Origin of the sequence: Devosia sp. MC521, assembly GCF_014127105.1 — a bacterium.
Classification (GTDB): Bacteria; Pseudomonadota; Alphaproteobacteria; order Rhizobiales; family Devosiaceae; genus Devosia.
Window position 1 is genome coordinate 2,124,531 of the sequence record NZ_CP059902.1, and the last position, 452,124, is coordinate 2,576,654.

The following is a 452,124-nucleotide window of genomic DNA, read 5'->3' on the forward strand; positions in this document are numbered from 1 at the left end:
AATGCCCTGCAGATCAAAAGGTTCTCCTGCTCGACATCTCGCCCGACATATATTTTGAAACCGACGAGCTCGTCGGCCAAGACGGCGTTTTCATCCGCATGACAACAATAACAGATCAAGAACTAGCACTTCGCCTAAGTGATGCGCTGGCCTCCAGTCGCAGGCCACTTTCGCGCGAATAACAAAAACACTATGACTACTTTGAGATCAGTCCCACCTCTGGAGTAGGAATGGACGTTACGACCACACTCGTGTGCCAATGCGGGCAATTTCACATGGAAGTTGTTGGCAGTCCGCTGTTGAGCGCACAGTGCCACTGCGCCTCCTGCCGAAAGGCTGCACGGGAGTTGGCGAACTTTGGCCCAGCACGCGCGCTAACCGAAGATAATGGGGGCACCAACTACACGCTCTATCGCAAGGATCGCGTGCGCTTCCCCCATGGACTCGATGGCCTACACGCCTATCGCCTATCAGCAACAGCCCCGACACGGCGCGTTCTCACGGCTTGCTGCAATTCGCCCGTCTTCGTTGAATTCACGGGTGGCCACTGGCTGAGCATCTACACAAGCATGTGGCCCATGGCCGAGCGTCAACGCCCTGACCTGCGCACGCAAATTGCCGATGCACCGGCGCAGACAAAGTTCGACCACTCGATTCCAGCCAGCAAGTGGCACACCACAAAATTCTATGCGCGCTTGGCAGCCGCGTGGGCAGCCATGGGCTTCCGCACGCCAAAATTGAAAATCTCTGACTGGCCCCCGATCAGTCCTGCGCTTCCGGCCACAGAAGTTTCAACGCAATCAGCCACATCACCACGGCAATAGCACCCTCTAGCCAACGCCATGACGCAGGATTGGCGAACGCAGGACGCAGCAATCTTGCGCCAAATCCGAGGGCAAAGAAGAACACAAAAGACCCGGTGATGGCCCCTGCAGCAAACAGCACCTGTGCGCCGGGGAACTGGGTCGAGATCGATCCAAGCAAAACCACCGTATCAAGGTAAACATGTGGGTTGAGCCAGGTGAGCGCCAAACAGGTCAGCAAAGTCGCGCCTAGGCTAGCACTTGGCTTTTGCTCGTCCACCACCAGTGCCCCAGTCGATTGCAACGCTGACCGCAAGCTTTTCAGCCCGTACCAGATGAGAAAGGCCGCGCCCGCAAAGCGCATGCCGGTCTCCAGCCACGGCAAAATCGCGGCCACATGACCAAAGCTCGTCACCCCGAGCGCGATAAGCAGTGCATCCGATATGGCACAGGTCAGCACCACCGCGAGCACATGCTCCCCGCGCAAGCCTTGCCGCAACACGAAGGCGTTCTGCGCGCCGATGGCCAAAATCAAAGTGAGGCCAGTCGCCAAGCCTATGCCGAACACGTCCATTGCGATTCCTTCAGTCAGCACCCGGCCCTTGCCTAACGACCGTGCAATCAATTAGGCCAATTAAAGAAATTGCATCACCATTAGGAGGGCTAATGCCATGATTGACTATCCTGCAGCACACGCCGTTGCCATGGTGGTTCAAACTGGCAGTTTCGAGCGCGCCGCGCAAAAGCTCAATATCACGCAGTCAGCCGTCTCCCAACGGGTGCGCCAGCTCGAAGAGCGTCTCGGCGCTGTTCTCATCGAACGCGGCACACCCTGCATTGCGACAGAAAAGGGCGCTTGGCTCTGCCGCCATATGGAATTGGTTGGCTCCCTCGAAAACGACCTGCTGACCCACCTGCCCTCACTTGGGGACACCGCCAAGCCGCTCACGCTAGACATCGCCGTGAATGCCGATAGCCTTGCGACCTGGTTCATGCCCGCTGCCGCTGCATTTGCGGCGACCAGCTCCAACGTCCTGAACATCATTATAGACGATCAGGATTTCACGCATGATTGGCTGCGCCGAGGCCGCGTGCTCGCCGCAGTGACATCAAAAGCAGAGCCGATCATTGGTTGCGATGTCATCAGGCTGGGCAAGCTCCGCTACCACGCCACGGCGAGCCCGCAGTTTTATCAGCGCCATTTCTCACAAGGCGTAACCGCTGCAGCCCTCGCACACGCCCCAGTCGTGACCTTCAATCAGAAGGATCAGCTGCAAAGGGACTGGCTGGTGACCAACTTCGGCACAACGGTTTCGGGGCCGACGCACTTCATCCCGTCCAGTCATGGTTTTGTGAAAGCCTCCCTCGCCCACATGGGCTGGTGCCTTAACCCCACCGCGTTGGTGCACGATCATCTGGCCAGTGGTCGCTTGGTAGAACTGATCCCCGGAGCGACGCTCGACGTCGATCTCTATTGGCAAGTTGGTCGCCTCGCCGCCAAACAGTTTGCAGGCCTCACTGAAGCGGTCAAACAGGCGGCGCAAATTGGACTGGTGAGGTAAGTGGACCACTCGATGGGAGCATTATTGACGGAGCGGGATGTCCGAAATCTCTATTCGTGAAAGAGGATCGGGCACCCCCTTCGCTTCTAACACCGTCGCAAAAGCCTCGCTCTGCACCAAAGGAAACGCTGTCGGACCAATTATAATTTTTTCGACGAAATCTTTAACCGCTAAGCCGCGAATACCAAGGTCTGGCGCGTCCCGTAAATCCAACTTTATCACGGGTTGAACGACCCCACGCACGACTTCAACATTCTTGGAAATCAGTGGGCTGCTGGGGCTCTCAGGTGAATAGATAACCCTCCATTCCCGCTCTTCCCGGAACCCCTTATGCTTTGTGCCAAGAATAAACTGCCGAAAACACCAACTCAGCCACTCCCGGACTGCAGCTATTTGTAATTTACGAAGTTCAGGCAATGCGCTCATAAAGCGATAAACGAACTTCTGGAAATTTTTCTGGAAACCCATTGGGTCCAAATAGGAAACAGGCAGCGAATATAGGGGTAACGCCGGATTTGCGTTTTCCATGAACGCGGTGGGCTGGACTACGATTGCTACGTTGCCGTATGCACGCCACATTGAGAGACGGCCCAAGCCATTCTCAAATTTCCGGTGTTCGGAAATGCACACCATATAGGTATCAAGACGCATTTTTCGGACCGCCGCATCCAGATCAGCAGCTACCCAAGCAGCGCTCCCATCAAAATCCCGATCCAATATATTTTTGAGTTTTGTGCCAGCATCTGAATGCCATGCCGCAACTAGCAGGCGATTGCCGTACTCGATTTCAGAAAAATCGTTCATGACCGCAGATTTACGCAGCCATACACTTTCATTGCGCAAAATCTGCAACGCCGCCTCGGCGCTAGTATAGTGCACGAATTGGACGCCGGACGTTATGGCCTTTTGCCGCCTATCGACCGCTTGAAATGCGAATATTCTCTGGAGTGCGTCGATATCCACCATACGCTCCGCGCACGAATGTACATACGCCACTAACCTAGCGCTGATAGATACTTAGGCAAGACCTAAAAATTCAAAACCCCGCCGATCCGAAGATCGCCGGGGTTTTTGAATAATGGTGCGGTCGAGAAGACTCGAACTTCCACGCCCTTTCGGGCACAGCGACCTCAACGCTGCGCGTCTACCAATTCCGCCACGACCGCACATTCTGGTAGAAGTTGAACCGCATCTGCGCTTCAACGAGGAGGGGTTTAGCAAAGGCTTTTGGCCTTAACAAGCACCCCGAGCCTCTGATCACGACCTATTTCAATCTTTCCACAACGGAAGTCGAAAATGGAAAAAGATAGGAAAATCAGAGCCCTGAAAACTCAAAACCCCGCCGATCCGAAGATCGCCGGGGTTTTTGAATAATGGTGCGGTCGAGAAGACTCGAACTTCCACGCCCTTTCGGGCACAGCGACCTCAACGCTGCGCGTCTACCAATTCCGCCACGACCGCACATTCTGGTAGAAGTTGAACCGCATCTGCGCTTCAACGAGGGGGGATGTAGCAAACGGTTCTGGGGACCACAAGCGTTTAAATTCGAAAATCCTCAGCCTGTGGAAGTTTCCCACTACCCTGCTTTAAAAGTCTTTTCCTTGACGAAAACGCGGAGGCGCCCGTCTTCTACATTCACCTCGCCTTTAGCCACGAGCGTATTATTGGCATAAATGCGCAGGGGATCATGTTCAGTGGTGTCGAGTTCGATCACAGCACCGCGACCCATGCGCAGCAAATGGTGGATCGGCAACGTGGACGCGCCGAGTTCCACGGTGATGTCCACTTCAATATTGTCCAGAGTGCTCATAAATAGGTCTTAGGCTCGATCTGTTAGTGTCGCGCAGCTTCTACCTTAAATTCGGCCCAGCATGGTTATGAAAGTGTTAACAACTAACAACGAAGCGTGTCAGATCAAGTCAAAGCTCCTGCGCTCGGATGATCAGGCTGTCGAATGGACCATCTTCGATGCGCCACTGGATTATCCAGAGGCTCTGCGCATGATGGATGAGCGCGTGGCGGCGATTGCATCAGGCGAGGCTTCTGAGGCCGTCTGGCTCTTGGAGCACCCTCCCCTTTACACCTCTGGCACCTCAGCGCGCGCTGAGGATCTGCTCACAGCGCGGTTCCCGGTCTATCCCGCGGGCCGAGGCGGTCAGTACACCTATCATGGCCCCGGCCAACGCGTTGCCTATGTCATGCTCGACCTCACCCAACGCGGGCGCGACATTCGCTGCCTCGTCCAAGGGCTAGAGCAATGGGTCATCGACACGCTCGAAAGCCATAATGTGAAAGGTGAGCGCCGCGAAGGGCGCGTCGGCGTATGGGTGCAGCGACCTGAAAAAGGTTTAGGGCGTGAAGATAAAATCTCAGCCATCGGTGTTCGCGTGCGCAAATGGGTGACGTTCCACGGCATCGCGCTCAACGTTTCGCCTGATCTCAGCCACTATAACGGCATTGTGCCATGCGGAATCACCGACCAAGGCGTCACTAGTTTTGAGGACTTGGGGCTTCTGTTGAGCATGCCTGAAGTAGATTCGGTTCTACGCACCCGGTTTGAAGCTATTTTCGGCGCAACAACAGTGGCGTAAAACCTTGCCATAGGGCACTTGGACGAACACCTTTAGACCGTCCGCGAATCGAGGAGCTGACTTATGAAATTGGACGATATTAAACGCCTACTCACCCGTCAGACCCTGTTCCGGCTGGACGCGATTCTGTCGCCCAAGCTCATGCCGATTTTCTACGCCCTTGGCCTAGCCGGTATTCTGCTCTGGATTGTGAGCCACTTCTTCTTCCGCTTCTCGCAGGGCTTTGGGAACGGCCTGTGGGGCATTCTGGAAATCGCGGTCTTCGGTCTATTGGCCTTCGTGGCGCTGCGCATCCTTTGTGAAGCTCTTCTCGTCTGGTTCAAGAATCACGAAACCGCTGGCGACACGGTCCAGCGCTCGCGGTACTCGGCATCCCTGCTCGATGAAGTCCGCGACGCTATTCGCGATCTTGCCGAAGAAGGCGAAGACGACCGCGATTATGCTGAAGCTGCTGAATATATGACGCCAGCCACCGAGCCCGCGCCCTATACGCCGCCAGCATCGACCCCGCTGAACCCGGAAGACGCTGTTCGTTCGCCCTCCACCAAACCCGGCCAGACACACGGAAGCTAACCTTAGCGCCCCCCCTCCCGCGCCTTACAAAGAGAGCCCCATAGGCTCTCTTTTTTTATTGGTCGCACCGCCACACGCTCCCAACAGCAGACAAAAAAAGACCCCCGGCCGAAGCCGAGGGTCTCTATCAGCACCGAGGGAGGCACTTATTTCTTGTTAACGCTCCAAGCGCCAGGACCTGCAAATACCAGGTAGAGGAACACGAAGCAGAACAGGATTGCCGCGTCACCACCGTTGTTGACCGGGAAGAAGTTCTGCGGCGCGTGGCCCATGAAGTAAGCGAAAGCCATGGTACCCGAAGCGATGAATGCCGCTGGACGGGTGAAGAAACCAATTGCGATTAGGATACCGGTGACGATCTCGATAACGCCTGCCCAGAAGAAAATCGTATCAGCGCCTGGCTGGAAACCGCCAGCAGGAAACGCCATGAGCTTCTGTGTGCCGTGAGCGAGAAACAGCAATGCTGTCATAATGCGCAGCACAGCGAGGGCCTGCGGCGCGTATGCGGAGAGACGGTCGAACATGGGAACTCCAATAATGCTGCGCCAATTCGGCGCGCCAGTCGCTAAAAGGTAATCGAACAACGCTGTTCTAATAAACCACACTGTTACAGACGCACTGTTCACGCATTAATTCCATTCACGAGCCCGTGATCCGCGTTCGCTGCACAGCTGATCATCGGTAAGTGACGGCCAGTCACATTGCGTAACCGTGCAGAATTCTGTATGACGCGCCATTCTCTTACTTAGCGGAATTCTGCACGCGCATGACTCAGGCGCCAAAAATCGGACTCGTCAGCCTCGGCTGCCCCAAGGCGCTTGTGGACAGCGAGCGCATCATGACCACGCTTCGGGCGCAGGGCTATTCGTTTAGCCGCGACTATGCAGGCGCGGACATTGTTCTCGTCAACACTTGCGGCTTTCTCGATAGCGCCAAGCAGGAAAGCTTGGAAGCGATTGGTGAAGCTCTCAACGAAAACGGCCGCGTGATCGTCACCGGCTGCCTCGGCGTTGAAGAAGGCCTCATCCGCGAAACCCATCCGAACGTGCTGGCCATCACCGGCCCGCACCAGTACGAAAACGTGGTTTCGGCGGTTCATGAGCACCTGCCCCCAGTACCAAATCGCTTTGTCGATCTGGTCCCGGAGAGCGGTCTCAAGCTCACGCCTCGCCACTATGCCTATCTGAAGATTTCGGAAGGCTGCAACAATCGTTGCTCCTTCTGCATCATCCCTCAGATTCGCGGCGATCTCGTCTCGCGCCCTGCCGCCGGAATTCTCGGCGAAGCCGAGGGCCTCATCCGCGCTGGCGTCAAGGAACTGCTGGTTATCTCGCAGGACACCTCGGCTTACGGCGTCGACCTGAAATACGCGACATCCAAGTACCGTGGCCGCGACGTGAAGGCGAAGTTCTATGACCTCGCCAAGGAACTCGGCGAGCTCGGCGCATGGGTGCGCATGCACTATGTCTACCCATACCCACATGTCGATCAGGTGATTGAACTGATGGCCGAAGGCCTCGTTCTGCCCTACCTCGACATTCCGTTCCAGCACGCTTCGCCAACCGTTCTGCGCGCTATGAAGCGCCCAGCGAACCACGAAAAGACCCTCGACCGGATCAAGAAGTGGCGCGAAATCTGCCCAGATTTGACCATCCGCTCGAACTTCATCGTGGGTCACCCTGGTGAAACCGAAGAAGATTTTGAATTCCTTCTCGACTGGATCGAAGAAGCCGAAATCGATCGTGCTGGCTGCTTCAAGTACGAACCAGTGACAGGTGCTCCTGCCAACGATCTGCCGGGCATTGTTCCGGAAGAAGTGAAGGAAGAGCGCTTCGCCCAGCTCATGGAAGTGGCACAGGACATTTCCTACCACCAGCTGAGCAAGAAGGTCGGTCGCACCATCGACGTGATCGTTGATGACGTTCAGCCCGAGCAGAACCGCGTTATCGCGCGCTCTAAGTGGGATGCTCCGGAGATCGACGGTCAGGTCTATGTCGACAATGCTGACGGCATCAAGATCGGCGACATTGTTTCGGTCACCGTGACCGACAATGACGAATACGATCTCTTCGCAGTCCCTGCCGCAAAATAGTCAAACGGCTATCAGCAGTAATAAAAATTCAAAATGCCGGCACAATATGTGTCGGCATTTTTGTTTATTGCAGCAATTTTAGGCAGTTCTTGCCTTTTCTCCGTAGTGTGCCACGCTAAGCCCGTACAGACTCACTTCGCGAGGAGGCGAAAACATGGGTTTTGACGGTGTTGGAATTATTGGTGCGATCATTATTGGCGGCATCGCCGGATGGCTTGCCAGCATGTTCATGAATGCCGGTGGCGGCGTTCTCAAGAACATCCTGCTCGGCATCGTTGGTGCCATTATCGCCAGCGTTCTGTTTGGCCTGCTGGGAATTTCCTTCGGTGGCTGGATTGGTTATCTCGTCGCGGGCTTTATTGGCGCCTGCATAATTATCGGCATCGGACGCGCCGTGGCGAAATGAACTTGCGCTGGTCGCCACTGGCGGCCAGCACCTTTAGAATAAAATTCGCGCGGTCTTGAAGTCAGACGCAATGGATTTGCGACTAAGTTTCATCGCGTAAATTACTCATCCAGTTCAGTCTTTTGGACCTTTACGACGCACCGCAAGCCGTTTCATCTCCATCTCAATTGCTCAAACCGATGGACTTGCGCCGTTATGAATAAGCTCCTTGTTTCCACTTTGGCTGCACTGACCGTTTCTGCTGCGCCGGTCTACGCTCAGCCCACCGACATCTTGAACGCCTCATACGATATTGCACGCGAGCTCTTCGCCGCCATCAACGAGGCCTACACAGCCTCCGGCGCGACCGTCACGGTCAACCAGTCCCATGCCGGCTCCTCCGCTCAGGCCCGCGCCATTCTAGAAGGCCTGGCAGCAGACGTCGTGACCTTCAATCAGGTTACGGACGTTCAACGCCTCGTGGACGGCGAATTCGTCTCGGCCGATTGGGCAACTGAGTTCCCGAACAACGCCACCCCCTTCTATTCCTTCCCGTCCTTCCTCGTCCGCGCTGGCAACCCAAAGAACCTCAACGATTGGGGTGATCTGGTGACCGAGGGCGTGCAGATCATCTTCCCGAACCCCAAAACCTCAGGCAACGGTCGCTACACCTATCTCGCAGCCCGCGCTTGGGCGACCGAGGAATACGCAGGCGACACCGCCAAGGTCGAAGAGTTCCTCACCAAGCTCTTCAACAACGTGCCCGTTTTTGAAACCGGTGGCCGCGCTGCAACCACCGCCTTCACTGAGCGCCAGCTTGGCGACGTTCTGATCACCTTTGAGGCCGAAGCGCTCGCAGTCGCCAACGAATTTGGCACCGACAAGTACCAGCCGGTCACGCCGTCTGTGTCGTTCCTGTCCGAGTTCCCGGTTGCCATTGTCGATAAGGTCGTGGACGCCCGTGGCAGCCGCGATGTGGCCAAGGCCTATCTCGACTTCCTCTTCTCGCCCGAAGGTCAGGAAGTTGCAGCCGCAAACTTCCATCGCCCTACAAACGAAGAAGTCTTGGCCAAGCACGCAGATCGCTTCCCAGAAGTTCGCCTCGTGACCGTCGAAGAAGAGTTTGGCGGCTGGCAAAAGGCTGCTGAGGAACACTTTGCCGACGGCGGCCTGCTCGACAAGGTCTTCCTGAACCAATAACCCCTTCTGCCATACCTATTCTATCCGGCGGCGCAGCTTTTGTTGCGCCGCCAAGTCTATGAGAACACCCCATGGCAAAACCGCATTCTAAGCACTTGCTGCCCGGCTTCGGCCTCACCATGGGCGTATCTGTTTTTTACATCTCCCTCATCGTCCTCCTGCCCATCGCCGCCATGTTGCTCAAAGTCACGGGCATGGGTTGGGGCGAGTTCTGGCGCATTATCTCGTCCAACCGCGCCTTGGCCGCCTATCGCATCACCTTCAGCTCTGCCTTCTATGCCACCATCATCAATGGCATTGTCGGCATGCTCTTCGCCTGGGTTCTCACCCGCTATCGTTTCCCCGGTCGCCGTATTCTCGACGCTCTGGTCGACCTCCCCTTTGCCCTGCCGACAGCTGTCGCGGGCCTGGTCTTGGTGACGCTTTTCTCGGGAACCGGTTGGTACGGGCAATTCCTCGAGCCCAACAACATTAAGGTCAATTACACCCAGCTCGGCATCATCGCCGCCATGACCTTCACCTCCATTCCTTTCGTTGTTCGTTCTGTGCAGCCGGTGCTGGAAGATCTCGACGAAAGCTATGAGGCGGCAGCGCAGACCCTGGGCGCGAGCCGCTGGCAGATTTTCACCCGCGTCATCTGGCCCACCATCCTCCCCGCCTTCATCTCCGGATGTGTGCTCTCCTTCGCCCGCTCGCTCGGTGAGTTCGGAGCGGTCGTCTTCATTGCAGGCAATCTACCGGGCATGACCGAAATCGTATCGCTGCTGATCTATATCCGCCTCGACGAGTACAATTACGAAGGCGCAGCGGCCCTCGCGACGGTCCTCCTTCTCGTCGCCTTCCTCACGCTCGTCGCCACCAACGCCCTTGCCGCTTGGCAAACGCGCTATGCCGAGAGAAATGGGTAAGACAATGTCCGGAATCAAAACGCAAAGCATGACCGCCAACGCGTTGATTGCGCTAGCCTTTGCCTTCGCCGCACTCATCCTGGTCGTGCCGGTCGCGCTGATCTTCACCTTCGCCTTGCGCGAAGGGATTGCCGTCTACCTCGCCAATATCATTGAACCCGGTACGCTCCACGCGATCTGGCTGACAGTGCTCGTCGCGCTCATCGCCGTTCCGGTCAATATCGTCGTCGGCACCTCTCTGGCATGGCTTGTCACGCGCTTCCGCTTCCGTGGTCGCCAACTGCTCATCAGCTTTATTGAGCTCCCAGCAGCCATGAGCCCCATCGTCGCCGGTGTCGCCTATCTCTTCCTTTACGGTGGACAGGGCCTCTTCGGCCCGGCCCTCAAGGCCGCGAACATCCAAATCATGTTCACACCCCTCGCCATTGTTCTTGTCAGTCTCTTCGTCACCGCCCCCTTTGTGGCGCGTGAGTTGATTCCCTTGATGAGCCAGCAAGGCACTGAAGATGAAGAAGCTGCCCTCTCGCTTGGCGCCAGTGGCTGGCAGATGTTCTGGTTCGTCACCCTGCCCAACATCCGCTGGGCGCTGATCTATGGCGCAATCCTGACCAACGCCCGCGTCATGGGCGAATATGGCGCGGTCTCCGTTGTCTCTGGCGCCATCCGAGGCCAAACGAACACCCTGCCCCTGCAGATCAATCTCTTGTTCAACGATTTTAACATCACCGGCTCCTTCGCCGCCGCCTCGACCCTGACCTTCATCGCCGTGCTGACCTTGATCCTAAAAACCCTCGTCGAAACCCGCGAAGGCAAATAGCGCTCCACAGCTTCCGTGGCACGAACCATGACCCCGCCGCGTTTCTACGCTATGGGATGAGGGTCATTTCACGCGGAGCATTAGATGCACACGCACCACGCCTACACGCTGCGCAGCGGCCAAAAGCTCATTGCTGGGCCGCGCGCGCTTGTCATGGGCATTCTCAACGTCACCCCGGATAGTTTTTCCGATGGCGGCACCCACGACAGTGTCGAGACCGCCCTCGCCCACGCGCAAGCCATGGTCGCCGAAGGCGTGGACATCATCGACATTGGCGGCGAAAGCACGCGCCCCGGCCACGCACCTGTCTCGGTTCAGGAAGAGCTCGATCGCGTGATCCCTGCGATTGACGCCATACGCACCGCTGGCATCACCACGCCCATCTCCATCGATACGATGAAGCCCCTCGTCGCCGATCAGGCCATTCAGGCCGGCGCTGACATCATCAACGATGTGAACGGGCTGCAGGCTGATCCCTATATGGCCGACGTCGCCGCCCTCTACGGCGTGCCGACCATTGCCATGCATTGGGACCGCAGCTGGACCGCCGAAACGGACGTCATCCCCGCCATGATCGCCTTCTTCAACCAAACATTGAAGATCGCCGCCGACGCGGGCCTTGCGCGCGAAAACCTCATTCTGGATCCAGGCTTAGGCTTCTCCAAAACCCTGAATCAAAATTACAGCATCCTGCGCCAACTCTCTGAATTGATTCGCGCTTTCCCAGACCTCGCCACACTCGTCGGCACCTCACGAAAGTCGATGATCGGCAAAGTGCTGGGCAACGAACCGAGCGAGCGCTTGGCAGGAACTTTGGCCACCACGGTTGCAGGTTACGAGCGCGGGGGCCATATCTTCCGCGTCCACGATGTTCGCGCCAATTCTGATGCGCTGCGCATCGCCCAAGCTACGCTCTACGGCCCCGAGGAGACCGCTCCATGACCACCCCATTCACCGGCGACCGTATCATCCTCAATGATCTAGGCTTTTTCGGCTATCACGGCCTCTTTGAGGAAGAAGCCAAGCTGGGCCAACGCTTCTTCATCGATTTGCAGTGCGGCGTCGATCTCAGCCCGTCCGGCGAAACCGACACCATCACCTCAACCGTCAGCTACGCCTCGATCTATGACGTAGTGAAAGCCGCCTTTGAGGCCAAGCGCTTCAACCTGATTGAAGCCGTCGCCCACACCATCACCACTGCCCTCTTCGCTGAGTTTCCTGACATCAACTGGATCATTTTGCGCCTGCGCAAACCCTCGGCCCCCATCGCTATGGTGTCGGGCGAAGCGGCAATTGAAATTCATCGCGTGAGACCAAACTAATGGCAAAAGCCTGGCTCAGCCTTGGCGCCAATATCGGCGACCCAGCCGCCCAACTCGAGCAAGCCATCGCGCTACTCGATGCGCACGACCACATCACCATCACCAAGCAATCAAGCGTCATTCGCACGAAGGCTTGGGGCAAGACCGATCAGCCCGACTTCGCCAATATGGCCGCAGAAGTCGAGACCGACCTATCGCCCGTCGATCTGCTCCACGCTTGCCTCGACATCGAGCGCGACATGGGGCGCGTGCGCCACGAAGTCTGGGGCCCACGGCTCATTGATATTGATGTTGTGGCTTACGAGCGCGTGGTGATGGATACGACCAAGCTCATCTTGCCGCATCGTTTTGCCCATGAGCGGGACTTTGTTCTCGACCCGCTCACGGAGATTTCGCCAGAAACGGCGCAGTGGATTGTGGAACGCACGCGTTAACGCAGCGCGTCCACCACAGCGATAGCCACGTCGAATTCGACGCGGCGTTTGGCCCGGCGTTCCATCGCTTCATCATCTTCGCCCCAAAGGCGATTCTGGTGATCTTCGTCGACATGCGCCGCGTCCCACACATCATTGGCTGTCAGCAGCTGATGAAGGTAAGCGATAGCCAGAAGACCGGAGCCGGTAATGCCGGTGATCGATACAAGCGCGGTCAGCGTCAGCAGCCCCTGCCCTTCAAGACCTGCATCGAGCTTTTCAAGCGTCGCCTTGGGCTGATCCTGATGCAGAATGCCAACTGTCGGCTGGAAGGCAACGTCGAAGTGCCGTGCCAGCTTCACCAGCGCACCGTCCCAGAGCTTGTCCTGCTCTTCTACCAATTCCTGCGGAGCATCGGCACGATAGAGCAACAAATCACCAGCTGCGAACTTGACCACTTCAGCGCGGAAGGCCGGAGCCATGTCGTCGCCGCTCTCGATCGCCGAATTGATCAGGCGAACTGTCGGCATGGTCGCCGGGTCGATAAACTCGCCCTGCGCCGCCCATTCTTCAGCCATCGCCTGAGCCATGGACTGAACCGGTACGACAATCGGCTTTTTGTGGCCGGGGGTTTTGGTCTGCTTGCCGTCAAGCGTGACGACAAAGCCGTCCTCAACCCGCGCCACGTCCACTTCCTTATAGAAGCGCTTCGGCAGTTCGGTCTGCTGCAAATGCTGTGCGCGACCGTAGCCGTCCTCCATGTGCTTGTGGGCTTCTTCAAGCTGGTCGCGCATGTCAGTTCTCCAATACTTGGTCGATAGCGGCCGGCAGGTCTTCGTATCTCTCGATAAGAATGTCCGCGCCAGCTCGGATCAGATCATCCGGCTCATGATAGCCCCACAGCACGCCAATAGCCTTGGTGCCTGCGGCCTTGCCCATTTCGATATCGAATGTGGTGTCGCCGATGATCACAGTCTGATGCGGCTGAGCGCCCGTTTCCGCCATAGCGGTCAACATCATGCTGGGATGCGGCTTGGATGGGTTATTGTCCGGCGTCTGCAGCGTCGAAAAATAGTGTTCGATACCATGCATCTGCGTAATGCGATGCACACCACGCAAGCCCTTACCAGTGGCAATGCCAAGCAGCGTTTCCTGCTGCGCATGCAAAAGGTCCAGCGTTTCGCGCGCGCCGGGATAAAACCCCTCGCGCTCCGCGCCGGTCGTCAGCATCGCCCGATAGCGGCTGCGATAGTCTTCGGCCATCTGCTCAGCCAATACCATATCGTCCGAGCCCATAAGGGTAGCGATAGCATTGGGGAGCGACAGGCCAATCACACGACGCGACTGCGCGGGCGTCGGAGGCGTTAGCCCCGCGCCCACGAAGGTTTGCGTCATATGTTCAGAAATCAAGGACTGGGTGTCGATCAACGTCCCGTCCATGTCGAACATGACGAGCCTCAAATGTCCGTCTCCGGATCATTCTTCTGCACGTCATAGCGGTCAGCATCGAAGCCAAGCGCTTCCCAGCTCTGACGCATATGGTCCGGCAGAGGCGCCGAGATATCGAGCTTCTTGCCGTTACGCAGTGGGATCGCTAGGCGACGCGCATGCAGGTGCAGGCCTTCGCCGAGCCCCGGCGCTTCCTGCCAGTTCTCAATATTGAAATAGCGCGGATCGCCGATGATCGGCGTACCGTTCTGCGCCATGTGGACGCGCAACTGGTGCGTACGCCCAGTCACTGGCTTCAGCGTCACCCAAGCAAAGCGGCGGCTTGCCGTTTCTGTGGTCGAGAAATAGGTCGAGGAGTGAACAGCGCCCGGCGCACCATTACGCACCACAACCATCTGTTCCCCGTCCTCAGTCGCCTGCTTGGCGAGGAAGCACGAGATTTCGCCCTGACGTGGGGTCGGATTGCCCGCCACCAGCGCCCAATAAATTTTGCGCGCCGAACGCGAGCGGAACACGGCACCAAAGTGCTTGGCCGCCTGAGCCGTCTTGGCCACAACGAGACACCCGGAGGTATCGCGGTCGAGACGGTGCACGAGGCGCGGCGCTTCACCGAGCTTGTTCGGCAGGTTCTTCAGCAGACCATCGAGGTGACGAGTGGTGTTGGTACCGCCCTGCACGGCAAGGCCTGCAGGCTTGTTGAAGACGTAGATATCGTCATCTTCATAAATGATGATGTCTTCCAGGAACCGCACATCGTCTTCATTCACCTTGAAGGCACGAACGGTATCCGGATCATCGATCGGCGGAATGCGCACGGTCTGACCTTCGGAAAGGCGCGTGCTGGTCTCGACCTTCTTTTTGTCGACCTTCACTTCGCCATTACGAATGATCTTCTGCAGCCGCGCGAAACCCAACTGGGGGAAATGCCGAGCGAACCACCGGTCCAGACGCATACCATCGTCGTCTGCTGTTACTTCACGATGTTGTACGCCGCTCATGCTGTTCCACCTTTGGTCATTAGAAGCCCGAGATATAGCCCTATGAGACAAACCACAACCGACAAGGCGACATAGATCACCGCCTGCGCCAGCGCGCCGCGCTCAATCAACGAAATTGTATCCAGAGAGAACGACGAAAACGTCGTAAAGCCGCCCAAAACGCCGACAGCGAGAAACAATCTGATGTCTTCGGCATGGGGCGGCAAGAATCGCGCGAGCAGCCCAACCAGCACGCCCATCGCCAATGATCCCGAAACATTAGCGACAAGTGTTGCCACCGGGAAGGTGCCGAACCAAAATCGTCCGACACCAAGCGCTAGGCCATAGCGGGCCATAGCGCCCAACGCTCCACCGATCCCGACAAGCGCAAAGTGCTGGATCATGATTTCTTATCACGTTCACGTTTAGCCGCGCGCAAACGGTCAAAATAGTCGACGCGCTTTTTCAGATCGCGCTCAAACCCGCGCTCCACCGGCTCGTAGAATCTCTGCCGACCAATCTTTTCCGGGAAATATTCCTGCCCCGAGAACGCCTCTGGCGTGTCGTGGTCATAAATATACCCCTCCCCATAGCCCTCGCCCTTCATCATCTTGGTCGGGGCATTGAGGATCACCATCGGCGGCGTTGGCGATCCCGAGGTTTTCGCAAGCGCACGCGAGGCCTTATAGGCGGTGTAGATCGCGTTCGACTTGGGCGCGAGCGCCAAATAGACCACGCAATTGGCCAGAGATAGCTCACCTTCGGGCGAACCGAGCATCTGATAAGCGTCTCTCGCCGCCACGGCGTGAACAAGCGCCTGCGGGTCCGCTAGGCCAATATCCTCCGAGGCCATGCGAATAAGACGCCGCGCGAGGAACAGCGGGTCCTCCCCCGCCTCCAGCATGCGATTGAAATAATACAGCGCCGCATCCGGGTCCGACCCCCGAATGGTTTTGTGCAGCGCCGAGATCAGATTGTAATGCCCGTCCTGCGCCTTGTCATAGACCGGCGCACGCCGCTGCACGACCGTCAGCATGCTCGTTGGGTCGAGCACTTCGCCGTCCTGTGCCGAAGCGAGCAGCTCCTCCACCAGCCCGAGCATAGCGCGTCCATCGCCATCCGCGAGCGTCAGCAGCGTCTCACGCGCTTCTGGCGTCAGCGGCAGCGCAATCCCAAGATGCGTTTCGGCCCGCTGCAGCAGCTTTTCCAGATCCCCCGCATCAAGCGACTGGAACCGAAGCACTTGGCTCCGCGAGTTCACCGCCGCATTGAGTTCAAACGAGGGGTTTTCTGTCGTCGCCCCAACCAGCACCACCGTGCCGTCTTCCATCACCGGCAGAAAACTATCCTGCTGGGCCCTGTTGAAGCGGTGAATCTCATCGACAAACAACAGCGTGCGGTGCCCCGTCTGCCGTTCAAATCGCGCCGTCTCAAAAACCTTTTTAAGGTCCGCGACCCCCGAAAAGATCGCGGAAATCTGCACGAACTTATAGCCGATCTGATCGGCCAAGAGACGCGCCACAGTGGTCTTGCCCGTGCCGGGAGGCCCCCACAAAATCAGCGAGCCAAGTCGCCCCGAGGCTAACATGCGGCGCAGTGTGCCGCCCTCACCCAACAGATGCGTTTGTCCGATGACCTCATCGAGGTTTTGCGGACGCAACTGGTCGGCGAGAGGCCGGGCTCTATCAGTATCAGCAGGATCTGCAGCGAATAGATCAGACATGCCCGACCATTAGCAGGTTCCCTTCAAGCTTTCACTAGCCGCTCACGATGAAACGGCTGACCCGACCATCACGCTGAAGAATAATCTGCCATGTCCGCGTCCGCTGCGATGCCATTTGCGCAAAGCTGGCCGCATCCGTCATCTGAACCTCATTGAGCTCCAGAATAATGTCGTCAACTTGCAAGCCCATGGCGTCAGCAGGCGAGCCGCGAACCACCTCGGTCACCATGATCCCCTGCGCGTCATAGGCAAGCCCCTTGGCTTCCGCCAATGCCGGGTCGAGCTGACGCACAGTAATGCCTGAGAAGCGGCTATTGGCGTCGATCGTTGCCACGCTATTGGCATCGGTCTGCGGCGCACTCTCAACCAAGAAGTTCACCGTCTCACTCACCCCGCCGCGCAACCGCTCCAGCTGCACAGTCTCGCCGAGGGGCCGCGTCGCCAACCGGAAATTAAATGCTGCAGGGTCCTCAACGCGCAACCCGTCGATAGACAGGATAACATCGCCCGGACGGAAGTCCGCGCGCGCCGCCGGACCGCTCGGCGCCGTCTCCGTAATCATCGCACCATACGGCGTATCCATAGCCAGGCTCTGCGCAATATCGGCGGTCACCTTCTGCAGTTTTGCACCGAACCAGGGCCGGATAATCTCCCCACCCACAGCCCCCGCGTCAGCCACCACGCGCGCCATATTCGCTGGAATGGCAAAGCCGATACCCACCGAACCACCCGAGCGCGTGTAGATCGCCGTATTGATCCCCACCAGACGCCCATCCATATCGACCAGCGCCCCGCCGGAGTTCCCCGGATTGATCGCCGCATCCGTCTGGATGAAAAACTCATAGTCCGACACATCAACGCCGGTCCGCGCCAAGCCAGAAACAATACCGCTCGTCACCGTCTGCCCAACGCCAAACGGGTTCCCGATGGCCAGCACCAGATCCCCAACGAGCAGATCGTCGCTGTCTGCAAACTCAAGCGCTGGGAATTCCACCCCAGCCGTATCCCGCACCTTCAGCACAGCAAGGTCCGTCTGTTCGTCCTGAACCACAACATCAACCGCGAACTCGCGCCCATCGCTGAGTGAAATCCGCACGTCGGTCGCGCCTTTGATGACGTGAACATTCGTCAGGATCACCCCGCCCTCGCCCACGATCACACCCGAACCGAGCGATTGAGATTCGCGGGGCCGTGTCTCGAAGAAATTTTGCCCGAAGAAACGCGAGAAAAACGGATCGGACGCAAAAGGCGAAGCCAATTGCTGCTCAATGCGCGTCGCATAAACGTTCACCACCGAGGGTGATGCAGCCTGAACAATCGGCGCAAACGACAATTGCACTGCCGCTTGCGACTGCGGCACCGCCCGAAGTGTGGCCCCGCTTTCTTGCGCCACACTGGGCGCACCATTGTGCAAACCCGCAAAACCAAGGCTTGCCGCGACCGCAACGCCGACCACAGCGACTGACGAAAACATGAGATTGCGCAATGACATACCGGATACCTCGGAATCAAAACTCAAGGTCAAACCTGAGCTAATCTATCCCCCTAAAAGGCCTCGTAATTCTGTCATGAAAATGACCTTTAAACATTGTTGTTTCGAGGACGAAATTATCGTTTGCGCCCGGGGGCAAGCGGTCCTATATGCAGCGCTCATTTCATAAGTTTCCATCGAGGAAACCGGGAGCTTTACCACCCTCGGAAACGTTGTGACCCTTTCATAACTCCAGCCCCGAAAGGCCTGTTGTCCAATGACCGACGAGCCGAAGACCGTGTACGCCAACACCTCCGCACTGATTGCGGCTGAGGCACCGGATTATCCCTCATTTCTTTTCTCGGAGCGGGAGTTCCACAAGGCCGTAAAGGTCTTCAAGAAGGGCTTTGACGGCCTTCTCACCTATGCCGTTAAGTGCAACCCTTCCCCACACATCATTGCCCAGCTGCATGCTGAAGGCCTGAAGGCGTTCGACGTTGCCTCGAACACCGAAATGGAACTCGTGCGCGATTACGCGCCGGGTGCCGTCATGCACTACAACAACCCGATCAAGAACAAGCGCGAAATCGCCCGCGCTTATGAAGAGTTCGGCGTTCGCTCTTTCACCATCGACCACCCACAGCAGCTCGACCAGCTCGCCTCCGTCGTCGGCCCAAGCCGCGACGTTGAAGTGACCACTCGTTTCAAGGCCGGCAAGGCGCTGAAGTCCTATGACTTCGGCATCAAGTTCGGCGTCATGGAACAGGGCGCAGCGGAAATCGTGCAGGCCGTCGAAAAGATGGGCTACACACCAAGCCTGTGCTTCCACGTCGGCAGCCAGTGTGAAGACGCTTACGCCTATGAGCGCCACATTGCAGCAGCATCGCGGATCGTCGAAGAAGCTGGCATCGAACTCAAGCGCCTCAATATCGGCGGCGGCTACCCAGCCCCCTACCCGACCAGCGAAGCGCCTCCGATGAGCCACTACTTCGACACCATCAGCCAGGCCGTCTCCGATCACTTCGGCAAGACCAAACCTGAGCTGATCATCGAACCCGGTCGCGCTCTCGTCACTTCCTCGACCTCGCTACTGCTGCGCGTAAAACATCAGCGCGGCGGTCAGGCTGTCTACGTCAACGACGGTGCCTATGGCTCGCTGATGGAAGTGAAGTTCATGCACTTCACCCCACCACTGCGCGTCTGGCGCGGCCCACGTGTCCACGACAACAATGGCGAATTCTCCGAATTCACCATCTGGGGCCCAACCTGCGACAGCTATGACGTTCTCCCACAGGTCTTCACCTTGCCGGCGGATATCGATGAAGACGATTGGATCGAATTCGGTCTGATGGGCGCCTACACCCAGGCCTCCCTCACCCCGTTCAACGGCTTCGATCGCCGCGACCAATACTGGGTCGACGAAATCTACACCGGCAAGGACATGGCTCCCGCCGAGTAAGGATTTTTATCCTACGCCAAATTACAAAACGCCCTTGGGAAACCGAGGGCGTTTTGCTTAGCACGTCCTACCCCCCACCAGCCGCCACCCCGGGCTCGGCCCCAGATCTCTCTGCGCCGACCTGCCGTCGCTTTATGGAACTCCTCACTCGCCAGTGGCGCTCATCCCACTGACCCGCTACCCTATCCGCTCAAAAGTCGCGAGAGCACCGATGCACATCCCGCCCCTATCCGATTTCGGAAACCGCATCATGATCCTTGGCCCCACCAACGCGGGCAAATCGACCTTCACCATCGCGCTCGCAAACAAGCTCGGCGTGCCAGCCATCCACCTCGACCGCTATCGGCATTTGCCCAACACCATGTATGAGCAACGCCCCGACGCCGACTTCAAAGCGCTCCATGACGAAGCGGCCGCTCTCGACGGCTGGGTCATGGACGGCAGCTACTCCGCTCACTTCCCGGTCCGCCTCCCCCGCACCACAGGCATCATCGTTTTGGATGCAAACCTGCAGAAGCGCGTCAGCCGCTACATTTGGCGCACGATGTTCCAGAAGGACCGCCCCGGCGGTCTCGAAGGCAATCAGGACAAACTGACGCTCGAAATGTTTCGATGGTTATGGACAACCCGTGACCGCACCGTCGCCGTCCGGGACTGGGTGAAACTGAGCGGCAAGCCCTATGTCTTTACGCGCAACCCGCAAGAAACAGCGGCGCTCTACGCCGCCTGGAACCTCAAAAACCCGCATGCTTAAATCCGGACAACAAAAAACCGACCCCAGTTTCCTGAGGTCGGTTTCAAAGAGCTTATTCGCTGAGCCTAAGGCTCAATGAATTATGCTGCTTCCGATTCATCAGATGCGAAGGATGGACCGGAGTCCAGGCCCTTTGCATTGACGTCGCGGTCAACGAATTCGATGACTGCGAGCGGAGCATTGTCGCCGTAGCGGAAGCCAGCCTTCAGAATGCGGATGTAACCGCCCTGACGCTCAGCATAACGTGGGCCGAGGGTCGAGAAGAGCTTCTGAACCTGACCTTCGTCACGGATCTGAGCGATTGCCTGACGACGAGCGTGCAGGTCACCGCGCTTGCCGAGGGTGATCAGCTTTTCTACGATCGGACGCAGATCCTTCGCCTTTGGAAGGGTGGTGACGATCTGTTCGTGCTTGATCAACGCAGCAGCCATGTTTGCGAACATGGCCTTACGGTGAGAAGAAGTGCGGCTAAACTTGCGGCCGGAATTACCGTGGCGCATGGTGGTCTCCTAAAAATCGTGGCAGCGCCGGATCAATAATGATCTTCGTAGCGCTTAGCGAGGTCATCGATATTCTCGGGCGGCCAATTTGGCACGTCCATCCCGAGATGAAGCCCCATCTGTGCCAGGACTTCCTTGATTTCATTGAGCGACTTACGACCGAAGTTCGGCGTACGAAGCATTTCGGCTTCCGTCTTCTGGATGAGGTCGCCGATATAAACGATGTTGTCGTTCTTGAGGCAGTTTGCCGAACGAACCGACAGCTCGAGCTCGTCGACCTTCTTGAGCAATGCAGGGTTGAAGGCGAGTTCCGGAACAGTGTCCTGGGCCTTTTCCTTGCTTGGCTCTTCGAAGTTGACGAAGACCGAGAGCTGGTCCTGGAGAATGCGGGCGGCATAAGCCACTGCATCTTCCGGCGACACTGCACCATTGGTTTCGACCTGCAGGGTCAGCTTGTCCTTGTCGAGGCTTTCGCCCGCACGGGTAGCATCAACCTTATAGCTCACACGGCGAACCGGCGAGAAGAGAGCGTCAACTGGGATGTACCCAATTGGAGCGTCTTCAGGACGATTCTTGTCGGCTGGGACATAGCCCTTGCCGGTGTTAACGGTGAACTCGATGTTGATCTCAGCGCCGTCGTCGAGATGGCAAATAACCAGCTCTGGGTTCAGCACTTCGATATCACCGGATACCTTGATATCACCTGCGGTAACAGCACCCGGGCCCTGACGTGTGAGAGTGAGGCGCTTAGGGCCTTCACCACCCATCTTCAGGGCGATTTCCTTGACGTTGAGCACGAGGTCAGTGATGTCCTCACGCACGCCCGGCAAGGACGAGAATTCGTGCAGGATGCCGTCGATCTGGATGGCGGTAACAGCCGCACCCTGAAGAGACGACAGCAGCACGCGACGCAGAGCATTGCCAAGGGTGAGGCCGTAACCGCGCTCAAGCGGCTCGGCAACTACCGAGGCCACGCGCGCGTTGTCGCTGCCCGAAACAATGTCCAGCTTGGTCGGCTTGATCAGTTCCTGCCAGTTCCTCTGGATCGTCACGGTATGGTCCTTTCAAATTAGCGGCCGCTAGAGCCGCTCCGCCGCAAACACAATAGAACTGCCGACCCGAAAAGGCCGGCAGCTTTCCAATGGTGTAATTAGACGCGACGACGCTTACGCGGACGGCAGCCGTTGTGCGGGATCGACGTTACGTCGCGGATCGACGTTACGTTGAAGCCAGCAGCCTGCAGAGCGCGCAGGGCCGATTCACGGCCTGAACCTGGACCACGAACTTCGACCTCAAGGGTCTTCATGCCGTGTTCCTGAGCCTTCTTTGCAGCGTCTTCTGCAGCTACCTGAGCAGCATATGGGGTCGACTTACGCGAACCCTTGAAACCCATCACGCCCGAGGAGGACCACGAAATCGTGTTACCCTGCATGTCAGCGATGGTAACCATCGTGTTATTGAACGAGGCGTTCACGTGAGCGACGCCAGAGGTGATGTTCTTGCGCTCTTTGCGACGGACGCGCGCGACTTCAGCTTTTGCCATAAAGGTCCTCTTGGGTATCGGCGCTGCCGTAATACCAGCAGCTCCACCATGGAAGTAGCGGCCCAAACCTCCCAGGTTTGCCCGCCCCTCCAAATTCCAACACCGTTCCGCTTATGCGGACGCGGTAATTACTTCTTCTTGCCTGCGATCGGCTTCGCTGGACCCTTACGGGTACGAGCGTTGGTGTGGGTGCGCTGACCACGGACCGGGAGGCCACGACGGTGACGCAGACCACGGTAGTTACCAAGGTCCATAAGACGCTTGATGTTCATCGCTACGGAACGGCGAAGGTCGCCTTCCACGATGTACTCGCGATCGATAGCTTCACGAATCTGAATTACTTCAGCGTCGCTCAGCTCATTAACACGGCGTTCAGCCGGGATATTAACCGACGTGCAGATATCGGTAGCGAACTTAGCGCCAATACCGTGAATATACTGCAGCGCGATAACAACGCGCTTGTTGGTCGGGATATTGACGCCAGCAATACGAGCCACGTCTGCTCTCCTTCATTCACACGCGCCGTCACGGCGGGTGCCTTTAAACAACAAGGGACCGGATTTCGACCCCCAACGATTGCGAGGAACCGAATCCAGCCCATTGATCCATGAGACTGATGCGGTTCTTTAAGGATAAGACCGGCCAGAGTCAACTGCCCTGCCCGGCCTTAGGAATTACTTACCGAGTGCCGTTTTAATGGCTCCGGTGACCTGGTCAACCGGTTCCATACCATCGACAGCCTTCAGCAGACCCTTAGCGGTGTAATACTTCACCAAAGGGGCTGTCTGTTCAGCATAGACGCCCAGACGATTGCGAAGAACCTCTTCGTTGTCGTCTGCACGGGCGCCGCCCGATTCCTTAGCGCGATTGATAACACGCTTTACCAGTTCGTCAGCCTCTGCCTTGATCTCAACAACAGCATCAAGAGCAATACCCTTGTCTGCCAGCATCTGATCAAGCGCTTCAGCCTGAGCAATCGTGCGCGGGAAGCCATCGAGGACGAACCCCGACTTGCAGTCCTCTGCATCGATACGCTCGGAAACAATACCGTTCACAATCGCATCAGAGACGAGATCACCACGGTCAACCACTGCTTTAGCTTCGAGGCCAAGAGGGGTTTGCGCGGCAATAGCCGCGCGCAGGATGTCGCCAGTAGAGAGCTGAGGGATACCGTAAGATTCTACGAGAATCTTAGCCTGTGTCCCCTTCCCTGCTCCCGGCGGCCCCAGAAGAATCAATCTCATCGACGCTTACCTCCGAGACGGGACTTTTTCAAAAGCCCTTCATATTGCTGGGCAACCAAATGGCTCTGGATTTGGGTAACCGTATCCAAAGTCACCGTGACCATGATCAGAAGCGATGTTCCGCCGATGAACTGGCTGACGGCCAGCTGGCTGAAGAACACTTCTGGCAAGAGGGCCACGAAGGTTAAGTACAGTGCGCCAGCCACGGTAATGCGGGTCAACACATAGTCGATGTGAGCCGCAGTCCGTTCACCCGGACGAATGCCCGGAATGAAGCCACCAGAACGCTTGAGGTTGTCAGCCGTCTCGGTGGGGTTGAACACTATCGCCGTGTAGAAGAAAGCGAAGAAGATGATCAAGAAGGCAAATAGCGCCATATACAGCGGTTGCCCGCGGCCTAGTAGCGCAGTGACGGTTGTCAGCCACCCTGGAGCGTCGCCCTGAGCCGCAAACGACGCGATTGTCGTCGGCAGAAGCAGCAGCGAAGAACCGAAGATCACGGGAATCACACCAGCGGTGTTGAGCTTAAGCGGCAGGTGCGAGGTATCGCCCTGGAACAGCTTATTGCCAACCTGACGCTTGGGATACTGGATCAGCAAGCGGCGCTGAGCGCGTTCAAAGAACACGATGATTGCGATCACGACGAGAGCCAGAAGCAGCATGCCGATGCCTGCGAAGGCTGGCAGAGCGCCTGTACGGCTCAACTCGAGGGTCTGAGCGATAGTCGAAGGCAAGTTTGCCACGATACCAGCAAAGATGATCAGCGAAATGCCGTTACCGACACCGCGCGAGGTCATCTGCTCGCCCAGCCACATCAGGAACATAGTACCACCGACGAGGGTGATCACGGTCGAAATACGGAAGAACCAGCCTGGATTGAGAACCACGCCCTGGCTGCCTTCCAGACCAACGGCAAGGCCGTATGCCTGAACCGCGCAGAACAACACCGCCAAATAGCGGGTGTACTGGTTCATCTTGCGGCGACCCGCCTCCCCTTCCTTCTTCAGCGCTTCGAGACGCGGCGAAGCGGTCGCAACCACCTGCACAACGATCGAAGCAGTGATGTAAGGAATCAGGTTGAGGGCGAAAATTGCCATACGCTCAACAGCACCACCGGAGAACATGTTGAACATGCCGATGATGCCCTGCTGCGACTGTTCAAAAGTCGCGCGGAAAGCGTCAGGGTCAATACCTGGAACAGGAATGAAGGTGCCCAAACGATAAATAAGCAGCGCTCCCAGTGTGAACCAGATGCGCTGCTGCAGGGCCTTGGCCTTCGAAAAGGTCGAGAAACTTAAATTACGTGCCAGCTGTTCGGCTGCGGACGCCATATACCGCTCCTATGGCTTGAATGCCAAGTGCGCTCGGAGCGCCTAAGGAGCATACTAAATTGCCGCCCAGACGCAACAAACCAAAAAAGCGCACCCGGCCTCACGACCGGGTGCGCTCACTGACTGGATTAGACAGTGCGTGCTGGCTTCTTCCAGGTTTCCTTCACTGGGATCAGCTCAATCTTGCCACCAGCAGCTTCGATAGCTGCGGCAGCGCCCTTGGTTGCATAATCCACCTTGAAGGTAGCCTTGGAAGCCTTGAAGCCTTCTGCGCCGATCAGACGTACACCGTCCTTAGCGCGGCGGATAACGCCAGCAGCAATCAGAGCTGCCGAGTCGATAACTGCCTTGGCATCAAGCTTGCCAGAGTCGATGTAAGCCTGGATGCGGTCAATGCGAACTTCGTTGAAATCCGAAGGATTCCAAGCATTGAAGCCACGCTTTGGCATACGCATGTGAAGGGGCATCTGGCCGCCTTCAAAGCCGTTGATCGCAACACCAGAACGTGCAGTCTGGCCCTTGCCGCCACGGCCGCCGGTCTTACCAACGCCCGAACCGATGCCACGGCCCACGCGAACGCGGACCTTGTTTGCACCTGGGTTGTCGCGAAGTTCGTTCAAACGAGTCATTGTTCTACCGACCTTCTCTTACTCGCCGACGACGCGGACGAGGTGCCCGACCTTATTGATCATGCCACGTACTTCTGGCGTATCAATGAGCTCGCGCTGCTTGTTCATCTTGTTCAGCCCGAGACCGATAAGGGTCGCGCGCTGGCTCTTTTCGCGGCGGATTGGCGAACCAACCTGCTTCACGATAATGGTCTTTTGATTGGCCATAGTTGTGTCTCCTGGCCGGTCTTACGCTTCGACCGAAGCTTCGCCGCGGCGAGCTTGCAGTTCCGAAACCTTAAGGCCGCGACGGGCAGCCACGGAACGTGGGCTATCAACGCGCTTGAGCGCATCGAAAGTAGCACGAACCATGTTGTACGGGTTAGCCGTACCCTGCGACTTAGCAACGATGTCGTTGATACCAAGCGTTTCGAAAACCGCACGCATTGGACCACCGGCGATGATACCAGTACCCGGAACGGCTGCACGCAGGATCACCTTACCAGCGCCGTGGCGACCGGTAACATCGTGATGGAGCGTACGTGCGTCGCGGAGCGGCACGCGGATCATCTGGCGCTTAGCCTGTTCGGTTGCCTTACGGATCGCTTCAGGAACTTCACGGGCCTTACCGTGACCGAACCCAACGCGACCCTTCTGGTCACCAACTACGACGAGGGCAGCGAAACCGAAGCGACGGCCGCCCTTCACTACCTTAGCCACACGGTTGATGTGGACCAGGCGATCGACGAACTCGCTTTCGCGTTCTTGAACGTCTCTGCTCATAATCTTCTCTTCCTCGCCGTATTAGAACTGCAGACCGCCCTCACGGGCAGCGTCTGCAAGGGCCTTAACACGGCCGTGATAGATGTAGGCGCCGCGGTCGAACACCACTTCGGTCACGCCAGCCTTCGAACCGCGCTCAGCAATCAGCTTGCCAATTGCAGCAGCGGCTTCGGCTGTACCACCGTTGGTGATGGTTGCACGAACGTCCTTGTCGAGCGTCGAAGCGGCAGCGAGTGTGCGGCCAGCTGCGTCGTCGATGATCTGTGCGTACATATTCTTGCCTGAACGGAAAACCGACAGACGTGGGCGACCGAAGGCACGAGCCTTGAGCGCCTTGCGGACACGAGCCTTGCGGCGGTCCGCACCCTTTGCAGAAATAGCCATAGGTGGCGCTCCTTACTTCTTCTTGCCTTCTTTGCGGAAGACCTGCTCGCCAGCGTAACGCACGCCCTTGCCCTTGTAGGGCTCAGGGGGACGCCAGCTGCGGATCTCAGCCGCAACCTGGCCAACAGCCTGCTTATCGATGCCAGTTACGACGATTTCCGTCGGAACCGGCACCGCAAGCGTGATGCCTTCAGGAGCGTTATAAATCACTTCGTGGCTGAAACCGAGCGAGAGCTTAACGTCCTTGCCCTGCATCGCGGCGCGGTAACCCACGCCCTGAATTGCCAACTTCTTTTCGAAGCCTGCGCTCACACCGGTGACCATGTTCTGGATCAGCGCGCGTGTGGTGCCCCAGGCAGCGCGAGCAAAACGGCTATCATTTGCAGGAACAACGGAGATACCGTCGTCGCCCTGCTCTACGTTGACGATATCCATGAGCTGGAGGCTCAGTTCGCCCTTCGGGCCCTTTGCGGACACGGTACGACCATCGATCGTTACCGTAACACCGCTAACCGGGGCCACCGGTTTCTTGCCAGTACGTGACATATTCTTTCCTTGAGTAATCGTCTTACCGTACTTCTAAGCCAAATGGCTTAGAAGACGCGGCAGAGTACCTCGCCACCCACATTGGCAGCCTTAGCTTCGTGGTCGGCCATCACACCCTTAGGGGTGGAGAGGATCGACACGCCGAGGCCATTAGCAACCTGTGGAATATTCTTGACGGAGGCGTAAACGCGACGGCCCGGACGCGACACGCGTTCGATGGTGCGGATAACGCCTTCATTGTCAGAATACTTCAGTTCAATTTCGTATTCGGCAGCGCCGTTTTCGAACTTGGTTTCCGAGTAGCCGCGAATAAAGCCCTCGGACTGAAGAACGTCCAGCACACGACCACGGAGGGTCGACGCTGGGGTCGTTACGGTGTTCCGGCGACGCATTTGTGCGTTCCGGATACGGGTCAGCATATCGCCGATTGGATCGGAAAAGCTCATCTTAGTTTCTCCTTACCAGCTCGACTTTACCAGACCCGGGATGAGACCCAAGTTGCCCAGCTGACGCAGGGCAATACGGCTCATCTTGAGCTTGCGGTAGTAAGCGCGCGGACGGCCCGACACTTCACAACGGTTGCGAACGCGGATCTGAGCCGAGTTGCGTGGAAGTTCAGCGAGCTTCAAGCTTGCCTTGAAGCGTTCTTCAATCGGCGTTTCCTGGTTCATCACAGTTGCCTTCAGCGCAGCGCGCTTATCGGCATACTGAGCGGCCAGAACTGCGCGCTTCTTGTTCTTTTCAATGGAACTGGTCTTTGCCATATCCTGATCCTCTATCCCTTCCCTATCCGCTTACGCGCGGAATGGGAAGTTGAAAGCCTTAAGAAGCGCACGCGCTTCATCATCTGTACGGGCTGTGGTGCAAACCACGATATCCATACCCCAAACCTGATCGATCTGATCATAGTTAATTTCTGGGAAGATGATGTGTTCCTTGATACCCATGGCGTAGTTGCCACGGCCATCAAAGGCGTTCGGGTTGAGGCCACGGAAGTCGCGCACGCGAGGCAAAGCGATGTTTACTAGGCGGTCCATGAATTCATACATGCGGACGCCACGAAGGGTAACCTTCACGCCCAGCGGCATGTTTTCACGTACCTTGAAGCCTGCAATCGACTTGCGAGCGTAGGTGATGATTGGCTTCTGACCAGCGATGAGTTCCATCTGCTCAGCAGCGGACTTCACCTTCTTGGTGTCAGCAACGGCTTCACCAACGCCCATGTTCAGGACGATCTTTTCCAGGCGCGGAAGCTGCATGACGTTCTTGTACTCGAACTGCTTGAGCAGCTCGGGCTTGATCGATTCGTCATACTGGGTGCGCAGGCGCGGAACGTAAACGGTCTCAGCCATTGATCGCATCTCCGGTGGTCTTAGCAACGCGGGTCTTCACGCCATCGGTGATCTGGAAACCAACACGGGTTGGCTTACCATTCGCGTCTGCAACTGCAAGGTTCGACAGGTGGATCGGTGCTTCTTTCGAGAAGATACCGGAGTCCTGCGTAGCAGTCTGCTTCTGGTGGCGACGTACAAGGTTGATACCCTGTACGAGCGCACGGTTTTCGGTCGGGAAGATCTGCAAGACCGAACCGGTCTTACCCTTATCCTTACCTGCAAGGACGACTACCTTGTCGCCCTTCTTAATCTTGGCGGCCATTACAGCACCTCTGGGGCGAGCGAGATGATCTTCATTTGGTTCTTAGCGCGAAGTTCACGCGGAACTGGTCCGAAGATACGGGTGCCGATTGGTTCTTTCTGATTGTTCAGAAGAACTGCGGCGTTCTTGTCGAAACGGATGACGGTGCCATCTGGGCGACGGATGTCGGTTGCGGTGCGAACGACCACAGCCTTCATTACCTGGCCCTTCTTAACGCGGCCACGCGGAATAGCGTCCTTGACCGAAACGACAATAATGTCGCCGACCGAGGCGTACTTGCGATGCGAACCGCCCAGCACCTTGATGCACATTACTCGCTTGGCGCCGGAATTATCGGCGACGTCGAGGTTGGACTGCATCTGGATCATGACTGGATGCCTTCTAGTTTGTCGGCAGCACCGCTAAACGGTGCGCCGACCTATTGTTTCTCTTACGCAGACACGGAAGAAGAAGCGTTATCCTGGACCAGAGCCCAACGCTTGTTCTTGCTGATCGGCGCAGTTTCTTCGATCCAAACGATCTGACCGATTTTCGCGACGTTATTTTCGTCGTGAGCATGGTACTTCTTGGAACGACGCACGGTCTTTTTCATAACCGGGTGCGTGAAACGGCGCTCGACACGAACCACGATGGTCTTGTCATTGGCGTCGGAGACCACAGTCCCCTGCAAAACGCGCTTTGGCATGGGTTTTATTCCTTACTTAGCTGCGTTCTTTTCGGCGAGGATGGTTTTGATCCGCGCGATATCGCGACGGACTTCCTTCACCCGAGCCGGCTTTTCCAGTTGCTGGGTAGCACGCTGGAAACGCAGGTTGAACTGTTCTTTCTTAAGGTCGACGAGCTGGTCTTTCAGTTCGTCTGCGGTTTTGGCCCGCACATCACTGGAATTCATCACTCGTGTTCCTTAGTCAGCAATACGCGTAACGATACGCGTGGTGATCGGCAGCTTCATTGCACCGAGGCGAAGTGCCTCCTTTGCAACGTCTTCTGGTACGCCGTCAATCTCAAAAACGATACGACCAGGTTTTACACGTGCAGCCCAGTACTCCACGGAGCCCTTACCCTTACCCATACGGACTTCGGTAGGCTTCTTGGAAACAGGCAGATCCGGGAAAATACGGATCCAAACACGACCCTGACGCTTCATTTCGCGAGTGATCGCGCGACGCGCAGCTTCGATCTGACGGGCAGTAACACGTTCTGGCTCAGTGGCCTTCAGTGCGTACTGACCGAATGCGAGGGTGGTACCGCCCTTGGCTTCGCCATGGATACGGCCCTTGTGGGCCTTGCGGAACTTAGTTCTCTTTGGTTGCAGCATAATGAACTAACCTTCTTATGCGCGTTCGCGATCGCGGTCGCCACGCTCATGGCGTGGAGAACGCTGACCAGCACCTTCGCCACCTTCGGTAGCGCGACGCTCGTGAGCCGACGGATCATGCTCAAGGACTTCGCCCTTGAAGACCCAGACCTTGATACCGATGATGCCGTAAGTGGTTGCGGCTTCTGCAGTACCGTAGTCGATGTCAGCACGGAGGGTGTGCAGTGGAACACGGCCTTCGCGGTACCATTCGGTACGAGCGATATCGGCGCCACCAAGACGACCACCAACGTTAACGCGGATACCACCAGCGCCCATACGGATCGCTGTCTGAACCGCACGCTTCATAGCGCGACGGAATGCCACACGGCGTTCCAGCTGCTGGGCAATGCCCTGAGCAACCAGAGTCGCGTCGGTTTCCGGCTTGCGCACTTCAACGATGTTGATGTGCACTTCGCTATCGGTGAACTTCTTCACCTTGGCGCGGATCTTGTCGATGTCTGCGCCCTTCTTGCCGATCACAATGCCTGGACGGGCAGTGTGGATCGACACGCGGCACTTACGGTGCGGGCGTTCGATAACGATCTTGGAAACCGCAGCTGCCTTGAGCTCTTCCATGAGCATGGAACGAATCTTCAGGTCTTCCTGAAGAAGCGTGCCGTACTCACCACGGTTTGCGTACCAGCGGCTGTCCCAAGTGCGGTTGATACCGAGGCGGAAGCCGATTGGATTGATCTTCTGACCCATTATGCGGCCTCCTCAACTTGACGGACGACGATCGTCAGGTGCGAGAATGGCTTCTCAACACGAGCCGACTTGCCGCGACCACGAGCGTGGAAGCGCTTCATAACCAGCGAGTTACCGACGAAGGCTTCGGCAACAACGAGAGCGTCGCTGTCGAGACCGTGGTTGTTTTCAGCGTTGGCGATGGCGCTTTCCAGCACCTTCTTCACCTGGCCGGCGATACGCTTGTGGCTGAACTCGAGGTCGGACAGAGCACGCTCTACCTTCTTACCACGGATCAACTGCGCGACGAGGTTCAGCTTCTGAGGGCTGATACGCAGCATGCGCAGTACAGCCTTAGCCTCGTTATCCTTGAGAGCGCGCTCAGTCTTTGGCTTGCTCATCTTACTTCCTCTTGGCCTTCTTGTCGGCCGCGTGACCGTAGTAGGTACGGGTCGGCGCGAATTCACCGAACTTGTGGCCAATCATGTCTTCAGTCACGAGGACTGGGACGTGCTTCTGACCATTGTGAACGCCGAACGTGATACCCACGAACTGCGGCAGGATCGTCGAGCGACGCGACCAAATCTTCACCACTTCGTGGCGACCAGATGACGCAGCCTTCTCGGCCTTCTTGAGCAGGTAACCGTCTACGAACGGCCCCTTCCAAATCGAACGGGTCATGTTGTTACCTGCCCTTCTTCACGTGACGGCTACGAACGATAAACTGGTCCGTTGCCTTGTTGGTACGCGTACGCTTGCCCTTAGTTGGCTTGCCCCACGGAGAAACCGGGTGACGGCCACCAGAGGTACGGCCTTCACCACCACCATGTGGGTGGTCGACCGGGTTCATGGTAACACCACGGTTGACTGGCTTGCGGCCGAGCCAACGGTTGCGACCTGCCTTACCGAGCGAGGTGTTAGCGTGGTCCTGGTTGGACACAGCACCAACAGTCGCAAGGCAAGTGCCGTGAACGCGACGCTGTTCACCCGAGTTCAGGCGAAGGATCGCCCAACCGGAGTCACGGCCAACGTACTGAGCATAGGCGCCAGCAGAACGAGCGACCTGACCACCCTTGCGAGGCTTCAGTTCGATGTTGTGCACAATGGTGCCGACCGGCATGCGCTCGAGCGGCATTGCATTGCCTGGCTTCACGTCGACTGCGTTCATGGACGATACAACCTTGTCGCCAGCAGCAAGACGCTGTGGAGCAACGATGTAAGCCAGTTCGCCGTCTTCGTACTTAATCAGAGCGATCCAAGCGGTACGGTTCGGATCGTATTCGAGACGTTCTACGGTCCCGACTGCGTCGAACTTAACGCGCTTGAAATCGATCAAACGGTACGAGCGCTTGTGACCACCACCACGGTGGAAAGCAGTGATGCGGCCGGTGTTATTACGACCACCGGATTTGCTGAGGCCTTCGGTCAAAGCCTTGACCGGTGCACCCTTCCACAGTTCCGAACGATCAGTCGTAACAAGCGTACGACGGCCTTCAGAGGTGGGATTGTAAGTCTTTAGAGCCATTTTTGTCTCTTATCCCTTAGAGGCCGGTCGAGATGTCGATCGACTGACCTTCGGCCAGGGTCACAACTGCCTTCTTGACGTCGTTGCGAACACCAACACGACCACGGAAGCGCTTTACCTTGCCCTTGCGGACCAAAGTGTTAACAGCCTTCACCTTGACCGAGAAAAGCTGTTCAACAGCTGCCTTGATCTCAGTCTTGTTCGCGTCAATAGCAACATCGAAAACGACCTGGTTGGCTTCAGAAGCCATGGTCGACTTTTCCGTCACGACTGGGTTGCGGATAATGTCGTAAGCGGCAAGCTTGTTCATGCGAACCTCGCTTCGAGCGCTTCAAGCGCTGCCTTGGTGAGGACGAGCTTGTCACGCTTCAGGATCGAAACAACGTTGATCCCCTGCACCGGCAGCACGTCGATATTTGGGATGTTGCGAGCAGCAAGAGCGAAGTTCTGGTCAACGGTTGCACCGTCGATGATCAGAGCGTTAAGCCATTCCAGCTTGCCGAAAGTGGTGCGCAGAGCAGCAGTCTTAGCCTGAGCCTGTGCAACGCTGTCGAGAACGATCAGCGAGCCTGCAGCAGCCTTAGCCGAGAGAGCATGCTTGAGAGCCAAAGCACGGACCTTCTTTGGAAGATCGATAGCATGGCTACGCGGAGTTGGACCGAATGCACGGCCGCCACCACGGAACTGAGGAGCCTTACGGTCGCCGTGACGAGCGCCGCCAGAACCCTTCTGCTTTACAAACTTCTTACCGGTCAGTGCACCTTCAGAGCGGTTCTTGACGTCGTGGGTGCCAGCCATAGCCTTAAGCTGCTGGTAGCGAACCATACGGTGAAGAAGGTCAGCACGGACTTCAAGGCCGAACACGGCGTCCTGAAGTTCAACCTTGCCTGCGGACTTACCGTCGAGAGTGGTTACCTGGAGTTCCATTTACTTCGATTCCCCCGCAGCAGCGGCTTCGAACGAACCCGGAAGGGCAACGTTCGCGGGAGCCGGCTTCTTGACGGCGTCCTTGACCATGATCCAAGCACCCTTGGAGCCCGGAACAGAACCCTGAACCATGATCAGACCACGTTCTACGTCGGTCTTCACAACAGTGAGGTTCTGAGTGGTGATGCGACGGTCGCCCATGTGGCCCGGCATCTTCTTGTTCTTGAAGGTACGGCCTGGGTCCTGACGCTGACCGGTCGAACCGATCGAGCGGTGAGAGACAGACACACCGTGCGACGCACGAAGACCGCCAAAATTCCAGCGCTTCATACCGCCGGCAAAGCCCTTACCGATAGAGGTACCGGTCACGTCGACCAGCTGACCTTCGGCAAAGTGATCGGCCTTAAGAGTTGCACCAACCTCGATGAGGTTATCAGCGTCAACGCGGAATTCCGCGACGCGACGCTTCGGCTCAACCTTAGCGACAGCATACTGGCCACGTTCGGCCTTGCTGACGTTCTTGGCCTTTGCCTGGCCGGCGCCGAGCTGCAGGGCTACGTAGCCATCCTTCTCGGCGGTCCGCTGAGCTACCACCTGGCAGTTTTGCAGGCTCAGCACCGTTACAGGGACGTGGGATCCGTCCTCTGCAAAGATGCGGGTCATGCCCAGCTTCTGTGCGATCAATCCAGAACGCATAGGTTCTTACCTTTTCAATTGGCGCGCTGCCGGGTCATGGTTTCAGAGGACCCTTTTAACGGCAGGCGCGGAAACTTGTATGCTTTAGAGCTTGATTTCGACGTCGACGCCGGCGGCGAGGTCAAGCTTCATCAACGCATCGACCGTTTGAGGGGTCGGATCCACAATGTCAAGCAAACGCTTGTGGGTACGAATCTCAAACTGCTCACGCGACTTCTTATCGATGTGCGGCGAGCGGTTCACGGTGAACTTGTCGATGTGGGTCGGCAGCGGGATTGGACCGCGAACCTGAGCACCCGTACGCTTGGCGGTGTTGACGATTTCACGAGTCGACGTATCGAGCACGCGATGGTCAAACGCCTTGAGGCGAATGCGAATATTCTGACCGTTCATCTTTTAAATCCTGACAAAAAGGATCGCGGCGCGCAACAAAGCACGCGCCGCGAGTGTCAAATTGTTCTTACTTCAGGATCGTAGCTACGACGCCCGAACCAACAGTACGGCCGCCTTCACGGATAGCGAAGCGGAGCTTCTCTTCCATAGCGATCGGAACGATAAGCTGAACGTTGATATTCAGGTTATCCCCAGGCATCACCATTTCGGTGCCTTCTGGAAGGGTAACAATGCCGGTCACGTCGGTTGTACGGAAGTAGAACTGAGGACGGTAGTTACCGAAGAACGGAGTGTGGCGACCGCCTTCTTCCTTGGTGAGGATGTAAACCTCAGCAGTGAAGTCGGTGTGTGGCTGTACGGAACCTGGCTTGCAGAGAACCTGGCCGCGCTCAACCTGAGTGCGGTCGATACCACGGATCAGCGCGCCAACGTTGTCGCCTGCCTGACCGGAGTCGAGCAGCTTGCGGAACATTTCAACGCCGGTAACGGTGGTCTTCTGGGTTGCCTTGATGCCGACGATTTCGACTTCTTCGCCAACCTTGACGATACCACGTTCAACACGACCGGTCACAACAGTACCGCGACCCGAGATCGAGAACACGTCTTCGATCGGGAGCAGGAACGGCTGGTCAACTGGACGTTCTGGCTGTGGGATGTACGCATCAACAGCGGCCATCAGTTCGAGAACAGCGTCATGGCCGAGAGCCTTGTTGCTGTCTTCGAGAGCTGCGAGAGCCGAGCCCTTGATGACTGGGATGTCGTCGCCTGGGAATTCGTACGAAGACAGAAGTTCACGAACTTCCATTTCGACGAGTTCGAGCAGTTCAGCGTCGTCAACCATGTCGCACTTGTTCAGGAACACGACCAGTGCTGGAACGCCAACCTGGCGAGCGAGCAGGATGTGTTCGCGAGTCTGTGGCATTGGGCCGTCAGCAGCCGACACAACCAGGATCGCGCCGTCCATCTGAGCAGCGCCGGTGATCATGTTCTTAACATAGTCAGCGTGGCCTGGGCAGTCGACGTGTGCGTAGTGGCGGTTCGCGGTTTCGTATTCAACGTGCGAAGTGTTGATGGTGATACCGCGTGCCTTTTCTTCTGGCGCGCTGTCGATCGACGCATAGTCCTTGAACGCTGCGCCGCCGGATTCAGCCAAAACCTTGGTGATCGCTGCGGTCAGCGAGGTCTTGCCGTGGTCAACGTGACCAATGGTGCCGATGTTGCAATGCGGCTTGGAGCGGGAAAATTTTTCCTTACCCATCGATTTTCTCCAAAATTGTCAGCGCAATCGCCGACTTAAAGTTGAGATTAGTTAGCTTGCGCTGGTTTTAGGCGTACTTGGCCTGGACTTCGTCGGCAACCGCCTGCGGAACCTGTTCGTAGTGATCGAACACCATGCTGTACTGTGCACGACCCTGGCTCATAGAGCGCAGCGAGTTCACATAGCCGAACATATTCGCGAGCGGAACAAACGCGTTCACGACCTGGACGACACCACGGCTTTCAGTGCCCTGGATCTGACCACGACGAGAATTCAAGTCGCCGATTACGTCACCCATGTAGTCGTCTGGCGTGACAACTTCAACCTTCATGATTGGTTCGAGAATCTTCGGACCAGCTTCACGAAGCGCTTCACGCAGACCTGCACGGCCGGCGATTTCGAAGGCGAGAACAGACGAGTCAACGTCGTGGTATGCGCCGTCGGTCAGAGTGACCTTAACGTCAACCACTGGGAAGCCGATCAGCGGACCTGCGCCCATGACCGATTCCATGCCCTTCTGAACGCCTGGGATGTATTCGCGAGGAATAGCACCACCGACGATCGAGTTCACGAACTCGAAGCCCTTGCCAACTTCACCGGGTTCAACAGTGAACTTGATACGAGCGAACTGACCCGAACCACCAGACTGCTTCTTGTGGCTGTAGTCCTTGTCCGACTTGCGCGTGATCGTTTCACGATACGCAACCTGCGGCTGACCGATGTTCGCTTCGACCTTGAATTCACGCTTCATACGATCGACGAGAATATCAAGGTGAAGTTCACCCATACCCGAAATGATCGTCTGGCCCGATTCTTCGTCGGTCTTAACGCGGAACGATGGATCTTCAGCTGCCAGGCGGTTCAGGGCGAGGCCCATCTTTTCCTGGTCGGCCTTGGACTTTGGCTCGACGGAGATGTCGATAACCGGATCCGGGAAGATCATACGTTCAAGGATAACCTGTGCGTTCGCTGGGGTCAGGGTATCACCAGTGGTGGTGTCCTTGAGACCAACGATAGCAACGATATCGCCTGCGTAAGCTTCAGTGATCTGCTCGCGGCTGTTTGCGTGCATCTGGAACATGCGGCCAACGCGTTCGCGCTTGCCCTTCACGGTGTTTTCCAGCTGAATGCCAGCTTCGAGGTGACCCGAGTAGATGCGGCAGAAAGTCAGCGAACCCATGTGTGGGTCGTTGGCGATCTTGAACGCCAGCATGGAGAGCGGCTCGTTGTCGTCAGCGTGACGTTCGATTGGCTCTTCAGTCTTCGCGTCGATACCCTGGATAGCAGGAACGTCGGTCGGAGCTGGCAGGAAGTCGATAACGCCATCGAGGAGCGGCTGAACGCCCTTATTCTTGAAGGCAGAGCCAGCAAAAACGAGGAAGAACTTCGCATCAATAACGCCACGGCGAAGCAGACGACGGATGGTATCGTTGTCCGGTGTTTCACCGTTCAGATACGCTTCCATTGCTGCATCGTCCATTTCGACGGCAGCTTCGATCAGCTTTTCGCGGTATTCGACAGCCTTGTCCTTCAGATCCGCTGGGATCTCAAGAACGTCCCAGGCAGCGCCGAGTTCTTCGTTCTGCCAGACGAGTGCCTTCATCTCGATGAGATCGACAACGCCCTTGAACTCGGTTTCAGCGCCGATTGGCAGCTGAGCCGCGACGCCCTTGGCACCGAGACGCGAACCGATCATTTCGAGGCAGCGGTAGAAGTCTGCGCCGATCTTGTCCATCTTATTGACGAAGATGAGACGTGGAACGTTGTACTTGTCAGCCTGGCGCCAAACGGTTTCAGTCTGAGGTTCAACACCAGCGTTCGCATCGAGCAGAGCCACAGCACCGTCGAGCACGCGCAGCGAACGTTCTACTTCAATGGTGAAGTCAACGTGGCCGGGGGTGTCGATGATGTTGAAGCGGTGCTGCACGCCATCACGCGAGGTCCACGAAGTCGTGGTCGCTGCGGAAGTGATGGTGATGCCGCGTTCCTGCTCCTGCTCCATCCAGTCCATGGTCGAAGCGCCATCGTGGGTTTCACCCATCTTATGGTTCTTGCCAGTGTAATACAGGATGCGTTCAGTCGTAGTGGTCTTGCCAGCATCGATGTGAGCCATGATGCCGAAGTTACGGTACAGATTGATCGGAGTGGTACGTGCCATAATCGGTTCCTACTACCAGCGGTAGTGCGAGAATGCACGGTTGGCGTCAGCCATACGGTGCGTGTCTTCGCGCTTCTTAACGGCCTGACCACGGCCGTTCATAGCATCCATGAGTTCGCCGGAAAGACGCTCACGCATGGTGTTTTCGCCGCGCTTACGAGCGGACTCGATGAGCCAACGAATGGCCAGAGCCTGCTGACGGTCAGCACGAACTTCGACAGGAACCTGGTACGTAGCACCGCCAACGCGACGCGAACGAACTTCAACAGCCGGACGGATGTTGTCCAGAGCGCCGTGGAACACGGTGACTGGATCCTGCTTGGTCTTGGTTTCTACGATGTCAAAAGCACCGTAGACGATGGATTCGGCGGCGGACTTCTTGCCGTCGAGCATCAGGTAATTCATGAACTTGGAGACGACGAGATCACCGAACTTTGGGTCCGGAATAACGTCACGCTTCTCTGCACGGTGGCGACGGGACATGACTCAAATACTCCTTACTTCGGACGCTTCGCGCCGTACTTCGAACGGCGTTGCTTACGATCCTTGACACTCTGCGTATCAAGAACACCGCGAAGCACGTGGTAACGAACACCTGGCAAGTCGCGTACGCGGCCGCCACGGATCAGAACAACAGAGTGCTCCTGCAGGTTGTGACCTTCGCCCGGAATGTAGGAGATCACTTCGCGCTGGTTGGTGAGACGTACCTTGGCAACCTTACGCAGTGCCGAGTTCGGCTTCTTTGGGGTCGTCGTGTACACACGGGAGCAAACGCCACGCTTCTGCGGGTTCGCTTCCATGGCGGGAACTTTGTTCCGCTTTGGCTTGCTGGCGCGTGGCTTGCGGATCAGCTGATTAATGGTGGGCATTGCGCTCTTTCCATTGGTCCAAATTTATAAACGGTCAACACAAGCAAACCAAAGCGACGCCCACCTCACCCCATTAAGGATGCGGCAGCGCCTCAGTTGCAGAGGACCACCCGCCCTATTACAGGCAGCAGTCATGCGCACAAGGATTTACTTCGTCTAATACCCGACAGTGTGTTTGATTGCCCTGGATTCCCGCGCTAGGTGGCAGGGACCCGGTGTGACAATCACGACCGACCGCTAAGGTAGGGGCTGTTTAGAGCCGATGACTCGCTCCGTCAAGGATTCTTTCTTGAACAACTCGAAGGGAAGCTATGCGTTTCCAGGGGTTCAGCGGGTCAAGAGGCTTTTCAGGAACCGGACGGATTAAGTAAAAACCGTTCGGCAACAAACACGAAATTGCATTAACGATTTTTTCGCTAGGGTTAACAACTCCACAATTCCCGCGCACTTCCCATCTGTTCACACCTGGTTGAGGCGTTACCTCGAGGTGAAAGTTGACACGCAAAATGGATCAACCCACTCGCGTTCTCAAATCATTTGCGCTCAAATGTCGCTATGATCGCTCCCCTGCCCCGCAGCCCGAATACGGCCCTAAAAACAAACATTGTCATCATCGGCGCTGGGCAGGCTGGACTCAGTGCTGCTTATCATCTCACCCGCATGGGCTATGTGGCGCGTCGCGACTTCTATGTTTTAGACGCCAACCCCAACCCTGGCGGCGCTTGGCAACACCGTTGGCCCTCACTCACCCTCTCGACGGTCAATCGGGTTCACGACTTGCCGGGCATGCAGTTCGGCGCTTTCGCCAGTGGCCCAACGGTTCAAGCTGCACAAGCCGTACCCGCATATTACACGGCTTACGAAGCCCGTTTTGATCTTGAGGTTGTGCGTCCCATACGAGTGCAAGTGGTCTGCGACCGCGGCGAGCGCTTTCGTGTCGAAACCGACAAAGGCCTACTCTCCGCCCGGGGCATCATCAACGCCACCGGCACCTGGGAAAAGCCCTATATCCCGCCCTACCCCGGTGCTGACACCTTTTTAGGCACCCAACTCCACACCAAGGACTATAAAACCGCTGAGCGCTTTATCGGCCAGCATGTTCTTATCGTCGGCGGCGGCATTTCAGCGATCCAGTTGCTCGACGAGATATCGCAAGTCACCCAAACCACATGGGTTACCCGCACATCGCCTCGCTTCCTTACAAGACCGTTTGATGAAGCCGCAGGCCGCGCTGCGGTCGCCATGGTCGAGGATCGCGTGCGTCAGGGTCTTCCTCCCAAGGCCGTCGTATCGGTGACTGGCTTACCCGTCACCCCCGCCGTCGAAGCCCTGCAGCGGCGCGGCGTACTCAACCGCCTTCCCATGTTCTCTGAGATTACCCCCACCGGCGTCCGCTGGGCGGACGGGCAAGAGCGCGCTGTCGATACCATCCTATGGTGCACCGGTTTCCAGTCAGCGCTTGATCATCTCGCGCCCCTGAACCTGCGCGAACAATCCGGCGGCATTGTCATGACCGGCCGTCTCGCCACCCAAGTGGCCAAAGATCCCCGTATTCATTTGGTTGGCTATGGCCCTTCGGCGTCAACCGTAGGGGCCAACCGCGCCGGCGCCGCAGCCACGCGCGAGCTTATCGACTACCTCGGCTTGCAGCCTCCCACCCCCTGAGTTCAAACGGCAGAGACAAAAAAAGGGGCCCCGAAGGGCCCCTTTCCTATTCAATGTCTTGTCGCTTAGCGGCGCGGAGCAGCAATTGCTGCTGTCTCTGCCTGACGACGGCGTTCTTCCAGGATCAGCTCGTCGCGCTTCTGCGCAATAAGCTTCGCCTTGGTCTGGCCTGCGCCGGTACCGGCTGGGATCAGACGGCCAACGATCACGTTTTCCTTCAGGCCTTCGAGAAGGTCGGCCTTGCCGGAAACGGCAGCTTCGGTCAGCACGCGGGTCGTTTCCTGGAAGGAAGCGGCCGAGATGAACGAACGGGTCTGCAGCGATGCCTTGGTGATACCGAGCAGAACTGGGTTAGCAGTCGCTGGCTTCTTGCCATCGGCAACGAGCGCGTCGTTGAGTTCATCAAAGTCGAGCTTGTCGAGCTGTTCATCCTTCAGGAGACCGGAGTCGCCTGGGGTGACGATTTCGACCTTCTGCAGCATCTGACGAACAATCACTTCGATGTGCTTGTCGTTAATCAGAACGCCCTGCAGACGATACACTTCCTGAATTTCGTTCACGAGGTAACGAGCCAGTTCTTCAACACCCTTGATCGCAAGGATGTCGTGTGGAGCTGGGTTGCCGTCCAGGATGTATTCGCCCTTTTCGATGGTGTCGCCTTCCTGGAGGTGGAATGGCTTGCCCTTCGGGATCAGGTACTCAACGGCTTCTGCACCGTCTTCGTTTGGCTCGATGATGATGCGACGCTTGTTCTTGTAGTCGCGGCCAAAGCGGATCGTACCATCGATTTCGGCGATGATAGCGTGGTCCTTTGGACGACGAGCTTCAAAGAGTTCAGCAACGCGTGGCAGACCGCCGGTGATGTCCTTGGTCTTCGCGCTTTCGAGCGGGATACGAGCAAGAATGTCACCTGGCGAGACCTTTTCACCTGGCTCAACGTTGATAACAGCATCAACGGAAAGCAGGTAACGAGCGTCACCACCACGTTCAACCTTAGCGACCGAACCGCCACGGTTAATCACGAGTGCAGGCTTGAGGCCTTCACCACGCTGATTGCCGCGCCAGTCGATAACAACGCGCTTGGTGAAGCCTGTTGCTTCGTCGGTGTTTTCCGCAACGGAAACGCCGTCGTTCAGGTCTTCAAACTGCGCTTCGCCTTCAACTTCAGCTAGGATCGGACGGGTGTACGGATCCCATTCAGCCAGACGCTGGCCGCGACGAACATTGTCGCCAGCCTTAACCAGAAGCTTGGAGCCGTAAGCAACCTTATGGACTGCGCGTTCCTTGCCTTCGCCATCAACGATAACGAGAGCAACGTTACGAGCCATAACCACCTGCTTGCCGTCTGCGACGTTAGCAAGGTTGGAGTTACGAACTTCGATCTTACCTTCAGCGCCGGACTCGAGGAACGAGCTGTCAACAACCTGTGCCGTACCACCAATGTGGAACGTACGCATGGTCAGCTGAGTGCCTGGTTCACCGATCGACTGTGCAGCGATAACGCCGACAGCTTCACCCATGTTGACCGGAGTGCCGCGTGCAAGGTCACGACCATAGCAGGCCGCGCAGCAACCCTGACGCATTTCGCAAGTCAGTGGCGAACGGATACGGATCGACTGAATACGCGCGTCTTCGATGATCTCGATGTGCTTTTCGTCGAGCAGAATGCCCTTCGGAGCAATGAGGTCACCGGTGAGCGGGTGGAACACGTCATCCGCAGTCGTACGACCAAGGATACGCTGACCGATCGAAGCAACGACCTGACCGGCGTCCACGATGGGCTCCATGGTCAGACCCTTTTCGGTGCCGCAGTCGTCGACCACAATGATCGCATCCTGAGCAACGTCCACGAGACGACGGGTCAAGTAACCCGAGTTCGCGGTCTTCAACGCGGTATCAGCAAGACCCTTACGAGCACCGTGCGAGGAGTTGAAGTACTCAAGAACGTTGAGGCCTTCCTTGAAGTTCGCGGTGATCGGCGTCTCAATGATCGAGCCGTCTGGACGAGCCATAAGGCCGCGCATACCAGCAAGCTGCTTCATCTGTGCTGGTGAACCACGAGCACCCGAGTGGCTCATCATGTAAACCGAGTTGATCGGCTTCTGACGACCGGTTTCCTTGTCGACCTGAACGGCAGCAATGCCCTTCATCATCTCTTCGGCAACCTTGTCACCGCACTTTGCCCAGGCGTCGACAACCTTGTTGTACTTTTCGCCCTGGGTGATGAGACCGTCGTTGTACTGCTGCTCGAATTCTTCGACCAGCTTACGGGTTTCATCAACCATGGTGTACTTCGCGGCCGGGATAACCATGTCATCCTTACCGAACGAAATACCGGCGTCACATGCGTTCTTGAAACCAAGCTGCATGACGCGGTCACAGAAAATGACGGTCTCCTTCTGACCGCAACCGCGATACACGGTGTCGATCATCTTCGAGATCATCTTCTTCGTCATCAACTGGTTTGCAGTCGAGTACGGAACGGTTGGGTGCTTCGGCAGGATCTGACCGATGAGCATACGGCCCGGGGTCGTGTCCACGATCTCGGTGATTTCCTTGCCATTCTCGTCCCAAGCCGGCACGCGGGCCTTGATCTTGGTGTGGAGCGTGACAACGTCATTGTCGAGCGCGTGTTCGAGTTCAGCATAAGAGCCGAACGCCATGCCCTCACCTGGCTCACCGTCGTTAGCGAGCGAGAGGTAGTAGAGGCCCAGAACAATGTCCTGCGACGGCACGATGATCGGCTGACCATTCGCTGGGTGCAGAATGTTGTTGGTCGACATCATCAGAACGCGTGCTTCCAGCTGCGCTTCAAGCGACAGCGGAACGTGCACAGCCATCTGGTCACCGTCAAAGTCAGCGTTAAACGCCGAGCAAACGAGTGGGTGCAGACGGATTGCCTTGCCTTCGATCAGGATCGGCTCGAATGCCTGAATGCCCAGACGGTGAAGGGTCGGAGCGCGGTTCAGCAGAACCGGGTGCTCGCGGATCACTTCTTCCAGGATATCCCAGACTTCTGGCTTTTCCTTCTCAACAAGCTTCTTGGCCTGCTTGACGGTCGAGCTAAAGCCCTTGGCTTCAAGGCGCGAGTAGATGAACGGCTTGAACAGTTCCAGAGCCATCTTCTTTGGAAGACCGCACTGGTGCAGCTTGAGGTATGGACCAACGGTAATAACCGAACGACCCGAATAGTCGACGCGCTTACCGAGCAAGTTCTGACGGAAGCGGCCCTGCTTGCCCTTGAGCATGTCAGAGAGCGACTTGAGCGGACGCTTGTTCGCACCGGTGATGGTACGACCGCGACGGCCGTTATCGAACAGCGCGTCAACAGCTTCCTGAAGCATACGCTTTTCGTTACGGATAATGATGTCCGGCGCACGCAGCTCGATCAGGCGCTTGAGGCGGTTGTTACGGTTGATCACGCGACGATACAGATCGTTCAGATCCGAAGTCGCGAAACGACCACCATCCAATGGCACAAGCGGACGCAGTTCCGGTGGGATCACCGGAATAACGGTCATGATCATCCATTCTGGCTTGTTGCCAGAAACGATGAACTGCTCAACGATCTTAAGACGCTTTGCGAGCTTCTTTGGCTTCAGTTCGGTGGTGGATTCCGCGATTTCTACACGCAGATCACCAGCGATCTTTTCCAGATCGAGCGCCAGCAGAATGTCACGGATAGCTTCCGCGCCGATCTTGGCGGTGAAGCTGTCAGCACCGTACTCGTCCTGTGCGTCGAGGTACTGTTCTTCTGTAAGAAGTTCGTTCAGCGTGAACGGGGTCAGACCCGGATCGAGAACGACATAGTTTTCGAAGTACAGAATACGTTCGATGTCTTTCAGAGTCATATCGAGCAGAAGCGCGATACGGCTTGGAAGCGACTTCAGGAACCAGATGTGCGCAACTGGAGCTGCCAGCTCGATGTGGCCCATGCGCTCGCGACGAACGCGGCTCAGGGTAACTTCAACACCGCACTTCTCGCAGATGACGCCCTTGAACTTCATACGCTTGTACTTGCCGCACAAGCATTCGTAGTCCTTTACGGGGCCAAAGATACGCGCACAGAACAGACCATCGCGTTCAGGCTTGAACGTACGATAGTTGATGGTTTCTGGCTTTTTGATTTCGCCGTACGACCAGGACAGGATTTTTTCCGGCGACGCGATCGAGATTTTCATCTGATCAAATGTCTGCACGGGGAGCCCTGGGTTGAACGGGTCCATAACGTGGGAATGATGGTTCATCAGTTCTCTCCTCTATCCGCCCAGGCAGCGTTTTAACGCGCCTGAACGGAAGGTGATTAGGATTGGAAGTGCCGGATTATTCCGCCGCTTCCTGAGGAGGCGCGAGCTCCGCTTCTGCCTGGTTTTCCAGGTCCTTGTCCCGCATGTCGAGTTCGACATTGAGACCGAGGGACCGGATTTCCTTAACCAGAACGTTGAAGCTTTCCGGAATGCCCGCTTCGAAGGTATCGTCACCACGGACAATGGCTTCGTAGACCTTGGTACGACCGGCCACGTCGTCCGACTTGATGGTGAGCATTTCCTGCAGCGTGTAGGCGGCGCCATACGCTTCAAGAGCCCAAACTTCCATCTCACCGAAGCGCTGACCACCGAACTGTGCCTTACCACCAAGCGGCTGCTGGGTGACGAGGGAGTACGGCCCAATCGAGCGCGCGTGGATCTTGTTGTCGACCAAGTGGTCGAGCTTCAGCATGTAGATGTAGCCAACAGTAACCTGACGGTCGAACTGTTCACCGGTACGGCCGTCAAAGACGGTCGACTGGCCAGAGGCCTTCAGACCTGCACGCTCCAGCATCTCAACGATGTTGTGTTCCTTCGCGCCGTCAAACACTGGCGTTGCGATGGAAACACCCTTCGAGAGGTGCTCGCCGAGACGAACCAGACCGTCGTCATCGAGATCGCGAAGCTGTTCGTCGTTCGAGAACAGTTCCTTGATTTCGCTGCGCAGTGGCTGGAGATCGCCCTTGGAGTGATATTCGCGAACCATCTTGTCGATGCGCTTCCCAAGACCGGCACAAGCCCAACCAAGGTGCGTTTCGAGAATCTGACCCACGTTCATACGCGACGGAACACCGAGTGGGTTCAGCACGATATCAACCGAGGTACCATCTTCAAGGTATGGCATGTCTTCGACTGGAACGATGCGCGAAACCACGCCCTTGTTCCCGTGACGACCGGCCATCTTGTCACCTGGCTGGATCTTACGCTTGGTCGCGATAAAGACCTTGACCATCTTCATCACGCCAGGAGGCAGTTCGTCGCCACGCTGGAGTTTGTCGACCTTGTCGATGAAGCGCTGTTCGAGCAGACGGCGGCTTTCTTCATACTGAGCATGAAGCGCTTCCATCTCGGTCATGACCTTGTCGTCATCAACCGCGAACTGCCACCACTTCGCGCGCGGCTGCGCTTCGAAGATGGAGTCGTTCAGGCGCGTACCAACTACATAGCCCTTTGGACCAGCAGTTGCGGCCTTACCGAACAGCATTTCCTTGAGACGCGCGTAGACGTTACGGTCGAGGATCGACTGTTCGTCGTCACGGTCCTTAGCCAGACGTTCGATTTCTTCGCGCTCGATAGCCATCGCGCGCTCGTCCTTGTCGATACCATGACGGTTAAAGACGCGAACTTCCACGACAGTACCGGCGTCGCCTGGTGGCACGCGCAGCGATGTATCACGAACGTCAGAAGCCTTTTCACCGAAGATAGCGCGCAGGAGCTTTTCTTCTGGCGTCATTGGCGATTCACCCTTCGGGGTGATCTTGCCAACCAGAATGTCGCCCGGCTGAACTTCAGCACCGATGTGAACGATACCCGCTTCGTCGAGGCTCTTCAGCGCTTCTTCCGAAACGTTCGGAATGTCGCGCGTGATTTCTTCTGGGCCAAGCTTGGTGTCGCGAGCCATAACTTCATATTCTTCGATGTGGATCGAAGTGAAGACGTCCTGCATCGCAATCTTTTCAGACAGAAGGATGGAGTCTTCGTAGTTATAGCCGTTCCACGGCATGAACGCGACGAGCACGTTACGGCCGAGAGCCAGATCACCGAGTTCGGTCGAAGGACCGTCTGCAATGATGTCGCCAGAGTTAATGTGGTCGCCAACAACAACCAGCGGACGCTGATTGATACAGGTCGACTGGTTCGAACGCTGGAACTTCATCAGATTGTAGATGTCGACGCCCGAACGCGACGCATCGGTTTCTTCCGTTGCACGGATAACGATACGGGTCGCGTCAACCTGGTCGACGATACCGGTACGCTTGGCAACGATAGCAGCGCCCGAGTCACGAGCAACGATTGGCTCCATGCCGGTGCCGACAAACGGTGCTTCTGCGCGCAGCAGAGGCACAGCCTGACGCTGCATGTTCGAGCCCATCAGAGCGCGGTTAGCGTCGTCGTTTTCAAGGAACGGAATAAGCGATGCCGCAACCGAAACCATCTGCTTCGGGGAAACGTCCATAAGGTCGACGTTTTCCTTCGGTGTCAGGCCGTTGTCACCGGCGTGGCGAGCCACAACCAGATCATGCATCAGCGTGCCGTCTGGATTGAACTCAGCATTCGCCTGCGCGACGTAGTGCTTAGCCTCTTCCATAGCGGAGAGGTAGACAACGTCTTCGGTCAGCTTGCCGTCAACGATCTTGCGGTAAGGGGTTTCGATGAAACCGTACTTGTTGACGCGCGCGAAGGTCGAGAGCGAGTTGATCAGACCGATGTTCGGGCCTTCTGGCGTTTCAATCGGGCAGATACGGCCGTAGTGGGTCGGGTGAACGTCACGGACTTCAAAGCCTGCGCGTTCACGGGTCAGACCACCAGGTCCAAGTGCCGAAAGACGACGCTTGTGGGTGATTTCCGAAAGCGGGTTGGTCTGGTCCATGAACTGCGACAGCTGCGAGGAGCCGAAGAATTCACGAACTGCAGCAGCAGCCGGCTTAGCGTTGATCAGATCCTGCGGCATCACGGTGTCGATTTCGACAGAGCTCATACGCTCCTTGATCGCGCGTTCCATACGCAGCAGACCGAGGCGGTAGGAGTTTTCCATCAATTCGCCAACAGAGCGAACGCGACGGTTGCCGAGGTTGTCGATGTCGTCGATTTCACCGCGACCATCGCGCAGATCAACCAGCGTACGAACAACTTCAACAATGTCTTCCTTGCGCAGGGTGCGCATGGTGTCTGGAGCATCGAGCTCAAGACGCATGTTCATCTTGACGCGACCAACGGCCGAAAGGTCGTAGCGCTCGCTATCGAAGAACAGCGACTGGAACATCGCTTCTGCAGTTTCGACGGTTGGTGGTTCACCCGGACGCATCACGCGGTAGATGTCGAACAGCGCGTCTTCACGCGACTCGTTCTTGTCCACGGCAAGGGTGTTACGGATGTAAGCACCGATGGTGATGTGGTCGATGTCGAGGATCGGCAGATCGTGATAGCCGAGGTCAACCAGCTTAACGAGAAGCTTCTCGTCCAGCTCGTCGCCAGCTTCAGCGTAGATTTCACCGGTCTTAAGGTTGACGATGTCCTCGGCCAGATACATGCCGTAGAGGTCTTCGTCGGTCGCCAGCAAGTGGGTCAGACCGTTTTCAGCCAGCTTCTTAGCCTGACGCGCAGACAGCTTCTTGCCGCCTTCGTGCACGACGTCGCCAGTTGCCGCGTCGATGAGGTCGTGGGTTGGCTTTGCGCCCTTCCACTTTTCCGCATCGTAAGGAACGCGCCAGCCGCTCTCGGTCTTTTCGTACTCAAGCTTGGTGTAATAGGTGTCGAGGATTTCCTCGGCATCCATGCCAAGCGCCTTGAGCAGCGAAGTAACCGGGATCTTACGACGACGGTCGATACGTGCGTAGACGATATCCTTGGCGTCGAATTCGATATCGAGCCAGGAACCGCGGTATGGAATGATACGGCCAGCAAACAGCAGCTTGCCAGACGAGTGGGTCTTGCCCTTGTCGTGATCGAAGAACACGCCCGGCGAACGGTGCATCTGCGAGACGATAACGCGCTCAGTACCGTTGACGATAAAGGTACCGTTGGACGTCATGAACGGCATATCGCCCATGTAAACGTCCTGCTCCTTGATGTCCTTAACGGAACGAGCATTGGTTTCTTCGTCGACTTCAAAAACGATCAGACGCAGCGTGACCTTGAGCGGGGCAGCGAAAGTGATATCGCGCGCACGGCACTCATCAATGTCATACTTTGGCTGCTCGAATTCGTAACGAACGAATTCAAGGCTTGCCGTATTGGCAAAATCGGTGATCGGGAAGACCGAACGAAAGACCGACTGAAGGCCCTCGTCTGGACGACCAGCCTTAGGCTCATCAACGAGAAGAAACTGATCATAAGAAGCCTTTTGGACTTCGATCAGGTTTGGCATCTCCGTGACTTCGCGGATCGAGCCGAAGGACTTGCGTACCTTACGGCGGCCGTTGAACGTGGTAGCCATGAACGCTCCTGTTTATGTTTTGGGGCACCAATCCGGATCGCAAAATTCCGGTAGACGCCCTCGCTTGTCTCGGAGGCAGATATCCAAAGACCCGACTATCAGCCGTCGGCGCTCGGGATATATGCCTTGGTAGTCAAAAATTTTGGGCCGCAGACATCTCAAAATCCACTTTCGACCCGAAAAGTAGATCAATTGCTCGTTACAAACGCCAATCCCCCGCTCGTGGAGAAATCCACGGCGAGGTCTTCAAAGGCTTAAAACGCGCCTGAGACATCCAAATTCGTCATATATTTCCGCAAATTAGCGCTGAAACCCATCCAATCGGCTCAGCGAATCGTCCCTATTAGAAACGACAAAGGCGAGATGGCACATATAGCGCCACCCCGCCAAATACAAGGGGTAAACTCAGATTACTTGAGTTCGACCTTTGCGCCAGCTTCTTCAAGCTTCTTCTTGATGTCTTCAGCTTCAGCCTTCGACACGCCTTCCTTGAGGGCCTTTGGAGCGCCTTCAACGAGTGCCTTAGCTTCGCCGAGACCGAGACCGGTGATCGCGCGAACTTCCTTGATCACGTTGATCTTGTTGTCGCCGAACGATGCCAGGATGACGTCGAATTCGGTCTTTTCTTCAGCAGCAGCAGCTGGAGCGCCGCCAGCGGCAGCAACAGCAACTGGAGCAGCAGCAGAAACGCCCCACTTTTCTTCGAGAAGCTTGGAAAGCTCGGAAGCTTCCAGAACGGTCAAAGCGGAAAGTTCGTCTACGATTTTGGCGAGATCAGCCATTTGAGAATCTCTCTTTATTAGGTGTTAGTTCAAACCAGTCCCATAAGGGACAATGGGGTTACGCTGCTTCGTTGCTCTTTTCCGCATGAGCGGCCAACACGCGCGCGATACCACCAGCCGGCGCCACGATAACCGACGCGATACGGGTTGCTGGCTGCTTGAGCATACCAGCGAGCGTTGCGCGCAGTTCGTTGAGCGAAGGCATAGTCGCCAGCGCCTTGACGTTATTCGCGTCAAGAGCGGTCGGGCCCATCACGCCACCAAGAACGACAAACTTTGCGTTCTTGTCAGCGAACTTCTGCGCCAGCTTTGGCGCAACCATGGGATCTTCCGCATAAGCGATGACGATCGGACCTGTGAACAGGGCCGAAATGTCCGCGTGATCGGTTTCTTTAAGAGCAAGCTTGGCAAGACGGTTCTTCGCGACCTTCACGTAGCCACCTGCAGTCTTCACCTCACGGCGAAGCGACTCCAGATTAGCTACGGTCAGACCGGTGTTCTGCGCGAGTACGATCGACCCAGCGCCCGAAAGGGCTGACTGAAGCGATGCGACAAGCTCACGCTTTTCCGTTCTGTCCACGGCTAGTCTCCACATAAAGCTCAGCAGATAAATGCTGAGCCATTGCCAATTGCTGCCCTCCCCCAAAAGGGAGGAGCAACGGTTAAACGCCTGTCAACCGCGCTGCCCGGCAGGGCAACTGGCCTGGTTCGAACACACCCTGCCCTTTCGGACCGAATATTGTTCTCACCCCATCTATGCTGGCATCTTTCGATATTAAGCGGACCCAAATTGGTCAGCACCGGCAGTCTCGGACAGGACTTAACGTCCCCAGGAGGGACGATACTGGGCGGCGTACCGCCCAGAATTCTTATTACTTGATTGCCGAAGCTGGCTCAACATGGACGCCTGGGCCCATGGTCGAGGAAACTGCAACCTTCTTGACGTAGGTGCCCTTAGCGCCAGCTGGCTTGGACTTCACAACTGCGTCGGTGAAAGCCTTGATGTTCTGGAGAAGTGCTTCTTCCGAGAACGAGACCTTACCAATACCTGCGTGGATGATACCGGCCTTTTCGACGCGGTACTCAACAGCACCGCCCTTGGCAGCGCCGACAGCACCCTTAACGTCCATGGTCACGGTGCCAACCTTAGGGTTTGGCATCAAGTTGCGTGGGCCGAGGATCTTACCAAGACGACCAACGAGTGGCATCATGTCTGGGGTAGCGATACAACGGTCGAAGTCGAGCTTACCGCCCTGGATGATTTCCAGGAGGTCTTCTGCGCCAACGATGTCTGCACCAGCAGCCTTAGCTTCGTCAGCCTTAGCGCCACGTGCGAAAACAGCAACGCGAACAGTCTTACCGGTGCCGTTTGGCAGGGTAACAACGCCACGAACCATCTGGTCAGCGTGACGTGGGTCAACACCGAGGTTCATTGCGATTTCGACGGTTTCGTCAAACTTAGCCGAAGCCTTGGACTTTACCAGAGTGATGGCTTCTTCGAGACCATACAGCTTGGTACGGTCGATACCTTCACGGCCAGCAGCGACCTTCTTAGCGATCTTTGCCATAGTGATTAGCCCTCGACCTGAATGCCCATGGAACGGGCAGAGCCAGCAATCATCGAAACAGCAGCTTCGATGTTGTCAGCGTTAAGATCCTTCATCTTCTTCTCAGCAATTTCACGAAGCTGAGCTTCAGTGATCTTGCCAGCCGATTCCTTGCCTGGAAGCTTGGAGCCAGCCTTGAGGCCAACGGCCTTCTTGATGAAGTAGGTTACCGGCGGCTGCTTCATTTCGAAGGTGAAGCTCTTGTCGGCATAGGCGGTGATCACGACTGGAATCGGGGAACCCTTTTCCATTTCCTGCGTAGCCGCGTTGAAGGCCTTGCAGAATTCCATGATGTTCAGACCGCGCTGGCCGAGTGCCGGGCCAATCGGTGGGGAAGGTGTTGCCGAACCGGCAGCAACCTGCAGCTTTACGTAGCCAACGATTTTCTTTGCCATGTATCGTCCTTTCAAAAGCTCACCGGAGTGAGCGATGACGCCGTGGTCGGAACCTTAGTGAGTGGCTGGCAACCACTCGGCACTCCCACGGGTTTGGATCAGACCTTTTCGACCTGACCGTATTCGAGCTCTACCGGAGTAGGACGCCCAAAAATCGAAACTTCGACCTTGAGGCGCGAACGTTCTTCGTCCACTTCCTCAACGACGCCGCTAAAGCTGGCAAACGGACCATCCGTAACACGGACGTTCTGACCAACTTCGAAAATGATAGAAGACTTCGGATGTTCGACGCCTTCCTGCACCTGCTGCAGGATCGACATCGCTTCCTTTTCCGAAATCGGCGAAGGGCGATTATCAGAACCGAGGAAGCCTGTCACCTTCGGCGTGTTCTTAATCAGATGGAATGCCTCATCGGTCATGTCCATCTTCACCAGAACGTAGCCCGGGAAGAACTTGCGCTCGGTGTCAACCTTGCGACCACGGCGGATCTCAACGACCTTCTCAGTCGGCACGATCACGTCTTCAAACAGGTGCTCGAGCTTCTTCTGCGCAACCTTTTGACGGATATCTTCCGCCACTTTGCGCTCAAAATTCGAGTAAGCCTGAACGATGTACCAGCGCTTGGCCATAAAGCGTCACCGCTCCCAAATAGCTAATGAATGAACCGCTTAACGGATCGACAGCAACATAGAGACGAGCCAGGAGATGACCTGGTCGGCCAGCAGGAAGAACAAGCTAGCCAAGATAACCATGATCAGAACCATGATCGTAGAGATCACAACTTCGTTCCGACCAGGCCACGTGACCTTACTAACTTCCGAGCGAACCTGCTGGAAAAACTGGACTGGGTTCGTGCGGGCCATGGGCATACAACTCGTCAAACTTGGTGCAAAACCAAACGCCGCGCAGGAATCCCCCGCACGGCTAGAGATCGGTTGTCTAGAGCTTTTATCCAGCAAATGCAACAGGGGCATCATCAAGAATTGGCCAACACCATAAGCCAGGCCCTCAACCGCGCGTAAACCATAAGTGCAAAACCCTGCCAAAGCCCCTTGCGGCGGGCGATTGGTTGAAATTGAATTAATTTCTGTTGGTAGTCGGCATTTCGACACTCTGGGGGGAGAGACCGATGTCATTTGACGTAATCAGTTGCCAGTTGCTGCACGCATCACCGCACCGAGTCATTGCCGGGCGAGTCACCGGCAAGGTGCGGGTTCGTATCCGCGAGTCGTTCATGGGCAACGACACCGAATATGGGCTCGACCTGCCCGTTAAAGCCGATTGCGCCAACGCCTCGTCCGAAATCGTCCGCACAGCCCTTTTGGGTCATGCCGCCCGTCAACTGAACAAACTCAAATCCCGCCACCAAAGCAATCAGCGCATGGCGGCGGAATAGTTTTTACCGTCCCTGCCCGTCCGCGCCGGCAAATGGAATCGCCTTCCGGAACAATCCGTTTTTCCGATTAGCGAAATGATCGCGCGCGTTGCGATAACCATCAACCAGGCCATCGCGGAATCGCATCCAGCGGAATTGGATGGGGTGTTTGAATTTAAACGCGTGCCGCTCTTCGACATGGGCAATGTCACTCTTGCCCACCGAACGCATAACCGGATGCTCCTGCCCCAGCTGGCACACCATCCCCGGCAGCGTCTGCAAACGAGACAATGACTTCGCCGGCGCCTCAAACGGATTGTAGAGAACCAAATCCGTCTGCAACACACGAAACGCCGGATGCCCGAGCAGAGCCTTTGCCGCACGCGCATTCACTATATAGCCCGCCGCACCCATAGGGGTGGACCGGAAGGGATGGAGATCAACACCACCAGCCGTGGTTTGCACCTTAGGCAGAAGCCGCAAACGACGCCCCGTCGCCTCAAGGCGCAGGATATCAATGTCGATTCCATCCAACTCGGCGAGCAGGCGCGGCAGCATGCTGGACAGCTCAGCATCATCTTCCAAGATCAGCGCGCGCTCATCGCCATTGGCCAGCATTGCCGCCCAAGCGCGCTCATGGCTCATCGTGCAAGCCAGCTCACGCGGCCGCAGATATTTTGGCTTCTCACTATTACAATAGAGCGCCAGCTGCTCAGCCGTCAGATCATCAGGCGTCGCCGATTCAATGCGCGTCCCAACCAGGCCAAGGCCGGCCAGTTGATGCTCCATGAACTCCCGACGATCCGGACGAGAGGCCAAATTGATATAATAGATGGAAACCACGCTAAAACTCCGCTGCCGCCCGTCGATAAGACAGCGATCAAAGCGAGGCAAGCGCAATGGCGCTTCAAATCATTGAACGATGTTGGTGAGATAAAAAGACTGGATCACTCGACAGTCAATTTAGTGCCTGGCAGGGGCTGGGGGACTCGAACCCACGACCCTCGGTTTTGGAGACCGATGCTCTACCAACTGAGCTAAACCCCTTCAGGCAAGGAGGTGTTTACTGAAAGGCTTCGCGGGATGCAAGGGGCTCAACGCGTCTTGCACAATCTGTTGAGGAAAACTCAATAGGATTGAGGCACATAATAGCCCAGAAACCCAAGCCTGCCGGGCGTTACAGCGTGTTGTGGAGAACTCTAATGCGTGCCATCGGATTGTCTTTGTTGATGTTTTCCCTCGCCACCCCAGTGCTGGCAGGCTCGCCTTCCTGGTCATTCTCTCGCTCCTACAGCGACCAAACCTGCATTGCCGAGCTCAAAACCGGCTCAATGCGCGTCGGCATCATTGCCAATGTCGATGGTACTTATAGCGGCTTTATGCGCTCTCCCACGCTCCCACATACCACAGCAGTCACTTGGCAAGTGAAAGGTCACCCTTGGCAGAAGACTGACGGCTATTTTGATCGCGCCAACCGCGCTGTCATTCTCCCGGGCCTCAATCCACGCCTTCTGACTGAGCTCGCCCGTGGCAACCGCTTCGATCTTTATGTGCATGGCACCGGCGCGCGCCAGAACGCACTCGCCATCGGCACAACCAATCTGAGCCTCAAGGGCTCAGGCCGCGCTATTGCCCAACTGGCCTCCTGCGCCACTTGGAACACCTATGGCGTACCAACCACAGTGCTTTATTCTGGTTCAGTTTCAAGACAATAAGCATACTTGCCGGAATGGTGCTAAAGAAGTATCGGGACCACGAAGAAGTTCCGAGGAATTGAATTTTGAGCACCACGACGCGTCGCACCCGATTTTTCTGGGAAGTCACGACCACCGAAGATCAAGATGCTGCACGCGCCGCGCTCACGACAATTATCAAGGCAAACACAGATCGCCTTGTTTCTATCTTCTACGACATCTTCCTAGAGGACGAGACCGCGTCAGCGTTCCTCTCGCACGGCGTTGTTCAGCAAAGGCTTAGCCCATCGCTGCGCGCGTGGATGCTCGATTTGATGTCTGCACAGCCGACAGGCGATTTGACTGCCTTCAATGCGCGCCAGATCAAGATCGGCGAAATCCATGCCCGCCTGAAAATTCCAGTACAACTGGTCCTCGCTGGCGGCAGCGTGCTGAAAACGGAAATCGGCTTCAAGTTGATCGAGGCAGGTTACCCCGAACGCACAGCCACCAACGCCATCATGATGGTCGATGATCTTATCGATTATGCGATGCGCCTTATGAGTGCGGCCTATTTCAAAGACACCAAGCGCCACGTGCGCAACGACGAGGCCTTCCGCCTGTTTTCACTTGGTCAGGACATCAATTTGGAGCGCGAAACGCAGCGCGCCGCATTGATGGAATGGAGCCAGACAGTCCTCTTTGGCCTGTTCGGCAATCGTGGCAGCGAGGCAGCAGGCACCCTGAGTTCCTCCACATTCGGCCTCTGGATTCGTCACCGTGCCGGCGTGCTGTTCCACGGCTCACCCATCCTGCCGACAATTGAAGAATTGATGCTGGCCGTCGATAAAATCGCCCTGCCCCGCCTCAACACTGCCGATCCCAACACCGTGGCAGATCTTCAGCGTCGCGTGGACGAGATCAAATACCTCATCAATGACCTTTTCCAGTCCGCCTCTTCGGTTGAAAACGGCCGCGATCCGCTAACGCGCACGCTCAACCGACGCTTCTTGCCCTCGGTCCTGAGCCGAGAACTGTCGATGGCGCAGCAAGACCAAACGCCGCTCTCAGTGCTCATGGTCGATATCGATCATTTTAAGACGATCAACGACCAATACAGCCACTCTATCGGCGACTTGGTCCTCAGCCACACCGCCGAGACCCTATTGAGCTCCGTTCGCTCGAGCGATTTTGTGTTCCGCTACGGTGGCGAAGAATTCTTGATCGTGCTGGTGGAAACTGGCGCCGAGGAAGCCGCACTGATCGCCGAGCGCATTCGCAACGACATTCAGTCCCATGCGGTCAATGTGCCGGGTCATGGCCCCCTGCTCACCAGTGTCTCGATTGGCGTCGCGACCCACGGGGGGCATCCGGATTACGAATATCTTATCAACAGTGCCGACCGCGCGCTCTACACTGCCAAAAACTCCGGCCGTAACCGCATAAGTCTTGCGCCATCCGCGCCAAATCCTTGATCAGCCTAAAAAGCTGATCAATCCTATTGGGCACAAAGACCTCTAGAAAGGCGTGTACGCACCAGATAACCGCATCTGTCCGTGTCCGGCTCTCCATTTTTTGGATTTCCGAACCCACTCATTTGCATGGCCTTGGCCATTACGGTTTTCTCGTTAGTCGCGCCTTTCAAATGGCCACTCATTTTCAGGACTGCGCAGCGCCGCACTGATCGTCGCTGACAATGATATTTGCAGAGTCATCCACGACGGTTGCAACACCAGCTAAGGCGGCAAATTCTCCATCTATTGGAACGACGCACCGAGCCTGGGCATAGAGCACCTAGCTCCGGCTCGCCCCAAAAAGCCCAGGCTGCGCCCATCCAGCGGCCAACAAGTGCCAGCCAAAAGCCAATAAAACGCCAATTTTTGGGGAGGATTGGAGCGGGTAACGGGAATCGAACCCGTGTATTCAGCTTGGAAGGCTGCTGCTCTACCATTGAGCTATACCCGCCCGAAGGCATGTGGCATTCGATTAGCGCGAAGGACCCAATCAGCGCAAGAGTTCTCAAACGCAATGCCCAGAATTTCCTGCAATTAGAATTTCTTCCACAGCCTCTATTCCTAGCCTGTTGACACCAAAACCACTTTTGACGATAAGCCACACAACGAAGCGCGAAAGCGGTTCGCTTCCATCTCAGAAATGTGGAGGGATGGGAGAGTGGTTAAATCCATCAGACTGTAAATCTGACGCCTCAGGCTACACTGGTTCGAATCCAGTTCCCTCCACCACCCCCTCTCAGAGAACGCAAGTTCTCTTGTTAGGGCCTAAGTTCCAAAGACTTAGCTGATTAGGAAAAAGTTCGGAGCGAGATCCTCGCACGATGCCTACCCGTTATGTGGAGGGGTGGGAGAGTGGTTAAATCCATCAGACTGTAAATCTGACGCCTCAGGCTACACTGGTTCGAATCCAGTCCCCTCCACCATCGGGACGCGCGAAAGCGCACTGTTTCTCATCCATCTTCGCAAATGTGTTAGCGGAAACCATCCCGCCCACCAGTCTGCGCTTGCTCCTTGGCCTGCGAAGCGATACCGCTCAGCCATGAGCCGCAATAAATTTCCGCCTAAGCCAAAATACGATCCAGATACCGGCCCGGTATACCTTTATGGCCTGCACACTGTGCGCGCTGCATTGGAGAATCCCGGCCGCATTAAAAAGGCTTTGCTTGCAACGCCTAACGCCCTCAACCGACTCAAAGAGACGGGTGAGATCGGTAATGTGAAGGTCACTGAAACCACCCCAAAGGACCTCGACCGCCTTCTCGGTGGCGAAGCCGTCCACCAGGGCGTGGCGCTTGAAGTTGACCCCGTCAGCCGCTTCGGCCTCAATGATATCAAGAACCTACGCCTCGTCGTTGTGCTCGATCAGCTGACCGACCCACACAATGTCGGCGCGATTCTGCGTACAGCCTGTGCTTTTGGTGCAGACGCCGTCATCACCACGGCTCGCCACTCGCCACGCGAAACTGGCGTCATGGCGAAAGCGGCCTCAGGCGCACTCGACCTGGTGCCGATGATCGAAGTCCGCAATCTGGCCGACACGCTCGAAGCCCTCAAAGAACGCGGCCTAACCGTGCTTGGCTTTGATTCTGATGCAGAAACACAGCTGAAGCCGCGCACCGACGACACCCCGCTTGCGGTTGTCATGGGCGCCGAAGGCAAAGGCCTGCGCCAGCGCACACGCGAACTCTGCGATGAAATGGTCCGCCTCGACATGCCGGGCCCAATCAAGTCGCTGAACGTGTCCAACGCCGCAGCTATTGCTCTGTTCGCTGCTACTGCCGGTCGCGCTTAATGAGCACTTTTGAGCCATTCGCAGCAGCCCTACGCCTGTCTGGCGTAGCGGTTTCGCAAAAAGATCTCGACGCTGCGCTGAAGCAGTCGTCCACACGCTTTGAGCCTGAAGACGCTGACACTAGCCACTACGCGCAGATCGACTTGGATGTAACCAATCCGGTTCGCGCGATTCTCGATCTGGCAGAGACCTCCGGAGCGGCTATTGCCGCCATGCTGGATGATCGTCGTATCGGCAAGGCCGTGCTTGATATCGCTTTCGACTATCCGCCAGAAGGCGAAGCCATGTCGGCCCGCCTGCCTGCGCATGCAGCGGCAGCGATCGCAAGCCACGGAATTGACATCGAAATTTCTGTCTACCTCACAGACGTGGAAGACGACGAAGAGTAAATTCTAAATGGCAGGGGGAGAGCCATGAAGAACTGGGCAGGAAACATCACTTTCAACGCGGCCAAGATTGAACGGCCAACACGCGTGGAAGAGATCCAAGACATCGTGCGACGCGCAGACAAACTGCGCGTCGTCGGCTCTGGTCACTCGTTCAATACGATTGCCGACACAGATGGCACACTGATCACGCTGGCAGATATGCCCCGCGCCATCCGAGTTGACCCAACCACCAAAACCATCACGACCGGCGGCGGCATCACCTACGCGCGAATCCTGCCAGCGCTGGCAGAAAGCGGCCTTGGCCTCGCCACGGGGGCATCCCTGCCCCACATCACCATTGCGGGCGCTACAGCCACTTCTACGCACGGCTCTGGCGACGCCAATCAAAACCTATCCGCAGCCGTCAGCGCCCTGACCTTTGTTCGCGCAGACGGCGAGATCGTAAAGCTCCAGCGAGGTGATGCGGATTTTGATGGCGCAGTTGTCAATCTTGGCGCACTCGGCGTGGTCGTCGATATCACCCTCGACACAGTTCCCGCCTACGACATTGCTCAGACCGTGTTCACCGGCCTACCCGTAAGCACCGCACTGGCCGAGTTCGATGCGATCACCAGCTCCGCCTATAGCGTAAGCATGTTCACGCGCTGGAACAGCACCAATGTCGACCAGCTCTGGCAGAAGGCACTGAGCGCCACCTACACACCTGCGCAGCACGCTTTCGGCGCTTCGTTGGCCGCGCACGCTCTTCATCCTATTGCCGAATTTGACGGAACAACCTGCACCCAACAAGGCGGCATCGCCGGATCATGGGGCGAGCGGATCTTCCACTTCCCCGCCTCCGCCACCCCATCTGCAGGCAATGAGCTGCAGTCGGAGTTTTACGTCGACCGGAAAAACGCGGTCGCCGCCTTTGCCGCGCTTTACGCCATCCAACAGCAATTCAACCACACACTTTACGTGTCCGAAATCCGCACCATGGCGGCAGACACGCTCTGGATGAGCGGCGCCTACGGCCGCGACACTGTCGGTTTCCACTTCACATGGAAGCCGGACGCCGCAGCCGTCTCAACCGCCGTCGACATCATAGAAGCAACTCTCGCGCCGTTCGAGCCACGCCCGCACTGGGCGAAAGTGTTCAACATGGCCCCGACCGTGGTGCAATCGCGCTACCCGAAGCTTGCCGAGTTTAAGCAGCTCGCCAATCGCTTCGATCCAGACGGAAAGTTCCGTAATTCCTACCTGACTAAGCTCCTCTTCTAAGACAGCAAAAAGCCCGGCAAGATCATCTCTTGCCGGGCAATTTATTTGCGCCTGAGGCGATAGCGGCTAAAACTGATTGGCGTTCGTTTCGCGGTCGGCGGTGATCACCGGACGCCCAAATACGCCAGGCTTGCTCGGCTCAAGATGGACCACGGAATACCCACGTGCCGCCAGTTCCGACAGGAACTCGGGCAGCATATCCACCGTGCGCTGGTGAATATCATGGAACAGGATCACACCACTCCCCCGCGCATCGAGGCGATCGAGCGTCCGCTGAGCCACGACCGCTGGCGTATCCTTGTAGTAGTCCTTGGAGTCGATATCGACGTCCAGAACGACCATATCGCCACCCATGAGAGCTGTGCGCAGGAAACCGTCTTGCGCCAGATAAGGGAAGCGGAAGAATGGGGCTAGACCATTGCCCGCGCCACGCAGCGCATCAGACACCGCCTGCTCACCCCGCGTAATTTCCGCGTAGGCAGCCTGGCGGCTCAACGTCGTCAAATCGACATGCTCAAAGGTGTGGCTACCGACACTATGGCCGCGCGTTGCCACCATCCGCGCAATCTCCGGATGCGCCTGCGCTGAAGCGCCAAGCATCAAGAACGTCGCTTTCACGCCGAACTGGTCTAGCGTGTCAAGAATGGCCGGTGTCTTGCCGGGGCGTGGACCATCATCAAAAGTGATGATCACTTCGCCGGGGTTAAGTATGATGTCGGTGGTCGCCGCAACGGTCAGCACACGCCCCGCGATATTGCTGGCGGCAAAAATACGCGGCGGCATCGCCTGCTCCAAACGAATATCAGCTGGAAGATATGCACTCACACTGGCCGTGGTTTCCACAGTAGGGATTGGCTGTGAGATCAGGTCCGTCTGCTTGGGCGGCTTGGCGCAGCCAGCAAGAGCACTTGCCACAATTCCGGTAACACAAAGCGCACCCAACAACCGCACCACAACACCCGACGCAAAGCTTTCAACTAAGCCCTACACTTGGCGATTATGGTTAATATTGTTCTACTCAGCGCGCAGAATTACTGTATCGACCGCGACTTCGCTTTACGCGCTAAAGTATCGAGAGCGCTCAAAAAAGCAGAGCGATCGGCCGCCCGGAAGCTTGCGTTAAAGCTCTGCATCTCCCCGGTTTCGCGCAAATGGGCCCGCAAATCGCGCATCGCCAATGCCATGCCAATAGACGCTGGAGTGAACTCTTTGCCGGTGAAGCCCAGCACATGACAACCCTTGTCGATTGCGCGACTGGCCAGAGGAATATCGGCGGTCAAAACGATGTCATTCGAGGTGGCATTTTCGACAATCCAATCATCTGCCGCATCAGCGCCAGCGGGGACGATAACCACCTGCACCATCGGATCACGCGACGGACGCACTCCGCCGTTCGAAACATAGACCACGACCAATTCAAGGCGCTCAGCGACACGCTTCGCCTCTTCCTTGACTGGACACGCATCAGCATCAACGAAGATTTTTGGATTAGCCAAACTACATCACCTGAAACACATTCATTACGAATTTGCAGCGCAACGCACTGGATTCACTCATCTTTAAAACAGGAAGGCCGGGAGGTTTAGCTCCCGGACTTCCAATTGCATCAAGCCGCCTTAGTAAACGACCACAGAGCGAATGCTTTCGCCCTTATGCATCAGCTCAAAGCCCTTGTTGATGTCTTCGAGACGCAGCGTGTGGGTAATCATCGGATCGATTTCGATCTTGCCGTCGAGGTACCAATCAACAATCTTCGGCACATCCGTACGGCCCTTTGCACCACCGAAGGCAGTGCCCATCCAAGTGCGGCCTGTGACCAGCTGGAATGGACGGGTGGAAATTTCCTGACCTGCGCCAGCCACACCGATAACGACCGACTTACCCCAACCTCGATGGCTGCACTCGAGCGCCTGACGCATAACCTTGGTGTTACCCGTGCAGTCAAAAGTGTAGTCAGCGCCACCAATGAGATCGCCACGGCGCTTGGTCAAATTGGTGATGTAGGGAACAACATCTTCGCCAATCTCAAGCGGATTGACGAAGTGGGTCATGCCGAAGCGCTCACCCCATTCCTTCTTGGAATTGTTGATATCGACGCCAATGATCATATCCGCACCAGCAAGGCGTAGACCCTGGATCACATTGAGGCCGATACCGCCGAGACCGAACACAACAGCCGTCGCGCCGATCTCAACCTTAGCGGTATTGATCACCGCACCAATGCCAGTGGTCACACCGCAACCGACGTAGCAAACCTTATCGAAGGCCGCCGAGGAGTCGATCTTCGCCACCGCGATTTCTGGCATGACGGTGTAGTTCGAGAACGTCGAACACCCCATGTAGTGATAGATCGGCTTGCCTTCGAAGGAGAAGCGCGAGGTACCATCTGGCATCAAGCCCTGACCCTGGGTCGAACGGATCGAAGTGCAGAGATTGGTCTTACCCGAACGGCAAGCGTAACACTCACGGCATTCTGGCGTGTACAGCGGGATGACGTGGTCGCCCTTCTTGAGCGAAGTCACACCCGGACCAACGTCAACAACAACGCCTGCGCCTTCATGGCCAAGGATCGACGGGAAAATGCCTTCTGGGTCAGCGCCGCTCAGCGTGAAATCGTCAGTATGGCAAAGGCCAGTCGCCTTAATTTCGATGAGAACTTCGCCAGCCTTGGGGCCTTCGAGATCAACCTCGACAATTTCCAAGGGTTTGCCAGCGGCAAAGGCAACGGCTGCACGCGTCTTCATGTGAAGGGCCTCCAAAGATCGTTCGGCACATATAAGAACCGCATAGCTAGCAGCGACCGCCCCCAGCAACAAGTTCAAGCAGAACAAAAGCGCTCCCAGACCAACAGGCAAATACCACAAACGTCCGCAACCAAAACGTTACGCACAGTCAGCACAAGGCAGGTGCTGCTTAGATTTTTCCGAGGGCGATGACGATATTGACGGTGGCGGCAAACAGCGTGGTGTTGAAGAAATATGAAAAAACAGAATGACGCATCACCATCCGCCGCATCCCGTTGGACGTCACCTTTATGTCCGAGACCGCGAAGGCCGTAGCCAGCACATAAGAGAAATAGAGAAAGGTTGAAATGTCCGGCTCATCATCGCCGGGCACCTGCATATGCCGCTCACCTTCTCCATCATCATTCGGCCGATAATATTCATAGGCATAATGCAGCGCCGCCATAGTGTGGATGGTGAACCACCCCAAAACGACAGAACTCACGCTCGCCGCGACACCCCAAATGTCCGGCTCGTCGCCACCGTGCAGCGCCAGAAAAATCGACACGACTGACGCGACAACGACGATAAGCGTAACCAAGAAGATACCAGCAACAGGGGTATCCTCAGCGCTCGCGTGCGTCCGCAAATAGTGCCCGGTGAGATGCGGAATGCGCAACAAGGTCAGCAGCAGAAACACTGAGAACATGGCGATCGCCGCCAAGCTAAAGGCAAATGACGGCATCAGAAAAAGCGTAACAACAAGAACACCTATTCCGACCAAAAGGCTCACACTGAACGCCATATGGCGCGGCATTATCCGCTCAATAAAGGGTTTGGCCGCGCGCTGTGGCATTGGCAAATACAGTCCCACAAAATGAGAAGGCGCCGACCTGTGTCGACGCCCTTGTATAACGCGCTTAGCTCTTTAAGGCTCCCGGCCCCGGCGTCGCTCCGGGGGGTACCTTGCCCATGATGATCATGCCCAGGACTTCGTCCTTTGTCACATCTTCAGTCCGTGCTTCTCCGACCACCTGACCATTCTTCATGACCACCAGACGATCCGCCAAATCGAAGACATCGTGGATATCGTGACTGATAAGGAAAATCCCGATGCCGTCCGATTTGAGCTGTTTGATCAGCTCCCCCACCTGTGCCGTTTCTTGCGGCCCGAGTGCAGCGGTCGGCTCATCCATGATCAGAATGCGGGCGTTAAACAGAATAGCGCGAGCAATGGCCACCGATTGACGCTGACCACCGGACAGCGCCTTCACTGGCTCTTTAAAGCGACGGAAATTCGGATTGAGCCGCCCCATCACTTCACGCGCTTTGGATTCCATCGCCGCATCGTCAAGCGTACCGAGCGCAGTGGTAATCTCACGACCGAGGAAAAGATTGGCCGCAGCATCGACGTTATCTGCCACCGCTAGCTGCTGGTAGATGGTCTCGATGCCATAAGCTTTTGCATCGCGAGGATTGTTGATGCTGGCGCTTTGGCCTTTGATCTTAATCTCGCCGCTGTCGCGCTTATAGGCGCCGGACAAGATCTTGATCAGTGTCGACTTCCCCGCTCCGTTGTGACCAAGCAGCCCGACAACTTCGCCTTCATGGAGCGTCACCGAGGCCTGATCAACAGCGCGGATGCCGCCGAACGAGATAGAGATATCGGTCATTTCGACCAGTGGAGTTTTTGCATCCAACATGACCGCAACTCCTAAAGCTTGTTCCGGCGGTACAGCGTGTCGAGCCACACTGCGAACACCAAAACGATACCAACAACGATGGATTGCAGCGGGCTATCCATGCCCATAAGCACCATGCCGGACTGTAACGACTGCATTACCAATGCACCCAGCAAAGCACCGGCAATCGTGCCCACCCCACCTGCGAGGGACGTTCCGCCAATCACGGCAGCCGCAATGACATAGAGTTCATCGAGCGTACCAAGTGCATTGGTTGCGGCGTTCAGTCGGGCCGAGGAAATCGCCGCTGCAATGGCGCAGAGGCCACCCATCAGCATGAAAATCTTCACCGTCACCCAACGGGTATTGATCCCGGCGAGTTCCGCCGCTTCCGGATTGCCACCCATGGCATAGACGTAGCGACCAAAGCGCGTGCGAGTGGCAAGGAATGTCATCACCACGCCCACACCCAAAGCGATCAGCACTGGAATGGCGATGCCATGGGAAATGAACAACCCGCCTTCTGGTACAGTAATCCCATTCGCCTGCGCATAATTGGCGGCGATGCGTGTCGGCCACGGATAGCCATTGGCCACCAAAACTGCACCAATAGTTAGGCCGCAACCGATGACTGCCAAGGCAACTTCAGCCCAAATTGGCCGCTGTGGGAACTGGAACCGATGGCGCTGACGGCGACCAAGATAAAGCCCACCGACAATAGCCGCACAGGCCGCAAGACCGATCACCCAGCTCCAAAACGCCCCGACAGACCCAGAAGGGCCGCCGCCGATGAGCTGGAAAGTGGAATCCATCGGAGCCACAGTGCGCCCCGCCGTGACCCACCATGCAGCGCCCCGCCAGACGAGGTAGCCACCCAAGGTGACAATAAAGGCCGGCACACGCAGATAAGCGATAATTGCGCCCTGAATGGCCCCAATGCCAACACCACAGGCGAGGCCGATAACCAGCGAAAGCGACCAAATCATCGGATGGCCCAAGCCAAGACCGAGGTTGATCGGCAGGAACTGGGTCTGCGTCACGCCCATAATCATGCCGACCACACCAAGTATGGAGCCGACGGACAGATCAATATTGCGCGTCACGATCACCAGCACCATGCCAGTGACCATCACTGCCACAGACGCAGTTTGGACTGAGAGATTCCAAAGATTGCGCGGGGTCAGAAACAGACCACCTGAGAAAATATGAAAGCCGATCCAAATGATCGCCAAAGCGCCGACCATGCCCAGCAGACGCGTATCGATCTCCGTAGCCAGCAAGAACCTCTGAAGCGGGTTCTGCACATTGCTACTCGGATGTGAAATATTCGATGTGGCTGGTAAAACGGCCATCAACTTCCCCCATTAAGATGCGCCCCGGCGGACCGGGGCGCAACAGAGCGGTGATTGGAGGCGAATGCACCGCGCCTCCAACTCCGAGATGTAAGTAGATCAGCAGGCAGAGACCGAACCGGCAGCTACACCCTGACAAACAACGTCCTTAGAGACCCAGCCAGCGTCGATCACAACGTTGAGGTTGTCTTTGGTGATGGCGACAGGCGCGATGAAGAACGCGTTCATTTCGACGCCCTTTGGACCGCCGGAGAACGGCACAACGCCAGTCACTTCGTTCAGCGCCTTCCCACCAGCCAACTCGAGCGCCACTTCAGCGGCTTTCTTGCCAAGCTCACGTGCGTCTTTCCAAACCGAAACGGTCTGAGTGCCGAGCGCAATGCGATTGAGCGCAGCATGATCGCCGTCCTGCCCGGACACTGGTACAGAACCAGCGAGCCCCTGGGCGGCAAGAGCTGCAATCGCGCCACCGGCAGTGCCGTCATTCGAAGCGACAACGGCGTCGACTTCATTGTTATTGGCGGTCAGGAACTGCTCCATGTTCGCCTGAGCGACTTCCGGGTTCCAGTTGTCGGTATAGGCCTCGCCGACATTCTTGATCTTGCCAGCATCGATACCAGCCTTCAGCACTTCCATCTGGCCTTCGAACAGGAAGTCCGCGTTGGGGTCAGCCGAGTTGCCCTTGATGAAGACAAAATTGCCTTCCGCGACGACGGCAGCAACACCTGAAGCCTGTAGGCGGCCCACTTCCTTGTTATCGAAGGTGAGGTAAAAAGCGTCTGGATTTTCGATCAGACGGTCATAACCAACGACTGGAATGCCTTCAGCTACTGCTGCTGCCACCGCCGGCCCAACAGCTTCGCTGTCCTGCGCCAGAACGATGATAGCGTCAGCGCCCTGGCTGATCAGGCTTTCGATATCGGTGAGCTGCTTGGAAGCCGACGACTGCGCGTCAGCAGAAATATACTTCGCACCAGCGGCATCCAAGATACCCTTGATAGCGGCTTCGTCGGTTTTCCAGCGTTCTTCCTGGAAGTTATTCCAAGACACGCCAACGGTAATCTCATCCTGCGCAATGGCCGATCCGGCAAGCACAGTCGATGCAAGCAGAACTGCTGCAAACTTGTTCATATCTGTCCTCCCAATGGGCAGTTTTCTGCCCGTCTGCAGGCTGGCGGCATAACCCCAACCAGGCGCCGCTCCCTGCGCCATGAGCAATATTTTTACTGCTCGAAAAAACCTGTCGCATGCGACAACGTGACGTGTCAATCTGGAATCGGAGGGCGACACCTTTCCCCGGTCAAACAACGAATCGGGGTATGTCAGAAAGAATAAACAGGGAGAACTGTGCGTGGCGCGGACCGTCAGCGATAGCGATAGCCTGCGTCGGCAGAACCGCAGCCTGCTGCTTGGCGCACTGCGCGATCGCGGCCCTCAATCCCGCACGGTCCTAGCGACCACTACTGGCCTCAGCCACGCCAGCGTCACCGCCATCATGCAGGATCTGCTAGCGCAGAAGATTGTTACCGAATTGGTCAGCCAGAGCAGCAATGACAGCCGCTCGCGTGGTCGCCCTTCGACACTAGTCGGTTTTAAGCGCGATGCAGCCTATGGCGCGCTCTTTGAGATTGACGTCAATCGCTGCCGCCTGTCGCTCGTTGACTATAGTGGCGTACTCGTTGATCGGATCGAGACCGAACTTGGCCCCGCCAGTTTCAAGGACGCCCCGCCAGTACAGTTTATCGCAGAACGGTTGGCCGCACTCGAAAAACGCAATCCAAGCGCCTATGCCGCGCTACGCCGGATAGCCATATCGGTCCAAGGTATTCTGGTCCGCGATGGGACTGGACTTAAATGGTCACCGATAAAGCACTTCACTGGCAATGATATCACCACTGAACTCACTGGCTTAACCGGCCTGCCAGTGTCGCTACACAAGCGCGGTAGCCTGTTGGCCGAAGGCACACGTTGGGTTGATGAGCGTCTACAGGACGCAAGCATCGCAACGGTATTCATCGGCTCCACCGTTGCCATTGGGCTCAGCCTAGATCCCCATGCCACAGGACAAAGCAGTAACGGCGCCACCGAGTTCGGCCATATGAACCACAGCCCTGGCGGTGCCCTTTGCCGCTGTGGTGCCCGTGGGTGCATTGAGGCCTATGCCGCCGACTATGGCGTACTGCGCTCGGCTTTCTCGGTCCCCGACACTACGCCCCCGGCCCACTCTGTGCCTACGGCTCAATACGAGGCGCTGATTTCTCGGGCGCAACACGGTGATCGTGAAGCCATACACGCATTTGCCGTCGCCGGTCGCGCCATTGGCTACGGGCTCGCTCGCATGCTTTCCATGCACGACCCTAGCCACATCGTCATCGTCGGCCCGGGCGCACGCGCCTTGCCCTTGATGCAACATGAGATAGAAAACGCCCTACAAAGCGCCCTCGTCTGCCGCATAAATGGCATTCCTGAGCTGATCGTCCACATGGACGAAAAAGAACCCATCTTCCGCGGTCTGCAAATGAAAACGCTCCGCGACATCGATCACCTCGACTTCGCCCCACTCTCGACTTCCGATAGAATATTGGGCAAATAGTTGAGGCTTGCGAATAAAACGAACAAATCACTGCCATCGCGCAGAAAGTACTGAGGCGAAACTGGTGAACCATCCCGTTATTCCTGTCATTCTCGCTGGCGGTCAGGGCACACGTCTATGGCCGATGTCCCGCGCGGCACGCCCAAAGCAGTTTCTGCCGCTCACCGGAGAGAAAAGCCTCTATCAACTCACGCTTGAGCGCGTTGCACGGCCCGACGTTTATGCAGCGCCGATCGTCATCACCAATAGCGAGTATCGCTTCATCGTGGCCGAGCAGGCCGCGGAATGTCATCAGTCGCTTGCCGCAATTTTGCTTGAACCAGTGGCCCGAAACACAGCTGTCGCTATCGCGAGCGCCGCCGTTTATGCACGACAGAAGTTCGGTGAGGATGCAATCCTTCACATTCTGGCATCAGATCACGACATCGACGCATCGGCCGACTACTATAGCGCCGTGACGCGCGCGGCCAATGCTGCGCGTGCGGGCAAGCTCGTCACCTTTGGCATTGCCCCCACACATCCTGAAACGGGCTATGGCTATATCCAATCAGCAGCGAGTGTCGGTGCGGAAGCGCAGCCGGTTGACCGCTTTGTTGAAAAGCCAAACCTAGATCGTGCAACGGAAATGCTGGCAACAGGCGGATATCTTTGGAACTCCGGAATGTTCATGCTGGCCGCTCAAGCAATCCTTGAGGAGTGTGAAGCGCTAGCTCCTGAGACCTATAGAGCGGCCACAGACGCCGTGGCTTCTGCCAAGAGCGATCTCGATTTTGTTCGTCTCGATGAGGCTAGCTTCGCCCAAGCGCCGAACATTTCCATAGACTACGCTATCTTCGAGAAAACCAAAAAAGCGGCGGTCATAGCCGTAGATTTCGCATGGTCAGATCTCGGCAGCTGGGACGCCGTCTGGAAGAACAGTTCTCGTGACGCGTCTGGAAACCTTGTGCAAGGAAAAGCGACGCTCGAAAACGTATCGCAGTCCCTCGTTATTTCCGACCACGCCCACGTTGCGGTCAACGGCCTCGACAATGTCGCTGTAATCGCGACAAACGACGCCGTCTATGTCGGAAAACTATCCGAGGCGCAAAAGGTCGGCGACATCGTTAAACGCCTCCGCAAGGACGAGGCCACTGCTCCGCTCACTGAAATCCACCGAACGGCATACCGGCCTTGGGGTGGATATTCGTCGATCCTTAGCGGCGACCGTTTCCAAGTGAAGCGCCTGTTCGTTAAGCCGGGTAAAAAGCTGAGCTTGCAGAAGCATCACCACCGCGCTGAACATTGGATTGTGGTGCGCGGAACTGCGCTCGTCACCATCGACGGCACAGTCACGGAAATTTCGGAAAACCAGTCGATCTACTTGCCCCTCGGTTGCGTCCATCGCCTGGCGAACCCCGGCAAGATTCTATTGGAGTTGATCGAAGTTCAAACGGGCTCTTATTTAGGCGAGGATGACATCATCCGCATCGAAGACGAATTCGGTCGTAGCTAAAAATAAGGGGCGCCCAGGAGGTGCCCCTTATTTTAGAGCTTGAGGAAGATGTGAAGCTGATCCGCCAGCTCGACTGTCTCCCCTTCCGCTCCGTGCAATACCAATTCTGGCTGCCTCGGCACTTCAAATGGCGAGTCTATGCCGGTAAAATTCTTGATCTCCCCAGCCCGCGCCTTCTTGTAGAGACCCTTCGGGTCCCGTGCCTCACAGACCTCAATCGGCGTATCGACATAGACTTCGGTAAACTCGATATCGCCCGCTATCTCACGCGCCAACCGCCGTTCATTCTCAAAGGGTGAGATAAACGACACGAGTACAATCAGCCCGGCGTCCGCCATAAGCTTAGCCACTTCCGACACACGTCGGATGTTTTCTACTCGCGCCGCCTCAGTGAACCCAAGGTCCTTGTTGAGCCCGTGGCGAACATTGTCACCGTCCAAGATATAGGCGTGTCGGCCTTCGGCCGTCAGGCGTTTCTCCAGCAAATTGGCAATGGACGACTTTCCAGAGCCGGATAGCCCGGTGAACCAGATGATCCGCGGCTCCTGGCCCTTTAGACGCGCCCGCACCTCCCGGTTAACGTCAAAACTTTGATACGTCAGGTTTTGGGCTCGGCGAAGGCCAAAGTCGATCGTCCCCGCGGCCAGCGTCGCATTGCTCAAACGATCAATCAGAATAAACCCGCCCGTCACCGCGTTCGTCCCATACGGATCAAACGCAATCGCCTTATCCGTCGCCAGCGTCACCGTCGCGACTTCGTTGAGATCAACCTTTGTCGCTGCGGCGTGCTCCAGCGTATTGACGTTGGTGCGGTATTTGATGTCGGTAATCGTCGCAGGGACCAGCTGCCCACCGATTTTCAGCAAATAGGAACGCCCAGCAAAAGCGGGCTCTTCATGCATCCAGACCAGCCGCGCCTGAAACTGATTGGAAAACTCCGGTGTTTCCCCGGGCCGAGACAAGACCTCGCCACGCGACACCTCTACTTCACGATCCAGCACCAGCGTCACCGCCTGTCCGGCGCCTGCCTGGGAGAGGTCGCCATCCATAGTGACAATCCGGTTGATCACTGCGGGCTTACGCGATGAGGCAACCAAAACCTCGTCCCCCACCGCGATACTGCCCGTCGCTATCGTGCCTGAGAACCCGCGAAAATCGAGATTGGGCCGGTTCACCCATTGCACGGGAAATCGAAACTGGTCTGCACTCCGGTCCGACGAAACATTAATCGTCTCCAGATACGGCACCAGCGGCAGGCCCGTATACCAGGGCGTCTGCCCAATCGTGGTCACGATATTATCCCCTCGCAGTGCCGACACAGGAATGGCGGCCAGCGTCTTAAAGCCCAGAGTCTCAGCAAAGGCCCCGTATTCAGACACGATCCGATCAAACACCCCTTGGTCGTAATCCACCAAGTCGATCTTATTGACCACCAGCACCACGTGCTTCACGCCGATGAGCGAGAGAATAAAACTGTGGCGGCGCGTCTGAGTCAGCACGCCCTTGCGCGCATCGATCAGCACCAGCGCCAGATCCGCGTTCGAAGCCCCCGTCGCCATGTTGCGGGTATATTGCTCGTGCCCCGGCGTATCGGCGACAATGAACTTGCGCTTGTCGGTCGAGAAAAACCGATAGGCTACGTCAATAGTAATGCCTTGCTCCCGCTCAGCACCCAGCCCATCAACCAAGAGCGAAAAATCAATTCCCTCATCACCAACGCTGCGATTGCGCGACTCTTTCTTTAAGCTCGCCAACTGATCGTCCAAGATCTGCTGGCTGTCATAGAGCAACCGCCCAATCAGCGTCGATTTACCGTCATCCACGCTCCCACAGGTGAGGAAGCGCAGCAGCGATTTCTCCTTCTGCTGACCGAGCCAGATATCGAGATCATTCTCCGCAAGAGCCATAACAGCAGACATCAGAAATACCCTTCCTGCTTTTTCTTCTCCATCGACCCCACAGAGTCGCTGTCGATCAACCGCCCCTCACGTTCCGAGGTCCGGCTCGCCTGCATTTCCATGATGATACTGGGAAGGTCTGAGGCCGAAGATCGAATGGCGCCGGTGAGCGGATAGCAACCAAGCGTTCGGAACCGCACCACCTCTTCTTTCGGCGTCTCACCGGGCAACAATGGCAGGCGCTCATCATCGACCATGATCAGCGTGCCAGAGCGTTCCACCACCGGGCGCGCCTTAGCGAAATAGAGCGGCACAATTGGAATGTTCTCAGCGTAGATATAGGTCCACACGTCCAACTCGGTCCAATTGGAGATCGGAAATACGCGCATGCTCTCACCGGGATTGAGCCGCGTATTAAACGTCCGCCACAGCTCTGGTCGCTGGTTCTTCGGATCCCAAGCATGGGAAGCATTGCGATGCGAGAACACACGCTCCTTGGCACGCGATTTTTCTTCATCTCGCCGTGCCCCGCCAATCGCCGCATCATACTGCCCAGCAGTGAGCGCCTGACGCAGCGCCGCGGTTTTCATAATGTCAGTATAGCGCGACGAACCGTGATCGAAGGGATTGATCCCATCCCGGACACCATCCTGATTGGTGTGGCGGATCAGATCAAAGCCATAGTCCTCAGCCGTCTGATCTCGAAACGCGATCATTTCGCGGAACTTGAAAGTCGTATCGACGTGTAGGAGCGGGAAAGGAATCTTGCTTGGATAGAAAGCCTTGCGCGCCAAATGTAGCAGCACACTAGAATCCTTACCGATGGAGTACATCATCACGGGACGCTCGAAGCTCGCCGCAACCTCCCGCAGGATCTCAATACTTTCGGCTTCCAGGGCCTGCAGATGGGTTAGTCGTGTCGTCGTCACGTCGCATCCACTCCAAACTAATTACTGCCAACTCCAAGGCAGTAAACTTGGCCGGAAACTAGTGCCGAAACACCTCCATAGACAAGCCATCAACTCGCCCAAACCCTTTCATTACAATAGGTTGGAGCAAATTTGTGCAACACTTACTCAAGCCACAACAATCCAGTGCGGAACGCACCACAGTTAGATTACTCTTGATGCGCGATAGGCCCAGCGAACGAAAAAAAAGTTCTACCCAGCAAAAACGTGGACAGTGCGCGCATGCTATTGCCCTCACCAAAGCGAGGTGCTAATTCGCTGCCTGTGTGCCGGTATAGCTCAGTTGGTAGAGCACCTGATTTGTAATCAGGGGGTCAGGGGTTCGAAGCCTCTTGCCGGCACCAAAAATCCCAATGAAATCAATGGCCGATGCCACGCCCGACTGGGACGACTTGGCATTGGGACGACATTGGGACGACCGTCCGAGAATCAAGAATGGCCGCATCGATCCTTCTGTGGACAACCAAGCACCTGTGGCCGCTCACGAATTAGAGGAATTGCTATCCTGAGTAGTAATTTCTCGATCACTCCAGATCAGGAGCATTTTGGCAACTTCCGGTCACCTCTTGCGGTCAATGAATAGGACGTGCGCTGGACAAGCCGGAATTCCCGACTATTGATGAGGCCAGTCGTAATTCTGGGGGGGGACCACATGGACAAGATCCAAGAGATCGAATTCAAGCTCGACAACAAAACAGTGGTGCTATGCCACTTAATCGAGCGCGGCTACGTGTTCGACGTGGACATCATCTACCCTCCGCATGGCCAATGGGTAACGAAGACGTTGCATGAGAAGGCCATCAAGTTGGTGGCCGACAGGGCCTTTGAGGCGGCCGTGGCCGATGTGCTGAGCTACACTGCCGCCAATGGTCACGCCCTGATCGAAATCGACAACCCTTGCAACACTGAGTTCCTACAGAAACAGGATCAGATCGCGGTGCTGCAAACCCTTGGCCAGTCACTTCCGGTCAAGGTCAATGGACTTTGACGATCTCGTCGAGGCCGTAGCAGCTCCGGAAAAGCGAGCGGGGAAGGTCCCCGACGGCATCGAGCACAAGATGCACGAAGGCGCGGTTATGGTGGCCTATGCCATGCACTTGCTACGGACTTCGGGTGCAGACCACGTCCGAATCCATCCCGACGGCGAACATGGCAAGCGCTTCGATTTCACCGGCTGGCTAGCCCGCCGCGGCTTCGAGAAGGCCACGTCGACGGGGACGACCAGTTACGGTGGTGAATATCGGCACCCTGACGGCTGGCGCATTACGATCCACCCTTCCTCGGGCAAAGGCGATGTCGTGGCTGAGGTCGGCAACCACGTCATCTCCGCGGAGTGCAAAGGCGGTACTATCAACACCAGACACTCGGGCCAGGTATCTCGGCTCTACAAGGGGCTGTGCGAGACAGTGGGTCTCCTGATGGCCAGCGAAAGCCCTGGGCGCCAGGTAGCCGTCGTGCCATACACGGAGAGTACGCTACGCTTAGCGAAACGGATGGCCCCCAGATGTGCCCTGGCCGGCATAGAGCTGTCGCTGGTCGGCAGTCGGGGTGAGGTCATCGACGTGACGCCCGACTAGCACCAGAACTCGCGCCCGTTGGGCCAGCGCCGCGCCAGCCCCTCGGCGATCAGGATGTCCCCGACATCCGTGCCACCGATGCGAATCGTTGCCAGCACCCGCCCGTAGCGATCCTCGCCGCCGGCATCGACGGTGAACGAGTTGCCATTCAGGAGCTGCAGCAGCCGAGCACTGGCCCGATGCGCCAGCGCCACCTCGGCCTGGCCGCCGCAAATATCATTATAGGGCTCGGGCGTGTCGTAGCTCTCGAGCCGCAGGTTGACGCCCCGGAGCCAGATCGTGTCGCCATCGACGACGCACGTGATGCGCTCGCGACCGCACATGCGGAAGTTCTCGCGGAATTCCTGGCCGGACACCGGCAGCGTGCCGAGGGTGGTGGCGAACAGGGTGATGGCGGCGATGATGCGGGTACTGATCATGCTGGTGGGATAGCACAAATCCCAGTGTTGCTCACCACCCCCCATCGCCATCGGATTGAACCGAACGGGACGATGTCGCTTTGAACCACATAAGCATGGGCGCAAACGCCCCGGACGCGGTCGTCAAGGCCGATCCCGGTCGCTTAAACCGTATTAGCGCCCGTAGCCGTCGTCTTCGCCGCGCAGCGCAGCCTGGCGGCGCTCGACGAGCCCCCTGATGGCTGTGAGCATGCGCTCGAGCTCTTCGTCGACGTCGGGGCCCGTGTGCCGCACGACAGTTCGAATCGATGGCGAGCCGAGCAGCCGGCGCAGCTCCCCAGCATCGCCGGCGCGGATGACATAGACGCCAGCGCGCTGCTCGAGGTCGACGACGACAAGATTTTCTGCCAGCGGCAGCGCCTCCGGGATGATGTGCCGATCGCCATCGAGGGTGATCGCGAAGCTCCACTTCATCGTCCGTATCTATCGTCTTTATCGGCGTCTTCGGTGACCTCCGGCGGCGACCAGAACGGCGGCAGCGTGGCCAAGCGGGCTTGGATCTCGGGGAAACTGACAGGCATATACCCCCATGCATCGACCCCGACATCGAGCTGCTGGGAATTTCCCGGCATCTGATTGTGCGAGTGCCCGAACAACTGGATCGCCCCGTGGAACGACTTGTTCCAGGTCTTGCCGGCGTAGTGGTCGAGCACGATGCTGATGCCGTCGATCTTCAAGAAAGCACGGTGGTCCTTCGACGCCCACGGTAGATCGATGGTCGCTTCGTGGTCGTGGTTTCCGATGACGAGGCACTTGTCGCCGTTCAACGCGTCGAAGTACTCGCGGATCTGCGGTCCCTTCAGCCGCCAGTGAGCGAAGTCACCGACGACGTAGATCGTATCCTTCGGCGCGACGACACTGTTCCATGCGTCGATCATGAAGCGATCCATTTCGCCGACGGATGAGAACGGCCGGTTGCAGGTCTTGATGATGTTAGCATGGCCGAAGTGCGGATCGGCCGTGAACAGTGTCCTTCCGTGGGGCTTGGCATGCTTGTCGTGGCGCTTCGACATCGTGGGTTCTCCGGGGCTTGCAATCGATTATCAAAGCGAAGGATGAAACCTACCAGCGATTTCGCGTTCGCGGCGCTCAAGCTCGATACCGGCGGACGGTCGTTATGCTGACTTCCTCTGCTCGACGGGCTCGGCCAGGCTCTTGCGATATCTGACGAGGCCCAGCTGCCATGCGTGGATGCGCTGCCATGTCAGCTCTTCGAGATCGTCGGTGTTGAAGAACACCTGCTCGCAGACGGCAACGATCATGTCCTCGTCGGAGAAAGTGCCGACACCCGGGTCGACGGATCCAAGTTCGAGCATGATGGCCCGAGCGCTGCCATGGTCCAGACGGAAGCGGGGCTCACAGCTCAACGAGTAGTGCAAGCCGCGGGCGACGTGCTCGAGTATCCAGCGCGGCGTCGTGAGATGACGATTGGCCATCAGCTCGCGCCAGCCGGCGGTATTGCAGAACTCGCCTGCGAAGCGGGCCTCGCCCTGGTGGCGACGCTCGGCCATGCACTCGGCGTAGACAGGCCGGTAGCCCAAATCCTTGGCATGGGCATCGAGCCATGGCGCATCATCGAAAGCCGGATGGATCGTGTAGACACGCCCATCCGTGTGCCGCTCGAGTGCGAACATGTGCATCCAGCTCCGAGCCGACAGGCCCGGCCACGGGCCGTAGTTCGCGAGCGGGAGCGACGGGCCCGGCGGTTTCGCGGCGACGGCCGGCGCCGGCATGGATGCGAAGAGGTCGAGCTGACGGGGGGCGGGCTTTGTCTTGGTACCCATATCAAACCTCCTGATAGAGCCGGCGCCCGGTGACCCGACGCAGCCCGATGGCGCGCAGGATCGCCGGCGGGCAAGGTTTCGGACCGGCCTGGGCGGCATAGACGGTCTGCCTGGTGACGCCCCATGCCCGGGCAGCAGCGGCGGCAGTGTACTCGGACTCGATCGCCCCGGAGAAGTAGAACGACAGCCCGAGGGCCTTCGCGACCTGCTCGGCCATGGTGGTCTTGCCGCTGCCGGCCGGGCCGATCAGGGCGACGTTCTGGCGCGCGGCGATGCACTGCAGCACCAGCGGGAAGCGCTCATGATACGGGCCGTCCTCAAGGAGGACCTGCGGACCGCCCTTCAAGTTCACCTCGACCTGCGCGATGCCGATCTGGGAATGCTGGCGGACCAGCTCGGGCAGCTCGGCCTGCGTCACCACGCCTTCGCGGGCACCGGCGACGAGGACCTGCAGGAGCTGCTGGATGGCGCCGACGTCGAGCTCAGGTGCAGTGGTGGCAGCAGCCGGCGGTGGTAGCTGGCGGGTCTGCTTGGCTCGGTGCAGAAAAAGTAGTGCTGCCAAGTTGGCCGCCAGATCGCCCCAACCCTCTCGGGCATAGATCCGCATCTGGAGATCTTTGTGGTCGGCTCCTGCGCCAGCTGCCACCCGGATCGCATCGAAATCATCGCTGTCGCGATCCTCGGTCCGGCGGGCATTGTTGGCGTCGTCCAGGATGTCCCATGCCTTGCCAGCGCCGTCGAAAGAACCGATCTCGCGCAGCTCACGAAGATCCTGCACCGCTTCGTCCAGCGCCGCGGCGTCGACACCTGTGTACTCGGGTGCCTGGATCTCGATGCCTTCGGTGACGTCTCCCTCTTGGTCCAAACGAGAGCAGAAATCGACCCACCAATCGTGGCCGACGGGGGTCGCTTCCCACGGCCATGCCTTGACCAGATTCTTGATGAGTGTGGCGCAGCGGCCGGGTCCGAAGTTCGTGATTGCCATTCTGATAGTCTCCTGCCGGCGTCGCGGCGTGTTGGGTCTAGGCCGCGACGAGGCGGCGGGGTCTTAGGGGGTCCAGGAATAGAGGCCGACGACGGGGCGATCCCAGCCGGCGGCACGGAGCATGGGGAGCACCTCGGTGGTGCGGCCCTGGAACTCGGGCATCTGCTCGCCGTGCTGGTCGAAAACCAGCGTCATGCCATTTGTGAAATGGTAGACCTCAGCGATCTCACGGGTCAGATGGACGACAGCGGCATCGGCGAACGCGATCTCGGCCGGCGTCATGAAGCGGGGCTCCTCGCAGCACTCGATCATGACGCAAACTTCTTGAGCTGGGTGTCCTGATAGGACGCCAGAATCTTGCGGGCGACGCCGACGGCGGCGTCGTGGTTTGCGCTGCCGAAGCTGGCGCAGCACCAGTGCCCCCAAGGACTGTCCTTGCCGTCCCAGCCAACATTGTTGGGCTCGCTGGAATGGTCCGCATCCAGGCCCGTCATGTGCCGGCATGCTGCGACGATCGTGTCCTCGGACCATTCCAACGGAGCCCTGTCGCGGACCACCTTCGCTACATCGCGAGCGAACCTGTTCGACTTGATCTCGACGCGGCGGAGCGTCTTCGTCATCTCGTCGACGTCGGTCTGGTAGATCGTCTCCTTGACCGAGAGGCGCTCGAGGATCAGACGGTCGGCCTCGGCCATGAACGAGCCGAGCGTTGCCAGTTGACGGTCGATGTTCCTGCGGGTCTCAATCACCGTCTTTGCCCAGAGCGCCTCGGCAGCAGCCCGCTTCTCCGCACGTTGGGCGTCGACGACGATATCGTACGCGTCCTGCCGGGCACGCTGGGCAATGGCATCGGCCATCGAGGCCTGCAGGGCATCGAGGCGGTCCTGGTAGTCCACGACTGCAGAGGCGGCGTTCCAGACGACGTCGTATCCGGTGCTGCGGACTTTGATCGAGATCCCGCACGGACGGAGCACCGGCTTCCCGGCCGGCGTCCACAGCAGCCAGAACTGCTGGGTTGCTGGAGCTGCAAGCACGCCCGGGACAGTCTCAATCCAAGTGAGGTCAACGAGTTTCGGTGCGGCTCCCATCACCGTACCTCGATTTCCTCATCGCCGCGGCGGATGATCACCGAGCGACGGTCGGAGCCAGGACCGCTGGCGGGGGTGCCATTGCACTTGCCCGGTGCCCACTCGAGGACATCGCAGTCCTCATCATCGACCTCGTCCTCGTCGCGCTGGGCAGAGGCAGCGGCGTAGGCAGTCTCGGTTTGGATCTCGCGGATCAGGGCCTCGTCATCGGGCGTCATGGTGTAAGCGGTGCCGATATGAAGGTTTTTGAACTGCCGGTCGGAGACGTTGGACCAGTTGCCAACGCCGGCGGCGGCCATGACATGGGCGGCATCCTCCTCGCTGGGCAGGTCCTCCTCGGCGATCAAACCGGCATCGAAGGCAGCCTTGCGGGCCAATAGCTCGCGCTTGCGGCGCATGCGGTCGATCTCGAGAGTCAGCCCAGCGACCGTCTCAGTATCGACGGCCTCGATCCGCTCGAGGAGCTTCTCTCGGTCGCGGATGAGATCATGGACGAAGCCAACAAGGTCGATGCCCTGGGAAGCGTCCTCGTCGTCGTCGGAGAGGTTCTCATACAGCTCAGCGATGGTGCCGGCGCCGTAGCCGGTGGACTCCCCGAGCAGCCACATATCGATCTCGAACCTGCGACGTCCTCCCGTCAGAGATGCCACGCCGATCTGGACGTCGATCGACGTGAGAACGTCGCGCAGCCCGTGCAGCGTGCGGGTCGTATCGGCCAGATGGTCGATCGTGAAGCGATCGACGGGATGGCCGCGCTCGGCGGAGCCGTCGAAGGCCTTCACGGCATTTTCTTCCTCGGCGACGAGGTAGCCCTCGACGGAAAGAAGATGGTCGATCATCTCGTCCAGGTTCTCCTTCGAGAACGGGACATCCAGACAAGGCTTCGCCGTGGCGCCCGAAGGCGCGGAATTTTTCGTCATGGTGTTTGAGCTCCCCTGAGCTGGTTTGGCCGTTAAGGCCGGATGTCGTCAGTCATCAAGAAGTCGGGCCAGTCGATGTCGTCGATGGTTTCGACGGGAATGGTCACGGCCGGAGATGGGGCTGCTGCCTTCGTGGGCGTGAAGGTAGTGAACCCGCGCTGGGCGGTCGCTGGCGTAGGCCTGGAAGGTGCCTGAGCTGCCGGTTGGGGCTTGCCAGTGAAGGGGGTGAACATTCTAATTTCTGGTCCGATTTCGTGTTGACTTTTCCAGGATGGGGACAGCCAAAGCGGCTGTCAACCACCCGAAATCGGCCCAAAACGACCCGTTTGGGTGTGGTAACAACAATCCTTGGTCGGGTAACACTTTTATAGAAGCGACCCATGGATCGTTGCTCGCAAACCATTGGATTGAAATGGCAATCCAGCGTTTTTTGAGCTGTGGGAAAAATGCATCGCATTTGATGCTCATCGTAGTAGTCGGATATTTTTTCGCTTCGGGCGACTCAAGGTGGGCGCCGGAGGCTCGAAATGGGTCTCTTGGAACGATTTTGCGTTGGTGCATCGATTCGTCCTGGTTCCATGCGTGGCCGTCGGGCAAATTCTGCGGCGGGCCATGGCGGCGAAGGAGAGAGACGATGAAGAGCATTTTGGCAGCGATCGCGCGCGTGATGCGTGCAATGCGGGCGACGGCCTGGCGGTGGGTGCAGGTCGGTGGTCGGTGGATTCAGGAGATGATCCCAGGCGGTGCGCCGGAACCGGTTGGACCGTCCGCCGACGTCGTGGCCGAGGTTGAAGCCGCCCAGGCCGAGCCGTCAGCTAGGGCGGTTGACGACATAGGACCCGTGAAGACCTTGGCGCGTCTGATGTGGGCCGGCGTCGCACTTCGTCCGGAGCACATGGAAGGCATCACGGAGCGAGAGCTCGACTGGCTTCGCGTTCTCGACCAGGGAATGCTGCACACACTGGCGGTTGCGGACAAAGAACAGATCGATGCTCACATGCGCGGCCGCGCTCCCATCAAGGGAATGCTGCCGTTCGATCCCGCAGCGGTCGAGGACATGAAGCGGGCTCAGGCCATGCCGGTGCCGACGGATGGCAGGCGCACGCTGCGCGAGATGCTCGAGGCCGAGGGCCTGCGCCCCTGACCGAACAAGATCATCGAAAAGGAAAAGGGCCCGTCGGCATCACCGGCGGGCCCTTTACATTGGGTATATCTCGATCAGCCGATCGGCGTGTCGAGCAAGCGGTTCAGGCGGTCGAGCTCGAGCTGCAGCGCCATGCGCTTGCGCGTCTCGTCGTCCAGCGCGATCTGGGTATGCGTGAGCTTGTTGCGGGTCTCGCGCAACGCCCGCGTCAGCAGCGTGACGTCGGCGGCCTGCTCGTTGATGATCCCCTGCGCGACGGCCGTGGACTGACGCAGCTCGCGGCGATGGGCGATGTCGAGGCCGATCAGTTCGTCTGAAAACATGTGTCGCTCCTTCAGAAGTCGATGCTGCCGTCGTCATTAACCCGGATCCCTTCAGAAATGACGGATCCGATTGACGGCATTCGATGCAATTTGCTGGGCATGCCGAATGCAGAGCGCAGCACGGTGACGTTGGTGGCGTCGGCGACGCCCCGCATCGGTGCTGCCACCTTCCGTGGCCTGCCCCTCTTCTTCGCCGGCGTGGCCTTGGTCCAGCCAGAGGCTTCATGAGCGTGCTGCGCCCTTATCGCGTCCTCGAGCGGCGTCGGCGACGGCATGACGAGCAGCATGAGCACGTCGCGATATTTCCCGTTCGGGTTCCGAATCGTCGCAGTGCGGCGGGCTTCGAACTGGAAGGTGATGCCGCAGGCCTCGAAGGCGTCATTGGCGACGGGTTCAAGGTATCTCTGGATCACGACCGACGGGCGCGAGGCATCCACGCCCAGGAACCGGCCGAGCTCCTCAAACGTGAGGCGAACGGCGATTCGATCGGGCGCCCAGGAGTAGGTGTTCCTAAACGTCGCCCCCATGGCATGCTGCGCCAGCATTCGCATGACGATATCGAGCGTGGACCGATACCGGGCAACGGCCAGGAGGCGCAGCGGCAGCGCGATGGACGGCTTGCCCGGGGAGAACAGGTCCACGACCCGTCGGTCGATCACCCATGTCATCTCGTCGTCCAGCGTGGCGCGGATCACCGAATCTTTGCGGTACATCGCCGTCGGCATCGGCAGCAGCTCGTCGATGCCCATGACGGAGTGGCGAAGGCGGTCGAACCGGGCGATCTCGACGTCGATGGTGCTGCGTCGGGTCCTGCCCAAGGCTTGACGGACGCGATTGTCGGGGATGCGATAATGGTCGTCGTCGCGCTTGTCGTCGGGCGACCGTGCCGCCAGCCACGCGGCGGCGATGGCATAGGACACGTCCCGGGCGGTCAATGCGTCCCCATCGAATACGAGCCTTGCGGCGGTCTCCAAAGGCACGTCCAAGTGCGGTGGCAAAATCGTCATGATGGTCTCCCCAGACCGGCGTAAAGGCACCCCTGAGCGTCGAGCGAATAAATCGAAACGCAGCGGCATAAACCAATATGAGGTCAAGTCACGGAAGAAACAAGCGTTTTCCGTTTTGGTTATGTTAACGCGCACACAAATGAAATATGCGCACCTACATCAAATACTTGTTTTTACTGACCTATTTGCCCTTCATTATGTTAGTGCGTCGTCCCCTATAGAAGAAAGAAGGAAAAGAGCTCTCTCACGCGTTTAGGAATCCGACTCCGAGAATAGGAATCGGATGTCGATATCGGTGACGGTCCACGGCTCCAGGAATCCGTCTCCTGGAGCAGGTATCGGGTGACGATCCAGGCATCCGACTCCCGGAGCAGATGCCCGTCCTCGAGCCCCGTAGTCGGTCCACGGGTCCAAGGTAACCGATTCCCATGTTCCCGTCGGCCCACCGCTCCACCCCGTTGACGACGACAGCACCCGTTCATCCACGTGATGGCATGTCCGATACCGCCTCTTCCGTCATCGAAATGCTTCCCCTTTCGACTCCTGGAACCCAGCGAAGCTTTCTCCCCGCCTCACCGGGGCGCCGGGCTCTTGCAGGGCTTTCTTTCCGCCCAAATTCGACGCCGGGGCTTGCCGAGCCTTTTCGATCCACGCCGGCGGTGGGGGGTTGTCCCATGCATGATGTCGTCACAAGATCCAGGCATGGTCAAAGACGTCACACAGCATGGATCGGCGAGAGCAGCGGAGCAGAAGCGACGCGCTGCCGATCGTGCACGGGCATACCGTTTGCGGAAGAAGGTCCGTGGCGTGCCGCTGGCCAGGGCCATCGATGAGGCGGTGGCAGAGGCGGTGGCGTTCCACATCGCCAAGGGTGGTGGTGTCAACATTGCGGGCAAGATGCTGCTCAAGACCGCTCGACTGATCCTCGAGCGGGATGGATACGACCCCGAGAAGGCGGCCGTGGCGGTCGCGGCCAGGATGGTGCTGACCCGGGACGAGTTCTCTTGGCCGGATCGCTTCCCGACGTTGAAGCCGGGCAAGGCCGAGCACTTCCGAGAGACCGAGGCCGGGGGTTGGACCACGCCGCTGCCGACGGTACTCAAGCACATGGCGTCGATCTGACCTTGTTCGTCGTCACGACCTCAATGCTGCGACACCCCCGTTACTGGATCAAATGTCGTCACCCATTCGGCGTTACGGCGTCACTTGTGCCTCGCCGACGGGTCGGTTAAAGTTCTCGGACCAATATAACCATTGACCTTCAAGGGGCTGGCTTCGCGCCAGCCCTCTTTTTTTGGTCGCTTCCCTTGACCTACGTGTTTCAGAAACCGCGTATTCTGTTCGATGCAGATCACCGCGGTTACTCAGCATGGCCAGATCCAGGAATTCGCCAGCGCCATGGCGGCGCTCGGTGCTGGGCATGAGCGCGGCGTCGCATTCGCGCTCAATGGCGTTGCCAAGGATGCGAAGGCCAAGCTGACCAAGGTGCTGCGCGAAAGCATCCGCAAGCGTGCGATCGAGCGCATTCGCTGCGTGGAGTTCGTGCTGACATACGTGCTCTACGAGACCACGACCGGGATCACCCTCAAGAATCGCGTCCGCGTCGAGATGCCATGGCACGACGGCACCACCAGGGCCGTCGTCGGCAAAGTCATCGGTACGAAGAAGAAGTGGGACGCCGAAGAAGGCGGCACGATGCAGATCACCATCGGCGTTTCCGTCGGCACCGGCACCGCCGGCAGCACGCCCCACGGCCATCGCGCGCCGTATGGGCCGACCAAGAACTATCTCTGGGACTACGTCGGCGTGGCCGATCCCGAGCCCGTCTACGGCGTCGAGGGCGACACGGAGTACGTCATCGATGCCGACGCGCTGCGGGTGCCCGTCGATGCCCGCCAGCTCTCGAACGCCGGCTATGCCGTCCTGGGCCCGGTCGTGAAGCTGAACGAGGCCGGCGACCAGATCCATGCCGCCAATGGCGCCGGGCTGTCGCAGCGCTCGCCGTCCAAGGAGATCCAGCGTCGGCCGACATACGTGCGCGTCCAGTTCCGCGACCTGGGTTCGGACGTCCCGTTCGAGCGGCAGATCTTCATCGCCGGCGAGATGCTCACGACGGACATGGGAATCGATCTGACTGGAGGGGACGATCTATGAGCGACAGGCTCACCAGACTGATCCGCATGACGGCCCGGAACGAGGACCAGCGCCGGTCCCGGTATCTCACCAAGCCGTCGCGCCTCATCCCCGTCGGCGGCCGCTTCGAGGCCATCGACGGCCGCGACCTCAAGCCCGGCAGCGAGCCCATCGCCACCGGCTATGGCATCACGCCCGGCGTCGTCACGGATGTCGGCGGCGTGCCCATGTCGATTCTGAACTTCCAGACCACGGCGTGGTGGACCGATGCCGACAACAACGAGATGGGCGCCGTGATCGGGGGCAAGCGCCCCGAGAGGACCGCCGCTCTCGACCCATTCTCCAACTTCAATCCCGAGGACTGACACCATGGACGCTCTCGACCTTCGGACGCCGGACAACACCGACGACTTCAACGCCGGCCACATCAATCTGAACTGGTCCGACATCCAGGAGCGGGTCAACTACCTTCTCACCCAGGAGGCCAATGGCGGCAACCGGCTCTCGGCCATCGCCGTGGACGACGACGGCCTGATGACGATGACGCTGTCCGACGGCACCATCCTCGGTCCAGTGCCCCTGCCGCGTGCTCCGCTCGGGCTCAAAGGCGACTGGGCTCCAGGCTTCCCGTACCGCATTGGCGACGTCGTCGCCCACGACGGCGGGAGCCTCGCATGCCGCTCGTCGCACGAATCGTCGGAGGACCTGCAGGACGACATGGACGCCGGCCGCTGGCAGGTGATCGCCGTGGGCGGTGGAAGCGGTTCCGGCGGGGGTGGCGGCGACGGCCTGGCGTATCGGCACATCTATCTCCCCGGGGAGGTCGTGACCTACACGCGCCAGCTCGGGACGATCCTGGTCGCCGAGGCCTGCCGCTTCGTCGCGTCCAAGCCGCTGAAGATGGAGATGCTCAGCTTCTCGTCCGGCAACGCCGTAACGATCGCCGTGCACCGATTCTTCGTCGACAACACGTACGAGGTTCTCGGCACACTGAGCTTCACGTCGTCGGAGCGCACCGGATCCCTCGAACTCGAGACCACTCTGGCGGTGGGCGAGAAGATCCGCTTCGTGCAGCTGCCGGTCGAAGGCACGCCGCCGTTCGGCGGGGACTATGCTGCGGCGTACGCGCTGAAGGCGGTCGTCTAGGCTGCCTTGCGGATCTTCACCTTCTGCATGTCCAGGTCCATCTCACGGGCCTCGGCCTCAGTGAAGGCGCCGTCGCGCACCCAAGGATCGGCAATCGCATCCATGGCGAGCCAGACGCCGAGCGGCAATGCCTTCGACGCCATTCCGCCGACTCCGGCGCGGTAGGTGCCCGGCGCCTTGACGGGTGCGCCGGCGTTGCGGCCGAAAGGATCGGTCCAGCTTTCCGTCGGGCGCCACTCGCCGCGCGACATGAGCAGCTCAACTAGCGATCTGAGTTTGCCGCTCTCGCCGCCGTAGGCGTCCATCTTCTCCAGCACCTCAAGGATCTCGTCCTGGGGGGCTTCCTCGGCGGCGATCGTCTGCGCCGCGCACTCCACAGGCTTGATCAGCCGACCGACCCATCCGATCGAACGCAACTGCGCTCCGAGGCGATGCCGCCAGCCCTGCTGATGCCCCGGGATGTAGAGCAGCTGCTCGGTGCCGTCGTCCAGCGCCGCGGTGACCTGATGATAGTGACCGACGATGAGGGGGTTGGACAAGAATTCGTCCTGAATCATGCGCTCGAACTGCTCGACTTCGCCCAAGTGCGGCGCAAACTTGGCAAGCACGGCGGCGTTGACGATACCGCTGGCGATGCGGACCGCATCCCAGAGCACGCCGCCCTGGGTCAGGTCCTTCAGGCCCACGATCTCGTCGGCCACGAGGTCCTCCGGCGGCGTCGAGCTGATGCCGAGCACCATGCCGGCGGTTTCGCGATAGACCGAGCGCAAGCGGCCGATGAACTGCATCTGCTCCATCTCGCGATACTGTCTCTGGATCCTGCGGGCGAGATCTCCCCGGTGCTGGTCGCGGTCCCAAGTCGCGCTGCCGCCGTCGCGGAGCGGATGGGAGAGCCGGACGGTGTTGTGCTCGATGTCCTCGCCGTCGGCGTCCATACCCGTGCCCAGCGGATCGATGGGGGCCTCAGGCTCCATCTGCCCGAAACCGAGCGCGGCGACGAGACCATCGATGGTGCGAACGGGAAGCTCCATGCGGGAGATGAACATTGCGGCCACGTGCTGGCGCGCGAAGTCGAGCCCGGCGGTTGCGCCATAGTGCAGGAAGTCGACATTCGCCGGCCGGGCCCAATCCTTCAAAATCGCGCGGCGGAGGCGCATCGTCGTCCCAATGAGGACGCGGCCATGGGCATGGGTACCAGCGAACATGCTGATAGAAGTCCGCAGTTCGTGAAGCAGCATCGCCGCTTCGATCTTGCGCTCGATCGGAGCGTCCTTGCCCGGGAACAGCGATTTGTTCGACAACCGCCTGTCGACGGAGAGGACGACGTGCTGGTTGAGGTTGACGGTCGTGCGGTGCACCACCACGTCTCGCCCCCCCATGGCGAGGCTGGTGATGACTTCGTCCGTAGAGGCGTCGAGCAGCAGCGTGGGGACATGCTTCCAATTGGGATCCGTCCGCCATGCCATCTGCAGCTCGGGGTCGAGGTCGGTGGTTGTGCCGTCCTCGGCAGTGGACGTGAGCTCGCCGAGGACGCGGATGCGGTGATCCGGCGCGACGACGACGGTACTGTCGAGGCGACGGTCGAGCAGCGTCTGCACCTGCTCCTCGAGGATGGACCAAAACCGATATTCTTCGCCGATCCTGGTGCCCTTCGGGGCGGCGCACAGGGCTCGGACTTCCTCTGCCGTGATATCCGGCGACAGGTCCGCCTGTGACGTCATGCCCGAGCCGCAAACACGGCGGGCGCTCTTGACCAGATAGATGCCGAGAACCTTCTTCCCGCCGCGATCTACGACCAGATCGGCAAAATGCCGGGCCAGATCGCCGCGCTGGCGCAGCACGGGCTTGGCGTGCCCCACAGCCTCCTCACGGTCCTGCAGCAGATCGGCCGGACGCAAGCCGAGGCCCCATTCTTTCTTGCCGAGGACGGGGTCGCGTCGGGCGGTGTCCAGCGTCGAGAGTGGCATGCTGGCTTCGTGGATGAGCAGATCGAACATCCGCTCGTCCATGATCACACCCGGTGGGTTCTGGAGTTCCTCTGGCAGCTTCAGTGTAAGGAAGTTCCTCACCATGAAGATCAGATGCTTGCCCTGGATCTCGGACTTCTGCCGGATCGCGGGACACTGGTGATAGAACTGGCAGAGCTGCTCCACGGGCTCACCCGTCGGCTTGCCGAAGGCATCCTTGAGCCTCGCCTTCGTCCGGCACATGGCGCTGGTTGGCACATTGGCCTTCTGCAGCAGCCGCATTTCCTCTGCACGCAGGCACCCCGCGGCGACCTTACCCTTGTAGACCATGAACTCAAGGCCGCTACCGACGGCAAACCGCTTGAGCTGCTCGAGATGGTCTTTGAGATCGCCCTCGGCTACGATGCCCAAAGCTGCCGCTGCGGCGATCAGATCGGCGTCGCTGGCGTCGCGGTCCAAGTGCAGCATCTTCGCTTTGGACCTCAAGTCCTCGACGTTGTTGTACGTCGGCACCAGCATGACGAGTGGCCCCATCCCCTCGGCGGCCCCTTCTTCGTCGTCGTGCTGCACGATGTTGGAGAAGATCTCGCCCATCATCTCGGCCAGACGCTTGATCGTCATCGACGACTTGCCGATGCCGGTAGCCCCGGAGAGGACGTGGACACGGTTCTGTCGCGCGATGACGTCACGGATGAAAGCATCGATTCCGGCAACGTTGCCCTCGGCAGCATCCTTCCCGACGAGGCCACGATCGGCCTGGATGGCACGCTGGGCAGAGAGCACCGGATCGGCCTTCGAGAACGACACGGCGATGTGGCTGCGCCGGCGCATCGGCAGGAAGGACAGCGGCGGCCCTTCGGTGCGGATCTCGGGCACGCGGCGTTCGATTGGCATGGTGACGTCGGCGACATCGACCTTGGGAGCGGCGTCCAACGACTTGCGGCGCCGGCGTGCCGGCGAGAGCCTGCCGGTCTCGACGGCGTGCAGCGCGCTGCGGACCTTCTCATGCGCCAGCTCCTGGGCCTTGCCAACGGACCATGCCCGGAGCGGGTGCTGGCGCTTGAGGAAGGCATCCACGACCATCGGCACGAGGACTGTCAGGGGTGCAGCCGGATTGTTCCGGGCGAATTCCCGGGCGGTCTTGTACATGAAGGCCTCGCGGCCATCGATAACGAGCCCGTCGCTCTCCTGCCACTCATTGCCGCCCCACGCCTTCACTTGTGGCACGCGGATTCCGTCCGAATCGACCATCGACAGGTCGACTTCTTCATATTGCGCGCGCGGCGGCACGTGCAGCGGCAGCAGCTCGGCGACGGCATTTAGGAACGAACGGATCTGAGCAGCAGTCACCAGCGTGATGCGCTCCTCGATCGCATGCATCTGCGGCAGACCGCCGTCGTGCTGGAAGAGATTCCCGGTTTCGTAGTGTACGCCGATCATTGTGACCATGCGCCCGTTGCCCAGGATCTCGACGAGCTCGCCATTGGGCTGGCCATCGTCGCCGGCGATGACGAACTTGCCGTACGCCGGCAAATCGGCGGCGTCCTCGACACGATAGAGCATCATGGCTTTGGGCTGGCGCCCGAAGCGGACCATCGTCTCCCCGAGGTGCTCGACGGCCAGCAGCTGCACGGCCATGGCCATCCTGGCATTCAGGATATCGATGTCGATGCCGAACGTGTTGCGCGACGGCTTGCCCAGCACGACGGCGATGTTGCAGTGGCGCGCTGCCGGATCCCGAGCCCAGTAGGCGACGGTGTCGCGAGACGCTCGCGCCTCGATGTACTTGCCCCACTGGAGCGTCGCGCCGTCGACCTTGCTGGGCATGCGCCTGCCGCCGAGGCGGGTCTGGGGGATGGGCATCCAGCCCCGGTCGTAGAGCTGGAGCGCGAAACTGTTGAAGAAGGGATGCTGATCCCGGAAATCCATTGGCTCCGACTTCGGCGCCGCGAGCTCGGCGGCCGTCAGTGGGACCTCATGATCGATCTGGATGATCGGGCGCCGGGAGGCGGCCCTCGCTACGGGATGCACGTCCGCTGCTTCGCGCTGACGCCCCGTCGATGCCGAGCGGAGCCCGGCTAGGAGATTCGTTTTCATCTACGCCACCAATGTAACCATCGTCTCGTCGAGGTTTTCCCCGATCGCCCCTGGATAGTGCGGTTAACAAAAGCGAATGTCCAACAAAAGATTCGAGAACCTTTCTCAAAGGTTTAGCTCTCCTCCAACCCCCCCGATTTCATTGACCTCCCGTACTCAGCATCGGATTTGCAGTCCGATGCTGACGGTCAATCCTTCGACTTTCGAACGTTCTCCATGAGTTCCTTACCTTGACGTAGTATTTGCAGGATGCGCCTTCTGGATTGGACATACGATCCTTGTCCCGAGCGCGAAATTGCACGACTATTCTACAAGCACCATCAATAAAAGGCATGACGTCGCGGCCCGAAAGGATGTGCTGCTCGAGTACATTTCCGAGCAGATCAAGCGCCACGGATTGATCACTCGCGACATCCGTCAAAGCTGCTCAGAGCAGCAGCCTGATGGACCCGGACGAGTGCCCAGAGGATTTTCGAAGTCCAGGACCTCGAGCCCTAGACCATGCCGCTAGGGGTCCATCGGCTGCCGTGAGCATGGATCGCTGCATGTTGCCCGCAACACGCCCGCAACACGCCACGACACGCAGAACCAGAACTCTGCGGAAAAGCTATCAATTTCAGAGCTCTACAGGAGCGCTCGAACCGCATCGGCGAGCTTGGTCTCTTCGTCCTGGATCGGGTGGGCCAAGAGATCGATTAGACCGTTGTAGACGGAGAATGTTCCGACATTGCCGATGTGCTGCACTGAAGGTTGGGTCGGCTGGCGCGCGGCATGGAGGAGCATCACCCGATTGCATCCGTAACGGGCGCCGTACGCGATCGCCTGCTCGGTGTCTTCGCGGTCGGGCAGCTTCCGCGCACCCTTGTACTTGGCGTCGATGACGAGGCGGGTGACGCCATCGACTTCGATGACGATGTCCGGCGTCATGTCGGGATTGGCCTTCCCGACCACGTGGAACGGCTCGAACAATTTCGTCGCGACACCGAGCGGTGGCCCTGGATTCCCGTCCTTGACCGCAATCCTCCCATCGACCTCAAGACGTTCGGCGAGAACGCGTTGCACGTAGGCCTCGAAGACCTTCGCCATATCGATCAGAATGGAGGGAAGGATCGTCGTCCCATTGCCGTCGCGAATGGACAGCCCAACATCATTGAGTATGAGCTGGGCGACCAGGAGTGCGTCCGCATAGTGCTCTTGATGGGCAGGCAGGTTGCTCAAATACCCTGCTATGGCGCCAGGGGCGATTTCGTGCGGCCGGGCCGACTGGACGTCCTGCAGCCTATCGATCGCGCGCTCCAAGCGGCCGATGCGGTGATGCATGGATTGATTGGCATCGCCGAGGTACCTGGCGAAAAGCTTCTCGAACGCAAAAAGCAGCATCCGATTTTGACCGAAATCCACCGTTCGCTGGAACGACGAGGACACGGCCGTGGGTTTCCCTGCCTTGGCAGTCCTCCACGCGCTTGCATAGGGATCGACGCGTCCTGATGGAGAACTGCCGATGCGCTCAACTCGGTTGTAGGCCTTCAGCAGACCGGCATCCCAGATCCTGTCAAAAGAATCGAGCAATTGGTCGCAGAGGAGCAGGAAGATGGATTCCGGCCGTTCGGTCGTCGTGGCGAAGTGACGAGTGTACTTTTGCAGGATCTGGGGGCTGTAGCCTGCCGCCATACCGACCAGGCGCTCGAGGTTCCGGATCGGGACTTTCGGGGTGACCTCGAGAGCAAAGCGGTCGTTCAGGGGGATGTAGCCTACCCAGCCGGTGCATTGGATCGCCGGGCGCCCGTTCTGGAATACGGGCCTGAAGAGCTTCTTCACGTCGTCGTACAAGTCGAGACTGCCGTCCGCCCTCAGGAAGCCGGAGGGCAGTTCGCGAATCTTGTTCTCCTCCCCGAGGAGTACCTCCCGCCCGACATGCCTTGCAGCTGCATAGCCACGGCCAGCAAGGGCATCGCCAACCGTCACCAGGTCTGCCATCCGCTAGCTCGCCTCAGGCGCCGCAGGTTGGGCGGGAGCCTCTGGCGGCGCTTCGGTGTTCTCGACCGCCGCGACAGCAGCGGGCGGCACGACCTTGAGCCAGAGCCGCGTGATGTCCGACATCATGTTCTTGTTCAGCCTGCAGGCCTTCTTGAAGAACGGCTGCAGTCGGAAATCCCAGGTGCGCTGCGCTTTGACTTCATCTGTGCATGAAAGCAGGTACGCATGGCCGAGACGGACCAGCTCGTTGTCGAGCGTCTGCACGGCCTCGAAGAACAGGACCACCCGGTCCACGAAGTCCGGGGCCGAACCCTTCTTCAGCAGCAGCTCGCGGAGAACGGCCGGATCCGGCAGCATGTCGATCTGGGCGAACCGGCGCTCAAGGGCCACGTCGAGCTCGTCCACGCCCTTGTCCCAAGGATTCATGGTGGCAATGACGATCAGGTTGTCCGGCACGACCAAAGTGCGGCCGGATGCGATCGAGAAGGATTGGTTTCGCTTGTCCGTCTCCAGGTACGTCAGGGCTTCGCCGAAGACCCGCGCGACGTCGCATCGGCTGATCTCGTCGATGAGGAGTACATGCTTGGTCGGATGCCGATTAATGGCCTCTTGGCAGATGAGGGCGAAGGTCTTCTTGGTGGGCTCGAACTTGCCTTCGGCGTTGGGCGCATAGCCTTCGATGAAATCTTCGTACTGGTAGCTGGCATGGAACTGCACCGTGCGGACGGCGCTGGAATCGCCGGCCAAGGTATACGCCAGCCGCTTGGCCATCACGCTCTTGCCCGTGCCCGGGGGACCGGAGAGGATCACGCCGGCGTAGCCCATATCGAGCGCAGCCTGCGCCTTCTCCAGCAGATCGTGCCCTGCCGGCAGTTCTTCCACAGGGGGCTCGGCCGATGCCGCCACGACCAACTCCAAGGCATCATCGGTGAGATCCAGGATGGACGTCTCCTCCTGGGGCACGATGCCCAGATCCTCGAGCTTGAGCGGACGCACCTTGTTGGCGGTGATCTTCTCGCTCATGGCTTGAGGCCCTCCAGCTGCACCAATTCCCTGACGTCGAAGCTTGACGAGTCGTCCACGAACAGCGTGTCGAAGATCGTCTTCTCCTCCGGAACGCTCTCGCGAAGACCGAACTCGTCTCGGAACAGTGTCACGACGCGAGGCATGACGGGGTGATCCAAGACGAAGCCAAAGTCCCGGTAGAGGAAGGCAGCCAACGATGCCGCCGGCGCCTTCGTGTTTTCGAGGAACAATTCGAGGGCAACTGCCGCATGGTTCTCACGAACGTCATAGGTGGCGTCGCGTCCGCTTCCCACAACTGCCACGACCTTGCCTATGGTGCCGTTGGCGCGGACAGAGCTGGGCGCATATGAGCCGGCCACGTTCCTGTTCATCTGCTGCAGCCCGTGGCCTTGGGTGAAGGGCCTAACGTACGGTGCCTCGTCGGGGGCATTGGCCGCTCGAAGATATCTGTCGTGGAACTCCACTATGTCCGACATGTGGACGGCCGTTGAACCAGGCCGCCGTTTCGCCCGCAGAATCGCGAGGTAACCGGCGAAGTGCTGGTGGATGAAACGATGTTCCAGGCGGGCGATCGCACCCCGAACGCTCTCGATCGTCAGAACATAGGTCTGCGCTGCTTCACTTGCGTCCACCACTCGATTTCACCCTCTTTGGTGTCTTCTCCGAACTATTTGCCAGATCTACACCAATAGAGCCACGGCCGGCAGCCTCTGCTGCCCGCAAAGTGGTTCCTGTCCCCATGAACGGATCTAGGACGATGCCGGGCCGGAATGGGCCATCGCACCCGCAGTCGGTCCAGCCATTGGACTTGCGCTTGGCGAACGTGAATTCACGGAAATACCCGCCAAGTGCTTGTTTTGCCTCGCCTGCGAGCTTCTTAACCGCAGCCGAGTTCCGGCCCGTGCCGGTCTGGACGCGCAGCGCCTTGCCCGCATCCGAGATGCCCGTGGCCTGGATGGCGGCGATGTGAGCGTCGGTGAGCCCATGCAATTTCGCCAGCTCGACCGCGCGCTTCGCCTGGGGTCGCGATTCGTCCAATTCTCCGGTGCGCTCGACGATGCGACGACGAGGCTTGCCGCAGCACGTGCAGACCTGCTCCGGGCATGCCAGCGTGATGATGCGGTCGACCAATTCAACTGGGTACGGCGCCAGGTGCGCGCTGGTGTCGCGCTTCAGCCCGATCTGCCAGACATCGCTGGGACCGGTCCCGTTCCCGTACTTCTCTGCATATCCGAACTGATCGTAGTAGTAGTCGCGGCGCTGCATCGTGAAATGGATGATGTACTCGTGCCGGCTCTTCAGGCGATCCTTCGCCGGATCCGGCATGCCCGCATCCTTTATCCAGATAATGCGATTGCGGACGGTCCAGCCATGTGCCGTGGCGGCCATTTCCAGCCGACCGGGCGTGTTGGCCAGCGAACCGTTGTGGTAGGTGTCGCCGATATTGACGAAAACGGAGCCCCACTTGGGGAGGAACGTCTTCCAGTTCTCCATGCAGTCGATGAGGCTGCCGACGAAGCCTTCAGCAGTGGCCTCCTGGCCGATCTGGCCTTCCACCCCATAGTCGCGCTTGAGCCAGTACGGAGGGGACGTGATCACCATATCGGCCTCGCCCGTCTTGAGCGGCACGTGACGCGCATCGCCATGCACCGACCGGCTGGTGGGCGCGAGCAATTGCCGTTCCTGACCCTCGGGCCCCTCCGAGGCCTCCGCGCTTGCGGCATCAGTATGGAAATGGTGGTTCATATTTGTTCTCGTTTTGATCACGTTTATTCGCCGGTGGGGCAGATGTCAAAATTGCCGGAAATGCTGGGCAGCAAGGCGCGATCTTCGGGAATTCTCGGACGTTTCGACCGATTCGCCGAGAGCGGCATAGTCACACCTCGATGGTTAAATCCTCGTTCCACCCTGTTTTCTCGCACCAGTCGTCGCGCACATACCCCCGCGGGTTCGAGACCACCCGCGTGGCACCGACGTGGTAGTCGCATGCGTGGTGCGTGTGCCCGTGCACCCATAAATCAGGCCCCCAGATCATCATCGTCTCCTCGAGATCCGACGCATACGCCGCCGCCTCAACGCCCCGTTCTTCGCCCGGTCGCAAGGACAGCGGGCTCGGAGCATGGTGCGTGACGACGACGCTTGGCCCCTCGTGCCGCCTCGATAGGACGCCCTCGATCGCTGCAAGGTGCATGTCGTGCGCGTCCGAGGTATGGACTGGCCACAGCGGTCCGTCGCCGGGCCGCGACACGGATTGATATTCGCGCATGTGCCGAGCAGCCCAAGCCTGCGATTGCCACTCTCGATCGCCGAGCTGCCAGTCTGTCCACAACGTGCCGCCGACGAAACGGACGTCGTCGATGACGATGCTCTGGCCCGATGACAGCACGTGAATGCCGCGGTCGAGCAGGTCCTCGTTGCCACGATCCCATGCGTCCATATCGCCGCCCATGACGTCGTGGTTTCCGGGCACGAAGATGATCGGCGTCGGAGCCCAGCGGGCGATCAGCAGCAGTGTCTGCTCCGTCTCGGCTGCCGATCCATCGACATCGCCGGCGATGATCATCACGTCGTGCGCGGGGATGCGGTCGGGCACCCAGTACGTGCTGTCCATGTGCAGGTCGGAGACGATCCAGAGCTTCATTCGTCATCCTCCTCCTGCGACCGGACCCACTTCCAGAGGCCCAAGTCCGCGACGTCGAGGTCGTCCTCATAGATGCTTGTGTCCTCCCAGCGCGCGTCCGCGGTGTACACGCGCGGGGCGTATTCGACGCCACCGTCCACGGCGAGCCGGCCGCAGGAACACCGGACGAAATCGTGATGGTGCGTGCTCACGATCTCGTCGTCGCAGTCGAGGCAATGTGCCGAATTTCGGACGAGCTTTCTCTCAGACATCGGCGATACTCCGTGCCCAGTAGACGAGCCTCTGCAGCCGCTCGTCGTCCATGCCGGCGACGATCCGTGCGAGCTCGCGTCGCAGCTGCCAGCGCCGATCGCGCACATCATCGAGCGGTAGCCGGACGCCGTTCAGCACGTCGCTGCAATGCGCGACCCCGATGTCGATCAGCTCGGACATCAAGAGCATGTGCATGTCGCGGCCGGGGACGGCCGCCATCAATGCGCGCATCGTCCCCGGCGTCGGGTCGAGGAGCAGGTCGGCCCACGCCAAGCGCTGGGCCTCGTCGCGTGAGTATGTCAGCGGGACGAGCGTTTGAAAGAAGGCGTCGCGCAAGTGGGTCAGTTCGTCATCGTTCAGCATGTCAGTACTCCAGCACATCTTCGGCAGCCGCCACGCCGACCTGCGCCAGCGCTTCCACTAGGCTCTGGAGCCACGGCTTCCCTTGCTCGGCTTCGAGCAGCGGCCGGATCGTCGCCGCGCACGGTCGGGCGAGCGCAGCGCGGGCGAGCTCCCTGGCTTCCGGATCGCGGTATTCGATCATGCCGGCCGCCATGCCCCAGGCGCTCACAGCAATTGCGCGTTCTCGTTCTTCAATAGACATTGCCGTCCTCCTGTTGTGTGGTGCCGAATGCCGGCGTTCCGAGCCGATAGAGCCGCGCCATCGTCATGATCCAGGCCCAGTTTTCGTCCATGGCAAAACACTCCGCCCCGAAATGCAGGCCGCCGTCGGGCACGGCCGGATGGCCGCTAATGATGCCGAAGACGACGGGAAGATCGTCCTCGTCGTCTTCGTCCTTCAGTAAGGCCCAGCCCTCGAGCAGGGGGGCTTCGGCCAGCTCCTCCGGCGTCGGCGGCTCATATTGATCGGCGCTGTTGACGAGGCGCTCGATGTCACGGAAATCGGTCATATCAGCACCTCCCCATCAGCTGGTCGCGACCGTCGATCAGCGTCGTGACGATCCGTGTGAGTTGCCGGATGCTGCCGCCTGGCCACGCGGCCCGCACCAAGTCCATCTCATCCTCGGCCAAGGGCGCGAACCAACGCTGATCGACGCCTCGTTCCCGCGCGATGCGATCTACGATCTGCTTCGTGAGCGTGCTCAAGTGCTGCCAGCCGGGCTCGGGCAGCGTCAGATCGCGGAACCGCTTGGCTTGATGGATCTCGAGCATCGGCAAGAGGGCATCCATGGCGCTGCCGTTGTGCTTGCCATCGTCGGCCTTCTCGACTTCATCCCAGATCACCGCCACCGACGCCATCTTCGACCGCTTGACGAGCTGCAAAGGCACGGACTCGCGGGCGGTGGACCACTGCGCGGACGTGCCGCCCAGGCTGCTGTCAGCCATCCCCGCCTTGCTGTAGAGCTCGGACGGCAGGCCCACCTGGTCGCAGATCGCTCGGGCAAGGCTGCTCTTGCCTGCGCCCGAGGGCCCGAGGAACATGGTCGGCTTGAAGCGGACCTCCTCGCGCGCGGCCAGGTCCGTCAGCACGACGTCGATCAGGTCGGCCGCGTGCGGCCATGCGGCAACTAGGGCACGACGATGGGCGGCGACATCGCCTCGTGCGACGATCGGCAGCGCCTCGCCGTCGAGGCCCTTCCACGACTTCTGTAGATCCTTCCGATGCCCGCTGGCGACATCTGGCAGCTTCGGCACGACGACGCGTTCGAGCGACGGTCGCCGCACGATCTCGGCACGGTCCTCGGGGACGAGGACTTCGAGCTCGGCGTCTGCCTGGGCGACGGCAGCCGTGGCCTTCTTCAGCTTCTCGATGTCGGCCTTGCCTGCGTCGGCGGCGGCAGCATCCCGCGCGGCTTCATACTTAACTAAGGCGGTGGCGTCGGACTTGATGATGCGGATGCCGAAGTCGCAGTACTTCGCCATGCTTGGACAGCTGCTGTAGATCATGCCGATGGCGGTCGCTGTGACGTGCAGCCGATCGAACTCGTCGTGCTCCCACCCGGCGCCGCGGCGTGAGCTCGTGACAAGCTCTGTCCGGGCATCGCTGTCGTGAGAGCATGCGAGATAGCAGAGCATGCGATCGGCATCGTCGTGATCGATCTTGCGAAGCACGTACTCGACGCACTTCATCGCGTCGATGCTGCCGGTATCGCGCAGGTTCTGGATGATAGGCCGCAGTAACAGGCCGTCATCGATGCGCGTCAGCACCTCCTGCCACTTAAGGATCTCGGTACCCAGCAGCCAGGAATCGCACCAGACCTGCATGTCACGCTTGATGTCGCCGCCGAAAAATGGGGCGCCGGCGAGGAGATGGTCGACGTCGGGAAGAAGCCCCTCACGGATGCGGGTATGCAGTGCTGCGCGGTCGGCATAGGCGATTGCAGCCCGCGGATCGGAGCCGCTTTCTTGTTCCTTCGATGTCATGATGGGATGTCTCTCGGGCACTGCCCGGTCCCGTAGACATACCGACACCGTCGGCGCTTCTCGGGCAGTGCCGGCGCTCCGCTCAAGCTGCGCTCATCGCGGCCGAGGCTCGTCGCCGTCACGACATACCGGCCTCTATAGCGGAGCGATCCGATCGTGTCCGGGGGAATATTCGATGGCAATTGCATCAATTTGTCGGGCTCGGGCGGCAGGCCAAATGTCCGCCGTAAAACCTTCACGAAACCATTTCAGGTATACATGGGAGGCCTTCATCGCAGGAGGCACCCCCAATGAAGACCATTATCGATCTCTACGACCCGGCTGTCATCGCAGCGTACGCCGAACGTCCGCACATCATCGAGCTGGCGCTCGCCGACCTGATCATCGAACGCATCGATCCGACCTGGCCCAATCTTGAGACCGAGCTCGAGAGCAGCGTCGAGCAGGCTGTCCTCGAAGCCTACGATCCATGGGACGAAGACGAGGAGATGCCGCTTCTGGTCAAGCTCTATGAGTCCGGCACGGTGGACGTTGATCGCGTCGTCGACCTCGCACTCGACATCATCTCCGAGAATAAGTCGGCCGCAAGCCACTGATCCGATTTCGCTTTTAGACATAGTGCAATCGGCAGTCTTCGGCTTATTGATGTACCCACATGGGTACGCTCTCTTTCAATCATCGGCAGCGCGCACAGCGGGGCCAACGACAACAAACCGGCCAGAGGGCCAGAAAAAGGGACGTTCAGAATGACCAAGACCATCACCGTGCTTGCCAAGGCCGACCTGCTCAACAAGAACGCCAAGGCAAGTAACGAGCTGACCGATGCCGTTTCCGAGGCCAACGGTCGCGCGTTCAAGTTCGTGTACAACGCGCAGGAAATCGTTGAGCTGGCACTCCGTGCCGAACGCCGTCTGGAGCGTTCGGGACTGCCGCAGGCCGATCGGGTCGGCTTCGAGGCGACGTTCAGCCATGAAGGCCCAGGAGCCAAGGCATACAAGTTCACTGCCACCGGTCGGAGCGTCACTCTCCGCCGCGCCACGAAGGGGTGGGTGCTGGTGAGCATCGACGAAATCAGCGTCTACCCGGCGCAGAGCGAACGTGTGTCGTACCGTGCCACGCCGAAGCAGATCGAAGAGATGCGGCGTCGCGCTGTGCTCGACCTGACCCCGATCTGTGCCGCGGCTTAGAGAATGACTGGCCCGGAGCTCAAGCAAATACGCCAACGCCTGGGGTTGTCCACGACAGCCCTGGGCCGGGCCTTCGGCTACGCGGGTGGAGACGTTTTTACCTCCGGAACGATCCGAAAATACGAATCCGGCCAGCGCCCGATCCCGCCCTGGCTAGGCCGGCTGGCGATCATGTTCGACCGACACGGCGTGCCCCCCGGATGGACGGCATCGCCCATCAAGACCGATGACAACACGAAACACGGAGATTTAATATGGTCTACATGCCCGCTCAGGACAAAAACGTCGAAGAGTGCAAAGCGGAGATCGAGCTCTTAACTCGGATCAACGATCGCCTCCTTGAAATCATCAAGGATTCCGCTACGCGGACCAGCCGCCGGGATGCTTGCTCCGATGAGCGAGAGCGGAATCAAGATTACATCAAGCGCCTTGAGAGCCGCTTTTGTGATCTTGAGACGCCGACACCCCGATGACTGGACCAGGAGCCCTTCGGGGCCCTTTCTTCATTCCGCTGCCTGACGTTCGTCCTCGTCGCCGTACCTTGCCGCCGCGATCACCGCTTTGATCTCGTCGATCGGCTCTAGTTTGGCAACAGCCGTTGCCAAATCGCCCTCGACCGCCGCGGCCCACTTCCGCATCACAGGCCACTTCCCATGACTGCCTTCGTGCAGGGCATAGTGCCTCCCCGTGACGTCGCTGCGGCTGCCTCCTTCGGCATGGTCGAGGATGAGCTTCGTCGTCGGCCTGGCGAAGCCAAGCACACGCTCTCCGTATGTGCCGAAGAAGGAACGCACACGGTGCGGGCTCGATGTCACGGCGGGCATGAAGCCCATGTTGTGCGTCAACGTCGAGGGGTGGATGTGGGTGACCGCCATGCGCCTCGCTCTGGGCCTCGTCTGGGGGAACAGATACTCGGGCTTTGACGCGCCAGGATCGGCATCGAGCCGCCGGTGGTAGTCCGCCTCCACGATGCCGCTTGCGGATCGGTCGCGCTGCGGGACCTTGATCGATCGACCAATCTCCACAGGGAATAGGAGGTTCTGAGGCAGCCACGATTCCATTTCGTAGAGATCGAGGCCTGTCTCGGCATACTTCTGCGCCCAGAACCACGCCAGCGCAGCGATGCTGTCGAGCCTTTCCTGGTTGATGCCCCTTAGGCTGTCGACGAAGCGCATTGCCTCCTCACGCTACATGAAGCTCCGACAGTTCCACCCTACGGCGATCGCCGCCGCTAAGGCATCGATCAGCCCGGCATCGGCTTGCCGCATCGAGAAGGATCCCAGATTGCCATCCGGCAAGCAGGTCCAACGTGAACGGCGACGGCCTGACCCGTTGGCGAGCATCTTCGATGACGAAGTCATTCCGCTGCTGCAGGCTTCACCGGGCATTCGTGCCGTCGCCATTTTTGAGGAGATGATCCGCCGGCATCCCGAACGGGATGGCAGAATCCGCCGAACGCTGGAGCGCCGTATTCGCTCATGGCGGGCGCTCCACGGCCTGGATCAGGAGGTAATTTTCCGGCAAGTCCACCAGCCTGGCCAACTTGGGCAGGCTGCCACGGATATCCGCGACATCCTCGGCGCCATCGGTCTGCAGTCATGGCCGCTAGTATCCGGCGGCAAACGCGTGCACGTCGTGGTGCCGCTGGTACCCGAGGCGAACTGGGACGACGTGAAATCTTTCTGTCACAACTTCGCCGAGCTCCTGGCGAAAACCGAGCCGCACAGGTTCATCGCCAACATGAGCAGGGCAAAGCGTAAGGGCCGCATGTTCCTCCACTACCTCCGGAACGGGCAGGGTTCTACTGCTATCTGCCCATGGTAGACCCGTGCCCGGGCGGGCGGCACCGTGGCGGTGCCGGTAACCTGGGAAGACCTAGACGGCCTCGATCGAGCGAACCGTTTCGACATCTTCGCGGCGGCTGAGCGAGCTCAGGGAGCGGATGCCTGGGAGGGATATTTCGGCGTAGAGCAGGTTTTGACGCAGCAAATGCAGGAAGTGATCCGCAGCCAGTGATGAGCAACGATTCTGGGGTGCCACCCTGCCCCACTTTCCTCATTTGGAAAGTCTGAAACGGGGTCGAGGCTGTGTGAAAACCCCTGAACATGGTATGGTTGGGCAATGCTTCGGAGGTGCCATATGGGACGTTTCGTTGAAGCTGCAGACCGTGATCAGGCGAGCTTTTTGCCGGCTCGTCTCCAAGACTATGTTGACCCCGACAACCCAGTCCGCGTGATCGACGCGTTCGTAGATGAGCTTGATCTTGCCCAGCTCGGCTTCGGGCGTGTCCAGCCCGCATCGACCGGCAGACCCGGTTACGCCCCGGGCACGATGCTCAAGCTCTACGTGTATGGTTATCTGCACCAGCTGACCTCAAACCGGAAGCTGGAGCGCGAGGCTGGCCGCAACATCGAACTGATGTGGCTGGTCGGCAAGCTGGTGCCCGACTTCAAGACCATCGCCGACCGCCATGACAATACCAGCGCGATCCAGATCGCGTGTCAGCGCTTTGTCGCTGTCTGTCGAGCTCTTGGCCTGGTCGGCGGCGGCATGGTTGCCATCGACGGCTCGCGCCTGCGCGCGGTGAACACCCACGAGAAGAACTACACCAAGGGTAAGTTGGCGAGCCGGAAAGCCCATGTCGAAGAGAGCATTGCGCGTTATCTGGCCGAGCTCGAAGAAGCCGACAGTGCCGTGACCGGCCCGGCGACCTCGCGGATCGATCATCTGACCGAGCGATTGGCGGCGCTTCGTGGGCGCCTTGGGGAACTTGAGGCGATAGGCCGGCAGCTGCAAGCGGCTCCCGATGAATAGATCTCGCTGACCGATCCAGATGCGCGCGCCATGGCGACTGGGAGCGACGATCGCGGTGTGGTCGGCTACAACGTCTAGGCTGCGGTCGACACAAAGCATCATATCGTGGTCGCCAATAAAGTGACGAACCGAGGCCATGATCGGTCGCACCTGCTGGAGATGGCCAAGGCCGCCCAAGCCGAGATTGGTGGCTCAGGAATGATCGCCCTGGCCGATCGTGGATATTATGAGGGCGAACAGATCCGCTCATGTGCCGAGGCCGGCATCATCCCGATGGTGCCCAAGCCCAACACGTCACCGGCCGAGGCTCGTGGCTTTTGGGGCAAGGCCATGTTCGTCCATGAGCCCGAGACCGATACCTATCGGTGGCCCGCCGGCGAGCAGCTTCAAAAGCGCTTTGCCCGGGTGGAGGGCCGCAAGCTCATCGGTGTCTACTTCAATCAGAAGGCTTGCGGTGCCTGTGCATCACGTCATCTATGCACCGCCGGCAAGGAGAAGCGCATCCGACGATGGGAGCACGAGGCAGTGCTCGACCAAATGGAGCGCCGCTTTGACACGATACCCGAGGCGATGGCGATCCGCCGTTGTACGGTCGAACACGTCTTTGGCACGATAAAAGGGTGGATGGGCGCCACCCACTTCCGAACGCGCGGCCTCAAGAATGTGACCACCGAAGCCAGCCTGACCATCCTGGCCTATAACATCAAGCGCGCCATCGCCGTCGCTGGCGTTACCTCGACCCTCAAGGTGATAAAAGGGTGAACCGAGCCGAGGCACGCTGCCCTCAAGCTACCCCTGAATGCTCAGCTCAGCGAGTTCTCACACAGCCTCAGGTGGATAGCGGACAGTTTGCTTCTGGATCAGCCTGTCGCAAAAGCAGACTTTCGAGGGACCAGCCATTCAAGCCTTCGCTCTGGGCGCAACGATTGCTATCAATAACAGGCTCGATCGGTCCAAACCAACACTCAGGACAGCGCCATGCCCTTTAGCGATGAGAACCACCCTCTCTGGGAAGTGAAGAATTTGAAGCGCGCCCTGCATGCCGCTGGTGTCGCGCTCTGGTCATGGACCGTCGAGACAGACTCCTTCGCCATGGACGAAAAGGCGTTTGAACTTTGGGGGCTGCCGCCGACCGGCACGGTCACCTTCGAAGATCTCTCTTCGCGCATCCACCCATCCGACCGTGACCGAGTGCGTGCGGCATTCAATGCGACGCGTGCTGTCATCGGTGCCTACGAAATCGACTTCCGCATCCTCATCGGTGAGAAAATCTGTTGGATATCAGCGCGGGGTCTCGGCAATGACGAGGGCTTGTATGCCGGCCAGATGTCGGGAGTGTTCCTGGACGTGACCGGCCGCAAACAGGCAGAGGAAGGCCATGAGCTACTGGCCGGCGAGATGAGCCACCGGGTGAAGAACCTACTGGCGATCGCTTCCGGCTTGACCAATTTGACATCGCGTTCGACGAATAGTGTCGAGGCAATGGCCAAGGAGCTGACCCAGAGGCTGACAGCCCTCGGACGTGCCCACGATCTGGTGCGCCCGCTGCCTGGCCACCACGGCAGTGCCGCTCTGCTCGGCGATCTCATTTCGGTGCTGCTGACGCCCTACGACGATGACGGAGCATTCAGCGGTCGCATTCGAGTGGCGGTCCCACGGATGGGGATCGGCGAACAATCGGCGACCATCTTGGCGCTTGTCGTCCACGAGCTGGCGACCAATTCCTTGAAGTACGGTGCCCTTTCGGTTTCGTCAGGACTGCTTGACATCTCGGGGACTGGCACCGACGACCAGGTCTGCATCGCCTGGACGGAACGCGGCGGTCCTTCGGTCGCCCCGCCTAGTGGAGAAGCCGGCTATGGCAGTAAGCTACTGAACCGTAGCGTAACTGGCCAGCTCGGCGGCACGATAAACTTCGACTGGTCCGGCGAGGGCGTCGTCATCACCTTAACGCTCGACCCAAAGAAACTTGCGACGTGAGAGTTATTGAAGGATTATGGACACTACTTTAATCAATATCTGGATCGCCTTGGGGTTGGCCGCGTTAGCAAATCGTCAGCTCTGCGCCGCTGGCATGTGCACCCTCGCACCGGGACAATACGATGGCTGCCAAACCAATTGCTGTGCTTGTCGTTGAAGATGAGCCCTTAGTTCGAATGGACATAGTTTCCGACCTCGAGGACCATGGGCTGTACGTGTTGGAAGCGGCCAACGCCCGAGAGGCCATTGCAATTCTCGAAGCGCAACCAGTCGTCGACGTTTTATTTACCGATGTCGACATGCCTGGTGGGCTCGACGGTCTGGAACTGGCAAAAATTGTCAAGCAGCGCTTTCCCGGGATTCAAGTGATCGTCACTTCAGGTCACCGAGAGTTTAGTGAGGCTGACCTTCCGGAAAATTGTAATTTCTTCCCAAAGCCTTACGCGTCCCCGAAGATAGTCCGGGCCATCCTAAATTTAGCCGCCAATGACCCAGCGTAGATCAAGGTAGCCCCATGCTCAAATAGCCAAAGTGAAGTTTCAGTGGGCGTACGTCGCATGTGGGTCGGATACCGGCTTACGCTAACCGGTTACTCTGCGCCCCATTCCAGACATTAATACGTATTCGTGCCGCCAAAAGCAGAAAAGCGCTTCGTCCCCCATGCCGAGTGCCCTATTGTTATTTCGCGTGTAGCCGTCATCCGGCTTGGCACGGCGGCTTCGCGCCATCACTGCACACATGGAAGCCTCGCTCCCGGCATCCCACATCCGGTCGTTCAGCTTAGAAGTCGCTCGTCGCGCTATGTTTTAGCGGAGCGTTCGGTTCGCATAGGATTCGAGAGCGATGACAGATTAGGGGCAGGTCGTAGCAAGGTCCGATGCGGCTATGGTGAATAAGCCTGCTATGACGACCGACGAGGCCTGTCCAGCCATGACTACGATCACATTCAGGAGCCGTGGCGGGATTGGTATTTTTGTTGTTGCTGCAACAGCTCTTCCGCCAAGGGCTGATAGATCACGCGGCCATTGCTAGCTCTCTCGTGCTCGAGCAAGCCGTTCTGGCATGGGCGTTCGTCGTCCCAGCCTAGATGGTTGAGGATGGGATAGAGGCAGAGGCCTTCTACCGGCACGCCTTTGGTTCGGGCTTGGTCGACTTCGCCCGCGACATAGGCGAGCCAGGATGGGCGGGCGTCGAACTCGATGCCGGTCTCGGCGATGACCAGTGGCCTGCCGTAGCGACCGTGGATTTCCATCAAAAGGCGATGGAGGGGACGATAGAGTGAATGCTTCCTGTTGAGCGTCGCACCGCCGTGGATCCACTGATTGTTCGAATAGTAATTCACTCCAACGATATCGAGGAGCCGCGGTTCACCGCCAAGTTGCGGCCAGGTCATGCCGGCCAACATATCCCAGCCCTGGTATTGCGCCTGACGGTGCCCTTCGGCGGCCCAGAAATCCTCTGGGCGCTCAGGCGCCGTCACCACATTGATCGCCGGGTCGGCGTGGACGAAGCGGGCACGAGGATCGACATCGAGAATGGCGCGCATAGCTGCGATGGAAGCCCGCGCCAATTGCACTTTGAGCTCAAAGCCACGGCCGCGGCCGAACGGGTTGAGATAGCTCGCATCTCCACCACCCCAAGCAGTGAAGGAGATTTCGTTGATGGGGCAATAGAAGGGTATCTGGTCACTGTGCTCGCGCACCAGGCGCGCTGCGGCACCTGCGAACTTGGCGAAACGGTCAACAAAATTCGGTTGCCAGATGTCGAGATCATCGGGCCAGCCATAGTGCATGAGGTCCCAGATCACCTGGGTTCCGATGTGCTGGGCGGCCTGAAGCATGGGCGTGATGCTGGACCAATCGTAGTGGCCGGGCGTTGTCTCAATGGTGTGCCAGCGAAAGCCGTCCCGGACGGTGCGTATGCCGAGACTACCTAGCTGCCTGTAGTCGGCATCGGCGTGCCGGTCATGCTCGCTTGAGGCAATTATATCGAGGCGTTTCCCATTCCTCAGCCGGTGGGTGGAGCACTCGAACCCGGCCTGAAAGTAGGACTGGAAGAGTTTCGCCGGGGACGCAGGCTGGCGTTCTGCAACAACTTCATCGATGAGGCGCTGCCATTGTGGCACCACGACTTCGGCGCTGTAGGTTGCGAATACCTTGGCGCGGAGGGCGCTTCCGAGAGCCTGCCGTTTATCAGGCGCATCGAGAAGAGTGAGCATGGCCTTGGCGACTTCATCCGGCTGCCGGTACCGAACAAAGAGGCCTGAAATCCCGGACTCAATCTGTTGGCGTGCCCCATTGTCGGGCGTGGCGATGACCGGGAGGCCCGCGGCACCGGCCTCGGCGATCACATGCGGCATACCCTCACCTTCTGAAAGCCAGACGAAGATATTGAGTGCTTGGAGCAAATCCGGCACATCGGTGCGATCACCGAGAAAGCGCAGCGCCGTTCCTAGCCCGGCTTGTTGCGCGAGATCGCGCAGGTGGTCGGCATATTCGGGCATGAAGGCATCTGGCCCGCCGATGACGAGGAAAACAGCATCTGGGCGCTGCCGATGCGTGATTGCCGCGGCCTCGATGAAATCTTCGACACGCTTCTTGGCGTCGAGGCGGCCCACCCAACCGATGACCGGCGTGGCAGAAGTCAGACCAAGAGCCGCTCGCGTTGCATGGCGGCGGTCCTGGTGGAACTCGCCAAGGTCTACCATTGAGGGGATTTCGAGGGCGTGAAGGCCGCGGTCGCCCATCTTGGAGGCTGCTGCGTCTCGAATGGAGCGGCAGACGCCGACATAGCGGTTCGTCAGATGCTTGGGCCCGGCAAGTGCCTCGGACACCAGACCTCCGTGTTCGATCAGCGGCGGGCGCAGGTGTGCGCGTTCGAGTGCGGGATAGATATCGGCGACATTCTGACATGAGATAACGAGGTCATATGTTGCCACTTTGCGAGATAGATAGGCGATGGTGTCCTCAAAACTCAGGCTGTAGGGCACTGTATCGACGTCGACGCCGAGCGCGCGCAATTGCGCGTGGGTCTGCTCCGGCATTCCCGGCTTATGGAAGCAGGCAACCGCATCGATGCGGTAGCGCTCCGGGTCGAGATGGCGCGCGAGAAGACGCACTTCGGTCTCTTCGCCACCGACCACGAGCCATGCAAAAACGAACAGGATGCGCGTCGGTTCGGACTTCAATCTGCCACCTTGAAGATGATCTGCAGGAATTCGGGGCGCGTTTCGACCAGTTCAGCGAGAAATGCAGGCGCGTCGTCAAAGGGGACAATGTGCGTGATCATCTCACGCTTGACGGTCTCACCGACTGCTTCTAGCAAACTCACCGTTTCCAGCGCCAGGCGGCGCCGGTCCCACTGGTGGGCAAGGCCGCGTGGCACGCGGTTGATCTGCGCGCACTTTATGGCGAGGCCATTATGGTGAAACTCCTCGCCAAGTCGCAGGCCCTCGGCGCCGCCCTGATAGAAAGCGAGATCGATGACGGTGCCTTGGGGTCTCAAGGCACGAAGGGCCGTATGGAGGCTTTGGGCATGTGCGCGGGTCTGGAAGACAAAATCGGCGCCACGATCGGAGCCGCTGTGCCAGTGGGTCTTGGCGTGGTTCCAAGCTGCGTCCTCATCCATGGACGCAATTCCCATGGCCTCGAGCCTACGGCGACGATACGGCGAAGGGTCAGCCACTATCAGTTCTGCCGCGCCCGCTTGCTGGGCGAAGAGAGCAGTCATCAGCCCGACCGGACCGGCGCCGATGACGATGACCGACCGGCCTGCAACCCCCTGCCCTAGCTGGCTCACTTGCTGGCCAAAGATTTCCGCATCGGCGTGGAGGATGCCATTGGCGGCGATCGGGCCCATCTGCCCGACAAGCACGCCTAGGATAGGGTCGAAGGTGTCAGGCAGCTGGATCAGAACATCCCGTGACGGGTCAGCGGTATGGCCGCTCTTGTGGCCATAGGTTGACGCGACGATGTTACCGTCGCGGAAGGCAGGGCTTTGGCTGTCTATTACCCTTGCGACCTCCATATAGCCGAGGAATGGCACCGGGTAATCGAGGCCCGATTCACCCGCAAGGAACACTCCCCGCTCGGCATCCCAGCGCGAGTGGAAATAGGGATTGGTGCGCTTCATGAAGGTGAGCTCCGTGCCGGCAGAAAACCCGGAATAGAGCGTTTGTAGCCGGACCTGACCCGGCCCGGGTGGGCCTTCGTCATAGGCAAATTGATAGGCCTGGCCAGGCCCTTCTATCCCAAGCGAGCGAATGAGGCGGGTGCTCATGCCTATTCCGCCGCTTGCAAAGAGACGGGCTGACCCGTGCGCACTGACTCGGTGATGGCGAGGGCAATGCGATGGGTCTTGAGCGCTTCGCTATAGGAACAGCGGATGCGATTGGTCCCACCCCGCACCGCATCGATGAAGTCGCGGTCCTCCCGCCAGACCGGATCTCCCTCCGCGTGGCGGACAGGGCGTCCGGCGCCCACATCGACCATGATGTCATGATCGGTCAGTTCAACTGCAATGCCATCGCCGAAGAGATGCAGACCGACGCGATGGCCCCAGCGCAGTAGGCAGGTGGAGCTGAAATTTGCGATGGCTCCGGATGCGAATTTGAGGCTAGCGGTGCTGACCGTGGGGACATCGAGGCCCGGAAAATCGGATCGTGCGGTGTGGCCGGCCAGACCATAAACCGACGTGACATCGCCGACAAGGTAGCGCGCTAAGTCGAAGATGTGCGTAGCTTGCTCCACCATCTGCCCGCCGGACTTGTCGGCATGCCACCACCATTCCGGCGGCGGGGTCTGGTCGAGCCAATAGCCGGACAGCAATTGCGCAGGCCGCTCGGAGAGGATGCGCCGCGTCTCGTCGACGGTGTCAAGATAGCGCCAGTGATAGCCCACGGCGGTGATCAGCTCAGCAGCGGCTATCTCAGCAGCGAGTTGCTCTGCAATGCCAATTTCCAGAGAGATAGGCTTTTCGACGAAAAACGGAAGTCTGCGGGCGATGACTGCCCGCTCGACGGCGCCGTGGGCAAAGGGCGGGATGCAGATATAGACCGCGTCCAAGGTCAAGTCGGCCAGCAGAGCATCGTGATCGCCATAGGCCCGGGCACCGTAGCGCGAGGAGGCATCCACAGCCCGATTGAAATCAGGATCGGCAAAGCCGACCAGTTCGACATCCGGCAGGCTTTCCAGCACGCCAAGGTGGCGTTGGGCAATTCCGCCCACACCGATAAAGCCAACACGCGTTTTGGTCATGAAAACCAGGCCTCAGAGGTGAGCAATGATGGGGCTAAAAGATCGGCGTATTGAGCCGAGGTCTGCTTGGCCATGCGATCGGCCTGGAAATGACGGAGGAACCGGGATCTGCCCGCGCTTCCAGCAGCGCGCGCGGCAACCGCATCGCCGAGGGCAATTCCAATAGCGGCGGCTAGTAACAATGGATCGCCCGCTTTGACGAGAAAGGGATGATCTACGCCCACGGCCTCAATGATCCCGTCGACTGCAGTGCCGACAATGGGGACTCCGACCGCCATGGCTTCGAGCAGTACCAGGGGCAGGCCCTCGAACAGCGACGGCAGCACGAAGAGATCTGCGGCAGTCAGCAGATCCGGCACGTCACCCCGGCCCCCGAGAAGGGTGACAGTTTTTTCCAGCCCCGCCTTGTGAACGCTATCGGCGATGCGGTCGCGCTCCGGCCCCTCGCCAACGAATACAAAACGCGCGTCGGGATGCTGAAGCAACACGTAGGGCACTGCTTTTAGAAGGCTTGCGTGATCCTTTTGAGTAGTGAACCGGGCAATGGTCAGGACGAGCGGCGCGGACTCGGCCAGACCAAGCTCGGCGCGCACGGCGGCACGACTGCCCTGGGAGGGTGCGGGCGGCACTATGCCATTGGGGATTACGGCGATGCGGAACCTCCCGATCCTATCGGCATATGTGTCGGCGACATCCTGCGAGACGGCGATGACGCGATCGACTGAAAGCAGCATGGCGGCGTATTCTGCCTGCTGCACCTTGCTGGTCAGAAGATAGGGAAGATGCTCGGTGCGCAGAACAGGCAGGCCCACGGCCTTGCCGAGCCGAACCAGATCATGCCCCTCCCAGCCGATGCCCGCATGGACATGGAGCAGAGCCGCCCCGCTTGTCTTGAGCCACTTACCGAAACGCGGCAGGTCATCAGGAGAGAAACTCTTTATCCGAAGTCCCGACCGTGCCGCAGATTGAAGAAAGGCCCGGCCTCTCTCGTCATCCTGGCAGGCGATAACGATGTCAAATTGGTGGACAAGGCTCAGGCCGAGCGTGACCATATGGGTCCCGAGGCCCGAAGGCTCGCGGCTGTCGGTGGCCAGCACCAGCACCGGCCTCATGACAATACCTCGGCCCGGGCCGAAGCTGGCTGGGTCATGCGGCGGTAGTGCGCCAGGGCCTGTCCGACCACCTGGTCCATATTGTAGTAGCGATAAGTGCCGAGCCTGCCGACGAAACTGACCCCAGGATGCTCGTCCGCGAGGGCCGCGTAACGCTTGTATAGGACGGCGTTTTCCGGCCTGGGAATGGGATAGTATGGATCGCCCTGCTCTTGCGGAAACTCATAGCTGATACTGGTCTGGCGGTGCACCTGACCGGTGAGATGTTTGTATTCGGTGATCCGCGTATATGGCACGCCCTCATCCGGAAAATTCACCACGGCCACGGGCTGAAAACGGCGCTGGTCGAGCGTTTCGTGTTTGAAGGCAAGGCTACGATAGGGGAGCGCGCCGAAACGGTGACCGAAGTACTCGTCGATAGGGCCGGTGTAGATGATGCGCGGCGCAAGGTTTTCGCCGCGAATGTCGGCGAAGTCGACGCCGAGCTCCAGATCGATCCGATCGTGGTCCAGCATGTTCTCGAACATCGCCGTGTAACCATTTAGCGGCATCGCCTGGAAACTATCGAGGAAATAGCGATCGTCGGTGCAGAGCCGAGTCGGAACGCGCGCAGTGACCGCCTTGTCGAGCTGGCTCGGATCGAGCCCCCACTGCTTACGTGTATAGCCTTCGAAAAAAATGCGGTAGAGTTCCGAGCCGATCTGGTTGATCACCACATCGCGAGACGTGCGCAGCTCGGCGATCGGCTCGGCGCGGCTGCGGAGAAATTCTTCGGCAGCGGAGCTGTCTTTGAGATCGAGCCCGTAGAGGAGATTGAGCGTGGTGCGATTGATTGGCATCGGCACGCGCTTGTCCTCCACCGCAGCGAGGACACGATGCTCGTACGGGCGCCAGTCGGTAAAGCGCGACAAGTAGTCGACGATATCTCCGCTGTTGGTGTGGAAGATATGCGGGCCATATTTGTGCACGAGGATGCCAGCGGCGTCGTGGTGGTCATAGGCATTGCCGCCGATATGAGGGCGTCGATCGCAAAGGAGCACACGTTTGCCGCCATCTGATGCGAGCCGCTCGGCCAGCACTGAGCCAGCAAATCCGGCGCCAACAATCACCACGTCATAAGCGTCTGCACGCCGGCCCGTGTGGACAGCAGGTGGGCGCAGAATAGGCTGGCTATTGTTGGTGATCACCTTATCCAGCAGGTCTGACATTCGAGCGAAAGTCTGATCCCAGGACATACCTGCAAGCTTTTCATCAACTGCAGGCAGCCAGTCCTGCGCCTTGAGGGCCAATGCGTTTTCGCAGGCGAGAATGAACTCAGCTGCGGTCGCAGCAATGAAAACCCCGGGAAGGTCGCCATAGCTGGCGACAACATCGACAACTGGCGTGGACACAACCGGTTTTCCGGCGGCCAGGTATTCCGGTGTCTTTGTCGGGCTGATGAAGCGGGTGGCATCATTGATCGCGAAAGGCATCATGGCGACGTCCCAGCCGGAGAGATATCCGGGAAGTTCGCCATACGAACGCTGGCCGATAAAGTGGAGGTTCGGTCGCTGTGGCAGCTCTTCAGGCCGAAGCTTGGCGACGGGCCCTACTAACACCAGCGACCACTCGGGACGCTGGGCCGCGACGTCGTCCAGGAGACTGAGATCTATCCGCTCGTCGATGACCCCATAAAAGCCGATCTTGGGGCCGCTCGGAGTGGCGAGATCTGAACTGGGCGGCATGCCACCGCGCGCTGAGGCGAAGTGGGCAACATCGACGCTCGAAGGAAGCGAGTGGATATTGTCGTGAAGCTGGCGCTTGGCCGCGTAGAGGCTCTGCCCCCCGGTGAATACTACGTCTGCACGCTCAAGCAATTGCGCTTCAAGATCCCTTAGCCGGGGCGGAGCAAAACGGAAATTGGCCAGTTCATCCATGCAGTCATAGACGACTGCCGACGCCTCCACATCGCGGGCAAAGCCGAACATCATCGGCGAATAAAACCAAAGCACCGGTCGCATGATTTCGTTGAGCCGCAACATGGTCCTGAGTAGGTGTGTCAGGCCCGCTTCGCGCTGGGCTTCATCCCACCAATGTGGAATACGTGGTCGGATGGAGACGATATCGGTGCCATCGAAGGGATGATATTCGAGATAGGCCAAGTGATGGTCAGTCGGGATATACTCCTCGAAGATGAAGACCTGACGGTCGCGGCCGAAGCGGCTCATGAGATGCTGCGGCCTCTGCAGCACAAAATCCCATCGCAGGTGCGAGAAGCAGATCAGCGGCGCGCGGTCTGGTGTGAAGTCAGCGACCTGGTCACGCGAGAACTGTTGAGTCAACGATGCCTCCTTCGGGAAGGCTTGAACTTGAAGAGGAGCGCGGTGCAGCCTTGCGCAGGAGCGGCTTCAGGCGTGAAATCGAACGAGGCCAAGCCCATCGGTCGAGGACCGCCTGGCGCGGCGCGAATTGCTCCGGATGGTCAATTGCCTTCATAAGGGCTACCGCGAAATGATCTTCCGACGCCACAAGACCCGTCTTAGGCAGAATGAATTGAAGGCCGCAGGCGAGGTCTGCATTGGCCACTACCGGCAGGCCCGCGAGCATGTATTCCGTGAGAATGGCCGGCGCGCCATCGTCCCGGCCGCATACGACGCCCACCTTGGCGAGATTCATCAGCCGGTTGACCTCGGGATAGTCGACGCCAGGCGGGCCGATAAAATCGACGTCCAGCCCAAGTTCGCTGGCCTGGCGGCGCAGCACGTCGGCATTTTCACCATAACCCATGACGCACAGGGCCTTCAGGCGACGCGGCGCTTGCGCGAGGGCGGCGAAGAGAAGGTCATGGCGCTTATAAGCTTGAGCCGCTGCGACATAAATCACGTCATAGATCTTGGGGATCTCAAGCGGAAAGAATGTTTCGGGGGACGCAAATTCGGGTCCGACAGGGATTATTGCGGTTGGCATCTGCGGGTGACGGGCGTTCACGTCATCGGACTGCCACTGGGCGCCGGTCAGCACCAGGTCGAAGTGACGGCTAATCTCAGGCGGCACCCGCAAACTCGGCGCGTCAATCGAATTGTAAACGATCACGCTGTCGGCGCAGAGCTCCAGAATCGTTTCGGACACGCCCAGCCCCCACACGCAGAGTATGCGCGGCGCTCCGTGACGCCGGATGAACTCCAGCATGGTTTCGGATTGGAACGGCGCCTCTACATGGGCCAGCGGGAACACCCGCCGAGCGAGGTGCGACGTGACTTCATCGTAGGTGCCTACTGGCTCGGTAGTATGGTGCCAGATCTCTGCGAAATCGACGTATCCCTCGTGGACCGCCGCAAGGGGTAGCCGCTCAAGATACCCCCCAATGACTGCCGGCTTACGTGCCGAGTTAGGGCATGTTCGAGGCCCTGCGTCGTGTGACTGAAGGTCTTTCTGGCCGGAGCCGAAGACAACGCGGTCGCTGATCACGACAATGGCGGAACGTAGTGCTGCTTTGAGCATAAGGTACGGCTCCGCTACGTCCAGCAGCGGCGGGACGATCATTGCTATCGGGGGGGTATTCGAGAACTGCAACGGACCCCTGTGAAGTTGGTTCCGTCACGATGTGTGGGCCAGAAACGCCCTCATCATCCTCACGCTATGGCAGCCGCCGCTGCAGTTGGATCCGACAATCCAGAAGCCGCCTAGAAGACGCGCCCAGACAAACCTCCAACGCGTGTGGTCCACTTCAAGCTTTTTCGTCGCGGCCTTGATCGTTGCCGTGCGGCGCACCTGGCCAACGTGGGCATAGGTTTGGCCAGGTACGTTGGCGTGGTACTGTGATAATCCCCTGGAAGTGTGTGCCTCGACCATAGTGTCCTCTCAGTTTACTCGATGTCTGCCAAAGCCCGTGAGAGTCCAGTTGCGCGGAACGCCTCATGGGAGGCGGGTTGACTCGCAGTCGTCGGCGCAGCCACCTCGTGTCGCGGTCGTCTACGCCCTCTTCTTCCTGTCCAAAGCGGCCGTCCTGCACATGAGTCTCGGCAGTATCTTCATCAATACGACTCCGATTTAATCCAAGTTGCAATGGGGCGAGCTTCTAGCCTACGCCAGTACGAAGGGCGCGATTTCAAACTTCACGGCAGGTCTAGCCGAGATGCTTGGCGAAAGGGAATTCGCGTGAACGCTGTTGCGCGTGGCCCAATATGGGCCCCATGGACCCCATTTACTGCCTCGACCGTGCCGCCGGATAAGCTGGCGGCCGTCGGCAAGGATACTTCATTCGGACGGGCGGCGCAGCCAGCTGAATTGGCCGGCGCGTATGTCCTGCTCGCGTCGAGCGATGCCAGCTATATGACCGGGTCAGTTACCGCCGTCACGGGCAGGAGACCGATGCTGTAGCGCATAGGACAGGCGAACTGAGGTTGGTCCAGTTCGACTGAACACAAGGTGTCTAAAAATTTGAGTCTCCCCGCTCAGCGAGCCATCGCATTATCAGCCGATAAGTGTTGGCCATCGCCCGGGCTCTGACGGAACGGACGCGTCGGGGGTGCGTTGGCGTCTCATTAGTCATTAGGAGACGCAGACATGTTCATGCGCGTAGATAGGCTCATCACAGATTTACCTCCCCCCACCAAACAGGACCCCAACGCCGCCGCTGCCTTGCAAGAGCTTCTTGGTGGTAAATATGGGGAGATGTCCACGCTCGGCAACTACATGTTCCAGAGCTTTAATTTCCGATCCAAGGACAAGCTGCGCCCGTTCTACAGTCTGGTGGCATCCATTACTGCCGAAGAACTCGCCCACGTGGAACTGGTCAGCAACGGCGTTGCCATGCTGAACAACGGCCCCGAAAAGCCCAAAGGCGATCTGGGCAATGGTGGCGACATCTCGAAATCACCTTTCGAGGCGATGGAGGATATTCGCCTGGCGTCAGCCTTCTTCTCCAATGGTGGTGGCGCGACCCCCGTCAACGCCAATGGCGTTTCCTGGAACAACGACTTCATCACCACAACCGGCAATATCATCTTCGACCTGCTGCATAATTTCCATCTTGAGTGCGGCGCGCGCCTGCACAAGTTGCGCGTCTATGAGACCCTGAGCGCAGACAATGCAACGGGCCGGGAAGTGTGCGGCTATCTGCTCGTTCGCGGCTCCGTCCACGCCCATTCCTATGCCCTCGCGCTGAAGAAACTCACCGGCGTCGACATCGAGAAGATGCTGCCGACTCCCAACATCCCTCTGGCCAAAATCCCTGAGTGCCAGAAATATCTCGATGAGGGCTCGCATCGGCGCCTCTACACATGGAGCGAAGGAGACTACAAGGAAATTTCGGGCATCTGGTCCAACGACGAAGTCGCCTTGCCCGGTGATCCTCCCGGGCCGCTGGAGGTCGTCGAAGGCATGCCGGAAGGCGGCAAGATGCAGCAGTTGCAGGGCGTGCCATCGGCGTTCACGCCCGACTACGCCCCTGAAGAATTTTACGAAATCGCGGCCAAGCTCTATAAGGCATCGCGCTAGAAATCCTGTCGGGCGGCCTTCAGCCGCCCCGCTTTTTGTTTCCGCTGGTGCTACACCAAGGCATCCTTAATGCCCCTGATGATCGTCTTCCGCTTTCTCTTCATGCTGCTCTCCCTATGTGTCCTAGGGCTAGCGGCCTACTTCCTCTGGAACTGGTACGACGGGGATCTCATCCGACGAGCCGATGGCGACTTTGTTCGGGTGCGGAACGATTGGATGCTATGGGCAGGAATTGCCCTTTTGGCTTTCTCTTTCTTTGGCCGCCCTCTCGTTACCTTGTTTCTCGCCAAGTCAGATACCAACCCGACGTCGGCAACAAGGGATTCGGGCACGTTGGTGGCCGGAGCCAGCGGGTCGAGCCTTTATGTCGAACAACTGGGGTCGATCCAGGCACCACCCATCGTCCTGGTCCATGGCTGGGCAATGGACAGTACGATCTGGTTTTATGCCAAGCGCGATCTGTCGCGGAACTTTCGCGTCCTATCTTGGGACCTGCCCGGGATGGGGCGCTCGCGGCCCGTTGCGGGCTCTGCCATCGGCCTTACTGAATTTGCCCAAGACCTCAAGACCGTCATCGGCCTGGCTGGCGATCGCAAGGTCGTACTCGTCGGCCATAGCATCGGAGGCATGACCATCCAGACACTGGCGCGTGACGATGCGGCCTTCTTTAACACCCACGTTGCCGGCACTGTTCTGGTCAACACCACCTGTTCCCCGTCAGCGCCCATGGCACAGATTCAGGGTTGAGCTTTAAGGAGTGTTTTGGTCTCGTCGTCTGACGAAGGAACCAAGATGACTGCTAAATCCCCGAGCACCAAAAAGCCTGCCGAGCAGGTGGTGAAGGACATTCGCCGGGCGACCCGACGGCACTTTTCAGCTGAAGACAAGATCCGGATCGTTCTCGATGGTCTGCGCGGCGAAGACAGCATTGCCGAACTGTGCCGCAAGGAAGGCATCGCGCAGAGCCTGTATTACACTTGGTCGAAAGAGTTCATGGAAGCCGGCAAGCGCCGACTGGCGGGCGATACTGCTCGTGCTGCGACCAGTGATGAGGTCAAGGATCTGCGCCGAGAGGCTGGTGCGCTCAAGGAATGCGTTGCCGACCTGACGCTAGAAAACCGTCTGCTTAAAAAAAGCATGATCGCGGATGGGGACGAGCCAGAATGAGATATCCCGCATCCGAAAAGCTCGAGATCATCAATCTGGTTGAGCAGTCGCACCTGCCCACAAAACGCACGCTGGACCGGCTGGGCATCCCGCGCCGGACCTTCTATCGCTGGTATGACCGCTACCTCGGTGGCGGTCCTGAAGCACTAGAAGATCGGTCTTCGGCACCCGGTCGGGTGTGGAACCGGATCCCGACTGCCGTCCATGATCAGCTCATCGAGATGGCGTTGGAAGAGTCCGAACTCTCGCCTCGGGAGCTGGCTGTGAGCTTCACCGACCAGAAGGGGTACTTCGTGTCCGAAGCCAGCGTTTACCGGCTTCTCAAGGCCCACGACCTGATCACCAGCCCGGCCTATGTGGTGATCAAGGCGGCAGATGCGTTCCACACCAAAACGGTGCGGCCCAACGAGATGTGGCAGACCGATTTCACCTACTTCAAGATCATCGGCTGGGGCTGGATGTATCTGTCCACGGTGCTCGACGATTACTCGCGCTACATCATCGCCTGGAAGCTGTGCAACACAATGCGGGCCGAGGACGTCACTGACACGCTGGACATGGCCCTCGCGGCCTCAGGCTGCGACCAGGTGCATGTGCATCACAAGCCCCGGCTGCTCAGCGATAATGGCCCCTGCTATATCGCCAGTGAACTGGCCGATTATATCCAGACCAATCGCATGAGCCACGTCCGCGGCGCCCCGATGCATCCCCAGACCCAGGGCAAGATCGAGCGCTGGCACCAAACCATGAAGAACCGCATCCTGCTGGAGAACTACTTCCTGCCCGGCGACCTGGAGGCCCAGATCGGCGCCTTCGTCGAACACTACAATCACAGGCGCTATCATGAGAGCCTCGACAACGTGACCCCGGCAGACGCCTACTTCGGCAGGGCCGCAGCCATCATAAAACAGCGCGAAAGGATCAAACGACAAACCATCCAGCATCGGCGCTTGCAGCACCGCAAGCTCGCCGCATAACATCAACCCAAAGACGAGGCCGATACTCCGCTAATCCAAGACCCAAACTGCGCCAAATGATCTGACGACGGACAGCGCGATCTTGTGCAGCTCGAGAATGGTTTCGATCAGGCTGTTGTGCACATCGCCGGCGATGATCATGACGTCGTGCGGCGGAATGCGGTCTGGCACCCAGTACGTCGAATCCATGTGCAGATCGGAGACGATCCAAATTCTCATTCGTTCCCCCCATCTTCGGCATGCCAGCTGCGCCAAACCCCAGCCAGCGCGTGTTCGTATTCACCACCGGCCGCGCGGACGGCAGCGACATAGACTTGCCCTGCCGCATTCAGCATTTCGAGATTGACTTGCATGTCCGCCAAGGCTTCGAAGCGCTCGACCAGGTGCTGCGGCATCGCAACATCCGGCGGACGGAAAGCCAGAATCTTTCCGCCGTCGCGCCGCACGGAGATGCCGTGCCTGCTGAGCGCGCGCTCGATGTTGTCCAGGATGCGATCCTTCTTATCGTCGTCACTCATGCCGGCTCTCCCAAGCGATAGAAGGACCGTGTGCTTCGGCACCACGATTCATCGTCGTCGATCGCGATCACGGTCGTCGTCGCCAGCCATGTGCCATCGTCGGCATCGTCGTGGCCGGTGACGATGCCGACGATGATGCGCCGGCGTCCGTCGTCGCGCCACGACCACTGCGACAGCACCGGTGCGTTGGCGAGCTCGAGCTTGCCCGGGCGCCATCCGTGATTGTGGTAGCGATCGGCAAATTCCTGCATCTCGCCGAAGTTGATGTCGCCGAGGTCCTCCGGCTCCCGCTGCGCGATGATTGACGTGTCGACCCAGCTACCGTCCGTCTTGTAGACGCGCCGCGTGTAAGCGTTGCCGCCATCGACGGCGACGCTGCCGCAGCTGCAGTATCGAAAATCGTGCCTGTCCTCGGATACGATCTCCTCGCCGCAGAGAAGGCAGCGGACAGAGTTACGGATGATAATTTCGTTCATGCTCAGTACCCCAATACATCTTCGGCAGCAGCGACGCCGACCTGCGCCAGCGCCTCGACCAGCGATTGCAGCCAAGGCTTGCCCTGGCCGGCTTCGAGCAGCGGCCGAATGGTCGCTGCGCATGGGCGATCGAGCGCTGCACGGGCGAGCTCACGGGCCTCAGGATCGCGGTATTCGATCATGCCGGCCGCCATGCCCCAGGCGCTCACAGCAATTGCGCGTTCTCGTTCTTCAATCGTCATTGCCGTATACCTCCCCAGGGTTCGCCCAAATCGGCTCGCCGAGCCGGTAGAGCCGCGCCATCGTCATGATCCAAGTCCAGTCCGGGTCCATCGCAAAGCACTCGGCGCCGAAATGAATCGTGCCATCGGGCACAATCGGGTGCCCAGTGATGATGCCCATGACGACGGGAAGATCGTCCTCGTCGTCGGCGTCCTTGATGAGTGCCCAGCCCTCGAGCAGGGGGGCGGCCGCGAGCTCGGCCTCGGTCGGCGGCTCCCATTGATCCGCAGAGTTGACGAGCCGCTCGATGTCACGAAGATCCGTCATGTCAGCACCTCCCCATGATCTGGTCACGACCATCCACGAGCGTCGTCACGATCCGCGTGAGCTGCCGAATCGATCCACCCGGCCACGACGCCTTGACGAGATCGAGTTCATCCTCGGCCAAGGGCGCGAACCAGCGCGCGTCGAGGCCGCGGTCACGTGCGAGGCGGCCGACGATCTGACGCGTGAGCGTGGGCAGATGCTGCCAGCCGGGTGTCGGCATAGTCAGGATGCGCATGCGATCGCGGAGCGGCGCTGGGATGCCTTGGAGCGCATTCGCTGTCGCAAAGTGCGAGACCATCGACAAATCGCACTCGACTTCGAGAGTGAGATCCCGGAACCGCCGCGCCTGATCGATCTCGAGCAGCGGCAGCAGTGCGTCCATGGCCGAGCCGTTATTCTTGCCGTCGTCGGCCTTTTCGACTTCATCCCAAACGACGGCCACTGAAGCCATCTTCGACCGCTTGATCAGCTGCAGGGGCACGGCCTCGCGAGCCGTCGACCACTGCGCAGATGTGCCGCCCAAGCTGCTGTCGGCCATCCCAGCGAGGTTATAGAGCTCGCACGGCAGGCCAACTTGATCGCAAATTGCACGTGCCAACGACGACTTGCCGGATCCTGCCGGTCCTAGGAAAAGCGTCGGTCGGAAGCGGACCTCCTCGCGGGTGGCTAAGTCAGTTAGCACGACGTCGATCAGAGCGGCAGCATGCGGCCACTGCGACACCAGAGCGGCTCTATGGGCAGCGACATCGCCGCGGGCGACGATCGGCAGCGGTGTGCCATCGATCCCCTTCCACGACTTCTGGATGTCGCGGCGATGCCCGCTGCCGTCCGTCGGGAGCGGGGGCACGACGACGCGTTCGAGCGCCGGCCGCCGCACGATCTCGGCACGGTCCTCGAGGACGAGGCCTTCGAGCTCGGCATCGGCCTGAGCGACTGCGCCCACCGCCTTCTTCAGTCGCTCGAGATCGACCTTGCCAGCCTTGGCGGTCGCGAATTCGCGTGCCTCCTCGAAGCGCTTCCATGCGCCGACGTCTCGCTCGATCAGCTTGAGACCATGGGTGCAATACGCGTCCATCGAACGGCGCCAGCCGCCCAGCATGCCGAGCATCGTAGCCGTGACGAACAAACGGTCGTAGTCGTCGTGCGACCATCCTTCTCCGCGCTCCGTGGAACCGATCAGCTTCCGCTTTGCTACGTCGTCGCCTTCGCATGTGAGATAGATCAGCATGCGATCGGCGTCGTCGTCGTGACCGGCCCGCCGCAAGGCGTGCTCGACTGCTCGGAGCGCGTCGGCAGTGCCAGTGTCGCGCAGGTTCTGGATGACGGACCGCAGCTGCAGCCCGCCGTCGATCCGGTCCAGGGCAGCCTGCCAGGTGTCGATGTCCCGCCCGAGGAGCCAGCTGTCGCACCAGACCGTGCGGTCCTTCTTAACGTCGTTGGCGAACCACGGGGCGCCGGCGCGGAGTTGATCTGTAGTGCTAAGCTGCCCGGCGACGATCTGAGCGTGGAGCGATGTGCGGTCAGTGTATGCGGAGGCGGCGTGCGGCGCACGCTCGTCGTCAGTGTCCTTCGATGTCATATGATTTCGTTCGAGCGCTGTGGCCGTCCGCCCGACGACGGTTTCGACCCAGCGTGCCACGCCGGCTCTCGGAGCTGCGGCGTCACACACTCTCTATATCGATGTCGCGGCAGCGTGTCCGGGGGCTACTGCACGAATTGTTAACGAAGGCATAACGCCGGCAACACCACGAAACCTAACGTTAACGGCTCGGCCATAGCCTCGCGTGAAATAGTTCGGCTGCAAGCAACTGTTTTCATTGCGTTATTCGACATAGTGCATGCGCGTCCGGCTGGCCTATTGATGTAGTCATATGACTACACTATCTTAATGACATGGCGGCACACAGAGCGATGCCGGCAGGAGACGAACGATGATCGAGCTGTTCCATTCTTCAGACGCGAAGCCAGTCATCGGCAACCATAGGGTCTTCGACGGCTTCGTGTTCTTCTCGGAATACGCACAGCGCTCGCGGCACGATGGTTTTCACCACCACCGTCGATGATGCTGATATCGTCGAAGTGGAGACGGTCCTGCAGCACGAAGTCGACGGCAATATGCGCGGCCTGGTCGCCGAAGCGCAGGGCATCGTCGCGGCGCAGCACGGCATCGAGCTTGACGAGGACACCGCCGAGGACCTGTTGACCCAGCGCGTTGTTTACGGCGAGCGCATCATCGACGGCACCATCGATCGCGACGACTTCGACAGCTACGCGGACTACGACGAGATGCTGCAGCACGAGCGCAGCATGTTTGAGCACGATGCCGACACCGCGTGGCAGCTGCAGATGCTCGGCGCCCGCGCTGCCCGGATCGCCGGTTTCCGCGGCGTTCGTCTCAATGACGAGATGGGGCGCAGCGTGGCGGTCTGGATGGAAGGCCGCGACAGCGAGCTCGTCCAGTACGAAGGAGACGAGTGATGATCCGCTTCGATACATCTGAAGCCGCAAGCGATGCATGGCGGTACGCATTCGGCGCAGGCCAGAAGCAGTCGATCAGCACAGAGAGCTGGGACGTAGACGGCGACAAGAGCATGCGCCGCGTGCGCGAGCGGCTCGAACGAGCCGGCTTCGAGTTCGTGCCCGACGGCCGCTCCTGCATGACGTGCCCGATGAACTACTTGATCCGGAGGAATAGCCAGTGACCGGCCCCGAGCTCAAGGCCATCCGCCACCGCCTCGGCCTGTCGACGTTGCAGCTCGGCCGCGCGTTTGGCTACGTCGGCAGCGACACGACCGCGTCGGTGACGATCCGAAAATACGAATCCGGCCAGCGTCCGATCCCGCCCTGGTTGACAAGGCTGGCGACGATGTTCGACCGGCACGGCGTGCCCCCGGGATGGACGGCATCGCCCTTTATCCAGATCGACGACGAATGAATCGAGGGGCTGCCGACGCCGGCGCGGCAGCCCCAAGAGAGTGCCGGCGCAACCACAACTAGGAGAGTTGAATGAAAAAGATCCACGCCGTCTCTACTCACGATGCCGACTCCGCACCGATCTGGCTTGTCCGGGGAGCAAACCCCCGCGAGCTGGCTGTGCTGGCCGCATTGACGGAATTTGGCGGCGCCGACGATATTGAAGCCGTCGGCGCTCACTGCCTCATCATCGAAGAGACCGGGGGCATTCGCGTCACCGTCCAGTACCAGCGCGGCGGCGGCCCTGTCCGCTACGGCACCGGCGATGCCGAGCACAACGTCTATGTCACGGAGGCCGACGAGGACCATGCCCGCATGTGGACCGGACCAAGCTATCACGGCACCATGTACCACAGCATCGACGAGATCGAATACGGCAGGAACTATCGCGAGATCGCTCGCCTCGCCGTTCACGATCAGGACGTGCTGCGCAAGCGGGTTGCTGGGCGTGAAGCCATCGCGGCATTGGTCGGCCAGGATGGGTACGATGTGCCAGCGATCTCCAACGTCGCTTGGCTCGAGACCTTGCTCGAAGTGATCGAAGATTCCCCCGAGATCATGAAGCTGCTCGAAGGCGACGATTGGGACAGCACGCATGAGATGCTGAAGGCCTGCCGCCAGCTGGCGACTGAAGGCAAGAAGGTCGTCCGCGATCGGTTCGATGCAGCTAACCCTGAGCCGGATGGCGACCCGGATGAGCTGCCTGTCGTCCACAGCTACCCTCGGTCTACCACGCCGCCGCCCGAGCCTTGGGTCGATGCCGACGGCAACATGCCGTTCTGATCACCAGCGACTATCGAGGGCCCTTCGGGGCCCTTTCTTTATTCCGCTGCCTGACGTTCGTCCTCGTCGCCGTACCGTGCCGCCGCGATCGCAGCGCGGATCTCCGAGATTGGCTCCAGGCCGGCAATGGCGGCGGCGATATAGGGCTGTAGGCCGTCGCACCACGCCGTCATGATGGGCCAAGTCCGATGCGTGCCGTCGTGCAGTGAGTAGTGTGTGCCCGTCACGTCCCCGCTGCCAGCAGCATGGTCGAGGATCGCTTGCACGTCCGACCGCAGCAGACCGAAGCGGCTCTCGCCGTGCGTTCCGAATGCCCTGCGGAGATCGTGCGGCGATGCCGAGACGCCGGGCATGAACCCGAGGGCATGTGTGATCGACGACGAGCTGATCGACGTCTTGTCGCCGCCCTTCCTCCGCGCCCGAATCTGCGGGAACAGGTAGTCGCTCTCGAAGCGCTTGCCGGCCATGATCGCGCGCTCGACGCAGGCCCAGACGGCCGGTGGCAGCGGGATGACATGCGGCCGCTTCCGTGCCCCGGACTTCGCCCTGGTTTTGCGGGATGCAGGTGGCACATGCCACAGCCCACGCCCGCCCCCGATATCCTCGAACTGGTCGATCGTCGCTTCTGCCACGGCGCGGCGACGCTGCGCCGTCCACGCCGTCAGCTCCACCGCGCAGGCGACGACCGGATCAATCGCCCCGGTGCGGCAGATCGCGATGATGCGAGCGACCTCTTCCAAGGGCGGCACGTATTCGCCGGCGTCATCGCTCTCGTCGAGTGTGCGCTCGGGCGCAGCGAGACCATCAATGGCGCCGGGCAGCACGCCACTCTTTGCGGCCTGGCCGTCCGACGCTAGCCATTTCCAAAACGGGCGCAGCACTCTCACAATGTGCTCGGCCGTGCTCTCGCGGCCAGAGCGGTGCACCCTGGCGACGATGCCGGCCAGGTCGGCCCGGCTGATCGACGGCAGCGGTTTCTTGTCGAGGCCGGCCAGGTCCGGCATTGAGAGTACGCTCTTGTAGTCGGCATACGTCGCGGCGCGGCGCGTGCGACCGATCTCATCGAGCCATTTTGTGCGGCCCTGCACGTAGGTCCACGCGAACAGGTCCCGCGGCTTAGCGATGGCCAGCGGTAGCGGCTCGGCTTTACCGGCGGCGCGGCGCTGGCGGTCGAGCCACTCCTGGTCGGGGATGCCAGTCCTGTCTCGGAGCACGGATTGCGCGCGGCCGACGAGATCCCGCGCCTCCGCGATCGTCCATGCGTCTACGCTGCCGAGAGGCAGGCGCACGTCGCGGCCGGCGACGGCATAACGCAGCTGCCACACGGCCCCGGTTGCGCCGACGCGTAGGACGAGGCCGCGGGCGCGAGCGTCCACGACTTCGTAGCGCTTGGCTCCCGGACGGGCGTCGGCCTTGGCCTTGGCGATGGTGGCGGCGGTGATGGTTACGGGCACTGGGACGACGCTCTGCACTGGGACGACATTGGGACGACCGGCAGGAAACATCGGGACGACCGTCGGCGCAAGGCCCGACGCGCTGGGAGCCCTAACGGAAAAGGAAATTAAGGGCGCTTAGCTTCATTTGAAGGGGTGTCGAGAGCACCTGAAACCAGCCAATGACCTGATTTGTAATCAGGGGGTCACGGGTTCGAACCCTGTTGCCGGCACCATTCAAACTCCCCACTACGTTGCCTCACCAGAAACCCACTCAGTGGGTGTGCTAGCCCACATCCAGACACAACTGAAACAGTTGGGCCAAAGATCTGACGACATGCGAGACAGCTCCTCGACCACTCCCCAAAATCTTCACTCTTGAGCGGCGAAACAAGGGAAAGGCTGGAACGAAAACGGCTGCCCATCGCTGTTCACAAACTAATGCAAATGAGGTCGGCGAGGCACTTCGTTACAAGCCAGTACGAAGCCTCATTCGTCTAAACTGCGACCGAAAAAGAAAAAACCGGCACGAGTGCCGGTTCTCAAAGATTTTGATAAAAACTTAAATCAGAACCGGTAATTCAGTCCGACTTTTACCGTATGAATATGGTTATTAAAGTCAAACGGCTGCGACATATCACCGTCTACGTGGCCGTAGGTTTTAGTGCCGAAATCAGCAAACATATATTCGGTCTTGAACGTCCAATTATCGCTTAGAGCGTGCTCCATACCCGCCCCAACGGTCAGACCAGTACGCGTCTCTTCGCCGAAGCCAGCTTCGTTACCGTCGAACCCCCACTTGCCTCTGCCGTCTTCGTTGCCGATACCGTCAAATTCACCGCCAGCGTTTCTCATATTAGCAAAAACAACACCGCCCTTGCCATAGAACAAAGTATTGTTGGCTACATAACCTACGCGGCCAGTTAGAGCGCCATAGAAGCCGTACTGAGTATAGACACCGTCATCGTCGTCGGTTGGATCGACATAGAGCTTGTCATTGGAAATCCAACCCAACTCTAGCTCGGGACCAAATACCCAGTTACCGTTCTGGAAATTGTAGCCTGCCGCCACGCCGCCGATTAGACCAGCATCGGTCATGCCAAGGATGGCACCAGGTGGGCCCCACTCCTCGCCCGTCACGTCGGTCCCAGTCGTCTTACTATTTGTCCAGCCGCCAAAGGCGCCAATATAAGCGCCGGCCCAGCTAGCGCTCGGCGCGTCGATGCTCAATGGATCCGCACTCACCTGACCGGTCAAACCAAACAGCAATGCTGCAGCAATCAAATTTATTTTCATGGGAAATCCGCTCCGCTATATACTTGAGCAATAAATGATTTCCCTGGAAGGGTTTAGTTAGATTTTCGGAATTTCTACAAAATAAAATGCGATTAACGTTCACGCCATTTTCGAAGGCACAACATTATCTAAGGATAGTGAGCGGCTGTAGGCTATTCCAATAGGGCTATAGCCTGAGCGTATAAAACTCGCCGCCCCCCTCTATTGCCGGAGCATCTCGCGTGTAAACTTGCTGCAATTGCTTGAATATGGGCGGCATGCGGCAGCCTAATATCACTGCCAGGGTGTTGTTGATCTATTTACACGGTGGGTCAACGGGCAACGAAGTCTGCCGCCAGATATCCGAGCAGGCGCTATGGCGCCAAGTGCTTCTTCTTTGCAAAGACCGACGGAAACTCGCGCTTTTCTCTGCACATTCAACGCTCTACACCAAATAGGCGACAAATGGCCAATTGCGCTATGCAGGCCGAGGTAGCGCGTTTAACTGCGTCACGCCGCCCATGCGCCCTTCGACCAGCTCCATAAATTGAGGAAGCGGCACAGGTCGGCTGAAATAATAGCCCTGCGCTTCAATGAACCCGGCATTGGTAATAATCTCGAGCTGAGCTGCGGTTTCCACGCCTTCAGCTGTCGTCTTCATCCCTAGATTCTTCCCCAAGCTCGCGATGGACTGCAAAATTGGAAGACTGTCCGGCCAGCGATCGACATCTCGCACAAAACTTTGGTCGATCTTGATCTTATCAAATGGGAAGCGCTGTAGATAACTCAGCGACGAATATCCCGTCCCAAAGTCGTCTAGGGCAATCGTCAGGCCCAAACTCTTGAGTTGGCGCAGCGCCTCGAGATTTGCGTCATTCTTCTGCAGCAATACAGATTCAGTGATTTCAAGCTCAAGACGTGATGGATTGAGCCCGCTCTGGACAAGGGCAGCAGCAACGCTCTTGACGAGATTGCTGTCCCGGAACTGCATAGGCGAGAGATTCACGGACACGCTAATGTCGCCAGGCCATTGAAGCGCATCGCGACACGCGCGCTGCAAGACCCACTCGCCAAGCTTATTGATGAAACCGGTCTCTTCGGCAATGTGAATGAACTCGCCCGGAGGCACGAGGCCCCTCTCCGGGTGACGCCAGCGCAGCAATGCTTCACCAGCAACGATCTTGCCTGTCTTGAGCAGAACTAGTGGCTGATAGTGGACCTCGAATTGTCCAAGCTCGATCCCCTGACGCATGTCGATGTCGAGGTTGCGCCTATGTTGCAGATCCTCAAGCATCCGCATCGAGAAGAAGCGATAGGCCGCCCTCCCTTCTGCCTTAACATTATACAGCGCCAAATCCGCGTTCTTCATAAGAGTATCAGGATGCAGATCGGTTTCGAATGCGAGTGCAATGCCGATGCTGGTGCTCACAGACACTTCATGCCCAAAAATGAGGTATGGTTCACCAATGACGGTCAGCAGGCGTGCTGCCAAGCGCCGGCAACTCTCCTCGGCATCGCCCTTACTGACATGCAGAATGGCAAATTCGTCCCCACCTAGGCGCGCAACGATGTCGCGAGGATCGACCGTGGACATAATTCGAGCAGCCACATCGCGTAGCAGCTCGTCGCCAACTTGGTGCCCAAGCGTATCGTTGACCTCTTTGAAGCGATCGAGATCCAAGTACAGCACAGCCAGGCCTCGGCCCGCGTCCTTGTTTTGCCGCAGAGCTTGCGCAGTGCGCTCCCAGAAGTAGAGGCGATTGGCCATGCCCGTCAGCGCATCGTGCCGTGCCATCTGGACGACGCGATCCTGCGCGCGTTGGCGCTCTGTAATATCCTCAAAGGTACAGACCCAACCGCCTTCAATCGTCTTTTCCCGCGAGACCCTAAGCACAATGCCATTCGGCATGTGCTGCACGCGGCTACTCAGAATAGTGATATCGTCGCTGCTTTCGCCGTCTGCCGCCGTATCCGCAAAAATGTCGCCGCCCGATAAATGGCCGTCCAGAGCTTCGCTAATATGGATACCTTCCCAGTTGCGCGAAGCATCGAGCGAAAACAGTTCTAAAAAGCGAGCGTTATAGACAATCAAAGTGTCTTCATGATCGAGCAGACACAGCCCCACTGACATCGCTTGTAGCGCCGCATCAAAACGAGCGTTTTGGATGACAAGCGACTGCTCTTTCTGACGCAACACATCCTGCGCGCGACCCAAGAGCCGATTGTGGAACAGCAACATGCCAACGAGCAAGCAGCCGCCTCCAATCAAGCCAAACGCCACGCCTGTGAATGCCCATTGCAAATCGAATAAGGCGCGCCGATCACGATTGAGATTTGCCGAGTTCCACGTGTTTGCATCGACGGATAGCCGCGCCAATTTTGGAAATATGGGCTCAAGTATACTTAGGATTTCAGCAGGTTTTCCCGGCTCGTCGAGCTCATCCAACATTGGCTCAACCCGAACCAATGCCGCACCGAGCTCTTGTAATGTCGCCACGCTCAGGGGTGACTGTCCGAGAAATACGGAAGCTTCTCTTCCGTTCAGAGTACTCAAGCGACTGACGACAATGTCAAACCTTAGGCGGACTTCATTCTCATCCACTCCGGGAAGCCCAGCGGCGTACCCGCTCACCCTATGCTCTAGGCGAGAGAATTCGCTTGGAGCTTGCGTAAACATCCACGTGACGTTCCAGAGACCGGCTTGGTCCAGCGCCGCATACCGATCATACAGAAGGAGCGTAATGTAACTGGCGGCAGTCACAAAACCGACGACCAGAACCGCCAAAATAATCCGCAATGGGTGCATTTTACGTCCTGTGCCCTTTCATGAGCGTCAGGCTAGGGGATGGCAATGGCCTTAACCTGCCACACGGCGCGCCCGTGATAGGGCTGCTGGCGCAATGCCGGATTTTCATCAAAGGGATAGACGATGAAGAATGGCCCCTTGTCAGACACCGGCATATATTCCCCATCCCTTTTGATGGCTAGGATCGGACCGAACTCGGCAAAATCACTTGTGGGAATGTCCACGCTATAATCGTTAAGGGCCGTAACGATAGCCATGGCGCCATCCGCACCACTCACTTCAAGAAGATGGCTCAGCGCAACGCCCTTGTATTGAACGACGCCCTCAGTCCAGGGGCTTGTGGTGCTAATCTCCGTCTGAGGCATGGCCTCCAGCGCATCGCGATCATATACGACCGTATTGGAACCAGCAGTCAGAGTGAGAGTTGGCAGATCGGCGGCATATACGGGCTGAAAGCTCATGGCGACAGCCACCAGAATATTCAAAATTATAGTTCTACGACGCATCGCATTCATCCCATGTCGGCTGGAATTTATGACATCCAATTTTTCACAGAAATCTCTGAACACTCTTATGTTTAAACACGTAATACGATCAATCCTAAGCTTTTAAAAATATCAGCAGATTGACCATACGGGGCATCGCTCTAGCAAAGCCATATCGGCAGAGGTCCAAGAATTCTCGATGCCGATCTTGTACCCTGTAAGGTCAACGCGCCACTCAGAAAAAGGTGGCATGTGGGCGCAAATAATTGCTGCGCATTAAATTATTTTCAATTCCCGCCACCACTACTGAAAAAACCAATATTCAAGACGTATCCTTATTGATAAAACTAAACACGACGACCAAACAAAGAAGATCGAAATGGAAAGAGCCGAAATAGATATTCGGCAAATACTTCTATCAATACAACGACAATCACCCCTAGCTTTGGGAGTGGCGTTTATTTTTATTGCAATTGCAGCGACACATCTTTTCCTGACAAAACCGCTCTACACCGCGACAGCACTTGTCCTATTCGATCCGAGCGACAAAAATCTATTAGATCCAACCTCGAGCTCAGACGCCGGTGGTGAAGCCAGTGCGAGGATCGATAGTGAAGTCGAATTCATCCGGTCCGACGCCGTTCTCCTCGAAACAATCCGACGGACACCAATAGGGGCAATGTTAGCGGATACTCCAGCCCCAGCAGGACTCGCGCAAAGAGCGCTCGCAACTCTGGGCCTAGTGAGCCACACTAAACCAAGCACCGCTGAAGCATTGCATAGCGCGCTCACAAAAATGCGCAGATCAACCACTGTGAAACGACGTGGCGAGACCTTCATCATTGCCATTACTGCGCATTCCGCTAGTCCCGAGCGTGCTGCAACTGTCGCCAATAGCCTTGCCGAAACCTATATCGCAGCTCAGCTTCGCCACAAGATTTCCAACCTCGAAAATCATCGGGCGATCCTTGCTCGCCACATAGAAGATGCAAAAATCGATATCGCCAATGCAGCTGCTGAGCGAGATCGCAGCTTCGAGATGAGCCAGCCCCTACCCGCCCACCAAGCAAACCAAGCAGCATTTCATCGCCCCATTTTCAGGCCAGACATCGTTGAGAGCCAAAACGAGCTCTTACGCAATGCCGATGTCGCCACCGCACAATACCATTCACTTCTCGAGCGGTTGCGGGATCTAACCGCACAAACCGATCTCCAAGTAGCGGACAGCCAAATCATATCGGCAGCGATTGTGCCGCTCTACCCTTCCAGCCCAAATTACGGCCTTACACTCACTCTATCGGCGATAGCAGGCCTGATGGCCGGTATCGCACTGGCACTGCTATATGAGCACCTGATCGGTGGCTTTATGACCGACGAGCAAATGGCCAGCGCGCTTAAACTGGACGAGGCCAGCGTGTTGCCCCGTGCCCGATCTCGAACAGACGCAGATTCTGTTGCAGAATTGATCGTCGATGACCCGAGTTCTGCCTACTCCGAAGCCGTACGCAGATTGCGGGCCTCAATCGGCTTCGCAGTCTCACCATCAAAGTCTGTAACCGATGGTGGCTTGGTCATTATGGTGTGCTCGACAACCATTGGTGAGGGAAAGACCACGTTGGCTGTTGCGCTAGCGCGGTGTTTTGCTCGTTCCGGCGCCAGTACCCTACTGATCGATGGGGATCTCCGTGATCCCGGCGTTCATCGCAACCTCAAAATCGGGCCGTCGCTGGCTCTTGTCGACCACCTTGTTAGGCCAATCACTGACACAAATTTCGACACCCTCGTCACAACGGATCCTTTGAGCCCGCTCAGGGTCGTCGTCGGGGCAGAAAGGGAAGACATTTCACCGACTGACTTGCTTGGTGGAAGAGGCTTTGAACATTTGATTACAAAGGCGCGCAGCCACTTCGACATCGTCATTATCGACACCGCCGCCATGGGTGAGCTCGCTGATACCCTCTATGTGACGCCCTTAGTTCAAGTCGCGCTGCTCGTCTCCCATTGGGCAAGCACGCCTCAGCACACGGTCAAGAAGACACTGCGAGCTCTCCGCAGTGCAGGCAACCTATCGCTGCTCGTCATCCCTGTTCTCGCTCAACAAAAAGAACGCAGGCCAAAGCCGAAGCTTCACTTTCACCGCTACGGTTCTGAAATCTGATCGAACAGAACGCTCGCGGCCTGCTCTGCCAGCAAGTACTGAATTGGGGGAGGTCTACGCCTTGTGCAGGATGGTCCGCCGCACCCTAGCATGCTAGGCAAGAGCGACTTCAATGGAGCCGCACTTGTCCGACCTATCTTTGTCGCGGATATGTTTCGTATCGAACATCACCCCAGCTGCTGATGAAGCCGCTGCAAGGCTACGCCTCGCTTATGGCGCCCATGAACTGGCTGACGCCGACGTCGTTGTTGCTCTCGGCGGCGATGGCTTGATGTTGCAGACACTGCACCAGGTGATGGGCCAGAACATCCCAGTCTATGGCATGAACTTCGGCTCGGTTGGGTTCATGATGAACCCATACAACGAAGAGAACCTTCTCCAACGCCTCAACGACGCGCAGCGGACGCATATCTATCCACTGTCGATGACCGTCACGGATCAGTCCGGCGAGACGCGTTCGGCACTCGCCATCAATGAAGTGTCCCTGTTCCGCTCAACCTACCAAGCCGCGAAACTGCAGATTTTGGTCGATGGCGAAGTGCGTCTGGAAGAATTGATTTGCGATGGCGCCCTCCTCGCAACGCCGGCCGGGTCCACCGCATATAACCTCTCTGCGCATGGTCCGATCCTGCCCATTGAGGCTCCGCTGCTGGCCCTTACCCCAATCTCGCCGTTCCGCCCACGCCGCTGGCGCGGGGCCATTCTGTCAAACCGCGCAGAAGTCACGTTCCTGACGCGTGAAAGCGACAAGCGACCAGTAAGCGCTGTGGCAGACAATGTGGAATTTCATAATGTTGCATCTGTGAGCGTACGCGAAGATCGAACACACGCCGTAGCGTTGATGTTTGATCCCGGCACCAGTCTGGAAGAGCGGGTCCTAACGGAACAGTTCCGCTTCTAGGCCGCCGGCAGCGCAATGCGCTCCTCGGCTGGCGCGGGGAGCGCGAACGCACCTATGCGGTGTTCTGCAAAAGCCGAAACCACACCTCTCGCGGCCTGTCGCGCTAAGGTGATATTTTGCTCACTCAAATACCCGAATGCTTCTTCAAGCTCGAATGGGATGTCGTTCGAATACTCCGCCAACAGCTCTTCAGTCAGCGCGGTGACCACATAGTGGCGCGCCGACACGTCGTCAGAAAGATCTGTCATACGGGCGTGTTGAATGAACCGCACCATCAGCCCCACGACAGATGGTGCCAGCCCGGCACGCGCAAAGAGTGCCGCGACCGTTGCACGTCCACCCGAGTTGAGCACGGAGAACACCTTCTCAGTCTTCACGCCTGCCAAATGCCCTATGCAATCGGAGAAGAAGAGCACGCGGCCATTGACCAGCGCGTGCAGCAGAGTGCGCGTGTTGAGGTTTTCGCTGACGGCAAGGTCATCCACATAACGAGTGTCACCGTCACTCGCCTCGCCGATCACTGAAATAGCCGTATCAAGACTGTCGCGAAGTATCTTATTGAGACGCCCACTCGTCAGCGAGCCTTTCACGACCCGACAAGACTTCAGCCCCTCAGCCACAGCTCGAATGAGAATTAATCGCCCTTGTGCCGGCAAGTCTTGTCTCGCCAACAATGCACCGCGGACCTGCGGGTCACCCGAATGGCGCATCGCCAACGCCAGAAGCACCTCAGCAGGCGCAGCTACCTCTAACCGCCGCAACAGCAACAAAGAGACTTCGCGCTGCTCGGCCTCTAACATCATTCCCGCTAGTCGGGCGCTGATGGACCGACGCTGCGCAATCGCGACCAGGTCAGAAATTTCGCCTCGCCGGATCAACGGAGCAAGATCCGCATCGATTAGAACGGGCGAATATTGCAGCACTGCCCGCGAGATTACCGGGCTATCGCCCAACAACGACAAGATGACAGGACGCGGGGCAGTGTCAGCGTGCAGTAGCCCATAGGCCAATGCCGCTCGAACTTTAACTGATGGATCATCGAGAAAGCCAATCAGGGCCGCATAAAGCGCGGCGTGTTCTTCGGCATGCCCACGATGGTCGAGATAGGCCAAAGCGGCCAGATGAGCGGCATGACCACGCGCATCACTGTCTGCCGATTGACACAGCTCAGCAAAGGCTTGGTATCCGACCATACACTTCCTCCAGCACTAGGAAATGAAAGTACTGTCAGAAGTTTAAGGAAGCGTTCACCATAAACGACGGCGGTGCGGATACTATAAAATACTTAGGGCCTTGCCTGATCGCTAAAACTTACTGGCTATAGAGCTGCGTGAAGAATGCGGCGTTGCCATTTCCCTCATCAGTCGCTGCTTCTGGTTCTGTTCGAAATAGACCAGTAAAAGACATATTCGCCGGAGAAAACCGCGAAGGAACCGCAGGCTCAATTGGTTTCGTTGGCGTGGACGAACTGATCTGCTGTGCTGCAAAACCAGCGTTGGGCTCGGCATTATGCTTTGCTACAAGCACCTGATAAACCTCACGAATAGTACGTGGCTTACCTGAGCCGTCATAAAATATCGTTTGGTTGGCATTCGCCTGCTTCGGGAACAGGTTGACCGCAACTTGCTCGGGATTTTGCAATCCTGCCTGGAACATGCGCTCCGCGCCCTGTGCACCCAGAAAATGCGCGATATAGAGTTCGCCAGCGCTAGGCATACGCCCAAACGCGGTCTTCAGAAAATCGCCATTTGAACGCGTGAAGGCTGCGGCCAAATCAGCTGCAATCTGTGGGTTCTCGCGCAAAGCAAGAATCTCGGCTTTCTTCCGGGGATCTCGAACGACGTAATCGCCATCAGGCGTGCGTGTGATTTCGTCGGCGTACCGCTGATAGCCAAGCCGAGGGCCGTCGGTTTTCATCACCTGCAGCCAAGTCCCTTCCAGAAACTGGAATAGACCAACAGCTGACGATGTTCTGGCCTTGGCACTAGGATTTAGACTGCTCTCACGTACTGCGGTCTGCAGCAAGTAGCTGAAATCCACACCGCTTTTTTCCCCCGCAGCAGTGAGCGCGTTGACCAAATTCTGGGGAATTGAAACGGGTTTAATGCCCATTCGATCGAGCGTGTCCTGTGAATCAGCTTTCCCAAGCCTACCACAAGACACACAGCAATATTTCGTTAACTTAAGGACACGCCGCAAAACTGTGCTGGTTTTAGCCCTCGTAATACGAAACGACCGATGTCAAATCCGGACGCGGGCGCTCCTCAGGCGTAACACTCGGCGTGCCGATGTGAACGAAACCGACAAACTGCTCACCCTCTTTCGCGCCAAGCATGCTCGCGGCCTCCTGATCGAAGGCAAACCAGCGGGTGATCCACGACGCTGCATAGCCATGGGCATGCGCTGCGTGAATGAGATTGAAGGCAACATTCCCCGCAGAGAGCACCTGTTCGAGTTCTGGCACCTTGGGGTGCTCTTGCGGACGCGAGATCACACCAATGGTGAGCGGTGCAGGCAGGAAACGCTTCCGCTCGACATCCAGCGAAGCGTCGTCATAGGTGGGAAACCGCTTCTGAGCGATCGCAGCCAAACGCTCGCCGACAAGCGCACGGGCCTCACCCGCGTAAACGACCAGCCTCCAAGGCGTGATCTTACCGTGATCAGGCACGCGCGTTGCGATGGTCAGAATAGTGTCCAGTTCAGCCTGGCTCGGGCCAGGTTCATTCAGAAACCCAAGGCCGACCGAACGACGAGTGAGGAGATAATCGCGCAGCGCAGTGTTGACGGCCATGATGGTTCCTTTCCCAATGCTCGTGCAATAGTCCCCCACTGCCTGCGCGCCAAGTCTTTCCTGCGGCAATCTTGGCCAAAGCGCTGCGCCCTGTTCCAAAATGGCTTAGGGTATGACACAGCTTTTCCGCAATGATTGGTTAGAGACGACCTGAGAGTCGCCTGCCCTGCGTTCCTTGGGAGACCTTATGCGTTTTGCTCCACTCCTAGCGATATTGGCCGTCCTGCTGACTGCCGTTCCAACAGCTATGGCTCCCGTCGCCAGCTATGCCCAAGCTAGCGCCGAAATCCCGCCCCTACCGCGTGCACGCCCGGATCGGGACGCGCAGCCGGAGGAAATGAGCCCCGAGCAGGAACGCGCTGCCGTTGAAGCACAGGCCGCAATTGAAGCTGCGGCCGACATCCCTCAGCCAGTGACACTTAGCGCTCGGATCATTGAAGGCGGCACCCCGATCACCGAAGGCCTTATCTGGCGCGTTTTTGAGGGCAACCCCGATGAAAGCGGCGAGATGGCATTGGTTGCCAAGGCGGAAACCGCCAATGCTCGCATCGAACTCCGTCCCGGCGAATACATGCTTCATGTCGCTTATGGACGTGCTCAATACAGCGAATCCATCACAATCCTGCCCGGTGGTATGCAGAAGGACGTCATTCTGAATGTTGGCGGACTACGTTTGCATTCTGCCGTTACCGGTGACATCCCCATATCGCCGCAGCTTTTGACATTTGAGATTTACACCACTGGAGACGGCGCCAATCGCGCGCTGATCGCTGACGGTATCCGCGCGAACGAGATCGTCACCCTCAATGCGGGAACCTATCAGATCGTCTCCCATTTCGGCACGATCAACGCCGAAGTGCGTGCAGACTTGCGCGTTGAGCCCGGTCAGATGACAGACGCGACGCTCTACCATCACGCCAGCGAGGTCGGCTTCAAGCTCGTTTCGGAAACAGGTGGCGAGGCTATCGCCGACGTCGAATGGACCGTTAAAGACGCCACTGGCGCCACGCTCTTTACCGATCGCGGAGCCTTTCCGAGCACTGTTCTCGCTGAGGGAGATTACAGCGTCCTCGCCAAATTAGGCGATCGGGTCTTCAATCGAGATTTCCAGATCATCCCCGGAAACTCGAACGAGATCGAAGTCCTTACCTCTATTTAACTATGCGAAAGAATGCGGCCTCTCAGGCCGCATTTTTGTCTTTAGTGTCATATAGTCCAATCAGAGATAGGATCGAGCTGATCCACTGTGAGGAGATATGGCATGCCCAAGCTGAAAACGGCGCCCAAATATGTGGCCGTTTCCTTAGCAACACTTGCGCTTTGCGTTTCAGTGCAACCCACATTAGCGCAAGACCAGTCCACCGAGACAACGGCACCCACCGACAAGTCCGCCGACCCGACCATTGCCCTGACGTCTCTTGTGGCGGTCAACTCCTCCCTAGACGATGACAGCCTTCGTGCGGCAATTAGTGATGCACTCATCGGTCATGAAAACGAGCTGCGTGAGTGGAACGCAGATTCTCTGACGATCCCCGAGATCCTAGTCACAATCGCGCCTAAGACCAAAAAGGCAAAGTCGACCACGATCACCTATAGCGATGTCGTCCTGACCAATGTGCGCGCTGGTGCCGCGGAGACGATGACCATTGGCGCGATTGCAACCTCAAACAAGCACGGCGCGATCCAGGTCGACAGCCTAACATTCGATAATATTAGCCTCGCTAATATCGCCCACACCACCACGCCAAGCGTAGCAGCGGAAGACACATTTTATCCGCTTTACGGCAACTTCAGTATCGCCGGAGCAAGCCTGAATGCCGACGACACCGAATGCGCCATAGGCTCCATATCGGGTGCAGACGTGCAGATGCGCCCAGTAGGAGAAGCCGTCGCCAATTTCATCAAGCTTGCCGATAGCGACATTTGGGACGGAAGCGACGATCTAGCGCTATTGGCGCCCCTGCTCACCAGCTACGCGCATCTGGTAACCTCTGTAAAATCCGGCCCGTCGGAAATCGAAGATTTCTACTGCCGCGAAGTGTCCGGTGACGACGAAAACAAGTTCAACGACCGCGTCGATATCGAAACGATTTCGATCGCCGCGATCGAGCCGGGCTTCTCCCCGGCCGTGACGGCACAAAACATTCGCGGCACCTTCGAAGACGAGAACCACCTCTCGATCACTGAAATCTCCTCCAAGCCTTCTGACTTCACCGACATCATCGCAGCGATCGAAGCGGCTCCGCAGCCGATCACCGAAGAATGGATGGACACCAACCAGCGCCTACTGTCGCCGAACTTTGCAGGCCTGTCGTTTACGGGCTTGGAACTCGACTTCGTGGACGACGAACCCTTTAAGCTCACCGTCGCAGATTTCGACCTCACGCTGGCCAATTACATCAACGGAATTCCGTCGAAAGCCGACGTCTCTGCCAACAATATCATCGTCAACATTCCTGAGAACGAGAGCGACGAACTTCTATCGATGATGCTCTTGGCCGGTCTCACCGAAATCAACGGCAGCTTCCGTGTTGCCGGAGAATGGAGCGAAGCGGACGAAGCGATCACCCTTGAAGAGATTTCCTTCGACCTCAAGGATATGGGTTCCGTGAAACTTGATGGCCTGCTCGTCAACGCCTCGCCAATGCTCTTTGACGTCGACTACATCAAGGCACTCGCCGCCAGTCGTGCTCTCGCCCTCAGCACCCTCAATCTCTCCACGGTCGACAACGGCATTGGCGAAGTGGTTCTGGCAGCCGTCAGCGGCGAAATGGGCGCCGACGCCAACGCCATGCGCCCGGTTTACGCGGATTTGGTGAAGGGTACGATTATCGCCTATCTCGCCGACCTCGCAGACTCAGCGGATCTCGGCGATGCTGTCAGCAAATTCGTTGCTGGCACAGCCAAGACGCTGAACATTGGCATCTCGGCCAGATCAGAAAACGGCATTTCGCTTGAGGAATTTGAAGCGGCGGAAGACGATCCAATGGCCATTCTGGCCAAGATCAACGTCACTGCCAACGCGCAATAAGACAAAAAGGGGCCGGTCAACCGGCCCCTTTTTTTTGGTTACGCTACAGCTTGCGCCGCGATTTGCAGCCCCCACGCAAGCAGTTCGTCTGCCCGCTCTCTCGTCGAACCCTCAACATAAACACGCAGTTCCGGAGCATTCCCCGAGGCCCGGAAATGCACCATGTCGGCAGAACTTGTGCGGAACTGTAGTCCGTCAATATCAGAAAACCCGGAGATACCATGCGGCGCGAAAACCTGCTCCGCATAGGCGCGATCTTCGCCTAGGCGCTTCAGAAACGCGCCGCTCTTCTCGCTGGGCACGTCTTGTAACCGATCGGCAACAGCATGCTGCAATGGCAGATCAGCGACGATTTCTGCCACGGATTGTTTCGCAGCTGCGGCCAACCCAAGCACAGCAAGAATCGGCAGAACGGCATCACGTGTCTCAAGAGGCGCGAGGCGCTTGCCATTCACAAGCACACCCTGCCCCACAAATGTCCCGCCGTTGGCCTCAAAGCCGATGGCAGGCCCTTCGGCGGCCTCAAGTTCGGCCACCACATAAGGCGAGCCCACTCGCGTCCGAACAACGCTGTCAAACAAGCCTGTCCGCTCAATGGCAGAGTTCGAGGTCACTGGGGTCACAACAGTCTTGGCCGCGCAAAACTTGGCCGTAAGCAGGCCCAATAAGTCACCGCGTACGAACGCGCCGGTGTTGTCCATAAGCAGGGGACGATCCCCGTCTCCGTCTGCCGACACAATGGCATCGATCTCATGTTCATCAAGCCACGCCTTAAGGGGCGCAAAAATGGCGTCGCCAAAGGCTTCCGTATCCACCGGGACAAAGTCGGTCCTGCGTCCAAGGCTCAGCGTTTCCGCCCCATGATGGCGCAAGACCCGGTGGAGAATATCGCGCGCGACTGTCGAGTGTTCATAGACACCCACACGCAGACCGTTGAGGGCGCCAATCGGCAGAATGGGCTCAAACCGAGCAATATAGCGCTCTGTCGCCGCGCCAAACTCATTTGCAGCACCATAGCCAGCGCCATCGATATCATCGTCCTGCAGCGCAGCGAGAATACCCGCTTCGTCTGCCTTCGAAATCTCGCCGGTCGGAACGTAGAATTTGAGCCCGTTTCGATCCGCCGGAATATGACTACCAGTCACCATGATCGCTGGCGAAGCATCGCTCATCGCATGCAGCGCCAAGGCTGGCGTTGGAACCGCTCCACAATCGACCGGCGTCATCCCCGCAGCGGTGACAGCAGCGGCGCAGTCCGCCAAAATGTCTGGGCTGGACGCGCGGAAGTCGCGCGCCAGATAGACTTTCCCACTCGTCGCAGTCCCCGCCTCTTTGAGGTAACGCAGGAAGGCGGCCGTATACCGCCTTGCAGCATTGCCCTGCAGATCCGTTACCAGCCCCCGTAGCCCACTGGTTCCGAACTTCAAGCTATTGGCTGGCGAGGTCATAGAGAGTTCCTGCTCAAATCGATTACGAATGCAAATACCGAGACTTATGGCAGACGGCTGGGTTTACCAAGGCCGAGATAGCCCAAGCCATGCTTGGCCACATCGGCTTCGCGGTAAACATTTCGCAGATCAACCAACAGACCGTCCGACATACGAGACTTCAACTGTGCAAGGTCTAGCGCACGAAATTCGTTCCACTCTGTGACCAAAACAACCGCGGACGCGCCGTCTGCAACCTCATATGCCGTATCGACCAGTGTGACATTTGGCAGGAGCGGTCTTGCCGCAGCCATCCCCTTGGGATCACAGGCCCGCACATGAGCACCAGCCGCTTCCAGTCCTGCTATAATGTCGAGGGACGGCGCATCGCGCATGTCGTCTGTTTCAGGCTTAAAGGTCAGACCCAACACACCAATGGTGCGCCCGGCCACCGAACCACCACAGGCCGCAATAACTCGTTGCGCCATAGCGCCCTTGCGCGCCACATTGACGTCGACAGTCGCCTCGACCAACCGCATTGGACTCGCATGCTCTCGGCCCATTTGCACAAGTGCCTGCGTATCCTTGGGGAAGCACGATCCGCCAAAGCCCGGTCCGGCATTGAGAAACTTCTCGCCAATCCGACGATCCAGCCCCATGCCCCGTGCAACTTCTTGCACATCCCCGCCAGCCGCTTCGCACAGCGAAGCCATTTCGTTGATAAAGGTGATCTTCATCGCCAAAAAGGCATTGGCGCCATACTTGATCAACTCAGCCGAACGACGAGACGTGAACAGGAGCGGCGACGAGTTGAGATTGAGCGGCCGATAAACCTCTGCCATCACAGAACGCGCGCGTTCATCTTCCAAGCCGACGACGACACGGTCAGGGTGTTTAAAATCGGCAATCGCCGCACCCTCACGCAAGAATTCGGGATTGGAAACGACGGCAACATCGGCCTCGGGATTGACCGAGCGGATCAACCGCTCGACTTCGTCACCCGTACCCACTGGCACGGTGGACTTGGTGACGACCACCGTGAAGCGTTTGATCAGCGGGGCAATTTCCCGGGCAACATCGTAGACATAGGTCAGGTCGGCATGTCCGTCACCGCGGCGCGCCGGAGTGCCTACGGCGATAAAAATCACGTCAGCTTCGGCTACAGCATTGGCCAGCGCAGTGGTGAATTGCAAGCGTCCTGCTTCCACATTGGCAAGGACAATCTGATCGAGACCGGGTTCGTAAATCGGGATGATGCCGCTTTGTAACGCGGCAATCTTGGCCGCATCTTTATCGACGCAAGTTACCGAATGGCCGAAGTCTGCAAAGCACACGCCGGACACCAATCCCACATAGCCCGAACCGATGACCGTGATCTTCATTGACTAGTCCCTCAATCGTCAACATTTGGCCGTCCGCGCATCTGCTTAATGCCTGACCGCACAGCTTTACCTTCCACGCGTCGCTTCTTGGACGCAAGGGTTGGACGGGTGGCGATACGCGGTTTCGGCGGATAAGCGCCCTCGCGGATAAGCGCAACCAGCCGTGCCACTGCTTCTGCTCGGTTCAGCGGTTGATCGCGGTGGGAATTGGAGGTGATGACGATGACGCCATCTTTGGTCAGGCGACTGCCCGCCAGATCGGCGACTCTGCGTTTAACCGGGTCAGGCAAGGATGGGGAATTGAGAAGATCAAAGCGCAGCTGTACGGCGCTCGCCACCTTATTGACGTTTTGCCCGCCCGGCCCAGAGCCGCGAACAAAAGTCTCGTCAATTTCCGAAGGATCAATCCGAAGGCTGCGGGTAATCTGAATAGGCTCAGCCATGATTAGCCCCTCCTAGCCTCCCCCGCTTGCGGGGGAGGAACGCATCCTGCCGATTGGCAAGACCACGCCATCAAACCGTTCTACGCCTCCCCCTACCAGGGGGAGGACGGGAGGGGGTTATAAGCGCCGGCGAAAACCTACCGCTTCCAACGACCAGAGAAATACACTTCCTCGTCGTGGATGATGCGACCCTTTTCGGTGGTCCGGAACTTGCCCGGCTCGACCTCTTCAATCCACTTCTTCTTGAGCATAACGGCGAATGTCTTTTCGCCGACATCCTTGAAGTCGTCGGGGCCCATCACATTGCTCTCCCCCATATGGTAGAGAGCTTTCATTTCGCGATTAGACGGACGAAGTGGCATTATTCAGCCTTAGCCGCAGCAGCAGCCTTCAAATCCGGCGCGGTAGCCTCAGCCATCAGATCAACCAACGCCTCCATGAACGGACGGACCTGCTGGCCTTCAGTACCAAGACGGCGCACCGAAACATTGCCTTCTTCCGCTTCACGACGGCCAACCACAAACATCAGCGGCACCTTGTTCACCGAGTGCTCGCGGACCTTGTAGTTGATCTTTTCGTTACGAGCGTCGATTTCAGCACGAATGCCGGCATCGCGCAGCTGACGGACCAGCTTCTCAGCGTAGTCGTCCGCTTCCGACACGATGGTCGCGACCACAACCTGGGTCGGGGCCAGCCACATTGGCATCTTGCCAGCGTAGTTTTCGATCAGAATACCGATAAAGCGCTCTAGCGAACCAAGGATCGCGCGGTGCAGCATCACGGCATACTGACGCGAACCATCCTCTGCTACATAGGTGGCGTTGAGGCGTTCGGGCAGAACATAGTCGAGCTGCAGCGTACCAACCTGCCAGGAACGACCGATCGCATCCTTGAGGTGGAATTCAAGCTTTGGCGCATAGAAGGCGCCTTCGCCTTCAGCGATTTCAAAGTCATAGCCAGTAGCGCGCAGAGCATTGCCCAGCGCCTTTTCAGCCGCATCCCAACGCTCGATGGTGCCACCGAACTTTTCCGGACGCGTTGCCAGCTTGATCACTACATTGCTGAACTCCATGTCCTTGTAGACGGAGTACAGCAAGTGCACGAAGTGCTCGGTTTCGCTCTGGATCTGGTCTTCACGGCAGAAGATGTGCGCGTCATCCTGCGTCATCTGACGCACACGCATCAGACCATGCAGCGCGCCATGCGCTTCGTTGCGGTGGCAGCAACCAAATTCGGCCATGCGCAGCGGCAGATCGCGGTAGGACTTAATGCCCTGATTGAAGATCTGAACGTGCGCAGGGCAGTTCATTGGCTTGAGCGCCAACAGGTCTGCACCGGATTCAAAAATCGGCTGATCGTCTTCCGTGTTCGGCACCTGATCGGGCACAACGAACATGTTTTCGCGATACTTGCCCCAGTGGCCGGACTGCTCCCAGAACTTGGCGTGCATCAGCTGAGGTGTTTTCACCTCAACATAGCCCGACTTGTCCAGACGGCGGCGGATATAGGCTTCCATCTGGTTGTAGATGACAAAGCCACGTGGGTGCCAGAACACCGAACCCTGCGCTTCTTCCTGGAAGTGGAACAGGTCAAGGTCGCGGCCGATCTTACGGTGGTCGCGCTTCTCGGCTTCTTCCATCATGGTGACGTAAGCTTCGAGGTCTTCCTTGGTCGCAAAAGCGGTGCCGTAGATGCGGCTCAAGACTTCGCGATTGCTGTCACCACGCCAGTAAGCACCAGCCACCTTGGTCAGCTTGAAGGCCGTACCAACATCCTTGACCGAACGCATGTGCGGACCACGGCAGAGGTCGATCCACTGACCCTGCTTATACATCTTCAGCGACTGATCAGCCGGAATAGCGTCAACCAGTTCAACCTTAAAATGCTCGCCCTTAGCGCGGAAGAAATCCTTGGCCTGATCGCGGGTCCAGACTTCCTTGGTGAAGGTTGCGCCACGATCGACGATCTCGGCCATCTTCTTTTCGATGACGCGCAGATCGTCTTCAGTGAACGGACCTGCCGGACGATAGAAGTCGTAGTAGAAGCCGTTCTCGATAACCGGACCAATGGTCACCTGAGTATCAGGCCAAAGTTCCTGCACAGCTTCAGCCAGCACGTGAGCGGCGTCGTGGCGGATGAGTTCGAGCACGTCCGCCGAACCGGAATCGCGCGTCACAAACTCGATCTTGCCGTCAGCGTCGAGCGCGTCAGAGAGATCGGCCAGAGCGCCGTTCCACTTCATCGCGACAGTCTTCTTTGCCAGCGACTTGGAGATCCCTTCCACGATCTCGGTGCCGGTAGTGCCGCGCGGAAATTCGCGAGCTGCACCATCGGGGAATGTCACCTTGATCGACATTTGAAGTCTCCAGAACTTTTTGGTTTGAAGCAGCCTCCACTGGGCTGCAAGGCGGCCTGAATAGCACGGTTTTTCGTTTCTGCCAGCCCGCAGCGGTAGTTTAGCGCAAAGCTGTGCGCGGTTTCAGCAGAAAGCCGCTCAAATTTAAGCCGTACCCCTCCGCTCTTTGGGCCAAACCTATTTCCAGCGCCCATAGCGCCAGGGCGCATACCACTGCCCCTCAGGCAACGCCTCCGGCACTGGATCATAACCATGCGAGCCGCCCGGGCGACAACGCCACAGCCGCGCCGCCCCCATCCAGCCCCCCGGCCAAAAGCCGAAGCGCCAAATACTATCTCGAGTAAACTCCGAGCACGTTGGAAGGTGTCGACACGTCCGGCCGGTAAATGCCGAGAGCGTATAGCGATAGAGCGTAATGAGAAAAACTGCCGCAAACTTGAACGGCAGATCGATCACGCGCCACATCATATCGATGAATCGATGCATCAGCTTTGCGCGCCATGAGCTTGTTTTGACTCAGCATTCTCTATTGCCGCCAATACAGCCTCAAAGACCAACATGGTGGAAGCGTGCCGGTGAGGGAATGCTCGTACCGGCTCAAGATATGCCAGATCGGCCCACTTCCCAGCTGGCACGGGCCCGTCAACGGTCAGCATAGCCAACATCACATCGCGCAATACTGAGAACTCCGCCACCGACGTTCCAACGATCTCTCTGGCCACAACCGAAGCTGACGTTTGTCCAAGTGCGCAGGCGGAGACTTTATGGCCATAACCAGTGATCACGCCATTCTGTATAGATAGGTCCACTTCGATTAAAGACCCACAGACCTTCGCCACCTTCCGAGCTGTGCCATCGGGCGCTGCCAATCGCCCCGGATTTGGCGCGTTTGCCGCCAGATCAAGGATCTTTTCTGAATAAAGATCGTTCAATTCCATCAGCGAGGCAGTTTCTTGTTCCAATAGCGTCTGCACCTTATATAGGTGGGATAAATGCGGTGTCAGTGCGGTAATTAATAAACTCACACACCGTAATGCGCCCGTGGGCGATTTACGAACGTATTGCTGGGGATGCCCAATTATGGACGCTCAAATTAACGCGCTCAAGGCGAGTGATGACACACGCTCGGCGACCACGCGCCCAACGCGCGAAGAAGCAGAGGCGGCAGTCCGCACTTTGATCGCATGGGCTGGCGACGACCCAACGCGTGAAGGCCTACTCGAAACTCCTGCTCGCGTCACCAAAGCCTATGGCGAGCTGTTTTCTGGCTATGCGCAGGACGAAAAGTCCGTTCTCTCTAAGACTTTCAAAGAGGTCGGCGGATACGACGATCTTGTCCTCGTGAAGGGCATCCCGTTCTACGCACACTGCGAACACCACATGGTCCCCTTCTACGGCAAGGCCCATATCGCATACCTGCCGCACGATGGCGTTGTTGGCCTCTCTAAGCTTGCGCGTCTGGTTGAAGTGTTCGCGCGCCGCCTGCAGACGCAGGAAACGATGACCGCTCAGATCATCGACGCGATCAACGAAAACCTCAACCCGCGCGGCGCAGCTGTTATGCTTGAAGCGGAGCACATGTGCATGACCATGCGCGGCGTAAAGGCCCACGATGTCTCGACCGTCACTCACCGCTTCACCGGCGTTTTCGCGGAAGACCGCGTTGAGCAGGACCGCTTCTTTGCCATGGTCACGCGCTAAAGATTATGTGGGGGCCATTAGGCCCCCAATTTCTTCACGCTCTCATTGCCGGGGGCGCCCCGGCAATTCAGTACGATGCTGATACGGACAAGATCACCGGGCCAAGTCCGGTGATGACAAAGATTGGCTCAGCAGTGCAGGTGCTCTTGAGAGCACCCCCCCATAGAACGTGACATCGTCTGCCGACCGCGCTAGAGCGTTTAGCTCTTCCCTCACAGGGCGCAGACCATGAGCTTTACTTTCGTCGATCCCAAATCTCTCGATCACCACGCCCTTGAAGACGGCACAGAGTTTGCGCCGCGCTTTGACGCGCATGGCTTGCTCACCGTGGTGACGGTCGATGACGATACCAAAGACGTCCTCATGGTCGCCTATATGAATGCAGAAACGCTCAGCCTGACCATCGAAACCGGCATTGCGCATTATTACTCGCGCTCCCGTCAGTCGATCTGGAAGAAAGGCGAGACCTCTGGCGAACTTCAGCAGGTCGTTTCGCTTCGCACCGATTGCGATCAAGACTGCATTGTCATGAGCGTTCACCAAACTGGCCGTGGCGCCGCCTGCCACACCGGTCGCAAGACCTGCTTCTATCGGCAGGTAACAGTCGATAATGGCGAAGCCAAACTTGCCGACACCGGTATTCCGCGTCTCTTCGACCCTAAAGCCGTCTACGGGAAATAGTACGGATCCGCCTTGACAGCTCGGCTCCTAAAATCCCTCCACTTGGAAGATTTTAGGAGCGAGGGCCATCAAAGCTATGCTCGAATAGCGCAAAAGCCTTGGGTTAAAATTACGCCCGGCGCTCGAACAGCTGCACCATAAAGAAGCCTGCAAGAAACCCGCCCAGATGAGCCTGCCAGGCAATGGTCAGGTTCACGCCTAAAAACAATGGCAGGAGCGGCACAGCGGCGTTCAGGATCACCCAGAGCAAAGTGAAAAACCGCGCGCGCGGATGCAACATCACTTCTTTGATTGAGGCCAGCCGACGCCCCAATATGATCCTCTCCCCTGTTTCAGGGTCGTTCGCCACAACGACTGGCTGGAACATAAATCGGATCGCCGCGCCGGTCAGACCCGCCACGCCCCCGGACGCCCCAATCAAGAAGACCCCGTCATAGAGCGTCACCACGGTGAACAGCGCCGCCCCTGCGATCGCAGAGACGACAAAAATCGCAATCATGCCCATGCCACCGTAACGGCGCGCCACAGGTGTTCCGAAAATCAAGAGCCAAGCCGTATTGAGCACAAGGTGATCCCAGCCCCCGTGCAAAAAGGCATGGGTGATCGGGGTCCACAACAGTGGTGCGGCATAGATCAAATCCTCGCCTGCAGCGATGAAACGCGCGGGCAAATAGGCGAACCAATAGTAGAGTTGCAAAAGCCCGGACTGGTTAAGAACGAGGGTCGAAGCGATGTGGACAACAATCATCACGCCGGCAAGCACGGCGACCGTCGTGGGCAGCAAGAAAATGGGCTCACGCCCTTGTTTTTGTTCGCTTTGAGAGTGTTGATCGTGGCCCGTCATGCTCTGCCCCCTCGCCGCGTAACAGCGATCGTTCTTGTTAACTTTTCCACAATGCCTGCCCCGGCATTAACCTTAATCAATCTTTAAGCGGGCAATTTGATCTACATTTTGCAATGTTCAGCGGGCTGAAGAGTGGCTGTTGGAGCTACCCGGACGCCAACGATGCGGAACGCTGAACCATGAAGATGCCGAGCACCAAGACGCTCTATACCTATTGGAACACGATTCGGGGTTCGCGCAGCGCTCCCGACCGTCGAGATATTGATCCGACTCGCATCCGTGAGGCACTTGCCAACACGTTTATCCTTGAGGTCGACGACAACGAAGAGTTCTCGTTCCGCCTTGCCGGATCACACCTGTGCACCAGCTACTGCCGCGAGCTCAAAGGCCGCTCATTCAATGCCCTTTGGCATGACCGCGATCACGACGCGATTGAAACACTCATTCGCGCTGTCACCGAAGATCACGCCGTCGCGCTTGTCACCTTCCAAGGGACCACCGCCCTGCAGACCAAGGTGACCTTTGAGGCCATTTTGATGCCATTGCGTCATAACGGCTCCACCCACGCCCGCATTCTGGGTGCTATGACGGCTTTTGATGAGCCCTACTGGCTTGGCGTACAGCCTGTCATCGAACAGCGCATCACTGGCCTCCGCCTCTTGTGGCCGGATGATATGCCAGCGGACGAACCCATGGCGCAGGAAGTATCGAGCGTCGTCAACGACGTCCCTTACACCCATACAGCGGCATCAACCGCACTGCCCACAACAGTTTACGGCATAACTGCCCGCCGCTATGCACACTTGGCAGTGATTGACGGCGGTCGAAACTAAAGACCGCCTTTAAAGCACCTTCGGAACTAACAATCCATACTAAGTTAACCAAGCTGCTCTAAGTTTTCATTGAGAATACTTTGACCTAGGAGCAGGTTGTCGATGCTTGATGATGGCAACATCTCCGCTCGAGACAGTTTTGCAGCGCCCCCACCAAGAACTGAGCAACGTTTTCAACGCGTTAACGTCTCTATTCTAGGGCGCTACATGCTGGCCGACCGCCGTGAGTTCCCCTGTCAGGTTCTTGCAATGTCTCCTGGTGATGCTGTTGTCATCGCTCCGGTCGCGGGTGTTATCGGCGAGAGGATCATTGCCTATCTCGATCACTTGGGCCGCATAGAGGGCACGCTGGAAGCGCAGGTCGATGGCGGATTTTGCATGAGCATCGACGCCTCCCCGCGCAAGCGCGATAAAATGGCGGCGCAACTGACATGGCTGGCAAGCAAGGATCTGCTGAACCTGCCTGAAGACCGACGCCACGAACGTGTCGTGCCCGACATTCGCCATTCCACCGTGGTCCTGGACGATGGTCGCCGTTACAATTGCAAGATTATAGACATCTCGCTCTCGGGCGCAGCGATCGAATTGGACGTTCGTCCTGCGATGGGCACACCTATCGCCCTCGGCCGTATGCGGGCACGGGTTGTTCGTCATCTGCAAAACGGCGTTGCGGTAGAGTTCGTCGCCTCCCAAGAGATGCTCAATGTCGTCCAGCAAAACCTGCGCATGAGCTAGTCCACTGATAATTATGGTTAATGAAGTGTGAATACAGTGGATAAAACTCATATAAAAACTACATGGTAGTTTTCTTATCGAGCTAATGGCCGTTACCTAGAATGATCTCCAACTGGGAGATCGGGAACATGGCCACCACAGCAAAGACGCTTATCGCTGGAGTTCTGAGCGCCATCGCTTTGATGTCAGCACCCGTGTCGGCTTTGGACCTTACCCACGTTGCCTTTATCCAGACTGCTGAAAAGAACAGCTCCATCCCGGTTGGGCATTTGGAGTTCTGCAAGTCGCGCCCTGCTGAATGCCGCTCCAACCCAAGCCCCATTGCCGCCATGCCACTTGACGCGCAGCGCTGGGAACAGTTGGTCGCAGTAAACTCCCACTACAATCAAACTGTCGTACCGGTTGAAGATCGCGACCTCTATCAGCTTGATGAATTCTGGACCTATCCAAACGGCTACGGCGATTGCGAAGACTTCGCGCTGGCCAAGCGTCGGGACCTCATTGAAGCTGGTTGGAACCCATCGACGCTGATGATTGCTGTTGTGCGTGAGCCTAACGGCAATGGTCACGCCGTACTGATGGCACGCACCGATCGCGGCGACATGGTGCTGGACAACCAAGAAGGCTCCATCAAGCTTTGGAGCGATACCCCGTACACCTTCCTTAAGCGTCAGTCACAAACCCACTCCGGACATTGGGTAGATATGATTGACGCCCGCACCATTGTGGTTGCCTCCAACGGCTAATTCGGCTGCCAAGGCATACGAAAAGGGCCCCGCAACGCGGGGCCCTTTTCGTTTAACCAGCGAAGCGTTTAGTACAGCACCAAGACGTAAACGCTCATGATCAGGAGGCCGGTCACGAAAGACCAGCCAAACGCCACGAGTGAGGAAATCAACATCGAGGGCATAGAAAGCGTGCCATCGTCTTCCTGCTTCCAGCCATACTGGAGCATGATGTAGGGCCCACAAACAACGCTAACAACAAACCGAAGAAACGACTGACCCAAGGTATTACCATCTACCCGCAGTGCCGCTTCTTCCCGCGTCAGCCACTGATAAAGATACGTCCCCGCCCCCGCCACGCTCAGTCCAACGCCCATAATAAAGGCGGCGAGTAGTAGTTCCCTGCTCATCTTCTTCGCCCATACCTGGCTGTATTAATGACTTGTTAAGCATATGATCTACTCTATGAACTGTCACCTCCTGCTGGATAATTTGGTTAACACCGCTCATGCACACAGCATCGACTAGGTCTGGACCATCCCATGCGGGGGTCGCTTACAATCTTGCAGCGATAGGATTGATCATTTTGGTCGCCGCACTAGGCTTGGCCTATGCCCTTGATCAAATGGGCAGAAATGACGCGCCGCAGACACCAGATCGCGCGGACAGCTCCCGCATTATCCAGACCGTTGGAGGTCGCGAGCTCGCTATACCCCAGACATGGTTCCGCACAGCTCAGGACACTCGCGAGGGATTCGTTCAGCAGGTCGATTTGAAGTTTGCGCTAAATTTCGAACGCACCAAGAGCGCTACACTCATTGATGTCACACTACTCCCTCTCACCCGCGCCCGGGCGAGCAGCGCACTACTGGATACAGTTTACGTGCATCAATTTCAGGGCGCACTGCTGCAGACCGTTCCGGGCCTTGTCGGCAAAACGCTGAAACAAGCAGACGGATATGCAGGGGAAGTGGTTTGGTACGACGCCTTAGAGTCCAGGCCATTTGTGGCCAAATGCTCAACAGCGCCAACGCCGGCGCGGCCTAGTCGATGCGTACGCACTGTACATCTATCCAGCGGGTTGGCCGCCATCGTTAGCTTTAACGAGGCAGCACTGACCCACTGGCGAGAGTTTGATAGCCAAATGGCCCCATGGCTGGAGCAAATCGGCGCACTCTAAAACTTAGTCTTCCAGATCGATATCGAGGATCGACATGGAGAACATGTAGGACTTATCGCCGTCTTCGTCGTCGGCGTGGATGAGGCCGATGGATTCATCGCCGATGAACACTTCAACAGAGTCGTTCAGCTTGTGGCGTGGACGAACGTCGATGTTCTTGTTGCCAAAGGTGCGCTGCAGGAAGCCCTGCAGTTTGATGATTTCTGGCTGGTTCACAGCAAATGTCCTGTACTTGGGTTAAGCGCGCAATCTAGACCCTAGCCGCTCGCTGGCAACCCCTATGCCAACCATTTTAGCGGGAACAAGCCGTGTGAAGCTCTTGCACGCGCCCTACGAGGTCTTGTCGTAAACCAGCACAACCTGGTCCATTACCAGCGCTGGCTGGGCGCAACCCGCCTCGCCAATCACCTTTGCGGGAACACCTGCGACGGTCACGCGCGGCGGCACTTCCTTGAGCACAACAGAGCCTGCCCCCACGCGCGAGCAATCCCCCACGCGGATATTGCCAAGCACCTTGGCACCGGCGCCGATCAAAACACCATTGCCGATTTTTGGGTGACGATCCTGATCGGATTTACCGGTCCCACCGAGCGTAACATTCTGAAGCATGGAGACATTGTCGCCGACGACAGCCGTCTCACCAATCACCAAGCCAGTGCCATGGTCGAGCATAATACCCTTACCCATCTTCACGGCCGGGTTGATATCAACCTGAAACACTTGGCTGGATCGGCTCTGCAAATAGAGCGCAAAATCGCGCCGTCCAGCATTGAGCATTGCATGGGCGAAACGGTGCGTTTGGATCGCCTGGTAGCCCTTAAAATAGAGCAGCGGCTCTACAGCACGATCACAGGCAGGATCACGTTCCATTGTCGCGACGAGATCAGTGCGTGCGGCTTCACCAATATGTGGCGCATCCCGCAAAGTTTCTTCGAACGCCTGGCGGATCATGTCCGCCGACACATCCTCGTCCCCCAAGCGCAATGCCAGACGGTGAGCCAGCGCGTCTTCGAACCGCGCATGATTGAGAATATTGCTAAGCGCCATATTCGCCAGTGCGGGTTCAGAATCAACGATCTGCTGCGCGCTCGCACGCACCGCTTCCCAGACGGGATCGACTGATTTGATCTGGATCGACTGTTGAGCATTGCCGTTCATGGCGCCGCACTCCGTTTCATCGCTTCCCGACGATATAAGCCAGATTGTTCTCTATTCAAAGTCAAAGCAGCGAGATTGGTTCATCAAACAGCACCGCCCGAGTATGTTCTACTGAGAAACTCAAGCGCTGCAGACTTAAACACCTTATCTCCCGTGGCCCGCATATGGTCCCGCTTGGGGATCACCACCGACTCACCCTGTGGCAGCAATTCTGCGAGGGGTTGTGGACTCCCGGCCATTTCGTCGACCTCGCCAACGGCGACCAACACCGGCACGTCAATGCGACGAACATCAGCGCGCGCCATAGCCTCGCGCGATGTTTCCATGCAGGCGGCAAGCGCTTCTCGGTCCGACCCCGTATGATCGGCGAATATCCGAAACTGCCGCGCCGTCGGATGGGTTAGACTCGCCAGGCTCGGCGCGCGCAGCCCGGCGATAATGTCATTCCCATCACTCAACCCGTTGATGAGGTTGAGCCCCATCCCACCGAAGATGACCGATGCCACCGTTTCTGGGGCTTGATAGGCCATGAACGCGGCGATGCGGGCGCCCATGGAATAACCCAACACCGCAACTCGGCTGATCCCAAGATGGTCTAAGAGCGCCAGTGCGTCCTCTGCCATCAAGCTCGGATAATAGAGGTCCGGATCATGCGGTTTGTCGGATCCCCCGTGGCCCCGATTGTCGAGCGTAATGGCTTGGTACCCGGCCTCCACCAAGGTCTCGACCCAACCTGTATCGAGCCAATTGACCTTGCCACTCGAGGCAAACCCATGCACGCAGAGCACAGGCGCGCCCTCTCCATAGACGTGATAAGCAAGGGTCAAACCCGAATGGGTGAAAGTTGGCATCAACATTCCTCATAAGAACTTAAGTGGGTTTTGCGGCTCACAGCGGTAAATGCAAGGCAAAAAGCAAAACACGCTTTCTCCTTTTCTTGGCATTGCTGTTTGGCTATGGTCGCGCCAATTCATCAAACCATTCAGGTTGGTATTATGGCGCACGGCGTAACCCCGCATTTTCACAACACCTCCGGCCTTGCCCGCATCGAGATTGGCTCGAAGGAATTCCAGTGTGTTGGCGCGCTGCCACCTTTCGATCATCCACACGTATACCTAGACATGGGTAAGGATGATGAGATCGTCTGCCCATATTGCTCGACGCTCTATGTGTTCAAACATGAGCTCGGTGCAGGCCAGGCCAATCCGGCCTCGTCTATCTTCTTGGTCAACGCCGCCTGAGTAATGCCATGGCCGCCACGGGCCGTCATTTCATCATCATAGGTGCCGGCATCGCCGGCATGACGCTCGCCCTTGGCCTCGCTAAATTCGGGGGCAAAGTGAGCATCATCGAACGCCAAACCGACATTGAAGAGTTTGGTGCAGGAATTCAGCTCAGCCCGAATGCTCGTCTTATCTTGGATCGTCTTGGCCTAGCCGAGGCGCTTTCCGAAGTCAGTTTTGAACCTGAAGCCCTCGATTCTTACACCCTCTCCAGCAAGGGCCCCATCGCAACGATGGAGCTTGGCCCGTTGATGCGCGAAAAATTTGGGTCGTCTTACGCCATTCTGCATCGTGCCGATCTGGCCGGAGTTCTGCACGCTGCCTGCCGCCGCTTTGCTAACATTGAAATCCACTTCGGCGTTACCGATTGGCAGATGCAAGACGACGTCGGCGGCGTCACCGTGCACTTCACCGCAGGACGCGAAAAGCGCGCCCTCCGCGGCGAAGCTCTGATCGGTGCCGATGGCGTCCATTCCCAAACGCGCCTGAGCGCCATTCGCGGTCCGCAGGCCGTATTTGGCAAGCGCATCGCGTGGCGTGCACTTATTCCAATGGAAAAGCTTGACGGCATCATATCGCCCAACCGGGTTTCCGTATTTTTCGCGCGAGGCTTCCACCTCGTGTGTTACCCTCTGCCGCATCGCAAACAGTTCAACCTAGCGCTCTTTACACCCGGCGAAGATATCAAGGCCTTGGGGCAACCAACCCTCAAAAAGCCTGGTGCTAAAGTGAGCGCGATCCTCAGCGCAGCACGCGATCAATGGACCCCTTGGGCCCTAAACACCGTCTCCACCAATGTGTGGAGCCGAGGTCGTATTGGCCTCATCGGTGACGCCGCCCACGCTCTTGTGCCCTTCCAAGCCCAAGGCGCAGCGATGGGAATTGAAGACGCCGCCGTGCTTGCGCCACTTTTAATGGGAACAGAACAGCCTGAAGCGGCTTTCTCTCATTATGCAAAACGGCGCCAGAAGCGACTTCACGCTGTTGCAGCGCTCTCCGCGCAAAACGGACGTATTTTTCACATGGCCTGGCCGTTCAGCTGGGCGCGTAATGTGGTGATGGCCAAACAAGGCACTCGCGCTCATCTCAAGCGCTTGGGCTGGATATACAGCTATGATGCTGAGGCGCCGCCACACTAACAGGCGCCTCTTGCTTTCCCGCTGGCGTGCGTGTCATTTGCGACATGCCCTAGCGGGTGACTACAGGAAGGTTTCAAGTACCGCATGCAAGCAGCGACACGCTCAAAACTGACCCTCTCCTGTATCCTCATAACCATCCTGATCGACATGATCGGTGTGGGCATTATCACCCCGGTATTACCCGAATTATTAGAGGAATTGACAGGCGGCAGCGTTGCAAACGCGGCAGTTATTGGCGGATATCTGGTCTTCGCCTACGCCTTCATGCAGTTCGTCTTTTCGCCTGTTCTGGGCAATCTATCAGATAGATTCGGTCGTCGCCCGGTTCTGCTCTTCTCCCTATTGGGCCTTACCTTCGACTATCTCATGATGTCGATTGCCCCCTTCGTTTGGTATCTTTTCATCGGCCGCATCATTGCTGGCATCGCTGGCGCAGCCCTTGCGACAGCCACCGCCTACATGGCCGATATCACCCCGCCCGAAAAGCGCACACAGAGCTTCGGCCTGATTGGTGCGGCCTTTGGCCTGGGCTTCATAATTGGCCCCGTTATCGGCGGTGAATTGGGTGAACTCGGCCCGCGCGTACCGTTCTACGCCGCAGCCGCTCTCGCATTCGCAAACTTCCTCTTCGGCCTCTTCGTGCTGCCAGAAAGCTTGCCCAAGACCCGCCGCCGCCGCTTCGACATTCGTCGCGCCAATCCGCTCGGTGCCGTCCTCGCGCTTAAAAAATATCCGTCAGTGCTCTGGCTTTTGGCCGTGCTGTTTTTCTTCCAGCTCTCGGCCCAGTCCCTGCCCACAGTTTTCTCCTACTTCACCGTGGAGATGTTCAACTTTAGCTCGTCCAACATTGGCCGCACGCTTGGCGCTTTCGGCCTTGGCTTCGCGATTGCCCAAGCTGTTCTGGCGGGCCCCATGTCGCGCGGCATGGGTGAGCCAGCTGTCGCCATGATCGGCCTTATCGCTGCCATTGCAGCATTCGCTGCGGTCGGCATGAGCACCGATGTCTACATGCTGTATCTCGCCATCGGCGTTGGTTGCGTCTCGGGCCTCGCCCCACCAGCCATCAACGGCGTGTTGTCGCGTCAGGTGCCGGACAATTCGCAAGGTGAACTGCAAGGTGCAGTCAATGCCGCGAGCTCGCTCGCGACCATTATCGGCCCTCTCGCCGCCACGCAGATCTTTTCCTATTACACCACCACCCCAGGCTCAGCTGGTTACTTCCCCGGCGCACCATTTATCGCTGCCAGCGTGGCCGTCGCTATCGCCCTGATCATTTTCGCCGTGGCCGCATGGCGTTTTGAGCTGGGACGTCGCCCCTCTATTGCAAACCACCCTCATGCACCCGAAATCGCCCCACCCGGCCAGGTTCGCGTGCCACCATTAGACGAAAACGATTGATATGCAGATCCGCCCCGCAACCCTAGAGGACCGCGAGGCGGTTCTCTCCATCGTCAAGCCAGTCCTCGCTTCAGGCGAGACCTATACCATCGACACCGACCTCGATGATGAGGGCACGCTCGCCTACTGGTTCTTGCCCAGCCACAGCGTCTACGTCGCCGAAGAGAACGGTAAGGTGCTCGGCACCTACTACATAATGGCCAATCAGCGCGGTAACGGCGCCCACGTCGCCAATTGCGGCTACATGGTCTCGCCGGAGGCGCAGGGGCGAGGCATCGCCAAGGCGATGTGCCTCCACAGCCTAGAGCTGGCAAAGGAGCGCGGTTTTAGGGCAATGCAGTTCAACCACGTCGTGTCGACCAACACCCGCGCTGTCGCCCTCTGGCAGGCGCTCGGCTTCGCTATCGTCGGCACGCTTCCCAAAGCCTTCAACCACCCCACCCACGGCTACGTCGACAGTTTTGTCATGTTCCGCGAACTTCACGACGAATAGAGCGCACGGCCAGCGCCCTACACCGCCCTCCCCCTTGCATGCAGAGATTTAGGGCGTACCCCAAAACCAAAAAAAGCCGGGGTCACCCCCAGCCTTTCAATCTCAAATCTGAGACAAGTCTTACTTGCCCAGAGTGCTCGGCCAGGTGCCGTGCAGATCCGAACCGCGGCCTTCGATGACGAAGCCGTGGGCGCCGAAGAAGTCGCGCTGGCCCTGAATGAGGTTCGCAGTGCCCTGAGCCTGACGGTAGCTGTCGAAGTACGACAGAGCAGCCGAGAGGCAGATCATTGGGAATTCGCCAACAGCGGCAGCAGCAACAACCTTACGCAGGCTTGGGTGGCTGTCCTTCATGATGTCTACGAAATCTGGAACGACGAGCAGATTGGTCGCTTCACCCTTGGCATAAGCCGAGGACATCTGGTCGAGGAAGCGCGAACGGATGATGCAGCCAGCGCGCCATATCTTGGCGATGGTCGCGAGCGGCAGTGCCCAACCGTTTTCTTCCGAAGCCTTAGCGATAACCGCAAAGCCCTGTGCGTAAGAAACGATCTTACCAGCCAGCAGTGCCTTTTCGAGGTCAGCTAGGGTCACGTCGGTCTTGCCGCGCACTGGCTTGCCATAGATGGCTTCAGCCGCAACGCGTTCTTCCTTGCGCGACGAGATCGAGCGAGCCGCAACAGCGCCTTCAATGGCGGTTGCAGGAACACCCATCTGCTGAGCAACGATAGCCGACCAAACGCCGGTGCCCTTCTGGCCAGCCTTGTCGAGGATCAAGTCGACGAGTGCCTTGCCAGATTCTGCATCGACCGCGTCCAGCACGTGGCCGGTGATTTCGATGAGGTAGGAGTTGAGCGCGCCCTTGTTCCATTCCTTGAACACGGCAGCGCATTCCTTGGCGGACATGCCCAGGCCATCGCGCATCACGCCATAGACTTCAGCGATCATCTGCATGTCGCCGTATTCAATGCCGTTGTGGATAGTCTTTACGAAGTGGCCAGCGCCGCCTTCACCGAGATATGCGCAGCAGCTTTCGCCGTTGAACTGGGCCGCAATAGCCGTAAGAACAGCTTCAGCATTGTGCCACTGTTCCTTGGAACCACCGACCATGATCGATGGGCCGTGACGCGCGCCTTCTTCGCCCCCGGAAACACCGACGCCGAGATAGCCAATGTTCTTTGGCTTGAGGTAGTCGAAACGGCGCTGCGTATCAGTAAACAGCGAGTTGCCGCATTCGATAATCGCATCGCCAGCCTCAAGGTGCGGCAACAGCTGCTCGATCATATCGTCAACGGGCTGACCAGCCTTGACCATGATGATGATGGAGCGCGGCGCCTTCACCGAGGCTACGAATTCTGCAAGATCGTACTTAGGAAGTGTCTTTTCAGACAGGCCTTGCGCCTTTGCCTCTGCTACAAACTCGTCAATGCGGACAGCAGACCGGTTGTGCACGGCAACAGTGTAGCCCTTCTCTGCGATGTTGAGAGCTAGGTTCGAGCCCATAACCGCAAGGCCGATTAGGCCGATATCCGCTGTCGACATCCAAATATCCTTCCGAAGGTCATCGTGGTCATTCTGAAGCACGCCTAATAGGCGGCGGCGATACTGACCACATCATAGCGAAAGAAGATAGGTCAGAAAGTGCAATTTCCGACCATTCTGACCATCTTGTATGGCAGATTGCAGTCAATCTTGCACAGCTTAGTCCCCTCATCTAACAAGAACAGATAGAATTCCGGCGGAGCTGCCATGACCAAACCCACTTCGCCCTTTGATTTATCCGGAAAACTCGCACTGGTGACCGGTTCAAGCCGCGGCTTGGGATTCGCGATTGCCAAGGCATTGGCGGAGGCCGGAGCACGTATTGTGATCAACGGGCGTGATAGTCACGCTCTTGGCGATGCTGCTGCCACACTCAACGAAGCGGGTCATGACGTGAAAGCCGTGGCCTTTGACGTCACCAGCGAAGACAGCGTCGGCGACGGCATCGACTATGTTGAGCATGTCCTCGGCCCGATCGATATTCTGGTCAACAATGCAGGAATGCAGTTCCGCTCTCCGCTTGAGGATTTCCCGGCGGACCGCTTTGATCAGGTCCTGACAACGAACCTCACCTCGGTCTTCACCGTTGGTCAGGCCGTGGCCCGCCACATGATCCCACGCCGCTCCGGCAAGATCATCAACATTTGCTCCATGCTCTCCAACGTCTCACGCCCCTCGGTTGCCCCCTATGCGGCGAGCAAAGCAGCTGTGGCAAATCTCACCCGCGGCATGGCCGTGGATTGGGCGAAGCACGGTCTCAATATAAATGGCATTGCGCCGGGTTATTTCCTCACCGAGATGAATGAGGCCCTGAGCCAAGACGAAACTTTTAACCGCTGGATCGAACAACGCACCCCCATGGGGCGTTGGGGCCAGCCCGACGAATTGGGCGGAGCCGCTGTCTTCCTCGCCTCTGACGCTTCTCGCTTTGTGAACGGACACATTCTCTATGTCGACGGTGCCTTCTCAGCCACAGTTTGAACCCGCCCGCATTATCATCGTGATGGGCGTCAGCTCCTCGGGCAAGTCTACCGTTGGTGCAGCCCTCGGCCGTGCCCTGCATGCGCCATTCCTTGATGGTGATCGCTACCATCCCGAAGCGAATGTCGAGAAGATGCGCGCAGGCATACCCCTCATCGATGAGGATCGTTGGCCGTGGCTGACCGCGCTCACCTCTGCACTCAAAGACGCAGCCTCAAAAAAGAGCGTCGCCGTTGGCGCGTGCTCGGCATTGAAAAAAGCCTATCGCGATTTCATCACGGCCGAAGCCGGTGAGCCTGTGCTGTTCGTCTATCTCGATGGCAGCAAAGAGGTGATTGCCGAGCGCATGGCCAAGCGCAATCACGAATACATGCCCACGTCGCTTCTCGACAGCCAGTTCGCGACGCTCGAAGTGCCCGATGACACCACCGAGCACGTCCTAAAAGTTCCGGTCACCGACAGTGTCGACAAAATCGTTCGTACCGTCGTCGCCGACCAAAAACACCTCCGTGCCTTTAAGCGCTGGCAGTAAATCAGCGCTCGTCCGGGACGCCCGGATTTCGCGATAGGCTGGCGTTGGCATAGCGGTCGTCATTCGACACATCCTTGCCAACCCAGTCGGGGATCTCCACCGCTTCATCTAGCGCACCCATCTCCACTTCTGCGGTCACCAGCCCGTCGTGCGGACCTTCAAACACATCCACTTCCCAGGTGTGATTGCCGTGCGGCACAAGATAACGGCGCTTTTCGATGACATTGGGCCGCGCCAACTCAATCAGCTGCAACCCGTCCTCAACCGGGATTTCATATTCAAATTCCGCCCGTGCCAAACCCACCGGCTTGCCCTTGAGAGTCAAAAACGCTTGAGCATCGTCGACCACACGCACGCGCACTGTCGGATTGGCGTTGGTCGATAGATAACCCTGACGGAAAGCCGCGCTCGACGTTACTCCGGAACGCCAGCCATCGCTCGAAACAAGAAATTTTCGTTCAATTTCAATACCCATAGGGCTCTTTCCGGAATCAATCAGACAATGACTTGAATCATAATGCGAAGCGCAGGCTTTGGGTCCATGAAATGATTGAGCCACCCGTCGGCGGCTCATCCTAAACTCAAGCTTGCGGTGTAAAACTCGATGGCGGTTGTGCTGGCGCGCCGCCGAACCGCCGCCCGACATAGGCCGCCGCCTTATCCTTGAGCTCAACGAATTTCTTCGTCATACCACTCAAGCGATTATCCCAAGCTGGGTCAGGCGCTTGCCCCGCGATGGTTTTGAAATAGACCGCCATCATGCAGGCAATGGCGAAAGGCTCAATCAGCGCCACCTTCACCGCCCAAGCGAAGATCAGCGCGAACACGAAGCCCCCAGCCGACCAACCGCCCGGCATAAACCACACCAACGCCGCTGCGGGCGCCAGCATCACCACGAACACCAGGAAGGCCAGCCCGTAGGTGATCACAGTCAGCCAAGCCGCGTTCTTGAACATCACCTTGTAGTTCTGCCCATAGAGCACCAGCGCCGTCTTGGCACTGTCCCAAGGATTGGTCGATTTGGTGCGAATTGCATAGGCCATGATCACTTCATCCAGCAGCCCCACCGACAGATTGAGGAATGCCCTCAGCACGCCCGTCAGCGATTGTATGGCCGGGATTGGGATCAGCGAGGCAATGCCATTGACGAGACCCGTAATGGCCCGCAGCACACCCTTCACCAGCTGATCGGCACCAAACAACACGCTCGCCTCAGCAAAACGCTCTTTGACGATAGCACTTGCGTGATCAATCTGCGCCCGCCCGGCGGGGATTTCGCGCCCCTCCATAAGCTCAGACAGCACCGCGATATGGCCAGCCTTGACCACATAGAGAATATATTCGCGCAGGAAATAGATTACCCCGGCAGTCAGTGCGAAGCCTGCAACTCCGCCCCAAATCGATGATGTGGCTTGGAAATCAGCATCTCCGAAAGCGCCAACGCCCCAACCAATTCCGGCCCCAGTTCCTGTCACCAACACATAGGCGGCAGCTATGCCGAAGTAGACAACCATACGAAACACGATGAACGGCCAAGTCTTGGCCATCAGGCCCAAAGCCCGCCCTATAGAAAAGTCCCACATGTCGCTTGTCCCTCAAGCTGTTGTTCAAGGGGGGCACTCTCTGGTAGAGGGCACATATGCCCGGACCTATGCCCACACTGCTGAACTACTTCCCTCCCACTGAACCCTACCTGAACGTCATCCACGTCGATGACGACATTCTGGTGGTGGACAAGCAATCTGGCTTGCTCAGCGTGCCTGGTAAAGACCCCAGCCTCTGGGATTGCATTCAGCATCGCGCCCACCAAACCTGGCCCACGGCTGGCATGTGCCACCGCTTGGACAAAGACACGTCTGGCGTTCTCGTCATGGCGCTGAACAAGCCCGCGCACGGCTTCATCGGCAGCCAGTTCGAGTTCCGCAAAACCACCAAGAGCTATATCGCTCGCGTGTCCGGAATTATCGAAGAGGACTCCGGCCTCATCGACCTACCCATGTGTACCGATTGGGAAAACAAGCCGCGCCAGAAGATCGACCACGAGAACGGTCGCCCGGCGCAAACCGAATGGCAGGTGCTCGAGCGCGAGGAGAATGCCACGCGCGTAAAACTCACCCCCCTCACCGGCCGCACCCATCAGCTGCGCGTTCACATGAAGGCCCTTGGCCATGTGATTCTGGGCGATGCCTTTTATGCCTCTGGCGATGATCTCACCGCTGCCGATCGCCTCCAACTGCACGCCGCCGAATTGGGATTTACCCACCCAACGACAAAAGAGTTCATGACCTTTACGGCCCCCGTGCCATTCTGATTGGACTTTAGCAGGAGTGAAGCGCTCACAGGGGCGCTCACTCTTGCCCGATCTCTCGTGCGGGCCTATAGCAGCGAGCATATCCCCGCGCCCGAGAGAGGCCTTTATGCCCACCCGTCCGCTTCGTATCGCTCCCTCCATTCTATCCGCCGATTTCGCGCGGCTTGGCGCAGAGGTCGAAGCCATCGACGCCGCTGGCGCGGATTACATTCATATCGACGTGATGGACGGCCATTTCGTGCCCAACATCTCCTTTGGCGCGCCGATCATTAAATCGGTGCGTGGGGTCACGAAAAAGACCTTTGATTGTCACTTGATGATCGCCCCCACGGACGCCTATCTGGCCGATTTTGCCAATGGCGGCGCTGACATCATCACCGTCCACGCTGAAGCGGGTCCTCACCTGCACCGCTCGCTGCAGGCCATTCGCGCGCTCGGCAAAAAAGCCGGCGTGGCGCTGAACCCAGCGACACCTGTCTCCACCATCCAGCACGTCATTGATGACGTCGATCTCGTCCTCATCATGAGCGTCAATCCCGGCTTCGGAGGCCAAAGCTTTATTCGCGAAAGCCTCACCAAGATCGCGCAGGCACATGCGCTGATCGGCGGTCGCGACATTGATCTAGAAGTCGATGGTGGCGTCACTGCTGCTAATGCAAAAGAGATCGTCGCGGCGGGAGCCAATGTGCTCGTCGCAGGTTCTGCCATCTACGGCGGCAATGATCCGACCACTTACGCCGGTCGCATTCAGGCCATCCGAGACGCGGTAAACACGCATAATGCCTGAGCCACGCATCGAGGGCCTGAGCCACATGACCTTTATCGTCGAGAACCTCGACGGCATGGAGGAAATCTTGGTGACTGTCCTCGGCGCGCGCAAAATCTATGACAGCGAGGACAAAACCTTCTCGCTCTCACAGGAACGGTTCTTCCATGTCGGCGCCACCGACATTTGGATCGCCATTATGCAAGGCCCGTCCCTCCCCTCGCGCAGCTACAATCACATCGCCTTCAAGATCGCTGATGCTGATTTGGAAACCTATCGCCAGCGCATCGAGGCTCTGGGGTTGGACATGCGCGAAACGCGGCCAAGGGTTGCGGGCGAAGGCCGTTCGCTCTATTTCCACGACCGCGACAACCACCTCTTCGAACTGCACACTGGCACGCTGCCCGAGCGCCTAGAGCGCTACAAGCAACCGCCAGTTGAATCACATTCCTAAGCTACAAGGCTAAGCCCATGATCCCGCGCTATTCCCGCCCCGAAATGGTCGCCAACTGGTCCGCCGAAACTCGGTTCGCCATTTGGTTCGAAATCGAGGCGCACGCGACCTCCAAGCTCGCAGAGCTGGGCGTCGTGCCCAAGGAAAGCGCTGATAAAATCTGGGAAGTGATGAATGCTCGCAAGGCCGAACTCGGTGACTATGGCTTTGACGTCGAGCGCATCGACGAAATCGAACGCACCACCAAGCACGACGTAATCGCCTTCCTGACCCACCTTTCCGAAATCGTTGGTCCAGACGCTCGCTTCGTCCATCAGGGCATGACCTCCTCGGACATTCTCGACACCACGCTCTCGGTGCAGATGAAGCGCGCTGCCGACATTCTGATCGCCGATGTGGATGCGCTGCTCGAAGCCCTCAAGCGCCGCGCCTACGAGCACAAGAACACCATCACCATTGGTCGCTCGCACGGCATTCACGCCGAGCCGACCACATTTGGCGTCAAGCTTGCCGAAGCCTATGCCGAGTTCACCCGCAACCGCGCACGCCTCGTTGCAGCGCGCGATGAAATCGCCACCGCAGCCATCTCCGGCGCCATCGGCACCTTCGCCAATATCGACCCGTCGGTCGAAGAATACGTCGCTGAAAAGCTTGGCCTTTCCATCGAGCCAGTCTCGACCCAGGTCATCCCGCGCGATCGTCACGCAATGTTCTTCGCCACGCTCGGCGTTGTAGCGTCCTCCATCGAACGCGTCGCCCTGGAAATCCGTCACCTGCAGCGCACCGAAGTTCTCGAAGCTGAGGAATACTTCTCCCCGGGCCAGAAGGGCTCGTCGGCAATGCCGCACAAGCGCAACCCGGTCCTCACCGAAAACCTCACCGGTCTTGCCCGCCTCGTGCGCGGCATGGTCACCCCAGCGCTCGAAAACGTTGCGCTCTGGCACGAACGCGATATCTCGCACTCCTCGGTTGAGCGCATGATCGGCCCAGACGCGACCGTCACCCTCGACTTCGCTCTGGCCCGCCTCACCGGCGTGATCGACAAGCTCGTCGTCTACCCAGAAAACATGCGCAAGAACCTCGATCTTCTTGGCGGCCTCCACAATTCCCAGCGCATGTTGCTCGCGCTTACGCAGGCCGGCTACAGCCGTGAAGACAGCTATGCTGCCGTCCAGCGCAACGCCATGAAGGTCTGGCAGCACAATGGCGATCGCGCCGGTCTCTTCGCAGCCAACCTCAAGGCTGACCCGGAAGTGACTCTGTCCGATGAACAAATCGACGCCATGTTTGATGACGCCTACCACCTCAAGCATGTCGACACGATCTTCAACCGTGTGTTTGGCGCATGAAGCTCTCTGAAGTCGACATCCTGATCTTGCCGGGCCTTTATGGCTCCAAAGACGGTCATTGGCAGGTGCGCTGGGCGGATAAAATCCGCTCGGCTGCCCTTGTTGAGCAGGCCGATTGGTCAGACCCAGATCCAGAAGATTGGATCGACACCATTGTCAAAGCGGTCGAATTGGCCGAGCGCCCGGTTGTGCTTGTCGCCCATTCGCTCGGTTGCATTGCTCTGGCCAAGGCCGCCGCACAGCTCACCGATGGCAAGGTAAAGGGCGCCTTCCTTGTCGCTCCACCAGACGTCTATCGCGACAATGCGCCGGAAGCCGTCAAGGATTTCGCGCCCGTCCCGCGCGATCCCCTGCCCTTCCCGTCGCTGCTCGTTGCGTCATCCACCGATGGCTATTGCGCGCTCGAAACCGCCGCTGATCTGGCTGGCGCATGGGGCTCAGAATTCCATGATGCGGGCGAAGCCGGGCACATCAACATCGAGAGCGGCCACGGCCCTTGGCCCGAAGGCCTGCTCATGTTCACCCGCCTCATGCAGCGCATCTAACAAACACCAAAGCCGCCTCCGGGCGGCTTTTCTTATGGCTTCCAGAACGGTGATCGGCTGGCCCCACTCACTGTGTCAAAAGTGCCGCTCCTCAAACCCTATGCTCAAATAGCAAAAGGCACTCTTCGCATCACATTGCACTCCCGCACGAACAGTGGCAGTCCAATAGGCATATTGCCCTGGACCTAAATTACCATGCGTACTCAATTTTACGCCACAATGGCGGCGCTTGCATTGCTCTCCACCAACGCCACCGCCCAAGAGATGGGCTTAACAGGCGTTATTTCCGCTGACCTGGGACTTCAGTCGATACACTACAACCGCGAAGGCAGCCGTTGGTATGAAAGCGACGCCCAACCAAAGCTGTTTACCCTTGATGCAAAGCTCGGGGTCGCTATCTCACCCGAATTCAGCATTCAGATTGACGCGTGGGCGCAAAGCGCCTCAGGCACTGTCACCGGTCAAGACTATGTCCGATCGTACGAATACGATTGGGACACGATGCTGGCAGGAGCAGCGATCCACGCCACTTACCACATTGACGACTTCTATGTTGGCGGCGCCATCTCTGGCGGGGGCTTAAGTTACCAAGAAGTCGGCTATACGGCAGATCGGCACGGCTTTGCGACCGTCGCACTTGAAGCTGGCTATAACGCAGAACAATACCGCGTCGCCGGGCAGCTCAGCTATACCGGTGCTGTAACCGAGGACGCCAAAGCCAACAAAAGCAATGCTTGGGTCGTTGGCCTCGAAGGTACATACTACCTCACTCCAGACATGTCCGTCACTGCCCGGTCGATTTACGAGCACGAAACTTACGATGAGGGCTTCCGCGATCTGAGCTGGGGCGTGGAAGGGCGTTACAAGCTCGAGGACAAGCCTTTGATCCTGAGTCTTTCCTACTCAAACCGAATTGACACCTTCCAAGACGCAGGCGCGTACCGTGCGACGATGCACTCGGTCTTCGCCGGTATTAAAATCCCGTTTGGCGCCAGCAGCACCAACCTGCGCGATCTCGACCGCGCCGTCGGCTTGGATCTGAACCCCTATTATTACGGCAAAAATTCAATCCGCTAAAACACAAAGCCCCGCCGGAACATTCCTGCGGGGTTCTTTTCAAGTTTGGTTTGCGGGAGCCCAATCCTGCAGCCGTCAGCCCGTCCATAGCGCCCACTGCTTAAAGTTTAACGTTATCTGCATGGCCTCATGCAGCGCTTTACCATCCCCTATGGATCCAACTGCCTGTCGCATGTTGTGAAGAGGTCACCGCAGGTGTTGCGAAACCATGCCTGCTGGCGAGTTTGCTTTTCCTCAGCCACAGGAACCAGCGCACCCTGCGCGTCACGGCTAAGCGTCTGACGGTAATCCACCAAAACCCAATCTGCCTGACAAGCGTGGACCTGTTCGATCTCTCCGACCTCGGTGGCCCATTCGCCCTTCATATCGATCAGGACTTTGCTGGCAGTGTCCGGCGCGTCATAACCGTTCCCAGACTGGATATTGAAGCGAATGGAATTGGCCGCAATCCACCCTGGCGTGGGCGGGACAGCGCGTTCCGCTTCGGCATTTTCCAGATCCCTCAACGCAGAAACCTTTAGCCAGCCCCTGTCGTACTGCACGATGGTGACTTCCGCTGGATAGAGCATATTGCCATGTGATGCGGTTTTAGACGGATCATCAACGGGCACGATGCCCAGCGCCTTGCTGTCCTTGTCAGGTGATTGACGTAAAACGACTTCCACAAGCCCATTGGAATAGGCCCATCCTTGCAACTCGCAATTCTGAACGCCCTGCGGTAAGGGAAGAGGAATATCCAGACGCTCTGCCTGAGCTTGAGGCGCAATTGCGAGTAACGCTAAAAATCCCAAAAGCGGATTGCGAATGACCATAATACCGACTGGGTTCAGCTTGATGCGATCAGCGATATAATGAGCCGTCTGAGAACCCAACGAAGGACCAGCATGGATCTTTTTCAAAGTACCACACGAAATCGACCTCCAGCAGGTCAGTGGCGCGCGCGTACAGTTCAGCTTTCAACGGGGTATCTTGAAATATCTGGACACTGAGATCCTGCTGCTTCAGCGCGGCGAGGCTGGGCAAAATCGGCCAATCCAATTCCTCTTTACTTTGCACGACCGTGAAGCGCGCCGGCATAGCGCTGCCCATCTCCTGAAACGTCGTCATCTCAATCTGATCGGCGCTCATATTTTCTTGTTCAGACGGATTGTTCTGAAACTCTGTCAGAAATGATTCAAAGTCATCCTCGGCACAGGCGGCTTCACTTCGCGCCGGTGCCGATAAAGCTAGAGTTGCCGCCAAAGCGATAAATACTGCAGAAATTCTAGCCAATGCCGTCATATGTCTCCTCCGCTCCCGCGGCTCAATAAATGCGTGCCTCGCGATCTTATGGCGACCTATCTGCACACTTCGTCCCGCTGTCCCGATAGGTCTACCTGATAAAACCTTACTGACTAACATTGCCTTGGCTGTAATCGACGCGAGAGCACTCATCGCATTCGACACGACCTTTGCTCTGACGGACCGCCTGATGGAGCGCATCTACCCAAAAAACAAAAGCCGCCCTAGGCCGCTATTCCACTGGCGCGGCAAGTGCGGCGATGTCCCAACAAAACCGGCAAGACAGTGTCAGGAGTTCGACCGGGGAACGCAATTTAACCCCAGTCGTGCACGCACTGTCTCAAATCGCTCAAAATGCCGACCAACTCATTGAAATTAAGACGCTTCTGACAAGATCGGAATTAAATATCTTTAACTGGAAGAGCTGTTTTTCGGGGCCTACAACTTGGCCATCGACTTAGATTTGCCGGCGCATAAATGAGTAGATGCGTGACACGACAGGATCTGCAAGCCGACATCACCGGGTCTACCGACCCGTTATGCATGGAGCAAAATCATGCGTAAGTTTATTGCCCCTCTCCTCATTGCCGTCACTATTGCAGCACCCGGAGCGGCCTTTGCCGCCTCGACAGTGGCACCGGCGGCCAAGCCCGCAGCCACCACACCAGCCGAGCAAACGGCAAGTGGCGTTGTGAAGAGCTTTGACCTCAAGGCACACACGCTGACCTTGGCAGATGGCAATATCTACCAATTGCCCGCCAACTACTCGACCCCAACTCTCAAGGCTTGCGAGAAAGTCACCGTGCATTGGAAGATGAACGGCACAGCCATGGAGGCAACAACCGTCACCCTCGGATAGCGCCGTCAACACACTCCCAACAAAAAAGGGGAGCCTCGCTGAGGCTCCCCTTTCAATTCGCAATATCGAAAGCTCTTAGCCTTCGTTAGCGATCTGTTCGTTAGCGGTCGCCTTAAGAGCAACCATCTTCTGACGAATCACGTCTTCACCAACCGACACGCCCTTTACTGCGAGGTCACCAGCGACCTTGCGGAACACGTCTTCGTCGCCAGCTTCCTGGAAGTCAGCAGCAACGACTTCGGTTTCGTAAGCCTTAGCGGCATCGCCTTCCAGACCCATCAGTTCTGCAGCCCAAATGCCGAGCAGCTTGTTACGGCGGGCTTCCGCCTTGAACTGCTTTTCCGCATCGAATGCGAACTTAGCTTCCTGACCCTTCTGGCGGTCTTCGAACGCGCTCATGGTAGCTCCCGTGTTGCATCTCAGCCGCATGGCTGGAGTTTCTTTCCCGACATAGGAGGTTCAGCGCCGCAAAGCAACGGTGTGCCTACGGTTCAGGCGGGAAATGCCATTCCGAATGGGCCTACAAAAGCGCTTGTTTTAGGCGCAGTAATGGCGCATATCCGGCTCAACTCCACCCTACCTATCCTTAGACAACGGATTCGATCATGAACCGTCGACGCAAAATCTATGAGGGCAAGGCAAAGATCCTTTTTGAGGGTCCAGAACCAGGCACTCTCATCCAGTATTTCAAGGACGACACAACGGCAGGCAACGGTGCCCGTCACGAGGTCCTCGACGGTAAGGGTGTACTGAACAATCGCATCTCTGAGTTCATCTTCACCAAGCTGAACTCCATGGGTATCCCGACCCACTTCCTGCGTCGCCTCAACATGCGCGAGCAGTTGATCAAGGAAGTCGAGATCATCCCGCTTGAGGTGGTTGTTCGCAACTATGCTGCAGGCTCGCTGTGCAAGCGCCTCGGCCTCGAACCCGGCACTCAGCTGCCGCGCTCGATCATCGAATTCTACTACAAAGACGATGCGCTGAACGACCCAGCCGTATCCGAAGAGCATATCACCGCATTCGGTTGGGCCACCCCAGCTGAGCTCGATGACATCATGAGCCTTGCGATCCGCATCAACGACTTCCTGACCGGCCTGTTCATGGGCGTGGGCATTCAGCTCGTTGACTTCAAGATCGAAGTTGGCCGCCTCTATGAAGGCGATCTGATGCGCATTGTGCTTGCTGACGAAATCAGCCCAGACAATTGCCGCCTGTGGGACATCAAGACCCGCAACAAGCTCGACAAGGACCGCTTCCGCGAAAACCTTGGCGATCTTGTCGAAAGCTACCGCGAAGTCGCTCAGCGTCTTGGCATTCTCGTCGAAAGCGACAACGCGCTGACCACTGGTCCGCGTCTGGTTCAATAATAGTAGGTCGAGGCAGTTCAGATGAAAGCGCGCGTCACAGTCACTCTCAAGAACGGCGTTCTCGACCCACAGGGTCAGGCCATCGAAGGTTCGCTCGCGAGCCTTGGCTTCTCCGGTGTTAACTCTGTCCGTCAGGGCAAGGTGTTTGATCTAGAAGTTGCTGGAACCGATGAGGAAACTGCACGTTCTCAGATCAAAGCGATGTGCGAGAAACTTCTCGCTAACACCGTTATTGAAAACTACGCCATCGAAATCCTCAATTAACGCCTTAGGGCTAATGTTCCTGTCGCACCCCTATTGGGTGCAGGACGGTAATCTCATGCGCAAAACTATCGCTCTCTCTGTCATGTTCCTCGCATCTCTTGGCCTGCTTTTCGCGGCCTATGCGTCGGTTCCAGTCTAAACCATCCTGCCAGACCCCGCGCGACGCTCGAGTTCGCCTCTAGCGCCTGCAGCCAAACTGGCAGCAATGGTTCAAACGAAAAAAGCCAGCTCACGCTGGCTTTTTTTGTGCCCTAAGTCTTAGCGTTACGCGACCGCACGAAGCCGCTTGCTGCTCTGGTCTGTCGTGAAAATATCAACGATCTGATCGAGCTCTCGCGCTTGCGCCTCCGATTGCTCGATGGCCGCGTTCATCTGCTCGACCAGCGCCGCATTATGCTGGGTCATCTCGTCCATGGTCTTCACTGCCGAGGTGACGTCTTTAATCGAGATCGCCTGCCCGCTCGCGTGCTGAGCAATCGCCTCCATAACCCGCATGTTCGCATGCGCGGTCTCAACCATGGTCATCAGCGTCCGGGCCGCATCGGCAACAAGCTTGGTGCCGCCCATAATGTCATTGCTGCTCTTTTCGATCAGCGTCTTGATCTCGCCCGAGGCCTTACCCGCGCTTTGCGCCAAACGTCGCACTTCAGACGCAACGACAGCAAAACTCTTGCCCGCCGCACCTGCCCGCGCTGCTTCCACCGAAGCGTTCAGGGCCAAGAGATTGGTCTGGAAGGCAATGTCATCGATGAACTTGACGATGTCACCGACCTTCTGGCTGGATTCCGTCATGCGCAGCATGGCCTGATTGGCCTCCTGCATGATCTTCCCGCCTTCGTCGGCCAACTGGCTAACCGCGAGTGCGTTTGAGCTGGCGTCATTGGCCTGCTGTTCGTTGATCTCAACAGTCTGCGCCAATTGCGCCATGATGCTGGTGGTGCCGACAATCGTCGACGCCTGCCGACTGGTCCGATCCGAGAGGTCATTAGCACCAGAGAGAATTTCGCCCGTCGCATCCTTCAAGGCATTCGAAGATTGCTTGAGCTGCATCACAATCTCACCGAGCTTTTCCGCAACGGCGTTGGTGTTGTCCTGCAGGTCTGAGAACACACCCTTGAACTCGCCTTCAACACGCAATGTCACATCCGCACGAGCGAGCGACTGAAGCACGATTTGAGTGGCACCAACACCACGCCCAATTTGATCGACAAGGCTGTTGGTCGCTTCGACAAGCTCATTGAGCGCATGATCGTCATAGTGCCCAATCATGCGTTTCGAGAAGTCCCCGGCAAGGCCCGCCTCAACCACCGCGGCGAACTCAGCCTGCATTTGTTGCATCTGCTCAGCATGATGAGCCGTAGTTTCGGCTGCGTACTTCGCCTCTTTGGCACTCGCATGGGCTTCATCCGTACGCATCGCGGCGTCCTTTGTCCGTTCCTCTGCGAGATGCAGCGCCGCATTGGTATTGATCGTCATCCAGATGAGCGCCGCTGCCTCCAGAACCAGGATCACAGCGTGCAAGGCAATCCGATCCAACCCACCCGTGCCATAGAAAACCAGATCGCTAAAGAACAGGCCTAGCGCCAAATGGTGCACCGCCACCAATGCCGTGCCCACCAGAATGGCGCGAATGTCGTAGAGGAGCGAGCACATCGCCAACGCCGCGAAAAACGCCATATGCATGTCGATTTGCATCGGACTGCCACGCATAGCGATCAGCGATGCAGACACCAGTCCCATGAGCACAGCGACGATGAGATGCCGGCCAGTTGGACGCAGGCGAAACAGCATAAACCCTAGTGCCATCATCCCAGACAAGGCGACGGCGAGATATGTGGCCATGCCAAACTCGCCGAAGCGGACATAGAGCTGATGGCGAGAATAGCGCACAGAGTGCTCAGTGCGAGCAGCACCCGACTTCGAAATAGCTCAAGGCTCATGCGTCAAGTCCTTCTATTGGGGCACAAAGACCGCGTGCAGAGGTGATGAGCAGCGCCCCATATTTGATGACCCTGGTTGCGAAGTCCGGGTCGGGTGCGACTGCGACGAGGATATTTGAGAAGCGCGTACCACCAGCCAGTGTCCCCCCTGCACTGATGATCGCTGAGACCGCTGCTGGTTCATCGAACCAGGGCGGAAATATAACCCCTACCTCGCCGGTTTCCGGAGGCAGATGGTAGCCAATCACGAGAGTGACCAAGGTCAATAGCGCCGTGGCAAATGCCAGAACGCCCGCAAATCTATTCTCGGCTACGGTTCCTAGGCGCATACATACCCCTCCGCGGAATAGTGTCGGCCCTGACGAAATGCCTTGGACGGCATAAGGATGCCCCCCTAAGGATTTGCGTTTTATGAATTTTGACACCGTGTAGCTGCGTAACTCGTAAAAAAATACGAGGGATTTTACAGGTTCGGGCCTAGAACTTATTTTTGAGCACCGTCAATGCTCAAACCTTCGTCATTGCGGCATGTAGGCTCATTGCCTTCTGGCTCAACTGCGCTACAGAGAAGCAACGCAAGGAGAGTGATTTGGAATTTTCCCTCACTTTGGTCATTGGCGCCGGGGTCTTGAGCTTTTTGAGCCCCTGCGTACTGCCGCTGGTTCCGCCCTATCTGACCTATATGAGTGGCGCGAGCTACGATCAGCTCAGAGCTGAAGCCAATGCCCCCGGCAAGCTGACGCTGCGTGTGGCAATCACGTCGCTCTTCTTCATTCTCGGCTTTTCGATCATCTTCGTTGCGCTCGGCGCGACGGCGACCGCATTTGGCCAAGCCTTCCGCCAAATCCTGCCGATCCTCACGCCCGTCGCTGGTGTTGTAATCATCGCTATGGGCCTACACTTCCTCGGCGTGTTCCGCATCAGCCTTTTGGATCGTCAGGTCCGCCACCACGGCCCCGGCATGGCGTCTGGCCCGCTCGGCGGTTTCCTTCTCGGCCTTGCCTTCGCTATTGGCTGGACCCCCTGCATTGGCCCCGTCCTCGCGGCCATTTTGTCCGTTGCTGCAAGCCGCGATAGCGCCACAGAAGGCGCCATGCTACTCGGCCTCTACTCGCTTGGCCTCGGCATCCCATTCTTCTTGGCGGGCATCGCGATCGGCCCGTTCCTCACCTTCTTCCAGAATTTCAAAAAGCATCTGGGCGTGGTCGAGAAGATCATGGGCGTGATCCTCATCATCACCGGGCTCTTGTTCATCACCGGCAATTTCACCCGTATCTCGTTCTGGTTCCTCGAAACCTTCCCGGTACTGGCAACCTTCGGCTAAAGCCTAGAACAGATTTTGTGATCGCAGCGAAACATGGCCTTTGCGGCCGATGATGATGTGGTCATGTAGAACTATGCCCAAAGGACGCGCTACATCGTTGATTTCTTTGGTCATGCGTATATCCGCCGCCGACGGCGTCGGATCACCCGACGGGTGGTTATGCACCAAGATAATCGCGGTCGCTGACAGCTCCAGTGATCGCCGGATCACCTCACGCGGATAGACGGGTGTGTGATCCACAGTCCCCGTCTGCTGGACCTCATCGGCGATAAGCTTGTTCTTCTTATCGAGGAACAAAATCCGGAACTGTTCGATATCCTCATAGGCCATTTGACCTTTGAAATAATCGAGCAGCTGCGTCCACGACGAGAGAATAGGCTGATCCCGCACAATTTGATCGCGCCCATAGCGCTGGGCAACAGCCTGCATCACCTTAATATGGGCAATGGAGGTCTCTCCCAGCCCCTTCATCTCCTTGAGACGCAGTGGCGATGCGGAAAGCACTTCTGAAAATGAACCAAAGCGCGCGATAAGGTCTTTGGCGAGCTGCTTGGTGTCCCGCTGCGGAATGATCATATGCAGCATGAGCTCTAAAAGCTCATAGTCGGCGAGTGCTTCCCCGCCGACTGTTCGAAAACGCTCCCGCGCCCGTTCCCGATGTCCCAGATAATGCGGCTGAACCGCTTCACCTATTCCATCGCCGGGCTTGGGAGGTTTGCTCATTTGCCCTGTCGCACCGCCAAAGGATTGAACAGGCCACCGGGCGAGAGCGTGAACACCTCGCAGCCCGTTTCGGTAACGCCAATACAGTGCTCGGCTTGCGCCGTCAGCGTCCGGTCCCGCGTCACCGCCGTCCAACCGTCAGCCAAAACCTTCACATGCGGCTTGCCGAGGTTGATCATCGGCTCGATGGTGAAAATCATCCCCGCCTTGAGCGGAATGCCCGTGCCCGCCGTACCATAGTGCAGGATGTTTGGCTCATCGTGGAACACGCGCCCCAGCCCGTGCCCGACGAAATCCCGCACCACGCTCATACGTTCGCTTTCCGCCACCGACTGAATAGCCGCGCCAATATCACCAGTCGTATTGCCCGGTTTCACCGCAGCAATGCCGGCCTCAAGGCTGGCATAGGTGGTTTCAATCAGGCGCTCCGCCTTGCGGCCGATTTCGCCGACAGGATACATGCGGCTCGAGTCGCCGTGCCACCCGTCCACCACCAGCGTCAGATCGATATTGACGATATCGCCTTCGCGCAGCGGACGTTCATCGGGAATACCGTGACACACGACATGGTTGATCGATGTGCACAGTGAATGCCGGAACCCGCGGTAGAACAACGTCGCCGGAACGGCGCCATGATCGCGCGCGAACTCATAAGCCACCCGATCAATGGTCGAGGTCGGAACGCCTGCCTCAACATATTGGGTGAGAATATCCAGCGCCTGCGCGGTCAGCTGGCCAGCCTTACGCATGCCCTCAAAGCCCTCTGCGCCATGCAGGGGAATCACATTGGGTTGGCGGCGAGCCTTCGTGCCAGCGTCGACATAGGTAATCATATTGGTCTCCTGAGCCCCCAAAATAGGCCGCTCTGACGCCAATGAAAAGAGCGCAGGGCGTCACGGCTGATTGTGCGGTGTAAAGCTTGACGCCAGCGCAGGCTTGGCCCATCCAATTGCGTGCAAGGAAGGTCCCAAATGACACAGCAGAATGAGCGCGTTACCGCCGGGATGATTGTCATCGGCGATGAGATTTTGTCCGGTCGCACCAAAGATGTGAACATCGGCGCTGTTGCCGATTTCTGCACAGATCTCGGGATCGACCTCACTGAGGTCCGCGTGGTCAGCGATGAGATGGATCACATTGTTGATGCCATCAACGCCCTGCGCGCGCGCTACACCTATGTCTTCACCTCCGGCGGCATCGGTCCGACGCACGACGACATCACCGCCGATGCTGTCGCTAAAGCCTTTGGTGTCGCGCTCCCCATCAATGCCCAAGCCCGCGCCATGCTGGAATCGCGCTGGAAGGAAAGCGGCACTGAGGTGAACGAAGCGCGCCTGCGCATGGCCCGTATTCCTGTCGGCGCTGACCTCATCGTCAATTCCGTCTCCGCCGCCCCCGGCTTCCGCATCGGCAATGTCCACGTCATGGCGGGCGTCCCCGTCATCATGCGCGCCATGCTCGAAGCCATCGGCCCGACCCTCCATGGTGGCCGCAAATATCTCTCGCGCACCATCAAGGCCGGTGTGGGCGAAGGCACCATCGGCGCGCCCTTCGCGGCCCTGCAGGCGGAATATCCCGATGTTAAAATGGGCTCCTACCCGCAAATGGGCACCGGCCGCGCCACCACCGATCTCGTGCTGCGCTGCCCGGATGAAGCGCGACTCGAGGAAGCCACACAAAAAGTGCTGGCCATGGTTGCCGAGGCCCACGTAAAGGCAGGCATTGCCGCACCACAGATTGCATGATTGGCGGAACGCTCTAGCTTTGCTAAAGAGCGTTCCTCTCTTTTTTAGTTCCTAGGCCTGCGCCCTCCAGGAGACCAGCTTTGAGCACCGATAATCAGAAGTCCTTTCCTGTAACCTGGGACCAGTTCCACCGCGACAGCCGCGCTCTCGCATGGCGCTTGGCTGGCATGGGCACGTTCGACGCCGTTGTCGCTATTGCCCGTGGCGGTCTCGTTCCAGCCGCCATCGTTGCGCGTGAATTGAACATCCGCACCGTCGAAACCGTCGCCTGCAAGAGCTACGACCACCAGAACCAGACTGGCATCAAGGTTCTCAAGGAAATCACCCAGCCGATCCTCGATCTGTCGCGCAGCGGCGGCAAGATCCTGATCGTTGACGATCTGGTCGACACCGGCAACACCGCCCGCGTCGTCCGCGAAATGCTGCCCGGCGCGCACTTCGCCACCGTCTACGCCAAGCCAATGGGCCGCGAACTGGTCGACACCTTCATCACCGAAGTGTCCCAAGACACCTGGATCTTCTTCCCATGGGATCTGGATGTCGCCTACGTCGCCCCAATCTCCGGCGGCACCGACTGATTTCTCTATTAGTTTCTCTGAACCACCAAAGGCGCTCTCCGGAGCGCCTTTTTTGTTTTGGAGAAACTCGCCTAGCTCGCCACCTTCAGTGACAGGCAGATGCACGCATTTCGGTGGGCAATTTACCTCACTACTAGTGCCAGAATTTCGCGGCATCAACCTTCCCTGATAGAAGAGTCGAAAGTGTACTGAGACTTGCCTAAACGTCAAAATGCGCGGTTCACTCGCTTACAAATTGACGGACGACACACGAAGGGGGTGGCCAGTTGTGCTAAGCGGCCGTTGCTCGGCCGGCAGATGCGATTAAGGCCGCAGCAGATACGCCACGGCCTTAGAAACTCATCGAGAGTGTCGATGTAGACTCAGAACTTGTAGTTCAGACCAACGCGCGCAACGTGGGACTCAAGGTCGAAATCGTAACCCGTGCCAAATTGCTTGCTTCCAAACTTGGCATAAAAATACTCACCCTTAGCGGTGATGTTGTCGGTCAGAGCAACTTCGACGCCGCCACCCACAGTCCAGCCAGTATAAAACTCCGTTTCTTTTCTGGTCACATCTTCCAAGCTGACATTAGCCCAAGCAAAACCACCGCTGACAAATGGCATGACGCGATCAATGGCAACGCCTACGCGAGCGCGCGCCGAGCCAAAGTTCTCTATTCGCGAAGTTACGGCGGGCGTTCTTCCAGGCGAAGTATCTTTGTTGATGATCCCGGAAAGCTGAATGTCCGCTTCAGCGCCAATAACCAACCCACCTAAATCGTGGTTGTAACCCGCTTGAACGCCTGCAAACGCACCCTTGAAATTGAACTGATGCGACCCAATCCAATAGACGTCGCCACTGCCTAAGCCGACATTTGCACCGGCGTAAAGCCCAGTCTGGAGCGCACCCCATTTTGACCGGACAGGCGGCATAGCCGATAAGGCATAGGCATGCGCCTATGAGTACGACTATGTCCAAGAGTTCAGATGAGCCGTTTCGACGGGTCGAAGTCATCACCTCCGTGCAGCGCCGGCGTCGCTGGTCCGTTTCCGAGAAGGTGCGGCTGGTTGAAGAAGCCATGCAGCCCGGCATGAGCGTTTCCTACGTGGCACGCCGCGCTGGCATTTCCCCCTCTCAGCTCTTCGCCTGGAAGCGCCGCATGCTCGAGGGCGGCCATGCGGCTGTCCAGGCCGACGAAGATGTTGTGGGCGCCTCTCAGGTCCGCGAGTTGGAGAAGCGCGTGCGCGACCTCGAGCGCATGCTGGGCAAGAAGACCATGGAAGCCGAGATCCTGAAGGAGGCTCTGGATATCGCGCGCCCAAAAAAACGGACGTCGCCCTTGCTGTCGTGGAGCAATCCCGAGGACGATACCCCATGAGCGCCATTGCCAGAACGTTGGGCGTGTCTCGGTCTAACCTGATCGAGCGCGCCAGCAAGCCTTCAAAGCCTCGCGGACCCTATCGCAAGGCCGATGATGTGGCCCTTCTTGCCGAACTTCGCCCGATCATCGATCAACGCCCCACCTATGGCTATCGCCGCGTGTCGGCATTGCTCAACCGGCAGCGGCGTAAAGAGGCCAAACCCACCGTCAACACCAAGCGGGTTCTAAGGGTCATGCAACAGCACGGGCTCACCCTTCAAAAGCATACTGCCCTGCGGCCCACACGCACCCATGACGGGGTCGTCGTTGCCCTGCGCTCCAATATCCGCTGGTGTTCAGATCATCTAGAGATCCACTCCCGCAATGGCGAGGTGGTGCGTATCGTCTTCGTTATCGACGCCTGCGATCGGGAGATCATTGCCTGGTCGGCCGTCGCCAATGCCGGCATCTCCGGCGAGATGGTCTGCGATCTGATGATCGCGGCCGTCGAACGCCGCTTCAAGACCCTCAAGGTCCCGCAGCGACTGGAGTGGCTGTCGGACAATGGCAGCGCCTATATCGCCAGGCAGACCGCACAGGTGGCCGCAGCATTGGGCATCGACTTGCTCTTCACCCCGGTTCGAAGCCCGCAGAGCAACGGCATGTCTGAGGCGTTCGTCAAAACCCTGAAAAGGGACTATGCCTCAACCGTCATCCTCCCAGACGCCGGCACAATCCTGGCCTTGCTGCCAGGATGGATCGACGATTACTGTGAGGTTCACCCGCACTCCGGGCTCAAGTTCCGCTCACCACGCGAGTTCCTGCGCCTCAGTGCCTAAACCCAACCGCCGCCTGTCCGGTGAAACAGGGTCCACTCCACAGTCCAATTGAACGTTGAAGGTTCAATATACGCTTCCGGGGTAGCAACATTGACAACACCTAAGTCTGCCGCAGCTACAGTTGATACCAGAGCGATCGATGCAAAAACGGCACAAAATGCACTTTTCATTTAAAGAACCTACACAAACTCTTTAGCCATCAGATTTGCAGACACGCCTTTATAAGCGGTAAACACTTGTAGTTACCGAATTTAGTAAATCTAACCGAAGGAATGAAACCGTTACGGTTAATCACGGCACCCTCGCGAAGTATTTTTTCACTTGCAGCAGAAATAATTGAATTGGCGACCTACATATTTCGGTCAAACCGTTAAGCGCACAGTCAAATTAGGCACAAGGCGAGCGCGCAACACGCGGACCTTAGAAGCCCATTTTTAGGCGCTGTATGTGCCGGATACTTAGTCGCGAATGCCATATGGTGCGGGCGGCGGGACTTGAACCCGCACAGCTATCGCCGAGGGATTTTAAGTCCCTTGTGTCTACCGATTCCACCACGCCCGCATTTGGCTGGTCGGGCAGTGTTTGTCATAAGGCAGGTCAGAAAACAACCTGTCACCCTTGATTCTTAAGAGGCCAGAATGATCGAACGCATCGATACCGGGATCGCCCCGTCCTCCGCCCCTATCAATGATGCTGTTCGCGCCGGAAAGCATGTGTGGCTGGTCGCCATCGCCGAAGATCCCACCACTGGTAAAATCCTCCAAGGTCCTATCGAAGACCAAGCCCGGCGCTGCATCCAAAACCTTGAGATCGCGGTTAAGGCCGCAGGGGGCTCCCTGCGCAATATCGTCATGAACCAAATCTTTCTCACCGATAGCGCCGACGCTGCTGGCATGAACGCGGTCTATCGCGAGTTCTTCACCGAACAGCCCTACCCTGTTCGGGCCACTGTGGTCGTCAAAGAATTGCTCGCTGCGGGCCTCAAGATCGAAATCACAGCCCAAGCCGTATTGGACTAAGCCATGCTCCTCAAACTCGCGCTTTTGGAAGACATCAAAGCTGGCAAAGTGGACGTTGTCTTCCGCCGCTGGAACCGCCAGACCGTCAAAGAAGGCGGGACGTTGAAAACGAAAGTCGGCTGCCTCGCGATCAAGTCCATCACCAATATGAGCCCGGACGATGTCACCGAAGCCGATGCCAAGCGAGCCGGTTTTGCTGATGTCGCCGATTTCCAAAAGTGGCTCACCACGATGAAGGAAGGTGCCCTCTTCCAGCGCATTGAAGTCGGCTATTTGGGCGAGCAGATCTAAGCCAAGGGCGCGTGACATGCATGGGCGACAGCGAAACACTGCTCCGCCCATCATTCGCCCTAAAGTGCGCCCACCGTCCCCCGACCAAATCGGGGACATTCCATGCGCTACCTTACAATTGTCGGAGTATTGGTGATGTCGATGACCTCCGCTCATGCTTCTGTGCTGCAAGCGGTAGAACAAGGCGACATCGCTAAACTGACAGCGGCCATAACTGCCGGCGACGACATCAATGAGCGCAATAGCGAGGGCCAAACAGCCCTCCTCGTCGCGACGTGGCAGAACGACATCGCAGCTGCCGAAAAGCTCATCGCCGCCGGAGCCGACGTCAACGCCAAGGACAATATTGCGGATAGCCCTTACCTCGTTGCGGGCGCCCAAGGCCGCGTTGAGATTCTAAAACTCGCCTTGGCCAATGGCGCTGACCTTAAAAGCGTCAACCGCTTCGGCGGCACCGCCCTCATCCCAGCGGCAGAAAAAGGCCACCCGGAAGCCGTGCGCGCGCTACTCGACGCTGGCGTTGCCCCCGACCATGTCAATCGCCTCGGCTGGACAGCCCTCATGGAAGCTGTCGTTCTCACCAATGGCGGCCCCATCTTTGTTGAGATCGTCAAAACACTGCTCGAGGCTGGGGCCGATCCAAATATCCCCGACAACGACGGCGTAACCGCCCTCGCCCACGCCAAGGCTCGTGGCTTTAACGACATGGTCGCCCATCTCGAAGCCCACGGCGGCAAGTAATCCCCTTACCACCCCTGCTCCTTCTTACCTGCTCCTGCGAGGAGAGAACGGCCTTCTCTTTCTTACCTCGCCCCCACGGGGAGAGGTCGGCCCTCTTGGGCCGGGTGAGGGGGCCTTCCCGCTTCTATAAGCCCCCCTCAACGGCTCCTTCACCTCCCCTTCACCAGCGGGAGGCTCGACGGGATGATCCGCAAACACCACACTGCTCCACCACCCTTCATCCATTCGCCTCAAACTGACCTTTTGGCTTGCCTTTTTGCCCAAGACTCACCACAAGGACCTCGCGTCCCCCAATGCATAAAGGATTGACCGATGAAGGCAGCTGTCATCGTGTTTCCAGGCCTTAACCGCGACCGCGATATGATCGCGGCGCTCACTAAGATCGGGGGCGTAAAGCCCGATGTCGTATGGCATCAGGATACCGATCTTCCAGAAACTGACCTGATCGTTATTCCCGGCGGTTTCTCCTATGGCGACTACCTCCGCTGCGGCGCTATCGCAGCCCGCTCGCCGATCATGGACAAGGTCCGCGAACGTGCCGCCAAGGGCGTAAAAGTTCTCGGCGTCTGCAATGGCTTCCAGATCCTGATCGAAGCCGGCCTCCTGCCCGGCGCGCTGATGCGCAACACCTCGCTCAAATTTGCGTGCCGTGAAGTGAAGCTCGAAGTCGTCAACACCGACAGCGCCTTCACCAAGGGTTACACCCAAGGCCAGATCATCCGCTGCCCGATTGCCCACCACGACGGCAATTACTTCGCCGATGCCGAAACCCTCGCTCGCGTCGAAGGCAATGGCCAAGTGGCGTTCCGCTACGCCGAAGGCACCAATCCAAACGGCTCGATCAACAACATCGCTGGCGTCTTCAATGACACCAAGAATGTTCTCGGCCTGATGCCTCATCCAGAAAACCTGATCGAAGCCGCTCATGGCGGTGATGATGGGCGCGCGCTCTTTGCTGCTGCCCTCTCTCAGGTCGCCTGAACTCTAGCTGCCGGAACCTTGCAATGACCTTCGCACAAGACCCCGCTGTCACCGCTGAACTCGTCGCTTCCCACGGCCTCAAGCCGGACGAATACCAGAAGATTCTCGATCTCATCGGCCGCGAGCCGACCTATACTGAGCTCGGTATTTTCTCGGCTATGTGGAACGAGCACTGCTCCTACAAGAGCTCCAAGAAATGGCTCCGCACCCTGCCGACCTCTGGTCCACGGGTTATTCAGGGCCCAGGCGAAAACGCTGGCGTCGTCGACATTGGCGATGGTCAGGCCGTCGTCTTCAAGATGGAATCCCACAACCACCCAAGCTTCATCGAGCCCTATCAGGGCGCAGCGACCGGCGTTGGCGGCATTCTGCGTGACGTCTTCACCATGGGCGCTCGCCCAGTCGCCGCCATGAACGCTCTGCGTTTTGGCGCTCCAGAACACGAAAAGACCCGTCACCTCGTCAATGGTGTGGTGGCTGGCGTTGGCGGCTATGGCAATGCCTTCGGCGTGCCAACCGTTGGCGGCGAAGTAGAATTTGACGCCCGCTACAATGGCAACAACCTCGTCAACGCGTTCGCGGCTGGCTTGGCTGACACCGACAAGATCTTCTATTCCAAGGCCGAAGGCGTTGGTCTGCCCGTGGTTTACCTCGGCGCAAAGACCGGTCGCGACGGCGTTGGTGGCGCGACCATGGCGTCGGCCGAATTCGGCGATGACATCGAAGAGAAGCGCCCAACCGTTCAGGTCGGCGACCCCTTCACCGAAAAGCGTCTGCTCGAAGCTTGCCTTGAACTCATGGCCACTGGTGCCGTGATTGCTATTCAGGACATGGGTGCGGCTGGCCTCACCTGCTCCGCTGTCGAAATGGGCGCCAAGGGCGACCTCGGCATTGAGCTCAATCTCGATAAGGTCCCTGTGCGTGAAAACCACATGACCGCCTATGAGATGATGCTCTCGGAATCCCAGGAGCGGATGCTCATGGTTCTCCACCCAGAAAAAGAGCCAGAAGCCCGCAAGGTCTTCGAAAAGTGGGAACTCGACTTCGCCACCGTTGGCGTCACCACAGATGATCTGCGCTTCCGCGTACTCTGGCAGGGCCGCGAAGTCGCCAACCTTCCGATCAAGGACCTCGGCGACGAAGCTCCAGAATATGATCGTCCATGGACCGAGCCTGTCATTCCCGCAGCCCTTGCTGCCGATGACGTGCCGCAGATGGATATTGCTGACGCGCTCCTCCAGCTCGTTGGCGGCCATCAGTGCTCGTCCCGCCGTTGGGTCTATGAACAGTATGACACCTATATTCAGGGCAATACCATGCAGCGCCCGGGCGGCGATGCTGGCGTCATTCGTGTAGACGGCGCAGAGCATAAGGGCCTTGCCTTCACCTCGGACGTGAATCCGCGCTATTGCGAAGCCAACCCGTTTGAAGGTGGCAAGCAGGCTGTTGCCGAAGCTTGGCGCAACCTCACGGCGACCGGCGCAGAACCACTCGCCGCCACCGACAACCTCAACTTCGGCAATCCTGAACGCCCAGAAATCATGGGCCAGTTCGTCAAGGCGGTTGAAGGCATTGGCGCGGCGTGCCGTGCGCTCGATTTCCCAATCGTCTCGGGCAACGTCTCGCTCTACAACGAAACCAACGGTCGCGGCATTCTGCCGACCCCGACCATCGGTGGCGTTGGCCTTCTGCCTGAATGGGAAAAGTCGGTCCGCATCGGTTTTGTCGCTGAGAACCAGCCAATCCTGCTCATCGGTGGCCCTGCTGAACGCGGCACCCATCTCGGCCAGTCGATCTATCTGCGCGATCTCTTCGATCGTCGCGATGGTGATGCGCCACACGTTGACCTTGCCGCTGAACGCAAGACCGGCGACTTCGTCCGCAAGCTGATCCGCTCCGGCGTCGTCACCGCTTGCCACGATCTGTCCGATGGCGGCCTTGGCGTTGCTCTCGCGGAAATGGCCATTGCTGGCAATATCGGCGCGACTGTCACCGACGTCGACGGCAACGCACCAGCCAAGACTTTCTTCGGCGAAGATCAGGGCCGTTACCTCGTCACCCTCAATCTCGATCCGCAGGGCGATGAAATTGCCAAGCTTTGGGACGAAGCCAAGGCTCTGGGCATCCAGGCGCCATGGATCGGCTCCACTGGTGGCGACGGCCTCGCCCTTGGCGGCGCACGCGCTGTCAAGGTGGCCGATCTCAAGTCGGCACATGAAAGCTGGTTCCCAAACTACATGAACAGCTAATCGCGGCGCATCGCCCCGGTTGAAGACCTCATGGGCACATGCCATATCTTGGCATGTGCCCATTTTGCACAAACACTATTCCAGCAGGGAGACTACCCATGGCCATGGACGCCACTGAAATCGAGCGCCGCATCAAAGCCGCCCTGCCCGATGCCGTCATTGAAATCCGTGATCTGGCTGGCGACGGCGATCACTACGCCGCTCACGTCATTTCTGAAGCCTTCCGCGGCAAGACCCGCGTGGCCCAGCACCAGCTCGTCTACGCAGCTCTCAACGGCGACATGGGCGGTGCCCTTCACGCTCTCGCGCTCCAGACCAACGTTCCGGAATAAGCCTTGAGCGATCTGCGCACGTCTCTCGATATCATTCGCATGGTCCGACCAGAGGTCGGCACCGCGACCATCGAACATGAGATCATGGCAGAGAAGGCGAACTCCCTCGGAGCCGCCGAAAAGCGCGTTATCAATGCCATTGCCGCATTGGAAACAGGCGAGGACCGCAAAGCGGCCCTTGCCGAAGCCCGCGACGCGGTCTGGGGCTATTTCGTCCAGCGCGAACTGCTTGGCTTTGAAGACCACGACGAAGTCATCGCCGACCTCAAAATCCCCCGCCAGGTATTGCTGACACTCGGAGCCATTGAGGAATGACTCGAGCGGTAGTGTTCGACGTCGATGGCGTCTTGGTTCATGGCTATCATTCGCGCCCGGATGAACACGAACGCTGGGATGCTGAACTCGCTAAACTCGGCATCAACGCAGACCGTTTCCAGCGCGAATTCATCTTCGACATTTTCGTCAAACGCGTCCTCATTGGCGAAGTCCCAATGATCGAAGCGCTTGATCGTCGCCTCAAAGCCTTCGGCTACAAAGGCTCGAGCATGGCCGTGCACGATCTCTGGCTGAGCTTTGATTGCAACCCGAACACAGCGCTCATCGACACCATCCGCCAGCTGCGCCAACACCCAGACGTGCGCCTCTATCTCGGCACCAATCAAGATCACACGCGCGCGCAATACCTCTGGCACGTCATTGGCTTAAAGACCATTTTTGAAGACATGTTCTATTCCGCCCGCTTTGGCCGGACCAAATACGACAAGAAATTCTTCGCTATGGCTGACGAGCGCATGGCACCGACGGACGAGCCACCGCTCTTTTTCGATGACACCCAAAAGGTTCTCGACGTCGCCGCAAAAGCCGGGTGGGACACTGTCCATGTCACGCAGGACACAGATGTCACCACTCACCCGTGGATCGCCGCCCGCCTCTAACGCCCATCGTCAAATACCGATGCGCCCACCTCGACAGATGGCCACGCCTATCTTATTTAAGAGCCAACTTGACCCGGCCCTTGAACCCGGATTTCTCGAAAGGTTTTTCCCATGACCGATATCAACGCCTTCATCGACAACAGCATCAAGTCCAACGACGTGTTCTTGTTCATGAAGGGTACACCCGATTTCCCGCAGTGCGGTTTCTCGGGTCAGGTCGTCCAGATTCTCAACTATCTCGGCCTCGAATTCGGCTCGGCCAACGTGCTGGAAAGCGGCGAACTGCGTGAAGGCATCAAGGCCTACACCAACTGGCCAACCATTCCACAGCTCTACATCAAGGGCGAGTTCATCGGCGGCGCAGACATCGTGCGCGAGATGTTCCAGTCCGGCGAACTGAAGACGCACCTCGAAGAGGCTGGCGTTGCGGTTAAGGCTGCTTAATTAGCGCCACCTAAAGCAAAAGCCCCGCTTCGGCGGGGCTTTTTACTATTCTGAAACAACCACATCAGCTGCGAAGCGAACGTCCCGTATCGGCCGAACCCGCGCCACGGACTCAGCGTAAGTCGGATGCTGTTTATAGGCATCTAGCGCCGCCTGATCGGCAAACTCGCCATAAACCACCACGTCTACCTCATTGCCGTAGAGATCAACCTTAGTGTTCCGCGTCACCTCAAACTTGAGGCTATGGGGAATGGTTTTGAGGATCGACAGGCCAGCCACGACCTCATCAACGAGGTCCGGCGATTTTGCAGTAAAAAGAACGATATGGCGGATCATGGTATCCTCATGCAGTCCCCTGCCATGTCGTGCCAAATGCCCAAAACGTCAAGTCATCACAGTTCGTGATGCAGCCCATGATTTATTATTGCTTTTCGTGATCTCGCCTTAGGCGTAGCGTCGCCGCGCACAAATAGGTGAGTCATGTTCGCGTCCGCATCTGCTCCACGTCTCAATTTCCCTCTGCCCATCATTATTCTGGCGGGCTGCATTATTGCCGCTATTGGTTTCGGCACGCGTGGCGCCTTTGGACTGTTCACCCTGCCCATCACGGAAGATCTCGGCCTCACCCGTCAGGAGTGGGGCATGGCCATGGCGATACAGAACTTGGCTTGGGGCCTCACCCAGCCCTTCGCCGGAGCAATGGCCGATAAATATGGCTCTGCCCGCGTACTTGCCTTTGGCGGGCTGATCTACGCCGCCGGCGTTCTGGGCATGGCCTTCTCTCCAGACATTCTCAGCCTCACTCTCACCACCGGCATCATCACCGGCGTCGGTATCGCCGTGGCCTCATTTGGTGTTGTCATGGCCGCCTTCGGCCGTGTGGTCCCCGCCGAAAAGCGCAGCTTTGTTTTTGGTATTGCCACCGCAGCAAGCTCGGCAGGCCAGTTCATTTTCGCCCCGCTCGGTCAGGGCTTCATCTCTGCCTTCGGCTGGCAGATGGCTCTTGTCTGGATCGCACTGATCCTCTTGCTCATCATCCCGCTCTCCAGCGCACTGCGTGGTCGCGCTGAGTCCGTTCCGGGCGAAGCCGATATGAAGTTCATGCAGGCCCTGTCGCGCGCTTGGGGCTATGGCTCCTATCGCCTTCTGGTCATTGGCTTCTTTGTTTGCGGCTTCCACCTCGCCTTTATCGGCGTTCACATGCCGGCCTATCTGGTCGAATGTGGCCTTTCGCCAGAAGTGGGCAGCTGGGCAATCGCCGTTATCGGCCTCTTCAACGTCGCGGGCTCGCTCCTCTCAGGCTGGCTCGGTTCACGCCTGCCCAAGCAGCTCCTCCTTGCGCTCATCTACTTCCTCCGCGCGCTCGCCATTGCGGGGTTCGTTTTCCTGCCCGTCACGGAAATCAGCGCCTACATCTTCGGCGCAGTCATGGGCCTACTTTGGCTTTCCACTGTCCCGCTCACGGCTGGGCTCGTGACCCTCTTCTTCGGCCCACGTTACATGGGCATGCTCTATGGCATTGCCTTCCTCAGCCACCAGATCGGTTCCTTCTTCGGCGTCTGGCTGGGCGGTCTGGTTTATGATCTGACCGGTGCCTATGACCTGATGTGGTATCTCGGCATTCTGCTCGGCCTGGCCTCCGCTGCGGTCCACATCCCGATCAACGAGATCAAAGACAAAAATTTCGCGGTCAAAACCGCGATGCAACATTAATCACACCATTTCGCCCGTTGCCTTGCCAAAAGCTGGCAACGGGTTCATGGTCCGCGCGTTTCTAATCGTCGGCTACTCCTCGCCGACCTCTAGGTATTGATAATGACAGATCGGATATCGCGCGCGATTTCGCGCCCGCACTTCATTGCCCTCATAGCGGCACTGATGACGATGAACGCTATTGCTGTCGACGTCATGTTGCCCGCCCTGCCCTATATGGGCGAAGCCCTAGGGGTTGTCAGCGAGAACGAACGGCAGTTCGTCGTCACCTCCTACACCCTCGGAATGGGCATCGCCGTTCTGGCATTCGGCCCGCTGACCGACCGCTTTGGCCGCCGCATTCCTCTGTTTGCTGGCATCACCGTCTACATCATCGCCGCCATTGCTGCCGCCTTTGCGCAGGATTTCACGACTCTCTTGGTGCTGCGCTTCGTTCAGGGCATGGGTGCCGCCAGTGCGCGCGTGATCTGCACCGCCATCGTTCGTGACAAATACTCTGGCCGCGAAATGGCCGAGGTCATGTCTCTGACCTTCATGGTCTTCATGGCGATCCCCATCATTGCCCCAAGCATTGGTCAGGTGCTTCTCCTCACCGGCCCATGGCAGAACATCTTTATCTTCATGGGCCTACTGGCCTTGGCCATCATGATCTGGGGCTATTTCAAGCTCGATGAGACGCTCAGCGAAGACAAACGCCGTCCGCTCAGCATCAAGAGCATCGCCTCTGGCTTCCGCATCGTCTGCACAAACCGCACTGCGTTCTTCTATGGCCTCGCGGGCATGTTCCTCTTCGGTGCGCTCATGGGCTTCATCTCCTCGGCCCAACAGGTTTACGTCGAAGTCTATGGGCTCGGCCTGTGGTTCACCGCTGCATTCGCCGGCATTGGCGCCCTCATGGCGGTCTCGTCCTTCACCAACTCGCGCGTCGTCCGGCGCATGGGCATGCGTCGCCTCGCCCATGGCGCCATCTTGGTCTACACCACCTTCGGTGCCGTCATGACCATACTGGCCCTGACCAACAATCTGCCCTTTGTCGTCTTCTATCCGCTTCTGGCGATCATCATGTTCTCATTCGGCTGGACCAGCTCGAACATGAACTCGCTTTCGATGGAACCATTGGGCGCAGTCGCAGGCACGGCCGCCGCCACCTTCGCCTTCATCCAAACTGTCGGCGGGGCTTTGATGGGCATGGTGATCGGCCAGATGTTCAACCACTCTGCGCTCAACGTTGCAGCGGGCTACTTCACCATGGGCGTTATGGCACTGGTCTGCGTGCTCATCGCCGAAAAGGGCAAGCTGTTTGGCGTGGGCGAGCAATATGCCAATGCCGAGCCGATCATCTCGGAACACTAAGAACCAAAAAAGGCCGGGCGCACCACAGCACCCGGCCTTTTCTTTATTCTCGGATCATCTTGCGCTTTAGAAGGTAAAGACCTCGCGGCGCAGCGCCTGCCAGCTGTCCTTGTCAGGCGCGATAAGCAGCCCACCATCAAGGTCTGCAGCGCGATAGGGCGAACCATCCAGCTTGGCCACATGCGCGCCCGCTTCCTCGACAATCAACGAACCCGCCACGTGATCCCAAGGCATGGTCTTGTTGTACATTTGGAAGTGCACGTGCCCATCGGCGGCGAGGCGATACTCATGGCCCGCGCAGCGATAATTGGCGATCACCTTCACAAGGCTAAGATTGCCCAATACCTCGCGGCGATGTGGTTCGGGAATATAGGTCGTTGACGTCAGCCCACCCATTTCCGAAACCGGCACTGGATCGGCATATTTCAGACGCTTACGGCGACCATCGGGAAACACCTGCCAAGCGCCACACCCGCGCTCCGCCATCACGAAATCATCGCCCATCGGATCATAGATCACGCCCGCGACGGTTTCCCCGTTCTGCACCACGCCAGCCATGACCGCAAACAGCGGCAGCCCACCGACGAAATTAGCCGTTCCATCAACAGGATCGACGTAAATCACGACTCGATCCTCGAAGTTGGTGTTGAGCAGTGCCGCATTGGCCGAGACCGCTTCTTCGCCAATCACAATATGGCGCGGCGAATGCTCATTGATCGCCGCCGTAATCACGCGCTCGGCATTCACATCCGCCTCGGTCACCAGATCAAAAGCGCTGGTTTTGGTCTGCACCGCGCCCTCTTCGAGTTTGCGGAACCGTGGCAGTATCTCCTGCTGTGCGGCTTGTTTCAAAATCGCGGCGAGACGGTCAATGTTCATTCGGTAACTTTCTGCTGAGCAGCAAGGGACGCAAAATCAAACAGGCGCGTATCCAGCATATGGCTGGCATTGATGTTTCCCATGGCCCGGATCATCGTATCCTTACGGCCCGGCATGCGCTTTTCAATATCGGTGAGCATGGCCTTCATCGCATTGCGCTCCAACCCATCCTGCGAACCGCACAGGTCGCATGGAATAATCGGGAACTGCATGTGGTCGGAGAACTTTTGCAAATCCTCTTCCGCACAGAAAATCAGCGGACGCAGGACTTCAAGATCGCCCTCGTCATTGACCAGCTTCGCCGGCATCGCCGCCAGCTTGCCGCCATGGAACATGTTCATGAAAAAGGTTTCGAGGCTGTCGTCGCGATGGTGTCCCAGCACCAGCGCCGTACAGCCCTCTTCACGTGCAATGCGATAGAGATTGCCGCGCCGTAAGCGCGAGCACAGCGAACAATAGGTTGCTCCCTGCGGCAGCTTATCGGTCACGATCGAATAGGTGTCCTTGTATTCGATACGGTGCGCGATGCCCAATTCGCTCAAGAACGCTGGCAGGATGTGCTTCGGGAAATTCGGCTGCCCTTGGTCGAGATTGCACGCCAACAGCTCAACCGGCAGCATGCCGCGCGCCTTGAGGTCGAGCAGCAGCGCCAAAAGCCCATAGCTATCCTTGCCGCCCGACAGCGCAATCAGCCACTTCTCGCCCGGACGGACCATGGCGAACTTCTCAAGCGCTTCGCGAGTATTGCGAATGAGGCGCTTACGCAGCTTGTTAAATTCCACCGAACGCGGCGCTTTAGCGAAGATGGGATGGATACCGGTATCAGCATCCTCATCCAGCGTAGCTTGGGCTTCCATCACCGCGGACATTGGCAAAACTCTCTTCATCAGACGTGAGCTTGCTGATACCGCCGATAGCCCGGAATTGAAAGGGAAAGGCAAACTCGTGAACGCACTTACTTACCGCAGTGTAACTTGTGTGAATCTGCGGTTCGCCTCTAGATAAGGCAATATTGAACACCTCGGGAGATTTCGGTGTTTCGGTCTTTTTTCCCCGTACCCAAACTGTTTTTCGGCTCTGCCGCGCTATGGCTTCTCGCCGCCGTCGTGATCTGGTTCACCGTTGGCGATGCGATCCGACCCTATATCAGCATTGATCGCTTCACCCATCCGGTCGCAATCGAGGCTACGACTGCCCCAACCACTGCTCAAACGGCTACGACAGAAACCGCTGCACCCGACGCTTTAGCTACGACGACTGCCGACGCCGGAGACACCACCGAACCCGCCCCGAACCCAACCGCCGCTGCGGAAGCTGGGGCCAAGCTCGATTTCCTGAACGGTGATCGCGTCTGGCTCTATCAGTTCGTGTTGATCACAGCCCTGATCTTCTGCGTCTTCTGGTATTTCTACCAGCGCAATGATTGGTATTGGTGGTCAGTGGTGTCCACCACGGTCATCCTGCTGATCATCTATTTCCAAGTGCAGGTATCGGCCTTCGTCAACGAATGGTCCGGCTCGTTCTTTAACACCATCCAGCTTGCGCTCACGCAACCCGGATCGGTCTCGGCCGACCAGCTCTACGGCCTCGTTGGCACCATTTTATTGGTAGCGCTCCCCAGCGTACTGGTGTCGGTTCTGCTCGCATTCTACACCTCGCACTACGTCTTCCGTTGGCGCAAGGCGATGAACTTCTACTACATGGCCCATTGGCCAAAGATCCGCCAAACCGAAGGCGCGGCGCAGCGTGTTCAAGAAGACACCATGCGCTTTGCCCAGATCATGGAAGATCTCGGCACCGCGTTCTTCGACAGCTTGATTACGCTCGTCGTCTTCCTCCCCCTGCTTTGGACGCTCTCCGCAAACATCAGCGAATTGCCACTCTTCGGCGACGTTCCCGGTGGTCTGGTATGGGTCGCCTTGGTCGGCGCTGCAGCTGGCACAGCTTTGCTTGCTGTCGTTGGGATTAAGCTGCCAGGCCTCAACTTCGCCAACCAGCGCGTTGAAGCGGCCTATCGTAAGGAACTCGTTCTCGGCGAAGATCAAGCCGATCGCGCCCAACCCGCGACCATCCGTGAGCTCTTTGCGGGCGTGCAGAAGAACTACTTCCGCCTCTATTTCCACTACACCTACTTCAATCTGACCCGCTACGGCTACAACCAAGTCATCGGCTATGTGCCGCTCTTGGTGATGGCCCCCTCGATCCTGGCAGGTACCCTCACAATGGGCCTCTACCAGCAGATCCAGATCGCCTTCGGGCAGGTGTTCAGCTCCTTCCAGTTCTTCGCCCGCGCTTGGACGGTCATCGTGGAGCTGCAATCGGTCATCATGCGCTTGCGTCAGTTCGAGAGCCACATCCCGAACGACCAAGAGCCAATCAAGGTAAGCGTCTCCGGCGCAACGACCTAAGCAATCAAAGCCGCCCCCTGGGGCGGCTTTTTTATTGGCGGTCGTAGTCAGGTCCCCCACCCAACCTCCCCGCAGGCGGGGGAGGAGCAGACCGAGTTCAAACCCGCCTCTCCCCACCAACACTGCCTTCCCCTCCCCCTATCAGGGGGAGGCCGGGTGGGGGTACAGCACGTCCCCCCAACATACGCGATCCAATCCCTCCCCCTCCTCAGGGGGAGGCTAGGTGGGGGTAAACGCCCCCCAAAAAAACAAAAAAGGGCCGCTCCGAAGAGCGACCCTTTCCGTATCGAAAAATTCGAAACGCGGATTAACGCGAGTAGAATTCGACGACCAGGTTTGGTTCCATCTGAACTGGATACGGAACGTCCGACAGAGCCGGAACGCGCACGTAGGTCGCAGTCATCTTGTGGTGGTCAACATCGACGTAATCTGGAACGTCGCGTTCAGCAAGCTGAACAGCTTCGAGCAGAACGGTGAGCTGCTTGGAGCGCTCACGAACTTCGATCTTGTCACCAACCTTGACCTGGTAGGAAGGAATGTTGACGCGCTTACCGTTGACCAGAATGTGGCCGTGGTTCACGAACTGACGAGCTGCGAATGGAGTAGCAACGAACTTCGCGCGATACACGATCGCGTCCAGACGGCTTTCCAGCAGACCGATTAGGTTTTCACCGGTATCGCCCTTGCGACGAGCTGCTTCGTCATAAAGACGACGGAAGCCCTTTTCGGTGATGGAAGCGTAGTAGCCCTTGAGCTTCTGCTTAGCGCGGAGCTGTAGGCCGTAGTCGGAGAGCTTGCCCTTGCGACGCTGACCATGCTGGCCTGGGCCATATGCACGGGTGTTCAGCGGGGACTTTGGGCGGCCCCAGATGTTTTCGCCAAGACGACGATCGATCTTGTACTTAACGGAATGACGCTTCGACATCGCGTATCCTTCTCGTAGAGAGTTGAAGGTTTCGCGCCCTCCTTTGCCTTGCTTGCACAAGGCCGACAGACTCCCTTGCGAGAATCCCGGGTGCGCCTATAGCCCCGAAGGGCGGGATAGGTGAGCCGGTGTTTATTGACCGACTCCCCAAGAGTCAACCCAAAGCGCCGGAAAACGCGGCAATCTTCCGCCCGCGCCGTCGCTTTTCGCGCACATGTTACACCATGCGCTTGTTGATCTGCCGCTGCTCACGCAATTGCGGAAAGACCCGGCTCCAGATCACGGCGATTGCCATGGCCCCAAACCCGCCGATCACCACCGCTGGCACAGCCCCAATGAAATGCGCCACAGTCCCGGCCCGGAACTCGCCCAGCTCATTGGACGCACCGATAAACACCGAATTCACGGCATTGACGCGACCACGCACCTCTTCGGGCGTCCACAGCTGCATGATGGTTTCGCGAATGGTCACGCTGACCATGTCCGAGGCTCCGACCAATATGAGAGCCGGGATCGAAAGCCACACGGTCGAAGACAGACCAAAAATCACCGTAAACAGGCCAAACAGCCCAACAAACAAAAACAGCAACTTCCCGGCATGATCACGGATCGGGAACCGCGTGAGGTAGAGAGCCATCGCAATGGCCCCGATCCCCGGCGACGCGCGCAGCAACCCCAGCTCCACTGGGCCCGCATGCAAAATATCCTTGGTATAGATCGGCAGCAGCGCATAGGCCCCACCCATCAACACCGCGAACATATCGAGCGAGATCGCGCCCAACACGACCTTGTTCGAAAATATGTAGCGAAAGCCGCCGAAAATGGTCTCAAGGCTCGTCGCCTGTCCTGCCTTATGCTGCGCAGGCTTGGGGATTAGCACCACAGTGATCATACCACCGGCCAAAAGCAGAGCCGCTGACCCGAAAGCGAATGCTGGCCCCATCCCATAGAGCAAGCCCCCCAAGGCTGGTCCGGTGATGGAGGCGAATTGCCAGGCCGAAGCGTTGACCGTGATCGCGTTCGAGAGCGCCTCAGATGGTACAAGGTTCGGCGCCAGAGACTGCGCCGCCGGTCCCCAGAACGCCCGCGCCGTGCCCAAAAACACCAGCACAACGAACATCGGCCAAACCTCGTCGCTGTTTCGCCCTGTCAGCACCAAAAAGCTCAGTGCGCATAAGAGCTCAACGGCCAAACAAATGGCCATGATACGGCGTCGGCTAAACCGGTCCGCCGTCAGCCCGGTCACCAGCATCAAAACCAGCGCCGGCAAAAACAGCGCCAGCCCGACAAGCCCAAGCAGCAACGCATTGCCTGTCACATCATAAATGTGCCACGCAATCGAGACCGACATGATCTGAACGGAAAAGCTGACGAGCAATGTCGTCAGCCAGAAAAAGCGGAAACCGATATAAGTAAAAGCGAGCTTGGACGGCTCAGAGGGGGCGTGCGTACTCATGAGTACACTGCATCGCACTTTGCCCCCACGCCGTCAAAGACCAAATAGAGCGTGAACTCTAGCTCACTCGTCTTTCTGCGACTTCTGCCGATTGGGGTTCGGCCGCTCATGGCGACGATCAATGGAAGAGATCACTCCCCGCAAGGTGCGGATTTCTTGGCTCGTAAAGCGACCACGCGTCAGCGCCGTACGCAGATTGGTGATCACGCTGGGCTTTTTGTCAGGCGCGGTGAAGAACCCCGACCCTTCCAAAACGGTTTCCAGATGTTCCATCAGCCCCACCAGTTCGTTGCGTGGCGCAGGCTCATGCAGCCCATCGCCAAATGGCAGGGCTTTGCCTTCTTCGCTGGTGCGACGAAACTCATAGCTCATCAGCAAGACAGCTTGGGCAATGTTGAGGGAGGCAAAAGCTGCTTCAACCGGCAGCGTCACAATCGCGTCAGCTAGCGCGACTTCATCATTGAGCAGTCCCCAGCGCTCACGTCCAAACAGCAAGCCGACCTTTTCGCCCTTGCGAATATGGGTCGCCATGGTCGCCGAGGCTTCTTCCGGCCCATAGACCTCTTTTTGCATGTCGCGCGAACGCGCAGTGGTCGCATAGACCAGCGTCAAATCGGCAATAGCTTCTTCAAGAGTTTCATAAACCGTCACGCGTTCCAGCACGTGGTCAGCCTTGGATGCCGCAGCGATTGCCTTTTCATTGGGCCAGCCATCGCGGGGCCGGACAAGGCGCAAGTCCCACAGGCCGAAATTGGCCATGGCACGCGCGGCCGAACCGATGTTTTCTCCCAACTGAGGCTCACACAAAATGATCGCCGGAGTTGGTGCGTAGTTGATCGGTTGAGAACTGTCCGTGCCTGCCATGTGCCGCCCATCCTAGAAAGTCTGGGCGGCATATCGCAATTGCTGGCTAGGGGCAAATCAAGCGACGCGGCCACGCACCGGTAATTGCACGATTTTTGTGGCCGGACGCCAATCGCGGTCGAGCAGTGCGAAGTGCATTTCTTCGTCCCAATCGCCTTGATAAAGGGCATGCTCACGGTAATGCGCTTCAAGGCGCATACCCAGTTTCTGCAGCAATTTCACGGTGTTGTGGGACCGTGCATCACTGCGCACCACGATACGATGCATATTGAAATGGTCGAACCCCAATTCGAACATGGTCGACAAAGCCTGCGTCAAATAACCTTGCCCACTCATGGTCGGCTCAATCGCAAATGTCATTTCGCCCTGACGCGCCATGGCATCATACCAACGCAAGCTAACCTGCCCGATCAGCCGTTCATCACCCTTGCGGCACAGCGCTAGGGTGAGCACATCACCGGGCCGCACCAGATCGGTTTGCTTACGCATCAGCTCAACCGCGTCGGCCTCGTCTCCCGCATATCGAGACGGACGCTCCAAATAGCGGGCAAGCGTTGGCAGAGCGTGATAGCGCGACACAGCCTTCACGTCCGCGCGCTCAAAGGGGCGTAAGATCAGATGAGCAGTTTCAATCGGAAAACGCAAAGTCGACATCCTCGGGTCCCTTTCAGTTGAGTGAAATATCAGCACTTGCCCTTTGAACGGCGTGAGGTGCTCGCGGTTCCCGAAATATTGTCTCCTATAATAGCGTCTTAGAGCCTTGATTTTGCGCGAGCCACTCATGGCTCAGCATGGCGTAGTACAGTTCCTCATCCCAACGCCCTTTGAACAAGCCGTGCTCGATGAAATGGGCTTCCTTCCGCATCCCCAAGCGCTCCATCAAGCGCCACGATGGGGTGTTAGCAGCATCGCAACGGGCAAAAACGCGGTGCAGTTCGGCGCTTTGAAAGGCGAGAGCCAACAGCACCCGACACGCTTCGCTGGCGTAGCCCTTGCCCTGATGATCGGGATGGAAAATCCAGCCAATTTCTCCCTGACGCGCTTCAACATTACGCAGGATAAGACACACCTCGCCCACTAGGGTCCCATCGCGTGTCTCGACCGCCAGCGTCAGCCGACTATCGACCTTATCCAAATGCACATGATTTATCCTCTGCTGGATGGCCAGCGCGCATTCTTCGCGGGTCAGCGCCTCATCCATCAGATATTGCGCCACGTCCTCACGGCCGCGATACGCAAACATTGCATCAGCGTCCCGGCGCGAAAAATGTCGCAAAACCAAACGCTCAGTCTCAAGAGGCGAGTGTAGGTGAAAATCCATGAGCTTTATCACGCCATTGGCGCCTTCCCACTGCTCAAAACATTTGGCACTTTTGGCCCCTTGCGCCACGAAATGCCAAATGCAAGCCTATCCAGATGCCACAAGATGTACAGCATAATGCCATAGTAGAAGCCAATGGACGCTGCGACTGCGGGGCTGTCACGGTCAGGGCGAGCGGTCGCATCCTTTCCATGTTCACCTGTGCCTGTCTGAACTGTCAGACAGTCACTGGCACCGGCCATAGCAGCATAGCGCTCTTGGCAGCAGACGATATTTCCTTCACCGGCGAAACCAAGCCCTATACCCGTGACGCCGCCTCCGGCGCGCGCTTCACGCGCCACTTCTGCCCGGTGTGCGGCACCACACTCCACGCCCAAAGTTCTCGCGCTCCGGGCGTCAGCATCCTACCTGTCGGTATTTTCGCAGGCAATAATCAGTGGTTTAAGCCCAAACACCTACTCTTCGGGCGCAGCCGCCAGCCTTGGGACTGGTTACCAGAAGGCCTCCACATCCACGAAACCTATCCCGAGAAAGCTGCGCCATGAGCATGGCCATGCAAGAGCTACTCGACCGCTTGGACGCAATCATTCCGCCAAGCCTTGTCTACTCGAGGAAGAAAATGTTCGGCGGCACCGCCCTTATGGTCCGTGGCCACATGGCGCTTTGGGTCGGAAAAGAGGGTAATATACTCGTCCGCGTCGGAAAAAGCGGACTGGAAACAGCGCTCCAACACGAAGGTACTTCGCTCATGGAAATGACCGGACGCACCATGGGCGGCTTCGTTCTGGTATCCGGCGATGTGCTGGAAGACGAGGAAACGCTGGCCTTCTGGTTGCAAACGGGCCTCGCCTCAGTCCAAATTCTTCCGCCGAAGTGAACACAGACTTCTCGGCATGCCCCCTTGCCGAGCCTAACTTTGCTCTTTCATTGGCCGATGTTATACGGCTTACTCACGCGCGGCTAAGATGCCGCTATCATGCTTTTAAGGGAGTTTTCGATGAGCAAGATCAAAGTCGCCAACCCGGTCGTCGACCTCGACGGCGATGAAATGACCCGCATCATCTGGCAGGCCATTAAAGACAAGCTCATTCATCCCTACCTCGACCTCGACATCGAATATTACGATCTGTCGGTCGAAAACCGCGACGCCACCAACGATCAGGTGACCATTGACGCTGCAAACGCGATCAAGAAGCACGGCGTCGGCATCAAGTGCGCGACCATCACCCCAGATGAGCAGCGCGTCGAAGAGTTCGGCCTCAAGAAAATGTGGAAGTCGCCAAACGGCACCATCCGCAACATCTTGGGCGGCGTTATCTTCCGCGAACCAATCATCTGCAAGAACGTGCCACGCCTCGTTCCAGGCTGGACCCAGCCAATCATCGTTGGCCGTCACGCTTTCGGCGATCAGTACCGCGCCACCGACTTCACCTTCCCAGGCAAGGGCACGCTGACCATCAAGTTCGCGGGCGAAGACGGCACCGTCATCGAGCACGAAGTCTTCCAGGCTCCGGGTTCTGGCGTTGCCATGGCCATGTACAACCTCGACGACTCGATCCGCGATTTCGCTTACTCGAGCTTCAACTATGGTCTCGCCCGTGGCGTTCCGGTCTACCTGTCGACCAAGAACACCATCCTCAAGGCCTATGACGGTCGCTTCAAGGATATCTTCCAGGAAATCTACGACGCCGAATTCAAGCAGAAGTTTGAAGAAGCCAAGATCTGGTACGAACATCGCCTGATCGACGACATGGTCGCCTCTGCCCTCAAGTGGTCCGGTGGCTATGTTTGGGCTTGTAAGAACTACGACGGCGACGTGCAGTCCGACATCGTGGCACAGGGCTTCGGCTCGCTCGGCCTGATGACCTCGGTTCTGGCGACGCCAGATGGCAAGATCGTTGAAGCTGAAGCTGCCCACGGCACCGTGACCCGTCACTACCGCCAGCACCAGCAGGGCAAGGAAACCTCCACGAACTCGACCGCGTCAATCTTCGCTTGGACCCGTGGCCTCGCGCACCGCGCCAAGCTCGATGACAACGCAGAACTCGCCAAGTTCGCGCTGACTCTGGAAAAGGTGGTTGTCGACACCATCGAAGAAGGAAAAATGACTAAGGACTTGTCCTTACTCGTTGGTCCAGATCAGCCATGGCTCTCGACCCTCGGCTTCCTCGATGCGATCGACGAAAACCTTCAGAAGGCAATGGCTAAGGCCTAATCCCTTCCAAGACAAAATCACAGAACGGCGCCCCTGCGGCGCCGTTTTTTTATTCGCAAATCCAAAAACTTGCACCATCCAAAGGCAACACTGGCACACCGCCATGTCCTGCGAACCAACCGCTACAAACGCCACCCTGCCCAAGACGCCTGTGGCCTCACTAAAGCACGGTCGAACACCAAAACGGGCCTCGACTGCCGTCCTAATCCACTCACACAGAAAAAAAGGGCGCCCATAGAGCGCCCTCCTCAGATTGAAACCGACCAATCTATTTCGTCTTTTTCTTGCCCTCTGTGGGCTCAGCCGCAGGGGCAGACGACGCTGGCTGATCAGCGGCAATCCCAGCAGCGGCGGCGGCAGCTTCAGACACTTCCACCTCCACACGTTCACCAGCGATAACAGTGAACGGCACCTCATATTCAACGTCGTCGGCAAACTGCCCCACGGCAACATAGTCGCCCTCGGCAAAGGCATACTGCCATTCGACGTCATACTTGGTGGTGACCTCACGGCGCGTGCCATCGATACCTAGCCCGGCTTCATAAATGGCCATGCGCTCTACGCCCGGCGCAGTGAAAGCCGCAACCCCGGCATTGAGATTGACCACAAGGTCCAGCCGCTCACCATCGACTATGGTAATAGGGGTCTCAACGCTGACAGCTTCAAAGTCAGTTTTTAGGATATAATCCCCTGGCGCTGCATAAAATTTAGCCGACGTATCGTATTCCACGTCGATCTCTTCACGGCGTCCGTCGATGGATTTACGGGCCGACATCAAACCATACCGCAGCTGATTGCTGGTCACATCCACGCCTTCGGCATAGATCGCCGTGGCCTCCATAAAGCCCGCGTGGAGATTGATGTCCTTCTCTAATATTTCACCCGCAGTGAGAGAAAACTCTTCGGTGTAGATGACGGAGTCATGGGTCACCTCCATCTCCAGCGGTCCTGCTGGAAGTCGGAAAGTGCCTTCGCCAAACTCAGTAGACCTGTCATCACCATAAGAGATGCGGATCTGCGTATTGCTATTGGGAACCTCGCCTTCCGAGGTTACGGCCCGGACCTTCACCAAACCGGCATTCAGATTGACCACCGGCTCGGCCAACTCACCATCACCAACACTGATTTTCTGCTCGACCGTCGCCCCGCCCAAAGTGGCGCGCAGATAGTAATCACCGGGCTCAACGTTGAACTTAGCCCCTGAGTCATATTCGGTTTGCAAACGCTCACCGACACCGGTTGCAGCGACTGCGTGCACCTCCCAGACCAACTGACCCAATTCATTATGATAAGGCACGCCCTCGGCCAATACGGCCTGCGGCACCAGATTAAACTCATGCTCCACTGGGGCAGGTTCGGGCTCTGGAGCTTGGGCGACTTCGGCAACGGCTGTGCCGAGCGCATCAACCAGCCCTGCCCCGTCATCAGCCGAGAAATACTTGCCGCCTGTGTTCTCCGCTAGACAGGCGACTTGTCGCCCTTCCTCATCGGTCAAACCAAAGCCCAGAACGTGCGTCGTGAAATTGACGCCTTGCGCTTCTAACTCATTGCCTAGCGCACAAGGATCAACCTCACAGGTCTCCAACCCGTCAGTAATGAGAATGACCGTTGCGGCATCCTCTGTGTAGCGCAGTTCTTCCGCAGCCAAGCGCACAGCATCACTGAGGGGCGTCATGCCCTTAGGGTTTATTTTCGCTGCAGCCGCATTGATTGCCGCCGCTGTCCCAGAAGCAGGCGCCACCAGCAACTCGATATCGCCGCAATTTCCCTTTTCGCGGTGACCATAGGTCATAAGACCGAGCTCTAGTTCACCCGGCAGGGTGGAAAGCACTTCGCTCAAGGTATCGCGAGCAATGCCAATCCTGGGCGTTCCATCGACTTGGGCCCACATTGATCCGGACCCGTCCAAAACAATAATGGCCTGTTCCGCGGACGTTACGGGAACAACCATAGCCAGAGCGACGCAAGCTCCGGAAAAGAGTTTAATCAAGTTCAATCTAGGCTCTCCTCACGAGGCAGAACCGAAACCAGCCCTGCACTATGCTTCGCACCCAGAGACGAAAATAGGCAAACAACTAAACTGATAGCAATAGACCACGCCATCACAAGTCAAACTAACCACTAACAGAAGCCAATAAAGTAACACGCAACTTCAATTTGAAAGCAAAGCCGAACCAGCGACGGAGAACTTAAACAACTTTCATTAAATACCTTTCACCTCCCGACGCAACGTAACCGCTCCCTATCTTCATCACCTTCCTGAAAAATCATACAAAGCGGCGCACTCCGTGAGTGACGGAGTAAGATTTCACTCGTATGGTAGTTACGTCTACCGAATCTCCCTTTTTTCACTGAGTGATCCTGATGCCTATCGGCGTCCTACTTGCGTTTGTCGCCTACGCCGTTTTCTCGATGAGCGACGCCCTGATCAAAGTGATCGGCTCTGGCATATCCGTCTTTGAAGTCGCGTTTTTTACGGCCATATTCTCCATCATCCCTTTGATGCTCCGCAAAGAAGGCGAGCGTTTTCGCGACATATACAAGCTCCACCACCCTTGGCTTTTGCACCTCCGCTGCGCGACGGCAATTACGGGGAGCGCCTGCGTAGTCTACGCTTTCACGCATATTCCCTTTGCCGACGTCTATGCGATCGGCTTCACCACACCTGTATTCGTCACCATACTTTCAGTGGTGTTTCTCAAGGAACACGTCACCATCCAGCGTTGGCTGCTGCTGGTCCTCTGTTTCTTGGGCGTTGTATTGGTCATCCGTCCCGGCGTGCGTGAAGTCCTACCCGGCCACTACATTATGATGTTCGGCGCCTTCCTTGGCTCGATCACCACCATCATTCTGCGCCATGTGGCGCCCCGCGAGCGGCGTGTTAGCATTGTCGGGCTGCAAGTGCTCTATTCGGCGATCATCAATGGCTTGTTGATGATCCCAACCTTCGTCATTCCAACGTGGGAACAGATGCTGATCTTCCTCAGCATTGGCCTCCTCGGAGGGCTCGGCGGGCTACTTGTCATTGCAGCCACGAAGGTCACACCGGCCAACATCGTGGCCCCTGTACAATACAGCCAGCTCATCTGGGCTATACTATTTGGGGCACTCTTCTTTGGCGAATACCCGGATTGGGTGGCTATCATCGGCATGGTGATCGTGGTGATCGCTGGCCTCCTCAACGTCATCAGCGACCGCAGACCGATCCGCTGGAAGCCCCGCATCTTCTTCTTCCGTACCGGCCAGTAGCCATGAAAAAAGCCCCGTCTCACGACGGGGCTTTTGTATTTCGAGCTGACGCGCTTAGAGCAGCGCGCGGATGGCTGCCACAGCGTCTTCAGCCTTGGAAGCGTCTGGTCCACCACCCTGAGCCATATCCGGACGACCGCCGCCGCCCTGACCGCCGAGAGCAACTGTAGCGGACTTGATCAGTGTGCCTGCAGCGTACTTGGCGGTGAGGTCTTCGCTGACGCCAATAGCAACAGTGCCCTTGCCGTCTTCACCCTTGAGGACAACGACAACCACGCCGGAACCAATACGCTTCTTCTCAGCGTCAACGACCGACTTGATGTCTTTAGCCGCAATGCCTTCAACCACGCGACCAACGAAGGTTACGCCATTGACTGTTTCGGTCGCGCCGCCACCCTCACCGCTGCCGCCGAGCGCCAACTTCTGACGGGCATCAGCAAGAGCCTTTTCAGCACTCTTAAGCTGGTTCTGCAGAGCTTCAATGCGATCAAGAACCTCGTGGGTCCCCGAACGTAGGAGACCGGCAGCCGAGGAAACCAACTGGATATTGGTGTTGCCACGATGACGAGCAGCAGTGCCGGTGAGTGCTTCCACGCGGCGAACACCAGCGGCAACTGCGCCTTCCGAAACGATCGACACTAGGCCGATATCGCCAGTACGCTTCACATGCGTACCGCCACAAAGTTCAACGGACCAGCCAACACCGTTGCCGGTAGGCTCACCCATGGAAACCACGCGAACTTCGTCGCCATATTTTTCGCCGAACAGAGCGCGCGCGCCAGATTCCTTGGCTTCTTCCACGCCCATTAGGCGTGTTTCAACTGGGGTGTTCTGGAGAATGATCGCGTTGGCGATGTCTTCAACTTCTGCCAATTCCTGTGGGGTCATTGGCTTGGTGTGGACGAAGTCAAAGCGCAGACGATCGGCCGAAACCATCGAGCCCTTCTGCGCAACGTGATCACCGAGAACGAGGCGGAGCGCTTCGTGCAGCAAGTGGGTCGCGGAGTGGTTCGAACGGATCGCCGAACGACGTGTGTGATCGACAACCAGCTCAACAGCCTGACCGACCTTCAGCGCCCCCTCCTTGACGGAGACACGGTGCGCGAAGACGCCCTGATACTTGTTGGTATCGGTGACAAGGGCAGTAACGCCATCAGCCTTGATCACGCCGCTATCGCCGACCTGACCGCCGCTTTCGCCATAGAACGGTGTCTGATTGACGACGACAATGCCGTCCTGACCAGCGGAGAGTTGAGTGACTTCCTTGCCATCGACCAAGATGACATTGATCTCAGCTTCAGCAGTTTCGGTTTCGTAGCCGAGGAATTCGGTCGGGCCGAGCTTGTCCGCAAGACCGAACCAAACGGTGTCGGTGCCCGCTTCGCCCGACCCAGCCCAGTTCTTGCGCGCTTCAGCCTTCTGCTGCGCCATAGCGGCATCAAAGCCTGCCTGGTCAACAGTGATCGAACGCGAACGCAGTGCGTCTTCGGTCAGATCGAGTGGGAACCCGTAGGTGTCGTAGAGCTTGAACGCGGTCGCGCCAGCGAGAACGTCGCCTTCGCCCAGCGAAGCGGTTTCGGCTTCGAGAATCTGCAGGCCACGGCCAAGGGTCTTGAGGAAGCGGCCTTCTTCAAGACGGACGGTTTCCGCGATCATAGCTTCGCCACGACTTAGTTCTGGATACGCCTGACCCATTTCGCGCACGAGAGTTGGAACCAACTTGTGGATCACTGGCTCGTTAGCACCCAGAAGGGTCGCATGACGCATCGCACGGCGCATGATGCGGCGCAAAACATAGCCACGGCCTTCGTTGGATGGCAGAACGCCCTCAGCAATGAGGAAGCTCATCGAACGCAAGTGGTCGGCAATTACGCGCAGCGAGCGATTGCCCGGACCGTTGATGTCGGAATTGGTTGCGTGAGCGGCAGACGAGATCAGCGCCTTGAACAGGTCGATATCGTAATTGTTGTGAACCCCCTGCATCACTGCAGCGATACGTTCAAGACCCATGCCGGTATCGATGGACGGGCGTGGCAGGCCAGTACGCGAACCATCGGCATGCTGTTCGAACTGCATGAAAACAAGGTTCCAGATTTCGATCCAACGATCGCCATCTTCATCAGGAGAACCCGGAGGGCCGCCCCAGACCTTATCGCCGTGGTCATAGAAGATTTCCGAGCACGGACCGCAAGGGCCGGTATCGCCCATCTGCCAGAAGTTGGACTTGGCGCCGAGGCGAACAATGCGATCTTCAGAAAGACCAGCAATCTTCTTCCAAAGCTCCATAGCCTCATCATCGTCCTGATAGACGGTGACCATCAGCTTGTCTTTTGGAAGAGCCCAGTCCTTGGTGAGGAGGTTCCAAGCCAATTCAATCGCGTCGGACTTGAAATAATCGCCAAACGAGAAGTTGCCGAGCATTTCAAAGAAAGTGTGGTGGCGCGCGGTAAAGCCCACATTGTCCAGATCGTTGTGCTTACCGCCAGCGCGTACGCACTTCTGTGCCGTCGTCGCGGTCGAGTAAGGACGTTTTTCAACGCCGGTGAAGACGTTCTTGAACTGGACCATGCCCGCATTGGTAAACATCAACGTCGGGTCATTGCGCGGGACGAGCGGGCTCGAGGCAACGGCTTCGTGGCCATTGCGTGCAAAGTAGTCGACAAAGCTCGAACGAAGATCGTTTACGCTGGTCATACACAGGCTTTCATGGCGAGCGGGCGCAGTGACGCCCGAGTAGGAAAATTTGGGGGCTATTTATCGTGATGGCTCGTTGTGTGTCCAGCGTTGGACGGGGAAAAACCGGCGAGTTTTCAGCAAGTGGCGCATTTGCCCCAAGTGCTGTGACGGCTTTGTCAATTATTTGAGCTAAAGCGTCCCCCCGGAAAACAAAAACCCCCGCCGAAGCGGGGGTAGTGCAATCAATTTCAATCTTAGTCTTCGCTACCTGCGTCGTCTTCGCCGGCCGCCACCAAGAGCACTTCACCGAGGAGGCCGGAGCTTTCGCGCACACCCTGTTCGATGGTGTTGGCGACTTCTGGATTATCCTTGAGGAACTGTCGGGCATTTTCACGCCCCTGCCCCAGACGCTGACTTTCCCAAGAGAACCAAGCGCCCGCCTTATCGACGATACCAGACTTCACACCCAGATCGAGCAATTCACCAGTTTTGGAAATGCCTTCGCCATACATGATGTCGAATTCGACCTGACGGAACGGCGGAGCAAGCTTGTTCTTGACCACCTTGACGCGGGTCTGGTTACCAACGATCTCTTCGCGATCTTTGAGAGCACCGATACGACGGATGTCCAAGCGAACCGACGCATAGAACTTCAGCGCGTTACCACCAGTGGTGGTTTCTGGCGAACCATACATCACACCGATCTTCATACGGATCTGGTTGATGAAGATAACCAGACACTTCGACTTCGAAATCGACGAGGTCAGCTTACGCATGGCCTGGCTCATCAGACGCGCCTGCTGGCCCGGCAGGCTATCGCCCATTTCGCCCTCAAGTTCAGCGCGAGGGGTGAGAGCCGCAACCGAGTCGATGACGAGCACGTCGATCGCGCCCGAGCGCACCAAGGTGTCCGTGATTTCAAGCGCCTGCTCGCCAGTATCCGGCTGCGAAATCAACAGGTCGTCGATATTCACGCCAAGCTTACGAGCGTAGACCGGATCAAGTGCGTGCTCGGCGTCCACAAACGCGCAGATGCCGCCCTTACGCTGGGCCTCCGCGATAACATGCAGCGCCAATGTAGTCTTACCGGAGCTTTCCGGACCAAAAATCTCGACAATACGGCCCTTTGGCAGACCACCAATGCCCAGCGCGATGTCGAGACCCAGCGAACCGGTTGAAATAGCTTCAACTTCAATCGCCTGGTTTTCACCCAAGCGCATGATTGAGCCTTTACCGAAATTACGTTCGATTTGGCTCAGCGCGGCCGCAAGAGCCTTGTCCTTGTCCATAGATCCACCTTCAACAACGCGAAGCGACGAAGCTGCCATAATGCTGTCTCCTTATTTCACGCTCTCGAAGTCACTGCAACGAGAGGATCTAGCCAATGTGCGATATCTGTATCGCATTTGTTCTCATTTTGTACCCGTTCAGTCAAGGCCGAAAATGAGAACAAAGCCAGACTTTTGAGAGACAGCCAGTTCAGGGCCCAATTGCCGCGATTCTGCTGCGCCTGTCGCGTCACTTTAAAAAGTATGATTTATGGCTAGACAGCTGCCAAAAGCTTGGGTTTTATGCCCCCGCTCAGGGGAAGCTCAGCCGAGGACTGATATGCATCTCATACAATATTTGGACGACAACAACACGCGTGCTGTGGGCGTAACGCTCGAAGGCGTCACCAAACGCCTCAACGAGATCACGAGCGTCTACGCCTTGGCGCAGAAGGCTTTTTCCACCGCAGGCGGCATCCCTGCAGTGGTGAAATCTGTGGGTCTTGGTGAGACCGTCGACAAGGCACAGCTCTACGCCGCAGGACGCTTGCTTTCGCCCATTGACCACCCCGATGCCGCCCATTTGCACGTTACCGGAACGGGCCTAACCCACCTTGGTTCGGCAGCAACCCGCGACGCTATGCACAAGGCAAATGGTTCAAAGCCTGTCGAAGAGCTGACCGACAGCATGAAAATGTTCCGTATGGGACTTGAGAACGGCAAACCGAAAGACGGTGAGCGTGGCGTCCAGCCAGAGTGGTTCTACAAGGGCAATGGCAATATCGTTGCGAGGCCCGGCCAGCCAATCCCGTCCCCAAGCTTTACCCTCGACGCTGGTGAAGAGCCGGAGATGGCCGGCATTTACGTGATCGATGCGGATGGCAATCCGCGCCGCATCGGCTTTGCTGTGGCCAATGAGTTTTCTGACCATGTCACCGAGCGCATCAACTATTTGTACCTCGCACATTCGAAACTGCGCTGGTGTTCATTTGGCCCTGAAATCCGTGTCGGTGATTTACCGAAGCACGTGGAGGGCACCTCGCGCATCCTGCGTAATGGCGAAGTTCTCTGGCAAAAACCGTTCCTCTCCGGCGAGGACAACATGAGCCACACCATAGCCAATCTCGAATACCACCACTTCAAATACGATCTGTTCTGCCAGCCAGGAGATGTGCATGTGCATATGTTCGGGACAGCAACACTGAGCTTTGCTGATGGGATTTCGACTCAACCCGGCGACGTCTTCGAAATCGAAGAGACCCAGTTCGGTCTACCGCTCCGCAATGGCGTTGCGATCGATGCCGACAAGGACGTGAAAGTTTTGGGGCTCTACTGATCCCCTCACCCGCGCAGTAAAAAGCCCGCTTCTCATGAAGCGGGCTTTTTTGTTCAGACTACATGATCAATTCGGCTTGTCCTGGCGCTGCAGCACTTCCTTGACCTTGGAATTGATGTCGTCGAGCGAATAAGGCTTTGGCAGGAAGTCGACACTCTGATCGTCCTCAATGTCGCGTCGTACGCTTTCCTCAGCATAGCCAGATACGAAGATGATCTTGAGATTCTTGATCTTACCACGGATCGATTTGAGCATGGTCGGACCGTCCATTTCCGGCATCACCACATCAGAGATGATCAGATCGACCTCATAATTGTGATCTTCGAGCACCCAGATCGCCTCTTCCCCGCTATCGGCTTCGAGCACTTCATAGCCGGTCGCCCGCAGCGCGCGAGCGGAGAAGGCACGGACGCTTTCCTCGTCTTCCACGAGCAGAATACGCTCGTGACCGGTTAGGTCCTTGGCTGGCACGGCGGCCGCAATAGCTGCCTTCTGCACTTCTTCAATCGTCGGTACATGACGCGGCAAGAAGATCTTGAAAGTCGTGCCCACGCCGACGGTCGAAACCGGATAGATAAAGCCTTCGGTCTGTTTGACGATGCCATAAACGGTCGACAGACCAAGCCCGGTGCCTTTGCCTAGTTCCTTGGTGGTGAAGAAAGGATCGAAAATCTTCTGCAGGATTTCCGGGCTCATACCGGTACCGGTATCTTCCACCTCGATGAGCACGTAATCGGCTGCCGGCATGCCTTCGTGGCGCATGGAAACAACGTCGATCTCGCCCACATTGCTGGTGCGAATTGTGATCGAGCCGCCATTTGGCATAGCGTCACGGGCGTTAACAACGAGATTGATAATAACCTGCTCTAGCTGCACCACGTCAGCGCGAACCGGCCAAATATCACGGCCATGATCGACGGCCAGCTGGTTCTTTTCGCCAATCATGCGCTTCAACAGCACCGTCAAATCATCAACGATCAGCGGCAATTCAAGCACCTGCGGCCGTAATGTCTGGCGGCGCGAGAAAGCCAAGAGCTGCCGGGTAAGACCGGCCGCGCGATTAGCGTTCTGCTTGATCTGCATCAGCTCATTAAAGGATGGATCGCCCAACTTGTGCTTGAGCAAGAGCAGATCGGAGAAGCCAATAATAGCGGTGAGGAGATTGTTAAAATCGTGGGCAATGCCGCCTGCCAACTGACCAATCGCCTGCATCTTCTGGCTTTGCGCAAACTGCGCTTCGAGCTTGCGCTGGTCCGTCATATCAAGCGCGTAGACGTTCACCTGTTCAGGCGAACCAGCACTGAGTTCCGAAGCGGAGATATAAAGGCGAACCGCGTGATCGCCTTCCATATTGAGCGTCGCATCTACAGGCTCGACGGCCGACCGCCCCGACATAGCGTCGGCAATGGCCTTCACCAGCTTGTCGCGGCTGGAGCCATCGACTAAGTCCACGACCGGATGCAGTTCCAGACTTTGCGCCTCCCCCGACCACTGGAAGATACGGCTGAATGGTGCATTGGTGCGGACAATCCGCCCTTCCCCATCAAGGGTCGCAATCGCAAATGGCGTATCGTTGAAGAAGCGCGAGAAGCGCACTTCAGCGGCGCGTAGCGCTTCTTCATTGTCTGGAGCACTGGAGCGATCGAGCACCAACGTGCGGGTTTCCCCGAGTTCGCCATCGGCCAAGCGCGCAGCACGGTGCAACAGACGCACCGGCAATGTCGTGCCATTGCGGCGCACGAAATCAATGTCGATGATCTCCGTGCGAATTTCGCCATCGCCACGACCACGCATCAGCAGCGACGCACCGTCTCCACGGACAATGTCCGATAGCGCCAACTGGCCGACATTAAACTCGGCCAAATCATAGCCCAGCCAATCCGCCAACGTCGAGTTGAGATACTGGATGCGGCCTTGGGCATCGGCAGAGAAGAAACCGGAAGGCGAGTGATCAAGATAGTCAATGGCGCGCTGCAGATCGCGGAACGCCGTCTCGTTGTTTTCGCGATCACGCGTAATGTCTTCTACCGACCAAGTGACTAAAGGCTTGGTCGTTTCGTCACTAGCAGGGAGCGGACGCACTGCGACACGATACCAGAAAACACGATTGGCTTCAGCCTGAGAACCACCGAGGCCACCCGGAATTCGAATGTCTTCGATGGCATTTCGGCCTTCCTTGGCAGCGCGCGACAGTCGGTAAACCGCCTCGCTCGCATCGGCATAACCCGCAAAAAGGCGCGGTACGCCAACAGGGACACCATTGGTGACGCCGCCGGGGAAACTACCATAATGGTGGTTCACATATGAAATCTTGCCATCACGGTCAGCAATCAGCACGCCAAAGGGCATGCTATCGACCAGAGCATGATTGACGGTACGGCGTTCTTCGGTTGAGGCGAAGCGGAAGAGATTGGCCGCAAGCCCGAACAGGAAAAACACACCCGCTACAGCTAGCAGCCCAACGAAACTCATCACAATCTCGGGCGATATGCGTTCCCCGAAGAGAGAAAACACAACCGCCGCCGCAATCAGCGCCGCGCCGAGTAGTATAACGCGCCACAATCCCGTTCCGCCACGCGCAGCGTCGAGGACGGGTTCGGGATAGCTATGCTCGCCGAGCGGCGTCCTTGCCATAATTACGTGCTCCAACGTCCCGAATCGAGACAATTAAAAAAGGATTAGCAAATGGGGGCCGGTGTTGGGAGCCCGAAGGAGTTAATCTTCATAGTCAATCTACCGCGTCGGACGCCAACCTCCACGCCGATTTTTCAGCCCCATCACGAAACCGATGACTTCAGCAACAGCCTTGAAGTGCTCGATTGGAATGGTTTCATCAAGATCCACAGTGGCATAGAGCGCGCGAGCGAGGGGTGGGTTTTCAACCACAGGCACGTCCCTATCTTCGGCCAAGGCACGAATGCGCAGAGCAACGGCATCAACGCCCTTGGCGACGCAAATTGGCGCAGCCATCTTAGCATCGTATTTTAGCGCCACCGCAAAGTGCGTAGGGTTTGCGATAACCACGGTAGAATTAGGGACCTGCGCCATCATGCGCTTACGAGACCGTTCTTGCCGCAGCTGACGCAGGCGTCCCTTCACATGCGGATCGCCTTCCTGCTGCTTATACTCTTCGCGCGTTTCCTGAACGGACATCATCTGACGCTTCCACCACTTCTGACGCACGTAGAAGTAGTCCGCACCAGCGATAATCGTCACGACAATCAGAACTGCGCCGAGGATTTTCACGCCGAGTTCTTGAAAATCCAAGAGCATAACGAGCGGATCAGCGGTCATCATCGTGTCCAGTCGGTCGCGTTCCGGCCAACACACTGCCACCACGACGGCGCCAACAATGATGATTTTAAGGAGCCCCTTGCCGAAGTTCACCAGAGCTTCAGAAGAGAACAGGCGCTTTGCCCCTGCTAATGGAGAAATTTTGGATAGCTTGGGCGTGATGGGCTGCGCGGACCAAACCGGCTTGTGTTGTACCAAATTCGCCAGCACGCCGCAGGCAAACAGAATTATAAGCGGGATCAACATGACCCCGAGGACAGAATAAACTAAGCGACTGATGAAATCAGAAAAGCCAGCGGCACTGATGTCGATCTGATCAACGTTCATCAGGACAAGACTGAGTGACGTGTTGAGCTCGCTGGCAACCCAAGGCGAGACCGAGGCGAAGACGCCGGTGATGCCTATGAGCATAAACCAGGAGGTGACCTCCTGACTTTTCGCGACATCACCCTTTTTGTGTGCGTCATCGAGCTTTTTCTGGGAGGGGTCTTCGGTTTTGGAGTCTTTATCCTCGTCTGACATCTCTTAGCCTCGCCACATCGTCAGATGCTCTTCGAAGGCGGTGAGATACCAGCCCATCATCATCGAGAGGAGAAGGAAGAGGAGCAGGATGCCGACCAAGATATTGGCAGGCATAAGCACGAAATACACCTGCAACGCAGGCATGAGACGCGCGAGGATGCCCGAGCCAAGGTTAAAGACCAGGCCGAAAACGATGAACGGCGCTGCCATCTGTACGCCCACTGCGAAAGCACTCGCCACGGTTTGCAGGGCAAGCTGCATAAAGTCTTCAAACATCATCGGGGCAGATATGGAGAAGACGCCGTAGCTGTCATAAATCGCGGCAAGAGCAAGATGATGCAGGTCTGTCGAAAAGATGAGCGCCAAACCCAAAAAAGACAGAAAATTCGCAAACACGGCGCTTTGCGCACCAGCTTGGCCGGGGTCAGCTCCGAGCGCACCCGATAGACCCGTTTGGAACGCCACAATGGTCCCCGCCACTAGGGTTGCCATTGTCGTGATGCGAATAATCCCGCCGATGATCAGCCCAATAGCCAGTTCATGCAGCAACAGGCCGACGACAGCGCCTAAGTCAGTCGGCATAGCGGGAATGAGGGGACTAAGAAGGGGAAAAACCACAAACGTGAACGCTAGCGCAAAGCACAAGCGAAGCCGCATCGGGATAGTCTTCTCTCCGAGGGCAGGCATCAGCATCAGCAACGCACCGATGCGTGCGAACAAGACCATGAACGCAAAGGCCACATCTGGCAGCCAATTTAGGCTGACCGTCACCTCAGAACCCGACGATAATCATGTCGACGACTTTATCCATAAAGCCCGACATGGTCGCCCCCATAAAGGGCAGGATCAGCAACATGGTAAGGAACATCGCCACCACCTTCGGCACGAAGACGAGCGTTTGTTCTTGGATTTGCGTTAGCGCCTGGAAAAGCGCGATGACAACACCGACGGCAAGGCCAACAAGCATCAATGGTAGCGATACGATGAGCAAAGCCCAAATCGCTTGTTGAGCAATATCGAGTGTTTCTGCGCCAGACATGACAGGGTTCCGGTGGAATCAGGCCGTTAGGGTAGCGCAATTCGGGGTAGCCCGGCTCTGAATTTGGCCGGGCTACCCAAAACTTAGTCTTAAATCGACATCCGCATGATTTCTTCGTAGGCGGAAATCACACGATCCCGAAGGGTGACCATGCTTTCAATAGCCATTTCGGTTTCAGAAAGCGCAGTCACCATATCGATGACATTCGCCTTGCCATTGACCATATCAATGGCCAGTGCATCCGAAGTCTGACCTTTGTCGAGCACGCTCTGAACATTGCTCGCCAGCATGGACGCAAAGTCGTTGCTCGGACCGAGGTTCGCCTGCAGATCGGTCATCGGCAGCGGCTGCATAGTAACGAGACGGCTAGCGTTGGTATAAGCGCTAGTTGCGGCATTTAGTGGGGTAGTAAGTGCCATAACAAAAGCTCCAATAAAAAGGGTTATTAACCGCCAAGAATGTCGAGGGTGCGCCCGAGCATCTGACGTGTGACCGTGACAACGTTGAGATTGGCTTCGTAGCTACGCTGCGCCTGCCTCATGTCCGCGGTCTCAATAATGCTGTTCACGTTTGGATACTGAACGTAGCCACTCTCATCTGCAGCAGGGTGACTTGGCTCGTAGCGTGGAATGAAGTCGGATTGGTCCAACGCCAACCGGCCAACCTCGACGATGCGTCCGCCCACTTCAGCATCAAAGCTAGCGTGGAATGTTGGGATCCGCCGACGATAGGGGTCCTCACCCGGCGCTTTGCCAGCCGAGTCCGCATTGGCGATATTCTCTGCTATGACGCGCATGCGCGCTGTCTGAGCATGCAGTCCAGTAGCGGCGATCTTGAGTGATGAATTAAAATCCATGATCTACCTCAAACGTTCTTACCCAGCGCCACGCGCAGGATACGGACCGACTTCTGATACAGCGACGTCGCCGCTTGGTAGTCCATCATGTTGGTTGTTACTTTCATCATCTCATCCTCGAGCGTGATCCCATTGCCCTCGGGTGTGACTTCGAAGTTTGCCATTCGCTGGGCTGCGAACTGACCGCCTTCTGAAGATGCAACGATGTGCATAGGCTGGGTTGCGATCGTGGAGATCGAAGCTGAACTCATTTGCTTTGCTCTTTTAGCAAAGTCATACTGCGCAAGATCTCGACCGCGATAACCGGGTGTTTCGGCATTCGCGACGTTCTCTGCGAGCAATCCTTGTCGGCTTTGATGCCAACGCATTTTATCGGTCAGTGCTGAAAACACCGGCATGTCCATCAGTCCCATTTCCCGACTCCGCAGTTGTTAATGGGCACTTCTTGCCGATTTTAGGGTTAACAAATGGTTAATTTTGGTCGCAAAATGCTTTGCTGACAGCAATATGCGGCAATAATTACCCATCAAAAGGCCGATCTTGCCCTTAAATACAAATCGGACTATCGCCTTACGTGCCTGACAAAATGGGAGTTTCGACCTTGCAGTTTATCACCAGCCTCTTCGGAGGCAGCGGCAATACGGTGGTTACCGCCGTGCTCGCGCTTGCCATCGTCCTCGTCCTTATTCTGCTGGTAAGCTGGCTACTCAAGTTCATCAGCAATGCATCAGGCAAAGCAGTACGCGGTCGCAACAAGCGACTCGCCGTCATCGACACGTTAAATGTTGATCAGAAAAGACAATTGCTCATTGTGCGCCGTGACGATGTCGAGCATCTCATCCTCATTGGTGGCACCCAGGACATCGTCGTAGAAGCGGGTTTTTCGGCGCCTGAACACCCAGTCGCGGTCCCTTCGCGACGCGGCTTGTCACCTTCAGCCGGGCGCCGAATGACACCCCCTGCCCAACCAACAGCATCGCCGGATGTCGCACAGACCGATTCTCCGGAGCCTCTAGTGACGGCCGCGCCAGGTACTGTACTTGAGCAGTTGCAACGTGCAGGTCACCCATCGGACAAGAAGGGTCATGTGTCGCTGCGCCACACCGGTCTTTTGCGCCCTCTCCGCAAGGGAGACGAAGATTCCACGTCGCAAACCTCGGATTATTCGACCGTTAAGGCTGTCGACTCAGATAAAGAAGGCGCTGACACCGATTTGGGCGGGAATGCGTCGCTTGATAATGACACTAAAAAAGATGCAAATCGCAGCTAAACCAGCACGCAGCTGGGGATGGAAAATCTGGCTGCCAGTGATCTTCGCTGGCAGCTTTTTAGTTGCCGCGACATCCACAGGCTACGCTCAAGACGTCTCGATAGACTTCGGGGACGAAACGACCCTCACGGAACGCGCTGTGCAGCTGATCGGCATGATCACACTGCTATCGCTAGCGCCCTCGATCCTCGTCATGGTGACGAGTTTCACGCGCATCGTTGTGGTACTTTCCCTTCTCCGCACAGCCATTGGCCTACAGACTGCGCCGCCGAACTCAGTGATGATCTCGCTGGCGCTCTTCTTGACACTTTTCATCATGCAACCGACGCTGCAGCAGTCTTACGACCAGGGCATAGCGCCACTGATGGCCGGTGAAATCGAGGTCGCCGAGGCCTTCGAGAGAAGTGCAGCACCGCTCCACGAGTTCATGCGCTTCAACGTGCGCGACAAAGACCTCTCTCTATTTTACGACCTAACGTCAGCCGAAGTCCCTGAAACCGTAGAAGAAATTCCTCTGCATCTGCTCGTGCCAGCGTTTATGATTTCTGAGTTGCGGCGGGCATTTGAAATCGGCTTCCTACTCTTCCTGCCCTTCGTCATCATCGACATGGTGGTCGCTTCAGTTCTGATGAGCATGGGTATGATGATGTTGCCGCCGGTAACGATCTCACTCCCCTTCAAACTCATTTTCTTCGTACTGGTCGACGGCTGGTATCTCGTTGCCGGGTCACTTGTTCGAAGTTTTGGCACGTAGCCAAGCCGAACCTTGGAATTTGTAACGCCGCGGCTTCACTGAAAGCCGCGGCGTTTTTTATTTCCTGTGTCAAACAACCGACGGCACGGTCACAGCCTTAGCGCTGGTCGGCGCCTTATCTGCTCATATTGGAGCACATCAAAGGGAGGCACGTGCTCGCCGCCCTAAAAGCCTAACTATGCGCTCAAAATGAAAACGCCGCGGCCTGGATTGAGGCCGCGGCGTTACTGGTTCAAGGTCGCTCGTTTAGCGCGACGCCATTCCTGCATCCACCTTGGTAGCGGTAGCAGGCGTCAAGGCCCCCTCCCCGCCATAGGTCTCGTGGTAAGAGGTCAGGAATGCTGTGAGACTATCAATCGCAGCAATTTCAGCCGCAACTTTCTTGAACTCCAGCGAGCTCGCTTGGATCGGGCCAGTGACATAATCGAACATCGCCCACTCTGGAGCACCGACCATTTCATCGCTGAACTTTGTGCGCAAGCGCGATGCACCATACTTATCATTGGCCAAAACATAGCCAACACCCGCCTTCACAAGGTTCAAGCGCGCGGCCGCATCGAGCGGAGTGCCTTCGGGACGATTACCATAAATGGCTTCGATCATTTCGCCCGCTTGCGAATAACGCTTCGCTTTCCAATGCGCGTCGATGCGGAGCATGTCCACATCCTTGCCACTCAGCATGCGGACAAGATCGAGCGCCAGCACATCGCGCCCAGCCTCGATCATAGCGCGCGCTTCCAGAATGCGGCGCTGGCGCTGCAAGCTATCGGGCAGATCTGGCAAACGCGTATCGTTCAATACGCGCATGGCATCCTGCGGACGACGGTCCGCCAGATAAATCACAGCAAGGTCCGTGCCCAGCTGAGCACGCGCTGCCCCACGCAGGCGATTATCCAGCTGATACCGCAAGAGTTCGGCTGCCTGGGGAAGCAAATCCACCCGCACGAGACGACGCGCCAGATTGCGGATCATTTCGTCACCACGCGCGCCTGGCGGCGTCAGGTGCTGGAAGTCGTAGTATATGCTCAGCGCTTCGATCGGGCCGATGGAGTCGGCCACACCATTGAGATACAGATCGCTGAACGTCTCCTGCGCTTCGTCGCGTAGCGCATTAAGCGTTGGACTCTCGTTGTAATGCGAGATCGCATTGCGCACCGCCTCGAAACCAAGGCGATAATCCCCGTTGCGGAAATACAAGCTTGCAAGCAGCGCCTGCATGTCCGCCTCTAGCCTGTCGCCACGCCAAAGCATGATCTCCGACGAGAGCGTTTCCGTTGCCTTTGCAAGGTCCAGCCGCCCCTGCTTATCCAGCAGTAGCAGCGTGCGATATACAGCTTCCGCACGGCTCGGACGCACTTCTGAAGCAATGACTTGACCGTAGATATCGAGCGCTTCGTCAGGGCGGTTCTTAAGCTCGGCCATGCGCGCTGTGGCGATGAGATAATTAGACGCCATCTGTTCAGGCAGCAGCGCAAAGTTCAAATCATCTAGCACAGATTCTGCGAGCACAGGGTCTTCTGCCTCTACCGCAGCGCGTGCCGTCGCCAATTGAAACTCGCGGCGAGCCCACTCGGGATAATTCTGCTGCACGGCTTGAGCATCAAGTGCATCGGAACGCGCGCCACGGAAATCACCCGCATTCGCTCGCGCGATCGTGCGCCAGAACTTGGCGTCGATATCTTGGTCGAGCGACGGAGAATTTAGAACGTTGAGCGCGTCGAGCGAGCGTTCAGCTAGGATGTTCGCCACGGCAGCCGTCGTGCGCATTTCGCGGGTCAACGCCTCGTCGACCTGCTCCTCTTCAAGCAGACGGATGACCCCTAAAGCCTCCTCCGCGAACTGGTTGGCGATGTAATACTGCGCAAGGTTAAGACGCGCCGCGTCGCGCTCCGCGCCCTGTGTCAATGCCGCAGCCATTTCCAGTCGATCGCGCTGCTCGGTGAACACGAAGGGATCTTTATGTTCGAGGGTACCGAAATCGATAAACCCACTGCGGTCCATGACTTCGCTGGACGTTCCGATATTTCGGAGCGTATCAAGCGCCGAAACGGTCAGTCCAGTCGCTTCGGAGACAACCGCATAACTATCCTCAAGCGCAACCGTCACTGTAGATGACTTCGGCTTGACGACCAGACCATGAACACTGCGCAGTGCTGTGAAATCAACATAGTCCAGTGTGCGCGTTAAACCGCGTGCTGGTGGATAGGCCGTAACGACGGATAGCGTATCGCCCACAATCGGGTCTTGAAACTGGTGGATACGCCCCGGGCGCGCGATATCAGCCACCATCTCGAACGATCCAATATCGTCGCGACGACGGCTGAGTGCCATTGGCTCAGTCGGGCTCAGCATCATGTCACCAAGCGACAATACCCATGCCATGCCTTCCGAGCCGATAGTCGCGAGGCGCTCCTGAGAAAGATCCAATCGGACGATTTGCGTGTCACCAGATGTCAACACAGCATAGTCGTCGGTAATAGCCTCGAGGTCAGATGAGTAGGCCGGCGTACCGATGCCCGAGACGGTATCAAAAATGAGCCACACACTGTCGCCGCGACGGAATACCGCCGCCGGAATATCTCTCTCAAACGGAAAGACGACGCGTACCGTGTTGCCCAGAACGTTGACATAAGGCGTGATCGTCTCGGCCGGAGTTGCCTGCAAAGCCGAGATAGTAGGCTCTGGCGGCCGTGACGCCTGTGCCTCTGCCTGCGCAGTTTTTGCCGCCTCATCGGCGAGCGCGGTCGCCGTTAACGCAGGCAGATCAATGCCACCTGTATCGATATCTAAGACATACTGGCTGGACGAAATGGCATAGAACCGAGGCTCAACGCCTTCGGCGAAACGGAGTGACGCGACCGAACCGTCAAGCGAATAGCCCGTAGCAATCGAGGCCAGCTGCTCGGGGAGTTGGTCGATAATTTGAGAAACATCGATCTCAACTGGCCATTCAAAATTGATAGCGCCCAGCTCGCCCTTCTGAACGAAGTTAGCGTCAGTGGGTACGGACCAGTCGAACTGAATACGTGTAAAGGTAGCAGCAGTACCAATGCGCACTTTAGCGGTTGGATTTAGCTCTGCAGCCATGCGGGCCTTACGGTCTTGTTCGGCCTTTACCGCAGCCTGGCGGGCGCGCTCGGCCAACTCGTCCACAATCTCTTGCGGGAGTGGTGGCGGCATCCCCTGCCAACTGGAGGGCATGAGATCGACGAAAAGCTTCTCGCCTGCCTCTATATGATTGAAGTTGTAGGTGTTTTTTAGCCCAACCCGCAGACCGCGTCGGTCGGGATCGACCCGCGCCACAGAAAGGTAGTTTGGCATAGTCGTGCCGACATCGGGCAGCACTAAATCGACCTGTTCTTCAAACTGAATCGAGAGCACGCCATTATCGATTTTCATCGAGTATGCAGGCAATGCATCCAAGTTTGGAAAGCTGAGTATGAGGCGGGCAAAGCCATCTTCTTCAGTGGCGAATAACTGCCCCTTTTCTTGGGCCCATGCGGAAGAAGCTACCATTTGGCAGCTTAAGGCCACAGTAGCTAAAAGGAGGTACTTCGTCCCCTTGGGACTCTTCTTAATAGCGCTCTTCACCGGCCTTCTGCCCGTCCGACGCCAAAACGCGTTCATGAACAAGGCTACTGCCAGGCACCTCATGAACGCGAGGCTTTCCATAACTGACCCGCCGCATACACGACGGGCCTGTTATATCTACCTAGCGCTACTTAACAGCAGCCTAAGCCATTCACCGCTATTGACCAACAATCTGTGGTAAAGCAGCCAGATCGTCGACAGACATCTGTTCTGCAGGCTCAGTGGTATCCGTCGCCATGCGCACGGTCAGCTCTTGGGCACGCGCAGTCGTCATCGCCGCCATAATGGGAGCCATCTTACGCGGCGTCATCATCTTCGCCACTCGGAACAGGACTTCCATATCCAGCTCATCAAAGATTGCCGCAGCGTCCTTCGGCTTCATGGTGCCGTACATCGCGACAAGGGCGCCGAACTGACCTTCTTCCATAGCCTTGCGCTCTTCCACCAAGGACGAGATTTGGGTCTCGATGGACTGCAAGGTCTGCTGACGCTCTTCAATGCGCTTTTCAGCTGCTTCAACAAGTGCCGCACGCATAGCGAGCTCTTGCTCATAAGTCTGGAGCTCGGTGCGACGCTCGGTCAAACGCTCAGTGATCACGCCTTCGGTGCTCTGCACACCACCATCAACCAGCGGCACTGCACCAGTTGGCGTTAACAACTGCGCCTTTGCATCAAGCATTGGCGGGCAATCTGCCGAAATCACTAGCAAAGCACCAGGAGCCGCGTCTTCGGACCCATCTGCCGGAACTGGAGCACATGCGTTATCCAAGGCGACTGGGTTCGACAAGGTAAGATCGGTAACCGCAGCTTCGCCGGTAGGAGTGCCCGACGGAACCATAGTTGGAGCACCGTCAGCGAGCGTCGGTGACATATCGTCAATCGTCGGCTGATCAGAGAGGGTAACAGTCTGATCGGCCAAGGTTGTTCCAAGCGCGGTAGACGCACCTTCACCATCAGCTGCAGCCACCCCCGACACTCCAGTCAAGACGTAGCCGCCTGAGCTTACAAGCCCAATAGTCTTGAAGACCAGAAGCGCCGAGATTGAAACAATAACAACTGGGAGAAGGCGGATTTTAGTCACGCAGCGACTCCACGGTTACGAACGCGAGCCTGCAGTTGATCAAGTGCCGACTGCACCTTGTTGGCCACGGGCTGCTCAACCTGCACAGAAGGCTCTTCAGCCTGAGCATTGCGAGCAACACTTGTGATACGGGCAATGCGCTCCATGAGAACATTACCGGCATTAACGTGGTTCGCCAGTTCGATGCCAAAACGCTCAGCTTCCTGCAGACGCGAGGAAAGCTGGTTGTCAGCCTCAACCGCAGTACCCTTCAGCTCTTTAATTGCCTGATTGGCGAGATTGGTCGCAGCAACAAGATCTGCAACCATTTGACGAAGCGCGTCACGATCCTGATGCAAACGCTTCAGGCGCTGGTTCAGAACGACACAGTAACCGATCGTCAGCAGCAAAAGTACAGCGACAGACCCTTCAACGATCACACCCAGTGGTAGGCCGAACATCAGCGCTGCTCCATCTTCTCATCAATAGCTTCAAAGGCGGCCATGGTGACCTTTGGCGGATTTAACGGGCGCGCGACGCGCACCGATACTTGGTTACCGATATGCCCCATGATGGCTTCGGTGAGTTCGACATCACCACAACGCAACCGGATCGGGTCGCTCGGCGTGCGGTCAAACATCAATGTATGGCCAGGCTTGATGTTGAGAACCTTGGCAAGCGGTAGTCTCTGCTCATGCAGCACCGCCTCCACTTCAACATCGGCCTGATAAATCTCTGACGCGAGGTGACCTTCCCAGATCGGATCGCGGCCGAATTTTTCACCCATGAACATCTGCAACAGCTGATCACGGATAGGCTCGATGGTCGCGTATGGCAGCAGGATTTCAACCTTGCCGCCGCGATCATCCATCTCGATACGAAGTTCGATCAGAATGGCCGCATTTGCCGGACGGGAAATCGCAGCAAAGCGCGGATTGGTCTCCATGCGCTCAAGCTTAAAATTCACCTGCGTTACCGGCTCAAAAGCGCGATGCGTATCTTCAAGAATGACCTCGATCATCCGGCGCGCCAACGCCAGTTCGATCGTTGTATAAGGCCGCCCCTCAACACGGATATTGCCACCTACACGACGCCCGCCCAACAACACATCAATCATCGAATAGATGAGGTTGGAGTCGACCGTTAGCAGGCCATAATTTTCCCACTCTTCCGCTTTGATGACCGACAAAATGGCCGGCAGCGGAATGGAGTTCAGATAGTCGCCGAAGCGCACGGACGAGATGGAGTCCATGGTCACTTCAACGTTGTCAGACGTGAAGTTACGCAGCGATGTCGTCGACAAGCGCACAAGGCGATCGAAGACGATTTCCAGCATCGGCAGGCGCTCGTAGGAGACCAGAGCCGAATTGATAAGCGCCTGAACGCCTGTCAGTTCAACATCACTGCCCGCACTCGCATCAAAGCCGAGAAGACTGTCAATTTCGTCCTGATTAAGAACGCGATCAACCCCACCGTCTGGCTCACCAGCCGCAGCTTCTAGCATTGCTGCCCATTCAGCGGCAGCGGCCGCAGCGCGCTGCTCTTCAGTCATATCTTCGTCAGAAGGCGGCGGTGGTGGCGTGGACAGACTGTCCAGGTCATCAAGGCCCCATTCGTCGTTGAGTTTATCGTCGTCGCCCGGACCAGCCATTACTGCACCAGAATTTCTTTGAAGAGAATGCTCTCAACTTCGGCCGGATAGATGGCCAGATTAACGCGACGCAACAGCTCTTCCTTGAGACGATAAATACCCGCCGAGCCCTCTAGATCGCTTTTACGCAGCTCGCGCAGATAGACTTGGAACGCATCGACAACCTTCGCGAGGCGCGGCTGAATCTGCGTCATCATTTCTTCATTGGCTACTTCAAGCGCGATCGACAGCTTCATATAGGCCGGACCACTTCCCGCAGAATTCAAATTCACGGTCATCGGTGGCAGGTTAAAAATGAAGGTGTCTCGTGCAACTACGGGCGCCTCACCCTGAGCTGAGCCATTTGAGCCACTCAGGAAGAAGTAGAGGCCACCACCGCCAAGCAGCAGAGCCAAAATCGCCGCAGCGATAATAATCAAGAGTTTCGGGGGGCGCTTCTTTACAGGCACGTCTGTACCAATTTCAGCTTCCGCAGCCATAGTTTTGCCCTACCAAAAGTCTGCATCACAAGACGATTCCGGATGCCCTCTCAGCTAATGCCCAGATGGTTAACGAAACCTTAACAAACCTCTAAGTCGGCATTTTTTGCCGGGTAAGTTTTACCTAGGTGATAGTTCTTTAGCGGCAAGATTTTCACACACGTTAGTCACCAAACCCTTGGAAACGCTAGCGGCAATCAGTTGGCATGGTTTCTGCAAGGTTAACGGCGAGGCCCCGCTTGGGGAAGTGAGGCCTCGGGACTAACGGGGATCTAAATGATTGAAAACGCACAACTGATTAGCCTCTCCAGGCAAATCGCACTGCAGCGCCGCATGGATGTGATGGCCAACAACATGGCCAACATCAACACCACAGGGTTCAAGGGAGAGAATATTCTCTTCGAAGAATACCTTATGCCAGTTGCGCGCCACAACGACTTCCCCACACTCGATCAGCCACTCTCTTATGTTCAGGATTGGGCCACAGTTCATGATATGAGCGCTGGCGCATTCATGAACACCGGCAACGAGCTAGACGTCTCGCTGAATGGCGAAGGCTTCTTTGCTGTCGAAACGCCTGCAGGTGAACGATACACCCGCGCAGGGTCATTCCAGTTGAGCAACACTGGCGTCCTGGTTGACCTGTCGGGCAATCCAGTCATGGGCGTTGGCGGCCAGTTCCAGTTTGGCCCTGAAGAAATCGGTATCACCATCAGCCAAGACGGCACCGTATCGTCCAGCGCCGGTATTAAGGGTCAGCTGCGCATCGTTGAGTTCGCAAACACCGAAGAGCTCGTACGCTCGGGCGACAATCTGTTCGCTGGCGGCACCCCACTCGAAGCAACGACCACCGTTGCTATGCAGGGCTACCTCGAACGCTCCAACGTCTCAGGCATCTCTGAGATGGCCGACATGATCCGCATCACGCGCTCTTACGAGAGCATCTCAAGCCTTACCAAAAAACACGACGACATGCGCCGTGACGCCATCCAGCGTCTCGGAAGCGCACAAGCATAATTCGGAGAGCCTGCCATGAAAGCACTATATATCGCATCGACCGGCATGGGCGCTCAGGAGCGCAACGTCGAAGTCATCTCAAACAACATCGCGAACATGCGCACCACTGGCTACAAGCGCCAGCGGGCAGAATTCCAGGACCTGCTCTACCAACAAATCAGCCGCGCCGGCTCGCAGACCTCAAGCCAGGGCAACATGATCCCGGCAGGCCTCGAAATCGGTTCGGGCGTTCGCACCGTGGCGACCCCACGCGTGATGAGCCAGGGTTCGGTCAACCCGACTGAGCGTGAACTCGACGTCGCTGTCCGCGGCGAAGGTTTCTTCCAGATCGCCCTGCCAGATGGCCGCACCGCATACAGCCGCGACGGCTCGTTCGAACGCGATGCTGAAGGCAATCTCGTAACCTCCAATGGCTACCTCGTTCAGCCGGGCATCAACATCCCAGCCAACGCTCGTAGCGTTTCGATTTCGCCAGACGGCACGATCGAAGCCTTTATCGGTACAGACGGCCTTCCAACCCAACTCGGCCAGCTTCAGCTTGCTCGCTTTGTGAACAAGTCTGGCCTTGAATCGATGGGCGACAACCTGTTCCTCGAAACCGCGGCCAGCGGCGAAGCGCAGATCAGCGTTCCGAACGTCGATGGGTACGGCGACTTGATGCAGGCCTATTTGGAAATGGCAAACGTCAACTCGGTGACCGAAATTTCCGATCTAATCGCAGCGCAGCGCGCATACGAAATGAACGCCCGCGTCATTTCTGGCGCTGACGAAATGATGCAAGCGACTAGCCAGCTCACCTAATGAGGATCACGGGAATGTCCGCACTTCGCTCTGTTACCTTGGCATTGAGTGTCGCGCTCTCATGCAGCTGCGCCTTTGCGATGCCGCTTATGAAGTCCGACGTTACGATATCGAGCGCCATCGTGACCTTCGGCGATATGTTCGACAACGCCGGGGCAGACGCAGAAAAAGCGCTGTTCCGTGCGCCCAACCCAGGAACGACTGGCGACGTCGACGTAAACACCGTTCGTCAAGCCGCCAAGCGTATCGGCGTTCCCGTGTTTGATACCAATGGGCTGGAGCAGGTGCGGGTCTCAAGGTCTTATACTCTTGTCGACCAGGCGATGCTCACGGAGCTGATTGAAGCTGACCTACGTCAGAAGGGTGTCGTCACCGGCCAAATGCAGGTGCAGGCCCATTTCAACGACGGTTTTGAGCCAATTAAAGCTGCCGATAGCTTTCAGCCAGCCAAGCTGGATGCCCTCCGCTACTTGCCAGGCAGCAACAGTTTCACGGCCCGCTATGTCATCGATGGCGTCGGCAGCGCATTCACCTTGTCCGGCACGCTGGACCTGTTGATCGAGGCACCGCACCTGGTCGCGGCTCTCCCCGCAGGCGCCGTTCTGGCACCAGAGCATATTTCTATGCGCCCGATTTCTGTCAAACAGGCCGATGCTCAGGGCATTCCCCACTATGATCAGCTTATCGGCAAGGCGCTCAATCGTCCAAGCCGCGACGGTATGCTGCTGCGTGCAACTGATGTCAGCGTGCCGCTGACAATCGCCAAGAACGACCTCGTTACGATCGTCTTCAACCAGGGCCCAATGACTTTGACCGTAAAAGGTCAAGCCATCACCAGCGCTGCGCAAGGCGAGGCAGTACAAGTCCTTAATCTAGCTTCTAGGCGCATCATCAGCGCCACCGCAATCTCCCCCGGGGCCGTGGCCGTATCCACAGCACCAATGAATATTGCCGGCCTCTAATTCGGGATAGATGAAAATGAACTTCACCAAGACCATCACTTTCGTTGCCCTCGCAGCATCCCTTGCCGCATGCACCACCACCGATAGGCTCGCGCAGGTTGGCCAAGCCCCAGCGCTCACGCAAATCGCCGATCCAACAACGACCGCGGGCTACCAGCCAGTGCGCATGCCAATGCCTGAGCCGCTCGCTGACACCTATCAGCCGAACTCTCTCTACCGCACTTCGGCCAAGGGCTTTTTTAAGGACGAACGTGCCCACCGCGTCGGCGATATTCTTACCGTACAAGTGACGATCAACGACAACGCCCAATTCAACAACCAGACACAGCGCGCTCGCAACTCGAGCAATAGCGCAGGCATGGGCGGTATTCTTGGCTCCGCAGTGAACACTGCCTTCGCCAGCGGCACCGTCCCGATCGATGCGGAAAACGCTGTCGACTTCAACTCAGGCCTGCGCGACACCGGTTCGGGCTCAGTCAACCGTAAGGAAACGCTGACGACCTCGGTCGCAGCTGTCGTCACGCAGGTTCTGCCAAACGGCAATCTGGTGATCGAAGGCCGTCAAGAAGTCCGCGTCAACTTTGAGGTCCGCGATCTCATCGTCGCCGGTATCGTTCGCCCATCCGACATTCAGGCCAATAACACGATCCCATCGACCAAGATCGCTGAAGCCCGCATTTCCTACGGCGGCCGCGGACAGATCACAGATGTCCAGCAGTCTCGTTATGGCCAGCAGGTCCTCGACGCCATCCTGCCGTTCTAGTCCATCCCCGACAGTGTCCTCCCCGGACACTGTCAATCCCCGGCCTGCCGCATGTCAGGCCAGTCCAATCTGTAAGTTTGGACATCCCAAGGCGCAGCTTCCCCGGCTGCGCCTTTTCTTTTTAGCCCAGCGCCCCCGCTCTTGATGCCAGCCTCAGCATATGAAAATGCTTGGCCAACACTGGAGCTTTTCATGACCTTTGCCAAACTTGACGATCTCGGCCGCAAGCTCGAAGCGCTTGAACACGCCCTCTCCATTCTGGGCGCCGATGAGGCAACCCATATGGCCGTTGGCGGCGGCGAGAAGCGCGCTGATGCCGTCTCGACCCTTGCGGGCATGCACCACGCCCAAGCCACTGCCCCACATATCCGCGACTGGATCGAAACCGCCAAGGCCGAGGACCTCTCTGCCGACCAGCGGCTCGCCGTAGAAGAGTTTGAGCGCGACTATGTAAAGGCAACCTGCCTGCCGACCGAATTCGTTGAACGCTCCTCAAGCGCCAGCATGCGCTCTGAACAGCTTTGGCGCGAGCTGCGCGCTAAGGGCGACTGGAAGGGGTTTGAACCTGCACTGCAGGGCGTGGTCGACATTGCCCGCGAGGAAGCTGCGCTCCGCTCGGAAGCAACCGGGCTAGCGCCATATGATGCGCTGATGGACAAATACGACCCGGGCAATCGCGCCGCAGATATCGACGCTGTATTTGCCGATCTCAAAAGCTTCCTCAAAGCCTTCATTCCCACCGCTCTTGACGCCCAGGAGGCCCGCCTCGCCAAGCGACCACGCAAGGCGCTCAACGCTCCATACTCAATCGAGAAACAGCGCGAGTTAGGCCTTGCCGCCACGCAGGCGGTCGGCTTTGACTTTAATCACGGCTCACTTGCCGTTTCGCATCACCCCTTCTGTGGCGGCGTACCGACCGACGTCCGCATGACCACGCGCTACCGTACCGACGAATTCCTAACTTCACTCATGGGCGTTCTACACGAAACCGGCCACGCGCTTTACGAGCAAGGCCTACCGAAGAACTGGTCGCATTGGTCCCTTGGCAAGGCGCGCGGCATGGGAATCCACGAAAGCCAGAGCCTATTCGTGGAGATGCAGCTCGCCCGCAGCCCTGAGTTCTGGCAATTCGCCATGCCACTCGTCACTCAACACATCGGCGCAGACGCGCTGCCGGGTTGGGACATTGACGATGTTCTGACCGAAGTGAATTTCGTGGAGCGTGGCTATATCCGCGTAGACGCCGACGAGGTGACCTATCCACTGCACGTCATTCTCCGCTACGAGCTCGAAAAGGAGCTGATTGCAGGCACGCTGCAGGTGAAAGATATCCCCGAGGCTTGGGACGCCAAGATGCAGGACTACTTAGGCCTCTCGACCATCGACAACCCCAAGGACGGACCGATGCAGGACGTTCACTGGCCGAGCGGTGGCTTTGGCTATTTCCCGAGTTATACGCTGGGCGCCATGACAGCCGCGCAACTGGCCAGCGCTATGCGCAAGGATCTGCCCAATATGAGCGCCGACATTGCCAGAGGCGACTTCTCGGCGATCAATCAATGGCGTGCGGACAAGATTTGGAGCCAAGCCTCGCGCTATTCGACGCCTCACTTGATCACCAAGGCGACCGGAGAAAAACTCAATGCAGATTATTTCAGATCACACCTAAAGAGCCGCTACGCAGGCTAACTCCCTGCCCGCGCGAGAATATCAGAGTCAGAAGTCGGCGAAACCCTCGCCGACTTTTTTCTTGGGTGAATGATTTCTGAATTTGCGCTTCAGCGGCCGTTCCAAATCGCCCTCGTAAAAAGGTCCCATCAACAACGCGACCGGAGGGGTCGCAAAACGAGGAGACCTAAAATGATCCGCACTTTCATCACCACCACCATCGCCGCAGCGACACTCGCAACCGCAGCAGCTCCCGCCATGGCAAATGGCATCTCGATCTCACAGTACGGCTACGGCAATGCCGTTGGCGGCGGTCAGACTGGCTGGAACAACTTCTTCGCAGGCTATCAGAACGGCGCCTGGAACGAGGCAGTTAGCTCGCAGAACGGCGGTAACAATGTGTCCGCTATTGGTCAGGACGGCTACGACAACTACGGCGACATCTCTCAGCAGGGCTGGAACAATCAGGCGGGCGTCGGCCAGTTCGGCACCAACCACACCAGCGTCATCACCCAGGACGGTAATGGCAACGTCGCCGCCGGCGTGCAGGTTGGCAATGGCTGCAATGCCAATGTCGTGCAGCATGGCTCGAACAATGTCAGCGCCTTTGTGCAGGCTTGCCCATAACACCGATAAACCAATGAATTGGGCCGGCGCTGCCGGCCCTCATGCTTTTGAGGAGGATAGAATGACACACTCTGTTATCCGCATCGCGACCCTCGCCGTCATTGGCTGTGTTGCCGCGAGCGCCTTTGCCAACCAGCCACCGGTCAACACCGGCATCAGCTGCGGCATCCATGCCAGCACAGAACGCGGCATGAAATCGCTTGAAGCCGTTGTTTTTAGCCCCGAGACCATCAGCGGCGAATATCGCCTGTCGATGAAGGGATCAGGCGGGTCGGGCTCGACAAATATCAACCAGGGCGGCGGCTTCACTGCCCCCAAAGCACAGACAATCACCATCAGCAAAGTGACGGTCAGTGCCGATGCCAAACTGAACATCGACTTCACTATCACAGCCAAGGGCGTGACCTATGATTGCTCGAACACCATCAGCTACCAAAGCTAATCGTTTGAACGCTATTGCTTTTATGCCCCGGCCTCGTCCGGGGTATTTTTATTTCAAATTCGACATGATTAACGCTGTCTGAACGAGCTCTTCCTGCGCCGTTCAGTTGCTCCTCGCTAATCTCGTCTCATCAGCTGGAACACCAGCACTGGGAACGCAAACACTGAGGAGACTAAAATGACCAAGACCTTCACCAAGATCATCGCCGCCACCGCAACAGCCGCTATTCTGGCTCTGAGCGCCGCACCAACACAGGCCGCAGGTCAGATTTCGTTTGGCTTCGCCCCAACCGACCCAGACCAGGCTCAAGCGCTTGGCGTCGGCCTCCAGCTCGTCTCGCTGTTTCAGGGGATGTCCGGCACCGGCGCAAATGTCTACCAGAACGGCTCGGGCAATGCCGCAGGCGGCTCGCAGAACGGCTCAGGCAATCACGGCCTGATCTGGCAAGAAGGGAATGGCCATAACGGCACTATTCACCAGAACGGCTATGGCAATAGCTGCGGCCTATTCCAGTTTGGCAGTGCCACCAACGGTCAGTGCCTCCAGAACGGCAATGGCCAATCGGGCATCACCACCGTCTTCGGGTTCTAAGCCCCCCATCAGTACGACCCAAGAGCGGAGCCCCGGCTCCGCTTTTTGCAGTTTGGCGGACAGAAACAAAAAAGCCCGCATCTATGCGGGCTTCTGTAAAAATCTTTATTCGTCGCGATAGACCTTTTCGCGGCGTTCGTGCAGCTCTTGAGCTTCAAGGCTTAAGGTCGCTGTCGGACGAGCGTCCAAGCGCGCTATGCCGATAGGGTCACCAGTCTCTTCGCAATAGCCATAAGTGCCATCATCGATGCGCTTGAGCGCCGAGTCGATCTTGGCGATCAGCTTACGCTGTCGATCACGCGTACGCAGTTCAAGCGAGCGATCGCTCTCTGAACTGGCGCGATCGGCCATATCAGGATGGTTCTGGCTCTCTCCCTGCAAGGTCTCGAGCGTTGCGCGGCTTTCGCGCAAAATTTCATCCTTCCAAGCGTTCAACTTCGCCCGAAAATACTCCCGCTGGCGCGGGTTCATGAAGGGCTCGTCCTCGCTGGGTCGATAGTCCGTAAGTTCAACCGAAGACATCAGCAGACTCAACTCCAATGCGCTCTTATGGGCGGCCTATATATTCGGCTGAGTCGAACCCCGCAAGCATACAAAGCAGATTCGAGCATGATGACCGGCGACAGGACAATGCCGATCACCGCAAAACCATTAGAAAATCAGGGAAAATATAACATCCCGACCCGAACTAAAGTGTCGGGAAACGGCCAGACTTTGCCAATTCAACGAGTACTCTGAGCTCAATTTCATCCAGAACAGCATCGAGATCTGGGTCAACCTTATCGCGCAACGTTGAGAGTTGTTGGCTCATGGCATCTAAACGAGACGGTGAAACATCACCCAGCAAGAGGTCTGCCTTCATACCCTCAAGTAGGTCCAACAAAGCAGCCCCACGTTTAACTGCGCGACGGCGGCCCTCATTGACGTCACCAATGCCCTGCAGCGCCAGAATTGAACCAATGCCCATCACTGCAGAAGCAGGAGGCGCTTGTTTAATCCGTCCCACACCGCCCTGACCGGTCGGAGCAAAAACAGCGCCCGCCCCCGCTTTCGACAAAGCGCCGCGGTTGGACACAGACCCAGACCTATTTGAACCCTCGATGCGCAAGCGAATGACTCACCGTGACGAAACCTACACCGGCAAAATCTGCCCACAGCAGTTAACGAATGGTTAATATGCTCGGCAAGAATTGCTTATCACCTTCTCAAATGGCGAATAAACCGCCCGAGCACGATCCATTTACTCTTTAGAAACATATGGATAGAGGGCAAAAACATAAACTGGCACGGTTCTCGCATTTACCTTTCCGACTGGCTCCGCAGATCTTGCACGGCGCCAACCCTCGGGGAATGAAATGCAATACCGTCTGGTCCGATCGATTATAGCCGCAACACTCACCGCCGCCTTGGCCTTGAGCCCACTTGCGCCCGTAACCGCCGCCCCTGCGCGCATTAAAGACATTGTCGACATGGAAGGCATCCGCGAGAACCAACTCGTGGGTTATGGCCTCGTTGTCGGCCTCAATGGCACCGGCGACAGGCTCAACAATTCCCCATTCACCAAACAGTCTCTGCAATCGATGCTCGAACGCATGGGCGTGAATACGCAGGGCGAGAACGTGCGTACTGCGAACGTAGCAGCGGTCATGGTCACAGCCAATCTGCCGCCATTCGGCACACAGGGCACGCGCATCGACGTCAGCGTTGCTGCCATGGGCGACTCGCGGAGCCTCCAAGGCGGCACCCTGCTGGTCACCCCTCTCGTTGGCGCCGACGGTGAAGTCTACGCCATCGCGCAGGGCCCGGTGTTGATCAACGGCTTTGAAGCCACTGGCGACGCTGCCCGTGTTATCTCAGGCGTACCAACCACAGGCCGTATCGCCTCTGGTGGTTTGATTGAGCGTGAGATCGATTTCCATCTTGGCTCTCAAAACTCTGTACGCTTGGCTCTCCGCAACCCCGACCTCACCACGTCTCGTCGTATCGCCTTGGCGGTCAACGACTTCATCGGCGTGCCAACTGCGGTGCCTGAAGATCCATCAACCGTGCGTCTAACGCTGCCACCGGGCTTCAACGGCAACATCGTGGACCTGCTGACCGATATCGAGCAGTTGATCGTGCAGACCGACCAGTCCGCAAAGATCGTGATCGACGAAAACTCTGGCATCATTGTTGTCGGCAAGGACGTTCGCGTCTCCAGCGTAGCCGTTGCACAGTCAAATTTGACAGTGACTATCGCTGAAAACCCTCAGGTCGTGCAGCCTGCCCCGTTCTCAGATGGACAAACCGCTGTTGAACCCAACACCGATCTGCAGGTCACCCAAACGGACTCTGCGCTCCAAGTGGTGGACCAGTCCGTGACCCTGCAAGAACTCGTCGATGGCCTAAACGCTCTTGGAATTGCCCCTCGAGATCTCATCGCCATCCTTCAGGCAATCAAAGCGACTGGCGCACTTCAAGCCGAAATTCAGGTGCTCTAATGGACGCGATTACCAACTCCACGCTCAAGCAAAGTCCTCAGTACGCAGCCTTCCGCCAGCAGGCCGAAGAGCTTGAAGGGGTCTTCCTGACCCAGCTGACCAAAGCCATGTTCGAAACCGTACAAAGCGACGAAGGCATGGGCGGCGGCAGCTTCGGTGAAGATACCTGGCGCGGCATGCAAGCAGAAGAGTTCGCCAATGCCATCGCTCAAAACGGTGGAATTGGTCTCGCTGATCAGATCGTCGCGCAGCTTTTGAGCCAGCAAGAAGCCAATTCTAACCCAATCAATATTGTTTCCGGCATCGGAGCCTACCAGAAATGACCGCAGCGTCCCGTTTGGCAGAATTAGACAGCCTAGATCCTCTCGATCTCTGCGTACGCGCCGAGGCCGCTCTGTCGTCACTGGTCGACGTGATGAACAAAGAAACCACGCTGCTCCGTGCCGGTCACTTGCGCGAAGCCGGTCAGCTCACGCCAGAGAAGACTGCCCTCGCGCAGGACTACGTTGGCTTTGCGCGCGCTATCCAGCGCCAGAACGCCCGTATCGTTGCTGAAGCGCCAGATGCATTGCGTCGTTTGCAAAATGGCCACGAAAGCTTGGCCACACAAATGGCCGAGAACTTGCGCGTTCTCGCGACCGCAAAATCCGTCACCGAAGATGTGCTAACCGACGTGTCCAAAGCCGTTGGTCAGCAGGAACGTACCCGGACCTATGACATGAGCGGAACCATCACACTCGATCCAGAAAGCGCTGCGCGCGGCATCGCCGTCAACCGCGCACTCTAGCGTCGAGCCGCCTCCCATACATTGGTTGCAAATAGGTTTTGCAACCAATGACCTAGCCATACGTTTCTGGTGCAGTAGGCAGCATTGGAGATCACGATGGCCTCGACCATTGTCGTTCGCGGCTCTACGGGCACGACAACCAATCCAGATCAGCGGCAGCGCTTGATTGAACATCAGGCGGCGAGCAGTAGTCGATACGCCGGTCCACGCACGGAAAGTACGGGACTAAGGCACAATCCTCCGCAGTCAACTCCTGTGGGCCAGATGCTAGGCCGACCTCTTCTCGATGGAGAAGCTGGTTTCACCACATCATTGCTCGCGCAGAGAATGACGGGCGAACGGCGGAAATACGAACAGTCCAGCGCCCCCTCGTCTCCCGATGCACCACAAATGCGCTTAAGAGACATTCTCGTTTAACTCGATATGCCGACAACGTTTTATCTGAAATTTGATTTGATTTGTGACCGCGGTGTAAGCGGAACACCGTAGTCGGCTCTTAAGCCCAGTTTACGCCCCTCAAGATCAGCATGAGCGCACCTCAGGAAGAGGTATCTCAAGCGTACCCTAGAAAGGGGCCTGATCATGAGTGACATTTCTTTATCAAAAGCCGTTCGCACGAATCTGCTTTCCCTCCAAAATACCGCTCAACTGATGGAGAAGACCCAACAGCGCCTGGCGACAGGCAACAAGGTCAATTCCGCTCTGGACAACCCGTCCAACTTCTTCACGGCCTCAGCGCTGAATAGCCGCGCGGCTGATATGAGCAATCTTCTCGACTCTATGGCCTCCGGCATCAAAGTGATCGAGGCCGCTAACAATGGCTTGACTGCTCTGACCAAGAATTTGGAGTCCATGCAGTCGACCCTGCGGCAGGCCCGCCAGGATAAATCGTTCCAGACGCAGTCCTTCGATGTAACCGACGCATCCGTATTGCGCTTAAAAGGAGGACAGCTCGGCGACACAGTCAGCGAGCTTAGCCTAGCGACTGCCACGGTTGACGGGCAAAAAACCACTGTCCAGACGATAGCCGCGACCTCCTATCGCGGTCCCGTAATTGCATCCGACGCACGTGCTGGCACAGGCGCGCGCGCCATCATCAGTGCGGACGCTGGCTTCAAGACTGGCGACACCTTCTCAGTTGCCGGACAGAGTGTCACCGTAACTGGCGCGACACCCGATGCTGAAAGTGTGGCTGAAAACATCCGGCTCGCACTCGACGGTCACGAGGATACTCAGGACGAATATACGGTGTCGATCGGAGCCGCGAGCACGCCCTTTGATGGCAAGATCATCATCGAGACCGTGAGAGCCAAAGACCCCGCAGCGACAATCAACCTCGACCCAGATAACAATCCTGAAACAGGCGTCACCCAAGCCATCAAAGGCAGCACCAGTTTCAATTATTCTGACGTTTCAAAGGGCTATCGAAGCGGGCGGACAAACCATCACGACAGGCGGCTCGTTCTCGCAATTTGTCGAAAATCTCCGTAGCGCTAGCGTTGAAGGCGGTTACAGCGTCGATGTCGACGAAGACACCAAGCAAATCACGCTGACCGCCCTAACTCATGGCGCAAACCCACCGACCATAACGGGTGTCACCCCCTCCAATCCAGGCGTCGAGGAAAGTCCCGCAAACCTAACGTTCCGTCTCAACAGTGACTACCAACCAGCCTCGACCGCCCAGACCACATTCCAACTCACGAACAGTGCTGGCGAGCTGACCTCTGGACAAACCCTCACCATCGACATCGGTACCAGCGAAGAAGAGATCGAGCTTGCTGCCGATGCCACGTCCACTGACGTGGAGGCAACGCTACGGGATCATATTGTCGGCGGCTCGACGCTTGGCGCCTTGTACAGCATCGCGGTTGATGACGACTTTAATGTCACCATCAGTGCCTTGGAACCCGGAGCTGCTGCGGCACCTATCGTCACATCTGACGCGATCGGTATTCGTGATCCATCAGAAATGAATGCAGCGGCAGATGGTGAAGATCTACGAAATCATTATGCTGAATTGGCAGGCGCCCGCATTGTTCTCGCGACAGGTTCTCAAGCCAATACGGAATATGAGTTCGGCGCATCAGTTACAAGCGCTGACGTCGACGCATTCCTCGCTGAACTCCAATCTGATGGCTACACCGCTGCATTCGGTACGGACGGCCTAACTATTTCACGAGCTACAGGCGAAAGCTTTAGTATTAACGTCTTCAACGGCACCGGCGACGCAGCAGACGCTCTCGGCATCGACGTCACCCCTGAAGGGGATCCAGTCAGTGTCAGTGCCGGTGACACTGACGTGATAGTGAAGACACCGACCGTTGTTACTCCAGGCGTAGACCCTGCCCCCCCTGACACGGGCGTTGCGCTCGTCTTCTCATTCGGCCTCGAGTTTTCGGGAGCAACATCAGAGCCGCTCGGAACCCACCAAGAGCTCAAAATTGGCGACTTCGAGGTTGTACTTCAAGCGAATATGTCCGCCTCCGAAGTTGAAGATGCGATCAATGCCATAACTGACTTTTCCGACGATTGGGTAGCGTCAGTAGACGGCGACTTCGTGGTAACAATTACGGCGGCCAATGAAGGTGACATTGACCCACCGACCGTTGCAGTGATGACGACGCAGCCCTCACAACATACTCCCACCGATGGCATAAACTTCTCAGCTGTTGACACTGCCTATGCAGATTTCGATGGCCAAGAAATATCCGTCAGCGTGGGTGGAGGCAATGCCGTAGACATCGAACTAGGCGACACACTTGATGAGTTCAACCAAGTTGTAGTTGAACTTGAGGGCTTAGGTTTCACAGTCTCCCGCACGCAAGACGGCATTAGCCTTTCTCGCACCGACGGCGAAGCGTTCACATTTACCACGACCGATGTCGCCAGCGCAGAGGCGCTAGGTCACGAAGACGCCTCCACAACGCCAGTCTCGATTGACGCCACCGATATCGATCTGGCGACACAGGGCATTGTCGGCGGGAATATTGCAGTAGATTCTGTGGACGGTGAAGATGCGACTGTCGGGGCGACCCTACCGGCAGATCGAATTTTGACGATCAATGGAGAAGACTATGAAATCTTCACGACCACCACACCGGCCGATCTACAGGCATTGCTTGCTGACGAGGACGACGGCATTGGTGCGGACTATGACGTTGAAGTCGCGGCTGATTTTACAGTAACCATCACGGCCAAAACCGCAGGCGAAGAAGGAACAATTACCTTCGAAACCGACGCAGCAATGGTCGGCACGCCCGCCAATACCCCCGGAATTGACGCGGCAGATCCAATCTATGGCACACCAACGGCGCCGGAGGCTGGTGCCCACTACCAAACCGTCGCTGCCGCGACCAATATTTTCACAGTCTCCTATGGTGCGAAAACCGCGGATATACGCATCGGCGGCATTCGCGGCGGTACAGGTGACGACGCGACAGCCCCTTCGCTCTACGACATCAGCCAATGGGAAAGCGCCACGGTCGAGAGCATAAATGAGCAACTCGCCGAAGACGGCATCACCGGGGTAGAAGCCCAATTCGACAGTGTCGGCAAACTGTCGATTATAGCCAAGAACGCAGAAGCACAAACGCTTGCAATAGCCGGCCAAGATGCAGTCGCTCTATTCGGCGCCAACGCGGTCTCGACCGGTGTGGCCGAACGCAGCGAACTCACATCCATCAAGACCGTCGACAAATTTGTGGAGCTGATCAATCGCGATCACGCATCTCAGGTGCGAGCATCAAATGACAATGGCCGGCTCCGTATCGAGAACCTTTCCACGCAGCGGCTTGAAATCGACATCTCAGGCGCGAACGGCCCAACAACGCTAAACATCGAAGGCAATTCGGTTCGTGCTAATCTGTCTAAACAGTTTAACGAACTGCGAGATCAGCTTGATAAACTGGCCGACGACTCGTCCTTCAACGGCATTAATCTACTCCGCGGTGACAAGTTGAAGATCACCTTCAACGAGAGCGGTAGCTCGGCCATCGATATCCAAGCGAAAGACCAAAACGGCAATGTGCGCAGCCTCAACTCCGCAACTCTGAGCATTGCCAGCCTGGACGCGCAAGATCTCGACACCGACGCAAAAATCGACGCCTTCCTGACCAAACTATCAGCGGCCTTGAGCGATCTCCGCTCTCAGTCATCCACTTTCGGTTCGAACCTCTCCTCGGTTCAAAACCGGCAAGACTTTACCAAGAGTATGATTACCACGCTCGAAACCGGCGCGGCCAACCTTACCTTGGCTGACATGAACGAGGAAGCTGCAAACTTGCTAGCGCTGCAGACACGCCAGTCACTGAGCACTTCGGCACTGTCGATGGCCTCACAAGGCGATCAAAACATACTGCAACTGCTTCGTTAAACTCTTCACAAATAAGCGAATATTTAGGCGGGCCAAGGCCCGCCTTCTTTATTGCCCGGCACAACAGCCCCACAGTGCAGGTCGGGCGGAAGAATCCCACAAAAATATGTAATATATTTCATTCGGGAGTTCCGGCTAACAAAATCGCGAAAACACATTACGCGCCCGAATACTAATTATAAAACCAGATCAATAAATCACCCATTAGATGAAAATAGGGCCATCAACTGTTAATTCCCCATTAGGACATCTACGTACAGTTTCAGCGGACCTCAGGAAGAGGCATGAACTAGCGTAACCCTAGGAAGGGGATTATTATGAGCGACATTTCGCTTTCTAAAGCAGTCCGCACCAATCTGCTCTCACTACAGAGCACCGCCACCATGATGGAAAAGACGCAGGAGCGTCTCGCCACTGGTAACAAGGTGAACTCGGCGCTGGACAACCCATCCAACTTCTTCACAGCCTCTGCCCTCAACAGCCGCGCTGCTGACATGGGCAATCTGCTCGACTCTATGGCGTCGGGCATCAAGGTCATCGAAGCTGCCAACAACGGCATCACCGCGCTGACCAAGAACCTCGAGTCCATGCAGTCCACACTGCGTCAGGCCCGCCAGGACAAGACTTTCCACACGCAGTCATTCGATATCGACACCAACTCCGTCATCAAGCTCGGCGGCGGTCAGTACGGCGATAGCGTTAGTGAAATCAGCCTTGCAACTGCAACCGAGGCTGGCGAGAAGGCCAAACTAATATCTATTAGCGAAGCGGGATATCTCGGCCCGGTATCAACCGCTGCTACCGAAGCAGGTGGCGGCGCCCGCTCAGTTATCTCGGGTATCAACGGCTTTAGCACCAACGACAAGTTCACAGTTGCAGGCCGTGAAGTCACCGTCTCCGGCGCAACCCCTACAGCTGATAGCATCGTCGCAGACATCACTGCCGCCCTCAACGCATCAGGTTCAGATGTAGCAGGCAAGTATACTGTAAACGTCGGCGCAACCGGATCTGACAACGCAGGTAAGATCATCATCGAGTCGGTTGACACCACTGCTCCCGCAGCCGAAGTTACCTTCGGCACAGGAACAACTGCAGCAACCAAGGGCTCGACCACCTTTAACTACAATGCAATCACCTCTTCGGTTTCGGCTGGTGGGCAAGCCATTCCAACCGGCGCGAGCTTCGCAGATTTCGTCACAAATCTGGAATCCATGGCTGATGATGGCAAGTACACTGTCGAAGCTGACGCAGAAACTGGCCAGATCACACTGACCAGCACTGAGTGGGGCGGCGACGTTCCTGAGGTTTCGGGCATTCTGCCTTCTGCCAGCGAAGTTCCAGGTTCCAAGGCTAAGACTGAGTTCACTCTTGCGGGCGCTTCAGACGGTACTACTTTCGAGCTTACGCACGCACAAACCCTAACGATTGGTGGCGCAACAAGCTCAGTCGCTCTGACCGCCGGCATGAATGCCACTGATATCAAAGGTCGACTCACAGCTGACACAGCGCTCAACAATAACTATAACATCACAGTTGATGCAGCTACGCTGAAGGTTACGCTTGAAGCGAAGTCCAATGGCGCCGGCACTGGTCCAACCGTGTCGTCAAGCCAGAAGGCTGCACCGGCATCGCCGTCGACTTCGGATTTCGCTGCTGGAAGCGTGGACTACACCACCGCGGCCGGTACTACTGCTCTTGAGGGCATGGCAGGCACAATTACGCTGACGTCTGGCACCAACGAAGTAGACTACGACTTCGGTACTGGCGCGACCGTCGCGGATATGGTCTCCACTTTGTCAGACGATGGTTTCATCGTTGAAGCGAAAAACGGCGGCTTCTCGTTCTCCCGTGCGGACGGCGCTGATTTCACGATCGAAGTTACCGGCGGCTCCAACACTAGCCTCGGTCTTGGCACAGCGGTAACCAATGTAACCAACGGCACGCTAGCCCAGACGGCTGGTATTACCGGTGGCCATGAAGCTACACTTGTAGCCGCTGGTGGGTCGGACCTAACTGACCAAGCAATCCTGCGTGGCACTGCCCTTGCCGGGCTGGAAATTACGCTGGATGACGATAACGGTAACACATCCACGTATACCTTTGGCGCGACAAGCACCCAGACAGAACTTGAAAACGCCCTCAGTCAACATGGTTTCCTCGCAAAGGCCACTGCCGATGGCTTGGACATCACCCGCGCTGACGGCACCAACTTCAAGATGGTCGTGACGGGTGGCGCATCAACGGTACTCGGCTTTGCTGATACAATTGTCGAATCTGACGACGGCCTTCCACCGACTGTCGCCCAGACGGCCGGCACCGATGACACTGCAGCAATCGTTGGCCGGGTTGACACTGATCCAGTGCAAGGCGCGTCGGTTGCAACCGTCGACGCCCAAAAGAGCGAATTCACCATTTCCTATGATGGAAAATCGGCGAACGTGTCGATCAGCTCGGTCAAGGGGGGCATCGACGCTATTACCACCTCAGTGAACGCTTTGGACACCAAGAACTGGCAGGATGCGACCACAATCGCAGTGAACAACCAGCTCAAGAACCAGGGCATCGACGGTGTTGAAATCAAATTCGACGCCGAAGGTAAGATGGAATTCGTTGCAAAGACCGCTGAGGCCAAAACCCTTAGCGTTAGTGGCAGTGATGCTGTAGCATTGTTCGGCACTGACGGCGTCAGCACCGGCAAGGCCGAAAAGAGCGAACTGACTTCGACCAAGACCGTCGATAAGTTTGTTGAGTTGATCAATCGTGACCACTCCGGCAAGGTCCGTGCGTCGAATGATAACGGCAAGCTCCGTATCGAAAATCTCTCGACCCAGACACTTGACATTGCTGTCGACACCGATGGCGCGCTCAAGTCCCTGAACGTTGAAGGCAACTCGGTTCGCGCAAACCTTTCCAAGCAGTTTAACGAGCTTCGCGATCAGCTCGACAAGCTGTCTGACGACGCTTCCTTCAACGGCATCAACCTGCTCCGTGGCGACAAGCTGAAGATCAACTTCAACGAATCTGGCACATCGGCGATCGATATCGAGGCGAAGGACAAGAGCGGCAACAACCGTAGCATCAACGCGTCGAACCTCAACGTCGACAGCCTTGCAGCAGTTGATCTTGACACTGACGAAGCAATCGATGGTTTCCTTAGCAAGCTCTCTTCGGCTCTCACCGAACTGCGTTCGCAGGCATCGTCGTTTGGTTCGAACTTGTCGGCGGTTCAGAACCGTCAGGAATTCACCAAGAACATGATCAACACGCTCGAAACTGGTGCAGCAAACCTGACGCTGGCTGACATGAACGAAGAAGCAGCAAACCTGCTGGCTCTTCAGACCCGTCAGTCGCTGAGCTCCTCGGCCCTGTCGATGGCTTCGCAGCAGGATCAGTCGGTTCTCCAGCTGCTCCGTTAATAGGCAGCTCCATCAGATCCAGATAGGCGGGCTTCGGCCCGCCTATTTTCGTTTGGGGAGGCCAAAACCACCCGATAACTGCCTCCCGCCTTCCGCACGGCGAGTTGTCACTAGAAAAGGATTAACAAGCACCGTTAACAACTCGTTAATATTTACCTCCGTAAACATTTCCTTACTTAAATAGAAAGTCACGAGTCTTTCTGCGCGAGGTAAGAGAAATGTCGGATATTACTCTGTCAAAAGCCGTACGGACTAATCTGCTTTCCTTTGCAAAGCACAGCAGACCTGATGGCACGAACACAAGAACGTCTTGCGACAGGAAACAAGGTCAACTCTGCCCTTGATAACCCGACGAACTTTTTTACTGCGTCAGCACTCAATAGTCGCGCATCAGACTTGAATTCGCTCATGGACAACATGTCCAACGGCATCAAGACTTTACAGGCAGCGGACAACGGCTTGACGGCCATTACCAAGACGCTTGAATCGATGCAGTCGACCCTGCGCCAAGCCCGACAGGACAAGTCCTTCCAGAACCATATCTACGAAGTGACCGCAGACAGTATCCTGACAGTGAATGGCGGCCAGTTCGAACTACCAACAGAAATAAAGCTCGGGGTAGAAACTGTGGGGCGGAAGGCGCAGCTAACAACCATTGATGCTCAAGCATATCAAGGCCCCATAGCCGCAGCGACTGGCTCCCAGGCCTCCGAGGCAACGGGTATTGGTGCCCGCACCAAGATCAATGTTGATGGAGGCCTCGCCAATAACTCTGTCATCAAGGTCGGGGGCATCGATGTTACGCTAACCGGCGCTGCCGCTATCCTTACCCCGGCAGAAATTGCACAAAGCATCGACAACGCAATCAACGCCAACAGCTCGCAAATTCTCGGTGACTACACCGTGAGTGTTGGCACCGGCGACAATCCAGATAGTGTGATCATCGAAACGGTTGAAACTGACCAACCGGCTGCCACAGTGTCCTTGGCCTCTGGCCACAGCGCAGCTCAGAAGGCGACTTCGAGCTTCGTCTACGGATCGGTGCCGACGACAGTAACTGTCGAGGGACAATCCATTTCAACCGGTGGGTCGTTTGAGACATTTGTGGCCAGCCTAGAGTCTCGTGCGGCAGCAGGAGCATATCGCGTTGTTGCAGATCCGCTCACGCAAAATATTACACTCGAAGCACTGGAGTATGGCGACCCCGCACCGGCAGTGACAGGATTGTACGCCGGCGAACTTGCTGTGGCTGCGGAAACCCGCATCGACCTCACAGGGGCAAGCGTCACTGCCGGTCAGACACTCACGTTCGATGGCCAGACCCTCACTCTAGCCACCGGAGGCTCCAATCCTGCCGATCTCGCGCAGGAGTTGGAAGCGTTGATTGCTCTAAACACCACGCTGAATGGTACTTATGAGGCATCTGTTTCAGGCAACATACTCACAATTCGCAATCGTGTTGGGGGCGAGCTAGGTTCTGGCCCAACTGTGGCCAATAATTTTGCGACGGCACCGACAAACCCCGCGGTATTTGAGAATGGTGAGGATGAGATACCCGGCGACGTCACCACAACGCCTATAACGACCGGCGTTCACATCGAGACCGTTGAAGCTGCGAGTGACACCTTCTCGATCAACTACGACAATATATCAGTTGAGATATCCATTACGGGCGTCAAAGGCGGCGTAGGCACAGCCATCTCTGCAATGGATATCCAGACATGGCAGAACAGTACGGTCGAACGCATCAATGCTGAGTTGAAAAACGCCGACATCAACGGCCTAGAGGCTGTTTTTGACGCTGATGGCAAATTTTCCATCGTCGCTCGCGTGCCAGAAGCCAAAACCTTGTCAATATTCGGCCCACGTGGCGTTGCCCTGTTCGGCCCGGATAGTACAGTTACCGGAATGCCGACTGTTGACGGTTACTCCGCCAAAACCGCTGTCGACAAGTTTGTTGAAGAAATCAATCGCAACTACGGTTCAAAGCTTCGCGCGTTCAATGACAATGGCAAATTGCGCGTTGAAAACCTTTCGACAGCGGAGCTTGAAGTTCAATTTGATCCAGACGGTGCAGGCCCTGTCACTACAAGACCTTCCACGATCAAAGGCAATTCTGTTCGCGACAATTTATCTTTGCAGTTCAACGACCTGAAAAACCAGCTCGACCGCCTTTCAGATGACGCTTCATTTAACGGCATCAACCTGCTGCGCGGCGATAACTTGAAGATCACATTTAATGAAAACGGCAGCTCGTTCATTGATGTGCAGACGAGTGATGGTCGGGGCATCAATGCCAGCGCTTTAAAAATCGAAAACCTCATCGGCCGTGACCTCGATACCGATGAGGGCATCGATGCGCTGATCAATGATATCAAATTGGCGCTTTCGGACATTCGTTCGCAGGCGTCTAAGTTTGGGTCGAACTTGTCCATCGTTCAAAACCGCCAAGACTTTACCAAGAAAATGATCAATACGCTGGAGACAGGTGCCGCTAACCTCACCCTAGCCGATATGAACGATGAAGCTGCCAATTTGCTCGCGCTGCAAACGCGACAGTCACTATCAAGCTCATCTCTTTCTCTCGCCAGCCAAGCCGATCAAAGCGTGCTACAACTGCTCCAATAACGTATTGATATGTATTCACTTGAGTAAATCGGGCACATTTCTTGCCTTCTCTTGCCTTGCAATCTCAGGCAGAAGCTCATTGGATCATATCCCATCAAGCGGAGCGTCGAGTAATGGCCCTAAAAGTCGAATTGAAGCCAGGCGAGAAACTGCTGGTTGGCAACTGCATTATTACAAATTCAGACCAGAGAACACGACTCTACATTGATGGTCGCGCGCCAATTTTACGCGAAAAAGACATCCTCACCTCTGACACCGCAAAGACCCCTGCGAAGCGGATCTACCTTGCAGTTCAGCTGATGTATATTGAGGATGACATCAGTGTCGCCAAGGACGAGTATTTCGCACTTATTAACGACTTCACGACAGCAGTTCCTTCGTCAATTGAGATAGTTAGCCAAATAAACAACGAGATATTAACCGGCCAGCTTTACAAAGCATTGAAGGCCGCACAACGGCTTATCGAGTACGAACAGGAACTCGTTTCTCATGTATCAAACCGGGGCTAATGCCTACCAGCAAACCGCACGAGTCGTCGAAACTTCACGTGAACGCGAGTCAGCACTATTGATGCGCGCAGCGGCGTCGATTCAAAAAGTAACAGACGAGTGGCCAGCGAGTTCAGACCAACTTGAGCCTGTCTTAAACTTCAACCGAAAGCTCTGGACTGTGTTCATGACTTCCGTGACGAAGGAAGATAGCCCCCTGCCCGATGATGTCCGGCAGAACATCGCCAATCTTGGTATTTTCGTGATGAACCAGACACGCGAAGTATTGCTCGAACCCGAACCAAGCAAGCTCGAGGTGTTGGTTCGATTGAACCGCCAGATCGCGGCCGGCCTACGTGGCATGTAGTTTACGACACACCCGAGTTTAATGCCCCGCAAAATGCGGGGCATTTTTATGACCGCTCCTTATAAATGCAAAAGCCCCGCTCGAAAGCGGGACTTTTGCATTTGCGAACTCGGTTTCCTAGAGGAAGTTCACCAAGCTCAGTTGGCTGACCATCGCCGTTGCCTGATAACTCGCCTGAAGCCGCGTTTGCAGCGCCAGCAATTGCATAGCAATATCTTCTTTGTTCACAGCCTCGGCTTCGCCCAGCAGGTTTTCAAGCTGAGCTTTATAGCTGGTGTGCCGCTGGGTGGCTGCGAGCAGGTTAGATTGAGCCACCCCCAGTTCCATCGTCACCATTTCGATCGACCCACGCTCACTATTGCGGGCTTCAGATAGCTGCGAAGCCTGTCGGCTCGCCAATGCATCGAAACGCGCGCGCGCTGGGTTCAGGTCGATTGAGTTGGGATCCTCAGCACCAGCTGCCTCGGGATAGGTTTCGATCGAGAGCGCAGCAAAGCTTCGGATCATCCGCAGATAACCCACCTCGTTGGCCTGCATGCCGTAATTGACGCGACCATTGTCCTCCACCGCTGCCGAAACTGCTTGGCGAGGGTTCCCCTCGGCCAGAGCCGCCGTTGTGGACAAAGAGCGCGTTATGGCCTGCTCAAAATTGGCGGTTGTATTGGCGATAGCATCGCCCGCCGCAGTGACAGTGCCGATCGTGAACTGCCCTGGCCCCGCGCGCCCAGTCACGGCCTCCAAAGTGACCTCCCTTTCCTTCCCCGATGGCTCGGTGAGGGTAAAGGTCACTTTATCACCGGCAGTGGGCAGCTGGCTGAACTGCACTGATAGAGACGACGGCGGCCCCGCGGTCTGCGTTACGGTTGGTAGTGTAGCGGTCGGAGGGAACTGGCTGGACTGTGCAGACGCCGCCGTAATACGGAAGCCATGAGCAAAGGAACTAGGCTCCAGGCCCTTTACGGTAACACTGTTGCCACCACTCGACGAAACACCCAATCGTCCTAGATTGCTGGCTGATACAGCTGCGGTTTCACCATTGTACCACTGCACAGTGTCGGATGGAGTTGCGACACGCAAAGAGGTCGCAGTGTAAGGATCACTACCAGCAACACGCACTACGGGCTCGCCAGCGGCGTTAAAGAAATTCTCTGCCGCTGCGAAGGTGGATGCCCCCATTAGCTCGCCTTCAGCCGCTATCTGGATCTTCTCCAAAAGCGCGGTCTGGAAATTTGCAGCTGTCGTTGCAGCATCTTCGCCAATTGTGAACTCACCCTTTGTGCCCGTGTCCTCTTCTGAAGCACGCAGGGTAATCTGCGTTTCGGACCCGTCGGGCAGAGTAAAGCCCAAGGTGATACTCTCGCCGGCACGCGGCAGGTTGGCGTCGTCAAAGGTAAACGCCAAAGCTGCCGGATCCGCGTTTTGCGCGCTGGTGTCGATCACAACCCGTCCACCGACTTGAGAAACAGTCGATAGCTTCATGCCGAATGGATGTGCACCATCCTCAGCAAATGTCACGGTTCCGGGAGTGAGAACATCAATGTCTGCGGTCAAACGGCCGTAACCCGATTGCCCCAAATCTGCAGCACGCCGTTCGGTCACCACGGTGGCATAGCCAGCACGACCGCCCACACCGTTGAGAAGCTCTTCTGTGGGCTTCAAAGGCAAGGTGTCGGTCTTGTTACCACCATAAAGGTAGCGCCCATTGACGTCTGCATTCAGCATGGTGACCAACTCGTCAAAGCGCGCCTTGGACAGCCCCGGCAAAGTCGCCATATTGATGTTGTTGGACCCGTATTGCCCCTGCACTGCCGAGTTGCGCGCTTCCCCTTCCATCTTGTCCATGCGTGTGAGCGCATTGTTGTAGAAGGACAGGCGCAGGTTCGCTTGCTCTACATTGCCCATATAGCCTTCGATCTGGGTCAGCCTGGACCGCGCCGAAAGTGATACAGGCAGGTCTTTGCCCATTTGGGCCAATGTCTGCGCCTTGTTGCCCGTGCCAAGCTGCGTCTGAAGAAGCGCGAATTGGCTGTTCATCTTGGAGATGACACCGAAACCAGCTTGAAGCGGGAACATCGATTTATTGACGATCATTTTCTCGATCTCCCTTAAACGGCTTGCATCAGCGTATCGAGCAGTTCCTGCACGACTGACATGACACGAGCATTGGCGGCATAGGTGCTCTGCAACTGAGTCAGACGAGCCATTTCCTCATCCATGTCGACCCCATAGTCGGCGTCCATCTGCTCGGAAATGGTATCCAGAGTCAGCTGACGATGATCACTCACCCGCTGCGCGTTACCGATCGTCGAACCCTGAAAATTGAGGACCTGCCCAACAATCTGTTCAAGCGAACCGTTGAGCTGATGGCGCCCATAGTTGGATGCTGCGGTCGTGCCGGACACAAACGACATGCCCTGCAATTGCTTGAGCACATATTCAGGTCGACTGGCGTCGCCCAACGGGGAATCCAAGTCATACTGCACCAGCAAACGGTTGTCAGAAAGGACATCCGCGTTGATGGTAATGCGTGACGCAAAGCCAACAATCTGGCCAGGCTTATACTCTGTGCTGCCCGAATAGGGCTTTGCCCCATCTGTAAACAGAGAGAACGCAAGCTCCCCCTGCTGCATTCCCGTCGCGGTTCCGCGCGTGGTCAGTGCAGTGATATCTCGGGTGCCTTCCGGACCATCGTCCAGAATTTGCAAATTACCATCCGTCCCTGAAATTTGCAGAAAAGACAAGCGCGACTGTAACGTTGATGCCACCTGACCGGCATCTGGCGGCGAGCCAAAATTGAACGACACAACGCGTTGGCCACTCGCATCCACATAGTCTTCATTGACTGTGCTGTTCACCACCCGCACACGCTGCTCTTCGCCATTTTCACTATAGCGGAACAGAATGTCATTGCCGGATTTGAGATGCGAAATATCGGCAACAAAGCCACTGGCCTGCGTAGCTTGCTGGGTGACTGGCCTACCCTCAGCGGTAATCGTTGAAAAGACCGAGGCCACACTAGCAGCGATCTCATCGAGCTGATTTTGCGTTTCGACCAATGTCTTGTCGCGCAGCTCAACCAAGGCCGCAAGTTCACCACCACCGAGCACACCCTGCTTGACCAGATCAATGGTCAGACCCGAAGGCGTCGTCAGCGTCAGAATACCGACTTTATTCAGTTCCGGGTCAATGCTCGCTTGGGTCGTGGGCGATAGGGCCCCGGCGGTGACAAAATTAAACGAGCTTGGGCCGTTGTCTAACAGGCCAACCCCGGATCGGGTCATCAACGCCACTGAGCCATCCGGGCGATAGTCCGCTTGCACGTCGATGATCTCGGCAAGGCCCGCAACGAGGCGATCTCGCTGATCCATAAGGGATGCACGGGCGGTGTCCGTCATGCCAAGATCGAGCATGCGCTTGTTCACTTCATCGAGTGAATTGAGCATGGCGTTGGCAGTCGTCACATTGCTCTGGATCTGCGTCTCAGTATCCTTGCGAAGCCCCTGCACCGTCGTCGACAGCTCATTGAGGCGGTTGGCAAAGGTTTGAGCGTGCGACACCACATCAGCCCGCGTCGAATAATCGTCCGGACTTGTCGCAAGTGCATGCAAAGAGTTTTTGAGCGAACCTACCAGCGTATCGAGCGAACCTGCGGAACCAGGCTTGCCGAGCACGCCATCCAGTTTACTCAAATAGCGCGTCATCACATTTGAGGCCGACGTATCCGACACCTGCCGATTGTAATAAGTCTGAAGGCTCTGACTAAAAGCGCGGTTCACCCCGACGGTGCGCGCATAGCTAGAGTTCTCCGTATTGTAATCGACAATATTGAGAGCTTGCCTGTGATAGCCGGGCGTCCCCGCATTGGAGACGTTGCGACTTAGGACCGAGATTGCATCTTGGTTCGTCCTAAGACCCGAAACAGCATTGGAGAGTGAGGACATCAAGCCCATGGAAACAACCCTTCCGCGAAATATGAACCTCAGCCATCCTAGCCAAGGGGAAAGTCATGACCCGCCTTAGCGGATCATGTTCAGCACTTCTTGGAGCATTTCATCGGCTGTAGAGACGATGCGCGTGCTGGCCGAATAGGCCTGCTGCGTGATGATCAGCTTGGTGAATTCGTCGGAGATATCAGTATTCGATGACTCCAGGGCTCCCCCGATAATACCGCTGCCGGAGAGGTCGATGATGGGTTCCCCAGACTCCGCGGTCGCCTGATAGACGCCACCGTCGAGACGCTTGAGCGAGTTCACACCGTTGAACTGAGCCGTGGCCACCTGCGCAAGTTCGAGACGCTCGCCGTTGGAATAGGTCGCAACAACGCGCCCTTCATCGGTAACGGCCACGGAGAGATATTCACCAGCGCCATAGCCGTTCTGGTTGAGCGTCGAAACACTCACGGAACCGTTGACGTCTGCAAATTCCGACATCCCATTCTCTTGGTGACGCAATTTTACGTCGCCGATGGTTACGCCGTTGACCGTCAAGTTGCTGATCGTTGCTTCGGTCACGCCTGGAGCAACGAGGGTACCGTTGGGGTTGAAGGTGTAGTCTTGCCCAACATTGGTCCATGCCGTAGCGCCGCCGACGGCAGTGCTGTTGGACATGTAGAACAACTGCCACTTGTCCTGACCACCTGTGGCTTCGCTATCCACTTTCGCCCAACGCAACTGGACGTTCGCCGGTGCACCGTTGTCGGCGTAAACGGTGATTGCACCACCAGAAATCGACTCGGAGATGAACTTTGCGGAGTCATCGGCAGTGATCGTGGCGAGCGTGCCAGTGGCGGCAGCAAACGAGCCATTCACTCCAAGCGATGTGGCAGCGCTGCCCGCGATCGACACATTGTAGAGATAGTTGCTATCAAACGAGACAACGACCTTGCCACCCTCATAGGCCACCCGCGCATCAGCAGCACCCGGCCCGCCGTTCGCCCGCAGATCCGTCTGAATATCCGCCAGCATGCCATCTAGTGTTTTACTGGAATTGATGATCGCCTCGCCCGTACCTGCGGTCATGCCACCAACAGCATCAAACGTATACTTGCGGACCAGACCACCGATGTTGATTTCCATCGATTGACCATGAGAGACGGCCATATAACCTGGCGTTGTGGCCGAAGTCACTGCCCCCCCAGTCTGGGCAGTTTTCGTCCCGTCGCCCAGTCCAAGCATGCCACCAACGACTGCACCGCCCGCAGCGCGTGTCGTGGCTAAGGTAAGGTCTGCCGTATTGCCATCCCCAGCGGACAACACCATCGCGCCATGGCGCAGTTGAGCCGAAACCGTCGGCTCACCCGTCGCCGTGCGCAGGGCCGTCTGAATTCGGCCCACCACATCAGCGACCGTACCAGTGTTATCGATCAGGATTTCGCCAACGCCAGGCGTCGTACCGGTCGGAGCGAACAGCAGGTTGTAGGTGGCGCCATGCATCGTCACGGCCAGCAGATCGCCGTCATTGGCAATGGTATTTGCCGCCGCTGTTCCGACATAGGTCTGCGCGCCGACTGCACGAGCAGGGACACTCGTCGCAAAATCGGAAATGGTCGCACCGTTTGTCGTACGCGGATAGGCAGGACTACCGGAAACTCCAGTGTAGGACCAAGTCTTCATCAGCTCGCTATTTGGCGATGCAGCGTTGTAGTTGGCCGTCTTGGGAACCTGTGGAAGGTTCGCCTGGTAGTTGATTAAACGCGTCACATTGGCGGGCAAATAGGCGTTCGAGATCGAAATCACACTCGGCACAGAGCCCGAGATATTCCCAGTGGCGGTATCGATCGGGAACCCCTTCAGGTAGTAGCCCGCGCCATTGACAAGAAGGCCGTCCTTATCGATCTCAAAATCGCCACGACGGGTGAAGTTATTGGTGCCAGCGAATAGCGGCGAACCATCAGCCTGCCCAATCTTTGGCTCAACAACAAAAAAGCCATTACCGTTCAGGGCGATATAGGTCTCGTTGGAGCTAGTCTGGATATCGCCCTGCTGATTGTTGGTCGATTGCGACTGAGCAAGCACCGCACCAGGAATTTGCGCACGGACCGGCGCGTCTGCGATCAGATCCTTAAAACTCGTGTCGATACGCTTGTAACCAACAGTCTGAGAGTTTGCGATATTACCTGATATATTTTCTAGTGCATGAGACTGAGCACGCAACCCAGTAACCGCAGTAGAAAGTGCACCATATATACCCATTATTCGCTCCGCCTAACCTCGCGCCCAACTGGGCTCACTTGGCGATAACAAAGCAAGACGGATGCCACTTACTTGGAACGTTGAATCTATTAACAATTTTGACTTTTACGTCACAATAGACTTGGCAGCCACGGCAAAACGATCCACTCCAACCGGCAGTTTTTGCCTCTTGCTTGTGAAACCACAGAGCATCAGCTAAATCGAACCGATCTATCTAACGACGAGACTGCCCAAATGCTGTTTTCCAGCGCCGATGAATTTGTGAAGGCCCCGAGACGCGCGATCACCGTGTTTGGCATGGCAGGCGTGGGCAAAACTCGTCTGAGCAATATGCTGCGCGACAATAGCTGGTTCCACTATTCGGCCGACTACCGCATTGGCACGCGCTACATGGGCGAGTTTATCGTCGACAATTTCAAACATGAGGCGATGAAGGTCCCGTTCCTGGCGCAGCTGCTGCGCTCGGACTCCATCTACATCTCGTCCAACATTACCTTCGACAATCTCGACCCGCTCTCGACCTATCTCGGCACGCCGGGCGATGAAACGCGGGGTGGATTGCCCTTGGCGGAATATCAACGTCGCCAAGAGCAACATCGCGTAGCGGAAATCGCGGCGCTGCAGGACGTTCCCTACTTCTTCGACCGTGCGAAAGCCCTGTACGGCTACAATGACTTTATTGCAGACACGGGCGGCTCGCTGATCGAAGTGATCGACCCAACCAATGCCGAAGACCCGGTGGTTAAGACGCTGGCCGCGCACACAGCGCTTATTTACATCCGCGGCACCGACAAGGATGCGATCGAGCTGGTCAAGCGGTTTAAAAAGTCGCCAAAGCCAATGTATTATCGCCCCGAGTTTCTCGTTGAGAAATGGGCCGAGTATAAGCTGATCAACGGCGTTATGGACGACTGCGATGTTGACCCAGCCGGGTTCGGAGCCTGGGGCTTTGAAGCTCTGCTCCATGATCGTCTGCCGCGCTACCAAGCGCTCGCGGACAATTTCGGCTATGTTATCGAAGCATCGGACTTGGCCACTGTCCGGGATGGCGACGAGTTTATCGATCTGGTGGCCGCCGCAATTGAGAAGCGAATGCGCTAGCGCGCGCACCCCGTGGTGACGCGCGCTCCGCTCGAAACGCTCTCTCCTTGCATCGAATAAGAGGCCACCATGCCTATTAGAATTCCAGACGGGCTGCCCGCCCGAAAGACCCTCGAAGACGAGGGCGTCTATGTCATGGATTCCTCGCGCGCTGCGCGTCAGGATATCCGTCCGCTTGAAATCGGCCTGCTCAATCTGATGCCGAATAAGGAGCGAACTGAAACCCAGTTCACGCGCCTTATCGGCTCGACGCCGTTACAGGTGAACCTGTCGCTCGTACGCATCACCGAGCACCAGTCCAAGCACACCTCGGAAGAATACCTCAATTCGTTCTACCAAACCTGGGACGAAGTGAAGAACAAGAAGTTCGACGGCTTCATCATCACGGGCGCGCCGATTGCGCATATGCCGTTTGAGGAAGTGCGCTACTGGCCAGAAATGCTCGAAATTATGGAGTGGACCCGCACCAATGTGCACCACACCATGTTTATCTGCTGGGGCGCTCAAGCCGCGCTGCACCACTTCCACGGTGCCCGTCGCTATCGCACCGAGAAAAAGTCGTTTGGTGTGTACGAGCATCAAGTGATCACTCCGCGTTCGCCATTTCTGCGCGGCATGTCCGATAATCTGATGGTGCCCGTTTCGCGCTACAATGATATCGACCGCAGCACGCTCGGTGATAACCTTGAGATTATGGTTGATAGCCAAGACGTTGGCCTGTGCATGCTGGGCGACAAAAACCAGCGCGCGGTCTATTTCCTCAACCACTTCGAATACGACAATCGCTCGTTAGCCGATGAGTATGAACGCGATATCAATGAGGGGCTCGACACCCCGCCGCCGGCCAATCTTTATCCGGACAATGATCCGACCCAAGCGCCGCGCAATATCTGGCGTAGCCATGGGCATCTCTTGTTCCAAAACTGGATCAACGAGATCTACCAATCCACGCCATACAATCTCGACGAGATTGGCGCATAATATCCAAAGGGGCCCTCGTGGCCCCTTTGTTTTGGAACGGCTCTCCCCCACTTGGGGTTAAAGCCTTGTATTGGCGCAGAACGCCCTTAAATTCTGGGTGCCATTGAGGACTGACCGCGTGCCGCAACCGCCCACCAGACTGACCGACGAAATCGGTATTGCTCTTTCCAATCTTGCAGATAGCGCCACTGGCGTGATGACCCCAACCTTGAGATTGGGCGTCACCGGCTTGAGCCGCGCTGGCAAAACCATCTTCATCACCGCGCTCGTTCATAACCTCCTCACCAATGGGCGTTTGCCTGGCTTTGTGCCGGCATCTGAGGGGCGTTTCATTGGCGCGCGATTGGCCGAATACCCCGATGCGACCATCCCGCGCTTTGCCTATGAGCAGCATCTGGCAACGCTGACGGGCAACCCGCCGACGTGGCCAGAAGGCACAAAACGCATTTCACAGCTCAGGATTGTCCTGAAATATCAGTCAGCCAAATGGTGGTCCAATATGCGTGGCCCGGCCACGCTGAACCTCGATATCGTCGACTACCCCGGCGAATGGCTGCTTGACCTGCCGCTCTTGGGCCTGTCCTACGCCGAGTGGAGCAAGGACGCGCTGGAGCGCGCACAAAAGCCGGGACACCTCGCCGAGGCTTCCGAATTCCTGACCGAGCTTAACACGGTTGACGTGAAGGGGGAGGCAACGGACGTTTTGGCCGAGCATCTTGCTGCGGCCTTCACGACCTATCTGCGCCGCAGCCGCGAGCACGGAGCCCTCTCGACGCTACCACCCGGTCGCTTCCTGTTGCCCGGTGATTTGGAAGGCTCGCCTGCCCTCACCTTCGCGCCCCTGCCGCTGCCTGCCGGAGACATTCCGCGCAATAGCCTCTACCGCATGCTTGAGCAGCGCTACGAGGCCTATAAGGACCGCATCGTTCGCCCGTTCTTCCGCGATCACTTTGCCCGGCTTGATCGGCAGATCGTACTGGTCGATACGCTGCGCGCGCTGAACACTGGCGCTGCCGCAGTGAGCGATCTCGAAACGGCGCTGACCGCTGTTATGGCTTGTTTCCGTCAGGGTGAAGCGAACCCTATTATGCGGCCATTCTCGCGCCGGATCGATCGGGTTCTGTTCGCGGCAACGAAAGCGGACCATGTGCACCACACGAGCCACGACAAGCTCGAAGCCATTCTCAATCGGCTGGTTGCTAATGCGGCCAAGCGCGGCCGCTTTGCAGGGGCTGACGCCAAATCCATGGCGCTTGCCGGCATTCGTGCGACCACCGAAGGCACCATTCGCGAGGATGGTCACACGCTGCCCACGCTGGTTGGAACGCCCATCGCCGGCGAAGAACTGGATGGGACTGTCTATGACGGCAAGACCGAAATCGCTCTATTCCCGGGCGACTTGCCTGCGCGGCCGGATTCATTATTCGAAGACGGCGCGCCAGTGGACTTGAATTTCCTGCGTTTCACGCCGCCGCAACGCCTTGAGCGCAACGCCGCCGGTGATGTGGTGCTTCCGCATATCCGCCTAGACCGCGCCATTGATTATCTCATTGGAGACTGGATGGCATGAAGCGCCCTGTTGCCCACACCGTCACGTCGTCCGAAGAGAGCCAGGTGCCCGTGCGCGCACCAAGGGCATTCGCAGCGGAACGGGCGGAGATCGTTGAAGTCGCGTTCGAGCCTGAACCAGACCCGGAATTGATAACGCCACTGGCCCGACGCATGGGCTGGGTTGGGCGGATCGCCTGGACGACGGGTGGCATCCTCATATCCGCCGGACTGTGTCTGGCGGCTGAGCGGCTCATCAGCGATCTCTTCGCGCAGAACGTCTATGTCGGCTACATTGGGTTAGGCGTTCTTGGCGCGTTCATCGTCGCCATCCTGGCCCTGCTGACGCGCGAGTTTTTTGCGCTCCGACGCCTGCGCGTTCTTGATGCGCTCAAGGCCGATGCCGCACGCGCAAAAGCCGAGAACGACCGCCACCGTGCGGGCAAAGTCGCCGACGAACTGCTCGCCATATACGCGTCTCGCGCCGATCTGGCACAAGCTAAGCAAAACGTCTCCGAACATCTGCCCAATATGTTCGACGGCAATGAGGTGATCGCTCTCTCGGAGCGCGCGCTGATGTCCCCGCTTGATGCGAAGGCCAAACGCCTCACTGCCGCGTCGGCGCGTCGCGTGGCGCTTGTTACGGCTGTGTCGCCCCGCGCGCTGATCGACATCGCCTTTGTGATTTATGAGAGCATCCGGCTCGCAAGCTCTATTGCAGCCCTCTACGGGGCCCGCCCGGGCCTGTTTGGCTTCTTTAGGCTCACGGGTGCCGTTCTCTCCCATTTGGCCGTCACAGGCGGCTTGGTGCTCACGGACGGCATCGTCGAACAGCTCGTCGGGCAAGGTCTGGCCGCGAAGCTGTCGGCACGCTTGGGCGAAGGCGTGGTGAACGGTCTGATGACCGTGCGTGTCGGTATCGCCGCGATGCGGGTCGTGAGGCCACTGCCATTTGACGCCCAACCGCAGCCGATGGTTCGCGACTTCATTCCTGAGCTGGTGAAGATCACGCAGGATGCGGGCAAAGGGGCATAAGCAATCAGTTGCCGGAGCTTGGTCGTCCGGCCTCCTTCCACTTCGTCATCGCCGGGCTCGCCCCCGGGATCCAGACCGGACCATCATCGCACTGGATTGCCGGGACAAGCCCGGCAATGACGATGGAGGGGGGGGGGGCCCGGAGGGTGACGGCTGGTGAATGTGGGCCGTTAGGCAGCGAGGCGGATATCGCCAATGGCTTGAAATTGCTCGACCTGTGGCCGAGCGAAATAATAGCCTTGGAAGAGCGAAATACCGGCCTGACGGAGCGCGTTGAGTTCGCCCTCAGTCTCAACGCCTTCGGCCAATACCATCACGCCCAACTGCTGGGCCATGGTTACAATAGCGCCGATAATATGCTGGCGCGCCGACGACGTATCAATGCCGCGCAGCAGTTCCATATCGATCTTGATGAGGTCTGGCTGGAATTTAGCAAGCAGGCCGAGCCCGGCATAGCCAGCGCCGAAATCATCAAGCGCGGTCAGAAAACCCATGCGCTTATACTCGGCCACGATGTTGGCAACGTGTGAGGCATCGGCCATGCGTTCGTTCTCGGTGAACTCAAACATCAGGCGATGCGGGTTGAACTCTGTGCGTGCCGCAGCGGCCAAGGTCGCGCGGATGCAGGCGCGTGGCTCATAAACCGCATTGGGCATGAAGTTGATCGAAAGACGGGCTGTCGACGATGCTGGCAAATGCTGGCCTGCCAGCTCAATGGCTTTTACGCGACACGCCTGGTCGAAGACATAACGGTTCGCTTCCGTGACGACTGCGAGCACCGTACCGGCCCCCTGTCCTTCGGCACCCCGAACCAGTGCCTCATAGCCCCAGATTTCTCCGGCACTCACATCGACGATTGGTTGAAACGCCATGGTGAAGGCAATCGGAAACGGTTCCGCATCTTTGCAGCCTCGGCATGAAACGGCACTCATCGACTAGCCTATGTGGTCAGAAAGAAATACGCCGCGTTCCTAAGGCAGGAGAGCTTAAAGCATCCACAACGGAGCGCGGTAGCAGCGGGCGTCATCCCCGGACTTATGCCGGGGAGAGTGAACAAGCATCGCACTGGATTGCCGGAACAGGCTCGGTAGTGTGATGGAGGGGCCAATATCCCCACCCGGCCTTCCCCTACAGGGGAGGAGCCAGATCGAGTCCGACGGGAGATATTATCATTAGGCGCTGTCGTCCCTCCCCCTATTAGGCGAGGTTAGGTGGGGGTGATAAAACCCACTCAGTCCTTAGCCGCGCTCGGCGCTAGGGTCAGTTTGAGACCATCTAGGTCGTCTGAACAGAGGATCTGGCACGAGAGACGCGAGTTCGACTTCACGTCGCCGACCGTGTCCAGCATATCATCTTCGTCGTCATTGGCAGCGCCAACGGCGTCCAGCCATTCCGGATCAACATAGACATGGCACGTCGCGCAGGCGCAGGCGCCGCCGCATTCAGCCTTAATGTTCAGGCCCCAATCGCGGATCACTTCCATCACGCGCCAGCCTTCCAAGCCCTCAAGCTCGTGAACTTCGCCAGCCTGATCAGTTACAGTGATCTTCATTCAGTCGCTCCTCAACAGCGCGATGGGGATAAAGCCGAAAGGGCGTAGAAGCAAGTCCTACGCCCTCGCCGCAAACAGTGTGTTGGGCGCGAGCCTTATGCGACGCCGAGCTTCTTCTGCAGCTTGGTCGAGCTGGTGGTGTATTGGAAAACAACGCGTTCGCCGGGAGAGATAACGGCCTTAGCGGCTTGCGCCATCAGGGCCGATTCGTGGAAGCCCGAGAGGATCAGCTTGAGCTTGCCTGGGTACCAGTTGATGTCGCCAATGGCGAAAATGCCGGGAACCGAAGTCTGGAACTTTTCAGTGTCCACGACGATGGTGTTGTCATTGAGTTCAAGACCCCAATCAGCAACTGGACCAAGCTTCATGGTCAGGCCAAAGAACGGCAGCAAGCGCGTTGCTGGGATCGAGAGATCGCCCGCATCGGTTGCGAGGTGAACGTGGTTGAGCTGACCGTTTTCGCCTTCAAGCTTGGCGATTTGGCCGAGCTGGAAGTTGACCTTACCTTCAGCAACCAGTTCCTTCATCTTGTTGACCGAAGCGGGAGCTGCCTTAAAGGCGTCGCGGCGGTGAACAAGGGTGATGGTGCGCGCAACGGATTCGAGAGCCAGGGTCCAGTCGAGAGCGCTATCGCCACCGCCGACGATGACAACGTCCTGACCACGGAAATCTTCCATTTTGCGCACAGCGTAGAAGACGGATTTGTTTTCGAACTGCTCAATGTCAGCAACAGGCGGACGCTTTGGCTGGAACGAACCACCGCCAGCAGCGATGACCACAACCTTGGTGTTGAACACTTCGTCCGCGTCAGTGGTGAGCTTGAACGAGCCGTCTTCCTGCTTCTCGATGGAGTTGACCATGCGCGAGAAGTGGAACTCTGGCGAGAATGGCGCGATCTGTGCCATGAGATTGTCGGTCAGCTGCTGACCTGTGACGACCGGGAAGCCAGGAATGTCATAGATCGGCTTTTCAGGGTAAAGTTCTGCGCACTGGCCGCCGGCACGATCGAGAATGTCGATGAAGTGGCATTTGATGTCGAGAAGCCCGAGCTCAAAGGCAGCGAACAGCCCGCATGGGCCCGCGCCAATTACAACAACATCGGTGGTGATCTCAGTCGTCATCTCTCACGTCCAATCGAAACCAGAGCCCAGTGGACTCTGGATATAAGGTCCCATCGGGGCCAAGTGCCCCGCACTGAATGAATGGGAACAGCCGCTGTCACCAGCGCCCCCGTTTTGCCTAGTCAAAGGCGATACGCGCGCTCCACTTAACTCACGACGCGCGTCGAAGGAAGGGGCGCGTGCCCGCAGGCACTTCCGTCAATCCAACTGGCTGATAAAACAATGCCATTTCTGGCAGTCGTTTTTCGATCAGCGCTTGGCGCGACGGCTCATGGCTAACCACGAGCGCGGTGAAGCCACAACGATACATATGCGGAATCTGATCCTGCAGAACATCGCCTACAGCTCTGATTTCACCGGCATATTTGAGCCGTTCCGCCAATAAACGTGCGGTCGAATAACCGCGACCATCGGTGTAGGCCGGGAACGAAATCGCAATGGAGGCAAAGCGCGCGAGATCATCTTCCACCGCTTCGATCTTGTCGCCGGGGGCTATAAGAAGTCCGAGCGGATGCGGATTGGCAAGATAGTCGCTGCGGTGCGTGAGGAAGTGGGCAAGCGGGACGTGCACATAGCGCGCCTCCGAAGGCGAGACATCCTCTGAAAAAGCGGTGAAGGGATCAGCGATAAAAGCGCCATCCTTCCAGAGCGTGTGACGAGCAGCGGCGGTCATAGCGGGGGCAATCGCTCCGTTGAAATCATAATGGATACCGCATTCTTTCTTGTTCTTGCCGCGCCAACGGCCAGCACGCGGGTCTTCGCCCTCTGCCACCGCCGAAGTACATGGCGCGCAGCCGATGGACTTAAAGCCCTTGGCGTAGAGCGGATGCTCGGGGAGCTTGTGCTCATTGCGATAGGCGATGACGTCTTCGTCGGTAAAATAAGCGAGCGGATTGACCTTGATGCGATCATCAGCGGTCAATTCAAAATGCGGCAGCACCCCGCGCTCTCTGGTCTGGTGGCGCTTACGCCCCGTCACCCAACCGCCAAATTGTAGCGTGATCGGCTCGAGCGGTTCGGTCTTACGAATATGGCAGCAGCTATCCGGGTCCGACTGCCAGAGCGTGCCATCAGGATCGAAGCGCGTGATGTCTTTTGGATCGGGATGGATCGCGCGGACATTAGAGAGACCGAGCGTGCGCTTGAGCGTCTGAACGTATTCGAGCGTCTCGGCAAAGTGCTTGCCAGTTTCGAGGAAATAAACCGGCATGGAGGGGTCGAGCTGCGCCACCATATGCAGCAGCACAGCAGAATCCGCACCAAAGCTTGAGACAATGGCGAGATCGTCAGGCAGGACATCGCTGACGGCATAGCGCAGCACACCAACGGCATCCATTTCGTCGAACATGCCATTGAGCGCCAGGATGCCGAGGGCACGCAGCTTTTCATTGGCGACGGGAACGGGGGCGAGTTTAGGCATTGCCATAAGAAGAGGCCCCCTCACCCGTCTCTGCGCGCCGACCGCTCCCCCAAAGGGAGAGGTATAGAGAAGTAAGATCAGCCATAGAGCGCCTCCTTGAAGGGGGCTTCGCCCAAGCGGCGATAGGCTACGAGAAAGGTTTCTTCTTCGCCCTGACGCTGGCTGATGTAGAAATCTACAAGCTTTTCAATCGCGTTCGGCACCTCTTCGGCTTCAAAGCCGGGCCCGATGATCTTGCCCACAGACGCGCTTTCGGTGGCGTCGCCGCCGAGCGTAATCTGATAGAGCTCGCCGCCCTTCTTTTCGACGCCCAAGAGACCGATGTGACCAACGTGGTGGTGACCACAAGCGTTAATGCAGCCCGATATCTTGATCTTGAGGTCGCCGATTTCCTTTTGGCGAACCGGATCGGCAAATTTGCGGGAGATTTCCTGTGCGATCGGGATCGAGCGGGCATTGGCAAGCGCGCAGAAATCGAGGCCCGGGCAGCAGATCATGTCGGTGATGAGGTTGTTATTGCCCTCAGCCAAATCATGGGCGACGAGCACATCAAACACCGCGCGCAGATCGGCGATGGCGACATGCGGGAGCACGAGGTTTTGCTCGTGGGTGACGCGCAGCTCATCATAGGAATAGCGTTCGGCGAGATCCGCCACAACATCCATCTGCGCATCGGTGGCATCGCCCGGCGCGCCGCCTACTGGCTTGAGCGAGATCGTCACCGAGGCATAGCCCGACTGTACGTGCGGATGCAGATTATTGTCGAGCCAACGGCCATAGGCCGGATCGATGATCGACTGATAGGCGATGTCAACACTGTCGCCAGAACGGTCGGCAAACGCAGGCGGAGCGAAATAGGCCGAGATACGATCAACCTCTTCCTGCGGAAGGGTGAGAACGCCACCACGCACTTCGGCGAACTCGGCCTCGACCTGCCCCTTAATGCTTTCCAGCCCTTCTTCGTGGACGAGGATCTTGATGCGGGCTTTGTACTTGTTATCGCGGCGGCCATAGCGGTTATACACCCGCATGATGCTTTCGAGATAAGCCAGCAAATGCTCGTTTGGAACGAAGCTGTTGAGGAGCTTGGCGATCATCGGCGTGCGACCGAGGCCACCACCAACCCAAACTTCCCAGCCGATCTCACCCGCGCCGTTGACGGCAGCCTGAAGGCCAATGTCATGGAAACGAATGGCGGCGCGATCATTGGGCGAGCCGGTGATTGCGATTTTGAATTTTCGTGGGAGGTATGAGAACTCCGGGTGGAGGCTCGACCACTGGCGCAGGATTTCAGCTATCGGGCGCGGGTCGATGATTTCATCGGCGGCAGCGCCAGCGAACTGGTCTGTAGTGACGTTGCGAATGCAATTGCCCGAGGTTTGAATGGCGTGCATCTCAACGCTCGCCAGCTCTTCCAACACCGCGGGGATATCGCTCAGCTTTGGCCAATTGTATTGAATGTTCTGGCGCGTGGTAAAATGGCCATAGCCCCGGTCATATGTGCGGGCGATATGAGCCAGTTTCCGCATCTGGCGCGAACTGAGCGTGCCATAAGGCACGGCCACACGCAGCATATAGGCGTGCAGCTGCAGGTAGAGCCCGTTCATCAGACGAAGCGGACGGAACTGGTCTTCGCTCAGCTCGCCGGAAAGACGACGCTTCACCTGATCAGCAAATTGCGCAGTGCGGCCTGCAACGAAAGCCGCGTCAAATTCATCGTATCGATACATGCCCGTCTTCACCCAAGTGCTGGCGTTCGTATGCCTGCCCGTTCAAAGAGAGGGGAGCGGTGGGGCCCGCCGCCCTGATGCGTTCGCGCAGACGCTTGGGCACAATCACCCCATCGACCTGCTCTACTTCTTCAATTTCGAGACTGACCACACGGCCGGTGGCCTTGCTGGCTGCCAGCGCCTCATCGCGAGCAACGGCCTCGTCCTTGGCGTAAAGGCGCGCGGACTGCAGGTCCTCGACCCAAACGCCATGTCCATCGAGATAAACTGCGGCGCCCGAGATCAGCTCGTTGCCGGTTAGAATTTCCATAGTCACGCTACCTTAAAACTCTCAGCAGCCGCCGAGGCCGCTTGCGCCCAATCACCGTGGGCGACAGCCCGTCCAATCAGAATGACGGCGGGTCCATCGACAAATTCGACTGCGCCCTCTGCCAAGGCACCAAGCGTGCCAGAATAGAATGTCCGATCCGCCCTGCCCGCATTGACGACAATGCCGACAGGAAGATCAAAACCTGCCCCATGCGAAACCAGTCGCGCGGCCGTTTCGGCGGCGATGGCTTTGCCCATGTAAAGCGCGACCGTCAGCCCCGACTGCGCCAGCGCCGCCCAATGGTTCAAATCTGTGTCGTCCGCGCCGTGCGCCGTCGCAACGACAAAGCCCGTCGACACGCCGCGCAGAGTGACTGGCGTTGCCGTATCTGCGGCAGCGGCAAGAGCTGCACTGACGCCCGGAACGATGTCGTAAGCAACGCCCGCCTTACGCAAAGCCGCGATCTCTTCGCCCGCACGGCCAAAGATCATCGGGTCCCCAGACTTGAGCCGGGCGACCTTTTTGCCCTCTGAGGCGAGACGCACTATGAGGGTATTGATCTGAGCCTGACTAAAGGAATGGTGTCCCCGCGCCTTGCCAACGCAAATCTGTTCGGCATCGCGGCGGCCCATCTCCACCACGGCTGCGGGGACGAGTTGATCGTGAACAATCACATCAGCGGATTGAAGCAATCGCTGGGCGCGCAGGGTAAGGAGGTCTTCAGAACCCGGGCCCGCACCGATCAACCAGACGACGCCATCGCTGCGGCCAGCATTCGCGTGCTGCTGAAGGAGATCATTGGCTGCGGCGTCTCCTGCGCCCGCTTCGACGGCACGAGCGACGGCGGGTGAACTGACAAGCTCTTCGTAATACCGACGACGCTTCGGCCCCTCGTGGATCAGGCTCTCGACCGCGTGGCGCATCTTACCCGCAAGGCCAGCGATCTTGCCGACGCTGGGCGACAGCATGGCTTCGATTTGCGCGCGGACGAGACGCGCGAGAACGGGAGCATCGCCCTCAGTGGAGATCGCCACGGTCAGTGGCGCACGATCCACGATTGAGGGCGTATAGAAATCACATTCGGCTGGAACGTCGACCACATTAAGCGGAATGCCGAGGCGACGTGCTGTCGCTTTCGCCAACTCTGCCGCGTCACTTTTTTCTGCGACGAATACGAGGCTTGTGCCGACAACGTCGTCTGCAGTGATCGCGCGGGGGATGATGGCCACAGGAAAGGCGGAGAAGTCAGTTTCGACAGTCTGGGAGTAAATCTCTACCGAAGCTGTCGTCTTACTAACCAACCGGACCTTATTAAGGGCTTCATCGTTACCGCCGACGATGATGATGCGCTTACCCTTGACCTTAAAACTCAACGGAAATGTGTTGAGACTGCCCATTTGGTTTCCAAACAATAGATGCTGGAACCTAATCTAATTTCATCAAGCGCAACAATGGCTTGAAATTCGATAGCTTTTATTTTCCTCTTCAGACGCGTGACTTGGAAAGAGCATCACCATGCAGGCCACTTCTCGCCAAATAAATCTTTCCCGGATCGCCAGAGAGAATTTTTTGCTGACGAGCGGCGCAAGTTTTGGTCGAGCAATTTGCGTATAGCGACACGTTTGGAGAGAAATATTCTCCGAATTGCACGGTCCGCGTCAGGCCGGATAATTCTGCAAGTCAGAAGATGACGGGCGGTGAGTGGTGTGCGGTCCGTTGCGACGGCTGACGCGGAGAGAGGAACGCTTCTGCGTGAAAGCAGAATGGCCAACAAAAAAGGGACCGCATTGCTGCGGCCCCTTCAAACTTGAAAATCAAACCCTCAGCCCTGGCGGCTCGGTACGTGAACGACAAGACCATCGAGCTCGCCACGCACCTTGATCTGGCATGACAAGCGGCTTTCGTCACGAACGTCGAAGGCGAAGTCGAGCATGTCTTCTTCCATCGACGATGGACCACCGACCGTGTCGCGCCATGCAGCGTCGATATAAACGTGGCAAGTCGCGCAAGTGCACGCACCACCGCATTCGGCGACGATGCCCGGAACAGCGTTCATGATCGCCGTTTCCATGACGGTGGAGCCGTTTTCGCCAACAGTTTCGATACGTTCACCCTGAGCGGTGACATAGGTAATCTTGGTCATTAAGGGGCCTTCCAGACGATCAAAGACCCATAAGGCCTTCGAGGTAATGCTTTTCTATCCCAAACATAGCCTTGACTGAAGCAATCCGGTCAAGCGCGGCTTCGCGAGACATCGCCTGTCCCTTTTGCGCGACGATGAGATTGTTCTTGGGCGTATGTGCATCAGATATGAATTCGAACACCTTGGTGCGATAGCCGTGCACTTCAAGAATGAGTGCGCGTAGACCGTCCGTCACCATCTCGGCCTGCTTTTCAAGGAACGTGCCGTGGCGCAGCAGGAAGTCGAGGCGTTCATCGGCTTGCCCCTGCTCCATCGAGCGACGGATCTGCTTATGGCAGCACGGCGCAACCGCAATCAGGCTCGCGCCTGATGTAATGCCCTTAAAGATTGCGTCGTCGGTGGCTGTATCGCAGGCGTGGAGCGCGATTATGGCATCAGCGCCGCTCGTGTCGAAATCAAGGATCATGCCGGACGCGAAGCTGAGGCTCGCAAAGCCAGACTTTGCGGCCAGGGCATTGCCGCTCTCGACCAAGGCGGGACGCATCTCTACGCCCACTATCTTGGCCTTTAGGCTCTCACGCTTGAAATAGTCGGCCAAGGCGAAATCCAAATAGCCCTTCCCCGCGCCCATATCCATAATGGTGGGCTCGGTTGCGCCAATCTGTTGAATCAGCGGCGCAAAGATTTCGACCATCTTGTTGATCTGGCGGAACTTGTCTTGGGACGCCGACAGAACCTTGCCATCAGCACCTGTAATGCCGAGTTCCTTCAGCCAAACAGAAGACGTATCTGCCAGTGGCCGGTTCTTCGCCCGGTCGTGCGTAGCGGGGGCAGCTTCTCTACCCTTCACGTCGCGACGCTTGAGGCGAACTTCGTCCTTTTGACGCTCGAAGCTAAGGTCGAACGCAACTGTTTCAAGCTTGGCGCTTCGATAGTCGTTCGCCAGACCCGCCGACAAAAACGCTTCAGCTTCTGCCAAAGCGAGGTTTTTGGTGATGTCGCGGGTTTTGTAGCGGTAGACCAAGCTCAAACGCTCGCCGGCCTTGATGACCACCTTGCGGGCTTCAACCGATTTCAGATCGGTTGAAGCACCGTGGTAGCCAGCAAGCTTCAGTTTCAGCAGCGTACCGTCCGCGAATGTATCGCGAACAGCAGCTACAAACTCAGCGATGCGGTCGGACGCGCTCAATGCCGTTCCTTCGTGGTGAGGAAGCGGATCTTGGGCCAGTCCTGCTTCGCGCGGTCAGCCCACCAGGCGTTCTGAGCAAGAAAGACAGGGGATTCAGCGCGATCTTCGGCCATGTTGACCTTCTGCGCGGCGATGAAGCGCTTGAGTTCCTCAGCGTCATCACATTCGACCCAACGGGCAACTTCATAACCCATGGATTCAAAGGTGATTGGGACGTTGTATTCCTTAGCAACGCGCGACGCCAAAACTTCAAGCTGCAGCTGACCAACGACGCCGACGATCCAGTCTGCGCCTACCATGCGGCGGAAGACTTGCGTGACGCCTTCTTCGGACAGGTCCGAGAGAGCCTTAGCCATCTGCTTGGTCTTCATCGCGTCGGTCAAACGAACGCGACGAATGATTTCCGGCGCAAAGTTCGGGATGCCGGTGACGTTGATATTCGCGCCTTCGGTGAGCGTATCACCCACGGACAAGGTGCCGTGGTTTGGGATACCGACGATATCACCCGCAACAGCCTCTTCGGCGAGTTCACGGTTGTTACCAAAGAAGAACATCGGGTTCGACACGGCCATATCTTTGCCGGTACGGACGTTCTTGAGACGCATGCCGCGCTCGAACGTGCCCGAGCACAGACGCACGAAAGCAATACGGTCGCGATGGTTCGCGTCCATATTCGCCTGCACCTTGAAGACAAACCCAGTGACCTTCTTGTCGGCAGGGTCGATTGGCGCGGGCAATGCTGGTTGTGGACGAGGTTCAGGGCCCCACTCGCCGAGGGTCCGCAGCAGTTCAGCAACGGAAACACCCTTGAGCGCAGAGCCGAACAGCACTGGACTCAAATGGCCAGCGTGGAAAGTTTCGAGATCAAACTCTGGGAGCATGGCTTGCGCCATTTCCAAAGTTTCAAGGGCCGTCATGAAGACTGGATTGTTCGCCAATGCTTCGACGTCCAGAAGATCTTCGAGGCTCTCGAACTCGACGATGGTCTTGCCCTTAGGATCAACAACGCGCTTTTCGATCAGATCGATATAGCCGGTGAAATCCACGCCCTGCCCGATTGGCCAGAGCACAGGCGTCAAATCCAGCGCCAGCTTGCCTTGAATTTCGTCGATCAGTTCAAGCGGGGCATGACCTTCGCGGTCCACCTTATTGATGAAGGTGATGATCGGAATGTCGCGCAGACGGCAGACTTCAAACAGTTTGAGCGTCTGGCTTTCGATACCCTTGGCGGCGTCGATGACCATGATGGCCGCGTCAACGGCGGTCAGCGTGCGGTAGGTGTCTTCCGAGAAGTCCGAGTGGCCCGGCGTATCGAGCAGGTTGAGCGTCAGCCCGTCATAGTCAAAGGTCATCACCGAGGAGGTGATGGAAATGCCGCGCTGCTGCTCCATTTCCATCCAGTCCGAGCGCGTGGCGCGCACGCCCGACTTGCCGCGAACAAGGCCGGCAGACTGAATTGCGCCTGCTGCTGCCAGCAGGCGTTCGGTGAGGGTCGTCTTACCGGCGTCAGGGTGCGAGATGATCGCAAAGGTACGGCGAAGACGGAACGGTTCGTTGGTGGGCCGGGCTGGTGCCGCGGCAGCGGTGGCAATGGTCATCGATACTGCTGAATGTGTTGGCGCTGGCAGAAAGAGCCGAGCGACCCGGCCTTACATATGGGTGCGCTGTATAGTTTGACAGAGGTGTTTGGTCAAACGGACGCAGTGTCTCGCCTGTTCCAATTCATTCTGGAACAAACTTGAGCGTACCAAGCTTGCGCAGGGCAAACCCATCAGAAGTATGGTGCACCCCATCCATGAGCGGCACATCATGAAAATCGTAAGGGCTAATGCCCTCAAGACAGGCGACGTTCACGCCATATTGCCCGGCAACGGAGCGGCGAACGTGGAAGGTATAGATGCCACAAACCGAGCAGAAGTAGTGCTTGGCCGTGTTGGTATTGAATTGATAGAGCGTGAGCTTGTCTTCGCCCTCCGTGATGCTGATCCCGCCGGGATCAGCCGACACCGCCACGGCCCCACGCATGCGGCAGAACGAGCATGTGCAACGCCGTGCCGTGCGCAAACCGTCCGTCAGCTTTACCGTGAATTGAACTGCACCGCAGTGACAGGCCCCTTTTGTTGTAGCAACATCGAGATCCATCACAGTGCCTCCTTGGTTCTCGGCTTACTCTGCTTCGCTCAGAATGTCAGCGATTGTCGCACGCACTTCTTCTACCGCCATGCCCAAATCATCGAGCTGTTCGGTGGTGAGCGGGCGCATGCCCTGCAAATCGCGTTCAAGCTGGCGCGCGAGTTCTGTCACTTCAAACGCACCCACCCCTGCAGAGGCTCCCTTGATCGCATGCAAATTCATGGCCATGCCGTCGTAGTCCGCCGCCAGACGCAGGCGTTCGTAATAGTTTTTGATGGTCGTATCAAAGAGACGCAAAATTTCGCGTTCTAGGTTGGGATCACCCAGGCACTGCTTGGCCAAATGAGCGCGGTCAATGGGACGCTTCGACAGCGCCTCATTGTTCTCTAGCTCGTTCTCGTTGACTGCCCACTGAGCCATAGTCGCACTCCTAGAACCGATCGAAATCGGCAAATACCCTGTGAACAACTTACGCAACGCCCATGAACAGGGAATTAAGCCACAGCTTTGCCTTGCTCAAACGATCAAAAGGTTAACGTTTTTCACTCAAAAATTAACCTTTGAGCAAGAAAGCGGTGGGTTTGCTTAAAATTGAATGTAAGTATGCGCTTTAACCAGCGCGCGGCGGCGAGGGTTTGGGGGACAATCTGGGGCATTTGCATCGCATTGTCCCGTTGTGGCGTTGAGCTTGCTAAGGGCTTGAACGCGATAACAACTCCCAAAATCCGCCGTGTTGCTGCAGTGCCGACGCGAGAGTTGTAAAGAGTATGGCGAAGAACACGACACCCCAGAACGATCCGGCCGCACTGGCTTTTTCGGCCGTCGAGGATGCGCTTAAGGATTCGGTGTTCGATTTCGAGGAAGGCGCCGAGCCTACTTCGGAAAAGAAGCCTACGGCCCCAGCCCGTTCGGAACGTTTGCGCGCCGCCGATAAAATCGCGCAGCAAGCTGGCGTTGTCGCCAACGACGACCGCATCTCAACTTCCAAGCTTCTCTATAGCTTGCAGAGTCGTTCTTCAAACACTCCGACCTACCTCGCTCTCGGTCTCTCCCTCGTTTGGCTGCTCGCATGTGGCACCGCTGCTTGGCTGCGTTTCGCGCCGCAGATGTCCAACTTCGGCCAGTTCATGGGATCGGTCGAATTCGTAGCACTGCTGGCCATCGTTGTTCTGCCGATCGTGGGTTTCTTCGCCGTAGCCACACTCTTCCGTCGCGCCGCAGACCTTCGCAATGCTGCATCCTCCATCACCCAAGCCGCTATGCGCTTGGCCGAACCAGAAATTACCGCCGCCGATAAGGTCGCTTCGGTTGGCCAGGCCGTTCGACGCGAAGTCAACGCGCTTGGCGATGGTCTTGAACGTGCGCTCTCGCGTGCTGGCGAACTCGAAGTGATGATTCACAACGAAGTCACCGCCCTCGAACGTACCTATTCTGACAACGAATCGCGCATGCGTGCGCTGATTGCCGAACTCGCCAGCCAGCGCGAAAGCGTGCTGACCAACACCGAACGTGTCCGCGAAGCAATCACCGAAAGCCATACCGGTCTGGTCTTCGATCTCGACATGATCAGCCAGCGTATTTCGGGCTCTATCGTCGATAGCGGCGGCAACCTCACCCGCGCGCTGGAAACAGCGGGCAACACGCTCAACACTGGCTTCAACGACCATGCGGACCAGTTCGTCCACCTCCTCGAAAACCGCACGACGGATTTCCTTGGCGCACTGAACGACAGCTCGCGCCGCCTTGAGAGTGGGTTCGACGAAAAAACCGCAGAGATGGCTAAGGCTCTCGATGCACGTGCGCTGAACCTCAATTCTGGCGTTGAAGACCGCATCGCGCTGCTCAGCCAAGCACTTGACGCCCATCAGCAGTCCATCTCCGCGACGATCGACGCGCGCACTCAGCACATCGCCGAACGCGCGGACGTGCTCACCGGTGCTTTTGAAGACCGCACGAAGAATATTGCCGGCCTGATCGAAGCACGCACCACCAACCTTGCCTCTGAACTTGACCTGCGCACAGAAGCGCTGTCGAACTTGCTCACCGACGGTGGCAGCTCGCTCCTCGAACAGCTGCGCATTCGTGGCGAAGAAGTCAGCGCCGCCCTCGCCGCTATTGGCGCACAGGTGTCGGGCGATATTTCCGGTCGTTCGACCGAAGCCGAACTGCTTCTGGCAACGCTCTCGCGCCAGCTTGATGAATCTGTCTCGATCCAGCTCAACGCCCTCGATAGCCGCTTGCAGTCGGCCATTATCGAAATTAACGGCGCGCTGGATGATACCTCGGAGCGCGCGCGCCTGACCGTTTCGTCGGCTGGTCGCGATTCCTTGCAGGACTTCGACAACCGCCTCACCGAAATCACCGGTGCGCTGGATGATAAGCTCAAGGCATTGGACGATGTTATCGGCGAACGTGGCGAGCAGCTTGTTGCGCGTCTGGGCGAACAGGGCACCAATTTTGCTGCGCGCGCAAACGTGCTGGAAATGGCCCTCAACGCAGAGTCCGGCCGTTTCAACGACATCGTTTCGGAACGCACACGCGAACTGAGCGAAACCCTTGGCGCCAAGACACAGTTTGTTGCTGACCACTTGACCAAGCGCGCAGAAGCGATCGCCGATGTACTCGACGGCCAGGCGACGCTGATTGCCGATACGCTTGACGCTCGCACTGGTCAGCTCAATGAGATGCTGATCAACCGTGCTACCGAAGTTGGTCAGACCATTAAGGCTCAGACCGACGAACTCGGCGAAGTCCTCGCGAACCGCACCGTCGAAGTCAGCGAAGCCATTCACCTTCGTTCGCAGGAACTGGGCGAGACCATCGTCACGAGCACCCAGGCGTTCGATCAGGCTATCGCCGGTCGTACCCAGCGTCTCTCCGACACCTTGGAGAACCAGACCCGTCAGCTCGACGAAACCCTCACTATTCATACGCAGGGCCTCGACGAAACGCTCACAGCGCGTAGCGAATACCTCAACAATGCTCTGGGAACTCACGCGTCGTCCATCGACCAGAGCCTAGCCGTTCGCTCCGCTGAAATTGCGTCGACACTGACTGTCCGCGCAGCTGAAATCGACCAGAACCTGGCAGCGCGCTCGAGCGAAATCGCGTCGAACCTGACAGAACGCGGCTCTATGCTTGATCTCAATCTTGCAGCGCGTGCGGCTGAAATTGCTTCCACTCTGGCCGAACGCAATGCTGAGCTTGATCAGAACCTTGCGCTCCGTTCTGCCGAAATCGCAACTACCTTGGCTGAGCGCGGCTCTGAACTTGATCAGAGCTTTGCAACACGCTCGGCAGAGCTCACTTCGACACTGTCGGCGCGTAGCCAGACACTCGAACAGAACCTCGCCCATCGTGCAGCGGAGATTGCGGCAAGCCTCGCCACCCACGCTGGCGACATTGACCAGAACATGGCGCTGCGCTCGGCAGAGCTCAACAACACCCTTGCCGCTCGCGCTTCGGAGTTGAACGAAACCTTCTCCGGCCGCGCCGACGAATTCTCCACCACCATTTCTTCGCGTACGCAGGAACTGGCGGCAACATTGGCCGACAGCACGCAGAACCTTTCTCAGGCTTTCGATGGCCGTGCCGACGAGCTGGCAAGCACCATTTCGGCGCGCACCCAGGAACTGGCGGCCACTCTGGCCGACAGCACGCAGAACCTATCGCAGGCCTTCGATGGCCGTGCCGACGAGTTGGCAAGCACCATTTCGGCGCGCACCCAGGAACTGGCGGCAACACTCACCGAGCGCACCGACAACCTCTCGCAGGCCTTCGATGGTCGCGCCGAAGCCCTTGCCGACACGATCACCGCGCGCTCGCAAGACCTCAGCGCCACACTGTCGGAACGCACCAACGCGCTCTCGCTCGAATTCGAAACCCGCACCCGCGACCTCGCTGGTCAAATCGACGAGCGCACCGGCACTCTTGTGTCGAACCTCGACGAACGCACCTACGAGCTGGCCAACGCAGTTCACACGCGTACCCTGCAACTCAACGAAGCTCTCGGCACCCGTACCCAGTCGCTCTCCGACACGCTCGCAACCCACACAGCCTCGATTGGCGAAACCATCGGCCTGCATACCGCAGAGCTGGCGTCGACCCTTGATCAGCATGGTGCAAATGCCCGTGGCAGCATTGAAAATGCTCTGCGTCAGGCAACCGACACCATGTCGGAACGTCTCGAAGAAATGTCGCAGACGGTCACCACTAAGGTCACAGAAGTCAACAATGGTCTCGAAAGCGGCCTCGATGCTGCCATCGTTCGCATCGCCGACGCAGAACGCGGCGTAGCAGCGAGCATCGAAAGCGCCAGCATCACTGTCGGCGAAAGCGCCCGTCAGGCGGCTGAGCTCATCGAACACGGTGTTAACTCCGCCCGTCAGGCCATCTCTGACATGGTCGATGAGCGCCTTGGCACCCTGCCCGAGGCAATCACTGCGCGTGCAGACATTACCGCAGAACGCCTGGCTGCCCTCAACGCGACCATCAGCACCTCGATCACCCAGTCCATGGCGGACCTCGAAGCGGGCGCTGACCGTATCGAAGAAACCATCGCGACCCGCATCACTGCGGCGGCTCACGCGATTTCGGACAATGTCGAGAACACAGCGACCCGCATGGACTCCGCTGTCCGCTCTGCACTCGACCAGATCCGTCTGGCCGCAACCAATATCGATCAACTGGTCAGCGTGAAGGCAGTGGATGCTGCCGAAGCAATCGAAACTCGCCTCACCGACATCAATCGCTCGGTGGAAGTGCACACTTCGACCTTCGCTCAGTTGGTCACCGAAAAGACCGGCCTGCTACACAACGCGTTGGCGAACCACGGCAATATCCTGCGTGATGCTCTCACTGAGAACAGCACACAGGCTGAGCAGCTGATGGCAAACTCGACAGGTCGCATCCTGAGCGACGTGAGCACTGCCCTCAACAAGCTCAACGACTCCAATCTCCTGCTGCAGCGCGTCCTCGACGCTTCGACCGCAAATCTGGCGAGCCTCGAAACCAGCGTGGCGCAGCAGACCGCGAACTACTCCAGCACCATGCGCGAAGCCATGGGCCAGACCGAACAGGCTGGCACGATGGTTGCCCAGCACGTTGGCGCCCTCCAGACGACAATTCAGTCGATGGTCCAAGAGTTTGGCTCGATCCTCGGCCGTCTCGACCACGAGGCCGTTGGCCTCAACATGGCCGCGCACGCCCTCGACAGCTCCAGCACCACTGCACTGGAAAATCTCGAACAGCGCCGCGAGGCAATGGACTCCCTCGCGCAAAGCTTTGCGTCGCGTGCCGACGACATCGACGGCCGTATGCGCGTTTTTGCACAGAGCATTGCCGACACCGTCAACGACACGGAACGCCGCCTGATCGGTGCGCGCCGCGCCATGGACGAAGCCCTCAACGCGACCACACACACCGTCACCGATGTGCTGGCGAACACCACCCAGACCCTCACAGAGGCTCTGGAACAGAACAGCGAAAACGTCGCCAACGCGCTCTACACGACCAACGAACGCTTCACTTCGACCCTGAACAGCAATGTTTCGCAGGTTGATCAGGCCGTTCAGCGCGCCGCAGATGCAGCAGCAAATGTTCTGCACCAGACCCAGAGCCAAGTGCGTCTGGCGCTGTCCGAACAGGCCAACCAGGTCAACGCTGCTCTCGACGAAAATGCCAACAAAGTCAGCGATGTACTCGCCACAACTGCTGGCAGCGTAACCGACGTTCTGACCACGACCACGAGCTCGCTCGCCGACACAATTTCGGACTCTACCGCTTCGGTTCGCAACGCCATTTCGACCAATGCCGGCCAGCTGCGCCGCGCTCTGGACGAAACCACTGGCGACGTGACCGGCAAGCTTGGTGAATTCCATTCGGTCGCCGATACCGAAAGCCGCCGTGCAAGCGAAGTTCTGCAGGAAGCGCAGCAGCGCATGATGGTTGAGATGCAGCGCGCAATCGACGAAGCCACCCAGCGCTTCAACGAAACCGCTCGTGCAATGCGCGAAACTGCCCGCGAAGTGGGTGGCGAACTGGAAGCGACCCGCGCCGAATTGGCTCGCAGCGTCAACGATCTACCGGAAGAAACCCGCGCCAGCGCCGCCGCAATGCGCCGCGTCGTGGCCGAGCAGATCGAAGCGCTCAGCGAACTCAATGCCATCGTCCGTTCGCAGCCAGCGAGCCACGACGTCGCTGAGCGCCGCGCGCCGAACCGCCCTGCCCCACGCCAGCCAGAAGCACCGAGCTTTACGCAGCGTCAGCCAGAACCTGCCCGCGAAGTTTACCGTCCGGAACCGGCTCAGGCGACCTTGGTTGACCCGATCCGTACCCAGCCGGTCGAGCCGCAGCCAGCACCAGCCCGTGTTGCACCGCGTCCGCAGCCACAGCCACAAGCGGCTCTGCCAACTGCGGCAGAAGTTGCCGCGGCCGCCGTTGCCGAAGCCGGTCCTCCACGGGACGGCGGTTGGCTCCGCGACGTGCTGCGTAACGCCTCGGCCAAGCAAGCCGGTGGCATTGCTCCTCAGGGCCTTTCGGGCCTGACTGAAGAGATCGCCCGTGCGATTGATGAGAATGCACTGGCGGAAGCTTGGGCACGCTATCAGTCTGGTGAATCGAATGTTTTCACCCGCCGCATCTATTCGCTGACCGGCCAAGGCACCTATGACGAAGTGCGCCGTCGCATCCAGCGCGAGCCAGACTTCGCGCGCACAGCACAGGCCTATATGACCGAGTTTGAAGCGCTGCTGAAGCGTGCCGCCTCGGGCAATAACCCAGCTGCCGAAACCCGCGAGTATCTGCTTTCGGATCGCGGCAAGGTTTACACGACCCTCGCTCACGCCAGCGGCCGCCTCGCGTAAAACAACACATAATCGAGATGAAAAAGCCCCGGAGAGATCCGGGGCTTTTTTTGGCACATCTGTGGCCCGGTGCTAGCACTTTTGGGCGTCAGGCGAGGCCCGGGCGTGGCTTTTTGGGGCCACGGCGGAGTGGCAACGTGTTGGCGATGCAGAGCAATTGGTGGTTTTTTGGGGGGCGGAGGCGCGACTGTCCTATGGGCAGGCAGAAGCACTATCTCTGGGAGGAGAATACAAGATCTGGGGAGTGCGGGGTTAAGTGAAGGGGCCGGGCCAAGAGGCTGATGGAAGGCCCCCTCACCCGCCCCAAGTGGGGCGACCTCTCCCCGTGGGGGAGAGGTAAAAAGAGGTGGGGAGAGTTAAAAGTGGCTCAGAGGGATTTTGGGGGTTTTAGTTTGAGCGAAATCAGAACGCAGATCACCGCTAGGGCGCAGGCGACGACTGAGTAGAAGAACGCGAAACTACCCAACGGCTCCATGAGCGCGCCGAAGACGATCAGACCCACCATCGCGGCAGCCTGCGTGAGCATGTTGGAAAAGCCCTGCGCTTCAGCGGCGTTCTCTTCGCGGGTCCAATTGGCGATGAAGTGGACCATGCCAAAATAGCCCAGACCAAAGCTCAAGGCGTGCAAGCACTGCGCGACATAGAGCAGCCAAACAGGCGGGCTGAAGGCCATGATGGCGAAGCGCACGAGCCCAGCGATTGCCGACACCATGATCATATTGCGCGCCGTGAACCGGCCGCCGAATTTTCGCCAGCCAAACATCAAGGTTGCTTCAGCTGCTGCTGACACCGCCAGCAAGGGGCCGATGTGATAGCTGCCAATACCGTTCTCGTGCCAGAGAAGCGAGGCAAAGCCACCCATGATCGCATTGCCCCCATTGACGAGAGCAAAGGCGACAAGTGGCAGAACAAACCAAAGCTTGAGCGAGTCTTTGAGGCGGCTGGGTGCGTTCTGATCGGCTGTGACGGCGGCAACAGTGAGCTGCGGCTCTGGGGCGCGAAAACGCGGGAGTAGGAATGCCAGAAGCGCACGCGCGACGACCACAGCGACATAGAGATAGACGAAGGCCTCTGCGCCCCAAGTGCTCAGAGCAGACCCCATGATAATGGCAGAAGCGACATAGCCAACGGTCGCCCAGGCGCGAATGACGCCGAAGTCTGTGCCGTTACGGCGGGTCATGCGCACAGTGGCAGCATCGATCACCGGGGGAACGAGGCCATTGCTCGAGGCACACAGGGCCCAGACGAACAAAATGCCCCAGAATTCAGAGACGTAGAAGAGCGGCAAGGCAACCAAGGCCGAGACGATGGATAGACCTATCAGCGCCGTCCGCCAGTCATCGGCCTTATCAGCAATGCGTCCAACGACAACGTTGAGGATGAGCAGCAACAGGGTCGGCAAGGCATTGATAAAGCCAATTTGCTCGGCCTGAATGCCGTTCTCAAAGAGCCAGATGCCTAAGAAGACAGAAGCAACGCCACCGGGAAAATAGACGGTGAACTGATAGATTGTCGCGCGCAGCTCGGGAGTATCCCAGCGCGAAGCCAACGACTGCATGAAACTTGAACTCCGGCGCAAAACCGCGCCCCCAAAACCCTACATGAGCCGGAAGTTCAATTGACGCAAGGAGATTTTACGAGGTGAAGTCAGAGGTCGCCAAAAATTGATAGAGTTCAGTCGCTTAGGTGCGTTTTCGACCTGTCGTCGCTGTCATCTCCGTCCAGCGGATAAGCTCAAACTCGCCGGAATGATTTTCAACGACGGCTGTGCAGCTTTCGACCCAATCGCCGGTGTTGATGTATTGAATGCCCAAGCGGTCGTGCATGTCAGCGAGGTGAATATGGCCGCAGATGACGCCATCGACACCAGTTTCCTTGGCCTCATGGACAAGGGCTTCCTCAAACCGCCCGATGACGGAAACGGCGTTTTTCACGCGCTGCTTGGCCCATGCACTGAGTGACCAGTATTGCAAACCAAGGCGACGGCGAACCCAATTGATGGCGCCGTTGACGCGCAGGGCTGCGTTGTAGGCCCAGTCGCCGACATGCGCGAGCCATTTGGCGTTCATCACCACCACGTCGAACTGATCACCGTGAATAACGAGATAGGTTTTTCCGGTGGCGGAGGTGTGGATCGTGCGCTCGACCAGCTCGATTTCACCGAAATAGGTGCCGAGATATTCGCGCAAAAATTCGTCGTGATTGCCCGGCAAGTAGACGACGCGCGCGCCAGCCTTGGCCTTGTCGAGAATGATCTGTACCAGCTGATTGTATTCTTCAGGCCAGTGCCACTGCTTGCCCAAGCGCCAGCCATCGACAATGTCGCCGACCAGATAAATCATATCGGCATCGTGGGCGCGCAAGAAGTCGATCAATTGCTTGATGCGGATCGGTTTCATGCCGAGATGCACGTCGGACAGAAATAGCGCCCGGACATGTCGGGTTTGACGATCTTCGGCCATAAGCCAGGCGCCCTCGTTTCAAGCAGAACTTATACTATCGCTGGTCGCTATCGCTGAATACGCAAAAGCAGGCAAGTCAGAATTAAATCGCCAGCTCAACGGATACGCGACTTCAACGCGAGGATGCGTTGGTAACTCTGGTCAATATTTTTTGCAAATTCTGGGTCGCGTTCCGCCTCGGAAACGAGGATGTCGCGGATTTCTTTCCCCAGTCCTGGTCGATATTCGGCCGTGTTGGAAAACAGAAGTACGTCCACACCAGCGCGGACAGCGCGCGTCACGGTCTGTTCGAGCGTGTAGTGATCGCGGATTGCACCCATTTCGAGATCGTCAGTGATGACCACGCCGTCAAAGCCAATGTCATTGCGGAGCACGCCATCGATCCACTGCCGGGACAAAGAGGACGGGGTTTTATCCCCGGCGTCGGAATAATCCGCGTGATAGAGGTGCCCGACCATCACCATGTCCATCAAGCCATCCGCCTGCATGAGACGATAAGGCTCAAGCTCGGCATCAGACCAGGTTTTGGTGATGTCGACATAGCCTTCGTGACTATCGGCGGTAGACGAGCCGTGTCCGGGGAAATGCTTGAGTGCAGTCACCAGGCCCGCCTCATGATGCGCTTGGATAAAGGCACTGTCATAGGCTGCCACCACCGCAGGATCTGCCGAATAAGCACGGCCAAACTTGGCGATGATCTGATTGTTGAGATTGGTATTGAGGTCTGCCACAGGGCCGAAATTGACCGAGAAACCGACGTCGGCAATGCCGCGCGCCATTTCGGCATAGATCATCTCGGCTTGCTCAACCGAGTTGACCGCTGCAATCCGGGCCGCATTGGGGATTTCTTTAAACCCAACATCTTTGGTCAGGCGTTCTACCGACCCGCCCTCTTGGTCGAGGGTGATAAAGGGCTTTAAGTCTGGAGACGCAGCGCGAAAACTGGCGTTCAATTCGGCGACGCCGGCAAGGCTGGAGACATTCTTTTTCAAGAACATGACCCCGCCAATTGCCCCTTCGGCCAATTGCTCGGTAACGGCGACAACGCCCTTGGACTTGGGGGAAGTGCCTTCAAAGCCCACCACGACCATTTGCCCCGCCTTTTCGGCAAGGCTGGCAGCTGCGGCGGCGGAGACCGAACCCAAAAGCACAGCGATAAACGCAAAAGTTCGAAGCAAAGCAATCACCTGGTTACGCGCAGAGGAGCAAATGGACCGTCAAAAATGTCCATAGCGTGGTGAAAATGCATTTTTTAGGTGCAGAGCCAGCACCAAAGCGCGATAATGGCCCCAGGTGGACGCAATGCCGGATGTTCAACCTTTCATCCGACAACCATCATACTTTTCGGGCGGAGACCGCAGGGTCGCCGCCCGTTTTTTTTCGTTTTAGACCTTGTTCTGGCGGTTGGCGATGAGATCATCCACCACTGCCGGATCTGCTAGGGTCGAGGTATCGCCCAATGCGCCAAAGTCATTTTCGGCGACCTTGCGCAGGATACGGCGCATGATCTTGCCCGAACGGGTCTTCGGCAGGCCAGGAGCCCACTGAATATAGTCTGGCGACGCGATCGGACCGATTTCCTTACGAACCCAATTGCGCAGTTCAGCGCGCAACTCGTCACTGGAACTCTCACCAGCCATCAGCGTGACATAGCAATAAATGCCCTGCCCCTTGATGTCGTGTGGGAAGCCAACGACAGCGGCCTCGGATACCTTTGGATGGGCGACCAGAGCGCTTTCCACTTCGGCGGTGCCGAGGCGGTGACCCGAGACGTTGAGAACGTCGTCGACGCGACCGGTGATCCAATAGTAGCCGTCTTCATCGCGACGGCAGCCGTCGCCCGTGAAGTAATAGCCCTTGTAGGTTTCGAAATAGGTCGAAACGAAGCGACCATGATCGCCCCAAATGGTGCGCGCCTGCCCCGGCCAAGAATCCTTGATGGCAAGAACGCCTTCGCCCTTGGTCTGATCCTGCAGCTTGCCTTCTGGCGAGAGCACAACCGGCTGAACACCATAGAATGGCACGGTGGCCGAGCCCGGCTTGGTCGGTGTTGCACCCGGGAACGGGGCAATCATATGGCCACCGGTCTCGGTCTGCCACCACGCATCAACGATGCCGCAGCGGTCCTTACCGATGTGCTTGCGATACCACATCCATGCTTCTGGATTGATCGGTTCACCAACAGTGCCGAGAAGGCGCAGCGAAGGCATGTCATGCTTATCAGCATATTCAGAACCAGCACCCATAAGCGCGCGAATGGCGGTTGGTGCGGTGTGGAAGATGTTGACGTTATGACGCTCAACCACCTGCCAGAAACGGCTGGAGTCTGGCCAAGATGGAATGCCTTCGAACATGACCGTGGTCGCGCCATTGGCGAGCGGGCCATAGACGATGTAGCTGTGGCCAGTGATCCAACCCACGTCTGCCGTGCACCAGAACACTTCGCCACGACGATAATCGAAGCTGCGCTCATGGGTCAGCGAGGCATAGGTGAGATAGCCGCCAGAGGTGTGCAGCACGCCCTTTGGCTTGCCGGTTGAACCAGAGGTGTAGAGGATGAACAGCGGATCTTCCGCATTCATTGGCTCTGGGTCATGGAAGGGTTCAACGCCAGCGGCGGCTTCATGCCACCAGACGTCGCGCGCGCCCTTCATGTCGACAGTGCCGCCCGTATTCTCGACAACGAGAACCTTGGACACGCCGGGGCAATTCTGCAGGGCAGCATCGACGTTCGCCTTGAGGGGAACAGTCTTGCCACCGCGACGGCCTTCGTCAGCGGTGATGACCAGCGATGAATCGCAGTCATTGATGCGGCCAGCCAGCGAATCCGGCGAGAACCCGCCAAACACAACAGAGTGAACCGCACCGATGCGCGCGCAAGCGAGCATGGCATAGGCCGCCTCTGGAATCATTGGCAGGTAAATGGTGACGCGATCACCCTTTTTGACGCCCAGCTTCTTGAGGACGTTTGCGCAGCGGCAGACTTTCTCATGCAGCGTGCGGTAGGTGATATGTAGTGCTTCGTCGGCCGGATTGTCCGGCTCCCAGATAATCGCAACGTCATCGCCACGCTCGGCAAGGTGCCGATCAATGCAGTTGGCAGCAACGTTCAGGACACCGTCTTCGAACCATTTGATCGAGACATCCGGATAGGCAAATGTGGTGTTCTTGATTGTCTTGGGGAAGCTTACCCAATCCAGCCGCTTGGCCTGGTCTGCCCAAAAACCATCGGGGTCTTCTACCGAACGACGATAGTCGGCCTGGTATTGGTCCTGCTTGGTGTGGGTGTGCGCGAGTGCTTCAGCGCTTGGCTGGAATACGAGCTGTTCGCTCATAGGCATCCTCCCTTCGTCTCTCCCACAACTGTTCTACCTGACACCGCAACTATGCGGCAAGTACCGTGGGAGTCGCTGACCGTCTTACACCAGCATGGGGGCTTGCCGAAATGGCAGGTGAGAACCCATTAACAGCTAACCTGTTAGTGTGGCGAAACGCACCAAGAAGCGCGTCCATTGAGGGGGCTCATGGCAGAGATGACAGTACGGGCGGCGACGCCCGCAGATATCGGCCTCGTGCATCGGCAGTTGGCTGCGGTGATCCACGAGTCACCCCATTATTCAGAGCGTTTCAAAGCCCATGAGGCGGCGCGGCTGGACAAAACCTTCCTCCGCAATTTGCTCGCGATTGACCCGTGGCACATCATGATCATGTGTAGCGACGGTGTGCCGGGTGGCGCGATGGTTTCAGGTCCTGAATGCGGCGCAGTCTTCCGCTATTGGTCCTGGGTATTCCCACAGGCACGGCAAACCAAGCTGGGCATGTTTGGCATGCGGGCCTTCGACGAGCATTGGGACAATGGCCGGTTTCACAAGGCCTATACCTATGTGCGGCCTGACAATGCCGTGGCGCGCGCTTTGCTCAAACGCTACGGCTATCGGGAAACGGCGCTGCTGGAAAAGCACATATTCGGCGAGGACTATCTCGTCATCGAAAAGTTCTACACGCGCCAAGATGGGCCTTATGACAGTGGCTATATGGGGCGTTTGGGCCGTCTCAAGAAACAGATCAGGCAGTTGGTCGGCGGCTAGCGCGCGAAATATTGGCGAATGGAGACATCGACCTTGGCGACGCGCCAAGCGATGAGCCAGAGCACCAGCGACCATAGGCTAATGGCGAGGCACGCCGAAACGGCCGCGCCGACGAGGCCATAGGCGGGCACGAGGGCCAGATTGCCCAAGACGAGCGCCGATAGGCCGATGATGACGGCAGGAATGCTGGCCCAAGGGTGATCATAGATCGACAGCACCATGGCGGCCGGCCCCAAGAGCGAGCGCACCAGCAAGGCCAGCGACAGCAAGACCAAGGGCCACAGGCCAGCGCCAAAACCTTCACCAAAGATTGAAAGCGCCAAGGGGCCAAAAATGATGACCCCGACCAGCATCACCAGCGCCGCAAGGCTGGCAGCAAGATTGGCCTCCCCCACTTTACGCAAGAAGCCAGCCCGATCGGCATTGGCCTCGCGCTCGAAGATTTCGGGGAGAATGACGGCATAGACCGCAGCGACGCCGAAAGACACCAGAACGAAAATCCGGCTGACGACGCCAAAGATCGCCAGATCCTCTTTGCTCAGCTGGGTCGAGAGCAGCAGAAGGTCGATGTCGAAGAAGAAATCGGTGGCTAGACCAATGATCACCCAAGGTAGGGCAAAGCGCCACCAACGGCGGGTTTCGGGCTGTGAGGGCTCAAGCGCAATGGGAAGCTTGCGCAGGATCGCAAGAACATAGGCGAACTGCAGTGCGGCAATCGCCAGAAAACCGAACGCAATGGCCCACAGCAAGGTGGTGAAGCCTTCGGTCGGTTGCTCGATGAAGGTGAGACAAACGAGGAAAGTGGCAACCACCATCATCGGGCGGAAAAGACTATCGGCGAAATAGCCCGCATAGGGGCGCTTGAGGCCCACGAGCACAGCACCACTGATGTAGTTGACCGCAGTGGCACAGGCCAGAATGACGATGGGCAGATGCAGCGCGCCCTGCCCCAAAAGCGCCAGCACCAGAACAACGCCGAAGCAGATCGCGACATGGGCATAAGCGCGCTTGATAAAGGCGACGAGTTTTCCGGTTTCGCGCTTGGCCGCATATTCGGCAACGAAGTAAGTGCCGATGGTCTGAAAGCCTAAGGGCATAAAGCAGGCGATCAGATTTACCGCTGCAATAGCGAGCATATAGTCCGCAAGGATCGCTGCGCCCCATGCGCGGGCAATCAGCGCCTGGACGATAAAGGTGAGCCCTGCCCCCGCAAGGCGACTGGCAAAAATAATGCTCGACTGCGACGCGAGCCGTCCGACAAAACTCATGAAAACTGTCGATCCAAGGGCGGTAATGGTTGATCGGACTGGGCAATATTGCGGTTGGCGCGACTGAGGGTGCGGCGCAGGCGATGAAGCATCTCCCGGGCGCTCAAGGCCCCAACTCCCAAAGCATAGGCCAGAGGGTTGGAGGCATAATTGACCACAGGAGGAACCGGGGTAATGACGCCACGCGACCCCACCATGCCTTTTTTGAATTGATGGAGGCCGAGGAAGCCATCGGTCCCGCCGAGATCATACCAATCGGCATCTGTGTTCTGGCTGAGCCATTGGATGATGTGGAAGTGGAGGAAATAGCCCGCGCGCAAAGGCAGCGCCGCAGCATTCGTCGCGCCATAGAGATAAACGGCGCGCTTGCCAGCTTTAAAAATGACCGCGCCCGCTACGAGCGTGTCACCCTCGTAGACATAGAACAGCGCCGGGCGCAGCGCAGGATCGAGCGCAAAGAGCTTATCCAGCGTGTCAAAAGCAGAAAAATCGGGGAACAACTTACGCTCTGACATAGCGGCATAGAGCGACTTGAACGCGCCAAGCTGTTCGGGCGGAGCGGGTTCAAAGCGCAGATTGTTTTTCTCAGACTTGTTCAGTTGGCGCCGCCAGGTTTGATCAAAGCTAGCGCGCAGCTCACCCTCTGAGAGTTGCAATTTGACGAGATAGCGATCGGGATAGGTGAGCGCATAGCCGCGCTTGAACCCTGCCCCGCGCAGTGCAGCATAATCAGCATTGTGCGGATCGGTGCTGGCATGGGGAAGGATCGACACCAACATCCCGCGCTTATCGGCATATTCGGCCTTCAGCGCTGCCACCATAGCGCTATAAATTGCATCAGCTTCTGGATGCTGGGTGTCAGCGATCATCGGCGCCCACTTGGCAATGGCGATAGAGGATAGCCCACCAGGCAAGCGCTGAATCATGATCAGCACACCACCAACCGGCACATTGCCGACGTAAAACAGATTGGGCTCCAGAATGACGGAGGGCCAGCGCATTTGCGCAAAGGCAAAGATCTGCTCCTGACAGACCGTGTCGAACCCCGAAATGATCGCATCCCAATCATCGGCACCGACCAGCCGACGTGTCAGCTCGATAGTATCCGCCCGAAGCGCGCCGCTCGGACGCAACATCTCGACGCGATCAACAGAACTAACTGCAGCGGACATAAAAACATCTTCCGGACGGCATTCAACATCCGGAAGATAAAACGCTCACATGTTTAAATTCCTACTGCGCCAGTGAAAGCCCAGAGAGCTTTTCACTATCGTTTCGCAACTCTTAATGTGCAGCCGCCACATGCGGCGTGTAGAGGAACGGAATTTCCGGGATAGCAACAAAGCTACCAACGCCCTCGAGCAACATCCGAACGGCGACAAAGAGAATGATGAGTAGACCAACCCAAGCGATCCAGCGGAACTTGTGCAGGAGGCGCGCAATAAAAGACGCCGCGACGCCCATGAGCACTACAGACAGCGCCAGACCAAAGACCATTGCTTCGATGTGATGTTGCGCTGCGCCGGCTACCGCCAAAACATTGTCCAGCGACATGGACACGTCGGCGATAACGATCTGGGTCACCGCCTGCCGAAGGGTTTTCTTTGGCGCCTTGCCGGCAACACGTCCGTCAGCATTGATATCAGCGTTGTCGAGGGCTTCATGCGCCTCCACTTCATCCTGATGAGAAACACTAAGTTCGCGGTACATTTTCCAGCAAACCCAGAACAGCAGCGCGCCCCCAGCAACGAGCAAGCCTCCGCCCAGAGAGAGAAGCTCGATGGTGATCAACGCGAAGATAATGCGCAGTCCCGTAGCGGCCAGAATACCGATGAGAATTGCTTTACGACGCAGGTCGGAGGCTAGCCCGGCCGCGGCCAAACCAATGACCACCGCGTTATCACCAGCGAGGACGAGATCGATAAAAATTACTTGCAGGAGCGATGACAGAAAACTCGAGTCTATGCCAAACATCGAAAAATTGTCCCAGAGTATTGGCAGCGCTATACGCCTGCTCGGCTAAACTGGGAATGCTCTTTGTCAGGCACAGATCACACACAAGCCATGACACTTGCGCATAGGGCGAGCCGAGAGCCTCGATTAAGAGGCTATCGTGCGGCCAGAACAGAATTTTAAGATTAGAAAATCCACGAAGACCTGAAGGCCTTGGTGGGTGCACAAGGGCTCGAACCTTGGACCCGCTGATTAAGAGTCAGCTGCTCTACCATCTGAGCTATGCACCCGTAAGGGTTTGGGTGATTTCTCACCCCTTCGTATTCTGACCACCGAGGTTAGAAAACCTTGGTGGGTGCACAAGGGCTCGAACCTTGGACCCGCTGATTAAGAGTCAGCTGCTCTACCATCTGAGCTATGCACCCGTAAGGGTTTGGATGATTTCTCATCCCTTCGTATTCGGACCACCGAGGTTAGAAAACCTTGGTGGGTGCACAAGGGCTCGAACCTTGGACCCGCTGATTAAGAGTCAGCTGCTCTACCATCTGAGCTATGCACCCGAAAGGGTTTGGCCGGAGCCAAGAAACAAAACCTCAATGAAGAGATTTAGACTTTGGTGGGTGCACAAGGGCTCGAACCTTGGACCCGCTGATTAAGAGTCAGCTGCTCTACCATCTGAGCTATGCACCCGAAGGCGGTGTGAACCGCCGTCACCAAAGTGGGTGCTATGTAACAAGCGAGTTTCCGACTGTCCAGCGTGAAAAATGCTGGATGTGTATAACTTTGCTGAGAGTTAGGCAGGCTGCGCTTTTCGGCACCGCAGATAGGAATAGTCTGACATTTCAACGACATTGGCGCCGAAGGTGGACAGCTGCGCCTGCTGATCTTCCAACAGCGTCACCGTGCGCGCGATGATGTATCGAATCTCTTCAGTCCGGTCGTCATCCCCCTCGAGAATGGACACGGCGCGCAACAGGTAGTCACGTGCGAGCAGATGCGATGATTGCATAGGAGGCTCCGCAATGAGTTTTGGAGAAGACACTGGTTGAAACAGGCGCGAATTTGCCTGACCCAAGTTGCAGCGCTGTTGCACTGTCCGACGTAGATTAAGTCAAATGCGACAGATTCCAGTAAAGTGCTGTGGTATGTAAAATTTGTCGATACGGATGAGTTTAATCACGGGGGCGAGAGGTGGGGTTTTGGGGTGCGTTTTGACCTGTGATATTTCAGGGGTTTAGGGTGTGGTTGGAGGTGTGGTTGGAGGTGTGGTGGGCCCCTCACCCGACGCGACGCACCGACCAAGCCATTCGAGCGTCGCTCTCACGGCCTTCTCCGCTAAGATCGGTCCACCGGAGCGATCTCTTCACGCTGCGAAGCCCCCGAAGGGAGAGGTGAAGAGAACAGCGACGAAAAACCTGGGGTCGGGGTGGCTTGCCTGAGGGTAGACTGGGGGACGATTCGTACGAAGGAATAGCCCTGTGCCCGTCCCGCCATTCACCGCAGTGGTCGATACTCTGCCCGAAACTGTACCCTTTGTCGGGCCCGAAGCGATTGAGCGGCGGACCGGAATTAAGACGCGCGCGCGTATCGGCGCCAATGAATCCGTCTTTGGCCCGAGCCCAAAAGCGCTGCAAGCCATTCGCGACAATGCCGACAGTGTTTGGTCTTATGGCGACCCAGAGAATTTTGAGCTGCAGCAGGCGCTCGCCGCCAAGTTCGGGGTCTCGCCAGACGAAATCACCATTGGTGAGGGCATTGACGGGCTGATGAGCTGGGTCGTTCGCCTGTTTATCGCACCGGGCGATAAGGTGGTTATGGCGGCGGGTGGCTACCCGACGTTTATCTATCATGTGTCGGGCTATGGCGGGGATTTGCACTACGTCCCCTATATGCGCGACCATGAAGACCCAATCGCTTTGGCCTCAAAGGCCCGCGAAGTGGGCGCGAAAATGGTCTATCTCGCCAATCCGGACAATCCGATGGGGACGTGGTGGCCTGCCGAAACCATTCAGGCGTTTATTGATGCTGTGCCCGAAGACTGCATCATCGTGCTCGATGAAGCCTATGGCGAATGCGCGCCCGAAGGCACAATGCCCGCCATCGACACGTCGCGCCCCAATGTCTTGCGCATGCGAACCTTCTCGAAAGCCTATGGCCTAGCTGGGATGCGGTGTGGCTATGCCATTGGCAATGCGCGCCTAACCCGCGCCTTCAACCGCATCCGCAACCATTTTGGTATTACCCGCCTGACCCAAGCGGCGGCCCTCGCTGCGCTGCAGGACGAAGCACACTTGCAGTGGGCGCTAAACTCGATTGATGCGTCGCGTGAGCGTCTTTACGCCATCGCCAGAGAACACGGGCTAAACCCCATTCCATCGGCGACCAATTTCGTGACCATTGATTGCAAGCGCGATGGCGCGTTTGCCAAGGCCGTGCTCGACGCGCTGGCCGAACAGGGCGTGTTTATCCGCAAGCCCGGATCGCCGGGGCATGATCGGTGTATCCGTGTCAGCTGTGGGTCTGAGCGCGAGATGGATATTTTCGCTGCAGCGCTGCCCATTGCGCTCAAGCAGGCTCAGGGCGACGCGTAAAGACTGATTTCTGCGCGCAACGGCAAATGATTGGACCCTAGAGGATCACCCGCCTCTAGGGTTTTTATACGCGCATTGCCACGCGAAAAGACGTTGTCGATTGGCACGCCGAGCAGCCCGAGATTGACAGGCCAAGTGGCCGAGGGCCAGCCGCCGATTGCAAGGCCTTGATTGGCGGCCAGAGTGGCCAGCGGATCGGACCAAGGGGCGGCATTAAAATCGCCCGCCATGACGACTGGGCCTTCGATGGTCTTGAGGAACTCGCCGACGGCCTGAAGCTCAACCCAAGAGGCCCCATCAAAATAGGGTTTGGAGAGGTGCACGCCGACAATGGTCACGGTCTCGCCATTGAGCGTCAGTTCGGCAGAGACGAGACGATCGCGGGAGAATGGGGGCAAGCGCTGCACACGAGCATTTGCCATCGGCAAAGCTGAGTGAAGCGATATATCGCACGCCCTGCCCTCTTCGCAGCCTACGCTATAGGGCAAGGCGCGCTTGAGCCGATCAAACTGATGGCTGATACCGGGGCTCTCCAAGATCAGGGCAACATCGGGCGGGTTGGCCAGAATGCCATCCACAAGCTTGGAAGGCGTGGGATTGTCAAACAAGACATTGAACGAGACCAGCGAGAATTCTGCCTTGGGCGCTTCATAAATCGGCGGACGACGCCCGAGGTAGTCGCGGACATAGGTGACGCTGTGAACGGCACCGGCGATCATGATGAAGAGCAGGAGCGTGCCGCGCAGACGCGCGCCAGCGATCATCGCGCCGATGGCAAAAATCGCGCCGAGCCCGAGGATGTGAAAGCGCAGGGTCTGGAGCAAGAGCTCGCCCGGCAGGCCCGGCAAATACCAGATCAACCCGAGCAGACCGAGCACAACCAAACCTAGCGCCAGCATGGCGCCGCGGAATTCTGCACGTTTGAGCATCAACACTCCATCATCACCCGAGTGACCGGCTAGACCAGTTTCGACAGCTCAGTGCAAGTGCGCAAAACAAAAGGCCCCGGCTTATCGCCGAGGCCCATAATGACACTTGCGTGTTTAAAAGCGATTAGCCTGCCAGCGCGCCTTGTGCGGCAGCACCACGCTCGATGACAACACGGTTGAGTGCGTTGAGATAGGCGCGGGCCGAAGCCACCAGAGTATCAGGCTCGGCAGCATTGCCCGAGGCGATACGGCCGTTCATTTCGAGGCGAACGTGTGCCGATGCCTGCGCGTCGGTGCCGCCGGTTACCCCGTCAACCGCATAGAGAACCAGATGCGGGTTGGCGTCTGCGGCCAGCTTGATGGCGTTGAAGATCGCGTCAACCGAGCCCGTGCCTTCATAGGTCACTGACTTTTCTTCGCCCTCAATGGTGACCGTCAAATTGCACTTGTGAATGCCACCGGTCTTGGAGATGACTTCGAGGTCAACCAACTTGATGCGATCGCCAGCCGAACCGACTTCGTCATCAACCAGCGCTACAAGGTCAGCGTCGTAAACGTGCTTCTTGCGGTCAGCCAGATCCTTGAAGCGCTGGAAGGCTTCTTGGAAGGCATTGTCGCCCAGCTCGTAACCCAGTTCCTTGAGCTTGTCCTTGAACGCAGCGCGGCCCGAGTGCTTGCCCATGACCAAGGTGGTTTCCTTAATGCCGACGCTCGCCGGGGTCATGATTTCATAGGTTTCAGCGTTCTTGAGCATGCCATCCTGGTGGATGCCGCTCTCATGCGCGAAGGCATTCTTGCCGACGATGGCCTTATTGTACTGAACCGGGAAATTCGCAGCGGCTGCCACAATACGGCTGGCCCGCGAGAGGTGTGTGGTTTCGATCTCGGAATAGAAAGGCATCGCGTCGCCGCGAGTGCGCAGCGCCATGACGACTTCTTCCAAGGCCGCATTACCAGCACGTTCGCCCAAGCCGTTGATCGTGCATTCAATCTGACGCGCGCCACCGGCAACACCGGCGAGCGAGTTGGCAACAGCCATGCCCAGATCGTTATGGCAGTGAACCGAGAAGATCGCCTTGTCCGAGTTCGGCACGCCTTCAATGACGGTCTTGAACATGCGGAAATGTTCTTCCGGCACAGCGTAACCAACCGTGTCCGGCAGGTTGATGGTGGTCGCACCAGCACGGATGGCGGTGTCGACGCAGCGCATCAGGAATTCGATTGGCGTGCGGGTCGCGTCCATGGCGGACCACTCGACGTCGTCGATGAGGTTGCGAGCCTGCGCCACGGTGCGCGCAATGATCTCGATCACCTCGTCTTCGGTCTTCTTCATCTGGTGGGCCAGATGGATCGGCGAGGTCGAAACGAAGGTGTGAATGCGGCCTGCATTGGCGTGGCGCACAGCTTCAGCTGCGCGATCAATGTCGGCAGTGATGGCGCGAGCGAGACCGGCAACGCGCGCGTTTTTGACGTGCTTGGCAACAGCGACAACGGCTTCAAAGTCGCCGTTGGAGGCAATCGGGAAACCGGCTTCGATAATGTCGACGCCCATTTCGTCGAGAGTTTCGGCAACCTGCAGCTTTTCTTCCAGCGTCATCGTCGCGCCAGGCGACTGCTCGCCATCACGCAAAGTGGTGTCGAAGATGAAGACGCGTTCTTTGTTGGAATTGGTTGCAGCGGTCATACTAGTCTCTTTTCTTATCGGCCCGGGCGCAAAGGCTCACTGGACCGGACAAAATCTCTGTTCGGTTTAAGATGCGCACTCCCCTGACCACCCGCTCGCAAAATCGAGCTGTCGGTTACCAGGGGCTGATAAGAAGGAGGAGAAGTAGTGGAAGCAGCGACAGCGCAGCAACAATCGCGAGCTTGGTCTGGTTGACCTGCTGCTGAGCGACTGCAATGGCTTTGGCGCGGTTGCGCTGCATACGAGTACCCAAGAGTACGGCTTCTGATAATTCCAACAATGCGCGAACTGAAAGCACGTTGCAAGACCAATGTGACAAAATGCGTTCGATTAGCAGCAGAGAGGCTTGAAAAATAACGAGCCGGATCAGGAAGATTTTATGAACTGGGTTATTCTTGCCATTTGCTGACCCGGCGCATTTCAAAGCCGGTATTTGTATTTGCAAAGCCGCAATTGGCATAGAAACCGAGGACTTCGGGCTTTTCTGAGCTGGTGAGCAGCATGATCTTGTAGCAGTCGGCGAGCCAGGCGTGGTCGATGACGGTGCTGAGGAGGTGTCGACCTAACCCCTGATTGCGGAAATCGGCGTGGGTGACGACGTTTTCAAGCAAAGCGAACGGACGACCGCCGCGGGTGAGATTCGGCACGATCGCGACGGTTACGGTTGCGACAATCTGGGTGTCGACCAAGGCGATGAACACGCCACTGCCCGGCATGACGGCAAGACGCGCCAGATTTGCTTTGAGCGTATCTGCGCGCAGCACGGGGTCATCGGGATGCAGCTGGCGATAGAGGATGGCGAGACCCGCAAGATCGTCGGCCGTTGCCAAGCGTATGGTGCTTGCGGATATCGCCATGTTCATCTCCCTGTGCGTTGCAATAGAGAGGCGAATTCAGCCCCTCCCCTAAAGCTCCAGTGTGCCGGAGGCGATGATCACCGCGTCGCCACCGATGGCCGCGTGGGTCAGTGCCCCAGCCTCTTTCTTGATGTGGATGGTCATTCGACACGGCCGGCCCATTTCATGGCCCTGACGAAGACCATAATCAGCATGCTCATTGTCTCCGAGCTGTGTGGCCAACATGCCGATGAGAGCGGCAGCGGCGGAGCCCGTGCCGGGGTCCTCGAGGCGAGCGTTGAACATGCGCGCGGCGATGTCGACGCCGGGTTCGTTGGGCGTGAGGGTGAAAATATAGGCCGAGTTCCGCGCGAAGGGGAAAGCCTTCTCCCAGATCAGCGCATTGGGTTCGATGCGTTTGAGCACTTCCGTGCTGCGCACCGGAATGAGGTGGAAGGGATTACCCGCCGAGTAGCCTGCAGGCTTATAGAACTCGCAACCGATATCTTCCGGCTCAAGACCTAGCGCCTGTGCGATAGTGAGCGTATCGCGGAGATCGCCGACAAACTCGGGAAACTTCGGCAGGGTAAAGCGCGCGGAGCCTGTGCGGTGGTCGATCTTTTCGACGAGAGCTGAAACGAGCCCTATCTGCTCCTCAATCCGAACCACCCCGCCTCGACCGTTGAGGCCGAGAACGACAGCGGCACCAACGGTCGGATGACCGGCAAAAGGCAACTCCTGCGTGGGCGTAAAAATGCGGATCGAGGCCGCATTCCGCTCAGACACAGGTTTGAGGAAAAACACCGTTTCGGAGAGATTGAACTCCTTGGCAATGGCCTGCATCTCGTCGTCCAACAACCCCGTGGCATCGGTAAGGACAGCGAGAGGATTGCCGCGCAAAGGCGAGCGGGTAAAGACGTCGAGAAGCAGGTAATCGCGTTTCACGCTGCAGTCTCCGGCAGAGCATAGTCACCGCGCGCCTTGCCCAGATAGTCACAGAGCGCATCAACGACAACGCCATGATCCTTACGGCCTGGCAGGCCCGAAATCGTGATGGTACCGATAATGCCTGCGCCCGGTACGCGAACCGGGAAACCTCCGCCCGCAATCACATAATCAGCCGGATCGGCACCTGACTGCGGCGAGAATGGCACTTCGCCACGCTCAAGCACGAGGCGGTAGGATGCGCGCTGGAAACGGCGCACGGAATTGATCTTGCGACGGACCCATTCAGCATTGTCTGCGCCCGTCCCTTCAATCGCGGTGAAGAACAATTGGCGGTCCCAAGTGCGAATATCGCAGACGAGGACAAGGCCTTCCGCCAGCGCGCGGGCCCGGATCGCCGTGCCGATGTCATAAGCGACGTTCTCGTTGAAAGCCGGCAGCACCAGCTCAAGTTCTTGGCGTTTCACTAGGGCAATTTCGTCGTCTTTGGTCATATTCAAACCTCGTTCGCCCTCGCCCATGCCTGGATGAGGGGTTCGCGGCCCGGTGGGCCTTTTGGAAAATTGACAAGTGTTGGATCAATGGGCGCCCAAGACGCAGCGCTATCCGTCCAGATATTGCCGACTGGCTTGGCCCAACTGATATCATCGAGCGTCCCGGCGCGCACAATGCGGAAACCGGGGCTTTGAGGATCGTTCCAGAGCCAGCTGTAACAGGTGGAGCAAAAGTTCATGGCAATAACATTGCCGCTGTCGGCGGTGCGCCGATAGGTGACAACCTCGCCGGTGACAGAAAAACTCGCATCCGGAACAACGACCGGCATGCCCCATGACGAGCCGGACGCGCGCTGGCAGTCTTTGCAGTGGCAATTATAGACGGTCAGGGGCGGCGCGCTCAGCGTGTAGCGGACTTGCCCGCAGCTGCATCCACCCGAAACCGGAAATCTTGGTAGTGCCATCTCGCCCCTCCAGACGATCAGCCAGCGACTCCCCGCGCTGACTTGCACCACCAGTTGTAGCGGCTTTTTGATCTCCTGCGAGGGGATTTTAGGGACGAATAAAGCCGCCGGTTTCGAAGGCCCAGAGCAGCGCTGCCACATAAGGCAGAGGCTCGCCAAACGCTTCAAGCTCGGCCTTGCTGCGCACGGCAACAACATCGGCCAGCTCGCGCTCTTCTTGCATGTCCAGATTGGCGCGGATGGTCGCGAGCATGTCTTCGGCTGTGTGCGGAAAGTAGAGGGCGCGAGCGACGGAAACGCGCGGGCCATCAAACACGGCAACCATTTCTCCCTCAACACCATCGGCATAGGAGAGGCCAGTCTCTTCCATCAACTCGATTTCAGTGCTGCGCCGCAAATCAATCGACCCGTTGGGCAGAACGTCACGCGGCTCAAGCGAGCCTGCTGGCGGATAGATACGACCGGCATTGGCGGTGTTGGCACCCATGACGCCCAGAATAACGGCATTATCGGTGGTGATAATCAGCGCAGAGCCAAAGAGATTGCGTAGCCCAATCTCCGGGAAGCCCTGCTCGCGCCAGGTCATAAAAGCGGAAAAGGCATCTTCATAGGCGGTCGCGTGCAAGACGCCATTACCGTCTATTTGCGGAACCGACACGCAAATCATGCGCCCGTCCCACAAATGTGGGTTTTCCTGAAGCTGCCGGGCCCAAGTCTCGCCAACGGCCTCTCGAATGGCCTGCGGGAGCGGCCAGTTCTCAGGGCTGAACCGAATATCGACGGCAGAGATCGGGAATACAGAGGTCATGGGCACCAAGTGAAGATACAAAAAGGGCGGGAGTTTTATCTCCCGCCCTCGAACTCTATTAGTTCTTTGCCTTGTCGACCAGTGCGCCGGCCTTGATCCATGGCATCATGTCGCGCAGCTGGTGACCAACTGCTTCGATTGGATGCTCGTCAGCCAGACGACGGGTTGCCTTGAAGCGTGCGCCGCCACCAGACTTGATTTCCTGCATCCACTCGGAGGTGAACTTGCCCGACTGAATGTCGTGCAGAACGCGCTTCATTTCGGCCTTGGTTTCCGAAGTGATGATGCGCGGACCGGTGACGTATTCGCCCCATTCTGCAGTGTTCGAGATCGAGTAGTTCATGTTCGCGATGCCGCCCTGGTAGATCAGGTCGACGATCAGCTTTACTTCGTGCAAGCACTCGAAGTAAGCCATTTCTGGTGCGTAGCCAGCTTCTACGAGGGTTTCGAAGCCCGCGCGGATCAGCTCAACGAGACCACCGCAGAGAACTGCCTGTTCGCCGAAGAGGTCGGTTTCGCATTCTTCGCGGAAGTTGGTTTCGATAACGCCCGAACGGCCGCCACCAACACCCGAAGCATAGGCCAGAGCGATGTCATGTGCATTGCCCGAAGCGTCCTGGTGAACAGCGATAAGGCATGGCACGCCGCCACCCTTAACGTATTCGCCGCGAACGGTGTGGCCTGGGCCCTTTGGCGCGATCATGATCACGTCAACGGTCGACTTTGGTTCGATCAGGTTGAAGTGAACGTTCAGGCCGTGTGCGAAAGCAAGAGCTGCACCGTCACGGATGTTTGGCTCGATGTCCTTCTTGTAGATATCGGCCTGGAGTTCATCTGGGGTCAGCAGCATGATGACGTCTGCCCATGCGGACGCGTCGGCAACCGACATAACCTTGAGGCCTTCGCCTTCTGCCTTAACAGCAGATGGTGAACCTGGACGCAGACCGACGACAACGTCGGTGATGCCGGAGTCGCGCAGGTTCAGAACGTGGGCGTGGCCCTGCGAACCGTAACCAATGATGGCGACCTTCTTGGCCTTGATGATGTTCAGATCGGCGTCGCGATCGTAATATACGCGCATTGGGAGTCTCCCTCGGAAAGCGGTTTGTTTATGTATTGGCCTTTGCCCCGTAAAGGGCCAAGAATTGATCTGTCGCAGCTTTAACGTCGGCTTCGACGTTTTCTTCGACATTTGAGCTTGTCAGGGCCTTGTCGCCCAGCAGCAGACGGATCTGCACATCTCGAACCACAAGACCAAAGAAAGTGCGGTATGCCTCTTCGCTAGAGGTGAACCGCAGAAGGCGCGCGTCACGCGCAGCTTCCAGAATGGGTTTAAGGCGGCGGCGAATGGCCAAAGGACCGTTCTCGAGCACGATATTGCCCAGAGAATCCTTCTCCTGCGCCGCATGGGTAATGGCTGTCCGGTTGAGCGTGACAGACACTTCGCCGATAATGGTCATCAGCAGATCGCGCGCAAAAGCCTCAAGGCTGGTGCGCAGCGCTTTAAGCGACAAATGGCTACGGTCGACAAATGGCATACGCACCTTGGCGGCCTGCCATTGCACTGTCGCAGTGAGCAGACCATCGCGGTCGCCAAACCACTTGTAGAGGGTTTCCTTCGAGCACGAGGCGCGACGCGCCACGGCTGTCATTGTCAGCCCGTCACCGTTCTCGACCAGAAGATCGAGCGCGGCCGTCAGCACTGCTTGCTGGCGGGGCGTAAACGTCTCTTCGTTGACCTTGATGGCGAGTGCCACGACCATACCTTCCACGCGTTGACCGAACGCATCGGCGTTAATCCGTTCGATGGCGTACCGTACGGTACGGTTCGAAGCAAGTGGATTCTTAAGCTTTCTATCAAAAGAGCTACAACACCATGGCAGCGGCGCTCCGAATACCGTGGGCTAGTATAAGGCCCCACGGTCTTCGGCCGCATCCTGCGCGACCGCCCGTACACGAGGCCTCAGAACATTGATGAACGTATTTGTGCGCTCGGCAAGCCAGAGAAATGCTTGGTGCCGATCAACCGGGGAAGTTAAATCGGTGAATACCTTACTGTCCGAGACCGTACGGCGGCCATCTCGCTCAATGACCTCTGCTGTGCCACCAAGCTCCCTCAAAATAGCTGCTTCATCCTCGACGACAGCAAACATTGCCGCTTCACCCACAGTGTCCCTCGTCGCAGAGAGAAAGACACCAACGCGATTCTTCAGTTTTTCTCGGTAGACCGTCAACCAACCGCCCTTTGCTGGCAGGGTGAACGCCAAATAGCCGGCCCGAGAGGCTTTAGGAATAGCTTGCTCTTTGTCATCGAGCTCCAAATACGGCAGAAATTCGGACCAGAACAAGAAACGATCATGCGCGGTCGCGTCCCACTCTTTTTCAACGACGCTCGCTTCGTGCTCCTCCTCGTCGGCAACATCAACGAGTGTCATCCCATCTGGCAGCGCAACGACTTGTCGCTCAACGAGTTTGGTTCGCACCAGGACCCGTGGGGCGACCAGTTTTTCACCTGACGGCAATTCATAGATCGGCAATTCGACTAGGCCTAACGAGAAGTGCAGGCCAGAGTAGCGCTCTAGATACTCAGCGATAGCCTCGACGCCTTCACGGATGCCATCACCAACAATCAATAATAGGAAGCGTCCACGCCTAAGGTTTCGGCTAAGAGAATCGTTAAAAGCAATTTCATCTACATTTGGAGCGTGCACCCGGACTCGGTCGAGCAAAGTGATGCCATCTGCGCCGATCCTCCTGCTTACCTCACGCTCGACGTCTGAGCTGGTCCAGTGGGTAAGCTCTTTGGCATAGTCCAATATTTGACCAACGACTTTACGCCGCCCTTCTGGATTGCGCCAAAGTTTGCACTCGACGAGCACTGGCAATCCTGATGCCGTGACAAGAAAGTTATCGATCGGCCCAGCGCGTGTGCTCAGTTCCCTGCATATCGCGATCGGGTCTGAATACGCCGGATCAATTTCCCTAATCGGCAAGCACCCAGGGAATCGATGGATCAGATCCTGTATCTTGGCTTCATCGAAGCCGCTCTCGCCTTTGGAGATGTCCAGCGAAGGCAAAGATATCGCCGTATCGGCGGTCACTAGAATTGGCGCAACCTGCTGTCGTGTCATTTTATTCCCCCTCGGACTGCATCGTTGCAGTTAAAGAGAGCTTAAGCTAGGCCACTCCTGAACCTGCTCCGGAAAGCGCAGGACAAACTTTGCGCCGCCGCTATCGCTATCCGAAACGACGACTGAACCGCCGTGATAGTGCATGATCGAGTAGACCAGATTGAGTCCCAGCCCCGTTCCACGACCGGCGCGGTGGAGGCGTTCAAAGGGCCCAAAGATACGCTCGCGCGCTTCCGCGGGAATCCCCTCCCCTTCGTCCGTGACCGAAATGGTGCGATCTGTCCCGACGCGGACAAGGATTGTTCCAGCCCCGCCACTATGAGCGATGGCATTCTGGACGAGATTGGCAAGGGCGTGATGCAGTGAGCGATTGTCGCCGGTGACCGTGACCGGGGCATCGCCCATATCGAGACCCAAATCATAGCCGGATTTGAGCGCAAGCGGCGCCATCTCTTCGACCACCAACTCAGCGATCTCACGCAAGTCGAGCGGCGCCAAGACGCCTTTGACGATGCCGAGGCGCTGCACCTCGAGCAATTGCTCGGCAAGAGTGGCGAGGCGGGCCACGTCCAAGAGGAGGTTCTGCCGCTCCGGGAAAACGTCGCTGTTTTCCAGCCGCATTTGCAGAATGGCGATTGGCGTTCGCACTTCATGCGCAGCGGCGGCGAGGAATTTTTGGCGGCCAGCGTAGCTCATATCGAGACGCGCCAGGGTCGCGTTGACGGCCTTCACCAGCGGCAGCAGTTCGCTTGGAACGCCGGTTTCACGCAGACGATCACCCCGGTTTTCGTAATTGATCTGGCTGGCGTCCTCTGCCAGCAGCTTCACCCCGCGCAGCTCGCGCCGAACAATGAGCGGAATGGCAATGACGGTGACAAGCGTAAGTACGAGCCAAATACTGAAGGCGAGAAGAATGGTGGCGTTGCGCAAAAGGCCCACAACGCTGACCGTCGGGCCATTGCCAATGAGCACGTGAACTGGCCCAACGCTGGAGTTTTCGGTGCGGACAAAGAAACGCCCACTGGCGTCCTTGGTGCGCAGATCCAAAATGGTGACCTGAGACAGGTTAGCAATAAGCGGCTCCGCGCTTGCCGGTACGGCACCGAGTGTCAGAGTCGCTCCGCTATCACTGACCGCATAAACATACATGTCGGGATTGTTGACGAAGAGGTCGCGAACCTCCGGGCTTGGCCGTATGACGATTTCGCCATCTTGGACTTGAGCGAAACTCGCCGCGAGCGTGCTCGAAACACTGGGGTCAATGGCCCGCGCTGAGCCTGCCTGGCTCACAATCGGGTAGATGACGAGCGGAAACACGCCCAGACCAAAGAACAGCGCGAGCGAAAACAGCTGCACGACAATCATCTTGCCCGTGAGCTTGCGGCCAAGGCTGGGCGATTTGCGGTCAATCATGATTGAGCCTGCAGAATGTACCCGACCCCGCGCACAGTGTGGAGCGTGGCTGTCGCGCCAGCATCGGCCAAGCGCTTGCGCAAGCGCGAGACATGGGGCTCGAGTGCATTGGCCTGCACCTCGTCGTCAAAGCCATAAACCTCTTCTTCAATGAGGCTGCGGCGGACGGTGCGCCCTGAACGTCGGATAAGGCTTTCCAAAAGCAGCAATTCGCGGCGCGGCACCTCTAACGGCTGGCCATTGACGCGCACCTGCCCGAGGGTGACATCGACCTCGACATTACCCAAGGCAAAGGCTTCGGTGACGACATGGCGGGGGCGACGCAGCAAAGCGCGGACCCGGGCGATCAACTCATCGACCATAAAGGGCTTGGCAAGGTAGTCGTCGGCACCAAGATTGAGCCCCTCAACCTTGTCGGAGGCCGTACCATGCGCTGACAGGACCAGAACGGGCATGGACGGGTAGAGCTTGCGGACAACGGGGATGAGGCTGGTGCCTTCGCCATCGCCCAAAGACCGATCGAGCACGACGAGATCATACCGCGTGCTTTGAATGGTTTCGGAGGCGGTCGCCAGAGAGGGCGCCCAATCGGTCACGAAACCAGACTTTGTGAGCGCGGCACGGACCAATTTGGCCATTTCCGGTTCGTCTTCAACGAAAAGAATCTTCATGCCCAACCTCACGCAAAAAGCCGACTTCCGGAAATCCAGAAGCCGACTTTTGTTATTCTACAGCAATTGCTGCCGAATTTTGATTAGTCGTCGGTGTTCGGGATCGACTTAGCTTCGCAGAACGATGCTTCCTTGAAAGTGCAACCGTGGGTGGTGGCCTGCGCGAAAGTCGGCGCGGTGACGCCAGCAACCAGAGCAACGGCGAGGAGAGCGGATGCGATCTTCTTCATTTTCAATTCCTTGTTCGCGTCTCGAGGAGGGATCGAGTGCGGTGAAATTGCATCGGCAACCTTGCGTCAAACTTGACTCATCAGCGAGTAAACGCACAATTCTCGCTGAACACAGAAAGTTGATCAAAATCAGCCCGATACGAAGGCACTCGCGCACTGAAACGCGATGAGTAAAACGAAGTAGAAGCCCACACTTTCGCGAGCAAACATACCATACAAGTCATGCAAAACATTGACATGATCAAAGCCCGAATGGTTGATGCAGCAATGACCGCACGGCGCACTGTTTTAAAACTCGAAGATATCCATCTGCACTTCGGCGATGTCGTTGCGCTTCATGGCGTGGATCTCGCTGTTATGGATGGCGAGATCATTTGTCTTTTGGGGCATTCGGGCTGCGGCAAGTCTACTCTGCTGCGCGCTATTGCCGGTGTCGAAACGCCTCATGCGGGGACAATTGCAATCGACGAGACGCTTGTTTTTGCCCCGCACAGGTTTGTGGAGCCGGAGCATCGGCGGATTGGCTACATGTTGCAGGACTATGCTCTATTCCCGCACCTGACAGCGCGTCAGAACATTGCCTTTGGCCTGAAAAAACTCACGAAGCAGGACGCCAGCACACGCGTGGACGAGCTATCCTCTAGGCTTGGCATTGACCATTTGCTTGAGCGCTATCCGCATATGCTATCGGGCGGCGAGCAGCAGCGCATCGCCCTTGCAAGAGCATTGGCCCCCCGACCGCATGTTCTGTTGATGGACGAGCCCTTCTCCAACCTCGACCGTGGACTGCGCGACACCTTGCGCGGGGAAGTTGTGGCGCTGCTGCGTGAGCTCAACACCACCGCAATCATCGTCACCCACGACCCAGAAGAAGCGTTGGCGGTTGGCGATCGAATTGTTCTGATGCGCGAGGGCAAGGTCGTCGAGGCCGGACGCGGCAACGAATTGTTCAACGCGCCCAAGAGTGCCTATACAGCCGAATTCTTTAGCCGGATGAACCGCATTCCGGCCACCCGCAACGGGCAATGGCTCGACACAGCACTCGGACGCTTTCCCGCACCCGATAAGCCAGACGCGATCAGCGAGATATTCATCCGGCCTCGCGCGCTCAGTTTTGGAGCCGACGGAATCAACGCCACTATTCTTAGCCATGCCGTTTTGGGCGAAATCGAAGAATGGCGCATTGCGGTTCCAGAATTACACGAGCCTATTTTGATGCGCACCAGTCAGCGCTACAAATTGCGCCCCGGACACACCGCCAAGCTAAATGTCTCTGAAGACGAAATATTGATCTTTTCTCCGTGATCGATATTTTCTTTACAGTATTCTTGAGAAACATCTGTGGTTTAGAACTATTCTAATTCCAATCTATATTTCTTGACTCAATAATTCCACTTAGATTATTGCCCGGCCATGGGCGCAGAATTCTCCGTCGACGGCGCGCTTGTTTGAGTCAGCCACAAGGGAAACACCATGGCATCGCTTCACAAGATCATCTTTGCGACCAGCGCACTCGCGCTTGGCGTCGCAGTTCCTGCAATTGCCGAAGAACTCAACATTTACACCACCCGCGAGCCAGGCCTTGTGCAGCCCTTGCTCGATGCCTTCACCGCCGAAACCGGCGTGACCGTCAACACCGTCTTCCTGCAGGACGGGATCATCGAACGCGCGAAAGCTGAAGGCGAAAGCTCGCCCGCCGACATTCTGATGACCGTCGACTTTGGCAACCTCATCGACCTCGTTGATGCGGGCCTCACTCAGCCGATCCAGTCAGACGTGCTTTCGGCAGCGATCCCAGAAACGCTGCGCGACAAGGACGGCAATTGGTTTGCCCTGTCGTCTCGCGCCCGCGTTGTTTACGCGGCCAAGGACCTTGATCTCGACGCCATCACTTACGAGCAGTTGGCCGATGAAGAGTGGAAGGGTCGCCTGTGCATCCGTTCGGGCCAGCACCCTTATAATACAGCGACCTTTGCGGCCTATCTCGCCAAGCATGGCGAAGAGGCAACCAAGACTTGGCTCGAGGGCATCAAGGCCAATCAGGCCCGTGCAGCAGCAGGCGGCGACCGTGACGGCGCACGCGATATTGCAGCCGGAATTTGCGACATTGCGCTGGCCAATTCCTACTACGTTGGGCTGATGGCTTCGGGCGCTGGTGGCGACGAGCAAAAGGCCTGGGCCGATGCGATCAAGGTCATTCTTCCGACCTTTGAGAACGGCGGTACTTTGGTGAACATCTCGGGCGCTGCTGTTGCCAAGCACGCACCGAACAAGGATCAGGCCGTTAAGCTGCTGGAATATCTAGTGTCGCCAGCAGCGCAGAAGATCTACGCCGAAGCCAATTTCGAATACCCAGTCAACGCTTCGGCTGAAGTCCATCCGATCATCGCCGCATTCGGCACGCTGACCCCAGATAGTCTGGCGCTGAGCGACATCCTTCCGTTCCGCAAGCGCGCCAGCGAACTTGTGGATGAAGTGAACTTCGACACCTTCTCAAACTAACACAGTTCGGTGCGGCGGCTCGTTCCCGCCGCACCGTTTCCCATCATGACCATGGCGGCCAACGCGCCTCTAGCGCGCACCAGAAACCCAATCTCTGCATGGACCGCCGTGGCTGCTGCCACCGCGGTTTTGGTGTTTGTGCCAATCCTCGTCATTGTCTTCACCGCGAGCGCGGACACGGGCGATCTGTGGGGCCATTTGCTGGTCAACGTGCTGCCCCAATCGGCCTGGAACACCGGCGTTCTGCTGCTCGGCACCGGCATTATCGCGACGATGGTGGGCACGGGCGCGGCTTGGATCGTTTCGGCCTACGAGTTTAAAGGGCGCGGCGTGCTGGAATGGGCGCTGCTCCTGCCGCTCGCCGTTCCGACCTATATTATGGCCTATGCCTATCTCGACATTTTAAACCCGCTTGGGCCGGTACAAGGCACGATCCGATGGGTCTTGGGTTATTCCTCGCCCCGGCAGTTCCGACTGCCCGATATTCGCTCGATGTGGGGCGCCATCGTCGTTTTTGGCTTCGTGCTCTACCCCTATGTCTATCTCACGACGCGGGCGATGTTTCTGACCCAAGCCGCAAACCTTGTGGAAGTGTCGCGCACCTTGGGGGTCAGCCGGAACATGGTGTTTTGGCGTGTGGCCCTGCCCCTCGCCCGCCCCGCCATCGCAGTGGGGGTGGCGCTGACGCTCATGGAAGTACTCAACGATGTGGGGGCGAGCCAGTTTCTTGGCGTCCGCACGCTGACGGCTTCGGTCTATACGACTTGGATTGTGCGCACCGATTTGGCCGGCGCGGCACAAATCGCCACCGCCATGCTCACCCTCGTGCTGTTGCTGCTGGTTCTTGAGCGCTGGGCGAGACGCAACCAACGCTATGCGAGCAATGCGCAACGGGCTCGCCCCATGCCAGCACAGAAACTACGCGGCTGGCAGGCGGCGTTGGCGCTTTGCCTTGGCCTCACCCCAATCCTCATCGGCTTTGCGGGACCAGCGATTTATCTGATCTCGTCAGCAATCAAGCGGTTGGATTTTGCCGGGTTCTCGCCAAGCCTATTGCGCGCGACGGTGAACACAGTGACGATTTCATCGCTGGCGACTGTGCTCATTCTATCCCTCGGCTTTGCCGTGGCCTATGCGGCGCGGGTCCGCACCGGGCCGGTGACGCAGGGCTTTTCGCGCATCGCGACGCTGGGCTATGCCGTGCCGGGGACCGTTCTCGCCATTGGCATACTGGTTCCTGTCGCCGCTTTTGACAGAACGCTCGACGGCTTTTTGCGCGCCAACTTCGGCCTGTCCTCTGGCCTCCTTCTCCTCGGCTCAGGCGCGGCACTCCTCTATGCCTATAGCGCGCGGTTCCTCGCGATTTCGACAGGCGGGATCGAGGCTGGACTGTCGCGCATTCCGCTCTCTTATGATCATGCTGCGCGCACCTTGGGCCACAGTGCATCTGGCACGCTGCTCAGAGTACACCTGCCCCTGTCACGCACAGCGCTGATCGCGGCTGCACTTTTGGTGTTCGTTGATTGCATGAAAGAATTGCCAGCCACGCTGCTGCTGCGGCCGCTCAATTTTGACACGCTCGCAACACTACTCTATGGCGAGGCCGCGCGCGGCACTTATGAAGATGCTTCGTTAGCGGCAATTTTATTAGTAGCGATAGGGATATTGCCGGTCATATTGCTGGCGCGCACGGGACGGCCGCGAAAACCCTGAGCCTTCTGACACTATCGGTCCAATAGAGTTTTATTCTCTCATCTCACGTTCGATTGAGCGGAATTTTATTCTCCTGAACACGCTTTTAGACCCCTGTGCTTTGAAAATTATGCCCCGAAAAGGCCATGATTGGGTCAACGCGGCAGATACGCCGAGCTCATCAGGACGAGAGAATGACAAAATTTTCCCGACTACTGACCACCGCAGCAGTCAGTGTTGCATTGGTTGCCACTCCCGCCCTCGCAGACGACGCCAGCCCGCTGGTCACTGCTGAGTGGGTTCAAGAAAACATCAGCAATCCCAACGTGCGCATCTTTGAAGTCAGCGTTGATACTGGCGTTTATGAGCGCGGCCATATTCCGGGTGCGTTGAACCTGTCGTGGCACACAGATCTCGTCGACACCGTTCGTCGCGACATCGTTTCGAGCGAAGGCCTGGAAGCGATCCTCCAGCAGGCCGGCGTGACCGAAGACACCACTGTTGTTCTCTATGGCGACAACAACAACTGGTTCGCAGCCTGGGGCGCTTGGGTGTTTGATATCCACGGCATCCACGACGTAAAGCTGCTCGACGGCGGCCGTAAGTACTGGGAAGCACAGGGCCTGCCGCTCGACACCGCAACTCCAGAATACGCAGCGTCGACCATCGACTTGCCAGAAGAAGCGGCTCCGATCCGCGCGCGCCTCGTTGACGTTCTCGAAGTTGTTGAAGGTGGCGCCGACGTGTCGCTGGTCGACATTCGCGGTCCTAAGGAATTCTCCGGTGAGATCTTCGCTCCAGAAGGCGTGCAGGAACTTTCCGTCCGCGCCGGTCACATCCCTGGTGCAGTGAACTTCCCATGGAGCGGCGCTGTACAGGAAGACGGTCGCTTCAAATCGACCGAAGACCTCAAGGCAGCTTTCGCGGCTATCGGCATCGACGGCTCCAAGCCGATCATCACCTACTGCCGCATTGGCGAACGTTCGAGCCACACCTGGTTCGTTCTCTCGCGTATCCTTGGCTACGAAGTGAAGAACTACGACGGGTCCTGGACTGAATATGGCAACTCGGTTGGCGTTCCGATCGACAACCCATCGGGCACCGTATGGGGCCGCATCTAAACCAGAGCTGAACTAGCTTTGACGATCTGACATGGCGGACGCTTCGGCGCCCGCCACTGACTTTTCCGGGGCATTCTTATGACTTTGTCGCCATCTCGCTATCTCGTGCCGCTGATTGCAGCGACGGTGCTGATCTGGGGTTTCGTTTCTCTCAACAGTGCGGGCGTCGAAAGCCGCCCCCTCGCTTTGTCACTGGTGCTCGGCACGGCCTTCGGCATTGTGCTGCAGCGCAGCCGCTTTTGCTTCCTCTGCAACTTCCGCGATCTCATCGAGAAGCGGCAGGCAGGGGGCATCATTGCCATTCTGGTGGCATTGGCCGTTGGCGCGATTGGCTACACCACCATTTTTGGCGCTTGGCTGCCGACACCGGCGCTGGAGCGCTTACCCCCGACCGCTCATATCGGCCCGGTTAGCATTACCCTTGCCATTGCCTCGACCGTCTTCGGCATCGGCATGGCCATCTCTGGCTCATGCCTTTCGGCGCATTTCTATCGCCTTTCTGAAGGCTCGGTCATTTCGCCCTTCGCCATCATCGGCGCTTTCTTTGGTTTCGGCATTGGCTTCCTCACTTGGAACAGTCTTTTCCTCGCTGTGACCACCAATGCCTTTATCGGCTGGATCCCGCACCACCTTGGCTATGCTGGTGGGCTGACGCTGACGCTGGTTTTGCTCGGCGCACTGGCGATTGGTGCGCTGCTGTGGGCCAAGCCGCAAGCAACGGAAGCGGAAGCAGCGCTGACACTGGAAACCGGGGTAAGGAACCTGTTCTTTAAGCGCTGGCCCGCGATCATCTCCGGAACGCTGGTGGGCATTATCTCCACCCTCGCCTATCTGCGCGTTGCGCCGCTGGGCGTTACAGCCGAACTTGGCTCGCTGGCGCGTACCGCCGGCACTGCGGGAGGCATTGTGCCGTCGAGCCTCTTTGGCTTGGACACGCTGCGCGGCTGCGCCACCATCATCAAGGAAACCCTGCTCTCCAACAACGGCCTTTTCGTTCTGGGCATTATCGGGGGGAGTTTTTTCACCTCGTTTATCGCCGGTCAGTTCAAGCCGCGCCGCCTAAAGGGCTCTGACGTTGCTCGTGGTCTCGTGGGCGGCGTGCTGCTGGGCTGGGGCTCGATGACGGCGCTTGGTTGCACAGTGGGCGTTTTGCTCTCTGGCATTCAGGCAGGGTCTTTGTCGGGCTGGGTCTTCCTCGTCTTCATGTGCCTTGGCATTCTGCTGACCTGGCGCTTGGCGCGGGTCTTCCGCATCAGCCTTTAAGGAGCAATGCGCCTGGCTCAAGTCAGGCCCTACGATAGAAGCGTTTACCAAGAGGCTGCGGCGCGCTATGCCAATGGTCCAGCGCGCCCAGACTGCTTACTTGTTTGCACGACACGAAATTGTTTTAGAACTTTTGACGTCTCGCATTGCAGTCTTTCCGCACGCGCAGGCGTAAAGAAACATGACTAGTACAGGCCCTCATGTACGACGTATTCGATGAATATCTGAACCGCGATACCTGGCACACACCTGACTCTCTCGAGGATAATGTGTTCCACCGCACGCTCCGCAAGGTCGTCGACAATATCAACTTCACACCCGACGCGATGGGCGACTATTTTCGTAAGGTGAAGGGGCTTGCCCCCGGTGCCGATTGCGAACTGGCACAAGCCATCGCCCGCCGTGTCGCTGATGCGAAGGCCGTGCAGGATTATCGCCAGTATAATCCAAGCCACTAAGCCTTTCCGCTCAAGAGGCGTGGGTTCAAACATCTTGCTTCCATCGGCACTTGCCGATGGAGCAATATCAAGGCATGGTCACCGCCCCACCCTAAGCGGATGAACCAATGTCTGAGTTATTCTCCCCGATCACGCTTCGTGACGTGACTCTGCGCAACCGGACTGTGGTTGCGCCCATGTGCATGTATTCCTCCATCGACGGCTTCGCCAATGATTGGCATTTCGTTCATCTGGGGCGCTTTGCCATTGGTGGTTTTGGTCTGGTGATTGTGGAGGCCACGGGCGTTGTCCCCGAGGGTCGCATTTCCTATGCGGACATGGGGCTCTGGAAAGACGAGCACATCGCTCCCCTCGCCCGCATTGTCGATTTCCTGCACACGCACGGCACAGCCGCAGGGATTCAGCTGGCCCATGCGGGGCGCAAGGCCTCGACATCTGTCGAATGGCGCGGCGCGGATGAACTTCAAACGGAAGAACAGCGCAAGGCCGTAGGCTATGAGCACTGGGTACCAGTGGCGCCGAGTGCCGAAAGCCACGACCCCAATGACGACGACTATCAGGTGCCAACAGCACTGGACGCAGCCGGTATTCAGCGTGTCATTGACGGGTTTGCAGACGCTGCAATCCGCGCCGACAAGGCGGGTTTCGATACCGTCGAAATCCACGCCGCGCATGGGTATCTGCTCAACCAATTCCTCTCGACACTCGCCAACCATCGTACCGACGAATATGGCGGCAGCCGCGAAAACCGGATGCGACTGGTTTTGGAAGTGACCGAAGCGGTGCGGGCGGTGTGGCCTGCCAGCAAGCCGCTCATGGCGCGCATCTCGGCAAGCGACAATGCGGAAGGCGGCTGGACAATTGAGGATAGCGTCGTGCTGGCGCGCGAGCTCAAAGCGCGTGGTGTTGAGGTGATCGATTGCTCAAGCGGCGGGTTTGCGCAGGGCCGGATCAAGCCCGAGGCGAATTATCAGGTCAAGTTCGCCCAGCAGGTGAAGGCCGAGGGCGATATTCTGACCATGGCAGTGGGCCTCTTGGGTGACGTTGAAGGCGCAGAACAGATCATTGCGCGTGGCGAGGCCGACTTCATCGCGCTGGCCCGCGGGGCAATGGACGATCCGCAATGGGCAGCCCACGCGCGACGGGCACTTGATGGGTCTTATGACAACTGGCCGGTGCAAACAGTGCGGGTGCAAAGTCGAGACAAGGTTCTCGGCGTGCGGAAATGACAAAGGGGGCTCACGCCCCCTTTTCTTTTACAACAGCACCTGAGTGCCGATTTCCACCACCCGCCCAGACGGGATGTGGAAGTATTCGGTGGCGTCGCTGGCATTGCGCGACAGGCGAATGAACAGCTTGTCCTGCCAGGTGTGCCAGAACGACGTGGACTTGCCGATTTTAAGCGAACGACGCGAAAGGAAGAAGGAGGTCGACATGATGTCGAACTTCCACCCCAGCTTGCGCGCCAACCCCAGTGCCTTTGGCAGGTTCGGCGTTTCCATAAAGCCAAAGGTGATAACCACGCGGAAGAACAGCGCGTTATAGGCGTCGATCGTGACCTTTTCATCGTCCGGCACGCGCGGCGAAGTCGAGGTGCGAACCGTCAGAATGACGTTCTGCTCATGCAGCACCTTGTAGTGCTTGAGGCTGTGCAGGAGCGCTGTCGGCGCGCCCTCGATGTCGCTGGTGAGGAAGATCGCTGTGCCGGGCACAGTCGTTGGCTTTTTCTTGGCGAGGTTATCGACGAGGAACTGCAACGGCACTTCATCGCGACGGGTCTTTTCCTGCAGACGGCGACGACCGGCCATCCAGCTGCCCATCAAGAGCGCGACAAACACTGCGACCGCCGCAGGGAACCAGCCCCCCTGGAAGAGCTTTGACGCGTTCGCGGCAAAGAACCCGCCGTCGATAATAGCAAAGACCACGCCAAATGAGGCAACGGCCCAGAGCGGCCATTTCCAATTGCGGCGCATGACAACGAGCAACAAGGCCAGCGTGACAATCATCACCCCCGACACGGCAATTCCATAAGCATTGGAGAGGGACGCCGAGCTACCGAATGCAGCAACGAGGATCAGCACGCCGATCATCAGGAACATGTTGATCTGCGGCATGTAGATCTGACCGCTCTGCGTCTCCGACGTGTGGAGCACGCGCATGCGCGGCAGCATGTTCATAGCGATAGCCTGCTGAGTGAGGCTGAAGGTGCCCGTGATGACCGCCTGAGAGGCAATGATGGTCGCCAAGGTGGCGAGGATCACGAAAGGCAGCAACGCCCATTCAGGCTGCATCTCATAGAACGGGCTGACAACGTTGTTGACGCCCGTATGCAGCACATAAGCCCCCTGCCCGAAATAATTCAGCAACAGGCACGGAAAGACGAGGCCAAACCAAGCCAGCACAATCGGTTTGCGACCAAAGTGCCCCAGATCGACGTAGAGCGCTTCTGCGCCGGTCACAGCAAGAAAGATTGCCCCCATCACCACGAAGGCGATGCCGAGGTGGGTGACAAGAAACTCGATGCCGAGCAGCGGGTTCAGCGCCCACAGGATCGCCGGGTACTGCATGATATTGAAGAGGCCCGAGGCACCGAGAACGAGGAACCAGATCGCCGTTATGGGGCCAAAAATGATGGCGACTTTCGCCGTGCCAAATTTTTGCACGGCAAAAACGCCGACAATAATGACCAGTGTGATTGGCACCACCCAGCGCGTCATGCCCGGGGCCACAAGATCAATGCCTTCAACGGCTGACAGAACCGAAACGGCGGGGGTGATAATGGCATCGCCGAAGAACATGGCCGCGCCCAAAATCCCGAGCGCTGTAATCCAGAATGGTGGGTTGGTGAAGGTCTTGCGGGCAAGCGCCATCAAGCTGAGCGTGCCGCCTTCACCATTGTTGTCCGCACGGGTGACGAAGAACACATATTTGACCGCGACGGTGAGCGCGAGCACCCACACGATCAGCGAGAGCAGACCAAGGATCTCGACATTGGTTGCCGCAGCGCCCGGGCGCACGTGCATGGCCTGCCGGAAAGCGTAGATCGGCGAGGTGCCGATATCGCCATAGACGACACCGATCGCCCCGAGGGTCAGCATGGGTAGATTGTTGGACTTGTGATCGCTGTGGGGGACGTTCACATCACCGACGCTGGGCGCGGTGTTTTCCGAATGCGTCATGAGCGTTAGGGCTCTCGCTGTAGCAGGGCGGGCGCCGCTATACACCCGCACCCATAAACTATCAATGCCCGGCGCGATGCTTGGTTCAACAAGAAAAAAAGGCCGCTCGATTTGCGAGCGACCTTCCAAGACAAAAATTGTCTCTGAGCGTGAGTGATTTACTCAGCAGCGATTGCAGTTGCAGCGTCTGCTTCGCGAGCCTGCTTTGTAGCAGAGGCCCACCAGATCAGCTGATCGAGCATGTCCTTGGCCGCGCCACCGATTGCACCTTCGATGTCGTTCAGCGACTTGGTGCCGCCAAAGCCTGGGTGAACCGAGGCAAAATCAGCGCCAGCAAGGTGAACTGCCGAGCGAGTCGAAACCATCTGCAGCTCAACACCGATGTTCCGCAGGTGCTCGATAGCGCGTGCGCCACCAACACCACCGTAACCGAAAGCGCCAAAAGCCTTCTTGTTCCACTCGACATAGGCCTGATCAATTGCGTTCTTGAGAGCGCCAGAGATCGAACGGTTGTATTCAGCGGTTACGAAGATGTAGCCGTCGAGTTCAGCAATTTTCTTCTGCCACTTCTGCGCATTTGCGTTCTGCGAAGGCATCCAGGCAGTGGACGCAGCTTCGTCAAAGAATGGCAGGTCATAGTCGCGCAGGTCTACGATTTCAGCTGCGATTTCAGGGCGTTCGTTGGCCTTGTCAGCAATCCACTGGGCAGGGACGTGACCGAAGCGGGTCGGACGAGTGGTCGAAATAATAACGCCAATCTTGAGCTTGGACATCTGAGTGCCCTCCTTGGTAACAAAACGTAACTGAGGCGATATATGTGCCTGTCTCGTCCGTTCACAAGTGGGCACTATTATGTTCCCAGATACATATGTCTCACTAGGTAACACCGATGTAAGTATCGGAAAGTCCTAGGCTTTTAGAACAAAAAATGGACGGATCACGATAATCCGTCCATTTTCAGCATAATTAAAACGCAGTGTTCTGTTTTATCGAACAGTCTTTAGTCTGCGAGGACCGCGCAGTAGCGACGGGTGGCTTCAGCAAAGCCATAGAGCAGTGCGTCTGCGGTGATGCCGTGGCCAATGGAAGCCTCTGCGACGCCTGTCACCTGCTCTTGGAAAGCGGGCAGGTTTTCGAGCGTCAGATCATGCCCGGCATTGACACCCAGACCAATGGCAAGGGCAGCGGCGCAGGTATCAGCCAGCGCCACGAGTTCACGCTGCGCGGCAGCCCGGTTGTCATAGCAAGCGCCATAAGGGCCGGTGAACAGTTCGATACGGTCGGCACCAACCGCCTTGGCAGCAGCAACGCCTTCAGCCCCAGCGTCTGGATCGCAAAACAGCGAGATACGGCGCCCTTGAGCACCACGAAGACGCGGGATGACCGCGTTGAGAATGTCGGCCTGACCGACAAAATCCCATCCGTGGTCAGAAGTCGCCTGGCTCGGATCATCCGGCACCAGCGTGACTTGATGGGGATTGATGGTTTCGATCAGGGTGATGAAATCTTCGCTTGGGTAACCCTCGATGTTGTATTCGACATCGGGATATTCCAAGGACAGAAGCTCAGCCAAAGCGAACACGTCCGTACGCCGAATATGGCGTTCGTCGGGACGGGGATGAATGGTGATGCCCGCAGCGCCCGCGTCCAAAACCACGCGCGCAATGCCGGTCACACTCGGCCACGGCAGATCGCGGCGATTGCGGAGTTGGGCGACGGCGTTGAGATTGACGGACAGCAGAGTCACGGACGGATATCCTTACAGCAGATAGCTTCTGCTTACGCCCTGCCCCACCGAGGAGCAATACTGAAGCGCTAGGCCGTTAGACGCAGACTATAAAACACCCGGCGCGATGAGCGAACACCGCGCCGGATGATTGGGCATTACATGCTTTCAGGGCCGCGGCTGATCGCAGCCAGACCGGTGCGGACCACTTCGACGAGACCAAGCGGAGCCATCAGAGCGATAAAGCTATCGATCTTTTCTGGCTTGCCGGTGACTTCGAAAACAAAGCTCTCGACGGTCGAGTCGATGATGTGCGCACGGAAGGCATCAGCAAGACGCAGCGTTTCAGCGCGATGATCGCCCGAACCACGAACCTTGATCAGCGCCAATTCACGCTCAACGAAAGCGCCTTCTGCCGAAAGGTCATGAACCTTATGGACCGGCACGAGACGCTCCAGCTGGCTCTTGATCTGGATCAGAACCTTGGGCGTGGCGATGACAACAACAGTGATGCGACTAAGTCGACTGTCGTGTTCGGTCTCACTGACGGTCAGGCTCTCGATATTGTAGCCGCGCGCCGAGAAGAGGCTCACGACACGTGCGAGGATACCGGGCTCATTGTCGACCAAAACCGAAAGCGTGTGGCGTTCGTTCTGCTGGGTTTCTGGAGCCATGAAATAGGCGGAACCAGTGGGCTGGAGATGTGCGTTCATTTTTGTTTCTCTCCGCAGCTGGCTTAAACCAGCTGGCGTCCCTTCTCGTCGATGATGTCGCCGATGTCAGCGGTATCAGGCAGGATAATTTCATTGTGCGGCTTGCCCGATGGGATCATCGGCAGGCAGTTCTCGTCCTTCTCGACGATCACGTCGAAGATAACTGGGCCGTCATAGTCGAGCATTTCCGCGATTGCCGCGTCGAGCTCGGCTGGGTTTTCGCAGCGAATACCCTTAGCGCCATAAGCTTCAGCAAGCTTGACGAAGTCCGGCAGCGATTCCGAATAGGAATGCGCATAGCGCGAGCCGTGCAGCAGATCCTGCCACTGGCGGACCATGCCCATGCGCTCGTTGTTGAGGATGAAGATCTTGATCGGCAGACGATACTGAACCGCCGTCGAGATTTCCTGCATGGTCATCTGTACGGACGCTTCGCCGGCGATATCGATCACCAGTGCATCTTCATGCGCAACCTGCACGCCAACAGCGGCTGGCAGGCCATAACCCATGGTGCCGAGACCACCCGAGGTCATCCAGTGGTTTGGCTTATCGAAGTGGAAGTGCTGCGCAGCCCACATCTGGTGCTGGCCCACTTCAGTGGTGATGTAGACTTCCTTGGACTGGTTCTTGGTCGCTTCATACAAGCGCTGGATAGCCCATTGCGGCTTGATGACCGTGTCCGAGTTCTTGAATTTGAACGAACCAACGGCGCGCCACTTTTCAATCTGGCTCCACCACGGCGCAATTGCTTCATTGCGAGGCTGATTGGTCTTGGAACGCCAGATGCGGATCATTTCCGCCAGCACGCGGTTGCAATCGCCAACGATTGGAATGTCGACGCGGATAATCTTGTTGATCGATGCAGGATCGATATCAACGTGGATCTTGCGGCTGTTTGGCGAGAAAGCATCGACGCGGCCGGTGATACGGTCGTCAAAGCGTGCGCCGATGTTGATCATGACGTCACAGTCATGCATCGCCAAGTTCGCTTCGTAAGAACCGTGCATGCCCAGCATGCCGAGCCACTGCTTGTTGGAAGCCGGGAACGCGCCCAGACCCATCAGGGTCGAGGTGACTGGGAAGCCAGTGAGTTCGGCCAGCTCGCGCAGGGATTCGGAGGCTTCCGGACCCGAGTTGATGATGCCGCCTCCGGTGTAGAAGATCGGACGCTCAGCCTTGAGCATCATATCGACAGCCGCTTCGATAGCCTTGAGGTCGCCATCCATCTGCGGACGGTACGACTTGGCGCGCAGCGTGCTCGGCTCTGGACGATAGTAATCGCCAACCGCGAACTGAATGTCCTTCGGAATATCGATGACAACCGGACCCGGGCGGCCAGTGGTGGCGACGTGGAAGGCCTCGTGCAGGATGCGCGGCAGGTCCGCCACGTTCTTTACGAGGTAATTGTGCTTGGTGCACGAACGGGTGATGCCGACCGTATCGCATTCCTGGAAGCCGTCGGTCCCGATAAGGGTCGTTGGCACCTGCGCGGTGATGCAAACGAGCGGAATGGAATCGAGAAGAGCGTCGGTGAGGCCGGTCACCGCATTGGTCGCGCCCGGGCCCGACGTCACGAGCACAACGCCCGGCTTGCCAGTCGAACGTGCATAGCCTTCGGCCATGTGGGTCGCACCCTGTTCGTGGCGCACCAGAATGTGCTGGACGAAGTCCTGCTGGAACATCGCATCATAAATTGGCAGCGCAGCGCCACCGGGATATCCGAAGATATGTTCAACGCCCTGATCGGTGAGCGCTTGGATCACCATTTCAGCGCCGGTCATTTTTTCGGCCATCATTCAGCCCTTCCTAATTCTCCCCCGGAGGGAAATCCGTCGTTCTCCGCCTCTCCCCGCGCGGCGGAAAAAAGGCAATAAAAAAGGCCCCGTTTGGGACCTTGTGTTCGGCGCATCCGCAATCGCGCGGGGTTTTACCCCACGGTGCCGATGCGCCTGCTAACCACTACGAGAATGAGCGCCCGCATGGGACCTCTCCTGAAAATTCGTTGCGCATTGATAAAGTGATTGTGAGTCCTGAGTCAACCCAAAATGCCGCATGCAAATCACCAGCTGAGATCGCCTCAGCCTGCCACACAGGCTTTTTTAATGGCAGGACGCCTCCAAAGTGCTAAAGGCGGCACAACACAGATTATGACCTTTTGGTGACATGAGTAAAAGCGCGCTCGACAAAGACTTGCAGCGTGTTTCCGGAATGGAAACGGCAACCTTCAATTTAACCCGCTCGCTCGCAGCGCCGGGCATCGCCTTGGTCTTCCTTCTGCTGGCCGCAGTTTGGGCCAGCTACGCGATGGGCGGCTCGCCAGGCACATATATCGTCGTCATATCGGCCTGTATCGCAGGCTATATGGCGCTAAACGTTGGCGCAAATGACGTCGCCAACAACATGGGCCCAGCTGTCGGTGCCCGTGCCATTACCATGGGCGGTGCTCTCGTAATCGCGGCAATCTTCGAAGCGGCTGGCGCTCTGCTCGCTGGCGGCGACGTGGTCAACACAGTAGCGCGCGATCTGCTGATCGCACCGGACTTCGAGTCGAAGACCTTTATTACCGTGATGATGTCTGCCCTGCTGGCCTCTGCGCTGTGGGTGAACCTGGCGACCTATATTGGCGCGCCAGTTTCCACCACTCACGCCGTTGTCGGTGGCGTCGTTGGCTCCGGCATTGCTGCCGCAGGCTTTGGCGTCGTCAACTGGGGCATGATTGGCGCTATCGCCACCAGCTGGGTGATTTCGCCAGTCATGGGCGGGCTGTGCGCAGCAGGCCTTTTGTGGTTGATCATGAAGACGATCACCAATCGCCTCGACAAGATTTCAGCGGCGCGCGTTTGGGTACCAATCCTTGTCGCACTGATGACAGGCGTCTTCGCCATTTATCTAGCGACCAAGGGCATGAGCCGCATTTGGAAGCCTGAACTGCCGATCGTCGTGACGCTGTTCTTCGTGTTCACCGCACTTGGTTGGATTGTTTCCATGCCAATCGTGCGCAAGCAGTCGATGAACCTTGAAAACCGCAAAAAGCATGTAGCGACCCTGTTCCGCATTCCGCTGGTAATCTCGGCCGCCCTGCTCTCCTTCGCCCACGGTGCAAACGACGTTGCCAACGCTATCGGTCCTATGGCCGCTATCGTGAGCGCCATCGAAAGCGGCGGGGCTGACGCAGGTGGCATCAGCTTGCCATTCTGGGTCCTAGCCATTGGCGCAATCGGGATTTCACTAGGCCTCGCGCTGTTTGGCCCCCGCCTCATCCGTACTGTTGGCGAGCAGATCACCAAGCTCAACGAAATCCGCGCATTCTGTGCGGCGCTGTCGGCGGCTGTGACCGTACTCGTCGCTTCAGCACTCGGCATGCCGGTTTCCTCAACGCACATCGCTGTGGGTGCAGTGTTCGGCGTCGGGTTCCTGCGTGAGTATTTCTCGCGCCGCGATATGGAAGGCTCGGCAGTTCCGGTTAACGCTAAGTTCGTTGATCCATCCCAGCTCAATGCCACCCCGGAAGAGGCACTTGCCAATGCCCGTAAGTCTGAAGGGCGTCTCCTGGTCCGGCGTCAGCATGTTTACTCGATCGCGGCGGCCTGGGTCGTAACCGTCCCCGCATCGGCCGTTTTGTCGGGCGTGCTCTATTACGTGCTGAGCCTGATCATTCGCTAACCACCAACAGCATTAGCCGAACAAAAAGGCCCGGAACCTCATGGTTCCGGGCCTTTTCTCTAATTCGAAAGGGTTCGCTTACTTGACGAGATAAGCCGTGTGAAACTTCACAGCGAGACGCGCCAATGAGCGATCGGCCAAAAGACGCTTGGCTTCTGTCAGCGTCGCCCAGTGGCGTAGACGCTGCCCTTGCTCACGCCAGCTCTCGAGCTGCTCGGTGACGAGAAGTGGGTAGAGATCGACATTCACTAAAGTCGCCCCTTCCCCGCCGGTGCTGGCGCGGTAGCTGCCAATAACGTCCTGCGAGATTGTGCCGACAACACCCGCCTCTTCAGCAGCCTCGCTCGCAGCGCTGTCCCAAGCAGTATAGCCAGGCTCAATAGCACCCTTTGGAAAGATCCACTTGCCGCTGCGGCGCGAGGTGATCAGCAGGAAAGCCATGCGCCCGTCGATGATCGAATATGGCAGAGCTCCGGCCTGACGCAACGCATCTGGCGTTTCGACGGCGGGGCTCCAATGCTTAAGCAATTCGCGCAAGGTCACGACCCTTTGGATAAAATAGGTTGGTCGCTCCTTGGCACAGCTACGCCGCTTGTGTCCACACCACAAACAGAAAGGGCCCCGAAGGGCCCAATCAAAATTCGTTATATCGAGACGAAAAGCTCGATTAGCGTGCCAGTGCAACGTTTGCTGCGGAAACCTTGCCGTCACGGCCGGTTTCGAGTTCGAAGGTGACCTTGTCGCCTTCGTTCAGGCTCTGTAGGCCCGAGCGCTGCAATGCAGAAATATGCACAAACGCGTCTTTTTCGCCGTTCTCAGGCGAAATAAAACCGTAGCCCTTAGTGGTGTTAAAGAACTTCACGGTGCCCGTAATAGTAGACATAGCAAGACCTCGAGGTCGTAGATGCTGCTCGCGCAGCGTTGGGTGAGCCTGACAGCAAGTTGTCAGAACGTACATTTTCACCAGATCAGGAGGTAGCCTAGTTTCCGGAAGCCCGGTCGTTCAGTTAGCGCAAGTCGAGTGGCACGTTAGTACCGATTATCTACGCAGACTGAACAATTTTCAAGGCAGAACTCACTGTAAGTGAAAGACACCCGGCCGGGGGGCCGACCGGGTGTCTTACGCCCAAAAGGGCGTACGCCGCAGGGGGCGCTACGGCATCTAGAGACGGTGTTAGCCGCGCGGACAAGCCGCTACGTACTGCACACCTGTGCGTGGGTTGCGGTACACGCACTGATTTGGATTTCCGTTATAGTTACGGCTTTGCAGAGCATCGCCAGCAGCCGCCCCGGCGATCGCGCCGATACCAGCACCAACGATAGCACCAGCTGCACTGCCGCCGGTGATTGCCGACCCTACGACCGCGCCACCGACGCCGCCAACGGTTGCACCCTGCTGGCTAGCAGTACATGCGGTGAGCGAGAGAGCCGCAACTGCGACCACCAAAATCTTAAGCATGGAATATCCTCCACGATAACTTCCGCGTCCAAAATGCGCGACATCCGTGAATGGTTCCAGAATTCCGCCCAAATTATTTCTTTAATTTAGCGAGGCCCGCGCCACTTAGGGCAAATCCAAGCCATCCCAAAATCATAAGCCCACCGCCAATCGGTGCCGCACCTGCAAAAAGTGGTGCACTGAGAAACTCACGCAACGCCAAATCCGCTCCAAAAATCAGCGTCCCGAGCGCCAGAATTGCCCCCGAAAAGGCGAAGGAACGAGACCGACCAAAGAGGCCAACCGCCAACAACGCAGGGCCATGGGATAGAAAGACCGCCGCGATGGCAGAAAGATTGCGCGAGTCCACCATATGGGAGGATGCAGCCGCAGCAGCGACGCCGCTTGCCCCAAGCAAACCCGCAACGACAAGCAGGCCTCGATGCAACACAATCATGTCCAACTCCTTAGCCGCCCTTTTATAGCGCCAGCGAATGGTCTAGAGGATCACTCTCTAAGAGAGTATTGAATATGAGTGAGATGGTCGCGCCAATGCCAGAGCGTGCTTCGCGTGGCGCCTGGGGGCGGGAATTTATCGAGAGTTTTTCTCTCGCTTGGCCGCTGGTTATTGCTCAGCTTGCTCAAAACGCCCTGCAAACAACAAACGTCGTCATGGTCGGCTGGCTCGGCCCATCCGATCTGGCAGCGGCAACGCTGGCCTCCACGTTTTATACCCCTTTCATGCTGCTCGGCACCGGGATTGTCGCGGCGGTATCAGCGCTTGTTGCGCAAGCGCGTGGGCAGCGAGACATCAAGGCCGTGCGCCGTGTCGTGCGCCAGGGCTTCTGGGCGGCGCTCATGATTTGTGCGGTGCTTGTGCCGCTGATCTTACAGTTTCAGAATATTTATCAGCATCTGGGCCAAGACCTCGACACGGTCGCGCATGGCCAGAGCTACATCAATATTCTGGCGTTTTCCCTGTTCCCGGCGCTCGGCATCATGGTGCTGCGCTCGTTTTTGTCAGCGACCGGCATAACCCGTCCCATTCTGATCATCACCATCTTCGGCGTGCTCATTAATGGGCTGATCGCATACAGCCTCATCTTCGGCAATTTTGGTTTGCCGGAAATGGGCATTCGTGGCGCTGGCGTTGCCTCGCTCGTGGCGAACTTGGCGATGTTCGCGATGATGCTGACCTATGTGCTACGTCACCGCAAACTCAAGCGCTTCAACATCCTCGTGCGCTTCTGGAAGGCGGACTGGGGGCACCTAAAGGAAATCTTCCGCATTGGTGTTCCGATGGGCATGACGACACTGGCGGAAGTCGGGCTATTCACCGCCGCTGCGGTGCTCATTGGCCAATTCGGCACAGACGCGATTGCGGCGCACGCCGTCGCGTTACAATGCTCGTCGACCGCTTTCATGGTGCCGCTAGGCTTGGGATATGCCGCAACTGTCCGCGTCGGCTTGGCCTATGGTCGCGGCGACAAGGAAGGCATTCGGCGCGCCGGCTGGGCGTCCTTCATCCTCGGAACCGGCTTCATGGTGTTCTCCTGCGCCCTGTTCCTGCTCGCGGGTCGACAGATTGCCGGGGTGTTTTTGGATCCGACGCTCGAGTCCAACGCCCATGCGATCAATCTTGCTGTGACCTTCATCGCAGTGTCGGGCCTGTTCCAACTGGTCGATGGCGCTCAGGTTACGGCAGCCTATTCGCTGCGCGGCCTGAGCGACGCGAAGGTGCCCATGTGGATCGCCATCTTTGGCTATTGGTTCATCGGGCTACCGACCAGCTATGTCTTGGGCTTTACCTTCGGCATGGAAGGCTTGGGCGTTTGGCTCGGTCTTGCTGTCGGCCTCGCCTTCGTGGCTGTGCTGCTGGTCGGGCGATTTGCCTATCGCGAACGCCTCGGACTGCTCAAAACACTGAACCCCGCTTAAAGCGGGGTTCCTCCAAGGCCCAGTCTTGGCCAATCAGCCATGCGGTTGCGGAACCACGTTCGCTGCCGCTTGGCATATTGATGGGTGGCAGTCGTGGCGAGACGGATCGCCTCCTCCTCATCCATTTCCCCTTTCAGCCAAGCCGCAATTTCCGGTACGCCAATTGCCTTCATGGCAGGCAGCATCGGGTCGAGGTTTTGCGCCAACACCGCCTTCACCTCCTCCACAGCGCCATTGTCGAACATATGGTCAAAGCGATGGGCGATACGCTCGCGCAGCACCTCGCGTTCGGGCCACATAACAAAGCGCTCAATATCGGCGTCAGCCAAAATTCCAGCCTGCGGCTCGTCTTGATAAGACGACAGCGCCCTGCCCGTTGCCCGCTTGACCGAGAGCGCCCGAACCACACGCTGAGGGTCAGCAACCTTGAGCCGAGATGCGGTGATGGGATCTTCCGCCGCGAGCAGCGCCATACGCTCAGCCTCGTCAAAATCGGCAATCTCTTCTTCAACCGAAATCATAACGGCTTGAGGCACTTCTGGGATGTCTGCGAATCCCTTCGTCAGCGCATCGAAGTAAAGTCCTGTGCCGCCGACAAAGATCAGCTCACGCGCTGGATCGACCTCTTGAATCAACGCATTAACTTTTCGGATATATTCGCCGGTTGAGAACCGTTTAGCGACAGGCACAACGCCATAGAGATGGTGCTCGGCCTGCGCTTCGTCTTCAACAGATGGACGCGCTGTCACAACACGAAGCGTGTTATAAACCTGCATTGAATCGGCGTTGATAATCACGCCGCCACCCGTCTGGGCGCGCGCGATTGCCAGCGCCGACTTGCCGCTGGCAGTCGGACCCGCTATCAGAACCACGCGCCTCTGGGCCATCATTTCGTTCTCCCGAAAGTCGCTTTATCCATGCCGGTTCTTTCCCTGATCGCCAACCCTGCAGATCCTGATTTCGACACCAAGCTTGCTCAAGCTGTCGTGGCGGAAATAGGCGGAGAACTCAACTGGCTGAACAATGGTATCGCCTGCGATATCATTGAGCCAAAAGCTGAGAACGCTCTCGCCCTCGCGCGCGAAATCATTGGCACGCGCGCAGTGGACGTCAATTTGGTGCCCACCTATGGTCGCCGCAAGCAGCTTCTTGTCGCAGACATGGACTCCACCATGATCCAGCAGGAATGCATCGACGAACTGGCCGCTGCCTTGAACCTCAAAGACAAGGTTGCCGAAATCACCGAACGCGCTATGCGCGGCGAACTTGATTTCGAACAGGCGCTAGACACGCGTGTGGCTCTCCTCAAAGGCCTTGATCGTGCTGCCATGGACGAGGTTCGTCGTGGCTCCATCACCCTCATGCCGGGTGGGCGTACGCTGATCCAGACCATGAAGGCCTATGGCGCTTACACCTCGCTGGTGTCGGGCGGCTTCACCTTCTTTGCTGACTATTTTGGCAAGCGCATCGGCTTTGACGAGGCCATCGCCAATGTTCTCGAATTCGACGGCGATAACCTCACCGGCACAGTGAGCAAGCCCATCGTCGACAAGACCACCAAGCGTACACGCCTTGAAACGCTCGCCCAAGAAAAGGGTCTGTCGCTGAGCCAGACCATGGCTGTGGGCGACGGTGCCAATGACCTCGATATGATCGCCATTGCCGGCATGGGCGTCGCGCTGCATGCCAAGCCGGTCGTAGCGGCGGCCGCAGGCTACCGCATCGACCACAGCGACCTCACGGCCCTGCTTTATCTGCAAGGCTATGACGACGAAGAACTCGTCCGCTAAGCCAACACCAAGATCCAATAGAAAAGGCCGGCGCAGTTTCCTGCGCCGGCCTTTATCATGTCTAGTCAGCTTTTACTGAGCTGCTGGTGCAGCAGGCTCGGCTTCAGTCGGAACCACTGGTTCAACGGGGGCCGGAGCTTCAATACCCACGGTTGGCTGCAAAGCCGTACCATCTTCCAGCGTGATGCTTGGAACAGTGGTGTCCTGCAGGCCAAGGCCGTCGAGGAGTGGCTCAGTCGGTGCATCGACAACTTCTGGAACAACCAGAGGCTGGATCGGAGCACCAGTGATTTCGCCGCGTTCTGGCAGCGCGCCGCCCGAACCGAAGTAGCTGAAGAAAGCGCTGTCTGGCGACAGAACCATCGTCGTGCCGGTGTTTGCCAGCGACGTACGATAGGCTTCCATCGAACGGTAGAACTGGAAGAACTCTTCGTTCTGGCCATAAGCCAGTGCAAAGATACGGTTCCGTTCAGCGTCGCCCTGACCGCGGAGGATTTCCGCATCACGGGTTGCAGCCGCGACGATTTCAACCGCCTGACGATCAGCGATAGCGCGCAGGCTCTGAGCCTGTTCCTGACCACGAGCACGAAGCAATGCAGCTTCGGCAAGACGTTCAGCACGCATACGTTCAAAGGTCGTTGCCGAAACTTCAGCATCGAGGTCGGTACGCAGGATACGTACGTCGACAATGTCGAGGCCGAGATTTGCCAGATCCGGACGGATCAGATCACGGGTTTCCTGCATCATCTGCGCGCGCTGATCAGACAGAGCGTCGGAGAATTCACGCAGACCGTAAACCTGACGCAGAGCCGCATCGAGGCTTGCGCCGATACGGGCTTCAGCGACTGCAAGCTGACCGGTCGCACGCTCACGGAACAAACGCGCATCAGCGATGCGGTAGGTCAGGAATGCGTCAACCTGATAGAATGCGTTGCCCGACACCTGAACACGCATGTTCGAGATATCATAGCGCAGCAGACGATCATCGATCATCTGAACGGTATCAACGAAGTCGGTCGGGATCTTGAAGTAGATGCCCGGCTCGGTGCGCACGTCGGTGATCTGACCGAAGCGCATAACAATGGCCTGCTCGCGTTCGTCAACGACGTAAAGCGAGGAGAAGACGACGTAGAGGGCGGCAAGAACCAGACCGCCGAGAACATAAAGACGGTTCATGATCAGTTCCCTTCAGTGGTGTTGCGCTTGCCCAATTCTGGCAGCGGCAAATAGGGAACAACGCCCGAACCAGTTGCACCTGGCTCGATCAGCACCTTTTCGGAGCTGCCCAGAACCTGTTCCATGGTTTCGAGGAAGAGACGCTGACGGGTCACTTCTGGCGAATTCACGTATTCAGCATAGATCGAGTTGAAGCGTTCCGCCTCACCGGTTGCTTCCTGAACGACGCGGTTCTTATACGCAGCAGCATCTTCACGAGCCGCTGCGGCTTCACCGCGAGCGTTACCGAGAAGGGTGTTGGCGTAAGAACGGGCTTCTTCCTGAAGACGTGTCTCGTCCTGACGCGCACGCTGCACTTCATTGAAGGCATCGATAACGTCAGCTGGAGGACCAGCATTCTCGATCAGCACCTGGCTGACATTCACGCCGAGGCCGTAGCTTTGCAGCGTCGCCTGAGTGATGCGCAGAACTTCCTGCTGAATGCCGGCACGGTCGTCAGAGTAAATGTCCTGAGCCGGACGACGACCAACCGCTTCACGCATAGCGCTTTCAGACGCGTAGCGCACCAGCGATTCCTGATCGCGAACGTTAAACAGGTAAGAGACCGGATCGTTGATCGCCCAGAACACGGAGAACTGGACATTGACGATGTTCTGGTCGCCCGAAAGCATCAGACCGTCGCCCGCATTGCTGCGCGACGATGCAGTCGCTGCACCGATCTGGGTCTGATTGACGGTCGTGGTTGCACGTTCAACCGATTCAACAGGCCACACCATGAAGTGCAGACCCGGGCCCGAAATCTCTGGCTTCGGCTTACCGAAGCGGAGTTCAACACCCACTTCTTGCGGGTTGATGGTGTAGATAGAGTTGGACACCCAAAACGCTGCTAGCGCGAGGAAGCCGCCGATAAACAGCCACTTCCCACCTGGAACGTTACCTTTAAACTGGTCACGGCCACGATTGAGAATGTCTTCGAGATTGGGGGGATTACCGCCCGGACGACGCGGACCACCGCCGCCGCCACCGCCGCTATTGCCGCCACCACCTGGCGCTTGGCCCCAAGGGCCGCCATTGTTGCGGCCGCCTCCGCCACCATTATTCTCCCAAGGCATCGCAATCCTTTCGGTGTCTAAGAGAAAATCTGTTCGTTCTTATATAGGCATGCGCACCCGCGTATCAATCCGCGAGCGCTTGGCGCTTTTCATAGACCTTAATGGAATATGGCGCGCCGTCTTTTTCCGACGGTTCAACATGTGGTTCGGCCACAACCTGCCAGATTTCGGGGTCGACCTGAGGAAAGACAACATCGCCCGCCGGCTCGAGCTCGACATGGGAGATATAGAGCCGATCCGCCTTGCAGATGGCTTGCGCGTAAATCTCCCCGCCGCCGATGACCATGAGCTCGTCAACACCCAGCGCACCGGCCAAGCTCGCGGCCAATTCTATGGCTGCTTCAAGGCTTGCGCGGACATGGACGCCCTCTGGAACCGCATAGTCTTCTTGCCGCGTCACCACGATATGCGGGCGCCCCGGCAAGGGCTTAGGGAAAGTCTCGAACTGTTTGCGCCCCATGATCATGGGCTTGCCCATAGTGGTTGCCTTGAACCACGCGAAATCGGACGGAATGCGCCACGGAATTGTCTGGTCAGACCCAATGACACTGTTCCGCGCCACCGCGGCAATCAAGGCAAGCAGCATGGGATACGGTCCTCAGTTCATCAGCTGATCGGAATGGCGCAGCAGAAGGATGTCGATCTCTCCTGAGGGCCAGTAATCTGTTTTGACCATTTCAAAGGTCGTTGGCCCGATTTTCTTGACGCCGTCCCCACAAAACGACACCAGATTTTTCGGGTCGCCCTTGTCGACAACGAGACGGAAGTTCTCGATTTGCCCCCCTGCCCAATTATTGCCGGTGGTGACGATGTAGGAAATCCAGTTATCCCAATAAGGGGCGTATTCCTCGCCCTTCGGAATGGATTTCCGCACTGTATTGCGGAAGCCTTCATCGACGCAGTACTTGGTTGCGTATTCGCCCTGCGGGTCCCAGCCGCTTTCCGGATCGCCGGTGAGCAGGACGTTGGTACCAACCGTACCGCCAACGCTTGGGCGGTATTTGTGCTCGACCACAACCTTATCATTGGCTGGGAAGGTCGCCTCCCAAACATAGGAGGCGCGATAGGTCCAGAGCGGATAGGTATCATCCTGCACCTTGCCCTCGCCCAAATCATAAACCTCACGCTGAACAATGCCGAGACGTTGAAGCGCGCTCTTGTCCTCCGCCGACAGACCATTGAGTGCGTCTTGGGTCTCGTCGGCGAAATTGACCAAGGGGATGTCCATGCTGGTCAATAGCGCGCTTCGATCCACCCCGACGGCCATGGCATATTCATAAAGCGTCGCGGGAAGCTCTTCGCCGTCGAAGGTCGTCACAAACTCAAAGAGGTTGTCGAGCGGCCCTGTCGGATAGGACACTGGGCTATGATAGGAAAAATCAATGTCGGGCATCGGGAAGGCAACGAGCTGCTCAATATCTTTGTCGCTATTGTTGCGGAAGACATATTTTACGCGGATCTCGTCGACCGAGATGTAGAGTTCCTCGCTCTCCATCGAGATGTGGTCATTGGTGACGAAGTTGAGCCCGTTGGTCGTCAGTTGAACGGACGTATCATTGGCAAAACTGGGTCCCACCAAAATTCCGGCAGCCACCGTAAGGGCGATGAAACGCATGTGAACTCCCCACTCTGCCCGCTCCTCGTGGGAGCAGGAATCTCGTCAAAATGCCTTGTTCCGGTTTAAGCATGTTCAGCCGCAGCGCAAAACCAGCAAATTCGCTGAATTACAGCCGACGAAAGCTGACAGCAGCCTGAGCCTAGACTAGAGCATTCTTCAGCACAGCATCCGAGCAAGTATTTAGAGCGCGCACATCATGGTTCAGACTTGGCAATTTTGGGCGTTTCTGTCCGCAGTGTTTGCGGCGCTCACCGCCGTTTTCGGCAAAATCGGCGTCCAGAACATCAATTCGGACATGGCGACGCTGATCCGGACAATCATCATTCTGGCCATGACAGCGGCCATTGTTGTGTCTTTTGGCCATTGGCAAAAGCTCGAAACTATTCCCGGCAAAACCTGGGTGTTTCTGCTGCTGTCGGGCCTCGCCACGGGCGCATCTTGGCTGTGCTATTTCCGTGCGCTGCAAATGGGGCCAGCGTCGCAAGTTGCGCCCATCGACAAGCTCAGCGTCGTTATGGTCGCTCTCTTCGCAGCGCTGTTTCTCGGAGAAAAGCTGGCCGTGCACAATTGGCTTGGCGTGGCTCTGATCGGCGTGGGCGCAGTACTCGTCGCGATCCCCTAATCGGGGCGATTGAAATAAGCGAACCACTTGCGGTCGAGCGCGGCATCAAGATCAATGCCGTTGTGGCGCGCATAGAGCAGCATCATTGCGAGAAGGTCAGCAGCCTCATCATCGCGCTTCTGCTTGATCTCGTCTTCGCTCATGCCCTTGAGCCGCCCGCGACCCGATAGGCGAAGATGCTCCGCAGTCAGCTCGCCAAGCTCTTCTTGGAGTTTGAGGATGAACCAATCGTCATTGCGTTCGACATTCATGCGCTCTGCATAAAGGTCGGAAATCTTGGCGACGAGACCGGTCAGCTCTTCGAGAGTGCGGCTCATACGGAAACCGACGCCTTGATATGCGGATGCGGATCATAGCCCTCAAACGCAAAGTCCTCGAACACAAAATCTTCCAGACGCTTGCGTTCTGGGTTCATGATCAGCTTAGGCAGTGGGCGCGGCTCGCGCGTCAGCTGCAAATTCGCCTGCTCAAAGTGGTCATTATAGATGTGCACGTCGCCAAACGTGTGGACGAAGTCGCCCACTTCGAGATCGCACACCTGCGCCATCATATGGGTGAGCAGTGCATAGGAAGCGATGTTGAACGGCACGCCAAGAAAAGTGTCCGCCGAGCGCTGGTACAGCTGGCAAGAGAGCTTGCCGTTGGCGACATAGAATTGGAACAGGCAATGGCATGGCGGCAGCGCCATATTGTCCACTTCCGCCGGGTTCCAGGCCGAAACGATGTGACGGCGGCTGTCAGGCTTGTGCTTGAGGCTTTCAACAAGCGCACCGAGCTGGTCGATGTGACGACCGTTGGGCGCCGGCCAGTTGCGCCACTGCGAACCATAGACCGGACCAAGATCGCCGTTTTCATCGGCCCACTCGTCCCAAATCTTGACGCCCCGCTCTTGCAACCAGCGCACATTGGTCTCACCGCGAATGAACCACAGGAGTTCATAGATGATGGACTTCAAGTGCAGCTTCTTGGTGGTCAGCAGCGGGAACCCCTCTTGGAGGTTGAAGCGCATCTGATAGCCAAACAGCGATCGCGTACCGGTTCCGGTACGGTCCGACTTGTCGGCACCGGTTTCAAGAATATCGGAGAGGAGTTTTAGGTACGGCTGCATGACCCATAACTAGCGCGATTCGCCGCCGAGGTGTTTCTCGATAAGTCGCGTCAAAGTTGCGATCTGCTCCTGCTGACGCAAAATGAGACCGCGGATTTCCTCTTCGCGAAGCCGGTCGAGTTTTTCATGCAGGGCCATGATCTCGATCTCCGATTTCAAATTCACCTCATAATCATGGGAAGAAACCTCCCGATCCTTCGCCGCCTGTCGGTTCTGGCTCATCATAATGACCGGCGCTTGCACGGCCGCCAGCATCGACAGCATCAGATTGAGAAAGATGAAGGGATAGGGATCGAATGCCCGACCGGCCAATAGCAGATTGGTCGTCACCCAAAGCGCCAACACCACGCCAAACCCTGCGATAAAAACCCATGAGCCGCCAAAGGCCGCGACCTTGTCGGCCAACCGCTGTCCAAAGGTCAGACTGTCATTGAATTGCGCCTGCGTATCCCGCGATAGCGTGCGTCGCTCTATCGTTTGCTCAAGGACCTTCCGTTCCTGGTCGGTCAGATTTTCCATATCCTTGCCGAGAAACCTATCGGACGCATGCGCAATACGGGCGGCGGGATCGGAAGACATGGGTTTGTTCCCTTGCTTTATGGATGGAGCAATACTGACACTGCGGTGGCGCAAGCCAGAGCGGCATCCTACTCCCGTATAGAATGCTGTCAGCACCTGTCTCAGACGGTATTGCCTGCTTCAGGCGAGGCGACTGACAAACTCAGTCTCGTCCTTCTCCCAAACATGCGACTTGTCGATATGCGCTAGCGCCCACGCGAACATGGTCTGCATGCCACGCAAGTCTCGCGCCGCGACCGCTTCTTCCAAGATCTCGTTGATCCGCATCTTGGCGGGCAAATGGCCAAGAGGTCCGACACGCTCGAACTCAACACTAATGCCCTCATCAACCCAAGCGCCGACGAGAGCCGCGAACTCTTCGGAAATGAGGAAGGCGGTTAGCTCAAGAACGAGAATTGTGATCGTGTCATTGTCGAAATGCTCTGAGCGGATGACCACGCCGCTCCGCAGAGGATGCCATGCCTCGCTCAACTCAGGCAGGAAGAAGTAGCCGCAGTAAAAGCCGCGGCACACGGTTGGACGCACATCATAGACGGTGCAGCCCTGCCCTTCGGCGCAATGCAGGCACAAAAAATTGGCGGGCTTCTGCAGTTCTTCCGTGCGGATTGGCGCAAAGGAACAGCAGGCGGTGCAGCTTTCGCAGCTACGCCCTTCAATTGGCTGCAATTCCATAGGCCCCTCCAATTCCCCCGGACCTTAGAAAAGCGTGAATTGGGCCAGCTTGTCTAGCACCAGCTTTCGCGTTTGCCGCGCCATGGATGGGCCAGACCTTCTGCGATCATGGTGTCTGCGATGGATCGGCCATTGCGCTCGACGATGCGCAGTTTGCGCCCATATTGGTCTTCGTCACGCTCATAATCGCCCAAGGTGAAAGGCGCCGCATTCAACAGCGAGACAAGGCGCGTTGTTGCGCGCTGGCCCAATGCCGCTTCCTGCGGGCAAGATGGGCTGCTGACTTCGGGCGTATTCAAATCGGCGATGCGATATTTCACACCATCGAGCCAGAATGTGTCGCCATCGACAACGCAGGTGACGCGATTTCTCGAACTGCAGACAGAAAAATGTGCGCTCGTCCTAGCGGGCATCGCCACGCCAGACGGCGCAACACCGGTCGAGGCAACAGCGCTGATCCGTGGCTCGATAAGCCATTGCGCCAACCCGCTGCGGTCGACGCCTACAACAACCAAAGCGCCCAGCATAAACGAGCCTGCAATCGCATAGGCGATGGGGAATTTCACCCACCACGGCATGCGCTGAGATCGGCGCGAGCGGTTAGATCGTACGAGATAAAGGCGGGGCGGCATAGTTACTCCTACACAGAGCAAACTGACCTATCCGATCTTAATCCCGTGTGAATTTTATGCAGAGCGTTTGCATCCTTACGCCCAGTCACCTATATAGAAGGGGCTCGCAAGAGCTATGGCGATAAACTGTCATTGTAATAAACCCATCGGACCCGGGGGCAGTACCCGGCGTCTCCACCATCTCCCCTCTTTATGAGGTGAGCCAATGGGGACGAAACAGGATCGACGAGGGCGTAAAGAGTGTGCTTTCGCTCGGCATGGTACCACCGTTATCGGACTAAAACTTATAGTTGCAAATGACAACAATAAGGCTCCAGTAGCTCTCGCAGCGTAAGCTGCGCGACATCTGGGAAATAAGTCCTCCGCCCCTAGCCGGGCGATAGGCGGGGTTCGCAGGCACCTGGCAACAGAAGCCTGCACTCAATCTCCAATCCGATCGCAAAAATCCGTCTTTGTTCTTGAATTATCAGGGAACGTAGGGCTGATATGAGCCGTTCGGATTCGACACTACTCTCGGGAGAAGCCCCAATGGCCGAAGACCACATGCGTTACGATATCCTCACGCAAGAAGCGATGCGGGGCGTCGTGCGTAAGGTATTGGCGGAGGTGTCGCGCACCGGCCTTCCGGGTGATCACCACTTCTACATTTCCTTTGCGACCCGCGCTCCTGGCGTGCGCATCTCGGAAGAGCTGATCAAGCAGTATGATTCCGAAATGACCATCGTGCTGCAGAACCAATACTGGGATCTCAAGGTCAACGAAGCCAGCTTTGAAGTAGGCCTGAGCTTTAACGGCAATCCCGAAATGCTGCTCATTCCCTACACCGCGATCAAGGGCTTCTTTGACCCGTCCGTGCAGTTTGGCTTGCAGTTTGATCCGAGCAACGTTGCCGATGATCAGCGCGACGATACCGGCTCTTCCTCCCCTTCTGCTGCGTCGGACGAAAATTCTGCCGAACCGGTTGAAGCGAGCGGCGAAAAAGTCGTTTCGCTCGACGCTTTCCGCAAGAAGCCATAAGTCGTTTCGGAGATGGACAAACGCTCCTTCTCCATTGTCGGCCACCGCACATCGATTGCGTTAGAACCCGCGTTTTGGGCTGGGCTTGAAGCCATGGCACAACAGCGCGGGTTAAGCTTGGCTGGCCTCGTCAGACATATCGACGAAACCCGCGACACGCAGAACTTATCCTCTGCCGTGCGCCTGGCCGTATTGGCCTATTATCGTGATGGCGAAGCCTTGGCTCGCCCCACAGACCCTAAGGCAAAGGCCGAATAGTCGGCGCGAAAAGCGTCGGACTTTGCGAGGCATCGGGCGCGCTCTGAATGAGCATTTCAATCGTCTGCTGATCAAAATTTGGCAAGATCGGCTCCGGCGCGACGAGCGGCTGGGAGAATGGCGGCACTGGCTCTGCCGCACGCGCCGCTTCCTCCCCGGCGGCAAGACGCGCGGCTTCTTCCTCAGCAGCTATGCGTGCGGCCTCTTCCGCAGCTAGTCGGCGCTGCTCTTCAATACGCCGGTTCCGATCTTCTGCCGCTGCCCTCTGGCGAGCCTCGTCTTCAAGACGGAGCGCATCGAGGCGATCCAGCTCAATCTCATTGGCGCGCACCTGCACGGCAGCGGAAATTTCCGAGAGATCAAGAGTGGCTTCGGGGGCAGAGACAGTCCCGCCAAGCCTGGTCAGAATGCGCGCATTGTCGAGCTCAACCAAGCCGCGTGGATCTTCAAACGCTTTTGGCATCATAACGAAAGAGCCGCTGACGCCCATATCGTTGAGCGCCAATTGGAGCGAGCCCGAAAGGGTGGCTGCCTGACCGTCAATAAACATGTTGCCCACGCGCACTGTGCCGCCCGCAATAGTGAATGCGCCCGGCGCCACCGGCGCGCCAAATTTGCCTTCCTCCAGCGCGGCACGCATGACGGTTTCCAAAACTTCTGGCGGAGTGTTGAGAACATCGTCAACGTTCACGAGTGCTGGATAGACGGCGGTAGAATGCCCGGCGACGCCGAATTCCTGAATGGCAAAATTGCCTTCCCCCGAGAGGCTGCGCACGACCTCGGCCAAGCTTTGCCCTGCCCCTTCGAACTGCCCGCTGCCATCGAGAATGCCGGAAAGACCCAGCTCGGGCGCCACGGCAGCAATAGTGACGCCCGTCATGGTCCCGCGCCCCGAAATGGTCCGTTCGCTCAGAGCGCCAGCGCAACAATTGACGAGGTTCAACGAGAGCTTGCCGCCGCCCAATGCGGTTTCAAAGCGCCCCAGCGTGGCCGATTGCTGGTCCCAGAGGAACATAAAACTGGTATCGCCGCCGATCGTCCGCCCATCAAGGCTCAGCTCGCGGGCGATGACTTCAACATTGCCACGCGTTTGGCGGGGAGCGTGCGCGGTGGCGAGCGGGCCTTCTGGCCAGACGCCCTCTGCCGCACCGATGAGCGCTTCGCCACCAAAGAGGAACGCTGCCAGTGCTGTCGTGTCCACGCGATCGGTGGTGATTGTGCCGCCAAAGCCCGGCAATTGTCCGATCATCTGCATGCTGACGTCGCCACTAAAGCGGGTGTCGCCAGACGCTCCGGTAATTTCAGACAGTGCGAGGCTGCGACCAGCGACAAATTCCATGCTGGCGCTCGCTTCTACCGGCGGCAGCTGTGCGCCGGACACGCCAACCCATGCCGCCAGCCCACTGCCATCGCGCAAGATCACGTCGGCCGTGCCCGTGCCGGACAGAACAGCGCCATCGTCAAAATCGAAATCGCCATAAAAGGCGACGACTTGCCCATCTTGCCCCAGAGAGAGACGGCCAGTGAAGCCATCGGCGAGCGTTCCGTCAACAAAGGCGCTGCCGACCATGGCCTCGTCGCCGGTAAACAAAGAAGGGCCGGTCCAACCGAATTGCTCAAGCAGCGCGAGGCTATCCTGCGCCTCAATCGAAGCGACCACAGAAAGTTGGCCCTCGCCCATGTGCGAGATGGGTCGCTCACTCTCGACGCGGACGTCCAGCGCCGCCTCGGCAATTGAGCCATTGGCGGTAATGGTCTGGCCACTGCCCTGTTCTGCATCGGCCAGCACAATCTGCAAATCGGCTGGCATGGCCAAATCGATGGCTTGTTGCCAATCGAACGGCACATTGGCCATTTCATAAAGCGCGGTGAGCCCGGGCGCGCCGGCCTCTTTGAGATTTAGGCCACCCGAAAGCGTGACATTGGGATCGAGCAGCGAACCGCTTAGACGCACAGTGCCGTTAAAGCCAACCCCGCCCCAATCATCAACCGATAGGCGCGAGAAGCGGATGGCGTCCCGCGACCATTGCGCTTCGCCGACGAGGTTTTGCGCGGGCAGACCGAGCACATCGAGCGCCTGCGCCTGTACTGAGAAACTGCCATCGGGGAAGCTAATAAGGAAATTGCTGTCGAGCGACGCATTGGGCGCGAGGGCAAAGAGCGCCTCGCTCAGCGGCGCATCGAGGTCTCCCAAGCGCAGCACAGTGTCCAGTCTCGGCTCTGCGCCAAACCCAATACGCAGGTCCAGCCCATGATCCTGCCCACCCAAGGCGATCCAAGCATTACTGAGGCCAAAAGCGTCGGAGCCCAAACGCACGCGACCGTGCAATTCCCCCGGAACGCCGAACAGCGGGTTGTCGTCGCTCGGCTTGCGCCAAAGCGCTGCCAGTGCGTCGAGACGCTGCGCCCGCATGACAATGTCGCCCATGACGCCCAAGCTTCCGCCGGCATTGGTCACCTTGCCAGAAAATCGGGTTTCGGTCTGGCCGGGCAAAAGCCCGATGGCTTGCGCAATGGTCCAGCTATCGCCGTCCGTCGTTGCTTCAACGCGCAAATTGCGCAGCGAGAAGCCACGCATCCCAACCTCAGCAAGGTCAATCTCAAGCTTGCCTGCCATCTTGGGAATTGGCGGAGCCGGAATTTCGCCCAAGAGACGAACGAACTCATAGGCCTGTTCGGCTGCAACTTCGCTTGCATCACGCGGCGGGAGCGAGAACACGCCCCCTGAAACCATAATGTCGAAGAAGCGCGTTTCCCCCAGCTGCACATTGGCCGTGCCGGTGAGCCGCATGCCCGAGCGGTTCTGATCTGGGCTCAACGTAAACCCGGTCAGCGACACCCGATCGGTGGACGCGGTAATCTTGGTTTCGAGCACCAGATCGCCCGTAATGTCCTTAGCTGCCGTGGCGAGTTGTGGTGGCTGACGATAGGTCAGCGTGCCATCAAACTTAGGGGCGAGCCCACTTTCAAAAGAGCCATCGGCATTAAAAACCGTATTGGTCACAAGATCGCGCACGAAGGCCGACACGCGCGCTGCGCCCTGCGCATCGCTGGCCCCAGAATTGAGCCGCAGCTCATAGCGCCCATCGGCATAGTCGGCATTACCCTGAAACTGGAATGGCCCACCAAAACTAGACAGCCGCAGATCGCCTGACAGATTGGAAACAGTGAAGGTTTCGTGGCTCCGCACATCATTGAGCCGCACACTGCCATCGGTGATGCTGGCGTGGCCCAGAGCGACACCGGTTCCGGCGTTCGACATATCAACGCCACTGGCCAAAAGCCCGTTCTCGTCGATGGTGAAATCAACAACGGGACCAATCAGCGAAACCGAGGTGGCGTTATAAATATCGCGCAAAAAGTCCATCAGCGCGAACTCAGCTTCAACGCGCCGAACCGTTGCCGCCGGATCGGTGGCCGGGCCCACCACCACATCGTCAAACTCAAGACGCGGGGTCGGCAACAGTGAAAACGCAATATCGCCGCGAATGGACACATCTGTGCCAAGCACTTGGCTAGCCAGCACTTCCATGCGGTCGCGATAATCCGCCCAGTGGATGAACCGGGGCAGAATGAAAGCTGAGCCGAGCACCACGATAGCGAAGATGCCGACCACGATATAAATGCGATTAAGCAATGTTGTGCCTGCCCCGGACAATTTGGAGCGAAGTGTAGGCGCTTGCGGCCCCCGCGCAAGCCATAGCCGCAATTTGCGCAATGAAAACGGGAGAAATTTCGAGCTCCGCCGCTGACGGATCGGTGAAAACACCCGCTTCTATACAGGGGGCGGCGCACTCCCTATATTGCAATGAGAACAAAATGAGATTCGACGAGGCTTGGCGACGTGGCAGCGATGCTGTGAGCGCCTTGGAAACTTTCGCTAATGGTCGACCACGCGCCCCTGCCCCGCCCCAAAGCTGGCCCCATCACAAGCCAACTGAACCGTCAGCCGCCGGTTGATCGGAATATTCCCGATTACTTGCACGGTCTGAACCCCGAACAGCGCGACGCCGTGCTGACTACAGAAGGGCCGGTTCTGGTTCTGGCGGGCGCGGGCACAGGCAAAACGCGCGTTCTCACCACCCGTATTGCGCATATATTGAATACCCGCATGGCCTGGGGCTCGGAAATTCTCGCTGTGACCTTTACCAATAAGGCCGCAGCGGAAATGAAAAAGCGCATCCATGATCTGGTGCCCCAACTCGATGGCCTGCCATGGATGGGCACATTCCACTCCATCGGCGTCAAAATCCTGCGCCGCCATGCCGAACTGGTTGATCTCAAACCGCAGTTCACGATTTTGGACACGGACGATCAGCTGCGCCTGATCAAGCAATTGCTTGAAGCTGAGCAGATCGACGAAAAACGTTGGCCCGCTAAGCAGTTCGCCGGCATGCTCGACGCCTGGAAAAACCGCGGCTGGACGCCCAAGGATGTTCCCGCCTCGGAGGGCAGTCACTACGCCAATGGCAAGGGCCTAAAGCTCTATTACGACTATCAGGCGCGGCTAAAGTCGCTGAACGCCGCCGACTTTGGCGACCTTTTGCTCGAATGCATTCGCTTGTTCCGCGAAAACAAGGACGTGCTGGCCGAATACCATCGGCGCTTCAAATTCATCCTTGTCGACGAATATCAGGACAGCAACACCGCCCAATACTTGTGGCTGCGCTTGCTCGCCATGGGCAAGCCCGCACCTGAAGCCAATATCTGCGTGGTGGGTGACGACGACCAATCCATCTACGGTTGGCGCGGCGCTGAAGTGGACAATATCCTGCGCTTTGAGCAGGATTTTCCCGGCGCAAAGGTCGTAAAACTCGAGCGCAATTACCGCTCTACGGCCAATATCCTCAAGGCCGCATCCACGGTCATCGCCTATAACGAAGGCCGCTTGGGCAAAACGCTTTTCACCGACATTGCCGAAGACGGCGAAAAGCTGCTGCTCACGTCCGTTTGGGACAGTGAGGAAGAAGCCCGGCAGGTCGGCGAAGAAATCGAACAGCTGCAGCGTGACGGCGAGCAGCTCAACGACATCGCCATTCTGGTACGCGCCTCGTTCCAGATGCGTGAGTTCGAAGAACGCTTCATTACGCTGGGTCTCAACTATCGCGTTATCGGCGGCCCGCGCTTTTATGAGCGGAAGGAAATTCGCGACGCGCTGGCCTATTTGCGTCTTGTCAGCCAGCCCGCCGACGATCTTGCCTTTGAGCGCATCATCAACGTGCCCAAGCGCGGCATCGGCGACACCACGGTGAAGACGCTGATGGAAACCGCGCGGCTGATGAACATGCCGTTGCTCGAAGCCACCCGTCAGCTGGTTGAGACCGAAGAACTCAAGCCCAAGCAACGCTCGACACTGAGCGCGCTGGTGCAGCAATTCGACCACTGGGCCGAGAGAATGGCATCCATTCCGCACCACGAGCTGGCCGAGCAAATTCTCGACGAAAGTGGCTACACCGGCATGTGGCAGGCGGATAAATCGCCCGACAGCCCCGGGCGCTTGGAAAACTTGAAAGAACTCGTCCGCTCAATGGAAGGGTTCGAAAACCTGGGCGGTTTCCTCGAACACATCTCTCTGGTCATGGACCGTGACGCAGGCGACGCCAGCGATGCTGTGTCGATCATGACCCTGCACTCGGCCAAGGGATTGGAATTCAACACAGTCTTCTTGCCCGGCTGGGAGGAAGGCCTCTTCCCGCATCAGCGCTCGCTCGACGAAAGCGGCAAGGCTGGGCTCGAAGAAGAACGGCGCCTTGCCTATGTGGCCATCACCCGTGGCCGCAAACGCGTGCGCTTGTCTGTGGCGCAAAACCGCCGCATCCATGGCCTCTGGCAATCCGCCATTCCAAGCCGCTTCCTCGATGAACTTCCCCCCGACGTGGTGGAAGTGAAAGACACCGGCTCGTCCTATGGCGGCTATGGTTATGGTGGTGGCGGCGGCGCATCGAGCCGCTTTAATAAGATCGACCCGTTCGAGAGCGTATATGAAACGCCCGGCTGGAAGCGTGCTCGCGAAAACCAGTCGAGCCGCAAGGGCGGTGGCCCCATGACGATTGAGGGCAATCTCGTTGCCCGCTCTGTCAACACCGGCAGCCAATCGAGCAGCTATTCGCTCAACGACCGCGTCTTCCACCTCAAGTTTGGCTATGGCACGGTCACCAATATCGAAGGCAATAAGCTGACGATTGATTTTGAGAAGGCCGGAACCAAGAAGGTTTTGGAGAGCTTTGTGAAGCCGGGCTAAGAGCCCGGTTTTTCTTCACGCTGCCCTATCCATTCGTGAACTCTGCTCCCATTTAAGCGTTGTGCCTGCACACACTTATGGGAAGCAAACATGATCCTCTCCACCACACCCACTCTCGAAGGCCGCCCCGTCTCGCAATATCTTGGCATTGTTACGGGTGAAGTGATCGTCGGCGCTAATATCTTCAAAGACCTGTTTGCCGGTATTCGCGACATCGTCGGTGGCCGCGCGGGCGCTTATGAAAGCACACTGCGCGATGCACGCCGTGAAGCGTATCGCGAGCTGGAAGAAGAAGCCCGCCGCCTCGGCGCCGACGCTGTTGTGGGCATCGATCTCGACTATGAAGTGGTCGGTCAGGGCGGCTCCATGCTGATGGTTTCCGTCTCCGGCACAGCCGTAAAACTCTAATTCCGCGCGGGCAGGACACACTGCGCCATTGACTTGGACGCCTCTCCTGCCCCAATGGCACCGAACTCTAATAAAGGTCGCCCATGTCCGTCGAACAAGTCTCCGTCGCTCTCACCAAAGAACAGGCCTATGCGCTGGTCGACGCCGTCTCTGAACGCGACGATCTGGCCTCGACCGTGTCGTGCCACGAGAACGAAGAAACCGGCGAGTGGATCTTTGAGGCAGGCTGCGAAGACACGCCAAACCTTGAAGCGTTTAACGAAATCGCTCAGCAGGTTCTCGGCGGCGCGGTGACCTTTACTGTCGAAGAAATCGACCCGAGCATCAACTGGGTGGCCAAGTCTCTCGAAGGCCTGGCTCCGGTGATCGCGGGCGGCTTTTACGTCTATGGCTCGCACTCGACCGACCCGGTACCCGAAGGCCTGATCGCCATGCAGATCGACGCTGCGCAGGCGTTTGGCACGGGTCACCACGAAACCACCACCGGCTGCCTTGAAGCCATCGACATGATCCTGGGCGCTAAAAACCCGCAGAACATGATCGACGTCGGCACCGGCACCGGCGTTCTCGCCATTGCGCTGGCCAAGAAACTCAACCGCAAGGTGTTCTCGACCGATATCGACCCGATCGCTGTCACCACGACGCTCGAAAACGCTGCCCTCAATGATTGCGCTGAACTGATCGAATGCATCGAAGCCACCGGCCTCGACCATGAAGAGATCACCTCGCGCGCGCCATATGATCTGGTCGTCGCCAATATTCTGGCGGGCCCGCTCACCGAACTGGCTCCGGGCGTTGGCGCTGTGACGCAAGAAGGCGGCAATGCCATCTTGTCGGGCATTCTCAACACTCAGGCGCAGGGCGTTATCGACGCTTACCTCGCAGCCGACTTCAAGCTGGTCGAGCATCTCAAGCGCAAGGATTGGACCACGCTTATTCTCGAAAAGAACTAAGCAACTGCGCCTCAGAAAGAGAAAAGCCTCCCTTCGGGGAGGCTTTTTTGTTGGCCCGTGGAACACGCAATGCGGTGCGAGCCCCTGGTGCACAGGCCCAAAAACAAAAAATCCCCGAAGGTGGCTCCGGGGATCGTCTGGTCTAGATTGTCAGCGTAATGCTTGCAGCCGCCTTATGGGCGCTTAGTAACCGCGCCAATCAGCTGGTGCTGCATGCGGTAGCTGACCTGGCGGGTAGCTTCGCGACCACGGCAGTCAATCAGACCACCCAGTGTGCTGCGGAAGCTATTCTTGCTCTCGGTCATTCTCTACTCCATGCGACGGCGGCAATCCGTTGCGCCGTCTGTGTGTTTCTCTATTCCATCCGCGCCATTCCAGTTAGTGGGGCGCGAACAGATCAGCTATGCCTTTTATGCAAGGCGACCGATTAGATGTCGGTATTGTGCTTCTGAGCAGCCTTGGTCTTGGCATCGAACTGAGCAACATAGCGTTCAGCCTGCTGTGTGCGAGCATCAACGATGGCATTCAGGGCGCGGCGGAAGAAATTCTCTTGCTTCGTCATTTTTCTCTCCTAGTGTTCGACACTAAGATAGGCATTCTTCGGGCGACAACCAGTCCGATAAAGACAAGCCAGCTATGCCCAGAGCGCAGCACGGCGCAGGATTTGTAAGCATGACAGACCGTTCTTTCCCGCCCACGCAGTTTCAGAGCTTCGAGGTCAAGAGTGACCCAAGCCAGGTCGCGCCCCGAGTCGCTCAGTTGCGCGCGGCGATGAAAGCTGCGGGCGTGGATGCCTTCCTCATTCCACGCGCTGATGCGCACCGCGGGGAAAGCGTGCCGGAAAGCGATGCGCGCTTGGCATACCTCACCGGCTTTACCGGCTCGGCGGGTCATGCCCTGGTCACAGCGGATAAGGCCGCGCTTTTTGTCGACAGCCGCTACACCTTGCAGGCACCCGCGCAGACCGACACAGACGTTTTTAAAATCGAGGAACTGGCAGTTGGCTCGGCCAGCCCGGTACTGCGCGATTACATCGCCGAGGGCGCGACCCTTGCTTATGATCCGTGGCTACACACCCCGGGCGAAATCCGCACTTTTGTTGATGCGCTCAAGGGCTATGCCAAGGTCGTTCCGCACACCAATCTCGTCGATACCATCTGGCAGGACCGCCCTGCAGCGCCCATTAGCCCGATCGAATTTCTGGGCCACAACCGCGCTGGCAAGACCGCGCAGGACAAGCTCACTGATCTGCGTAAAACGCTAAGTGACGAAAACGCCGCTGCTGTGGTGCTCACCCTGCCCGAAAGCATCTGCTGGCTCTTCAATATGCGCGGGCGCGACGTGCCCAACACGCCCTTCGTTCTTGGCTTTTCCATCGTGCCACAATCCGGCACACCGAAGCTGTTCCTCGATGAGGGGAAGATCACGCCCGAGATTAAACAGGCACTTTCGGGCATAGCTGAGATCGAACCAGTAACCGGATTCTCTGCCGCTCTTGCGGCTTTTGGCGCAGATGCGAATAGCGTTTTAATCGACCCACAATCTGCCCCCGCTGCCGTTGCCGAAACGCTGACCAACGCCGGCGTCAAGCTCATCGAAAAGCGCGATCCTATCCTCGGACCCAAATCGCGCAAGAACGAGGTCGAACTCTCCGGCATGCGCGAAGCGCATAAGCTCGACGGTGTTGCTCTCGCCAAGTTCCTGCATTGGTTCGATACCGAAGCCCCCAAGGGCAATCTCACCGAGATCGGCATCGTGACCGCGCTGGAAGCCTTCCGCCGCGAGGAAGAAACCTGCGTCGACGCCAGCTTTGATACCATTTCCGGCTCCGGTCCAAACGGCGCCATCGTCCACTATCGTGTCACGGAAAAGACCGACCGTCGCCTCAACCCCGGCGAGCTGATGCTCGTCGATTCAGGCGCGCAATATCTCTCCGGCACCACCGACATCACCCGCACGCTGTATACCGGCGATGCCAGCGCCGAAGAAAAAGACCGCTACACGCGCGTCCTCAAAGGCATGATCGCTATTTCCATGGCGCGCTTCCCCGTCGGCACCAGCGGCGCAGTCATTGATGTGCTGGCGCGCCAATTCCTCTGGCAGGATGGCATCACCTACACCCACGGCACCGGCCACGGTGTGGGCCATTTCCTCGGCGTCCACGAAGGGCCGATTGGCATTTCCAGCCGCTACACGGCGCCCCTAGAAATCGGCAATGTGCTCTCCAACGAGCCGGGCTACTACAAGGCCGGAGCCTATGGCATCCGCATCGAAAACCTGATCGTGGTCGAGGAAGCCAAATCCTTCCCCGGCTATCTGGAGTTCGACACCATCACCCTCGCGCCCATCGAAACGCGCCTCATCGACCAAAGCCTGCTCACCACGCCGGAGCGCGATTGGCTCAACGCCTTCCACGCCAAGGTGTGGGACGAAATCAGCCCGCGCCTTACGGGCGATGTGAAAGAGTGGCTTCGCCGCGCCACCACAGCGATCTAATCAAACCAAAGGGCAGTCTCTCGACTGCCCTTTTTACATTCGGCTATTTCGCGACCCGCTCAAACCACTCGTCTTCCGAGATCACCTCAATGCCGAGGCTTTCCGCCTGTTTGAGTTTAGAGCCTGCCCCCGGCCCCGCCACCAGCAGATCGGTCTTCGCCGAAACCGAACCCGCAACCTTCGCGCCCAAACGCTCGGCCATTGCCTTGGCTTCGGTGCGTGTCATCTTCTCAAGACTTCCCGTGAATACAACGGTTTTGCCCGCGACGACGCTATCGGCCGAGATCACCACCACATAGGGCTTTGGCTTCACCTCAAGCAGCAAATCGTTGAGCGCAGAGACGTTCTTGTCATTGGCAAAAAATGACATGATCGAAGAGTGCACTGTCTCCCCAATACCCCCGATTTCCGGGAAGAGCGCGTGCCCTTCTTCGTGGTGTGCCGCCGCAAATGCGACATCGCGGAATTTTTCAATCGTGCCAAATTCCTTGGCCAAAAGCGCCGCTGTGGTTTCACCCACATGACGAATACCGAGCGCAAAGATGAAGCGATCGAGCTCAGGTTCACGGCGCGCATCAATCGCATCGAACAGCTTTTTGACCGAGACAGCACCAAACCCGTCAGCGTCTTTGAGCTTTTTGAAACTTTTGGCGTCTTCAGCCTTTAGGGTGAAAATATCCGCGGGGCGCTTGATGCGACCTTCTTCGTAAAACTGGCTGATCTGCTTGTCACCCAGCCCATCAATGTCGAGCGCATTGCGCGATACGAAATGCTTTAGGTTCTCGACGGCCTGTGCGGGGCAGAACAACTCGCCCGTGCAGCGACGCACCGAGTCGAGCTTACCCGTCTTCTCATTGATCTCGCGCACCGCTTCAGAGCCGCACACCGGGCAAACATGGGGGAAGACGAAAGGCTGGGTGCCCTCTGGACGCTTATCAAGCACGACATTGACGATCTGCGGGATCACATCACCCGCGCGCTGAACGACCACTGTGTCGCCAACGCGCAGATCGACACCATCGCGAATGGCCTCGCCCTTGTTACCTATGCCTTTGATGTAATCTTCATTGTGCAGCGTCGCGTTCTCAACAACCACGCCACCCACGGTCACCGGAGCCAAACGCGCCACCGGGGTCAGCGCCCCCGTGCGGCCCACCTGAATATCAATGGCTGTAAGCTTGGTGAACGCCTGCTCGGCCGGGAACTTATGAGCAATGGCCCAACGCGGCGCGCGCGCCACAAAGCCCCAACGCGCCTGCAGGTCGAGCCGATCAAGCTTATAGACCACGCCGTCAATGTCGTAGCCGAGCGCCGCGCGCTGCACTTCGATACCGTGATAATGGGCAATCAGCTCTTCAGCTGAAGTGGTGCGGATCATCAGCGGATTGGTAACAAAACCCCAAGATTTTAGCTTCTGAACGAAATCAAACTGCGTTTCGGCCGGAGGCTGCGGATTACCCGCGCCATCCTCAGCCAGACCCCAGGCATAGGCAAAGAAATTGAGTTTTCGGCTCTTGGTGATTTCCGCGTTTTTCTGGCGCAAAGACCCCGCCGCGGTATTGCGCGGATTGACGTAATCCTGCCCGCCGAACTTGGCGGAATGCTCCTTGAGGCGTTTGAACTCAGCGTGGTTCATATAAACTTCGCCACGGATTTCGATCACCGCAGGCCAGCCCTCGCCCGAGAGCGAGTGCGGAATATCGGCAATGGTTTTGAGGTTTTCGGTGATGTCTTCACCCACTGCCCCATCGCCACGCGTTGCGCCCTTTACGAACACACCATTCTCGTAGCGCAGCGATGCCGAAAGCCCGTCAATCTTTGGCTCAGCGGTGAATTCGAGCTTGAACTCCGGGTCGCGCAGCGTGTCCGCCATGAAGAATTTTTTGGCCCGCGCGACAAAGTCCGTCACGTCCTCGTCGGTGAAAGCATTGGCGAGGCTGAGCATCGGCACGCCATGCCGCACCTTGGCAAAGCCATCGGCAGGTGCAGCCCCAACCGCCGTCGACGGGCTATCCATGCGAACGAGAGCAGGGAAACGCTCTTCAATGTCAAAATTGCGTTGGCGGAGCTTGTCGTAATCGGCGTCCGACAAATCCGGCGCATCATTTTGATGATACGCAATATCCGCCGCCGCAATCGCCGTCGAGAGCCGGTCAAGCTCAGCCCGTGCTTGGTCTTCCGTGAGATCGGTTACAGGCAGCAGCGGCAAATCGGTCATGGCATCACTCAGAATCTGAATGCTGTTGGTTTAGCAGAACGCATCACACCGCGCATGGGTTACGCCCTAAGCTCCACGACTATGGCGCCGTGCGCGTCAGAGGGTGGCAGGAGCGGTGGCATACTAGTCCCCCCATGAAAGCGGGCCACCAGTTAAAACGAACACGGGTTCCCAATTGCTGTGACGACGCCCCACCCCCCCACTTTCGCGAGAAAGATAGGGGAACGACACTGGAAGCTGCATCAGCTTATGGTTTCTTCGTGGACTTGAAAAAGCTTCGCACGCAGCCCCCCACCTAACCTCCCCCGCTAGCAAGGGAGGGACCGATCGAGTGTACTGTTAGTCCCCCAATAGAGCCAATCGGGAATCAAGCCCACTACTGAGATTAGGCACCACCCCGCCCGATCCAAACGCGCAATGCGCTCCTCCCCCTATCAGGGGGAGGCTGGGTGGGGGAAAGCACTCAAGGCATACTGCCTCAACTCGGCCAAACACCGAGCGCCATTTTGACTAAACCACGGTCCCCAGTAACTTGCTCGCGGCGGCGCGGGCTTCATCGGTAATTTCCGCCCCCGCCAACATACGCGCCACTTCTTCCTGTCGCGCATCCCGGTCCAGCGGACGAACATGCGTGCGCATGAAAGCCCCCTCTTTGACCATCTGCTTTTCAATAAGCAGGTGACGGTTCGCCCGGGCTGCGACCTGCGGGGCGTGTGTTACCGTCAGAACCTGCACTGTGCTTGCCAGCCGCGCCAAGCGGCGACCAATCGCATCGGCAACAGCACCGCCAACACCAGTGTCGATTTCGTCGAAAATCAGAACTGGTGCCGAGCCGCGATCGGCGAGCACCACCTTAAGCGCCAGCAGGAAACGGCTCAATTCGCCGCCCGACGCCACCTTAAGCAGTGGCCCAGCGGCCGTGCCCGGATTGGTCTGCACGTGGAACGCGATTTGGTCAAAGCCAGCAGCAGCGACACGGTTCTTATCGACCTGCTGGTCGACAATGAACTTGGCCGCGCCCAGCTTCAAATCCGGCAGTTCAGCCTCGACCGCCTTGGTCAGCGCTTTAGCAGACTTGGCTCGGCTCGTGCTGAGCTTTTCTGCCGCCTCTGCATATTTGGCCCGCGCCAGCGCTTCGGCCTTCTCCAGAGTTTTGAGGCGCCCTTCCCCGCTTTGTAGCGTATTAAGATCGCCTTCATACTTTTCGAGCACTTCAACCAAGCCATCGCAGCTGGTCTGGTGCTTACGCGCGGCTGCGCGCAGCGCGAAAAGACGCTCTTCGACCTGCTCAAGCTCAGAGGGATCAAACGCCATCTCACGCTTCAGATCTTCCAAGGCGTCAGCGGCTGTATCTAGGGTGGCCAGCGAAGCGTCCAGCGCATCCACAATCGGCTGGAACAGGGTCGCCCCGCTGTCCAGCTTGCGCAGCAAGCGCCGCATGAGCGCCGCGAGTGCAGGCGATGGCGCGTTTGGACCGTTGAGGATTTCATCAATCTCGACAACATCCGCGGCAGCCTTTTCGGCCTGCTGCAACTGTTGGCGACGTTCGGACAATTCTGCCTCTTCGCCCAATCCCGGTTTCAGCTTGGAGAGCTCATCAACCGTGTGCCGCGCATAGTCTTCGGCGGCAAGTGCCGCATCAACCTGCGCGCGCTGCTCCTCAACGGCCTGTTGCGCCTCAACCAAGGTCGCCCAGGCGTCCCGCACAGCCGCTGCCGGTTTGGCGAGTTCACCAAAAGCGTCGAGCGCCGCGCGGTGCGTGGCCACATCAACCAAAGCGCGATCATCGTGCTGGCCGTGAATTTCGACGACCTGGCTCCCCACCTTTTGCAAAAGCGAGGCCGACACCGGCTGGTCATTGATAAAGGCGCGGGTACGGCCGTCCGAGAACTGAACACGCTTGAGGATCACGTCCTCATCATCGGGCACAGCGTTTTCGCGCAACAGCGCGCGCGCCGGATGATCTGCGGCCAGTTCCAGCACGGCGACGACCTGCCCGCTGTCCTGCCCCTGCCGTACCAGCGAGGCATCCCCGCGTCCGCCGAGCGCTAAAGTCAGCGCGTCAAGCAAAATGGATTTGCCCGCGCCGGTTTCACCGGTGAGGACAGTCATGCCGTTATCAAGCGCCAGATCGAGCTGGTCGATGAGAACGATATTGCGGACCGACAGCGCGTTTAGCATGCGCGAATTTCCCTCAAGGGACTGGGCTTTGCTTGTCTTATCAGCTTGGCTGCGGATTGAGACGCCCGCGAGACGCCTTCCACAGCAAAGCCGCTAACACAGCCGCGTGACACGATAGCAAATTAGAACAAAATAGCAACACCGTCTTTCGCTAACCCAAGAGCGAAAAACAAAGGGCCCCGTGTGGGGCCCTTCAAACTCGTCATACTGACACGCTTAGTTGCGAACGCCGGCCAGCCAGCTGCCTGAATTCAGGCTTGGTGCAAGGCCCTGCTTACCGAGAAGTTCAAAGCCGCGCTTGTACCAGTCGCTCGATGGGTAGTTGTGGCCCAGAACGGCGGCAGCCGACATGGCTTCTGTGGTCAGACCAAGCGAGAGATAAGCCTCGGTCAGACGGTAGAGCGCTTCTTCGATGTGAGTCGAGGTCTGCCACTTTTCAACGACTTCGCGGAAGCGATTGATCGCCGCGGCATACTGGCCATTACCGAGGTAATAGCGGCCAACCGACATTTCCTTACCAGCGAGCTGGTCATAGGCGATCAGGAGCTTTTCCTTAGCGTCCTTGGCGTGCTCGGACTTAGGATAATTGTTGATCAGGAGCTGATAGGTGTCGATCGCATCCGTCGACAGCTGCTGATCGCGGGTAATATCCTTGATCTGAGCGAAATAGGCAGTGCCCTTCAGCCAGAGGATATAGGCGGTTTCAGAGCTCTTGGGATAGAGAGCCAGATAGCGGTCTGCCGCTAGGATCGCCTCGTCAAACTTGCCGATGCGATAGTTCGCATAGACCTGCATAACCTTGCCCTTTTCGGTCAGCGGATCCAGCGGATGCTGGCGATTGAGCTGATCGAGCTTGCGGATCGCAGTCTGGTAGCGCTGGCCATCCATATCGTCGAGCGCACCCTGATAAAGGGCAGCGGCAGGAATGATAGCAGCTTCTTTAAGCTTAGGCGGCTGGAACAGACCACCACCGGCGCAAGCCGTCAGTGCTGTCGCAAAAACGCCAATGGCAGCGAGCCGAACGGCGCGGGCTGTAAGCTTCTTCATTGCATTAAAGGTCACGTACGGCCCCGTATTGGTTCATGCGCACTAATGCGACGTAGTTTCCAAATGGATCAAAACTGTGGCAGCAGAAATCAACGTCTCAGCTTGCCGAGCGCAGATAATGGGACACCTCAAGACCTTCAGGTTGGTCGTTGAAGGCTTCCATTTCAAGCGGCAGATCCTCCGCGCTAACTATCTCATAATTAGCATCGCTGGAAAAGAGACCAGTCAAAACATGAGCATTAAGCGCATGGCCCCCTTTATAGGAGCGGAAGCGACCGAAGATCGGCAGGCCAGCGAGCGAGAGATCACCCACGGCGTCGAGCAGCTTGTGCCGCACGAATTCGTCCTCAAATCGCAGACCACCTGGGTTCAGGATGCGGTCTTCATCGACAGTGATTGAGTTATCAAGGCTCGAGCCGAGCGCAAAACCAGCCGAGCGCAGGATTTTGGCGTCGCGCGCGAAGCCAAAGGTGCGGGCGCGCGATACGTCTTCAAAATACCGGCGCGGTGTCCAGTCAAAGATCATGCGCTGGCGGCCGATGACACGAGAATCAAATTCAATTTCAAGATCGAGCGCGCGCCCGTTGTAGGGCTCAAGCGCTGCGAAGGCGTCATTGTTACGAACCGTAACGGCGCGCATCACCTTGAGGAATTTCTTGGCAGCCGGCTGCGTGACCAAACCAGCTTCAATAATTGCCTTGGCAAAGGGATAGGCAGAGCCGTCAAGGATCGGGCATTCCGGTCCTTCAAGCGTGATCAGCGCGTTGTCGACGCCAAGTCCCGAGAGTGCGGATACCACGTGCTCAACGGTCGAAACACTGTAGCTATCGCCCAGGTCGATCGTGGTCGCGAGCGTCGTGCGGCTGACGCGCGTGTGCAGCACCGGAACCGTCTTTGTATACGTGCCGCCGCCGAGGGCGCGTCGAATTACATAGCCAGTATCGGGCGCTGCAGGCGCCAAAATCATTGTCACAGGCTGCGCCCCGTGGACGCCGTAGCCAGCAAAGTTAATCTCGCTGGCCAAGGTCCGCTGACGCGTAGATAGCTTAGTCATGCCTGGAATATTCCAAATAGGTCACGCTCAATCAGAACGCTTATCGAAAAAAAGCTCGGTGCGGAAGCCGCACCGAGCAAGGTTTTCACCTGTTGATCACGAAAAGACTAACCGTGCTTACGCAGGAATGCTGGAATCTCAAGGTGTTCCTTCTGCGCGGGTGCAGCAGGAGCGCGACCATGTGTATCAAGATTGCCACGCGCGCCTTCGGTTGCTGGCGGGACACGCGAAGCGCGCTGACCACCATTCTCGATTGCACTGCGAGCCGCAGCATCGTCAGCCATGGTCTGGCGCGGTTCAGCACGAACCTCTGCCTGAGCAGGTGCGCCCAAGTTCAGACCAACATTGGATGCCAGACGCTTGAAGAGTGCGCGAGCATTGCGTGGCTCTTCAGTCTGCACCTGCGGAGCGACTGCAGCTTCCTGAGTGCGGCGAGCAACAGCTGGCAGCTCTTCAGTACGCGGCATACGTCGCTGACCGTCCGGACGCGCTGCATTGGATGGAACATAAACCGAAGGGATCGGCTGTTCCTGAGCAACAACAATCTCTTCTGGCTCATAGTGAGATTCAGAAGCCGGCACGTATGGTTCTACGACGATACCGTCGTCTTCGTGAAAGGAAACTGGCGATGGCTGCGCAGCGGGCGTTGGGTGCTGAGCGTGGAACGCTTCGGCAACCGCAGCTTCAACCTGCGAGCTGATGTCTTCAACTTCCATCATCACTGGCTCAACCGGAGCCTGCGGCACCACGGGACGGTTGGCCTCAACCGGAACGTGGCGTTTTACTGATAAAGGGGTGCGGGACGCGTGCGGCTTAGCCGGCTCCATTGCCTGAACCATAGTCGCGTCGGTGCCAGTAGCAACGACAGATACGCGGATCGTACCGTTCAGGTTTGGATCGTAAGTCGCACCAAGAATGATATTCGCGTCGGTATCCACTTCTTCGCGGATACGCGAAGCGGCTTCATCGACTTCATAAAGGGTCAGGTCTGGACCGCCGGTGATCGAGATCAGCAGGCCACGAGCACCATGCATCGACACATCGTCGAGCAGTGGGTTCGCGATAGCCGCTTCAGCAGCATGACGTGCACGATCTTCGCCCGAAGCTTCGCCAGTACCCATCATCGCCTTGCCCATGCCACGCATAACAGCGCGCACGTCAGCGAAGTCGAGGTTGATCAGGCCTTCCTTGACCATCAGATCGGTGATGCAAGCAACACCCGAGAACAGCACCTGGTCAGCCATCGCGAAAGCGTCGGCGAAGGTGGTCTTCTCGTTGGCAACACGGAACAGGTTCTGGTTCGGGATAACGATCAGCGTGTCAACGTGACGGTGCAGTTCGTCAATGCCATCTTCAGCCAGACGGGTACGACGATTACCCTCAAAGTTGAACGGCTTGGTCACAACGCCAACGGTCAGGATGCCCTGTTCGCGCGCAGCCCGAGCCACAACGGGCGCTGCACCAGTGCCAGTACCACCACCCATACCACAGGTGATGAACACCATGTGCGAGCCGGAAAGGTGATCGTTGATTTCGTCCCAGCTTTCTTCCGCTGCCGCACGACCCACTTCCGGGTGCGATCCAGCGCCAAGACCTTCAGTGACGCCAACGCCAAGCTGAATGATCCTCTGTGCCTTCGACAGGGCGAGTGCCTGCGCGTCGGTGTTTGCAACGACAAAATCCACGCCTTCAAGGCCGGATTGAATCATGTTGTTTACGGCGTTGCCGCCACCACCGCCCACACCGAACACGGTGATGCGGGGCTTGAGTTCCTGAATATCGGGAATAGTGAGGTTGATCGTCATGTGTGGCCCCATAGGTGGCGTGGTTGATTAAGATTTAGCGGCCTAATCGTTAATCCCACCCTAACAATTGCCTGTATTGCGCAGTTCTCGGCGCATTTTGCGACACCACATGCAAGGCACGCCCTCTGGCGTTAACCAGCCGATAAGCAACAAAATTAACCTTGCACGGTGCGGAGCTGGTCAGTTTGGGCCTTGATAAAGTGATAATAAAATAAACGAATGCCCATAAAGTGAGAGGGCGCTCGCTTAACGAACGCCCTCTCCTGATTTGGCTCTACGGAGTTATCCGTATCTATCTTTGTGTGTTAATTCGCGTCCAACGCCGCCACCTGATCGATCGTTTCCGTCGACGATCAGAAGCTGCTACGCAACCAATTGCCGACTCGTGAGAGGTAGCCGTCCGTCCCAATGAGTTTGCGGCTACTGCGCGGCTCGGAGTATTCATTGGCGCAGACCTGCGGATAAACCAGCATGCCCGCCACTGTCGCAAAGGCGGCGCCACGAGCAATTTCAGGCAGGCCCGAAATTCCCATCGGGCGACCATTGCGGACGTTGCGAGCAAGGGTGCGACGCGCCACTTCCGGCAGGCCAGTCATTTCGCTGGCCCCACCGGTTAACACGAAGCGACGTCCGCAGACGTCCATCATGCCCGTGGCCTGCATGCGGTCGCGGATTGCTGTCAGCACTTCTTCGATACGCGGACGCATGATGCGGGTCAGAACAGCGCGCGGGATTTGCCCCGGCGCTTCGTCATGACTTGCACCCACGGGCTGGATCGGGATCATCTCGCGTTCGTCCGCCTGCCCCGGCAGAACCGAGCCATGCAATGTTTTGAGGCGCTCTGCGTCCTGCACGCTCACCGAGAGCTGGCGCGCGATGTCGAGCGTCAGATGGTGGCCGCCAATGGCGATAGCATCGGCATATACCATATGCCCGTCGTTAAACACCGACACAGTCGTCGTCGCGCCGCCAAAGTCGATGCAGGCAACACCCAATTGCGCTTCATCATCTACAAGGGTCGCAAGACCCGAGGCATAGGGCGTGGCAACGATGGCTTCGATCTGCAAGTGGCAGCGGTGAAGCACCAGTTCCAGATTGCGCATAGCCAGAGTTTCCGCGCTCACCACGGCGACATCGACGGACAGCTTCTCGCCTACCATGCCCTTGGGATCACGAATGCCCTTGTGACCATCGAGCGAAAACCCGATGGGCAGCGCGTGAATAATGGAGCGTTCCGGACGAACCGAACGAGAATTGACCGCCTTGAGCACACGCACAAGGTCAGACTTTTCCACCTCTTGGCCGTCAAGATTGACCGCCGCCGAGAAGGTTTCCGAACCCAGACGGCCAGCCGTAACGTTGACGAGCACGCTTTCCAGCGTCAGCCCTGCAGCGCGCTCAGCCATGCCCACGACATTGCGAATAGCCTGTTCGGCCTTTTCGATGTCGGTGACCACACCGCTCTTGACGCCTGCCGCCGGACCATAGCCAAAACCGATCACTTCTGCCTTGTGGGTACGCCCCTTCAAGGAGCGACCTTCGCTGCGCGGAACCAGGCGCGCGATAATGCAGCAGATCTTGGTCGACCCAATGTCGAGCACGGCCACCAGAGTGGTCTTGCCAGGTTGAACCGGACGAAGCCGGGAGGTCATCGCATCGGTGATCATTGGGGTGTCGTCACAGTTTCTTCGATAGGCTTATTGGGGCGGAGCGCGACCAGCGTGTCATTGCGCAAATCAATCTGCGCCAGATCGCGGTCGAGCAATCGGAATTCATCTTGATAGTCTTGCAGCTTGCGCAGCGCTTGGGCGACGCCCTGCTCCGGCAGCTGCACACGCAGGCCAGTGCTATAGATCAAATCCCAACGACGGTCGGCGATACGCGAAATCGCCACCAACTCGTCTTTGAGTTGCGGAACAGTGTCGATGGCGCGGATCATCGCCAAGGCATCGTCCGCAGCGCCATCGCCAATGACCAATGGCAGATCGCCATAGGCACCACGATCTTCGCCGATCTGATCCCCTGCCCGATCAATCAAGAAGGTGATGCCATCCACGCGCCAACGCGCAACCGGCAGTTTCTCAGTGATCGTAACGTCCACCTTCCCCGGATAGGTCTTGCGGACCAACACGCTTTCAACGGCCGGTAGCTCAGCAATGCGCTTGCGCGCGGCATCCACATCAAAACTCATCGTCGAGGTTTCGAGCTGGATCGCCAAAGCGTCGAACACATCCTGCTCGGATGTCAGTGTTTGACCGGAGATCGAGATTTCCGAAACGGCAAGGCCAGCATGCGCAAATTGCGCCTGCGCCAGTTCGACCCCGATCATCGCCAGATTGCCGATAGGCTCACGGACTTGGTAAAGCCCGGCACAGCCAGCGAGTAGCAAAACACCAGTAAAAACCTTGCGGATCTTGCCGCTGTGCAAAACCCAAACGCGGTTCAGCGAATTTTTGATACGGCGACGCGGAGCGCGCGCTCGGACAGGCAAAGCGCGGGTCGTCACTGGTCGCGCTCCAGCGAGAAGTGTCTCGCTTTTTACCTGTTGCAACTCGCGTCCTCCACCATCCAGGAGACTAGATCTTCGTAAGAGTGCCCGGCATGCAGAGCCTGCTCGGGCACCAGGGATGTCGCTGTCATACCCGGCTGGGTGTTGATCTCGAGACAAACCAGTTCGCCATCTTCCCCAGCTGCCTCGTTGTACCGGAAGTCACTTCTGGTCACGCCTCGGCATCCGAGTGCTGCATGGGCAGCTAGTGCGAGCTTTTGCACTTTGTCGTAAATTTTCGGTTTCAGATCGGCAGGCAAAATATGCACCGACCCACCAGCCGCATATTTTGCTTCATAATTGTAGAAGCTGAGGTTTGTGACGATCTCCGTCACCCCTAGCGCCACATTACCCATTACCGCGCAGGTGAGTTCACGGCCCGGAATAAACCGTTCAACCATGACCTCTTCGCCATTATTCCAATCCTCGCGCAACAGTTCCTGCGGCGGATGACTGGTCTCGGCTTTGACGATAAACACGCCAAAGCTGGAGCCATCGGCGATCGGTTTGATCACATAAGGCGGGGCCATAACGTGGTCGCGCGCCGCCTCGGCCCTGGTCACGATCACGTGATCGGTGACAGGGATGCCCGCAGCCTTGAAGGCGATCTTGGCCTGATGCTTATTCATCGCCAGCGCCGAAGCCATCACGCCCGAATGGGTGTATGGGATTTCGAGCAGTTCCAGCACGCCCTGGATCATGCCGCTTTCGCCAAACGGGCCATGCAAAGCGTTGAACGCCACATCCGGCTTAAGCTGACGCAGCACATCCGCAACGTCACGGCCAACGTCAACCTTGGTCACCCGATAGCCCGCATTGCGCAGAGCCGCAGCGCAGCCAGCGCCGGAGCTCAGCGACACGGGGCGCTCGTTCGACCAACCACCCATCAAGACCGCGACATGCTTGCTCATTGTGCAGCCTCGTTCTGTGCAGCGGCCAATTGCGCCGGAAGCGCTGCCGCCCATTGAGTGATATTGCCGGCGCCTAGGCACACGACATAATCGCCTGCTGCCGTGCGTTCCGCCAGAATTGCGGCAAGGTCTTCAGGCCCTGCAAGAACGCGCGCATCGCGATGACCACGGGCACGAATGCGGTTGACCAACTCGTCGTTGGTCACGCCCTCAATCGGCTGCTCTCCCGCAGCATAGATCGGCGCTACCAGCACAGTGTCCGCGTCATTGAAGCAGGCCGCGAAATCATCAAACAGATCCTGCACACGGCTAAAGCGGTGCGGCTGCACAATCGCCACCACATCGCGTCGTGCCGATTGGCGCGCTGCCTTCAACACTGCCGCGATTTCAACCGGGTGATGACCATAGTCGTCGATCACTGTCACACCGCCCGCTTCACCTGTCTTGGTGAAGCGACGCTTGACGCCCGTAAAGCCCTTGAGGCCCTTGCGAATCGCTTCAGCTGACACATGCAGCTGGTCCGCCACGGCAATCGCTGCCGTCGCATTGAGTGCGTTGTGAATGCCCGGCATTGGCAGTTCGAGCCCATTAATGCGCAATTGCGTCTGACGAATCCGGTCACGGATTTCGACCGAGAAGGTCTGAACACCGTCATGATTTTCGACATCGATCAGGCGTACGTCTGCCTGCGGGTTACGCCCATAGGTGACAACACGACGATCGCGGATTTCGCCAACCAGCGACTGCACAATCGGATGATCGAGGCACATCACCGCAAAGCCGTAGAACGGCACATTCTCAACGAACTGGTGGAAGGCCTTCTTCACGCCTTCAAAGTCACCATAGTGATCAAGGTGCTCAGGGTCGATGTTGGTCACGACCGCTACGTCCGCCGGCAGCTTCACGAAAGTGCCGTCGCTTTCGTCTGCCTCAACCACCATCCATTCACCGCCACCAAGACGGGCATTGGTGCCATAGGCATTGATGATACCGCCGTTGATCACAGTCGGATCAAGATTGCCGGCATCGAGCAGCGCCGCGACCAGCGTGGTCGTCGTCGTCTTGCCATGCGTGCCGCCAATAGCAATGGCGGTCTTAAACCGCATGATTTCGGCCAGCATTTCAGCGCGACGCACCACAGGCAAAGCCCGCGCCCGCGCTTCCATCAGCTCTGGATTGTCTTTCTTGATCGCCGAGGAGATCACCACGACTTCAGCCAGACCGAGGTTGTCACCGCTCTGACCGATCTCAACCTTGATCCCCATGTCGCGCAAGCGCTGAACATTGGGATTAAGCGAGGCGTCGGAGCCTTGCACCGTGTAGCCTTGGTTATGAAGGATTTCGGCAATACCGCTCATGCCAATGCCGCCAATGCCGATAAAATGGACCGGCCCGATGTTCCGCGGCATCTTCATGATGGAATTCCTTCATTCGTCTTTGGTGCAAGCCCAGCGATTTGCTCGGCAAGGTCGGCCAGTTTCTCGACAGCCTGAGGCTGACCCAAGGCTCTGGCAGCCTCAGCGGCTTGCTGTAATTTGGCAGGATTGCTGAACAGGTTCTGCAACCGAGTGGCAAGCGATTGCGGTGAGAGTGTGTCTTGCTCCATCACCCAGCCGCCGCCGCCCTCTTCGAGCACCTGGCCATTGTATTTCTGATCGCTATCAAGCGCGCCCGGCAGCGGGATCAAAATCGCTGGACGGCCAATAATGCAAAGCTCATTTACGGTGGAAGCGCCCGAGCGTCCAATCACCAAATGCGCATTGGCGATCCGCTCTGGCAAGTCGCCAATGAAGCTCGCCAGTTCCACATTGGTGCGCGATTGGCGGTAGCTTTCCGTCACACGATCAATGTCTTCTGGACGCGCCTGCTGAACAATCTGGAAACGCGAACGCAGCGCATCCGGCAAAAGCGCAATCGCCGCAGGAACCACATCGGAGGTGAAGCGCGCGCCTTGGCTGCCGCCAGTCACCACGAGCCGGATCGGACCGACAGCGTCGAGCGCGGGATAAGGTCGACCCGCTACGGCACGAACACGGTCACGCGCCGGATTACCCGTCACCACTGACGCCACTTTTTGCGCATCAGCAAATTTCGTTTTGGCAAAGCTCAGCGCCAGCGTATGCGCGAAACGGGTCAGCGCCCGGTTGGCGCGCCCCATAACCGCGTTTTGCTCGTGCAGAATGCCCGGCACACCGGCCAGCTTCGCCGCGATGAACGGCGGGAATGTCGGATAGCCACCAAAGCCAATAACGGCGGCAGGCTTGTCCTTAGCGAAAATGCCATAGGCCTTGGCCACGCCGCGCAGAATAGTGAAACCCGCACCCGCGGCCTTCACCAAATTCGCGCCTGAAGGGGTGGCGGAGGGGACGATATGGATCGCCTTGGCCGGGAAATCCGCACCATAGGCTTCCACGCGATGGTCCGTCATCAGCTCGACGACATGACCACGGCGTTGCAGCTCTTGAGCCAGCGCCATAGCCGGGAACAGGTGCCCACCGGTCCCACCGGCAATAAGAATAAATCTGCTCATTCTGCGGGGGCCACCACTGCACTGCGATACGAAGGAATGCCGGTCGCCATACGCTCTTCCGGCTTGGTACGGGTCAATGCGAGCATCAGCCCCATACCAAAGGCCACTGCGAACATGGACGTGCCGCCATAAGAGACGAATGGCAGCGTCATCCCTTTGGGTGGGATCAGGTTCAGGTTCACAGCGAGATTGATGCCCGACTGCATCGCAAACTGCACGGCAATGGTCGATGCGGCCAATCGCGCAAACAGACTTGTCTGACGCTGCGCCGAGATCATCGCGCGGATCACGATAAAGGCGATGAGACCAACTAGGCCCATGCAGAAAAGAATACCAAACTCACCCGCTGCCGCCGAGAACACATAGTCAGCATGCGCGTCGGGAATGAGCTTTTTGGCCAGAGACTCGCCCGGACCACGTCCAAACCACCCACCTTCCAGCAGGGAATGAATGGCGCGGTCGATCTGATAGGTGTTGCCACCAGCATCAGGATTGATGAACGTATCGATACGGCGCGACACGTGCGGGAAGAACATATAGGCCCCTGCCAGCGCACTGACCGCCAGTAGCCCAAGTCCAATAATCACCCACCAGCTGATCCCGGAAAAGAACAGCAACACGGCCCAAGTAGCGACCACCAGCGCGGTCTGCCCAACGTCCGGCTGCAGCAGCAGCGCTGCCACGATCAGGACCATGAGCCCGGCGGCCATCCAGCGCCCAGGCACGTTGCGATGGATGAGCGATTCAGAAAACAGCCACGCACTGATCACCGCGAAGGCAGGTTTGACGAATTCCGATGGCTGAATGGATTGCCCGGCGAGCGATACCCACCGGCGCGCACCCTTAACCTCGGTCCCGAAGTAGAGGGTCGCCCAGAGCAATACTGTCATCACCACCAGCACGAAGAGCGCGCTCAAGCGTGCTTGGCGGTGAGACAGTAGAGAGGTTGCCAGCATAACTGGCACCGCCAAGACGCAGAACATGGCATGGCGGATTACAAAGTGCCACTCATCGAGCCCGATGCGTTCGGCCACAGCAGGGCTTGCGCCAAAGCTGAGGACCATCCCACACGCCAAAAGCATAATCAGAGCGCCGAGCAGCTCGCGGTCAATCGACCACCACCATTCGGCAAGCCAAGTTTTTTCAGCACGGGAGAACATCATCGGGAAAGCCCGGTTACGCGGTACAACTTACCTCGATTTGTAACCAACGATGGTTACCGATTTGCCAAGGCATTTGCGTTTTGCAAAAGCGTGATCAGAAAAAAACAAGCCCCGGCGAACCGGGGCTTGCTTGGAATTTCAATGACTTGACCGATTTAGCGGAGCTTGAGGCTCGACAGACCGATCAGCGCCAAAACAAAAGAAATGATCCAGAAGCGAATAACCACCTGACTTTCCGTCCATCCCAGATGCTCGAAGTGGTGATGGATGGGCGCCATTCGGAAAACGCGCTTCCCTGTTAGCTTGAACGAGGTCACCTGCACGATCACAGAAACCGTCTCCAGAACGAAGAGACCACCGATGATGCAGAGGACGATTTCGTGCTTAGTCGCGACCGCGATCGTGCCCAAAGCACCACCCAAGGCGAGCGAACCTGTGTCACCCATAAAGATCTGCGCCGGTGGCGCGTTGAACCACAGGAACCCAAGCCCCGCCCCGATTAGCGCTCCGCACACAACCGCCAATTCAGCCGTACCCGGCACGGAATTGAGGAAGAGATAGTCCGCGTAGTTCTGCGAACCAACGACATAGGCGATGAGGCCAAAGCAAGCCGCCGCCACCATCACCGGCACAATCGCCAAACCATCGAGACCATCCGTCAAGTTCACCGAATTGCCCGCAGCAACCACGACGAAACCGCCGAACAGAATGTAGAAATAGCCAAGGTTGATGGCGAGGTCTTTCACGAACGGGAAGACCAGCGAAGTGCCATAAGAGCCCGAAGCAAGCTGGGAAATCGCAAAGGCCGCGACGCCCCCGATCAGCGCTTCCAACAGCAAGCGCTGCTTGGACCCAAAGCCCTTGTGGCTCATGCGCTTGACCTTGAGATAGTCGTCGTAAAACCCAATCGCACCAAAGCCGATGGTTACGAACAACACGACCCAGACATAACCATTGGTCAGGTTCGACCACAGCAGTGTTGAGATCACCGCGCCCGAAAGGATCATCAACCCGCCCATTGTCGGGGTGCCCTTTTTGGTCAGCAAGTGTCCAGCAGGACCATCTTCACGAATTGGCTGTCCACGTCCCTGCTTCAGGCGCAGCAGGGAGATCATCCCCGGGCCGAACATAAAAACGAAGAACAACGCCGTTACAACTGCTCCAGTTGTACGGAAGGTGATGTACCGGAAGACGTTGAAGGCTGACACGGAGTCGCCCAACTGGCCGAGAAAATAGAGCATTCTATTCCGCTATTCTTGTTGGGGATTTCAGCTGTTTGAGAATTTCTGTGTGATGGCGCTGACAATACGCGCCAGACCAACCCCGTTCGATCCTTTGATCATAACTGCGTCGCCAAACGCAAGATCATCTATGATCACCTCTTGGGCTTGTTCAACACTCTGATGATGGCTGGCCACAATGCCAGCGGGCAGAGCCTGTCCGAGAGCCGCCATATGTTGTCCCACGAGATGCACGCGCGTCGCGCCCGACGCCAGTACGGCTGGTGCAAGGCCCGCGTGCAACGCGTTAGCCGTGTCACCCAATTCTCTCATATCGCCCAACACAATGACCTTGCGACCATTCGCCGGTGTTACAGAGGCGAACACATCCAAGGCAGCACCCATTGAGGCGGTATTGGCATTGTAGCTCTCGTCGATCAGCAACAGAGGCTTATCGGCTGATCCAAAATTGGTGCGCTGTCCCCGCCCCGGCTGCGCACCCAAACGCGCTAAAGTGTTCAGGGCAAAACCCGTATCGATGCCCGCGAGGTCCGCCACAATCAGCGCTGCCGTGGCGTTGACCAGCATATGCCGCCCAGCGACGCTCAGCTCAAGCGCATAGCGTTCCCCACCACGCTCCACCGTAGCCGTACTGCCGTCAGCTCTCGTCACAACATCAACGATCTGCCAATCGACACCGGCCGAAAAGCCGTAGGTGATGACCCGGGCAACGCCTGCAGCGCTTGCCGCTTGCAGCAAAATATCAATTTGTGGGTGATCAGCATTGATCACCGCCGTGCCACCGGGCTCAAGCCCGTCAAATATCTCCGCCTTAGCCAGCGCGATGTTTTCCAGCGAACCGAGATTTTCCAAATGGGCTGGCGCCACATTGGTGATCACCGCCACATGGGGGCGCACCAGCTTGCTTAACGGGCGAATTTCGTCGGGCGCGCTCATGCCCATTTCAAACACACCGAACTGCGCCGTTTCCGGCATCCGCGCCAGCATCAGCGGCACGCCCCAGTGGTTGTTAAAGCTCTTGATCGAGTAATGCGTTTCGCCCGCTGTTTCGAGGACAGTGCGAATGGCTTCTTTGGTCGTGGTCTTACCCACGCTTCCGGTCACGCCAACGATAAACGCCCGGCTCCGCGCCCGCGCTGCCCGCGCCATGTCACGCAACCCGCCCAAGGCGTCAGCGACGACAATACGCCCCTCGCCCACGCTTTTGCCGTCTGTCACCAGAGCTGCCGCTGCGCCATTAGCGATAGCGGTATCGACAAAATCATGCCCGTCGAAGCGATCGCCCTTGATCGCCACAAACAGGGCATCACGGCCAAGATCACGGGAGTCGATCGAGACCGAGTTGATCTCAGTCGCACTCACACCAGCCGCGCGCCCACCGGTCGCTGCGAGTATGGCATCAAGCGTAAAAAGTGGAGGGGTCATGAGATTAGCTGTCGTTGAGAGAAGCGCAGTTGGTGACGCAAAAAGTCAGATCACCGTTCTATAGCGAAATTGAGGTGATGGACCACGCGTGTCACTTTCCCCCAAAACAATAACGCCGGACTATGAGGTCCGGCGCCATCGCTTTAGCCCTTAATCGCTTCCAGAACCACTTCGTGGTCCGAGAAGTGCGATTTCGTGGTTCCGATGATCTGGTAAGTTTCGTGGCCTTTGCCAGCGACCAGAAGCACGTCGCCTTTCTTGAGGCGCTTCACCGCAGCAAAGATAGCCTCACGACGATCAGCGATTTCCTCAGCGCCCTTGGCACCAACCATCACCTCAGCGCGGATCGCAGCCGCGTCTTCAGTGCGTGGATTATCGTCGGTAACGATCACTTCGTCCGCCAGACTGCTGGCGATCTCACCCATCTGCGGACGCTTGCCCTTGTCGCGATCCCCGCCACACCCAAACACCACGCGCAGCTTGTTCGGCGCGTATGGACGCAAGGTGGTCAGAGCCGTACGCAGTGCTTCGGGCTTATGCGAATAGTCCACGAAAATGGCTGCGCCATTGTGCTCGGCAACCAGTTCAAGGCGCCCAACAGCACCCACCAATTGTGGCAGCGCGGCAAACACATCCGCCTTATCAACACCCGAAGACATCGCCAGAGCAGCCGCTACCAGCGTGTTTGACACCTGGAATTCACCAGGGATTTTGAGGTGGAAGCTGACGAGTTCGCCAATATGACGGATTTCAACGCGCTGGCCATAGCCTTCCGGCTTGATCGAAAGCAGCTCAATATAGGCGCCTTCACGACCAACGGTGAGCAATGTTGCGCTGGCCGAAAGGGCCGCGAACATAAACGCTTCGTGTTCCGGATCATCGACGTTGACGATTGCCGCGCCGCCATCAACCAGAAGCTCGGTGAACAAACGCAGCTTGGCGTTCTTATACTCTTCCATGTCAGCGTGATAATCGAGGTGATCACGGCTGAGATTGGTAAAAGCGACCGCTTCAAAGTGGATACCGTCAAGCCGGCGCTGGTCCAGACCATGGCTCGACGCTTCAAGCGCCACATGGTCAATCCCCTGCGCCTTGAGCGCGCGCATGGCCTGATGCAGCGTGCGGCTGTCGGGCGTGGTCAGAGCGCCGTCGATACGACGGTTGCTCGTCTCAATACCCAGCGTACCAATGCTTGCGCCCGGCACCCCGACTTCGTCCCAAATCTGGCGAACAAAGGAGGCAACAGAGGTCTTGCCATTCGTGCCGGTTACAGCAACCAGCATTTCTGGCTGCGGCTCAAACACACGGCTTGCCGCGCGCGCGTAGGCAGCGCGAACATCGGGAACCACGATCACTGGCACGCCCGGGTCACCCGGAGGCGTCACATCCGTCACAACAGCAAGCGCGCCGCGTTCAACCGCGTCAGCGATAAACTGATTACCGTGCACCTTAACGCCCGGCAGAGCGAAAAAGACATCGCCCGGTTCAATACGCCGGCTGTCCGAATTCAACCCGAATACGGCACCAAGACCCTTTTTCGGGCGGGCGCCAGATCCCTCGAGCAGTTGGCTAACGCTTATGGACAACAGTCAAAATCCTTCTGGATAGAGCTGCCGCACTGATTGCGGAACGATCTGTTGATCCAGCAGCTCACTAAATTCTGGCGCAATACCCAGCATTGGTGCAATCCGTTGCACGATCCGGCCGGTCATATGCCCCGCATTCCAACCTGCGGTGGTGCCTGACCGTTCATTTTCTGCCTTTGGCTCATCGACCATCACGACCATAGCATAGCGGGGATTATCGAGTGGGAAGGCAGACGCGAAAAAGTTCGTCACCTTGCTCGATGAATAGCGGCCATCAACCACTTTTTCTGCAGTACCAGTCTTCCCGCCAACGCGGTAGCCCAGCGCAAGCTTATTCATCTGCGAACCGGAACCGCCAACCGAGATTGCGTTCAACCGCATCAAATAGCGGACGTATTCGCTGGTCTGCGCACTCACCACTGGCTCATAAAGCTTCTCTGCGTCAGCAATCGAGCGCTTGAATAGCGTTGGGGCAATGTAATTGCCGCCGTTGAGCAGAGCTGTGTGCGCCATAACCATGTGCAGCGGCGACACCGAAAGACCGTGACCGAAGGATGCCGTAGCGGCCCCCACTTCTGAGAACGACTTTGGAATGGTCGGAGAGCGCATTTCAGGCAATTCAAACTCGACGCGTTCGTCAAACTTGAGGCGGCTGAGGAAGGCGCGGAAATTGTCTTTGCCCATCGCCTGCATCACCCGGATCGTGCCGATATTAGACGAGTATTTGTAAACTTCCGGCAACGCGAGGATACGGTTTTTACCGTGGAAGTCGCTAATCGTGTACCGACCGAAGCGCACACCATAGCGCGCATCGAACTTGTCCGTGATACGGACGGTACCGGAGTCCAGCGCTCCCGCGATGGTGATGGTCTTGAAAATCGAGCCCGGCTCAAAGATGCCCGACGTGATCCGGTTGAATGTATCTTTGACCAAGGCAGACGCGGGCTCATTCGGATTGAAGTCCGGCAACGATGCCATCGCAACAACTTCACCCGAATAGATGTCGATAATGACGCCTGCAGCCGCGATCGCCTGATAGCGCGCCATCGAATCCTGCATCTCCTGATGCAGAATATGCTGCACGCGCATGTCGACCGAGAGCTCAATTGGCGTCAGCGCATTGCCGCGCGCAAGGCCAAGCTCCTGCAACACCGAAAGGTGGTCGGTATCGACATAGCGCTCAATGCCCGCAATGCCCTGATTGTCGACATTGGTCGATCCCAGAATATGGGCCGCCTCGCTCATCGCCGGATAGAAGCGCTTGGATTCCGTGATGAAATCAATGCCCGGAATACCCAGACGCATCACTTGCTCTTGGATGGCGGGCGTCAGTTCGCGCTGCACCCACACAAAGCCCTTTTCGCCCGTCAGTCGCTTGCGCAGCCATTCTTCATCCAGGCTTGGCAACACGGTACGGAGCTTGGAGACAGCCTCTTCAACGTCAATAATGCGGCGCGGCTCGGCGTAAAGCGAAGGCACACGGATATCGACCGCCATCTCCAAACCATTGCGGTCCAGAATGGGCGGGCGCGACGCCATGATCGCGTCACGCGTTTGCCCTTCGATCGATTGATCCGGCACAACCATGCCCAGCTGAATGAGGCGACCGCCCACCAGGCCAAAGCCCATGACGACGGCCAAAATCATCCACCGAATACGCGCCTGCGTCAGGTTCCCGCGCTGCTTACGCGAGCCCTCTAACGCAATGGTCGGCGGCATTCCCTCGGCGACGATAGCCATTATTCGGCTCCATCCAGTTCAATGATAGCGTCGATTGGATCAACGCCTTCTGCAATTGCTTCAAACAAGGCATCCATGGATGCCGCATCGGGTTTTTCGGGGCGCATCGGCAAGGCCGCGAACGCCCCAAATTGCTCTTGCGCAACAGGGGTCAATTCGAGCTCCACCTGATGGCGCTTCACAATTGGGTCGATGTGACCGGGCTGATTGAGCACCGCCCAGTCTGCTTTGATCAGAGAGAGTTCTCCCTCCTGCTCATTGATTTTTACGGCTAACGCAGTTCGCTCAGCCGCCGTGCCTTCAATGGAAAACTTGAGCGCGTAAACGCCCGAAAGCATGGCCACCGACACAAACAGCAGGAAAATGTTGACGCTGCGGATCATTACGCTTCTCGCACTTCCGGAACACCCAGACCACGCAACTGCACCGGACGCGCAGCATCAGTGGTGCGACGCGCACTGCGCAACACAGCCGAGCGCGAGCGCGGATTGCGCGACAACTCAGCCTCGCCCGCCTTGACGGCCTTGGCGACCGGATGCCAACGCCGCGCTTCGGCCTGCACCTGCGGCAAGTGACGCGATGCGGTCGGCCCACCCTTGTCAGGGTCGAAGAAGCGCTTGACGATACGATCTTCCAACGAATGGAAGCTCACCACGGCCAGCGTCCCCTCTTCGCCCAAAAGGCGTTCGGCCGCGAACAGGCCTTCAACCAACTGGTCGAATTCGCCATTCACCGCGATCCGCAAGGCTTGGAACGAGCGCGTTGCCGGATGCGCATCACCAGGCTTACGACCGATGGCCTTCTCAATGATCTTGGCGAGTTGCAGCGTCGTGGTAATCGGCTCGTCTTCGCGCGCGGCCACAATGAACTGGGCGATACGGCGAGACTTACGCTCTTCGCCAAACGCATAAAGCAAATTCGCCAGCGGCTCCGTTTCCAGCTCATTGACCAGATCCGCGGCACTCGTGCCTGAACTGCTCATGCGCATATCCAAAGGCCCCTCACGCATAAATGAGAAGCCTCGTTCGGCCTGATCAAGCTGCATAGACGACACGCCAATGTCGAGCACAACGCCGTCAATCGGCCCAAAGGGCGCGGCCAGCGTATCGAGAGCCGAGAATGTGCCAGCAACAAAATGGAAGGTATCGGGGAATTCAGCGCGCAACCGCTCGACATGCGGAGCAACGGTCGGGTCGCGGTCGATCCCGATGACAGTCGCGCCAGCCTGCAGCAGCGCACGCGAATAGCCGCCTGCGCCGAACGTACCGTCGACGATTTTCATTCCCGGTGCGGGCTTCAAAGCCCAAAGCACTTCGTCCAACAAAACCGGTAGATGTGGCCCTGCTGTCACGTCTGACTCGGGCAGATTTGGCTTGCCCATATTCGGCAAAACTCCATCACCGGCAAAACGCGCCGGTTACAAAAACTCATCCCCTATTTTGCAATGGGACCTTTAAGATTTTGTTTCCCATTCACCTGACGGCGGAACCACTCACGATCTCGTGACTTATATTCATCATTGCGCCTGTAAAATATTCAGGCGATTAAATATGTGCCTGCCGAGATTTCAGATGCCAATTAGCAACAAAACATTCATCCGATCGACAGCACTCTTAATGCTCACCGGCTTGATCGCCCTGATCGGCATCGTCGGGACCAATATTTGGTTGGTCGAGCGCTCCCAAGGCTATTTCCAGGAAGTTATTGATGCGCGCTCCATACGCCGCGCATCTGTCGACCTACTCGGATCATTGCAGGATATGGAAACCGGGCAGCGCGGCTATTTGCTGACCCAGGACCGAAAATATCTTGAGCCATACGAACAGCATATTGAGGCAATCGATCGGAACCTGGCCGATCTGAATGCGAGCCTCAGCCAAATTGAAAACGCTCAAGAGTCGTTGCAGCGACTGAGCACCAATATCGCCTACAAGCGCGCCGAGCTCGCGGACACCCTAACCCTCGCTGATAGCCAAGGTTTCCCTGACGCGATTGAGCGGGTCCGCAGCGATAGTGGTAAGCAAGCGATGGATGACATCCGGGCTTTCCTCACGGCTGTGATGACAGGCGCGGATGATCGAATCTCTGCCGGTGCTGAGAACCAAGAAAACACGATCAATTTTCTCCGCCTCATCACGGTCGTGGGCGGCGCGGTCATTCTGCTGGTGGTCAGCGGCTCCATCTGGACCATGATTTCCTACATGCGCGAACTGGCCCTTGCGCGCAAAGAGATTGAAGAAGCGAACCTCGGGCTCGAAGCGCGCGTCGCTGATCGCACCAAAGAGCTGGGCAAGGCGAATGAGGAAATCCAGCGTTTCGCCTATATCGTCACGCACGATCTGCGCGCCCCGCTCGTCAACGTCATGGGCTTCACCAGTGAGATGGAAACAGGCGTTGCAGCCGTGCGGACCTATATGGAACTGCACCCGCCTGCCCCCGGCGACACAGTGGCTGAGGAAGCCTATCTGGCCGCCTCTGAAGATCTTCCCGAGGCCGTCACCTTTATTCGCGCTGCCACGCGCAAGATGGATAGCCTCATCAACGCTATTCTCAAAATCTCCCGCGAAGGGCGGCGCACCTTGCGCCCTGAATCTATTGATCTCAAACGGCTCGTTGAAAATTCGGCGGCGGCCGTCCATCATCAACTCGTCGAAGGGCAAGGCGAGATCAATATCGACGTCAAGGTCAACGAGCTGTTCACCGACCGGCTGTCTGTCGAGCAGGTCTTGGGCAATATTCTCGATAATGCCATCAAATACCAAAGCCCAAATCGGCCGCTACACGTTCGGATCACGGCGCGGAACGCGCCCGGCAATCGCGTGATCATTGATGTCGCAGATAATGGGCGCGGCATTGCTGACACTGACCACGAACGCGTCTTCGAGCTCTTCCGCCGCTCTGGCACCCAAAACAATCCAGGCGAAGGCATTGGCCTCGCCCACGTCCGCACCATGGCCCGCAGCCTCGGCGGCGACGTAAAACTCTCATCCAAACTCGGTGCAGGCACCACCTTCACCGTCGATCTTCCGCGCGATCTGCGCGCATACCTAAAGGGAAATGGGGCATGAACAACGCGCGTCCAGTGACCATCGTCATGGTCGAAGATGATGAGGGCCACGCCCGCCTCATCGAGAAAAACATCCGTCGTGCTGGTGTTGCCAACGAAATCCTTGGCTTCACCAACGGCACCGATGCACTCGAATTCCTTCTTGGTCCCGACGGCACCGGCCAAACCAATCAGGGGCGCCAGCTTCTGGTTTTGCTTGACCTCAACCTGCCCGACATGACCGGCATCGATATCCTCGAAAAAGTCAAAGCGAACGAGCATACTCGCCGCTCACCGGTCGTGGTGCTCACCACCACCGATGATCAGCGCGAGATCCAGCGCTGCTACGATCTGGGCGCCAACGTCTACATCACCAAGCCGGTAGACTATGAAGGGTTCGCTCATGCCATCAAACAGCTCGGCCTGTTCTTCTCAGTCATGCAAATTCCAGAGGCCGAATAATCTAAATGCCGAATAGAACGCCGACCGTTCTTTATGTTGATGACGACCCGGGTCTGACGCGGCTGGTTCAAAAAGCCATGCAGCGCAGGGGCTTCCACTTCTTCAGCGCTGGCGGCGTTGGAGAAGCGCTGACCCATTTGCAGAATGAAAATATCGATGTCGCCGTGCTTGATCACTACATGCCCGACGGCACCGGCCTAGACATTCTCGCAGGCATGGGCACGCTCGAAAACCGGCCCGGTGTTGTCTATGTGACAGGCGCTGCTGAAACCGAGATTGCCGTGTCCGCCATGAAGTCCGGGGCCACCGACTTCGTCCCCAAGACCGGTTCTGAGCAATTCATGGAACTGCTCTTGGTGGCGATTGATAGCGCCGTCGACAGTGTGAGATTGACCCGCGCCAATGAACGCGCCAACCGCGAAGCCCGTGAAGCCCGCGAACGCGCCGAAATGCTGTTGGGGGAGGTCAATCATCGTGTCGCCAATTCACTGGCCATGGTTGCCGCGCTCGTCGGCTTACAAGCGAACGCCTTAGAGGATCAGGAAGCCAAGCGCGCCCTCTCCGAGACGCAGGCGCGTATTCATGCTTTGGCCGGGGTGCATAGGCACCTTTATACCTCCGGCGACGTCCGAACCGTGCAAATTGGCGACTATGTCTCCAGCCTGATTGGCGAACTCGAAAACAGCGTTCAGGCAGAGGGCCAAACCGCACGCATTCGCACCGATGTGCAGAGCTTTCCAGTCCCAACGGAGAAGGTGGCCTCTCTCGGCGTCATTCTCATTGAGTTGGTCACCAATGCGCTCAAATATGCTTATGAGGGTCGCGAGCCCGGCGAAATCCGCATCACGATGCGCTGTCAGAATGACAGTGTTCGCTTGATCATCGAAGATGATGGCGTTGGCTGGAGCGGCGTAGGCAAACCGCGTGGCACTGGGTTGGGAACGCGCATCGTCAGAGCAATGGCCCATTCCCTCAGTGCCGATGTCACTTATCGTAACGGGCCGGGCACAAGCGTTGAGGTCACCTTCCCGCTGAACGGCTGAGCATAGAGCACAGGGGCAAGCTCGTTCGGTACAGCGGCAAATTTCACGATGCCCACAACCAGTGCCAAAACCAGAGCGCCGCTCAGGACGTAGAACCTAAAGTAGCTGTTTTTGAAAGGGTTTTTCCGACCCCGCATCGGATCACCGCTGTTAGAATAGTCCATAGAGAGGCCCGTAATTGTATTGCAGACATAAGCCCGTCGCCGGGAAGTGGTTGCAATAACAAACCTAAGAGTGTGCCCAAAACATCAAAGACCGGGATTGCTCCCGGTCTTTCGTATGTCGTAAATCCTTAAGCCAGCTTGGATTTAGCCTTCTGGGCCTTAAACTCAGCCGGGTTAAATTCGCGGTCACCCTTAGCGTCACGAATGCGTGTCGGCAGGCCAAGCCTGCCCAAAAGATCGATGAACGGCACAGCTGGCAGTTCTTCGACATTGGCCATGCGATGGCAATCCCACTCACCCGTAGCGATCAGCATTGCGGCCGCGACAGCAGGCACACCCGCCGTATAGGAGATCGCCTGGCTATTGGTCTCAGCAAAGGCTTCTTCGTGGTCTGAGATGTTGTAAACTAACAGCTCAGTGGCCTCGCCATTGCGCGTGCCCTTGATGAGATCGCCAATGAAGGTCTTACCGGTGTAGCCCGGCGCGAGCGACATCGGATCAGGCAACACCGCCTTCACCACCTTAAGCGGCACAACTTCCAAGCCCTCTGCCGTCGTCACCGGCTGTTCAGAAAGCAGGCCAAGGTTGTTCAGAACGGTGAAGACATTGATGTAGTGCTCGCCAAAACCCATCCAGAAACGAACATCTGGAACACCGAGATTGGCCGAGAGCGAATGCACCTCGTCGTGACCGGTGAGATAGGTCGTGTGCGAACCAACGACCGGCAGATCGTCCGTGCGCTTGACTTCGAACATCTTGTTCGCCGTCCACTCGCTATTCTGCCAGCTCCAAACGGTGCCGGTGAATTCACGGAAGTTGATTTCCGGGTCGAAATTGGTCGCAAAATAGCGCCCATGGCTACCAGCGTTGACGTCGATAATGTCGATGCTGTCGATCTGGTCGAAATAGGCATTCGCTGCCAGCGACGCATAAGAATTGACCACGCCTGGGTCAAAGCCAGCACCGAGAATGGCTGTGACGCCCTTGCGCTCGCATTCATCGCGATGCTTCCACTCGTAGTTGCCGTACCACGGTGGCGCTTCGCAAATCTTCTTAGGGTCTTCGTGAATTGCTGTGTCGATATAGGCAACACCCGTATCCATACAGGCGCGCAGAACCGACATATTCAAAAACGCAGAACCGGCGTTGATGACGATGTGTGTGTGGGTCTGCTTGATCAGTGCCTTGGTGGCTTCGACATCCATTGCGTCGAGCTTATGTGCAGCCAAGACTCCAGGGCGCTTAAGCGCCTTCTTGTCCAAAATGCCCGCAACCAGTGCGTCAGCCTTGGACAGCGTTCGGGAGGCAATGTGAATGTCTCCCAAAACATCATTGTGCATTGCAGCCTTATAAGCTGCGACCTGCGCGACACCTCCGGCGCCGATGATCAGTACGTTTTTCTTCAATTGTCACGAAACACCTTTTTATGGGTGGAAAGGTCAGCCAATCCTAAGACAGGCTAGCGAGATAGTCAGAATAGTCGAACGTGCGTACCAGCTCGACATCCCCATTTCGTTTCTTAATAGCGATGGAAGGCATGGCAACACCGTTGAACCAGTTCTTCTTCACCATTGTGTACCCGCCTGCGTTCTGCAGAGAGATACGGTCTCCAACCTTGAGTTCCGTCGGAAAATCGTATTCGCCAAACACGTCACCGGCGAGGCACGACTTGCCCGCGATAACATAGTGGTTTGGACCGGCATTGGGTTCCATTTCGGCACTCTGCCGATAGATCAACAGATCCAACATATGGGCTTCAACGGCGCTATCGACAATGGCGACAGACTTTTCGTTTTCGACCACATCAAGAACCGACACTTCCAGCGTCGTAGTTCCAGTGACGATCGCGTCACCGGGCTCAAGATAAACTTGTAGCTGATAGCGCTCAGAAAACGCCTTGAGGCGGGCTGCCAGCGCATCGATGTCGTAGCCAGCGCCGGTAAAGTGAATACCACCACCAAAGCTGACCCACTCGAGCTTCTCGAAAAGGTGACCGAGCTTTTCTTCAAAAGTGTCGAGCAATGCGGAGAAAGCGACAACACTGTCGTTCTCGCAATTGCAGTGCAGCATGAACCCGCTGACGCGGTCCATAACCGCCTCAACCTTGCTGACGTCGCGTTCCCCCAGACGGGAGTATGGTCGCGCCGGATCGGCAAGATCGAAATGGGAATGACTCACGCCCGGATTGACCCGCAGCCCAACTGGCATATGCGCAGCCTTGGCACCAAAACGCTCGAGCTGATTGATCGAGTTGAAGATCATCTTGTCGGCGTACGAAATCGCTTCGTCGATTTCATCATCGGACCAAGCCACGGAATAAGCGTGGGTTTCCCCGCCAAACTTTTCCTTGCCCAAACGCACTTCATTCAGCGAGGACGAGGTTGAGCCGTCCATATGCTGGGAGATTTGCGGAAAGGTTGACCAGGTCGAAAACGCCTTAAGCGCCATCACAGCTTTCGCCCCGGAGAGCTGCCGCAGGCGATCAACTTTTGCCAGATTGAGATCGAGCTTGGCTTCGTCGATCAGGTAAAACGGTGTTGCCAGGGGCATCGCGCCAACTCCAAAAAAGCGTGTGCCCGCCGGAAATACGGCGGAGGTCCAAGGGGCCCCCGTTTAAGGGAAGATGACGAAAATCGCAAGGGCACACAGGGATATCTCACGGGGTTGCGACCCCACGTCCTGTGGACGCCCCTCCCCACCACCATGGGGAAGGTATGCCAGTTGACCTATAAGCCGGGTTCTGTAAGGCCGCTAAAAGCGACGCGGTGACCATTCATCTGAGGCGGCCGTCGCCGGCGCGCTCGTGCAACCAACCCGGATGATCTGGCCTCGAAACAGGCTGGGCATAAAGCCCGCGTCATCCCTATTTGGTTTTGCTCCCGGTGGGGTTTGCCGTGCGGCCTCTGTCGCCAGACGCCCGGTGCGCTCTTACCGCACCCTTTCATCCTTACCTCGGCATGCCGAGGCGGTTTGCTTTCTGTGGCACTTTCCCTAGGGTCGCCCCCGGCGGCTGTTAGCCGTCACCGTGTTTCGATGGAGCCCGGACTTTCCTCCAACGGGCAGTTACCCACCCGCCAGCGGTCACCCGGTCAACTGACGGTGCCTAAATGCGGCAGCGCCACTGATCCGTCAAGTGAGCATCGGTTGGGGTTTGGGCCGAGTAATCGCTTGATACGCCAAATTGATCGACGCCATGCGCGCGGTCGCCACATCGATCAGCTCTTCAGGCACGCCTTTAGCAATCAAACGATCCGGATGGTGTTCGGCGACCAGCAGGCGATAAACCCGGCGCACTTCCTCAGGCGGCGCATCGTGGCGCAGGCCCAGCACCATATAAGGGTCCACCCCCTCCTCCAGCATCACATGCTGGGAGGCGATCTGTTCAAACCGCGCCTCATCGAACCCAAAAATTGAGCTGACGTGTCGCAGGTATTCCAGCTCGCTTTCATGCACGAGGCCGTCCGCCGTGGCGATAAAGAACAGCCCGTCGAGCACGTGCTCCAGCGTTTCTGGCGTTTCAGCGAAATAGCGGGACACTTTGCGTGCATAAGAATCGTAGCCAGCAACATCCTGCTTGGCCAAGTTGAAAAGCTTCTGCACCTGCTCGCGGCTACCATCGGCAATATCGACCGTAGCGTTAAACGCCCGCACTTCCGATGCGGTCACCGCGCCGTCAGCCACAGCCATCTTGGCCGACAAGGCAATCAAGGCCAGCGTAAAGGCAGCGTCGCGCCCACCCGGTAGCCATGTGTCTGGGTCGAGAATATCAGCCACTCGGCCCGCGAGGCCGGTGCGATCTGAAAACGAGCCAAGGAACCGCGACAGCTTATGACGCAGATCGTTGTTCTCTTCAGCTTTGCGGACGCAAGATAACATTTGCTGTCGCTTTCAGTTTCCGTCGAAACACCTCTCTATCGGCATTTTACGATGAAGTCCATGCCAGCACCGCATGGACCCGTTTCATCAGTTCAACGGATAGACTTCATATTCGGGGATGTCCCTACCGTCATAAACCAGAGGGAAGCCCCTTGGTTGCGCGTTCGCGGGACCTTGATCAAAGAAAAAACCGCCCGGCACATAGTCATTGCCACCACCAACATTGGCCGGAGGCACGACTGCGTTTGGTGGCACAATCTGCTGGCGGCGAACGGTGGCGCGGCTACCCTGCTGATTGAGGAAATCCTGCACAGGCCCAGCTTCCCATTCTTCCATCTCATCAAGCTCTTCAGGCCGAATGACGCGATTGTCTTGGAGTCGGATAACACGGTTATCTGACGGACGTATGACGGTCTGACTATGGATCGGCGGCGTATCGATAATCAGCGGCGGTGTAGACGCAACCTCGACTGACGGCGGACGCTGCCACGCAGGCGTCGGAAACCCGACGACCTTTGGCACAGTAGCAACAACCGCAGGTGCAGGAGCCGGAGCGGCTGGTGGCGTTGCAACGGGCACAGCCACCGGAGCCGGTACTGGTTTTGGCGCAGGCTTCTCTACGGCCTGCTGCGCAGGCTGTATCGACGCCGGAACTGCTGGCTTCGCGGCAACCGGCTGGGTTTCAGGCTGAGCCGCGGGCTTAGCCGCAGGCGCGCTGCCACCGCCTGAGATATAATCGGGAAGCGCACGCCCGGAGTTCAAAAAATTATCGACCACATCGCCAGACTGAGCCGCAGCAGGTGCACTCGCCTTTGGAGCTTCAGCCACCTCTTGCCGCGCTTCAACCACTGGAGACGCCGGGGCTGAAACGGCTGCAGGCGCCGAAGTAGCAGCAGGCGCACGCACTTCACTGACCACAGCCACGCTTGATCCGACATCAGGCATGAACTGGCGAGTAATGAAGTCTGCGGATGGAATGGCAACGACCAGCAAAGCGCCGGTCCAGGCCAAGCCATTGGTAATGCGGCGGTCGATCTTCATAAACATCATCCAAACGGCTGTGGGCGCTAGGCGAGGACAAACCCCGCTTTCATGGCCACAATATGAACTGCGGCCATGATCCCATCATCCGCCACCCCGTCTGAACGGGGGATGAACGCCTCTTACGGGCGGCGACCCAGCAAGCGCGCGAGTGCCAGAACCAGATTTGACCGGTTCAGCGTAAAGAAGTGGAACTCCGTTATGCCTTCATCGAGCAGTTCGGTGACCTGTTCCGCCGCAACCGCTGCAGCCATGAGCGCATGCGTTTCTGGGTCTTCGTCGAGCCCATCAAAACGCTCTGCGAGCCATTCTGGGATCGACGCACCGCAGCGACCGGCAAAGCCTGAAATCTGCTTGAACGAGTGGATTGGCTGAATGCCGGGCACGATTGGCGCGGTGATACCGGCCTTTTGCGCGCGCTCGACATAGCGCAGATAGTCCGCGTTCGAGAAGAACATCTGCGTAATCGCACGGTTCGCACCGGCATCGATCTTGCGCTTGAGATTGTCGATTTCGACATCCCAGCTTTCGCTCTGTGGGTGCTTTTCCGGATAGGCGGCAACCGAAATATCGAAATCGCCAATCTTGCGGATACCCGCAACCAGATCAGCCGCGTTCTGATAGCCTTCCGGATGCGGCGTGAACGGCTGCCCAATGCCTTCTGGTGGATCACCGCGCAGCGCCACAATGCTGGTCACGCCAGCATCCTTATAGCCGCGCACAACCTCGTCGACTTCGGCCTTGGTCGCGCCAACGCAGGTCAAGTGCGCTGCCGCTGGCACACCGGTGTCCGATGCAATGCGGCTCACCATGCGCAGCGTACGCTCGCGTGTCGAACCACCGGCACCATAAGTCACCGACACGAAACGTGGCTTCAGCGGCGCAAGCTTGTGTACGCTTTCCCAAAACCGCTCTTCCATAACGTCGGTCTTGGGGGGAAAGAACTCGAACGAGATCTGCAAATCCGGCCGCGTCTCTGCGGTCTTGCGGCTAGCGCGCAAATTGTCATCGAGCATTTTAGTTTTCCGTCTTATTTCGATCGACCAGAGACCACAGACACACGGTCAGCCCCTGATCATTTGTGTCGCTTGGGAACAGACGTACAGACTGCACATCCATTCCCGCTGAATTGGCCCAACCCGACATCTGCTCATCGGAGAGCCCGAGGCGTCGGTGCGCATGGTCGGTGCGCAAAAATTCGAGTGTGTGCGGCGCAAAGTCGACGATCAGAACCTGCCCACCGGGTTTCAACAACCCCTTGGCCTGCGCCAGCATTCGACCCGGATCGTCAAAATAGTGCAGCACTTGGTGCACCACGATCACGTCCGCTGGTCCCAGCGTGCTATCGAGCGCCGCCATATCGCCGAGGCGAACCTGCGCATGGGCGAGCCCAGCTTCCACCAGACGCGCTCTGGCAACCGCCAACATTTCACGGCTGGAGTCGATGCCGATCCCGCGCTCGTATGCAGGCGCCAGCACCTCGAGCATCCGCCCTGTACCCGTCCCCAGATCAAGCAGCAGCTCAATCTTGCGTTCGCCAACCGCTTCCAAAACCGCCGCTTCCACCGCAGCTTCTGGCACATGAAGGGTTTTTAAGAGGTCCCAGCTGTCCGCCACTTGCGCGAAGTAATTCGCCGCCAGAGCCTGCTGCGCGCTCCGCGCTTCAGCCTGACGCGCTCTGTCGCGCAACCGCTCAGGGTCGGTCGGGTCAACACGTGAGGTCAGCCAACGGGCCAGATCTGCGCCCTGCCCCGATGGGGTCAGGCGATAGTAGGCCCAGGCCCCTTCCGCATGGCGTTCGATTAGGCCTGCATCGGCAAGCAGTTTCAAATGACGGCTGACACGGGGCTGACTTTGATCCAATATCTCGGTCAGGTCCTTGACCGAGTGATCGCCATCGGCCAGAAGCGCCAAAAGGCGCAGCCGGGTGCTTTCCCCCGCCGCCTTCAAAACGCCCACCAACTCGTTCAGATTGCTCATACACACCTCAGATATAAAGATATGTTTATATCTTTATCGTGACGAGGTCTAGCCTGTTCTTAACCCATCTGCCGTCATTCTGCCACGCGGTTCCTTTTGAAGGGGCCGCCCGGCAAACCGCCGTATTCCAGCGCCCGCCCGCTGATAGGAGACTTTATGCTGCCACTTGAGTGGATCGACAATCACCCGCTGGTCAGCACAAGCATAGCGCTCATCCTGCTCGCACTCGCCGCTTATGCTGCGAATCTGGTGATCAAGCTCGTCCTCTTGCGTGTTCTGCATCGCCTGCTCAAGTTCACGCCCTATGGCAAAGACCCCGAGCTCAGCCGCCAGAATGTCATTGAGCGCCTCTCCCAGGCCGCGCCACCGCTAATTATCGCACTCGGCATCGCCATCGTGCCAAACCTGCATGATGTTGCCGTCGTCGCCATTCGCAACGTCGCCAATGCCACCATTATTCTGATGCTGGCCCGCGCCATTTCGGCTGTGCTCAACGTCGTTGACGTTATCTACCATCGCCGCCCCAAGGCCCGCCTGCGGCCGATGAAGAGCTATATTCAGGTCCTCAAAATCGCCGTCTACGTCATCGCCACGGTGATGATGATCGCCACCCTGATGGATCAATCCCCGGTCATTCTGCTCTCGGGTCTTGGCGCCATGGCCGCCGTCTTGATCCTCGTATTTCAGGACACGCTGCTCTCGCTGGTCGCAGGCATTCAGATTTCGTCCACCGACATGGTCCGCGTTGGCGATTGGATCGAAGTGCCCAATCAGGACGCCAATGGTGATGTTCTTGCCATCGAGCTGCACACGGTCAAAGTCCAGAACTTTGACAAAACCATCACCACCATCCCCATTCGCCGCCTCGTCACTGATCCGTTCAAAAACTACCGTGGCATGCAGGAATCCGGTGGCCGTCGCATCAAGCGCGCCATCAATATCGACCAAAGCTCCATCCGCTTCCTCAACCAGGACGAACTCGATCGTCTGGCCTCAATCGGCCTTCTCGAAAACTACCTCAAAAAGAAGCGTGAGGAGATTGCGCAGTGGAACGCCAGCCTGGGCGAGCGCGCCACAGTCCCTGCGAACACGCGCCGCTCAACCAATATCGGCGTCTTCCGCGCTTACGCTGAAGCGTATCTGCGCAACCACCCCCACATTCACCCCTCAATGGTGATCATGGTGCGCCAGATGGAGCCCACCTCCACCGGCTTGCCGATGGAGTTCTATGCCTTCACCAACACTGTGGTTTGGGTGAATTACGAAGCTATCCAGTCGGACATCTTCGATCATCTCTATGCCATTCTGGCAGAGTTCGACCTGCGCGTTTTCCAAGAACCCGCAGGTCACGACATGCAGCAAATGGGCAAGCTACTCGCTCAGCCAAGCCGGACCGTTCAGGCCGAATAGCGTTCTAGGCTGGGGCCTTTCTTACGAAAGGAATGCGCGCGCCAGAGGGCGAAAATCTCTCTGGCGTCTTCCAGCTCCAGCGCCTTAAACCGCGACAGGACCATCCGCTTTTCTTCTTCAGATGGCAGATCGCGCCACGGCAGTGTGGCAACAATCGCCTCATAAAGGTCTGCGTTCAGCCCCAGCGCTTTCAGCGCCACGGTGAGCGCTGCGTAGTCCTGCGAGGCCAGCCAGCGCACCACGATCTCCGGACCGACCTTGAGCATCACAGCAATGCCCGCAGCCGAATGGTGACCATAGCCAAAGCGGGCAAATCGCGCCAAAGCCCGATCATCAAGCTGACGGCGATCCGCCAAGCCCTTTACCTGATTATAGGCGACCTTCCATTCCTGCGCGTTGAACCCCGCACGAGCGCGCAGGCGATTGTAAACCACCGCATTGATCTTGCTCGCCGTTACCGGATCGAGCGCCACATTGGCTTGCGGAATAGCCTGCAGAACCTTTTCAGACGCCTCATCGATCTCGTTGCGAACCGAGGACCAATCGATATCATTGCGTCCGCGCAAATCGTCAGCCAGCGCTGCGTCCTGCTGGGCACGCTTAATCAGTTTCGCCAGCGTTTCCCGTGCAAACTCAGCCTTGGGGTTTTGCACCAGACGCACAACCGAAGCGCCGTCGCCATGCTCGACAATGGCTTCCCCAACCCGCTCATTGACGCCATTGCGGCTAGCAATGGCGATGCGATGTTCCTCGCTTTGGTTGGCGATGATGTCGATCAGATCGTCATCACTGAGAACCGTCGAGAACTCGAGCAGAGGGTGGGCCACCTCAATCGCGTCATTCGCGAGCCGAAGCACCACCGTGCCGGGTGCGCGCTCCAGTGGAGCCAGAATTTTCGCTACATGCGCCCGCGCTTCGATCTCGACATATTCAGCCAAGCGGCAGAGCGCTTCGTCATACTGATTGACCTGATCGTCGTCGCAGCGATCAGACACAAACGAAAACAGCTGCGCCATGTTCCGGAACAGCATTGTGCGTTCAGACGTATCGCTGTCGGTCGTCAACACGCGAAAACTTGCGAACGCTCTTTGCCCATTATCATTCTCGCCCATGCGCCCTATCTCCGAGTGTGGCTTTTTGGGAGAGATTGAACCCCTATCTGCTTGTGGCTGCTAAAGCTTCACTCCAGCATTTGAATAAAATTGTAGCAAATGGAGTTCCGCGAGCACTTCCGGCGGCATGAGGTTAACCTCAGGAAACTGCTCATGCAAAGCCGCCGTCAACCCTGACAGCACCTGCCGCCTATGCTCGACAGATAGAAAATGACGCGCTGAGGTATAATGCAGGTGCTGGATCATCGCCGTGGCGCTCAGGCGTTAATGTCGCCAGCATGGTTTCTTGCTCGGGCGTCATGCTCTGCAAGGGCGAGATAAAAAACAACGCAATGGCTTGGGCATGAGGCCACGCCTGAAACAACTCCAACGTTGTCGCCTGCACCTCGGCGCGCCGTCCTCCGGCCATAAGAGCGGTGCATTTTAGGATCAGGAGATAGGCGTAAAACTCTGTACCAAACTCTGCCAGTTCCAGCCCGAGGTCATAGAGCCTTAGCGCCTCCTCGAGTTGCCCCGCACACATATAGAGCTGCGCCCTTGTGGCATAGGCGGCGGCGAAAGCGGTCGATTCCGCAAACGCTTCTTCCGCCAATTGCTCTGCAAATTCATGATGACCGCGATTGATGAAAAACAACATCTTGGCGGCCGCCAACTTCAACAACGGATTGTCTTCCGTGGCCTGCAGATGCCCAAAAACCAGGCTCTCGATCTCATCCTGCAAAGCCTCCACTGCGCCCGGCGCAGATAGCGCCGCATCAGGGGGCCAATCAATGCTTTGCACCATGCGATTGAACGCCCAAAGCATCGCCAATGTTGAGTCATTGGGCGCATGCCCCCGCGCTGCCTTGAGCTCGCGCTCGCCCTCTCGCCAATGCGCTACAGGCGCCATGAGCGCGCGGTTCGCCTGACTCAAGCGGATTTCCAGAGGAACATCGCTCGCGCTGATCGGCGCTGTATGGTCGGGTTGAGCCATATTTTGTCAAATGGAGCTCCGCACCCAACGCGCCAACTCAATAGCTTTTGGCAAGGCATGACCCCGCTCAACGACCAGACGCACGCTGGCCAAAGCACGCGGACTATCGCGACCGGTCAGCGTGAGCACGCCATGAACGCGCCCCTCATCGGCAATACAGGCCAGCGCCAAGCCATATTGATGCTGCCCCTTTTCGCCTCCACTTGCGTCGATGACCACAGCGCGGCCACCTCCGAGAAGACTGGCGAGTTGTCGATGGACTTGAGCGACAAGCTCCTGCGCCAGAGGCGCCCCCACCTCTCCTTGAAGCGGTCCGAGCACAAGAAATGCGTCTGAAGTTTTGCGCGTCTCTTGCGCCACCCACACATAGCCTTCGCCATATTGCGTGGCGACAAACCGGGGCTCCCTTGCGTCGTCCTTCAAATGCCGGCGCAGCTTATTGACGAGAAAATCGACATTCCGCTCGCCCGCCTCGCGACCAGTTTGACTGAGGGATTGAGCCAACTCACTCCGTGTCACCACGGCTCCTGCCCTCCGTGTCAGGGTCAGCAGCAAGGTGCGTTCTTGTCGGGTGAACACCACGACACAGCCATCCGCACGTCGTGCCGACCGCATCGAAGTTTCAAAATCAACACCTTCGTATGAAGGCATCCCCCTCCTAAAACCGACCCCATCACAAACAAAATTCAAAAATCAAACAGTGAGCTAACAATCACACAATAGTCTTCATCACTCAAACGCAAATACCACAAAGGAGTGATCATGACCAAAACTAATTACGACTATGGAAATACACCCCTTTGGAGCGCCATGATTAGCGCCAGATCGAACGGCGCCATCAAACAAATGTCAGAGCGTTATTCATGTGACGCTCCAGCGCCACTCGACACGCCTTCAGCCACTGTGTGGCAGCGCATGGCTGGCTGGCTGAAACGCACCGATTAGAAGCAAAAAGGCCCCGATGCTGAGCACCGGGGCCTTCATACTTAGAGCAAAGCTCTAGCGATTAGCGCAGATCGAAACGGTCTGCGTTCATCACCTTGGTCCAAGCCGCCACGAAGTCACGAACGAACTTCTCAGCATTGTCCGCCTGGCCGTACACCTCTGCGATTGCGCGCAGCTGGCTGTGCGAACCAAAGATGAGGTCAGCGCGGGTCGCGGTCCAACGCGCTTCGCCAGTCACACGATCAACGCCCTGATAGACATTGTCGCCAGCTGGGGTCCACTTGGTGGACATGTCCAGCAGGTTGACGAAGTAGTCGTTGGTCAGCGCTTCTGGGCTGTCGGTGAAGACGCCATGTTCATTGACGCCAGCCTTGAGCACACGCAGACCACCAACCAGTGCGGTCATTTCCGGAGCGGAAAGGCCGAGCAGCTGTGCACGGTCAACCAGTGCAGATTCTGGCGACAGGCGCTGCTTGCGGTAGAAGTTACGGAAACCGTCTGCCTGTGGTTCGAGCCACTTGAAGCTGTCAGCGTCGGTCTGTTCGTCGGTCGCGTCAACGCGGCCTGGGGTGAACGGAACTTCGATAACAACGCCAGCGTCGAGCGCTGCCAGTTCAACACCGACAACACCGGCCAGAACGATCAGGTCAGCAAGCGAAACACGCTTGGAGCCGGTCTGGGACTCGTTGAATTCAGCCTGAATTTCTTCGAGCGCAGCAAGCACTTCTGCAAGCTGTTCTGGCTGGTTGACTTCCCAGTCCTTCTGCGGCGCGAGACGAACGCGAGCGCCGTTTGCACCGCCGCGCATGTCCGAACCACGATAGGTCGAAGCCGAAGCCCAAGCGGTCGAAACCATAGCCGATACCGAAAGACCAGCGGCTTCGATGTCGCCCTTAAGAGCCACGATGTCAGCATTGTCGATCAGCGCAAAGTCACGCGCTGGAAGCGGGTCCTGCCAGATCAGTTCTTCCGATGGAACTTCCGCGCCGAGGTAACGAGCCTTCGGGCCCATGTCGCGGTGGGTCAGCTTGAACCAAGCGCGCGCAAATGCGTCAGCCAGTTCATCTGGGTTCGCCAGGAAGTGACGGGAGATCTTGTCGTAAGCTGGGTCCATGCGGAGCGCCAGATCGGAGGTCAGCATCGCTGGAGCCCAGCTCTTGCCTTCGATATGCGCATCCGGAACAGTGCCAGCACCGGCGCCGTTCTTTGGCGTCCACTGCTTTGCACCAGCTGGCGAAGTGGTCAGTTCCCATTCAAAACCATAAAGGTTTTCAAGGAACTTGTTGCTCCACTGGGTCGGGGTCTGCGTCCAGATGACTTCGAGACCCGACGAAATGGTGTCTGCACCCTTGCCCGAACCAAACTTGCTGTTCCAGCCGAGGCCCTGTGCTTCGATTGGCGCGCCTTCTGGCTCAGCTTCAACCAGCGATGCGTCGCCCGCACCGTGGGTCTTGCCGAAGCTGTGACCACCAACGATCAGTGCAACGGTTTCGTAGTCGTCCATCGCCATACGGGCGAAGGTGTCACGAATGTCACGAGCAGAATCCAGCGGATCGGCGTTACCAGCCGGACCTTCTGGGTTCACATAGATCAGGCCCATCTGCACAGCGGAGAGGGCGTCGTCGAGCTTGCGCTCGCCGGTGTAACGCTCAGCGTCCGAAAGCCATTCGCCTTCCTGACCCCAGTAGATGTCCAGTTCTGGAACCCAGGTGTCAACGCGGCCGCCAGCGAAACCAAAGGTCTTGAAGCCCATGGATTCGAGCGCAACGTTACCGGTCAGGATGAACAAGTCAGCCCAGGAAATACGGTTGCCGTACTTGCGCTTGATTGGCCACAGCAGACGGCGGGCCTTATCAAGGTTGACGTTATCTGGCCAAGAGTTCAGCGGCGCGAAACGCTGCTGGCCTTCGCCACCGCCACCACGACCGTCCTGAACACGGTAGGTGCCAGCGGAGTGCCAAGCCATACGGATCATGAACGGGCCATAGTGACCCCAGTCGGCTGGCCACCATTCCTGGCTGTCGGTCATCAGCGCGCGAAGGTCTGCCTTGAGGCCTTCGTAGTCGAGCTTTGCAAACTCTTCAGCGTAGTCGAATTCTTCGCCAAGCGGGTTCGCTTGAGCAGAATGCTGGTGCAGGACCGAGAGGTCGAGCTGGTTTGGCCACCAGTCGCGGTTCTGCGTACCGGCCTGCTGCTTGCCATGATTCACCGGGCACTTGCCTGTCGGTGCTGCGTCTTTCTGGTCAGGGAATACGTTATCTTCCACAGCGGGGCTCCTTTTTATTGGCCCCACATATACGGATTCGCACGCCATAAGGCCAATTGATAATTCTACCAATCATGATAAGATTATCTTATCATGCAAATCTCGTTGAAACAGATGCGTTACGCCGTTGCAGTCGCCCGCGCTGGCCATTTTGGCCGTGCTGCGGAAACCTGCGCAGTCACCCAACCTGCCCTGTCTCAACAGATCCTCGCCCTAGAGGCCCTGTGTGGCACGCCTTTGTTCGACCGGTTGAAAACGGGCGTTCGCGTCACCCCATTCGGTCAAGAGTTCGTTCTGCTCGCCGAAGAGGCCCTCCGCAGTGCCGAAGCGCTCGACGCTTTCGCCTTGCGTCACGCCGACCGCCCCGATCGCCCTCTCCGCTTTGGTCTTATCCCCACGGTCGCGCCTTACCTGCTGCCCGAAATTTTCCCAGCGCTGGGCCAGACCATGCCCGATTTGCGCTTTGCGATTTCCGAAGCGCAAACCGATAATTTGCTCACCAGTGTCCAGGACGGACGTCTTGATCTCGCGCTGATCGCCACCGAGCCACCACAAACCGGCCCACGCCTTGTGGTTCATGCCCTATTTGAAGATCACTTCGTTCTGGCCACGCCCAGCAATGAAATTGTCCAGCAGCCGGTTTCGCTCGACACCATCGCTCCTGAACGCATGCTCCTGCTTGATGAGGGCCATTGCTTCCGCGATCAGGCCATTGCCGCCTGCGGCCTGCCGGGCCGTGGCAAGAGCACGTTTTCCGCGACCTCGCTCTCAACCATTGTGGAGTTCGTCGCCTCAGGCCAGGGCGTCACCCTGCTGCCTGAAATTGCGATGCGCAAAGAAGGCCATAACCCGCGCATTGCGGTCCATCGTCTCAATGACCCAACCGCAACCCGTCAGTTGCGGCTCGTCTGGCGCGAAGCCACGCCCTTTGGCAAAACCTTTGAAGCCATTGCCCATCAGATCCGCCAGGCCCAACCGCCAACCGCCGCCTAGGCCTTGCTGCGACGGTAGCGTCTCAAACCGTCCCACGAGTAGATCGCCAAGGCGAACCAGATCAGGGCAAAGCTGGCAAATCGCACCGGATCAATGCTCTCACCAAAATAGGTAATCGCCAGCACAAAGGTGATGGAAGGCGAGAGATACTGCAGCATGCCAATCGTCGTCATGCGCAGGCGGCGAATGCCATATGCAAACATAATCAACGGCAAAGCTGTCGCCGGACCGCTCATTACCAAGAGCGTCATCAGCTTGGGATCAGCATGAACCCCCGCCCCGTTCGCCGCAAAATAAAGCCCTACCAGCACCATGGCGATGGGCGACACGACAATCGTCTCAACAAACAGCCCTGAAGTTGAGCCCACCTGCGCAGTCTTGCGAATATAGCCATAGGCCGCAAAACTCAGGGCTAGGCTGAGCGCAACAAGAGGCACCTTGCCCAGCGCCACCCACTGAATAGCAATCGCGAGACACGCCACCGCAATCGCCGAATACTGCACGCGGTTCTGTTTTTCTCCCAAAAGCGCGATGCCAATGGCGACGTTGACGATGGGGTTGATGAAGTAGCCAAAGCTGACCTCCAGCACCTGCCCGCTTTCGACCGCCCACACATAGATCAGCCAATTGCCAAACAGCAGCAGCGCCGAGCTGGCCAAAACCGCCAAGGTTCGCCGATTGGCCAAAACCGCCTTAACTTAGCCAAATCCAGTGGTGAAGGCGAGCAAGAGCCCGACAAACAGCACCGACCAAAGCGCCCGCTCTGCCACCACCAACACCGAGCCCGCGGGCTCAAGAAAGTGGAACAACACCGGCAAAACGCCCCAGGTGGAATAGGCCCCGACCGCGGCGAGAACCCCACTATTGTCGTTCGCCTTGGCAGGCTGTGGACCACGAACACGATTTGGCGAAGACATAGAACTACCCCGGCACGGACCCGTGCCCCTTGGCAGTAACAGGCTCACAGCACGCCATCAATTGGCCCCGCGCGCCTCCGGTATAAACTTTGCCACCCTTGGCAAACTTTTGACTCTATCCCACGTTGTACTCAGTGACCGCACTTGAACGCGGGACCATAGAGAGGAGAAACAGATGAAAACTGTCACCTGGATCCTGATTGCCAACGGCACGCAAGCCCGCGTTGTCGAATACAACGGCCCCAATAAGGGTCTCACCACAATTGGCGCCCTCGATTGGTCGATAGAGCCCCTGCAAGCGCAAGACATCAACACCGATAAAGAGGGCAAGGGCAAAACCTCAGACAAAAGCCCCGCCCAATTGCGCGAAGCCGATTTCATCAAGGAAGTTGCCGCCCGCCTCGATAAACGCGCTCTCAAAAACGAATTCCAACGCCTCGTCATCGCCGCCGCCCCGATTGCCTTGGGCAATCTGCGCAAGGCGATGTCCGAGCACGTTAAAAAGACCATTATCGCTGAGTTGGACAAAGACCTGACCAACATCCCCACCGACCAAGTCGGCAAGCATTTCGACGGCATTATTCCCGTCTAACTCAAACCTTCGGCACACTCGCTGCCATCCCTCCCCCGACCCGGGGGAGGCTAGGTGGGGGTATGTCCGCCACCGTCCGAAGTCAGATCATCCCGTTTGGATAATCTGAGGGCAGAAAGCCATGACTGCTACGCTCGAATGGCTGGATTGAGGAAGGTGACACACCAGCCTCGCCACACACCCGATCTGCCTCCCTCGCCCTCGAGGGGAGGGATTGAGGGTGGGGGGACTAAACCCTCAAACGCGAACGCCTAAACCGCGTCCTCGTCCTCATCTTCGTCATCCACCCCGCTCAGCACGTCCAAAAACTGCAAGAGCAGTGAATTGACCAAGTCCGGTCGTTCAACGCTTGGAATATGCGCCACGCCCTCAAGCACCACGGCAAATGCATTGGGCATGGTTTCCGACAAGGTTTCGTGGCGCTCAACCAGCGCCGTAAAATCCTCATCGCCAACGATCAGCAGCGCTGGCGCCGTCAGATCCTCTGTGCGATCCCACGCCTTTGGCCGCGCGATCTCTCCCGTCAGCTCCGGCTTGCGCAAAATATTGCCGTTCATCTCCATAAACAGCGCCCGCGCATCCCCGCCCACACGGCCGCTTTTCGCCCGAGGTCCATCCAGCCATTGATGGGTGATAACCTTATTGAGCATGTCGAGATCACCGCGATCCCATGCGTCTTCTTCGGCCATTTCAATGGCGCGTTCTTCCGCCGTCGCCGTCCATGGCGCGCCTGTCACCGAAGTCCCAATCAGCACCAGACCCAACACGCGTCCCGGATGCGCCAGCGCAAAGTCGATGGCGAGGCCACCGCCCATCGAGCAGCCGACAAACAGCGCCGCGTGAATATCGAGCGCGTCGAGCAAGGCTTCGAGATCGTCGAGATGGTTGAAAGCTTCGTCGGTGCTGGTGGTCTCGCCATAGCCCCGTCGATCATAGGCAATGGCGTGCCAACCGGCATCCGCCACCGCGCTCATCTGCTCGGCCCACATGCGTTTGTCGCAAACACCGGCGTGCAGGAAAATGATCGGGAGCCCGTCCCCCTGTTCTACCCCCTCGATGGTTGCGCCACCAATGTCGATAGAAAAGGGTTCTGCGGTCATTTTAGGAACTCACTCTGCGATACTGGCGCAGAAGGTAATCTCTTTGATCGGCGCAAACCAGCAACCGTCTCGATCCGCTACCGGAAAAAAGCGCCCCAATTGTGCGGGCGACCGACCGGGCTGACTATCTGCGGCGATCACATAACCAGGACCAGCGCCATCGGCCTCATGGGCGAAAACGAAAGTGTCGCCGTTTGGCAGAGCAAAGGTAATGCCGCCACCGTCGACTGCCACGTCACACGCGAAGCTGTCGTAGCCAGCCAAAGAGCATTCCCCAGAAGCCCCCAGCGCGGGCACTGCGAGAGCGCAGCAGAACAGCAATGCCGCTCCCGTCAAAAACCTCTTCATCAAATCCCCCAGAAAGCCAAGGCTCCGCAACCGCGGTGGTTTTGCACAGCTTACCGTAGAAAGTCCAGCGGCCTCAAAGGGTTTTCGCATCCTCCTGCCGCAATGGTAAAACAGCCCCTTAATTGAGCTTGAGCAGGGTGTTAAGCGCGTTCGAAATGTCGGCCTGAGTGTAAGGCTTTGAAACCACAGGACTGTCCTGCCATTCCGCCGACAGCCCCTCGCGTCCGTACCCCGTTGCAAAGAGGATCGGCACGCCCCGGTCGGCCAAAATCTTCGCCACGGGGAACACCGAGGAACCACCGATATTGACGTCCAATATCGCAGCATCGGGCTGTTCAACCGACGCCGCCAGCGATTGGGCTTGGTCGATCCACATCGCTTCACCCACGATTGTGAACCCCAAATCCTCCAAAATGTCTTCGAGATTGAAGAGGACGAGCGTTTCGTCCTCGACCACAAAAATCTTGCCGGATGGATTAGCCAAAATCGCCCTCCTGCGCGCCATAAGCTGCTGGGGGCACCGACAACAGTGCCGAAAATCCCTCAGCGGCATAACGCTGGTTGAGCGTCCCACCCAATTCACCGGTCACGACCGTGCGCAAGAGGCGCGAGCCAAATCCGGTTCGCGTCGGCTCCGCCACACGTGGGCCGCCGCGTTCCACCCAGTTGATCATCAATTCCGTGTTGGCGCCCTGCTCCCAACTGACCGACAACACACCATCGGCCGAGGACAGAGCGCCATGCTTGGCGGCATTGGTCGCCAGTTCATGCAACACCAACGCCAGCGCAATCGTCGACTTGGCGTTGATCGGGATGATCGGCCCGCCATAGCGCACGCGCTCATCGTCAAACGCCGAGAGCTCCTCTCGCACCAATTGGCCGATTTCCGTGTCGCGCCAACTGCGCTGGCTCAAAATCGTATGGGCCTTTGAGAGCGCAATCAGCCGAGATTCAAAATTAGATCGGGCCGTGTCGAGGTCATCGGTCGTCCGCAAGGTCTGCCGCGCGATCGATTGCACCGTCGCCATCGTGTTCTTGACCCGATGGTTCAGCTCATCGATCAGCAGGCGCTGCCGCCGCTGCGCTTTAACGGCCTCGGTTCGATCAATCCCATGCACAAACACACCGGTGATATGGCCGTCACGATCCTTGATCGGGTTAAAAGTGAAATCGAGATAGCGCTCCAAAGGCGGCTGGCTCGGATCATTGTTGATGATCACCTTCGCCGCCTCGGCACTATGGAAATATCCCTCGTGATAGACCCGGTCGAGCAACAGGAAGAACCCTTGCTCAATCATTTCCGGCAGGGCGTCCGCGCCAGCCATGCCCAAAGTCGCGCGATTGTTCACCATCGTCGCGAACCCATCGGAGGCGAATTTGATTTCGTGGTTCGGGCCCGACACCACCACCACAAAGCCCGGTGCCTGCTGAAAGAGCCTGCGAAACTCTTCGGCCGTTTTTTCAGTCTCACGCGTGCGTTCGATCAACTGTGAGGCCGCCGGAAACGCTGCGACCGCCAGCGCCCCATCACCATCGGCACTCGCCAACTCGGACACATCCACCGCCTGCTGCAAGATGTATTCCACCTCACCATCCTCGCCAAAAATAGGCACTTGGACGGCGGTCCAATACTTGTCGCGGATCGTGCCGTCCGCGCCAGCGATGGGGTAATGCAGGTAAGGAAGTGTCTGACGCAGCCCCGTCTCCAAGACGCGCTCATAGGATTGCTGGAGTTTATCGCGCCCTTCTCCCGGATTAGGGAACAGGTCGCGCACCATCCGCCCCACGACGTTTTCGCGCTTGCGTTCGGCGGCCTCCAAATAGGCCGCGTTCACAGCCACAATGCGCAGCTCGCGATTGAGAAGGAGGTAGGGACTGGGGAGCGCCTCAAAGACGCGGGAAAAGACCGTCACATCCATGCGCGCGTCAGCCCCTTACAAAAATAGTCCGAAACTGGAAGACGTTTACGTCTAACATTGGTTCCCGCCATAAGCAGAACTGCCATACGAAACCGGCAAACAAGAGCAGCTTTCCCTCACATTGCTTAAGGCCCAATGAAGAGAACACTGCGTTTTTCTCTAGGTGGAGGCCGGAGAACTTTTCTAGACTTATCCCCGCCAACATAACCTAAGTTAGTTTCATGCCCGTTGTGCCCATGAGCACGGTCATGACGAGTGAACGGGACGCAATGGCAGATGCAATGGGGTCGCCCATTGCTGATCCAACCTCTGGACCTGGTAGTCAGCGTGATACCCTAGGGCCAAGATCGTGGCGGCCGCTGCCAGCGCTGCCACAGCCAAGCCCAAATGCGGCAGCGCAAGTGGGCGACAGCTTCTTGCGATGACGGGCCTCGTCATTGGCCAGATCGCCCAGAGGTGAGGATGGTCTGTCACTCCGGCGAGGCGGAAACCTCACCCTTTTCACCACCCCTTTTATCGAGGCCAAGTCTCGCCGGGGTTGCTCATCCAACAAAAAACCGGCCCCGAAATTCGGGACCGGCTGAATGTGTTGCTCGTCTTGAACAGACTTAGCGGGTCAGCGGCTTGTAGGTCGCGCGCTTTGGATTGACGGCATCGGCGCCAAGACGACGGACCTTGTCCGCTTCATAGTCCTGGAAGTTGCCTTCAAACCATTCAACATGGCTATTGCCTTCAAAGGCCAGCATGTGGGTCGCCAGACGATCGAGGAACATACGATCGTGGCTGATGATCACTGCGCAACCTGCGAATTCTTCCAATGCTTCTTCAAGCGCTGCAAGAGTTTCGGTGTCGAGATCGTTGGTCGGTTCGTCGAGGAGGAGAACGTTCGAGCCCGCCTTGAGCATCTTTGCAAGGTGAACGCGGTTACGCTGACCACCCGAAAGATTGCCAACCTTCTGCTGCTGATCGCCACCCTTAAAGTTGAAGGTGGAGGTGTAAGCGCGCGAGTTCATTTCGCGCTTGCCGAGCATCAGTACGTCGTCGCCGCCAGAAATTTCTTCCCAAACGGTCTTATTGCCATCGAGCGCATCGCGGCTCTGATCGACATAACCAAGGTCAACGTTTTCAGCGACCGTGATGGTGCCCGAGTCTGGCTTTTCTTGACCGGTGAGCATCTTGAACAGCGTGGTCTTACCCGCGCCGTTCGGGCCGATGATCCCCACGATACCGCCCGGAGGCAGCTTGAACGAAAGGTTGTCGATGAGCAGACGATCGCCAAACGACTTGGAGATGCCTTCTACGTCGATAACATTGTGGCCAAGGCGTTCGCCTGGCGGAATGATGATCTGAGCGGTGTGCGACTGAGTACGCGCATCGTTGATCTTGACCAGTTCGTCATAGGCCTTGATACGCGCCTTGGACTTGGACTGGCGTGCCTGAGGCGACATGCCCATCCATTCCTTTTCGCGTTCCAGAACCTTGGCGCGAGCCGCGTCTTCGCTCTTTTCCTGCGCAAAGCGCTTGGCCTTGGCATCGAGGTAAGCGGAGTAATTGCCTTCGTAAGGCACGCCACGGCCACGGTCGAGTTCGAGAATCCAACCGGTCACGTTATCGAGGAAGTAGCGATCGTGGGTGATGATCAGCACAGCGCCTTCGAATTCACGAAGGTGACGTTCGAGCCATGCGGTCGTTTCAGCGTCCAAGTGGTTGGTCGGTTCGTCGAGCAGCAGCAGATCTGGCTTGGAGAGCAGCAGCGCGCACAGAGCCACGCGGCGCTTTTCACCACCCGAAAGATTGGCCACCGAAGAGTCGCCCGGAGGGCAACCAAGGGCTTCCATAGCCACTTCGACCTGGCTTTCCAGATCCCAGAGGTTCTGGCTGTCGATAACGTCCTGGAGCTTGGCCGCTTCGTCAGCGGTCTCGTCCGAATAGTCCATCATCAATTCGTTATAACGATCGATGACAGCCTTCTTCTCCTTAACGCCGAGCATGACATTGCCCAGAACGTCGAGGTTTGGATCGAGCTGTGGTTCCTGCTCAAGATAGCCAACCTTGGCGCCATCGGCAGCCCAGGCTTCACCGGTGAATTCGGTGTCGATACCGGCCATGATCTTGAGAAGCGTAGACTTACCCGAGCCGTTCGGGCCAAGGATGCCGATCTTCGCATCGGGGTAGAACGAGAGGTGGATGTTATCCAGAACCTTCTTGCCCCCGGCATAAGCCTTGGACATGCCGTGCATGTGATAAATGAACTGTCTGGCCATCGCCGCGTTCCTCGAATGGAAATTTGTGCCTCATTTAAGTGATACCCACCAGCTAAGCAACCGCCGCAGCAAAAGCCAAATGCCGCGCTTGCTCGGAATGTCGGCGTAATTTGAAGTCGGAGCTTATAAGTCAATGAACAGGACCATATCCTGGCCCCTAATCTCTGTTTTTCTGGTGTCTCCGGCATTTGCCGAAGATCTCCAGATCGTTCCCGATATCAGTCATTACACCCTGGATAATGGCCTACAGCTGGTGGTGATTCCCGATCACCGCGCTCCCGTCGTCACGCAAACGGCTTGGTACAAAGTTGGCTCAGCCGATGATCCGGTTGGTCAGTCCGGCATTGCCCACTTCCTTGAACACCTGATGTTCAAAGGCACCGAGAAATTCCCCGGAGGCACACTCGATCGTTTGGTCAGCGAATCCGGCGGCGACCACAACGCCTTCACCACCTATGACACCACCGCCTATCTCCAGACCGTGCCCGCCGATGTGCTGCCACAGATCATGGAGATCGAGGCCGACCGCATGCGCAATCTGCTTCTGCCCGAGGAGGTGATCGCCTCCGAGCGCTCCGTTGTGGAGAACGAGCGTCGACAGGTCGTCGACTTTGATCCCGGCAGTGTTCTGAGCGAAGAGATCGACGCCACCCTCTTCCAGAACCACCCCTATCGCATTCCCATTATCGGCTGGGCCCACGAGATCGCGCAGCTCGATCAAAAAGATGCCCTCGGCGTCTATGAGCGGTTCTATGCTCCCAACAATGCAATCGTTGTGATTGCCGGAGACGTGACCCCAGATGCAGCACTCAAGTTGGCCGAAGAGACCTATGGCAAAGTTCCGCGCGGGCCAGACCTGCCGGAGCGCGTTCGCCCGCAAGAGCCTACCCAAGAGACCACGCGCACGGTGACCCTTTTGGATGACCGCGTAGCAACGCCAAGCTTTGTTCAGTCTTGGATTGTGCCCTCTTACCGCACGGCAGAGCCGGGCGAAGCGGAGGCACTCGACGTTCTCAGCGCCATCCTGAGCACCGGCACGCTCAGCCGTCTCAATCAGGAACTTTATATCAATTCCAGCGACGCCTCTTACGCCGCGACCTTTTACGATGGGGGCGCTTTTGACTATGGCACGTTCAGCCTGACCGCTTCGCCCCAACAGGGCATCGACCTCAAGGCGCTCGAAGCCAAAGCCTATGGCGAAATCGAAAAAATCATCGAGAACGGCGTCACCGATGCCGAGTTGGATCGCGTCAAAAACCGCTATCTGCGCAATATGATTTTCCGCCTCGATAGCGCTGCGGGCGTGGGCAATTACTATGGCTCTTGGCTCGTCAACGGCATGACCATCGACGAGATCAACAACCGCCCCAACCAGATCCGCGCCGTCACCTCGGCCGATATTCAGGCTGTCGCCGCCAAATACCTGCGCCCCGACATCTCCGTCACGGGCTATCTCCTGCCCAAGGTGCCAGCTGCAACCGGTGATGCCCCTGCGCCCACAGAGCCTGCCCCAAGCCTGGCCCCAGCAACCGAGGAGACAGTGCAGTGATCGCCTTCCCAATGCCCAAATCTGTCCGTCTCGCCGCCGTGCTCGCCCCCGTTTTGCTGGGCACGCTCACACTCCCGGCTGTCGCTGAATCAAAGTTCAAGCAGTTCACCACGCCTGGCGGCATCTCCGCATGGATGGTGGAAGATCAGACCTTCCCCATCATCTCCATGTCCTTCGCATTTGAAGCCGGAGCGACCAAGGAGCCTGCGGAAAAAGCGGGCGTGGCCGGCCTTACCGCCGCTGTCATGACCGAAGCTACCGCGCAGCTTGATCCAAACCAACTCGCCGCCAAGGTCGAAGAGGTAGGGCTTGATCTCCAGCTATCTGCCGACAAGGATTACTTCTGGGGAAGCGCCCGCACCACGAGCGACCACGCCGACGAGGCTTTTGCGCTCATGGCCGAAGTGCTCAACGAGCCTCGGTTCGCGCAAGACGATCTCGATCGCGTGCGCCGCATCGCCATTGAAAACATTCGACGCAGTGCCGAAGACCCGAGCTATCGCGCTTCGCTTTTGTGGAACACCGCCATTTATGGCGACCACCCCTATGCTCGCCCGACCATCGGCACCGAGGAAACGCTGACCGCGATTGTGCCAGAAGACCTGCGCGCCTTTTACAAGGCTGGTCTCTCGCGCGACACGCTCAAGATCGGCATCATCGGCGCCGTGACCGAAGCTGAGGCCGGCGCGATCATCGATAAGGCTTTTGGCGCACTGCCTGAAAAGAGCACGCTGCCGACGGTTGCAACGGCCGAGGTGAACATTGGCGAAACTCTCGCCGTGGCTTACCCGCTCCCTCAAACGAGCCTGCGCATCACCTATCCCGGCATCGCCATCGAAGACCCGGACTATTACCCGGCTCAGGTGCTCGTTGAGATGCTGGCGGGTGGTGGGATCAGCTCCATCCTCAACACCGAAGTGCGTGAAAAGCGCGGCCTGTCCTATGGCGTGAGCGGCGGCCTTGCCAATTTCCGCTATTCCAACCTCATCACCTTCGGCACCTCCACCGAGCCACAAAACGCGGCCGAAGCGCAAACGGTGATCAATGACATCTTCAAGCAGATCGCCGAAGAGGGCCCGACCCAAGAGCAGGTCGATCTCTATAAGCGCTATCTGGTCGGCTCCTACGCCATCAACAATCTTGGGTCCACCGGCGGTCTCGTCGGCACCATGGTCAGCAACCAATTGCTGAACCTGCCCCTCGATTACGTCGACACTCGGACCGAGTTGATTGAGGCGGTAACCCCAGAACGCGTACAGGCCGTCGCCAAACGCATCTTTAGCGCGACGCCAACAGTTCTCACTATCGGCCCAGAAGCCACAGAGTAAAACGCCAAGTTGGCGCGCCGATCACTTCTGCTCGGCGCGCCAGAATTGACTTAGATTAAGCGGAACGAAGTCATCACGCCTTTGTTATGCTGACACTTAGGGATTGTCAGCATGTCAGAACTTCTAACGCCTCCCGCGACGCATTCACGTCGCCCCTCCGCTTTTGAAAGTGTCGCCACTTTCTGCCTCATCGCCGCATTGCTTTTCTTCGGCGCAGGCATTTTTGTTCCTCTGGTTTTGGCCATCCTTCTCGCGTTTGCCCTCAACCCGGTCGTGTCCATGCTCAACCGCAGACTGGGTCTTCCCGACCCTGTCGCGGTTATTTTGGCCGTCCTTTTGGCCATGACCCTTTTGGCCGGTTTTGCGCTCCTCGCTGGCTCGCAAATCGCCCATCTGGCGCAAGAACTGCCGGGCTATCGCCAGACCATTCAAGGTAAGATTGAAGGCCTGCAAAGCCAGTTCAGCGGCCTGACCTGGCTGGATCAGTTCAATGGCATGATCTCCAATATCGACGCAGGCTTCGGCGGCAGTAGCGACGCGCCAGCCGTCACCGGCCAGATGAAGCCGATCCCGGTCTCCATCTCCAATGAACTGGGCCCCCTCAGCATCGTCACCTCGGTGATGGGCTCCATCGTTGGCCCTGTCGCGACCATTGCCATCGTCACCGTCTTCCTGATCTTCCTGTTGATGGGCCGTGCGGATCTGCAAGATCGCTTCATTCGCCTTGTCAGCGCCGGTCGCTATTCGCTCACCAACCTTGCCATCACCGACGCCAGCCGTCGCGTTGGCCGCTATCTCATCATCCAGTTGTGCGTGAACATCACCTACGGCGTCATCTTTGGCATTGGCCTCTGGCTCATCGGCGTGCCGAGCGCCCCTCTGTGGGGCATGATGATCGTGCTGTTCCGTTACATCCCTTTCGTTGGCGCGCTGATCGTTGCCGTGCTCCCCTTCGCCCTCGCCTTCGCGGTCGATCCGGGCTGGAACATGTTGCTGATGTCGGTCGGCCTCTTCCTCATCATCGACCTCACCACCGCCAATGTCATCGAGCCGCGCCTCTATGGCACCAGCACGGGCGTCTCCCCGCTGGCCATTCTGCTCTCCGCCATGTTCTGGGCCACGCTCTGGGGTCCTGTAGGCCTGATCCTCGCCACACCCATGACCGTCTGTCTCGTCGTGATCGGGCGACACCTGCCGCAGTTCCAATTCCTCGAAACCCTTCTCGGCAGTGAACCCGTGCTCTCGCCCGCCGAACGCCTCTACCAGCGCATGCTTAAAGGCGACACCGAAGACGCGATTGATCTCAGCGACGACTATCTCGAAGAAAATGGCCGTGCCGCGCTCATCGCCGATGTCATGCTCCCGGCCCTGCGTCTGGGGACTACCGAGCTATCAGACCGCCCAGAGTCCCTACCCCAACGTCGCCAGCTCATCACCTCATTTGAAACCGTCATCGCCGACGTCTTCGAGCACGAGTTTGCCGATAATGCCTCCGTCCTCATCGTCGGCGGCCGCACCGAAATTGACGAAGCAGCCGCACGCCTCATCGGCCTAGAGCTGGCTGAGCGGACCATTCCCGCCACCATTCTTCCTCCCGGCGCCATCCGTCAGGAATCCATTGGCCGGCTAGACCTCGATCCGGTCGAAACCCTCGTACTGGTGTTCATGGGACGCGATGTGCGCGCTCAATGCCGCTATGTCGCTCGCCGTATTCGCCGCATGAGCCCCAATGTGCGCCTCATAGCTATCGTCACCAATGCGCTTGCCGCCGACGAAACCGCTGAATCGCTCCATGTCGATAACGTCTACCGCGACTTCCACAGCGCCGTAGATGGCATCTCGGAAGTCGCAACACCAAAAAGCATCGAGCCTTGGGAAGAAGTACCGCAACCCTTCGCCGGTCTTGGTCGCGGTGATGATGCTCTGGGTCAGGAACTTGACGCGATTGCCGAGCGCTTCGGCGTCCCAGCAGCGCTCATCAATCTGATCGATGATGATCGTCACCTCGACGATGGCGATGCTGCCAAACTCACCCAGCTGGTTGTTACCGACAACGCTCCACTGATCGTCCACGCAGCTACGCCTGACGAACGCATCGGCGACAACTCATATCTCGTGACCAATGGAATAGACTTCTACGCCGCAGTCCCGTTAACGGTCGCCAACGGCACCACCCCGCTCGGCGCACTGGTCCTCTTGGATTATGAGCCACACGAGGGCTTCACCGAAGACGATCTCGCACGCCTCAGACAAGAGGCCACAAAGCTCGTCGAAAACTTCGCTTAGCAACAATCCCAGTGCCCGCGTAACAGCGGGCACTACTCCGCCGGCAGCGCGGCGACGGACGAACGGCCATCTGCAATGACCTGATCACGCCCGGCCTTCTTGGCAACATAGAGCCGCCTGTCCGCCTCTGCCAGCAGCTGTGGTCCGCTCAAAATGCCCGTCTCAACCAGGCCAATGCTCACCGTGACCTTCAATCCCGGGGCCAGATCACTAAAGTCCGTATCCCGCACAGCGGCCGTAATTTGCCAGGCAAGTGGCGCCGCAGCTTCCAACGACACATTTGGAAATAGCAGTCCGAACTCTTCGCCCCCGATGCGGTAAGGCCGCATGGCCGGATCGATCGTGCGCAGCAGTTGTGCGACCCTACGCAGAACCTCATCCCCGACAATATGCGAGTATTGGTCGTTGACGAGTTTGAAGTGGTCGATGTCGAGGATGGCTAACGACGACTTCTCATGGCCGATGGTCTCGAAGGCACTGTTAAACGCACGCCTATTCGGGATCTCCGTGAGCGGATCGACACCCGCCTGCATCTCAAGCTCTTCCGTTCGCTTGCGCAATTTGTCGTTCGTCAACTGCATATCGACCACGACAGCGCGTTGCCGCGTCCGATCATCACTCTGCCGGATATAGGCCGCATGAAAACTGCGATGGAACGACAAGGCGCGTGCGAAATCGCCCTTGAGCTCCCAAATATCAGCCAAGCGTTGCAAGCTTTGAACGATCTGATCACTGATGGAATGTTGCGATGCGATCCGCTCGGACTCGACATAAGCGGCAAGCGCCTCGTCAATGCGCCCCATATTCCGAAACACCTCGCCCCTTGTGTAGAGCATATGCGTTCGCGCTCGCGGGCCATGCTTGCCAGGCAAGGTCTCAGCTTCCACTAAATCTTTCAGCGCCCGGTCGAAGTGGCCGCAATACGCCAACAGTTCTGCACTGTTACACAGCGCCACCGACAAATTCCAAAGGTCACCGGCGGCCCGCGACACATCGGCGGCAGCCCTTAGGGTTCTGGTCGCATCATCGATGACCTGCTCGCCATTCATACCGGGATCGATCTTGTCGGCGACCAATATTGCCGAGAGGGTGGCGTAAGATCGGTTGACCAACGTCAGGGCAATCGTGCTCTCGTCGCCGGACGCATAGGCGAGATCAAGCGCCTCTTTCAGCATCTGCGATGCCAAGGCTCTCTCATTGCAGATGACCAGCGCTACGGCCTTACAATTCAGCGCGAACGCATGAAGTGCAGGATCAGCCGTTCGCGAGGCGATAACCACAGCCTCACTGGCGGTCTCAAAGCTAATGTCGCTCAGGCCCAATTCCAAAATCAGCCACGAGTAAACTGCCAGAGACAGGGCATGGCCCCAATCGTTCTCCGTCTGCGAGAAATAATTGCGGGCAGCGTCCGCGGCCTGCATGCCTTCGTGAGGATAGCCCAGCTGCAAGCAGAACCATCCGATACACCGGTTGCATTCCGCCTCAGCCTCGAGGTCGCCTGCAGCTTGGGCCTGTGTCAGCAACACGCGCGCTTGCTCCAGCCCCTCGAACGAGCGGCCAACACGTCCATGGTCCCAACACTCTCGGGCGAGCTCTACCAGCTGCTTGTTTGAAACGTCGTTCAATAAACCCTCCGATAGAGCTAACCTGACCGACTTATGTAAATAAATTTAGAAATAAAAATCAAAAATCTACATCAGATGACAAGAGACTGTCTGCGCTACTAAAATACTTCTCTACAATACCGGCCGAATGCTAATCGGAACTGATTTAAAAGCGGGCGTCTTACTGCGCGGATCAACTTCCGTCCCCACGAGCACATTGGCCTCGGGGTAATAAGCCATGGCGCTTCCTGCCGGCAGATCAAAGCTGGTGGCAAAGCCAACCATCTCGCCGGCCTCTGAAGAAACGGCAATTCGCTCCCCTTCGCTGACCCCAAAACGCGCCATGTCTTGCGCATTAAGAAACACCGAATAGCGCCCCGACTTGCCGCGATAGCTGTCCTCTTCCTCATAGATAATGGAATTGAACTGCCCCTCGCTGCGCACGGTCGCGAGAATCAACTGATCTGACCTCATCGCCGGAATTGGCGTCACCACAAAATGCGCCTTGCCATCCACCGTGCCGAAACTAGGCGTGTGCATGACCCGGTTCTGGATATGGAATTCGCGCTTAGCGACATCAATATCGGCCAAGCCCTCCATGCCCGGAACAATGGCAGCAATGGCGTCGCGAATTTTGCTGTGCTTGGAAAAGCCGTCAAAATCAATTGGACTGCCGGGCAATATCCGCTGTCCCAATTGCCCCAAAATCCAGCTTTCTGGTCGCACAGTCTCGATGCGTTCTATGCCGCCATCCGAGAGGCGAACGAAGTTGAACATCGACTCTTGCGTTGTCGGTTCCCATTCTTCGTCGCGCGCCGTCACCGGCAAGATCATCACCTCACCATCGCCCAGCCCATGAACATGGCCCTGATTGAGCGTGGTAGTCAGAAACAGCTTGAACCCAATATTGCCCATGGCCCGGCTGGAAAACGCTGTGTCTGGCGTCGCCGCCCACAGATTGCCGCCCATAATCACAGCGGCATCAATTTCCCCCGCCTCGGCGCGCTTCATGCACGCCATGGTGTCGAGCCCCTTCTCCTCAGGGAAGGTGACGCCAAAAGCCTCCTCCATTTTGGCCAACACATCCTTGGCCAAAACAGGCTTCACACCAATCGTGCCGATGCCCTGCACATTGGAGTGCCCGCGCAGTGGCAACAGGCCCGCGAAGCGTTTGCCCAACATGCCGCGCACCAGAGCAAGATTTGAAATCGCCTCAACATTGGCAACGCCATGAACATGGTGGGTCATCCCCATGCCCCAGGCAAAAACCGCGTGTTTGGCTCGCCCATAATTGGCCGCCACACGTTCGATCTCTCCTCGTGCAATCCCGCAGGCCGAAACGATCTCGTCCCAGCTCAGTGCCTCAAGATCGCTCCTGAAAACCTCGAAATCAGCACCGTGGGCTCGAATAAAATCCGCGTCCTCGGTCCCCTGCTCAAGCACGGCCTTAGCCAGTCCCTTGAACAGCGCGATGTCCGAGCCGATGCGCGGCTGCAAATAGTCTGACGCAATATCGCTCCCGCCCTTGAGCATGGACATCGGCGATTTCGGCACCGCAAACTTGACCAGACCCGGCTCCTTGGCCGGGTTGATCACAATCACCTGCCCGCCCCGCTCGCGGCAGTTCTTGAGCATATGAATAAAGCGCGGGTGGTTAGACGATGGATTGGCCCCGATGACAAAGATCAAATCGGTCCCGGTCAAATCCTCTAATTCAACGGTTGCCGTGCCCTTGCCGATTGTCGTCGCAAGGCCCTCGCTGGTCGCCTGATGGCAATAATAGGAGCAATTGTTGACATTGTTGGTCCCATAGGTCCGCGCCAGCAATTGGAACAGGAACCCCGCCTCATTCGAGCTGCGGCCGGACGAATAAAAGAAGGTGCGCCGCGGGTCGGTCTCGGCCAAACGGTGTGCTGCATGCTCAAGCGCAGTGTCCCAATCAATCGGGACAAACCTGTCTGATCCGGCGCGACGGAACAACGGCGTCCCCAAACGCCCCAGATGTTCCATTTCTTTGCCGGTCAGCTCGCCCAACTCGGCAATGCTGTGTTCAAATATTGGATGTGGAATGGCGGGCTGGATATCGGTCGACTGCGCCTGCACACTCTTGTTGCAAACCGATGGAAACTCATCGAGTTCGTTGGTCATGCCGCCGTGCTGGCCACCCATGCCATAGGCGCAAGCCTTGCAGGTGTTCTTGGCCGTCAGTGCCTTGGTGGCTTTGCCCACCCCCATCTTGCCGATGGTTGAGAGCGTATAGAGCACCTTCTTGGGGCCACCGCCCACAATTGCACTGGTATCGGCCACGAAACTTACCCTCCCCCGAAACAGGTCGGCTATTCTCATGCCCTGACGAGGCAGACGCAAGTGCTGGCTGCGCGAGTTTGAGAAGTGAGGATGATTTTGGTTTTCAAGAAAACCCGCCCCGATCTGTTCCCGTTCCCTCCGTTGAACAAATCGGGGCGTTAAGCCCGGGCGCCCTTATCACCCGAGCCGGGTAACTGAAAACTCAGTGGAGGCAAGTGCTACATGCTCATTGCCCTGCACGCCATTGGCCAAAAGGTTAGTGCGCCATCAGAAAAACCTAGGCTCTGAACCTGTGCAAGCATTTTCAAACAAAATCGCCGCGAAAATCTTTTGCTGCCTATTTCCTGCGCTTTGTGCTGCCTTTTTGAAGACCACAAAACCGAGAAGGGCCGGCCATAGGCCGACCCTCTTTTGTTGCCGTTTTGCTCTTTTAATAAACGAACATCGTCAGCTGCGAGCCATTGCGATGAACTGCAAACACTCGGTCTGGCTTGTGCGAGGTACGGCTCAGCGAAGCATTGAGCAGAGCATCCCCCGAAACGGCATATTGAAGATTTGGGGCCATGCCGGTCTGGGCCATGGCCGACTTCAGCCAGTTGCGCAGTTCTGGACAGACATTGACCTTCTGCACCTGCACATTGCTCGCACGGTTCCAACCGTCAAACTTAGTGCCCTGCATCATCTGTGCGAGCTGACCGCTCGAAACGCCATTGCAGACGATCCCTGCAGCACCGGGGCCGCCGCTGCCGTTTAAACCGCCGGCGCCAAGCGCACCAAAGTTGATGACCTGCATCCCGCCACCAGCACCAGGTGCGCCCGGATTGCCCGGATTACCGGGAGTACCCGGCCCGCCAGGACCACCAGGGCCTCCAGGTCCACCCGGAAGGATACCGATACTCACCACGTCAGGCCCTAGCAGGCCAACGTCGACAAGCGTCGTTCCACCCAGACCAACATTTGCATTGATGCCACCGCTAGTGTTCACATTGGCCGTAACGGCGCCATTGCCGATGTTGGCGTCGAGCAAACCGCCACCGCCACCACCAAGACCGACGTCAATCAACGCCCCCGTATCCGCATCGCCAGAACTAACGCCAACGAGGCCGCCAACATTGAGGCCACCACCGGAATCCGAGCTGGAGCCTCCGCCTCCGCCCAAACCGCCGGTAACAGTCTCGGTGACCGAGCTCAGTGTGTCCGTGACACCGCTGAGCAAGCCACCGCCACCGCTATCACTTCCGCCGCCACCAAGAAGACCTCCCAAAAGTCCCTGAGAATGTGCCGGAATAACCGATCCTACCATCAGCGCCGCAGACAGTAGGACAATGCCCATTTTCGTCATGATCAACTCCCGTAAGCGCGAAACACGCTATACGGATAAATCCGCATGAATACTTATGTTGCATCACGAAGGTCTAAGCTAAAAACACAGAAATCAAAGAGTAACGACACTCAATTCAACTTAATTCAAATGCAATTCAGATTGAATTCTCAATTCACTATACCCTTAGTAAAAGAGCGCGAAGTCGAAACTTCGCGCTCCTGGGAACTGAGCAAGGAGCGTCAGCCTCACTCACTTCACCCTCTTCAGGCCGACAGATCGCCAGCCTATTTTGGGTCGGGGATTGGTAGATTTCCGAAGGCCACGCTGGCGCTAAACATCCCGTAAAACCGTGAAACTGCAGATGCCAATAAAAACGCCCGGTCGAAACCGGGCGTTTTTAACGGAGTGTGATGGGTTACTGAACCCAACCACCGTCCTTGCACTGCTCAAGCGTGATCCCGCTGAGATCAATCGTGGTTGTGGCCTGAGCTAAACCCTCGGCAGGCGGCTTGTCGCCATCGGTTGGCTCTGCATTCGGCAGCGCCCCAGCGGCAGCGTCGCTGAGAGTATTCTTATCAGTCGAGTTCATTTCTGAGGAAGCCCCTGCAGCGAGAGCGATTTCATCGCATTTGGCCTGCACAGCAGCCACATCGCCTTCAATCACGGGATTACCAGAGATGGTCTTGGCGTCTTGCGCCATCGCTGGAACGACCATCATGCCAACAGTTAGTGCAAAAATTGAAATTGCTGATTTCATATGCATTTTAGTGTCCTGTATGGTGTTTCGTACAAGAGCTCTTGCTCGTCCGATAAATGGTAGTGCGGTCAAAACGTTCCGATGAGTGCGATCACGGCAGAAAAACTGATCTATGCTGACCTTCAACGAGCTCGCGGCATTGGCCGGGTCTCGACGAAACAATTCGGCGGTCGGACGCATTTAGCCAGCTTGTACCAAGATGGCTGCGCCAAGATCCGCCTGCCAAAAACTCATTCACAATCGCTGGAAGCCGTACTCATCAACACCGCTGGCGGCATCACCGGTGGCGATCAAATTGAGTGGGAAGCGTCCGTCGAAGCAGATGGCCACCTCGTTCTGACCACCCAAGCTTGCGAACGCAGCTATCGCTCCACCGGCCAAACGGCCCGTATCCAGACCACTCTTGAAGTTGGTCAAAACGCCCATCTCGATTGGCTCCCGCAAGAGACGATCCTGTTTGAGGCCAGCAAGCTCTCCCGCCGCCTCAACATACATCTGGCCGAAGGAGCGACCCTCACCGCCATTGAAGCGATATTGCTCGGTCGCGAGGCGATGGGCGAAGATGCTCGCGACGCGGAGCTCTCCGACAACTGGCGGATCTATCGCTGTGGGCGGCTGATCCACGCCGAAGCCACCAAACTGACCGGCACTGCTGCAGAGCGCGATGCTAACGCCCTCTTGTCCGGAGCGCGCGCCTTCGCCTCGATTGTACACATTACCAAGACCAGCGATGAAGCCGACCGTATCGCTGACCGCCTCCGCGCCATCATCGCTCCACACAGTCGCACTGCCATATCGGCCAATGGCGAGCGCATAGTCCTGCGTGCGGCCGCGCCCTCAGGCATAGAATTGCGCCGAAACATCGTTCCTATCCTCGCAAATCTCACCGCAACCGGGACCCTACCCCGCCTTTGGCATCTCTAGGAAACGCCCATGAACCTCACGCCTCGCGAAAAAGACAAGTTGCTCATTGCTATGGCTGCCATCGTGGCGCGTCGCCGCCTTGAGCGTGGGGTCAAACTCAACCACCCCGAAGCGATCGCCCTGATCACCGATTTCGTGGTCGAAGGCGCTCGCGATGGCCGCCCCGTCTCAGAGCTCATGGAAGCGGGCGCTCACGTTATCACCCGCGATCAGGTGATGGAGGGCATTCCCGAGATGATCCATGACATTCAGGTCGAAGCGACATTCCCCGACGGCACCAAGCTCGTCACCGTGCATCAACCCATCCGATAAGGCTGTACCATGCTCAAACGCCTTCTTCTTGCCCTCGCCCTCACAACCATCGCTACCGTCCCGGCATTCGCCCATCTCGACCCGGAGGCTCATGGCTCCTTCGCTGCAGGCTTCAGCCACCCTCTGCTCGGCCTTGACCATATCCTGGCCATGGTAGCCGTTGGGCTGTGGGCGGCACAGCAATCAGGTCGCACCATCTGGCTTGTTCCAGCCGCGTTCGTTGGCACCATGGCGCTCGGCTTCCTCACAGCTATCCTCGGCATGCCCCTCCCCATGGTTGAGCCGGTCATTCTTGCCTCGGTGATCTTCATCGGCCTCGGCATTGCCTTGGCCCTCCCCGTTCCACCAGTCGCAGTGGCTGGCCTTGTCGCCTTCTTCGCCTTCTTCCACGGCCACGCGCATGGTGGGGAATTGGGTGCGGCAGGCGCTTCGCAATTCGCGCTAGGCTTTATTGTCGCAACTGCTATTTTGCACGCCGTCGGTATTGGGGCCGCTCAGTTGTTTGCGCGACTGTCTGCTCCCCTTGCGACGCGTCTGGTCGGCGCAGCCACAGCATCCGCGGGTGCGTGGCTTGCATTTGCATAAGGAGTCGTGATGATCCCCGGTGAAGTCATTCCTGCAAGCGGCGAGATTGAGCTCAATCGTGGCGCAGTGCAGATCACCCTCGAAGTTGCAAATGCGGGTGATCGGCCCATCCAAGTTGGCTCGCACTATCACTTCTACGAAACGAACCCTGGGCTGCTGTTTGATCGTCAGCAGGCGCGTGGCATGCGCCTCGACATACCAGCGGGCACGGCGGTGCGTTTCGAACCCGGACAGGCGCGAGAGGTCAGACTCGTGCCAATCTCCGGCGACCGCAAAATCTATGGCTTTCGCCAATCCGTCATGGGCGCCCTGTAAACGCCCAACTCCTTTAACTCGATGTGCGCTGCACACGACCGGCAAAGAAAATGACCCAGGAAACAATCAACGAAAACAATAAAGAAGCGTTCTTCAAGCGTCATTTCATTGCCGTGATCGAGGACTTGAAGGAAAATGGCTTCAACGACGGCGAAGCCATGGCCATGATTGGCTCTCTCGCGCTCACCGTCTCTGAAGGTCTCGGACACAAAAAATGGAGCGAAGCGAAGGCCGCGTGCACTCGTGAGCAATATGACGCCTTGCTCCTGACGTTCCAGCAGCAGGGCGAAAAGGCCCATGCCGAAGGCTTGAGCAAACAGGCCTACGCCATCCAAACGCTCTCCACCGCCCTCGTGGCCGCGACCCAGCGCAAAGACCCACACATCGCGCAGGGCGAGCCCTTGCTCGACGACATCATCGATGAAGCGGTCACCTTCTACGAAACCTTCAAAGACACGACCGTGAATTAAATCAGAGCTGGCGCAAGCCAGCTCTCTTGTTTTCAGCCGCCAAACCGGCCAATCTGAGCCTTGGGAAGCTTCTGTTCCGGGCTCATACGGGACATAAAATGCCAGCACGTATCTCGCGCGCCAGCTATGCCGACATGTACGGCCCGACCACCGGCGATAAAGTCCGGTTGGCGGATACGGAACTCTTCATTGAGGTGGAGAAGGACTTCACCACCTATGGCGAAGAGGTCAAATTCGGTGGCGGTAAAGTCATCCGTGATGGCATGGGCCAATCGCAGCGCACCCGCGCTCAGGGCGCCGTTGATACTGTCATCACCAACGCATTGATCGTCGATCACACCGGCATCTATAAAGCCGATGTCGGCCTCAAGAACGGCGTCATCTCCGGCATTGGCAAAGCGGGCAATCCGGACACCCAGCCGGGCGTAGACATCATCATCGGCCCTTCAACAGAGGCGATCGCCGGCGAGGGTAAAATCCTCACTGCGGGGGGCATGGACGCCCATATCCACTTCATCTGCCCCCAGCAGATCGAAGAAGCGCTGATGAGCGGCGTCACCACCATGCTCGGCGGCGGCTCCGGCCCGGCTCATGGCACGCTCGCCACGACGTGCACTGGCGCTTGGCACATCGAACGCATGATCGAAAGCTTCGACGCCTTCCCGATGAACCTTGCTCTCGCTGGCAAGGGCAATGCGGCCGTTGCCGCCCCGCTCGAAGAAATGATCCTCTCCGGCGCTTCCTGCCTCAAGCTGCACGAAGACTGGGGCACCACCCCCGCCACCATCGACAATTGCCTCTCAGTTGCTGACGATTACGACGTGCAGGTGATGATCCACACCGATACGCTCAATGAATCTGGCTTTGTCGAAGACACGGTCGGCGCCTTCAAAGGCCGCACCATCCACGCCTTCCACACCGAAGGCGCGGGCGGCGGTCACGCTCCGGACATTCTCAAAGTCGCGGGCCTGCCCAACGTCATTCCCTCCTCGACCAATCCGACCCGTCCCTACACGGTCAACACCATTGCCGAGCATCTCGACATGCTCATGGTGTGTCACCACCTCGATCAATCGATCCCGGAAGACGTCGCCTTCGCCGAAAGCCGCATCCGTAAGGAAACCATCGCGGCCGAAGACATTCTGCACGACATGGGCGCCCTCTCGATCATTTCCTCCGACAGCCAAGCCATGGGCCGCGTCGGCGAAGTGCTGATCCGCACCTGGCAAACCGCCGATAAAATGAAGCGCCAGCGCGGTCGCCTGCCGGAAGAAACCGGCGATAACGACAATTATCGCGTCCGCCGCTACATCGCTAAATACACCATCAATCCAGCCATCGCCCACGGCATGAGCCAGCACATCGGCTCAATCGAAGTCGGCAAGCGCGCCGACCTCGTCCTCTGGAACCCAGCCTTCTTTGGCGTCAAACCTGAAATGATCCTGCTCGGCGGCTCGATTGCAGCAGCGCCCATGGGCGACCCAAACGCGTCCATCCCAACACCGCAACCGATGCACTATCGCCCCATGTTTGCGGCCTACGGCAAACTGGCGTCGCGTTCCTCGGTCGTCTTCATCTCACAAGCCGCACACGACGCTGGGCTGCGCAACCGCCTCGGCGTCGACAAACAGCTTCTTCCGGTCTCCAACACGCGTGGGGGCATCGGCAAAGCCGCGATGAAGCTCAACACCGCGACCCCGAACATCGAAGTGCATCCTGAGACCTATGAAGTGCGGGCCAATGGCGTCTTGCTCACCTGCGAGCCCGCAACCGTACTCCCTATGGCACAACGGTATTTTCTCTTCTAAGTCTGTTTGACACTCCCCCCTCGCTGCCGCACATTGCTGCCGTTGCGAGGGAGGTGAGCCATGTCTAAGTCCAAAGGATTCCCCAAGAATCCCGTACAGGCGCTGCGAGCCCAAGAACTCCTCACGGCGCTGCAACAGCTTACCGCCGCCAATGATTGGAAACGCGCCGCCCCGCTCAGCCTTGAGCTCACCCGCATCGCGCCAGAGCTGACAGAGGCCCATGACATCATGGGCCGCGTCGCCTTCCAAACAACCGCCTTCGATATTGCTGAAACCTGCTTTGAACGCGCCGTTGCGCTCGGGCCAGTCAATGCCATGCGGCTGCACGCTTGGGCCACCGCGCTCATCGCTCGCGGCAATTTCAAAGCCGCTGAAAAGGCGCTTGAGCGCGCCCTCGTCTTCCGCCCCAAAGACGCGCAGATCTCCTGCGATCTGGCCGACGCCTATCTTGCCCAAGACCGCTCGAGCGACGCCTTCAAGCTCTTCCGCTCGGTCGCCAAGCAAAACCCGGCCAACAGCTATGCCCGCCATATGCTGTCGGCGCTGTCAGACGCGCGCCAGCCAGATCGGACCTATGTCACAAATCTCTTCGACAGCTACGCGCCCATGTTCGACCAGCACCTAACGGGCGCGCTGCACTACCGCATTCCTGAAATTGTGGCCGAGGCCGTAACGCCCTACAGCCCCTTCGCATCGGTACTCGACCTCGGCTGCGGCACCGGGCTCATCGCAGAGGCGCTCAAAGGCAAATATGCAGCAATCGACGGCGTCGATCTCTCGCCCCGTATGATTGAGAAGGCGACAGAACGGGGCCTCTACCGAACCCTCACCACCGGCGACTGCGTCGACGCGCTCAAAGCAAGTGCCGAGCTGGCATCGAGCTATGACCTCATAGCCGCACTTGATCTACTCATCTACATCGGCCCCGCCGAAGACTTGTTCCAAGCCGTAGCCACAAAACTCAGCCCAAAGGGTCTCTTCGTCTTCACCACCGAAGCCGCGGACGACACAGGAATAATCATCCGGTCGAGCGGGCGTTTCGCCCACTCGTCTCAGTACATCCGCTCGTGCTTGGCCGCCAATGGGCTCGCTGTGCTGGACCAACAGCATCACACGATCCGGCTCGAACACGAAAAACCAATCCCCGGCGAAGTCTATATTTGCCGACGAAACTGAACTTGTCTAATCCACGAATAGCCATGATTGTATGTCCGTGATTGGGCTATTCGCATCAACCGCGTGATTGGAGAGTTCCTTGACAGTGATCCGCATAATTTCGGCCATCGGCCTTATCTTGGCCAGCACTGGCGCGGTTCTCAGCCAAGACGCTGTGGCCCCTGAAGAAGTTCCCGCAGCGACAGCTCCCGCGCTCAACACGGCTGGCGTTTCGCTGACCATCTCGATTGATACCGCAGGCGATATTGACCGGAAAATGGTCAGCTATGCCTGCGAGAACGGCGTCACCCTGCCCGTTCAATATATCAATGCCGCGCCGAACTTCCTCGCAATCGTGCCGGTAGATGGCGCAAATCTGGTGATGGTCACCACCCTATCTGGCTCGGGGGCGCGATATGTCGCCGGTCCATATGAATGGTGGAGCACAGGGGATGACGCGACCTTGCGAGACCTGATGCAGGATGAGGATAGTGACCCACTCCTCAGCTGCACCGCTGTCGTAAACACTCCATAAAAACCGGAGGGGGAGGCGATGGACTTAGAAAGCCACACTGTCGACCTCTTCGCTCATACCCGCATCGTGATTGGCATGGTGATCGGTCTGGGGATCACCCGGACCCTTCTCACCTTCGCCAATATCATTCAAACACCGAAGACCCACACCAGATCGCTGCTCCACCTGCTGTGGCTCGGGGCCATGCTCGTTGAGCTGGCCCTATTCTGGTATATCCACATTGAACTGGTTCTGCTGCCGCATTGGAACTTCGGCTATTTCGCCTTCTATGTCGGCTATGCGATCGTGCTCTATATGCAGACCGCTCTGCTAACCTCAGACAGAGCACCAGACCATGGTGGCTATCAGGAATTCTTCATTGAGCGGCGCCACTGGTTCTTTGGCTTCTTCATCGCAAGCCAAGTCTTTGATATCTTGGATACAATCTTCCTAGCGCCAAAAGAACAGTTGGAACCGGCCGACCTGATTGTTGGCGGCGTCTTTATCGTTCTAGGCCTCGCTGGATGGATATCGAAGAAGAGGCGTGTCCATTACACCATTATCACGCTGCATATGCTGGGCTTGGCCATTGTGAGCTTCTTCTACGCGATTGAAACAATCTAGCGCTCAGACAAAATAATAAATGTTCAATACTAAGCCATTAGGCTTGGTCCTTGGGTATATAGCTCTCGTGCATTGAGCCATGCCGCAAGGATAACCATGGAACACTTGACGTCTTCCGAAATATTCCTCCACGTCCGAGTACTTCTCGGCACAGTGATCGGCCTGGGTCTCGCCCGTTTGATCATGACCGTCGCTGGCATCATTCAGCACCCCAAGCGCGCAAGATCCTCACTCCTGCACATGCTCTGGGTGTTCTCCATGATCATCGAGCTGGTGCTCTTCTGGTGGTGGGAACTCTCCCTCTACTCAGTTCACGAGTGGACCTTCGGCGTTACAGGTTTCCTCGTCATCTATGCGATGCTGCTCGTTCTCATCGCCACCATTCTCGCGCCCGACCACATTTCTGAATATTCTGGCTACGAGGACTTCTTCCTCAAACGCCGTCGTTGGTTCTTCGGTCTCTTCGCCGTCGTTGCCATCTTCGACGTTATCGACAACGCCATCAAAGGCGGGGTCTACAGCGCACGCTTTGGCGATGGTTATGCCGTGCAGGCCGGAACTGGCATCATTGTTGCTTTGATTGCGTGTTACAGTAGCAATCGCGCCCTCCATCTCACGATCGTGGGGCTGCATTTCGTCTATCAAGCCTATCTGATGAGCAAGTACTTCAACGGCTAGCTCACGACGAGGAAACTTCATGCGCCGAGTGACCGACATCATCCCCTCCGATCCGTCAGCCACCCCGCCCTATGACAGCATAAAGCTCGAACACTCTGAGCGTCGCCTGCGGCGCAAGGTATTGCGCCTCTCTGGAGGCGATGAAGTCCTCATTGACCTGCCGCAAACCACAACCCTTGATCACACCAGCCTGCTCTTGCTGGACGACGGCCGCACCGTCAGCATTATTCCGGCCGAGGAACTTCTCTACGAAATTCGGGCCAAAGACCCCACCCACCTCATCCGTCTGGGCTGGCATATTGGCAATCGCCATACCCCCGCCCAACTTGAAGAAATACGCATCCTGATCCAGCGCGACCACGTCCTCAAAACCATGCTCGAAGGCTTAGGCGCGACAGTCACCAATGTGAGCGAGCCCTTCTTCGCTGAGCACGGCGCTTATCACAGCCACGCGCATGCCGATGCAGGCCACGCCCTCCTCGCCAAACGCTCATGACCTCAGACCTGCAAAAGCTCCTGACTTGGTTGTCCCCGGCCTTCCCTGTGGGCGCATTTGCTTGGTCGGCTGGTCTCGAAACAGCCATTGTGCAGGGCACAGTTGGAGATCGCGCCACGACAGAGGAATGGGTAGCCGCCACTCTCGATCACGGCGGCATCAAGACCGATGCGATCCTGCTCGCGCATGCCCATCGCTCTCATGCCGATCAGGCGACACTGCGCGACTTGGCCGACTTGTGCCTGGCCCTCACCCCAGCGCGGGAGCGCCACGCCGAGACGGTCCTAACCGGCAACGCCTTCGTGCTGGCGAGCGCCGCCTGGCCGACCGAAAGCCCTCTCGCCCTGCCCAAACCCTGTCCCTATCCCATCGCGATAGGGGCAACAGCCGGTGCACACGGCATCGACGCCCTAGCCACAATTACCGCCTTCCTCACCAGCACAGTGCACAGCCAAGTGTCTGTCGCCGTGCGCCTCGTCCCGATCGGTCAGAACGATGGCCTCGCCATCATGGCCAGCCTCGAACCCAGAATTCTCAAATTGGCCGAAATTTGCTTGGCAGCAACACTGGACGATATCGGTTCGGTAGCCTATTGCGCAGACATCGCACAGATGCAGCACGAGACTCTGGGCACGAGGATATTCCGATCATGAGCATGTTGATTGCCGCTTTTGTTTGTATCGCCCTCTTGGCGATCTCCGTCTCCCACTTCGTCTGGGGCGTCGGCCTGTCCTGGCCCTTGAAGAACCGCAAACTACTTGCGCAAACCGTCGTCGGCTTTACTGGCGTTGAGAAAATGCCAAACCCATTGCTGACCTTGGCCGTTGCCATCGGCACTTTCTATGCAGCCTTCATCGCCCTCGCCATGGCCGACCATGACGGTGGCGGCACCAATCTCAACCTTGTCGGCGGCGTCATTGCCGTTATCTTCCTGGCCCGCGGCATCGTTGGCTACACGCCGAAGTGGCAAGCCATAACCGCCGAACCCATTTTCCGTCTCAACGACAAGCGCGTATATTCGCCACTCTGCCTGTTTATTGGGCTGGGCTTCCTCTCGCTCATCCTCCTTCGCCTCATCTAGTCTCTCGGAGCACGCAATGTCCAAAAGCCTACACGGTCCCCTTCGCATTGGTATTGGTGGACCGGTAGGCTCGGGCAAAACCACCTTGTGCGAGATGCTCCTCAAGGCCATGCGCGACCGCTATTCCATGGCAGTCGTGACCAATGACATCTACACCCAAGAAGACGCGCTGATCCTCGCCCGGGCTCAGGCCATCTCCGAGGATCGCATCGTTGGCGTTGAAACCGGTGGCTGCCCGCACACCGCCATCCGCGAGGACGCCTCGCTCAACCTCGCCGCCATCGACGCGCTCAACGAAAAATTCCCCGATCTCGACATCATTCTAATCGAGAGTGGCGGCGACAACCTCGCGGCAACCTTCTCACCCGATCTTGCGGATCTCACCATCTACGTGATCTCCGTCGCGCAGGGAGAAAAGATCCCGCGCAAGGGAGGGCCAGCCATTTCGCGCTCCGACCTCCTGGTCATCACCCACACCGACCTAGCGCCCTATGTCGGCGCCAGCCTTGCGGTAATGGACAGTGACACGCAAAAAATCCGCGACGGCCGCCCCTATGTCTTCACCGACCTGCTGCGTCGTGAAAGCCTCGACCAAATCATCGGCTTTATCGAAAAGCACGGTGGCTTCGCCGCCGAGGCAGCCGAGTAATGAAAAGCGCAGCGCCCTACCTCAGATTGCGTAAGGCGCTGATCGCTCCCATTCCCGCCCCCAGCTGGCCGACAGGCCTCGTAAAGGCGACGCTGTCCCACGTCCCTCCTGAAGCAGTCCATAAGCTCCTCAAGGCAACCTTCCGCGACATCGCAAAGCCCTGCTCAGCTTGGTATGCAGCGCTGTCTACCGACGAAGAATACGATCCCGCATTAGCGATCCTCGCGCTCGGACCTGACGGCACGGTCGCGGGCTACATCCAAAGCTGGACCTCAGGCTTCGTCAAAGACCTGGTGGTCGCCCCAGAGTATCGCCGTCAGAACATCGGCACCTTGCTCATGGCCGAAACCTTCGCGCTATTCGCCGCGCGCGGCCTCTCTCACGTTGACCTCAAGGTCGAACGCAAAAACAAACCCGCGCAGAAGTTCTACGCGGGCTTGGGCATGATCGAAGTGCTTGATTAGCCTGCGGCGGGCCGAACGAGCACCACCACCGAACGCGGCGGCAGGGTCACCGTAGCGCCTGAAAACGGCACATCCGCATTCGTATCGGACTGAATACCCACCGCCCACTCGCCTTCTGGAATGTGGGCGACAACGGGTTCAATCTTGCGATTGTACCAGATGATCACCTCATCATCCTTGTGGCGCAAATGCTGGCCGAGAACCGAAGCGCTGCTGTCGTTCCAGTCGCCCTCATTCATTTCGCGACCATCAGGGTGCATCCACACCACATCGCGCACGCCATTCTTGTCGTGCCCGGTCAGGAAGTGGTCGTGATGGATGGCCACGTGATCCCGGCGGAAATGATTGAGCGCGGCGACATAGTTGACGAGGTCCCCGTCGACATTGTCCCAATCGACCCAAGTAATCTCATTGTCCTGCGCATAAGCATTATTATTGCCATGCTGGGTGCGATACATCTCATCGCCCTGCTGGATCAGCGGCACGCCGCGCGAGAAGAACAGCGTCGCCAGCATGGCCCGCACATCGCGCTTCCGCGCCGCGATAATCCCCGCGTCGTCCGTTTCGCCTTCGACGCCGCAGTTCCACGACAGATTATGGCTGTGCCCGTCGCGGTTCTCTTCCCCGTTCGCCTCATTGTGCTTGTCGTGGTAGCTCACCAAATCCCTCAGGGTGAACCCGTCGTGCACGGCCAGCATATTGACCCCGTGGCTCGGCTTGCGCCCTGCCACGTCAAAAATCTCAGCCGAGCCCGAAACCTTCCCGGCAAGTGCGCCCAAGGCATGGCTCTCGCCCTTCCAGAAGCCACGGATTTCGTCGCGATAAGTGTCGTTATGCTCGGCAAACTCCTTGCCGAACTGACCCACCGCATAGCCACCCGGACCCGGATCCCACGGCTCAGCCACCAGAATGCACTTGGACAGCACCGGATCTTGCTTGATCTTGCGCAGCATCTCCGCGTCCGGGTTAAATCCCGGATCACGCCCGAGTACGGTCGCCAGATCAAAGCGGAAGCCGGAAACCCCGCATTCCTCGACATAGTAACGCAGGCTGTCGATCACCAACCGCTGCACCGCCGGATGGTCACAGCGCAGCGTATTGCCCGTGCCCGTGTCATTGACGAGGTGCTTCTTCCCATCAACTTCCACGAAGCGATAATAGGTCTGCGGATCAAGCCCCATCATCGAGAGGATCGGCCCTTGCTGGTCGCCCTCCCCGGTGTGGTTATAGACCACGTCGAGGATCACCGAGATATTGGCCTTGCGATAGGTGTCCGTCATCACCCGCAGCTCTTGCGGCCCACGCGGCGCGAGGCGCGGATCAACGGCAAAATAGGCCACGGGATTATAGCCCCAGGCATTGGTCAGCCCGAGCGCCGGAAGGTGCCCCTCGTCAATCCAGGCCGCTGTCGGCATAAGCTGGATCGTATCGACGCCGATATGCTTGAAATGGTCGACCACCCACTTGGTTGTCAGCGCCGCAATAGTGCCGCGCAACGGTCCCTGCACGCTGGGGTGGCGCATGGTGAAGCCACGAACATTGAGTTCGTAATAAAGGCTCGGCGCCTTCTTGCGTGGCACGGCCGGCTCATTGCTCGCCCCCGGCACAATCGCCTTGGGCACCAGCGGAGCGGTATCCACCGCCTCGTCACGTTCCAGACGTAGCTTTGGCGAGCGCACAAACACCCGATCCAAAATCCGCGCATAGGGGTCAACGAGCAGCTTGTTGGGATCAAAGAAAAAGCCCTGATCGGGCTCATACGGCCCGTCTGCGCGCAAGCCATAGCGCGCTCCGGGTCCAATATTGGCGATCAATGCCGCCCTGATGTTGTCCTGATGAACATCAAGCTCAAAGCGCTCGATCTCTTCGTCCAGTTCATTGAACAGACAAACCCAGATCGCCGTGGCGCTTTCGGAGTAAACGGCAAAGTTCACTCCGTCAGCGGTCACGGTTGCGCCCAGGTGCTCGATACGACCAGCACCCGGCACCAGTTCAGGCTTCGATGCGAGAGCCAGATTAGGTGATAACGGTGGGAGCGTCCCGTCCAGTTCGGCTCCGGATTCCTGCGATGGCATCTGCGATCCCGATAAGTTCTGCAAGGGCGACTTGAGTGTCGAGATCGTGGTTTCCATCGGCTGCCTCATAGCGTTCAATATAGAGACGCAACGTGGCACCAACGGTCCCGGTTCCTGACAAACGCAGGACCAATCGCGACCCGTCCGTAAAACCGATCCTCACACCCTGCTTGGCGCTGGTCGAACCATCGACAGGATCGAGATAGCTAAAGTCATCGGCATAGGCGACCTGCAGATCATCGCCCAACACCTGACCGACCAGACCCGGCAGCTTGGCGCGCAGATCATCAACCAGCGTGTTGGCAATCCCAGCATCAACCTCGTCATAGTCGTGGCGGGTGTAATAATTGCGGCCGTAGGTCTTCCAGTGCTCACGCACGATCTCATCGACGCCCTGCTTACGCACGGCAAGAATGTTCAGCCACAGCAGCACAGCCCAAAGGCCATCCTTCTCGCGAACATGATCCGAGCCGGTTCCTGCGCTTTCCTCGCCGCAAATGGTCACGCGGCCAGCATCAAGCAGATTGCCGAAGAACTTCCAGCCCGTTGGCGTCTCATGCATTTCAATGCCGAGCTTCTCGGCCACACGATCCGCCGCCGCACTCGTCGGCATGGAGCGAGCAATCCCCGCGATGCCCTTCTTATAGCCCGGCGCCAAATGCGCATTGGCCGCCAGCAGCGCCAGCGAGTCCGAAGGCGTGACAAACCGCTTCTTGCCGATGATGAGGTTACGGTCCCCGTCACCATCTGAAGCCGCACCAAAATCTGGCCCTGCATCGGTCATCAGCAGGTCATGCATGTCCTTACAGTACACAAGGTTCGGATCGGGGTGCCCGTCGTCAAACGACGGCGACGGCGTACCATTGATAACCGTGCCCTTGGGCGCACCCAGCATGTCCTCAATGATCTTGTGCGCATAGGGGCCCGTGACCGCCGACATCGCATCAAAAGTCATGCGGAAGCCGCCCTTGAACATCGCGCGGATCGCGTCGAAGTCGAAAAGGCTCTCCATCAGCTTGGCATAGTCGGCAACCGGATCGATCACCTCCACCACCATGTCACCCACTTTCTGGGTGCCAGTCGTGCCGAGATCAATGTCCGCCGCGTCGATGCTCTTATAGCTGTCGATTACCTTCGAGCGCGCATAAACCGCGTCGGTAATCTTCTCCGGCGCCGGACCACCATTGCCAATGTTGTACTTGATGCCGAAATCACCATCCGGCCCGCCCGGATTGTGCGACGCCGACAAGACGAGGCCGCCAAACGCCTTATAGTGGCGGATCACATGGCTTGCTGCCGGGGTAGAGAGCAGACCGCCCTGCCCGACAAGCACCTTGCCAAAGCCATTTGCCGCCGCGATGCGGATCGCCTTCTGAATGGCGACGTCGTTGAAAAAACGACCATCCCCACCGATCACCAGCGTCTGCCCTGCAAAACCTTCAAGGCTATCGAAGATCGCCTGAATGTAGTTCTCGACATAGTTCGGTTGGCTGTAGACGGTGACCCGCTTGCGCAGCCCGGACGTCCCCGGCTTCTGATCCTGATACGGCGTTGTCTTAATCGTCTGAATTGTCATCGAGCTTATATCCGATCAGCGAAGCGTAGAGTTGGGCGTAGCGGCGTGCGCTTGCTTGCCAGCTCACCTCCGACTTCATCCCGCGCTTCTGCATTTTCTTCCAAGATTTTTCATCGGCGTAGAGCGCCAGCGTGCGGCGGATGGCGTTTGCCAATGCCCCTTCGCTCGGCGGCGAAAACTGAACGCCCGTCGCAACATCGGCGGAGAGCGCCGCCACATTGGCGTCGATTACGGTATCATTGAGACCGCCCACCCGCGCCACTAGCGGAATACATCCGTAGCGCAGCGCATAGAGCTGCGTCAGACCGCAGGGTTCAAACCGTGAGGGCACCATCATCACATCGGCCCCGCCCTGAATGAGATGGCTGAGCGCTTCGTTGTAACCGGTCACGAGCCCGACCTTGCCCGGGTGGCGCTGCGCGGCAGCCCGAATGGCGTTCTCCAGCCCCACTTCGCCTGAGCCCAGCACAGCCAGCTGCGCCCCCGCCGCCACCATCATATCGATATTGGCGGCGATCAGGTCGATGCCCTTCTGCCAGGTCAGGCGCGACACCACTGCAAACAGCGGCCCATCGCTCTTGTTGAGGCCGAAGCTCTCCTGCAACTTGGTCTTGTTCGCCTTGCGATACTGGATCGTATTGGCAGAATAATTCTGCGTCAGCGCCGGGTCGGTCGCCGGGTTCCAAGCCCCAAGGTCAATGCCATTGAGCACGCCGTCCACCGTCGATGGGCGATTGTTGAGAATGCCCTCAAGCCCCATGCCAAACTCATGGGTACGGATTTCAGCGGCATAGCTCGGGCTAACAGTGGTCACAAAGTCAGCGCATTCAATGCCCGCTTTGAGATAGCTCACGCCGCCATAATATTCGACGCCATCGACGGCGAAGGCATGAGGCGGCAGGCGCAACTGGCCAAAAATTTCACCACCGAAATTGCCCTGAAACGCCATGTTATGAACGGTCATAACCGTCTTAACGGACGATGCCGGACCGAATTTTACATAGGCCGGAACAAGACCTGCCTGCCAATCATGGCAATGGATGACCTGCGGGCGATAGGCCTCAACCAGCCCCGCGCCCAGCTCCGACGCGACCCAAGACAGGGCCGCAAAGCGTTTCCAATTATCCGGCCAATCCCAGCCTTCAGGCCCGAGATAGGGGTTCCCCGGTCGGTCATAGAGCGCTGGCGCATCGAGAACGATGAGATCGAGCCCTGCCGCTTGCCCGGCGATGAGCTTGGCCTTGACGCCAAACAAATCGTCGAAACTGGCCACGACCCGACCATCGGTCATCTTGGCCATAATGGCGGGATAACCCGGCACCAGCGTGCGCATGGTCACGCCCTGTTCAGCCAAAGCGGCAGGGAGCGCGCCGGCGACGTCCGCCAGCCCGCCCGTTTTGATCAGCGGATAAATCTCCGCCGTGACCGAGAGAACTTCGATCATCTATCCGCCAGATATTTGTTGATCATGGCCTGCGTCACGAGCGTGACCCCTTCTTCAGTTCGCCTGAAATACTTGGCGTCGAATTCCGGGTCTTCGCCCACGACAAGTCCTTCGGGAACACTCACGCCGCGGTCGATAACCACCTTGCGCAAGCGAGCATTCCGCCCGATTTCGCAATAGGGCAGCACCACCGCCTCATCAAGCACCGAATAGGAATGGACGCGCGCCCCGGTGGACAACAGCGTGCGCTGCACATGCCCGCCTGAAATAATGCAATCCCCTGACACCAGAGAATTCACCGCCGAGCCCCGACGCCCGTCATAATCATGCACGAACTTAGCGGGCGGGGTGATTTCGGCGTGGGTCCAGATCGGCCAGTCACGATCATAAAGATCAAGCTGCGGGGTGATGTCGGTCAGATCGATATTGGCCTTCCAATAGGCGTCGACCGTGCCCACGTCACGCCAGTAAGCGACCTTCTCATTGCTCGAGCGGACGCAGGAGCGATTGAACCGATGCGCCCATGCCGTACCGTTCTTGACGATGTAAGGAATGATATCCTTGCCGAAGTCGCGGCTTGAGCCTTCCGTCGCCGCATCGCGACGCAATTGCTCCATTAGGAAACGCGTCTCAAACACGTAAATCCCCATGGAGGCCAGCGCCATGTCTGGGCGATCAGGAATGCCCGGCGGGTCCTTCGGCTTTTCGACGAAATCGACCACGCGGTCGCGCCCATCAACGCGCATCACGCCGAAGCCCTGGGCTTCCATACGCGGCACTTCGAGGCAACCAATGGTCACATCAGCGCCGGTATCGACGTGCTGACGGAGCATGATTTCATAGTCCATCTTGTAGATATGGTCGCCCGCCAGAATGACGATATAGCGCGCGCCATAATCCTCGATGATGTCCATGTTCTGATACACGGCGTCGGCCGTGCCAGCGTACCACATGTCCTCCGCCACGCGCTGCGATGCGGGCAGCACGTCAAAGCTCTCGTTACGCTCCGTGCGCAAGAAGTTCCAGCCGCGCGACAAGTGGCGGATCAAGCTATGCGCCTGATATTGCGTTGCCACCGAAATGCGTCGGATGCCGGAGTTGATCGCATTGCTCAGCGCGAAATCGATGATGCGCGACTTGCCGCCAAAGTACACAGCTGGCTTAGCGCGGCGATCCGTCAATTCCATAAGCCGCGTGCCTCGCCCCCCAGCCAGCACATAGGCCATCGCCTCACGAGCTAAAGGCGACGGGACCCGATATTCAGCCATAGTAGTCTCCCTCCTCAAGCCCGGCAAACGCCACCGGGCGCTACTCAAACACAGCCCTTCATTCGGGCTCGAATTTTAAGAAAAGCGTCGCCAGCGGGGGCAGATAAAGTTCGGCCTCCGCAGGCCAGTGTTGCCCCTTCACGGCCCGCGCTTCAACGCCGCCATGATTTCCCGTATTGCTGCCAGCGTACCAGCCAGCATCGGTGTTGATCCGTTCGACCCATCTGCCTGCAGCTGGCAGCGGCACCTTGTATCCGGTGCGCGGTACGGGAGTGAGATTGGTGATCACCAAAACCGGGTCCGCACCCGGCGCCTTACGCACCCAGGCCAGAACCGAATTCTGCTGATCATTGCCGATCACCCAATTGAACCCCTCGGGCTCGCAGTCGCGCTCATGCAATGCGGGCAGGCTCCGATAGGCCGCATTCAAATCGGCAATCAGCCGGCGCATCCCCTCATGGTTGGGCTGATCGAGCAGATACCAGTCTAGCGCCTTGCTTTCATTCCACTCGGCGCGCTGGGCAAATTCTTGGCCCATGAACAAAAGCTTCTTGCCCGGATGACCCCACATGAACGCCAGATAAGCACGCAGATTGGCAAATTGTTGCCAGTCATCACCCGGCATCTTCTCGAGCAATGTCCCTTTGCCATGCACCACCTCATCATGGCTCAGCGGCAAAACGAAATTCTCGCTAAAGGCATAGACCATGCCAAAGGTCATATCGGCGTGGTGGAACTTACGATGCACCGGGCTGCGGCTCATATAGCGCAGCGTGTCGTTCATGAAGCCCATGTTCCATTTGAAGCCGAAGCCCAGCCCATTGGCATAGGTCGGCGCCGTCACGCCCGGCCAGCTGGTGCTTTCCTCGGCGATCATGAACCCACCGGGAAACTGCCGATAGACCTCGGCATTCACCCGCTGCAGAAACGCGACCGTCTCAAGGTTCTGATTGCCCCCATGCTCATTGGGCACCCATTCCCCCGGCTCCCGCGAGTAATCGAGGTAAAGCATCGAAGCCACCGCATCGACCCGCAGACCGTCGATATGGAACTGATCAAACCAATAAAGCGCATTATTGGTGAGGAAAGCCGAAACCTCTTTGCGCCCCAGATTATAGATCGCGGTGTTCCAATCAGGGTGAAACCCTTGGCGCGGATCGGCATGTTCGTACAGCGCCGTGCCATCGAAATTGGCGAGGCCGAATTCATCGGTCGGAAAATGGGCTGGCACCCAATCGAGGATCACCCCAAGTCCCGCCTCATGCGCCGCATTCACAAAGCGCGCAAACCCTGCCGGATCGCCAAAACGCGCCGTTGGCGCATAGAGCCCCGTCGGCTGATAACCCCAGCTTGGATCATAGGGATGCTCGGAGATCGGCAGCACTTCGATATGGGTGTAACCCATGTCCGCCACATAAGGCACAAGCTGTTCGGCCAATTGGTCATAGCTCAAAAAGCCGCCATCCGGCCGCCGTCGCCACGAGCCTAGGTGCACCTCGTAAATCGACATCGGTGCGCGCCGCCAATCCTTGGCCTTGCGCTCTTCCATAAACTGCGCGTCCGTCCAAACGAACGGCGTCGGGTCGGGCACAACCGATGCACTTTTGGGGCGCATCTCGGCCTGCCGCGCAAACGGATCTGCCTTGAGGGGCAAGATTTGGCCCTCTGGCCCAACGATCTCATACTTATAGATCGTCCCCGTACCGAGCACCGGGATGAACACTTCCCAAATGCCCCCACGGTTGCGCATGGGGTTGCGCCGCCCATCCCATTCATTGAACGGACCAACGACCGAAACGCGCAATGCATTGGGCGCCCAGACCGCAAAATGCGTTCCATGAATGCCCTCAAACGCCATCTCATGCGCGCCGAGCTTATCGAAGAGCCGCAAATGCGTGCCTTCTCCGATATAGTAATCGTCCATTGGCCCAAGCACTGGCCCGAACGTATAGGGGTCGTAGACGTCCCACTCTCCGCCCGCGTTCTTGGCCCGATAACGCACTGGTTGCGGGGTATCGATCGCAACCTTGCCCTCAAAGAACCCCGCACCATGACGTGGGATCAAATGACCAAGCTCAGCCCCATCCAGCGTATAGGCGGTCAGCGTTTCCGCATTGGGCACAAAGGCACGCAATACCCACGCACCTTCGATCTGATGCAGGCCGAGAAAGCCGAAAGCGTCACTGTGCCGACCGGCAACAATGGCTTCGACTTCATGTGTCTCGGCTTGCCAGACTTCCTTACCCAAGCTCACGCGCTTCCCCTCATCACGACCGTCCAATCCGACCCGAGCCTAACGCTGAATAGTGCTATGTGTTCATTCTTACTGACGCCAAGCCAGCATTTATTTCGTTGGCACTCCCCAAATCTCCGACGCGTACTGCCGAATGGTTCGGTCCGAGGAGAAGAAACCAACACTGGCCGTATTGCGAATGGCGATAGCATTCCAACGCGCACGATCCTTCCAGATCGCATCGACTTCCGCCTGCGCCGCCACATAGGCATCGAAGTCGCGCGCCACCATGAACCAGTCATGGTCGTAAAGCCCGCCGATCAGGTCACGATAGCGATGCGGATCATCAGGCGAGAACACGCCGGATGAGATCGACTCCAGCGCTTCCTTGAGCGCGTGAGATTTGACAATCGCCGACCGAGGCACTTCCGCCCGCGAGCGCTTCTCAGCCACCTCATCCGCCGTCATGCCGAAGATGACGATATTGTCGTCGCCAACTTCCTTGTGCATCTCGACATTGGCGCCGTCCATGGTCCCGATGGTGAGCGCACCATTGGCCATGAACTTCATATTGCCGGTGCCCGATGCCTCCATCCCCGCCGTCGAGATCTGCTCGGACAAATCCGCTGCCGGGACGATCACTTCAGCCAAGCTGACGTTGTAGTTCGGCATAAACACGACCTTGAGCAGCCCGCGCACCGCCGGATCATGGTTGATCACCCGCGCCACGTCATTGATCAGCTTGATGATCAGCTTGGCGTTCCAATAGCTCGGCGCCGCCTTACCGGCGAAAATCTTGACGCGCGGCACATATTCCCGCTCCGGATGCGCCCGGATTTCATCATACAGCGCCACCGCATGAATGATGTTCAACAGCTGGCGCTTATATTCGTGAATACGCTTGATCTGCACGTCGAACATCGCGTCCGGCGACACCACAATATTCATCCGGTCCTTGATGACCTTGGCCAGCCGCTCCTTATTGGCGCGTTTGACCGCCGCAAACTGGGTTTGGAACCCAGGGTCCTCAGAATGCGGGATGAGCGCCTTAAGCGCATCGATACGATCCAAAAACTCAGGCCCGATCCGATCCGACAACAGCTTGGTCAGCGCCGGATTACACTGCATCAACCAGCGGCGCGGGGTGATCCCATTGGTCTTGTTATTGATGCGCTCGGGATAAAGCTTATGCAGGTCCGCAAACACGGTCTGCTTCATCAGATCGGTATGCAGCGCCGACACGCCATTGATCGAGTGCGAACCCACGAACGCCAGTTGCCCCATGCGCACGCGACGGCCACCATGCTCGTCAATCAGCGACACAGCAGCAATCTGCTGATCGGTAAACTTGGCCCGTGTCCGCGCTTCCGACAATACGTCGGCGTTGATCTGATAGATGATCTGCATGTGGCGCGGCAGCAGCCGCTCCAGCAGCGCCACCGGCCAGCTCTCTAGCGCTTCGGGGAGCAGCGTATGATTGGTGTAGCCAAATGTGCCCTTGGTCAGGCGCCAAGCTTCAGCCCATTTAAGCCCATTCTCATCGACCAGAATGCGCATCAATTCGGCAACGGAGATCGCCGGATGGGTATCATTGAGCTGGATCGCAACCTTATCCGGTAGCGAGCCCAAATCCCCAAATTGCTGGCGATGGCGGCGCACAATGTCCTGCAAAGACGCCGACGAGAAGAAGAACTCTTGGCGCAGGCGCAGCTCCTGCCCCGCTGCCGTCGAGTCCGCAGGATAAAGCACGCGAGTAATCGCACTCGCCTTCCCACTCTCTTCCAGCGCACCAATATGATCGCCCGAATTGAACCGATCGAGAAGGATCGGGTCTATGGGCTGCGCGCTCCAAAGGCGCAGCGTATTCACGCGCTGCCCGCGCCACCCAACGATGGGCGTATCATAGGCGACAGCCAGCAAATGTTCATTGGGGTGCCATTCCTGGCGCACTTCCCCATCGGGGTCCATAACCGGTTCGACCTTGCCGCCAAAGCCAACCTCATAGGCGCTTTCCCGGCGCTCGAATTCCCATGGATTGCCGTGCGTCAGCCAGTCTTCCGGCAGTTCCACCTGCCAGCCTTCACTCATCTCCTGACGGAACAGGCCGTGGACATAGCGAATGCCATAGCCATACGCCGGAATATCGACCGACGACATGGACTCCAGAAAACACGCCGCAAGACGACCGAGACCACCATTGCCCAGCGCGGCGTCAGGTTCGAGATTGATCAACTCGCCGAGGTCAACATTGAGGTTCTTAAGCGCCTCTTGCACAGGCTCCATCAGCCCCACATTGCTCATCGCGTCGCGCATCAGGCGACCAATGAGGAACTCTAGGCTGAGATAATAGACGCGCTTATTGGAGGTCCGCCACGTCTCGCGTGAGCTCTCCATCCAACGATCCATAACGCGGTCGCGCACCGCCAAGATAGTAGCGCGCAACCAGTCATGTGGACGAGCAACAATCGGGTCCTTACCGACTGAGTAAATCAGCCTCTCAAGGATTTCCGCCTGTATCGCTTCAACAGTAGTGGCACGTGGCTCCGGCGTAGGGGCATCGTAAACAATAGGCTTTTGCGGCATGACGCAGTCCAATATTCATTGCGATGTTCCCCTCAGAACTGCACTGACTGTTGCACTTATTTTTCAACACGAAAAGCCCTAATAACGCCTGCCTAGAGAGGGCTAGTTGGCCCTCTCTTCTTTCTCCTCTGCAGCGACCAGCTTAACTGTTGGTGCTATTCCGCTTTCTCGTGCCTGATCTTCGGCATTCGACAACAGCAAGCCCGTTCCCGCCGTCACGCCGCCCAACACCTGAGCCTCAAATCGAGCACGGTCGCGGACCCGCACGCCCTCGATCATCTCTTCGATTTCGATCTCGTCCGCACCCATCACGCGGATCGCATGAGCGCCGAATTGCAATGCCGATTCAAACGTCTCACGCAGCTCGAAGTCGACGCCAATCTCGCGCAACTCGATCGCATGGCCACGGTCGTAGGAGCGCACCATGACCTTCACCAGCGGGAATTCATGACGCAAAAGCTGCGCAATCTTGGTCGCATCGCCCTTCTTGTTGACGCACACCAGCACAAGATCGGCATTACCCGCCCCTGCCGCATGCAGCACATCAAGACGCGTTCCGTCACCGTAATAGATCTTAAAGCCAAACGGCTGCGCCGCCTGGATCATCTCGACATCATTATCGATGATGGACACTTTGTGCCCCTTGCCCAGCAGCGATTGACTGGCGATCTGTCCAAATCGACCAAAACCGATCATCAGAACGCTGCCGTTAAGGCCATCCGCCAACTCGACACCATCGAGCGGCTGCACGCGCTTGGGCATCAGCTTCTGCATAGCAATGATGGCAAATGGCGTGAGCACCATCGAGACGATTACGGTCGCGGTGAAAATGGCATTCGTCGGACCGTCAATAATCCCTGCCGTTACCGCTGTCGTATAGAGCACGAAGGCGAATTCACCGCCCTGCCCCATCAGCACCGCGCGCTCTAGCGCTTCGGCATGATCCGACTTCAAAACACGCGCGATGACATAGATCGCCACGGCTTTGACCAGCATATAGGCCACGACGCTCAGCGCGATGATCTGCCAGTTCTCACCCACGATCCCAAGATCGAGCGACATCCCAACCGCAAGGAAAAAGAGGCCAAGCAGCAGACCACGGAAAGGCTCCACGTCTGCTTCAAGCTGATGCCTAAAGGTTGAGGTTGAAAGCAACACGCCCGCCATGAACGCGCCCATGGCCATGGACAAGCCGCTCAGTTGGAACAAAAGCCCCGCGCCGAGCACCACAAGCAGCGCCCCAGCCGTCATGACTTCACGCACTTTAGCGCGCGAGAGGATGCCGAAGAACGGGTTCATGATGCGACGACCAAGGAAAATCAGCAGCACAATCGCGCCAACCGCCACGCCAACCGAAATCAGTCGCGTCGTCAGCGAGATCTCTTCGTGTGGTGCCAACAAAGCGACAACGCCAAGAAGCGGCACAATCGCCAGATCCTCGAGCAGCAGAACGGAAACCATCTTCTGGCCGCTCGGACTGTTGAGTTCGCCTCGCTCCCCCAAAATCTGCATGACAATCGCAGTCGAGGTCAGAACGAAGCCCATGCCGAACACAAAGGCCACGACGGGCGCAAAGCCGAGCAAAATACCAACGCCCGTAAGCAGCGCGCCGCACAACCCGACTTGGATCACGCCGAGCCCAAAAATCTGCTTGCGCAATGCCCAGAGCTTGGACGGCTCCATCTCAAGGCCAATAATGAACAGGAAGAGCACCACCCCGAGTTCCGAGGCGGCCAAGACCGAACTTGGATCAGCAATCAGAGCAATGCCCGATGGCCCGAGCAATAGACCTGCCGCCAGATACCCCAATACCGATCCAAGCCCTAATCGCTTGAAGATCGGCACAGCAATCGCGGCAGCTGCCAACAGAGCAACGATTGGGATCAGATCAATCCCATGATTCGCCGCATCGCCTGCGTGACCGGCCAGTTCACCTGCCATTCTCGTTCCTCAATCTAAAAAGAGGTCGCAAACTCTGCCTCTCTAGTGCAGCCGTCACCGCTCAAAAAGCGGCCAAATACAGTCGCGAACGCCATTGGACCACAGAAATCGGGAGGAAATTACACGCGCTCTCGACAGCTTTTTCTCGCTAAGCAAACACCTTAGTCAAAGCCGTCTTCGCCCCTCTGAGGTGTGTCGACCCCGCCAATGCGATCCGATAAAGTGACCTCAAACTGCGGTTTGTTCAGAGAAGCCATCTATGTCCCGTAAGATTATTATCGACACCGATCCCGGCCAAGACGATGCCGTTGCCATTCTGTTGGCGCTGGCATCCCCAGAGGAACTCGACGTTCTGGGTATTGTCGCTGTTGCCGGTAACATCGGTCTCAAGCAGAACGCCATCAACGCGCGCAAAGTCGTTGAACTCTCCGGCCGCACCGACGTCCCAGTCTACGCTGGTTGCTCGCGCCCGATGCGCCGCACCCTCGTCACTGCCGAACATGTTCACGGCGACACCGGCATGAACGGCCCGGTTCTGCCCGATCCGACCATTCCGCTGCAGGAGCAGCACGGCGTCGATTTCATCATCGACACCATCATGAACAACCCGCCAAAGACCATCACCTTGGCAACGCTTGGCCCACTGACCAACATCGGCATGGCGCTGGTCAAAGAGCCAGCCATCGCTGAGCGCATTCAGGAAATCGTCCTGATGGGCGGCGCTTACTTTGAAGTGGGCAACATCACCCCTGCCGCCGAGTTCAACATCTATGTTGACCCGGAAGCCGCAGATCTGGTGATGAAGTGCGGTGCCAAGATCACCATCCAGCCGCTCGACGTCACGCACATGATCCAGGCCACCCCTGCCCGCCTCAACGCCATTAAGGCGCTGGGCAATAAGTCGGGTGCAGCCGTTCACGCCATGCTGACGTTCTCAGAACAGTTCGATCTCAAGAAATACGGCTGGGAAGGCGCTCCGCTACACGACCCAACCGTCATCGCCTACCTCTTGAAGCCAGAGCTGTTCGAAGGTCGCGTCTGCAACGTCTCGATCGAAACAGCATCCGAGCTAACCGTCGGCATGACCGTCGCCGACTATTGGCACGTCACCGACAAGCCCCGCAACGCGCTCTACCTGCGCTCGGGCAATGCCGAAGGCTTCTACGCGCTCCTCACCGAACGCCTATCCCGCCTGCCCTAATCGGCCTCGCATTCATGATGAAGACCCCGATAGTTCACTCTATCGGGGTCTTTTTTTATGCCGAGCAAACCCCCGTCGCCTCCATTCCGCTTGAATGGGGGGACCGAGCGTGCGGGTAAAAACCTCCCACCCTCTACCCACCAATCTCCACCCACCGGGTCACCCCAATATTCTCCAAAAACGCCGTGTCATGGCTCACCACCAACAGTGCCCCGTCAAACGCGCGCAGCCCCGCCTCCACCACCTCTATCGCTTCAATATCGAGATGGTTCGTCGGCTCATCCAGCACCAGTAGCATCGGCGTTGCTACCCCTCCGAGCACACAGGCCAGTCCCGCCCGCAAAAGCTCACCGCCACTGAGCGTCCCCACGGTTTGCAGCGCAGCATCATTGCGGAACTTGAACGCGGCCAACACTGCTCGACCATCATTGATCGTACTGTCCGGGTTGAGCCTTTGAAAATTCTCCAGCACCGTCTCGTCCCGATTGAGCAGACCAACATGTTGGTCGAGCATAGCCACAGCCCCAAAAGCCTCCACCCGCCCAGCTGTTGAAGGCAGCGCCCCGGTCAACAATTTCAGTGCCGTCGACTTCCCCGCCCCGTTGCGACCAACGAGCGCCACCCGTTCCGGCCCCATGATCTCAAAATCAATGCCACGGATCACCGGCGCATCGGGAACATAGCCCCCCGTCGATCCACTTGCGCGCAACACAACCTTGCCCGCATGCAGACCGGTCGGCGCCAGTTTGACCGCAAACGGCGTCAATACTTCGATCTGCTCGCGAGCAGCCCTAATGGCGTCATCGGCCGCCGCAGCCAGCCGCTGACCAAGCTTATCGATAGAACCGGACGTACCTTCCGCCTGCCGCTTGAGCCCGCCAAGAAGGATCTTGGGTGCGCCGCCCCGTGCAGCACTCTTGCGCCCACTGGCATTGCGCCGATCTTGCCGCTCCTTAGCCTGCTGTGCCGACCGCGCGGCATCGTTTTTCTGCTGCTGCGCCACATCCAGATCATGCTGCGCCGCCGCCAGCTCCAGCGCCTTCCGCTCCCGATAAAAACTGTAATTGCCGCCGTAACTGCGGGCGCCCAGTCCCGTCAGCTCAACGATCGTGTCCATCTCCTCGAGCAATTCGCGGTCGTGGCTCACCACAATGGCCGTGCCGCGCCAGCGCTTAAGCAGATGCAACACAGCCGCCCGTCCCTCGCGGTCCAGATTGTTAGTCGGCTCATCGAGGAGAATGATGTCGGGCTGCGCAAACTCGAGTGCAGCCAAAGCCGCCCTGACGCGTTGCCCTCCCGACAACTCGGCCAGCACAGTTTCAGCCGTAGCCACGAGACCAAAGCTGCTCAACGCTTCCTCAATCCTGGCTTCAAGCGTCCAGTCTATCGTGTCGAAGTCCTCAAGCGCAGCATCGCCCGCAATGGCTCTCTGCATCGCCAGCCACGGTGCGCGGACATCAAATAAATCCATGATGGTTTCACCATCGGACGCGCCGACATCCTGCCGCAACATGGCAACCCGGCCGTGCACGGCAACAGTGCCACTGGATGCCACAAGCGTGCCCATCGTGAGGCCCAAAAGTGTGGACTTCCCGCCACCATTACGCCCAACGATGCCAGTCCTGCCGGCGTTGAAACTGAGGTCGATTTTATTGAAAAGCTGGCGGCCGTCAGGCGCAGAATAGCTCAGCTGAGAGATGGTAATAGCGGAAGGCATGGTTGGAACAGTCCTCAAAAGCAAACGGGAAAACTCGTGTTTGCGGGACAAATTCCATTGGGCACCTACCGGTCCAGTTGCGACGTTCTGACCATAACCCCTTCAAGCCAAACGTCAACTCCCCCTAGGCAAGGCCAAAGTCTAGCGCTAGAGATGTTTGGATAATTGGATGACCGCCATGGATCTGTTTACGCTTTTTGCTTTCACCATTGCCTATTTGATTGCCCTGATTATTCCGGGGCCGGGCATCGCAGCAGTGGTCGCCAGAGCGCTCGGTGGCGGATTCAAAAATGCCATCCCGATGACCCTAGGCATCCTCGCCGGTGACCTCGTCTATTTCTTCTTCGCCATCTTTGGCCTCGCCGCGCTCGCCACCTATTTCGCGCCCATCTTTGTCATCATCCGCTGGGTTGGCGCGGCCTATCTGCTTTATATCGCTTATCAATTCTGGACAGCCAAGCCTGGCTCCGAACAGATGCGTCCGAAAAAAGAAGACGCCATGAAGACCTTTTTGGCCGGCTTCTCGCTCACCATGGGCAATCCCAAAACCATTATTTTCTACCTCGCAATTCTGCCCACAGTGGTCCCTCTCGGCCAGATCAACGCCCTCGCCATCGTAGAGTTGACCGTTCTGGTTATCGTCTGCCTGCTCCTCGTGTGCAGTGCCTATGCTGCCTTGGCATCAGCTGCACGCGACATGTTCCGCAGCGAAAAAGCCTTGCGCCGTCTCAATAAAACCGCTGGTGCCATGCTGGCGGGCGCAGCAACACTTGTGGTCCTACAGCACTAAACTCTTTGGCGGCCGTGCTTTGCTGCCCAACTTATTCCCACAAGTTCGCGCCAAGTCTACAATCACCCTTGACCGCGCAGGCCGACACAAACTAGGAAAATCCCCGTGCGACGCACATGGGGGCCTATAGCTCAATGGTTAGAGCCGACCGCTCATAACGGTCTGGTTCCAGGTTCGAGTCCTGGTGGGCCCACCAAATCTCCTCACCTCACGCGCTCTATTCTTGCCCAGCTTCGCGGTTTTTGACGCCGAGAAAATGCTGCGCGGAATCTCTGCCGACACGTGGTAAGGCCTTAGCCAACCACGAGGACCAATATGCCAACACTCTATTACGTTCAGGGCTTCCGCGCTAAAGGCCGCAAGCTGGAACCTGATGTGCCCCAGGCAAAGAAGACTGCCGAGGCGGCCATTGCCGCCGCCGAACGGATCGCTCTAACGCGCGCTGGGGTCTGGGCCTACTCCGCCGATGTCGACGTGGAAGCGGACACATACGACGAGCCTAAAGTACTGTTCAGCGCGGGCACCCTCCCCGAAGGCCTCTTGGGGTAATCCCGACTGGCAAGCTGATAATCAAAAGCCATTAAAACGCTTTCGTGAGCTCTGGCGCTCGCGATAGGCCTACCTTCACAAATCTGCGCACTGCGGCACTGTTGTTTTAGGTGCGCAAAAGCCTATCTATGCCACATGGCCAGCAAACGAAAATCTCCTGAACCAGCAGTCCATATCGCGGAGTGGTCACTGCCAACAGCGGCGACACTGGGTTCTGCCGTACGCACCAAAGGCATCATGCTGGAGATGCGCGCCAAACTGCCCACAATGCTCCGCAAATTTCTGGATGTACGACCCGGCACTCTCATTTTGGGAATGCCGGAAGGCCACGAACAAGAGTTCGCTCGCGCCTCAGAAACGATTGAGCGCAATCTCGTGGGCATCGAGAAACTCGCTATAATTCCACGCGAAATTCAGGACATTCTCACGATCACCACCAGCGAACGCCATCGCTGGCTCAAAGATGGCCGGCTCCCAAGCGCAGGAACCCGTACCGTCAAGCTCCACGGCCGTGCCCGCAAAATCACCTTTCACGTGTTTGAGCCTAAGGTCGTCGAAGACATGCTCAACGACGATAAAATGAGTGAATGGCGCGAACAGGATAAGCTCACCGCAGCCGAAAACCGTCGACAGGCCGCTTGGAAACGCCGCCTCGCGCGTGAAGAGAAAGCCAAACCTTCCGAGACCCTGAAGGACACGAAAGCAGCAAAACTAGCGGGTTGGGCCGAGTTCGAACGCGAAGGCCTCTTGCGGTAGAGTGTCCGGTGTTAGCGGCCCCGACACACTGACTTTAGCGCGCGCACACACAAAGCCGAACCGTGCGGCATCGATGGCAGCACTTCCCGTGAGCCAAGCCCACAAGAACGCCCCGCAGAAAGTGTCACCCGCCCCATTTGCATCAACGACGCTGACAACATCGTTCGTCTTCGGCAATTCGTACTGGGCTGAAACCTCGCCCCCCTGCCCTTGGTAGACACCTACCCATTCGTGGTGCCGGGATACAATCATCCAGCCAGACTGCGCCAATCGCACACCGACGCCGCGAATATCCCCGGCGCTTGATTTCATGAGATGCTCAAGCTCTTCATGATTGAGGTGCAAAATGTCGGTCTGTTTGAGGATCTGCGCAAAGCCATCCCCGCCCGGGAACACCCAAGCAGCGCCCGGATCAAGCGAGAGCTTCAGCTCCGGATTGACCGCCTTGGCATCGGCCACAATGCCCGCCAGCAACGCAGGAACCTCGGCATCGAGAAACGAGGTGATATGCACCACGTCACACTCGGCGACGGCAGACACGATGCGCGCGCGCTCCGCAGTCAGATATTCGCGCACCTTCGCATTGGCGCCCAATGCCGTCAGCAACGTGCGTCCGCCCGGCTCAACCATGGCGAGACATGTGGCCGGGGGCAGCTCGAGCATTGCGATCTGGCGCGGAGCAATCCCGAGTGCGGCCAAGGTTTCGACATGCGGCCAACCGCCATCAATCGCGCCAGCGATCCCGATAAATTGCCCGTCGATTTTTCGGTTTGTTTCGTTCAGCAGACCGACGACGCCGGCAACATTAAATGCAGATCCGCCCAAAAAGGTTTTTGCGCCAAGCCGCGCCAACGCTTCAGCACCACTGTTGGCCGCCTCATCGCTGACCGCAGTCTCGACCAATGGCACGGCCTCAACGCCGATTTGTTTTATCAAATCCGCGCCGGAAAGTTTTGCCACCAAATCGCGATTCATCGCGCCGAGAAAACCAATCTTTGTCATGTCGCTTTCGTTGCCATTCTCGGGCGCGACACGCAAGCGCTGTGCAATCACGTGAGGGAAGGATTGTCCCTGAGTCTGGAGTCAAATCGGCCAAAGTCGGGCAAGGAGCCGCGCTTCAGACCTCAATCCAAAAATATTCTTAGCGACCCATCGTCGCCCCCTGCACTTGAACAAAGATAGGTAAGTACTTCTGTCATTTCAATTCTTCGGCGTGAAGCCATCCTAACCCCTCGATAGTATTAAGAATTCTCCGTACCCGCCGGTACGTTGATCGTTGACAGCGTCTCATACTTTAGACATGTTCGCGCCATGTTGGCTCATATGGCAGAGATCATTGTGGAGCCTTTGCGGGGTATCCCCGTCGAAGGATTACAGCCCGCGGCCGCGCTGAATAGCACGGCGCGCGGGTCAGGTTAGTATTTCCCTCCACAACACGGTCTCACAAAGCACGTCGAACACAGCCCCGGCACGGCGACCACCGAATTGTCCATCATGATCCTTCATCACCAAGCCATAGCTGAATTTCTATGTCTTGATCCGTCGCAAACCCAGCGACGCCCTAAGCGCGAGACGCACGGTGCTCAGCCTGCCGCCTTCGCCGCCGAGGGTTTCGTTTCAAAGTCCATTGCGAGTTGGACTTTCGGGGTTGTGACACTCCATTTACCTGCAGTGTTCTAGGAGGAAGCTAAGAACATGACGGATACACTACTGTCCCGCGCCCTTGTTCGTCTCGATGAGGCTGCGTCGCATATCGATGTCGACGCCGACGTGCTTGAAAAGCTGAAATTCCCGCGTGAAACGCATAAGATGCGCCTCATGATCCGTATGGATGATGGTTCGCGTAAGTCTTTCCTGTCCTGGCGTTGCCGCTACGATGACACCCGTGGCCCAACCAAAGGCGGCATTCGTTTCCACCCGCACTCCACTGAAGACGAAACCGAAACCTTGGCGTTTTGGATGACCTTCAAGTGCGCGGTTATGAACCTGCCTTACGGCGGTGGTAAGGGTGCGGTTCAGGTGAACCCACGCGACCTTTCCAAGTCTGAGCTAGAGCGCCTCTCCCGCGCTTACATGCAGGCTTTCTCCCGCGTCATCGGTCCAGATCGCGACATTCCGGCTCCAGACGTTTACACCAACTCCATGATCATGGGTTGGATGGCTGACGAATATAACCAGATCGTCGACGCCGTTACTCCAGCCGTTATCACCGGTAAGCCAATCGCTCTCGGCGGTTCGCTGGGCCGTGACGACGCGACTGCACGAGGCGGCTTCTATCTCGTCCGTCGCCTCGCCAACGACCTAGGTCTCGCCGACAAGTTGCGCGTAGCGATCCAGGGCTTTGGTAACGCCGGCCAGCACATGGCTCGCCTTATGGCGTCCGATGGCCACATCATCGTTGCTGTCTCGGACACCGGTGGCACCGTTTACAACGCCAACGGCCTCGACATCGAAAAGCTGTTCGAAGCCAAGAAGAACGGCAAGTCGGTCGCTTCCTTGGTCGCCGACGGCCAGGCAACGGCAATCGACGACGTCGTCGGTGTTGACTGTGACGTGCTTGTTCCATCGGCGATGGAAGACATGATCACCATCGACAATGCCGATCAGGTCAAGGCCAAGCTCGTTGTTGAACTCGCAAACGGCCCTGTCACCGCGCAGGCAGATGCGATCCTCAACAAGAAGGGCGTCATTGTCCTCCCAGATATTCTGGCGAACGCTGGCGGCGTGACTGTTTCCTACTTCGAGTGGGTTCAGAACCGTCAGGGCTTCTACTGGCCACTCGACGAAATCCATGAACGCCTGCGCGTCATCATGGAACGCGAAGGCGCTGCTATCTGGCAGGTGGCAAAGGACAAGAACATCAGCGTCCGTACGGCCGCCTATGTGACTGCACTGAGCCGCATCTCGACCGCCATTGAAGCGCATGGCACTCAGCCGTTCTTTCAGAGCTGAAAAGCCGTAGATCGCTGAACCTTACCGCCCGGATGGTCCCAGACTGTCCGGGCGTTTTCGTTTTAGGCGGAAGCCAGAGCCTTAAACCGCTCTAGCTGATACAAATTCCGACAATTAAAACAAACTAATCCACCAATAGAATCTCAAGCACAGACAACGCATTACCCCGCCATATTTAATCTCGAGTTAGGAAGATAGAGACATACTACAAGCAACAGCAACTGGTTAATGCCATGCAAAAACAGTATTACGAACCTCCTGCCAAGCTTTAATAGCAACACTATTGTTCATCACCCCAAACTTTGCTGCCGAAAACACCCGCCCAATTCTCACGATATCAGGGCACAGCGGCGCAACGTCTGAGGCGGACGAGATCACTTATGATCAGGCCAGCTTAGAAGCGATGATGACTGCATCGATCACCACAAGTACGCCGTGGTTCGATGGCACCTCCGTTTTTGAGGGCATACCCCTCGAAGAGCTAATCGGCGAGCTGAATGCGGGCGCCACCAAGATCACCGCCATCGCACTCAATGATTACATGACCGAGATTCCGTTCGACGACATCAAGGCCAACAAGCCGATCCTAGCCCTCAAGCGGGATGGTGAGTTTATGAGCGTTCGCGACAAAGGCCCGCTGTTCATAATCTACGCGTACGACTTCAAGCCAGAGCTACGCACGCACCACTATTATTCACGGTCAGCTTGGCAGGTTGCAAAACTTGTCATCGAATGAGGCCAACCAGCTCGGCATTATTAGACTGCTCAATTGGCTTCTCGTTGGCACAGTAGTCCTGTTTGCCGCAGCGACCTACTACGTCAGCTCAATTGAGGCTGAACGTCAGCATGCACACGACACGTTCTCACCCTATGAAGTAGCCTTTGCAGTCGCCCAGACCGTGAACGAATTTCTGCGGTTCGAGCAAACCTTGGCGATGTACTCTCTGCCCGGAAGCCAGCTGTCGATAGACGATGTGCGGCTCCGTCTCGATATCATTATTGGCCGCTTGCAGCAGTTCGAGCGCAGCACCGATCATGTCGGGGAAGAGCGCCTCGTCGTGAACTTCATGCACACAAATCCGGGCTATGGCGAGACCATGACGGAGGTCAAAAAAGCGCTCGACATCGCCGATATCGCCCTAAACTCTGGCGACACCCCAAACATGGCGCTGGTCCACACCAGCCTTCGCGCGCTCAATCGACTAGACAGCAAAATGGCGAGTTTTGCGGCGCAAGCGTCCAGCTATTCCGCTCAGCTCTATGCCGGTGACAAGCGTGAATTGCAGGATATCGCAAGCTTCTCAGAAATCCTCAAAGCCATTCTCATCGGGTGCGGCGCGCTCCTCGTCGGCGTCCTCACACTCAAGCTACGGCTACTTGATCGAACACAAGTCAAACTCCGCGACCTGACGGCCGAACTCACACGCACAATGCAGTCCGTGACCGTCCAGAACGAACGGTTTGACGCCGCACTCAACAATATGAGCCACGCGCTCTGCATGTTTGATAAGCACCGAAAACTCGCCGTCTACAACAGCCGTTTCAGCGCTTTAACGTGCATTGACGAGAGCGAATTAGAAGGGCTTTCCATCAACGCCCTGCGCAAGAAAGGCAACCGCACCTTTCAATATCTGTATGACGCTATTGCCCCCTCCGTCATCAAGCGCCGCCCCCAGCTCGTTATTACCGATCTGCCCAACAAACACAGCTATGCCGTCAACCAAACGCCGATGGCAAATGGGGGATGGCTCGCAACCTTTGAGGATATCTCTGGCGTCCGCGCAGCCGAGGCGCGGATCACCCATATGGCACTGCATGACTCATTGACCGGTCTGCCCAATCGCGCGCACTTCCGCCAGCGCCTCGAGCATGTGTTGGGCCAGAAGGATGAGAAGGACAGCCATATGGCCTTCTTCTTCCTCGACCTCGACAAATTCAAAGACATCAACGACACGCTCGGTCACCAAGTTGGTGATGACCTATTGCGCGCTGTCGCCGCCCGCATGCTCGCCGCCCTTCCAGACGGGTACTTCCCCGCGCGGTTTGGCGGCGACGAGTTCGCGGTGATGAGCACATTAGGCAAGGCCAAAGACCACCAGGGCTTTAGTGTATGGCTGATTGACCAGCTCTCCCGCCCCTACCTTATCGGGACGAACTCTTTACGTGTTGGCGTCAGCATTGGCATAGCGACTTGGTCTAGCGATCTCCGATTTCGTCCGAGGAATTGATCCGACGCGCCGATGTGGCGCTATACCAAGCCAAAGCTGACGGACGCGGTCAAATCAGCTTCTATCTTCCGCAGTTGGACGAAACTCGGGTCCGACACGCACGACTAGAGACCGACCTAGCGGTCGCCCTTGAACGCAATGAGATGTCGCTGGTCTTCCAACCCATCGTCTGCACCATTTCGGGCAGACCTATCAGCTACGAAACCTTGGCGCGCTGGACGCATCCGGAGTTTGGCCCCATTCCCCCCGAGACCTTTATTGCGCTCGCCGAAGCGAACCAGACCATCTTCAGCATTGGCGACTGGGTGCTCAATCAAGCATGCGCCCAAGCGGCGACTTGGGAGGAAGACACCAGCGTGTCTGTTAATATATCCCCTGTCCAGTTCCGCGACCCTACGCTCGCTTCCAGAATATCGTCCACCCTCGAGCAAACTGGACTACCACCGTCGCGCCTTATTTTAGAAATCACCGAAACAGCATTTCTATCTGCGTCAGACACAACACTATCGACATTGAAACACTTCAAAGACTTGGGCGTTAAATTTTCAATTGACGATTTTGGCACGGGCTACTCATCACTTCAGAGCCTGCTGCGCTTTGAATTTGACAAGGTAAAGATCGACCAATCCTTCATCCGCGAACTTTCACACTCAACCCGTGCTCGCGCCGTTGTTGAGATGGTCACACAAATCACCAAGAAGATGAACATTACCAGCACGGCTGAAGGGGTCGAAACTGAAGAGCAACTTGCCTGCCTAGCTGAGCTTCTTTGCCCAGAAGTCCAAGGGTTCCTGATAAGCTCACCGTGTCCATTAAATGAGCTTCCGGCGGAACTTCAGCCCAGAATAGCCGGACCAACCGCCGACGCTTTACTGCGCGCATAAGACTCGCCCACTGTTCGCGGGCTGCCTGTCGAAAATTGTTCACAAAATTAATCAAATTGACCAGCTACGCTATTGCAATAGCGCCCCAAATTGCTGCCAAATAGGGCTGCACAGCGCTGCCAAGGGTAAAAGATTCTACTCATAGGTTAGCGGCCCCCTTACACTGGAGACCAACCGCGTGAACCGATGCCCGGCATAACTATCGCTTTCTTGTGTGTCGTGCCCTTCATCGCCAGTGCACTGGTGCTGAACTTTCCTGCTGCTGCTCGAAATGCCGTTGCCTGGGTGGCCGGTGCTGTTTGCGCTGCGGGTCTTGCGGCAACGATCAGCTTTTTCCCACAAATCGCAACTGGTGGGGCTGTTCAACACACGATCGAGTGGATGCCTTCGGCAGGACTCAACCTCACGTTCCGCATGGATGGCCTTGCTTGGCTCTTCAGCATTCTGATCACCTTTATCGGCGTTCTGGTTGTTCTTTACGCGCGCTACTACATGTCGCCGCGCGATCCCGTTCCGCGTTTTTACGCCCTTCTGCTCGCCTTCATGGGCGCCATGCTCGGCGTGGTGCTATCCGGTAATGTGATCCAACTCGCCATTTTCTGGGAAATGACCAGCTTGGTCTCGTTCCTGCTGATTGGCTATTGGTATCACCGTGGTGACGCCCGCGACGGCGCGCGCATGGCGCTCATTATTACCGGCACGGGTGGACTCGCCCTGTTTGTGGCGCTGCTGCTGATCGGTCACATTGTTGGTAGCTACGAGCTCAACGACATTCTCGCCTCTGGCGATCTGATCGTTTCGCACGAGCTCTATCCGGTCACGCTGATCCTCTTCCTGCTCGGCGCTTTCACCAAAAGCGCGCAGTTCCCCTTCCACTTCTGGCTGCCGAACGCGATGACCGCGCCGACCCCTGTGTCGGCCTATCTGCACTCCGCAACCATGGTGAAGGCGGGCGTATTCATGCTCGCCCGCTTCTGGCCGGTTCTGTCGCAATCTGACCTCTGGTTCTGGATTGTTACCTATTCCGGCCTCGCAACGCTTCTGCTCGGCTCTTACGTCGCGCTCTACCAGCGCGATCTGAAGGGCCTTTTGGCCTATTCGACCATCAGCCATCTGGGCCTGATCACCACACTTCTCGGCATGGGCACACCGCTCGCTGCGGTCGCTGCGATCTTCCACATTGCCAACCATGCGACCTTTAAGGCGTCGCTGTTCATGGCGGTGGGCATCATCGACCACGAAACCGGCACCCGAGACATCCGCAAACTGTCGGGCCTGCGCAAGGCCATGCCATTTACCGCGCTGTTCTCGATCATTGCCTGCGCGGCCATGGCCGGCGTTCCGCTGTTGAACGGTTTCCTCTCCAAGGAAATGTTCTTCACCGAAACCGCAGAGTTCAACGAGAACCCCTTCGTCAACATCTCGCTGCCACTCATCGCAACGATTGCGGGCGCCTTCTCGGTCGCCTACTCGCTGAAATTCGTCCACGGCGTCTTCTTCGGCCCGGAAAGCACCGAGCTCGAAAAGACCCCGCACGAGCCCCCAGCGCTTATGCGTCGCCCGATCGAGCTCTTGGTTATCATCTGTCTCGCCGTCGGCATTGTGCCCGGCTTGACTATCGGACCTTACCTCGCTGCCGCTGTAGCCTCAGTACTTGGCCAAGATGTGCCTTACTACAGCCTGTCGATCTGGCACGGCTTCAACCTGCCACTGATCATGAGCTTGATTGCCCTCGCGGGCGGCGTGCTCATCTACATGCTTTACAACCGCCAGCTGCGCGACACCGATCAGGCGCCACTGTTCCGCGGCATCATCGGCCAGCGTATTTTTGAGCGTCTCCTGCTGACGGCGACCAATCGTTGGGCCAAGAACACCGTCCAAAAGCTCGGCACCACCCGTCTGCAAACACAGCTGCTTATCGTGGTGCTCGCCTCCCTCTTCGCGGGCTTTGGCGCCGGTTGGGCACGCATGGGCAATCTGCCGCTGCCGGAGAGCTTCGATCCGATTTTGGCCATTGTCTGGCTCTTGGGCGGTTTCAGTGCTCTGGCCGCAGCACAGCAAGCCAAATTCCATCGCCTTGCCGCGCTCATTCTCATGGGCGGAGCGGGTCTTGCGACCTGCCTAACCTTTGCGTGGTTCTCCGCGCCAGATTTGGCGCTGACCCAACTTCTGGCCGAAATTGCCACGACCGTGCTGATCCTTCTTGGCCTGCGTTGGCTGCCAAAACGCAGTCCCGTTGCCGAAGACACCACTTGGGCCGTTCGCATTCGCCGTCACCGCGACTTCGCCATTGCCACCGCAGTTGGCCTCGGCGTTGGCCTGGCCGCCTATGCCATCATGACCCGCCCCGCCGTCGATGGCATCTCGCGCTACTTCGTCGAGAACGCCTACGCCAAGGGTGGTGGCACCAATATCGTCAACGTGATGCTGGTCGACTTCCGCGGTTTTGATACCTTGGGCGAAATCACTGTTCTCGGCGTTGTCGCGCTCACGGTCTTCGCCCTGCTGCGCCGCTTCCGTCCAGCCAGTGACTCTGTCTCTCGCCCTGAACAGCAGGTCGCGCAAGCCACCTTTGCCGAAACCGAAGAAGACGACCGCAAGGCGCTCAACGAGTTCATGCTCGTCCCAGCCCAAATCATGCGCTGGCTCTTCCCGGTCATTGTAACCATTGCGCTCTACATGCTGTTGCGTGGCCATGATCTACCAGGTGGTGGCTTTATTGCCGGCATCATCATGTCGCTGGCCTTCATTCTCCAGTACATGTCGAATGGCATTCGCTGGGTTGAAAGCCGCCTCCGTATCCGTCCGATCCTCTGGATTGGTTGGGGCCTAATGGCAGCCTTGGTCACGGGTTTGGCGTCTATGGCCCTCGGTTATCCGTTCCTCACGACGGCTTTCGCCTATCTCGACATACCGCTCATCGGCAAAGTGCCGCTAGCGAGCGCTCTCATTTTCGATATTGGCGTGTTCACACTCGTGGTCGGCGCAACTGTGCTCTTGCTCATTGCTCTCGCCCACCAGTCCATCCGTGGACCAAAGCCTGCCTCAGCGCCGCGCCGTAAGCCAACCAAGGGAGCTGATCAATGGAACTGACCCTTGCCATCGCCATTGGCGTTCTCACCGCGTCCGGCACCTATCTCGTCCTGCGTCCTCGCACCTTCCAGGTGATCATTGGTCTGTCGCTCATTTCCTATGGCGTGAACCTATTCATTCTCTCGATGGGCCGCCTGCGTACGGATGCCCCACCGATCATCACAGACAAAGCAAACATCGACCCATCTCAATATGCTGACCCGGTTCCGCAAGCGCTGGTTCTGACCGCAATCGTCATCGGCTTTGCGATGACTGCTCTTTTCCTCGTCGTCATGCTGGCCACCCGTGGCCTGTCGGGCAATGACCACGTCGACGGAAAGGGGAGCTAAGGATGGATCTCGCTCACGTCGCTATTCTACCGATCCTCATTCCGATGATCGCCGTCATCACCAATCTGCTGATTGGTGATGGTCGCAGCGATCGTTTCGTCGGATTGAACATCGCTTTCGCCGCAATGAGCGTACTGGTTGCAGTACTGCTCGTCGCTTCGATCATTCTAGCTGGCGATGCGGCAGTGGCCGTTTACCCGCTTGGCAATTGGCCCGTACCGTTCGGCATTGTGCTGGTTGCGGACCGACTGGCCGCAATCATGGTGCTGCTCACAGCGGTCCTCGCCTTTGCTGCCTTGGTGTTTGCATCGGCCCATTGGTATCGCAATGGCACGAACTTCTTCCCACTCTTCCACGCCCTGACCATCGGTCTTTATGGCGCGTTCCTGACTGGGGACTTGTTCAACCTTTTCGTCTTCTTCGAAATCCTGCTGGCCGCGTCCTATGGTCTGGTTTTACATGGTGGTGGTCGCAATCGCGTCCGCCCTGCCCTGCACTATATCGCCGTCAATCTGGTCGCCTCATCGCTCTTCCTCATCGGCGTAGCCTTGATCTATGGCACCACCGGCACCTTAAACATGGCCGATATCGCTCGCGTATCGGCGCAGTTGGGTGAAGAGAACCGCGGTCTGTTTGAAGCAGGCGCTGCTATTCTCGGCGTTGCTTTCCTCGTCAAGGCTGGCGCCTGGCCCCTGCACTTCTGGCTCCCGACCGCCTATTCGGCAGCAGTTCCGCCGGTCGCAGCCCTCTTTGCGATCATGACAAAGGTCGGCTTCTATGCCCTCTTGCGTCTCTGGACCCTCGTCTTTGGCGAAGGCAATGATTTCGGCCAGAACACGCTATTCGTGCTCGGCCTTCTCACCATTGCCTATGGCAGCTTGGGCGTACTGCAGTCCAAGGCTCTCGATCGCCTCGCCAGCTACTTGATCATCGTTTCTGCAGGCACGCTGCTGCTCAGCGTTGCCTATAACGACCCCGGCGTCACAGCTGGCGCGCTGTTCTACGTGATCGTCGCAACTCTCGCAGCGGGTGCCCTGTTCCTCCTCAAAGACATCATCGACCAAGGCTTGCCCGCGGAAGCGCAAGTTCTCGCCGTTTCGCTCGAATTCTACGGCGACGAAGAAGATGAAGAGATCGACGAAGATCAGGAAGTTAGCCCCACCATTCCCGCCGGAACGGCGCTGATCAGCTGCTGCTTCGCCATTATCGCCCTGTTGATGGCGGGCCTGCCGCCTTTTGCTGGCTTCTTGTCGAAGTTCATCATGCTGTCCTCAGCGTTCGACGCAAGCAATGCTCCAACTGCGGCGACCTGGTGGTACACTGCGGCAATGATCATTTCAGGGCTCTTGGTGCTCATCGCCATGGTGCGTAACGGCATCAACATCTTCTGGACCTCCATGCCTGAAGAAGGCATCCAGGTGCGGGTGGCCGAAATTCAGCCCATCATCGGCTTGATTGGCATCTGCGTGCTAATGACCTTGTTTGCCGGGCCCATCCTCGACATCCTCAACGACACGGCCGCCCTCTTGCATTCGCCTCAGGCCTATATCGACGCTGTCTTCACCAGCATGAGGAACACACAATGAGCAGGCTGTTCCCCTATCCTGTCCTCTCGCTCATGCTGCTGTTGTTGTGGCTCACGCTGCAGCAATCTGCCGGGCTCGGCCACATCATAATGGGCATCGCCATAGCGATTGCCGTGCCCCACTTCGCACTCCCCGTTCTGCCGGATCGTGTCCGCATCAAACGGGTCTTGCCCTTGGTCAAAATGACCTTTGTTGCAGGGCTCGACATTATCCGGTCGAATTTGGCCGTGTTCACTATTCTCATTCAGAGACGACCAAAGCCCACGGCCGAGTTCATCGAGATGGAACTCCAACTCACCAATGAGTTTGCCCTGGCCATCTTGGCCTGCATCGTCACCGCCACGCCGGGCAGTGCTTGGCTGCAATACGACAAAGAACGTAATGTGGTATTGCTCCACGTGTTCGATCTGATTGATGCCGATGAATGGATCAACACCGTCCGCAATCGCTACGAGAAACCGCTGTTGGAGGTATTCCAATGAGCCACGATATTCTGATGTGGAGCATTACCAGCGCACAGGTCATGCTTGCGGCCGCGATGCTCGCGACCCTCTATCGTATGTTCATGGGCCCGCGCGCCCAAGATCGCATCCTGGCGCTCGACGCTCTATACGTCGTCGCCATGCTCCAGCTGATCGCTTTGGGCATTCGCACGGCGAACCAAATTTACTTTGAACTGGCCATGCTGATCGGACTTTTGGGCTTTGTCGGCACCGTCGCCTTGGCAAAGTTCCTCATGCGTGGCGAGGTGGTCGAATGATCCCCGACCTTCCCCTCTGGCTCGCAATCATCGTTTCCGCATGCGTGGTTATTGGCTCCTTGCTCACTCTTGCAGGGTGCCTTGGCCTGGTACGGCTCAATGATTTTTATCTGCGCATTCATGCCCCCACGATGGGCACAAGCATGGGTGGCGGACTGATCCTCTTGGGCTCGGCAATCTATTTTACCGTCATCCAAGAGCGTCCTGTCTTCCATGAGATCGCGATTTTTGTCTTCATGACACTCACGACCCCGGTGACGCTGATGCTGCTCGCACGTGCGTCCTTGTTCCGGGATCGCTATGAAAAGGCACTGACGGAGGCCAATAAGGCCGAAGACGTCAAGATCGAGAACCAGCCTACAAACTAGTAGCGGCGTCCAAGAACGCGGTTCGCAACCTCATTATTCCGGCGTGAAATCATGCCGGGAATAAGCAAGGCATCAATGAGCCACCACGCGCCCATGATGAACCACAAAAATGCGAACAGTCCGAAGCTGACAAAAGTCAGCAGCGCAAAAAGCGCAGACATCGCCAGCATGATGAAACCGCTGACCACACGCCCGAGGTAAAAGCGGTGTACACCGATATAGCCGAGGAAAAACCACAGCACATAGGCGATGATCGGGGACTTCTTTTCGATGTCATACTGCGCATAAGCACGATCTTGCGTCATTTTTTCTCCTAGAAAATTGCGCCTTATGTGGTGGTGGAACCACCAAAATACAAGCGTATCAACGGAACCGCGCTTGACCTTGTTCCGAGACAACGCGACAAAGCTCCCATGCGTGATGGCGATATCATTCACGGCCTGATTAGAGGCCTATCGGTTATCGAATGTTTCGATGAGGAACATTCACGGATGTCGATCACCGAAGTTTCCGCGAGAACTGGTCTGGAGCGCGCAACCGCACGCCGATGCCTGCTCACTCTCGTGCATCAAGGCTATGCCACTTATGATGGTAAGTTCTTCCAGCTCACGCCACGCGTCCTAAAGCTGGGACATTCCTACCTCGCCACCACGCCCCTACCCCGCCTGATCCAGCCATTTTTGGAAGAGCTATCGCGGGATACCAATGAGTCAACGTCTGCAGCAGTGCTCGATGGAACCGACATTCTTTATGTCGCGCGCGTCTCGACGCGCCGAGTGATGTCCATCAATCTGGCCCAAGGCGCGCGCCTGCCGGCTTATTGCACCTCCATGGGCCGCATATTACTGGCCGACCTGCCCCAAGACCAAGCGCGCGATATTCTCGAACGGTCCGAGTTGATTGCCTACACAGAGCGCACCAAGGCAGATATGCCCTCAATTCTGACAGAGCTGGCCGTCGTCGCGGCTCAGGGCTTTGCGGTCATTGATCAAGAGCTCGAACTCGGCCTCTGTTCCATCGCCGTGCCGCTCTATAACTCGTCCGGAAAAGTCGTCGCCGCCGTCAACATCGGCGCCCAGACAGCACGCGCTCCGACCTCGAAAATGATCGCGCATTTTTTACCGCTCATCCGCAAAATTCAGTCCGAGCTGCGCCCCCTCCTGCGTTAATCGTCTCAGATTCTCTGTGTCACACTCCGTCACATAAGCTGTCACACAGCGTATCATCTTTCATTTTGTCATTCTAAACCAGCATCTTAGTGCGTCACATACCTGTCACCGAACTGCAATAAATCTGTCGCCGTGCAGCAATATGGTCCTCCACGTTCAGGGCGGCCAGACAGATGGCTGGCCAAGACCTAAAACGAATTTCGAGAGGGAATTCCCTATGAAGATCGCACTCTACGCTAGCACCGCTGTTGTCGCTCTCGCCGCTTTTGGCACTGTCGCCGCTCAGGCTCGCGACACCATCCAGATTGCTGGCTCCTCGACCGTTCTCCCATTCTCTTCCATCGTCGCTGAAGAGTTTGGCGCGACCTTCCCTGAATTCAACACACCAGTGGTCGGTTCGGGCGGCACCGGTGGTGGCTTCCGTCAGTTCTGCGAAGGCGTTGGTGAAAACACCATCGACATCGCCAATGCATCGCGTCCAATCCGTGACAGCGAGCGCGAAGCTTGCAACGCCGCTGGCGTGACCGACATCCGCGAAATCCAGTTCGGCTTTGACGGCATTGTTTTCGCATCGGCCGCGTCGGGCGCTGATTTCGCCCTGAAGCCAGAACACGTCTACAAGGCCATCGCGGCTAAGGTTCCTGTTGATGGTGCCCTTGTCGACAACCCATACACCACTTGGGACCAAGTCGACCCATCCCTGCCGAACCAGCCAATCGCCCTCGCGATCCCTGGCTCGAACCACGGCACGCGCGAAGTCTTCCAGGAGAAGGTTGTCGCGCCAGGTGCAGAAGCGGTCGGCCTGCCAGACGGCCTTTCGGAAGAGGAAGCCGAAGCCGCTGTCACCACCTTCCGTCAGGACGTCGTTGTCGAAATCGCCGGCGACTACACCGAAACTCTGGCTCGCCTGACCGCAGACAAGAACACCATCGGCGTGTTCGGCCTTTCGTTCTACGACCAGAACAAGGACACCCTCAAGGTCGCGACCATTGATGGCGTTGTTCCTTCGCTCGAAACCGTTGCTGCCGGCGAATACCCAGTTTCCCGTCCACTCTACTTCTACGTCAAGGGTCAGCACATCGGCACGATCCCGGGCCTAGCTGAATTCACTGAATACTTCATCTCTGAAGGTATGTCGGGTCAGGGTGGCACTCTCGAATCCGCGGGTCTGATCCCGCAGCCGGCAGAAGTCACTGCCGAAGTACTGGCTACCTTCCTGGGCCAGTAATTCTCCCAAACAGCGGGCCGCATCTGATGCGGCCCGCATCTCTTAGGGCCAGTAAGGACCCCACAAAGTGAACACAGCGATCGTTGCCGGATTACTCATCGTCCTGCTTGGTCTTGCTTACCAGCTCGGCTGGTCCAAGAGCCGCGCTCTCGCAACGCCAAACGGCGTTCGCGTCCATTCTCGTTCCCAATATCACGGCTCCCTCGCCGCGATTTGGACTCTGGTGCCTGCCGTTCTAGTGCTGGCCATCTGGGCCTTTTTCTCCCCCGGCGTCACCCATTGGTTCACGGTCTCGCAGATCCCAACGGATGTTCTCACGGGGCTCGACCAAATGGGCCTCAACGCCCAACTCAAGCGCATTCAGGATATCGCCTCTGGCTTCGGTGTCACTGGCGAGCTTTTGCCGTTTGAACAAGCCGCTGGCGAAAATCTGGGACGTTTCCAGCTTCTCTCATTTCTAATCATGCTGGCGTCGGCAGCCGGTCTTGGCATCCTAGGCCTAAACCTTGCCCGCCGCCGCATCAGCCCGCGCCTTCGCGCCCGAAACGAGGTTGAACGCGCCATTTCCTGGCTTCTGATCGCCTTCTCGGCCGTCGCGATCCTCACCACCGTAGGCATTGTTGCCTCGCTGGTCAGTGAAGCACTGCGCTTCTTTACCTTCGTCAATCCGCTCGATTTCTTCTTCGGCACCGTCTGGGCGCCAAAGTTCTCCTCCACCGGGGCGGGTGATGCCGGGTCTTATGGCCTACTCCCTCTCCTGGGTGGTACGCTGATGATTTCAGCCATTGCCATGCTGGTTGCGGTACCGATCGGTCTGATGACCGCCATCTACCTCAACCAATACGCCCATAAAAAAGTCCGCGCAGTCATCAAGCCAGTGATCGAAATCCTCGCGGGTATTCCAACCATTGTTTATGGCTTCTTCGCCCTCGTCACCGTCGGACCCTTCCTGCGCGACTTCGGCGCATCCATCGGCATCTCGATCAGCGCCACCAGCGCTCTGACTGCCGGCATCGTCATGGGCGTGATGATCATCCCGTTCATCTCCTCCCTGTCCGACGACATTCTCAATCAGGTTCCGCGTACGCTCCGTGACGGTGCCTACGGCCTCGGTGCCACCCAATCCGAAGCCATCCGTAATGTGCTTCTGCCTGCAGCTCTCCCGGGCATTGTCGGCGCATTCCTCTTGGCCGTGTCCCGCGCCATTGGTGAAACCATGATCGTGGTTCTCGCTGCCGGTAACGCTCCAATCCTGCGCGGCAACCCGCTGGAGCCTGTCTCCACCATCACCGTGTCGATTGTTAATCAGCTGACCGGCGACACCGACTTCACCGGCCCGCAATCGCTGGTTGCCTTCGCCTTGGGCCTGACGCTCTTCGTCATGACCCTCTGCCTGAACATTGTCGCCCTCTACATTGTCCGTCGCTTCCGGGAGCAGTACGAATGACCAACACTGTCCTCGACACTGCCGCCGAACGCCGTAAACGCGTCCGCGATGGACTGGCGCGCCGTCACCGCACCGAAAAGCTTTTCCGTGGCTTTGGCGTCGTCGCCATTGCACTCGCTCTTGGGTTCGTCGCCATTCTGTTCACCGACGTTCTCCGTAAGGGCGTTCCAGCGTTCATGCAGTCGAACCTGCATCTGGAAATCACCTACGATCCTGAACTGATCAAGATCGAGCCAGCCCCTGTCCGCACTGCCGGCCTGTCCGATGCTGAGTTTCATGCTGCCAACATGGCCTGGCAGCGTAAGCTCGCCATGCTCAACTGGAACAACGTCATTGAAGCCTCCCTGCGCAAAGCAGCGCCGGAAGGGTATGAGATTGACACCCGTCAACTCCTGACCATTGCCGAGACCGACGCCCGTCACGAAGTCCGTGAGCGTCTCGTCGCCGACCCATCCCTGATGGGCCAAACCGTGCAGATGGAGCTTCTCGCTTCGGCCAATGCCGATAACTGGATCAAGGGCAATATTGACCGCAGCTTGGGCGACGGTCAGCAACAGCTCTCGGCCCCGGCGCGTGCTCTCATCGACATTTTCGAAGAAGACGGCACCATCACGCAGGGTTTTGCATGGTCGCTGCTCTCCAGCGTTGATAGTCGCTCTGCTCCCGCATCGGCAGGCCTCCTGGGTGCCTTCATGGGTTCGCTCTGGATGATGCTGATTGTGGTTGTGCTCGCCGTGCCAATTGGCGTGGGCAGCGCGATCTATCTTGAAGAGTTCGCTCCCAAGTCGCGCCTTACCGACCTGATCGAAGTGAACATCAACAACCTCGCGGCTGTTCCCTCGATCGTCTTCGGTCTTCTGGGCGCCGCAGTGTTCATCAACTGGTTCCGCCTCCCCATCTCTGCGCCCTTGGCTGGTGGACTCGTCCTCACCTTGATGACACTCCCGACCATCATCATTGCCACCCGCGCAGCATTGAAGGGCGTATCCCCGGCCCTGCGCCAGGCGGCGCTCGGCATGGGTGCCTCCAAGACGCAGATGGTGTTCCACCACGTGCTTCCCGTCACCTTCCCTTCGATCCTGACCGCCACCATCATCGGCGTCGCTCAGGCTCTGGGCGAAACCGCGCCGCTCCTCTTGATCGGCATGAACGCCTTCGTTGCGTCGGTCCCCGGAACCCCGCTCGATCAGGCGACCGCCCTCCCCGTTCAGATCTACCTCTGGCAGGGCAACGAAAACCGCAACTTCTTTGAAGCCCGCACCTCCGCCGCTATCATGGTCCTGCTGGCCTTCATGATCTCCCTCAATGCGATCGCGATCTTCCTCAGATCTCGCCTCGAAAAGCGCGCATAAGGATCACATAATGGATATCCTTGCCTCCAAGGCCAAGACAGCCCACACTGCCCTCGGCGCAAATACGGATCTGTCTGAAATGATCGCGCATCCCATTCGTCTGACTGCCCGCGATGTCACCGTGCACTATGGTGCCAAGCAAGCCTTGCACGGCATTTCCATTGACATCCCAGATCGCTCTGTCACCGCTTTCATCGGTCCATCGGGCTGCGGTAAGTCGACCTTCCTGCGCTGCATCAATCGCATGAACGACACCATTGAAGGCGCCAAGGTTGGCGGTAAAATCGAACTCGACGGTCAGGACATTTACGCGCCAGACCTTGACGTGGTTGAACTGCGCGCCCGCGTTGGCATGGTGTTCCAAAAGCCGAACCCGTTTCCGAAGTCGATTTACGACAACGTCGCCTACGGCCCACGCATTCACGGACTTGCCCGCAATAAGACCGATCTCGACGCTATCGTCACCTCCTCGCTGCAAAAGGCAGGTCTCTGGAACGAAGTGAAGGATCGCTTGCAGGAACCAGGCACCGGCCTGTCCGGCGGTCAGCAGCAACGTCTGTGCATTGCCCGCGCCATCGCCGTTGGCCCAGAAGTCATTCTCATGGACGAGCCCTGCTCGGCCCTCGACCCGATTGCAACCGCCATCATCGAAGAGCTCATTGACGAGCTGCGGACCAATTACACCATCGTCATCGTCACCCACTCGATGCAGCAGGCAGCCCGCGTCTCGCAAAAGACTGCCTTCTTCCACTTGGGTAATCTGATTGAACAGGGCGACACGGAAGACATCTTCACCAACCCTGTCCACAAGCAGACCCAAGACTACATCATGGGCCGTATCGGTTAATCTAAGGGGAGAGCACAGCCATGCCACACAATACCGGCACAGAGCACATCGTTACCTCGTATAACGAAGAACTTCTCGCCCTCGCGCAGGCCATCGCCGAAATGGGTGGTCAGGTGGAAACGGCTGTCGAAAACGGCACGCGCGCCCTGCTCAAGCTCGACCGCGAACTGGCTGACGTGACCATCATCGCCGACCAGCGCATTGACGACATGCAACGCAAAATCGACGAAATGGCCGTGTCCATGATCGCCCGTCGTCAGCCAATGGCGTCCGACCTGCGTTCGATCATCACCGCCATCCACGTGGCGTCGGATCTTGAGCGCGTTGGCGATATGGCCAAGCAATTGGCCCGCCGCTCGCTCAAGCTCGAAACGATCAACCTGCAGGCCTCGTTCTACAGCGGCGTCCGTAACATGACCGCTCTCGTGCTCGGTCAGCTCAAGGAGGCGCTCGACGCCTACGCCAATCGTGATGCGGAAGCTGCCGTTGACGTTTGCAATCGTGATGATGATGTCGACGCCATGCACACTTCCCTGTTCCGCGAACTCCTCACCTATATGATGGAAGATCCGCGCAACATCACTTCTTGCACCCAGCTTTTGTTCTGCGCCAAGAGCCTTGAACGTGTAGGCGACCACGCAACCAATATCGCTGAACGCGCTTACTATCTTTCGACTGGTAAGCAGCTCACCAGCGACGTCCAAGAACTCCAACGTCAGCAGATCAAAGCCTAAGCGCCAATTTCGTCACGTCGCCCAATCGGCGTGACGAACTCTTCGAAAATCCCCTATATTGAGTAACGGTCCCTACGGGCCGATTGACGGAGCACGCCCATGCCCGCGACGATCCTTGTTGTCGAAGACGAAGCCGACATCTCCCTGCTCCTGCAATACAATCTGCAGGCTGAAGGCTTTGATGTCGTCACAGCGGAAACCGGCGATGAAGCGCACCACGCCATCGCAGAACGCGTCCCTGACCTGATCTTGCTCGATTGGATGTTACCCGAAGTTTCCGGCATCGAAATCTGCCGTCGCCTGCGTGCGCGTGAAGAAACCGCCCGCGTTCCAATTATTATGCTCACGGCCCGCGGCGAAGAAGAAGAGCGCGTACGCGGTCTCACCACCGGCGCAGACGATTACATCGTCAAGCCATTCTCTGTCCCCGAACTCGTCGCCCGTATTCAAGCGCTGCTGCGCCGGGCGAGCCCAAGCCTTGTGACGAACGCGCTTAAGGTTGGTGAGCTTGAGCTAGACCGCACCACTCACCGCGTCAGCCGTGGGTCCCGAGACATTCACCTTGGGCCGACAGAATATCGCCTGCTCGAATACCTCATGACCCATCCGGGCCGCGTCTACACCCGCGAGCAGCTTCTCGACGGCGTTTGGGGCAATGACGTCTATGTCGACGAACGCACTGTGGACGTCCATATCGGCCGCCTCCGCCGCGCCATCAACCGTGGCAAGGAAGCCGACCCCATCCGCACGGTCCGCGGCGCCGGCTACTCCTTCGACGAACGCTTCTCGCAACTGGCTTAGATCGCGTGCCCTTAGGCACAACAAGGTCTGACACTCGGCACTGTTTTCTGGTCACCGCAAGTCGCCGCTGATCAGAAAAAAGCCAAAAAATCTCTCTGCGCGGGGCGCATCGAAACTGTTTTGCGTGTTCTACGAGGCCCAATAACGCAATCCACCAAATCAGACGCTTGACGTGTAAAGTCCTTTCATATCATAGAATTAACCATAATATTCTTCGTGTCTCCTGATTTGTTGAGCAGCGCCAAAAGCTGCAGATTGCCGCGCCACTATGTTGTCAAAGCCAATTGCCGTTGTACCGGCGATCGTCGCCCTACTTGCTGCTACCAATATCACCGCAGCGCAGGCCCGAGATATCACCATCAGTGAAGGTCAAACCGGAGGTGCTCAGAGCCTTTCCGGGATCGGGGACACGCTCTTTATCGCAAGTGGTGGCACCTTGGACTCCACAAGCAACGTGATTTCCATCACCGGCTTGGATACGGTGATCACGAACTACGGTACGATCGAAAATCGCGGAAGCGCCACCTACGCGCTGGAAACGCTGGCAGCTAACACGCGAGTGGTCAATCACGGCGGCATCTTCTCCTACGAAGACTGCTCCTATGGCGTCTACGCCACTGGTGATTATTTCACACTCACCAACACCGGAACGATTGAGACCAAGGGCAGCTGGGCGGGCACAGGTATCCAGGTCGAAAACAGCGCCAATAATGTGCTCAATGTGACGTTGGACAATAGTGGCAGCATCATCACCCACGGCACACAATCCCACGGTATTAGCCTTTACGGCACCAGTTCACGCATCACCAATACGGGCAACATTAGGACAGCGGACCACGGCAGCGCCGGTATCTATGTCTACTCCCCCACGACCCAAAGTGATATTGTCATCACCAACTCCGGGACCATCCATGCAAAGGGTGGAGAGTACCAAACCTCTTCTGGCGGCTACGTCCAGAGCCATGGCATCCAAACCAATGCCGCCAATGTTCACATCATCAACAGCGGCACCGTAATCAGCGAACAGTTCGACGCTTTCGCAATGGGCTTTGCCAATAGCAAACTTACGCTCTTGCCCGGCTCTGTGGTTTCTGGTGGCATTCGCTTCTCGCAGGCTGCAACGGGCTCTCTCGAAATCGGCAACGGCCTTGAAGGCGTTATCAAGATCACTGGAGAGTTGCGCGACGATCAGATCGAAACGCATGGCCAGGCCTATACCCGCGCTGTCACAACCGAAGCCACTGAGCACCGCCGCAATGGCGATGCCGCGACGAGCACCTACACAACCTTCACCGTTGTTTCCACCGCCTCCATCGAAGCGGCCAACACCGCGACTGTTCAAACTGCTAGCACTGTAATATCCAATATCGCCAACCATACTGGCGATCGCCGTCAAAGCCTGCCGCGCAGCACCTCGGCTCTGGGCTATGCTCCGTCCCCGGCGACACCAGACTTCCCTGATTTTGCCCCTAGCGACGATTTTGGCGCATGGGCCAGCGCTTATGGCGAACTCACTGCCCCAGCTTCGGGCAAGACCGGCTCCAAGTCCTTGCAAGGTGGTGCACTGGTTGGCTCAGACGTAAAACTCTCTGATGATAGCCTCGCGGGGCTTTTCGTTGGCCTCGGTCGTGGCCACGTCGAGACGGTTTCCAAGTCCGAACTCGATGTCACGTCTCTGCTCGGCGGCGGCTATGCCTCGCTGGCTGTTGGGTCCGTGTTCATCGACATCAACGCGACGCTTGGCGTTTCCGCCAATGACAGCGCGCGCCGCTTCGTCAACAACACGGTCGCAGCAGGGTATGAAACAGCCTATGCCAACTATGTTAGCATGTTCGCCAGTCCGTCGATCAAACTCGGCATGGACCAGGATCTCGGCTTCGCTCGCCTAACTCCGAGCGTCACCTTGACCTATACTGGCATTCATCAGGCTGGTTATTCGGAATCAGGCTCCTCTGCCAATGTCACCATGGGTTCCAGCTTCTCGCACCTGCTCAATGCCCGTGCAGAACTTGAACTCGGCACTATCGACCTCGGCGAAGCGGGCAGTGGCTGGAGTGGCAGCGCCAAGATTGGTGCCGATGGCACATTGACCTATGGCGGCACGACCGATGCTCAAGTGCTCGGCACGACACTAAGCCTTGCGGGCAACTCGACCAATGCCGCGCGCGGCTTCATCGGTGCCAATGCCCAATACCAGTCCGGCACCTACAGTTTTACCGCCGGCACAGAACTCGGCCTCAACACCCAAGGCATGGTCTCGGCCAGCCTACGCGGCGGTGTCGGAATGCGTTTCTAAAGCCAGCAGTTGTCTCCAACTCAAATCGCTCGCCACTGGCGGGCGATATTGGTTTCGACGTGGTTCACGTTCTCGCTGTACGTTCCTCACAGCTCAGCTAGTCTCCTAGCAACCATTTGAGTCGGAACTTCATGACGTCCTTTTCAACGCAGCGGGTCAACCCGCTCTACCTGCTCGCTGCGTTCGCCAGTGGGTGCTTACTCACCCTCGCAGTTTTCTTTAACGGTGAGGCCGGTCGCTATGGCGGCGGCATCTTTTCATCGTGGCAGGCTCATGGTGTCGGCACGGTCGTTGCAATGCTGCTGCTCGCCATCATATGGCGCAAGGAACGCGCCAAAGCCGCCGCTGCCAAGGCCATTTATGGCAAGGCCCCCCTCTGGGCCTATCTCGGGGGCGTGTTTGGTGGTTTGACCGTTATTCTAACGTCCTACTCAGTCAATTCGCCCATCGCCTTGGGCGGCACTTTGGCGATTGGCCTCGTGGGTCAGTTCGCGCTTTCGCTTGCCGCTGATCACTGGGGGCTGCTGGGCTTGCCGAAGCGCAAGCTCGACCTGCGCGACGGCGCCGCCGTACTACTGATTTCCGCTGGTAGCATGATCATCATTCTCTTCGGCGTCGGTGCAGCATGATCGGCCCCATTATCTCTGCCTTCGTGATCGGCCTGCTGATCATCCTCAGCCGTCAGGTCAATGGGCGCGTCTCCGTCTCCACCACCCCACTCATTTCGTCCTTTTGGAACCATATCGTCGGCTTCGTGTTCATGACCATCCTCGGTCTTGCCGTGGGTGGGCTCATTCCAGAAAACATCGGCGATATTCCGCTCTGGGTATATTCGGGCGGCGCAATCGGCGTGATCTTTGTCGCCGCAGGCTCTTTCCTCATCACCAAGATTGGCGCGACCAATACAACCCTATTACTCATTGCTGGTCAGATGATTTCGAGTGTCGTTCTCGACATGCTGCGCGGCGTACCCCTGACCATGTGGGCGAGCGTCCTGGGCATTGTGCTAATCCTTGCAGGCATGGCGCTGACCCAACGTCCCGCTAAAGACCAAGCCGAATAAAAAAACGGGGCCCGAAGGCCCCGTTCGCATTTCCTATTTAGCCGGCAGCTGTGTAAGCCGTCTTCACCACGGTGAAGAATTCTGCCGCATAACGGCCCTGCTCGCGGGGGCCGTAGCTCGATCCCTTGCGACCACCAAACGGCACGTGGAAGTCCACCCCGGCCGTCGGCACATTGACCATCACCATGCCCGCTTCGACATTGCGCTTAAAGTGCGTCGAGTATTTGAGCGAGGTGGTGACAATGCCTGCCGACAGACCGAACTCGGTGTCGTTACAGATCGCCAGACCTTCTTCGTAATCCTTGACCTTGATCACCGCTGCAACCGGCCCGAATATCTCTTCGCGCGCGATGCGCATGGAATTGGTCGCTTCAGTGAACAGCGCGGGCTGCAGGAAGTAGCCCTCTGTATCCTTCTGCACACGACCACCACCCGCGACGAGTTTCGCGCCCTCGGCCTGACCAATTGCGATGTAATCGGTGTCCTGCTTGAGCTGGCTCGGATCGACGACTGGCCCGATTTCGGTATCCTTGTCGAGCGCCGCGCCAACACGCAGATTGCGCGTGCGCTCAGCCAAATCTTCGACGAACTTGTCGTGAATACCTTCCGTGACAATCACGCGGCTGGATGCCGTGCACCGCTGGCCGGTCGAGAAGAAGGCCGACTGCGCCACGCTCTCGACGGCGACTTTGAGGTCCGCATCATCGAGCACCAAAACCGGGTTCTTGCCGCCCATTTCCAGCTGGAACTTACGATTGTGCTTGATCGAGGCTTCCGCCACGCGACGGCCAGTGCCAACCGAACCGGTAAAGCTAAGCGCCGCGACATCAGGGCTATCCAGCAGTGTCTGCCCGACGACAGAGCCCTTGCCCATGACCAGATTAAGAACACCCTTCGGCAGGCCCGCGCGCTGCAGAATGTCGACAATTGCCCAGGTGGAAGCTGGCACCAAATCCGCGGGCTTGATGACAACCGTGTTGCCATAAGCGAGCGCTGGAGCAATCTTCCATGCCGGGATCGCAATGGGGAAGTTCCAAGGCGTGATAATCCCCACGACGCCAATTGGCTCGCGGGTGATTTCAACGCCAACGCCCGGACGAACCGAAGCCATAACTTCGCCTGTCAGACGCAGCACTTCGCCCGAGAAAAAGTCAAAGATCTGCGCAGCGCGGGTCACTTCGCCAATTGCTTCTGGCAGTGTCTTGCCTTCTTCGCGCGCCAACAGCTCGCCCAGTTCGGCCTTGCGCGCCAAAATCTCGTCGGACGCTTTGCGCAGAATGCCATGACGCTCAAGCAGCCCTGAACGCGACCATGCTGGGAATGCGGCCTTAGCTGCCGCGATCGCCGCTGTTGTGTCGTCAACTGATGCGCGCGCATAGACGCCCACAACATCCGAAAGGTTGGATGGGTTGATGTTTTCTACGCCGTCAGAGCCGACCCACTCGCCGTCGATAAGGTTCTTAAACAGTTCAGTCATGAATGTGCCTTTCAGCAATGGGTCACAAGAGGTCCGCGCGAGCAAGATCGCGCAGCAAATGGCTCGCGCCATAGATCCAGGGTGGACAAACAGTTGAGAGATTAACCCGGTTGCGCAGTGTGCCAAGGCTTGGCGTCGAAACAGAGACAACGTCCCCAAGTTTATGGGTAAAGCCCATGCCCTGCCCGCCGCGATCCTTCACCGGGGCAAACATCGTCCCCAGATAAAGCACAAGACCGTCTGGATATTGGTGATGTTCGCCAATCGTGGCGGCAACCAGCGATTCAGGCGTGCGCGAGATTTGCGCCATGTTGGAATGGCCATCGAGTTCAAAGCCGTCTTCGCCTTCAACCCGTAAGGCGATCTCAGCGTTTTTGACGGTGTCGAGAGTGAACTCGCCATCGAACAGGCGCACGAATGGGCCGAGCGCGGCCGAAGCATTATTGTCCTTCGCCTTGCCCAAGAGCAGCGCCGAACGTCCTTCAACGTCACGCAGATTGACGTCATTGCCCAAGGTCGCGCCGATAATCGCGCCCTTGCTGGTCACCAGCAGAGCCACTTCCGGCTCAGGATTGTTCCAGCTCGAAATCGGGTGCAGGCCAACTTCGGCACCAAAGCCAACAGCGCTCATCGGCTGGGACTTGGTGAAAATCTCGGCATCCGGTCCAATCCCAACTTCGAGATATTGGCTCCACACGCCCTTGGCGATCAGCGCGGCCTTGACCTTCATGGCGCTGTCCGATCCCGGAACCAGTTCGCTGAGGTCTGTACCAATCAAGTCGAGAATTTCGCTACGTAGAGCATCTGCACGGCTCTTGTCGCCGCGTGCTTGCTCCTCAATCACGCGCTCAAGGAGCGACACCACAAAGGTCACCCCCGAAGCTTTCACCGACTGCAAATCAATTGGCGCGAGAAGCCGGGCGACATCATCGCGTGGGGAAGCCGCCTCCGAATTCGCGAGCACGGCCTCGACAGCACCGACAGCAGTGCCCGCCACAGTGCGCACATGCTCGGTGGCTCGCCCGCTTTCGGCAATATCGCGAACCGTAGCAAATCCCTTGGCGGTGATGTCGACGAGTTGCCCGTCCCTAACGGTCACAATGCGCGGATATGCATATCCCGGCACCATTGCACGTCCCAACAACACTCCACCCGGAACCAAGCCCATATTCGCAACCTCTTTTGCCTCTGGCCGCGACTGCACCGCAGCCCGCGCCCTCCCATGACGCAAGGGTATAAGTCATACTTTTCTGGAAAGGAAGGGAAAGTGGGCAACATCGCTTTGTCCAAATCGGAACAAATCCAACCCGCTTGCACCAGCGTAATCATACGCAAGACTCTTGCAAGCCTGCGCTCCTAAACCCTCGCCCCAAACGCCTATTCCTTGGCGTTAAAGTGAAACGTTCAGGCACAGTTCATCTCTGCCGCAATACTGACGCATAGACAGGGGATTCTCCCCTGACCTCATCTAGGAGTATGACATGCGTGCATTAAGCCTGATCGTTCCCTTCGCTTTGCTTGCTAGTGTTGCGCCTGCTTTTGCCGGTACCATTGCGATTGAGGGCAGCGGCCAAGTCCGCGCAGCGCCTGACATGGCAACAGTGTCGTCTGGCGTGACCACACAGGGCGCGACAGCCAAGGAAGCGCTCGACGCGAACAGCACTGCCATGACGGCGCTGATTGAAGCCCTCAAAGGCTCGGGTATCGAGGCACGCGATATTCAGACCTCAGGCTTCTCGGTCAGCCCCAACTATGTCTATTCGGAAGAGCGTGACGCGAGCGGCTATAGTCTGCCGCCCAAGATCAATGGCTATCAGGTGGCCAACAGCGTTTCCGTCGTCGTTCGCGACCTCGAAAAGCTTGGCTCGATTCTCGATCAATCGGTCACCGTAGGCGCCAACACCGTCAATGGGATCGAGTTTTCGGTCACCGACCCATCGGAATTGCTCGATGAAGCGCGCAAGGCCGCTTTCGCCGATGCCCGCGCCAAGGCTGAGCTTTACGCACTAGCCTCTGGAACAACCCTTGGCGATATTGAGAAGATCAGCGAAAGCCGAGATTACGCCGTACCAGTCGCTTACGCCATGGCAGAACGCGCAGTCGCCGCCGACAAGGTCCCGGTTGAGGCCGGCGAGCTGAGCTTCTCCATCACCGTCAATGTCGAATGGGACCTTGAGAACACCAAAAAGTAATCGGTGGAACTCTGTCGCACCTGCCTTGTTTTGAACAAACGGGACCCGACATAGGCACAGTTACATTCCGGCAGACATGTCTGCCGCGAGAACCCGGATCCCCTCCTTAGAGGGGGCTTGGGCGGTGGGGACGGAACCACCGTAGTCACTCCGTCCCCACCAACCCCTCCGAACCGGCTGGCCGGAGGCCAGCAAAAAGGCGCCAGTGGCGCCTCTTTAGGAGAGGAGGCCATGAGAGCTAAGCTCGAATGGCCCGGCTCATCAAAAGCCCCCCTCCCTACCCCGCCAGCACCTTCCAAAGCATATTGAGCCCCACCAGCACCAGGAACACGGCGAACACGCGCTTGAGCGTCTTCTGGTCGAGCTTATGCGCCAACGTCGCGCCAAGCGGCGCACAAACGGCCCCCAAAACGCCCACCAGCACCAGCGCTACGATATTGATGTAGCCAATGCTCAGCGGCGGCAGGTTCGGCACGCCCCAGCCTGAAATCAAAAAGCCCGCGGTCCCGGACAGCGCAATCGCAACGCCGATCGCAGCCGACGTCCCGACGGCCTTGTGCATGCTGTCCCCAAAAGCCACCAGTGTCGGCACAGTCAGCGAGCCACCGCCAATACCCATTAACGACGAAATATAGCCGACGACAAACGCCGAAATTCGGTGTGTCAGCGACGAGCCTTTTAAGTGCCCCATAACCTTGGTTTGCAAACCAAAGATAATGTTTGCCGCGATGAGGAAGGCCATTACCGCAAAAACAATGCGCAGCACATTGGCCGAGAACAAGCCAGCCATAAGCCCACCGATGAACGTGCCAACCACGATAAACGGAGCCCAGAGCTTGAACACATTCATATCGACCGCGCCGCGCTTATGATGCGAGCGCGCACTCATGATCCCTGTCGGTATGATAATGGCGAGCGAGGTCCCAACAGCGACGTGTTGAACGATCTCACTATCGTAACCCATCAGCAGCAGCGCGTTGGACAGCGCAGGCACGATGACCGCGCCCCCGCCAATCCCAAGCAGACCAGCGGCAATTCCGGACACAATACCGGTGGCGAGCAACCCGACAACGAACGGCCAATAGCCGATAAGTTCGCCCCAATTCATGTGTTATTCTCCGATGAGGTGGAGCACGATCTCGCGCCGATGCGGTCGGCGGCGGTGCTCAAAAAGATAAATACCCTGCCAGCTTCCGAACACGGGACGCCCCTCGCTCACCGGCACGCCGATTGAGGTCTGCGTCAGCGCGGCCTTTATGTGCGCCGGCATATCATCAGGCCCTTCAAGCGTATGGGCCAGCCAATCCATAGTCTCCGGCACGAGGCGTTTGAAGAAACCATCAAGGTCCACTTGCACGTCCGGATCGGCATTTTCCTGGATGGGCAGAGAGCAACTGGTGTGCCGGACAAAAACTGTCAGCAGCCCCGTCGACATGCCAGTTTGCGCAACGAAACTGTTCACTGCACGAGAAAATTCGTAAAGCCCCGGCCCTTGCGTCTGAATGCTGTGACTGTGTATCGCTTGCTGCATCGCACATGCCTATCACGACGGGTTGGACTGGAGGAGCCTGACCACTGCGAAATCGTCCAGCGCCCCAATCCCGCCGCATTGTCGGATTGCTTGTGTTATCCAGAATGTCTTGAGGAACTGCCCCAACAGCCCGGCGTTAGGGGATTATTACAAGATCTCCACCTGCTCCTGGCGACTGACACTTCGTTCAGACTGGGTTCAGGCAAATAAATCGATCTTCCCGTCATAGTGTTACACACTCGAAGGAATTGACATATGAGTTTCAAGACCTGGCTCCTCACCGGGACCAGCATCGGCCTCTTGGCCGTCGCGCCGCTTCCCGCCAATGCACAGGGTGCACAACTCCAATCTGCAATCCAGTCCTACCTGCAAGCGCAGGCATCGGGCGATGCCGCCGCTCTTGAAGCTGCACAGTCGACGTTGACCAATGAGTGTATCGTCGCGGGCTTCTCTAGCGTCGAAGAATGCTTAGCATCGGGTGGTAGCGCTCCTGCGGCCCCCGCCGTCGATAATGCCGCCGCCGAAGCTGAAGCGGCCGCTGCTGCCGAAGCAGAAGCTCAGGCTGCTGCGGAAGCAGAGGCTGCCGCCGCTCAGGCCGCAGCTGACGAGCAAGCGCGCCAGGCAGCGGAAGCCGCTGCCAATGAAGCAGCAGCACAAGCTGCTGCCGAGGCCGAAGCACGTGCCGCTGCTGAACAGCAGGCTGCCGACGAAGCCGCTGCCGCTGCAGCGCGTGAGCAGGAAGAAGCCGCAGCCCGCGCTGAAGCTGAGGCTGCCGCACAGGCTCAGGCCGAAGCTGACGCCGCCGCTGCAGCTCAGGCAGAACAGGCCGCTCCTGTTGAACAGCCTGCCGTAGAGCAACCCGCCCCAGCCCCTGAGGCAACCCCTGAGGCTGCACCCGCTCCAGAGCCAACCCCTGCCCCTGTGGCACAGGTAGCCCCAGAAGCCGCACCAGCTCCAGCACCAGAAGCTGCGCCAGCACCCGAAGTCGCGCCTGCGCCTGCTCCAGAAGCGGTGCCAGTAGCACCGGGCGTTGACTATCAGG

General features: G+C 57.8%; 446 protein-coding genes, 13 tRNA genes, 2 other RNA genes and 2 pseudogenes (2 of these 463 running past the window's edge). 193 read left to right on the forward strand and 270 right to left on the reverse strand.

Annotated elements, in window-relative coordinates; all coding sequences use genetic code 11:
- Both H4N61_RS10040 and H4N61_RS10045 read left to right on the forward strand, forming a co-directional pair.
- A protein-coding gene (locus H4N61_RS10040; RefSeq protein WP_182393907.1) for a hypothetical protein crosses the window boundary here: on the forward strand, positions 1 to 182 show its 3' portion. The gene continues 166 nt to the left of window position 1, outside the view; 182 of the gene's 348 nt are visible here — the last part of the coding sequence; its start codon lies off the left edge, out of view; the stop codon is at positions 180 to 182.
- 48 nt (positions 183 to 230) lie between these two features.
- Positions 231 to 824, forward strand: a complete 594-nt coding sequence (locus tag H4N61_RS10045) for a hypothetical protein (RefSeq protein WP_182393908.1) — start codon at positions 231 to 233, stop codon at positions 822 to 824.
- On the opposite strand, the gene H4N61_RS10050 is transcribed toward H4N61_RS10045, so the two are convergent.
- Entirely contained in the window at positions 763 to 1,377 is a 615-nt protein-coding gene (locus H4N61_RS10050; protein ID WP_182395996.1) for a LysE/ArgO family amino acid transporter, read from the reverse strand. The two genes, H4N61_RS10045 and H4N61_RS10050, sit on opposite strands and share 62 nt — an antisense overlap.
- Positions 1,378 to 1,474: 97 nt before the next feature.
- On the opposite strand from H4N61_RS10050, the gene H4N61_RS10055 reads away from it, so the two are divergent.
- Positions 1,475 to 2,365, forward strand: a complete 891-nt coding sequence (locus H4N61_RS10055; RefSeq protein ID WP_182393909.1) for a LysR family transcriptional regulator ArgP — start codon at positions 1,475 to 1,477, stop codon at positions 2,363 to 2,365.
- 21 nt (positions 2,366 to 2,386) lie between these two features.
- Here H4N61_RS10055 and H4N61_RS10060 read toward each other — a convergent pair whose 3' ends face one another.
- From H4N61_RS10060 to H4N61_RS10075, 4 genes are all read right to left on the reverse strand, one after another.
- Positions 2,387 to 3,331 (reverse strand): DUF2971 domain-containing protein, encoded by a 945-nt coding sequence (locus H4N61_RS10060; RefSeq protein WP_182393910.1) that lies wholly within the window; start codon positions 3,329 to 3,331, stop codon positions 2,387 to 2,389.
- Positions 3,332 to 3,444: 113 nt separating this feature from the next.
- Positions 3,445 to 3,531, reverse strand: a tRNA-Leu gene (locus H4N61_RS10065).
- A gap of 208 nt (positions 3,532 to 3,739) precedes the next feature.
- Positions 3,740 to 3,826, reverse strand: a tRNA-Leu gene (locus H4N61_RS10070).
- 115 nt (positions 3,827 to 3,941) lie between these two features.
- On the reverse strand, positions 3,942 to 4,175 hold the full coding sequence (locus tag H4N61_RS10075; RefSeq protein WP_169194859.1) for a FliM/FliN family flagellar motor switch protein: 234 nt from the start codon (positions 4,173 to 4,175) through the stop codon (positions 3,942 to 3,944).
- A gap of 103 nt (positions 4,176 to 4,278) precedes the next feature.
- Between H4N61_RS10075 and lipB the strand changes: the two genes are divergently transcribed.
- Both lipB and H4N61_RS10085 read left to right on the forward strand, forming a co-directional pair.
- The gene (gene lipB / locus H4N61_RS10080; protein ID WP_248306608.1) at positions 4,279 to 4,956 is read left to right on the forward strand and encodes a lipoyl(octanoyl) transferase LipB; all 678 of its coding nucleotides are present in this window, start codon (positions 4,279 to 4,281) and stop codon (positions 4,954 to 4,956) included.
- A 63-nt stretch (positions 4,957 to 5,019) separates the two neighbouring features.
- Positions 5,020 to 5,529, forward strand: a complete 510-nt coding sequence (locus tag H4N61_RS10085; RefSeq protein WP_169194861.1) for a DUF4282 domain-containing protein — start codon at positions 5,020 to 5,022, stop codon at positions 5,527 to 5,529.
- A 146-nt stretch (positions 5,530 to 5,675) separates the two neighbouring features.
- Here the strand turns inward: H4N61_RS10085 and H4N61_RS10090 are convergent, their stop codons facing one another.
- A complete protein-coding gene (locus H4N61_RS10090) occupies positions 5,676 to 6,053 on the reverse strand; it encodes a DoxX family protein (protein WP_182393912.1) in 378 nt (125 codons plus the stop codon).
- Positions 6,054 to 6,295: 242 nt separating this feature from the next.
- Between H4N61_RS10090 and rimO the strand changes: the two genes are divergently transcribed.
- From rimO to folK, 8 genes are all read left to right on the forward strand, one after another.
- Complete coding sequence (gene rimO, locus H4N61_RS10095) at positions 6,296 to 7,621, forward strand: 30S ribosomal protein S12 methylthiotransferase RimO (protein WP_169194863.1); 1,326 nt, start codon at positions 6,296 to 6,298, stop codon at positions 7,619 to 7,621.
- A 154-nt stretch (positions 7,622 to 7,775) separates the two neighbouring features.
- Positions 7,776 to 8,027: a GlsB/YeaQ/YmgE family stress response membrane protein gene (locus tag H4N61_RS10100; protein WP_169194864.1), complete on the forward strand. Its 252-nt coding sequence runs from the start codon at positions 7,776 to 7,778 to the stop codon at positions 8,025 to 8,027.
- A gap of 195 nt (positions 8,028 to 8,222) precedes the next feature.
- Positions 8,223 to 9,206: a sulfate ABC transporter substrate-binding protein gene (locus H4N61_RS10105; RefSeq protein WP_169194865.1), complete on the forward strand. Its 984-nt coding sequence runs from the start codon at positions 8,223 to 8,225 to the stop codon at positions 9,204 to 9,206.
- Between the two features lie 71 nt (positions 9,207 to 9,277).
- Positions 9,278 to 10,114: a sulfate ABC transporter permease subunit CysT gene (gene cysT, locus H4N61_RS10110; RefSeq protein WP_182393913.1), complete on the forward strand. Its 837-nt coding sequence runs from the start codon at positions 9,278 to 9,280 to the stop codon at positions 10,112 to 10,114.
- Positions 10,115 to 10,142: 28 nt separating this feature from the next.
- On the forward strand, positions 10,143 to 10,931 hold the full coding sequence (gene cysW, locus H4N61_RS10115; RefSeq protein ID WP_248306609.1) for a sulfate ABC transporter permease subunit CysW: 789 nt from the start codon (positions 10,143 to 10,145) through the stop codon (positions 10,929 to 10,931).
- A gap of 84 nt (positions 10,932 to 11,015) precedes the next feature.
- Positions 11,016 to 11,873, forward strand: coding sequence for a dihydropteroate synthase (folP, locus tag H4N61_RS10120; protein ID WP_182393915.1), 858 nt, complete (start codon positions 11,016 to 11,018; stop codon positions 11,871 to 11,873).
- Positions 11,870 to 12,253: a dihydroneopterin aldolase gene (folB, locus tag H4N61_RS10125; protein ID WP_182393916.1), complete on the forward strand. Its 384-nt coding sequence runs from the start codon at positions 11,870 to 11,872 to the stop codon at positions 12,251 to 12,253. The genes folP and folB overlap by 4 nt, the downstream gene beginning before the upstream one ends.
- Positions 12,253 to 12,687, forward strand: a complete 435-nt coding sequence (gene folK, locus H4N61_RS10130; protein WP_169194870.1) for a 2-amino-4-hydroxy-6-hydroxymethyldihydropteridine diphosphokinase — start codon at positions 12,253 to 12,255, stop codon at positions 12,685 to 12,687. Before folB ends, folK begins: the two co-directional genes overlap by 1 nt.
- Here the strand turns inward: folK and H4N61_RS10135 are convergent.
- The 6 genes from H4N61_RS10135 to H4N61_RS10160 are packed head-to-tail and all read right to left on the reverse strand — an operon-like array spanning position 12,684 to position 18,307.
- Positions 12,684 to 13,460 carry an ATP12 family protein gene (locus tag H4N61_RS10135; protein WP_169194871.1) on the reverse strand — a complete coding sequence of 259 codons (777 nt, stop codon included), beginning with the start codon at positions 13,458 to 13,460 and terminating at the stop codon, positions 12,684 to 12,686. The genes folK and H4N61_RS10135 overlap by 4 nt on opposite strands.
- Position 13,461: 1 nt before the next feature.
- Positions 13,462 to 14,115: an HAD-IA family hydrolase gene (locus H4N61_RS10140; protein ID WP_182393917.1), complete on the reverse strand. Its 654-nt coding sequence runs from the start codon at positions 14,113 to 14,115 to the stop codon at positions 13,462 to 13,464.
- Between the two features lie 8 nt (positions 14,116 to 14,123).
- The gene (locus H4N61_RS10145; protein ID WP_169194873.1) at positions 14,124 to 15,113 is read right to left on the reverse strand and encodes an RluA family pseudouridine synthase; all 990 of its coding nucleotides are present in this window, start codon (positions 15,111 to 15,113) and stop codon (positions 14,124 to 14,126) included.
- On the reverse strand, positions 15,110 to 15,496 hold the full coding sequence (gene crcB, locus H4N61_RS10150; RefSeq protein ID WP_210337000.1) for a fluoride efflux transporter CrcB: 387 nt from the start codon (positions 15,494 to 15,496) through the stop codon (positions 15,110 to 15,112). The genes H4N61_RS10145 and crcB overlap by 4 nt, the downstream gene beginning before the upstream one ends.
- On the reverse strand, positions 15,493 to 16,815 hold the full coding sequence (locus H4N61_RS10155; protein WP_169194874.1) for a replication-associated recombination protein A: 1,323 nt from the start codon (positions 16,813 to 16,815) through the stop codon (positions 15,493 to 15,495). The genes crcB and H4N61_RS10155 overlap by 4 nt, the downstream gene beginning before the upstream one ends.
- Before the next feature lie 34 nt (positions 16,816 to 16,849).
- The gene (locus H4N61_RS10160; protein ID WP_248305945.1) at positions 16,850 to 18,307 is read right to left on the reverse strand and encodes a Do family serine endopeptidase; all 1,458 of its coding nucleotides are present in this window, start codon (positions 18,305 to 18,307) and stop codon (positions 16,850 to 16,852) included.
- Between the two features lie 256 nt (positions 18,308 to 18,563).
- On the opposite strand from H4N61_RS10160, the gene H4N61_RS10165 reads away from it, so the two are divergent.
- Together H4N61_RS10165 and H4N61_RS10170 are read left to right on the forward strand one after the other, a co-directional pair.
- On the forward strand, positions 18,564 to 19,745 hold the full coding sequence (locus H4N61_RS10165) for a type III PLP-dependent enzyme (protein WP_169194875.1): 1,182 nt from the start codon (positions 18,564 to 18,566) through the stop codon (positions 19,743 to 19,745).
- 211 nt (positions 19,746 to 19,956) lie between these two features.
- Complete coding sequence (locus H4N61_RS10170; protein WP_182393918.1) at positions 19,957 to 20,499, forward strand: isopentenyl transferase family protein; 543 nt, start codon at positions 19,957 to 19,959, stop codon at positions 20,497 to 20,499.
- 80 nt (positions 20,500 to 20,579) lie between these two features.
- Here H4N61_RS10170 and rplQ read toward each other — a convergent pair whose 3' ends face one another.
- From rplQ to rpsL, 31 genes are all read right to left on the reverse strand, one after another.
- Entirely contained in the window at positions 20,580 to 20,999 is a 420-nt protein-coding gene (gene rplQ, locus H4N61_RS10175; protein WP_169194877.1) for a 50S ribosomal protein L17, read from the reverse strand.
- Between the two features lie 32 nt (positions 21,000 to 21,031).
- On the reverse strand, positions 21,032 to 22,051 hold the full coding sequence (locus H4N61_RS10180; RefSeq protein ID WP_169194878.1) for a DNA-directed RNA polymerase subunit alpha: 1,020 nt from the start codon (positions 22,049 to 22,051) through the stop codon (positions 21,032 to 21,034).
- A gap of 98 nt (positions 22,052 to 22,149) precedes the next feature.
- The gene (gene rpsK, locus H4N61_RS10185) at positions 22,150 to 22,542 is read right to left on the reverse strand and encodes a 30S ribosomal protein S11 (protein ID WP_169194879.1); all 393 of its coding nucleotides are present in this window, start codon (positions 22,540 to 22,542) and stop codon (positions 22,150 to 22,152) included.
- Positions 22,543 to 22,670: 128 nt separating this feature from the next.
- Positions 22,671 to 23,039: a 30S ribosomal protein S13 gene (gene rpsM, locus H4N61_RS10190; protein ID WP_169194880.1), complete on the reverse strand. Its 369-nt coding sequence runs from the start codon at positions 23,037 to 23,039 to the stop codon at positions 22,671 to 22,673.
- Positions 23,040 to 23,216: 177 nt separating this feature from the next.
- Entirely contained in the window at positions 23,217 to 23,786 is a 570-nt protein-coding gene (locus tag H4N61_RS10195; protein ID WP_169194881.1) for an adenylate kinase, read from the reverse strand.
- Positions 23,783 to 25,117: a preprotein translocase subunit SecY gene (gene secY, locus H4N61_RS10200; RefSeq protein ID WP_169194882.1), complete on the reverse strand. Its 1,335-nt coding sequence runs from the start codon at positions 25,115 to 25,117 to the stop codon at positions 23,783 to 23,785. The genes H4N61_RS10195 and secY overlap by 4 nt, the downstream gene beginning before the upstream one ends.
- Positions 25,118 to 25,245: 128 nt before the next feature.
- Positions 25,246 to 25,746, reverse strand: coding sequence for a 50S ribosomal protein L15 (gene rplO / locus H4N61_RS10205; RefSeq protein ID WP_169194883.1), 501 nt, complete (start codon positions 25,744 to 25,746; stop codon positions 25,246 to 25,248).
- Positions 25,747 to 25,764: 18 nt separating this feature from the next.
- Positions 25,765 to 25,953, reverse strand: a complete 189-nt coding sequence (gene rpmD, locus H4N61_RS10210; protein ID WP_169194884.1) for a 50S ribosomal protein L30 — start codon at positions 25,951 to 25,953, stop codon at positions 25,765 to 25,767.
- Between the two features lie 21 nt (positions 25,954 to 25,974).
- Positions 25,975 to 26,508 (reverse strand): 30S ribosomal protein S5, encoded by a 534-nt coding sequence (gene rpsE, locus H4N61_RS10215; RefSeq protein WP_169194885.1) that lies wholly within the window; start codon positions 26,506 to 26,508, stop codon positions 25,975 to 25,977.
- A gap of 21 nt (positions 26,509 to 26,529) precedes the next feature.
- Complete coding sequence (gene rplR / locus H4N61_RS10220) at positions 26,530 to 26,892, reverse strand: 50S ribosomal protein L18 (protein ID WP_169194886.1); 363 nt, start codon at positions 26,890 to 26,892, stop codon at positions 26,530 to 26,532.
- Positions 26,893 to 26,904: 12 nt separating this feature from the next.
- Entirely contained in the window at positions 26,905 to 27,438 is a 534-nt protein-coding gene (gene rplF, locus H4N61_RS10225) for a 50S ribosomal protein L6 (RefSeq protein WP_169194887.1), read from the reverse strand.
- A gap of 47 nt (positions 27,439 to 27,485) precedes the next feature.
- Positions 27,486 to 27,884, reverse strand: a complete 399-nt coding sequence (gene rpsH, locus H4N61_RS10230) for a 30S ribosomal protein S8 (RefSeq protein ID WP_169194888.1) — start codon at positions 27,882 to 27,884, stop codon at positions 27,486 to 27,488.
- 12 nt (positions 27,885 to 27,896) lie between these two features.
- The gene (gene rpsN / locus H4N61_RS10235; RefSeq protein WP_169194889.1) at positions 27,897 to 28,202 is read right to left on the reverse strand and encodes a 30S ribosomal protein S14; all 306 of its coding nucleotides are present in this window, start codon (positions 28,200 to 28,202) and stop codon (positions 27,897 to 27,899) included.
- A gap of 30 nt (positions 28,203 to 28,232) precedes the next feature.
- Positions 28,233 to 28,790, reverse strand: a complete 558-nt coding sequence (rplE, locus tag H4N61_RS10240; protein WP_169194890.1) for a 50S ribosomal protein L5 — start codon at positions 28,788 to 28,790, stop codon at positions 28,233 to 28,235.
- Positions 28,783 to 29,094, reverse strand: coding sequence for a 50S ribosomal protein L24 (rplX, locus tag H4N61_RS10245; protein ID WP_169194891.1), 312 nt, complete (start codon positions 29,092 to 29,094; stop codon positions 28,783 to 28,785). Before rplX ends, rplE begins: the two co-directional genes overlap by 8 nt.
- Entirely contained in the window at positions 29,094 to 29,462 is a 369-nt protein-coding gene (gene rplN, locus H4N61_RS10250) for a 50S ribosomal protein L14 (protein WP_169194892.1), read from the reverse strand. Before rplN ends, rplX begins: the two co-directional genes overlap by 1 nt.
- Positions 29,463 to 29,524: 62 nt before the next feature.
- On the reverse strand, positions 29,525 to 29,779 hold the full coding sequence (gene rpsQ / locus H4N61_RS10255) for a 30S ribosomal protein S17 (protein WP_169194893.1): 255 nt from the start codon (positions 29,777 to 29,779) through the stop codon (positions 29,525 to 29,527).
- Positions 29,780 to 29,791: 12 nt separating this feature from the next.
- Entirely contained in the window at positions 29,792 to 29,986 is a 195-nt protein-coding gene (gene rpmC / locus H4N61_RS10260; RefSeq protein WP_169194894.1) for a 50S ribosomal protein L29, read from the reverse strand.
- A gap of 12 nt (positions 29,987 to 29,998) precedes the next feature.
- Positions 29,999 to 30,412, reverse strand: a complete 414-nt coding sequence (rplP, locus tag H4N61_RS10265; RefSeq protein ID WP_169194895.1) for a 50S ribosomal protein L16 — start codon at positions 30,410 to 30,412, stop codon at positions 29,999 to 30,001.
- Between the two features lie 15 nt (positions 30,413 to 30,427).
- Positions 30,428 to 31,159, reverse strand: coding sequence for a 30S ribosomal protein S3 (gene rpsC / locus H4N61_RS10270; RefSeq protein WP_169194896.1), 732 nt, complete (start codon positions 31,157 to 31,159; stop codon positions 30,428 to 30,430).
- Positions 31,159 to 31,539, reverse strand: coding sequence for a 50S ribosomal protein L22 (rplV, locus tag H4N61_RS10275; protein ID WP_169194897.1), 381 nt, complete (start codon positions 31,537 to 31,539; stop codon positions 31,159 to 31,161). The genes rpsC and rplV overlap by 1 nt, the downstream gene beginning before the upstream one ends.
- Position 31,540: 1 nt before the next feature.
- On the reverse strand, positions 31,541 to 31,819 hold the full coding sequence (rpsS, locus tag H4N61_RS10280) for a 30S ribosomal protein S19 (protein WP_169194898.1): 279 nt from the start codon (positions 31,817 to 31,819) through the stop codon (positions 31,541 to 31,543).
- 4 nt (positions 31,820 to 31,823) lie between these two features.
- Positions 31,824 to 32,663 carry a 50S ribosomal protein L2 gene (gene rplB / locus H4N61_RS10285; RefSeq protein ID WP_169194899.1) on the reverse strand — a complete coding sequence of 280 codons (840 nt, stop codon included), beginning with the start codon at positions 32,661 to 32,663 and terminating at the stop codon, positions 31,824 to 31,826.
- Between the two features lie 16 nt (positions 32,664 to 32,679).
- Positions 32,680 to 32,973, reverse strand: coding sequence for a 50S ribosomal protein L23 (locus H4N61_RS10290; protein WP_169194900.1), 294 nt, complete (start codon positions 32,971 to 32,973; stop codon positions 32,680 to 32,682).
- On the reverse strand, positions 32,970 to 33,590 hold the full coding sequence (rplD, locus tag H4N61_RS10295) for a 50S ribosomal protein L4 (protein WP_169194901.1): 621 nt from the start codon (positions 33,588 to 33,590) through the stop codon (positions 32,970 to 32,972). Before rplD ends, H4N61_RS10290 begins: the two co-directional genes overlap by 4 nt.
- Positions 33,591 to 34,286, reverse strand: a complete 696-nt coding sequence (gene rplC / locus H4N61_RS10300; RefSeq protein WP_169194902.1) for a 50S ribosomal protein L3 — start codon at positions 34,284 to 34,286, stop codon at positions 33,591 to 33,593.
- An 84-nt stretch (positions 34,287 to 34,370) separates the two neighbouring features.
- Positions 34,371 to 34,679, reverse strand: a complete 309-nt coding sequence (gene rpsJ / locus H4N61_RS10305) for a 30S ribosomal protein S10 (protein WP_169194903.1) — start codon at positions 34,677 to 34,679, stop codon at positions 34,371 to 34,373.
- A 67-nt stretch (positions 34,680 to 34,746) separates the two neighbouring features.
- A complete protein-coding gene (tuf, locus tag H4N61_RS10310; RefSeq protein WP_169194904.1) occupies positions 34,747 to 35,937 on the reverse strand; it encodes an elongation factor Tu in 1,191 nt (396 codons plus the stop codon).
- 67 nt (positions 35,938 to 36,004) lie between these two features.
- Positions 36,005 to 38,095, reverse strand: a complete 2,091-nt coding sequence (gene fusA / locus H4N61_RS10315; RefSeq protein ID WP_169194905.1) for an elongation factor G — start codon at positions 38,093 to 38,095, stop codon at positions 36,005 to 36,007.
- 12 nt (positions 38,096 to 38,107) lie between these two features.
- Positions 38,108 to 38,578 (reverse strand): 30S ribosomal protein S7, encoded by a 471-nt coding sequence (gene rpsG, locus H4N61_RS10320; RefSeq protein ID WP_169194906.1) that lies wholly within the window; start codon positions 38,576 to 38,578, stop codon positions 38,108 to 38,110.
- Positions 38,579 to 38,592: 14 nt separating this feature from the next.
- Positions 38,593 to 38,964: a 30S ribosomal protein S12 gene (rpsL, locus tag H4N61_RS10325; protein WP_035080811.1), complete on the reverse strand. Its 372-nt coding sequence runs from the start codon at positions 38,962 to 38,964 to the stop codon at positions 38,593 to 38,595.
- Between the two features lie 555 nt (positions 38,965 to 39,519).
- On the opposite strand from rpsL, the gene H4N61_RS10330 reads away from it, so the two are divergent.
- On the forward strand, positions 39,520 to 40,629 hold the full coding sequence (locus H4N61_RS10330) for an NAD(P)-binding domain-containing protein (RefSeq protein ID WP_182393919.1): 1,110 nt from the start codon (positions 39,520 to 39,522) through the stop codon (positions 40,627 to 40,629).
- Positions 40,630 to 40,694: 65 nt separating this feature from the next.
- On the opposite strand, the gene rpoC is transcribed toward H4N61_RS10330, so the two are convergent.
- The 8 genes from rpoC to secE form a co-directional block, all read right to left on the reverse strand.
- The gene (gene rpoC / locus H4N61_RS10335) at positions 40,695 to 44,876 is read right to left on the reverse strand and encodes a DNA-directed RNA polymerase subunit beta' (RefSeq protein WP_169194908.1); all 4,182 of its coding nucleotides are present in this window, start codon (positions 44,874 to 44,876) and stop codon (positions 40,695 to 40,697) included.
- 76 nt (positions 44,877 to 44,952) lie between these two features.
- Positions 44,953 to 49,092: a DNA-directed RNA polymerase subunit beta gene (gene rpoB / locus H4N61_RS10340; RefSeq protein ID WP_169194909.1), complete on the reverse strand. Its 4,140-nt coding sequence runs from the start codon at positions 49,090 to 49,092 to the stop codon at positions 44,953 to 44,955.
- A gap of 410 nt (positions 49,093 to 49,502) precedes the next feature.
- Complete coding sequence (rplL, locus tag H4N61_RS10345) at positions 49,503 to 49,874, reverse strand: 50S ribosomal protein L7/L12 (protein WP_169194910.1); 372 nt, start codon at positions 49,872 to 49,874, stop codon at positions 49,503 to 49,505.
- Between the two features lie 58 nt (positions 49,875 to 49,932).
- Positions 49,933 to 50,454, reverse strand: coding sequence for a 50S ribosomal protein L10 (gene rplJ, locus H4N61_RS10350; protein ID WP_169194911.1), 522 nt, complete (start codon positions 50,452 to 50,454; stop codon positions 49,933 to 49,935).
- A gap of 292 nt (positions 50,455 to 50,746) precedes the next feature.
- Entirely contained in the window at positions 50,747 to 51,442 is a 696-nt protein-coding gene (gene rplA / locus H4N61_RS10355; RefSeq protein WP_169194912.1) for a 50S ribosomal protein L1, read from the reverse strand.
- 5 nt (positions 51,443 to 51,447) lie between these two features.
- Entirely contained in the window at positions 51,448 to 51,876 is a 429-nt protein-coding gene (gene rplK / locus H4N61_RS10360; RefSeq protein WP_169194913.1) for a 50S ribosomal protein L11, read from the reverse strand.
- A 98-nt stretch (positions 51,877 to 51,974) separates the two neighbouring features.
- On the reverse strand, positions 51,975 to 52,505 hold the full coding sequence (gene nusG, locus H4N61_RS10365) for a transcription termination/antitermination protein NusG (RefSeq protein WP_169194914.1): 531 nt from the start codon (positions 52,503 to 52,505) through the stop codon (positions 51,975 to 51,977).
- 39 nt (positions 52,506 to 52,544) lie between these two features.
- Positions 52,545 to 52,739 carry a preprotein translocase subunit SecE gene (gene secE, locus H4N61_RS10370; protein WP_169194915.1) on the reverse strand — a complete coding sequence of 65 codons (195 nt, stop codon included), beginning with the start codon at positions 52,737 to 52,739 and terminating at the stop codon, positions 52,545 to 52,547.
- A 266-nt stretch (positions 52,740 to 53,005) separates the two neighbouring features.
- Here secE and H4N61_RS10375 point away from each other — a divergent pair, with 266 nt between their 5' ends.
- Positions 53,006 to 53,272 (forward strand): hypothetical protein, encoded by a 267-nt coding sequence (locus tag H4N61_RS10375; protein ID WP_169194916.1) that lies wholly within the window; start codon positions 53,006 to 53,008, stop codon positions 53,270 to 53,272.
- A gap of 3 nt (positions 53,273 to 53,275) precedes the next feature.
- On the opposite strand, the gene H4N61_RS10380 is transcribed toward H4N61_RS10375, so the two are convergent.
- Entirely contained in the window at positions 53,276 to 54,094 is an 819-nt protein-coding gene (locus tag H4N61_RS10380) for a glycosyltransferase family 25 protein (RefSeq protein WP_182393920.1), read from the reverse strand.
- Between the two features lie 128 nt (positions 54,095 to 54,222).
- Positions 54,223 to 54,298: transfer RNA gene (locus H4N61_RS10385), tRNA-Trp, on the reverse strand.
- 155 nt (positions 54,299 to 54,453) lie between these two features.
- Here H4N61_RS10385 and H4N61_RS10390 point away from each other — a divergent pair.
- Entirely contained in the window at positions 54,454 to 54,966 is a 513-nt protein-coding gene (locus tag H4N61_RS10390) for a hypothetical protein (protein ID WP_169194980.1), read from the forward strand.
- A gap of 65 nt (positions 54,967 to 55,031) precedes the next feature.
- Positions 55,032 to 56,399 (forward strand): GGDEF domain-containing protein, encoded by a 1,368-nt coding sequence (locus tag H4N61_RS10395; protein ID WP_182393921.1) that lies wholly within the window; start codon positions 55,032 to 55,034, stop codon positions 56,397 to 56,399.
- A 416-nt stretch (positions 56,400 to 56,815) separates the two neighbouring features.
- On the opposite strand, the gene H4N61_RS10400 is transcribed toward H4N61_RS10395, so the two are convergent.
- A tRNA-Gly gene (locus H4N61_RS10400) sits at positions 56,816 to 56,889 on the reverse strand.
- A 193-nt stretch (positions 56,890 to 57,082) separates the two neighbouring features.
- Between H4N61_RS10400 and H4N61_RS10405 the strand changes: the two genes are divergently transcribed.
- From H4N61_RS10405 to H4N61_RS10425, 5 genes are all read left to right on the forward strand, one after another.
- A tRNA-Tyr gene (locus H4N61_RS10405) sits at positions 57,083 to 57,167 on the forward strand.
- A gap of 109 nt (positions 57,168 to 57,276) precedes the next feature.
- Positions 57,277 to 57,361: transfer RNA gene (locus H4N61_RS10410), tRNA-Tyr, on the forward strand.
- A 116-nt stretch (positions 57,362 to 57,477) separates the two neighbouring features.
- Positions 57,478 to 58,230 (forward strand): 23S rRNA (guanosine(2251)-2'-O)-methyltransferase RlmB, encoded by a 753-nt coding sequence (gene rlmB, locus H4N61_RS10415; RefSeq protein ID WP_169194982.1) that lies wholly within the window; start codon positions 57,478 to 57,480, stop codon positions 58,228 to 58,230.
- On the forward strand, positions 58,230 to 58,619 hold the full coding sequence (locus tag H4N61_RS10420; RefSeq protein WP_182393922.1) for a hypothetical protein: 390 nt from the start codon (positions 58,230 to 58,232) through the stop codon (positions 58,617 to 58,619). The genes rlmB and H4N61_RS10420 overlap by 1 nt, the downstream gene beginning before the upstream one ends.
- 24 nt (positions 58,620 to 58,643) lie before the next feature.
- A complete protein-coding gene (locus H4N61_RS10425; RefSeq protein ID WP_182393923.1) occupies positions 58,644 to 59,879 on the forward strand; it encodes an FAD-binding protein in 1,236 nt (411 codons plus the stop codon).
- A gap of 66 nt (positions 59,880 to 59,945) precedes the next feature.
- Here H4N61_RS10425 and H4N61_RS10430 read toward each other — a convergent pair whose 3' ends face one another.
- The 7 genes from H4N61_RS10430 to xylF all read right to left on the reverse strand — a co-directional run bounded on the left by H4N61_RS10430 (position 59,946) and on the right by xylF (position 66,767).
- The gene (locus H4N61_RS10430; protein ID WP_182393924.1) at positions 59,946 to 60,662 is read right to left on the reverse strand and encodes a polysaccharide deacetylase family protein; all 717 of its coding nucleotides are present in this window, start codon (positions 60,660 to 60,662) and stop codon (positions 59,946 to 59,948) included.
- Positions 60,663 to 60,910: 248 nt separating this feature from the next.
- Entirely contained in the window at positions 60,911 to 61,375 is a 465-nt protein-coding gene (locus H4N61_RS10435) for a YaiI/YqxD family protein (protein WP_169194986.1), read from the reverse strand.
- Positions 61,376 to 61,495: 120 nt separating this feature from the next.
- Positions 61,496 to 62,623: an S-(hydroxymethyl)glutathione dehydrogenase/class III alcohol dehydrogenase gene (locus tag H4N61_RS10440; protein ID WP_169194987.1), complete on the reverse strand. Its 1,128-nt coding sequence runs from the start codon at positions 62,621 to 62,623 to the stop codon at positions 61,496 to 61,498.
- A gap of 169 nt (positions 62,624 to 62,792) precedes the next feature.
- Positions 62,793 to 63,458: a DUF1345 domain-containing protein gene (locus H4N61_RS10445; RefSeq protein ID WP_169194988.1), complete on the reverse strand. Its 666-nt coding sequence runs from the start codon at positions 63,456 to 63,458 to the stop codon at positions 62,793 to 62,795.
- A 64-nt stretch (positions 63,459 to 63,522) separates the two neighbouring features.
- Positions 63,523 to 64,305, reverse strand: a complete 783-nt coding sequence (locus H4N61_RS10450) for an ATP-binding cassette domain-containing protein (protein ID WP_169194989.1) — start codon at positions 64,303 to 64,305, stop codon at positions 63,523 to 63,525.
- 11 nt (positions 64,306 to 64,316) lie between these two features.
- Positions 64,317 to 65,636: a sugar ABC transporter permease gene (locus tag H4N61_RS10455; RefSeq protein ID WP_169194990.1), complete on the reverse strand. Its 1,320-nt coding sequence runs from the start codon at positions 65,634 to 65,636 to the stop codon at positions 64,317 to 64,319.
- 99 nt (positions 65,637 to 65,735) lie between these two features.
- Positions 65,736 to 66,767: a D-xylose ABC transporter substrate-binding protein gene (gene xylF / locus H4N61_RS10460; protein ID WP_169194991.1), complete on the reverse strand. Its 1,032-nt coding sequence runs from the start codon at positions 66,765 to 66,767 to the stop codon at positions 65,736 to 65,738.
- A 220-nt stretch (positions 66,768 to 66,987) separates the two neighbouring features.
- On the opposite strand from xylF, the gene H4N61_RS10465 reads away from it, so the two are divergent.
- Complete coding sequence (locus tag H4N61_RS10465) at positions 66,988 to 68,229, forward strand: ROK family protein (protein ID WP_182393925.1); 1,242 nt, start codon at positions 66,988 to 66,990, stop codon at positions 68,227 to 68,229.
- 64 nt (positions 68,230 to 68,293) lie between these two features.
- Complete coding sequence (locus tag H4N61_RS10470) at positions 68,294 to 69,721, forward strand: mannose-1-phosphate guanylyltransferase/mannose-6-phosphate isomerase (protein WP_169194993.1); 1,428 nt, start codon at positions 68,294 to 68,296, stop codon at positions 69,719 to 69,721.
- A gap of 32 nt (positions 69,722 to 69,753) precedes the next feature.
- On the opposite strand, the gene cysN is transcribed toward H4N61_RS10470, so the two are convergent.
- Together cysN and cysD are read right to left on the reverse strand one after the other, a co-directional pair.
- Complete coding sequence (gene cysN / locus H4N61_RS10475; RefSeq protein WP_182393926.1) at positions 69,754 to 71,640, reverse strand: sulfate adenylyltransferase subunit CysN; 1,887 nt, start codon at positions 71,638 to 71,640, stop codon at positions 69,754 to 69,756.
- Positions 71,640 to 72,548, reverse strand: coding sequence for a sulfate adenylyltransferase subunit CysD (gene cysD / locus H4N61_RS10480; protein WP_182393927.1), 909 nt, complete (start codon positions 72,546 to 72,548; stop codon positions 71,640 to 71,642). The genes cysN and cysD overlap by 1 nt, the downstream gene beginning before the upstream one ends.
- A gap of 307 nt (positions 72,549 to 72,855) precedes the next feature.
- Between cysD and H4N61_RS10485 the strand changes: the two genes are divergently transcribed.
- The 3 genes from H4N61_RS10485 to H4N61_RS10495 all read left to right on the forward strand — a co-directional run bounded on the left by H4N61_RS10485 (position 72,856) and on the right by H4N61_RS10495 (position 74,164).
- Positions 72,856 to 72,931 (forward strand) — tRNA-Thr (locus tag H4N61_RS10485).
- A 308-nt stretch (positions 72,932 to 73,239) separates the two neighbouring features.
- Positions 73,240 to 73,575, forward strand: coding sequence for a hypothetical protein (locus tag H4N61_RS10490; protein WP_182393928.1), 336 nt, complete (start codon positions 73,240 to 73,242; stop codon positions 73,573 to 73,575).
- Positions 73,565 to 74,164 (forward strand): hypothetical protein, encoded by a 600-nt coding sequence (locus H4N61_RS10495; protein ID WP_182393929.1) that lies wholly within the window; start codon positions 73,565 to 73,567, stop codon positions 74,162 to 74,164. The genes H4N61_RS10490 and H4N61_RS10495 overlap by 11 nt, the downstream gene beginning before the upstream one ends.
- On the opposite strand, the gene H4N61_RS10500 is transcribed toward H4N61_RS10495, so the two are convergent.
- The 8 genes from H4N61_RS10500 to H4N61_RS10535 all read right to left on the reverse strand — a co-directional run bounded on the left by H4N61_RS10500 (position 74,161) and on the right by H4N61_RS10535 (position 79,399).
- On the reverse strand, positions 74,161 to 74,583 hold the full coding sequence (locus H4N61_RS10500; protein ID WP_248306504.1) for a thermonuclease family protein: 423 nt from the start codon (positions 74,581 to 74,583) through the stop codon (positions 74,161 to 74,163). The genes H4N61_RS10495 and H4N61_RS10500 overlap by 4 nt on opposite strands.
- Positions 74,584 to 74,736: 153 nt before the next feature.
- Positions 74,737 to 75,036, reverse strand: coding sequence for a hypothetical protein (locus tag H4N61_RS10505; RefSeq protein ID WP_182393930.1), 300 nt, complete (start codon positions 75,034 to 75,036; stop codon positions 74,737 to 74,739).
- On the reverse strand, positions 75,033 to 75,635 hold the full coding sequence (locus H4N61_RS10510) for a metallophosphoesterase (RefSeq protein ID WP_182393931.1): 603 nt from the start codon (positions 75,633 to 75,635) through the stop codon (positions 75,033 to 75,035). The genes H4N61_RS10505 and H4N61_RS10510 overlap by 4 nt, the downstream gene beginning before the upstream one ends.
- Positions 75,636 to 75,737: 102 nt before the next feature.
- A complete protein-coding gene (locus tag H4N61_RS10515; RefSeq protein ID WP_182393932.1) occupies positions 75,738 to 76,406 on the reverse strand; it encodes a hypothetical protein in 669 nt (222 codons plus the stop codon).
- Between the two features lies 1 nt (position 76,407).
- Positions 76,408 to 77,391, reverse strand: a complete 984-nt coding sequence (locus H4N61_RS10520) for an AAA family ATPase (RefSeq protein ID WP_182393933.1) — start codon at positions 77,389 to 77,391, stop codon at positions 76,408 to 76,410.
- Positions 77,392 to 77,454: 63 nt separating this feature from the next.
- Positions 77,455 to 77,673, reverse strand: coding sequence for a hypothetical protein (locus H4N61_RS10525; protein WP_182393934.1), 219 nt, complete (start codon positions 77,671 to 77,673; stop codon positions 77,455 to 77,457).
- 26 nt (positions 77,674 to 77,699) lie between these two features.
- Positions 77,700 to 78,425, reverse strand: coding sequence for a hypothetical protein (locus H4N61_RS10530; protein ID WP_182393935.1), 726 nt, complete (start codon positions 78,423 to 78,425; stop codon positions 77,700 to 77,702).
- A gap of 53 nt (positions 78,426 to 78,478) precedes the next feature.
- Positions 78,479 to 79,399: a hypothetical protein gene (locus H4N61_RS10535; RefSeq protein WP_182393936.1), complete on the reverse strand. Its 921-nt coding sequence runs from the start codon at positions 79,397 to 79,399 to the stop codon at positions 78,479 to 78,481.
- 42 nt (positions 79,400 to 79,441) lie between these two features.
- Between H4N61_RS10535 and H4N61_RS10540 the strand changes: the two genes are divergently transcribed.
- Together H4N61_RS10540 and H4N61_RS10545 are read left to right on the forward strand one after the other, a co-directional pair.
- Positions 79,442 to 79,594 carry a hypothetical protein gene (locus H4N61_RS10540; RefSeq protein WP_182393937.1) on the forward strand — a complete coding sequence of 51 codons (153 nt, stop codon included), beginning with the start codon at positions 79,442 to 79,444 and terminating at the stop codon, positions 79,592 to 79,594.
- Positions 79,595 to 80,033: 439 nt separating this feature from the next.
- Positions 80,034 to 80,543 (forward strand): hypothetical protein, encoded by a 510-nt coding sequence (locus H4N61_RS10545; protein ID WP_182393938.1) that lies wholly within the window; start codon positions 80,034 to 80,036, stop codon positions 80,541 to 80,543.
- A 74-nt stretch (positions 80,544 to 80,617) separates the two neighbouring features.
- Here the strand turns inward: H4N61_RS10545 and H4N61_RS10550 are convergent, their stop codons facing one another.
- Together H4N61_RS10550 and H4N61_RS10555 are read right to left on the reverse strand one after the other, a co-directional pair.
- The gene (locus tag H4N61_RS10550) at positions 80,618 to 80,866 is read right to left on the reverse strand and encodes a hypothetical protein (RefSeq protein ID WP_182393939.1); all 249 of its coding nucleotides are present in this window, start codon (positions 80,864 to 80,866) and stop codon (positions 80,618 to 80,620) included.
- An 11-nt stretch (positions 80,867 to 80,877) separates the two neighbouring features.
- Positions 80,878 to 81,873 (reverse strand): hypothetical protein, encoded by a 996-nt coding sequence (locus tag H4N61_RS10555; protein ID WP_182393940.1) that lies wholly within the window; start codon positions 81,871 to 81,873, stop codon positions 80,878 to 80,880.
- Positions 81,874 to 82,575: 702 nt separating this feature from the next.
- On the opposite strand from H4N61_RS10555, the gene H4N61_RS10560 reads away from it, so the two are divergent.
- The 4 genes from H4N61_RS10560 to H4N61_RS10575 all read left to right on the forward strand — a co-directional run bounded on the left by H4N61_RS10560 (position 82,576) and on the right by H4N61_RS10575 (position 85,152).
- On the forward strand, positions 82,576 to 82,995 hold the full coding sequence (locus H4N61_RS10560; protein ID WP_182393941.1) for a hypothetical protein: 420 nt from the start codon (positions 82,576 to 82,578) through the stop codon (positions 82,993 to 82,995).
- A gap of 222 nt (positions 82,996 to 83,217) precedes the next feature.
- The gene (locus H4N61_RS10565) at positions 83,218 to 84,027 is read left to right on the forward strand and encodes a hypothetical protein (RefSeq protein ID WP_182393942.1); all 810 of its coding nucleotides are present in this window, start codon (positions 83,218 to 83,220) and stop codon (positions 84,025 to 84,027) included.
- Positions 84,024 to 84,371: a hypothetical protein gene (locus H4N61_RS10570; protein WP_182393943.1), complete on the forward strand. Its 348-nt coding sequence runs from the start codon at positions 84,024 to 84,026 to the stop codon at positions 84,369 to 84,371. Before H4N61_RS10565 ends, H4N61_RS10570 begins: the two co-directional genes overlap by 4 nt.
- Before the next feature lie 4 nt (positions 84,372 to 84,375).
- Positions 84,376 to 85,152: a hypothetical protein gene (locus tag H4N61_RS10575; protein WP_182393944.1), complete on the forward strand. Its 777-nt coding sequence runs from the start codon at positions 84,376 to 84,378 to the stop codon at positions 85,150 to 85,152.
- On the opposite strand, the gene H4N61_RS10580 is transcribed toward H4N61_RS10575, so the two are convergent.
- From H4N61_RS10580 to H4N61_RS10630, 11 genes are all read right to left on the reverse strand, one after another.
- A complete protein-coding gene (locus H4N61_RS10580; RefSeq protein ID WP_182393945.1) occupies positions 85,149 to 89,216 on the reverse strand; it encodes a hypothetical protein in 4,068 nt (1,355 codons plus the stop codon). The two genes, H4N61_RS10575 and H4N61_RS10580, sit on opposite strands and share 4 nt — an antisense overlap.
- 624 nt (positions 89,217 to 89,840) lie before the next feature.
- Positions 89,841 to 91,193, reverse strand: coding sequence for a restriction endonuclease (locus tag H4N61_RS10585; protein WP_182393946.1), 1,353 nt, complete (start codon positions 91,191 to 91,193; stop codon positions 89,841 to 89,843).
- Positions 91,194 to 91,196: 3 nt separating this feature from the next.
- Positions 91,197 to 92,216, reverse strand: a complete 1,020-nt coding sequence (locus H4N61_RS10590; RefSeq protein ID WP_182393947.1) for an AAA family ATPase — start codon at positions 92,214 to 92,216, stop codon at positions 91,197 to 91,199.
- Entirely contained in the window at positions 92,213 to 92,854 is a 642-nt protein-coding gene (locus tag H4N61_RS10595; protein ID WP_182393948.1) for a hypothetical protein, read from the reverse strand. Before H4N61_RS10595 ends, H4N61_RS10590 begins: the two co-directional genes overlap by 4 nt.
- Positions 92,838 to 93,965 (reverse strand): site-specific DNA-methyltransferase, encoded by a 1,128-nt coding sequence (locus H4N61_RS10600; RefSeq protein ID WP_182393949.1) that lies wholly within the window; start codon positions 93,963 to 93,965, stop codon positions 92,838 to 92,840. Before H4N61_RS10600 ends, H4N61_RS10595 begins: the two co-directional genes overlap by 17 nt.
- Positions 93,966 to 94,095: 130 nt before the next feature.
- Positions 94,096 to 94,860 carry a metallophosphoesterase gene (locus H4N61_RS10605; RefSeq protein WP_182393950.1) on the reverse strand — a complete coding sequence of 255 codons (765 nt, stop codon included), beginning with the start codon at positions 94,858 to 94,860 and terminating at the stop codon, positions 94,096 to 94,098.
- Positions 94,857 to 95,111: a hypothetical protein gene (locus H4N61_RS10610; protein WP_182393951.1), complete on the reverse strand. Its 255-nt coding sequence runs from the start codon at positions 95,109 to 95,111 to the stop codon at positions 94,857 to 94,859. The genes H4N61_RS10605 and H4N61_RS10610 overlap by 4 nt, the downstream gene beginning before the upstream one ends.
- Positions 95,104 to 95,475 carry a hypothetical protein gene (locus H4N61_RS10615; protein ID WP_182393952.1) on the reverse strand — a complete coding sequence of 124 codons (372 nt, stop codon included), beginning with the start codon at positions 95,473 to 95,475 and terminating at the stop codon, positions 95,104 to 95,106. The genes H4N61_RS10610 and H4N61_RS10615 overlap by 8 nt, the downstream gene beginning before the upstream one ends.
- Position 95,476: 1 nt before the next feature.
- Positions 95,477 to 95,716, reverse strand: a complete 240-nt coding sequence (locus H4N61_RS10620) for a hypothetical protein (protein ID WP_182393953.1) — start codon at positions 95,714 to 95,716, stop codon at positions 95,477 to 95,479.
- On the reverse strand, positions 95,706 to 96,023 hold the full coding sequence (locus tag H4N61_RS10625) for a hypothetical protein (protein ID WP_182393954.1): 318 nt from the start codon (positions 96,021 to 96,023) through the stop codon (positions 95,706 to 95,708). Before H4N61_RS10625 ends, H4N61_RS10620 begins: the two co-directional genes overlap by 11 nt.
- Position 96,024: 1 nt before the next feature.
- Complete coding sequence (locus H4N61_RS10630) at positions 96,025 to 97,497, reverse strand: AAA family ATPase (RefSeq protein WP_182393955.1); 1,473 nt, start codon at positions 97,495 to 97,497, stop codon at positions 96,025 to 96,027.
- Between the two features lie 290 nt (positions 97,498 to 97,787).
- Between H4N61_RS10630 and H4N61_RS10635 the strand changes: the two genes are divergently transcribed.
- Entirely contained in the window at positions 97,788 to 98,093 is a 306-nt protein-coding gene (locus H4N61_RS10635; RefSeq protein ID WP_182393956.1) for a hypothetical protein, read from the forward strand.
- A 150-nt stretch (positions 98,094 to 98,243) separates the two neighbouring features.
- Entirely contained in the window at positions 98,244 to 98,684 is a 441-nt protein-coding gene (locus H4N61_RS10640; RefSeq protein WP_182393957.1) for a hypothetical protein, read from the forward strand.
- Between the two features lie 503 nt (positions 98,685 to 99,187).
- On the opposite strand, the gene H4N61_RS10650 is transcribed toward H4N61_RS10640, so the two are convergent.
- A complete protein-coding gene (locus H4N61_RS10650) occupies positions 99,188 to 99,859 on the reverse strand; it encodes a hypothetical protein (protein ID WP_182393959.1) in 672 nt (223 codons plus the stop codon).
- Positions 99,860 to 99,875: 16 nt separating this feature from the next.
- On the opposite strand from H4N61_RS10650, the gene H4N61_RS18500 reads away from it, so the two are divergent.
- Complete coding sequence (locus H4N61_RS18500) at positions 99,876 to 100,508, forward strand: hypothetical protein (RefSeq protein WP_182393960.1); 633 nt, start codon at positions 99,876 to 99,878, stop codon at positions 100,506 to 100,508.
- A gap of 51 nt (positions 100,509 to 100,559) precedes the next feature.
- Here the strand turns inward: H4N61_RS18500 and H4N61_RS10660 are convergent, their stop codons facing one another.
- The gene (locus H4N61_RS10660) at positions 100,560 to 100,724 is read right to left on the reverse strand and encodes a hypothetical protein (protein ID WP_182393961.1); all 165 of its coding nucleotides are present in this window, start codon (positions 100,722 to 100,724) and stop codon (positions 100,560 to 100,562) included.
- 99 nt (positions 100,725 to 100,823) lie between these two features.
- On the opposite strand from H4N61_RS10660, the pseudogene H4N61_RS10665 reads away from it, so the two are divergent.
- The 3 genes and pseudogenes from H4N61_RS10665 (at position 100,824) to H4N61_RS10675 (ending at position 103,978) form a co-directional block, all read left to right on the forward strand.
- Positions 100,824 to 102,260: pseudogene (locus H4N61_RS10665) on the forward strand (IS1182 family transposase).
- Positions 102,261 to 102,476: 216 nt separating this feature from the next.
- Positions 102,477 to 103,478, forward strand: a complete 1,002-nt coding sequence (locus tag H4N61_RS10670) for a sensor histidine kinase (protein WP_182393962.1) — start codon at positions 102,477 to 102,479, stop codon at positions 103,476 to 103,478.
- A gap of 122 nt (positions 103,479 to 103,600) precedes the next feature.
- Positions 103,601 to 103,978, forward strand: a complete 378-nt coding sequence (locus H4N61_RS10675) for a response regulator (protein ID WP_182393963.1) — start codon at positions 103,601 to 103,603, stop codon at positions 103,976 to 103,978.
- Positions 103,979 to 104,424: 446 nt separating this feature from the next.
- On the opposite strand, the gene H4N61_RS10680 is transcribed toward H4N61_RS10675, so the two are convergent.
- The 6 genes from H4N61_RS10680 to H4N61_RS10695 all read right to left on the reverse strand — a co-directional run bounded on the left by H4N61_RS10680 (position 104,425) and on the right by H4N61_RS10695 (position 113,325).
- Positions 104,425 to 106,665: a glycosyltransferase family 4 protein gene (locus H4N61_RS10680; protein ID WP_182393964.1), complete on the reverse strand. Its 2,241-nt coding sequence runs from the start codon at positions 106,663 to 106,665 to the stop codon at positions 104,425 to 104,427.
- On the reverse strand, positions 106,662 to 107,756 hold the full coding sequence (locus H4N61_RS18505; protein WP_349236457.1) for a zinc-binding alcohol dehydrogenase: 1,095 nt from the start codon (positions 107,754 to 107,756) through the stop codon (positions 106,662 to 106,664). The genes H4N61_RS10680 and H4N61_RS18505 overlap by 4 nt, the downstream gene beginning before the upstream one ends.
- Before the next feature lie 2 nt (positions 107,757 to 107,758).
- On the reverse strand, positions 107,759 to 108,733 hold the full coding sequence (locus tag H4N61_RS18510; RefSeq protein ID WP_349236458.1) for a Gfo/Idh/MocA family oxidoreductase: 975 nt from the start codon (positions 108,731 to 108,733) through the stop codon (positions 107,759 to 107,761).
- On the reverse strand, positions 108,730 to 109,845 hold the full coding sequence (locus tag H4N61_RS18515; protein ID WP_349236459.1) for a glycosyltransferase family 4 protein: 1,116 nt from the start codon (positions 109,843 to 109,845) through the stop codon (positions 108,730 to 108,732). Before H4N61_RS18515 ends, H4N61_RS18510 begins: the two co-directional genes overlap by 4 nt.
- On the reverse strand, positions 109,842 to 112,052 hold the full coding sequence (glf, locus tag H4N61_RS10690; RefSeq protein WP_182396002.1) for a UDP-galactopyranose mutase: 2,211 nt from the start codon (positions 112,050 to 112,052) through the stop codon (positions 109,842 to 109,844). Before glf ends, H4N61_RS18515 begins: the two co-directional genes overlap by 4 nt.
- Before the next feature lie 91 nt (positions 112,053 to 112,143).
- On the reverse strand, positions 112,144 to 113,325 hold the full coding sequence (locus tag H4N61_RS10695; RefSeq protein ID WP_182393965.1) for a glycosyltransferase: 1,182 nt from the start codon (positions 113,323 to 113,325) through the stop codon (positions 112,144 to 112,146).
- Positions 113,326 to 113,794: 469 nt separating this feature from the next.
- Here H4N61_RS10695 and H4N61_RS10700 point away from each other — a divergent pair.
- From H4N61_RS10700 to H4N61_RS10715, 4 genes and pseudogenes are all read left to right on the forward strand, one after another.
- Positions 113,795 to 114,204: pseudogene (locus H4N61_RS10700) on the forward strand (SDR family oxidoreductase); the annotation flags it as partial.
- 186 nt (positions 114,205 to 114,390) lie between these two features.
- On the forward strand, positions 114,391 to 115,323 hold the full coding sequence (locus tag H4N61_RS10705) for a manganese catalase family protein (protein ID WP_182393966.1): 933 nt from the start codon (positions 114,391 to 114,393) through the stop codon (positions 115,321 to 115,323).
- A gap of 69 nt (positions 115,324 to 115,392) precedes the next feature.
- Positions 115,393 to 116,070, forward strand: coding sequence for an alpha/beta hydrolase (locus H4N61_RS10710; protein WP_182393967.1), 678 nt, complete (start codon positions 115,393 to 115,395; stop codon positions 116,068 to 116,070).
- A gap of 45 nt (positions 116,071 to 116,115) precedes the next feature.
- Positions 116,116 to 117,467, forward strand: a protein-coding gene (locus H4N61_RS10715; protein WP_248306505.1) for an IS3 family transposase whose coding sequence is annotated in 2 segments (ribosomal slippage) — positions 116,116 to 116,451 and positions 116,454 to 117,467 — 1,350 coding nt in all. Because the reading frame shifts where the segments join, the coding sequence is not laid out codon by codon here.
- Between the two features lie 30 nt (positions 117,468 to 117,497).
- Here H4N61_RS10715 and H4N61_RS10720 read toward each other — a convergent pair.
- The 6 genes from H4N61_RS10720 to H4N61_RS10745 are packed head-to-tail and all read right to left on the reverse strand — an operon-like array spanning position 117,498 to position 120,649.
- A complete protein-coding gene (locus H4N61_RS10720; protein WP_182393969.1) occupies positions 117,498 to 117,686 on the reverse strand; it encodes a hypothetical protein in 189 nt (62 codons plus the stop codon).
- On the reverse strand, positions 117,683 to 117,985 hold the full coding sequence (locus H4N61_RS10725) for a hypothetical protein (protein WP_182393970.1): 303 nt from the start codon (positions 117,983 to 117,985) through the stop codon (positions 117,683 to 117,685). Before H4N61_RS10725 ends, H4N61_RS10720 begins: the two co-directional genes overlap by 4 nt.
- A complete protein-coding gene (locus tag H4N61_RS10730) occupies positions 117,982 to 118,461 on the reverse strand; it encodes a DUF6634 family protein (protein WP_182393971.1) in 480 nt (159 codons plus the stop codon). Before H4N61_RS10730 ends, H4N61_RS10725 begins: the two co-directional genes overlap by 4 nt.
- 2 nt (positions 118,462 to 118,463) lie before the next feature.
- Complete coding sequence (locus H4N61_RS10735; RefSeq protein WP_182393972.1) at positions 118,464 to 118,703, reverse strand: hypothetical protein; 240 nt, start codon at positions 118,701 to 118,703, stop codon at positions 118,464 to 118,466.
- Positions 118,693 to 119,010 carry a DUF6634 family protein gene (locus H4N61_RS10740; protein ID WP_182393973.1) on the reverse strand — a complete coding sequence of 106 codons (318 nt, stop codon included), beginning with the start codon at positions 119,008 to 119,010 and terminating at the stop codon, positions 118,693 to 118,695. The genes H4N61_RS10735 and H4N61_RS10740 overlap by 11 nt, the downstream gene beginning before the upstream one ends.
- Position 119,011: 1 nt before the next feature.
- Positions 119,012 to 120,649 carry an AAA family ATPase gene (locus tag H4N61_RS10745; RefSeq protein WP_182393974.1) on the reverse strand — a complete coding sequence of 546 codons (1,638 nt, stop codon included), beginning with the start codon at positions 120,647 to 120,649 and terminating at the stop codon, positions 119,012 to 119,014.
- Positions 120,650 to 120,941: 292 nt separating this feature from the next.
- Here H4N61_RS10745 and H4N61_RS18450 point away from each other — a divergent pair, with 292 nt between their 5' ends.
- The 5 genes from H4N61_RS18450 to H4N61_RS10765 all read left to right on the forward strand — a co-directional run bounded on the left by H4N61_RS18450 (position 120,942) and on the right by H4N61_RS10765 (position 122,766).
- Positions 120,942 to 121,073: a hypothetical protein gene (locus H4N61_RS18450; RefSeq protein ID WP_282567594.1), complete on the forward strand. Its 132-nt coding sequence runs from the start codon at positions 120,942 to 120,944 to the stop codon at positions 121,071 to 121,073.
- On the forward strand, positions 121,048 to 121,488 hold the full coding sequence (locus tag H4N61_RS10750; RefSeq protein WP_182393975.1) for a hypothetical protein: 441 nt from the start codon (positions 121,048 to 121,050) through the stop codon (positions 121,486 to 121,488). Before H4N61_RS18450 ends, H4N61_RS10750 begins: the two co-directional genes overlap by 26 nt.
- The gene (locus H4N61_RS10755) at positions 121,488 to 121,712 is read left to right on the forward strand and encodes a hypothetical protein (protein ID WP_182393976.1); all 225 of its coding nucleotides are present in this window, start codon (positions 121,488 to 121,490) and stop codon (positions 121,710 to 121,712) included. Before H4N61_RS10750 ends, H4N61_RS10755 begins: the two co-directional genes overlap by 1 nt.
- A complete protein-coding gene (locus tag H4N61_RS10760) occupies positions 121,709 to 121,945 on the forward strand; it encodes a hypothetical protein (protein ID WP_182393977.1) in 237 nt (78 codons plus the stop codon). Before H4N61_RS10755 ends, H4N61_RS10760 begins: the two co-directional genes overlap by 4 nt.
- A gap of 71 nt (positions 121,946 to 122,016) precedes the next feature.
- Positions 122,017 to 122,766: a hypothetical protein gene (locus H4N61_RS10765; protein WP_182393978.1), complete on the forward strand. Its 750-nt coding sequence runs from the start codon at positions 122,017 to 122,019 to the stop codon at positions 122,764 to 122,766.
- Between the two features lie 38 nt (positions 122,767 to 122,804).
- On the opposite strand, the gene H4N61_RS10770 is transcribed toward H4N61_RS10765, so the two are convergent.
- The 4 genes from H4N61_RS10770 to H4N61_RS10785 form a co-directional block, all read right to left on the reverse strand.
- A complete protein-coding gene (locus H4N61_RS10770; RefSeq protein WP_182393979.1) occupies positions 122,805 to 124,220 on the reverse strand; it encodes an integrase family protein in 1,416 nt (471 codons plus the stop codon).
- Between the two features lie 546 nt (positions 124,221 to 124,766).
- The gene (locus H4N61_RS10775) at positions 124,767 to 125,495 is read right to left on the reverse strand and encodes an outer membrane protein (protein WP_169194996.1); all 729 of its coding nucleotides are present in this window, start codon (positions 125,493 to 125,495) and stop codon (positions 124,767 to 124,769) included.
- A gap of 457 nt (positions 125,496 to 125,952) precedes the next feature.
- Positions 125,953 to 128,280: an EAL domain-containing protein gene (locus H4N61_RS10780; protein WP_182393980.1), complete on the reverse strand. Its 2,328-nt coding sequence runs from the start codon at positions 128,278 to 128,280 to the stop codon at positions 125,953 to 125,955.
- Between the two features lie 32 nt (positions 128,281 to 128,312).
- Complete coding sequence (locus H4N61_RS10785) at positions 128,313 to 128,786, reverse strand: oxidoreductase (protein WP_182393981.1); 474 nt, start codon at positions 128,784 to 128,786, stop codon at positions 128,313 to 128,315.
- Positions 128,787 to 129,144: 358 nt separating this feature from the next.
- Here H4N61_RS10785 and H4N61_RS10790 point away from each other — a divergent pair, with 358 nt between their 5' ends.
- Positions 129,145 to 130,923 (forward strand): Wzz/FepE/Etk N-terminal domain-containing protein, encoded by a 1,779-nt coding sequence (locus tag H4N61_RS10790; RefSeq protein ID WP_182393982.1) that lies wholly within the window; start codon positions 129,145 to 129,147, stop codon positions 130,921 to 130,923.
- A 124-nt stretch (positions 130,924 to 131,047) separates the two neighbouring features.
- A complete protein-coding gene (locus H4N61_RS10795) occupies positions 131,048 to 131,824 on the forward strand; it encodes an NAD kinase (protein ID WP_248306506.1) in 777 nt (258 codons plus the stop codon).
- Here H4N61_RS10795 and H4N61_RS10800 read toward each other — a convergent pair.
- From H4N61_RS10800 to H4N61_RS10810, 3 genes are all read right to left on the reverse strand, one after another.
- On the reverse strand, positions 131,821 to 133,017 hold the full coding sequence (locus tag H4N61_RS10800; protein ID WP_182393984.1) for a DUF2336 domain-containing protein: 1,197 nt from the start codon (positions 133,015 to 133,017) through the stop codon (positions 131,821 to 131,823). The two genes, H4N61_RS10795 and H4N61_RS10800, sit on opposite strands and share 4 nt — an antisense overlap.
- Before the next feature lie 118 nt (positions 133,018 to 133,135).
- Positions 133,136 to 133,936 carry a transglycosylase SLT domain-containing protein gene (locus H4N61_RS10805; protein WP_182393985.1) on the reverse strand — a complete coding sequence of 267 codons (801 nt, stop codon included), beginning with the start codon at positions 133,934 to 133,936 and terminating at the stop codon, positions 133,136 to 133,138.
- A 100-nt stretch (positions 133,937 to 134,036) separates the two neighbouring features.
- Positions 134,037 to 134,615, reverse strand: a complete 579-nt coding sequence (locus H4N61_RS10810) for a nitroreductase (protein ID WP_182393986.1) — start codon at positions 134,613 to 134,615, stop codon at positions 134,037 to 134,039.
- Between the two features lie 187 nt (positions 134,616 to 134,802).
- Between H4N61_RS10810 and H4N61_RS10815 the strand changes: the two genes are divergently transcribed.
- Positions 134,803 to 135,774, forward strand: a complete 972-nt coding sequence (locus H4N61_RS10815) for a hypothetical protein (protein ID WP_182393987.1) — start codon at positions 134,803 to 134,805, stop codon at positions 135,772 to 135,774.
- A gap of 102 nt (positions 135,775 to 135,876) precedes the next feature.
- Positions 135,877 to 137,646 (forward strand): hypothetical protein, encoded by a 1,770-nt coding sequence (locus tag H4N61_RS10820; RefSeq protein ID WP_182393988.1) that lies wholly within the window; start codon positions 135,877 to 135,879, stop codon positions 137,644 to 137,646.
- A gap of 38 nt (positions 137,647 to 137,684) precedes the next feature.
- Here H4N61_RS10820 and H4N61_RS10825 read toward each other — a convergent pair whose 3' ends face one another.
- The 7 genes from H4N61_RS10825 to H4N61_RS10855 all read right to left on the reverse strand — a co-directional run bounded on the left by H4N61_RS10825 (position 137,685) and on the right by H4N61_RS10855 (position 144,216).
- On the reverse strand, positions 137,685 to 139,094 hold the full coding sequence (locus H4N61_RS10825) for a phosphomannomutase (RefSeq protein ID WP_182393989.1): 1,410 nt from the start codon (positions 139,092 to 139,094) through the stop codon (positions 137,685 to 137,687).
- Between the two features lie 44 nt (positions 139,095 to 139,138).
- The gene (locus H4N61_RS10830; protein ID WP_182393990.1) at positions 139,139 to 140,455 is read right to left on the reverse strand and encodes a UDP-glucose/GDP-mannose dehydrogenase family protein; all 1,317 of its coding nucleotides are present in this window, start codon (positions 140,453 to 140,455) and stop codon (positions 139,139 to 139,141) included.
- An 11-nt stretch (positions 140,456 to 140,466) separates the two neighbouring features.
- Complete coding sequence (arfB, locus tag H4N61_RS10835) at positions 140,467 to 140,898, reverse strand: alternative ribosome rescue aminoacyl-tRNA hydrolase ArfB (protein ID WP_182393991.1); 432 nt, start codon at positions 140,896 to 140,898, stop codon at positions 140,467 to 140,469.
- 137 nt (positions 140,899 to 141,035) lie between these two features.
- Positions 141,036 to 141,197: a hypothetical protein gene (locus H4N61_RS10840; protein WP_182393992.1), complete on the reverse strand. Its 162-nt coding sequence runs from the start codon at positions 141,195 to 141,197 to the stop codon at positions 141,036 to 141,038.
- A gap of 62 nt (positions 141,198 to 141,259) precedes the next feature.
- The gene (gene thrS / locus H4N61_RS10845) at positions 141,260 to 143,254 is read right to left on the reverse strand and encodes a threonine--tRNA ligase (RefSeq protein WP_182393993.1); all 1,995 of its coding nucleotides are present in this window, start codon (positions 143,252 to 143,254) and stop codon (positions 141,260 to 141,262) included.
- Between the two features lie 177 nt (positions 143,255 to 143,431).
- On the reverse strand, positions 143,432 to 143,740 hold the full coding sequence (gene yidD / locus H4N61_RS10850) for a membrane protein insertion efficiency factor YidD (RefSeq protein WP_182393994.1): 309 nt from the start codon (positions 143,738 to 143,740) through the stop codon (positions 143,432 to 143,434).
- Positions 143,740 to 144,216, reverse strand: a complete 477-nt coding sequence (locus H4N61_RS10855) for an iron-sulfur cluster assembly scaffold protein (RefSeq protein ID WP_349236460.1) — start codon at positions 144,214 to 144,216, stop codon at positions 143,740 to 143,742. The genes yidD and H4N61_RS10855 overlap by 1 nt, the downstream gene beginning before the upstream one ends.
- A 118-nt stretch (positions 144,217 to 144,334) precedes the next feature.
- Here H4N61_RS10855 and folE point away from each other — a divergent pair, with 118 nt between their 5' ends.
- Together folE and hisI are read left to right on the forward strand one after the other, a co-directional pair.
- On the forward strand, positions 144,335 to 144,955 hold the full coding sequence (folE, locus tag H4N61_RS10860; RefSeq protein ID WP_182393995.1) for a GTP cyclohydrolase I FolE: 621 nt from the start codon (positions 144,335 to 144,337) through the stop codon (positions 144,953 to 144,955).
- Positions 144,956 to 145,183: 228 nt separating this feature from the next.
- Positions 145,184 to 145,636 (forward strand): phosphoribosyl-AMP cyclohydrolase, encoded by a 453-nt coding sequence (gene hisI, locus H4N61_RS10865; protein ID WP_182393996.1) that lies wholly within the window; start codon positions 145,184 to 145,186, stop codon positions 145,634 to 145,636.
- 109 nt (positions 145,637 to 145,745) lie between these two features.
- Here hisI and H4N61_RS10870 read toward each other — a convergent pair whose 3' ends face one another.
- Positions 145,746 to 146,480: a rhomboid family intramembrane serine protease gene (locus tag H4N61_RS10870; RefSeq protein ID WP_182393997.1), complete on the reverse strand. Its 735-nt coding sequence runs from the start codon at positions 146,478 to 146,480 to the stop codon at positions 145,746 to 145,748.
- Positions 146,481 to 146,659: 179 nt separating this feature from the next.
- On the opposite strand from H4N61_RS10870, the gene H4N61_RS10875 reads away from it, so the two are divergent.
- The 3 genes from H4N61_RS10875 to H4N61_RS10885 all read left to right on the forward strand — a co-directional run bounded on the left by H4N61_RS10875 (position 146,660) and on the right by H4N61_RS10885 (position 148,794).
- The gene (locus H4N61_RS10875) at positions 146,660 to 147,313 is read left to right on the forward strand and encodes a PAS domain-containing protein (RefSeq protein WP_169195016.1); all 654 of its coding nucleotides are present in this window, start codon (positions 146,660 to 146,662) and stop codon (positions 147,311 to 147,313) included.
- Positions 147,314 to 147,415: 102 nt separating this feature from the next.
- Positions 147,416 to 148,048 (forward strand): PilZ domain-containing protein, encoded by a 633-nt coding sequence (locus H4N61_RS10880; RefSeq protein ID WP_169195017.1) that lies wholly within the window; start codon positions 147,416 to 147,418, stop codon positions 148,046 to 148,048.
- 128 nt (positions 148,049 to 148,176) lie between these two features.
- A complete protein-coding gene (locus H4N61_RS10885; protein WP_182393998.1) occupies positions 148,177 to 148,794 on the forward strand; it encodes a transglutaminase-like cysteine peptidase in 618 nt (205 codons plus the stop codon).
- 68 nt (positions 148,795 to 148,862) lie between these two features.
- On the opposite strand, the gene H4N61_RS10890 is transcribed toward H4N61_RS10885, so the two are convergent.
- Entirely contained in the window at positions 148,863 to 149,183 is a 321-nt protein-coding gene (locus H4N61_RS10890) for a hypothetical protein (RefSeq protein ID WP_169195019.1), read from the reverse strand.
- Positions 149,184 to 149,350: 167 nt separating this feature from the next.
- On the opposite strand from H4N61_RS10890, the gene H4N61_RS10895 reads away from it, so the two are divergent.
- Positions 149,351 to 149,953 carry a hypothetical protein gene (locus H4N61_RS10895; RefSeq protein WP_182393999.1) on the forward strand — a complete coding sequence of 201 codons (603 nt, stop codon included), beginning with the start codon at positions 149,351 to 149,353 and terminating at the stop codon, positions 149,951 to 149,953.
- Between the two features lie 3 nt (positions 149,954 to 149,956).
- Here the strand turns inward: H4N61_RS10895 and H4N61_RS10900 are convergent, their stop codons facing one another.
- The 3 genes from H4N61_RS10900 to H4N61_RS10910 form a co-directional block, all read right to left on the reverse strand.
- Positions 149,957 to 150,169 carry a DUF3126 family protein gene (locus H4N61_RS10900; protein ID WP_169195021.1) on the reverse strand — a complete coding sequence of 71 codons (213 nt, stop codon included), beginning with the start codon at positions 150,167 to 150,169 and terminating at the stop codon, positions 149,957 to 149,959.
- Positions 150,170 to 150,283: 114 nt separating this feature from the next.
- Entirely contained in the window at positions 150,284 to 151,111 is an 828-nt protein-coding gene (gene cysE, locus H4N61_RS10905; protein WP_169195022.1) for a serine O-acetyltransferase, read from the reverse strand.
- 83 nt (positions 151,112 to 151,194) lie between these two features.
- The gene (locus H4N61_RS10910) at positions 151,195 to 151,962 is read right to left on the reverse strand and encodes an alpha/beta hydrolase (protein ID WP_182394000.1); all 768 of its coding nucleotides are present in this window, start codon (positions 151,960 to 151,962) and stop codon (positions 151,195 to 151,197) included.
- A 144-nt stretch (positions 151,963 to 152,106) separates the two neighbouring features.
- Between H4N61_RS10910 and H4N61_RS10915 the strand changes: the two genes are divergently transcribed.
- The 4 genes from H4N61_RS10915 to H4N61_RS10930 all read left to right on the forward strand — a co-directional run bounded on the left by H4N61_RS10915 (position 152,107) and on the right by H4N61_RS10930 (position 155,424).
- A complete protein-coding gene (locus H4N61_RS10915; RefSeq protein ID WP_169195024.1) occupies positions 152,107 to 152,352 on the forward strand; it encodes a zinc-finger domain-containing protein in 246 nt (81 codons plus the stop codon).
- A gap of 8 nt (positions 152,353 to 152,360) precedes the next feature.
- Positions 152,361 to 153,533, forward strand: a complete 1,173-nt coding sequence (locus H4N61_RS10920; protein WP_182394001.1) for an FAD-dependent monooxygenase — start codon at positions 152,361 to 152,363, stop codon at positions 153,531 to 153,533.
- Between the two features lie 84 nt (positions 153,534 to 153,617).
- The gene (locus tag H4N61_RS10925; protein ID WP_182394002.1) at positions 153,618 to 154,931 is read left to right on the forward strand and encodes an MFS transporter; all 1,314 of its coding nucleotides are present in this window, start codon (positions 153,618 to 153,620) and stop codon (positions 154,929 to 154,931) included.
- 1 nt (position 154,932) lies between these two features.
- Complete coding sequence (locus H4N61_RS10930) at positions 154,933 to 155,424, forward strand: GNAT family N-acetyltransferase (protein ID WP_182394003.1); 492 nt, start codon at positions 154,933 to 154,935, stop codon at positions 155,422 to 155,424.
- Between the two features lie 120 nt (positions 155,425 to 155,544).
- Here H4N61_RS10930 and gndA read toward each other — a convergent pair whose 3' ends face one another.
- Positions 155,545 to 156,963 carry an NADP-dependent phosphogluconate dehydrogenase gene (gene gndA, locus H4N61_RS10935; RefSeq protein ID WP_182394004.1) on the reverse strand — a complete coding sequence of 473 codons (1,419 nt, stop codon included), beginning with the start codon at positions 156,961 to 156,963 and terminating at the stop codon, positions 155,545 to 155,547.
- Between the two features lie 207 nt (positions 156,964 to 157,170).
- Here gndA and H4N61_RS10940 point away from each other — a divergent pair, with 207 nt between their 5' ends.
- Positions 157,171 to 157,944: a glucose 1-dehydrogenase gene (locus H4N61_RS10940; RefSeq protein WP_182394005.1), complete on the forward strand. Its 774-nt coding sequence runs from the start codon at positions 157,171 to 157,173 to the stop codon at positions 157,942 to 157,944.
- On the forward strand, positions 157,913 to 158,476 hold the full coding sequence (locus tag H4N61_RS10945) for a gluconokinase (protein WP_182394006.1): 564 nt from the start codon (positions 157,913 to 157,915) through the stop codon (positions 158,474 to 158,476). The genes H4N61_RS10940 and H4N61_RS10945 overlap by 32 nt, the downstream gene beginning before the upstream one ends.
- 1 nt (position 158,477) lies before the next feature.
- Here H4N61_RS10945 and H4N61_RS10950 read toward each other — a convergent pair whose 3' ends face one another.
- Both H4N61_RS10950 and H4N61_RS10955 read right to left on the reverse strand, forming a co-directional pair.
- Positions 158,478 to 158,951, reverse strand: a complete 474-nt coding sequence (locus tag H4N61_RS10950) for a CYTH domain-containing protein (RefSeq protein WP_182394007.1) — start codon at positions 158,949 to 158,951, stop codon at positions 158,478 to 158,480.
- 106 nt (positions 158,952 to 159,057) lie between these two features.
- On the reverse strand, positions 159,058 to 160,059 hold the full coding sequence (locus H4N61_RS10955; RefSeq protein ID WP_182394008.1) for a hypothetical protein: 1,002 nt from the start codon (positions 160,057 to 160,059) through the stop codon (positions 159,058 to 159,060).
- A gap of 56 nt (positions 160,060 to 160,115) precedes the next feature.
- Between H4N61_RS10955 and H4N61_RS10960 the strand changes: the two genes are divergently transcribed.
- The 6 genes from H4N61_RS10960 (at position 160,116) to H4N61_RS10985 (ending at position 164,978) form a co-directional block, all read left to right on the forward strand.
- The gene (locus H4N61_RS10960; RefSeq protein ID WP_169195033.1) at positions 160,116 to 160,787 is read left to right on the forward strand and encodes an RluA family pseudouridine synthase; all 672 of its coding nucleotides are present in this window, start codon (positions 160,116 to 160,118) and stop codon (positions 160,785 to 160,787) included.
- Between the two features lie 106 nt (positions 160,788 to 160,893).
- A complete protein-coding gene (gene rpe, locus H4N61_RS10965; RefSeq protein ID WP_182394009.1) occupies positions 160,894 to 161,574 on the forward strand; it encodes a ribulose-phosphate 3-epimerase in 681 nt (226 codons plus the stop codon).
- Positions 161,567 to 162,007, forward strand: a complete 441-nt coding sequence (gene fosX / locus H4N61_RS10970) for a FosX/FosE/FosI family fosfomycin resistance hydrolase (RefSeq protein WP_182394010.1) — start codon at positions 161,567 to 161,569, stop codon at positions 162,005 to 162,007. Before rpe ends, fosX begins: the two co-directional genes overlap by 8 nt.
- Before the next feature lie 17 nt (positions 162,008 to 162,024).
- On the forward strand, positions 162,025 to 163,356 hold the full coding sequence (purB, locus tag H4N61_RS10975; protein WP_182394011.1) for an adenylosuccinate lyase: 1,332 nt from the start codon (positions 162,025 to 162,027) through the stop codon (positions 163,354 to 163,356).
- Positions 163,353 to 163,901 carry an alpha/beta hydrolase gene (locus H4N61_RS10980; RefSeq protein ID WP_182394012.1) on the forward strand — a complete coding sequence of 183 codons (549 nt, stop codon included), beginning with the start codon at positions 163,353 to 163,355 and terminating at the stop codon, positions 163,899 to 163,901. The genes purB and H4N61_RS10980 overlap by 4 nt, the downstream gene beginning before the upstream one ends.
- A gap of 195 nt (positions 163,902 to 164,096) precedes the next feature.
- A complete protein-coding gene (locus H4N61_RS10985; protein ID WP_182394013.1) occupies positions 164,097 to 164,978 on the forward strand; it encodes a hypothetical protein in 882 nt (293 codons plus the stop codon).
- Positions 164,979 to 165,127: 149 nt separating this feature from the next.
- On the opposite strand, the gene H4N61_RS10990 is transcribed toward H4N61_RS10985, so the two are convergent.
- Complete coding sequence (locus H4N61_RS10990; RefSeq protein ID WP_182394014.1) at positions 165,128 to 165,790, reverse strand: hypothetical protein; 663 nt, start codon at positions 165,788 to 165,790, stop codon at positions 165,128 to 165,130.
- A gap of 28 nt (positions 165,791 to 165,818) precedes the next feature.
- Entirely contained in the window at positions 165,819 to 166,259 is a 441-nt protein-coding gene (locus tag H4N61_RS10995; RefSeq protein WP_182394015.1) for a hypothetical protein, read from the reverse strand.
- 556 nt (positions 166,260 to 166,815) lie between these two features.
- Between H4N61_RS10995 and H4N61_RS11000 the strand changes: the two genes are divergently transcribed.
- Positions 166,816 to 167,118, forward strand: coding sequence for a DUF1344 domain-containing protein (locus H4N61_RS11000; RefSeq protein ID WP_182394016.1), 303 nt, complete (start codon positions 166,816 to 166,818; stop codon positions 167,116 to 167,118).
- A 75-nt stretch (positions 167,119 to 167,193) separates the two neighbouring features.
- On the opposite strand, the gene H4N61_RS11005 is transcribed toward H4N61_RS11000, so the two are convergent.
- Complete coding sequence (locus tag H4N61_RS11005) at positions 167,194 to 167,517, reverse strand: DUF1476 domain-containing protein (RefSeq protein WP_182394017.1); 324 nt, start codon at positions 167,515 to 167,517, stop codon at positions 167,194 to 167,196.
- Positions 167,518 to 167,723: 206 nt separating this feature from the next.
- Here H4N61_RS11005 and purC point away from each other — a divergent pair, with 206 nt between their 5' ends.
- From purC to H4N61_RS18455, 3 genes are read left to right on the forward strand one after another with little or no spacing between them, the layout of a single operon-like run.
- Complete coding sequence (purC, locus tag H4N61_RS11010) at positions 167,724 to 168,488, forward strand: phosphoribosylaminoimidazolesuccinocarboxamide synthase (protein ID WP_169195044.1); 765 nt, start codon at positions 167,724 to 167,726, stop codon at positions 168,486 to 168,488.
- Positions 168,489 to 168,509: 21 nt separating this feature from the next.
- Positions 168,510 to 168,752 carry a phosphoribosylformylglycinamidine synthase subunit PurS gene (gene purS / locus H4N61_RS11015; protein WP_169195045.1) on the forward strand — a complete coding sequence of 81 codons (243 nt, stop codon included), beginning with the start codon at positions 168,510 to 168,512 and terminating at the stop codon, positions 168,750 to 168,752.
- A gap of 13 nt (positions 168,753 to 168,765) precedes the next feature.
- The gene (locus H4N61_RS18455; RefSeq protein WP_282567595.1) at positions 168,766 to 168,891 is read left to right on the forward strand and encodes a hypothetical protein; all 126 of its coding nucleotides are present in this window, start codon (positions 168,766 to 168,768) and stop codon (positions 168,889 to 168,891) included.
- Positions 168,892 to 169,016: 125 nt separating this feature from the next.
- Here H4N61_RS18455 and H4N61_RS11020 read toward each other — a convergent pair whose 3' ends face one another.
- Together H4N61_RS11020 and H4N61_RS11025 are read right to left on the reverse strand one after the other, a co-directional pair.
- Entirely contained in the window at positions 169,017 to 170,642 is a 1,626-nt protein-coding gene (locus tag H4N61_RS11020) for a methyl-accepting chemotaxis protein (protein ID WP_182394018.1), read from the reverse strand.
- Positions 170,643 to 170,688: 46 nt separating this feature from the next.
- Positions 170,689 to 171,021 carry a hypothetical protein gene (locus tag H4N61_RS11025; RefSeq protein WP_182394019.1) on the reverse strand — a complete coding sequence of 111 codons (333 nt, stop codon included), beginning with the start codon at positions 171,019 to 171,021 and terminating at the stop codon, positions 170,689 to 170,691.
- 260 nt (positions 171,022 to 171,281) lie between these two features.
- Between H4N61_RS11025 and H4N61_RS11030 the strand changes: the two genes are divergently transcribed.
- Entirely contained in the window at positions 171,282 to 172,016 is a 735-nt protein-coding gene (locus tag H4N61_RS11030) for a cytochrome c biogenesis protein CcdA (protein WP_182394020.1), read from the forward strand.
- 3 nt (positions 172,017 to 172,019) lie between these two features.
- Here H4N61_RS11030 and radC read toward each other — a convergent pair whose 3' ends face one another.
- Positions 172,020 to 172,739 carry a DNA repair protein RadC gene (gene radC / locus H4N61_RS11035; RefSeq protein WP_182394021.1) on the reverse strand — a complete coding sequence of 240 codons (720 nt, stop codon included), beginning with the start codon at positions 172,737 to 172,739 and terminating at the stop codon, positions 172,020 to 172,022.
- Positions 172,736 to 173,572, reverse strand: a complete 837-nt coding sequence (gene map, locus H4N61_RS11040) for a type I methionyl aminopeptidase (RefSeq protein WP_169195050.1) — start codon at positions 173,570 to 173,572, stop codon at positions 172,736 to 172,738. Before map ends, radC begins: the two co-directional genes overlap by 4 nt.
- 138 nt (positions 173,573 to 173,710) lie before the next feature.
- Between map and H4N61_RS11045 the strand changes: the two genes are divergently transcribed.
- Both H4N61_RS11045 and gpt read left to right on the forward strand, forming a co-directional pair.
- Positions 173,711 to 174,484 (forward strand): competence/damage-inducible protein A, encoded by a 774-nt coding sequence (locus H4N61_RS11045; RefSeq protein ID WP_182394022.1) that lies wholly within the window; start codon positions 173,711 to 173,713, stop codon positions 174,482 to 174,484.
- Positions 174,485 to 174,564: 80 nt separating this feature from the next.
- The gene (gpt, locus tag H4N61_RS11050) at positions 174,565 to 175,062 is read left to right on the forward strand and encodes a xanthine phosphoribosyltransferase (protein WP_182394023.1); all 498 of its coding nucleotides are present in this window, start codon (positions 174,565 to 174,567) and stop codon (positions 175,060 to 175,062) included.
- 362 nt (positions 175,063 to 175,424) lie between these two features.
- Here gpt and H4N61_RS11055 read toward each other — a convergent pair whose 3' ends face one another.
- Positions 175,425 to 175,976, reverse strand: coding sequence for an outer membrane protein (locus H4N61_RS11055; protein ID WP_182394024.1), 552 nt, complete (start codon positions 175,974 to 175,976; stop codon positions 175,425 to 175,427).
- 38 nt (positions 175,977 to 176,014) lie between these two features.
- Between H4N61_RS11055 and H4N61_RS11060 the strand changes: the two genes are divergently transcribed.
- Positions 176,015 to 177,243, forward strand: a protein-coding gene (locus H4N61_RS11060; RefSeq protein ID WP_248306507.1) for an IS3 family transposase whose coding sequence is annotated in 2 segments (ribosomal slippage) — positions 176,015 to 176,363 and positions 176,363 to 177,243 — 1,230 coding nt in all. Because the reading frame shifts where the segments join, the coding sequence is not laid out codon by codon here.
- A gap of 476 nt (positions 177,244 to 177,719) precedes the next feature.
- On the opposite strand, the gene H4N61_RS11065 is transcribed toward H4N61_RS11060, so the two are convergent.
- Positions 177,720 to 177,804: transfer RNA gene (locus H4N61_RS11065), tRNA-Leu, on the reverse strand.
- A gap of 77 nt (positions 177,805 to 177,881) precedes the next feature.
- Here H4N61_RS11065 and H4N61_RS11070 point away from each other — a divergent pair.
- The 9 genes from H4N61_RS11070 to grxD all read left to right on the forward strand — a co-directional run bounded on the left by H4N61_RS11070 (position 177,882) and on the right by grxD (position 184,235).
- Positions 177,882 to 178,262 carry a RidA family protein gene (locus H4N61_RS11070; protein ID WP_169195054.1) on the forward strand — a complete coding sequence of 127 codons (381 nt, stop codon included), beginning with the start codon at positions 177,882 to 177,884 and terminating at the stop codon, positions 178,260 to 178,262.
- A 3-nt stretch (positions 178,263 to 178,265) separates the two neighbouring features.
- On the forward strand, positions 178,266 to 178,553 hold the full coding sequence (locus H4N61_RS11075) for a hypothetical protein (protein ID WP_169195055.1): 288 nt from the start codon (positions 178,266 to 178,268) through the stop codon (positions 178,551 to 178,553).
- Positions 178,554 to 178,694: 141 nt separating this feature from the next.
- The gene (locus H4N61_RS11080; RefSeq protein ID WP_182396005.1) at positions 178,695 to 179,294 is read left to right on the forward strand and encodes an ankyrin repeat domain-containing protein; all 600 of its coding nucleotides are present in this window, start codon (positions 178,695 to 178,697) and stop codon (positions 179,292 to 179,294) included.
- Between the two features lie 312 nt (positions 179,295 to 179,606).
- Complete coding sequence (gene purQ / locus H4N61_RS11085; protein WP_182394025.1) at positions 179,607 to 180,275, forward strand: phosphoribosylformylglycinamidine synthase subunit PurQ; 669 nt, start codon at positions 179,607 to 179,609, stop codon at positions 180,273 to 180,275.
- 23 nt (positions 180,276 to 180,298) lie between these two features.
- Entirely contained in the window at positions 180,299 to 182,524 is a 2,226-nt protein-coding gene (gene purL / locus H4N61_RS11090; RefSeq protein WP_182394026.1) for a phosphoribosylformylglycinamidine synthase subunit PurL, read from the forward strand.
- A gap of 98 nt (positions 182,525 to 182,622) precedes the next feature.
- Entirely contained in the window at positions 182,623 to 182,856 is a 234-nt protein-coding gene (locus H4N61_RS11095) for a BolA family transcriptional regulator (protein ID WP_169195058.1), read from the forward strand.
- 3 nt (positions 182,857 to 182,859) lie between these two features.
- Positions 182,860 to 183,171: a DUF6665 family protein gene (locus H4N61_RS11100; protein WP_248305948.1), complete on the forward strand. Its 312-nt coding sequence runs from the start codon at positions 182,860 to 182,862 to the stop codon at positions 183,169 to 183,171.
- Positions 183,168 to 183,791: an HAD family hydrolase gene (locus tag H4N61_RS11105; protein WP_182394027.1), complete on the forward strand. Its 624-nt coding sequence runs from the start codon at positions 183,168 to 183,170 to the stop codon at positions 183,789 to 183,791. Before H4N61_RS11100 ends, H4N61_RS11105 begins: the two co-directional genes overlap by 4 nt.
- Positions 183,792 to 183,902: 111 nt before the next feature.
- A complete protein-coding gene (grxD, locus tag H4N61_RS11110) occupies positions 183,903 to 184,235 on the forward strand; it encodes a Grx4 family monothiol glutaredoxin (RefSeq protein WP_169195061.1) in 333 nt (110 codons plus the stop codon).
- Positions 184,236 to 184,280: 45 nt separating this feature from the next.
- Here grxD and H4N61_RS11115 read toward each other — a convergent pair whose 3' ends face one another.
- Positions 184,281 to 184,571 (reverse strand): Dabb family protein, encoded by a 291-nt coding sequence (locus H4N61_RS11115; RefSeq protein WP_169195062.1) that lies wholly within the window; start codon positions 184,569 to 184,571, stop codon positions 184,281 to 184,283.
- Between the two features lie 144 nt (positions 184,572 to 184,715).
- Between H4N61_RS11115 and H4N61_RS11120 the strand changes: the two genes are divergently transcribed.
- The gene (locus H4N61_RS11120; protein WP_169195063.1) at positions 184,716 to 185,948 is read left to right on the forward strand and encodes an MFS transporter; all 1,233 of its coding nucleotides are present in this window, start codon (positions 184,716 to 184,718) and stop codon (positions 185,946 to 185,948) included.
- Positions 185,949 to 186,050: 102 nt separating this feature from the next.
- Positions 186,051 to 187,301 carry a multidrug effflux MFS transporter gene (locus H4N61_RS11125; RefSeq protein ID WP_210337008.1) on the forward strand — a complete coding sequence of 417 codons (1,251 nt, stop codon included), beginning with the start codon at positions 186,051 to 186,053 and terminating at the stop codon, positions 187,299 to 187,301.
- 66 nt (positions 187,302 to 187,367) lie between these two features.
- Here H4N61_RS11125 and H4N61_RS11130 read toward each other — a convergent pair whose 3' ends face one another.
- On the reverse strand, positions 187,368 to 188,180 hold the full coding sequence (locus H4N61_RS11130; RefSeq protein WP_182394028.1) for an inositol monophosphatase family protein: 813 nt from the start codon (positions 188,178 to 188,180) through the stop codon (positions 187,368 to 187,370).
- Positions 188,177 to 189,037: a tRNA 2-thiocytidine(32) synthetase TtcA gene (gene ttcA, locus H4N61_RS11135; protein ID WP_182396009.1), complete on the reverse strand. Its 861-nt coding sequence runs from the start codon at positions 189,035 to 189,037 to the stop codon at positions 188,177 to 188,179. The genes H4N61_RS11130 and ttcA overlap by 4 nt, the downstream gene beginning before the upstream one ends.
- Before the next feature lie 177 nt (positions 189,038 to 189,214).
- Between ttcA and H4N61_RS11140 the strand changes: the two genes are divergently transcribed.
- Positions 189,215 to 190,588 carry an SbmA/BacA-like family transporter gene (locus H4N61_RS11140; protein WP_182394029.1) on the forward strand — a complete coding sequence of 458 codons (1,374 nt, stop codon included), beginning with the start codon at positions 189,215 to 189,217 and terminating at the stop codon, positions 190,586 to 190,588.
- Positions 190,589 to 190,895: 307 nt separating this feature from the next.
- Here H4N61_RS11140 and rpsD read toward each other — a convergent pair whose 3' ends face one another.
- From rpsD to H4N61_RS11165, 5 genes are all read right to left on the reverse strand, one after another.
- Positions 190,896 to 191,513 (reverse strand): 30S ribosomal protein S4, encoded by a 618-nt coding sequence (gene rpsD, locus H4N61_RS11145; RefSeq protein WP_169195066.1) that lies wholly within the window; start codon positions 191,511 to 191,513, stop codon positions 190,896 to 190,898.
- 217 nt (positions 191,514 to 191,730) lie between these two features.
- Positions 191,731 to 192,969, reverse strand: a complete 1,239-nt coding sequence (locus H4N61_RS11150; RefSeq protein WP_182394030.1) for an MFS transporter — start codon at positions 192,967 to 192,969, stop codon at positions 191,731 to 191,733.
- Positions 192,970 to 193,032: 63 nt separating this feature from the next.
- Complete coding sequence (locus H4N61_RS11155; RefSeq protein ID WP_182394031.1) at positions 193,033 to 193,833, reverse strand: RNA methyltransferase; 801 nt, start codon at positions 193,831 to 193,833, stop codon at positions 193,033 to 193,035.
- A gap of 57 nt (positions 193,834 to 193,890) precedes the next feature.
- Positions 193,891 to 194,478 (reverse strand): GNAT family protein, encoded by a 588-nt coding sequence (locus H4N61_RS11160; protein WP_169195069.1) that lies wholly within the window; start codon positions 194,476 to 194,478, stop codon positions 193,891 to 193,893.
- A gap of 94 nt (positions 194,479 to 194,572) precedes the next feature.
- The gene (locus H4N61_RS11165) at positions 194,573 to 195,154 is read right to left on the reverse strand and encodes a GNAT family protein (RefSeq protein ID WP_182394032.1); all 582 of its coding nucleotides are present in this window, start codon (positions 195,152 to 195,154) and stop codon (positions 194,573 to 194,575) included.
- Between the two features lie 191 nt (positions 195,155 to 195,345).
- Between H4N61_RS11165 and H4N61_RS11170 the strand changes: the two genes are divergently transcribed.
- The 3 genes from H4N61_RS11170 (at position 195,346) to H4N61_RS11180 (ending at position 197,369) form a co-directional block, all read left to right on the forward strand.
- Positions 195,346 to 195,699, forward strand: a complete 354-nt coding sequence (locus tag H4N61_RS11170) for a GFA family protein (protein WP_182394033.1) — start codon at positions 195,346 to 195,348, stop codon at positions 195,697 to 195,699.
- Positions 195,696 to 196,031: a TfoX/Sxy family protein gene (locus tag H4N61_RS11175; RefSeq protein ID WP_182394034.1), complete on the forward strand. Its 336-nt coding sequence runs from the start codon at positions 195,696 to 195,698 to the stop codon at positions 196,029 to 196,031. Before H4N61_RS11170 ends, H4N61_RS11175 begins: the two co-directional genes overlap by 4 nt.
- Positions 196,032 to 196,151: 120 nt before the next feature.
- Positions 196,152 to 197,369 carry an NADP-dependent isocitrate dehydrogenase gene (locus tag H4N61_RS11180; RefSeq protein ID WP_182394035.1) on the forward strand — a complete coding sequence of 406 codons (1,218 nt, stop codon included), beginning with the start codon at positions 196,152 to 196,154 and terminating at the stop codon, positions 197,367 to 197,369.
- Positions 197,370 to 197,637: 268 nt separating this feature from the next.
- Here H4N61_RS11180 and H4N61_RS11185 read toward each other — a convergent pair whose 3' ends face one another.
- Positions 197,638 to 199,365 (reverse strand): VWA domain-containing protein, encoded by a 1,728-nt coding sequence (locus tag H4N61_RS11185; RefSeq protein WP_182394036.1) that lies wholly within the window; start codon positions 199,363 to 199,365, stop codon positions 197,638 to 197,640.
- A gap of 368 nt (positions 199,366 to 199,733) precedes the next feature.
- Between H4N61_RS11185 and H4N61_RS11190 the strand changes: the two genes are divergently transcribed.
- Positions 199,734 to 200,618 (forward strand): DMT family transporter, encoded by an 885-nt coding sequence (locus tag H4N61_RS11190; protein WP_169195259.1) that lies wholly within the window; start codon positions 199,734 to 199,736, stop codon positions 200,616 to 200,618.
- 54 nt (positions 200,619 to 200,672) lie between these two features.
- Here H4N61_RS11190 and alaS read toward each other — a convergent pair whose 3' ends face one another.
- Positions 200,673 to 203,312, reverse strand: a complete 2,640-nt coding sequence (gene alaS, locus H4N61_RS11195; protein ID WP_169195258.1) for an alanine--tRNA ligase — start codon at positions 203,310 to 203,312, stop codon at positions 200,673 to 200,675.
- 236 nt (positions 203,313 to 203,548) lie between these two features.
- Complete coding sequence (gene recA, locus H4N61_RS11200; protein ID WP_169195257.1) at positions 203,549 to 204,622, reverse strand: recombinase RecA; 1,074 nt, start codon at positions 204,620 to 204,622, stop codon at positions 203,549 to 203,551.
- Positions 204,623 to 204,902: 280 nt separating this feature from the next.
- Between recA and araD1 the strand changes: the two genes are divergently transcribed.
- Positions 204,903 to 205,898 (forward strand): AraD1 family protein, encoded by a 996-nt coding sequence (araD1, locus tag H4N61_RS11205; protein ID WP_182394037.1) that lies wholly within the window; start codon positions 204,903 to 204,905, stop codon positions 205,896 to 205,898.
- Between the two features lie 66 nt (positions 205,899 to 205,964).
- Here araD1 and H4N61_RS11210 read toward each other — a convergent pair whose 3' ends face one another.
- From H4N61_RS11210 to flgB, 7 genes are all read right to left on the reverse strand, one after another.
- Positions 205,965 to 208,532 (reverse strand): cell cycle histidine kinase CckA, encoded by a 2,568-nt coding sequence (locus H4N61_RS11210; RefSeq protein ID WP_169195255.1) that lies wholly within the window; start codon positions 208,530 to 208,532, stop codon positions 205,965 to 205,967.
- 99 nt (positions 208,533 to 208,631) lie between these two features.
- Positions 208,632 to 209,714, reverse strand: coding sequence for a flagellar biosynthesis protein FlhB (gene flhB, locus H4N61_RS11215; RefSeq protein ID WP_182394038.1), 1,083 nt, complete (start codon positions 209,712 to 209,714; stop codon positions 208,632 to 208,634).
- Positions 209,715 to 209,717: 3 nt separating this feature from the next.
- Positions 209,718 to 210,485 carry a flagellar biosynthetic protein FliR gene (gene fliR / locus H4N61_RS11220; protein WP_248306509.1) on the reverse strand — a complete coding sequence of 256 codons (768 nt, stop codon included), beginning with the start codon at positions 210,483 to 210,485 and terminating at the stop codon, positions 209,718 to 209,720.
- A 1-nt stretch (position 210,486) separates the two neighbouring features.
- Positions 210,487 to 210,753, reverse strand: coding sequence for a flagellar biosynthesis protein FliQ (gene fliQ / locus H4N61_RS11225; protein ID WP_169195253.1), 267 nt, complete (start codon positions 210,751 to 210,753; stop codon positions 210,487 to 210,489).
- Positions 210,754 to 210,842: 89 nt separating this feature from the next.
- Complete coding sequence (locus H4N61_RS11230) at positions 210,843 to 211,172, reverse strand: flagellar hook-basal body complex protein FliE (RefSeq protein WP_169195252.1); 330 nt, start codon at positions 211,170 to 211,172, stop codon at positions 210,843 to 210,845.
- 26 nt (positions 211,173 to 211,198) lie between these two features.
- Positions 211,199 to 211,609, reverse strand: coding sequence for a flagellar basal body rod protein FlgC (gene flgC, locus H4N61_RS11235; protein WP_169195251.1), 411 nt, complete (start codon positions 211,607 to 211,609; stop codon positions 211,199 to 211,201).
- Between the two features lie 8 nt (positions 211,610 to 211,617).
- Positions 211,618 to 212,022: a flagellar basal body rod protein FlgB gene (flgB, locus tag H4N61_RS11240; protein WP_169195250.1), complete on the reverse strand. Its 405-nt coding sequence runs from the start codon at positions 212,020 to 212,022 to the stop codon at positions 211,618 to 211,620.
- A 188-nt stretch (positions 212,023 to 212,210) separates the two neighbouring features.
- On the opposite strand from flgB, the gene H4N61_RS11245 reads away from it, so the two are divergent.
- Entirely contained in the window at positions 212,211 to 212,879 is a 669-nt protein-coding gene (locus tag H4N61_RS11245; RefSeq protein WP_182394039.1) for a flagellar biosynthetic protein FliO, read from the forward strand.
- Entirely contained in the window at positions 212,848 to 213,633 is a 786-nt protein-coding gene (gene fliP / locus H4N61_RS11250; protein WP_248305967.1) for a flagellar type III secretion system pore protein FliP, read from the forward strand. Before H4N61_RS11245 ends, fliP begins: the two co-directional genes overlap by 32 nt.
- 246 nt (positions 213,634 to 213,879) lie before the next feature.
- Here fliP and H4N61_RS11255 read toward each other — a convergent pair whose 3' ends face one another.
- The 5 genes from H4N61_RS11255 to H4N61_RS11275 all read right to left on the reverse strand — a co-directional run bounded on the left by H4N61_RS11255 (position 213,880) and on the right by H4N61_RS11275 (position 220,414).
- The gene (locus tag H4N61_RS11255) at positions 213,880 to 217,149 is read right to left on the reverse strand and encodes a hypothetical protein (protein ID WP_182394040.1); all 3,270 of its coding nucleotides are present in this window, start codon (positions 217,147 to 217,149) and stop codon (positions 213,880 to 213,882) included.
- A 232-nt stretch (positions 217,150 to 217,381) separates the two neighbouring features.
- Positions 217,382 to 218,305 (reverse strand): hypothetical protein, encoded by a 924-nt coding sequence (locus H4N61_RS11260; RefSeq protein WP_182394041.1) that lies wholly within the window; start codon positions 218,303 to 218,305, stop codon positions 217,382 to 217,384.
- Positions 218,302 to 218,745 carry a DUF6468 domain-containing protein gene (locus H4N61_RS11265; protein WP_169195246.1) on the reverse strand — a complete coding sequence of 148 codons (444 nt, stop codon included), beginning with the start codon at positions 218,743 to 218,745 and terminating at the stop codon, positions 218,302 to 218,304. The genes H4N61_RS11260 and H4N61_RS11265 overlap by 4 nt, the downstream gene beginning before the upstream one ends.
- Positions 218,745 to 219,788, reverse strand: a complete 1,044-nt coding sequence (gene fliM, locus H4N61_RS11270; RefSeq protein ID WP_248305977.1) for a flagellar motor switch protein FliM — start codon at positions 219,786 to 219,788, stop codon at positions 218,745 to 218,747. The genes H4N61_RS11265 and fliM overlap by 1 nt, the downstream gene beginning before the upstream one ends.
- A 146-nt stretch (positions 219,789 to 219,934) precedes the next feature.
- Positions 219,935 to 220,414 carry a flagellar basal body-associated FliL family protein gene (locus H4N61_RS11275; protein WP_182394042.1) on the reverse strand — a complete coding sequence of 160 codons (480 nt, stop codon included), beginning with the start codon at positions 220,412 to 220,414 and terminating at the stop codon, positions 219,935 to 219,937.
- A 276-nt stretch (positions 220,415 to 220,690) separates the two neighbouring features.
- Here H4N61_RS11275 and flgF point away from each other — a divergent pair, with 276 nt between their 5' ends.
- From flgF to H4N61_RS11315, 8 genes are all read left to right on the forward strand, one after another.
- A complete protein-coding gene (flgF, locus tag H4N61_RS11280) occupies positions 220,691 to 221,431 on the forward strand; it encodes a flagellar basal-body rod protein FlgF (protein WP_182394043.1) in 741 nt (246 codons plus the stop codon).
- Between the two features lie 15 nt (positions 221,432 to 221,446).
- Positions 221,447 to 222,232, forward strand: a complete 786-nt coding sequence (flgG, locus tag H4N61_RS11285) for a flagellar basal-body rod protein FlgG (RefSeq protein WP_169195243.1) — start codon at positions 221,447 to 221,449, stop codon at positions 222,230 to 222,232.
- A gap of 14 nt (positions 222,233 to 222,246) precedes the next feature.
- Positions 222,247 to 223,194, forward strand: coding sequence for a flagellar basal body P-ring formation chaperone FlgA (flgA, locus tag H4N61_RS11290; protein WP_182394044.1), 948 nt, complete (start codon positions 222,247 to 222,249; stop codon positions 223,192 to 223,194).
- 16 nt (positions 223,195 to 223,210) lie between these two features.
- Complete coding sequence (gene flgH, locus H4N61_RS11295; RefSeq protein WP_182394045.1) at positions 223,211 to 223,957, forward strand: flagellar basal body L-ring protein FlgH; 747 nt, start codon at positions 223,211 to 223,213, stop codon at positions 223,955 to 223,957.
- Positions 223,958 to 224,149: 192 nt separating this feature from the next.
- The gene (locus H4N61_RS11300) at positions 224,150 to 225,646 is read left to right on the forward strand and encodes a carboxypeptidase M32 (RefSeq protein ID WP_182394046.1); all 1,497 of its coding nucleotides are present in this window, start codon (positions 224,150 to 224,152) and stop codon (positions 225,644 to 225,646) included.
- Between the two features lie 171 nt (positions 225,647 to 225,817).
- Positions 225,818 to 226,252: a curlin gene (locus H4N61_RS11305; RefSeq protein WP_182394047.1), complete on the forward strand. Its 435-nt coding sequence runs from the start codon at positions 225,818 to 225,820 to the stop codon at positions 226,250 to 226,252.
- Positions 226,253 to 226,313: 61 nt separating this feature from the next.
- On the forward strand, positions 226,314 to 226,694 hold the full coding sequence (csgH, locus tag H4N61_RS11310; protein WP_169195238.1) for a curli-like amyloid fiber formation chaperone CsgH: 381 nt from the start codon (positions 226,314 to 226,316) through the stop codon (positions 226,692 to 226,694).
- A 177-nt stretch (positions 226,695 to 226,871) separates the two neighbouring features.
- The gene (locus H4N61_RS11315) at positions 226,872 to 227,285 is read left to right on the forward strand and encodes a curlin (RefSeq protein WP_182394048.1); all 414 of its coding nucleotides are present in this window, start codon (positions 226,872 to 226,874) and stop codon (positions 227,283 to 227,285) included.
- A gap of 105 nt (positions 227,286 to 227,390) precedes the next feature.
- Here the strand turns inward: H4N61_RS11315 and dksA are convergent, their stop codons facing one another.
- Positions 227,391 to 227,807 (reverse strand): RNA polymerase-binding protein DksA, encoded by a 417-nt coding sequence (gene dksA / locus H4N61_RS11320; protein WP_182394049.1) that lies wholly within the window; start codon positions 227,805 to 227,807, stop codon positions 227,391 to 227,393.
- A 166-nt stretch (positions 227,808 to 227,973) separates the two neighbouring features.
- Positions 227,974 to 228,393: a flagellar assembly protein FliX gene (locus H4N61_RS11325; RefSeq protein ID WP_282567596.1), complete on the reverse strand. Its 420-nt coding sequence runs from the start codon at positions 228,391 to 228,393 to the stop codon at positions 227,974 to 227,976.
- Between the two features lie 247 nt (positions 228,394 to 228,640).
- On the opposite strand from H4N61_RS11325, the gene H4N61_RS11330 reads away from it, so the two are divergent.
- The 9 genes from H4N61_RS11330 (at position 228,641) to flaF (ending at position 241,823) form a co-directional block, all read left to right on the forward strand.
- Positions 228,641 to 229,765, forward strand: coding sequence for a flagellar basal body P-ring protein FlgI (locus H4N61_RS11330; protein WP_169195234.1), 1,125 nt, complete (start codon positions 228,641 to 228,643; stop codon positions 229,763 to 229,765).
- Positions 229,765 to 230,088 (forward strand): rod-binding protein, encoded by a 324-nt coding sequence (locus tag H4N61_RS11335; RefSeq protein WP_169195233.1) that lies wholly within the window; start codon positions 229,765 to 229,767, stop codon positions 230,086 to 230,088. The genes H4N61_RS11330 and H4N61_RS11335 overlap by 1 nt, the downstream gene beginning before the upstream one ends.
- A complete protein-coding gene (locus H4N61_RS11340) occupies positions 230,085 to 230,552 on the forward strand; it encodes a hypothetical protein (protein ID WP_182394051.1) in 468 nt (155 codons plus the stop codon). The genes H4N61_RS11335 and H4N61_RS11340 overlap by 4 nt, the downstream gene beginning before the upstream one ends.
- A gap of 582 nt (positions 230,553 to 231,134) precedes the next feature.
- Positions 231,135 to 232,043 (forward strand): hypothetical protein, encoded by a 909-nt coding sequence (locus H4N61_RS11345; protein ID WP_182394052.1) that lies wholly within the window; start codon positions 231,135 to 231,137, stop codon positions 232,041 to 232,043.
- 361 nt (positions 232,044 to 232,404) lie between these two features.
- Positions 232,405 to 234,924 carry a flagellin gene (locus tag H4N61_RS11350; RefSeq protein ID WP_182394053.1) on the forward strand — a complete coding sequence of 840 codons (2,520 nt, stop codon included), beginning with the start codon at positions 232,405 to 232,407 and terminating at the stop codon, positions 234,922 to 234,924.
- 317 nt (positions 234,925 to 235,241) lie between these two features.
- Positions 235,242 to 238,340, forward strand: coding sequence for a flagellin (locus H4N61_RS11355; RefSeq protein WP_182394054.1), 3,099 nt, complete (start codon positions 235,242 to 235,244; stop codon positions 238,338 to 238,340).
- A 267-nt stretch (positions 238,341 to 238,607) separates the two neighbouring features.
- Positions 238,608 to 240,968, forward strand: a complete 2,361-nt coding sequence (locus H4N61_RS11360) for a flagellin (RefSeq protein WP_282567597.1) — start codon at positions 238,608 to 238,610, stop codon at positions 240,966 to 240,968.
- A gap of 113 nt (positions 240,969 to 241,081) precedes the next feature.
- On the forward strand, positions 241,082 to 241,477 hold the full coding sequence (gene flbT / locus H4N61_RS11365) for a flagellar biosynthesis repressor FlbT (RefSeq protein WP_182394056.1): 396 nt from the start codon (positions 241,082 to 241,084) through the stop codon (positions 241,475 to 241,477).
- Positions 241,458 to 241,823 carry a flagellar biosynthesis regulator FlaF gene (gene flaF / locus H4N61_RS11370; protein ID WP_182394057.1) on the forward strand — a complete coding sequence of 122 codons (366 nt, stop codon included), beginning with the start codon at positions 241,458 to 241,460 and terminating at the stop codon, positions 241,821 to 241,823. The genes flbT and flaF overlap by 20 nt, the downstream gene beginning before the upstream one ends.
- A 117-nt stretch (positions 241,824 to 241,940) precedes the next feature.
- Here flaF and H4N61_RS11375 read toward each other — a convergent pair whose 3' ends face one another.
- From H4N61_RS11375 to H4N61_RS11385, 3 genes are all read right to left on the reverse strand, one after another.
- On the reverse strand, positions 241,941 to 243,914 hold the full coding sequence (locus H4N61_RS11375; RefSeq protein ID WP_182394058.1) for a hypothetical protein: 1,974 nt from the start codon (positions 243,912 to 243,914) through the stop codon (positions 241,941 to 241,943).
- A gap of 14 nt (positions 243,915 to 243,928) precedes the next feature.
- Positions 243,929 to 245,773 (reverse strand): flagellar hook-associated protein FlgK, encoded by a 1,845-nt coding sequence (gene flgK, locus H4N61_RS11380; RefSeq protein ID WP_182394059.1) that lies wholly within the window; start codon positions 245,771 to 245,773, stop codon positions 243,929 to 243,931.
- A gap of 66 nt (positions 245,774 to 245,839) precedes the next feature.
- The gene (locus H4N61_RS11385) at positions 245,840 to 248,014 is read right to left on the reverse strand and encodes a flagellar hook-basal body complex protein (protein WP_182394060.1); all 2,175 of its coding nucleotides are present in this window, start codon (positions 248,012 to 248,014) and stop codon (positions 245,840 to 245,842) included.
- Between the two features lie 234 nt (positions 248,015 to 248,248).
- Between H4N61_RS11385 and H4N61_RS11390 the strand changes: the two genes are divergently transcribed.
- The 4 genes from H4N61_RS11390 (at position 248,249) to H4N61_RS11405 (ending at position 252,679) form a co-directional block, all read left to right on the forward strand.
- Positions 248,249 to 249,115, forward strand: a complete 867-nt coding sequence (locus H4N61_RS11390; RefSeq protein ID WP_182394061.1) for an ATPase — start codon at positions 248,249 to 248,251, stop codon at positions 249,113 to 249,115.
- A gap of 69 nt (positions 249,116 to 249,184) precedes the next feature.
- The gene (gene metA / locus H4N61_RS11395) at positions 249,185 to 250,096 is read left to right on the forward strand and encodes a homoserine O-succinyltransferase (RefSeq protein WP_182394062.1); all 912 of its coding nucleotides are present in this window, start codon (positions 249,185 to 249,187) and stop codon (positions 250,094 to 250,096) included.
- 118 nt (positions 250,097 to 250,214) lie between these two features.
- Entirely contained in the window at positions 250,215 to 251,666 is a 1,452-nt protein-coding gene (locus tag H4N61_RS11400; RefSeq protein ID WP_248306510.1) for a YcjX family protein, read from the forward strand.
- Complete coding sequence (locus H4N61_RS11405) at positions 251,663 to 252,679, forward strand: TIGR01620 family protein (RefSeq protein ID WP_182394063.1); 1,017 nt, start codon at positions 251,663 to 251,665, stop codon at positions 252,677 to 252,679. The genes H4N61_RS11400 and H4N61_RS11405 overlap by 4 nt, the downstream gene beginning before the upstream one ends.
- Positions 252,680 to 252,849: 170 nt before the next feature.
- On the opposite strand, the gene H4N61_RS11410 is transcribed toward H4N61_RS11405, so the two are convergent.
- From H4N61_RS11410 to H4N61_RS11465, 12 genes are all read right to left on the reverse strand, one after another.
- Positions 252,850 to 253,611, reverse strand: coding sequence for an EAL domain-containing protein (locus H4N61_RS11410; RefSeq protein WP_169195226.1), 762 nt, complete (start codon positions 253,609 to 253,611; stop codon positions 252,850 to 252,852).
- Positions 253,612 to 253,910: 299 nt separating this feature from the next.
- On the reverse strand, positions 253,911 to 254,231 hold the full coding sequence (locus H4N61_RS11415) for a 2Fe-2S iron-sulfur cluster-binding protein (protein ID WP_182394064.1): 321 nt from the start codon (positions 254,229 to 254,231) through the stop codon (positions 253,911 to 253,913).
- Positions 254,232 to 254,326: 95 nt separating this feature from the next.
- Positions 254,327 to 255,352, reverse strand: a complete 1,026-nt coding sequence (locus tag H4N61_RS11420) for an NAD(P)/FAD-dependent oxidoreductase (protein WP_182394065.1) — start codon at positions 255,350 to 255,352, stop codon at positions 254,327 to 254,329.
- 151 nt (positions 255,353 to 255,503) lie between these two features.
- Complete coding sequence (locus H4N61_RS11425) at positions 255,504 to 256,778, reverse strand: phosphoadenylyl-sulfate reductase (protein WP_169195223.1); 1,275 nt, start codon at positions 256,776 to 256,778, stop codon at positions 255,504 to 255,506.
- A gap of 71 nt (positions 256,779 to 256,849) precedes the next feature.
- Positions 256,850 to 258,502 carry a nitrite/sulfite reductase gene (locus H4N61_RS11430; RefSeq protein ID WP_182394066.1) on the reverse strand — a complete coding sequence of 551 codons (1,653 nt, stop codon included), beginning with the start codon at positions 258,500 to 258,502 and terminating at the stop codon, positions 256,850 to 256,852.
- Positions 258,486 to 258,812 carry a DUF2849 domain-containing protein gene (locus H4N61_RS11435; protein WP_210257056.1) on the reverse strand — a complete coding sequence of 109 codons (327 nt, stop codon included), beginning with the start codon at positions 258,810 to 258,812 and terminating at the stop codon, positions 258,486 to 258,488. The genes H4N61_RS11430 and H4N61_RS11435 overlap by 17 nt, the downstream gene beginning before the upstream one ends.
- A 2-nt stretch (positions 258,813 to 258,814) precedes the next feature.
- Positions 258,815 to 260,209 carry a siroheme synthase CysG gene (cysG, locus tag H4N61_RS11440; RefSeq protein WP_169195220.1) on the reverse strand — a complete coding sequence of 465 codons (1,395 nt, stop codon included), beginning with the start codon at positions 260,207 to 260,209 and terminating at the stop codon, positions 258,815 to 258,817.
- Between the two features lie 425 nt (positions 260,210 to 260,634).
- Positions 260,635 to 260,955 (reverse strand): 2Fe-2S iron-sulfur cluster-binding protein, encoded by a 321-nt coding sequence (locus H4N61_RS11445; RefSeq protein WP_169195219.1) that lies wholly within the window; start codon positions 260,953 to 260,955, stop codon positions 260,635 to 260,637.
- Between the two features lie 19 nt (positions 260,956 to 260,974).
- Positions 260,975 to 262,144, reverse strand: a complete 1,170-nt coding sequence (locus tag H4N61_RS11450; RefSeq protein ID WP_169195218.1) for an SAM-dependent methyltransferase — start codon at positions 262,142 to 262,144, stop codon at positions 260,975 to 260,977.
- Positions 262,141 to 263,742, reverse strand: coding sequence for a peptide chain release factor 3 (locus tag H4N61_RS11455; protein ID WP_169195217.1), 1,602 nt, complete (start codon positions 263,740 to 263,742; stop codon positions 262,141 to 262,143). The genes H4N61_RS11450 and H4N61_RS11455 overlap by 4 nt, the downstream gene beginning before the upstream one ends.
- A 124-nt stretch (positions 263,743 to 263,866) precedes the next feature.
- Positions 263,867 to 264,286, reverse strand: a complete 420-nt coding sequence (locus tag H4N61_RS11460) for a GFA family protein (RefSeq protein WP_169195216.1) — start codon at positions 264,284 to 264,286, stop codon at positions 263,867 to 263,869.
- A 24-nt stretch (positions 264,287 to 264,310) separates the two neighbouring features.
- Positions 264,311 to 264,697 carry an Hpt domain-containing protein gene (locus H4N61_RS11465; protein WP_182394067.1) on the reverse strand — a complete coding sequence of 129 codons (387 nt, stop codon included), beginning with the start codon at positions 264,695 to 264,697 and terminating at the stop codon, positions 264,311 to 264,313.
- A gap of 347 nt (positions 264,698 to 265,044) precedes the next feature.
- Here H4N61_RS11465 and H4N61_RS11470 point away from each other — a divergent pair, with 347 nt between their 5' ends.
- A complete protein-coding gene (locus H4N61_RS11470) occupies positions 265,045 to 271,140 on the forward strand; it encodes a hypothetical protein (RefSeq protein WP_182394068.1) in 6,096 nt (2,031 codons plus the stop codon).
- A gap of 367 nt (positions 271,141 to 271,507) precedes the next feature.
- On the opposite strand, the gene H4N61_RS11475 is transcribed toward H4N61_RS11470, so the two are convergent.
- The 4 genes from H4N61_RS11475 to acs all read right to left on the reverse strand — a co-directional run bounded on the left by H4N61_RS11475 (position 271,508) and on the right by acs (position 276,937).
- Positions 271,508 to 272,698 (reverse strand): MFS transporter, encoded by a 1,191-nt coding sequence (locus tag H4N61_RS11475; protein WP_169195213.1) that lies wholly within the window; start codon positions 272,696 to 272,698, stop codon positions 271,508 to 271,510.
- Positions 272,699 to 272,822: 124 nt separating this feature from the next.
- A complete protein-coding gene (locus H4N61_RS11480) occupies positions 272,823 to 273,602 on the reverse strand; it encodes a UDP-2,3-diacylglucosamine diphosphatase (RefSeq protein ID WP_169195212.1) in 780 nt (259 codons plus the stop codon).
- Positions 273,603 to 273,697: 95 nt separating this feature from the next.
- Entirely contained in the window at positions 273,698 to 274,780 is a 1,083-nt protein-coding gene (locus H4N61_RS11485; RefSeq protein ID WP_169195211.1) for a glycoside hydrolase family 3 protein, read from the reverse strand.
- Positions 274,781 to 274,987: 207 nt separating this feature from the next.
- Positions 274,988 to 276,937, reverse strand: coding sequence for an acetate--CoA ligase (acs, locus tag H4N61_RS11490; protein ID WP_169195210.1), 1,950 nt, complete (start codon positions 276,935 to 276,937; stop codon positions 274,988 to 274,990).
- A 189-nt stretch (positions 276,938 to 277,126) separates the two neighbouring features.
- Here acs and H4N61_RS11495 point away from each other — a divergent pair, with 189 nt between their 5' ends.
- Positions 277,127 to 277,690 (forward strand): hypothetical protein, encoded by a 564-nt coding sequence (locus tag H4N61_RS11495; protein ID WP_182394069.1) that lies wholly within the window; start codon positions 277,127 to 277,129, stop codon positions 277,688 to 277,690.
- On the opposite strand, the gene H4N61_RS11500 is transcribed toward H4N61_RS11495, so the two are convergent.
- The 8 genes from H4N61_RS11500 to H4N61_RS11535 form a co-directional block, all read right to left on the reverse strand.
- On the reverse strand, positions 277,687 to 278,958 hold the full coding sequence (locus H4N61_RS11500) for an oligosaccharide flippase family protein (protein ID WP_182394070.1): 1,272 nt from the start codon (positions 278,956 to 278,958) through the stop codon (positions 277,687 to 277,689). The two genes, H4N61_RS11495 and H4N61_RS11500, sit on opposite strands and share 4 nt — an antisense overlap.
- A complete protein-coding gene (locus H4N61_RS11505; protein WP_169195207.1) occupies positions 278,955 to 280,130 on the reverse strand; it encodes a peptidoglycan bridge formation glycyltransferase FemA/FemB family protein in 1,176 nt (391 codons plus the stop codon). The genes H4N61_RS11500 and H4N61_RS11505 overlap by 4 nt, the downstream gene beginning before the upstream one ends.
- A gap of 112 nt (positions 280,131 to 280,242) precedes the next feature.
- Entirely contained in the window at positions 280,243 to 280,932 is a 690-nt protein-coding gene (locus H4N61_RS11510) for a YjbE family putative metal transport protein (protein WP_182394071.1), read from the reverse strand.
- A gap of 193 nt (positions 280,933 to 281,125) precedes the next feature.
- Positions 281,126 to 281,201 (reverse strand) — tRNA-Lys (locus H4N61_RS11515).
- A 59-nt stretch (positions 281,202 to 281,260) separates the two neighbouring features.
- Positions 281,261 to 281,336 (reverse strand) — tRNA-Lys (locus tag H4N61_RS11520).
- Positions 281,337 to 281,395: 59 nt separating this feature from the next.
- A tRNA-Lys gene (locus H4N61_RS11525) sits at positions 281,396 to 281,471 on the reverse strand.
- Positions 281,472 to 281,525: 54 nt separating this feature from the next.
- Positions 281,526 to 281,601 (reverse strand) — tRNA-Lys (locus H4N61_RS11530).
- A gap of 103 nt (positions 281,602 to 281,704) precedes the next feature.
- Positions 281,705 to 281,920: a hypothetical protein gene (locus tag H4N61_RS11535; RefSeq protein ID WP_169195205.1), complete on the reverse strand. Its 216-nt coding sequence runs from the start codon at positions 281,918 to 281,920 to the stop codon at positions 281,705 to 281,707.
- Positions 281,921 to 282,389: 469 nt separating this feature from the next.
- Between H4N61_RS11535 and H4N61_RS11540 the strand changes: the two genes are divergently transcribed.
- Complete coding sequence (locus tag H4N61_RS11540) at positions 282,390 to 283,502, forward strand: pyridoxal phosphate-dependent aminotransferase (protein WP_169195204.1); 1,113 nt, start codon at positions 282,390 to 282,392, stop codon at positions 283,500 to 283,502.
- On the opposite strand, the gene H4N61_RS11545 is transcribed toward H4N61_RS11540, so the two are convergent.
- The 14 genes from H4N61_RS11545 to H4N61_RS11610 form a co-directional block, all read right to left on the reverse strand.
- Positions 283,487 to 284,431: an endonuclease/exonuclease/phosphatase family protein gene (locus tag H4N61_RS11545; RefSeq protein ID WP_169195203.1), complete on the reverse strand. Its 945-nt coding sequence runs from the start codon at positions 284,429 to 284,431 to the stop codon at positions 283,487 to 283,489. The genes H4N61_RS11540 and H4N61_RS11545 overlap by 16 nt on opposite strands.
- A gap of 124 nt (positions 284,432 to 284,555) precedes the next feature.
- The gene (locus tag H4N61_RS11550; RefSeq protein ID WP_169195202.1) at positions 284,556 to 286,115 is read right to left on the reverse strand and encodes a 2-isopropylmalate synthase; all 1,560 of its coding nucleotides are present in this window, start codon (positions 286,113 to 286,115) and stop codon (positions 284,556 to 284,558) included.
- A 115-nt stretch (positions 286,116 to 286,230) separates the two neighbouring features.
- Complete coding sequence (locus tag H4N61_RS11555) at positions 286,231 to 286,368, reverse strand: hypothetical protein (RefSeq protein ID WP_169195201.1); 138 nt, start codon at positions 286,366 to 286,368, stop codon at positions 286,231 to 286,233.
- A gap of 136 nt (positions 286,369 to 286,504) precedes the next feature.
- Positions 286,505 to 286,972 carry a GNAT family N-acetyltransferase gene (locus H4N61_RS11560; RefSeq protein WP_182394072.1) on the reverse strand — a complete coding sequence of 156 codons (468 nt, stop codon included), beginning with the start codon at positions 286,970 to 286,972 and terminating at the stop codon, positions 286,505 to 286,507.
- 48 nt (positions 286,973 to 287,020) lie between these two features.
- The gene (locus H4N61_RS11565; protein WP_169195199.1) at positions 287,021 to 287,896 is read right to left on the reverse strand and encodes a PhzF family phenazine biosynthesis protein; all 876 of its coding nucleotides are present in this window, start codon (positions 287,894 to 287,896) and stop codon (positions 287,021 to 287,023) included.
- Positions 287,893 to 288,390 (reverse strand): heme-degrading domain-containing protein, encoded by a 498-nt coding sequence (locus H4N61_RS11570; RefSeq protein ID WP_182394073.1) that lies wholly within the window; start codon positions 288,388 to 288,390, stop codon positions 287,893 to 287,895. Before H4N61_RS11570 ends, H4N61_RS11565 begins: the two co-directional genes overlap by 4 nt.
- A gap of 2 nt (positions 288,391 to 288,392) precedes the next feature.
- The gene (locus H4N61_RS11575) at positions 288,393 to 288,854 is read right to left on the reverse strand and encodes a GFA family protein (protein ID WP_169195197.1); all 462 of its coding nucleotides are present in this window, start codon (positions 288,852 to 288,854) and stop codon (positions 288,393 to 288,395) included.
- Positions 288,855 to 288,942: 88 nt separating this feature from the next.
- Positions 288,943 to 289,662, reverse strand: coding sequence for a hypothetical protein (locus H4N61_RS11580; RefSeq protein ID WP_169195196.1), 720 nt, complete (start codon positions 289,660 to 289,662; stop codon positions 288,943 to 288,945).
- A 58-nt stretch (positions 289,663 to 289,720) separates the two neighbouring features.
- Positions 289,721 to 290,743, reverse strand: coding sequence for a ketol-acid reductoisomerase (ilvC, locus tag H4N61_RS11585; RefSeq protein ID WP_182394074.1), 1,023 nt, complete (start codon positions 290,741 to 290,743; stop codon positions 289,721 to 289,723).
- 28 nt (positions 290,744 to 290,771) lie between these two features.
- The gene (locus tag H4N61_RS11590) at positions 290,772 to 291,419 is read right to left on the reverse strand and encodes a TetR/AcrR family transcriptional regulator C-terminal domain-containing protein (protein ID WP_248306511.1); all 648 of its coding nucleotides are present in this window, start codon (positions 291,417 to 291,419) and stop codon (positions 290,772 to 290,774) included.
- Between the two features lie 147 nt (positions 291,420 to 291,566).
- Complete coding sequence (locus tag H4N61_RS11595) at positions 291,567 to 292,793, reverse strand: hypothetical protein (protein WP_169195193.1); 1,227 nt, start codon at positions 292,791 to 292,793, stop codon at positions 291,567 to 291,569.
- Between the two features lie 30 nt (positions 292,794 to 292,823).
- Positions 292,824 to 294,206: a HAMP domain-containing sensor histidine kinase gene (locus H4N61_RS11600; RefSeq protein WP_182394075.1), complete on the reverse strand. Its 1,383-nt coding sequence runs from the start codon at positions 294,204 to 294,206 to the stop codon at positions 292,824 to 292,826.
- Complete coding sequence (locus H4N61_RS11605) at positions 294,203 to 294,877, reverse strand: response regulator transcription factor (protein WP_169195191.1); 675 nt, start codon at positions 294,875 to 294,877, stop codon at positions 294,203 to 294,205. Before H4N61_RS11605 ends, H4N61_RS11600 begins: the two co-directional genes overlap by 4 nt.
- Positions 294,878 to 294,960: 83 nt before the next feature.
- On the reverse strand, positions 294,961 to 295,107 hold the full coding sequence (locus H4N61_RS11610; RefSeq protein WP_169195190.1) for a hypothetical protein: 147 nt from the start codon (positions 295,105 to 295,107) through the stop codon (positions 294,961 to 294,963).
- 237 nt (positions 295,108 to 295,344) lie between these two features.
- On the opposite strand from H4N61_RS11610, the gene H4N61_RS11615 reads away from it, so the two are divergent.
- The 7 genes from H4N61_RS11615 (at position 295,345) to H4N61_RS11645 (ending at position 303,372) form a co-directional block, all read left to right on the forward strand.
- Positions 295,345 to 296,412, forward strand: coding sequence for an ABC transporter ATP-binding protein (locus H4N61_RS11615; protein ID WP_248306512.1), 1,068 nt, complete (start codon positions 295,345 to 295,347; stop codon positions 296,410 to 296,412).
- 168 nt (positions 296,413 to 296,580) lie between these two features.
- Positions 296,581 to 297,609, forward strand: a complete 1,029-nt coding sequence (locus tag H4N61_RS11620) for an extracellular solute-binding protein (RefSeq protein WP_182394076.1) — start codon at positions 296,581 to 296,583, stop codon at positions 297,607 to 297,609.
- Positions 297,610 to 297,660: 51 nt separating this feature from the next.
- Positions 297,661 to 299,322 carry an iron ABC transporter permease gene (locus tag H4N61_RS11625; protein WP_248306610.1) on the forward strand — a complete coding sequence of 554 codons (1,662 nt, stop codon included), beginning with the start codon at positions 297,661 to 297,663 and terminating at the stop codon, positions 299,320 to 299,322.
- 173 nt (positions 299,323 to 299,495) lie between these two features.
- Positions 299,496 to 300,422 (forward strand): sulfurtransferase, encoded by a 927-nt coding sequence (locus H4N61_RS11630; RefSeq protein ID WP_182394078.1) that lies wholly within the window; start codon positions 299,496 to 299,498, stop codon positions 300,420 to 300,422.
- A 78-nt stretch (positions 300,423 to 300,500) separates the two neighbouring features.
- A complete protein-coding gene (locus H4N61_RS11635; RefSeq protein WP_169195187.1) occupies positions 300,501 to 301,685 on the forward strand; it encodes a YeeE/YedE family protein in 1,185 nt (394 codons plus the stop codon).
- A gap of 200 nt (positions 301,686 to 301,885) precedes the next feature.
- Positions 301,886 to 302,143, forward strand: a complete 258-nt coding sequence (locus H4N61_RS11640; RefSeq protein ID WP_169195186.1) for a hypothetical protein — start codon at positions 301,886 to 301,888, stop codon at positions 302,141 to 302,143.
- Between the two features lie 107 nt (positions 302,144 to 302,250).
- Positions 302,251 to 303,372 (forward strand): NADH:flavin oxidoreductase/NADH oxidase, encoded by a 1,122-nt coding sequence (locus tag H4N61_RS11645; protein WP_182394079.1) that lies wholly within the window; start codon positions 302,251 to 302,253, stop codon positions 303,370 to 303,372.
- A 27-nt stretch (positions 303,373 to 303,399) separates the two neighbouring features.
- On the opposite strand, the gene H4N61_RS11650 is transcribed toward H4N61_RS11645, so the two are convergent.
- The 5 genes from H4N61_RS11650 to H4N61_RS11670 all read right to left on the reverse strand — a co-directional run bounded on the left by H4N61_RS11650 (position 303,400) and on the right by H4N61_RS11670 (position 309,554).
- A complete protein-coding gene (locus H4N61_RS11650; protein ID WP_182394080.1) occupies positions 303,400 to 305,322 on the reverse strand; it encodes a potassium transporter Kup in 1,923 nt (640 codons plus the stop codon).
- 158 nt (positions 305,323 to 305,480) lie between these two features.
- A complete protein-coding gene (locus tag H4N61_RS11655) occupies positions 305,481 to 306,095 on the reverse strand; it encodes an NADPH-dependent FMN reductase (protein ID WP_182394081.1) in 615 nt (204 codons plus the stop codon).
- 227 nt (positions 306,096 to 306,322) lie between these two features.
- Positions 306,323 to 307,069, reverse strand: a complete 747-nt coding sequence (locus H4N61_RS11660; protein WP_182394082.1) for a pyridoxine 5'-phosphate synthase — start codon at positions 307,067 to 307,069, stop codon at positions 306,323 to 306,325.
- 137 nt (positions 307,070 to 307,206) lie between these two features.
- The gene (gene ilvN / locus H4N61_RS11665) at positions 307,207 to 307,761 is read right to left on the reverse strand and encodes an acetolactate synthase small subunit (RefSeq protein ID WP_169195181.1); all 555 of its coding nucleotides are present in this window, start codon (positions 307,759 to 307,761) and stop codon (positions 307,207 to 307,209) included.
- A gap of 23 nt (positions 307,762 to 307,784) precedes the next feature.
- Positions 307,785 to 309,554, reverse strand: a complete 1,770-nt coding sequence (locus tag H4N61_RS11670) for an acetolactate synthase 3 large subunit (protein ID WP_169195271.1) — start codon at positions 309,552 to 309,554, stop codon at positions 307,785 to 307,787.
- Between the two features lie 370 nt (positions 309,555 to 309,924).
- On the opposite strand from H4N61_RS11670, the gene H4N61_RS11675 reads away from it, so the two are divergent.
- A complete protein-coding gene (locus H4N61_RS11675; protein ID WP_169195180.1) occupies positions 309,925 to 311,424 on the forward strand; it encodes an inorganic phosphate transporter in 1,500 nt (499 codons plus the stop codon).
- 78 nt (positions 311,425 to 311,502) lie between these two features.
- Here the strand turns inward: H4N61_RS11675 and H4N61_RS11680 are convergent, their stop codons facing one another.
- The 4 genes from H4N61_RS11680 to H4N61_RS11695 form a co-directional block, all read right to left on the reverse strand.
- Complete coding sequence (locus H4N61_RS11680; protein WP_169195179.1) at positions 311,503 to 311,961, reverse strand: NUDIX domain-containing protein; 459 nt, start codon at positions 311,959 to 311,961, stop codon at positions 311,503 to 311,505.
- Between the two features lie 130 nt (positions 311,962 to 312,091).
- Positions 312,092 to 312,307: a cold-shock protein gene (locus tag H4N61_RS11685; protein WP_169195178.1), complete on the reverse strand. Its 216-nt coding sequence runs from the start codon at positions 312,305 to 312,307 to the stop codon at positions 312,092 to 312,094.
- A 291-nt stretch (positions 312,308 to 312,598) separates the two neighbouring features.
- Positions 312,599 to 312,883, reverse strand: coding sequence for a glycine zipper domain-containing protein (locus tag H4N61_RS11690; protein WP_169195177.1), 285 nt, complete (start codon positions 312,881 to 312,883; stop codon positions 312,599 to 312,601).
- Between the two features lie 73 nt (positions 312,884 to 312,956).
- Positions 312,957 to 313,319, reverse strand: coding sequence for a DUF423 domain-containing protein (locus H4N61_RS11695; RefSeq protein WP_182394083.1), 363 nt, complete (start codon positions 313,317 to 313,319; stop codon positions 312,957 to 312,959).
- 74 nt (positions 313,320 to 313,393) lie between these two features.
- On the opposite strand from H4N61_RS11695, the gene H4N61_RS11700 reads away from it, so the two are divergent.
- Positions 313,394 to 314,800 carry an MATE family efflux transporter gene (locus H4N61_RS11700; RefSeq protein WP_248306513.1) on the forward strand — a complete coding sequence of 469 codons (1,407 nt, stop codon included), beginning with the start codon at positions 313,394 to 313,396 and terminating at the stop codon, positions 314,798 to 314,800.
- Here the strand turns inward: H4N61_RS11700 and miaA are convergent.
- Positions 314,797 to 315,690, reverse strand: a complete 894-nt coding sequence (gene miaA / locus H4N61_RS11705) for a tRNA (adenosine(37)-N6)-dimethylallyltransferase MiaA (RefSeq protein WP_349236461.1) — start codon at positions 315,688 to 315,690, stop codon at positions 314,797 to 314,799. The two genes, H4N61_RS11700 and miaA, sit on opposite strands and share 4 nt — an antisense overlap.
- Before the next feature lie 27 nt (positions 315,691 to 315,717).
- On the opposite strand from miaA, the gene serB reads away from it, so the two are divergent.
- Positions 315,718 to 316,590, forward strand: coding sequence for a phosphoserine phosphatase SerB (gene serB / locus H4N61_RS11710; RefSeq protein ID WP_169195175.1), 873 nt, complete (start codon positions 315,718 to 315,720; stop codon positions 316,588 to 316,590).
- Positions 316,591 to 316,662: 72 nt separating this feature from the next.
- On the opposite strand, the gene H4N61_RS11715 is transcribed toward serB, so the two are convergent.
- From H4N61_RS11715 to H4N61_RS11730, 4 genes are all read right to left on the reverse strand, one after another.
- Positions 316,663 to 317,766, reverse strand: a complete 1,104-nt coding sequence (locus H4N61_RS11715; RefSeq protein ID WP_169195174.1) for a protease modulator HflC — start codon at positions 317,764 to 317,766, stop codon at positions 316,663 to 316,665.
- Positions 317,767 to 317,768: 2 nt separating this feature from the next.
- On the reverse strand, positions 317,769 to 318,878 hold the full coding sequence (gene hflK, locus H4N61_RS11720) for an FtsH protease activity modulator HflK (protein WP_182394084.1): 1,110 nt from the start codon (positions 318,876 to 318,878) through the stop codon (positions 317,769 to 317,771).
- Between the two features lie 64 nt (positions 318,879 to 318,942).
- Positions 318,943 to 319,464 (reverse strand): dihydrofolate reductase, encoded by a 522-nt coding sequence (locus H4N61_RS11725; protein WP_169195172.1) that lies wholly within the window; start codon positions 319,462 to 319,464, stop codon positions 318,943 to 318,945.
- 12 nt (positions 319,465 to 319,476) lie between these two features.
- On the reverse strand, positions 319,477 to 320,493 hold the full coding sequence (locus H4N61_RS11730; RefSeq protein ID WP_169195171.1) for a DUF4424 domain-containing protein: 1,017 nt from the start codon (positions 320,491 to 320,493) through the stop codon (positions 319,477 to 319,479).
- A 199-nt stretch (positions 320,494 to 320,692) separates the two neighbouring features.
- Here H4N61_RS11730 and H4N61_RS11735 point away from each other — a divergent pair, with 199 nt between their 5' ends.
- On the forward strand, positions 320,693 to 321,118 hold the full coding sequence (locus tag H4N61_RS11735; protein WP_169195170.1) for an EamA family transporter: 426 nt from the start codon (positions 320,693 to 320,695) through the stop codon (positions 321,116 to 321,118).
- On the opposite strand, the gene H4N61_RS11740 is transcribed toward H4N61_RS11735, so the two are convergent.
- The 5 genes from H4N61_RS11740 to H4N61_RS18375 all read right to left on the reverse strand — a co-directional run bounded on the left by H4N61_RS11740 (position 321,115) and on the right by H4N61_RS18375 (position 324,109).
- Positions 321,115 to 321,435, reverse strand: a complete 321-nt coding sequence (locus tag H4N61_RS11740; protein WP_169195169.1) for a phosphoribosyl-ATP pyrophosphohydrolase — start codon at positions 321,433 to 321,435, stop codon at positions 321,115 to 321,117. The two genes, H4N61_RS11735 and H4N61_RS11740, sit on opposite strands and share 4 nt — an antisense overlap.
- Entirely contained in the window at positions 321,432 to 322,226 is a 795-nt protein-coding gene (locus tag H4N61_RS11745; protein WP_182394085.1) for a thymidylate synthase, read from the reverse strand. Before H4N61_RS11745 ends, H4N61_RS11740 begins: the two co-directional genes overlap by 4 nt.
- 9 nt (positions 322,227 to 322,235) lie before the next feature.
- Positions 322,236 to 322,805 (reverse strand): DUF1003 domain-containing protein, encoded by a 570-nt coding sequence (locus H4N61_RS11750; protein ID WP_182394086.1) that lies wholly within the window; start codon positions 322,803 to 322,805, stop codon positions 322,236 to 322,238.
- Positions 322,806 to 322,925: 120 nt separating this feature from the next.
- A complete protein-coding gene (locus H4N61_RS11755; protein ID WP_169195167.1) occupies positions 322,926 to 323,477 on the reverse strand; it encodes a hypothetical protein in 552 nt (183 codons plus the stop codon).
- Between the two features lie 53 nt (positions 323,478 to 323,530).
- On the reverse strand, positions 323,531 to 324,109 hold the full coding sequence (locus tag H4N61_RS18375; protein ID WP_248305964.1) for a thermonuclease family protein: 579 nt from the start codon (positions 324,107 to 324,109) through the stop codon (positions 323,531 to 323,533).
- Between the two features lie 63 nt (positions 324,110 to 324,172).
- Between H4N61_RS18375 and ssrA the strand changes: the two genes are divergently transcribed.
- The 3 genes from ssrA (at position 324,173) to H4N61_RS11775 (ending at position 325,384) form a co-directional block, all read left to right on the forward strand.
- Positions 324,173 to 324,530: a transfer-messenger RNA gene (ssrA, locus tag H4N61_RS11765) on the forward strand.
- Positions 324,531 to 324,637: 107 nt separating this feature from the next.
- Positions 324,638 to 325,126 carry a ClpXP protease specificity-enhancing factor SspB gene (locus H4N61_RS11770; RefSeq protein WP_169195166.1) on the forward strand — a complete coding sequence of 163 codons (489 nt, stop codon included), beginning with the start codon at positions 324,638 to 324,640 and terminating at the stop codon, positions 325,124 to 325,126.
- Positions 325,127 to 325,138: 12 nt separating this feature from the next.
- Positions 325,139 to 325,384 (forward strand): ribbon-helix-helix domain-containing protein, encoded by a 246-nt coding sequence (locus H4N61_RS11775; protein ID WP_169195165.1) that lies wholly within the window; start codon positions 325,139 to 325,141, stop codon positions 325,382 to 325,384.
- Here H4N61_RS11775 and H4N61_RS11780 read toward each other — a convergent pair.
- Positions 325,365 to 329,021, reverse strand: coding sequence for an AsmA family protein (locus tag H4N61_RS11780; RefSeq protein WP_182394087.1), 3,657 nt, complete (start codon positions 329,019 to 329,021; stop codon positions 325,365 to 325,367). The genes H4N61_RS11775 and H4N61_RS11780 overlap by 20 nt on opposite strands.
- Before the next feature lie 246 nt (positions 329,022 to 329,267).
- Between H4N61_RS11780 and H4N61_RS11785 the strand changes: the two genes are divergently transcribed.
- From H4N61_RS11785 to H4N61_RS11795, 3 genes are all read left to right on the forward strand, one after another.
- Positions 329,268 to 331,625: a UvrD-helicase domain-containing protein gene (locus H4N61_RS11785; RefSeq protein ID WP_169195163.1), complete on the forward strand. Its 2,358-nt coding sequence runs from the start codon at positions 329,268 to 329,270 to the stop codon at positions 331,623 to 331,625.
- Positions 331,626 to 331,715: 90 nt separating this feature from the next.
- Positions 331,716 to 332,033: a heavy metal-binding domain-containing protein gene (locus H4N61_RS11790; RefSeq protein WP_182394088.1), complete on the forward strand. Its 318-nt coding sequence runs from the start codon at positions 331,716 to 331,718 to the stop codon at positions 332,031 to 332,033.
- An 83-nt stretch (positions 332,034 to 332,116) separates the two neighbouring features.
- Positions 332,117 to 332,986, forward strand: coding sequence for a 50S ribosomal protein L11 methyltransferase (locus H4N61_RS11795; RefSeq protein ID WP_169195161.1), 870 nt, complete (start codon positions 332,117 to 332,119; stop codon positions 332,984 to 332,986).
- Between the two features lie 173 nt (positions 332,987 to 333,159).
- Here the strand turns inward: H4N61_RS11795 and H4N61_RS18460 are convergent, their stop codons facing one another.
- Both H4N61_RS18460 and H4N61_RS18465 read right to left on the reverse strand, forming a co-directional pair.
- The gene (locus H4N61_RS18460; RefSeq protein ID WP_282567598.1) at positions 333,160 to 333,291 is read right to left on the reverse strand and encodes a hypothetical protein; all 132 of its coding nucleotides are present in this window, start codon (positions 333,289 to 333,291) and stop codon (positions 333,160 to 333,162) included.
- A 122-nt stretch (positions 333,292 to 333,413) separates the two neighbouring features.
- The gene (locus H4N61_RS18465) at positions 333,414 to 333,548 is read right to left on the reverse strand and encodes a hypothetical protein (RefSeq protein WP_282567599.1); all 135 of its coding nucleotides are present in this window, start codon (positions 333,546 to 333,548) and stop codon (positions 333,414 to 333,416) included.
- A gap of 110 nt (positions 333,549 to 333,658) precedes the next feature.
- Between H4N61_RS18465 and H4N61_RS11800 the strand changes: the two genes are divergently transcribed.
- The gene (locus H4N61_RS11800) at positions 333,659 to 335,482 is read left to right on the forward strand and encodes an aminopeptidase P family protein (RefSeq protein ID WP_182394089.1); all 1,824 of its coding nucleotides are present in this window, start codon (positions 333,659 to 333,661) and stop codon (positions 335,480 to 335,482) included.
- Between the two features lie 43 nt (positions 335,483 to 335,525).
- Here H4N61_RS11800 and ligA read toward each other — a convergent pair whose 3' ends face one another.
- The 17 genes from ligA to rsmH form a co-directional block, all read right to left on the reverse strand.
- Positions 335,526 to 337,691 (reverse strand): NAD-dependent DNA ligase LigA, encoded by a 2,166-nt coding sequence (gene ligA, locus H4N61_RS11805; protein ID WP_182396016.1) that lies wholly within the window; start codon positions 337,689 to 337,691, stop codon positions 335,526 to 335,528.
- 519 nt (positions 337,692 to 338,210) lie between these two features.
- A complete protein-coding gene (gene recN, locus H4N61_RS11810) occupies positions 338,211 to 339,881 on the reverse strand; it encodes a DNA repair protein RecN (protein ID WP_182394090.1) in 1,671 nt (556 codons plus the stop codon).
- 216 nt (positions 339,882 to 340,097) lie between these two features.
- Positions 340,098 to 340,943, reverse strand: a complete 846-nt coding sequence (locus tag H4N61_RS11815; RefSeq protein ID WP_169195158.1) for an outer membrane protein assembly factor BamD — start codon at positions 340,941 to 340,943, stop codon at positions 340,098 to 340,100.
- Positions 340,944 to 341,025: 82 nt separating this feature from the next.
- The gene (lpxC, locus tag H4N61_RS11820) at positions 341,026 to 341,982 is read right to left on the reverse strand and encodes a UDP-3-O-acyl-N-acetylglucosamine deacetylase (protein WP_169195157.1); all 957 of its coding nucleotides are present in this window, start codon (positions 341,980 to 341,982) and stop codon (positions 341,026 to 341,028) included.
- Between the two features lie 107 nt (positions 341,983 to 342,089).
- Positions 342,090 to 343,787, reverse strand: a complete 1,698-nt coding sequence (ftsZ, locus tag H4N61_RS11825; RefSeq protein WP_169195156.1) for a cell division protein FtsZ — start codon at positions 343,785 to 343,787, stop codon at positions 342,090 to 342,092.
- A gap of 353 nt (positions 343,788 to 344,140) precedes the next feature.
- Complete coding sequence (gene ftsA, locus H4N61_RS11830) at positions 344,141 to 345,454, reverse strand: cell division protein FtsA (RefSeq protein WP_169195155.1); 1,314 nt, start codon at positions 345,452 to 345,454, stop codon at positions 344,141 to 344,143.
- On the reverse strand, positions 345,451 to 346,293 hold the full coding sequence (locus H4N61_RS11835) for an FtsQ-type POTRA domain-containing protein (protein WP_169195154.1): 843 nt from the start codon (positions 346,291 to 346,293) through the stop codon (positions 345,451 to 345,453). The genes ftsA and H4N61_RS11835 overlap by 4 nt, the downstream gene beginning before the upstream one ends.
- 32 nt (positions 346,294 to 346,325) lie before the next feature.
- On the reverse strand, positions 346,326 to 347,246 hold the full coding sequence (locus H4N61_RS11840; protein ID WP_169195153.1) for a D-alanine--D-alanine ligase: 921 nt from the start codon (positions 347,244 to 347,246) through the stop codon (positions 346,326 to 346,328).
- Positions 347,243 to 348,661: a UDP-N-acetylmuramate--L-alanine ligase gene (gene murC, locus H4N61_RS11845; protein ID WP_169195152.1), complete on the reverse strand. Its 1,419-nt coding sequence runs from the start codon at positions 348,659 to 348,661 to the stop codon at positions 347,243 to 347,245. Before murC ends, H4N61_RS11840 begins: the two co-directional genes overlap by 4 nt.
- Positions 348,658 to 349,776: an undecaprenyldiphospho-muramoylpentapeptide beta-N-acetylglucosaminyltransferase gene (murG, locus tag H4N61_RS11850; RefSeq protein ID WP_169195151.1), complete on the reverse strand. Its 1,119-nt coding sequence runs from the start codon at positions 349,774 to 349,776 to the stop codon at positions 348,658 to 348,660. The genes murC and murG overlap by 4 nt, the downstream gene beginning before the upstream one ends.
- Positions 349,773 to 350,936: a putative peptidoglycan glycosyltransferase FtsW gene (locus H4N61_RS11855; protein WP_182396018.1), complete on the reverse strand. Its 1,164-nt coding sequence runs from the start codon at positions 350,934 to 350,936 to the stop codon at positions 349,773 to 349,775. The genes murG and H4N61_RS11855 overlap by 4 nt, the downstream gene beginning before the upstream one ends.
- A 158-nt stretch (positions 350,937 to 351,094) precedes the next feature.
- Positions 351,095 to 352,180 carry a phospho-N-acetylmuramoyl-pentapeptide-transferase gene (gene mraY / locus H4N61_RS11860; protein ID WP_169195150.1) on the reverse strand — a complete coding sequence of 362 codons (1,086 nt, stop codon included), beginning with the start codon at positions 352,178 to 352,180 and terminating at the stop codon, positions 351,095 to 351,097.
- A 27-nt stretch (positions 352,181 to 352,207) separates the two neighbouring features.
- On the reverse strand, positions 352,208 to 353,605 hold the full coding sequence (gene murF / locus H4N61_RS11865) for a UDP-N-acetylmuramoyl-tripeptide--D-alanyl-D-alanine ligase (RefSeq protein ID WP_182394091.1): 1,398 nt from the start codon (positions 353,603 to 353,605) through the stop codon (positions 352,208 to 352,210).
- A gap of 143 nt (positions 353,606 to 353,748) precedes the next feature.
- A complete protein-coding gene (locus H4N61_RS11870; protein WP_248305963.1) occupies positions 353,749 to 355,191 on the reverse strand; it encodes a UDP-N-acetylmuramoyl-L-alanyl-D-glutamate--2,6-diaminopimelate ligase in 1,443 nt (480 codons plus the stop codon).
- Positions 355,192 to 355,194: 3 nt separating this feature from the next.
- Entirely contained in the window at positions 355,195 to 356,931 is a 1,737-nt protein-coding gene (locus tag H4N61_RS11875) for a penicillin-binding protein 2 (RefSeq protein WP_169195148.1), read from the reverse strand.
- Positions 356,931 to 357,314 carry a hypothetical protein gene (locus H4N61_RS11880; protein WP_169195147.1) on the reverse strand — a complete coding sequence of 128 codons (384 nt, stop codon included), beginning with the start codon at positions 357,312 to 357,314 and terminating at the stop codon, positions 356,931 to 356,933. The genes H4N61_RS11875 and H4N61_RS11880 overlap by 1 nt, the downstream gene beginning before the upstream one ends.
- Positions 357,314 to 358,312 (reverse strand): 16S rRNA (cytosine(1402)-N(4))-methyltransferase RsmH, encoded by a 999-nt coding sequence (rsmH, locus tag H4N61_RS11885; protein WP_169195146.1) that lies wholly within the window; start codon positions 358,310 to 358,312, stop codon positions 357,314 to 357,316. The genes H4N61_RS11880 and rsmH overlap by 1 nt, the downstream gene beginning before the upstream one ends.
- A gap of 190 nt (positions 358,313 to 358,502) precedes the next feature.
- Here rsmH and H4N61_RS11890 point away from each other — a divergent pair, with 190 nt between their 5' ends.
- Genes H4N61_RS11890 through H4N61_RS11900 form a run of 3 tightly spaced genes read left to right on the forward strand, consistent with a single transcriptional unit; the run spans position 358,503 to position 361,482 of the window.
- Positions 358,503 to 359,999, forward strand: a complete 1,497-nt coding sequence (locus H4N61_RS11890) for a CHASE3 domain-containing protein (RefSeq protein ID WP_169195145.1) — start codon at positions 358,503 to 358,505, stop codon at positions 359,997 to 359,999.
- A complete protein-coding gene (locus tag H4N61_RS11895; RefSeq protein ID WP_169195144.1) occupies positions 359,996 to 360,439 on the forward strand; it encodes a response regulator in 444 nt (147 codons plus the stop codon). Before H4N61_RS11890 ends, H4N61_RS11895 begins: the two co-directional genes overlap by 4 nt.
- A 5-nt stretch (positions 360,440 to 360,444) precedes the next feature.
- Positions 360,445 to 361,482, forward strand: coding sequence for a histidine kinase dimerization/phosphoacceptor domain -containing protein (locus H4N61_RS11900; RefSeq protein WP_182394092.1), 1,038 nt, complete (start codon positions 360,445 to 360,447; stop codon positions 361,480 to 361,482).
- A gap of 292 nt (positions 361,483 to 361,774) precedes the next feature.
- On the opposite strand, the gene H4N61_RS11905 is transcribed toward H4N61_RS11900, so the two are convergent.
- The 7 genes from H4N61_RS11905 to H4N61_RS11935 all read right to left on the reverse strand — a co-directional run bounded on the left by H4N61_RS11905 (position 361,775) and on the right by H4N61_RS11935 (position 368,543).
- Positions 361,775 to 363,052 (reverse strand): saccharopine dehydrogenase family protein, encoded by a 1,278-nt coding sequence (locus tag H4N61_RS11905; protein ID WP_182394093.1) that lies wholly within the window; start codon positions 363,050 to 363,052, stop codon positions 361,775 to 361,777.
- A gap of 43 nt (positions 363,053 to 363,095) precedes the next feature.
- Positions 363,096 to 364,196 (reverse strand): carboxynorspermidine decarboxylase, encoded by a 1,101-nt coding sequence (gene nspC, locus H4N61_RS11910; protein ID WP_169195141.1) that lies wholly within the window; start codon positions 364,194 to 364,196, stop codon positions 363,096 to 363,098.
- Between the two features lie 163 nt (positions 364,197 to 364,359).
- An RNA gene (gene rnpB / locus H4N61_RS11915) (RNase P RNA component class A) lies at positions 364,360 to 364,743 on the reverse strand.
- 32 nt (positions 364,744 to 364,775) lie between these two features.
- Positions 364,776 to 365,522 (reverse strand): DnaJ family molecular chaperone, encoded by a 747-nt coding sequence (locus H4N61_RS11920; protein WP_169195140.1) that lies wholly within the window; start codon positions 365,520 to 365,522, stop codon positions 364,776 to 364,778.
- Positions 365,523 to 365,609: 87 nt separating this feature from the next.
- A complete protein-coding gene (locus H4N61_RS11925; protein ID WP_182394094.1) occupies positions 365,610 to 366,563 on the reverse strand; it encodes a hypothetical protein in 954 nt (317 codons plus the stop codon).
- A 122-nt stretch (positions 366,564 to 366,685) separates the two neighbouring features.
- The gene (metF, locus tag H4N61_RS11930; RefSeq protein ID WP_169195138.1) at positions 366,686 to 367,579 is read right to left on the reverse strand and encodes a methylenetetrahydrofolate reductase [NAD(P)H]; all 894 of its coding nucleotides are present in this window, start codon (positions 367,577 to 367,579) and stop codon (positions 366,686 to 366,688) included.
- Position 367,580: 1 nt separating this feature from the next.
- Positions 367,581 to 368,543, reverse strand: a complete 963-nt coding sequence (locus tag H4N61_RS11935; RefSeq protein WP_169195137.1) for a metalloregulator ArsR/SmtB family transcription factor — start codon at positions 368,541 to 368,543, stop codon at positions 367,581 to 367,583.
- Positions 368,544 to 368,699: 156 nt separating this feature from the next.
- On the opposite strand from H4N61_RS11935, the gene H4N61_RS11940 reads away from it, so the two are divergent.
- Entirely contained in the window at positions 368,700 to 369,953 is a 1,254-nt protein-coding gene (locus H4N61_RS11940) for a mechanosensitive ion channel domain-containing protein (RefSeq protein WP_169195136.1), read from the forward strand.
- Here H4N61_RS11940 and H4N61_RS11945 read toward each other — a convergent pair.
- The 3 genes from H4N61_RS11945 to H4N61_RS11955 form a co-directional block, all read right to left on the reverse strand.
- Complete coding sequence (locus H4N61_RS11945) at positions 369,941 to 371,065, reverse strand: DUF2336 domain-containing protein (RefSeq protein ID WP_182394095.1); 1,125 nt, start codon at positions 371,063 to 371,065, stop codon at positions 369,941 to 369,943. The genes H4N61_RS11940 and H4N61_RS11945 overlap by 13 nt on opposite strands.
- 190 nt (positions 371,066 to 371,255) lie before the next feature.
- Positions 371,256 to 372,038, reverse strand: coding sequence for a hypothetical protein (locus H4N61_RS11950; protein ID WP_182394096.1), 783 nt, complete (start codon positions 372,036 to 372,038; stop codon positions 371,256 to 371,258).
- A gap of 6 nt (positions 372,039 to 372,044) precedes the next feature.
- Entirely contained in the window at positions 372,045 to 372,689 is a 645-nt protein-coding gene (locus tag H4N61_RS11955; protein ID WP_169195133.1) for a helix-turn-helix domain-containing protein, read from the reverse strand.
- 111 nt (positions 372,690 to 372,800) lie between these two features.
- Between H4N61_RS11955 and H4N61_RS11960 the strand changes: the two genes are divergently transcribed.
- Positions 372,801 to 372,983: a hypothetical protein gene (locus H4N61_RS11960; protein ID WP_169195132.1), complete on the forward strand. Its 183-nt coding sequence runs from the start codon at positions 372,801 to 372,803 to the stop codon at positions 372,981 to 372,983.
- Positions 372,984 to 373,044: 61 nt separating this feature from the next.
- Here the strand turns inward: H4N61_RS11960 and katG are convergent, their stop codons facing one another.
- The gene (gene katG / locus H4N61_RS11965) at positions 373,045 to 375,249 is read right to left on the reverse strand and encodes a catalase/peroxidase HPI (RefSeq protein ID WP_282567600.1); all 2,205 of its coding nucleotides are present in this window, start codon (positions 375,247 to 375,249) and stop codon (positions 373,045 to 373,047) included.
- A 93-nt stretch (positions 375,250 to 375,342) separates the two neighbouring features.
- Here katG and H4N61_RS11970 point away from each other — a divergent pair, with 93 nt between their 5' ends.
- Positions 375,343 to 376,242 carry a hydrogen peroxide-inducible genes activator gene (locus H4N61_RS11970; RefSeq protein WP_169195130.1) on the forward strand — a complete coding sequence of 300 codons (900 nt, stop codon included), beginning with the start codon at positions 375,343 to 375,345 and terminating at the stop codon, positions 376,240 to 376,242.
- Here H4N61_RS11970 and rarD read toward each other — a convergent pair.
- Both rarD and H4N61_RS11980 read right to left on the reverse strand, forming a co-directional pair.
- Entirely contained in the window at positions 376,239 to 376,928 is a 690-nt protein-coding gene (rarD, locus tag H4N61_RS11975) for an EamA family transporter RarD (RefSeq protein WP_182394097.1), read from the reverse strand. The genes H4N61_RS11970 and rarD overlap by 4 nt on opposite strands.
- A gap of 12 nt (positions 376,929 to 376,940) precedes the next feature.
- On the reverse strand, positions 376,941 to 377,159 hold the full coding sequence (locus tag H4N61_RS11980; protein ID WP_182394098.1) for a hypothetical protein: 219 nt from the start codon (positions 377,157 to 377,159) through the stop codon (positions 376,941 to 376,943).
- Between the two features lie 175 nt (positions 377,160 to 377,334).
- On the opposite strand from H4N61_RS11980, the gene H4N61_RS11985 reads away from it, so the two are divergent.
- A complete protein-coding gene (locus H4N61_RS11985) occupies positions 377,335 to 377,751 on the forward strand; it encodes a host attachment protein (protein WP_169195128.1) in 417 nt (138 codons plus the stop codon).
- A gap of 251 nt (positions 377,752 to 378,002) precedes the next feature.
- On the opposite strand, the gene H4N61_RS11990 is transcribed toward H4N61_RS11985, so the two are convergent.
- From H4N61_RS11990 to ettA, 5 genes are all read right to left on the reverse strand, one after another.
- Entirely contained in the window at positions 378,003 to 378,851 is an 849-nt protein-coding gene (locus H4N61_RS11990; protein ID WP_169195127.1) for an alpha/beta hydrolase, read from the reverse strand.
- A gap of 9 nt (positions 378,852 to 378,860) precedes the next feature.
- The gene (locus tag H4N61_RS11995; RefSeq protein WP_182394099.1) at positions 378,861 to 379,199 is read right to left on the reverse strand and encodes a hypothetical protein; all 339 of its coding nucleotides are present in this window, start codon (positions 379,197 to 379,199) and stop codon (positions 378,861 to 378,863) included.
- Between the two features lie 118 nt (positions 379,200 to 379,317).
- Positions 379,318 to 379,683: a response regulator gene (locus H4N61_RS12000; RefSeq protein ID WP_248305962.1), complete on the reverse strand. Its 366-nt coding sequence runs from the start codon at positions 379,681 to 379,683 to the stop codon at positions 379,318 to 379,320.
- Positions 379,676 to 381,118 (reverse strand): HWE histidine kinase domain-containing protein, encoded by a 1,443-nt coding sequence (locus H4N61_RS12005; RefSeq protein ID WP_169195124.1) that lies wholly within the window; start codon positions 381,116 to 381,118, stop codon positions 379,676 to 379,678. The genes H4N61_RS12000 and H4N61_RS12005 overlap by 8 nt, the downstream gene beginning before the upstream one ends.
- A gap of 608 nt (positions 381,119 to 381,726) precedes the next feature.
- A complete protein-coding gene (ettA, locus tag H4N61_RS12010) occupies positions 381,727 to 383,382 on the reverse strand; it encodes an energy-dependent translational throttle protein EttA (RefSeq protein WP_169195123.1) in 1,656 nt (551 codons plus the stop codon).
- Positions 383,383 to 383,515: 133 nt separating this feature from the next.
- Between ettA and H4N61_RS12015 the strand changes: the two genes are divergently transcribed.
- From H4N61_RS12015 to H4N61_RS12025, 3 genes are all read left to right on the forward strand, one after another.
- Positions 383,516 to 384,931 (forward strand): pitrilysin family protein, encoded by a 1,416-nt coding sequence (locus H4N61_RS12015; protein WP_182394100.1) that lies wholly within the window; start codon positions 383,516 to 383,518, stop codon positions 384,929 to 384,931.
- On the forward strand, positions 384,928 to 386,259 hold the full coding sequence (locus tag H4N61_RS12020; protein ID WP_169195121.1) for a pitrilysin family protein: 1,332 nt from the start codon (positions 384,928 to 384,930) through the stop codon (positions 386,257 to 386,259). The genes H4N61_RS12015 and H4N61_RS12020 overlap by 4 nt, the downstream gene beginning before the upstream one ends.
- Positions 386,260 to 386,370: 111 nt before the next feature.
- Positions 386,371 to 388,545 carry an AI-2E family transporter gene (locus tag H4N61_RS12025; RefSeq protein WP_182394101.1) on the forward strand — a complete coding sequence of 725 codons (2,175 nt, stop codon included), beginning with the start codon at positions 386,371 to 386,373 and terminating at the stop codon, positions 388,543 to 388,545.
- A 32-nt stretch (positions 388,546 to 388,577) separates the two neighbouring features.
- Here the strand turns inward: H4N61_RS12025 and H4N61_RS12030 are convergent, their stop codons facing one another.
- The 4 genes from H4N61_RS12030 to H4N61_RS12045 all read right to left on the reverse strand — a co-directional run bounded on the left by H4N61_RS12030 (position 388,578) and on the right by H4N61_RS12045 (position 394,543).
- Positions 388,578 to 390,170 (reverse strand): GGDEF domain-containing protein, encoded by a 1,593-nt coding sequence (locus H4N61_RS12030; protein WP_169195119.1) that lies wholly within the window; start codon positions 390,168 to 390,170, stop codon positions 388,578 to 388,580.
- Positions 390,171 to 390,281: 111 nt separating this feature from the next.
- The gene (locus H4N61_RS12035) at positions 390,282 to 392,456 is read right to left on the reverse strand and encodes an FdhF/YdeP family oxidoreductase (protein ID WP_248306514.1); all 2,175 of its coding nucleotides are present in this window, start codon (positions 392,454 to 392,456) and stop codon (positions 390,282 to 390,284) included.
- Positions 392,457 to 392,886: 430 nt separating this feature from the next.
- On the reverse strand, positions 392,887 to 393,798 hold the full coding sequence (locus H4N61_RS12040; RefSeq protein WP_169195118.1) for a hypothetical protein: 912 nt from the start codon (positions 393,796 to 393,798) through the stop codon (positions 392,887 to 392,889).
- A gap of 397 nt (positions 393,799 to 394,195) precedes the next feature.
- Complete coding sequence (locus H4N61_RS12045; protein WP_169195117.1) at positions 394,196 to 394,543, reverse strand: hypothetical protein; 348 nt, start codon at positions 394,541 to 394,543, stop codon at positions 394,196 to 394,198.
- 75 nt (positions 394,544 to 394,618) lie between these two features.
- On the opposite strand from H4N61_RS12045, the gene H4N61_RS12050 reads away from it, so the two are divergent.
- The 15 genes from H4N61_RS12050 (at position 394,619) to H4N61_RS12120 (ending at position 404,612) form a co-directional block, all read left to right on the forward strand.
- A complete protein-coding gene (locus H4N61_RS12050) occupies positions 394,619 to 395,461 on the forward strand; it encodes an urease accessory protein UreD (RefSeq protein ID WP_169195116.1) in 843 nt (280 codons plus the stop codon).
- A gap of 9 nt (positions 395,462 to 395,470) precedes the next feature.
- The gene (locus tag H4N61_RS12055) at positions 395,471 to 395,773 is read left to right on the forward strand and encodes an urease subunit gamma (RefSeq protein ID WP_169195115.1); all 303 of its coding nucleotides are present in this window, start codon (positions 395,471 to 395,473) and stop codon (positions 395,771 to 395,773) included.
- Positions 395,774 to 395,782: 9 nt separating this feature from the next.
- Positions 395,783 to 396,358: a HupE/UreJ family protein gene (locus tag H4N61_RS12060; RefSeq protein ID WP_169195114.1), complete on the forward strand. Its 576-nt coding sequence runs from the start codon at positions 395,783 to 395,785 to the stop codon at positions 396,356 to 396,358.
- A gap of 9 nt (positions 396,359 to 396,367) precedes the next feature.
- Positions 396,368 to 396,673, forward strand: coding sequence for an urease subunit beta (locus H4N61_RS12065; protein ID WP_182394102.1), 306 nt, complete (start codon positions 396,368 to 396,370; stop codon positions 396,671 to 396,673).
- A gap of 50 nt (positions 396,674 to 396,723) precedes the next feature.
- Positions 396,724 to 397,143 (forward strand): hypothetical protein, encoded by a 420-nt coding sequence (locus H4N61_RS12070; protein ID WP_182394103.1) that lies wholly within the window; start codon positions 396,724 to 396,726, stop codon positions 397,141 to 397,143.
- Between the two features lie 98 nt (positions 397,144 to 397,241).
- Positions 397,242 to 398,951, forward strand: coding sequence for an urease subunit alpha (gene ureC / locus H4N61_RS12075; protein ID WP_169195111.1), 1,710 nt, complete (start codon positions 397,242 to 397,244; stop codon positions 398,949 to 398,951).
- A 60-nt stretch (positions 398,952 to 399,011) separates the two neighbouring features.
- Positions 399,012 to 400,127, forward strand: a complete 1,116-nt coding sequence (locus tag H4N61_RS12080) for a methyltransferase domain-containing protein (protein ID WP_182394104.1) — start codon at positions 399,012 to 399,014, stop codon at positions 400,125 to 400,127.
- A gap of 85 nt (positions 400,128 to 400,212) precedes the next feature.
- A complete protein-coding gene (locus H4N61_RS12085; RefSeq protein WP_248306612.1) occupies positions 400,213 to 400,641 on the forward strand; it encodes an MliC family protein in 429 nt (142 codons plus the stop codon).
- An 18-nt stretch (positions 400,642 to 400,659) separates the two neighbouring features.
- Positions 400,660 to 401,244, forward strand: a complete 585-nt coding sequence (locus H4N61_RS12090; RefSeq protein ID WP_169195108.1) for a hypothetical protein — start codon at positions 400,660 to 400,662, stop codon at positions 401,242 to 401,244.
- 96 nt (positions 401,245 to 401,340) lie between these two features.
- On the forward strand, positions 401,341 to 401,922 hold the full coding sequence (locus tag H4N61_RS12095) for a hypothetical protein (RefSeq protein WP_169195107.1): 582 nt from the start codon (positions 401,341 to 401,343) through the stop codon (positions 401,920 to 401,922).
- A gap of 19 nt (positions 401,923 to 401,941) precedes the next feature.
- A complete protein-coding gene (locus tag H4N61_RS12100) occupies positions 401,942 to 402,418 on the forward strand; it encodes an urease accessory protein UreE (protein ID WP_182394105.1) in 477 nt (158 codons plus the stop codon).
- Positions 402,415 to 403,071, forward strand: coding sequence for an urease accessory protein UreF (locus H4N61_RS12105; protein WP_169195105.1), 657 nt, complete (start codon positions 402,415 to 402,417; stop codon positions 403,069 to 403,071). The genes H4N61_RS12100 and H4N61_RS12105 overlap by 4 nt, the downstream gene beginning before the upstream one ends.
- Positions 403,068 to 403,499, forward strand: a complete 432-nt coding sequence (locus tag H4N61_RS12110) for a DUF3995 domain-containing protein (protein WP_169195104.1) — start codon at positions 403,068 to 403,070, stop codon at positions 403,497 to 403,499. Before H4N61_RS12105 ends, H4N61_RS12110 begins: the two co-directional genes overlap by 4 nt.
- Before the next feature lie 16 nt (positions 403,500 to 403,515).
- Positions 403,516 to 404,148 carry an urease accessory protein UreG gene (gene ureG, locus H4N61_RS12115; RefSeq protein ID WP_169195103.1) on the forward strand — a complete coding sequence of 211 codons (633 nt, stop codon included), beginning with the start codon at positions 403,516 to 403,518 and terminating at the stop codon, positions 404,146 to 404,148.
- Positions 404,148 to 404,612 (forward strand): GNAT family N-acetyltransferase, encoded by a 465-nt coding sequence (locus H4N61_RS12120; protein WP_169195102.1) that lies wholly within the window; start codon positions 404,148 to 404,150, stop codon positions 404,610 to 404,612. The genes ureG and H4N61_RS12120 overlap by 1 nt, the downstream gene beginning before the upstream one ends.
- Here H4N61_RS12120 and glgX read toward each other — a convergent pair.
- The 7 genes from glgX to H4N61_RS12155 all read right to left on the reverse strand — a co-directional run bounded on the left by glgX (position 404,609) and on the right by H4N61_RS12155 (position 417,732).
- Positions 404,609 to 406,744: a glycogen debranching protein GlgX gene (glgX, locus tag H4N61_RS12125; RefSeq protein WP_248305961.1), complete on the reverse strand. Its 2,136-nt coding sequence runs from the start codon at positions 406,742 to 406,744 to the stop codon at positions 404,609 to 404,611. The genes H4N61_RS12120 and glgX overlap by 4 nt on opposite strands.
- Complete coding sequence (locus H4N61_RS12130; RefSeq protein ID WP_169195101.1) at positions 406,629 to 408,263, reverse strand: alpha-D-glucose phosphate-specific phosphoglucomutase; 1,635 nt, start codon at positions 408,261 to 408,263, stop codon at positions 406,629 to 406,631. Before H4N61_RS12130 ends, glgX begins: the two co-directional genes overlap by 116 nt.
- Entirely contained in the window at positions 408,244 to 409,704 is a 1,461-nt protein-coding gene (glgA, locus tag H4N61_RS12135) for a glycogen synthase GlgA (RefSeq protein WP_169195261.1), read from the reverse strand. The genes H4N61_RS12130 and glgA overlap by 20 nt, the downstream gene beginning before the upstream one ends.
- The gene (gene glgC / locus H4N61_RS12140) at positions 409,704 to 410,975 is read right to left on the reverse strand and encodes a glucose-1-phosphate adenylyltransferase (RefSeq protein WP_169195100.1); all 1,272 of its coding nucleotides are present in this window, start codon (positions 410,973 to 410,975) and stop codon (positions 409,704 to 409,706) included. Before glgC ends, glgA begins: the two co-directional genes overlap by 1 nt.
- A gap of 58 nt (positions 410,976 to 411,033) precedes the next feature.
- Complete coding sequence (gene glgB, locus H4N61_RS12145; RefSeq protein ID WP_169195099.1) at positions 411,034 to 413,229, reverse strand: 1,4-alpha-glucan branching protein GlgB; 2,196 nt, start codon at positions 413,227 to 413,229, stop codon at positions 411,034 to 411,036.
- 90 nt (positions 413,230 to 413,319) lie between these two features.
- Positions 413,320 to 415,791 carry a glycogen/starch/alpha-glucan phosphorylase gene (locus H4N61_RS12150; protein WP_169195098.1) on the reverse strand — a complete coding sequence of 824 codons (2,472 nt, stop codon included), beginning with the start codon at positions 415,789 to 415,791 and terminating at the stop codon, positions 413,320 to 413,322.
- A gap of 102 nt (positions 415,792 to 415,893) precedes the next feature.
- On the reverse strand, positions 415,894 to 417,732 hold the full coding sequence (locus tag H4N61_RS12155; RefSeq protein ID WP_182394106.1) for a monovalent cation:proton antiporter-2 (CPA2) family protein: 1,839 nt from the start codon (positions 417,730 to 417,732) through the stop codon (positions 415,894 to 415,896).
- A gap of 259 nt (positions 417,733 to 417,991) precedes the next feature.
- On the opposite strand from H4N61_RS12155, the gene H4N61_RS12160 reads away from it, so the two are divergent.
- The gene (locus H4N61_RS12160) at positions 417,992 to 418,933 is read left to right on the forward strand and encodes a nucleoside hydrolase (protein ID WP_169195096.1); all 942 of its coding nucleotides are present in this window, start codon (positions 417,992 to 417,994) and stop codon (positions 418,931 to 418,933) included.
- A 133-nt stretch (positions 418,934 to 419,066) separates the two neighbouring features.
- Here the strand turns inward: H4N61_RS12160 and H4N61_RS12165 are convergent, their stop codons facing one another.
- Entirely contained in the window at positions 419,067 to 420,650 is a 1,584-nt protein-coding gene (locus tag H4N61_RS12165) for an ABC-F family ATP-binding cassette domain-containing protein (RefSeq protein WP_182394107.1), read from the reverse strand.
- Positions 420,651 to 420,819: 169 nt separating this feature from the next.
- On the opposite strand from H4N61_RS12165, the gene H4N61_RS12170 reads away from it, so the two are divergent.
- The 4 genes from H4N61_RS12170 to H4N61_RS12185 all read left to right on the forward strand — a co-directional run bounded on the left by H4N61_RS12170 (position 420,820) and on the right by H4N61_RS12185 (position 422,745).
- Complete coding sequence (locus H4N61_RS12170; protein WP_182394108.1) at positions 420,820 to 421,440, forward strand: LysE family translocator; 621 nt, start codon at positions 420,820 to 420,822, stop codon at positions 421,438 to 421,440.
- Positions 421,441 to 421,560: 120 nt separating this feature from the next.
- Positions 421,561 to 421,636 (forward strand) — tRNA-Ile (locus H4N61_RS12175).
- A gap of 119 nt (positions 421,637 to 421,755) precedes the next feature.
- Positions 421,756 to 421,989 (forward strand): hypothetical protein, encoded by a 234-nt coding sequence (locus H4N61_RS12180; RefSeq protein ID WP_182394109.1) that lies wholly within the window; start codon positions 421,756 to 421,758, stop codon positions 421,987 to 421,989.
- A 135-nt stretch (positions 421,990 to 422,124) separates the two neighbouring features.
- Positions 422,125 to 422,745, forward strand: a complete 621-nt coding sequence (locus H4N61_RS12185) for a hypothetical protein (protein ID WP_182394110.1) — start codon at positions 422,125 to 422,127, stop codon at positions 422,743 to 422,745.
- On the opposite strand, the gene H4N61_RS12190 is transcribed toward H4N61_RS12185, so the two are convergent.
- The gene (locus tag H4N61_RS12190) at positions 422,701 to 423,747 is read right to left on the reverse strand and encodes a carbohydrate kinase family protein (RefSeq protein ID WP_182394111.1); all 1,047 of its coding nucleotides are present in this window, start codon (positions 423,745 to 423,747) and stop codon (positions 422,701 to 422,703) included. The two genes, H4N61_RS12185 and H4N61_RS12190, sit on opposite strands and share 45 nt — an antisense overlap.
- A 693-nt stretch (positions 423,748 to 424,440) precedes the next feature.
- Between H4N61_RS12190 and H4N61_RS12195 the strand changes: the two genes are divergently transcribed.
- The 10 genes from H4N61_RS12195 to mnhG all read left to right on the forward strand — a co-directional run bounded on the left by H4N61_RS12195 (position 424,441) and on the right by mnhG (position 434,945).
- Positions 424,441 to 425,697, forward strand: coding sequence for a Glu/Leu/Phe/Val dehydrogenase (locus H4N61_RS12195; RefSeq protein WP_169195090.1), 1,257 nt, complete (start codon positions 424,441 to 424,443; stop codon positions 425,695 to 425,697).
- 283 nt (positions 425,698 to 425,980) lie between these two features.
- Positions 425,981 to 426,433 carry an oxidoreductase gene (locus H4N61_RS12200; protein WP_210257053.1) on the forward strand — a complete coding sequence of 151 codons (453 nt, stop codon included), beginning with the start codon at positions 425,981 to 425,983 and terminating at the stop codon, positions 426,431 to 426,433.
- Positions 426,420 to 427,925 carry a diguanylate cyclase gene (locus H4N61_RS12205; protein ID WP_182394112.1) on the forward strand — a complete coding sequence of 502 codons (1,506 nt, stop codon included), beginning with the start codon at positions 426,420 to 426,422 and terminating at the stop codon, positions 427,923 to 427,925. Before H4N61_RS12200 ends, H4N61_RS12205 begins: the two co-directional genes overlap by 14 nt.
- Before the next feature lie 14 nt (positions 427,926 to 427,939).
- Positions 427,940 to 428,809 (forward strand): EAL domain-containing protein, encoded by an 870-nt coding sequence (locus H4N61_RS12210; RefSeq protein ID WP_282567632.1) that lies wholly within the window; start codon positions 427,940 to 427,942, stop codon positions 428,807 to 428,809.
- A gap of 186 nt (positions 428,810 to 428,995) precedes the next feature.
- Positions 428,996 to 431,902, forward strand: a complete 2,907-nt coding sequence (locus H4N61_RS12215; RefSeq protein WP_169196417.1) for a monovalent cation/H+ antiporter subunit A — start codon at positions 428,996 to 428,998, stop codon at positions 431,900 to 431,902.
- The gene (locus H4N61_RS12220; protein ID WP_169196418.1) at positions 431,893 to 432,231 is read left to right on the forward strand and encodes a Na+/H+ antiporter subunit C; all 339 of its coding nucleotides are present in this window, start codon (positions 431,893 to 431,895) and stop codon (positions 432,229 to 432,231) included. Before H4N61_RS12215 ends, H4N61_RS12220 begins: the two co-directional genes overlap by 10 nt.
- A 2-nt stretch (positions 432,232 to 432,233) precedes the next feature.
- Positions 432,234 to 433,817, forward strand: a complete 1,584-nt coding sequence (locus H4N61_RS12225; protein WP_169196419.1) for a monovalent cation/H+ antiporter subunit D — start codon at positions 432,234 to 432,236, stop codon at positions 433,815 to 433,817.
- Entirely contained in the window at positions 433,814 to 434,299 is a 486-nt protein-coding gene (locus H4N61_RS12230; RefSeq protein ID WP_169196420.1) for a Na+/H+ antiporter subunit E, read from the forward strand. Before H4N61_RS12225 ends, H4N61_RS12230 begins: the two co-directional genes overlap by 4 nt.
- A complete protein-coding gene (locus tag H4N61_RS12235) occupies positions 434,296 to 434,577 on the forward strand; it encodes a K+/H+ antiporter subunit F (RefSeq protein ID WP_169196421.1) in 282 nt (93 codons plus the stop codon). Before H4N61_RS12230 ends, H4N61_RS12235 begins: the two co-directional genes overlap by 4 nt.
- Positions 434,574 to 434,945, forward strand: a complete 372-nt coding sequence (mnhG, locus tag H4N61_RS12240) for a monovalent cation/H(+) antiporter subunit G (protein ID WP_182394114.1) — start codon at positions 434,574 to 434,576, stop codon at positions 434,943 to 434,945. The genes H4N61_RS12235 and mnhG overlap by 4 nt, the downstream gene beginning before the upstream one ends.
- Here mnhG and H4N61_RS12245 read toward each other — a convergent pair.
- Complete coding sequence (locus H4N61_RS12245; protein ID WP_248306515.1) at positions 434,942 to 435,382, reverse strand: TM2 domain-containing protein; 441 nt, start codon at positions 435,380 to 435,382, stop codon at positions 434,942 to 434,944. The genes mnhG and H4N61_RS12245 overlap by 4 nt on opposite strands.
- On the opposite strand from H4N61_RS12245, the gene H4N61_RS12250 reads away from it, so the two are divergent.
- The 10 genes from H4N61_RS12250 (at position 435,359) to H4N61_RS12295 (ending at position 445,882) form a co-directional block, all read left to right on the forward strand.
- Positions 435,359 to 436,114: an IclR family transcriptional regulator gene (locus H4N61_RS12250; protein ID WP_182394115.1), complete on the forward strand. Its 756-nt coding sequence runs from the start codon at positions 435,359 to 435,361 to the stop codon at positions 436,112 to 436,114. The two genes, H4N61_RS12245 and H4N61_RS12250, sit on opposite strands and share 24 nt — an antisense overlap.
- A gap of 217 nt (positions 436,115 to 436,331) precedes the next feature.
- Complete coding sequence (locus tag H4N61_RS12255) at positions 436,332 to 437,342, forward strand: substrate-binding domain-containing protein (protein ID WP_182394116.1); 1,011 nt, start codon at positions 436,332 to 436,334, stop codon at positions 437,340 to 437,342.
- Between the two features lie 67 nt (positions 437,343 to 437,409).
- On the forward strand, positions 437,410 to 438,789 hold the full coding sequence (gene pstC, locus H4N61_RS12260; protein ID WP_182394117.1) for a phosphate ABC transporter permease subunit PstC: 1,380 nt from the start codon (positions 437,410 to 437,412) through the stop codon (positions 438,787 to 438,789).
- The gene (gene pstA / locus H4N61_RS12265; RefSeq protein ID WP_182394118.1) at positions 438,786 to 440,141 is read left to right on the forward strand and encodes a phosphate ABC transporter permease PstA; all 1,356 of its coding nucleotides are present in this window, start codon (positions 438,786 to 438,788) and stop codon (positions 440,139 to 440,141) included. The genes pstC and pstA overlap by 4 nt, the downstream gene beginning before the upstream one ends.
- A 79-nt stretch (positions 440,142 to 440,220) precedes the next feature.
- Positions 440,221 to 440,988, forward strand: a complete 768-nt coding sequence (gene pstB / locus H4N61_RS12270; RefSeq protein WP_216860349.1) for a phosphate ABC transporter ATP-binding protein PstB — start codon at positions 440,221 to 440,223, stop codon at positions 440,986 to 440,988.
- Positions 440,989 to 441,008: 20 nt separating this feature from the next.
- Positions 441,009 to 441,722 (forward strand): phosphate signaling complex protein PhoU, encoded by a 714-nt coding sequence (gene phoU, locus H4N61_RS12275; RefSeq protein WP_169196429.1) that lies wholly within the window; start codon positions 441,009 to 441,011, stop codon positions 441,720 to 441,722.
- Positions 441,723 to 441,821: 99 nt separating this feature from the next.
- Positions 441,822 to 442,523 carry a phosphate regulon transcriptional regulator PhoB gene (gene phoB, locus H4N61_RS12280; RefSeq protein WP_169196430.1) on the forward strand — a complete coding sequence of 234 codons (702 nt, stop codon included), beginning with the start codon at positions 441,822 to 441,824 and terminating at the stop codon, positions 442,521 to 442,523.
- 268 nt (positions 442,524 to 442,791) lie between these two features.
- On the forward strand, positions 442,792 to 444,819 hold the full coding sequence (locus H4N61_RS12285; protein WP_182394120.1) for an autotransporter outer membrane beta-barrel domain-containing protein: 2,028 nt from the start codon (positions 442,792 to 442,794) through the stop codon (positions 444,817 to 444,819).
- Between the two features lie 131 nt (positions 444,820 to 444,950).
- Positions 444,951 to 445,448, forward strand: coding sequence for a DMT family transporter (locus tag H4N61_RS12290; RefSeq protein WP_169196432.1), 498 nt, complete (start codon positions 444,951 to 444,953; stop codon positions 445,446 to 445,448).
- A complete protein-coding gene (locus tag H4N61_RS12295; RefSeq protein WP_169196433.1) occupies positions 445,445 to 445,882 on the forward strand; it encodes a DMT family transporter in 438 nt (145 codons plus the stop codon). The genes H4N61_RS12290 and H4N61_RS12295 overlap by 4 nt, the downstream gene beginning before the upstream one ends.
- Positions 445,883 to 445,919: 37 nt before the next feature.
- Here the strand turns inward: H4N61_RS12295 and H4N61_RS12300 are convergent, their stop codons facing one another.
- Together H4N61_RS12300 and H4N61_RS12305 are read right to left on the reverse strand one after the other, a co-directional pair.
- Positions 445,920 to 447,359 carry an aldehyde dehydrogenase family protein gene (locus H4N61_RS12300; protein WP_169196434.1) on the reverse strand — a complete coding sequence of 480 codons (1,440 nt, stop codon included), beginning with the start codon at positions 447,357 to 447,359 and terminating at the stop codon, positions 445,920 to 445,922.
- Between the two features lie 22 nt (positions 447,360 to 447,381).
- Positions 447,382 to 448,527, reverse strand: coding sequence for a fumarylacetoacetate hydrolase family protein (locus H4N61_RS12305; protein WP_248306516.1), 1,146 nt, complete (start codon positions 448,525 to 448,527; stop codon positions 447,382 to 447,384).
- A gap of 313 nt (positions 448,528 to 448,840) precedes the next feature.
- Here H4N61_RS12305 and H4N61_RS12310 point away from each other — a divergent pair, with 313 nt between their 5' ends.
- Positions 448,841 to 449,551: an SIMPL domain-containing protein gene (locus tag H4N61_RS12310; RefSeq protein ID WP_169196435.1), complete on the forward strand. Its 711-nt coding sequence runs from the start codon at positions 448,841 to 448,843 to the stop codon at positions 449,549 to 449,551.
- A gap of 277 nt (positions 449,552 to 449,828) precedes the next feature.
- Here the strand turns inward: H4N61_RS12310 and H4N61_RS12315 are convergent, their stop codons facing one another.
- Positions 449,829 to 450,659, reverse strand: a complete 831-nt coding sequence (locus H4N61_RS12315; RefSeq protein ID WP_169196436.1) for a sulfite exporter TauE/SafE family protein — start codon at positions 450,657 to 450,659, stop codon at positions 449,829 to 449,831.
- A 3-nt stretch (positions 450,660 to 450,662) separates the two neighbouring features.
- Positions 450,663 to 451,082 (reverse strand): secondary thiamine-phosphate synthase enzyme YjbQ, encoded by a 420-nt coding sequence (locus H4N61_RS12320; protein ID WP_182394121.1) that lies wholly within the window; start codon positions 451,080 to 451,082, stop codon positions 450,663 to 450,665.
- Between the two features lie 255 nt (positions 451,083 to 451,337).
- On the opposite strand from H4N61_RS12320, the gene H4N61_RS12325 reads away from it, so the two are divergent.
- Positions 451,338 to 452,124, forward strand: the 5' end (the start) of a protein-coding gene (locus tag H4N61_RS12325) for an OmpA family protein (RefSeq protein WP_182394122.1). Its footprint extends 1,640 nt past the window's final position; the window shows 787 of its 2,427 coding nt (coding positions 1–787); its start codon is at positions 451,338 to 451,340; its stop codon lies beyond the right edge, outside the window.

What these genes read in the sequence shown, in the direction of transcription:
- H4N61_RS10045 (WP_182393908.1), top strand. Translation starts at nt 231, where the DNA reads ATGGACGTTACGACCACACTCGTGTGCCAATGCGGGCAATTTCACATG.
- H4N61_RS10050 (WP_182395996.1), bottom strand. Translation starts at nt 1,377, where the DNA reads ATGGACGTGTTCGGCATAGGCTTGGCGACTGGCCTCACTTTGATTTTG.
- H4N61_RS10055 (WP_182393909.1), top strand. Translation starts at nt 1,475, where the DNA reads ATGATTGACTATCCTGCAGCACACGCCGTTGCCATGGTGGTTCAAACT.
- H4N61_RS10060 (WP_182393910.1), bottom strand. Translation starts at nt 3,331, where the DNA reads ATGGTGGATATCGACGCACTCCAGAGAATATTCGCATTTCAAGCGGTC.
- H4N61_RS10075 (WP_169194859.1), bottom strand. Translation starts at nt 4,175, where the DNA reads ATGAGCACTCTGGACAATATTGAAGTGGACATCACCGTGGAACTCGGC.
- H4N61_RS10085 (WP_169194861.1), top strand. Translation starts at nt 5,020, where the DNA reads ATGAAATTGGACGATATTAAACGCCTACTCACCCGTCAGACCCTGTTC.
- H4N61_RS10090 (WP_182393912.1), bottom strand. Translation starts at nt 6,053, where the DNA reads ATGTTCGACCGTCTCTCCGCATACGCGCCGCAGGCCCTCGCTGTGCTG.
- rimO (WP_169194863.1), top strand. Translation starts at nt 6,296, where the DNA reads ATGACTCAGGCGCCAAAAATCGGACTCGTCAGCCTCGGCTGCCCCAAG.
- H4N61_RS10100 (WP_169194864.1), top strand. Translation starts at nt 7,776, where the DNA reads ATGGGTTTTGACGGTGTTGGAATTATTGGTGCGATCATTATTGGCGGC.
- H4N61_RS10105 (WP_169194865.1), top strand. Translation starts at nt 8,223, where the DNA reads ATGAATAAGCTCCTTGTTTCCACTTTGGCTGCACTGACCGTTTCTGCT.
- cysT (WP_182393913.1), top strand. Translation starts at nt 9,278, where the DNA reads ATGGCAAAACCGCATTCTAAGCACTTGCTGCCCGGCTTCGGCCTCACC.
- cysW (WP_248306609.1), top strand. Translation starts at nt 10,143, where the DNA reads ATGACCGCCAACGCGTTGATTGCGCTAGCCTTTGCCTTCGCCGCACTC.
- folP (WP_182393915.1), top strand. Translation starts at nt 11,016, where the DNA reads ATGCACACGCACCACGCCTACACGCTGCGCAGCGGCCAAAAGCTCATT.
- folB (WP_182393916.1), top strand. Translation starts at nt 11,870, where the DNA reads ATGACCACCCCATTCACCGGCGACCGTATCATCCTCAATGATCTAGGC.
- folK (WP_169194870.1), top strand. Translation starts at nt 12,253, where the DNA reads ATGGCAAAAGCCTGGCTCAGCCTTGGCGCCAATATCGGCGACCCAGCC.
- H4N61_RS10135 (WP_169194871.1), bottom strand. Translation starts at nt 13,460, where the DNA reads ATGCGCGACCAGCTTGAAGAAGCCCACAAGCACATGGAGGACGGCTAC.
- H4N61_RS10140 (WP_182393917.1), bottom strand. Translation starts at nt 14,115, where the DNA reads ATGTTCGACATGGACGGGACGTTGATCGACACCCAGTCCTTGATTTCT.
- H4N61_RS10145 (WP_169194873.1), bottom strand. Translation starts at nt 15,113, where the DNA reads ATGAGCGGCGTACAACATCGTGAAGTAACAGCAGACGACGATGGTATG.
- crcB (WP_210337000.1), bottom strand. Translation starts at nt 15,496, where the DNA reads ATGATCCAGCACTTTGCGCTTGTCGGGATCGGTGGAGCGTTGGGCGCT.
- H4N61_RS10155 (WP_169194874.1), bottom strand. Translation starts at nt 16,815, where the DNA reads ATGTCTGATCTATTCGCTGCAGATCCTGCTGATACTGATAGAGCCCGG.
- H4N61_RS10160 (WP_248305945.1), bottom strand. Translation starts at nt 18,307, where the DNA reads ATGTCATTGCGCAATCTCATGTTTTCGTCAGTCGCTGTGGTCGGCGTT.
- H4N61_RS10165 (WP_169194875.1), top strand. Translation starts at nt 18,564, where the DNA reads ATGACCGACGAGCCGAAGACCGTGTACGCCAACACCTCCGCACTGATT.
- H4N61_RS10170 (WP_182393918.1), top strand. Translation starts at nt 19,957, where the DNA reads ATGCACATCCCGCCCCTATCCGATTTCGGAAACCGCATCATGATCCTT.
- rplQ (WP_169194877.1), bottom strand. Translation starts at nt 20,999, where the DNA reads ATGCGCCACGGTAATTCCGGCCGCAAGTTTAGCCGCACTTCTTCTCAC.
- rpsK (WP_169194879.1), bottom strand. Translation starts at nt 22,542, where the DNA reads ATGGCAAAAGCTGAAGTCGCGCGCGTCCGTCGCAAAGAGCGCAAGAAC.
- H4N61_RS10195 (WP_169194881.1), bottom strand. Translation starts at nt 23,786, where the DNA reads ATGAGATTGATTCTTCTGGGGCCGCCGGGAGCAGGGAAGGGGACACAG.
- secY (WP_169194882.1), bottom strand. Translation starts at nt 25,117, where the DNA reads ATGGCGTCCGCAGCCGAACAGCTGGCACGTAATTTAAGTTTCTCGACC.
- rplO (WP_169194883.1), bottom strand. Translation starts at nt 25,746, where the DNA reads ATGACTCGTTTGAACGAACTTCGCGACAACCCAGGTGCAAACAAGGTC.
- rpmD (WP_169194884.1), bottom strand. Translation starts at nt 25,953, where the DNA reads ATGGCCAATCAAAAGACCATTATCGTGAAGCAGGTTGGTTCGCCAATC.
- rpsE (WP_169194885.1), bottom strand. Translation starts at nt 26,508, where the DNA reads ATGAGCAGAGACGTTCAAGAACGCGAAAGCGAGTTCGTCGATCGCCTG.
- rplR (WP_169194886.1), bottom strand. Translation starts at nt 26,892, where the DNA reads ATGGCTATTTCTGCAAAGGGTGCGGACCGCCGCAAGGCTCGTGTCCGC.
- rplF (WP_169194887.1), bottom strand. Translation starts at nt 27,438, where the DNA reads ATGTCACGTACTGGCAAGAAACCGGTGGCCCCGGTTAGCGGTGTTACG.
- rpsH (WP_169194888.1), bottom strand. Translation starts at nt 27,884, where the DNA reads ATGAGCTTTTCCGATCCAATCGGCGATATGCTGACCCGTATCCGGAAC.
- rpsN (WP_169194889.1), bottom strand. Translation starts at nt 28,202, where the DNA reads ATGGCAAAGACCAGTTCCATTGAAAAGAACAAGAAGCGCGCAGTTCTG.
- rplE (WP_169194890.1), bottom strand. Translation starts at nt 28,790, where the DNA reads ATGGCTGAGACCGTTTACGTTCCGCGCCTGCGCACCCAGTATGACGAA.
- rplX (WP_169194891.1), bottom strand. Translation starts at nt 29,094, where the DNA reads ATGGCCGCCAAGATTAAGAAGGGCGACAAGGTAGTCGTCCTTGCAGGT.
- rplN (WP_169194892.1), bottom strand. Translation starts at nt 29,462, where the DNA reads ATGATCCAGATGCAGTCCAACCTCGACGTCGCCGATAATTCCGGCGCC.
- rpsQ (WP_169194893.1), bottom strand. Translation starts at nt 29,779, where the DNA reads ATGCCAAAGCGCGTTTTGCAGGGGACTGTGGTCTCCGACGCCAATGAC.
- rpmC (WP_169194894.1), bottom strand. Translation starts at nt 29,986, where the DNA reads ATGAATTCCAGTGATGTGCGGGCCAAAACCGCAGACGAACTGAAAGAC.
- rplP (WP_169194895.1), bottom strand. Translation starts at nt 30,412, where the DNA reads ATGCTGCAACCAAAGAGAACTAAGTTCCGCAAGGCCCACAAGGGCCGT.
- rpsC (WP_169194896.1), bottom strand. Translation starts at nt 31,159, where the DNA reads ATGGGTCAGAAGATCAATCCAATCGGCTTCCGCCTCGGTATCAACCGC.
- rplV (WP_169194897.1), bottom strand. Translation starts at nt 31,539, where the DNA reads ATGAGCAAGCCAAAGACTGAGCGCGCTCTCAAGGATAACGAGGCTAAG.
- rpsS (WP_169194898.1), bottom strand. Translation starts at nt 31,819, where the DNA reads ATGACCCGTTCGATTTGGAAGGGGCCGTTCGTAGACGGTTACCTGCTC.
- rplB (WP_169194899.1), bottom strand. Translation starts at nt 32,663, where the DNA reads ATGGCTCTAAAGACTTACAATCCCACCTCTGAAGGCCGTCGTACGCTT.
- H4N61_RS10290 (WP_169194900.1), bottom strand. Translation starts at nt 32,973, where the DNA reads ATGAACAAGCTTGCCGCTTACGACATTATCCGCAACCCAGTCGTGACG.
- rplD (WP_169194901.1), bottom strand. Translation starts at nt 33,590, where the DNA reads ATGGAACTCCAGGTAACCACTCTCGACGGTAAGTCCGCAGGCAAGGTT.
- rplC (WP_169194902.1), bottom strand. Translation starts at nt 34,286, where the DNA reads ATGCGTTCTGGATTGATCGCACAGAAGCTGGGCATGACCCGCATCTTT.
- rpsJ (WP_169194903.1), bottom strand. Translation starts at nt 34,679, where the DNA reads ATGAACGGTCAGAATATTCGCATTCGCCTCAAGGCGTTTGACCATCGC.
- tuf (WP_169194904.1), bottom strand. Translation starts at nt 35,937, where the DNA reads ATGGGTAAGGAAAAATTTTCCCGCTCCAAGCCGCATTGCAACATCGGC.
- fusA (WP_169194905.1), bottom strand. Translation starts at nt 38,095, where the DNA reads ATGGCACGTACCACTCCGATCAATCTGTACCGTAACTTCGGCATCATG.
- rpsG (WP_169194906.1), bottom strand. Translation starts at nt 38,578, where the DNA reads ATGTCCCGTCGCCACCGTGCAGAGAAGCGTGACGTTATTCCGGACCCA.
- rpsL (WP_035080811.1), bottom strand. Translation starts at nt 38,964, where the DNA reads ATGCCCACCATTAATCAGCTGATCCGCAAGCCACGCGCCAGCAAGCCA.
- H4N61_RS10330 (WP_182393919.1), top strand. Translation starts at nt 39,520, where the DNA reads ATGATCGCTCCCCTGCCCCGCAGCCCGAATACGGCCCTAAAAACAAAC.
- rpoC (WP_169194908.1), bottom strand. Translation starts at nt 44,876, where the DNA reads ATGAACCATCATTCCCACGTTATGGACCCGTTCAACCCAGGGCTCCCC.
- rpoB (WP_169194909.1), bottom strand. Translation starts at nt 49,092, where the DNA reads ATGGCTACCACGTTCAACGGCCGCCGTAAGGTACGCAAGTCCTTCGGC.
- rplL (WP_169194910.1), bottom strand. Translation starts at nt 49,874, where the DNA reads ATGGCTGATCTCGCCAAAATCGTAGACGAACTTTCCGCTTTGACCGTT.
- rplA (WP_169194912.1), bottom strand. Translation starts at nt 51,442, where the DNA reads ATGGCAAAGATCGCTAAGAAGGTCGCTGCTGGCCGTGAAGGTATCGAC.
- rplK (WP_169194913.1), bottom strand. Translation starts at nt 51,876, where the DNA reads ATGGCAAAGAAAATCGTTGGCTACGTAAAGCTGCAGGTTGCTGCCGGT.
- nusG (WP_169194914.1), bottom strand. Translation starts at nt 52,505, where the DNA reads ATGGCCAAGCGCTGGTACATCGTTCAGGCTTACTCGAATTTTGAGCGC.
- secE (WP_169194915.1), bottom strand. Translation starts at nt 52,739, where the DNA reads ATGGCCCGCACGAACCCAGTCCAGTTTTTCCAGCAGGTTCGCTCGGAA.
- H4N61_RS10375 (WP_169194916.1), top strand. Translation starts at nt 53,006, where the DNA reads ATGTCATTTGACGTAATCAGTTGCCAGTTGCTGCACGCATCACCGCAC.
- H4N61_RS10390 (WP_169194980.1), top strand. Translation starts at nt 54,454, where the DNA reads ATGCGTGCCATCGGATTGTCTTTGTTGATGTTTTCCCTCGCCACCCCA.
- rlmB (WP_169194982.1), top strand. Translation starts at nt 57,478, where the DNA reads ATGAGCCGCAATAAATTTCCGCCTAAGCCAAAATACGATCCAGATACC.
- H4N61_RS10420 (WP_182393922.1), top strand. Translation starts at nt 58,230, where the DNA reads ATGAGCACTTTTGAGCCATTCGCAGCAGCCCTACGCCTGTCTGGCGTA.
- H4N61_RS10425 (WP_182393923.1), top strand. Translation starts at nt 58,644, where the DNA reads ATGAAGAACTGGGCAGGAAACATCACTTTCAACGCGGCCAAGATTGAA.
- H4N61_RS10430 (WP_182393924.1), bottom strand. Translation starts at nt 60,662, where the DNA reads ATGCCGCCGCGTATTTTTGCCGCCAGCAATATCGCGGGGCGTGTGCTG.
- H4N61_RS10440 (WP_169194987.1), bottom strand. Translation starts at nt 62,623, where the DNA reads ATGAAGACGCGTGCAGCCGTTGCCTTTGCCGCTGGCAAACCCTTGGAA.
- H4N61_RS10445 (WP_169194988.1), bottom strand. Translation starts at nt 63,458, where the DNA reads ATGCCACAGCGCGCGGCCAAACCCTTTATTGAGCGGATAATGCCGCGC.
- H4N61_RS10450 (WP_169194989.1), bottom strand. Translation starts at nt 64,305, where the DNA reads ATGTTGGATGCAAAAACTCCACTGGTCGAAATGACCGATATCTCTATC.
- H4N61_RS10455 (WP_169194990.1), bottom strand. Translation starts at nt 65,636, where the DNA reads ATGGCCGTTTTACCAGCCACATCGAATATTTCACATCCGAGTAGCAAT.
- xylF (WP_169194991.1), bottom strand. Translation starts at nt 66,767, where the DNA reads ATGAACAAGTTTGCAGCAGTTCTGCTTGCATCGACTGTGCTTGCCGGA.
- cysN (WP_182393926.1), bottom strand. Translation starts at nt 71,640, where the DNA reads ATGTCTGCTGTTATGGCTCTTGCGGAGAATGATCTCGATATCTGGCTC.
- H4N61_RS10490 (WP_182393928.1), top strand. Translation starts at nt 73,240, where the DNA reads ATGGACAAGATCCAAGAGATCGAATTCAAGCTCGACAACAAAACAGTG.
- H4N61_RS10495 (WP_182393929.1), top strand. Translation starts at nt 73,565, where the DNA reads ATGGACTTTGACGATCTCGTCGAGGCCGTAGCAGCTCCGGAAAAGCGA.
- H4N61_RS10500 (WP_248306504.1), bottom strand. Translation starts at nt 74,583, where the DNA reads ATGATCAGTACCCGCATCATCGCCGCCATCACCCTGTTCGCCACCACC.
- H4N61_RS10505 (WP_182393930.1), bottom strand. Translation starts at nt 75,036, where the DNA reads ATGAAGTGGAGCTTCGCGATCACCCTCGATGGCGATCGGCACATCATC.
- H4N61_RS10510 (WP_182393931.1), bottom strand. Translation starts at nt 75,635, where the DNA reads ATGTCGAAGCGCCACGACAAGCATGCCAAGCCCCACGGAAGGACACTG.
- H4N61_RS10515 (WP_182393932.1), bottom strand. Translation starts at nt 76,406, where the DNA reads ATGGGTACCAAGACAAAGCCCGCCCCCCGTCAGCTCGACCTCTTCGCA.
- H4N61_RS10520 (WP_182393933.1), bottom strand. Translation starts at nt 77,391, where the DNA reads ATGGCAATCACGAACTTCGGACCCGGCCGCTGCGCCACACTCATCAAG.
- H4N61_RS10525 (WP_182393934.1), bottom strand. Translation starts at nt 77,673, where the DNA reads ATGACGCCGGCCGAGATCGCGTTCGCCGATGCCGCTGTCGTCCATCTG.
- H4N61_RS10535 (WP_182393936.1), bottom strand. Translation starts at nt 79,399, where the DNA reads ATGACGAAAAATTCCGCGCCTTCGGGCGCCACGGCGAAGCCTTGTCTG.
- H4N61_RS10540 (WP_182393937.1), top strand. Translation starts at nt 79,442, where the DNA reads ATGTCGTCAGTCATCAAGAAGTCGGGCCAGTCGATGTCGTCGATGGTT.
- H4N61_RS10545 (WP_182393938.1), top strand. Translation starts at nt 80,034, where the DNA reads ATGAAGAGCATTTTGGCAGCGATCGCGCGCGTGATGCGTGCAATGCGG.
- H4N61_RS10550 (WP_182393939.1), bottom strand. Translation starts at nt 80,866, where the DNA reads ATGTTTTCAGACGAACTGATCGGCCTCGACATCGCCCATCGCCGCGAG.
- H4N61_RS10555 (WP_182393940.1), bottom strand. Translation starts at nt 81,873, where the DNA reads ATGACGATTTTGCCACCGCACTTGGACGTGCCTTTGGAGACCGCCGCA.
- H4N61_RS10560 (WP_182393941.1), top strand. Translation starts at nt 82,576, where the DNA reads ATGGTCAAAGACGTCACACAGCATGGATCGGCGAGAGCAGCGGAGCAG.
- H4N61_RS10565 (WP_182393942.1), top strand. Translation starts at nt 83,218, where the DNA reads ATGCAGATCACCGCGGTTACTCAGCATGGCCAGATCCAGGAATTCGCC.
- H4N61_RS10570 (WP_182393943.1), top strand. Translation starts at nt 84,024, where the DNA reads ATGAGCGACAGGCTCACCAGACTGATCCGCATGACGGCCCGGAACGAG.
- H4N61_RS10575 (WP_182393944.1), top strand. Translation starts at nt 84,376, where the DNA reads ATGGACGCTCTCGACCTTCGGACGCCGGACAACACCGACGACTTCAAC.
- H4N61_RS10580 (WP_182393945.1), bottom strand. Translation starts at nt 89,216, where the DNA reads ATGAAAACGAATCTCCTAGCCGGGCTCCGCTCGGCATCGACGGGGCGT.
- H4N61_RS10585 (WP_182393946.1), bottom strand. Translation starts at nt 91,193, where the DNA reads ATGGCAGACCTGGTGACGGTTGGCGATGCCCTTGCTGGCCGTGGCTAT.
- H4N61_RS10590 (WP_182393947.1), bottom strand. Translation starts at nt 92,216, where the DNA reads ATGAGCGAGAAGATCACCGCCAACAAGGTGCGTCCGCTCAAGCTCGAG.
- H4N61_RS10600 (WP_182393949.1), bottom strand. Translation starts at nt 93,965, where the DNA reads ATGAACCACCATTTCCATACTGATGCCGCAAGCGCGGAGGCCTCGGAG.
- H4N61_RS10605 (WP_182393950.1), bottom strand. Translation starts at nt 94,860, where the DNA reads ATGAAGCTCTGGATCGTCTCCGACCTGCACATGGACAGCACGTACTGG.
- H4N61_RS10610 (WP_182393951.1), bottom strand. Translation starts at nt 95,111, where the DNA reads ATGTCTGAGAGAAAGCTCGTCCGAAATTCGGCACATTGCCTCGACTGC.
- H4N61_RS10615 (WP_182393952.1), bottom strand. Translation starts at nt 95,475, where the DNA reads ATGCTGAACGATGACGAACTGACCCACTTGCGCGACGCCTTCTTTCAA.
- H4N61_RS10620 (WP_182393953.1), bottom strand. Translation starts at nt 95,716, where the DNA reads ATGTCTATTGAAGAACGAGAACGCGCAATTGCTGTGAGCGCCTGGGGC.
- H4N61_RS10625 (WP_182393954.1), bottom strand. Translation starts at nt 96,023, where the DNA reads ATGACCGATTTCCGTGACATCGAGCGCCTCGTCAACAGCGCCGATCAA.
- H4N61_RS10630 (WP_182393955.1), bottom strand. Translation starts at nt 97,497, where the DNA reads ATGACATCGAAGGAACAAGAAAGCGGCTCCGATCCGCGGGCTGCAATC.
- H4N61_RS10635 (WP_182393956.1), top strand. Translation starts at nt 97,788, where the DNA reads ATGAAGACCATTATCGATCTCTACGACCCGGCTGTCATCGCAGCGTAC.
- H4N61_RS10640 (WP_182393957.1), top strand. Translation starts at nt 98,244, where the DNA reads ATGACCAAGACCATCACCGTGCTTGCCAAGGCCGACCTGCTCAACAAG.
- H4N61_RS10650 (WP_182393959.1), bottom strand. Translation starts at nt 99,859, where the DNA reads ATGCGCTTCGTCGACAGCCTAAGGGGCATCAACCAGGAAAGGCTCGAC.
- H4N61_RS18500 (WP_182393960.1), top strand. Translation starts at nt 99,876, where the DNA reads ATGAAGCTCCGACAGTTCCACCCTACGGCGATCGCCGCCGCTAAGGCA.
- H4N61_RS10670 (WP_182393962.1), top strand. Translation starts at nt 102,477, where the DNA reads ATGCCCTTTAGCGATGAGAACCACCCTCTCTGGGAAGTGAAGAATTTG.
- H4N61_RS10675 (WP_182393963.1), top strand. Translation starts at nt 103,601, where the DNA reads ATGGCTGCCAAACCAATTGCTGTGCTTGTCGTTGAAGATGAGCCCTTA.
- H4N61_RS18505 (WP_349236457.1), bottom strand. Translation starts at nt 107,756, where the DNA reads ATGAGCACCCGCCTCATTCGCTCGCTTGGGATAGAAGGGCCTGGCCAG.
- H4N61_RS18510 (WP_349236458.1), bottom strand. Translation starts at nt 108,733, where the DNA reads ATGACCAAAACGCGTGTTGGCTTTATCGGTGTGGGCGGAATTGCCCAA.
- H4N61_RS18515 (WP_349236459.1), bottom strand. Translation starts at nt 109,845, where the DNA reads ATGAGGCCGGTGCTGGTGCTGGCCACCGACAGCCGCGAGCCTTCGGGC.
- glf (WP_182396002.1), bottom strand. Translation starts at nt 112,052, where the DNA reads ATGAGCCGCTTCGGCCGCGACCGTCAGGTCTTCATCTTCGAGGAGTAT.
- H4N61_RS10695 (WP_182393965.1), bottom strand. Translation starts at nt 113,325, where the DNA reads ATGCTCAAAGCAGCACTACGTTCCGCCATTGTCGTGATCAGCGACCGC.
- H4N61_RS10705 (WP_182393966.1), top strand. Translation starts at nt 114,391, where the DNA reads ATGTTCATGCGCGTAGATAGGCTCATCACAGATTTACCTCCCCCCACC.
- H4N61_RS10710 (WP_182393967.1), top strand. Translation starts at nt 115,393, where the DNA reads ATGCCCCTGATGATCGTCTTCCGCTTTCTCTTCATGCTGCTCTCCCTA.
- H4N61_RS10720 (WP_182393969.1), bottom strand. Translation starts at nt 117,686, where the DNA reads ATGAGAATTTGGATCGTCTCCGATCTGCACATGGATTCGACGTACTGG.
- H4N61_RS10725 (WP_182393970.1), bottom strand. Translation starts at nt 117,985, where the DNA reads ATGAGTGACGACGATAAGAAGGATCGCATCCTGGACAACATCGAGCGC.
- H4N61_RS10730 (WP_182393971.1), bottom strand. Translation starts at nt 118,461, where the DNA reads ATGAACGAAATTATCATCCGTAACTCTGTCCGCTGCCTTCTCTGCGGC.
- H4N61_RS10735 (WP_182393972.1), bottom strand. Translation starts at nt 118,703, where the DNA reads ATGACGATTGAAGAACGAGAACGCGCAATTGCTGTGAGCGCCTGGGGC.
- H4N61_RS10740 (WP_182393973.1), bottom strand. Translation starts at nt 119,010, where the DNA reads ATGACGGATCTTCGTGACATCGAGCGGCTCGTCAACTCTGCGGATCAA.
- H4N61_RS18450 (WP_282567594.1), top strand. Translation starts at nt 120,942, where the DNA reads ATGATCGAGCTGTTCCATTCTTCAGACGCGAAGCCAGTCATCGGCAAC.
- H4N61_RS10750 (WP_182393975.1), top strand. Translation starts at nt 121,048, where the DNA reads ATGGTTTTCACCACCACCGTCGATGATGCTGATATCGTCGAAGTGGAG.
- H4N61_RS10755 (WP_182393976.1), top strand. Translation starts at nt 121,488, where the DNA reads ATGATCCGCTTCGATACATCTGAAGCCGCAAGCGATGCATGGCGGTAC.
- H4N61_RS10765 (WP_182393978.1), top strand. Translation starts at nt 122,017, where the DNA reads ATGAAAAAGATCCACGCCGTCTCTACTCACGATGCCGACTCCGCACCG.
- H4N61_RS10775 (WP_169194996.1), bottom strand. Translation starts at nt 125,495, where the DNA reads ATGAAAATAAATTTGATTGCTGCAGCATTGCTGTTTGGTTTGACCGGT.
- H4N61_RS10780 (WP_182393980.1), bottom strand. Translation starts at nt 128,280, where the DNA reads ATGCACCCATTGCGGATTATTTTGGCGGTTCTGGTCGTCGGTTTTGTG.
- H4N61_RS10785 (WP_182393981.1), bottom strand. Translation starts at nt 128,786, where the DNA reads ATGCGTCGTAGAACTATAATTTTGAATATTCTGGTGGCTGTCGCCATG.
- H4N61_RS10790 (WP_182393982.1), top strand. Translation starts at nt 129,145, where the DNA reads ATGGAAAGAGCCGAAATAGATATTCGGCAAATACTTCTATCAATACAA.
- H4N61_RS10800 (WP_182393984.1), bottom strand. Translation starts at nt 133,017, where the DNA reads ATGGTCGGATACCAAGCCTTTGCTGAGCTGTGTCAATCGGCAGACAGT.
- H4N61_RS10805 (WP_182393985.1), bottom strand. Translation starts at nt 133,936, where the DNA reads ATGGGCATTAAACCCGTTTCAATTCCCCAGAATTTGGTCAACGCGCTC.
- H4N61_RS10810 (WP_182393986.1), bottom strand. Translation starts at nt 134,615, where the DNA reads ATGGCCGTCAACACTGCGCTGCGCGATTATCTCCTCACTCGTCGTTCG.
- H4N61_RS10815 (WP_182393987.1), top strand. Translation starts at nt 134,803, where the DNA reads ATGCGTTTTGCTCCACTCCTAGCGATATTGGCCGTCCTGCTGACTGCC.
- H4N61_RS10820 (WP_182393988.1), top strand. Translation starts at nt 135,877, where the DNA reads ATGCCCAAGCTGAAAACGGCGCCCAAATATGTGGCCGTTTCCTTAGCA.
- H4N61_RS10825 (WP_182393989.1), bottom strand. Translation starts at nt 139,094, where the DNA reads ATGACCTCGCCAGCCAATAGCTTGAAGTTCGGAACCAGTGGGCTACGG.
- H4N61_RS10830 (WP_182393990.1), bottom strand. Translation starts at nt 140,455, where the DNA reads ATGAAGATCACGGTCATCGGTTCGGGCTATGTGGGATTGGTGTCCGGC.
- arfB (WP_182393991.1), bottom strand. Translation starts at nt 140,898, where the DNA reads ATGGCTGAGCCTATTCAGATTACCCGCAGCCTTCGGATTGATCCTTCG.
- H4N61_RS10840 (WP_182393992.1), bottom strand. Translation starts at nt 141,197, where the DNA reads ATGGGCCCCGACGACTTCAAGGATGTCGGCGAAAAGACATTCGCCGTT.
- thrS (WP_182393993.1), bottom strand. Translation starts at nt 143,254, where the DNA reads ATGTCGATCAAGGTGACATTCCCCGATGGTGCAGCTCGCGAATTTCCG.
- yidD (WP_182393994.1), bottom strand. Translation starts at nt 143,740, where the DNA reads ATGCATCGATTCATCGATATGATGTGGCGCGTGATCGATCTGCCGTTC.
- folE (WP_182393995.1), top strand. Translation starts at nt 144,335, where the DNA reads ATGGACGCTCAAATTAACGCGCTCAAGGCGAGTGATGACACACGCTCG.
- hisI (WP_182393996.1), top strand. Translation starts at nt 145,184, where the DNA reads ATGAGCTTTACTTTCGTCGATCCCAAATCTCTCGATCACCACGCCCTT.
- H4N61_RS10870 (WP_182393997.1), bottom strand. Translation starts at nt 146,480, where the DNA reads ATGACGGGCCACGATCAACACTCTCAAAGCGAACAAAAACAAGGGCGT.
- H4N61_RS10875 (WP_169195016.1), top strand. Translation starts at nt 146,660, where the DNA reads ATGAAGATGCCGAGCACCAAGACGCTCTATACCTATTGGAACACGATT.
- H4N61_RS10880 (WP_169195017.1), top strand. Translation starts at nt 147,416, where the DNA reads ATGCTTGATGATGGCAACATCTCCGCTCGAGACAGTTTTGCAGCGCCC.
- H4N61_RS10885 (WP_182393998.1), top strand. Translation starts at nt 148,177, where the DNA reads ATGGCCACCACAGCAAAGACGCTTATCGCTGGAGTTCTGAGCGCCATC.
- H4N61_RS10890 (WP_169195019.1), bottom strand. Translation starts at nt 149,183, where the DNA reads ATGAGCAGGGAACTACTACTCGCCGCCTTTATTATGGGCGTTGGACTG.
- cysE (WP_169195022.1), bottom strand. Translation starts at nt 151,111, where the DNA reads ATGAACGGCAATGCTCAACAGTCGATCCAGATCAAATCAGTCGATCCC.
- H4N61_RS10910 (WP_182394000.1), bottom strand. Translation starts at nt 151,962, where the DNA reads ATGCCAACTTTCACCCATTCGGGTTTGACCCTTGCTTATCACGTCTAT.
- H4N61_RS10915 (WP_169195024.1), top strand. Translation starts at nt 152,107, where the DNA reads ATGGCGCACGGCGTAACCCCGCATTTTCACAACACCTCCGGCCTTGCC.
- H4N61_RS10920 (WP_182394001.1), top strand. Translation starts at nt 152,361, where the DNA reads ATGGCCGCCACGGGCCGTCATTTCATCATCATAGGTGCCGGCATCGCC.
- H4N61_RS10925 (WP_182394002.1), top strand. Translation starts at nt 153,618, where the DNA reads ATGCAAGCAGCGACACGCTCAAAACTGACCCTCTCCTGTATCCTCATA.
- H4N61_RS10930 (WP_182394003.1), top strand. Translation starts at nt 154,933, where the DNA reads ATGCAGATCCGCCCCGCAACCCTAGAGGACCGCGAGGCGGTTCTCTCC.
- gndA (WP_182394004.1), bottom strand. Translation starts at nt 156,963, where the DNA reads ATGTCGACAGCGGATATCGGCCTAATCGGCCTTGCGGTTATGGGCTCG.
- H4N61_RS10940 (WP_182394005.1), top strand. Translation starts at nt 157,171, where the DNA reads ATGACCAAACCCACTTCGCCCTTTGATTTATCCGGAAAACTCGCACTG.
- H4N61_RS10945 (WP_182394006.1), top strand. Translation starts at nt 157,913, where the DNA reads ATGTCGACGGTGCCTTCTCAGCCACAGTTTGAACCCGCCCGCATTATC.
- H4N61_RS10950 (WP_182394007.1), bottom strand. Translation starts at nt 158,951, where the DNA reads ATGGGTATTGAAATTGAACGAAAATTTCTTGTTTCGAGCGATGGCTGG.
- H4N61_RS10955 (WP_182394008.1), bottom strand. Translation starts at nt 160,059, where the DNA reads ATGTGGGACTTTTCTATAGGGCGGGCTTTGGGCCTGATGGCCAAGACT.
- H4N61_RS10960 (WP_169195033.1), top strand. Translation starts at nt 160,116, where the DNA reads ATGCCCGGACCTATGCCCACACTGCTGAACTACTTCCCTCCCACTGAA.
- rpe (WP_182394009.1), top strand. Translation starts at nt 160,894, where the DNA reads ATGCCCACCCGTCCGCTTCGTATCGCTCCCTCCATTCTATCCGCCGAT.
- fosX (WP_182394010.1), top strand. Translation starts at nt 161,567, where the DNA reads ATGCCTGAGCCACGCATCGAGGGCCTGAGCCACATGACCTTTATCGTC.
- purB (WP_182394011.1), top strand. Translation starts at nt 162,025, where the DNA reads ATGATCCCGCGCTATTCCCGCCCCGAAATGGTCGCCAACTGGTCCGCC.
- H4N61_RS10980 (WP_182394012.1), top strand. Translation starts at nt 163,353, where the DNA reads ATGAAGCTCTCTGAAGTCGACATCCTGATCTTGCCGGGCCTTTATGGC.
- H4N61_RS10985 (WP_182394013.1), top strand. Translation starts at nt 164,097, where the DNA reads ATGCGTACTCAATTTTACGCCACAATGGCGGCGCTTGCATTGCTCTCC.
- H4N61_RS10990 (WP_182394014.1), bottom strand. Translation starts at nt 165,790, where the DNA reads ATGGTCATTCGCAATCCGCTTTTGGGATTTTTAGCGTTACTCGCAATT.
- H4N61_RS10995 (WP_182394015.1), bottom strand. Translation starts at nt 166,259, where the DNA reads ATGACGGCATTGGCTAGAATTTCTGCAGTATTTATCGCTTTGGCGGCA.
- H4N61_RS11000 (WP_182394016.1), top strand. Translation starts at nt 166,816, where the DNA reads ATGCGTAAGTTTATTGCCCCTCTCCTCATTGCCGTCACTATTGCAGCA.
- H4N61_RS11005 (WP_182394017.1), bottom strand. Translation starts at nt 167,517, where the DNA reads ATGAGCGCGTTCGAAGACCGCCAGAAGGGTCAGGAAGCTAAGTTCGCA.
- purC (WP_169195044.1), top strand. Translation starts at nt 167,724, where the DNA reads ATGAACCGTCGACGCAAAATCTATGAGGGCAAGGCAAAGATCCTTTTT.
- purS (WP_169195045.1), top strand. Translation starts at nt 168,510, where the DNA reads ATGAAAGCGCGCGTCACAGTCACTCTCAAGAACGGCGTTCTCGACCCA.
- H4N61_RS18455 (WP_282567595.1), top strand. Translation starts at nt 168,766, where the DNA reads ATGTTCCTGTCGCACCCCTATTGGGTGCAGGACGGTAATCTCATGCGC.
- H4N61_RS11025 (WP_182394019.1), bottom strand. Translation starts at nt 171,021, where the DNA reads ATGCGCCTAGGAACCGTAGCCGAGAATAGATTTGCGGGCGTTCTGGCA.
- radC (WP_182394021.1), bottom strand. Translation starts at nt 172,739, where the DNA reads ATGAGCAAACCTCCCAAGCCCGGCGATGGAATAGGTGAAGCGGTTCAG.
- map (WP_169195050.1), bottom strand. Translation starts at nt 173,572, where the DNA reads ATGATTACCTATGTCGACGCTGGCACGAAGGCTCGCCGCCAACCCAAT.
- H4N61_RS11045 (WP_182394022.1), top strand. Translation starts at nt 173,711, where the DNA reads ATGACACAGCAGAATGAGCGCGTTACCGCCGGGATGATTGTCATCGGC.
- H4N61_RS11055 (WP_182394024.1), bottom strand. Translation starts at nt 175,976, where the DNA reads ATGCCGCCTGTCCGGTCAAAATGGGGTGCGCTCCAGACTGGGCTTTAC.
- H4N61_RS11070 (WP_169195054.1), top strand. Translation starts at nt 177,882, where the DNA reads ATGATCGAACGCATCGATACCGGGATCGCCCCGTCCTCCGCCCCTATC.
- H4N61_RS11075 (WP_169195055.1), top strand. Translation starts at nt 178,266, where the DNA reads ATGCTCCTCAAACTCGCGCTTTTGGAAGACATCAAAGCTGGCAAAGTG.
- H4N61_RS11080 (WP_182396005.1), top strand. Translation starts at nt 178,695, where the DNA reads ATGACCTCCGCTCATGCTTCTGTGCTGCAAGCGGTAGAACAAGGCGAC.
- purQ (WP_182394025.1), top strand. Translation starts at nt 179,607, where the DNA reads ATGAAGGCAGCTGTCATCGTGTTTCCAGGCCTTAACCGCGACCGCGAT.
- purL (WP_182394026.1), top strand. Translation starts at nt 180,299, where the DNA reads ATGACCTTCGCACAAGACCCCGCTGTCACCGCTGAACTCGTCGCTTCC.
- H4N61_RS11095 (WP_169195058.1), top strand. Translation starts at nt 182,623, where the DNA reads ATGGCCATGGACGCCACTGAAATCGAGCGCCGCATCAAAGCCGCCCTG.
- H4N61_RS11105 (WP_182394027.1), top strand. Translation starts at nt 183,168, where the DNA reads ATGACTCGAGCGGTAGTGTTCGACGTCGATGGCGTCTTGGTTCATGGC.
- grxD (WP_169195061.1), top strand. Translation starts at nt 183,903, where the DNA reads ATGACCGATATCAACGCCTTCATCGACAACAGCATCAAGTCCAACGAC.
- H4N61_RS11115 (WP_169195062.1), bottom strand. Translation starts at nt 184,571, where the DNA reads ATGATCCGCCATATCGTTCTTTTTACTGCAAAATCGCCGGACCTCGTT.
- H4N61_RS11120 (WP_169195063.1), top strand. Translation starts at nt 184,716, where the DNA reads ATGTTCGCGTCCGCATCTGCTCCACGTCTCAATTTCCCTCTGCCCATC.
- H4N61_RS11125 (WP_210337008.1), top strand. Translation starts at nt 186,051, where the DNA reads ATGACAGATCGGATATCGCGCGCGATTTCGCGCCCGCACTTCATTGCC.
- H4N61_RS11130 (WP_182394028.1), bottom strand. Translation starts at nt 188,180, where the DNA reads ATGAACATTGACCGTCTCGCCGCGATTTTGAAACAAGCCGCACAGCAG.
- ttcA (WP_182396009.1), bottom strand. Translation starts at nt 189,037, where the DNA reads ATGGAAGCCCAAGCTACGCTGGATGAGGATGCTGATACCGGTATCCAT.
- rpsD (WP_169195066.1), bottom strand. Translation starts at nt 191,513, where the DNA reads ATGTCGAAGCGTCATTCCGTTAAGTACAAGATCGATCGTCGTCTTGGC.
- H4N61_RS11150 (WP_182394030.1), bottom strand. Translation starts at nt 192,969, where the DNA reads ATGAGTACGCACGCCCCCTCTGAGCCGTCCAAGCTCGCTTTTACTTAT.
- H4N61_RS11155 (WP_182394031.1), bottom strand. Translation starts at nt 193,833, where the DNA reads ATGGCAGGCACGGACAGTTCTCAACCGATCAACTACGCACCAACTCCG.
- H4N61_RS11165 (WP_182394032.1), bottom strand. Translation starts at nt 195,154, where the DNA reads ATGGATTTTCACCTACACTCGCCTCTTGAGACTGAGCGTTTGGTTTTG.
- H4N61_RS11170 (WP_182394033.1), top strand. Translation starts at nt 195,346, where the DNA reads ATGTTCACCTGTGCCTGTCTGAACTGTCAGACAGTCACTGGCACCGGC.
- H4N61_RS11175 (WP_182394034.1), top strand. Translation starts at nt 195,696, where the DNA reads ATGAGCATGGCCATGCAAGAGCTACTCGACCGCTTGGACGCAATCATT.
- H4N61_RS11180 (WP_182394035.1), top strand. Translation starts at nt 196,152, where the DNA reads ATGAGCAAGATCAAAGTCGCCAACCCGGTCGTCGACCTCGACGGCGAT.
- H4N61_RS11190 (WP_169195259.1), top strand. Translation starts at nt 199,734, where the DNA reads ATGCCTATCGGCGTCCTACTTGCGTTTGTCGCCTACGCCGTTTTCTCG.
- alaS (WP_169195258.1), bottom strand. Translation starts at nt 203,312, where the DNA reads ATGACCAGCGTAAACGATCTTCGTTCGAGCTTTGTCGACTACTTTGCA.
- recA (WP_169195257.1), bottom strand. Translation starts at nt 204,622, where the DNA reads ATGGCAGCTTCGTCGCTTCGCGTTGTTGAAGGTGGATCTATGGACAAG.
- araD1 (WP_182394037.1), top strand. Translation starts at nt 204,903, where the DNA reads ATGCATCTCATACAATATTTGGACGACAACAACACGCGTGCTGTGGGC.
- H4N61_RS11210 (WP_169195255.1), bottom strand. Translation starts at nt 208,532, where the DNA reads ATGGCAAGGACGCCGCTCGGCGAGCATAGCTATCCCGAACCCGTCCTC.
- flhB (WP_182394038.1), bottom strand. Translation starts at nt 209,714, where the DNA reads ATGTCAGACGAGGATAAAGACTCCAAAACCGAAGACCCCTCCCAGAAA.
- fliQ (WP_169195253.1), bottom strand. Translation starts at nt 210,753, where the DNA reads ATGTCTGGCGCAGAAACACTCGATATTGCTCAACAAGCGATTTGGGCT.
- H4N61_RS11230 (WP_169195252.1), bottom strand. Translation starts at nt 211,172, where the DNA reads ATGGCACTTACTACCCCACTAAATGCCGCAACTAGCGCTTATACCAAC.
- flgC (WP_169195251.1), bottom strand. Translation starts at nt 211,609, where the DNA reads ATGGATTTTAATTCATCACTCAAGATCGCCGCTACTGGACTGCATGCT.
- flgB (WP_169195250.1), bottom strand. Translation starts at nt 212,022, where the DNA reads ATGGGACTGATGGACATGCCGGTGTTTTCAGCACTGACCGATAAAATG.
- fliP (WP_248305967.1), top strand. Translation starts at nt 212,848, where the DNA reads ATGACACTAAAAAAGATGCAAATCGCAGCTAAACCAGCACGCAGCTGG.
- H4N61_RS11255 (WP_182394040.1), bottom strand. Translation starts at nt 217,149, where the DNA reads ATGGTAGCTTCTTCCGCATGGGCCCAAGAAAAGGGGCAGTTATTCGCC.
- H4N61_RS11265 (WP_169195246.1), bottom strand. Translation starts at nt 218,745, where the DNA reads ATGTTCGGCCTACCACTGGGTGTGATCGTTGAAGGGTCTGTCGCTGTA.
- fliM (WP_248305977.1), bottom strand. Translation starts at nt 219,788, where the DNA reads ATGCTAGAAGCTGCGGCTGGTGAGCCAGACGGTGGGGTTGATCGCGTT.
- H4N61_RS11275 (WP_182394042.1), bottom strand. Translation starts at nt 220,414, where the DNA reads ATGGCTGCGGAAGCTGAAATTGGTACAGACGTGCCTGTAAAGAAGCGC.
- flgF (WP_182394043.1), top strand. Translation starts at nt 220,691, where the DNA reads ATGATTGAAAACGCACAACTGATTAGCCTCTCCAGGCAAATCGCACTG.
- flgG (WP_169195243.1), top strand. Translation starts at nt 221,447, where the DNA reads ATGAAAGCACTATATATCGCATCGACCGGCATGGGCGCTCAGGAGCGC.
- flgA (WP_182394044.1), top strand. Translation starts at nt 222,247, where the DNA reads ATGTCCGCACTTCGCTCTGTTACCTTGGCATTGAGTGTCGCGCTCTCA.
- flgH (WP_182394045.1), top strand. Translation starts at nt 223,211, where the DNA reads ATGAACTTCACCAAGACCATCACTTTCGTTGCCCTCGCAGCATCCCTT.
- H4N61_RS11300 (WP_182394046.1), top strand. Translation starts at nt 224,150, where the DNA reads ATGACCTTTGCCAAACTTGACGATCTCGGCCGCAAGCTCGAAGCGCTT.
- H4N61_RS11305 (WP_182394047.1), top strand. Translation starts at nt 225,818, where the DNA reads ATGATCCGCACTTTCATCACCACCACCATCGCCGCAGCGACACTCGCA.
- csgH (WP_169195238.1), top strand. Translation starts at nt 226,314, where the DNA reads ATGACACACTCTGTTATCCGCATCGCGACCCTCGCCGTCATTGGCTGT.
- H4N61_RS11315 (WP_182394048.1), top strand. Translation starts at nt 226,872, where the DNA reads ATGACCAAGACCTTCACCAAGATCATCGCCGCCACCGCAACAGCCGCT.
- dksA (WP_182394049.1), bottom strand. Translation starts at nt 227,807, where the DNA reads ATGTCTTCGGTTGAACTTACGGACTATCGACCCAGCGAGGACGAGCCC.
- H4N61_RS11330 (WP_169195234.1), top strand. Translation starts at nt 228,641, where the DNA reads ATGCAATACCGTCTGGTCCGATCGATTATAGCCGCAACACTCACCGCC.
- H4N61_RS11335 (WP_169195233.1), top strand. Translation starts at nt 229,765, where the DNA reads ATGGACGCGATTACCAACTCCACGCTCAAGCAAAGTCCTCAGTACGCA.
- H4N61_RS11340 (WP_182394051.1), top strand. Translation starts at nt 230,085, where the DNA reads ATGACCGCAGCGTCCCGTTTGGCAGAATTAGACAGCCTAGATCCTCTC.
- H4N61_RS11345 (WP_182394052.1), top strand. Translation starts at nt 231,135, where the DNA reads ATGAGTGACATTTCTTTATCAAAAGCCGTTCGCACGAATCTGCTTTCC.
- H4N61_RS11355 (WP_182394054.1), top strand. Translation starts at nt 235,242, where the DNA reads ATGAGCGACATTTCGCTTTCTAAAGCAGTCCGCACCAATCTGCTCTCA.
- flbT (WP_182394056.1), top strand. Translation starts at nt 241,082, where the DNA reads ATGGCCCTAAAAGTCGAATTGAAGCCAGGCGAGAAACTGCTGGTTGGC.
- flaF (WP_182394057.1), top strand. Translation starts at nt 241,458, where the DNA reads ATGTATCAAACCGGGGCTAATGCCTACCAGCAAACCGCACGAGTCGTC.
- H4N61_RS11375 (WP_182394058.1), bottom strand. Translation starts at nt 243,914, where the DNA reads ATGATCGTCAATAAATCGATGTTCCCGCTTCAAGCTGGTTTCGGTGTC.
- flgK (WP_182394059.1), bottom strand. Translation starts at nt 245,773, where the DNA reads ATGGGCTTGATGTCCTCACTCTCCAATGCTGTTTCGGGTCTTAGGACG.
- H4N61_RS11385 (WP_182394060.1), bottom strand. Translation starts at nt 248,014, where the DNA reads ATGGGTATATATGGTGCACTTTCTACTGCGGTTACTGGGTTGCGTGCT.
- H4N61_RS11390 (WP_182394061.1), top strand. Translation starts at nt 248,249, where the DNA reads ATGCTGTTTTCCAGCGCCGATGAATTTGTGAAGGCCCCGAGACGCGCG.
- metA (WP_182394062.1), top strand. Translation starts at nt 249,185, where the DNA reads ATGCCTATTAGAATTCCAGACGGGCTGCCCGCCCGAAAGACCCTCGAA.
- H4N61_RS11405 (WP_182394063.1), top strand. Translation starts at nt 251,663, where the DNA reads ATGAAGCGCCCTGTTGCCCACACCGTCACGTCGTCCGAAGAGAGCCAG.
- H4N61_RS11410 (WP_169195226.1), bottom strand. Translation starts at nt 253,611, where the DNA reads ATGAGTGCCGTTTCATGCCGAGGCTGCAAAGATGCGGAACCGTTTCCG.
- H4N61_RS11415 (WP_182394064.1), bottom strand. Translation starts at nt 254,231, where the DNA reads ATGAAGATCACTGTAACTGATCAGGCTGGCGAAGTTCACGAGCTTGAG.
- H4N61_RS11420 (WP_182394065.1), bottom strand. Translation starts at nt 255,352, where the DNA reads ATGACGACTGAGATCACCACCGATGTTGTTGTAATTGGCGCGGGCCCA.
- H4N61_RS11425 (WP_169195223.1), bottom strand. Translation starts at nt 256,778, where the DNA reads ATGGCAATGCCTAAACTCGCCCCCGTTCCCGTCGCCAATGAAAAGCTG.
- H4N61_RS11430 (WP_182394066.1), bottom strand. Translation starts at nt 258,502, where the DNA reads ATGTATCGATACGATGAATTTGACGCGGCTTTCGTTGCAGGCCGCACT.
- H4N61_RS11435 (WP_210257056.1), bottom strand. Translation starts at nt 258,812, where the DNA reads ATGGAAATTCTAACCGGCAACGAGCTGATCTCGGGCGCCGCAGTTTAT.
- cysG (WP_169195220.1), bottom strand. Translation starts at nt 260,209, where the DNA reads ATGGGCAGTCTCAACACATTTCCGTTGAGTTTTAAGGTCAAGGGTAAG.
- H4N61_RS11445 (WP_169195219.1), bottom strand. Translation starts at nt 260,955, where the DNA reads ATGACCAAGATTACCTATGTCACCGCTCAGGGTGAACGTATCGAAACT.
- H4N61_RS11455 (WP_169195217.1), bottom strand. Translation starts at nt 263,742, where the DNA reads ATGACCATTGCCACCGCTGCCGCGGCACCAGCCCGGCCCACCAACGAA.
- H4N61_RS11460 (WP_169195216.1), bottom strand. Translation starts at nt 264,286, where the DNA reads ATGGATCTCGATGTTGCTACAACAAAAGGGGCCTGTCACTGCGGTGCA.
- H4N61_RS11465 (WP_182394067.1), bottom strand. Translation starts at nt 264,697, where the DNA reads ATGGCTCAGTGGGCAGTCAACGAGAACGAGCTAGAGAACAATGAGGCG.
- H4N61_RS11470 (WP_182394068.1), top strand. Translation starts at nt 265,045, where the DNA reads ATGGCGAAGAACACGACACCCCAGAACGATCCGGCCGCACTGGCTTTT.
- H4N61_RS11475 (WP_169195213.1), bottom strand. Translation starts at nt 272,698, where the DNA reads ATGCAGTCGTTGGCTTCGCGCTGGGATACTCCCGAGCTGCGCGCGACA.
- H4N61_RS11480 (WP_169195212.1), bottom strand. Translation starts at nt 273,602, where the DNA reads ATGGCCGAAGATCGTCAAACCCGACATGTCCGGGCGCTATTTCTGTCC.
- acs (WP_169195210.1), bottom strand. Translation starts at nt 276,937, where the DNA reads ATGAGCGAACAGCTCGTATTCCAGCCAAGCGCTGAAGCACTCGCGCAC.
- H4N61_RS11495 (WP_182394069.1), top strand. Translation starts at nt 277,127, where the DNA reads ATGGCAGAGATGACAGTACGGGCGGCGACGCCCGCAGATATCGGCCTC.
- H4N61_RS11500 (WP_182394070.1), bottom strand. Translation starts at nt 278,958, where the DNA reads ATGAGTTTTGTCGGACGGCTCGCGTCGCAGTCGAGCATTATTTTTGCC.
- H4N61_RS11505 (WP_169195207.1), bottom strand. Translation starts at nt 280,130, where the DNA reads ATGTCCGCTGCAGTTAGTTCTGTTGATCGCGTCGAGATGTTGCGTCCG.
- H4N61_RS11510 (WP_182394071.1), bottom strand. Translation starts at nt 280,932, where the DNA reads ATGTTTGGCATAGACTCGAGTTTTCTGTCATCGCTCCTGCAAGTAATT.
- H4N61_RS11535 (WP_169195205.1), bottom strand. Translation starts at nt 281,920, where the DNA reads ATGCAATCATCGCATCTGCTCGCACGTGACTACCTGTTGCGCGCCGTG.
- H4N61_RS11545 (WP_169195203.1), bottom strand. Translation starts at nt 284,431, where the DNA reads ATGCTCAAACGTGCAGAATTCCGCGGCGCCATGCTGGCGCTAGGTTTG.
- H4N61_RS11550 (WP_169195202.1), bottom strand. Translation starts at nt 286,115, where the DNA reads ATGACCGCTGCAACCAATTCCAACAAAGAACGCGTCTTCATCTTCGAC.
- H4N61_RS11560 (WP_182394072.1), bottom strand. Translation starts at nt 286,972, where the DNA reads ATGGCGATATCCGCAAGCACCATACGCTTGGCAACGGCCGACGATCTT.
- H4N61_RS11570 (WP_182394073.1), bottom strand. Translation starts at nt 288,390, where the DNA reads ATGACCAAAGACGACGAAATTGCCCTAGTGAAACGCCAAGAACTTGAG.
- H4N61_RS11575 (WP_169195197.1), bottom strand. Translation starts at nt 288,854, where the DNA reads ATGGCACTACCAAGATTTCCGGTTTCGGGTGGATGCAGCTGCGGGCAA.
- H4N61_RS11580 (WP_169195196.1), bottom strand. Translation starts at nt 289,662, where the DNA reads ATGACCTCTGTATTCCCGATCTCTGCCGTCGATATTCGGTTCAGCCCT.
- ilvC (WP_182394074.1), bottom strand. Translation starts at nt 290,743, where the DNA reads ATGCGCGTATATTACGATCGCGACGCCGATCTGAACATCATCAAGGCC.
- H4N61_RS11595 (WP_169195193.1), bottom strand. Translation starts at nt 292,793, where the DNA reads ATGACACGACAGCAGGTTGCGCCAATTCTAGTGACCGCCGATACGGCG.
- H4N61_RS11600 (WP_182394075.1), bottom strand. Translation starts at nt 294,206, where the DNA reads ATGATTGACCGCAAATCGCCCAGCCTTGGCCGCAAGCTCACGGGCAAG.
- H4N61_RS11605 (WP_169195191.1), bottom strand. Translation starts at nt 294,877, where the DNA reads ATGAAGATTCTTTTCGTTGAAGACGAACCGGAAATGGCCAAATTGGTC.
- H4N61_RS11610 (WP_169195190.1), bottom strand. Translation starts at nt 295,107, where the DNA reads ATGAAGAAGATCGCATCCGCTCTCCTCGCCGTTGCTCTGGTTGCTGGC.
- H4N61_RS11615 (WP_248306512.1), top strand. Translation starts at nt 295,345, where the DNA reads ATGATCAAAGCCCGAATGGTTGATGCAGCAATGACCGCACGGCGCACT.
- H4N61_RS11620 (WP_182394076.1), top strand. Translation starts at nt 296,581, where the DNA reads ATGGCATCGCTTCACAAGATCATCTTTGCGACCAGCGCACTCGCGCTT.
- H4N61_RS11625 (WP_248306610.1), top strand. Translation starts at nt 297,661, where the DNA reads ATGGCGGCCAACGCGCCTCTAGCGCGCACCAGAAACCCAATCTCTGCA.
- H4N61_RS11630 (WP_182394078.1), top strand. Translation starts at nt 299,496, where the DNA reads ATGACAAAATTTTCCCGACTACTGACCACCGCAGCAGTCAGTGTTGCA.
- H4N61_RS11635 (WP_169195187.1), top strand. Translation starts at nt 300,501, where the DNA reads ATGACTTTGTCGCCATCTCGCTATCTCGTGCCGCTGATTGCAGCGACG.
- H4N61_RS11640 (WP_169195186.1), top strand. Translation starts at nt 301,886, where the DNA reads ATGTACGACGTATTCGATGAATATCTGAACCGCGATACCTGGCACACA.
- H4N61_RS11645 (WP_182394079.1), top strand. Translation starts at nt 302,251, where the DNA reads ATGTCTGAGTTATTCTCCCCGATCACGCTTCGTGACGTGACTCTGCGC.
- H4N61_RS11650 (WP_182394080.1), bottom strand. Translation starts at nt 305,322, where the DNA reads ATGACGCATTCGGAAAACACCGCGCCCAGCGTCGGTGATGTGAACGTC.
- H4N61_RS11655 (WP_182394081.1), bottom strand. Translation starts at nt 306,095, where the DNA reads ATGTCCAAGCTCAAGATTGGCGTTATTATTTCGACCACTCGTCCGACC.
- ilvN (WP_169195181.1), bottom strand. Translation starts at nt 307,761, where the DNA reads ATGAACGCACATCTCCAGCCCACTGGTTCCGCCTATTTCATGGCTCCA.
- H4N61_RS11670 (WP_169195271.1), bottom strand. Translation starts at nt 309,554, where the DNA reads ATGGCCGAAAAAATGACCGGCGCTGAAATGGTGATCCAAGCGCTCACC.
- H4N61_RS11675 (WP_169195180.1), top strand. Translation starts at nt 309,925, where the DNA reads ATGAGTAAAAGCGCGCTCGACAAAGACTTGCAGCGTGTTTCCGGAATG.
- H4N61_RS11685 (WP_169195178.1), bottom strand. Translation starts at nt 312,307, where the DNA reads ATGTCTACTATTACGGGCACCGTGAAGTTCTTTAACACCACTAAGGGC.
- H4N61_RS11690 (WP_169195177.1), bottom strand. Translation starts at nt 312,883, where the DNA reads ATGCTTAAGATTTTGGTGGTCGCAGTTGCGGCTCTCTCGCTCACCGCA.
- H4N61_RS11695 (WP_182394083.1), bottom strand. Translation starts at nt 313,319, where the DNA reads ATGATTGTGTTGCATCGAGGCCTGCTTGTCGTTGCGGGTTTGCTTGGG.
- H4N61_RS11700 (WP_248306513.1), top strand. Translation starts at nt 313,394, where the DNA reads ATGAGTGAGATGGTCGCGCCAATGCCAGAGCGTGCTTCGCGTGGCGCC.
- miaA (WP_349236461.1), bottom strand. Translation starts at nt 315,690, where the DNA reads ATGATGGCCCAGAGGCGCGTGGTTCTGATAGCGGGTCCGACTGCCAGC.
- serB (WP_169195175.1), top strand. Translation starts at nt 315,718, where the DNA reads ATGCCGGTTCTTTCCCTGATCGCCAACCCTGCAGATCCTGATTTCGAC.
- H4N61_RS11715 (WP_169195174.1), bottom strand. Translation starts at nt 317,766, where the DNA reads ATGAACCGTCTTTATGTTCTCGGCGGTCTGGTTCTTGCCGCCCTCTAC.
- hflK (WP_182394084.1), bottom strand. Translation starts at nt 318,878, where the DNA reads ATGCCTTGGGAGAATAATGGTGGCGGAGGCGGCCGCAACAATGGCGGC.
- H4N61_RS11725 (WP_169195172.1), bottom strand. Translation starts at nt 319,464, where the DNA reads ATGCTGCTTGCCTTGATTGCCGCGGTGGCGCGGAACAGTGTCATTGGG.
- H4N61_RS11730 (WP_169195171.1), bottom strand. Translation starts at nt 320,493, where the DNA reads ATGCGTTTCATCGCCCTTACGGTGGCTGCCGGAATTTTGGTGGGACCC.
- H4N61_RS11735 (WP_169195170.1), top strand. Translation starts at nt 320,693, where the DNA reads ATGGTTCAGACTTGGCAATTTTGGGCGTTTCTGTCCGCAGTGTTTGCG.
- H4N61_RS11740 (WP_169195169.1), bottom strand. Translation starts at nt 321,435, where the DNA reads ATGAGCCGCACTCTCGAAGAGCTGACCGGTCTCGTCGCCAAGATTTCC.
- H4N61_RS11745 (WP_182394085.1), bottom strand. Translation starts at nt 322,226, where the DNA reads ATGCAGCCGTACCTAAAACTCCTCTCCGATATTCTTGAAACCGGTGCC.
- H4N61_RS11750 (WP_182394086.1), bottom strand. Translation starts at nt 322,805, where the DNA reads ATGTCTTCCGATCCCGCCGCCCGTATTGCGCATGCGTCCGATAGGTTT.
- H4N61_RS11755 (WP_169195167.1), bottom strand. Translation starts at nt 323,477, where the DNA reads ATGGAATTGCAGCCAATTGAAGGGCGTAGCTGCGAAAGCTGCACCGCC.
- H4N61_RS18375 (WP_248305964.1), bottom strand. Translation starts at nt 324,109, where the DNA reads ATGCCGCCCCGCCTTTATCTCGTACGATCTAACCGCTCGCGCCGATCT.
- H4N61_RS11770 (WP_169195166.1), top strand. Translation starts at nt 324,638, where the DNA reads ATGGCCGAAGACCACATGCGTTACGATATCCTCACGCAAGAAGCGATG.
- H4N61_RS11775 (WP_169195165.1), top strand. Translation starts at nt 325,139, where the DNA reads ATGGACAAACGCTCCTTCTCCATTGTCGGCCACCGCACATCGATTGCG.
- H4N61_RS11785 (WP_169195163.1), top strand. Translation starts at nt 329,268, where the DNA reads ATGGTCGACCACGCGCCCCTGCCCCGCCCCAAAGCTGGCCCCATCACA.
- H4N61_RS11790 (WP_182394088.1), top strand. Translation starts at nt 331,716, where the DNA reads ATGATCCTCTCCACCACACCCACTCTCGAAGGCCGCCCCGTCTCGCAA.
- H4N61_RS11795 (WP_169195161.1), top strand. Translation starts at nt 332,117, where the DNA reads ATGTCCGTCGAACAAGTCTCCGTCGCTCTCACCAAAGAACAGGCCTAT.
- H4N61_RS18460 (WP_282567598.1), bottom strand. Translation starts at nt 333,291, where the DNA reads ATGACCGAGAGCAAGAATAGCTTCCGCAGCACACTGGGTGGTCTGATT.
- H4N61_RS18465 (WP_282567599.1), bottom strand. Translation starts at nt 333,548, where the DNA reads ATGACGAAGCAAGAGAATTTCTTCCGCCGCGCCCTGAATGCCATCGTT.
- H4N61_RS11800 (WP_182394089.1), top strand. Translation starts at nt 333,659, where the DNA reads ATGACAGACCGTTCTTTCCCGCCCACGCAGTTTCAGAGCTTCGAGGTC.
- recN (WP_182394090.1), bottom strand. Translation starts at nt 339,881, where the DNA reads ATGCTAAACGCGCTGTCGGTCCGCAATATCGTTCTCATCGACCAGCTC.
- lpxC (WP_169195157.1), bottom strand. Translation starts at nt 341,982, where the DNA reads ATGACTAAGCTATCTACGCGTCAGCGGACCTTGGCCAGCGAGATTAAC.
- ftsZ (WP_169195156.1), bottom strand. Translation starts at nt 343,787, where the DNA reads ATGACGATCAACCTCACTATTCCCGATATTCAGGAACTCAAGCCCCGC.
- ftsA (WP_169195155.1), bottom strand. Translation starts at nt 345,454, where the DNA reads ATGATCACCGATGCGATGACCTCCCGGCTTCGTCCGGTTCAACCTGGC.
- H4N61_RS11840 (WP_169195153.1), bottom strand. Translation starts at nt 347,246, where the DNA reads ATGAGCAAGCATGTCGCGGTCTTGATGGGTGGTTGGTCGAACGAGCGC.
- murC (WP_169195152.1), bottom strand. Translation starts at nt 348,661, where the DNA reads ATGAAGATGCCGCGGAACATCGGGCCGGTCCATTTTATCGGCATTGGC.
- murG (WP_169195151.1), bottom strand. Translation starts at nt 349,776, where the DNA reads ATGAGCAGATTTATTCTTATTGCCGGTGGGACCGGTGGGCACCTGTTC.
- H4N61_RS11855 (WP_182396018.1), bottom strand. Translation starts at nt 350,936, where the DNA reads ATGTTCTCCCGTGCTGAAAAAACTTGGCTTGCCGAATGGTGGTGGTCG.
- mraY (WP_169195150.1), bottom strand. Translation starts at nt 352,180, where the DNA reads ATGCTCTATTTTCTCGGCCAGTTGGGCGACTCCGTGTCAGCCTTCAAC.
- murF (WP_182394091.1), bottom strand. Translation starts at nt 353,605, where the DNA reads ATGACCCCTCCACTTTTTACGCTTGATGCCATACTCGCAGCGACCGGT.
- H4N61_RS11875 (WP_169195148.1), bottom strand. Translation starts at nt 356,931, where the DNA reads ATGGCTATCGTCGCCGAGGGAATGCCGCCGACCATTGCGTTAGAGGGC.
- H4N61_RS11880 (WP_169195147.1), bottom strand. Translation starts at nt 357,314, where the DNA reads ATGATCCGCAGCGTCAACATTTTCCTGCTGTTTGTGTCGGTGGCCATG.
- rsmH (WP_169195146.1), bottom strand. Translation starts at nt 358,312, where the DNA reads ATGGGCAAGCCAAATCTGCCCGAGTCAGACGTGACAGCAGGGCCACAT.
- H4N61_RS11890 (WP_169195145.1), top strand. Translation starts at nt 358,503, where the DNA reads ATGCCAATTAGCAACAAAACATTCATCCGATCGACAGCACTCTTAATG.
- H4N61_RS11895 (WP_169195144.1), top strand. Translation starts at nt 359,996, where the DNA reads ATGAACAACGCGCGTCCAGTGACCATCGTCATGGTCGAAGATGATGAG.
- H4N61_RS11900 (WP_182394092.1), top strand. Translation starts at nt 360,445, where the DNA reads ATGCCGAATAGAACGCCGACCGTTCTTTATGTTGATGACGACCCGGGT.
- nspC (WP_169195141.1), bottom strand. Translation starts at nt 364,196, where the DNA reads ATGCCCCTGGCAACACCGTTTTACCTGATCGACGAAGCCAAGCTCGAT.
- H4N61_RS11920 (WP_169195140.1), bottom strand. Translation starts at nt 365,522, where the DNA reads ATGTTATCTTGCGTCCGCAAAGCTGAAGAGAACAACGATCTGCGTCAT.
- H4N61_RS11925 (WP_182394094.1), bottom strand. Translation starts at nt 366,563, where the DNA reads ATGAAGATCGACCGCCGCATTACCAATGGCTTGGCCTGGACCGGCGCT.
- metF (WP_169195138.1), bottom strand. Translation starts at nt 367,579, where the DNA reads ATGCTCGATGACAATTTGCGCGCTAGCCGCAAGACCGCAGAGACGCGG.
- H4N61_RS11935 (WP_169195137.1), bottom strand. Translation starts at nt 368,543, where the DNA reads ATGAGCAATCTGAACGAGTTGGTGGGCGTTTTGAAGGCGGCGGGGGAA.
- H4N61_RS11940 (WP_169195136.1), top strand. Translation starts at nt 368,700, where the DNA reads ATGCTGCCACTTGAGTGGATCGACAATCACCCGCTGGTCAGCACAAGC.
- H4N61_RS11945 (WP_182394095.1), bottom strand. Translation starts at nt 371,065, where the DNA reads ATGGGCGAGAATGATAATGGGCAAAGAGCGTTCGCAAGTTTTCGCGTG.
- H4N61_RS11950 (WP_182394096.1), bottom strand. Translation starts at nt 372,038, where the DNA reads ATGGCTCAACCCGACCATACAGCGCCGATCAGCGCGAGCGATGTTCCT.
- H4N61_RS11955 (WP_169195133.1), bottom strand. Translation starts at nt 372,689, where the DNA reads ATGCCTTCATACGAAGGTGTTGATTTTGAAACTTCGATGCGGTCGGCA.
- H4N61_RS11960 (WP_169195132.1), top strand. Translation starts at nt 372,801, where the DNA reads ATGACCAAAACTAATTACGACTATGGAAATACACCCCTTTGGAGCGCC.
- H4N61_RS11970 (WP_169195130.1), top strand. Translation starts at nt 375,343, where the DNA reads ATGCAAATCTCGTTGAAACAGATGCGTTACGCCGTTGCAGTCGCCCGC.
- H4N61_RS11980 (WP_182394098.1), bottom strand. Translation starts at nt 377,159, where the DNA reads ATGTCTTCGCCAAATCGTGTTCGTGGTCCACAGCCTGCCAAGGCGAAC.
- H4N61_RS11985 (WP_169195128.1), top strand. Translation starts at nt 377,335, where the DNA reads ATGAAAACTGTCACCTGGATCCTGATTGCCAACGGCACGCAAGCCCGC.
- H4N61_RS11990 (WP_169195127.1), bottom strand. Translation starts at nt 378,851, where the DNA reads ATGACCGCAGAACCCTTTTCTATCGACATTGGTGGCGCAACCATCGAG.
- H4N61_RS11995 (WP_182394099.1), bottom strand. Translation starts at nt 379,199, where the DNA reads ATGAAGAGGTTTTTGACGGGAGCGGCATTGCTGTTCTGCTGCGCTCTC.
- H4N61_RS12005 (WP_169195124.1), bottom strand. Translation starts at nt 381,118, where the DNA reads ATGGATGTGACGGTCTTTTCCCGCGTCTTTGAGGCGCTCCCCAGTCCC.
- ettA (WP_169195123.1), bottom strand. Translation starts at nt 383,382, where the DNA reads ATGGCCAGACAGTTCATTTATCACATGCACGGCATGTCCAAGGCTTAT.
- H4N61_RS12015 (WP_182394100.1), top strand. Translation starts at nt 383,516, where the DNA reads ATGAACAGGACCATATCCTGGCCCCTAATCTCTGTTTTTCTGGTGTCT.
- H4N61_RS12025 (WP_182394101.1), top strand. Translation starts at nt 386,371, where the DNA reads ATGTCAGAACTTCTAACGCCTCCCGCGACGCATTCACGTCGCCCCTCC.
- H4N61_RS12040 (WP_169195118.1), bottom strand. Translation starts at nt 393,798, where the DNA reads ATGACGAAAATGGGCATTGTCCTACTGTCTGCGGCGCTGATGGTAGGA.
- H4N61_RS12045 (WP_169195117.1), bottom strand. Translation starts at nt 394,543, where the DNA reads ATGCATATGAAATCAGCAATTTCAATTTTTGCACTAACTGTTGGCATG.
- H4N61_RS12050 (WP_169195116.1), top strand. Translation starts at nt 394,619, where the DNA reads ATGAGTGCGATCACGGCAGAAAAACTGATCTATGCTGACCTTCAACGA.
- H4N61_RS12055 (WP_169195115.1), top strand. Translation starts at nt 395,471, where the DNA reads ATGAACCTCACGCCTCGCGAAAAAGACAAGTTGCTCATTGCTATGGCT.
- H4N61_RS12060 (WP_169195114.1), top strand. Translation starts at nt 395,783, where the DNA reads ATGCTCAAACGCCTTCTTCTTGCCCTCGCCCTCACAACCATCGCTACC.
- H4N61_RS12065 (WP_182394102.1), top strand. Translation starts at nt 396,368, where the DNA reads ATGATCCCCGGTGAAGTCATTCCTGCAAGCGGCGAGATTGAGCTCAAT.
- H4N61_RS12070 (WP_182394103.1), top strand. Translation starts at nt 396,724, where the DNA reads ATGACCCAGGAAACAATCAACGAAAACAATAAAGAAGCGTTCTTCAAG.
- ureC (WP_169195111.1), top strand. Translation starts at nt 397,242, where the DNA reads ATGCCAGCACGTATCTCGCGCGCCAGCTATGCCGACATGTACGGCCCG.
- H4N61_RS12080 (WP_182394104.1), top strand. Translation starts at nt 399,012, where the DNA reads ATGTCTAAGTCCAAAGGATTCCCCAAGAATCCCGTACAGGCGCTGCGA.
- H4N61_RS12090 (WP_169195108.1), top strand. Translation starts at nt 400,660, where the DNA reads ATGGACTTAGAAAGCCACACTGTCGACCTCTTCGCTCATACCCGCATC.
- H4N61_RS12095 (WP_169195107.1), top strand. Translation starts at nt 401,341, where the DNA reads ATGGAACACTTGACGTCTTCCGAAATATTCCTCCACGTCCGAGTACTT.
- H4N61_RS12100 (WP_182394105.1), top strand. Translation starts at nt 401,942, where the DNA reads ATGCGCCGAGTGACCGACATCATCCCCTCCGATCCGTCAGCCACCCCG.
- H4N61_RS12105 (WP_169195105.1), top strand. Translation starts at nt 402,415, where the DNA reads ATGACCTCAGACCTGCAAAAGCTCCTGACTTGGTTGTCCCCGGCCTTC.
- H4N61_RS12110 (WP_169195104.1), top strand. Translation starts at nt 403,068, where the DNA reads ATGAGCATGTTGATTGCCGCTTTTGTTTGTATCGCCCTCTTGGCGATC.
- ureG (WP_169195103.1), top strand. Translation starts at nt 403,516, where the DNA reads ATGTCCAAAAGCCTACACGGTCCCCTTCGCATTGGTATTGGTGGACCG.
- H4N61_RS12120 (WP_169195102.1), top strand. Translation starts at nt 404,148, where the DNA reads ATGAAAAGCGCAGCGCCCTACCTCAGATTGCGTAAGGCGCTGATCGCT.
- glgX (WP_248305961.1), bottom strand. Translation starts at nt 406,744, where the DNA reads ATGGAAACCACGATCTCGACACTCAAGTCGCCCTTGCAGAACTTATCG.
- H4N61_RS12130 (WP_169195101.1), bottom strand. Translation starts at nt 408,263, where the DNA reads ATGACAATTCAGACGATTAAGACAACGCCGTATCAGGATCAGAAGCCG.
- glgC (WP_169195100.1), bottom strand. Translation starts at nt 410,975, where the DNA reads ATGGCTGAATATCGGGTCCCGTCGCCTTTAGCTCGTGAGGCGATGGCC.
- H4N61_RS12150 (WP_169195098.1), bottom strand. Translation starts at nt 415,791, where the DNA reads ATGCCGCAAAAGCCTATTGTTTACGATGCCCCTACGCCGGAGCCACGT.
- H4N61_RS12155 (WP_182394106.1), bottom strand. Translation starts at nt 417,732, where the DNA reads ATGGCAGGTGAACTGGCCGGTCACGCAGGCGATGCGGCGAATCATGGG.
- H4N61_RS12160 (WP_169195096.1), top strand. Translation starts at nt 417,992, where the DNA reads ATGTCCCGTAAGATTATTATCGACACCGATCCCGGCCAAGACGATGCC.
- H4N61_RS12165 (WP_182394107.1), bottom strand. Translation starts at nt 420,650, where the DNA reads ATGCCTTCCGCTATTACCATCTCTCAGCTGAGCTATTCTGCGCCTGAC.
- H4N61_RS12170 (WP_182394108.1), top strand. Translation starts at nt 420,820, where the DNA reads ATGACCGCCATGGATCTGTTTACGCTTTTTGCTTTCACCATTGCCTAT.
- H4N61_RS12180 (WP_182394109.1), top strand. Translation starts at nt 421,756, where the DNA reads ATGCCAACACTCTATTACGTTCAGGGCTTCCGCGCTAAAGGCCGCAAG.
- H4N61_RS12185 (WP_182394110.1), top strand. Translation starts at nt 422,125, where the DNA reads ATGGCCAGCAAACGAAAATCTCCTGAACCAGCAGTCCATATCGCGGAG.
- H4N61_RS12190 (WP_182394111.1), bottom strand. Translation starts at nt 423,747, where the DNA reads ATGACAAAGATTGGTTTTCTCGGCGCGATGAATCGCGATTTGGTGGCA.
- H4N61_RS12195 (WP_169195090.1), top strand. Translation starts at nt 424,441, where the DNA reads ATGACGGATACACTACTGTCCCGCGCCCTTGTTCGTCTCGATGAGGCT.
- H4N61_RS12215 (WP_169196417.1), top strand. Translation starts at nt 428,996, where the DNA reads ATGCCCGGCATAACTATCGCTTTCTTGTGTGTCGTGCCCTTCATCGCC.
- H4N61_RS12220 (WP_169196418.1), top strand. Translation starts at nt 431,893, where the DNA reads ATGGAACTGACCCTTGCCATCGCCATTGGCGTTCTCACCGCGTCCGGC.
- H4N61_RS12225 (WP_169196419.1), top strand. Translation starts at nt 432,234, where the DNA reads ATGGATCTCGCTCACGTCGCTATTCTACCGATCCTCATTCCGATGATC.
- H4N61_RS12230 (WP_169196420.1), top strand. Translation starts at nt 433,814, where the DNA reads ATGAGCAGGCTGTTCCCCTATCCTGTCCTCTCGCTCATGCTGCTGTTG.
- H4N61_RS12235 (WP_169196421.1), top strand. Translation starts at nt 434,296, where the DNA reads ATGAGCCACGATATTCTGATGTGGAGCATTACCAGCGCACAGGTCATG.
- mnhG (WP_182394114.1), top strand. Translation starts at nt 434,574, where the DNA reads ATGATCCCCGACCTTCCCCTCTGGCTCGCAATCATCGTTTCCGCATGC.
- H4N61_RS12250 (WP_182394115.1), top strand. Translation starts at nt 435,359, where the DNA reads ATGCGTGATGGCGATATCATTCACGGCCTGATTAGAGGCCTATCGGTT.
- H4N61_RS12255 (WP_182394116.1), top strand. Translation starts at nt 436,332, where the DNA reads ATGAAGATCGCACTCTACGCTAGCACCGCTGTTGTCGCTCTCGCCGCT.
- pstA (WP_182394118.1), top strand. Translation starts at nt 438,786, where the DNA reads ATGACCAACACTGTCCTCGACACTGCCGCCGAACGCCGTAAACGCGTC.
- pstB (WP_216860349.1), top strand. Translation starts at nt 440,221, where the DNA reads ATGATCGCGCATCCCATTCGTCTGACTGCCCGCGATGTCACCGTGCAC.
- phoU (WP_169196429.1), top strand. Translation starts at nt 441,009, where the DNA reads ATGCCACACAATACCGGCACAGAGCACATCGTTACCTCGTATAACGAA.
- phoB (WP_169196430.1), top strand. Translation starts at nt 441,822, where the DNA reads ATGCCCGCGACGATCCTTGTTGTCGAAGACGAAGCCGACATCTCCCTG.
- H4N61_RS12285 (WP_182394120.1), top strand. Translation starts at nt 442,792, where the DNA reads ATGTTGTCAAAGCCAATTGCCGTTGTACCGGCGATCGTCGCCCTACTT.
- H4N61_RS12290 (WP_169196432.1), top strand. Translation starts at nt 444,951, where the DNA reads ATGACGTCCTTTTCAACGCAGCGGGTCAACCCGCTCTACCTGCTCGCT.
- H4N61_RS12295 (WP_169196433.1), top strand. Translation starts at nt 445,445, where the DNA reads ATGATCGGCCCCATTATCTCTGCCTTCGTGATCGGCCTGCTGATCATC.
- H4N61_RS12300 (WP_169196434.1), bottom strand. Translation starts at nt 447,359, where the DNA reads ATGACTGAACTGTTTAAGAACCTTATCGACGGCGAGTGGGTCGGCTCT.
- H4N61_RS12305 (WP_248306516.1), bottom strand. Translation starts at nt 448,527, where the DNA reads ATGGGCTTGGTTCCGGGTGGAGTGTTGTTGGGACGTGCAATGGTGCCG.
- H4N61_RS12310 (WP_169196435.1), top strand. Translation starts at nt 448,841, where the DNA reads ATGCGTGCATTAAGCCTGATCGTTCCCTTCGCTTTGCTTGCTAGTGTT.
- H4N61_RS12315 (WP_169196436.1), bottom strand. Translation starts at nt 450,659, where the DNA reads ATGAATTGGGGCGAACTTATCGGCTATTGGCCGTTCGTTGTCGGGTTG.
- H4N61_RS12320 (WP_182394121.1), bottom strand. Translation starts at nt 451,082, where the DNA reads ATGCAGCAAGCGATACACAGTCACAGCATTCAGACGCAAGGGCCGGGG.